Source organism: Corynebacterium haematomassiliense, assembly GCF_013978595.1.
Lineage (GTDB): Bacteria > Actinomycetota > Actinomycetes > Mycobacteriales > Mycobacteriaceae > Corynebacterium > Corynebacterium lehmanniae.
In genome coordinates, this window is record NZ_JACDTZ010000001.1 from 909481 (window position 1) to 1366850 (window position 457370).

Here is a 457370-nt window from a genome sequence, read left to right on the forward strand (position 1 = left end):
CTTCTGCACCTTCTCCGAATCCTGCAGATCATCCGGGTCCACATCCTCGAGACCGAAACTGGCCAACTGCGCCACCTTCAGCGCAGTCAGGAGCTTTTGGCCGGCTACCGCCGGAAGCCTCGCCTCGAAGGCGAGCATGCCGTCGTCGCACTCGCGGGCGCGAGCGAAAGGTTCAGTCGGGTCCTCCTCTTTGGGCCTTGCCCCGGCGAGCAAAAGCTGAAGATCAGCAAACGACATGCTCAGCGCGAGCTCGACGTACTGCTCCTCGTTGTACTCATCCAGGTACCGGAGAAGGAAGCGAACTGTCGAATACGGCATCACCCCCGATTCGAATGCGTCGTACAAACGCCTGAACTTCCTCAGCCCCCGCGCCACGCGCACATACTCGAATGCTGTGGCCTCCGGGAGGTTGAGCTCGGTACGCAACCACGTTGCCGTCGACCTCTCCCCGTACTGCTCCGCGAGCCCTTGTTCGTCGAACTGTCCCACCGCATCGAGCATTAGCGCCCGGTGGTGATTGGCCGACAATTGATTGCATTTGATCTGGTCCTCGAGCACCTCTGCCGACAGACCACCCGTTCGGCCTTCCGTACGTTCGTCCACCGCAATTGTCATGGTTAATCCCCTCACTCATGAACATTGACACCTTTATAGAACGCTCATGTGTTCGAGTCAAGGGTTTTGCAGAAAATGTTCACTGAAGTGGACAATGCATGCGGCTTAACTAATTTTGAGCGTCGAACATAGAAGCCTTTCACTATGCAGCTGCATAGTGGGTGTCTCCCCGGAGCGCCCGCTTGAGCCGCGCGAAACTATGCCGCTGCATAGTGGGTGTGTCCCCAAAGTTGGTCAGAAAACTATGCAGCTGCATAAGCGGTTCCACCCATACGCCCCCACACACGCCCCGAAAGACTATGCAGCTGCATAGTGGATACCCCGCTCCGCACACCCCGGGAGACTATGCCACTGCATAGTGGGTGTCTACCCAAAGTTGGTCAGAAAAACTATGCAGCTGCATAGTCGCCTCCCCCTCGGACGCCCCACACGACCCCCCACGACCACGCCAGAAACTATGCCGCTGCATAGTGTCCACAAACATGCTGACCCTGCTCAGCGCGAAGAAAGGAGCCCCACTCTGCACGAGTGAGGCTCCAGCCTAACCTTCCAGCCTTAGCTGTCCTTCCGAACAGTGGCGGTCACGCCGTCGACGATGTCGTGGCCCTCGACGGGCTCGGTGACCACGTCGAAGGACGTCGCCAGGGTCTCGGCGGCGATGTGGTCCGCGTGGGTGCGGGCCCACGCTTCCCTCTCAGCCGGCACGGCCAGCACCACGGCGATGCGGTCGGAGACCTCGAAGCCCTCGTGCTTGCGGGCGTCCTGCAGGCCGCGGATCACGTCGGCGGCCCAGCCCTCGGCCTCGAGTTCCTCGGTGACCTCGGTGTCGAGGACGACCAGGCCGACGGTGCCGTCGTCGGCGTCGACACGCGCGGTGCTGTCCGGGTTCTCGGCCACCAGACGCTCGGTGTAGAGCTCCGGGGTGAGCACGATGTCGCCGTCGACAACCACGTCGTCGCCGCGTCGCTCGTAGTTGCCGGCCTTGACATTCTTGATGGCGCGCTGCACGTCTCGGCCCAGCGACGGGCCAGCCACCTTCGCGTTGACCACGACTTCGAAGGATCCGGCGGAGTCAACGTCGTCAGTCAAAACGACGTCCTTCACGTTCACCTCGTCGCGGATGGTGGAGCGGAACGGCTCAAGCTTGGCGGAATCCGGCAGCGCGACGGTGAGCTTCGGCAGCGGCAGGCGGTTGCGCAGCTTGTTCGCCTTTCGCACTGACGACGCCGCAGAGCAGACCGCGCGGGTCGCATCCATCGCGGCGACCAGGTCAGCGTCGGCCGGCAGCTCGGTCGCCTGCGGGTAATCCGTCAGGTGCACCGAACGGCCGCCGGTAAGCCCGCGCCAGATCACCTCGGAGACGTACGGAAGCAGCGGCGCCACCGCGCGGGAGACGACCTCGAGCACCGTGTAGAGGGTGTTGAACGCCTCCGGGTGCGCCTCCTGGCCCTCCCAAAAACGGTCGCGGGAGCGGCGCACGTACCAGTTGGTCAACGTGTCGGCGTAACGGCGCACCTCGTCGCAGGCGTCGGCGATGCGCGTGTCGTCCAGCGCCTCCCCCACTGCTGCGACCAGGTCGTGCGTCTTCGCCAGGATGTAGCGATCGAGCACGTTGTCCGAATCCACGGACCACTGCGCGTCCTCCGAGGAGTACAGCTGCAGGAACGTGTAGGCGTTCCAGATAGGCAGCAGCGCCTGGCGCACGCCCTCGCGGATGCCCTGCTCGGTGACGATCAGGTTGCCGCCGCGCAGGATCGGAGAGGACATGAGGAACCAGCGCATAGCGTCGGAGCCGTCGCGGTCGAAGACCTCCATCACGTTCGGGTAGTTGCCCTTCGACTTGGACATCTTCTGCCCGTCCGAGCCCAGCACGATGCCGTGGGCGACAACCTTCTTGAACGCGACGCGGTCGAAAAGCGCGGTGGACATGACGTGCTGGAGGTAGAACCAGCCGCGCGTCTGGCCGGAGTACTCCACGATGAAGTCGGCCGGCTGGCGGGTCTCAAACTCTTCGCGGTTCTCAAACGGGTAGTGGTACTGCGCGAACGGCATGGAGCCGGACTCGAACCAGCAGTCCAGCACGTCCGGCACGCGGCGCATCATGGACTTACCGGTCGGGTCGTCCGGGTTCGGTCGCACCAGCTCGTCGATGTGCGGGCGGTGCAGGGACTTCGGACGAGTGCCAAAGTCGCGCTCCAGCTCATCCAGGGAACCGTAGACGTCCACGCGCGGGTACTCCGGGTTGTCGGAGACCCACGCCGGCACCGGCGAGCCCCAGTAGCGGGTGCGGGAGATGTTCCAGTCGCGCGCGCCCTCAAGCCACTTTCCAAACTGGCCGTCGCGGATGTGCGACGGGATCCACTCGATCTCCTGGTTCAGCTCCACCATCCGGTCGCGGAACTCGGTGACCTTCACAAACCAGGCCGGCAGCGCCATGTAGATCAGCGGTTCGCCGGAGCGCCAGGAGTGCGGGTAGGAGTGCACGATGGTCTGGTCGCGCAGCACGCGGCCCTTGGCGCGCAGGTCGCGGATGATGTCGCGGTTGGCGTCGAAGACCAGCTTGCCCTCGTACTCCGGCACCAGCGAGGTGAACTTGCCGTCGGCGTCGACGGGGATGACCAGGTCGATGCCGTATTCCTGGCAGGTGAGCATGTCGTCCTCACCGAAGGCGGGTGCCTGGTGGACCACGCCGGTGCCGTCCTCGGTGGTCACGTAGTCCGCGTTGAGGATCATGAACGCGTTGTCGTGGTCGCGGAAGTAGTCGAAGACCGGCTCGTATTCCAGGCCCTCCAGCTGCGCGCCGAGATAGGTGGCTACGACCTCGTACTCGCCGAGCTCCTTCGCATAGGCGCCGAGCAGATTCGTCGCCAAGAGCAATTGCTTATCGACGAAACCTTCGGCCCCGTCCGCACCGACCTTAACCAACGAGTACTCCACCTCGGGGTGGACCGCGAGGGCCAAGTTGGACGGCAAGGTCCACGGGGTCGTGGTCCAGGCGATAGCGGAGGCGTCGTGAAGCTCAGGGTGCTCGGCCCAGGTCTTCTCCGCCGCGTAGCCTGCGCGCCCGCCTGTAAACGGCAGGGTGACGGTAACGGTGGGGTCCTGGCGGTCGCGGTAGGAGTCGTCCAGGCGGGTCTCCTGGTTGGACAGCGGAGTGTGCTCGGCCCAGGAGTACGGCAGGACGCGGAAGCCCTGGTAGATCAGGCCCTTGTCGTAGAGCTCCTTGAACGCCCACATGACGGACTCCATGTACTCCGGGTCCATGGTCTTGTAGCCGTTTTCGAAGTCCACCCAGCGAGCCTGGCGGGTGACGTAGTCCTCCCACTCGCCCGCGTAGTGCATGACGGACTTGGCGCAGTACTCGTTGAACTGCTCCAGGCCCATGTCCTCGATCTGGGCTTTGTCGGTGATGCCGAGCTGCTTCTCCGCCTCCAGCTCTGCGGGCAGGCCGTGGCAGTCCCAGCCGAAGACGCGCGGGACGTGGAAGCCGGACATGGTGCGGAAACGCGGCACGATGTCCTTGACGTAGCCGGTGAGCAGGTGGCCGTAGTGCGGCATGCCGTTGGCGAATGGAGGGCCGTCGTTGAACACGTACTCCTCGCAGCCCTCGCGCTGCTCTAGGGAGGCCTTGAACGTGCCGTCCGTGTTCCAGTAGTCGAGGACGACGCGTTCCATCTCCGGGAAACGGTCGCTGCCGCCGGTCATGTCAACCTTGGGGTAGACGTTGCCAACCATGACATCACTCCTTCAGCCGTGCAGGGACGCATTGCTGCGCGGTACCACCCTGCTTGGGGCAATTGCCCCCACTTCATTTCGGTGAAGGAAGTTACGTCTTCCGTGTGTGACGTCCGGGTCTAGTAAGCAAAAGCCGTTCTTCCGGAAACGCTCCCCGGTGATGGCCGGATCATTGCGTGTTACGAGTAACGCCCAGCATCCTACAGGGATGCTGGGCGTTTGTGAAGAGTCAGGTACTACTTCTCGTTCGGCGCGGTGTTGGTGCGCGACTCGAGCTCCTCCAGCTGGGACTCCAGCAGCGTCTTCAGACGCGTGCGGTACTCGCGCTCGAAGGTGCGCAGCTCCGCAATGCGGTTCTCCAGTGCGGTCTGCTGCTGCTTCACCGTGTTCATGATCTCGGTGTGCTTGCGCTCAGCGTCAGCCTTGAGCTTGTTCGCCTGCTCCTCCGCCTGGCGGATCTGCGCCTCGGCGCGGGAGTTGGCCTCGTTGGTGGTCTCCTCAGCCTTCTTCTGGGCGTCGGTGACCAGCTGCTTGGAGCGGGTCTCCGCGTCCTGCAGCTGGGTGCGGGAGCGGGTCTGCGCGTCCTCGAGCTGCTTCTTGGACTTGGACTCGGCCTCGGCGATCTCGCGCTCTGCGGCGGCACGAGCGTCGGCAAGCATGGAGGACGCCTCCGCCTGCGCGTCGCTGGTCAGGCGGTCTGCCATCTCCTGCGCCAGGCCGAGCACCTTGGCCGCCTGCACGTGGGTGTCAGCGGAAACGTCGCTGCCGGCCGGCTGGGATGCGGCAGCGGCCGGAGCGGTCGCCTGCTTCGGAGCCTTCGCGGCCTCCTCAGCCTGCTTGCGGGCCTTCGCCGCCTCGTCCTTAGCGGAGCGGGCCTCAGCCTCAGCCTTCTCCTGCGCCTGCTTCGCGGAGCGCAGCTGCGCCTCGAAGTCGGCGCGGACCTTCTGCTCCACCTCGCGGCGGATAGCGGCCTCGTCGACCTTCTCGGTGTCCTCGGAACGCTTCACCGGGGCTGCAGCGACAGCGCCCTGGCCACCCTCCTCCAGGCGGGAACGCAACTCGTCGTTCTCATCCTGCAGCTGTGCAAGCGTGTCCTCCACGAGGTCGAGGAACTGATCCACCTCGTCCTCGTTGTAGCCTCGCTTGCCAATCGGCGGCTTGCTGAAAGCGACATTGTGCACGTCTGCTGGTGTCAGCGGCATTTGCGTTCCCTTCGATAATCGTGTGAGTACTCGCTCGCGCGAAGCATTATCTGCTGAATTGTAACGGTTTCGTTCGACGAGTGTAGCCCAGCCTAGCCGTAAAGCCGGGCTAAAGCTCAAGTAAAGCTATCGCAACGCCGGATTAATCAGCACGGCACCGATGAGCATCTGGATGAGCATGAGGATGAAAAACAGGACAATGACACTCACGTCCAGGCCCACACCACTTCCGCCGAGCCTCAGGGGCGGAATGAGTTTGCGCAGCGCATTCACCGGCGGATCAGTCATCCGGAAGATGGGTTCGGCCACCATGATGAACCAGTGCGGCGGGTCGAACTGCTTGGAAAACGCTTGCACCATCTCAATGATGATGCGCACGATAACCAGCAGCGAGTACAGACCCACCAGGGCGTAGATGATTGCTCCAAAAAGTGCCACGGCGAATCACCCTACCGGCTAGCGCAAGCCGGCAGCACGCTTCAGGTCGTCCTTCTCCAGCTTCGCGTTCTCCGGAACGATGGCAAACAGGCGCTTGCGCGTGTCGACGCCACGGGACAGGTTGTGCATGCTGCCACGCAGCGCGAAGCACAGGCCGGCGGCGAAATCGACGATACGCTTCGCGTCGGCGGTGTCCAGGTCGGTCAAGTCCATGACCACAGCGTCGCCGTCGCGGAACGGCTCGCCGATCTCCTTGGCGTCGTTGTAGTTGCGCGGCGCCGCGGTGACGATGTGCGTCGTGGAGCGGTAGCTGGGGCGGACGGTTTCACGGCCGTAGTCGCGCGCGGCGGGGCGGTCCATGCGCGAGGGGCGCTCGGCGCGCTCCACACGGTCTGCGCGGTCCGCGCGGTCGTAGGCGGTGGAACCGGCGGCGTTTGAGCTGTACTGCGGGTCGTCGTAGTAGGCGTCGTCCTCGGCGTTATCCACGGGGCCGAGGCCGAAAAAATCTTTAGCACTGTCGAAGAAGGACATGCGGGCGGCTCCTTTTATGGGGTGATTCGCGGTGGATTTCAGAGTACGGGCCGGGGCCCGAGGAGGGCTGTTCCGACACGCACGATATCGGATCCGCACTCGATCGCGTCTACGAAATCACCGCTCATACCTGCGGAAAGTCTCAAGTCGCGCTTGAGTTTCGCGGCGTAGTCGTCCGTCAACGAGCGCGCCTGGGCGAACACCTCGCGGGGCTGCGAATCCAACGGCGGCACAACCATGAATCCGGCCATTTCGAGGTGCTCGGATTCCTCCACCGCTTCCACGATCGCGGGAACGTCGTCGAGGTGTGCGCCGCCGCGGGCAGTGTCGCCGTCGTAAGACAGCTGCACCATGCACGGCAGGGTCTCGCCTGTGCGGTCACCGCGCTCGAGCGCCAGCGCCATGCCGCGGTCCAGCCCGTGGGCCAGCTTCAGCGAGTCCAGCGAGTGCACCTCCGAGGCCCAGCGCGCCACCGAGTTTGCCTTCTTGGACTGGATCTGGCCGATCATGGCGATGCCGCAGCGCCCCTCAAGCGCCGCCGCCTTGTCGCGGGCCTCCTGTTCCCGGTTCTCCCCCACCAGCACAACGCCGAGCGATGCCAGCTCGATGATGCGCTCCACCGGGTGGAACTTCGTCACCGGCAAAAGTGCCACGCTGCCTTCTTCACGGCCGGCGGCGCGCTCCGCGTCGCGGATCTGTTGGCGGACAGTGTCGAGGTTTCGTGCGAGATCAGACATTTGGCATCCAAATTACGCCAGCCTGGCGCCCGGTCACACCTTCGCGGCGGTGGGAAAAGAAGTCCTTGTCGGTGATGGTGTCGCGCGGGTCCGCGTCGATGTGGGTCACCCCCAGGCTCATCAGCTGGCGCACCAGCCCGGCGCGCACGTCGATGCCGGGGGTGCCCTTCTTTGTGCGGGTGCGGGAGCCGGGCAAATGCTTCTCGACGTCTAAAGCCATCCCCTCCGGGACCTCATACGACTCCCCGGCCGCGGCAGGCCCCAGCAGCACCTGGATGCGCGACGGCTCAGCGCCGAGGCCCACCATCGCCTCGACGGTGTTTTTCACGATCCCGTTGCGCGCGCCCATCCGCCCGGCGTGCGCCGCGCCGATGACGCCGGCGGTGTGGTCCGACAGCAGCACCGGGGTGCAATCAGCCACGAGTACGCACAGGGCCAGGTTCTTTTCTCTGGTGACGATGGCGTCGGTGGCTTCCACGGGGGTGGCCGAAGGTCCGTCGATAAGCGTGACTGTGTTGGTGTGCAGCTGCTCCATCCACACGAAGCGCTCCTCGGGCAGGCCAAGTATTTGCGCGAGCCGGGCGCGGTTCGCGGCGACATCGGCGGCGTCGTCGCCGACGTGGGTGCCCAGGTTGAACGAATCGTAGGGGGCAGCAGAAACCCCGCCCGCACGGGAGGTGAACACCATGCGGACGGGGCGGGAGGAAAGATCTGGCATGCCTGCCAGCTTAACTAGCGCATGAAGTCCGGCACATCGACGTCATCGAAGCCGCCGTCGAAACCGCCGTCGCGGGGCTCGCGGGGCTCGCGCTCACGCTCGGTGAACAGGCCGCTACGGGTGGACGGCTCGTAGCGGTGGCGCGGCTGGTACTCCTCCTTGGCTGGCTCGGCCTCCACGACCTTGGTGGAGGTCTGCTCCGGCTGCGCCTGCGGCGCTTCCTGCTCAGCGGGCTCGGCCGGGCGGGCGTTGGCCTTCTCGTCGAAGCCGGTGGCGATGATGGTCACGCGGACCTCGTCGCCCAGGTTGTCGTCGATGATCGTGCCGAAGATGATGTTGGCGTCCTCGTCGGCCTTCTCCTCGACGATGGAGGCCGCGTTGTTGACCTCCATCAGGCCCAGGTCGGAGCCGCCAGCGACGGAGATGAGCACGCCCTTGGCGCCCTCCATGGTGGTCTCCAGCAGCGGGGAGTTGATGGCCTGCTCGGTTGCCGTCATCACGCGGTTGTCGCCGCGGGCGGAGCCGACGCCCATCAGGGCGGATCCGGCGTCGGCCATGACGGAGCGCACGTCCGCGAAGTCGACGTTGATCATGCCCGGGATGGTGATGAGATTGGTGATGCCCTGGACACCGTTGTAGAGCACCTCGTCCGCCGCACGGAAGGCTTCCATCATGGAAAGCTCAGCGTCGCCCAGCTGCAGCAGGCGGTCGTTCGGGATGACGATGACGGTGTCGCAGACTTCCTTGAGGTTCTCAATGCCCTCGAGCGCCTGGCGGGTGCGGCGCTTGCCCTCGAAGGTGAACGGGCGGGTGACCACGCCGATGGTCAGCGCGCCCATCTTCTTGGCAATGCCGGCGACCACCGGGGCGGCGCCGGTGCCGGTGCCGCCGCCCTCGCCAGCGGTGACGAAGACCATGTCGGAGCCCTTCAGGGACTCCTCGATCTCCTGCTTGTGGTCTTCGGCGGAGGTGCGGCCGACCTCGGGGTTCGCGCCAGCGCCGAGACCGCGGGTGGCCTCGCGCCCGATGTCGAGCTTCGTGTCGGCATCCGTAAACAGCAGCGCCTGGGAGTCGGTGTTGATGGCAACGAACTCGACGCCCTTAAGGCCTTCCTCGATCATGCGGTTGACGGCGTTGACGCCGCCGCCGCCGACACCGACGACGCGGATCATGGCGAGGTAATTGGCGGGAGAGGTCATGATGGTGGTCTCGCCTTTCACAAGTTGGTTTTTGCAGTTGCCAACCATCTTGTGTGAAAGCGCGCGGATTTTTGTTTTCTGGTTCGGCGTGTCACAACCCTAAACCTGTACTTTAGGGTTGTGACCTGCGGTTTTAGCGCGAAGTGACCAGTTCCGGGTTGGAAATGTTGAATGTTTTTCCGTCCAGCTGCAGCACCGTCTCAAGCGCGAGCGCCTTGTTGTGGTTGTCCTCGGACGCACCCCACGTGACAGTCCTGTCGCCGTCGAGCTTGAGCACGAAACTGTGGTCCCCGTCGCTGGTGAGCTCGCGGACCTGCGGGCGGGCCGGGTCCGTGATCGCGGAGGCGACCTCCACCGCCTTCGGCAGCTGCGCTTCGCTGATGCCGACGAGCTGCACCGCCCCCAGCGGCGGCTGGGCGACCACGAAATCCTTGCCCTCGCTGTTGATCAGGTGCGGCTCGCCGCCCTGGTCGATCCAGGCCACCGGGGTGTGCTCCACCACCGTGACATCCACCGCGTTGGGCCAGTTGCGCTTCACCGTCACCGAGTCCACCCACGGGTTGCCGGCCACCTTCTGGGCGGCCCCGCGCACGTCGACACGCCCCATTGGGGTGCCCGGCTGCACGCCGGACAACCCCTCGATTTCTTCCGCTGGCAGGTTCACTGCGCCTTCAACGTTGACGCTGTCTACCGGCATAGCCGGGGTGAACGGCAGCGCCGCCACAACCGCGAGCACAAGGGCTACGCAGCCGGCAACGATGGTGATCGCGCGGCGAGACATCTTTACGCCTCCTGCAGGGCGGCGAGGATCTCGTCCGCCAGCATGGTCACGCTGCCCGCGCCCATAGTGAGCACGAGGTCGCCCGGCTTCGCCACCGACGCCACGGTCGCAGGCGCCGCGGAGAAGTCCGGCTCCACACGTACCGGCGCGGTCATCTTTTCGGCGATGATCCGGGAGGTCACGCCTTCCACCGGCGTTTCCCGGGCGCCGTAGATGTCCAGCAACACGCATTCGTCGCTAAGCGAAAGCGCTTCGGCGAACTCGCCGGCGAACTCCTGGGTGCGCGAGTACAGGTGCGGCTGGAAGCAGACGACGACGCGGGCGCCGTTGCCCTCGGCGGCGACCTTGTCGCGCGCTGCGGTGAGCACGGCGGCGACCTCCGTCGGGTGGTGGGCGTAGTCGTCGTAGACGCGGGTGCCGCCCACCTCTCCCTTGAACTCGAAGCGGCGGCGCACGCCGGTGAATTCGCTGAGCCCCTGGGCGAGCTTCGCCGGGGCGGCGCCCACGAGCACGCCGGACAGCAGCGCGGCCGCCGAGTTGAGCACCATGTGGCGGCCCGGGATCGCCAGCGTGTACATCACGTCGCCGGAGATCCGGTCGGTGCGCAGCTGCGCCTCCACCACGGTGCGCTCGCCCTCCTGGCGCTCGCCGGTGATCACCGCGGCCGCCGGGATCTTCGGGTGCCGGGCGGCGGCCTCGGCGGTGCCGTAGCCGGAGACGGTCAAGCCGCGCTCGAGAGCGCGCTCGCCGCAGGCGGCGGCGTAGTAGTCGTCGAGGCAGACCACCACGTGCTTGGCAAGGTCCGCGAAGTCGTCGAAGACCTGGAAGTACTTCTCGCGGGTGCCGTAGAAATCCAGGTGGTCCGGCTCGATGTTGGTGATGACTGCGACGTCCGGGGAGTAGCGCAGAAGCGAAGCGTCGGACTCGTCGGCCTCCGCCACGAACACGTCGCCGTGGCCGTGGTGGGCGTTGGTGCCGGCGCGGTTGAGCTGGCCGCCGATGGCGAACGAGGGGTCCTCCCCCGCCGCCTGCAGCGCCACCACCGCCATTGAGGTCGTGGACGTCTTGCCGTGCGTGCCCGCGAGTAGCAGCTGGGTCGAGCCCTCCATCAGCTCCGCCAGCAGGTCGGAGCGGCGCAGCAGCGGAATACCTTCACGCTTGGCGCGCACCAGCTCAGGGTTGTCCTGCGGGATGGCGGCGAAGCTGGTCACCACCGCGGTGGGCAGCTCGCCGGACAGCTCCAGGTTGGCTTCGTCGTGGCCGAGAGCTACCTTGGCGCCCTTGGCTTTCAGCGCGCGCACGGGGCGGGAGTCCTTGGCGTCGGAGCCGGTCACGGTCGCGCCGCGGTCCAGCAGGATGTGCGCGACGCCGGACATGCCGGACCCGCCGATGCCGATGAGGTGGACGCGGGAGAGATCTGTCATTTATGTGTCCTTTCCAGCAGCCGCGGCGATGCGCGCGGCAAGGTCCTCGGCAACGCTGCCAGCGCCGGTGTCCTCGAGTGCTGCGCGCATCGTCGCGCGTGCGTCGGGGTCCTTTAGGGGCAGCAGCTTCTCGACGAGCACGTCGCCGCTCAGCGCCGCATCGTCGATACGCAGGGCCGCCCCGGCGTCCACGAGGTGGGCGGAGTTGAGACCCTGCTCGCCGTTGCCGTGCGGCAGGGGGATGTAGATGGCGGGGAGGCCGGCGGCGGAGTTCTCCGCGACCGTCATGGCGCCGGAGCGGCACACCACCACGTCGGCGACGGCGTAGGCGGCCTCCATGTCGTCGATGTACGGCACGGCCGTGTAGTGGTCGTGCGCTGCCGGCGCGTCGTTTTTGCGGCCGTAGGCGTGCAGGATCTGGTACCCCGCGCCGGTAAGCCGTTCCACCGCGTCGGCCAACGCCGCGTTGATGCTCACCGCGCCCTGCGAGCCGCCGGTGACCAGGATGGTCGGCCGGTCTTCCTGCAGGTTCCACATGCGCAGGCCCCGCTCGCGCTTCGCGCCGTCCGGATCCACGCCCACGCCGGGGCGCACCGGCACGCCGACGACCTCACCGTCCATGCCGGAGTTGGGCACCGCGTTCAACCCGGTGCCGCCGATTTTCACGCCCAACTTGTTGGCCATGCCCGCCAGGGCGTTGGTTTCCAGCACGAAAAACGGCAGGCCAAGCTGCTTCGCGGCCAGGTACGCCGGGCCGGAGACGTATCCGCCGGTGCCGAAGACGGCGGAAGCGCCGCAGCGCTTCATCGCCTGCTTGGCCTGGCGCACGCTGCGCGCCAGCTTGAACGGCACGGACGCGAGCTTCCACGGCTTCTTGCGCGGGATCGGCACAGGGTCGATCAGGGAAAGCTCGAACCCGCGGGCAGGCACGATGGTGGTTTCCAGTCCACGCTCCGTGCCCAGGGCGACGACGTTGGCCCCGTAGGCGTCGCGAAGCACCTCCGCGACTGCGAGTGCGGGCTCGATGTGGCCCGCGGTGCCGCCGCCTGCGATGACGACGCTGAAGGTTTGGGTAGTCATAGATCTCCTAACGGCGCGGCGTCCGGCGGTGCGGCTGCCCATGGTAGGCCGCGGCGACCGGCTGGGTCACCGGCGTGCCGTAGCGCTCGCGGCGCGGCGCGGCAGCCGGAGCCGGGCGGCGCTGCTTGAGCGCGCGGGGCTCGCCGATGAAGAACATGCGGTCGAACAGGGGGCGGCCGTAGTTCTGCATGGACGAAATCGCGTCCGGCTCGTGGCGCGCAACTGAGGCCAGCACGCCCATCGCGCCGAGGGTGAACACGGCCGAGGAGCCGCCGGCGGACAGCATGGGCAGCTGGATGCCGGTCACCGGCAGAAGGCCCACCACGTAGGCCATGTTGATGAAAGCCTGGGAGACCACCGTGGCGGTCAGGGACGCAGCCATGAGCGTCTGGTACTGCGTCTGCGCGCGCAGCGCGGTGCGCATGCCGAAGAAGCCCAGCAGCGCGAACAGGGTGATGACCAGCGCGCCGCCCCACAGACCGAGCTCCTCGCCGATGACGGCGAAGATGAAGTCGTTGCGCGCCTCCGGCAGGTAGAACCACTTCGCGCGGGACTGGCCCAGGCCAACACCGAAGATATGGCCGTCCGCCAGTGAGAGGAAGCCCTGGTGGGACTGGAACGCGATGCCCTGCGTATCATCGAAGTGGCCGCGCAACGCGTCGAAGTAGACGTGGAAGCGGTCAGAGCGGAAGCTGCCGGAGAGGAAGATCACCACCAGGGCCACCAGGCCCGAGGCCACGACGACGCCCACGGCCTTCAGGGACACGCCGGCAAAGAGCAGGATGAACGCCACCACGACGGCGAGCGACAGCGCCATGCCCATGTCTCCCTGCATGGCGATCAGCCCGACGCAGATGATGGAAACGGTGAGGAACGCGGCAAACCCGTTGTTCGGGGTGCTCAGGCGGCGCGGGTCCTTGTTGGCCAGGATCTTCGCGCCCCACATAGATATGGCCACGCGGGCGAACTCGGAGGGCTGCAGGCGAAGCGGGCCGGCCACCAGCCAGGACTGCGAACCCACCTCTGCGCGGCCAGTGCCCAGCGGCGTGAGCACGGCGATCAGCAGCAGGACCGCAATGATCATCAGCCAGTTGCTCAGGCCCCGCAGCCGCTCCGGCGGGGTCTTCAGCGCCGCCCAGAACGCGATGAGGCCGAGCACGACCATCACGAACTGGCGCGCCGCCAGCGACCACACGCTCGCGCTCGCGGCGAACGAGGTCGCCATTGACGAGCTCATCACCATGACCACGCCGAGACCGGCGAGGAAGAGCACGATGCTGCGGATCATGGTGTAGTCGATAAGCGGCCGGGAATCGAGCGCATCCCGGATGCGCCTGACGCCTGCGCTGAGCTTCGATGGGGCGTCCGGCCGTGGTGCGCGTTGCCGGGGTGCGCGTTGAACCGTCATGCTGCCCTTTCGATTGGAACCGCGGAAGAAAACCTCAACCTTGAGTTGAGCTTACTTGTTGTGCGGGTCCCAGTGTCGCATTGCGGCAGCCGCGAATGCGTTGCCACGCGCAGACATGCCGGAAAACATGTCCAAGCTCGCCGCGGCGGGCGCCAAAAGCACGGTGTCCCCCGGCTGCGCTTGCGTGGCCGCCCACGCGACGACCTCGTCCATCGCCTGCTCCGGGTCCTGCGCGTCGGAGACGAACACGGGCACCTCCGGCACGACCTGCTCGAGCGAGGTGCGGATCAGCTCCCGGTCCACGCCCAGAAGCGCCACCGCGCGGAACTGCGTGGCGTGCGCCTTGACCACGGCGTCCACGGACGCGCCCTTGAGCTGCCCGCCGGCGACCCACACCACAGTGCCGGCGCCGGTGAGTGCCGAATCCGCCGCGTGCGGGTTGGTGGCCTTGGAGTTGTCCACCCAGTCCACCCCGCCGCCGGAGTGCACGACCGCGCCGCGATGGCCCTCCACCTGGTACACGTCCAGCGCGCGCTGGATGTGCTCAGGGCTGGCACCCTGCGTCAGCGCCACAGCGGTGGCGGCCAGCGCGTCTAGGACGCCTGCGGCACCAGCGGGCTCGATGCCGTCGGCTGATGCGACATCCACAACTGTGCCGCCAAGCTTTGCGACGATGCGTCCGCCCACCACACCAACCTGGCCGTCCGCCGGCTCGCCGAGTGTGAATCCCACGATGTCCTCGCGCCCCGTGGCGGCGGCGATTCGGGCGACCTCGGTGTCGTCGATGCCTGCGACCGCCACCGGCGCCTTGAGCACCTTCGCCTTGGCGGCGGCGTACTCGGCGAAGCTGCCGTGCCAGTCGATGTGGTCGTCTGCCAGGTTCAACAGCACGCCCGCATCGGGCACGAGCTGGGAGGACCAGTGGAGCTGGAAGCTGGACAGTTCAGCCACCAGCACGTCCAAACGCTCCGGCGCGAGCATCGCCTCCCCCACCGCGACGCCGATGTTGCCGCACGCGCCCGCGCGCAGGCCGGTGTCCTTGCCGGCCTCGATCATCATCTGCGCGAGCATGCCGGTAGTGGTGGTTTTGCCGTTCGTGCCAGTGACCACCAGCCAAGTGCGGGGTTTGCCGAAGACTCCGGCGCGGTCCAGCCGGAAGCACAGTTCTACGTCGCCGATGACGTCGATGCCGGCGGATGCGGCGTCGACAAGCAAGGGCGTATCCGGCCGCCACCCGGGCGAGGTGACCACAAGCCCGACCTCACCGAAGCGGGCGCGTGCTTCGCCGCCGGTGCAGGTGTCGTAGCCGGCAGCCGCGGCGCGGGCCCGGCCGGCATCACTGTCGTCCACGACGGTGAAGCAGGCGCCGGCGCGCTCAAGCAGCTGCGCCGCCCCGAGCCCCGACACACCGGCGCCGGCGACCAGAGTGTAGTCCGGCAGAATCGGCTGCGTCACAGGTTCGCCCCGTTCAGCCACTCGCCGTAGAACACGGCCAGGCCGAGCATGAACGCCATGGCGGAGATGATCCAGAACCGCACCACGACGGTCATCTCGTGCCAGCCGCCGTTTTCAAAGTGGTGGTGGAACGGCGCCATGCGGAACACGCGCTTGCCAGTGGACTTAAACGACGCCACCTGAATGACCACCGAGAGCGCCTCGAGCACGAACAGCGCGCCGATGATGATCATCAACAGTTCCGTGCGCGAGCCCACGGACAGGCCAGCGACCAGGCCGCCGAGTGCCAGCGAGCCGGTGTCGCCCATGAAGATCTTCGCCGGGGCGGCGTTCCACCAGAGGAAGCCCACGCATGCGCCGAAGCCTGCGGAGGCCAGGATGGCCAGATCCAGCGGGTCGCGCACGCTGTAGCAGCCCGCGGCGGCCACAGCGTCGCAGGAGTTGCGGAACTGCCAGAAAGTGATGCCCACGTACGCAGCCATCACCAGCGCGGTGGTGCCGGAGGCAAGCCCGTCCAGGCCGTCAGTGAGGTTGACCGCGTTCGACCATGCGGCCAACAGGATGTAGATGAAGATGAGGAAGAAGATCGTGCCGACGGTCCCGCCGCCGAAGGTCAGGTCGATCGTTTCGATGTCGCGCACGAAGCTCAAAAACTGCGAGCCCGGGGTCAGCCCGTTTTCATCCGGGAAGCGCAGGATGAGCGTGCCGAAGATCAGCGAGATGGCCAGCTGCGCCACCAGCTTCGCGGTCTTGTTCAAGCCCAGGTTGCGCGACATGAACAGCTTGATGCCGTCGTCCGCGAAGCCGACCAGGCCCAATGACAGGGTGAGAAACAGCACGATCAGACCGGTGGCTGTGAACGCTGCGTGGCCTGTGATCAGGGCGACGAGGCTGCCGCCGAGGTAGCCCATGGTGATGCCGGCGAGGATGGCGATGCCGCCCATCGTCGGGGTGCCGCGTTTGCGGGCGTGGGACGCCGGACCATCCTCGCGGATCTCCTGGCCCATGGCCCGCCGGTTGAAGTACCGGATGAGCGCAGGGGTGAGGAAGATCGAAACCAAAAAGCTGATGATTCCGGCGCAGATAACTTGAACCATGGAAGTTGTACCTTGCTATTTCTCTACGTCGAGTGTCTACCTAAGCGTATGCCCTTGCAGGAGCGCTTCCGCCACCACCCACAGCCGGGCGGCGTTGGATGCCTTGACCAGCACAACATCCCGGTCGCCGCGTTCGCGCCAATTGTCCTCCCCCGCCGGCGCAGACGCCAGCAGCTCGCGCACGGCCTGCGCGGCCTCGTCGGTGTCGGCGACGGCGGTGGTGCGGATGCCTTGGTCCCCGGCGCGCTGGGTCAGCGCGGCCATTGCGGCGGACTTGCCGACGGCCACAAGGTGCGTCACCCGGTAGCGCGCCAATTCGTCCGCGAGTAGCGCATGCTCCTGCTCGGCGCCGGCACCCAGCTCGCTCATCTCGCCGAGCACAGCCACCGAGCGCACGCCCGGGCGGGCGGCGGCGGTGTAGCCCAGCGCAGCAATGGCCGCGCGCATGGATTCGGGGTTGGCGTTGTAGGCGTCGTTGATCACGGTCACGCCGTCGGCGCGCGTGTTGACGTCCATGCGGTTGACGGACACCGAGCTGGCCGCGGAAAGAGCCTCGGCCACGGTGGCCGCATCCATGCCCAGCTCCGTGCCCACGGCCGCCGCGGCGAGCGCGTTGCCCACCTGGTGCGCGCCGAACACGCCGAGCGTGACGCGCTGCGGCTCGCCGTTCGGGGTGTGCATAGTGAAGGACGCCCGCGCCACCGCGTCGAGCGTCACGCCCGTGGCGTAGTAGTCCGCGTTCGTGTTGCCGGATTCGGAGAACGTGACCACGCGCGCGTTGGTGCGCGGCGCCATGCCGGCGACCAGTTCGTCGTCCGCGTTGAGCACGGCGACGCCGCTCTGCGGCAGCGCCTCCACCAGCTCGCCCTTGGCCTTCGCGATGTTTTCGCGGGAGCCGAATTCGCCGATGTGCGCGGAGCCGACGTTGAGCACCACGCCGATTTTCGGCGGCGCGATAGTGGCCAGGTGAGCGATGTGGCCGATGCCGCGGGCGGACATCTCCGCGACCAAGAAGTCTGTGTCTTCGGTGCAGCGCAGCACTGTGTACGGGTGGCCGATCTCGTTGTTGAAGCTGCCCGGGGGTGCCACCGTCTCGCCGGCGCGCGAGAGCACTGCGGCGATGAGGTCCTTCGTGGACGTCTTCCCCGCAGAGCCCGTCACGCCCACGATGGTCAGCCCGTGATTGTTTGTCAGCTCGCGGGCGACGGCGGAAGCGAGCTTGGACATGCCGTCCACCACGCCCGCTGCGGAGCCGTCCGGGTCGTTCGTGGCCAGGTCCGAGTTGTCGCCTTCGCGGGGCGGAAGCTTCTCGACGATCACCGCTGGCCGACCCACCTCACGCGTGGTCAGCGACGCGGCAGCGCCAGCCTCGGCGGCCTTGTCCACGAAGTCGTGCCCGTCCACGCGCGCGCCCGGGAAGGCCACGAAGAGCCCGCCTGGGCCGATCTTGCGAGAATCGAACTCCACGAACCCGGTCACGTGCGTGTCCGGGTTGGCCTCGGGGCTCAAGCGTCCGCCGGTGATCTCGGCGATGCGCTCCAGCGTCATGTCGATCATGCTCGAGATTGCCTTTCTGTGATTGCCCTGCGCATCTCTTCGCGGTCGTCGAAGTGCAGCTTCTCGGTGCCGACGAGCTGACCGACCTCGTGGCCCTTGCCCACCACGATCACGGCGTCGCCGGGGCGCGCCCACTCGACGAGCGCGTCAATGGCCTTGCCGCGCGGGCTGACCTCGACGATCTCCGCGTCGGTCCCGGCCTCGCGCGCGCCCGCGAGCACAGCGGTGCGGATGGCGGCGGGGTCCTCGGTGCGCGGGTTGTCGTCGGTGACCACCACGAAGTCCGCGCCCTTGGCGGCCTCGGCACCCATCAGCGGGCGCTTGGAGGAATCGCGGTCGCCGCCCGCGCCGACGGCCACGCCGATGCGGCCTTCTACCTGGCCGCGCAGTGTGGCCAGCACCGCGCCGATGGCGGCCGGTTTGTGGGCGTAGTCCACGACGGCGACAAAGGGCTGGCCTTCGTCGATACGCTCCATGCGCCCCGGCACCGCCGCCTGCTCCAGGCCGCGCAGAAACGGCGTGAGCTCCACGCCCGCGGTCTGCGCGATGGCCGCGGCGAGGGCGGCGTTGGCCACGTTGAACGCGCCCGGCATAGGCAGGGTGAACTCGTAAGTGTCGTCGGCGGTGAGCTGGATGCGTTGGCGGCCTTGGTCGTCGATACGCACAAGCTCCGCGGTCACATCGGCGCCCTTGGTGGTGGCGACGGTGAGCGGATCGTCTGCGAGTTCGGCCATGCGCTGGCCCCACTCGTCATCGACGCAGACGACGCTGCGCTTGGCGCGCATCTCGCTTCCCGGTTCGAAGAACAGCGCCTTCGCCTGGAAGTAATCCTCCATGGTCGGGTGGAAATCCAGGTGGTCCTGTGAGAGGTTCGTAAACGCCGCGACGTCGAAGTCTGAACCGGTGACGCGGCCCAGCATGAGCGCGTGCGAGGAGACCTCCATGACCACGTGCGTGACGCCCTCGTCGCGCATCTGCGCGAACAGCCGCTGCAGCATCGGCGCCTCGGGCGTGGTCAGCTCCGTGGCCACGTCCCGGCCCATGATCTTCGTGCCGGTGGTGCCGATCAGCCCCACCTTGCAGCCGGCAGCGGTCAGACCCTTTTCCAGCATATAGGTGGTGGTGGTTTTGCCGGAGGTGCCGGTGACGCCGAGGAGCGTGAAGCTTTGCGACGGGTGCCCGTACACCTCTGCCGCCACATAGCCCAAGATTGCCCGCACGTCCTCTACCACCAGCACCGGGCGGCGGTCGGCAGTCTGCTGGATGATCGCCAGGCCGGCTTCGTCCGTAAGTATCGCGCCGGCGGCGGAGTCGAACGCGTAGGTCGCGCCGTGCACCCGGGTGCCGGGCAGCGCGGCGAACAGGCCACCGGGCTCGACGTTCTGCGAATCCAGGCCCACGAAGGTCACCGGCGCATCCGCGCTCGGCGGGTTGACGATGCGCGCGCCAGCGATGTCGGCGAGCTGCTGCAAGCTTGTCATTGTTGAGACCTCCATCTGTTTCTACTGGCCATGCAACGGGTACGGCTCTGCCGGCGGGCTCAGCGGCACGTTCTCACGGTTGAGCAGCCAACCAGAAATCTGCTTGAAAATCGGGGCCGCGGACTGCCCGCCGTTGCCACCCTCAAGCACGCCACGCTGCGGCTCGTCCAGCATGATGGCGACGACGAAGCGCGGGTCGTCCGCGGGCGCGACGCCGGCGAAGGTGATCCAGTAGGCGCTGTTGGAGTACGCACCGGTGTCCGGGTTGACCTTCTGGGCCGTGCCGGTCTTGCCGGAGAACTGGTAGCCCTCCAGGTTGTTGCCCTGGGCGGTGCCGTTGTTGACGCCTGCAGGGTCCTCCTGGAACGCGGCGCGGAACATGTCCAGCGTGGTGCGCGCGGCCTCCTCGCTGATCACGCGGGTGCGCTGCGGTTCCTCCTGCGCGATCTCCTCCCCGTCCGGGCCGGTGATCTTGTGGATGATGCGCGGCTGGATCCGCTCGCCCTCATTCGCGATGGTCTGGAACACCCCGGCCATCTGCAGCGTGGTCCAGCTCATGCCCTGGCCGATGGGCAGGTTGGCAAACGTGCCGCCGGACCACTGCTCCAGCACCGGAAGCAGGCCCGCGGACTCGTTGGGCAGCTCAATGCCGGTGCCCTGGCCGATGCCGAAGCGGTTCAGGTAATCCCAGTACCGCTCCTCCCCCAGGCGCTGGGCCAACTGGAGCGTGCCCACGTTGGAGGACTTACCGAAGATGCCGGCGGTGGTGTACGGCATTACACCGTGTTCCCACGCGTCGCGCACCGTGACGCCCGCCATGTCGATGGAGCCGGGCACCTGGTGCACCTCGAACGGGTCGGTCAGCCCCTGGTCGATCGCCGCGGCCGCGGTGATCACCTTCGCCACCGAGCCGGGCTCGAAGGGGTGCGACACGCTCGGGTTTTCAAAGTCCTTGCCCTGCTTGACCTGCTGGTCCACGTTGCCGTTCGGGTTGATCGTGTCGGTGTTGGCCATCGCCAGCACCTCGCCGGTGTGGGCGTCCATCACCACGGCCTGGGCTTCCTTGGCCAGGGAGTTGGACTTGGCCTGCTCCAGGGTCTGCTGGACGTAGGTTTGCAGGTCCAGGTCGATGGTCAGCTCGATCTGGGCGCCGCCGACGGCCGGGACAACGTCGCGAAGCGAGCCCGGAATCGACTGGCCGTTCGCGGACACGTCCTCGGTGGAGCGGCCGTCGATGCCTGTCAGGTCTGCGTCGCGAGAGGCTTCCATGCCGAACTGGCCTTGGCCGTCCATGGAGACCTTGCCGATGATGTTCTCGCCCACCGCACCGTTCGGGTACTGGCGGATGTCCTGGTGGTCCGCCGCGATGCCGTGGAACGCCTCCGCGACGGTGGCGGCGACATCCGGGTCGACGTTGCGCACCAGCACCTCGTAGCTGGAATCCGCGTGCAGCTTGTCCAAGATCTCCTTGGCGCTGACCTGGCCGACCTTGGTGGTCGGCTCGCCGGTGACGGTGTTCGCGGGCGCGTCGCGCACCACTTCCCCGTCGCCGATCATGCCCGGGATCTCGTTCGCCATCGTGCGCAGCACATCTTCGACGCGGGCGTCCACCTGGGCGGCGATCTCCTCGGCCGACAGCCCGTCCACACGCATCTCAAGCTCCTGCTGCTCCTTGAGCTCCTTGCGCAGCTGCACCGGAGACACTGTCAGGGAGCGGGCCTGCATGGTGTAGGCCATCTTGTTGCCGTCGCGGTCCACGATCTCGCCGCGGCGCGCGCGGTCCACGTAGGTGCGGCTGCGCTGGTCGTTGGCCTGCTCGCGCAGCTCGTCGCCGATGATCACCTGCACCCAAAACAGGCGGCCGATGAGCAGGGCCGCCACCGCCAAGAAGACAATGCCGAGCCAGTACACACGCTTACCCGTGATCTGCTTCTGGGAAGCCTGCGCCGCATTCTCTGGCCTTACCTGCGCGCTCGCGCTAGTGCGTGGCACTGCTCACCTCCCATATCCACTGGCTGGTACCCGCCTTTATGTCGACAACCATCATGCCCCGCCCTCGGGCAGATACCTAGGTGCGCCACGCCAGCCGTTACGGCTGGGCCGCAACGTTGGCCTGGTACGGAGCCAAGTTGTCAAGGCGTGGGGCGTTCGCGGCGCGACCCGGACGCTGCGTCAGCGCATCCTCGAGCTCCTTCGTCGCGCGGTCATCCGACGACGCGCGGGAGGCCGGGCGGCCCTCGCCGTTGACGTCCACCAGCTTGGAGGCGGACTCCGGGTTGTACGGGCGCTGCTCCTCCGCGTGGCCTTCCTCATTGACCGCGACCACGCCCGGCTCGCCGGCGAGCACCATGCCCATGGAATCCGCGCGCTGCGCAAGCGCCGCCGAGGAACGGCGGTCCTCCAAGTCGCGGTTGAGGGACTCGACCTCATTTGCCAGCTGCTGCTCCTTGGCCTGCAGCTTCTGGATGGCAAAGGTCTGCGTGGTGGCAATGCCCGACAGGATCATCGCAGCCGCGATGCCGATGACCAGCAGTGGCAGCGCGATCTGGGACAGCGAAGAAAACTTCGAGCGCGCCTTCGTGGTGGCCACGCGGCGCCCGCGGACGGACACCACCTGGTTGGATCCGAGCCGGCCCCGGGCCTTCGTGCGCTGCACGTGCGGCTTTACGCCCGGCGTGGTGCGCACACGGCTGGCCGGGTGCTCAGTGCGGCCCTGCGTGCGGCCTGGTGTGCGGGTCAGCGTTGCCGATCGCGTTGGTCGTGCAGCCATGGTGTCCGTCCTTTGTCGGGCTTAGCGGGTGGGTTGGGGTGGGTTGAGTTTTTCAATGCAACGCACCCTCACGGGCGCGGCGCGGGGATTGCGTTCGATCTCCTCCGCCGGTGCTTTCTCCGCGCCGCGGGTGACGGTGCGGAACTCCGGCTCGGTGCCCGGCAAGTCCATCGGCAGGCCAACCGGGGTCTTGGAGGTGGTGAGCTCGTTGAACGCGGCTTTGACGATCTTGTCTTCCAGGGACTGGTAGCTCATGAACACCGCGCGCCCGCCGACACCGAGCAGGTCGGTGATCACGGGCACGACGTTTTCCACCGCCTCGAGCTCGCGGTTGACCTCGATGCGCAGCGCCTGGAACGTGCGCTTCGCGGGGTGCCCGCCGGTGCGGCGGGTCGCCGCCGGGATGGTGGCGTAGAGCAGCTCCACCAGACGCGCGGCGCGGTCGAAGGGCTCGCGCTCGCGCTCCGCAATCACGGCGGAGGCGATCTTGCCGGCGAAACGCTCGTCGCCGTAGGTCTTCAAAATCCGGGCCAGGTCGCCGTGGCTGTAGGTGTTGAGCACCTCGGCCGCGGTGATGCCTTGGGTCTGATCCATGCGCATGTCCAGCGGGGCGTCGCCCCGGTAGGAAAAGCCGCGCTCTTCCTGGTCCAGCTGCATGGACGACACGCCGAGGTCGAACAGCGCGCCCGCGATGCCGTGCTCGCGGGCCGTGTCGAAGATGTCGCCGGCGTTGTCCGCCACCGCCTCGTCGACGTGGTCGAAGCGGCACTGCACCGCGGTGAAGCGGTCGCCGAAAGGCGCCAAGCGTTCCGACGCCTGACGCAGCGCGTTCGGGTCCCGGTCCACGCCGATCACGCGTGCGTTGGGAAAGACGTTGAGGAAGTGCTCTGTGTGGCCGCCGGCGCCGAGCGTGCCGTCGATAAGCACCGCATTTGCCCCGAACTTTTCGACGCTGGGCGCGAGCAGTTCAGCCATGCGGTCGCGCATGACGGGGACGTGACCGTGCGGGTCGTCAGCGAGCGTGAAGTTCGCCATGCCATGCCCTCCGTGTCCCTTTAGTGTCCCAAGCTCGTGCGGTGTGTCAGCGATGTCAGCGCGGGGAGCGCATAGAGCCCTGCCCGGGGCGGCTGTTCTGATGTCGGGGAAGTACACCAGAACGCTTCACGCCCCGGACAGAGTCCGTACACGCTCTCCGTAGTCGATGCCTGCTGCCGGGTAGTCAGCCCTACAGCAGACCGGAGAGAATGTCGTCGTCATCCGCCGCGGAGAACGCGGCTTCAGTCTCTTCTTGATACTTATTCCAGGACTCGAGGTCCCAGATCTCGAGAAAACCCACCGACCCGATGACCACGCACTCCTTGGAAAGGCTTGCGTACTCCCGGTGCGCCGGGGACAGGGTGATTCGCCCAGACCCGTCGAGCGTTTGCTCATCCGCGCTGGCAGCCAGGTTGCGGATGAACGCGCGCGCCTTGGGGTTTGTGCGGGATGCCGCTGCGGCCTTGCGGGCGCGGGCGGCGAACTCGTCACGCGGGTACACCGCAAGCGAGTGGTCCTGCCCCTTGGTCACCATCAACCCGTCCGCAAGATCCTCACGGAACTTCGCGGGGAGCGTCAGGCGACCTTTGTCGTCGAGCTTGGGAGTGTAGGTTCCCAGAAACATCCGGCGACCTACCTTCCTTCACTTTCTGACGTTGGCTGTGAAATTTTCTCGGCTTCGTTCCACACCGCGCACGTAGTCAAGATGCGCGCCACGTCACTCCGCTGAGCCCCACTTTAACCCACTTTCCCCCACAAACGCCACACTTCGGCAGTTTTTTGTTCTGACGTGTCGCATTTTCACAGCTCAAAGCCGCTATTTCGCCGTGGGCGAGTTTACCCGCAAAGTCTCGAACCACGGCTCACACACGCCACTTTCTACCCCTCTAACCCCATGGCTTTCGTCCCGAGTGGAACGTCTGCACCCAAGTTTGGGCGCTTTTGGGGCACAGGTGGGGAGAAGTGGGGATTTGGGGCGGGCACGAAAAAGCGCCCTCCCGCTATGCCGGGAAGGCGCTGTCGCAGATGCCGTTAAATATTACTGACGGTCCTCAAAACGCCGACGAAAGCTTTCCTCCATGCTGGCGCTGCGCTGGGTGCGGGGCTTTGCCTGCCTGGACGCGCGTGCGGACGGGGACGACTGGTTCGACGGGGTGCGCAGGGCCATGATGCCGCCGAAGAGCATGACTGCGAAGCCGATGATGCTCAGCACAATCGTCCAAATGCTCAAGCTCGCCAGTGCCACGCCGCCGAGCAGCAGCACGAGCCCCAAGACGATCAGCGCGACGCTGCGCATGGTCAATCGCCCCGTCTTAGGCGCGGAACCGAAGCCAGATTCAGTCACGACACTGCTACCGAATTTCGGGTCGTCCGCGAAGAGCGACTGCTCAATTTCGCGCAACGCCCGCATTTCCTGCTCAGATAGAGACACTGCTCACTCTCCAGATACCGATGGCGGACTGACAATATCCGATTAACGGCCATGGTACGCAGATTGTTCCCGTGTCCCACTTTCGTCCCGCTAGGCGGCCATCGGCACCTCCCCTGCACGGGTGGACAGGTAGAACTCCTCCGCATCCGCAAGTAAGCGGTGCACGACGGCCGCGCCCGGATCCGTTTCAATGCCGGACGCCACCCTGCCGCGTTGCGCCGAATAGCGCTTGAACACGGCCGCCCAATGCGCGCCGTCGTCGCCCGTGAGCGCGAGCTTGTCCCACGCGCTGGTGGGCAGCCGCTTGCGCTTGCGCACGACCGGCGAGCCCGCGTTCCGCGCCCCGGCGACCCGAAGCGCCGCACGGTAGGCGTTTTCCATCGCCACGTCGTGCCTGCCAGCCTCAAAATCATCGTGCGCCAGTCCAATCAGCTCCTCGGCCGCGGCCAGGAACTGGTCCGCCTTGCTGATACGCGCGCCCCGCCCGTACACCGCACCGGTTGTTGCCGAAACTACGCTTCCCATCATCGCTTCCTCCTGCGCAAACATTGCTTTCGTTTAAGTGATGGGCTCACCCTAAAACACCCGTTCGACACCACCGGCCCCTCAAACGAACGTGTGTTCGAACCAATGTTTGGGTTCTTGTCACGCCCCGCACCCGCAAGTGCTTCCATAGAGGGGTGACTGCAACCATCCAGCGCCTCACGGCAGCCGAGTTCCTGATGCTCGTCCCCACGCTCGTTGACATCTATATCGAGGCCATGGGGTACCCGCGGTCTATGCGCCGCCAGCGCATTCAGGTGTGGAAGGGCGAGGTGCGCTCCCCCGGTTTCACTGCGATCGCGGCGATCGAGGGCGGCCAGGTCGTGGGCGTCGCCTACGGCTTCATCGGCACCCGGGAGCGCTGGTGGGACCGCCAACTCGTGCGCGCGATGGAGGCGAACGGCGGGATCACGGATCAGGACCGGGACATGCTGCGCAGCTACTTCGAGGTCGCGGAGGTGCACGTCTCCCCCGCCCTGCAAGGCAATGGTCTGGGCTCCCGCCTGCTCACGGAGCTGCTGCGGGAAGCCCCGACTCGCTGGGCGCTGCTGTCTACTCCGGAGGTTGCGGGCGAGGCGAACAACGCGTTCGGGCTCTACCGAAAGTTCGGTTTCACGGACGTGGCGCGCAATTTCCTCTATGAGGGAGATAAACGGCCCTTCGCCATCCTCGCCCTCGATCTGCAAAACCCCACTGGGTAGGGTTTGCAGGGAAAGCACGAATTTCAGGCACGAGGAGCGTGGGCGTGAAAAATCTTGGGCTCGAGGACGTACCGGCACAGGTGGAGCAGCATCTTGCAGCGTTTTTTGACGAGCGCGCGAAGGCTGTCGAAACCATTGGTGAGCCTGTCGCCCACGCCGTGGGCCACCTGCGTCGCTTTGTCCTCGGCGGCGGCAAGCGCGTGCGCCCCACGTACGGATGGGCCGGGTTCGTCGGCGCCGGCGGTCTTCACGGCACCGAGGACCCCGCGGCAGTGCTTCGCGCGGTCAGCTCGCTGGAGCTGATCCAGGCGTGCGCGCTGGTGCACGACGACATCATCGACGCCTCCGACACCCGGCGCGGCAACCCCACGGTGCACCGCGCGCTCGAAGCGGAGCACCGCAGCCAGGGCCTGCTCGGCTCCGCGGAGCTCTACGGCACGAACGCGGCGATCCTGCTCGGCGACCTCGCACTCGCCTGGGCTGAGGACATGTGGCGTTACTCCGGCGTCTCCCAAGACGCGCTCGCGCGCGCCGCGGAGCCGTGGGTGGGCATGCGCACCGAGGTCATCGGCGGCCAGTTGCTGGACATGATGCTGGAGAGCCTCGGCAGCGAGTCGGTGGAGATGGCCAACCGCGTCAACCGGTTCAAAACGGCGGCGTACACCATCGAGCGCCCCCTCCACCTGGGCGCGGCGCTTGCGGGTGCGGGCGATTCGCTTATCGACGCCTTCCGTGGTTACGGCCGCGACATCGGCATCGCGTTCCAGCTGCGCGACGACTTGCTCGGCGTGTTCGGCGACCCGGCGGTGACCGGCAAGCCGGCCGGCGACGACATCCGCGAAGGCAAGCGCACGGAACTGTTCGCCACCGCCCTCGAGCTGCTGGACCAGGCGGACCCGGCCGCCGCGCAAGAGCTACGTGACGGGATTGGGAAGACGGAGGACGAGGCGGAGCTGCGTCGATTAGCAGCGCTCATCCGCTCCAGCGGCGCGGAAGACGCGGTGGAGGCGCGCATCGAGGAGCTCACCGCCTCCGGCCTGGGCTTTTTGGCCGGCGCCGGCATCAACGACGCCGCCGTTGAAGCGCTCACCGTGCTCGCGCACAAGGCCACCGACCGGCGGATGTGATGCGCCCGCAACATTTGGGCGTTGCCGCCTGCGCGCTGATCGCCGTGGGCTCGTTCGGCGCCGGCGCGACCCGTTACCGCGGCGGCCTGCTGCGCGCGGTGGGCCTGGAGCACCTGTCCTACGGGCACGGCCGCGCGCTGATGGACGTGCTGCTCACCGCCGGCATTTTCGGCCTGGTGGTGGCGTGGGTGCTGCTGTGGAAAACCCGGCCCGGCCTGGCGCAGGTGCGCCGCAGCGTGTGCTGGTGGGCGGGCGTTCTCGCGCTGTCCGCGCCGATCCTGTCGCGCGACGTGTACTCCTACCTCATGCAGGGAGCGATGCTTCGCGACGGCTTCGACCCGTACTCCGAAGGCGCCGCCGTCAACCCGGGTCCGTACCTGTGGGAGGTCTCCCACGACTGGCGCAACACCACCACGCCGTACGGTCCTTTGCACCTCGGCGTGGGCAAGGCGGTGACGTGGCTGGTCGGCGAGAACGTCACGTTGGGCCTGGTGGTCTACCGGCTGATTTCGCTGGCGGGTTTCGCGTTGATCGTGTGGGCCCTGCCGCGCATTGCCACGCAGATCGGCGGCGATCCCGCGCTCGCTTTGTGGCTGGGCGCGGCCAACCCGGTGATGCTGCTGCACCTCATTGGCGGCATGCACAACGAGGCCGTCATGGTCGGTCTGGTCAGCGTGGGCCTTCTGTCGTGCCTGCGCAGCCGCTGGTGCACCCCCGGCATCGCGCTGATCGCCCTGGCGGTGTCGCTGAAAGCCACCGCCGCGGTGGCGCTGCCGTTCGTGGTTTGGCTGATGGTCCAGCGCCGCAGCACCACCACGCTTGGCGCCGCCGGCATGCTCGTGGCTGGCGGGGCGTGGGCGCTCGCCGTCAACGTCGCCGTGATCCAGCTGGTCACGTGGGCATCCGGCACCACCTGGGGGTGGCTCGAAGAGATCACCGGCAACTCGAAGGTGATCAACCCGCTCGCCGGCCCCACCCTCGCCGCCGAACTGATCACGCCGGTGCTCCAGCTTTTCGACGACACGTTCCGCTACAACACCGCCCTCGGCTGGACCCGCACCGTCTTTTCCGTGCTCATGCTGGTTGGCCTGGCGGTGGTGTGGTGGATCTTCCGCCCCCGCCGCGGCGAGGCCTACGAGCGCCGCGCCGTCGCCGGCACCACCGCCGCATACACTGTGGCGTTTGCCGCCAACGCGGTGACGCTGCCCTGGTACTACGCCTCCGTCATCTCGCTAGCTGGCACGTTTAAGCCGCCGGCTTGGGTGGTGCGGGTGACCGTCGGGGCGTCAATAGTCGTGGCGCTGGCGTTCAAGGGCAGCGGCAACCACCGCCTCTACGACATGTGGTTCCTCGCCTTTGCCGCGACCGCCGCCGTCGTGGCGGTGGAGTGGCTGTTTAGGGATCCGGCTAGAACGCCATCGCCTGCGCGCGGCGGATCACTTCGCGAGCTTTTTGGCCGTGCAGCGCGTCCACAGGACGCCCCGGCAGAGAATCATCCGGTGTAAACAGGAACGCTAGGATCTCGTCGGCGTCGTAGCCGCCGTCGAAAAGCACGGTGATCGCGCCGGAGACGAACTTGCTCAAGCCGTCCTCGCCGAGCAGGCTCGCCGGCACAACCTTCTTGCCGTCCTTGACGTAGTGCACCAGCTTCTTCGCGCCGATGTAGTCGTGCACCTTGGTCACCGGCACGCCAAGCTTCTCGGCGACATCCGGGAACGGCAGCAGGGTTTCGTCGATAAGCAATTGCTCAAGATTCGTTTGTGCGCTCACGGTCGGCGATTCTACTCTGGTGCACATGGCAACCTTGCGCGCAGGCACGACACTGGACGGGCGTTACGTTGTCGACCGCCCAATCGCCCGCGGCGGCATGGCCACCGTCTACCGCTGCGTCGACGCGCGACTCGGGCGCGAAGTGGCCGCGAAAGTCATGCACGAACAGTACGTGCACGACGAAGTGTTCCGCGAGCGATTCCGCCGCGAAGCCCGCGCAATGGCGCAGCTCAGCCACCCGAACCTGGTCAACGTGTACGACTTCTCCGCATCCGGCGGCGAAGTATTTTTGATCATGGAGCTGATCACCGGCGGCACCCTGCGCGAGCTGCTGGCAGAGCGCGGCCCCATGCCCCCGCACGCCGCCGCGGCCGTGATGCGCGGCATGCTCACCGGGCTTTCGGTCGCGCACGCGAAAGGCATGGTGCACCGCGACATCAAACCTGACAACGTACTCATCGACGCCTCCAGCCGCGTCAAACTCTCCGACTTCGGCCTCGTGCGCGCCGCCGCCGAAACCACCCAATCCACCGACCAAATCGTCGGCACCGTCGCTTACCTCTCGCCCGAGCAAGTCGACGGCGGGGCGCTGACCGCCGCCTCCGACGTCTACTCCGCCGGCATCGTCCTCTTCGAACTCCTCACCGGCCGCACCCCATTCAGCGGCGAGACCCCCTTGGCCCACGCGTACGCCCGGTTACGCTCCGATGTGCCCGCGCCGTCCTCGCTGATCGCGGGGGTGCCCAAGCTTTTCGACGAGCTCGTGGCCACCGCCACCGCCCGCAACCCGCACGACAGGTTCCACGACGCCGCGGAGTTTTTGGCGGCATTGGACGATGTGGCCAGCGAGCTGCGGCTTCCGTCCTACACGTGCCGGCGCCGCGCAACTCGGCCGCGCACCGCGCCGCCGAGCACCCGACGAACCTCGGACTGGCCGCGGGGGCTGGTGGCGCTGGCGGCGCAGCGGGCGCGGCCCACCAGCGCCTTTTCCCCGGTGACGACGCCCCCGCGCGTCTCCCTCCCCGCCAGGCCCGCCCAACCAGCGCCCGGCCCGACCCGTGGCCAGTGGCCCGCGGCAGGTGCGGCTGCCGGTCCTGCGCCTGCGCCGGCCGCTGGCCCGGCACCTGCGCCGAGGCCTGTTCCGGGGCCGCTTTCCCCTGCAGCCCCGGAGGCCCCCTCCTCCCGCGAGCCCGCCTCCCGACGTCCCTCCGTTAACCCCGTGTCGAACCGTTCCCCGTTCGGCGTGGCCCTGTACACCGTCTTCGTCATCATCGCGATCGTCGCCGTGGCACTGGGGGCTTGGTGGTTCGGCTCCGGCATGTACGGCGAAATCCCGGAGGTCATCGTTCCCCAGCCCTAGCCGGGCGACTTCCACTATGCAGCTGCATAGTCCGCCGTTTTGTAAAACCCGGCGCGCCACTCAACGCCACCAGGGGATTTCGCCACCTGCCCCCAAATCGCGGCCGAGTTTTACAAAAACTGGGCGCCGACCAACCATTGGTGGCGTCCGAGTTGTCCGCAATGCGGAGCCTGCAAGCTCCGGCCACCTTCCGGCTCTCGCAAGATCTGACGACAGCCCAACATTTCCGCAGGTCACCGAAGGCCGATTTCAGCAAAGTGTCAACTTTTACGAGGGACCACCACCCACCGCTATGCAGCTGCATAGTGGGCGCCGACCAACCATTGGTGCCGGCCGAGTTGTCCGCAATGCGGATCCCGCAACCGCCGGGCCGTCGCTATGCACCTGCATAGTGGGTGCCAACCAACCATTGGCGCCAGCCAAGTTGTCCGCAATGCGGATCCCGCAAGCGGTGCCCCGCCAATATGCAGCTGCATAGTCCGCCGTTTTGTAAAACCCGGCGCGCCACTCAACGCCACTAGGGGATTTCGGTCACTTCCCCCAAATCGCGGCCGAGTTTTACAAAAACTGGGCGTCGACCAACCGTTGGTGCTGGCTGAGTTGTCCGCAATGCGGAGTCCGCAAGCAGCGCAATTTTGTACGAATCGACAAAACGCCCCGGGTCTCCATTCCCCCACCTGGGGAAATGCCGGAGCGTTGTCGATTCGTACAAAACCCGCCGGCCCCGAAGGCCCTGGGAAGCCAGCAGAGCACACAAGCGGGCCGACTGAAGACTAGTAGCGCAGCATCTCGGCGACGAGGAAGGACAGCTCGAGGGCCTGCTCGGTGTTGAGGCGGGGGGCGCAGGCGGACTCGTAGCGGCCGGGCAGGTCGACGTCGGTGATGTCCTGGGCGCCACCGAGGCATTCGGTGACGTTCTCGCCGGTGAGCTCGATGTGGATGCCGCCCGGGTGGGTGCCCAGTTCGCGGTGGACCTCGAAGAAGCCCTGCACCTCGTCGATGATTTTGTCGAAGTGGCGAGTCTTGTAGCCGTTCGAGGAGGTGAAGGTGTTGCCGTGCATCGGGTCGGACTGCCAGACCACCTTGTGGCCGGAAGCCTCGACGGCCTTGACGATGCCCGGTAGCACCTCGCGGACCTTGTCCTGGCCCATGCGGATAACCATGGTCAGGCGGCCAGGGATGCGGTCCGGATCCAGCTTGTCGGCGTAGGCGACAGCCTCCTCCGGGGTGGTGGTCGGGCCGAGTTTGATGCCGATCGGGTTGGAGATCAGGGCGGCGAAGTTGACGTGGAAGTCGTCGATGCCGCGGGTGCGCTCGCCGATCCAGAGTTGGTGGGCGGACAGGTCGTAGAGCCTGGTGTCGCCGTTGGAGTCGGTGGCTAGGCGCAGCATGGCGCGTTCGTAGTCCACAAGCAGCGCCTCGTGGGAGGCGTAGACGTTGGAGGTGCGCAGGTTGTCGTCGCGCACGCCGCAGGCGTCCATGAAGGCCAGGGAGCGGGAGATCTCGCGTCCCAAAGCTTCGTAGCGCGCGCCCGCCGGGGAGTTGGTCACGAATTCGCGGTTCCAGTCGTTGATGTGGTGCAGGTCGGCGGTGCCGGAAGTGGTCAGGGCGCGGACCAGGTTCATCGCCGCGGACGAGTTGGCGTAGGCGCGGACCATGCGGGCCGGGTCGTGGCGGCGGGCCTCCTCGGTGGGCTCGACGCCGTTGACGATGTCGCCGCGGTAGTTGGGCAGGCCGTTCGCGTCCAGGTCGGACGAGCGTGGCTTGGCGTACTGGCCCGCGATGCGGGCCAGCTTTACGACGGGCATGGAGGCGCCGTAGGTCAGCACCGCGGCCATCTGCAGCAGGGTGCGGACGTTGGCGCGGATGTGGGGCTCGGTGTTGGACTCGAAGGTCTCTGCGCAATCGCCGCCCTGCAGCATGAACGCCTTGCCGTTAGCGACGTCCGCGAGCTGGTCCTTCAGCTCCTCCACCTCGGGGCCGAGCACAACAGGGGGCACAGACTCGAGGATCTTGCGCACATACTGCGCCTGGTTGGGGTCCCAGGAGGGTTGCTGCTTCGCGTCGCGGGAGAGTGCGTCCTGGAACTGCTCGTTCAGGTCGCCCGGCAGCGGGGGCAGGTCCGGCAGTACGTCTTTGGGGATGTCGATTGTCCAACTCACCCATTTAGTAGTAGCACGAATCCCACCGCACTACAACCCATTTCACCTGCAATTTCCCAAAATGCGAAGAATGAATCTCACTATTTGGACACGGCGCCGGAGGCGTCGATAGGCAATGCCTCCATGCAAACGCGGAATTTACGCAGGTTGTGGCGCGCATCCACGAGCGCGTCGTGGTTGCCATCCGGCACCTTGGGCAGGCGCGGGCGCCCCGCCATCTGCCAGTACTGCTTCAGCTCGCGCGTGTAGCGCGGAAGGTCCTTTGGCAAGCCGGCCATGTCGCCCCAGAGCTGGGCGAACACGACGTGATCGTAGGCACCGACCCAGGCCCACAGCTCCGGCTTGCCGCGGCCGGCGGTGAGAAATTCGTGGGCCTCGTCGCGGATCTGCTGCAGCGGCTTCCACGCCGGATGCGAAGCGCGCGGCAGCTTGTTCAGCACGTTCTCGCGCACCCATTCATTCGCGTTGGAAGCATTAAACTCCGTGCTCACGGCGTAATATTCGCGTCCGTCTTCGGCGACGATGCCGATGGAGACGAGCTCGATGGTGGAGCCGTCCTCGATAAATTCAGTGTCGTAGAAATACCGCATCTACTTGCGCTGCTCCGACCGGATGTCGTCGAGAAGCTCGCGTCTCGACGGCCCCTTCGGACCGCCGCCGCGGCAGGGCCAGAACATCACCGCAGCCACCGCCAACACGGCGAGCGGCCCGGCCAGCTTGGGGTACCAGCCTGCCTCGGAGGCAACCAGGTAGATCGCCACCACAACGGCGACCAGCGCAAAACGGATAATCAGCGGTTTGTTCACGGGCGTGCCTCCTCCGGGTACTCCCCCGTCTCCGCCAGCGACTTCTTCACGTCCGAGGCGTAGACATCCACGTAGTCCTCCCCCACCATGTCCGCGAGGCGGCGCATGCAGTAGTCCGTGAACGGGCGCATGACCTCGCGCGATGCGGGGTCGAAGCCGTGCTCGGCGGCCCAGGCGTGCGGGTGGATCTGCTCGGAAACCTTGATGCGCACCTTCACCGGGCGCGGGATTGTGGTGCCGATCGGGTTGGCTTTCCCAGAGCCGATCATGCCGATAAGCACGATGGGTGCGCCAGTGGCCATGGCCACGCGCGCTATGCCGGTGCGGCCTTTGTACACGCGCCCGTCCGGGGACCGGGTGCCCTCCGGGTAGATGCCGAACAGGTCGCCCTTGCCCAGTACACTTTCCGCCGCGTTCTGCAGCGCGTCGCCGGCGTCCTTGGAAGCGCGGTCCACGGGGATTTGGCCCACCGAGGAGAAGAAGAACTTCTGGATGCGCCCGGACAGCCCCGGCGAGGTGAAGTACTCCTTCTTCGCAGGGAAGGTGATCTGGCGCTTGACCAGAAGCGGCAGGTAGAACGAGTCCAGCACGGCCTGGTGGTTGGACACCAAAATCGCGGCGCCTTCACTGGGGATGTTCTCCGCGCCCTCGATGGTGGGTCGGTTCCACACCAGCAGCGGCGGCCCGAAAATGACCTTGAACAGGGAATACCACTTGTTGTTCATCGTTTACTCGCCTTCTACAGCAGTTCACGGGCCAGATCAGCGACCCCGATCATACCCGCCCGGGATCCCAGCTCAGCGCACAGGATCTCCGGCTGCGGGCGGTAGCCGGCGCCGACGATGTTGGCTGACATGGACGCGCGGGCGTCGTCCAGGTACAGGTCCGCGTCCTCGCTCACGCCGCCGCCGAGGACGATATGCGCGGGGTCCAGCACGTCGGCGACGATCGCCAGCCCGCGGCCGAGCCAGGTGGAGAAGCTGTCCAGGGCGGCTTGCCCCAGCGGGTCGCCCGCGCGAGCTGCGGCCATGATGTCGTGTCCACTCGCACGCTTCTCGACGACCGCCCGGTACACCGACGAATCGCGGAAGCTGCCCTTGGTGGCGATTTCAATCGCGCAGTCCACAAGCGACGTGCCGGAGGCGTAGCGCTCCAAGCACCCCTGCTTGCCGCAGGAGCACACGCGCCCGCCGGGGACCACGGTGATGTGGCCGAACTCAGGCGCGGTGCCGAACGCGCCGCGGTAGATCTCCCCGTGGTGCATCAGCGTCGCACCGATGCCGGTGCCGACGGCGTAGAACACCCACGTGTCCAGGTCGCGGCCAGCTCCGTAGCGGTACTCGCCCCACGCGGCGGAGTTCGCGTCGTGCTCCAGGCGCACCGGAAGGCCCAGCGCCTGCTCGAGGTCGCGGCGCACGGGCTGATCGTCGCGCCAGGCCAGGTGAGGCGCGAAACGCACGATCTCGCAGTCCGGGTCCAAAAACCCGGCCACAGCCACGCCCACCGCCCCGATGTCGTGGGATGCGCGCAGCTCGCCGACCATCTCCACGATCGTGCGGGTGAGCCCCTCCGCGTCGTGCGGCGTGTCGGTGCCGAGCGAATCGACGATCACCCCGTCAGCGTCCACCACTGCTGCGCGTGCGTTCGTGCCGCCGATGTCGAATCCGACGGTCATCGGTGAGTGAGCAACCATGGAATGGCAGTCTAGTCCCGCCGCCCGCGAGCGCTGCATAGCGCAGCCAACCGCGCCCCGAGCACGTCCCAGGAGAAGTGCTCGGTCACATGCGCGCGTCCGGCGCGACCCATCTGGGTGCGCCTTTGGTCGTCGAGAAGCAGCTGCGCAATCGCCTTGGCGACGGCATCCGTGTCCCGGCCGTCCACCACCACCCCAGTCTCCGCTGTGACCGTCTCGGGCGCGCCGCCGGAGTCGCCCGCGACGACGGGCACGCCGCACGCCTGCGCCTCCAGGTAGACGATACCGAGGCCCTCGACGTCGAGCCCGCCGAGGCGGGTGCGCGCGGGCATGGCGAACACGTCCGCGGCCGCCACGATGTCGCGCAGCCGCTCCCCCGGCACCGCGCCCGTGAACACGACGCCCTCGCCCGCCATCGCCTTCAGCTTCCGCTCGTACGGCCCGGAGCCCACGATGACCAGCCGGGCGCCTTTTGCTTGTCGACGAACCTCCGGCCACCCCCGAATCAGCACATCTTGCCCCTTCCTGGCCACCAGCCGCGAGGAGCAGACCACCAGCGGCGCGTCGCCGACGCCGAGGAATTTGCGGGCGGCGGCCCGCTGGGAGGCGGTTGCGGGGCGGAAGAACTCGGTGTCCACGCCGGACGGCAGCGCCACGAACCGGGGGCGGGTGCCCAGCGCGGTCAGGCGCTGTCGCGTGTATTCCGAGATGTAGGTGACGGTGTCGGCGCTGCGGCCGATGGCGGTTAGGGCCTGGCGGGCGACGGGCAGCATGCCCCAGCCGACCTCGTGGCCGTGGGTGGTCGCGATGACGTTGGCGGCGCCGGCGCGCTTCGCGGCAGCGCCCATCAGCGCCAGCGGTGCGGCGGCGCCGAACCACACCGTGCCGATGCCGTGGTCGCGGATGAGACGCTGCATCTCGCGGCTTGTGGCCGGGGTGGGCAGCATGACGCGGCGCGGCCAGCGCACCACGGTGTACGGCGCGGACGCGTCCCACTCGCGGGCCGCGTCGGCGTCTTGGGTGGAGGCGAACACCACGAGGTTGTCGGGGCCGAGGCGGTTCGCGAGTTCGGCGGCGAAGTCCCGCAAATACGACTGAATCCCGCCCACTGTGGGCGGGAAGTCGTTGGTGACCAGCAGCGTCTTAATAGCGAACTGCACCCTGGACCGGCATGGAGTTCAGCGGCACCACCTGGATCGGGATGCCGTAGTCCGAGGAGTGGACTACCATGCCATCGCCGATGTACATGCCCACGTGGGTCACGCCCGGGTAGTAGCCGATGATGTCGCCCGGCTGCAGGGCGTCCATGGACACCGGAGTGCCGCCGGCGAGCTGCGCCTGCGAGGTGCGCGGGATACCGATGCCGTTCTGGGCGTAGGCCCACACCATCAGGCCGGAGCAGTCGAACGCGTCCGGGCCGGCAGCGCCCCAGCCGTACGGCTTGCCCAGCTGCGCCATGGCTGCGGCGACGATGCCGGAGTCCACGCCCGGCAGGGACGCGGAATCCACCGGGTTGTCCTTGTTCATCCACCGCTGGCGGTCCGCCTCGTTCAGGCTGTCCACGCGGCGCTCGATGTCGGCGACGCGCAGATCCAGCTCCTCGCGCTCCTCCTCCAGCTTCTTGCGCTTGCCGTCCAGCTCGTTGCGGGCGTGCTGCGCCTCCGCAACCGCGATGCTGGCCACGCTCGCGCGCTCGCCGGCGGCGCGGTTGGCGTCCTCCAGCTCCGTCAGCGCGCGCTGCGAGTTCCGGCCCAATGCGGCCAGGTACGCGGACCGGTCGATCGCCTCCTGCGGGTTGCCGGAATCCAGGGTGGTCAAAAGCGCGTCCGACTTCGGCATGCGGTAACGCGAATGCGCGATGTCGCCGACGTTCTTGCGCTGCGCGTCGGAAACACCGCGCAGAGACTCGAGCTGGGACTTCGCCTCGGCGGCGCGGGCGTTCGCCGAACGCAGCTTCGCCTCGGACTCGGTGATCTCGTCCTCCAGCTCCTTGATCTCCTCCGCCTTCGCCGTGGCGTCGTGGGAGACGGACTCCATCTCCTCGATCAACGCGTCCACGTCGTCCGCATGTGCGGGGGCCGCGGGAAACACCGTTGTGGCGATGACGCTGCCGGCGACAGTGGCCGCGACGGCGGCACGGGAGCGGTTGGGGCGGAGGGAGTGCTTACCCACGGTGGATACCTCTTCAGATTTTGGCGCGAACGAACAAACTATAGCTGCTCCCGGGCCCGTCGCCAAGCAAAATGCTCAACGTGTGATTTGAGTGAATACTGAGGTAAGAGAGAAAAAATGCCCCGTCCGCACGATGCGGGACGGGGCACAGAGTCTGCTATTAGAAGCGAACCACGGAGTGGATCGGCATCATGTGCAGATCGCGGTAGCCGACCGGGATGCCGGAGTTCAGCGCGTCGATGATCTGGCCGTTGCCAGCGTAGATGGCAACGTGGGAAGCGCCGCCGTAGTAGGCGACGATGTCGCCCGGCTGAATGTCGCTCAGCGCGACCTGCTGGCCGGCAGACGCCTGTGCCTGGGAGGTGCGCGGGATGGACTTGCCGGCCTGCGCGTAAACCCAGGAGGTGAAGCCGGAGCAGTCGAAGGCGTTCGGGCCCGCAGCGCCGTAGACGTACGGGGAGCCGATCTTGGACTGCGCGATGGAAACGATGCGCTCGCCAATAGACGGCTCCGGAGCCGGAGCGGCAACCGGTGCGGAGTAGGTCTGCTGGACCGGTGCCTGAGCCGGAGCCGCCGGGCGGACCTGCTGCTCGACGTTAGCGAGGAACTGGGTGAAGCCCGGAACGTTGGCCACGCCCGGCATTGCCTTCACAGAGGCAATGGCGTTCTGGACGTTACCGCTGGCCGGTGCGCCTGCGAGCGACGGGATCCAAGCGTCGATGCCCGGGATGGATGCGATGCCCGGGACATTCTCGATGCCCGGAACCTGGACGGAAACCGGAGTGTTGGGAACACGGACCTCTGCTGCGGAGGCGGCGGCCGGCGCGACCAGAGCGGCGCCCGCTGCGACGGCTACGGTAGCCGCTGCTGCGCGTGCTGCGGTGTTGTCCTGGCGACGGTGCTTTGCCACGATAGTTTTCTCCATATCTTCTCTTCGCCAACCGAGTTAGCTGTCGGGCCGGGCGTTGAGAAAAGACCCTGCGCCCCACGGGAGCTTCTGGCTCCACTGCGGTTCCCCGGTCCCCATGGCGTACGGTCCGCGGATTCGGACCGCCGCTTCGGGTGTCGGCTCATATGTTGTTTTCGGTACATGCTGCCAACGGCTGTTGTCGCAATGTCTCGAACAGGTTACGAAACGGCAACAACGGTGTCCACCCGCCACGCCGTTACAGTTCCGTTATCAACAAAAATATTGTGTGACACGACCGCCTCTCAGCATGCTTTAACGTCCTCTCAGGGACGCAGAACAAGACAGTTTTCCACGCGTACGCTGGCGTTTTTTGAGTGGCGCTCAGCCCGCGCGACTTCACTCAAGGTTTGCACGCAGACACAACCTTAAATCTCCTGTGGTCTTTGTCACATGGCCTTGTTTACGCGTTTGTAACAAAGCAAAACCCCCTCTCCCATAGCCGGGAAAGGGGGTCAGCTTGCGACCGCAAGAGCGTTATTTTTACTCTGCGCTCTCGTGAGTTGCGTCGCGGTCGGAGCGATCCTTCGTCGCCTCGAGCGCACGCATCGTCTCGACGGCCTCGTGGTGCTTCTGCTCCTCAGCGTCGCGCACACGCTCAGTGACGCCGAGCTCCGCCGGGGAGAACTTGCCGATGGTGTCGGAGTCCGCGAAACCGAGCTGGTTCATCTGCTTCGGCACGCGGGCACCTGCATACTCCAGCGGCACCGGGTGGCCGTGCTCGTCCACCGGGCCCAGCGGCTGGTGGATCTCCACGAACGCGCCGTTGGGCAGGCGCTTGATGACGCCGGTCTCGATACCGTGCTCGAGGACCTCGCGGTCAGAGCGCTGCAGGCCGATGCACAGGCGGTAGGTGATGAAGAAGGCCAGCGGCGGCAGCACGATCAAGCCGATACGGCCGACCCAGGTCATCGCATTGAGCGAGATTTGGAAGAAGTGCGCCACGTGGTCGTTACCACCGGAGAGGGTCAGCAGCAGGAAGAAGGTCAGGCCCATGACGCCGACACCGGTACGCACCGGAACATCGCGCGGACGCTGCAGCAGGTTGTGGTGGGCGGTGTCGCCGGTGACCTTCTGCTCGATGAACGGGTAGGTGATCAGCAGCACGACCATCAGGCCACAGAGCAGGGCCACCCAGAACGCGCCCGGGATGGTGTAGTTGCCCAGGTAGAGCTCCCACGCCGGCATGACACGGGCGGCGCCGTCCGTCCACAGCATGTAGATATCCGGCTGGGAACCAGCGGACACCTGGGACGGGTTGTACGGGCCAAGGTTCCAGATCGCGTTGATGGAGGTGAGACCAGCCATGCCAGCCAGCACCGCGAAGACAACCATCATGTAACCGATAGCTTCGGTTGCGAACACCGGCATGATGCGCACGCCGACGACGTTGTTCTCGGTGCGGCCCGGACCCGGGAACTGGGTGTGCTTCTGGAACCAGACCAGCGCGAGGTGAGCCGCAACCAGGGCGAGGATGATGCCCGGCAGGATCAGCACGTGGAGGATGTAGAAGCGGTCCAGCATCAGGTCGGACGGGAAGTCGCCGCCGAAGATTGCCCAGTGGATCCAGGTGCCGATGATCGGCAGGCCCAGGATGATCGCGGACATGATTCGCAGGCCGACGCCGGAGAGCAGGTCGTCCGGCAGGGAGTAGCCCATGAAGCCCTCGATCATGCCCAGCAGCACCAGAGTGACACCGATGAGCCAGTTGGCCTCACGCGGGCGACGGAACGCGCCGGTGAAGAACACGCGCATCATGTGGGCGAACATCGCCATCATGAACATCAGCGCGGCCCAGTGGTGCATCTGGCGGACAAACAGGCCGCCGCGGACGTCGAAGGAGATATCGAGCGCGGTTGCGTACGCGCGGGACATTTCGACGCCGTTGAGCGGCAGGTACGCACCGTCGTAGATGACCTTCGTGATGGACGGGTCAAAGAACAGTGCCAGGTAGATACCGGTCAGCAGCAGGATGATGAAGCTGTACAGCGCCATCTCACCGAGCATGAAGGACCAGTGGGTCGGGAAGACCTTGTTCAGCTGCGGGCGCAGCACGCCCGAGATTGTGTAGCGCGAATCAACGTTGTCCGCGACTTGCTCAAGTTTAGTGCTCATTAGGACTGACGCTCCCAGAATGCCGGGCCGACGGGCTCAATGAAGTTCCCGTTGGCGATGAGGTAACCGTCTTCGTCAACAGTCACAGGCAGCTGCGGCAGTGCGCGGGCGGCCGGGCCGAAGACCGGCTTGCCGTACTGCAGCGCGTCGAACTGCGACTGGTGGCACGGGCACAGGATGCGGTTGGTCTGAGCCTCGTACAGCGAGGTCGGGCAACCGATGTGCGTGCAGATCTTGGAGTAGGCGTAGTAGTCGCCGTAGTGGAAGTCCTCCTGGCCTTCGCGCTCAACCGCCTTTTGCGCGTCTTTGGAACGCAGGCGGATGAGCATGACCGGGTTACGCGGACCGTGGATCGAGTGCATGTGGTGCTCGTAGACGTCGCGGGTCGGATCGTAATCGTCGCCGTCGTTGACGTCCTCCGGGTAGAGCGGGAACACCGTTTCCATTGCGGCTGCCGCGAGGTCCTCCGGGCGCATGCGCACCAGGCGGGACACACCCGCGGTGGTGTAGTGCGAGCCGGTTTCGCCCTCGTGCAGCTCGGCGATAGCGCCGGTGTCGCGGCCGAGGTAGACCTTTACTCCCTTGTCCTGGATGGTCCAGCCGTGGGTCCACAGGGTGCCGTCGCCGTGGTAGTCCAGCTCGTGGCGGACCTTCCACGGGTTCTTGATCGCGCCGCCGAGGGGAGCGATGACCATCAGGCCGGCGAGAACGCCAGCGGTGCCGAGCAGGCCCTTCAGTGCCGAACGACGGCCGAGGGTCGATGTCTCCCATGCGTCGTTCAGCAGCGCGGTGGTGGTGCGGCGGTCCAGCTCGCTGGAGCGGCCGTCGTGGCGGCGCTGCACTGCGATCTCTTCCGGCACAAACTTCTTCACGTACTGGATGATCGCCACGCCGAGGCCAACAAACGCCAAAGCCGCGGTCAGGCCAAGCAGCGGGGTGTAGAGGGTGTAGACAAACAGACCCTCATCACCGTGGAACTTCGGGTGCCACGGCCAGAACAGGTAGACGCCGAGGAAGGCCAGCGCGGAAATGATCGAGATAGTCAGCCAGATGCCGATGCCGGCAGCAGCGGACTTCTCGCGCGGATCGCCCTCGACCGGGAAGCGCTCCTTGCGGTACGCCACCGTGACATCGTCGAGCTCGGTGCCCAGGGCAGCCAGCTCCGCATTGCTCATGCGGTCCAGCTCTTCCTTCGTGTAATTCTTCTTCACATCACTCATGAGCGAGATCCAATCCACATAGCAGCGGCAGCGACCAGGGTCACGCCGATGATCCACATCGCCATACCTTCAGAAACCGGGCCGAGGCCACCGAGGGCGTAGCCGCCCGGGGACGGGGTTTCCTTGGTGGACTTGATGAAGGCGATGATGTCCTTCTTCTCGTCAGCGGAGAGCTGACGGTCGGAGAACTTCGGCATGTTCTGCGGACCGGTGAGCATGGCCTGGTAGATCTCCTGCTCGTTGGCCGGATCCAGTGCGGGCGCGTACTTACCGGAGGACAGTGCGCCGCCGCGGCCGGTAAAGCTGTGGCAGGAAGCGCAGTTCAGGCGGAACAGCTCGCCGCCGCGGGCGACGTCGCCTTCCTGGATCTTGCCGTCGTAGTCCTTGCCGCGGAGCTCCTCCATGGCAAGCGAGCCGTCCTCGTTGTACACCAGCTCCGGGCCGCCGCCGTTCGCCGCAACGTAGGCGGCGAGGGCGAGAGCCTGCTCTTCGGTGTAGCGCGGACGCTTGCGCTCAGCCTGAGCGTCGTTGGACATCATCGGCATGCGGCCGGAGTTGACCTGGAAGTACACGGCGCCTTCGCCGGTACCGATGAGCGACGGACCGCGGTCCTGAACGCCCTGCAGGTTTGCGCCGTGGCAGGTGATGCAGGCGATGTCGTAGAGGTCCTTGCCCTCCTGGATCATCGCTTGCTCATCACGGGCCGCCGTTGCCACCTGTGCGTTCGGGGTCAGTGCGGACGCGAGAAGCCCCGCGCCGGTCAACCCCAGCGTCAAGGCCGCAGCGCCAGCGAGCGTGCGCTGCGTCTTGCGTCCCTGGCGCTTCTTCTTGGGTGTGTTTTCCATTGTGTTCCCTTTATCGACTTTTCAGAACTTTTCCGCTCCCCCAGGCATTCACCTGGAAGAGGACTACTGAACGAGGTAGATGGTGATGAACACGCCGATCCAGATGGCATCGACGAAGTGCCAGTAGTAGGAAACTGCCATTGCGGCGGTTGCCTGAGCCGGGGTGAACTTCGACTTGGCCACGCGCAGCAGCACCACGATGAACGCGATGATGCCGGCGGTCACGTGCGCCATGTGGAAGCCGGTGATGATGTACACCACCGAACCGAAGACGGAAGACTGCGGCGTAACGCCGGCCGTGACCATCTCGGTCCACTCGAAGGCCACCAGGCCGAGGAAGATGACGCCCAGCACAATGGTCACGGTGAACCACTTGCGCAGGCCGAACACGTCACCCCTCTCGGCGGCGAACACACCGAACTGGGAGGTGAAGGAGGACGCGATCAGCACGGCGGTGATGATTCCGCCGAACACGATGTTGAGATGATCGGTCTGGGTGCTCCAGTCACCGTTAGCGAGGCCGTTTGCGCGCGACGTGAAGTACATCGCGAACAAACCGGCAAAGAACATGAGCTCTTGGGCGAGGAACGCAATCGTGCCCACGCTGACCATGTTCGGACGGTTCAGCGCTGGGACGCGATTCTGCGGCGTCGCCATATCTTGGTTTGTCATTGCGGTCGTCACGGATGAGATTATCCCCTATTTCGTCCTGATATTCATCTCACTCACCCCCGCAATTTTCCTGTGAACTCGCGCGCAACCAGCACCTTTTCGCACGGCCCGTATTGCGGAAAAACTTTTTTCAATTTCCCGGGAACTTTTCTGCCTCATATCCGACTAGAACGATGCTGGTCATCGCATCGGGTGCACGCCTACTGCCCTACCTCGCAGAATTGGCCGACAATTTTCTGGCCGGCTCTCCCGCCCTCAAAAAGTTCCCCGGTGTGCCTGATCTCACATCTCCCGCGGCTTGCCCGCCCGTGCAAAATGGGGGACAAACTTTCGGATGATCGGACCATTTTCGGCCGTCGAACGCGAAAATTCCCCCGCCGCGACCCATCGCGGCGGGGGAATTTTCGTTTCAGCGTTTAGTGCTTCTCGCGCGGAATACCGTACTGCAGGCTCAGCATGGTGGTGGCCCAGATCAGGAACACCGCACCAAGGGCGAGCAGCCACAGCTGCCAGAAGGCAATGCCCAGGCCGAGCACGCAGATCGCCATCGCCATCGTGAACGGCCAGATGGAGCTCGGAGAGAAGAAGCCGAGCACGCCGGCGCCGTCTTCGATCTCCGCCTCTTCCCAGTCCTCCGGGACGATGTCCATGCGGCGCTCAGTGATGCTGAGGTAGCCACCCAGCATGAAGGAGAAGACGGCGGCAAGTACGAGGCCGACCGAGCCGATCCACTCGATACCGAACAGGTACGCGTCCTCGCCGATCCACGTCGTAGCGAGGATGTAGAACACGGCCATCAAAGCAAGGAAGGTGCCGATGGCGTAGAAAACCTTTGATCCAGTTCCCATGGCTTCGCTCTCTCTTTCTTAAACGTTCGCGTTCGGGTCGACAGTGTTGTTGCCGTCGCGGGTCGCATCGCGCTGGGTGACGAACGGACGGGTGGAGGTTGCGTACGGATCCTCGCCGATGGACTTCAGTGCCTCGGAGTTCGGTGCGTCGGGGTTGTCGCGGCGGAACTGGATGTACTGCTCGAACTTCTCCGGGCTCACGGCGCGGACCTCGAAGTTCATCATCGAGTGGTAGGTGCCGCACATCTCGGCGCAACGGCCGACGAATGCGCCTTCCTTCTCAATGCGCTCGATCTGGAACGCGCGCTGCTGCTGGTTGTTCTCCGGGTGCGCGTAGACGTCGCGCTTGAACAGGAACTCCGGAACCCAGAACGCGTGGTTCACGTCGCCGGAGGCGAGGCGGAACTCGATCGCGGTGTCGGTCGGCAGCACCAGCACCGGCACCTCTTCGGTGGAGCCGATGGTCTCAATCTCGTTGAAGTTGAGGTAGGACTGGTCGCCCATGGAGGTGCCGTGAATCGGGTTCGCGTTGTGCATGTCCTCCGGGTCGTACTTGGTTTCCTCGGCGAGCGCCTGACGCTCGGAGTCCAGACCGTCGTAGTCCTTGCCGTCCTCGGTCAGGTCGCCGGCAACGTTGGCGTAGCCGAACTTCCAGTTCCACTGGTAGCCGGTGACATCCACGGTCACCTTAGGGTCCTTGTCCAGGGCGGTGGTCTTGGTCTGCGCCTGGACGGTGAAGAAGAACAGCACCATCACAATGATGACCGGCAGGATGGTCAGGCCCAGCTCGAGGCCGACGTTGTACTGCAGCTGGCGCGGGAACTCGCCGGCACCCTTCTTGGCGCGAGCCTTACCGTTCCAACGGACGATGGCCATGATGAACAGGCCCCACATGATGATGCCGATAATCCAGGCGGCAAGCCAGGTCCACACCCAGAAGTTGTACATCTGGGTGCCCTCCGGGGTGACCGGGTCCGGCCAGCCCATGTCGAGGATGTTTGCGAGCGCCTCCGGCGCAGCAACGTCACAGCCGGCAAGCCCGAAGCTGCCGAGCAGGAGCGCGCCCGCGACGCCGAGCTTCCTGGCGATACCGCGGTTTACTTCCTTATCCACGTGTGTCTGCCTTCCTGTCCACACTAAAAACACTGAATGCCCATGCTCATGACAGAACATTCTTACGTGGTCAGAATAGTTCATCTCGCCTACCCCGTCGGAATCTCGGAGGGAGGCGCAGCCGCGGGCACCGGGGGAACGTCGATAAGCAAGTGCTTAGCGACGATAACGCTTCGCCAAGCAAACGAACCCGTGAAGAAGTTCATCCATAAGTTGGCCCCCTTATGGGGCACGGCGAAAGTTGGGCGGTTCCGGTTCACGGAATCGTCCCCGAAAACCCTATTGTTGAGGGGACTCCCCGCCGCGTAACAACGGCGCACCTTATATATACGGAGAGGTTTGAGTATGTGTGGCCTTCTTGCCCTGCTTAGCGCGGACGCAAACGCAGCCAAGTTCGTTGATGCTGTCGAGCGCGCCCTACCGTGCATGTACCACCGCGGCCCGGACGCCGCCGGCACCTGGAACGACGACTCTGCGGTGTTCGGGTTTAATCGCCTGGCCATCATCGACATCGAGCACTCCCACCAGCCGCTGCGCTGGGGCCCGGCGGACAACCCGGAGCGTTACGCGCTGACGTTCAACGGCGAGATTTACAACTACATCGAGCTGCGCGAGGAGCTCCAGGCCGCCGGCTACACCTTCAACACCAGCGGCGACGGCGAGCCGATCGTGGTGGGCTACCACCACTGGGGCGCGAACGTGGTCGAGCACCTGCGCGGCATGTTCGCCTTCGTCATCTGGGACACCGAGACGCAGACGATGTTTGCGGCGCGCGACCAGTTCGGCATCAAGCCGCTGTTCTACGCCACCACGGACAAGGGCACGGTCTTCGCCTCCGAGAAGAAGTCCATCCTGGAGATGGCGCCGGAGCTCGGTCTAGGCCTCGACCTTGACCGTCGTGCGATCGAGCACTACGTGGACCTGCAGTACGTGCCCGAGCCGGAAAGCCTGCACAAGGAGATCCGCCGCGTCGAGTCCGGCTGCACCGTCACCTTGAAGCCGGGCGGCAAGGTGCACTCGGACCGCTACTTCAAGCCGCACTTTCAGTCCCAGCCGGTGCCGAAGGGCAAGGAGCAGGACCTCTACGACCGTATCGCGCGTGCGCTGGAGAACTCCGTGGAAAAGCACATGCGTGCCGACGTCACCGTGGGCTCCTTCCTCTCCGGCGGCATCGACTCCACCGCGATTGCCACCCTGGCGAAGCGCCACAACCCGAACCTGCTCACCTTCACCACCGGCTTCGAGCGCGAGGGCTACTCCGAGGTGGACGTGGCCGCCGAGTCCGCCGAGGCGATCGGTGTGGAGCACATTGTGAAAATTGTCTCCCCCGAGGAGTACGCGGACGCGATCCCGAAGATCATGTGGTACCTGGACGACCCGGTGGCGGACCCGTCGCTCGTGCCCCTGTTCTTCGTCGCGCAGGAGGCCCGCAAGCACGTGAAGGTGGTGCTCTCCGGCGAGGGCGCGGACGAGCTGTTCGGCGGCTACACCATCTACAAGGAGCCGCTGTCGCTCGCGCCGTTTGAGAAGCTGCCGGGCGCGCTGAACAAGGGGCTGAACCGGCTCAGCCGCGTGCTACCGGAGGGCATGAAGGGCAAGAGCCTGCTCGAGCGCGGCACCACCCCGATCGAGGACCGCTACTACGGCAACGCCCGCTCCTTCAACTTCGACCAGCTCCAGCGTGTGCTGCCGTGGGCGAAGCGCGAGTGGGACCACCGCGAGGTCACCGCCCCGATCTACGCCGCGTCCACCGAGATGGACCCGGTGGCCCGCATGCAGAACCTGGACCTGTTCACCTGGATGCGCGGCGACATCCTGGTCAAGGCCGACAAGATGAACATGGCCAACTCCCTCGAGCTGCGCGTTCCCTTCTTGGACAAAGAGGTCTTCGAGGTCGCCCAGACCATCCCGTTCGACCAGAAGATCGCCAACGGCACCACCAAGTACGCGCTGCGCAAGGCGATGGAGCAGATCGTGCCGCCGCACGTTTTGCACCGCAAGAAGCTGGGCTTCCCGGTGCCGATGCGCCACTGGCTCGCGGGCGACGAGCTCTACGGCTGGGCGCAGGACACCATCCGCGAGTCCCAGACCGACGACATCTTTGCCAAGGACCAAATCCTGGAGATGCTCAAGGAGCACCGCGACGGTGTTTCCGACCACTCCCGCCGCCTGTGGACGGTGCTGGCGTTCATGGTCTGGCACGGCATCTTTGTCGAGCACCGCATCGACCCGCAGATCGAGCACAAGGACTACCCGGTCCAGCTCTAGCGCAGCCATTTTCCGGCGAATCTGGCTGCCGGCATGACGGCTGCCTGGTTCAATGGTTTGCATGTCAACTGCACGGAAAGTCCTCATCGCAGTAGGCGGCGTCCTCGCCGCGCTCATGCTTGTCGCCGTCGCCGTCGCGTTCGTCTACGGCCCCACCATGACCGCGAAGGTTTCGGGAACCGCGCGATTCTGGGGCACAGACACGCCAAGCCGCTACGCAAAGACAGTGTTGGATCTGTCGGAGGAGGGCATCTACGGCGACTCCGCGGAGTTCCGGGCCGCGCGCGCCGCAGCCGAAGATGCGGTTCAGGGGGCATCTTCGCGTGACGACGTCCGCTCCGCCCTCAATGATGCCGTGAAGGCTGCCGGCGGCAAGCACTCCAAGCTCATCGAGCCTGGTGCCGAGCAGGACAACGCAAGTGAAGCGGACACCCGCTCCCCGTCTGTGAATGTCAGGGACGGCGTGGCCTGGGCGACGGTGCCTGGTGTGAGCCGTCACGACGACGGCCAGCACTACGCCGACACGCTTACCAAGGGGTTGACTGCCGCTCGCGACGGCGGTGCCTGCGGCGCGGTGGTGGACCTCCGCGGAAACGACGGAGGCGACATGGGGCCGATGCTCGCCGGGGTCTCTCCCCTGCTACCGGACGGCACGGCGCTGGAGTTTGTCTCCAACGCATACTCCAGCCCCGTAACGATCGAGGGCAACGGGGTGCGCGGCGGCGGTAGTCCGACGACTACCTCCGGCGGCAAGTGGGACGCGCCGGTCGCAGTGCTTGTCGACGGCGATACCGCTTCCTCCGCCGAAGCGACCATGCTGGCGTTCCGAGGCTTGGACCACGCCAAGAGTTTCGGCACCCCGACAGCCGGCTACGCCTCAGCCAACATGGTCTACGACTTCCCCGATGGCAGCGCACTGATGCTGACCATTGCGAAAGATAAGGCACGCACCGGCGAAGTTTTCTCCGAAGACCCGATCCAGCCCGATGAGCCCGGCGGCGAAGACGCAGCCCTCGCGTGGCTCGCGGCCGAGCACAGCTGCGCATAAGACGCGAAAAAGCTCCGCACTGTGTGACGGTGCGGAGCTTTAGTCGTCGATAAGCACGAAGTGCTTAGTTGAAGCTGTCGCCGCAGGCGCAGGCGGAACCCGCGTTCGGGTTATCGATGGTGAAGCCCTGCTGCTCGATGGTGTCCGCGAAATCGATGGTGGCGCCCATGAGGTACGGCACGCTCATCTTGTCCACGACCAGGCGCACGCCGCCGACCTCGTCGGCCTTGTCGCCGTCCAGGTCACGGTCGTCGAAGTAGAGCTGGTAGCGCAGGCCGGCGCAGCCGCCCGGCTGGACAGCGATACGCAGGGACAGGTCGTTGCGGCCCTCCTGATCAAGCAGGGCCTTCGCCTTCGCAGCGGCGGCCTCGGTGAGGTTCACGCCGGTGGTAGAGGTGGGGGCAGTCATTGCAGTCTCCTTCGTGCCTCGACTCAAGTCTTTCGATGTGGAGTGGCGCCCATGCTACGCGCCACTGGCCATGCACAGTGCAACCGGTAGGCGTGCCGGGTTATTCCACTCCCGCACGCGGGCCTTGTAGCCTAATGAGCGTGAAACTTCCCTGGCAGAAAACCGAGCAGAGCGCAGACGCGGCGCAGGGCTCGACGAAGGTCGAGCTGCCTGAGGCTGAGCAGGCCGAGCAGACGGGGGAAAAGCTCCCTAAGGGCTACACCCCGCCGAAGGGCCGCCCGACGCCGAAGCGCATCGACCAAGAGATCAAGCGCGGCGTGGTGCGCGACCCGAACGCCGCCACCCCGGCGCAGATCCGTCAGCGCGAAAAAGAGCTGAAGAAGACCATGTCCAAGGAGGAGTGGAAGGCGCACAAGAAGCAGGTGCGGGAGGAAAACCGCGCCCGCAACCGCGAGATCCAGGCCCGCATGGACGCCGGCGACGAGCGCTACCTCACCGAGCGCGACCGCGGCGAGGTGCGCGGGTTCGTGCGCGACTGGGTGGATTCCAAGCGCTTCTTCAACAACTACGTCATGCCAGCCGCGCTGGTGCTCTTGCTGATCATGCTGATCGGCACCTGGCTACCGCGCGTGTCCGCCGTGCTGTCGCTGCTGAGCCTGCTGTTCATGCTGACCATCTTCATCGAGGGGTTCATCATCGGCATCCGGGCCAACCGCGCCGTGCGCGAGAAGTTCCCGGAGGCCGACACCGGCTTCGGCCTGGGCATGTACGCCTTCTCCCGCGCCACCCAGCCGCGCAACTGGCGCACCCCGAAGCCGCGCGTGGCCGTGGGCGAGAAGGTTTAGGCCATGCAGTTTCCACCGGTTGACGCCCCGAAGCAGTCCCACGGCCACGCCGTCGCCGACGCCTTGGCTGGCTCTGCTGCGGGGCTGGCGCTGGGCAGGCTGGGTTCTCTGGCGTCCAGGATCGCCTCGGTGCAGGGCACGGATGTCCCCGCCCCGTTTGCCCGTCCGCGGGTTGTGATCGTGGCGGGCAAGCACGGCGTTGCCGCGCGCGGCGTGTCCGCGTGGACGGAAGACGCCGGCGACGTGCAGGCCGAGCAGCTGCGCGCCGGCGGCGGCCCGGCCCACGCCGCGGCGCGACTGGCAGGTGCGACGGTGCGCTTCATCGGCGACTACCTGGACACCCCCACCGGCGCCATCGACGTGGAGCCCGCCACCTCCCCCGAGGTGTTCGACGCTGCCCTCGCCGCCGGCGCCGAGGTGGCGGACAACGAGATCGATTCGGGCGCGGACCTGATCATCCCCGGCGACATCGGGGTGGGCAACACCACCGTCGCCGCGGCAGTCTACGGCGTATTCACCCGCACCGAGCCCGTCAAGGCCATCGGCCGCGGCTCCGGCATCAACGACAAGGTGTGGAAGATCAAGGTCGCCGCGGTGCGCGACGCGATGTTCCGCGTCCGCGGCTTCCGCGAGGACACCGAGCGCGTCTGCGCCGAACTGACCGGCCCGGACTTCGCGTTCCTGGTCGGGCTGATCGCCCAGTCCGCCGCGCGCCGCACCCCGGTGCTCATCGGCGAGGCCTACCCCACCCTCGCCGCCTACGTTGCCGAGCGGCTCGCCCCCGGCACGAAGGACTGGCTCATCGCCGGCCAATCCACCACCGAACCGGCCCATGCCGGCTGCCTCGAGGCACTGGGCCTGACGCCGGTGCTGGCGCTGGAAATGAAAACGGGCCAGGGCGCAGGGGCCCTGGCCGCGCTCGGCCAGCTCAACCTCGCCGCAGAGTTGGCGGGTGAGGTGCTGGCCGAAGGTGCGTCGACAAGCAACTAGCTCTCAATGAGCACGGTGTTCCAGCCGTGGGTGTCCTCCGCGTCGCCGGTCTGGATGCCGCGCAGGCGCTCGCGCATGGCCATGGTGACCTCGCCGGCCTCGTTGTTGTTCACAGTGAACTCGCCCTCGTTGGACTTCACGATGCCGACCGGGGTGATCACGGCCGCGGTGCCGCACGCCATGGTCTCGGTGATCGTGCCGTTTTCGACCCCGGAGCGCCACTCTTCCACCGTGATCTTGCGCTCCTCAGTGGAGTACCCCAGGTCCTCGGCCACTTGGAGCAGGGACTTGCGGGTGATGCCCGGCAGCAGCGAACCCGACAGCGCAGGCGTGATGATCTTCGCTTCCGCGCCCGAGCCCTCGACGAACATGAGGTTCATGCCGCCCATCTCCTCGATGTACTTGCGCTCGATCGCGTCGAGCCAGACCACCTGGTCGCAGCCCTTCTCCGCCGCCTGCTGCTGCGCCAAAAGGGACGCGGCGTAGTTGCCGGCGAACTTCGCATCACCCGTGCCGCCGGGGGCCGCGCGGACATAGTCCTCGGAGATCCAGACGCTCACCGGCTTGATGCCGCCAGAGAAATACGCGCCGGCCGGCGAGGCGATGATGTAGAAGCTGTAGCTCGAGGACGGCTTCACGCCCAGCGTCTTCTCCGTGCCGATCATGAACGGGCGCAGGTACAGCGACGCCTCGCCGCCGGCTTCCGGCACCCAGTCGGAGTCAATGTCCACGATCTGGCGCACCGCCTCCAGGAAGACCTCCTCCGGCAGCTCCGGCATGGCCATGCGCTTGGCGGAGTTGTTCAGGCGCTTCGCGTTCTGCTCCGGGCGGAACGCGGTGATGCTGCCGTCGGTGTGGCGGTAGGCCTTCAGTCCCTCGAAGATGGCCTGGCCGTAGTGGAACACGTTGGACGCCGGATCCAGCGAGATCGGCTCGTTGGCGCGCACCTGCGCGTTGTGCCAGCCTTCGTCCTCGGTCCAATCGATGGAGACCATGTGGTCCGTGAACTGCTGGCCAAACGCCGGGTCTTCGAGGATCTTCGCGCGCTCCGCGTCGGGGGTGGGGTTTGCGGTGGGGGTAATTGTGAATTCGATCTCAGCCATACGGACCAGGGTACTCCCCTCATTCAGTACGCTCACAGGGTGTAATTGCCCGCACAACGAAAGGACATCCATGGCCTTCGACATCAGCCTCCCCGCCCGCGGCACCACGGTGCGCACAACGCTCGGCACCACTGCCCCGGAAGGTGCGGCGCTGCTCGTCCCCGTCGCGAACGGCGAGGACGGCATCGAGGTCCCGGTCACCGCACTCGCCCCGAAGGGTTTGCTGGAGGCGCTGGTTGCGGTCGGTGCCAAGGGCACCGAGGGCGAGGTGACGCGTCTGCTTATCGACGGCTCCCTGGTCACCGCATTCGGCCTCGGCGACGCCGCCGAGATCGATGACGAAGCCGTCCGCCGCGGCGTCGGCGCGGCCGCGCGCGCGTTGAACGACGTGGAGCGCGCCGCCATCTCCGCCGAGTTCGGCGTCGCCCCCGTGGTGGAGGGCCTGCTTTTGGGCGGCTACACCTACACCGGCCTGAAGTCCCAGGCAGAGGTGCTAGACGACGAGAACACCGACGCCGAAACGCCGCAGACCACCGAGGTCACCGTCGTCGGCGCCGACGAGGCCGAGTACAACGCCGCCGTGATTGTCGCCGAGTCCGTGAACCTGGCGCGCGACCTGGTCAACACCCCGGCGAACTACCTCTACCCCGAGTCCTACGCGTCCGTGATGGGCGAGGTCGCCTCCACGGCTGGCCTGGACATCGAGGTGCTCGACGAGTCTGCGCTGGAGAGCCAGGGCTTCGGCGGCATCCTCGCCGTGGGCCGCGGCTCGTCGCGCCCGCCGCGCCTGGTGCACCTGACCTGGGCGCCCTCCGGGGCATCGAAGAAGGTCGCGCTGGTGGGCAAGGGCATCACCTTCGACACCGGCGGCATTTCGCTGAAGCCCGGCTCCGGCATGGAGGACATGATCTCGGACATGGGCGGCTCCGCAGCCCAGCTCGCCGTCATCGCCGCGGCGGCGCGCCTTGAGCTGCCGGTGCGCGTCGACGCCTGGCTGCCCTTGGCGGAGAACATGCCGTCCGGCACCGCCACCCGCCCGGGCGATGTAATCACCCATTATGGCGGCATCACCAGCGAGGTCATCAACACCGACGCCGAGGGACGCCTCGTACTTGCCGACGCCATCGCCCGCGCCTGCGAGGACGCCCCCGCCTACCTCATCGAAACGGCCACGCTCACCGGCGCGCAGTTAGTGGCGCTGGGCAACCGCACCGCAGGCGTGATGGGCTCCGATAAGTTGCGCGACCTCATCGCCGAGACCGGCCGCGGCGTGGGCGAGCAGGCCTGGGCCATGCCGCTTCTGGAAGAGCAGGAGGACGAGCTGAAGTCCCCCATCGCCGACATCCGCAACACCCACAACGCGCGCACCGGCGGCATGCTGTTTGCGGGCCTGTATCTGTCCCGCTTCGTGCCGGAGGACGTCGAGTGGGCGCACGTCGACGTCGCCGGGCCCGCCTGGAACGGCGGCACCCCCTACGGCTACACCCCGAAGCGTGCCACTGGCGCGCCTGTGCGGACGATTGTGGAGACGTTGTCGCGCCTCGTCGATAAGCAATAGCATTTTGTACGGATCAACAACGCCCCCGGCGTTCGCAAGATCTGACAACCGCCCGACATTTCCGCAGGTCGCCACGGGCCGATTTCGGCAGAATGTCAACTTTTACGAGGTTGTCCGCAATGCGGAGCCCGCAAGCGGCGTCTTTTGTACGAATCGACAAAACGCGCTTTGTGTCAAGTGGTTGTGAACAGTTTCTGGTTCAGGCGACGGTAAGTGTGGGTGATTGTGGGCGGGTTTTGGTGGTTGTGCGGATGATGGTGACCTCTTTGGGTAGTCCGGTCGGTGTTTTGGGCATTGCGGTGATGAGTCCGGCTTCGAGTGCGGCACGTGCTGCGTTGATGCGGTTGGTTTCGTATTGCTTCCAGGTACCGTCGAGCACGCTTTGCGGGGTGTAGCCGTTGATGCCGCTGTGGGGCCGGTTGTTGTAGTGCCTGGTAAAGCGGGCTACCCATTGGGTGGCGGCGTCGATGTCGGCGAAGGCTTTCGGGTAGTACGCAAATCCCTTCATGGTGTGGAACAGTGACTCCATCTGGGGGTTGTCGTTGCTTGTTGCCGGCCGGCTAAACGATGCGTCAACGTCGTGTTTGGCGAACACTCGCTTTAAGGCGTTGCTTCGCATAGCTGCCCCGTTGTCGGAGTGCACGGTTTGCACTGTGGGGTAGCGCGTCAAGATGTCGTCGAAGAGTTTGGATACACCGCGTGCGTCTTCGCGGTGGGTGACCAACGTGCCGATCACGGCGCGTGAGTACAGGTCGATGATGGTGTGGCAGGCGTAGTTTTCGTTGACGAACGGGCCAGGCAGGAATGTGATGTCCCAGCACAGCACTTGTGCTGGTGCAGTAGCGACGACATGTGGTGGCTGGTTGTTGCCGCGTTTCGACCTGCGTTTGGTGCGAGTGCAGTTACGGTGCTTCAACAGTCTGTTGTGCTTGCGGGCGATGCGGTAGAAGCTGCTCAAACTGGCGACGTAAACGCCGTGGTTATAGGCGTTGTAGAACACATCGTCCACGCTCGATTGCGGGTTGGCGTCCAGCTGGGCGAGGATCTTATCGACGTGTTCCTGTGTGAGCCGGGCGATGTTGCGTTCGTGGTGGGCAATCGGGTTGGCGGTTTTCGGCCGCGGGTTGGATTCGTAGTAGATCCGGCTGCGGCTGACTCCCAGCAACACACACGCCCGGGAAGTGGAGTGGCCTAATCCGACAAGGGCGTCGATGAGTCGTTGTTCTTCTTGTCGACCAGCTTCATAGCGTCGCGTTTCGTCTTCGGATAGGCGTTTTCCTCCGCGTCGTAGTCCACGCCAGGAAGATCGGGCATGGACGCTAAAGCTTTTCCCAACACATCACTGGTTTTGACCCATTTATCCAGTTCTTGTTCTTGCCGGGTGCGTTTGCGGTTGGCTTTGGCGAGTTCTTTTTTCAACCGTTCGTTTTCCCGAATCATCGCCTCAACCTGGCGACGTGACTGCGTGAGGTCATCTGAGGTGCGTTTTCCCACTGTTCCTGCCTTTCGTTTATGCGTGTAATGCGCGATCGACCCGTCTGCGACCATGGTGGCCCACCGCAGCACTGTCCGGTGGCACAGATCATGCCTGGCGATAAACGCCTCCTTTTCACCGTAAGGAAGCGAAAGGTAGCGCTGCACCAGCGACGTCACCGCCGCGGCGTCGAGCACCGCTGGCAGTTCCTCGTCGCCGACCGACGCTGCCTTTTGCTGCGCGCAGGTCAAAAGCCCAAGCTGTTGGCCCCACCGAAAGATCTTGGCTCCATACAGCCCATGGCGATCAAGCCAGATACCTTTCGCCCCATACGGCAACTGGCGATAGATCGTGACCATCTGTCGCTTCTGAGCGGCAGTAAAATCCAACCCCCGCGAATACGGCTGGCACGCTGTAAACACAACCGCGCCAGCCTGCGGCATAACCAGGTCATCCTCGTCGAGGACCTCGCCAGGAGACAGCACCGTCACCGCAAGGGACAACACATCATCAGCGCGAAGCCTCCGCCTGGGCAGGCGACCGCTTCGAACCTGTTGACCACCGACCGAAGCTGCCTCGGACAGCACGTCCGGCTCCGGGATCAACACTGGAACATCGAGCAAAGTCATGAACAAAACCTCCTACGGATCGTTGTTCACAACCAGCCTGACAGAGAGGGACGCCCCGGTTCCTCATCCCCCCACCTGGGGAAATGCCGGGGCGTTGTCGATTTATACAAACTAGCCGTAGGGGTTTTCGCCGCGTTCGAACCGGGCGCGGCGCTGCTTTTGTTCCTCGCGCTTGCGCAGGATGCGCTCCTGCTCGATTTTCCGGCGCATGCGGTCGGGGTAGCCGGTCTCCTCGACGTCGTAGAGCATGATGCCCAGCATGCCGGCCACCTGGTCGATACCTTTGGGCCCGCCGATGCGGCGGCGGGTGTAGTTGCCCTTCTCGTCGACGAGGACGACGGACATCTCGTTGACCATCGTTTCCGGCTCGACAAAGCCCTCGACATAGGACCTGCCGACGACCCAGTCGCGCAGGTACTGCGCATCGTCCGGACGAATCGTCTCCCCCGGCGCGCGGGGAGGTTTAAACGTCGTGGACTTCTTGCCTTTGCCGAACAGGTTGAACACGTCCCACATCATACGGTGCACCTCGGACAGGAAAGGTCACCCCTTGGGCAACGTGCGGGGCTTATTACAGGTACGCTTTGTGCCTGTATAGCTTCCAACGTTTCAATGAGGAGACTTAAGAAATGGCGCACTCAGTTGAGATGCCCGAGCTGGGCGAATCGGTCACCGAAGGCACGATCACCACGTGGCTGAAGGAAGTCGGCGACACGGTCGAGGTGGACGAGCCGCTGCTCGAGGTCTCCACCGACAAGGTCGACACCGAAATCCCGTCCCCGGTCGCAGGCGTAATCCTGGAGATCAAGGCAGACGAGGACGACACCGTTGAGATCGGCGACGTGATCGCCATCATTGGCGACGAGGGCGAGGAAGCAGACTCCTCCTCCGAAAAGAAGGAAGAGCAGGCCGAGGCTGAGGAGCCGGCCGAGGAGAAGGCTGAGGCGCCGAAGAAGGACGACAAGCCGGCCAAGAAGGCCTCCGGCGACGCCACCGACGTTGAGATGCCGGAGCTGGGCGAGTCCGTCACCGAGGGCACCATCACCACCTGGCTGAAGGAAGTCGGCGACGAGGTTGAGGTCGACGAGCCGCTGCTCGAGGTCTCCACCGACAAGGTCGACACCGAGATCCCGTCCCCGGTTGCCGGCACCCTGATCGAGATCCTGGCTGAAGAGGACGACACCGTCGAGGTCGGCGATGTCATCGCCCGCGTCGGCGACGCTGATGCTGCAGCAGCTTCCGACGACTCCAACGAGGACGAGGCAGAGGCAGAGGAGCCGGCCGAGGAGAAGGAAGAGCCCAAGGAAGAGAAGAAGGCCGAGCCGAAGAAGAAGTCTTCCGGCGGTGCAGGCACCAAGGTTGAGATGCCGGAGCTCGGCGAGTCCGTCACCGAGGGCACCATCACCACCTGGCTGAAGTCCGTCGGCGACATGGTCGAGGTCGACGAGCCGCTGCTCGAGGTCTCCACCGACAAGGTCGACACCGAGATCCCGTCCCCGGTCGAGGGCACCATCCTGGAGATCCTGGCCGAGGAAGACGACACCGTAGAGGTCGGCGATGTCATCGTGATCATCGGCGACGCTGACGCCGCCGTCGAGGAAGACGACGCCGACGAGGCTGAAGAGGCCGAGGCGCCGGCCGAAGAAAAGCCGGAACCGAAGGAAGAGAAGAAGCCGGAGCCGAAGCAGGAAGAGCCGAAGGCCGAGAAGACCGAGAAGGCTGCATCCACCGACTCCAAGAACTCCTCCGCCAAGGTGAACAACGGCGACAACGTCCCGTACGTCACCCCGCTGGTGCGCAAGCTCGCCGACAAGCACGGCGTGGACCTGAACACGGTTGAGGGCACCGGCGTCGGCGGCCGCATCCGCAAGCAGGACGTCCTGACTGCCGCTGAGGGCGGCAAGGCAGAGGGCGCCGCAGCCGCTGCCTCTTCGTCTGCGACGAAGGAACAGGCGGACGCCCCGAAGGGCCCGCGCGCAAACTGGTCCACCAAGTCCGTGGACCCGGCGAAGGCGGAGCTCATCGGCACCACCCAGCGCGTGAACCGCATCCGCGAGATCACCGCCGCGAAGATGGTGGAGTCCCTGCAGACCACCGCGCAGCTGACCCACGTGCAGGAGGTCGACGTGACTCGCGTTGCGGAGCTGCGTAAGAAGGTCAAGCCGGCATTCGTCGAGAAGCATGGCGCAAACATCACCTACCTGGCCTTCTTCATCAAGGCCACGGCAGAGGCGCTGGTGTCCCACCCGAACGTCAACGCCTCCTACGACGCTGACGCGAAGGAGATCACCTACCACTCCGACGTCAACATCGGCATCGCTGTGGACACCCCGATGGGCCTGCTGGTACCGGTGATCAAGCAGGTGCAGGACATGAACCTGGCCGACATCGCGAAGGCGATCACGGACCTTGCGTCCCGCGCGCGCGACAAGAAGCTGCGTCCGGACGATCTGTCCGGTGCGACCTTCACCGTGACCAACATCGGTTCCGAGGGCGCGCTGCTGGATACCCCGGTGCTGACCCCGCCGCAGGCCGGCATCCTGGGCACCGCCGCGATTGAGAAGCGCCCGGTCATCGTGACCGAGGACGGCATCGACTCCATCGCGATCCGCCAGATGTGCTACCTGCCGTTCACCTACGATCACCAGCTGATCGACGGTGCGGACGCGGGCCGTTTCGTCACCACGATCAAGGACCGCATCGAGCAGGGCGATTTCGAGGCTGATCTCGACATCTAGCCCCGGAATGCGCTGAACCCGGCACCGTCTTTCGGTGCCGGGTTTCGTCGTTTTTGGCATAAAGTGGCGGTATGGCTGACACGTTCAAATCATTTCGTAACTCCACCGACCACTTCATGCGCGAGGCCCTCGGCGGCCTCGTCGCCGCGCACCCATGCGCCGAGTGGCATGACGAGGGCTTCGTGGGGCTTTTACTTGACGACGCCACCAAAGGCGAACCCCGAGTAGCCGTCATCTCCGGCGGCGGATCGGGCCACGAACCGATGCACGCCGGTTTCATCGGCGCCGGCATGCTGGATGCGGCCTGCCCGGGCCTGCTATTCACCTCCCCCAACGCGGTGCAGATCGGCGCGGCCACGGAGTGGGCCAACCGCGGCGCGGGCGTGGTGCACGTGGTGAAGAACTACACCGGCGACGTGATGAACTTCACCGTCGCCGCGAACCACGCCGACGCTGAGGTGGCGCAGGTGCTTGTGGACGACGACGTTGCCACCGAGATCGACAACGACGACTCGCCGGGCCGCCGCGGCACGGGTGCCACGGTGATCGTGGAGAAGATCGCCGGCGCTGCGGCGGCGCGGGGCGACGACCTGCAGGCGGTGGCTGAGGTTGCCCAGCGCGCGGCGGATCAGTCGCGAAGCATGGCGGTGGCGCTGCAGCCGGGCCACTCCCCGACCTCGGACCGCGCGACGTTCGACTTGGGCGAAGGCCAGATCGAGATCGGCGTGGGCATCCACGGCGAGCCGGGCGTGGAGCGCCGCGACATTGCTGGCGCGCAGCTGACCGCCGCCGCGCTGGTGGAAGAGCTCCTGGATAGCATCCTGTCCTCGCTGCGCGACGCGGGCGTCAAGGGCGAGGACGTCATGCTCTTCGTCAACGGCCTGGGTGGTACGAGCCAGCTGGAGCAGGACCTGGTCTTCGGCGAGGCGGTCAAGCAGCTGACGCAACGGGGGCTGAAGGTGCGCCGCGGGATGCGCGGCACGCTAGTGACCTCGCTGAACATGGCGGGCATTTCACTCACGGTCACCGTCGTCGACGACGAGCTGATCCAGCTCATCGACGCCGACACCGCCGCGCCCGCTTGGCCCGGCACCGTCGCCGATCCGGAGTACGCCGACGCGCGCATGGTCGACGACGAAACCCAGCCGGATTCCGGCGAGGAAAACACCTGGCTGACCGGCTTTGTGGAGCGCCTCGCCGCCAGCTACGACGACCTGACGGCCCTGGACCGGGAGGCCGGCGACGGCGACTTCGGTCAGAATATGGAGGCGGCCTTTGGTGACGTCGATAGGCCTGTGCGGGGCGCGGATGCAGAGGTGCTGAATTTCTTCGCTCACCGCATGCTGGTGCGCGCCGGCGGCACCTCCGGCGCGGTGCTGGGCACGCTCTTCCGACAGATGGCGGACGCGTTCGAGGACGCCGGCGTGGATTCACGCGACGCGGACGGCGCCGCGTTTGCCGGGGCGCTGGCGGAGGGGCTTAAGCGCGGCGTCGACGCCATTACCGAGCTCGGCGGCGCGAAGGAGGGCGACAACACGCTCGTCGACGCCCTCGCACCGGCCGCCCGCGCCGCCAAGGACGCCACCGGCAGCGTCGACGAGGTGCTCGCGCACGTCTTCGCCCCGGCGGTCGAGGGCGCGAAGGCGACCCGCGGCATGCAGGCGAAAAAGGGCCGGGCGTCCTACCTCGGCGAGAGCGCGAAAGACGTGCCGGATCCGGGCGCGATCGCGGTGACGTGGCTGTTCGGAAACGCGGGTGTAGATGAGTTCTAAATCGGGCTTTCTGGGGCTGAGAAACAGCTAAGCTGTCGCGTGGTTATCACGACCCGATTTTCAAGGAGCCCCAGTTGGATTACATCTCCCGCCATATCGGCCCAGACCAGGCAGAACAGCAGAAAATGCTGGATGCTCTGGGTTACGATTCCATCGATGCGCTGATCAACGCCGCGGTGCCCTCCGGCATCCTGGCGGACAAGCCGCTCGACCTGCCGGAGGCGTTGACGGAGTACGAAGCCCAGGCCCGCCTGCGCGAGCTCGCAGACAAGAACACCGTGCTGCGCGCGTTCTACGGCCAGGGCTTCTCCTCCACCCTGACCCCGCCCGTGATCCGCCGAGGTGTGGTGGAGGACGCCGGCTGGTACACGGCCTACACGCCGTACCAGGCCGAGATTTCGCAGGGCCGCCTTGAGGCGCTGCTGAACTTCCAGACCATGGTGCAAGATCTCACCGGCCTGGACATCGCGAACGCTTCGCTTCTCGACGAAGCATCCGCCGCCGCCGAAGCCGTCGGCCTGATGTCGCGTGTGGTGAAGAAGGGCCGCCGGGTGCTCCTGGATTCGCGCCTGCACCCGCAGGTGATCACAGTCGCCTCCGAGCGCGCCCGCGCGATCGACCTAGAGGTCGAGGTGGCCAACCTGGCCGAGGGCGTGGTCGGCGAGGACCTCGTCGGCGCCGTGTTCGCCTACCCGGGCACCGAGGGCGACATCGTGGACCCGCGCCCGGTGATCGAGGCGATCCACGAGCGCGGCGGCCTGGTCGCCGTCGATGCCGATATCCTGGCTCTGACGCTGCTTGAGTCCCCCGGCGAGTTCGGCGCGGACATCGCCATCGGCACCACGCAGCGCTTCGGCGTGCCGCTGTTCTACGGCGGCCCGCACGCGGCCTACATGGCGGTGCGCGAGAAGCTGCAGCGCCAGATGCCGGGCCGCCTGGTGGGCGTGTCCAAGGACGCCGAGGGCTACCCCGCCTACCGCCTGGCGCTGCAGACGCGCGAGCAGCACATCCGCCGCGAGCGCGCCACCTCCAACATCTGCACCGCGCAGGCGCTTTTGGCCGTCACGGCGTCGATGTACGCCGTCTACCACGGCCCTGAAGGCTTGAAGGACATCGCGCGTGCGGTGCATAAGCGCGCCACAGACTTCGCCGCGTCGCTCGAGGCTGCCGGCGTGAAAGTCAAGCACGCCGAATTCTTCGACACGGTGGCGGTTGAGGTTGCGGGGGCAGCGGAGGTCGTCGCAAAGCTTGCGGATGCAGGCTACCTGGTCCGCGCAATCGACGAGACCACCGTCGGTGTCTCCTTCGGCGAGGACACCACCGACGCCGACGTCGAGGCGCTGCTGGCGGGCTTCGGGGCGAAGACCGCTGAGGGCGCCGCGCGCATCCCGGCGGCGCTGGAGCGCACCACCGAGTTCCTCACCCACGAGACGTTCAACCGCATCCACTCCGAGACGCAGATGATGCGCTACATCCGCGCGCTCGGCGACAAGGACCTCGCGCTGGACCGCACGATGATCCCGCTGGGCTCGTGCACCATGAAGCTCAACCCCACCGCTGGCCTGGAGGCGATCACCTGGCCGGGCTTCGCCAACGTGCACCCCTACACCCCCGACGAGTACACCGCGGGGTGGCGCGAGCTTATCGACGAAATCCGCGCCTGGCTCGTGGCAATCACCGGTTACGCCGAGGTGTCAGTGCAGCCGAACTCCGGCGCGACCGGCGAGCTGGCCGGCCTTCTGGCCATCCGCGCGTACCACGTGGCCAACGGCGACACCGAGCGCGACATCTGCCTCATCCCGGCCTCGGCACACGGCACGAACGCGGCGTCGGCGACGCTGGCGAACCTTCGCGTCGTGGTGGTGAAGACCGCCGACGACGGCTCGATCGACCTTGAGGACCTGGACGCGAAGCTGGAAAAGCACGCCGACGCCGTGGCCGCGATCATGCTCACCTACCCGTCCACGCACGGCGTGTACGAGGAAGACGTGCGCGTGGTCTGCGACAAGGTGCACGCGGCCGGCGGGCAGGTCTACATCGACGGCGCGAACATGAACGCCCTGACTGGCATCGCGCGCCCGGGCGACTTCGGCGGCGACGTCTCGCACCTGAACCTGCACAAGACGTTCACCATCCCGCACGGCGGCGGCGGCCCGGGCGTGGGCCCGATCGGCGTGGGCGAGCACCTCATCCCGTTCCTGCCGGGCGACCCGACCGCCGCGGACGGCGAGGGCGGCGTGCCGGTGACCTCCACCCTGTACGGCTCGGCGGGCGTGCTGCCGATTTCCTGGTCGTACATCGCCATGTCCGGTGCCGCCGGCCTGCGCAGCGCCACCGAACACGCCGTGCTGGGCGCGAACTACATCGCACGCGCGCTGAACGACTCCTACCCGGTGCTCTACACCGGCAACGACGGCCTGGTCGGCCACGAGTGCATTCTGGACCTGCGCGAACTTACCGACGCCTCCGGGGTCACCGCAGCCGATGTGGCCAAGCGCCTGATCGACTACGGCTTCCACGCCCCCACCCTCGCCTTCCCGGTCGCGGGCACGCTGATGGTGGAGCCGACCGAGTCCGAGGACCTGGCCGAGCTGGACCGCTTCATCGAGGCGATGCGCTCCATCCGCGCCGAGATCCAGGAGATCATCGACGGCGAAGTCGAATACGAGCAGTCCGTCGTGCACAACGCGCCGTTCACCGCCGCCAGCGTGATCCGCTCGGAATGGCCGTACGAGTTCACCCGCGAGAAGGCTGCCTACCCGGTTGCCTCGCTGGTGCACGCGAAGTACTTCCCGCCGGTGCGTCGCATCGACGAAGCCTTCGGCGACCGCAACCTCCAGTGCGCCTGCCCGCCGCCGGAAGCCTTCGACATCGAAACCGAATCCTAAGGAGAACCAATGCCACAGACCCCGCTGCATGCCACCCACGAGAAGCTCGGCGCCAGTTTCACCGACTTCAGCGGCTGGGAGATGCCGTTGAAGTACGGCTCGGAGCTGGAGGAGCACCGCGCCGTCCGCAACGACGTGGGCATCTTCGACCTGTCCCACATGGGCGAGATCACCGTCCAGGGCCCCGACGCCGCCGCGTTTTTGGACTACACCCTCATCTCCGACTTCTCCGCGCTGAAAGACGGCAAGGCGAAGTACTCCATGATCGTCGCCGAGGACGGCGGCATCCTGGACGACCTGATCACCTACCGCTTCAGCGAGAACCACTTCATGGTCGTGCCCAACGCCGCGAACACCGCCGCCGTGTGGGCCGCGTTTGAGGCCCGCAAGGGCGACTTCGACGTACAGCTGACCAACAATTCGGAATCGTTCGCGCTGGTTGCGGTCCAGGGCCCGCGTGCGCTCGAGGTGCTGGAGCCTTTGCTTAGCGACGACGCCTCCGCCCTGTCCTACTACTCCGGCGCGTGGATGACCCTCGACGGCGTGGAAACCTTCGTCGCCCGCACCGGCTACACCGGCGAGGACGGCTTCGAGCTGTTCTGCGCAAGCGATGACGCGCAGAAGGTGTGGGACGCCGTCATCGGCTCCGGCACCCCCTGCGGCCTGGCGGCGCGCGACTCGCTGCGCCTGGAAGCTTCGATGCCGCTCTACGGCCACGAACTGACCGCCGAGATCACCCCGGTGGAGGCCGGTATGGGCCGCGCGTTTGCCAAGAAGGAAGCGGACTTCGTGGGCAAGGACGCTTTGCTCGGCCGCGAGCCGAGCGTGGTCATCGCGGGTTTGACCTCCGAGCAGCGCCGCGCCGCCCGCGAGGGCGCCGAGGTCTTCCTCGCAAGCTCGGACGAGAAGATCGGCGTGGTCACCTCCGGCCAGCCGTCGCCGACGCTAGGCTACCCGGTCGCGCTCGCGCACCTGGACCCGCAGCACGCGGAAGAGGGCACGGAAGTGGAAATCGACATCCGCGGACGCCGTTACCCGTTTACTATTGCACCGACCCCGTTTTACTCCCGAAAGGACGCATAACCATGGAGCTGAAGCCGGACTTCTACTACTCCGAGGACCACGAGTGGATCAACGCCACCCCGGACGAGGCAGCAGGCAAGACTGTGCGCGTGGGCATCACCCACGTCGCCGCTGACCGCCTCGGCGAGGTCGTCTTCGCTGAGCTTCCGCAGGTGGGCGACACCGTCACCGCCGGCGAGACCTGCGGCGAGATCGAGTCCACCAAGTCCGTCTCCGACCTGTACTCCCCGGTCACCGGCACGGTCACCGCGGTCAACGAGGACATCGACGGCGCCTACGAGGCCATCAACAACGACCCGTACGGCGAAGGCTGGCTCTTCGAGGTGGAGGTCGAGGAGGTCGGCCCGCTGATGACCGCCGACGAGTACGCCTCCTCCAACGGCGTCTAAACCGGCGGGGACTAGGGTCTAAGGGTATGACTGCCCCACGCGACCCGTTTTTCCCCGCCGACAAATCCATCCGAGCCTCAGCCGCGCCCATTGACGTGCGCGAGCTGGGGCTCGTGGACTATCAGGAAGCCTGGGACCTCCAGGCAGACATTGCTTCTCGACGGGCCAAAGGCGAACTGCCGGACACAGTGCTAGTGCTCGAGCACCCCTCCACCTTCACCGCCGGCAAGCGCACGCAGCCGGAGGACATGCCCGACCCCGCCTACCCCGTGCCTGTGGTGCCGGTGGACCGCGGCGGGCGCATCACCTGGCACGGCGAGGGCCAGCTGGTGGTCTACCCCATCATCAAACTCGCCGAACCGGTGGACGTGGTCGACTACGTGCGCCGTCTCGAAGAGGCGCTCATCCAGGTCGTGCGGGACGCCGGGGTGACCACGGCGGGCCGTGTCGACGGCCGCTCAGGGGTCTGGGTGCCGGAGGAGACGAAGGCGGTGGACCCGGAGGCGTCGACACGCGAACGCAAAATCGCCGCCCTGGGCATCCGCATCACCCGCGGCGTGACCATGCACGGCCTCGCCCTGAACTGCAGCAACACCCTCGAGCACTACGAACACATCGTCGCCTGCGGCATCGACGACGCCGACGTGACCACCCTGTCGCTCGAACTCGGCCGCGACATCACCCCAGCCGATATGGCCGCGCCGATGGTGCGCGAACTCGAGCGCGCGCTGTCCGGCGAGCTGGTCGTGGCGGACCACACATTCGCCACACGACCGGACCCCTCGAAGGGTTTGACACGGAAGGTACGGTGAGAAGCGTGACTGTAGCACCAGAAGGCCGCAAGCTTTTGCGCGTTGAGGCGCGCAACTCCGAAACACCGATTGAGAAGAAGCCGCGGTGGATCCGCAACTCCGTCAAGACCGGTCCCGAGTACGAGGACATGAAGCAAAAGGTCAAGGGCGCGGGCCTGCACACCGTGTGCCAAGAGGCGGGCTGCCCGAACATCCACGAGTGCTGGGAGTCGCGTGAAGCGACCTTCCTCATCGGCGGATCCCGCTGCTCCCGCCGCTGCGACTTCTGCGACATCGCCTCCGGCCGCCCGGATCCCCTGGACCGCGACGAGCCGCGCCGCGTCGCAGAAGAGGTCAAAAGCCTCAACCTGAACTACTCCACCATTACCGGTGTCACCCGCGACGACCTCGACGACGAGGGCGCCTGGCTCTACGCCGAGGTCGTGCGCAAGATCCACGAGCTCAACCCGCACACCGGCGTGGAAAACCTCACCCCGGACTTCTCCGGCAAGCCGGACCTGCTCCAGGAAGTCTTCGAGGCCCGCCCCGAGGTCTTCGCGCACAACGTAGAGACCGTTCCGCGCATCTTCAAGCGCATCCGCCCGGCGTTCCGCTACGAACGCTCCCTCGACGTGATCCGCCAGGCCCGCGACTTCGGGCTGATCACCAAGTCCAACCTCATCCTGGGCATGGGCGAAACCCGCGAGGAAGTCCTCGAGGCGCTCCACGACCTGGTGGACGCAGGCTGCGACATCATCACCATTACCCAGTACCTGCGCCCCGGCCCGACCTACCACCCGATCGACCGCTGGGTGAAGCCGGAAGAGTTCATCGAGTACCGCGACGCCGCCTACGAAATGGGCTTCGGCGCCGTCATGTCCGGCCCGCTGGTGCGCTCCTCTTACCGCGCCGGCAAGCTGTACGTCGAGGCGATGGCCCACCGCGGCCTCGAGCTGCCGGAGAACCTGAAGCACTTGGCGGAGACGTCGCAAGGCGATACCGCCCAGGAAGCCTCCACCCTGCTGAAGAAGTACGGCGCATCCGCCGACCACCCAGTGGAGACCCGCTAGGGTCTTTGGCCCGCGTCTTAGCTGTGGCATACAGTTATGGCCATGGCTAAGACGCAGGACAAGGAAGCGGCGAAAGCCGCCAAGAAAGAACAGCGCGCCGCGAAGCGCGCCAAGGGCAAAGCAACCCGCTCCCAGCTGAAGCAGGCGTTCGACATCCAGCGCAAGCGCGACAAGGCGCTGATCCCCATCATGCTCGCCTGCGTGCTGGGCGGCGGGTTGCTGTTCTTCCTCCTCGGCCTGCTCATCGGTGCGAAGTGGTTCTGGCTGATCATGGGCCTGGTCCTGGGCGCTGTGCTGGCGATGTTCATCTTCTCCCGCCGCCTGGAAAAGTCCATGTACGACGAAGTCGGCGACACCCCCGGCGCCGCCGGCTGGACGCTGGAGAACATGCGCAACACGATGGGCATCGTGTGGCAGACCAAGACCGGCGTGCAGGCCAACACCCACATGGACACCGTGCACCGCGTGGTGGGCAACCCGGGCGTCGTGCTGGTCGGTGAGGGCAGCCCGAACCGCCTGAAGTCCCTGATGGCCAAGGAGCACAAGCGCGTGGACCGCCTGCTGGCGGGCGTGCCCATCTACGAGGTGTACGCCGGCGAGGGCGAAGGCCAGGTGCGCAACCGCGACCTGCAGAAGCACCTGCTCAAGCTGCCGAAGAACTACCAGAAGGACGAGGTGTACAACCTCGCCGCCAAGCTCGACGCGATGGATTCGCGCGGCCGCGGCGCCCAGGCGGCCGGCCTGCCGGGCGGCCCGCTGCCGAAGCAGGCGCAGAACATGGCGGGCATGAACCGCAAGATGCGCCGCATGCAGGAGCGCAAGGGCGGCAAGTGATCGAGCACAACCCCGGCATGGACGCCGAAGCGAACACCTGCCTTCGCTTCGGCGTCTTGCTGTTGTCCGCCGGCGCGTCCGGCTATCGCGTGATCCGCGCCGTGAAGCGCTGCGCGCGCTCGGTGGGCTTCGACGACGCCGACGTCATCGTCGGCTTCAACACCATCAGCTGCACGTTCCACCGGGGCGAGCAGTTCCGCACCGCGGTGTCCGACGTGCCGCTGCCGGGTGTCAACGCCTCGCGCATCGAGGCGCTGGAGACCGCGGCGCACTCGCTTTTGCAGAGCTACCGCACCCCCGAGGTCATCAACGCGGTGCTGGATGAGATCGAACGCATCCCCTCTCCACGCTGGGGCTTTCGCCTATCGACGCTCGCCGCCGGACTCGCCTGCGCCGGATTCGCAGTGCTGAACCAATTCGGGCTCGCCACCGCCGCGCTGGTGTGCCTGGCGGCGATGCTGGGCCAGCTCGTGCGCGCATTTTTGCACAAGGCGCACTTCAACCTGATCGGGATCACGATGGCGGCGTCGTTCGTCGCCTCGTCGGCGTTCCTGCTGCTCGACCGGGTGCTGCCGTTTGCCAGCGTGGTCTCCCCCGGTTTCATCGCCGCGGTGCTGTTTTTGATCCCCGGCTTCCCGTTGTTCACCTCGTTTGTGGACCTGGCGCGCTTCGACTTCACCGCCGGCATCCCGAGGCTGTTCTTCGCCCTCGAGATCATCGTGGTGATTATGCTGACCGTCTCCGTGGTGGCGATGCTCTCCGGCACTCCCCAGGCACAGACGGCGCCCGTGCCGAAGTCGGCGGAGTTTTTGGTTTCCGGCGCGCTGGCCAGCTTTGTCAGCGTGGGCTGCTTTGCGTTGCTGTTCAATTCGTCGAGACGCATGGCGCTCATCGCCGCCGCGCTCGGGATGGTGGCCAACGCCGCGCGCCTCGCATTGCTTGCGGACGGGGTGCGCTCCTACCTCGCCGCGTTCGTCGCCGCGCTGATCATCGGCATCGTCGGCGGGCTGCTGGGCCAGGTGGCGAAGGTGCCGCGCACCACCGTGACCATCCCGGCCGCCGTGGTGATGATCCCCGGCCCCGTCATCTACGCCGCGGTGCACAACTTCGCGGTCGGCGACATCATCAACGCGCTGTCGAAATTCACCGAAGTGTCCTTCGTGGTGCTGTTCATCGCCGGCGGGCTCTCCGTCGGACGCATGCTCACCGACCCGACCTGGGCGTTTTTCCGCTACATCGACTTCGACCACGAACTCGTCGGCGAGGAACGCCCCATCAACAACTAGGTGCGGATCACCGTCGTGGTGGTGGCGCGGTCGTGCATGCCGCGCCCGTCGGCGTCCACAAGCGCCGCCGGCAGCACAAAGCCCGTCAGGATCGTGCGCACCGCCGCGCGCCACAGCCCCACCGGGGCTTCCTTGTCCACGCGGGCCACACCCATGCCCAGTACGGCCATGCCCGGGGTGCGGGCGAACAGCCAGCCGCACACGATGCCCAGGACGATCCACAGCAGGTACGTCGCGGTGTAGCGGTCCCCCAACGCGGAGGTGTTCGCCGTGATCAGCGACGCCGCCACCGCGCACAACGCCCAGTCGATGAGCACCCCGCCCATGCGGCGCAGCACCGACGCCTGGGATCCCGCCCCTTCCTTCGGCATGCCTAAAAACTGCCCCGGGTACTCCGGCAGGGCATCCTCGCCGGAGAATTGGTTGGGGATTTCGGGACCGTCGTGCCAGGTTTGTCGTCGAGAAGCAGCCATGCCTCCGAAGCGTAGCGGGAGGTCCGCGTAGACTTGAAACCGCTTATGTCCGACACACAACGAGGAGTACCACCCGTGTCCTTCGACAACATCGAAGACGTCAAGAAATTCATCGCCGACGAGGAGGTGGAATTCATCGACGTGCGCTTCACCGACGTGCCCGGCATCGAACACCACTTCTCCATCCCGGCATCGATGTTCGATGAAGACGTGATGGAAGAAGGCCTCGCCTTCGACGGCTCCTCCATCCGCGGCTTCACCACCATCGAAGAATCCGACATGACCCTCATGCCGGACCTCGCCACCGCAAAGCTGGACCAGTTCCGCGGGTCCAAGACCCTGAACGTGAAGTTCTTCGTCAACGACCCGTTCACCCACGAGCCGTTCTCCCGCGACCCGCGCAACGTGGCCAAGAAGGCGGAGGAATACCTGCGCTCCACCGGCATCGCCGACACCTGCTCCATCGGCGCCGAAGCGGAGTTCTACCTGTTCGACTCCATCCGCTACGAGGTGGAGGGCCACGCCGCGTTCTACGAGATCGACGCCGCGGAAGGCTGGTGGAACCGCGGCAACGAGGTCGAGGCCGACGGTTCGCCGAACCTGGGCTACAAGAACCGCTGGAAGGGCGGCTACTTCCCCGTCCCGCCGTACGACAAGACCGTCGAGGTGCGCGACGCCATGGTGCGCAACCTCGCCGCCGCCGGCTTTGAGATCGAGCGCTTCCACCGCGAGGTGGGCAACGGCGGCCAGCAGGAGATCAACTACCGCTTCAACACCCTGCTGCACGCGGCGGACGACCTGCAGGACTTCAAGTACATCGTGAAGAACACCGCGACGCTGTACGACAAGACCGCCACGTTCATGCCCAAGCCGCTCGCCGGCGACAACGGCTCCGGCATGCACGCCCACCAATCCCTGTGGAAGGACGGCGAGCCGCTGTTCTACGACGAGTCCGGCTACGGCGGCCTGTCCGACATCGCACGCTGGTACATCGGCGGCCTGCTTGAGCACGCCGGCGCGGTGCTGGCGTTCACCAACCCGACGCTGAACTCCTACCACCGCCTCGTGCCGGGCTTCGAGGCGCCGATCAACCTGGTGTACTCGCAGCGCAACCGCTCCGCCGCGATCCGCATCCCGATCACCGGCGCAAACCCGAAGGCCAAGCGCATCGAGTTCCGCGCACCGGACCCGTCGGGCAACCCCTACCTCGGTTTCGCGGCGATGCTCATGGCGGGCATCGACGGCATCAAGAACCGCATCGAGCCGCACGCCCCGGTGGACAAGGACCTCTACGAGCTGCCGCCGGAGGAAGCCAAGGACATCCCGCAGGCACCGACGTCTCTCGAGGCCGCGCTCAAGGCCCTGGAGGCGGACCACGACTTCCTCACCGAAGGCGACGTGTTCACCGATGACCTCATCGAGACCTACATCAAGCTCAAGTACGACAACGAGATCACCCCGGTGCGTCTGCGTCCCACCCCGCAGGAGTTCGAGATGTACTTCGACTGCTAGGTTTGCATAGCCTGACCTGCAGTAAGGCAGGCCGAACTTCCTTGCGGGGGGTGACCGGGCCGGGCGATGATTGGGTCATGACTGATCTGCTGAACCGCCCCCACCCCGACTGCCCGGCTGATTGTCCGGGCACGGCGGAAGGTGGCGTCGATAGGCATGAGCCCGGCACCGGCGAGCGGCTGAACCGCCTGCGCGCGGCGGTGCTCGGGGCGAACGACGGCATCGTCTCCACCGCCGCCGTGGTCGTCGGCGTGGCGGGCGCGACGTCCGATGCGACCACGATCGCGATGTCCGGCTTGGCCGCGGTGATCGGCGGCGCGGTGTCGATGGCGCTGGGCGAATACGTCTCAGTGTCCTCGCAGCGCGACTCCGAGCGCGCCATGGGGATGTCCGAGGAGATGCAGGTCAACCCGTGGTCCGCGGGCATCGCATCCTTCCTGTCGTTCTTGCTCGGCGCCGCACTGCCCTTTGCGACGGCGCTGCTCGCCCCCGCATCCTGGCGCATCGCCGCGATTTTCGTGCTGACCCTGGTGGCGCTCGCGCTGACGGGCGCGCTGTCCGCGAAGCTCGGCGAGGCCCCGGTCGCCCGCTCGGTGACCCGCATCGTGGTCGGCGGCACCATCGCGCTGGCGGCAACGTTCGCCATCGGCTCGCTGTTCGGAGCGAACGTGGGTTAGAAACACACCGCGGTCCAACAGTGACCTGCCCAACCAGAACCCGACCGAATCGGCGCAAAACCGCAGGTCGGGTTTTGAGCTGCCGGGGCCGTTTTTGTGCAACGGGTCCCTCCCGGCGGGCCGCGCGAGCACCTTCCCAAAAAAGGGATTACCATGCGCTGAGTGACTGACAAGTTCCGCCAACTGCCACCGCCCGGCCCCGCGTGGGGCGGCAGCCTCATGGGCACCTCAATCGTGTCGCGATTGCTCGTAGAAATGGACCACCAGTTCTTCGCCGCCGTCTTCGCCGCGATCGCGTGCTTCATCCTCGTCGTGCTCGTGTACGGGTTCGCGCGCTACCGCCACCCCAGCTTCGAGCGCACCACCATGGCGGAATGGTCGATGTTCTTCATCGGCATCCTCGCACTGGGTGCCGCGCTATCCGGGCTTACCGACGAAGGCGTCTACCGCCTCATCGGCTTCTGGGTCGGAGCCCCCGTCACCGTCATCACCTGGGCTATCCAGCTCAGCCGCTTCGAGGGCGCGCCGAAGTTCACCTGGGGCCTGCCGTTGGTCGGCCCGATGATTTCCGCGTCGGTGGCTGGTTGGCTCGCCCGCGACTACGGGCAGTTCTACCACGTGCTCGGCACCGTGTTCTTCCTGATGTCCCTGTTCACCGCGGTGCCCACGTTCGCCCGCGTGTACTGGGCGGCGTGGCACGGGAAGGTGGACCTTTCAGGGCCGCTGTCGGCGACCGCATGGGTGCCGCTCGGCGTGATCGGGCAATCCACCACCGCGATGCAGATTTTGTTCCCCGGCACATTCTCCATCCACTACGGCTACGTCGCACTGGTGTTGGCCATCCCGCTGGGTATTTGGGCGATGTGGAACTTCTACCCCAATGTCGCGCGCTGGGTGGAGTACACACCTGCCTGGTGGGCGTGCACCTTCCCGCCGGGCACGGTGAGCATGGGCGGGCACCAGGTCGCGCTTGTCAACGGCTCGCACTGGCTGGACGTCGTCGCGTTGACGCTGCCGTTCCTGCTCATCGTGCACTGGTCGCTGTGTTCCGGCCGCTTCATCAGCTGGACGATAGAAGGCCGCCGGTAAAAACGGCATGCCAAATCGCCCGCCTTGTGGGGCGGGTTTTGGCGTTTCAGGGGTTAGTCGAAGAGCAGCTCCATGGCGCCTGGGGTGGTCATGGGGACGCGTGTGCCGTTGGGCGCGACCCAGTGGATGCGGGCGTTGGGGTTGTCGATGTAGCCGAACGGGCCTTGCCTGTTGTCGGCGTTGACCCCGTTGTGGAAGGGGCACAGTTCGGCGAGGTTGTCCATGTTGGTCATTCCCCCGTAGCGCCACGCATTGATGTGATGCGTCTGGGTGGTCTCTGCGGAGTGTTTGCAGTCGGGAAACGCACACGACGGGCAGAGCAGCTTCGACATGACCTTTTGCTTGGCGTTGGCGCAGCGCTGACCGTAGTACAGGTTGACTGGGCCTTCCTGGGGGTGGAACGCGGCGACTTCGAGTATGTCGCCGAATTCGTGCTCCATGTACTCGGCACCGGTCATGGTGGTGCCGTCGGTGCAGATCAGGGTGACTTCGTCGGCGTGGCCTGATTGGATGCGGGCCCAGTCGGCGATCGGCACCAGGATGATCGGCCGGAAGTTCGCCTTCGGCACGCCTTTGCCGTCGCGCAGGATGCCGATAAGCGTGTGGGCCATTTGGGCGGCGGCGGGGTCGTCGGCGTCGATGAGTTGGCGCAGCAGGTGCTCCAGGTCCGCGAGGTCGCGCTCGTTGTAGGTGAGGATCATGGTGCGCATGCCCGCTTTCGAGCGGCTGAACTTACACGAGGGTGGGGCGGGTTTGACGGGTTGTTTGATCAACCGTTTGATCCGCTTGGTCAACACCCGGTAGGAGCCGCGGTGGCGCACCAAATCCAACCTAATGCGCCAGCGTTCGGCGGCGCCTTCGACGGCGAGCAACTTTTTCTCGATGTGGACGAGCTGGTCCACAGGCAAGCCTTCCGCGGCGGCGAGTGCGTCGCGTTGTTTGCGGGTGAACTGGGTCGGCCCGTAATACGCGTGGTGCACCCGCGCCAGGTCGCGCACACGGCCAGACGATAGGCCGGCGGCCATGGCTACGTCGCGGTCGAAGTCGGCGAGCACGGCCACGCCTGCGGAAACAAAGTCAGTGAAGTTCATGCACCGAAAGCTAAGCCAGCGCAACCCCCAACACCAGACCCGCGGCGAATTGTGGATAACTGAACCTGAGAAATTCACAAAGCGCAGTTCACAGGGCCAAATTTAAATCTACGTCCGTCCCGTCTACGCGGCCGCGCGAGGTGAACTGCCACACTGTGGGCGTTGGAAGGCCGACGGGGCGCGGCCACGCCCCCACGTCCAAAGGCGTCGAAACGTCGACCACCGGGTTCGAGCCCCACTGCGCCAGCCACAGCGCACCGAACTCGGCCACGTCCGCGAACAGCATGTGCCGCCGCCAGTACCAGGCGTTCGTGTAGACTCCAGCTACTTCGACGCCTGCGGAGGAGAAGGAGTGGTGGGCGGAGCGGACGTCGAGAAGCGAAAGCCCCGCGGGGGACTCGACGTCGAGCCACAGAGGCAAGCGGCGGCCCCCGAGAACCTCGAGCGCGGCCGACACCTGCGCCGCAATGGTGGTCCCTTCGGAGGGGGCGCGCAGGAAGTGGTACGCCGCGGTCGCGAAAGGGGCGAACGACGAAAACGCAGCGTCCTGGTACGTGCCGTCGGTGGCGCGGGCGATGACGAAGTCGAAGCGGGAAACGTCGAGCCCGGCCTGGTGCTCCGAGACGTCGACGCCGAGCCTCACCGCTTGGTCAGCCCCATGCGCGGCGCGAAGCTGCCCGGGTGGCGGCGTTGCGAGGCGGCGTCCGCGATGGCCAGGCGCCACTTCGGGTCGCGCACCGGCATCTGGGAGATGGGGAACCAGCCGGCTTCGGTGTTCTCATCGTCGCCGATCACCGGTTCCGCGGTGGGGTCGAGCGGCTCGCAGCGCAATTGCACCGTCATGTAGCTGGCCTTATCCCCGTTCGCGTGGGTGACCGGGCCGTGCGCGCCGACGCCCAAAATCGCCGCGGCGGTCACCCGCACGCCGGTTTCCTCCAGCACCTCGCGCACCGCGGCGACGTGCGGCTCTTCGCCCGGGTCCGCGATCCCGGTCACAGGTGTCCACTCGCCGTTGTCGGCGCGGCGCACCAGCAGCACCTCGGGGACGGCCCACGGTGACGCATCGGTGGCGTCGCGAAGCACGACGGCGCACACGGCGGGCACCCACATCAGGTCGGTGCCGATTTTCTTGCGGGTTTCCACGATGAACTCCGGGATAGGCATGGTGGCAAGTGTACAATCCCTGAAATTATGAGCACCGCCGTTTCCGACAAGCAGCCCTGGGTCAGACGCGTCCCCGCGCCCCTGTTCGTCGCGGCGTACGGCGCGCTGGTCATCCTGGTGATTTTCGGGGTGGCGATGGCGGCGAGCCGCACCACGGCGAGCTCCCCGGCGGCCGCGGAGCTGCCGCAGCCGGAGCGCCCGTTCAACCCGGCGCCGGCGGATCCGGGCAACGTCGCGGCGAGCATCCGACCGAACCTGATCGACAACGTGCGCGTGGGCGAGACGAACTCGGGAGCGATGATGCGCGGCGACGTCGTGGACGGCGCCCTCGACGACTCCACCGAGATCGCGGGCCACCTGTCGCGTCTGCTGGAGCAGAATTGTCTGGATACGGTGACGTTGACGTCGAAAAGCGGGATGCGCTTTAACTTCTGGGGCTTTTGCTTCTCGACGCTGCCTCCGGAGACCCTCGCCCAGTACATCGATTTCGGCGTGGCAGAGGGCGCCGATTCGGTGTCGTTTGTGGACTACGCGTCGCACAACCACTTCCGCGTGATCACCCTAAACTGGATGGACGTGGACGACGCCGACGCGCTGTCGAAGCGGTGGCTCGATGTGGAGCGCCCCGACGAGATCGACCGCGTGACGTTCAACGGCTACACCGACGACGAGGTCGTGGTGGTGGACAACGACAAGGAAACCGGCGAGCACCTCAAGCGCTGGCCGCTGCTCGCCAACCCTGTCACCAACGCCGGGGAATAAACTCCGCGTCCGGCACCGCGTGACGGATCACGGCCATGACCTGATTGACGTTGGAGTAGCTCATCAGGTGCGGATCCTCCATGCCCTCGTAGCACTCCTCGCCCGCGCGGCCGGCTTCCGTGCCGGAGACGACGCCGATGACGGTGGCTCGGCCGTTGACGTCGGCGAACACCGGCCCACCCGAGTCGCCGGAGGCGGCGCACACGGCGGCGATGTCGCCGAAGGTCTCGTCCTCCACGCCGGGGTCGAGGTTGACTATCTGCACCCGCTCAGTGTCCTCGAAATCGCCACACGTGTAGCCCGTGGTCGCGCCCGTTTTGCACACCCTATCGACGGGCCCAAGGCCCTCCCCGATCCCAGTCGGTATCGGCACGCCGACCATGTCCATGAACCGGTCCGGGTCCGTGATCTCGATGATGCCGACGTCCGCGCCCTCCGTCTCCGGGGTGTTCTGCGAATACAGCCCGGAGAAAATGAAGTGGCCGACCTCGGAGGCGTAGTCGAAGGCGGTGGAGGCGTTGGTGGGCCACACCAGGTCGCCTTCGCGGCCGCAGTGGCCGGCGGTCACCGCATACGCCCGGCCGTCCTTGCCGGTAAACGAAAACGCCGCGGTGCACGACTGCGCCGTGAAATGCTCCCCGGGCGCCGGGCGGTGGTCCGTGGTCTGGATCTTCGTCCCCGGTGCCCAGGGGGCGAACGCGGGCACGAGCACGTTGTTTTCGTTCTCCGGCGCGGGAGCGTCGTCGTCAGGCGTTTGCACCTCGGACAGCGCCTCGCGCTCCTCCACCGTGCCGGTGGGGACCTTCGACGCGTTCAGGCCCAGCCACACCACGATGCCCACGATCATCGCCGTCGCGACGATGACGGTGATCCACCCGCCCGTCTGCAGCCCGCTGCGACGCGCCCGAGCCGTGGAGCCGGGGCCCGGCATGTCGGGGAACTTCAGCGGGTGCTGCGGGTACTGCTGCCGCTGCGGCGCTGGCTCTCCGGGCATGTCCGGGAAGCGCCACTGCGGGCCCTGCTCGGGCTGGTAGCGCTTGGCTGAACCGCCCTGGCTACTCGGAGGCGTCAACCGCCGAGCCCTCGTCGCCGGACTCGCCGTCCTTCTCCTTCTCTTCGGCCATGATCTTCATGTCCCGGATGAACTTCTCCGGGTCGAAGTCGGTGTAGTGCTCCGGGCCTGCGAACTGCTCCTGTGCCATGCGCGCCCACTCCTTCCTTGGTGTGCCCTAGACGTTAGTGCCCTCGATGGCCTCGGCGATAAACGCCTTGACGGCCTCAGCGTCGTTGGGCAGGTCGGTCACGTGGCGCTCCGCGTCCATGATGCCGGCGAAGCGCTCCGGCACCTCCGGCGCCTTGCCGATCGCCTCGGCGATCGTGTCGGCGAACTTCACCGGCAGCGCAGTTTCCAGCACCACGATCGGGGTGTCCACTTCGTCCGCAAGCTGCTTGGCGACGAACACGCCGTCGGCGGTGTGCGGGTCCACCAGCACGCCGAACTCGTCGTGCACGCGCTTGATGGTGGCCACCCGGTCGGCGTGGGTGGAAGTGCCGGAGGCGAAGCCGAACTCGCCGCGGATGCGCTCCATCGCCTCTTCCCCGCCCAGATCGGTGGCAGCGAAGCCGCCGTCTTTCACCCTGTTGGCGAACAGCTCGCGGGTGAGGTCGGAGTCGCGCAACGTGGCGTCGAAAAGCATCCGCTCAAAGTTGGACGCCTTCGAAATGTCCATCGACGGCGAGGACGTCGCGTAGGTCTCCGCGGCGGAGCGGGGGCGGTACTCGCCGCGCGCGAAGAAGTCGTGGAGCACGTCGTTTTCGTTGGTGGCCACGATGAGGCGGTCGATGGGCAGGCCCATCTGCTTCGCGATGTGGCCCGCGCACACGTTGCCGAAGTTGCCGGTGGGCACGCAGAACGAGACGCGCTCGTCGTTGGTCTCGGTGACCTTCAGGTAGGTCGCGATGTAGTACACCACCTGCGCGAGCAGGCGCGCGAAGTTGATGGAGTTCACCGCGCCTATGGAGTACTTCGACTTAAACCCCGCGTCCGCGCTGACGGCCTTGACCACGTCTTGGCAGTCGTCGAACACGCCGTCCAGGGCGATGTTGAAGATGTTCGGGTCGTCCAGCCCAAACATCTGCGCCTGCTGGAACGGCGTCATGCGCCCGGCCGGGGTGAGCATGAACACGCGGATGCCGTCGCGCCCGCGCATCGCGTACTCGGCCGACGAGCCAGTGTCGCCCGAGGTCGCGCCCAGGATGTTGATCTCCTCACCGCGGCGGGCCAGCTCGTACTCGAACAGCTCGCCGAGCAGCTGCATCGCCATGTCCTTGAACGCGGCGGTCGGACCCTCGGACAGGTGGCCGATGTGCAGCGTGTCGTTCAGGCGGGTCACCGGCACGATCTCCTCGTCGGCGAAGACGGGGGTGCGGTACGCTCGGCGCGCGATGGTCTCGAGGTCCGCCTCGGGGATGTCGTCGACGTAAAGCTTCAGCACTTCGGCGGCGAGAGCAGCGTAGCCGTCGTGAAGCAAAAGCTCGCGCCACTCGCTCAGAAGGTCCGGGGTGATGGACGGGTACACCGCCGGCATGAACAGGCCGCCGTCGGGGCTTAAGCCTGTGAGCAGGATGTCTGTGAAGGAGCGCGGCTGCGCCGATGCGTCGCGAGTTGAGATGTAGTCCACCCCGCGCAGTCTACGTCATGGGTGCCTCTGCCCGGCCTGATCCGGGGATATACTTACAGCCGCGGAGGGCAACTAGTGCTTGTAGACGGACGATCGGTGGCCGATATCGATCAGCATAATCAGGACTTTGTCGTCCACGATGTCTGCGATGATTCGGTAGTCCCCCACCCGCCAGCGCCACAACCCCCGTTTGGTGCCCACCAGAGCTTTGCCACTTCCCCGTGGGTCGGAAGCGGCTCGAAGTCGGTGGAGAAAACTTTGAATCCGTTTCTGCTCGCCTCGGTCGAGTTTGCGAAACGATTTCGCTGCACGTGGCGAAAACTCAATCCGCCAATCCGAGCTCATTCTCTAGCTCCTCGAGGGAGATGGTTGGAAGCTCGCCACGCCGAATCGCATCGGCTTCCGCTTCAAGCACGTCGACGTACTCCAGCTCCGCGAGGTGCGCACTCAGCGCTTCGCGCACGTAATAAGAGGCTGGGCGGCCCGTGCGCCGGGCAAGCGCGTCCAATCGCCTCTTCTGGTCTTCGTCTACGCGAAGACTGATTACTGATCCGCTCATGTGAATATTTTTACACTCGATTGACCAGCAGCGGAAGCCCCTACCGGCGGGGCGGTTCCTGTCGGCCGGTCAAAATATCCACCACCGAGCGAATCGCGGCGTCGCCGAGCGGCGGCACGGTGCGCTCCTTCTCGGGCGCCTGCTCGCGCGCGGGCGTGCGGGTAGTCGGCTCGACGGTGATGCTCAGCGTCTCGCCGTCGAGCTCCAGCCCGGTCTTGGGGTCGACGCCGGCCACGCGCGCGGCGTCCACCAGCGCAACCAGGTCTGCGAAGGTGGCGTTGTTCAGGTCGATGGTCATGTTCACTGCCATGACCCCGAGCATATTGCCTAATCGAACTCGTGCGACGGCACCTCTCCCCAGAACACCTCCTCGACCACCTTGTGGGCGTGGCGGGTGATGCGCAGGTAGTCCTCTAAGAACTCCTGCTGGTCGTCGGGGTCGTAGCCGGCCGAGCCCGCGACCTGCGCGAGCTGCGGGCCCGGCGCGGGAAGTTGGTCGGTGCGCTTGCCGGTCACGAGCACGATGGCGTTGCGGGCGCGGGTGGCGGTGAGCCACGCGGTGCGCAGTATCTCGGCGTGCGAGCCACGGATGACGGACGGGTCGTCGAGCTCGACGAGGAAGTCCAGCGCGTCGAGGGTGGACGGGGTGCGCAGCTCCTCGTGGGTGTGGGCGTGCTGCATGGTCAATAGCTGCACGGTCCACTCGACGTCCGCGAGCGCGCCGCGGCCGAGCTTGGTGTGGGTGGCGCGGTCGGCGCCGCGGGGCAGGCGCTCGTTGTCCACGCGGGCTTTGATGCGGCGGATCTCGCGGATGTCGGAAGGCTTGGCGCCGCCGGCTGGGTAGCGGAAGGCGTCGATGGCCTCCAAAAACGCGTCGCCCACGCCGCGGTCCCCGGCGACGACGGCCGCGCGCAGCAGCGCCTGGCGCTCCCAGACCTCGCCCCACTCGCGGTAGTAGCGCTCGTAGCTGGCGATGGTGCGCACCACCGCGCCGGAGCGGCCCTCGGGGCGCAGGCCCAGATCCACCTCGAGGGGCGGGTCGCCGGAGGGCTTGGACAGGCGGGCGCGCATCTGGTCGACGATTTTCGCCGCCCACGCGATCGCGTCGCTTCCTCCGTCGGACCCCTCGCTCGGCTCGGCGGCGATCATCACGTCGGCGTCGGAGCCGTAGCCGAGTTCGGCGCCGCCGAGGCGGCCCATGCCGATGACGGCGATGCGGGCGGGAGGCTCGTCGTAAGGCGAGGATGCGAGATCGGCGTACACCTCGGCGCGAAGTGCGGCCTCAAGCACGGCCTCCCACACGTAGGTCAGCTCGAGGCAGACCTGGCGCGGCTCCATGAAGCCGAGCAGGTCGGCGGACGCGATGCGGGCGAGCTCCGCGCGGCGCAGGGAGCGCGCCACGGCGACGGCCTTGTCCGGGTCGGCCTGGTGGCGCTTGGCGGAGGCGAGGATGGCTTTGTGGACCTGGTCGGGGGCGGCGTCGAGCAGCCGGGGGCCGTTGGAGCCGTCGCCGAGGAGTTTGACCACGTCGGGCGCGGAAATGATGAGGTCGGAGGCGTACGGCGAGGTGCCCAGGATATGCATGAGGCGTTGCGACGCCACGCCCTCGTCGCGCAGCATGCGGAGAAACCAGCTGCGGTCCACGGCGGCGTCCGAAAGCTTGCGGTAGTTCAACAGCCCCTGGCCGGGGTCGGCGGTGTCCGCGAGCCAGTGCATCAGCGACGGCAGCAGGATCGCCTGCAGCTTGGCCTTGCGCGAGGTGCCCTTGACCAGCGCGGAGAGGTGGTCGAAGGCGCGCGCCGGGTGGCGGTAGCCGAGCGCGGCGAGCTGGGCTTTCACCGCGTCGGCGGAGAGGGTGGCCTCGCCGACGGACATGTCGGCCACCGCGCCGAGCAGCGGGCGGTAGAACAGCCGCTCGTGCAGGTCGGAGACGTCGCGGCGCACGCGTTTGAGCTCGCGGTACATCGCGTCCGGGGCGGTGCCGCGGTGGTTGGCGGTGAACCCGGCGGCGCGGGCGAGCCAGCGGTTGCGCTTTTCGTCGTCCGGCTCGGGCAGCTGGTGGGTGCGTTTGAAGCGCTGCAGCTGCAGCCGGTGTTCCAACAGGCGCAAAAACTCGTAGGCCTCGGTGAGCACGCGCGCGTCGTCGCGGCCGACGTATCCGGCCTTAGCCAGGGCAGTGAGTGCCTCCAAGGTGTTGCGGGCGCGCAGGGTGTCGTCGATGCGCCCGTGCACGAGTTGCAGAAGCTGCACGGCGAACTCGACGTCGCGAAGCCCGCCGGGCCCGAGTTTCAGCTCGCGGCGTCGCACCTCGGCCGGGACGTTTTCCAACACGCGCCGGCGCATTGCCTGGACGTCCTCGACGAAGGAGTCGCGCTGGGAGGCCTCCCACACCAGCGGCGCGATCGCCTCGGAGTACGCCCGCCCCAACTCCATGGTCCCGGTCTGCGGCCGCGCCTTCAGAAGCGCCTGGAACTCCCAGGTCTCGGCCCATTTCCGGTAGTACGCCTGGTGCGATTCCAGCGTGCGCACCAGCGCGCCGGAGGCGCCTTCCGGCCGCAGGTTCGCGTCCACGTCGAAAAAGCACGCGGAGCCGATGCGCATCATCTCCGCGGCCACGCGCGTGATCTTCGGCGAGGCGGGCTCGGCCACGAACACCACGTCGACGTCGGAGATGTAGTTCAACTCGCCGGCGCCGCACTTGCCCATGGCGATCACGGCTAGCTGCGCGTCCGGTTCCTCGTCGCCGTAGACGTCGCGCACCGCCACCGCGAGCGCGGCCGTCAGCGCCGCGTCCGCGAGCCAGGTGAGCCGCTCGGTGGTGTAGCTGTAGCTCATGGATTCGCCCTCGCCGTAGCCCTTGACCGCGGCGAACGTGCCGGCGAGGTCGGCGGCGGCGATGCGCATCACCAGGTCGCGGTGGGTGGCGCGGAGCTTTTGCTTAGCGACGTGAACTTCGCCTTCCCCCGCCTTATACAACCCCGGACCGTCAGCGTCGACCCCCACGGCGGAAAGCATGGTGCGGTACAGCTCAGCCTCGTCCGGTAAGTCCTCGAGCAGCAGACGCCACTGCTGCGGGTGCGCAATCAGGTGGTCCGACAGCGCGGTGGATCCGCCCAGCAGCGCGAACAACCGGGTGCGGAAGACGGGAAAGTCGCGCAGCGCCTCGAGCAGCTGCGCCCAGCCGCTTCCAAGCGCGTCAAAGAGCCGGTGGGCGTTGTTGAGCGCCAGGTCCGGGTCGCTTGCGCCGGCGAGGGTGTAGAGCGAAGCTTCGTCGATAAGCGAAAGCTCCTCGATGTCCTCTGCTGCGCGCGGGCTGGTCAGTCCGAGCTTAGCGGGTGAAATCACAGGTCAATCCCCGTATCGATCTCCCAGGGTGTGATCTGGGCGGTGTAGTCGTGCCACTCGTCCCACTTGGCGCGCAGGAAGAACTCGAAGACCTGCTCGCCGAGGACCTCGGCCATAAACTCGGAGCGCTCCATCTGGCGCAGCGCCTGGTCCAGCGAGTTGGGCAGGTCCCGGTAGCCCATGGCGCGGCGCTCGCGGCGGGTTAGGGCGAACACGTCGTCGCGGGCGGGCTCATCCAGCTCGTAGCCCTCTTCGATGCCCTTCAGGCCTGCGGCGAGCACTGCAGCGAACGCCAGGTAGGGGTTGCACGCCGAGTCCAGCGAGCGCACCTCCGCCCGGCGCGAATCCGCCTTGTGCAGGCGGTAGGTGGGCACGCGCACCATGGCGGAGCGGTTGGAAATACCCCAGGTGGCGGCGGTGGGCGCCTCGGAGCCGAACTGCAGGCGCTTATACGAGTTGACCCACTGGTTGGTCACCGCGGAGATCTCGCCCGCGTGCTCGATGATACCGGCGATGAACTGGCGGCCGGTTTTGGACAGGCTGATCTCGTCGTCCGGGTCGTGGAAGGCGTTGGTGTCGCCCTCGAACAGGGAGAAGTGGGTGTGCATTGCCGAGCCCTCGAGGTCCTTGAACGGCTTGGGCATGAACGTGGCGTGCACGCCGTTCATCTCCGCGACGGTCTTCACGATGTAGCGGAAGGTGACAATGTTGTCGGCCATGGTCAGCGCGTCGGTGTGGCGCAGGTCGATCTCCTGCTGGCCCGGCGAGCCCTCGTGGTGGGAAAACTCGGTGACAATACCCATGTACTCCAAGGCGGAGACGGCCATGCGGCGCAACTTCGGCGCCTCGTTGCGTTTGGCCTGGTCGAAGTAGCCGCCCTTGTCCGCCGGGGTGGGCGGCTGGTCGCCCTGGCCGGGTTTGACCACGTAGAACTCGATCTCCGGGCTGGCCACGAACTCGAAGCCCATGTCGCGGGCGTTGGTGATCTGGCGGCGCAGCACCTGGCGCGGGTCGGCGAAAAGCGGGTCGCCGTCGGGCATGGTGATGTCGCAGAACATGCGCGCGGTTTGCAGGCCCGCCTCTTCGTCGAACGGCAACGGCTGGTACGTCGACGGGTCGGGGCGCAACAGGGTGTCGGACTCGGAGACGCGGGAAAACCCCTCGATGGAGGAGCCGTCGAAGCCCACGCCCTCCTCGAAGGCGCTTTCCAGCTCCGCCGGCGACATCATCACGGTTTTCAGCGAGCCGAAGATGTCGGTGAACCAGAGGCGGATGAAGGCGATGTCCTGCTGCTCCACCATTCGCAGCACGTTGTCGGTTTGGGCGCTCATGCTGCTCAACTGTAGCGGGCCTTTGGACGTCGATAGGCAGGCTAAGCTTGGTAGCAACAAACCATTGAAGGAGGACAACGATCATGGCTGCACAAGCACCCGAGCAGTTCCTCGAGGTGGAAATCAAACTCGCGGTGGACGAGGGCACCGGCATGCCGGACCTGACGCAACTGCCCGGCGTGGAGGAGATTGCGAGCATGCGCGAGCACAACCTCTCCGCCGTGTACTACGACACGAAGGATCTGCGCCTGACGCGATCCAAGATCACGCTACGCCGCCGCACCGGCGGGGCGGATGACGGCTGGCACCTGAAGTTGCCGAAGGAGGGCGGCCGCAACGAGGTGCGGATGCCTCTCGACGACCCTTCGGCCGTGCCCGAGGAACTTTTGGCCCAGGTGCGCTCGATTGTGCGCACCGAGGAGCTGGCGCCGGTGGCGCAGGTGGACAACCGCCGGGTTGAGATTTTGCTTTCCGGCGCCGAAGGCGCTGTCGCGGAGTTCTGCGACGACCACGTCACCGCCTGGTCGCTGCTTCCCGGCGGCGAGCGCACCAATTGGCGCGAGTGGGAGCTCGAGCTGGCCGAGGCGCTCGCCGGCACCGAGGCGGGCGAGACGCTGATTAACCAGGGCACGAGCTTTTTGATCTCGGCGGGCGCGCGCAAGTCGTCCTCGCCGTCGAAGCTGGCCACCGCGTTGGGCGATTCGGTGAAGACCGCTCCCCTGCCGCCGCACATGCAGGCAGAGCTTGAGGCGGACTCCCCAGCCGCCGCCGTGGTGGATTCCCTGCGCAAGCAGCGCGACGCCATCGTTTCGTGGGAGCCGCGCGTGCGCGCCGACGAGTACGACTCGGTGCACCAGCTGCGCGTGGCAACCCGCGAGATGCGCTCCCTGCTGGAGACGTTCGAGGGTGTTTTGGAGGGCGAGCAGCTCGGCGCGCTTGAAGACGAGCTCAAGCACGCCGCCGGCGTTTTGGGCGTGGCCCGCGACGCCGAGGTGGTGGAAGAGCGCTTCTTAGAGCTGTTGGATTCGGACGAGTCCGGGCTGGTGGACGACGCCGCCCGCGCGCACATCGCCGGCGATATGCGCCGCGACTACAACGAGGCCCACGCCGAGATCGTGGCCATGCTCGACTCGCAGCGCTTCATGGATCTGCTGGACGCGATCGATGGGTTGTTGGCCGAGCCGCCCGTCGCAAAGCAAGAGGTGTCTGAGGACACCCCGGCGGAGTCGAAGGAGGTCCTCTACGACCACCTGAAACGCGGCTACAAGAAGCTGAAGAAGCGCCACGACAAGGTCGACGAGCACTACCACGACACCGACCTGCCGCTGCACGAGCGCGAAGACTACGTCCACGACGTGCGCAAGGCCGCGAAGAAGCTGCGGTACTCCGCCAACGCCGCGGCCGACGCCGGGTTGAAGGCGGGGCGGCTGGCGAAGGCGTGCAAGGCGCTTCAATCCAAGCTGGGCGATTTCCAGGACGCCGTGACCTCGCGCGACCGCATCCAGCGGCTTGCCGAGGAGGCCCGCGAGCGCGGCGAGGACACCTTCGCCTACGGCATGCTCTACCAGCGCGAACTCGACCGCGGGGAGCAGGCTTTAAGCGGTTACGACGAGGCCGTGCGCGAGGTGCGCAAGGCGTTTAAGAAGATCAAGCCGTAGTTCCTCGGCGGGCTACTTCTCCCAGGACGGGGCCTCGCCCCAGTTGTCGTCCGCCTCGTCCTGGTTGTCGGCGCTCTTGTTGCGCTGCGCGGCAATCTGCAGCGCGGACTCGGCCTCCTCGCGGGTGGCGTAGGGGCCCATGCGGTTGTCCCAGGCGGCTTCCTTGCCCTGGGTGACCTCGCCGGTGGACGGGTTGTAGTAGAACTGCTCGTCTGCCATTTTCGTTCCTTTCGTGGTTTGTTTACCCGTCCGACTGTACCGGGGCGGTTGGTAGTGTGGTGGCGGTTAAAAGGAGCGTGACATGGCATTGTTTGAAACCCCCTCCAAGTCCCCTGTGGAGCGCGTTAGCGCAGCGTCTGGGCGTGTCGCATCCGCGCCGGGCACGTGGGTGCTCATCGGTGAAAACGTCGACCACTTCGGCGGCGTGACCCTGGCCGGCACCGCGTCGCTGCGCGCGGCCGCGTCGGTACACCCGCGTTCGGACGGCGTGATCTCTATTGCAGCCAACGGCCCGCTCGGCCAGGAGTTTAAGGCACAATTGCCTTACGACGACCAACCCGCCGACGGCCTCGCCCGCCGCTGGTGGGGGCTGGTGCACACGCTGGTGCAGCGCCAGGTGCTCTCCCGCGACACCGCTGGCGTGGACATCACCGTGGAATCCGACGTGCCGGTCGGCGCAGGTTTGGGCGCGCTGTACGCCGCCGACGCCGCGATCGCGCTGGCGCTGGCCGGCGAGCACGACGACGTGGACACCGCCCCGTTCCGTGCCCGGCTCGCGGAGATCTGTTCGCACGCCGTGGCCACCTACTCGTCGCTGCCGGTGCTGCGCGCCCGGCACTCGGTGGCGCTGCGCGGGGCCGAGGGCGTGTCGGTGGTGGATTACGCCGACGGCTCGTTGACCCAGGCGCCGCACCCCTCGCGCCACGGCGTGCGCGTGTTTTCCGTGTCCCAGGAGCTGGGCGTGCCGTTTACGCAGTCCCGCGAGGCGATCGCTGAGCGCCGCGCGTTCATCGACGCCGCCTGCTCCAACTTCGGCGTCTCCTCGCTGCGCCAGCTTCCCGACGCCCCCGGCCGCGCCGTCCAATGGGTCGAGGCCCGCCGCGCCGCGGGTGACTCGGACGCACCGGAGCCGGAGGCCGCGCGGCGCTGGGTGACGTTCTGCGAATCGGAGACGCTGCGCTCGCTTGCCGCGGCGAAGGCCCTACGTTCGCGCCGCGCCAACGAGCTGTTTACGCTGCTCAACTCGCCTTCTGAGGCCCACGACCTGGCTTCCCCCGATGCCCTGGTCGCCCTAGCCCGCAAGCGCGGCGCCGTCGCCGCCCGTCCTGCAGCCATCGGCACCTCCGACGCGGTGATCGCGTTCGAGCCGGTGCAGGAGGCCGACGCGTTCGCGGCGACGATGGCGCGCGAGTTCGAGGTGGTGGAGGTCGCCGCCGGCGAACCCGCCCGCCTCGAGGGGTAGGCGCGGGCCCCTAATCCGCGGGCCAGGCGAACCCGACCTCGCGCGCCGCCGGGTCCGCCCGCACGAGGGAGAACTTCGTCTCCTCGCCTTCCTCGGGCGCGCCCGCAGACGGCGCGAGCACCGGCGGGTCCACGATGAACACGCGCGCCGCGTCCTCCCCGCTCTTCAGCGTCACGCCGTCGAAGTTGTGGCCCACCCACGGCTCGAGCACCGTCGCCTCCGTTAGGTGCAGGCACGCCTTCTCCACGGTGTTGGCGAGCTGGGAGGACCGTCCCATCGTCTTGATGACCCGCGGGGCGTCGCGCTCGACCCACTCCGGCACGTCCTCACCGGCGCAGATGGCGAGGCAGACTTCGGTGGCGTAGCGGTCGATCAGCCGCCGCAGGGGCGCGGTGACGTGCGAGTAGAACCCGCCGATGCCGGCGTGCACCTCCGCCTGCTTCTCGGACAGGTCCACGTAGCCGGACCCGCGCAGCAGTTTCTGCGCCTCCCGCATCACCGCCATCCCGCGCGGGGTGTCGGCGTCCACGCCGGCCAAAAACTCGCCGATGTCGCCGGCGACCTCGTAGCCCAAGTTGCGTGCTTCTCGACGGAACTCCGCCTCGCCGCCCTCATCCGCCGGACCCAACGTGCGCAGGAAGCCCACCCCGGCGTCGACCATCATCCGTCCCGCCACCATGCCGGTGAGCAGCGAGATCTCCGAGTTGTAGTCCATGACCGGGTGGCGCGGCTCGATGACCAGCTCGAAGGTGTCGCCGTCGCCGACCACGCGCACCGACGGCAGGCGCAGGTTGATCGCGTGCCTGCGCAGCGAAGACTGCTGCCGCAACTGCCCGACCTCCTCCAACAGCGCAATCGACGGGTGCACCGTCCCTGCCTGCATGTCTTCGTGCACGCCCTCATAATCCAGCCGTGCCACGGAGCGCACCAGCGCGCGCTCGACGTGCGCGGAGTCGACCTCGCCACGCCCGTCCAGCTCGAAGGTCCAGAGCACGGCGGGCCGGTCCACGTCGGGAAGCAGTGAGGCAGAGCCCTCCGACAGCTCCTCCGGGTGCAGACGCGCGGGCTCGTCGGGCAGGTAGATGGTCTGGCCGCGCTCCAGCGACTCCGCCGCCACCGCAGAATCGGGATCCACGAACGCCGCCACATCCGCGATGGCGTAGCGCACCACGTAGCCGCCGCCGTCGCGCGCCTCGATGTGCACTGCCTGGTCCAGGTCTTTCGACCCGACGGGATCGATGGTGACCAGGGGCACGGAGCGGGCGTCGATACGCAACTGCGAAAAGCGGTCCCGAAGCTGCGAGGCTTCGGTGTGCAGCTCAGGCGCGAACGTTGTGCGCACGTCGAATTCGCGCGCGATCGAGCGGAAGTTCAGGGGCGCGGCGTAGAGCTTCATAAGCAGCCATCGTGCCACGAAAAGGGCGAATGAGTCGGCCTATGAGCCGGATTCTGTTCCCCTTGCGGGGCGGCGACCATCCATCTGGACCACCCATCGCTGGGCGCCTCAAGCAGCTACCTTCGGACTGGGCGGGCAGCCTACATCCGACGACCTCCGCCTTGCGACGGGGGCTCTTGCCTTGCTCCCGGTGGGGTTTACCTGGCCACCTACGTCACCGCAGATGCCGGTGCGCTCTTACCGCACCCTTTCACCCTGACCTCGTTGCCGAGGCGGTCTACTTTCTGTTGCACTTTCCCGCGGATCGCTCCGGGTTGCTGTTAGCAACCACCGTGCCCTGTGGAGTCCGGACTTTCCTCGACCCGCGCCTGTTCCATGGTTGGAGTGGTTCGCGGTGCCGCGGCCGCCCGGCCGGCTCATTCGCGAGGTACAGCATACGCTTTCCGCCGGTTGGAACGGAACTGCCGGGCATCGGTCGAGGATGCTTACCCCAGGATGCTTATCCCTCGAGAGCGTTGCCGAGTAATTCTCGCGGTTACTCGAGAAGTAAGCGTTTAGGAGTAAGCATCCTCCCCCGGTAAGCATCCTGGGGTAAGCATCTAGCTACCCGCGGTGGTGCGCGACGTCGTTGACGCAGCGCACCACGCCGAAGTCGCCGTAGTAGTCCACGACGCTGATGCTGGCCAGGTCGAGGAAAAGGTGCTTGAACAGCTCCGGCCCGGCGCCGAGGGCCTGGCGGACGAACGACTTCACCGGCGTCATGTGCGTGACCACCAGCACGTTCTGGCCCTCGTAGCGTTCCTGCAGCTTCGACCGCGTGCGCGTGACCCGGCGGTGCAACGCGGTCAGGGACTCGCCGCCCGGGGGCGCGTTGTTCGGCGAGGACTGCCACTCGTCGAACGCCGCCGAGTCCCGCGCCACGGCCTCGTCGCGGGTGAGCCCCTCGAAGTCGCCGAAGTCGATCTCGCGCAGCCCCTCCTCCACAACCACGTCGAGCCCCAACACGCCCGCGGCGATGCGGGCCGTGCCCTGCGCGCGGGCTTGCGGGGAGGCGACGACGGCGTCGATGCGCCCGAATCCCCGCAGCGCGTTGGCGGCCCGGCGCGCCTGGTCGCGGCCGGTGTCGGTCAGTTCGGGGTCTGCGGCGCCGGAAAAGCGCTGCTCAGCGGAGTGCTGGGTTTGCCCGTGCCGCAGCAGGATGAACCGGGTGCGCGGCGCGTCGGCGCCCGCCCAGTGCGCGGGGCTTGCGGTCTGGTGCGTTTGCTTCTCGACGTCCTCCGGTTCCCCCCGCTTCTCCCCCACCCACACGCCAGTGCCTTTGACGATGCCGGGTGCGTCGCCGCGGGCAGCGGCATCCATGGCCACGTTGGAAAGCTCGTCGGCCTTTTTGTTTTTCGCGCGGGGGACCCAGGTGTAGGTGACCTTCTCAAACGTCGACGCGAGGTCGCGCGCCTCCCGGGCCAGCTTCTGCATGTCCGGGTGCTTGATTTTCCAGCGGCCGGTCATCTGCTCGACCACCAGCTTGGAGTCCATGAACACGTCCACCCGCGTCGCCCCGACTTCACGGCAGGCCTCCAGGCCGCGCACCAGGCCGTAGTATTCGGCCACGTTGTTGGTGGATTTCTTGCCCACCACGTAGGCGATCTCGCCGAGGGTCTCCCCGTCAGCGTCGTAGACCACGGAGCCGGAACCGGCAACACCCGGGTTGCCGCGGGAGCCACCGTCGCAGTACATCTTGACGTGCATTTACGCCTCGTCGGTAACCGGGTTGACCCGCACCAGCAGCGTGCCGCAGTTCGGGCAGGTCGGCAGCGCGTCCTCCGGCTCGGCCAGCACCTCGGCGCGCTCGGCCGGAGGCAGCTGGATGAAGCAGCCGCCGCAGGCGCGGCCGTTGAACTTGGCGGCGCCAATCTCGTCGTAGGCCGTCAATACCTCGGCGGGCAACTGCGCACGCAGGGCTTCGACGTCAACGACCTCCTCGGACGGCAGGGCATCCACGGCGCGCTGGGCGGCCTCGACCTTGCGGTTGGCCTCGTCAACGCGGGCAGCGTGGACGTCGCGGTTGTTGCGCAGCGCCGCGATCTCGTTGTGCGCCTCCTTCAGCTCGGACAAAAGGTCCGCAATGCGGGACTTCGCGGCGTAGCGGTCGTGCTCGAGGTCCTTGCGGCGCTCCGGGTCGGTCTCGGCGGACAGCTGGCGCTTGTCGTCCAGCTCGCGCTTCTTCAGCTTCCGCTCGTCTTCCTGGATGCGCAGGATCTCCAGCTCCATGTCGTCGACTGCGAGTTGGGCTGCGGCGGAGGCGTCGGTCAGGCGCTTGCGCTCGTCGATAAGCTTTTGCAGCTCCTGCTCCTCGGGGCGCACGCGCGGCTGGGAAGACGCGGCGTCTGCCTGCGCGAGCTGCAGGAGGACGGGCTGCAGGTCTTTGGAAAGGTGCATCGTTTCTCCTTACTCGGGGTGCGCGGAGATGGTCCACGGGTCCGTGCGGATGTGCAGGATCTCGGTGTCCACGCTCAACGGAGCCACGATACTCTCCGCCTGCTCGGTCCAGGGAAACTCGCTGGCCCAGTGGGCGGTGTCGATCACGGCCGGCCCGCCTGCGCGCAGGTGCTCGTCCACGGGGTGGTGGCGCAGGTCGGAGGTGACGTAGACGTCCACGCCGAGCTTCGCCACATCTGCGAGGAAGCTGTCGCCGGAGCCAGAGGAGACCGCGACTTTCTGCACGATTTGGTCCGGGTCGCCGGCGGCGCGCACGCCCCACGCGGTCTCGGGCAGCGCGTTGGCGACCTGCTGGGTGAACTCGCGCAGCGTCATCGGTTCGGGCAGTTCTCCGATGCGCCCCAGGCCGGTCGCTTTATCGAGGTCGCTGGTGTCGGCCATCTGCACCACGTCGAACGCGGGTTCTTCGTAGGGGTGCGCTTCGCGCAGCTTCTCGACGATCCTCCGGCGGTCCCCCGCCCTGGCCACAAACTCGATCCGGATCTCGTCGCCCGTGTAGTGCGTGCCCACGGCCCCGTCGGTGGGGTTCGCGCCCTCGACGGGGGTGAACTCGCCGGTGCCTTCGACGGAGAAGGCGCACTCGCGGTAGTCGCCGATCGCGCCGGCGCCGACGCTGAAAAGCGCGCGCTTCAGGTCCGCGGCGGCGGCTGGCGGGACGTGCACGCCCCAGCGGTCGGTGGCGTCTAGGAGCACCGGCTTGATCGGGCGGCCGGGTGTGATGCCGACGAGCTCCGCCAGCTTGTCCGACACACCCGGGCGGGCCGAATCGGCGTTGGTGTGCGCGGCGAACAGCGCGCAGCCGCCGGCCAGCAGAGTGTGGATGACCTTGCCCTTCGGGGTGTTCGCCGCCACGGAGTGCACGCCGCGCAACAGCAGCGGGTGGTGCACGACCAGCAGCTGCGCACCTGCGGCGACGGCACGCTCGGCCACCTCCTGGGTGCAGTCGAGGGCGAAGGCAACCTTGGTCACCTTCGCATCCGGGTCGCCGCAGATCAGCCCCACCTGGTCCCAGCTCTCGGCAAGCGCGGGCGGGTAGGCCGCCTCGAGCGCGTCAACAACTGTCTGCACTGTTACGTCTGTCATGGCAGCCAGCCTACAAATTTGGAACAGTAGGCAGGTGTGAACGCCACTTTGCTTTTCGACGTCGACGGCACGCTGATCGACTCCTTCCCCGGCATCAGGCACGGCTTTCTCGTCGGGCTGGAGGCCGTTGGGTGGGACACGCCCAGCGAGGAATTCATCCGCCGCATCCCCGGCCCGCCCATGCCGGAGACGATGCGCTCGCTGGGCATGACTGCCGCGCAGGTCGAGCAGGCCATGGTCGCCTACTCGGACTACATGACCGGCGAGGGCTGGCAGCGCTTCGAGGTCTACCCCGGCATGGACGACCTGGTGCGGCGGTTGGCGGGTGAGGGCTACCGCGTGTGCACGGCGACGTCGAAAAGCGAACGCTTCGCCCGCGCCGCCCTTGAGCGCGCCGGGCTGCTGGAGCACATCGACTTCCTTGGCGCGGCGTCGAACGACGGGGTGCGCGCGAAGAAGGTCGACGTGATCCGGCACGTGCTGGAGGAGGCTACGCCCGAGCGCCCGCTGATGGTCGGCGACCGGTTGCACGACTTCGAGGGCGCGAAAACGTTCGGCATCCCGAGCGTGGCCATGACCTGGGGTTACGGTGCGGAAAATGAGTGGGAGTTGGCGGACTACGTGGCGCGCGACGCCGACGAGCTGGAAAGGATCATCCGTGAGTTCTAAATTGCACATCGACTTCGTCTGCACCGGCAACATCTGCCGCTCCCCAATGGCGGAGGTGATTGTGCGGGAGAAATTGGCGCAGGAGGGGCTTGCGGACGCGGTCACGGTGACGTCGTCAGGCATCGGCGGCTGGCACGTCGGGCAGAAAGCCGACGAGCGGGCGCGCGCCGAGCTGGCCGCCCACGGCTACGACGGCGAGGCGCACCGCGCGCAACAGTTCGGGTTTGAGCAGGAGCAAGCGGACCTGATTGTCGCGCTGGACACGAACCACGTCTCCGAGCTGGTCGCACGCGGCGTGGACGAGGACAAGGTGCGCCTCATCCGTTCGTTCGACCCCGCTGCTGAGGAAGGCGCCGGCGTGGCCGACCCCTACTACGGCGGGCCCCAGGGCTTCACCGTCGTGCGCGAGCAGATCGAGTCCGCAGCTGACGGCATTATTGCTTGGGTGCGCGAGCGACTAGACTGACCCGGCGTGAGCGCCAAGAATCAGACGTCGAAGCCGTGGTGGCGGCAGATGCTTACCCCCGGCTGGGTCATCGCGGCGCTACTCATCGGGGTGTTCTCCTACTACGCGTTTACGTTCCTGGCGCCGTGGCAGCTGGGCAAAAACGAAGCGCTGGTCGAGCGCAACGAGCACATCTCCGCCGCCTTCGAGCACGACCCGGAGCCGTTGTCCTCCCGCGTGGGTGCCGACGGCTCCCTGGGGGCGGACGCCGAGTGGTCCCGCGTGGTCGCCACCGGCCACTACACAGGTTCGGACGTGCTGCTGCGCCTGCGGCCCGTCGACGGCACACCCGCTTTCCAGGTCCTCACCCCGTTTGTGCTGGACGACGGTCGCGCGATCGTCGTCCACCGCGGCTGGGTGAAAGCCGAAAACTCCACCCAGGTGCCCGCCGTGGAGCCTGCGCCTTCCGGCGAGGTCACCCTCACCGGCCTGCTGCGCGCCGACGAAGGCGAGCACCCCAACCCGCCCATGCACGAGCAGGGTTACGACATGGTCTACTCTATCAGCCCCGCCCAGATCGGCTCGCTGACCGGCACCGATGTGGTCTCGCCGTCCCTGCAGCTGCTCGGCGGCGAGCCGGGCGTGCTCGACCCGATCCCGCTGCCGCAGCTCGAAACGGGCAACCACCTGTCCTACGGGCTGCAGTGGATCCTGTTCGGCTTCGCCGCCCCCGCCGGCCTGATCTACTTCCTCTACGCCGACTCCCGCGAGCGGCGCCGCTTCGAGGCCGAGCAGGAGCAATTGCTTCTCGACGACACCCCCGCCGCCGGCAGCCCCGACCCGGATCCTTCTCCCGCTGTGCCCACTGTTTCCACTGCCCGGTCCCGCCAGCGTTACGGCTCCTCCCGCGCCAACCCGTGGGCCAAGGCCTACGATAAGGAAGAAGAACGCTAGCTTTCCTTGATCGTTGAAGGGGACGGATGTCTACCGCCGTGAATTCGACCGCCGACCAGCTCCACTCCGCCCTGTTCACCCTCGAATCCGCGGGTGTCGACCTCGCGGATGACATCGAGGTGGACGACATCGACGACGCCGTGGCCGACCAGCCAGTCTTGTTCCCCACCCGCCCGTTCGCGGTGTTGGCGCAGGTGGCGGGACTGTCAGACACCGACGAAGCTCTGTTCGCTCTCGCCCGCCCCGGCTCCCTGGAAACCCGCGCCGCCCGCGCCTGCGCCGCCGCCGGCGCCGAGCTCTGGAGCCTCGCCGTCGTCCCCGACGCCAAAGGCTCCACGACCGGCTCCGCCCGGGTGCAGTTCTCCGAGTGGGACGTCGCCGACGTGCCCTTCGACGGCCCCTCCCCCTGCTTCGAGCTAGCCATCCTCGCCGCCATCGAGTCCCGCGCGCTATAGCCCCGCACTGCCCGCGCTCCTCTGCTGGCGCCCCTGCCCAGGGTCTGTGGGCACCGAAACCCCGCCCCAGGCTAGATGCTTACTCCTAAACGCTTACTTCTCGACGAACCTCCGGCCGCGCCCGCCACTACACTCGAGAAGTAAGCATCCTCGGGTAAGCATCTAGGCCGGGTAAGCATCCTCGGGTAAGCATCTAGGCCCGGTAAGCATCCTGGGGTAAGCACCTAGGCCCAGATGAGCTGAGTTACCCAGCCAGCAGCAGTTTTCGCTTCCCGTAAAGGCTCTGCTACTCTGCTTGCTACGCGCGCCGTTAGCTCAGCTGGAAGAGCAACTGGTTTACACCCAGTAGGTCGGCGGTTCGAGCCCGTCATGGCGCACCAAATCAATGGTCCCGATCCGGCATTCCGGAACGGGACCATTCGCATTGCTGCCTAGCCCCGCGACGTGGCCAGCGCTGGCCAGAATCCGCCGACAGCTACCGGTTGCGGGGTGTGAGGCAGGAGCCCTGCCAGGCGCCGAAGCGGTCCGCCTTCGTCTGGATGAAGCCGGCGAGCTGGGCAGACTCGGCGATCTCGCTAGGCGGGACAACTCCGGTAGAGGCGGAGCCGGCGCCGGGGGTCATCAGCCAGATGCGGCCGCCGGGGCCGAGGCCGCGGGAGACGTCGACGAGATCGTCGACGAGGTCGCCGTCGCCGTCGCGGAACCAGAGGAGGATGGTGTCGCAGGGTTCGTCGGCGTCTTCGTCGAGAAGCTCGGCCCCGATGGCATCCTCGATGGCCTCCGAGATGGCGGAATCCGCGTCCTCGTCCCAGCCGATCTCCTGCACAACATCACCCGGTTTTACCCCCAGGCGGGATGCGTAGGTGTCCACTCCTGTGGCACTCAAATCTCCATGTCCTCCAAGTATCAAAATGGTGTGGTTTGGGCGATAGCTTAACGTCGAGAAGCAAAGAATGCTTGGAAACTCGTGATTAGTCTCACCAAAGGCCACCCGCTGTAAGAAAGCGCGCGCGTAAGCACGTATCCTTGGGGACGTATTGCCCGACTGAAGCCAGGAGGTTGAAGTGGCCCAGAAAGAGACCAAGATGGAAGACGCTCGCGTGAAGAACGCGTCCGAAGTTGACACCAACATTCTCTCGCTGCGCGAAGGCGTAGCGTCCTACCTGCACGACGCAGACCCGGAGGAAACCCAGGAATGGATGGACTCCCTCGACGGTCTGCTGGAGGAATCCGATCCGGAGCGCGCCCGCTACCTCATGCTGCGCCTGATCGAGCGCGCCAACGCCAAGCGCGTGCCGCTGCCGGCGCTGTCCTCGACCGACCTGGTCAACACCATCCCCACCAAGCTCGAGCCGGAATTCCCGGGCGACGAGCAGATTGAGAAGCGCTACCGCCGCTGGATGCGCTGGAACGCCGCAGTGATGGTGCACCGCGCGCAGCGCCCCGGCATCAAGGTCGGCGGACACATATCCACCTACGCCTCCGCAGCGGCGCTGTACGAGGTCGGCTTCAACCACTTCTTCAAGGGCAAGGACGCACCGCAGGGCGGCGACCAGGTCTTCTTCCAGGGCCACGCCTCCCCCGGCATGTACGCCCGCGCCTTCATGGAAGGCCGCCTGAGCGAAGACGACATGGACGGCTTCCGCCAGGAGCACTCCCGCAAGCAGGGCGGCCTGCCGTCCTACCCGCACCCGCACGGCATGCCGAACTTCTGGGAGTTCCCCACCGTGTCTATGGGCCTGGGCCCGATGAACGCGATCTACCAGGCACGCTTTAACAAGTACCTGCAGGACCGCGGCATCAAGGACACCGACCAGCAGCACGTCTGGGCATTCCTCGGCGACGGCGAGATGGACGAGCCGGAATCCCGCGGCCTGATCCAGATGGCCTCCCTGTACGGCCTGGACAACCTCACCTTCGTGATCAACTGCAACCTGCAGCGTCTCGACGGCCCGGTGCGCGGCAACGGCCAAATCGTCCAGGAGCTGGAGAGCTTCTTCGTCGGCGCAGGCTGGAACGTGATCAAGGTCGTGTGGGGCCGCGAGTGGGACGAGCTTTTGGAAAAGGATGAGGACGGCGCACTCGTCCACATCATGAACACCACCAAGGACGGCGACTACCAGACCTTCAAGGCCAACGACGGCGCCTACGTCCGCGAGCACTTCTTCGGCCGCGACGAGCGCACCAAGAAGCTCGTCGAGAACATGACCGACGAGGAGCTGTGGAACCTGCGCCGCGGCGGCCACGACTACCGCAAGGTCTACGCCGCCTACAAGCGCGCGCTGGAGACCAAGGGCAAGCCGACCGTCATCCTCGCCCACACCGTCAAGGGCTACGGCCTCGGCCACAACTTCGAGGGCCGCAACGCCACCCACCAGATGAAGAAGCTGACGCTGGAAGACCTCAAGCTCTTCCGCGACAAGCAGCAGATCCCCATCTCCGACGAAGAGCTGGAGAAGGACCCGTACCTGCCGCCGTACTACCACCCGGGCGAGGACGCCGAGGAAATCAAATACCTCAAGGCCCGCCGCGAGGAGCTCGGCGGCTACCTGCCGGAGCGCCGCGAGAAGTACACCCCGCTGGAACTGCCCGAGTTTGAAAAGACCTTCAAGGCGCTGTTCAAGGACTCCGGCAAGCAGGAAGTCGCCTCCACCATGGCGCTCGTGCGCACCTTCAAGGCGCTCATGCGCGACAAGGAGCTGGGCAAGCGCGTCGTCCCGATCATCCCGGACGAGGCCCGCACCTTCGGCCTGGACTCCTGGTTCCCCACCCTGGGCATCTACAACCCGAACGGCCAGAACTACGTGCCGGTGGACCACGACCTGCAGCTGTCCTACAAGGAAGCCACCGACGGCCAGATCCTGCACGAGGGCATCAACGAGGACGGCTCGTCGGCCTCCTTCATCGCCGCGGCGACGTCGTATGCCACCCACGGCGAGCCGATGATCCCGATGTACATCTTCTACTCGATGTTCGGCTTCCAGCGCACCGGCGACAACTTCTGGGCCGCCGGCGACCAGATGGGCCGCGGCTTCATCATCGGCGCCACCGCCGGCCGCACCACCCTGTTCGGTGAGGGCCTGCAGCACATGGACGGCCACTCCCCGATCCTGGCGTCCACCAACCCGGCCATTGTCTCGTACGACCCTGCGTTCGCCTACGAGATGCCGTACATCATCTCCAAGGGCATCGAGCGCATGTACGGCCAGGGCGCCGGCAAGGACGAGAACGTGATGTACTACATCACCGTCTACAACCAGCCGCACCACCAGCCGGCACGCCCGGAGAACCTGGACGTGGAGGGCCTGCACAAGGGCATCTACCTCTACGACGAGGGCAAGGACCTGGACAACAAGGTCTCCCTGCTGGCCTCCGGCGTGGGCATGCAGCAGGCGCTGCGCGCCCAGGAGATCCTGCAGGAGCAGTACAACGTCGGCGCCGCGATCTACTCCGTGACCTCCTGGACCGAGCTCGCCCGCGAGGGCCAGGCCAAAGCCGCCGAGCAGCTGCTCAACCCGGGCGAAGAGGTCGAGGAGGCGTTTGCCACCAAGCAGCTGAAGCAGACCTCCGGCCCGTACATCGCGACCTCGGACTTCGCTTCCGACCTGCAGGAGCAGATCCGCGCCTACGTCCCGGGCCAGTACATCGTGCTCGGCGCCGACGGCTTCGGCTTCGCCGACACCCGCGAGGGCGCCCGTCGCTTCTTCAACATCGACGCCGAGTCCATGGCCGTCGCCGCCCTGCTCGGCCTGGCCAACGAGGGCAAGATCGACCGTTCCGTGGCCGCCCAGGCAGCCAAGGACCTGAAGATCGACGACCCGACCGCCACCGCCGCCAAGACCGACGGCGAGGACAAGGGCGACGAGAACGCCGCTGAGTAGCTTGAGTTAGGGCCTTCTGCCTAGCGACGGAGGGGCGTTCCCGGTAGCGGAACGCCCCTTTTCGTGTGCCTTTTTGGGGTGGTTTTGGGCGGGGCTTGGGTGGTTCCTGACAGATTACGGCGGCCCTTTGTGCCGACCTGGGCCGATGGGGCCAGACTGACAGATTCCGCCGCGATGTGTCTGGGCCGCGCGTCCTCGTCTACCGGCACGCCTGGATTTGTTCACTACGTGATGAATCAACCCACCCCATTCAAACACCCAACCTGGGCAAAGTGAACAAACCACCGCTCAAATGAGGGGTTTGTTCACCTGCTAGCAGAACCCGAGTGAACAAATTTCCGGGGATGGCCCTGGGAGAGCCCGGGGCCCCTACATCTTGGGCAGGAACTGCTGCAGCTGTGGCCACGCGAAGGCGGCGGCGCTTACCAGCAGCGCCAGGATGCCGAAGACGAGAGCGGTCTTCTGCGCCGTGGACGACCCGTTAGAGCCGCCCTCTCCGCCCGGCGCCGGCGAGTCCTGATCCGGCTCCGCCGCCGGGGGTTCCGGAAGCTCCACACCGACACCGGAGTTGTCAATGCTGGTCCAAGTCTTGCGCTCCGACCCATCCGCAAACGTAGTGACTACCTCGAAGTTTGCGTCGCTGTAGGAGTCGGTCGGCACCGTCGCGGTGATGGTGCCCGTCTTCTGGTCGACGCTCCAGTCCCACCCCTCGCCGCCGGTGACCTTCCAACGAGCGTTCGTCGGCAGATCCAGCTGGTATTGGTTCTCCGGCGTCAAGGTCACGGTCTGGCCGGGGTTGGCGGTGACGCGGGCGTCGTAAAGCGGGTTGTAGTAGAACGCGTCGTCGGAGGTCAGCGTGACCTTCTGCGAATACAGCTCATTCGACCCGTCCGGGAACAAAACGCGGACCGAAAAGTCGATGACGTTTTCGCCGGGCTGCGGGGGTGTTTCCCTGGTGTAGTTGTTCAGCCTGACGCCGAGCGGCTTGTCCACAAATTCGGTTTCCCCGTTGAACAGCTGCGCCTTCTTCCGCAGCGTGTCCTCGCCGGTCTGCTTCCACTTCGTCCCCTCCGGCACACCGAGAAGCTCGTATTCGACGGTCTCCGAATACCCGTCCCCCGGCTTCACAGCCGCGTGCCGCGGCGCCGGATCGAAGTGCGGCGAATACTCGTCGGACATCGCGGCGGAGGCGGCGGGCGCGAGCAGGCCGGCGGCGACGACGACCACGGCCGGAAGTGCGAAGCGTTGCATGCGCTTATCATAACGGCATGGAACTTTCGCAGCGGTTGGACCTGAGCAACCTCGACCTCGCCGACGACACGGACGCCCAAGAGCAGGCGGAGGCGCGAGGCACGTTCGCGCGCATCGCGGAGCTCGTGGAGGACGTCTCCGGTGTGGACATTGAGCCCGGGACGAGGTTGGACGGGAGCGGGGTTTCGTCGTTAAGCCGCATTGAGCTCGCGGTTCGCATCGAGGAAGCATTTGGAGTGCCTATCGACGAGCACGTGTACGCCCAATGCACCACCGCCCAGGACCTCGCCGACTATGTGGAGGAGCACCAATGATTTCGTATCTGACCGACATGGACGGCGTGCTGCACCGCGAGGGTGAGATCATCCCCGGCGCCAAGGAGTTCATCGGCGCGCTGCGCAGCGAAGACATCGACTTTATGGTGCTGACCAACAACTCGATCCAGACGCCGCGCGACCTGTCGGCGAAGCTTATGCGCATGGGGCTGGACATCGAGCCGGAGCGCATCTGGACCTCCGCCACCGCGACGGCGAAGTTCCTCTCGCAGCAGGCGGGCGCGGCGTCGGCGTACGTCATCGGGGAAGCTGGCTTGACGACGGCTTTGCACGAAATCGGCTGGATCCTCACCGACGCGGACCCCGACTTTGTCGTGCTGGGCGAGACGCGCACCTATTCCTTTGAGGCACTGACCACCGCGTCGAACCTGATCCGGAACGGCTCGCGGTTCATCGCCACCAACCCGGACCTCACCGGCCCGGGGCCTGCGGGCGTGGTGCCGGCGACCGGGTCCGTGGCCGCCATGATCACCGCCGTGACCGGCATGAGCCCCTACTACGTGGGCAAACCCAACCCGGTGATGATGCGCTCGGCACTGAACAACATCGGCGCGCATTCGGAGAACACGGTGATGATCGGCGACCGCATGGACACCGATGTCAAGGCCGGCCTCGAGGCGGGCATGCGCACCGTGCTCGTGCGCAGCGGTATTTCCGACGACTCCGAGATCGCCAAATACCCATTCCGCCCCACAGCGGTGCTGGACTCCGTGGCGGACCTGGTGGAGCGCATCCGCGACCCGTTCGGCGACGGGTGCTACACGGACGGCGAGTAGCCGGGGCAGTTGCCTACGGGGCGAGCTGCCTCGCCCTTTCGACGAGCTGCCTCGCCAGCCGCGACGTCTGCTTGACCTGAACGTCGCTGAGCCCAACGTCGCTGTAGTTCGCCACCGTTTTGTTTTGCAGCACCGTGTTGAGCGCCTTCGCTGCGTCTTTTTCTCCAGCCAACTCGAGCATCCGCACCGCCTCGAGGTGATCAGCGGAACGGTTGTATTCACCGGTCAGCGCTCCGCAGATCACGTCCCCAGCGCCGATCGCTGCGTTGATGTAGCTCGAGATCACAGCGTTCGCTCCGAACTCGCCTTCGGCGAACTGCGCCAACTCCAGATGCTCTTCTACGCGGAGCATTCGCTTGCGCAAGACAGCGTTGTTAGCTTGCGCGGTCTTCCCCTTGCCCGCTCGTGGTGCCACGAATCCCCCTCAGAATCCCCCGAATTTCTCGCGGGTCACCGTATATGGTTTTGCCCTCGCCCGCTATGTTGTCGAGGATCGCGCCCGGGTTTTCCTGGCCGCGCGTCCACACGACAACATCGGCGGGCACCCCTGTCCAGGCTTCTACCTGCCGGGATAGCTCATAGGCTACGCTTTCCGCCTGCACCGCCGCGGACTCGTTGTCCACCAAAATGAGCAAATCAATGTCGCTGGAATCCCCCATCTCGCCCCGCGCAGCCGATCCGAAAAGTACGCACCCCGCCACGCTCACAGGCCAAGTATCCAGGGACTGCGCGATGCGGGAGTACAGCTCCTCGGTCGCGTGAGCAATTTCCCGGATCGCGCCAGCAAGCAGGTGTTGTTGATTCAGCGAGTACCCCCTCGCCTGCCCCAGCACCCGCTCAAGAACCACCCCGCTCCGGGCGAGCCGTTCCAAGCTACGACGCACGCTGGACAGAGACGGCCCCGCCACGAGACGGTGAACCTGTTGGGCGGTGAGCTCCACCGGCGCCCGGCCGAGCGAGAGCAGCACCGCCGCATCCGCATCTGAGCAGATGGCAGTGAACGGGTTCTGAAGCTTCAGGGTGTCAATATTGACACGCTCGTTTCATTTTTGAAACAGCTACACCGCCGAGTCGGAGCCCGCGACGTAGTAGCGCTGGTGGTTGACAAACTCGTCCATGCCCAGCGGGCCGAGCTCGCGGCCCAGGCCGGACGCCTTCACGCCGCCGAACGGCAGCTCGGCGCCGCGGGCCTGCGGGATGTTCACGTGGATCATGCCGGTGTCGATCTTCGCGGCGACCTTCTTGGCGCGCTCGGCGTCCTCGGACATCACGGCGCCGCCGAGGCCGTAGCGGGAATCGTTGGCCAGCTCGATCGCTTCCTCCTCGGAGGACACCTTGTACACCTCGGCCACGGGCCCGAAGAACTCCTCGTAGTAGGAGTCGGAGCCGACCGGGATGTCGGTGATCACGGCCGGGGTGATGTAGGCGCCCTTGCCGGTGACCTCGCCGCCGACGCGCAGGTTCGCGCCGTCCTCCACGGCCAGGCGCAGCTGCTGCGCGAGTAGCTCCGCGGCGTCGCGGGAGGACAGCGGGTAGAACTCGTTGCCGTCGCCGGGGTTGAGCGGGTCGCCCTCGCTATACGACGACGCAAGGTCCACCAACGCCTGCACAAACTCGTCGTAAATGTCCTCCATGACGATCATGCGCTTGTTCGACGTGCAGGCCTGGCCCACGTTGCCGATGCGCTTGTTCCACGCGGTCTCCGCGGCGGCCTTGACATCGGAAGCATCCAGCACGACGTACGCGTCGGTGCCGCCGAGCTCGAGCACGCACTTCTTCAGCGCCTGGCCGGCCTGGGAGGCGATGGTGCGGCCGGCGCGCTCGGAGCCGGTCAGGGACACGCCCTGGACGCGGTCGTCGTTGATCAGCGTGGAGACCTGCGAGTGCTTGGCGTACAGGTTCGTGTACAGGCCCTTCGGCGCGCCCGCCTCGTCGAAGATCTTGGCAATCGCGGCGGCGGAGCGGGGGCAGATCTCGGCGTGCTTGACCATCACCACGTTGCCGGCCATCAGCGCCGGCGCTGCGAAGCGTGCGACCTGGTAGTACGGGAAGTTCCACGGCATGATGCCCAGGATCACGCCGAGCGGGACCTTGCGCATCACGGAGGTGCCGCCGCGCTGGTTCGGGATCTCCTCGTCGGCGCCGAACTCAGCGCCGTTGTCGGCGTAGTAGTTAAAGATCTCGACGACGTCGTTGATCTCGCCGTCGCCCTCCTTGACCGACTTGCCCATCTCTTCAGCGATGATGCGGGTCAGCTCGGCGCGTTGCTCGTCGAAAAGCTTCGCAACCTTGCGCAGCACCTCGGCGCGCTCGGAGAAGCTCTTCTCGCGCCACTGCTTGAACGTGTCGTTTGCGGTGGTCAGCGCGGTCTCGAGCGCGTCGTCGGTGATGAAGTCGAAGGACTCGACGATCTCGTTGTTCTTCGGGTTTTGTACGCGGTATTTAGTAGACATGCGGCCCATCGTAGGAGCGTGGCGTGAGGCTCGCCACAAAATTTTTCTCCCGCGAAAGGCGCTCCATGGCCTGCGCAAACGCCTCGATCTCCTCGCGCGTGGCGTAAATCGTCTCGCGGCACGAGTACGTGCGGTCCGCGCGCCGCTGCCAGCGGGTGAACCAGATTTCGCCGGGCGCGCCGTCGGGAAGCAAAAGCATCTGCTTCTCGACGCTCCGTCGCTCCCGCACCGGCATCCCCTCAACGCAGAATGTCCACGCGAGTCGGGTGCGCGGGGCGCGGCAGGTCGGTGCGGCCAGTGTTGTCGTCATTGGTGGGGACCCTTCTTGCGGGCGCCTGGTGGCGAAGGCCCGCATCGGTGGCGGCACACTCCGACCCCGGTGACTAGGCGGGATTGCCGCGGCGGGTGACTAGTCCGCGCGGCGGAGTGTGAGACGAGAGGTTCGTCTTCCCCAACGGCCTCTGATTTCTCTCGGCCGATATTGCTTCACACGAGTTGACTCGAGCAACCCTCAACCGCTGGTTGATCCCCCTATTTGCTCGAGCTTCGGTTGAGGTTGAGGGGCGGCGGGCACGCGTAGCCCGCACGTCAGGCCGCGAGCCCCTCTTGCCGCCCCGATCGCAAATGCCGATATCGGCGTTTACGCCTTCCGAGATGCGGCGACCTGGGCTTTTGCGGAGCCGTTACGGGTAAACGCCGATATCGTCGTTTAGCACCCCGCCCTACAGCAGCCGCACCGCCAGCACGCCGAGGAAGATCACCACCAGGCCGGCCAGGCGCGTCGCCGTCAGCGGGTTCTTCCGCGCGCCGAACGCCCCGCGCGCCTCCAGCGCCTGGCCTGCGGCGATGGTGCCCGCGTTGAAGGCGATCACGGTGGTAGCGGTGCCTAGCAGCGGGGACAGGGTCGCGCCCGAAATCACAAAGGTCGCGCCGACTAGGCCGCCGACCCACATCCACCACGGCCCCGGCTCCGGACGCCGCACGAGCTGCCGAGGGCTGGTCACCAGCACCGCCACCAGCAGCAACAGGGCGCCGACCGCCAGGTTGATCTCGCCGGCGTGCAGCGAAGACCCGGCGATGGTGCCCAGGTAGCCGTTCACCGCGGTCTGCACCGCGGACCCCACGCCGACCAGCACGCCGAGCGCGCGGAACAGCCAGAGTTCGAGGCCGGCGGCGTCGCCGTCGATAGGCGGCCGCTTGCCCGCACGCAGCACCACGACGATGCCGGCCAGCACCACCAACGCCCCCGCCACGCGCAACCACGTCACCGGCAGCACGGGCGCGCCGAACAGGCCGAAGCGGTCGATGCACATGCCCATCACCACCTGCCCCAGAATCGGCAGAACCACGGTCTGCACCGCCCCGAGACGCGGGAACAGCAGGATGTTGCCCAGCACGAAGCACACGCCCATTGCGCCGCCGAGCCAGACCCACCAGGGCGCGCTCACGCCGTCGTCAAACTGCGGCATCGGGTTGCCCTGCAGCACCGACGTCGCGACGATGGCCACCAGCAGCGCGACCGTAAACGACACCAGCGCAGACACCACCGGCTTGTTGCCCACGCTCATGCGCAAGCGCGAGTTCGCCGCGGTCTGGATCGGAATCAGCCCGCCTACCGCGAGCGCCACAAGCAACAGCATGCGCCGATCTTCTCACGCCGAGCGCGCGGCCATTTACCTAGCCCGCAGCGGTAGCTACTTCAGCCCGTAGGCGCGGTAGAGCGCGGCGATGAACTCCTCGTGGGTGATGTCGCCGTCGACGGCGGCGAGTTCGTCGCGCACGTCCTTGCGCGTCGGCGCGGAAATCAGGGTCGGGTTGGCGTTGCGCTGCCGGTACGACACGGGCGGAAGTTTGTCGCCGACCCGGTGCTTTACCCGGGTGAAATAGCTGTCCACGGGCGCGAGCGCCTCCACCCCCGGCACCGACCAGTCCAGCCAGTACGCGGCCACACCCAGCGCGATGCCGAGCAGCGCGGAAACGGCCAGGCCCACCGACTGCCAGCCGAGGTCGTAGAAGATCTGCACGCTTATCGACGACACTATCGCCGGGACCACGTACAACTGGCGGTCAACGAGAATGTTGGGAATCTGCCCGATCATCATCTCGCGGATGACCATCCCGCCGGTGGCGGTGAGCACACCCATGAGGATGCAGCCGAACCACGTGACGTCGGCACGCAGCGCTGTGACCGTGCCGGTGACTGCCCACACGCCCACGATGACCATGTCGCCGTGGAAGCGGAACAGCTCCCACGCGCGGCCGCCGATGGACAGCGCGAACGCCACCAGCGAACCGACGAGCGCCGTGCCGATGTACCACGGGTTCTGCAGCGCGGACGCCGGGGTGGAGCCGATCAGGGCGTCGCGGATCATGCCGCCCGCCATGCCGGAGATGATGGAGATGACCATGAAGCCGACGGCGTCGAAACGCATCCGTCTGGCCACAAGCCCGCCCATCAAAGCGTTGAGGAACACGCCGATCAGATCCATCACGGCAAACGAAAAACCCACAGGGGTGAGCACGTTGTCGAAGTACATGCGCGCCATCGTAAAGGGGTTCGCGCCGGGGCGGGGCCGGTTTAGGTTTTCGCCTCCGTGCTCTCCTGCACCTCGTTTTGCAGCATCACCCGCAGCGCCTGGATCAGCTCCTCATCCGAGGCGTGCTCCAACGCGTTGCGCACCTCTTTGCCGGACTCGGCCGGGCGTCGCGAGTCGGTGTCCACGCCCAACGCCTCGCCGATCTTCTCTTCAAGCGGGCGCTCGATGCGCTTGGTCTGGAGCCCCAACAGCTTGTCGCCGCCGAAGTACACCGCCAGCGCGAACAGCGGCGCGGCGATCGCGGCGGCCAGCATGCCCTCCCACACCAGGTCAAAGCGGTTGAGCACCAACATGATCACCGACGCGATGATCGCCGGGAACACCGTCATCTTCTCGCTGGTAAACAGCGCCGGGATCTGCCGCAGCACAATGTCTCGGGCGAGCGTGCCGCCGGTTGCGGTGATCACGGCGAGCAGCACGCACGGCACCCAGCTCAGCTCGGCGTTGAGCGCCTTGATTGTGCCGCCGACCGCCCACACGCCGATGGTGACCACGTCCGCGTAGAACCGGAAGTTCTCCCAGAGCTTGCCGCGCAGGGGCGCGAAGTACGCGATCAGCCCACCGATCGTGGCGGTGATCAGGTAGCCGGGGTTGGTGAGGGCGGCGGCGGGGCCGTCGTTAAGTATGGCGTCGCGCATGAGGCCGCCGCTCAGCGACGAAATCAACGCCACAAACGCGAACCCCACAATGTCGAAGTTCATCCGCTTGGCCACAGTCCCGCCGATGGTGGCCGCCAACAACACGCCGGTGTATTCGAGGACAAAGTAGAGGTTGCCCACGTCATCAGAGAAGTCCATGGGCGCCAAGGCTAGCTTTCCGGGTGGGTCTTTAGCTGGGTGGTTGGTGTGGGGTTGCTCCACATGCCATAAACCGGCTACCTAGGACCGGTTACCAACCGAATTTTCGCAGGGTAACCGGTTCTAGGTAGCCGGTTTTACGGGGCGGGAGGCGCACCTCAGCCCAAGCGCTCGACGGCGTCGACCACGAGGTCCCAGAACCGGTCCACGTCCAGGCGCGTCGCCACCGAAGTGTTGCACGCCGGGTCTGCGGCGGACGCAGCGGCACCAGCAGCGCCCTCGCCCGGCACGCCCGACGCGAGCGCGGACAAGCCAAGCGCGCCGAACGCGCGCAGGTCCGCCACGGTCCGCCCGCGCGTCAACGTCCCCGCGAGCTCCACCGACACCGGCACGGACACGGTCTCGACCACGGACGGGTCGATGACGTACGCCACCGCGCACGGGTCGTGCACCGGCGGGTTGTCAAAGCCCTGGGCGTCCTTGTAGTTGGCACGGAACGCGTCCACAAGTGCGGCCAGGAAGTCGCCGCTCGCGGTGCCCAACCCCCGGAAACGGTCCTGCACCTCAGGAGTGGCAAGCGCCTGGTGCGTCAGGTCCAGCCCGACCATGACCACGGGCCAGTCCTCGCCGAACACGATCGCGGCGGCCTCCGGGTCGACGGCGATGTTGAACTCCGCGGACGGCGAGAAGTTGCCGGCCCCGTACGCGCCGCCCATCAGCACGACCTCGCGCACCCGCGAAACGATCCGCGGCTCCAGGCGCGCGGCCAGGGCGATGTTGGTCAGCGGCCCGGTGGGCACCAGCGTCACGGTCCCCGGTTCTTCGCGCATCAGCGTGTCGACGATCCACTGCACCGCCCCGATCTCCCCCACCGGGACAGCGGGTTCCGGCAGGTCGAAGCCGTGGATTTCCATGCCGGTGTCGCCGTGGATGTCTTCGGCGGTGATGACGTCGTTAAGCAATGGGCGCGTCACCCCGCGGTAGACGGGGAGGTCCTTGAGACCGGCGACCGTAAGCACCTGCTGCGCGTTGCGCGTGACGTGGTCGATGGTGTGGTTGCCGCCGACGGTGGTCAGGCCCAGCAGCTCGATGTCCGGGTTGCCGGCGGCGAGCAGGATGGCGACGGCGTCGTCGTGGCCGGGGTCGCAGTCCAGGATGATTTTACGCACGGGCGGCCAGGTCCTCCGCGGCGATCGTGTCCGGAACGGTCTCCGGCTTCGGGATGAGGAAGGACGCCGCGAACGCGCAGCCCAGCAGGATCGCGCCGGCGATCATGCCCGCGCGGTAGTTTCCGTCGGTGGCGGTGAACACGGCGAAGATGATGGTGAACGACAGGCCCGCGCCCAGGTTGAATGCGCCGCCGTTCAGGCCCGGCAGGTAGCCCTGATTGTGCTTCGGCGCCAGCACGACGCCGAGCGAGCCGAGCATGATGTTGCTCATGCCGGCGTACGTGATGCCGGCGAGGATGGACATGGCCAGAAGCATCGCGTGGGTGGCGTTGCCGACTACGACGGTGCCGAACAGCACGGACAGCGCCGCGCCGGCGATGCCGATCTGCAGGATGATCTTGTAGCCCACGCGGCCCGCGAGCCAGCCGGAGATCGGGCCCATGGCCAGGCCGGCCAGGGCGTACGGGGTCAGCGTCCACCAGGACACGACGCCGGCGGACATGCCCGGGCCGGCCGTCGGGTCCTGCGCGAGGTTGGGCACCAGGCCGTTCATCACGGCGAACACGCCGGTCATGGTCAGCGTGGTGGTGAGCAGCAGCGCCCAGGTTCGGCGCTGCGACAGCAGGTCGGTGGACATCAGCGGGTGCGGGCTGGCCTTCTCGGTGCGCCAGAACCACACCAGCGACGCGCCGCCGACGACCAGAAGCAGGATCACCATGAACCAGTTCGCCGCGGCCAGCTCGCCGGCCATGTTCAGGGCGGTCAGCACCAGGCCGACGCCGACAACCAGGCCGACAACGCCCTTCCAGTCCATGGGCTGGAGCTGATCGGACTTGGTCTCTTCCACGCCGTACTGCACAGCGAACACGGCGATCAGCGCGGCGGCGCCGATGACCCAGAAGAGGGAGCGGAAACCGAAGGCGTCGGTAAGCCAGCCGCCCAGAATCGCGTCGATGCCCGCGATGCCGCCGTTGACCGAGGTGAGGATGCCCACCAGGAACGCGAACTGCTTCTCCTCGCGCACCGCCTGACGCAGCATCACGGACGTCAGCGCCACGGTCGGGCCGGAAACGCCCTGGATCACGCGGCCGATGAACAGCATGGTCACGTTGGTGGCCAGCGCCGCGACGACGGAACCGATGACCGTGACGATCATCATCCACACCAGCACCTTGCGGCGCCCAATCAAGTCACCCCAGCGCGGCATGAACAGCGCAAACACAGCCGCCGCGGTGAAGAACGCCGTCTGCGTCATGCCGATCTGCGCGGTGGTGGCGTTGAGGTCCATTTCCATCGTGTGCAGCGCCGGCGCGAGCATGGAGGCGTTGAGCTGGAACGCGAAGACGGCGACCAGCAGCGCCGTCATCAGGGGCACGACCTGATTGGTCGGCAGCTTCTGCCCCGCTGCTGGTAGCGGGGTGTTTGTCGTAGTCATGCGTGCAGTTTAAAACACTGCGCGCCGCGCGCCTACACGAAAAAGGCGGCGGCTACACCCGAAATGCGGGGGCATTTTGCCTATCGACGCCCACCTCACCGGCCCCCACTCCCCCGCCGAGAATTGCCGCCTACCCCAGCGCCTCCCACAGCGCCGTGTTGGTCTCCTGCCACAACGGCTTGGCCCAGTCGCCGAACTCGCGGTCCGTCAGCACCACGCACGCCTGCCCGCCCGCGACCCACAGGTACGTCCCGGCCATGCCGAAGTGCCCGACGGTGTCCGCGGGCATGCCGTCGCCGGTCCAGTGCGGCGCCTTCTCGCCCTTGATCTCAAACCCGAGGCCCCACTGGCACGGCTTCTGCATGCCGTAACCAGGCACAACGCCGCGCAGGTCGCCGAACTGGTTAGAAAAGGCCTCGCCAAGCGTCGACGGGTCCAGAAGACGCGGCGAGAGGAGCTCGGAGGCGAACGCAGAAAGGTCGCCGACGGTGGACCTCCCGCCGTGGCCGGCCGAGCCGTAGATTTCGGTGGAGTCCATGCCGAGCGGCTCGAAGACCCCCTCGCGGGCGTAGTCCGCAAACGCGATGCCGGTGGTTTCTTCGACGTGGTCGGCCAGGATCTCGTAGCCGGCCGAGGAGTAGATGCGGCGCTCCCCCGATTCCTTCTGCGGCTCGCGGGAGTCGAACCCCACCCCGGCAGCGTGCGCGAGGAGGTGGCGGATGGTGGAGTTGGGGGGACCGGCGGCGTCGTCAAGCTCGAATGCCCCCTCCTCCACCGCGAGGAGCACGGCGTACGCGGAGAGCAGCTTGGTCACGCTCGCGAGTTCGAAGACTTTGTCTTGGTCGCCGAACGTGGCTTCCGTGTCGCCGACGAGGGCCGCCGCGACGTTGTCCACCGGCCAGTTGCTGAAAAACTTCTCGAGCTCCATGCCGCCCACCTTACGTAGAAGCTCGTTTCTTCAGCTGTTCTTCGCCCTGACAGCCGCAACACGCACCTGTTCAAGCTTCCTTCGGTTTTCCGGGGTCAGCATGCTCGGGTCGTTGATAACCGGACGCCTTGGATCCAAAATATCGGAATGAACCAAGTCTGGTATTCCCCGCTCGAACAGATGCAATTTGGATTCGTATGTAAAAGCCCCTCGTGCTGCACTGATCTGCTTGGATTCCGCTAACCATTCGTAGCGAGAATTAGGAACAAGTTGGGATTCAACAGCGCGTTTAACGAGAGCGCAAACCCAATCCGCAAACTGGATGTTGGCCGAGAGCGTGCTATCAATATGCATCGGTGGTTCAATGATTCTCCGCATTTCCTCGAAGTCAGCGGCCCTTCCCAGAATGTGGGCGTACATCTGAGGTAGGCGTTGCTTCCGAGACTTCTCATTAATCTGATCCATCATCACCATCACCGATTGGTCGGCTTTGTCGGCGTGCCGAGCGATCCGATTTAGCGCCTCGTACATTGCAGATTGTTCGCGCCTTTCGAATTCTGCTGGGCCGGTGTTGGTCTGCTTCGGTGTCCCCACTGGCTTCTCATCCACGTAATAAAAAAGGTGCCCGCCCATTCCCCTTAACGAACCGATCAAAGAGTTAAACACCCTCAGATTCTGGGGTCGCTCTTCACACACCCTCGCGTACAAGAGCGATGCACCTTTCTTCTCCCAACGCCCCGGGTCTTGGCCTTCAGGAATCTCGTTTTTGAACAATCTCTTCTTCGCTTCTGCGAAGTACGCCCCGAATACACGCGCTTTGTCCTCTGGAATGATGAACCCGCCATAGCCAAATGCTGGGCTGTCAGCGAACCTTGGATGACTAGGGGAGACAAAGGCGCCAGGTGCCCCTATCTCATCTAGATACGCAAGGAGCACGCGAAACCCCCTTCAGGCGAAGCGCCAGGACATTCGTGCATTCAATACACGAAAACCCACACTAGCGTGTGGGTTTCGGAGTTGCTGCCCGGAGGATTCTTGCGGACGCTCACCTCTGGCTCACATCTGTGAATATACGACGCGCGGGGTACAACGTCAAAGGGTTTCACGCAGAAACTCAAACCGCCCACCCGGCAATGTCGGCAGTCACGAGCCCCAAGCCGGGGACCGAGTGGCGTGCGCCCCCACCCGCAGTCCCCTAGTAAGCGATCCCTATTACGGCCCATTTTCGGCCATACTCGGGAGGGCTTACTCGGGGTTTGTGTCCTTAGAACGGCAGCGCCGGGACCCCCGGGATCATGCCCGCCGACGCCGCAAACGCCGCGCCGACGCCGAGCACCGCCAGCACCGCGGCGACGATTCCGGCGATGGCGCCCGGCGCGACCTGAGAGTTCAGGCTCGACGGGGCGGCCGGCTCGGTGCGGTTGATGTCTTTGCCGCAGTCTTGGAAGCGCTGCGCGGTGTAGGAGGCGGCGGACTTGATGTACGCGACCTCGCCGGCGCTGAACGGGGTGTCGAGGGTGGACGGCGTGCCGGTCTTCGAGCTTCCCAGGTCGTCGGCGATGACGGAGCTGGTGGTGTGCTCCTCGACGGGCCAAAGCTTCAGGTCATCAGCTTGCGTCACCGAGCCCCAGCCGTTCTCGCCGAGCCCGGCGCGCAGCTGGTCCTGTTTCTTCGCCCACAGCGCGAGCGCGTCGGCGCGGGATCCGGAGTGGTAGAGGATGTCATCGGCGTTAAGGCCGGCGGCCAGGGCAGGCACCTGGTCGGCGTTGTACTCGACGGCGCAGACGCGGGAGAAGCCCGGGTCGACAGGCGCATCGGCAGCTTCGGCGGCTCCGGCGACGGGCGGAAGTACGGCAGCAACGGCGGCGCAGGCGATAACGCCCGCGGCAAAAGTTTTACGCATGTGGAAAAAGATACCCCGCACGGCACCTCCTTACCAGCCTTTCCACAAACCCCGAGAAACCCGCACCTCGTAGTCCTCGTACTCCGTGCCGGCCACCAGCGCCGTCGCGTGCGCTCGCGCGAGCTCCTCGGCGTGCTGCCCGGCGCGGTCGAGAAGCCCGGAGGCGATGGCCTTCTCCCGCGCGTCGGCCTCGCGGTCGGCGATGAACCCGGTGACGTCTTCGACGCGGAGTTGGTTGATGGGGTTCATGGTTTGGTCGTAAACCTTGACGCTGTCGGCGTCGATGTGGGATTCCAGAACCTCCACCTCAGGCAGTTGCACGTTGACTTCCCCGTCGGCCAGGTGGACGTCGATAAGCGAGGCGTCCTTGATGCCCGCGGTGACGCGCCCGTCGTACGTAACCAGGAGATTCCGTCCGGTAAACGGCACGCGCACCCCGAGCACCTCGAGGCCTTCCTGGTCGAATTTGCCCACGTCGGAGAAGACGTATTCCTCCACAGAAAGCTCGGCAATATCGCCTAACGACGCCCCAATGGTCGTCGACGTCACCTCCCCCTCTTTCCAATTGAGCAGCGCCGGGCGGGTCAGCGCCAAGACGAGCGCCACGATGGCGACCACGGCTATGACCGAGGCCAGCGCACCGAAGCAGCCGGTTGGCCGGGTATCGCGCGGGGAAATCTGCAATTTCGTGCTCACTTCGTTTACCTTACTTCGTCGAGAAAATGTAAGGTGGCTCTCACCTTTTCACGACGAATTATCGCCGACCAGGAAGACCCACCATGACTGGATCAACCAAAGTAGAAAAAGGCCTGGAAGATCGCCCGGCCCCGGAGCACAACGCGGACCGCAAGGACAACAACCAGCAACAGGAGGGCATGTCCGGCTTCCTGGGCTGGATTGAAAAAGTCGGCAACAAGCTGCCGGACCCATTCTGGCTGTTTGTGATCCTCGCCGGCGTGGTGGCGGTGTCCTCCTGGCTGGCCAGCAAGGCGGGCCTGTCCGCGATCGACCCGGCCTCGGGCGAGGAAATCCACGTCGAATCGCTGCTCACCGGCGAGAACATCTCGCGCATGGTCACGGACGCGGTGGAGAACTTCATCGCCTTCCCGCCGCTGGGCGTGATCCTGGCGGTGATGCTGGGTGTGGCCGTGGCGGAGCAGACGGGCCTGCTCGCGGCGATGGTCCGCGCGATGGTGGACAAGGTCAGCCCGAAGATGCTCACGTTCATGGTCGCGCTCGCTGGCGTGACGGGTTCGGTGGCCTCGGACGCCATCTACGTGATCATCATCCCGCTGGGCGCGATGGCCTTCCACGCGGTGGGCCGCTCGCCGGTGGTGGGTGCGATGGTGGCGTTCGCGGCGTCGTCGGCAGGCTTTAATTCCTCGCTGATTTTGAACATCACCGACCTGCTGCTGGCCGGCATCTCCACCTCCGCCGCGCAGCTTGTCGACGAAGCCTACGAAGTTTCCCCGCTCGCCAACATCTACTTTGTCATCCCCTCCGCGGTGGTGCTGTCGCTGATCATCACGGCGGTGACGGAGCTGTTCGTGGACAAGAAGGCCGAGAACCTTGTCGACCACGACCACATCGACGAGGACGAACTCCAACTCGACGAGTCCAACCAGCCCGACGACTCCCACCTCACCGACGACGATGACCTGTCGCTCACCCCTCTCGAGCGCAAGGGCCTGTCCTGGGCCGGCATCACCCTCGTCCTCAGCCTGGTGGCCTACTTCGCCCTGCTTTTCATCCCGGGCTCCCCGTTCGCGCGGCCCGAGGAGGGCTTCATGGAGTCGCCTTTGATCCGCGCGATCGCCGTGCCGATCACCGCGATCTTCTTCGTCACCGGCCTGGTCTACGGCCTGATCGTGGGCACGATTAAGGAGGCCGCGGACATCCCGAAGTTCATGGCGAAGGGCCTGGAATCCCTCCTGCCGATCCTGGTGCTGTTCTTCGCCGTTTCCCAGTTCCTGGCGTGGTTCCAGTGGTCCAACCTGGGCCCCTGGACCGCGATCAAGGGCTCTGAGCTGCTGCAGTCCTGGGACCTGCCGAACGTGATCCTCTTCGCCGCGTTCGTGCTGATGGTCACGCTGATCAACCTGTTCATCACCTCCGGCTCCGCGCAGTGGGCGCTGATGGCGCCGGTGGTCGTGCCGATGATGATGTACGTGGACGTCTCCCCCGAGGTCACCCAGATGCTCTACCGCATCGGCGATTCCCCCTCCAACATCATCACCCCGATGTCGCCCTACTTCGCCCTGGCGCTGACGTTCCTGCAGAAGTACTACAAGAAGGCCGGCGTGGGCACCCTGATGTCGCTATCGCTGCCGTACGCGGTGTCCATGTTGGTGGGCTGGTTCGTCTTCTTCATGATCTGGTACGCCCTGGGCATCCCGCTCGGCCCCGGCGCGCCGATGGGCTACCAGGTGTAGCTCGGGGGCGGCGAAGGCCCGGTTGCGTCCGCGCAGCCGGGCCCTTTGCTTCTCGACGAGCCTCCGGCTAGACCCGTCACCTGCCATAGAGCGACGCGATGATTCGCTCCGCAAGAAGGTGCACGGTGGTCGAGGCAGTATGCCGACCGACGTGCTCGTCGAAATCCCTTAACGAATCAAGTGGCTCCCGAACTTTCGCCTCAGCGCGTGCTATGGCACACCGGACATCGTCCACGGTGAAGTTTGGTTGAACGGTCTTGGCATACGACGGCCAGTGCTGCATCAAGCTGTCCAGGACATCCTTCTGCGTGCTTGCGCCCTTTGCGTCGGCGAAGTGGAGCAGGAGCCAGTACTCGAACTGCGGAACGCTAAAACCTACTCCGCGGTCCTTGCGTTCGGCAGCCCATTCAAAAACTGCCTGGAGTTGCTGGTCCGTCGCGTCGTCTTCATCGAGGACCACCCAAGCTTGGTCACCGGGACGTAAGTCGCCGTCGCGCTTAAGGTTGGCCAGCCAATCGTCTGCAGTCTTGAGTAGCGCAGGCGGGTGGGGATGCACACCTCTACGCGCTTCCACCTTCACGGATTTGTCCCGAAAGCACTCCATTTCGAAGTAGTTCTTCTCCGTGGTGCCTTCAGTGACGATGAGAAACACATCTTTTACCGGGCGGGTATTGGCCCTTTTGCTCTTACCCCCGAACTTTCTCTGACGAGAAGAGCGCACCCGCCTATTCGACATTGCTGAACTCCAGCGGCTTTATCGACGGCACACCACCGAACCTGCCTCGCAGGTAGCTCTTTCGAAGGTCCGTCGTCTTCCGCGGCCCCTCGAAATCCGATAGAACGCTCGTTTGGGTTTGTCCTGATCGACCCTTCTCAATGACCCAAATCTCATCTCTCCGCAGCGTTTCGGGGTCCATGAGCAAAAGGTCGTGGGTGGTGAAGATCAGCTGTGCACGGGAATCCGCGGAGGAATTCGCCAGGAATCCTCCTATCAGCGCGCGAGAGAGTTCAGTGTGGAAGCTGCGGTCGAACTCATCAACGACCAAGACAGCTTCAAAACCCGGGGCTGCCAGCCGGGAGAACAGCCCAAGCAGCCTCGTCGCAGAACGGGTCCCGTCCGACTCGTCCCACCAGCGCAGGCCGTAGCTTTCGCCTTCCTCAGCTGAATGGAGGAGGGCAATTCGTTCCGCTTCAATCTCATCGTCTTTGAGCCGTAGCGTGAAGCGCCCCGAAGGTAATTCCACATCCATCGGATAATCCGGGTTGCTTCGCAGCTCTTGCTCCATCTCTAGTGCATCTTCGGCGCCCAACCCCAGAGCAGACAGTTCCACGTGCTCGGTTTCAATACCGGTAATTCCGGCGTCGATCTGGGAGACCAAGTTCTCCCATCCGTCGGGCTGGGACTGCAATTGGCCGAGATCCAGAAGTCCTGCCGGAATCACAAGGACCGTTTCGATGAATGCACGGACGACGCCGAATGCATCCAGCTTGAGCGAATCTGGGAACCGCGAAAGGTTCGTCTCGCTGGCAAAGGAGGCAAGAGGGACCTTGGGTGGAACAGACTCGAGCAGGACTCGTGCTTGCGCAACCTCGGTGGGGAAACGCTCCGACTTCTCCTCCAGCAGCGGGAAGCTGAACGAATCACCCACGCGCTCAAACACGTCAATTTCATCTTTGGACAGGTACTTCGTCAGCCGCTCCTCCACAACGCTCCTCGCGTCGAAGGCCAGCACGTACTCGTAGACTATGTCGTCGACGGAGAACAACACCTCAAAGTTCGTTGGCTCGAGCGCTGCCTCTGGGCGAAGGGCGAACGGATCAAACGGCATCGGATCTGAAGGGCGCGGTGGATCTATCAGCATTCGCTGCAGCGCGGTCAGCGCCATGACGAACGTGGACTTGCCCGCCGCGTTCGCACCAAACAGCGCTGCTACGGGATTAACCCGCTTCTTGTAACGACGAGAAAGCTCGGGGCACCGCTCACGATGAATCTGTTCCCTGGTTGCGACCATGTTTATCGACGCAGGCTCGTACACCGAGCGGTAGTTCGCAATCGTGAGATCCAGCAGCATAGGCACCCCTTCCAAAAATTCGCCTATGATTCAAGTTTCTTGCATCATAAGCGAAATTCCGAGCTATTGTGAGCCAAGCACCCCCATTGCCAAGAACAGCGGACCGAGGGCGATGACATTGACTTCACAATCTCACGAGCGAGCGGAAACTAACTCCGCCCGCATCCCGCCTTCCCGCATTACGGTCGCCCGACTGCGCCGAGGCCTCACCAAAGCAGAGCTGGCGGCGAATCTCGACATCGCTCCGGCAACGCTTTCTCGCTGGGAGAACGAAGGGCCACCGCCTTCCAACACTGAGTCCATCCTCGAGCGCCTCGAAACAGCACTCGGGTTCTCCGCCGGATACTTCCTCTCCCCAGAACTTGAAGTTCCTTCAATGGATTCCACCCTGTTTCGGGCTGGCAGCCGCGCGACTCTACGGCAGAAGAGCGTCGCAGTCGCATCCGGGGCAAACGCCCGCACGCTCTTGGCGTGGCTTCGCCGCAACTTCAACTTCCCAGAACCCAACCTCCCGGACTTGTCTGGGTTCACTCCTGCGGAGGCGGCCCGTCACGCGCGCACGATCTGGCAGCTGGGCGATAAGCCAGTTCCAAACTCAGTCCAACTCGCCGAGTCGCTCGGCATCGCCGTCATGGGCCTTCCACCCACGGCCTCCGCTGTTGACGCATTTTCCATGTGGGACGGCGAGCAGCCGTTCATCTTCCTAGCCCGGCGCCGCACGCCCGAAGGCGCCCGCTTCGATCTCGCACACGAGTTGGGCCACCTGCTACTCCACAGCAGCGACGATCCACGCAGCGGAAAACGCGAGGAGGACGAGGCCAACCAGTTCGCCGCCGACTTCCTTATCCCGCCCGGCATAGTTCACGCAAACCTTCGCCTGCACGCGAGCCTCGAAGACATCCTCCGGCTCAAGTCTGTTTAGACCACGTGTTTAGTAACGGTGTGGTGAGTTTCGGGTAACGCCCGGGTGAGTATCGAGTAACACCCGGGCGTTTAGGTTGGTAGCGGGGGTTATTGGGTCAGTCGCATGTTGGTGCCTTCGAGTGTGATGATTTCGGCGCCGGCGACGAGTCGGTTGAGGATGGATTCGGCGATGACGGCATCGGGGATGGATTTGTACCACTCGTCGGGTGTGAACTGGGATGTCACGATGGTGGATCCGCGGGGTTCGCGCTCTGCGAGGATGTTGAGCAGTTGGTGTGCGGTGACGGCATCGATTGGGGTGGTCAGGAAGTCGTCGAGGACTAACACGTCTGTGTGGTGGAGGTCTTCGAGGAATGTGATGCGGGCTGGGTCGTCGTGTTTGAGCACGGCGAGGTGGTTGGCAAGTGTGTCGGTGCGGAAGAAGCGTGCGGAGTAGTCGTTTCGGCACGCCGCGGTGAGTAGTGCTTGGGCGAGGTAGGTTTTGCCGACGGAGGATTTGCCCAGGATGACAATGTTTTGTGCGCTTTGGCACCATTGGCAGTGAGCGAGTCGGGTGATTTGCTCTTTGTTGATGGTGCGGCCGGGCGTGTAGGTGATGTCTTCGATACAAGCATCGGGATTTGGCGATCGGGATGCTTTGAGCAGTTTGTTGACTCGCCTCTCACGCTTGGCCGCTACCTCTTTATCGAGTGCGTAGAGCACTTTGTCGGAGAAGCTCCAGTCGTCGAATGCGGGATCGGCGGCGATGTCGATGACGCTTTGTCCGAAGGCGGTCATGCGTAGATCGGTAAAGATCGGCAGGACTGATTCGTCGAGGAAGCGGGCGGATGATGATGCTGGTTGCGGGTGGGGCATGGGTTATGCAGATCCTTTCTTGGTGAGGTTTTCGAGGCTGAACTGGGCAGCACCACCGAGGTAGGCGCCGCGGGTGTCACGCGCTGACGGGGCAGGCGCACCGTCAGCGGGTCGGCCGGTTATTTGATCGATGGGCAGGTCAGCACTTGTAGGTCGTGTGGAGGTGTCTTTGCGCACGGCGGCCATCATTTTTTTCCCCGCGGTATACGACACAGCACGCCTGGCGCCGTCGGTGGACACCAACCGCCTGCAGGCATCTTCGAGGATTGGCTTGTTGGCGTGTTTGCCCATGTTGAGCACGTTGCGGCACGCTTGGTACGCCTGGGCAGGGATCGCTTTAGCTTCGATGAGCTCGGCAATCACCTGGCGTGTGGCCGGCCCGATCTTGGAGGCTTCGCGCAGGAAGTACTCACTTGTCCACAACCCACGGGTATCACCCAGGTTTGCAGTTATGTGGTCGGTGTCGGTGACATACACCCCGCGGGCACGCGCGAGTTGGTGTCGGGCCACACGCTGCCCGGCGTCGAAGACGGCGAGACTGTCACCGGTGATGCGCACATCCACGGTGCGGCCCACCAGCTGGTTGGGCACCGAGTAATGCGCGTTGTGCACTCTGATGTGGAAATTGGGTGCGACTTTGGCGCGTTTCCATTCGGTGCGCTGCCACGGTGGTGCAGGCAGCGCGGTGAGCACGTCGCGTTCGAACTGATCAAACAATGCGCGTCTGCTCGTCGCATTGCCGCGAAACGGCGTGGCAGCGTTGATCCCATCGACCAGGGCGGTGATTTTCGCGTTGAGCTCGTCTATCCCAACGCACTGGTGGCCATCGAGTGCGTGGATGACGTTTTGGGTGACGATCTTGACTGCGGCTTCGACGCTGGCCTTGTCTTTGGGTCGTTTCGCCCGAGCCGGCAATGCGGCGGTGTTGTAGTGCTCCAAAAACTCCTCGTAGGTGGAGTTGACCCGACGATTTTTGTCCGCGGCACTAATCGCGTTCGAGGCTGTCGAGGCGTTATCTGGCACGATGACCTCGGCAACCCCGCCGAAGTACTCAAACGCGCGGATATGAGCTGCAAGCCATGCGTCCTGGCGCTCATCCGCGCACGCGCAGGCGAACACCATGCCTGAATACGGCAGCGAGGCGACAAAGATACTGACCTTCGATCCTTGCCCGCCGGTGGGGTCACACAGCCGCATCTTTGTGCCTGCCCAGTCCACCTGCATCGTATGGCCTGGGGCATGGGTGATCCTGGCGGTCAGCCCAGCTGCATCAACGTGTTGGGCCACAAGCTGGCGAAACCGCTCGTAGCTGTAATACCGCTGGCCTGGGTCCGCAGGCTGTGCGGTGTAGCGGCCCCACAGTACCTGCAGGGTCACCTTGTTGCGCCCGGTGCGTGCCTTGGCGACAGCGTCGAAATCGATCGGGACGAAATCGCCCTGAGCATGGCTGCGCCCGTCGACGAACCAGTCCACCAGCTCATGATCCGCAACCCCACGAAGTTGCTCACGGGTTGTGATGTTGTGTTCCACCAGCGCATCGCGTGCTTTTTGCACCGTGGTGTGCGAGCACCGCAGACTCGAACAGATTTGGCGGACAGACCAGCCTTTGAGCACTTGATCCATTACCGCCCGGTAGTCAGTCACAATCAGACTCCTCTGGTAACGCCGCGTGCCCTGAAGTCACGCGGTCACCAGAATCCTCCCCCGGACTGTTACTGGATGCTCACCAATGCGTTACTCGATACTCACCACGGTGTTACTAGATACGACCGCGTAACATCAAGTCCGCGTTGAAGGTGTCAGCCATGGCCATGCTTCGCGCCGCTTACCACCACGGCAAACTCAGCGAGCGGGAATACCACTCCCGCCTGACCGCCCTCTCCGCGCGCGGCTTCCGCACGGACGAGCCAGGCAGCACACTGCAATACGAACGCTCGCGCATCTTCGATTACGTACTTTCCCCCGATGGTGGCGCCAGCATCTCGAGCATCGCCGCTGAAACAAAGCTCCCACCACAAGACCTGCACGCGCTCATGCTCAGTGCTCAACCCCACACCGTCTCTGGCTCTGCTCCGAGAACGAATACACCCACTCGCCCAGCTCTCCGCGTCGTGCGCTAGGACCCCTTAAAACCACGGAGCGGCCTCGCCATGGGCCTGCTAGCGGGCTAAAATACCTTGCAACACCTTTTGCTCGAACTAGACGCATGAACACTGCTCAACGAATTCACTGATCGCGGTGCCCCACGGGCAATTGCGCACCTCACTGCGCGTGATTTCAGCTTCGAACAACGTCCTCAGTTTACGAGTGCCCCAAGAGTCATCGAGTAGGAAATTGAGCACCTCCAAGAAATCATGATCCCCGATCGTTCGCCATTCTTTGCCGCGCAATTCGGCCAGAATCTGCTGCGTCTCCTCTTCCAACCTGTATTCTTCGTTTCGAACGCGGACGGTTCCCCTTTCAATCTCCACGCTGACCCCGTCCAACCCTTTCGATTTATGCAATACGAGCTCGACTACCGTCTCCAAACTTCGCATCGGGCTACTCAAGTAAGCCGCAAACGGAAATGAATCGAACTTCAAGCCGATTCCATAACGCGCATTCAGGACTCTTAAGCAAGTCAAATTAAAAGTCAAAGATAGGGCAGAAGAAATAGTTAAAGCCTGATGCTGGGACTTTTCTCTGTCCTGCATCCGCCGGTATCTTATTTTATTTACAGCACCTACGACATCCCCTGTCACGCGCGGCGCGCTACACAGCACGTCCATGAAAACATCGTGAGCATTCGTTTGAATGACAACCGACTCTCCACCCCCGTCGGTACAGACTATTTCATCAAAGTCTCGATCGATCAAAACTCGCGACCGTTTAAAGCCCGCATCTTCAATCATTGCAGCCAATTCCAGACTTTTCGGCTTGCCTCCGTTAATCAGCCGGATGTCGACCGCACCTTTGAAGCCTTTCTCTATTAAAGTGGCATCATCCTCGCCTTCCGGAAAGATAAGCGGTAAAGAATCCCCACCGTTCTCTCGCATGCCCGCGAGGTTTCTTCTAGCCTCAATTGACCGTTCCTGGATGTCCCGCATCACGGCTTCACTATCTGTATTCAATTCTCCCCGCCCTGCTCGCTTTTTAACGTCAGCGGTCGCACTGCCTCCCAAGCGTCGCCAATTATTTCAGGCGAATGCGTTGCAACAATATATTGAAAATCGTTCACTTCTCTCAACGATTCGAACTCATCGAGAATCTCAGCTTGCCAGTTAACATGGAGCGAAAGCTCGGGTTCGTCGACCAGCACCAGACGCTTAGAGCGCGAGCGGAAGACGAGATCGAACGCCATTCGTATTTGATGGCGTTCGCCCGATGACAAGTTGGAGCCGCGCGGCGAAACCAACTGCCCGTCGGCGAACCGCAGAAAAATCCCCGTTGGCTCAACTACAATCTTGCTTCTGACCAGCTTCGCATTTACTAGTTTCTCAAAAATGTCTACACGCTGACTTAAATCAGTTAACGAGTTGATTTTTGCCATCCCGTCTAGAACATGGAGAGTCAGCGCTTCGATCTCCCATCCTTCTAAACGCCGATCAGGCAGTGGAGCCATCTCAATTTCATCCACGCCCACATTGCGCGTCGTTTCACGAAAATTTTCCCGAAGAACTTCGTATACTGCACGAAACTCATTTTCTGTGTCGAACATTCGCCGCCCACCGCCTCCCTGCTCGTTCAGCAATCTCTGAGGAAAGGTGGAATCGAGCGATTGAGAGACTTTCACATAGTCGAGACGCGCATCTTCGAATTCTTTTCGGATGTGGGACACGATATCGGGAGTATCCGAAATCAGATGCGAACTGGCACTCGAATCACCTGAGGCAGAGAAACTTCCGTTGCCAGCGAGTCGATCAGCACCGACCATACAGACTTTCTCATGTCCCAAAAACCCCTTAATGATTCTTGCGTTTCCCCCAAAAACCGGCCCGAATTTGCTCTCACCTTCGTCAGTAAGGCAATAGTTCAACAGGCGATCTGTGGACATTAAGCCCGCCGGGAGCTTCCACTGCTTGGGGCCAGGACCTCGCCTCCTCCTGAGCAAGAGACGATCCTCAGCCCAATCTTCGAATTGGTTATACTCCTTGGATGAAAATGCCCACTCGGCATTACCGTCGGCGTAGTTCAGGGAAAGCAGGATGCTGTTTACAGACTGGGAGCTGGATCTCGTCAGCTGACTAGGGTGTTCTTGTCTTTCACACCGGAGAACCTCACCGTTTTGGAAACTAATTTCCACCAGTCGAAACGGTTCAGCAAGCAAAATTGAGATCTCAAGATTCAGGAGCGCTTTCACCAGGTTCAGCAGCTTCGTCTTGCCAACACCATTAGGGCCAATGAGGATAGCGCGCGTGTTTTTGGAATCTAAATCGAACTCGTGTTCCAGATTTCCGAATAAGCCGCCGACCTTCACCCTCTGGATCAACCAGTCAGTCGGCATCTCGTCCTCTTCGGCCATCCGCATCTCACTTCCCTTCGTACGCCGTGAGGCAGTTAAGCAGAGAGTTAATTGAACTCCCTCCAGGCTCCAACCGAACTACTTCCCAATCTCCGCCGGCGTGCAAATCGGCGCCTGGCGGATGAACTCCTCCGGCGCGCCCTGCTCGCGCAGCGTCAGACCGTTGTAGCACCCGCGCTGCATCCCGGTCTGCTTCGTGCCGGCAGTCGGGATCACGGCCCACTTGCCGTTGGAATTCTTGAAGTACAGGATCCAGTCTGTCTGGTTCGCACCCGCAATGGCCCACTTGCCGTCGCAGAACATCACGTTGGTCCCGGTGAAGTGCGGCCACTCCGGCACCACCGCGTCAAACGCCTGCGGCGCGCAAGAGCCACCAGCAGCCGCGCCATTGTCCTTCTTGGTCAGCCCCGGGATCGCCAGCGCCGGCACCAGCGAGGACAGTCCCGCGGCCGCCGCCGGGTCCAGCCCTTCGGGCAGCTCCAGCAAGCCCTGCTGCACCGCGAAGTACCCGCCGGCACCCACTGCGGCCAGCACGCCGAGGGTGATGCCGATAATTGCGCCCGTGCTTAACGACGAACCTTCGGCCTCCCCCGAATCCGCAGAGGAACCCGTATCGGTAGTGTCTGCGCCATCCTCAGCGAAGGTGGCAGGCGCAAGGACGGCGGACGTGGTGACGGCGGCGGCGACGCCGAGTGCAAGCATCGGTTTCTTCATGCCCGCCACTCTATCGCGTTATCCCCGTCACTTCGAGGGGAACAACGCAATTCCCCACACTCCGAGCGCGACGGCGGCCGCCACGAGCACCCACCACAGCACACCGCGCGGCCGCGAGAACCACTTGTCCGCGGCCAGCCAAACGACGCTCGGCACGACCAGCGCCAGCCCCAGAAACGTCAGTGCCCGCCAGTCGTCGAGACGGTTCGCCGACAACAGGCACACCACGCCAAAGCCCGTCAGTCCCCATGCGACGGCGTTTGCTCGGAATCCACCTATCGGAATCAACATGCCAGCCACCCTACCCAAATTGCCGGCCACATAACCACCCCAGAAAACACCGTTCACCTGCCGATTTGGGCAAGTCAAACATCCCGCGCTATTGTTACATCTCGTTGCACAGCGCAAGCAACGGCAACATATTCCTCCATAGCTCAGTTGGCAGAGCATTCGACTGTTAATCGAAGGGTCACTGGTTCGAGCCCAGTTGGAGGAGCAAATACCTAACATCCCCTCACCAGACGGATTGTCTGGTGAGGGGATGTTTTCTTGCTGTGTCGCTATTTCTGTTTCCGGGGCTTCCGGGGTCTTTTGTAGTCAAAATGTAGCCACGGACAACGCGTGCCACCCCACACACCTGACAACACCTCACAGACCGGAGGCATGAAGATCTTTCGCCCCATCAAGAAGGGGATCCCCCTCCAGCGCCAGGTACCCGTCCACCTGTTTCACCAGGTTCATCGGCGGCAGCTCAAGGCCTAGATCAATTCCCATCACTTCAGACAGCCACTCGTTGACGGTGTAAAGGCTCCAGATCTTCTGTCGCGCTTGTCCGCCCCCAACGAAATCAGTCTCCGCGGGGAAGCCCAAATCAGGGTGCGTAACCCATTTGTTCACCGCCTGACGGGTCACACCCGTTAGTTTCGCTATATCGCTCGTATTCACCAAGTGGGGGACGACTTCCACAAACTCTAGTTCGCCATAAGCTCCCAGTTGATGCATGAGATCGGTTGCCTCATGAAAGGCCTTCTCAGGCAAGCATTCCAGGTGCAGTTCCGCGATCGTCCAACCATTTAGCCGGACGAAAGAAACCGCCGGGAAGGCGCTCTCGATCCGCTCGATGCGTTCTTCATCGTCATAGTCAATGCCCAATACTCGCAGGCCTAAGACAATAGCCATCCTCTACCCCTCCAACACGCCCGCAGTTGTCAATTGACAACTAGTTAATCAGCATAGGGAAGATTTGCCAAGCCTGCAGCAGCCCGCCAGCGGCTTCCGTCACCCCTCGGCTTCACTCCCCTATCCCTGTTGCAGCGTGTTTAGCCGCGCTCTAACTGACCTGTAGCGCTGCCAAGCAGCCTCCACGTCTCGACGTACCGGTTTGCTTTGACGCAACGGAGCAATTTTCTCGCGAGCACGGTTCAGATAGCCACGAGCACGATCCGCGATTCCTGAGACATCGCCCAAATCACCACCGTCGGCGCCCTCCCGTTCAATCACCGAGAGAATCCGCAGCGCCTCATTCTCCAACTTTGCTGCACGATCAAGCAGCGCTCTCCGCTCTTCAATCATCGCGGCGTTTAACAGTGCATTCGATGCCGCCTGTTTTTCTACCGCGCCAATCAGCATTTCCGCGCGGTCCAGAGCCTCGTTCGCCGCCGCGACCGCATCGGTGTGCTCGGCACCGTGCTCGCACAGCTGAATTATTCGGCGAGCCTCCTTCGCTTTGGCAGTGGGATTCCTCGGAGTTGAATCGAACCGCACCTCGCATTCCCCAGCTGGGCAACGGACTACAAAGCCCCCGTGGCTCTCCTTGGATCTTGCGGTCCAGCCTAAAGACCTCGCCCGCTGTGCCTGCTCATTGCAGTCCTTGTCCTCTAGCTCTGGCCATCTATCCCCGGCCCCATATGTTTTCCCGGCCACCGCACCCCCAGTGTCGCTTCCTCACGGATTCTAGCACCCGTTCAATCAGCCTCAAGCCCGATCGCTACTCCGCAACCACCCGCGCCACCGCCAGGTCCTCCCACGGCATCCCGACGGTCCTGAACACCACCCGCCGCGCCGAAATCCCCAGCACCTTCACCCCGCAATTAGCGCTAAAGCTACTCGCGGGGTGTTTCGTTTGTCCCAGCCAAGCGGAGGGAATAGCGGCCGCCCTGTCCAACGTTCTTACCGTTGTTCCAGGAACAGCGATTTAAGGAGTAATGCGTTGACTACAGCCAAGCAATGGGTTCTCGCTTCTCGCCCGGAGGGCGCGCCGACCGCCGAGAACTTCCGACTCGAGGAAGCACAGCTGCCGGAGCTCTCTGAGGGCCAGTTTCTGGTCGAGAACACCTTCGCCAGCGTGGATCCGTATATGCGCGGGCGGATGAACGACGTGAAGTCCTACATCGAGCCGTTCCAGATCGATGAGCCGCTGACCGGCACTGCGGTCGGCACGGTCACGGAGTCCCGCTCGGACAAGTTCAAAGCGGGCGACACGGTCCGGCACTTCGCCGGGTGGCGCACAGACGCCGTCCTGAACGAGGACGAGGCGGAGCAGATCGATACCACCATCGCCCCAGCAGAGGCGTACCTGGGCATCCTCGGCCTGACGGGTCTGACCGCCTACGTCGGGCTGATCGCCGTCGGCGAGATGAAGGAGGGTGACGTCGTGTTCATCTCGGGCGCGGCAGGTGCTGTGGGCTCGGCCGCCGGGCAAATTGCGAAGCATCTCGGCGCGGCGAAGGTGATCGGGTCCGCAGGCTCCGCGGAGAAAATCGAATACCTCAAAAGCATCGGATTCGACGAGGCGTTCAACTACAAGGACGGCGACGTCAACGGCCAGCTTGCCAAGGCGGCGCCGGAGGGCATCGACGTCTATTTCGACAACGTCGGCGGGGACCACCTCGAGGCCGCGATCCAGAACGCGAACACGTTCGGCCGCATCGCCATGTGCGGGGCCATCGCCCAGTACAACGACACTGAGCCGGCGCCCGGGCCGCGGAATCTGGACCTTTCCATCGGCAAGTGCCTCACGCTGCGCGGGTTCGTAGTGGGCCAGTACTCCCACCTTGCCAAGGAGTTCCAAGAGAAGATCGCCCCGCTCGTCGTCCATGGCTCAATCACGTTCGAAACCACGGTGCGCGAGGGCATCGACAACATGCCGGCCGCGTTCCTCGAGCTGTTCGAAGGCGGCAACACCGGCAAGATGATCGTCAAGTTTTAGGAGGACACAATGACCAAGGTTCTTATGGTCGTTTCAGCAGCAGACCACTGGACGCTTAACGACGGCACACCCCACCCCACCGGCTTCTAGGCCGAAGAACTGGTGACCCCGTACTCGATCTTCACCGACGCTGGCTGGGACGTCGATGTGGCGACACCCGGCGGCAGGGCGCCAGTCGTCGATAAGGCGAGCCTCGATGACAGCGCCGGCGACGCTGGCACCCTGGCAGAGGTGAAAACGCAGCTGGAGAAGCTTGAACCCATGTTGGCGAAGCCGCTCAACCTGGCCGACGTCAACGCCACGGACTACGACCTTGTTTTCTACCCCGGCGGGCACGGCCCGATGGAAGACCTCGCGGTGGACGAGACTTCCGGACGCATCCTCACCGAGCGCATGGAGAACAACGCGCCTGTGGCGCTGCTCTGTCACGCGCCGGCCGCGGTCCTCGCAACGGAGAACGCCCCGGGCGGCTCCCCGTTTGCCGGGCGGAAGATGACCGGCTTCTCCAACGACGAGGAACGCGCCGGTGGGCTCGCCGACAAGGCACCGTGGCTGCTCGAAGACCGGCTCGTCGCCCTCGGCGCTGAGTACGAGAAGGCGCCGGAGCCGTGGGCGTCCCACGTCATCGTCGACGGCAACCTCTACACCGGGCAGAACCCGTCCTCGTCCAAGGAGCTCGCGGAGCGCCTGGTAAAGGACCTCGCCTAGGGCTCACTTCAACGCCGCTGGGGCCTGGCTGGCAACAACCCGCGCCACCGCCAGGTCCTCCCACGGCATCCCGACGGTCTTGAACACCACCCGTCGCGCCGGATCCAGCGCCACATCACCGCGCACAACCTCGGCCATCGTCGCCGCATCCTCCCACGCAAGCGCACCCTTCTCCACCGCGATCGCCACATCGCCGGCCTCCCGCCGCGCAGCTTCAACATCCTCCACAAGCACCTGCGCGCCCCGCAGCACATCCTCGTGCAACTCCCGCGTGTCCACGGTGTGCGCCCCCACTGCAAGCACGGTCGCATCAGCTCGCAACTGCCTATCGACGACCACAGGTTCCCCCGCCGAAGTCGCCACCACAACCAACCCGGCACGCCTCAACACCTCATCGGCCTCAGCACTGCCCGACTCCACCCACGGATGCGGCAGATCCACCGGCTTACTTCTCGACACAAACGTCACCAAAACCTCCCGCACCCCCTCCAGCACGTCCACCACCGTGCGCGCATGCGCCCGCCCCTGCACACCCGCGCCGACGATGACGCACTCCAGCGGCTCACTCGCCGCCCGCAACCGATCCAGCACCCCAGCCACGGCAACCGCCGGCGTGCGGATCTCCGTCAGCGCCGCGGCATCCATCACGACCTCCGGCGTCAGGGTCTCCCCGCCCATGAGCAGGTACGACCCCTGGACCAGCGGCACATCGACGGTCGAGCCCGCCGGCTGAATCCCCAGCACCTTCACCCCGACCGCCCCATCGAGCGCCGACGGCAACAGGTGAATCTCCCCGTGCGGCAACGCCACCTTCTGACGGTGCGGGTCGGTGGCGGGATCGAAGCCGTCGAGAAGCACCTCCCGCAACGCATCAACCGCCACCCGTGGCGCGACCGCGGACATGACTTCGCTGTAACCCAAGTTGCGCATGCGGCCGAGCATATAAAAAAAGGGACGCGGCGCAACGCAGCCGCATCCCCTCACCTGGGAGCCAGGTTTACGGGAGCATGTCGAGGAACTGCTCGACGTACTCCTGCAGGTCAATGCCCATGTAGTTGAGCAGCGCGGCAATCAGGCCGACCGCCCCCAGCGCGCCGAGCAGGGAAAGCAGAATGCCCAGCGGGGTGATGGTCACGCTGGATCCGACGGTCACGGAGCTGCCTTCGTTCGGGAACTGCTCGTCGGTGACACGGTCGCCAGGCTTCTCGACGGTCGTTTCCACCGTCGTCGGCACCTCCACCGTCGTCGGCACCGTAACGGTCGTCGGAGTGACCACCGTGGTGGGCACGGATTTAGTCACCGTCGTGTTCGGCGCGGTGGAGACTTCCGTGGCAGTCGACGTCAGCGTCGTGGGCGTGACCACGGTCGTGGAAGTGGTCACCGTTTCGCGGTGAGTGACGGCCGGTTCGGTGACACGGTCGCCAGACTTCTCGACGGTCGTTGCCACCGTGGTCGGCACCGTAACGGTCGTCGGCGTGACCACCGTGGTCGGCACGGACTTGGTCACCGTCGTGTTCGGCGCGGTGGAGACTTCCGTCGCGGTCGACGTCAGCGTCGTGGGCGTGACCACGGTCGCGGAGGTAGTCACCGTTTCGCGGTGTGTGACGGCTGGTTCGGTGACCTGTTCGGTCGCGGTGACCTGCTCGGTTTCGGTCGCGGTCTCAGTCGCGGTTGCCGTGGCAGTCTCGGTGGCGGTCTCCGTGTGGGTCACCGGGTCTGCGGACACCGTGGTCGTGGTGGCCGCAGTGACGGTCGCGGTGGGCTGCTCGGCCGAGGTCTCCGGGGCAGACGTCTCTGGGGCAGAGGTCTGTGGCGCCGAGGTCTGCGGCGCGGAGGTCTCCGGCGCTTCCTCGTCCTCCGCCGGCGCGGTGAACACGCGGAAGTCGGAGTAGCGCGGGTCGGCGGCGGAGGCGCTGCCGGCGGCGGAGGCACCACCGGCGGCGGAGGCGTCACGCTGCGCGCGGGCGTACCAGAGGTACTCCGCGTCCGGCTCGAGGTTGTCCCAGGTGAATTCGGCGGCGGTGCCGTCGGCAAGCTGGGCGGTGCCGAGCTCCACCGGTGCGCCGAAGGCGGCGATGCCGGAGGTGGTCACCTGCTTGTCGTACTGCAGGTCGGCGTCGTAGACGAACTCGTCGGATTCTGGGGTGTAGCCCAGGTCGTGCGGGTCGTTCTTCCACGGCTCGAAGGACTGCAGGCGCGGCGAGTACGCGTTGGCCGCGACCTTTCCGGAGTCCAGGTCGAACTGGTACAGGCGGGTGTACAGGGCGTCGCGGGCGCCGTCCTCCTCGTAGGACTGGTAGTCGGCGACGGTCTCGATGACGTGGGTGCCGTCCTCACGCTCCGTGATGCGCTGGCGCACACCGTGCAGGTGGCCGGAGAATACCAGGACGACGTTGGAGTGGGGTTTGACTAGGCGCTCGAAAAGAAGGTCGCCCTGGGCGGTCCAACGGCCGTTGTCCGGGTTCGAGCGGGCGTCCTCCTCGGGGCGCAGGTACTCGTGGGTGGAGAAGATCACGTTGTGGTCCGGGTGGTCGGCGATGACCTTGTCCGCCCAGTCGATCTCCTCCTCGGAGGAATCGAAGCCCATCTGCAGGAAGAGGAACTTCGCGCCGTCGCGCTCCACGGTGAAGAAGTTCGACGCGTTGCCGTCCGGGCCGTGGCCGCCCCACCAGGGGTTGGACTCGTAGCGCGAGGCCGGGAAGTACTCGTTGAACTTCTCGTTGGTTGCGCCCCACACGTTGTCGTGGTTGCCCGGCAGGATGCCGTAGGGCATGCCGGCGTCCTCAAAGATCTCCATGATCTTGGAGGCGCGCTCGTACTCCAGCTCCGCGCGGTCCGGCTCCTGGTTGCCGCGCAGCCAGTTCTGGATCACGTCGCCGGTGTGCACGGAGGCGATGATGTCGCGCGCGTCCTTGTTCGCGGCCAGCCACGCGATCATCTGGGTGTACGAGGTCGGGTTCTGCTCGGTCAAGTACTGCGAGTCCGTCACGTGAGCGATGGCGAGGTCGTACTCGCCAGGTGTCTTGAACATCTGGTTCGTCTCACCGTCGGAATCGCTGAACGGATCCGCCACGCGCTTGCCGTCCTGCACCAGCATGTCCACGGTGCCGTCGCGGTAGAAATCGGCGACAGCGCCGGTGCCCACCAGGGTGACGTCGCCGCCGTTCTCCCCTGCCGCGGTGTCCACGCGCTGCCACTGGCCAACAGTGTGGTTGAAGAAGTACATCTGCAGCTCGTGGCGGTCGCGGGAGTGGCCGCGCCACGCAATCGAGACCACGCTGTCCTCGGGACGCTCCACCGCGAGCTCGAAGCGCTGGTACGGGAACTCGCGGCCGGTGTCTTGCGCCTGGTCCATCTTGCGGACGTCAGCGGCGCGGGTCTCGCCCTCGCCGACGCGCGTATCCAGCGCCGCCTGCGAGGAAGCGCCGATGTAGCCGGCGGACTTCGACCAGTCGATCGCAGCCGTCTTCGCGCCAAACGCGGTCACGTCGGCATCGGAGGTGCCGGTGGCGGTCAGTGGCGTGCCGTCGGAAAGCGAAGGCACCCCGGTGCGGGTTGCGCGCTCGACCTCGACCGGGTCGAGGGAACCGTCGACGGGTTTGGTCACGTCGCGGTACTCCGGGCCGTCCGCGGAACCCGGGGTGGCCGGGGCAGTGACAAAGTCCGCCCAGTTGTTGCCTGTGGACTGCACGCGGTGCCAGGCGTAGTCGTGCTTCTGCGCCTCCTCGATGGAGGTGAACCGCATGCGGCGGTCCAGCGGCACACCTGCCGACGAGCACGGCCCCTCCGGCGCATTAGTCACCTTGCCCACGTCGTCGTAGTAGACGCCGACGGCGTCCAGGAGCGTGCCGGTGGCGTCGGTAAGCGTGGCGCCGTAGCCTTCCTGCTCGAAGGAGGCGTCGGTGGCGAGCGCGTCCTTCACTCCCGCCTCCGGCCTAGCCACGGTGAGCACGCCGCCCGGCGCGAGCGAGAACCCGTCCGGCACCACCGCGGCCGGGTCCATCATGCGGCGCCCGTCGGCGGCGCAGTAGTCCACGCGCAGCCCGGACAGGTCCGCGGCCGCGGTGCCGTTGTTGATGATCTCGATGTACTGCGCCTTCTGCCCGCCCTTGTCGTCGGGGCGGCCGGCGGCGATCTCGTTGATCACCACATCGCCCATCTTCGGCTTCTGCACCTCAATCGCCGAAACCTCCGGGTCGTACTTGCCCGGGGTGCGGATCGCGCGGACGTAGTCCTTGGCGTTGTCGCCGGTAAACGCGACGCGCTGGTAGGACTCGCCGGTGGCGAAGTCGAGCGTGTCGCTCAGCGGCTCGCCCACCGTGCACGGGGAATCGACGCGGTCGAACACGCCGACGGAGTCCACAACGTTGCGGTCCTTGTCCACCACCATCAGACCGAAGCCATCGACAGCGTTGAAGGAGGTGCCGTAGGTCGCGTCCGGGTCCTCCACGGTGGAGTCCGCGCCAGTGCGCGCGGCGGTGAACACCTCGCCGGGCGCCATCTCGCCGTCGGGCAGATTGAGCTGCAGCATGCCGTCGTACACGCGCCCGGTGCCTGTGCAGCGGTAGACCTGCCACCCGGTGACGTCCACAGGCGCATCGCCCGTGTTGGTCAGTTCGAAGAAGTTATCGCCGGCACCGCCCGGGCCGCCGTTGGTGACCTCGGTGATCTTCACCGGCGAATCTACGCGCTGGTGCTGCGGAGCCTCTGCGTTGCGACGACCAGGGGTCCTCTCCGCCACCACAAAATCCTTGCGGTCATCGCCCGTGATGTCCACGCGCTGCCAGGACTCGCCGTGCAGGCCGTTGAGCACGCCGGGAAGCGGCTGGCCCATGGCGCAGAAGCTCTCCACGTCCGCGCGTGCGGAGCCGACGCGGTCCACGATCTTGCCGTCCTGGTCGAAAACGAGCAGGCCGTACTGGGTAGCAAAGGAGATACCGAACGTGGTGTCCTGCGCTGCGCGGATATCCGCGCCCGCCTGTCCGGAGCGGCCCGCAGTGAAACGCTGGCCGGGCTCCAACACCACGCCGTCTAACTGCTCGGCGGAAACCTGCGGCACGGACGCGCGCACGCCGGTGCCGATGCAGCGGTACACGCTCCAGCCGGTCATGTCTTGCGGCGCATCACCGTAATTCTGCAGCTCGAGGAAGATGTCGCCGTTGCCGTCCGGGCCGGTATTAGTCATCTCCGAGACCAGCACGTTCGCCCCACCGGTGGTGTGCGGCTCCTCGTGGGTGTACTCGGGTGACTTCTCTTCGACCGCTTCGCCCACCTCGATTTCGCCCGGGGTGCGCTTCGCAGCGACGAAGTCGGACGCGTTGTCGCCGGAGTTGGCGGTGCGCTGGTAGGAGACGCCGTCTGCGGCGTCCAGGCTGGCGTACGGCAGCGGCGTGCCGTCAGCGGCGGCGGAATCCTGGTTGTCCGCCCAGGCGACTCGGTCCCAGATGTCTCCGGAGGCGTGGTAGAGCACCACGCCCGCTGCCCCCTCGGTGAAGCCACGGCCGCTTTCATCGCGCGGCACCACAACCGCTTCACCGGGCTTAAGCTTCTCGACGGGCATCCGCTCCGCCCACACATACCCCGCAAAACGGCGCCCGAACTGGTTGACCACATCGACGCGCAGATCCGTTACGTCGACCTCCTGATCGCCGAAGTTGGCGATCTCGATCAGCCCCTCCCCGTCCGCACCGGTGTGCGCAACCTCGGAGATGAGCACGTCGCCGCGCTTCGGCGCCGCCGACGGCTCGGTGGCATTCTCCGCGCCCGGGGTGCGCGGCGCGCGGATGAAATCCGCGGCGTTGTCGTCGGTGTCCTGGGTGCGCTGGAAGCTCTCGCCGGCAGCGGAGTCCGTGGTGTTGGCCAGCACAGTGCCCTCGCCGCACGCCTGGTTGGCGGTGCCCGGGAATTGGACCGCTACAGCGTCAACGTCCTCGCCCGAGTTATCGCGCAGCAGCGCGCCGTAGGACTCGTTGGCCAGCGACGTGGAGTACCGCTGTTTCACGTCCGCGTCCGCGATTGTGGACTGATCGCTCTCCCTCGCGAACACCCAACGCTCCCCCGCGCCGATCGTGCCCTGCAGCGTGTTCTGCGGCGCTGACGCCACCGAACCCGTGCCAGTGCAGCGGAACAGCTCCCAGCCGCTGACATCCACAGGCTCGTCGCCCCAGTTGGCGATCTCGATGAAATTGTCGTGGTAGCCGCCGGGGCCACCGTTTGCGATCTCACTGATGACCACCTGGCCACCCTGCTGCGCGGACACATCCGCAGCCGTCGCCGGCGCTACCGCTGCGACGGCCGGCAGCGCGATGACGACACTGGACACAAGGGCGGTGCAACCGCGCACCGCCCGTTTCCGAATACCCATTTTCAGTTCCTTAGCAATACGTTGCGCCCCTTTCTGGGGCGCATGCAGTGGAACTTATAGGCGGAAATTGAACCTTGGATTACCTTATTATTAAATGTGAATTAACTGAGTTTTATTAGACAGGTGGTGGTGAACCGAGTCAGCCCAGCGTGGCTCCGCGGCCGGACCTATTGCAGAACACCTCGGTTGAGCCCACATCGCGCATGTCCCAACGTCCCTTTCGTGAGCGGGTGACGAGCAACGCAACCACGTCGCGCCTCGCATCACTCCCTCATGCAACTCCTTCGTATCCACCGTTGCGCCCCACCGCAAGCACGTCCGCATCGACGACCACCGGTTCCCCCGCACTCGGCGCCACCACAACCAACCCGGCACGCGCCAACATTTTCACCCCGACAGCCCCATCAAGCGCCAGAACAGATACATCTCCCCCATGCGGCAGCCCCACCTTCTGCCAATGCCATTCGATGGAGGGGTCGAACCCCTCAATCAACACCAACCGAACTGCATTAACCGCGACATTAGGCGCAGCTGCTCCAAAAACTCGTGCGTCGATACGTATCGCACGGCCAACGCAGGTTGGCCACACACTCCCTACTGGCGCCCCGGCTCGTTACGGAAATATTCCACAGTCCGAGCAATACCCTCATCCAACGAGACCTGCGGAGTCCAGCCCAATACACGCTCGGCTTTCCCGTAGCTCAAGGAAGAACGCGCAACGTCGCCAAGACGGGCAGGGTCATCGGCTGGCGAATCAGGAGCGCCGACAGCTTTCGCAACGGCTGAATGCAACTCGCGATCTGTCGTTTCCACTCCCGTGCCAATGTTGAATCGTTCACCGTCACCAGCCTCAGCGGACGCTAGATAGAACGCGCGCGCTACATCTCCTACGTACACGTAGTCGCGGGTGTTCGTACCGCCGCCGAAGACACGAGTTGGCTTGCCATCCAGAAGGTTACGGGAAAAGATCGCGACCACTCCGGCCTCTCCGAATGGGTTCTGCCGGGGGCCGTAAACGTTTGCGGGAGCAATGAAGCTCGTCTCCAGTCCGTAGAGCTGGCGGTACACATTCAAGTACAGCTCACCGGCGACCTTCGACGCCGCATAGGGCGACTTCGGATCAACGTGCAACTGCTCCGTAGCCGGCAGCTGCTCCGGCTCACCGTAAATCGAACCACCGGAAGACGTGTGCACCACTCGACGCACCCCGGTACGCCGGGCTGCCTCCGCAAGACGGATAGTCGCGGTGATATTCATCTCCGCATCTAGCAGCGGGTCCTCAACTGAACGTCGCACATCAATTTGTGCCGCTAGATGGAAAACGACTTCGGGTTCGACTCGACGGAAGATCGCTTCAAAATCGGCTTCGCGAATGTCTTGTTCTAGAAGCTCAACCGCGCCGGAGTCGAGATGCTTCGCAATGTTCTCCGTGCGTCCGGAGCTTAGGTTGTCAAGCACCATTACCTGGTGACCATTCTGCACGAGTAGATCAACAAGATGGGATCCAATAAAGCCAGCACCGCCGGTAACTATTGTCTTCATATGATCCATTCTAAACCGTGCAGTTCGCTGGTCACTCTGTACCCGTTCAACTAGAAAGCAAAGTAGGCTTGCGTAAATCTGTCTCCGTTTGTTGGTTGCGTCTAACCTTTGGATCGGCTGCATCGCAGAGACGCTTTTGAATAGTAATAGTCTTTTTCGCAGGAAAATGAAGGGTAGCGGCTAATGGAGAAGGTTTGGTTCATCAGGAACTCCGCCCGACGAACGCCAAGTGGAAACCTTTGGGGCGATACTTTCTTCGCCGATGCGCTCCGCCACGCATTCGCGACGCAGGGGGACCTCGCCGTCGAATTTAGATCTGACGAAGTTCCACCATTGCTGCCTTCTGAAAGCCGAGTAATAAATCTCGCGTTGCTAGGGCTTCACAACCCAGAGGCAGTGCAAGGTGCGCTCAACATTGCATGGGTCATTTCCCATCCCGAACTCATCAGCCAAGAGTCAGTTGAGCATTACGACCTAATATGCACATCGTCGCCTACCTACTCGAAACTTCTAGCTTCGCAGATCGGTAGAGAAGTCCACACGGTTCTGCAAGCGGCAGACACTAGATTTTTCTTCCCCGTCGACCACTCGAGCGCGCCCATATATGATGCTGTATTCGTTGGACAAAGAAACAACCGTCGCCAGAGACCAATGATTGATTGGGCCCTTGGTGCCAATCTGAAATTAAGGGTTTATGGACCCGGCTGGCGCGAACATCTTCCGTCAGACGTATACGGAGGCGACTTCCTGGACTATTCAAAACTTCCGAGGCTCTACGAGCAAAGCCGTTTCGTCCTAGCCGATCATTGGCCTGAAATGGCCGCGCTTGGATTTGTCCAGAACCGGATCTTTGACGCACTCGCTGGCGGCCATCGCGTCATCTGCGATAACGTTAAAGGAATCCAGGACCTCGGTCTCGGCGGGGTTTCTGTAGTCGACTCCAAAGAAGAATTAGAGAGGCTCGTTGTCAATCAGACTTCCCAGCTTCAGACAGGCAACGAGGAAAGAGCACGAATCGTAGCGGGCGAACACAGCTTCCACTCTCGTGCCCTTCAAATGAAAAATCTCGTGGACTCCTATTGGAGTTAGATCAGTTGCGACTGGCGGACTTCTATTCCCCCCATAGAGGGGCCCTACGTTTGGGCTTCGAGGTCAGGGTGTTGTGCCTCGAAGTCGGCGATGATCTTCTTCACCGCGGTGTACACGGCAGGCCCGAACTTCTCATCACGCAGGCCGAAGTCCACATTCGCCGGGATGTAGCCGCCGGGGTTGCCCAGATCGTGCCGCTTGCCCTCGTGCACCACCACGTGCACCGGGTGGCCCTCAGAGATCATCAACTCAATCGCATCCGTCAGCTGCAACTCCCCGCCCTTACCCGGCTCAATACGGCGCAGCGCGTCAAAGATGCCGCGGTCAAGCAGGTAGCGTCCGGTGGCCACAAGCGTCGACGGCGCATCCTCCACAGCAGGCTTTTCCACCATGCCGCGCACCTTCAACACCTCAACGCCGTCGATCTCGGCCTGGGCATCCTCCACGTCGAACACGCCGTAGTTGAACACCTCCTCACGCGAGACGTTAAACGCGCACAACACCGAACCTCCGAGTTCATTGCGCACCGCGACCATCTTCTCCATCACGCCCGCCGGCAACACCAGATCATCCGGCAGCATCACAGCAACCGCATCCTCGTCGTCATCCAACGCTTCCTCAGCGCAACCGACAGCATGGCCAAGCCCGAGCGGCTCATCCTGGGTGACCGCCACAGCCTCAATCAAACCGTTGGCGCGCGCGACCTTGTCCGCCTGGGCCTGCTTGCCGCGGGCGACCATCAGCTCCTGCAAGTCCGAAAACTCGCCAAAGTGGCGCATGATCTCTTCCTTATTCGGCGCGACCACCACGGCAAGACGCTGGGCCCCAGCCGCCGCAGCCTCCTCAGCAATCAGCTCGATGCCCGGGGTATCCACCACCGGCAACAGCTCCTTCGGCACCGTCTTCGTCGCCGGCAAAAAACGAGTCCCCATACCCGCCGCCGGAACCACAACAGTTCGCACTGGAGGAACGTTTGGGTGAGCGAGGCTGCGGGAAAAAACAGATGTCATCTTCATTTTCTCTAGAATTTCTAAAGTATCGGCAATCTACGGATGAGCCTCAACGTCTGGAATGCCCTCGTATATAGGCGCAAACCAATCCACAGGACCAAAAACATTTTTCGCATCTTCAACCCGGCCATTCAGAAGATGCCACCAAGCCTGCAGTACCAAGGTCGAATCCAAGGACTTTAGCGTAGACATCCGTGCTGAGACCTCGTTAAACACCGTAATTTCGCTACAGTCCCTGATGTGCTCGACTGCATCACCGATCTCGTCAAAAATGGCGCTCTCAGGCCATAACGTCTCAATGCCAGGCCATCGCCGAGCCACGGGAATCGCGCCAGATACAGTCCCTTCTGCCAAGGCAACGTGGGAGCCCTCAAGATCGGACATCGAGAGGACAAACCCGATTTGTTGAAACCAACTAGCCATATCCCGACCTTGTCGATCGAAATGCACACCGTTTCTGATACGCGGGTCGAACCGTAAGCGAGCCTGGATCGAGCTCCACTGGTCCCGCATCGCGGGATCTGTGGCCCAATGTGGATGCTTTGTGGGGTCACCTCCTCGAACGCGCAAATTGAATCTTGGATCTATCTCTCTCAAAGCGGCGAGTAAGTCAAAAGCGAGATCGAGCCGTTTGAGATGCGGCGTGATTCCAGCGATACCGAGTGTAAAGTTTGCACCGTCGAGTTTGTTCCGCCGGAAATAGGTTTTGTTAACAAAATTCGGTATATAGACCATTTTTTCTGCTGGCCAACCAAATTCTTGGACCAACGCACGCCCGACCCAGGGCACAATCACCACCGCTGCACTAAACCGATCCATATCAATAGCCCGGGGAAAATCGGTTGTTACTTCGTACCGGTGTGCGCGAACAATTAGGGGAGTGTTGGATGGCGCATTTTCCTGAATCCAAACATTGTTCGGACGAGCCCATTCGCCAATGATCACGTCAGATTCTTTGAGCAGCCTCTTAGCTCGTTTTCTGTCAGACGGTCCAGAGAGGTATTTCCATTCGTCCAATTCTACTTTCGATCCAGTGGACTGAGCTAGAGCTCCAGCTAATTCATCAATGAAAGTCAACTTGTGCCCCAGCACCCCTACCGATAGAGGACTATCGGTGGATAACTGGGAGGTAAACAAGCGTGAAACAAGTTCACAGTTGTTTCGTCGCCCACTTTCATCCAGCGACATCTTTTCCGGCGCCACGCTCGGAGAAGCCAACGGAACTTCTTCCGATCGGGACCAACTTAGCCCTGGAGCCTGGAGCTTAGCTCCGGACGGATCCAATTTAGATCGTGAAAACGACCAGCTTTCGACTTTTCTATCGGCAATATGTGTCGGATCCGATTCCTCACCAGCATTACATGCGACTACCTCAACAGGTATACGCATATGGCTCATAAACATCTCGATAACGTATCGAGACAATTCGCTGTCTGTGAGCACGGCGTCGTCCCGACCTAGCACCTTCTTTGCGTCTGCCAAAAGTTCATCATTCTCCGCAGCTACAGACGGGAAGCTATCCGGACAAAGAATTAAGAGGGTTCGGATCCCAAACCGATCCTTGAACCGCCCCTTGATTTTCGCCATCGCTTTCGTGTCCGAACAAATGAAGAAGCAGTTCCCAAATGGCGGAGAAAACGTTTCAACTTCCAAGTCCGTGAGAAAGTCAAACCTAATCCCCTGGTCTGCTATAGCGCGAACCAAGGATGAGGTCACCCGCTCAGCTGAGACAGTGCGCGGTTGACGAACACTCTGGACAATATAAACAGTCGCATCAGACATCGAATTCACCAATCTCCTCACAGTCTACGTCGATGGAAAGAGGTTCCAATACCACTCGAGCCCTTTCAATGTCGACATCCCGCAACTTCCCCTCTACGGAGATAGAGCGCGCCATAAACTCGTCCGCGAACAGAATTCCTAGGCATAGTTGCGCGATTGCAGACTCTCTGAACATCCACGCGTTGCTAGCAATAATCGACTCTTTAATTCCTTTAAGTGCTCCATAAAAGCGTGCGCTGGGGACGACCTTAAGATGGGTTTGATCGCGTCCCGGGGTAGTTTCTGCGATCAATCCGTCTGAGGATACAGAGAGGTCAGTGTTTGCAGCTCTAATGTATTCCTTCTTAGAAATGGATCCGTCGAGCTTTATTCCTAAGCTGCTTTCCCACTTTTCTGCCACCTCAATGGACAAAGCTCCGTCAAACTCAATTGTCGAAACCACCGATGTCTCCCAAAGGAGACCTGCCGCGACAACGAGGTGGGGGTTTACGTTTACCGGCGGGGCATCAACCATCAAAGGGGGCTTTATTACATCGTTTCCATCATCTTTGACAGAAAGACCGTAGCGCGCGGTCTGCGCAATAGCATCGAATTTTATGCGTGAAGTACTCATTTTTTACTCGCCTTACCAAGGAGTTCCGTTCGCTTCGTAAGCCCACGTCGTTAGGCCATTCCGTTCCCACTCAGCGAGAAGCTGACCCGCAGAAACCATATCGTCAAAACCTCGCGCCACATAGTGAACCCCTTCATGCACGAAGGCTGAACCCAAGCGTCTTCCGGGAACTTCATGTCCCAACCCAATAGCGACATATTTCGCGTTTGAACTAGTGCCAATGTAATACGCAATGGCCCGAGCTATACCATCGTCGCTCGAGGTAGGAGGAGCCTGAGACGAAACTAGCTGCTCAATCTCATCATCTTCACGTAACCTGACTCTCACTTCGCCAAGATACGAACCTTCGGCAGACAACGCGAAGAATTCCGCCAGAGATATGGAGGACCTAAACTCTTTCTCGACCGAAATTGCCCCACTCTCGTCCACTGCCTCAAATCGAAAGACATGACCACTCCGACGAACTAGGTGATCTGGCAAGTGGTAGAGCGCTTTATGCTCCCAAGACTGCTTATCAACGGGCCCCCAGTCATATCGCGCGGACTTCCAAAGCTTCTTTCGGCTTGCGCTATTTACATTCGTGCGAAGGAACCTTAGATTCAACTCCGCTGCATACTTCTGTCCAGCCCCTCCGGTGTCTGTAATTCGACCTGAGTGCACCCTCCGAAGTAAGCAAACATCCCCTGAGTGAACCATTCCAACTCCGCTACGAAGAAGTCGAAATGCCAGATTGTTATCGACTGCACTCTCAAGCCCTTCGTCATAACCGAATTGCCTTATCAAGTCCGTTCGAACTAACCAAGTTGAATGCCCCGGTGCAAACCCTGTTTGGAGTGCTGCGCCATAGGTCATGTTTCGCCCATGGTGAAGTTGAAGCTCCGCAGTCTCATTATCGAAGTTGATAAACGCGCCGTAAATGAAGTCAACACCCGGTTCAATTCGCGCTATTTGGTGTTCCAACCGGTGGGGCAGCATTAGGTCATCATCGTCATGAACTGCAGTCCATTCTCCGCGGGACTCTCGTGCCCCCAAGTTTCGAGCCGCTGATATCCCAAGAGGCGAGTCGCCAGTGCGGAAATAGCGCACTCGAGGGTCAGCGAAGCTGCGCACAACATCCTCCGTATTGTCTGAACTACCGTCATCCACAACGATCAGCTCCAAGTCCTTAAAAGACTGCTCCAGCACAGAGGTCATGCTTTCTCGGAGGAGCTCAGCTCGATTCAAACTAGCAATCACGACACTCACGAAGGGATTAATATTTTCGTGCATAACAAATTCCTTATACTTTTTGGCCGATAACTAGACGCGAACGTTGCCCAAGCGGGGAGGGAGTACTTCGAACGAGTGTTACGTAGATAGCTTCCGGTAACTTCTTCCCACTATTCCCCCAGGGGACTATGCGGGCCCTAATGGGGCCCTTAGCTGCGCTGTCCCCAAGCAGAATTTCGGTATGCCCTGACCCCAAGTAGCGGTAGTCCCTCTCCAGCAGTTCCGAATAACCCAACCTGTCCTTCCAGAATGAGAACGGCTCCTCCGGGAGCACCAGATAACTCTTGGGCTTCACATCAGCCATTTCAATCACCAGGGTCCGAGGCTGGTAGCCAGTCGGAATAGGAAACTCGTAAACGACAGAACGCTGAAAGGACACCCGCCGTTTGGCGTCCCTTTGACTTTGTCGCGCCACTTCAACAACTCTCCGCTTGAGCTTCGAAGCGGAACCAACAGCGGCTTCACGATTTACAAACAAAAACTTCTCCGAGTCTCATTCAATGGTCGTGCATTAGTTGAATACAAGTTTAGATTGACACACCAACGCCCGCGCGTTTCCCCCTCTCAAAACATGTTGGGCTAGTTCACTAATCTGCGCGCTAGGAACTAAAGTATCGGTATGTCCTACGACTTGTGTTTTATTGGATTAGGTTACATCGGGCTCCCAACTTCTGCCCTACTCGCAAGAGCTGGAAATAAAGTTTTAGGAGTTGATAACAACCCTCAGCGCATACGCGAAATCCAATCAGGCGTAAAAACCACTCATGAGCCTGGCCTTTCAGAACTTCTCGACGATTGTCTAGCCTCAGGAAAGCTTGAGCTGTCTACCACCCCACACCTTTCGTCGACATTCATCATTGCGGTTCCCACTCCCATTGACGAATCAAAGTCTCCAGATCTCGACGCTGTGATTTCCGCCACTAATTCGATTATCGACTTTCTCGAACCGGGAAACCTGGTTGTTATTGAATCCACGTGCCCTCCAGGGACGACGCGGAAAATGATGGACTTTGTTACGTCGAAACGACCCGAACTCAAAGACGAGATTCATTTTGCATACTGCCCTGAGCGAGTGTTGCCCGGAAACTCGCTACATGAGCTGTCACAAAACGACCGCGTTATTGGTGGCGTCTCTGAACAAGCCGCAACGATGGCCCGAGACGTCTACGCGAGCTTCTGTACTGGCAGACTCGATCTAACTGATGCGGAAACCGCTGAAATGGTTAAATTGGCGGAAAACGCTTTCCGCGATGTCAACATTGCGTTCGCAAACGAACTCTCAATTCTAGCAGAACGTCTCGAAATCGATGTCTGGGACGTCATTGAATACGCTAATAAACATCCACGCGTGAATATTCTGCGACCCGGCGTGGGAGTCGGAGGCCACTGTATCGCCGTTGACCCGTGGTTTCTCGCCAACGCTTCCCCTGACGACACAAAGTTGATCCAAACTGCACGAAATGTCAATGACCAAAAGCCGGACTGGGTTGTTAATCGGATCGAAGAGCGGATTTCCAGAAATGACGATCGCCCAGTCTTGCTTCTGGGAATCACGTTCAAACCTGATATTGATGACCTCCGCAGCTCGCCCGCATTAGAGATCGCCACAAAATTGGCACAACGTAATCCGGACATCGCTTTCTCGATTTGGGAGCCCAATATTGAACAATTGCCCGAAGCGCTCGATCTCGCAAACGTCTCAAGAACGGATAAAAGCCCGTCAGAGTTCGATGCCCAGCTGATATGTAAGCTGGTCGAGCACGCCCCATTCAGGAGTATCAATCAAAAAACTATTGGGGACTCCGCTTTACTAAGTTTCACCTCTAAAACCGATTAACAAAAGTGACCTCTGGCCTCCGGTACTCGGACTGAACTGTGCGAAGGAACGCTTCTGCCGGCTTCTTGTCCTGCTTTCCCATCAGCCGGGCCCACTCATGGCATTTCTTCGCGATAATCTCGGTCGGCCCATCGACGATAACTTCCCTTTGGTATATCCAAATACTACGTTCGCAGATATCCTCAACAGTTCCCAGAGAGTGTGAAACTAAAAAGATATTACCGGCCCGTTCGATCACCTGTTGATTTTTTCTTTGCCTTAGAGCCGAAGGCGGCATCTCCAGTGGAAAGCGCTTCATCGATCAACAAAAACTCTGGTTCAACCGCCGTGGAAATGGCGAAGCTAAGGCGGGCTCCCATACCTGAGGAGTATGATGACATCGGACGTTCAATCGCCTCACCGAGCTCAGTCCATTCAGCAATAGCATTAATCTGTTCGCGTGCTTGCCCCGGGTTCATCCCTAAAGCCAAACACCCAAGATAGACGTTTTGAGCGCCGGTCAAATCTCCCTGTAGTGCAGGTGATGTTTAGACCACGTGTTTAGTAACGGTGTGGTGAGTATCGGGTAACGCCCGGGTGAGTTTCGAGTATCACCCGGGCGTTTTGGGGTTTCGGTGGGGTTATTAGGCCAGTCGCATGTTGGTGCCTTCGAGTGTGATGATTTCGGCGCCGGCGACGAGTCGGTTGAGGATGGATTCGGCGATGACGGCGTCGGGGATGGATTTGTACCACTCGTCGGGTGTGAACTGGGATGTCACGATGGTCGATCCGCGGGGTTCGCGTTCTGCGAGGATGTTGAGCAGTTGGTGTGCGGTGGCGGCATCGATTGGGGTGGTGAGGAAATCATCGAGGACTAACACGTCTGTGTGGTGGAGGTCTTCGAGGAATGTGATGCGGGCCGGGTCGTCGTGTTTGAGTACGGCGAGGTGGTTGGCGAGTGTGTCGGTGCGGAAGAAGCGTGCGGAGTAGTCGTTTCTGCACGCCGCGGTGAGCAGTGCTTGGGCGAGGTAGGTTTTGCCGACGGAGGATTTGCCCAGGATGACAATGTTTTGTGCGCTTTGGCACCATTGGCAGTGAGCGAGTCGGGTGATTTGCTCTTTGTTGATGGTGCGGCCGGGCGTGTAGGTGATGTCTTCGATGCAGGCATCGGGATTTGGCGATCGGGATGCTTTGAGCAGTTTGTTGACTCGTCTTTCGCGCTTGGCCGCTACCTCTTTATCGAGTGCGTAGAGCACTTTGTCTTAAGAAGCTCCAATCGTCGAAGGCGGGATCGGCGGCAATGTCGATGACGCTTTGTCCGAAGGCGGTCATGCGCAGATCGGTAAAGATCGGCAGGACTGATTCGTCGAGGAAGCGGGCGGATGCTGATGCTGGCTGTGGGTGGGGCATGGGTTATGCAGATCCTTTCTTGGTGAGGTTTTCGAGGCTGAACTGGGCAGCACCACCGAGGTAGGCGCCGCGTGTGTCACGCGCTGTCGGCGCAGGTACGTCTTGGGTGGGTCTGCTTGTTGGCAGATTGGTTGAAAGGTCAGTGCCTGTGGGTCGTGTGGAGGTGTCTTTGCGCACGGCGGCCATCATGTTTTTCACTGCGGTATACGACACAGCACGCCTGGCGCCGTCGGTGGACACCAACCGCCTGCAGGCTTCTTCGAGGATTGGCTTGTTGGTGTGTTTGCCCATGTTGAGCACGTTGCGGCACGCTTGGTACGCCTGGGCAGGGATCGCTTTGGCTTCGATGAGCTCGGCAATCACCTGGCGTGTGGCCGGCCCGATTTTGGAGGCTTCGCGCAGGAAGTACTCACTTGTCCACAACCCACGGGTATCACCCAGGTTCGCCGGTATGTGGTCGGTGTCGGTGACATACACCCCGCGGGCACGCGCGAGTTGGTGTCTGGCCACACGCTGCCCGGCGTCGAAGACGGCGAGACTGTCACCGGTGATGCGCACATCCACGGTGCGGCCCACCAGCTGGTGCGGTACCGAGTAATGCGCGTTGTGCACTCTGATGTGGAAATTGGGTGCGACTTTGGCGCGTTTCCATTCGGTACGCTGCCACGGTGTTGCCGGTAGTGCGGTGAGCACGTCGCGTTCGAACTGATCGAACAATGCGCGTCTGCTCGTCGCATTGCCGCGAAACGGTTCGGCAGCGTTGATCCCATCGACCAGGACGGTAATTTTTGCGTTGAGCTCGTCTAATCCGGCGCACTGGTGGCCATCGAGTGCGTGGATGACGTTTTGGGTGACGATCTTGACTGCAGCTTCAACGCAGGCCTTATCCTTGGGACGTTTCGCTCGAGCCGGCAATGCGGCGGTGTTGTAGTGCTCCAAAAACTCCTCGTAGGTGGAGTTGACCCGACGATTCCTGCCCGCGACACTGATCACATTCGAAGCCGTCGAGGCATTATCCGGCACGATGACCTCGGCGACCCCGCCGAAGTACTCAAACGCGCGGATATGAGCTGCAAGCCACGCGTCCTGGCGCTCATCCGCGCACGCGCAGGCGAACACCATGCCCGAATACGGCAGCGAGGCGACAAAGATACTGACCTTCGATCCTTGCCCGCCGGTGGGGTCACACAGCCGCATCTTCGTGCCTGCCCAGTCCACCTGCATCGTATGGCCTGGGGCATGGGTGATCCTGACGGTCAGCCCAGCTGCATCAACGTGTTGGGCCACAAGCTGGCGAAACCGCTCGTAGCTGTAATACCGCTGGCCTGTGCCCGCAGGCTGTGCGGTGTAGCGACCCCACAGCACCTGCAGGGTCACCTTGTTGCGCCCGGTGCGCGCCTTGGCGACAGCGTCGAAATCGATCGAGACGAAATCGCCCTGAGCATAGCTGCGCCCATCGTCGAACCAGTCCGCCAGCTCATGATCCGCAACCCCACGAAGTTGCTCACGGGTTGTGATGTTGTGTTCCGCAAGCGCATCGCGGGCCTTTTGCACCGTGGAGTGTGAACATCCCACGCTTGCACTGATCTGGCGGACAGACCAGCCATTGAGCACATGATCCATTACCGCCCGGTAGTCAGTCACAGTCAGACTCCTCTGGTAACGCCGCGTGCCCTGAAGTCACGCGGTCACCAGAATCCTCCCTCGAACTGTTACTGGATGCTCACCAACGCGTTACTCGATACTCACCACGGTGTTACTAGATACGACCGCGCAACACAGGTGACACACCAAGCAGCATCGGACGAGACTTGACCATAACCTCGCCGGAGGTGGGCTCCTCCGCGCCCGCGATGATTCGAAGCAACGTGGACTTGCCAGAACCATTTAGTCCTATAATGCCGACAGTTTCGCCCGAGGTCGCGACTAAAGATACGTCCTTTAGAGCGTTCACACGGTATCTGCCACGGGTGAAGTCGCAAAGAACTAGCAGGCCCGCGTTCACTGGACTCCCACCGTACGACTGCTACTGGAAAAATCAGCTAGCATCTCCTAATTTTTAGGTCACTGCCGGGCCTGGGATAATGCCGTTTTCACTCGTTCAGCAGCCCCAAAATCACTTGGCGAGTACCAATCCAAGCCATTTTCACGTATCCCAGAATTCAAAGCAACTCTGAGCTCAGGAGGATATGCAGCATAATAGTTCGAATCTACTTTGAGCATGAATTCGAAATCTGAGGGTTTTAAACCGAGTGTTTCCAACTCTGGGGGATTTCTCACAATTGCCCTTGCGTATTCTGGAAAGCCAGTGGCAACGAAAAATAGGGAAGTTAAATCTACGGCAAAGTTGTCGCCGAAGTCAAAGTGAATCCGTGGATTTCTTGGCAACGAAGGTAGATCGAGGTTCTCTCCATAGATCTGACTAACAGCCTTTGCTAGAGCGATTTTTCGGTGCAGTTTCTCCTCACCGGGAGACGCTAGAGAAGACAGTGATTCTGCTATATAGTCTGGGCAAGAGTGCATCAAAATTTTTACAGTGCCAGCCTCAGAGATCCCTGAGACCGGCGCGGCATTTTGATAACCCGCGAGGGCAAATGGAGGAAAGGTAGCATTCGCCTTCATGGGCTCCCGCAGCCTCAAGCCGCCGGCTTCTAGAATGGATCCGAACGAGAAGTACTTGGATTGTATTGATCTCGAAAGCAGAAGAGGTCCCATCCCCATGAAGGACCAACTATTCTTTCTCAAATCCGTGCTGACAAGATTTGTCGAGATGATTCGTGTTTCAAATTTTGAGAAAAACCTACGTTCACGTGCGAATCTCCCTCCAAAGTCCATCGAGACTAACTCGCTCCCACTTGGCAAGAGTTGGAGAGCCGCTAAGGAGTCAAATCCTCCGCTAAAATTCAGCACAGCGTTATCAGCAGTGCGTTCGAAATGCTCAAACTCATCTACAGTTTCTTCAACCTCTACGTGGGAACCTGTCCACGCTGCAATCCCATTGGCAACTAGGGCGCTTACCTCGAACCCGTAATCAATTTTTGAAAATTCTCTCCCGCATAACGTACTTAACGCAATCGCAAGAGCATCACCGTCCAATGCGAACGGACGATCCGCTTTAAACCAAAGCTGTGTTTCAGAACCGCTGTGGGAGACGTCTAACTGCAAAAGCTGACCGTCCCAATCATCAAGCTTGAAAGCAATTGTCCCTTTACGCATATCTCAATCCTCCCATTCGATTCTCATTGGGGAAAAAGTCGCTTTGGCCTCCTCTAGAATTTCCTGACCTCGCGCATTACTGGCGTTCTTCGACCAATCTTTATATGCAGCAACTGTATCTTTAGAGGCGCCGTCCATAATCATTTCGCCGCGATGCATCCAGATCGCGCGAGAACACGTGTCGAGAATCTGGTCGGCGACGTGCGAAACAAGAAATACGTTCTTGGCTTCCGCTAAAAGCCCCTCCATCCGGAGTCTTGCCTTGTTGGCGAACGCGGCGTCACCGGTTGACAGGGCTTCGTCAATAAGCAAAATCTCAGGATCAACTGCGGTTGAAATCGCAAAAGCCAGCCTAGCGGACTGGCCCGCAGAATAGGTCTTGAGTGGACGGTCGATGGCATCACCAATGTCCGCCCAATCAGCAATCTCCGGCTCAAGTGATCGAGCTTCGCCGAGCGGAACCCCTAAAGCAAGCAAACCTAACACGACATTTTGCCTACCCGACAAATATGGCTGCAGGGCAGGTGCAACTCCAAGGAGTGTCGGTTGCGCGCTTACGAGTACCCTACCCGTGGTTGGGGGCTCCGTTCCCGCGATGACTTTTAGTAATGTCGATTTCCCTGATCCATTATGACCGACAACGCCTACAGATTCACCGGTTTTTACAACTAGGGTCGTAGGCTTGAGGGATTCCACAACACGCGATGTTTTTGTTCCCTTTTTTCTTCGAGCATCGTTTGACCCCGAGTCGGAAACAACAAATGACTTCGAAGCACCCTCCAAGACCAGCGCCACTCGGTCACATGGCGAGGGCGTATTCACGCTAGAGACTGGCGGCATACTTGGCCTCTCCAATCCAAAAATAAAATAGCCCGACCAACAACGCACCGAACGACCACGCTGCAAGATATCCCCACTCCCCGATAGTCGGTGCCACTCCATCCATAACTGCTAGCCGTATCGCATCAATGAAACGATAGGCTGGGTTGTTCAGAAAGATCTGATAAACCCTCCCATCAGTCGCGAAGCGTTCCAACGGGTAAAAAATGCCCGACGCAAACATCCAACCTCGCACAAATAGATCCAACAATGCTCTCGAGTCCGGAATGCTCGCGGTCAGTCTTGCAGATGCAAACATTAACCCAGTGCCAAACACTAGAACAAGAATATGCAAGGGTACTACCAAAAGCAACGTCCAACGGAGCGGTTGCCCAGGTTGAAAAGCGATAGCTGCAACTACTGCGATATAGAATGAAGGTGCAGTATCAATGGCATATCTAATCGAGTTAGACAGCACAATCGCTGCTTGAGGAAACCGGAACGCTTGTAGGAACGGGCGATTCGCTTCCAAAAGCCCAAAACCGCCTTGCAACATCCTGCTTGCCACAGCAAAAACCGTCATACCAATAATTACGAAGCCTACAAAATTGTCGACTCCTCTAGAGGTACGTAGTAGCAGCCCGAAAATTGCCCCATATAACAATGCTTCCAAAACTGGGCTAGCCACTAACCAGAATCGCCACCAACGATAATTCCTCGTAGTCCGAAACGCTTTAACCTTTGCGTCGACGAAAACAAATTCGCGACGGTTCCAGAGCTCAGTTAGATAGGCGCCAAGCGAAAGTGGACGATTCACGTCCTTGAGGGTCCCATCGGTAAGTATCTCTGAATCCAGGTGAAAAACTTCAGAAGACTTAGAGTTACCAGAGTTATTGGGCACTTGATTCTACTTCCTACGATCACCCTAGGGTGTGATCGTCGATCATCTCATGAAGCGCGTCAACCATCTCTCTTTGACAATTAATGTTAGAGCGATAGTCCACGACCTCCGAGCTCAGCGGAGAGTTCTTTGCACAGATTCCCCAAATTCTAGCGCTAGCCCCCCGATAATCGGAAAGCTTCGAAGGGAGGAAAGGATTCTTTGTAAAGGCTCCTAAATCTTCAGTATCTTGTACGAGTAAAATGTCCATGGTATTAGCCGTAGCCAGAAAGTCAGCATAGGGCACCGGCTGATAAGTGCGTAACTCGGTTCGTCCCAGATCAAACTGGTCCAAGTCGACTTCGGAATTTGTGAATAGATGAAGCGAAAGTTTTGACTGCATTTCCGCGTCTAATCCTTCTACCGCACGAAGAACTCCTTGGATTCCTCTATTCGCGTAGAAAGAGCCGAAGAAGCCAATGTTTAAGCGAACAGGAGATGTCTTTGCAGCGTTATTTCCCAGCTCATACATCTCCTTCGGCGGGATAGGCTGGCCCTCGATTGTACTTTTCGCGATTACTTGTGACTTGAAAGTAGAGTTGTACCTATCAAGCATCACTTCCCGTTGGTTTGAATTCGTAAATACAACAGCATCCGCTAGCTTTAGAGTGACCTCCTCAATAAGCTCGAATAAGGTCTTTCCTTCGACAGGTCCCGTCAGATTCTCAAATACGGTTGTCACATTGTTTTCAGACAAAGGACCCAAACGCGGCAAACCATCGACCCCGAGCGCCAAAGGGTCTGAAAACTCAGCGGTCCAAAAAATATCAGGGTGGTCAATTTTATACAGCGCTGCGGCTACATGAGACTGAGGCCACAGCGCCCGAGAGTACATTTCTTCATAAGTCGTAGATTTCCCATTCGCACAACGACTCGCCTCGACTCCCCAAGAGGAAATACTCTCCCAATCTGAAAAGGAAACTGGCTCATCGAGGAGGAAATGATCGTCAATCCAGCGACGAACTGTATAGAAAAGACCCGAATCACGGTTTCTAATTTTCGACATGTCGTTGCTAACGACATCTACCATCGAACGCTTTTCCAGAATTCGTTTTGCAACGACGTTCCCGCTGGGGTCGTTAAACGGCGGGAAACAGTACGAGAATACAAGGCACCGCGGCTCAGGCCTCGGGACACTACCCCATGGAAAATTTCGCACCGCAGCCGCTGAAACAGCGTCGAGTACGGCATCGATTTCGTTGGGCAAATGGAGTTGGTCCAGGTACCTTAGAATAAAACCAATTTGCGCTTTCCGGATTGAGTCAATTGCTCGCGGCTGGGCCCCCTCATCTTCCAACTGCTGCAGCCTTCTGATCACCGCTAATCGCTCCGCGACATTAAACTGAAAACTTTGCTCTCTCCGAGATATCGAGGACTTAGTTAGCACCCGTACGTACGCGGCTTCTTTTTTAGTGCGCACTGGAACTACTTCTAGATGGTTCAATTTGAGAAACTCTGCGAAGAAGGCGACATCTTCACCGGAATTCAGATCTTCCTTAAAGCTCAAACCCTGGACTAATTGCCACGGAATTAGCTTCGCAGCGTTAAACCCCAAGACCCATGGCACGTCTGAAACCTGAACCCCTTCCCGCGGAAGTCCCTTGATCCTAAGGTTTAACGAACTGCTAGCTTCTCGTGTTCCGTCGCTTTTGAGATCGATCATCTCTGTGATCACTATGGAGTCTTTCGTCCCGGCGTTAAGCATTTCGGACAAGCAATCTGGCTCCAGATAGTCATCGTCATCAAGAAAAGTCACATAACGTCGCGTTGCCGCTCTCAGCCCTACATTTCGAGCCCTGCTAGCTCCGGCTTCCAAGTTGCGGATATAACTAGCCTGAAGGCTATCCGGACAGCTCTCTCTGAAGTCTCTGAAAATACTTTCGTCAGAATCGTCTTTGCCGTTAGCTACAACAATCACTTCAACGAGTGAAGGATCAACGTTCTGATTGGCAATCGACCGCAGCGCCACTTCTAACAGTTCTGGGCGATCGGCTGTTGCAATGATTACAGAGACTCCGGGTTTTCGGACGTGTTCGCGGATTTCTCTACGCAACGGTTCAAAATCTGCACTCGGCAAAAGCTCGATCATTTCAGAATCTTTCTAGCGAGTCGGTAACTAAATCGCCACAACCAATTCGGCGCCACTCTTTTGTAGTGGGGATAAATTCGCAGTAGAACTCGTGGCAGCGTCGTTGTCGCCGCACCCTTGGTCGTACTTGATGATGACGGGCCAGGATGCCTAGAATTTGATAGCAAAACTATTTTTTCGACACTATCCTGTGCAAACTGCGCGACCGCCAAAGAATGCTGAAAACTCGATCCCCTATGCACCCAGTAGAATTCCTCTTGTTTCTCCAAGTGGGCATCATCGGGAACAGGTACGAATTCAGCATCGAGTGCTTTCACCCGATCAGCTGGAATATAGAAAAATATCCGCTCATTTTGCACCCGCTTCATCGACTCGGCACTCTCAAACGTGTCTAAATCTGCGAGATTGACCAGTCCCACTGCGGCCGGTTCCTTGAGCATCGCGTCTAAGAATGTTGAAAGGTCCGCCGTTACAAATGAGCCGTCGGACAAGACTCCGTAAGGAATTTCGCTTGCGTTTTCCGTCAGGATCACATGAACAAGAAGCGAGCGAGACATTTATCTTCTTCTCAATCTAGGATTCCAAGGTGGCGATTTCTGCGAGTAATCTCTGGGTACTAGCCTTTGCCTGCACCTGAACCCATTGTGCCGGCCTTGCACTAACATCCAATAACTCCGGTGTCTCCCAGAGGCACCTCCATTTCTCTGCGAGTGCTATGGGATCATCCGGCGGTACGGCAATCCCAGCACCTAGGTCCTCGACTAATTTACTAGTCTCGCCCTTGGTAACCGACGTTATATGCATTCCGATAGCCATCAACTCGTAGGTCTTTGACGGCACCGTCATTTCCAGTGGAAGCCAGTCAGCTAAATGAACAAGAGTAGTAGATGCCCACGCATAATGGTTGTCCAGAGAGTCCACCCCGACCTGATCGTAAAAGTGCACGTTCGCGCCTAATCGATGGGCCAGATGTCGCAGAGATTCGAAGGCCGCCCCCGAACCGACAATCCTCAGTTCAACCGGAACTCCCAGTTTTTCTGCTTGCGTTACTGCGTAAATCGCGTTCTCAAGTCCCTGAGCTCGCCCTACTTTACCAGCGTAGAGCACACGCAGCCCAGTAGCTGTTGGGCCTTCAGCCCTTGCAGACACTCTTGTAGCTCGTGTGGGGAACAGATTTCGAACAACGACCACTCGCGGGCCTAGCGGATACCGGCGTTTTAATACGGTAGCGAATTTACTCGACGTCGAAATAAGGAATCGAGCCTCGGCAAAGACCTTATCCATTACCCATTTTGTAATCCAGGAGGCCAAACGCAAAGGTGCTCCGCGAAGCAAGATTTCACGAACGGACTTCTTACCGGTGCTCTGGTTCCAGCTTTCGCTATATTGCAAGAGGTCCGGCCACGCATCGCGGATGTCAACTGCATACGGCACCTTTAAAAGACGAGCTATCAGGATAGTGGCAGCGACTGTAGGTATTGCGGGGACGGTTCCGATTACTAAATCGGGGCGCATCAAACTGCCTTTGCGAGTTGCGACTACCGCTGCCAAAGTAGATTTCACAGCCACCTTAGCCTGCTTCAAGGCCCTAACTGTTATCGATGCCGCCTCTGCCCCTCCTGAGACTCTAATAACATCCTCACCTACAGTGCCAACTTCCGCTTCATAAAGTTTTTGAAATCTCTGCCCGTTTCCCCCCGGAGCCACAACAGCGACTTCATAACCAGCCTCGACCAAACTCTGCGTGAGCCAAGACCAGCGTCTTTGAGGCACGCTAGATTGAGGCGTCCAGTAGTTTGAGACGACTAGAACTCTAATTTTTCCATCTCCCAAATCAACTAGAAAACAGCCATAATGGGTGGGGCCAGCGGGGCTCGAACCCGCGACCAGCGGATTATGAGTCCGCGGCTCTAACCGACTGAGCTATAGCCCCAACAAAGTTGCCGCGCCATTCCAGCGCAAGCCGTCAGAGGCAGGATAGCACTGTAGCTTTGCGTTCAAGAATTCGGAGCAAAATCAGGCATCGCAACCCCGGTGCCGAGATAGGCCGAAATTGCTGCGACTGTTCTTAGAGATGCTTTTCCATCGCCGTATGGGTTTTTCGATGATGAAACTGACCCGTAGTACTCGTGCGATTCCAGGAGCCTCGACACCTCGGCAACAATGTTCTCGCTACTAGTTCCTACAAGTTTCACCAACCCTTGGCTAATTCCTTCTCCGCGTTCAGAAGTGTTGCGCATCACGAGCACGGGTTTCCCAAAACTCGGCGCTTCCTCCTGAACGCCTCCCGAATCTGTTAAAACCAGATATGAATTTTTCATCAACGCCACGAAAGTTGGGTAATCTAACGGATTGCAAATCCTAACGTTGGGTAGCCCCTGCAGTACAGGTACGATCTGCTGCCTTACCGCGGGGTTTAGGTGTAGAGGAAGGACGAATTCCGTATCCAAGTAACGCTCGGCCAACTCTCTTAGAGCCAAGGCGATCCCGACCATGAAATTCAAATTCTCGCGACGGTGAGTGGTTACTAGCACGATTCGCTTACCCGATTCAACTAACTCAGATAGCCATGGATCTTCGATGACTCCAAACCTGTGGAATGTCTGTTGCAACGCGTCGATGACGGTATTGCCCACCGTGTTGATCAGGCCCGCTGGAATCCCCTCTTTTAATAAGTTTTCTCGCGCGCTCGGCGTCGGAGCCAGATGTAAGCTGGATATCTGACCTATCAGCTTCCTGTTACCTTCTTCGGGGAACGGTGAACTCAGATCTCCTGTTCTTAGACCTGCTTCTAGGTGCGCGACAGGAATTTGAAGATGAAACGCTGCCAACGCTCCAGCAAGGGCGGTAGAGGTATCTCCCTGAACCATCACAAAGTCAGGCTTTTCCGTTTTGAATATGTCATTAAAATCGGCTAGCAGCTTCGCCACCATAGAATTTAGACCCTGATTGTCTTTCATTACGCCAAGCCGAAAATCTGGTTCTATTCCAAACCATTCCTCCACGGGGAGGATCATTTCTCGATGTTGCCCTGATGACACCACTATGCAGTCATGCCGGGAATCATCGCGCAGTGCTCCAATTACCGGAGCAAGCTTAATCGCCTCGGGCCTGGTCCCGTAGACAACTAATATTCTTGGCTTTGCCCTCATGAAGCCTCCTATCGTGTAAACCCTCGGGCCTACACCTCGTCATCAAATATTCTTTAACTGTATGTCCACAAACGTCTCAGCTAATAGGCCCCTCTACTCTAAAAGCCTCACTTTATAGAGGGGGCAAACATCAAAAGTCCGATGCCATGGCATTGAATGGGTACCAGGGTGCATAATAGACACCATGCAGATGACTGTGATTGGCACTGGTTACCTCGGCGCGACGCACGCGGCGTGCATGGCTGAATTGGGCCACGAGGTGCTGGGTGTGGACGTTGACGAATCCAAGATTGAGGCGCTGAAGAACTCCAAGGTGCCGTTCTACGAGCCGGGCTTGCCCGAGGTGCTCGAGCGCAACATCGAAGCAGGCCGCCTTGGCTTTACGACGGACTACGCCGAGGCCGCCACCTTCGCGAACGTGCACTTCATCGGTGTGGGCACCCCGCAGCAGCGCGGCTCCTACGCGGCGGACACCCGCTACGTCGAAGCTGTTATCGACAATCTGGTGCCCCAGCTCGAGGGCGAGCACCTGATCCTGGGTAAGTCCACCGTCCCGGTCGGCACTGCCGCCGCGCTGCAGCAGCGCGCCGACGAACTTGCCGCCGAGCACGGCAACAAAGCCAGCGTCGAGATCGCGTGGAACCCGGAGTTCCTCCGCGAAGGCTACGCGGTCAAAGACACCATCGAGCCGGACCGGATCGTGCTAGGCCACCGCGCCGAGAACTCCCGCGCGGAGGAGATCGGCCGCGAGGTCTACGCCACCCCGCTGGAGAACGACACCCCGTTTATCGTGACGGATCTGCAGACCGCGGAGCTGGTGAAAGTCTCCGCCAACGCCTTTTTGGCCACGAAGATCTCGTTTATCAACGCCGTAAGTGAGGTGTGTGAGAACGTCGGCGCGGACGTGACCCAGCTTGCGGACGCCATCGGCTACGACGACCGCATCGGCCGCAAGTTCCTGGGCGCCGGCCTGGGCTTCGGCGGCGGGTGCCTGCCCAAGGACATCCGCGCGTTCATGGCGCGCGCCGGCGAGGTCGGAGCCGACCAGGCACTGACGTTTTTGCGCGAGGTGGACGCGATCAACATGCGTCGCCGCCAGCGCGTGATCGACCTGGCGCGCGAGGAGCTCGGCAGCGTTATCGGCCGCAACATCACCGTGCTCGGTGCCGCGTTCAAGCCGAACTCGGACGACGTGCGCGACTCGCCCGCGCTCGCCGTGGCCGGCCAGCTCTCGCTCGCCGGAGCGAGCGTGCGCGTCTACGACCCGCAGGGCATGGACAACGCCCGCAAGGTTAATCCCACGCTTGACTACGCCGTCAGCCTCGAAGACGCCCTACGTGGCACGGAGCTGGTCATCCTCGCCACCGAATGGCAAGAGTTCAAGGAGATGGATCCGGTGTGGGCGGCGGAGCTCGTCGACAAGCAATTGCTTATCGACGGCCGAAACGTCCTCCCCGTCACCGACTGGCAAAGCGCAGGTTGGAAACTAACTGCGCTTGGGCGAGCTGCAAAATAAGTCCTATTCAATCGTCTCATCCCACCTTCAACGAAAGCGTTGAAGGTGGGGTTTTATAAAACGGTAGAGTAATTGCCATGTACCAATACGTTGTCGGGGCCGCCGCCGGGTATGTGCTCGGCACGAAAGCCGGCCGGAAGCGCTACCACCAGATCGTCAACGCCGCGCAAGCTGTCGCTAACTCGCCGGTGACCAAGCAAGTCACGGCCTCTGCTCGCCGAGCGATCGCGAACAAGATTGATCCGGAGCCGCGCATGCGCGAGGTCAAAGACCTGCGCAAGGGCAAGAAACTGCGCGGCAAGTCGGACAAGCAGATCGACGACACGATCTACGAGCCGGATCAGGACTAGAAGCATCCGCCCCTAGTCTTGGACAAGGCCTGCGACGATCCCGTCGAGGATGTCCTTCTCGCTGATGACGAAACTGGTCGCGTCGGCTTCGCGCTCGAAGGCGTCCATGAGCTGCTCCACCACGGTGGAACCGGAGCCGATCACGTCGGCACGGCCGGGGTGGACAACAGGGTTTTCCCGGCGCTGCTCCGCGGTCTTTGAACGCAGGTCCGCGGTCACCTTGCGCAGCCGGTCGAAGGGGATCTCCGACATGTGAATGCGCTCAGGGTCGTAGGATTCCAGCCCCTGCGCTAGCGCGGAGAGCGTGGTAAAGGTGCCGGCGCAGCCGACGAACGTTTGCGCCTTAGCGAAAGGCACGGTGGCGGAGGCGGTGGTGACGTTGTCGTCGATAAGCTTTCTTGCCTCGGCGGTCTCCTCTGCTGTGGGCGGGTCGGTGCGCATGATGCGCTCGGTGATGCGCACACACCCCATTTGGGTGGACACGGCATGGCCCTCCATGACGAACTCGGTGGAGCCGCCGCCGAGGTCGATCACGCAGAACGGGCCGCGAGCGGGGTCAATGTCCGCGGTAGCGCCGGCGAACGACAGCGCCGCCTCCTCCTCACCGGAAATCACCTCCGCGACTGCACCGGGCTGGATCTGACCGAGGAGCTCGCGGGTCATGGCGAAGAAGTCCTCACGGTTGGCGGCATCGCGGGTGGCGGAGGTGGCCACCATACGCACGCGGGTGACGTGTTCGCGCTGCATCTCCTCGACATAGTCCGCAAGGGCCACGCGGGTGCGCTCAATCGCCTCTGGTGCGAATTGGCCGGTCTCGTCGACGCCCTGGCCGAGGCGGACGATGGTGTTGCGGCGTGAGACCTCACCGGTGTCCGTGTCGTGGATGAGCAAGCGGATGGAGTTGGTGCCGCAGTCCACGGCAGCCACGCGCGTCATGCCAGCCCCTCCCCTGCTTCGGCAAGGGTGATGCCGAGGTCCTCGAGGGTGGGCCAGTCTGCGGGGATGGCGGTGCCGCGCAGGTCACCGTGCTCGGCGGCCAGGGCCACGGCTTCCGTGCCGAAACGGACGCGCTCCGGACCTTCGGCAAGCGCGTAGGCGATGAGCACGTGGAGGCACTTCACGCGCTCGGGCATGCCGCCGCCGGAGAAGTCGGTGCCCAGGTCCTCGATGGCGTTGCGCTCGGCGAGGAAGTGCTCGTGAGCGGCGAGGTAGTCAGCACGCAGGTCTTCCCCTTCGTCGCTGTCGGCGTTGAGGCGGTTTTCCATCCACTTCATCACCTGAGCTACTTCGAGACGGGAGGCCTCGGCGGTCAGGCGCGGGTCGGTGAGGTAGTAGAGGGTGGGGAACGGGGTGCCGTCGTCGAGTTTGGGCGCGGTCTTCACAACTGCCGGTTGGTTGTCCGGGGTGGTGTACGCGATGGCGAGCACGCCGCGGGGAATGCGGCCGAGCTGCTCGGCAACGATGGCGAGCTGGTCGTCTGATGGCTTCATGCGTCTATTGTCCCATGACATCTCGCCCGTTCGAGCATCATGTAGTTGCTTGCCAAACCAGCTAGAATCCTTGAATGCGTGGCCGACGGTTGACGCTGCTGCCCCACAATCGAGTCGAAGGGCACCATCTTTGGGTTCCACACAAGCCCCACCCGTCGGCCACGCGTTTCGCGTATCAGGGCGCGTCCGGAGCATCTAGCGCAGGGGCAGGCGTTTCCGGTGCCGGTGCTTCGGGCGCGCCAGGCTCGGGCGCAGGTCCCTCCGGAGCCGGAACTTCTGGCGCTGGGGCTTCGGGCGCGGGGGCGGGCGGAGCGTCGTCGATAGGCGGAAGCTCCTCCCCCGGAACCTCGCGGAGGGAATCCCACATCACTTCCGGCCAGGTGCGGGTGTCGGGGATGTCGTCCTTGCCGGTGGTGATCGCCTCGGGGGCGGTCATGCGGGGGTCGATGATGCGCCAGGCGGTCTCGCCTTCTTCCATGACGCCGAGGCGGCGGCGGGCTTCCTGTTTGAGGAAGGCGTCGTCGTCGTACATGGCGATGTCGTCCTCCAGGGCCTGCTTTTGGGCCTCCAGGCGGGCGATGGATTCGTTGGCGCGGGCGATCTCGGCGCGGCCCTCGTAGAAGTTGCGAAGCGGGGCCGCGATGGCCAGCAGCACGAGGATGAGCACGGCGATGAGGATGACCACGCTGGCCATGTCCTGCTTCGGAAATGCGATGGCCCTGCCGCGCTGCTTGCGGCGCGCGGCGCGCTCGGCGTTTTCCCGGTCGCGGCTGGCCACTGGCACCTTGCTTGGGCGGCTGTGCAGGCTGGGCGTTTTGCGGCGTCGCGAGGGGTTGGTCATAGTCAGCAGATCCTACGCCACAGTGGCAATTGGCTGGCCGAGACGCGCTCGGGGGTTCACACGCTACGAGGTGCACCCCCGAGCCAGAGAACCGATTTTGAGGTCTTGTGCTTCACTCCGGCTGGCATGTACGGGTTATTGCCAACTTTGTTTGTCGGGATCCCAGCGAGAATCTGTGATTTCCCCATCCAACACAGGGTTAAGCACGCTGGATGCGAAAGCCATCGCGTCAGAGAAGTCACGGTAGCGATCAGGCAAGCCGAAATAGGTTTCTGCCCGGCTGCTGTACCCGGTCGTCCAATTCTGCGGCGCCCACATCGCCTTTGGGATCTCGATTCTCCTGCGCTGCGCTTCATGCTGGCACGCAGAAACCAGTTTCTGCGCCGAGATCGGTTGGGTGAGCAATATGGTGATGATGTCCGCTAGGTCGTGATAACGGGTGCTATCCCCGCTGCGATGCTCCTCCCGCATTGCACAGATCTTGTCCGCGAGCTGTGACTCAATCGCAGTAGCGTACACAACAAAAGGAGCGAGCTCCTCAGCGATGAGTTCGTCTAATACAGGTCTGAGCTCCACCCGCTCGTGTGGCTGTTGCGTGTGGCGCTGCTCAGTCAAGTCCAGACTGAAGGCCTGAAACACAACTGCCCCCGTCATCGCGTCGATTTTCACTTCATAGGTTGGTCCTCTGTAGCCATTGTCGCTTTCTGGTCGTTTCAGCTGGACGCTTCTCACCCGGTAGCCCAGCGGACCTTGTCCGGGACGTTTGGCAATCTGATCCATCTCGGCCTCAATGACTGCAAGCGGCCCAAGCTCGGGGATCCGAGCGAGATCAATATCGGTGGTCGTACGTCCCTCACCATTTCGCATCAGCAGTGACGCCCCTCCTTTGAGCACCCACTCATCGGTTCCCGTCTGAAAGACTCGCTCCAGGAAACCCTCAAACGCGATCTGGTAGCGAATCAAATCGCTCGGCAGACCGCGATGCTTCGCTCTCTTCGCGATAGCTTGGTTGATCTTTCTCTGTCTTTCCTTGCTCTCGCGCCTACTTATCACCATTGGGACGCCATTCCACAATCTCTTTCAGACGCTTTTCTAGAGGGTCCGACATGCGTTCCAAGTATGTAGCAATTGCCACAATGTTCTCTTGGAATGCCTTCAACGTGCCCGCGTCGTAAAGCTCGTCCACCGTCAACCCGGTGCCGTGGACGAACCGGTTTCTCCGCTCGACGATATCTTCCACGGAAGACGCTTCGGCGCTGAGTTCGGAGACTAGCTGCATGCCCGTTTTCGCCCCGTAGGAACGAGCGGCCGGAGTCAGTTTCTCGGCGAGGTCGTCGATACGCACGTTTTCCTTCCGCAGAGCGTCCGCAACAAGGTCGGCCAGGTATCCCCTTTCGATCTTTTGTTCAGCCAGGTCGCCGACCGTCCTGGTAACACTTGTCACTGGCAGACCGTTTACTGAGACGATGTCTGCCTCTGCAAACTCCCGGCGAGTGTAGATACGGATCCCCTGCTGCCGCGTCTGCTTCGTGCTACCCGTTGAGAACGTGAGTTTCGGCGGGATCAAACGCCCAATGCCGTGGATGCGCGCCGCAGACTCGTGAGTGACCACGACGGGCCACTCATCCTCCCAGCGCTCGTCGATGAACTTCTTTGGCTCGAGCGACAACCACGCCGCACGAATTTCATCCTCGGGCCCAGCCTGGTGGGAAGGCAGCAGGTACACCCCATGCCGCGCTCGCTCCAGGTCACCCTTTTCCGCCAATCGCGAAAGTTGCAGCCTCTCGACGCCCTCCCGGCCAGCCTGTGCCGTAGTCACGATCCCCCACTGATCGGAGGCGACCATCTCCAAAGTCGCGAGCACGTCCGCTTGCTCCATACGTCCCTCCGTCACTTTGTATCGTTTTTGGCTGACGATTGTATCACACATAGAGATACAATCGTCAGTTCAGATTGATACAAACGTCAAACAGTGGGACCAAAAGGAGGCCCCGCGCCGAAAACGGGCGGGGCCGAAGGTGCGTCGATAGGCAGGTGCTTACTTGAAGCGCGGGAACGCGGAGCGGCCCGCGTACTCAGCGGCCGGGCCGAGCTCCTCCTCGATGCGCAGGAGGCGGTTGTACTTGGCCACGCGCTCAGAGCGGGCCGGCGCACCGGTCTTGATCTGGCCGCAGGAAAGCGCCACCGCCAGGTCCGCGATGGTGGTGTCCTCGGTCTCGCCAGAGCGGTGCGACATCATGGTGCGGTAGCCGTTGCGGTGGGCCAGCTCCACGGCGTCGAAGGTCTCGGTCAGGGTGCCAATCTGGTTGACCTTGACCAACAGCGCGTTGGCGGCGTTTTTCTCAATGCCCTCGGCCAGGCGCTTCGGGTTGGTGACGAAGAAGTCGTCGCCGACGATCTGCACCTTGTCGCCCAGCTGCTCGGTGAGAGTCACGTAGCCGTCCCAGTCGTTTTCATCCAGCGGGTCCTCGATGGAGACGATCGGGTACTGCTCCACCAGCTCGGCGTAGACCTTGATCATCTCCTCGGCGGAGTGCTTGCCGCCCTCGAAGTTGTAGGCGCCGTCCTCGAAGAACTCGGAGGAGGCGACATCCAGGGCGAGCGCGACGTCGTCGCCAAGCTTGTAGCCGGCCTTCTCAATCGCCTCCACGATCAGGTCCAGGGCCTCCTTGGTGGAGCCGACGGACGGGGCGAAGCCGCCCTCGTCGCCAAGACCCGTGGACAGGTCCTTGGACTTCAGCACGCTCTTGAGCGCGTGGTAGACCTCGGCGCCCATGCGCAGCGCCTCGGTGAACGTCTCCGCGCCGACCGGGGCGATCATGAACTCTTGGACGTCCACACCCGAATCCGCGTGCGCGCCGCCGTTGAGGATGTTCATCATCGGCACCGGCAGCACGTGCGCATTCGGGCCGCCGATGTAGCGGTACAGCGGCAGCGCAGCCGAATCCGCCGCGGCCTTCGCCACAGCCATGGACACGCCCAGAAGGGCGTTCGCGCCCAGCTTCTTCTTGTTGTCGGTGCCGTCGAGCTCGAGCATGAGCGTATCGACGATCCGCTGGTCGTCCGCCTCAATCCCCGCCAACTCGTCCGCGATGGTCTCGTTGACGTTCTCGACAGCCGTCAGCACACCCTTGCCGGCGTAGCGCTCGTCGCCGTCGCGAAGCTCGTGCGCCTCGTGTTCGCCAGTGGACGCGCCGGACGGCACGCCAGCGCGGCCGTGGGAGCCGTCCGCGAGCAGCGCCTCCACCTCCACAGTCGGGTTGCCGCGGGAATCCAGGATCTCGCGGGCGAAGATGTGCATGATGTCGGCCATGGTGACTCCTTGCGTGGGTCGAGTGCTGTCTTACCGCGTACCAGCTTAGCCCGGGTTTGGCTAGCGGTGTGCCGGTTGGTTCATGGCGTAGTTCGCCGCGGCGTCGCGGACTCTGGCCACGTAGTCGTTGGACTGGTTGTAGGCGAAAATCGCCTGGCGCCATCCCTCCTCCGTGGCCAAGTCGCGCGTGGCGCCGCCGGAGTTGCACAGCAGGTTGGCCGCGCCGAGGGCGGCGTCGTCGATCTGCTGCGGGTCCGGGTGGCCGTCGCCGTTGGCGTCGCGACCGTAGCGCGCCCAGGACTCGGGGATGAACTGCATCGGGCCGACGGCGCGGTCGAACTCGGGGTCGTTGTCGAAGGCGCCACCGTCGGTGTCCGTGACGTGGGCGAAGCCGTCGCCGTCGAGCTTCGGGCCGATGATGGGCGGCTCCGGGTAGCCGTCTTGGTTTAACTGGGAGTTGTTGAAGTGGCCCGTGTAGGTGCCGTGGCGCGTTTCCACCCAGCCGATACCGGCGAGCGTGTTCCACTGCAGGTTGCAGGCCGGCCACGAATCGGCGGCGATCAGCGCAGCGTTGGCGTAGGCGCGGATGGCCTGGCCGGAGACGTTGGTGGCGTTGCCGATATCCTGCGACCAGTCAAAGAGCAGGTCGGAGGTCCGGCCGGGGCCGTGGACGTCGATAGGCGGGGGTGCTACGGCGGCTGGCGGCGGCATGGTGGTGGGCACCGGCTGCAGCGGCTCGTGGCGGTCCGGGGTGGAAAACGCGGCGATGAGCCACGCCACCAGCGCGACCACCATCACCACGGCGGCGGCCGCGACGAGGACACCCGCGCAGCCGCACCCGCGCGCTACTCGCCTGGCTGCTGACATGACCGGAGAGTGTACCGCGCGGGTGGTGGCGAATGGTGAACGCGCCGGTAGCACATACCCGCGTTGGGTTTTGTCGCAGTTAGCCTGAATTCAGCGGGCGCTTTGGGGCGGGCCGGCGTTAGTCGAGCTGGGGTTTCGCGCGGCCGTTTTCAGGTTTTCATCTACGCGAGCCAATCCGCATACCTCCACCCCAGCCGGCAAGCCGGTTCTTCACCACTTTGGACACTTTCGCCACACGTGTCACTTGTTTAACATGTATGATTCTCCGCGACCTAGTTTCTTCCCCGAAAGGACCCCTCCCAATGCGCCGTATCGCACCCCTTGCCGCCGCTGGCCTGTTGGCCGCGGCCGCCATCGCCTCCCCCGCCACCGCCCAGGCTCAGACGCAGTCGCTCGAGCTGATCAAGCTTCTCAACGGCAACATCGCCACCGCCAACTGCGACGCCCTGCGCGTCGGTTTGACCTCCACCAACATGGTCGGCCCGGATACTACCCGCTCCCAGCTGGTTGCCAACGTGAACAACGTCGTGGGCAAGGACGCCACCCTGCGCCTCGCCTCCGCCTCCACGGTCGGCGCGCTTGCGGACCGCGCGCTGGAGTGCGGCATCGTCAAGCCGGACCCGGCCACCCCGCTGGACCAGTTCTTCGCCATGAGCTCCCAGATGTCCTCTCAGGCCAACCTGCCGGACATCCGCAACTACATCGGGGCGCTGCGCTAAACGCGCCGTCTGGCTGGCGCGCTGCGCTAGCGCTTCTCGGCTACTGCTTCTCGGCGGCCTTGCCTTCCTCCCACAACCGGTCCTGGGTGGCTTTGTCCACGGGGCCGGTTGAACCGTCGAAAAGGTAGGGCGCGCGGCGGCGCATCTTCTGCACGAACGCGTCAGCCACGTCGCCGAAATCGAACGCTCCGGTCTCCTGCGCGATTTCGGCGTGGAACAGGATTTGGAGGAGGAGGTCGGACAGTTCGGACTTTAGATCGTCGATAGGCAGCTTGCGCTCGATTGCCTGCGCGACCTCCTCAGCCTCCTCCCGCAGAAACGGCAGGAGGCTTTCGTGCGTCATGGCCTGCTCCCACTCGCCGCGGCGGCGGGCGGCGTGCATCGTGCGGGTGGCCTGGAACACCGGGTCATCGAGGCTATCGACGCGTTCCGTGGCCGCCCCGTCTTTCTGCCAGCGCAGGACCTCCGGGTCGTCCGGCTCCGTGGAAATCAGCCAGCGGTCCGGGCCGCCTTCGACGTTGAGGGCCCAGCGGACGTCGACAGGCACCTCAGGCGTGAAGGCGACATCGCCGCTGATGCGGCCGGCGAGGTGGAGGGGGATGAGGGAGGGCCAGCGGGGGTCGAGAAGCAGGACGGTTGCGGTCATGGTGGGCAAGTCTAAGGGCTCTAAGATGGAGCGCATGACTCAGATTGCTCAAGCCCTCGAGACCGTCAAACCCACCGCGCAGGACGCGCTCGGCGACTCCGTGACCTTCTCCCCCATCCGCTGGAAAACCGGGTGGCCGCACCACCTGCGCCGCGTGCCGCCGTTCCGCGACGACGCCACCGCCTCTATCACCCGCTCCGAAGTGTTCGCGTTCGGCGAGGACGTGCGCGAGTCCGGTTTTGCGCGTGAGCAGATCATCGACTTCCTGGGCGCCTGCTTCGCCTACGTGGCCGGCCAGTCCAACCAGGTGATGCAGATGCAGGCGTTCCTGCGAAACAAGGGGAATGCGTCTCAGCTACTGGCGGCTGTGCGGAAGCTTGACGGTGTGGGTGCTGTTGAGGCTTACGGCGCTTTGGTCGCGACTGGCCTGCCGCCGAAGTTCGCCTCCGCCGTGGCGTACTTCCTGGCTGGGGAGCAGGAGTCGGGTGAGGCTTCGAAGCCGGTGATCATTTGCTCCAACCGTGCAAAGGTGGCCGGGCTGGCTAAGGATGCCGACTGGACCGCTGAGGAGTACGGCGAGTATTTGGCCGCCCTGGCCTCCGCGCGCGACGCTTACGACGCATCGCTGCCGTTGGACGCCGTGGAGTGGGCCCTGCGCGAGTTCGCCCGCCGCTCCGAGTAGGGGGTTTGGGGGGCGGGGTTTTTGGCGCACTCGCCGCCACACAAACCGGCTACCCACAACCGGCTTCCAGCGGTTTTTCTGCATGGTAGCCGGTTGTAGGTAACCGGTTTCCTCATGTAGGCAAGATCCCACCGAAGGGCCCACCCAACTTTTCGTCCGGCACCACTCGCCCACGGATGTTGTGTTTTTGGAATGTGGCAAATATTTGCCGCATTCCAATTTTCGGTGTACCCGCCCCCTACCGGTTGCCGCGGAAAGCGCGGTCGTTGAGGTCGCGGCGGGCCTGCTCGTCGTCGGAAGGCCGCATGCGCTGGGCCTTGACCTCACACCCACCCAATCATTATCATTCGAGATAGACCGAGAGGGGCGCTACGTACCCCGTTGCAGCAATGCACTCGGTCTCTTTCCCTTTATCGACTGTCAGTGTCGAACGGGAAAATGAGGTTTGGAGTTCCATCGCTTTTCCACTCCAGCTTTTGTTTCTGTGTGAACTGCATTTCCCAGCCGTGAACTTCTCGGTCTTGGGTAGTCCATGGTGCAGTGCGTGCTGCAGGCATTTGGACAGTGTCCAGGTTGCTGAGAACCTTGAGGCCTCTTCCGATGACCGAGTGCGGGTATCCGACCGCAGACCTTGCAAATGTTCTTAGATACCCTGGGTCGCCGTGGTTTATATGCCTTGAAAATCCACCGGCCACGAGGTCTGCTATCTGGATGCCAATACTTTCCTCAGACGGCATAAATGCGATGGTGTCGGCGATTCGGTCATATTGAAAAAATGGTGAGCCCTGACGCAAACTTTCGCGAAGGGCTTTGTCTTCCTTTCGCTCTTCGTCCATCAATACGAGCCCGGAAGTTCCATGCTTTTGGCAGTTCAACTGAACTCTCTCCAGCAGGAGCGTCAGCGCTTCCGAAATTGCGCTTTGATCGCCACTTAAGCGCTCTTTGTTAACCCCAACGCAGAGAGCTTCAGCGGACGGAATAGATAAGGCTGCTCGGAGACAGGAATAGACCAAAGCCCTTCGTTGATTCATCTCCGTCAATCCCGAGCGAAGCATCCACTGAGGTTTTGTTGGCTTGTTATCCCTGAGAGTTGCAACGTGATGAAACTTCAACTCAGTCGGGTAGCCAAGCTCCATCCCGTAGAAGCGAGCTTGCTGGGTTACTGCCTTTTTCAGCAAAGGCAGATCGTCGCTGTCGATCCCGAATCCTGCGAGAACAAAAAACGGTTTCCCCTTCCCTGGAACCCGCGAACCGGAATCGTCAAAGTAAAACAAACGCAAGATCGAGCTCCTCGGGTGCTACCGGTTGCCGCGGAAGGCGCGGTCGTTGAGGTCGCGGCGGGCCTGCTCAAGCGCGACGAGGTCGGAGAAGAGGGCGTTGTAAGCCTCCTCGTCGTCGGAAGGCCTCATGCGCTGGAGCTGGGATTTCAGCTGCGCGATCTGCTGGCCCACGCGTGTTTCCTGCAGGCGCGAGAGCACGGAGTCGGCGTATTCGTAGAGGTCGTCGGCGTGGATGGGTTCGACGGCCAGCTCGGAAACGAAGTTGCGGCCGGCGTAGTCGCGCATCTCGCCGGCGACCGCAGCGAGGAAGTTCGAGGCGTCTGGGGCGCCAGCGGCGGTGTTGTCGGGGGTGGCGCCCGGCGCGGAGCCGGTGCCCGGCGCGCCCGCACCCGCGGCGGCTGCGGCAGCCCCGGCGCGGGCGCAGCCGCCGGCGGCGGTAATGGCCTCGCGAACCTGGTGGTACGCGTCGTGGGTGAAGGCGTCCGGGTTGATGCCGTCGAAGTAGTTGCCGGCCGCCGCCGGATGCTGCAGGGCCAGCTTCAGGGCTTCGCGCTGGGGCCACAGCACTGGGTCGTCGGGGCGCGGGGGGATGAGGATCTCGGACTGCGCGCCGGAGCTGTCGGGGCCGACGGCAGCACCAGCACCGACGCCGCCACCCGCGCCGGCGGCGGCCGCTCGCGCCGGATCCTTTGGTGCGCGCTTCTGCTTCTTCGGCTTCTTCGCCTCGGCGCGGACCTGCTCCAGCACCTCGTCCGGGTTCGGCCAGCCGACCCAGCCGGCCAGTCGCCGGGCGTACTCCTGTTGGAGCACTTTGTCGGAGATGGTGGCGACGACGGGGACGGTGCGTCGTAAGGCTTGCACGCGCCCCTCGGCGGAATCCAGCGAGTAGTCCTTCAAAAGCGACTCGATGACGAACTCGTACACGGGCACGCGCGATGCGACGAGGTCGCGCAGGGCACCGTCGCCGCGCGCAAGGCGCAGGTCGCAGGGGTCCATGCCGTCGGGGGCGACCGCGACGAAGGACTGGGCGCCGAACTCCGCATCGGTCTCGAAGGCGCGCATGGCGGCCTTGCGGCCGGCCTCGTCGCCGTCGAAGGTGTAGATCAGCTCGCCGCGGAAGAAGCTGTCGTCGAGCATGAGGCGGCGGATCAGGCTCATGTGATCGCCGCCGAACGCAGTGCCGCAGGTGGCCACCGCCGTATCCACGCCCGCGGCGTGCATGGCCATCACGTCCGTGTAGCCCTCCACCACCACCGTCTGGTGCTTCTCCGCGATGTTCTTCTTCGCCTTATCGATGCCGAACAGCACCTTCGACTTGTGGTACAGCAGCGTGTCCTGGGTGTTGATGTACTTGCCCAGGCGGTCGTCCTCGAACAGCTTGCGGGCGCCGAAGCCGATGACGTTGCCGGCGGTGTCCTTGATCGGCCAGATCAAACGGCCGCGGAATTTATCTAACGGGCCGCGTTTGCCCATCGAGGACAGGCCGGCGTCGATAAGCTCTTGCACCTCAAAGCCCTTGCGCAGAAGGTGCTTGGTCATCGGGTCCCACGCGTAGGGCGCGTAGCCGCATTCGAAGTCGTAGATGAGCTCGCGGGAAAAACCGCGCTTGAGCAGCATCTCGCGCGCCGGGGCGGCGTCGGCGGTCTCCAGTTGCTCGCGGAAGAACTCGTGCGCCGCCTTGTTCGCCGCCAGCAGGCGCTGGCGCGTGCCGCGGTCCACCTTGCGAGCGCCCGTCGAACCGCCCTGGTAATTGATGTGGTAGCCGATGTGATCCGCCACCGCCTCGACTGCCTCGGGGAAGGTCAGCTGCTCCATCTCCATGAGGAAGCTGAACACGTCGCCGCCCTTGCCCGTGGAAAAGCAGTGGTAGTAGCCGTGCGCGGGGCGGACGTGGAAACTCGGGGTGCGCTCGTCCTTGAAGGGGCTCAGCCCCTTCAGCGAGTCGTGCCCGGCAGGTTTGAGCTGCACGTACTCGCCGACGATCTCATCGAGCGGCGCGCGCTGACGGATAGCCTCAATGTCGCTATCCGGAATTCTGCCCCTAGCCATGGCGCTCACTCTAGCGCGTGGCACGATATTGCCCATGAAGCGCCTATCCGTCCTGCTCCCGTGCCTGTTTTTGAGCAGTTGCCTATCGACGCCACCTCCGGCCGAGCCTGCGTCCACTTCGGGGCTGCCCGCGTGCGGCTCGCTTCCCGACGAAGCCTGGGACACCGTCGACCTCATCGAAGCCGGCGGCCCCTTCCCCCACCCCGACAACGACGACCGACGCTTCGGCAACTACGAACGCATCCTCCCCGAGCAGCCGCGCAACTACTACCGCGAGTACACCGTAGACACCCCGGGCGTGCACCACCGCGGCGCGCGCCGCATCGTCACCGGCGGTGGCGGCGACGGCCACGTCGACGAGTGGTTCTACACCGCCGACCACTACGAATCCTTCTGCGAAATGGAGGTCAACTAATGCCCGCTGTGTTTGTGACGCGCCCGGTGCGCTCGATCGAGGACCTCGGCGCCGCCATCATCGCCGCCGTCTACGGCGTTGGTGCGTCGGAGGCCGCCGGCGCTCGCCCGGTGCCGCGCAACCTCGACGCGCTGGCCGACCTTTTGCGCGAGACCCGCGTGACACGTGTGGTGGTGACGGATTGGGGGATGCCGGAGGCGTCGATAGGCGGGCTGCTCGAGGTCCTCGCCGACGAAGGCGTCGAGCTTTCCCGCTAGACCCCTAGTAAGAAACCCCTATTAAGGCCCAAAATGGCGCATACTCGGGCTTTGTTACTAGGGGTTTGTGGGTGGGAGTGGCTACTTCGTCTCGTTCGGGTGGCTGGTGTGCACGGCCTCGAGGAAGACCGTGCGGTCATCGACATAGAACCAGATCCGCGCCGAGCCCTTCAGCGTCGGTTTGTGCTGCCACCGCTCGAACGAGCGCCCGCCGCGTTGCACGATCCCCAGCTCCCCCTTCAGCCGGTAGTTAGTGGAAGTGGTGGACGTCGGGGTCCTGGTGAGGAAATCCCATGCATCGGCCATCGGGTTCCGCATGGTCGCCACCAGGTCACGCCACCCCTTCTTCGCCCCGGACGAGGCGAAGCGGATGTCGTACTCGACCTTCTTTGCGGGGCGTGGGACCAGCTCCCCCTTCCTCCCGGCCGCCATCGTCAGGGCCGCTCCACTGGCTCACTGTCGTCGAGCCAGTCGGTTTCGACGTCTCCGAGCCCTGCCGCGATGGCGGTCGCAGTTTCCTTCCACGCGGTGAACTCGGCGAGGGCGAGGTGCGGTTGTTCGGTGGCGAAGGAGGCGCGTGCTGCGTCGATAAGCTCTTGCGAACATGATTCCCTGTCCGCCTGCGACAGCGCCAACATCCAGGGGAACGCTCGGGCCATTCGCTCGCTGAGGCTGCCGACGCCTTCCGTGGCGACGGTGACGAGTTGCGCCGCGAGCTCCAGCAGCTGTGCCCGCCCCTGCGCCTCCCGCGCTGACATGAGCACCAACGACTCCCCGTCGCGGCGCGTGACCGTGACCGGGTGCTTCTCCGCTTCGGCGAACACCTCGGCGGACCGCTTGCTCAAGTCGGATGAGCGGCGGGTGTGCGGTGGGGTTCCTGCTGCGAGTGTCATGACCCTGAGAGTATTCGGAATGTGTTCGGAAGTCGAGGGGCTAGGGTCTGCTTAGCATGTCGACGGCCTCCTGCAGGTCCGGCGGCAGCGCCACGGCGCGCCCCGGGCCGGTCGGCGTGTAGGCCTTCGGCTTGACCTGCACGGGCAGCAGGCTCCGGGCACCGGGCCAGGCGTTGCGGATGCGTTGGATCAAGTCGGCTTCGTCGCCCCAGAAGTCCTCGGTGTAGAAGTGCAAGACCTTGTAGCCGCGCTCGGCGAGCCAGTCATCGCGCACACGCTGCTTGCGCAGTACTTCGTGGGGAACGTCTTCGTACTTTTCCCAGCCGTCGACCTCCACGACGAGGTTGTCGCCGATGAGGAAGTCCACCCGGTACCGCCCGATCGCCGCCTGGGTGCGGTACGGGACCCCGTGGGCATCGAGGATCAGGCGCAGGAGGGATTCGTAGGGCGAATCCGAAAGTCTGCTGGCCAGCGGCAACGCTTTCCGGGCATTGGCGATCCCTTTCGTGCCGGCCAGACGAGCGATGGTGGCGCGGAACTGGTGCAGCAGTTCCGCGTAGAGGTGGTCGCCGTGGCCGGAGAGCACGCTGTCTATCGCTATGACGCCTTCGCGCACGCCGCGTTCGCGGGCAATGTCGACGGCGGTGCGGATCGCGTTGGTGTAGCGCACGGGCCCGTCGTGGATGATGTCTGTTTCCGGGATTTTCCGGTGGCGGTACTCGTACCCGGTCCAGCTACCATTGATGGAGGCTGGGCGGCCGTTGGGCACCGCGAGTGTGACGGGCTCGTTGCGCGCGATGGTCCAAACGCCGTTGAGCCGCGCGGCCGAGCAGTCGACGAGCACGGCTTTCCTGCTCTGGCATCCCGCTGCGTAGCACCTCAGGAAGGCTTTCTCGTACTCCTTGAGCCTCTTCCACGTCTCGGCGCAGAAGTACATCGACTTGGTCAGCTGCGCCAGCTCGCCTTCACTGATGCGCCGGTGCGTCTCAGTGTCTGCGGACGACACCCTCCGCACGTCGACCAGCTTTTCCCGCAGCTCTTTCTTGCGCGTGTCTTTCATTAGTCCCCCCTTGACCAGTTACCCCGCTGCGGAGACTACCGCAGGCGCGTTGTTCTTGCCGGGTTTCGGGTCCGGCCGCCGGGGCCGCTCGGTGCCCGGCCCCTGCCCGCTGCCCCAAACCCCTAGGAACAAACCCCTAGTAAGGCCGAAAATCGGGCATTCTCGGGAGAGCTTACTAGGGGTTTGCGGGAATCAGGCGGGATTGGGGTGGGATACAGGGTGGAGCCCGCGCGCCGGCGCCACACACACCAAGCGCACCGAAGAATAGAAACCCCTGAGAAACCCCTAGGAAAGTGTCGTGTGCCATAATCCCAACCAATGTGACACAGACCATGTGAAGCACGACACGATCGGAGAAGACCCATGAGCTCGCTCATCCTGGTGCTCGTCGGCCTGGCGATGATGGCTGCCGGCTACCTGCTGTACTCGAAATTCCTGGGCAAACGCGTCTACAAGCTCTCGGACGCGTACACCACCCCCGCGCACACGATGGAAGACGGCGTGGATTTCGTCCCCACGAACAAGTACGTCCTGTGGGGCCACCACTTCACCTCCGTGGCGGGCGCGGCACCGATCATCGGCCCGGCCGTCGCAGTCATCTGGGGGTGGGTGCCGGCGTTTCTGTGGGTCACGCTCGGCACCGTGTTCTTCGCGGGGATGCATGACTTGGGGGCGCTGTGGGCGTCGCAAAGGCATCGCGGGCAGTCAATCGGCACGCTGTCCGGCCGCTATATCGGCGCGCGCGGGCGCAACCTGTTCCTCGTGGTGATTTTCCTGCTGCTGCTCATGGTGAACACGGCGTTCGCGGTGGTCATCTCGAACCTGCTGATCTCCACGCCGACGGCGGTGATCCCGACCTGGGGCGCGATCGTCGTCGCGCTGCTGATCGGCCAGGCCATCTACCGTTTCAACTGGAACCTGCCGCTGGTGTCCATCGTGGGTGTCGCGGCGCTGTACGGGCTGATGATCCTGGGCGACCAATTCCCGCTCGCCCTGCCGGAGACGATGCTGGGTATCCCGGACCGCGGCTGGTGGATCATCTTCTTGTTCACTTATGCCTTTATCGCTTCGCTGCTGCCGGTGTGGGTGCTGCTGCAGCCGCGCGACTACATCAACGGCCTGCAGCTGTTCGTGGGCCTGATCATCCTCTACGGCTCGTTTTTCATCGTGCGCCCGGAGATTGTGGCGCCCTCGCTTCGCGACGCCGTCCCCGACGGCACCCCCGGCATCTTCCCGCTGCTCTTCGTCACCATTGCCTGTGGCGCGATCTCCGGCTTCCACGGCGTCGTCGCCTCGGGCACGTCGTCGAAGCAGCTGGACAAGGAGACGGACGCGCGCTTCGTCGGCTACTTCGGCGCGGTCGGCGAGGGCCTGCTCGCACTTGGCACGATCGTGGCCACCACCGCCGGCTTCAAGTCGCTGGCGACGTGGGAGGAGATCTACAACGAGTGGAACGCCGGCGGCGTCGATGCGTTCATCCAAGGCGGCGGCGACCTCATGAACGAAGGCCTGGGCATCCCGACCTCCCTGTCCGCCACCATCCTGGCCACCATGGCCGTGCTGTTCGCCGCCACCACGATGGACTCCGGCATCCGCCTGCAGCGCCTCGTCGTCGCGGAAATGGCGGAGCTGGCCGGCGTGAAGCTCTCCGGCGCGGTGGCCACCATCATCGCGGTGGGCTGCGCGCTGGGCCTGACGTTCTCCATGGGCCTGGACGGCTCCGGCGGCATGCTGATCTGGCCGCTGTTCGGCACCACCAACCAGCTCATGGCGGGCCTGACGCTGTCTGTCGTGGTGATCATCCTGACGCAGCTGCGCCGCCCGACCTGGCCGGTGCTGATCCCGCTGGTGTTCGTCACCGCCATGTCACTGTGGGCGGCGGTGCTGCAGCTGCGCACGTTCCTCGAGGCGGGCAACTGGCTGCTCCTGGTGCTGGACGTGATTATCATCTGCTGCGCCATCTGGGTCATCGTCGAGGCGTTCACGGCGATCACGAAGTCGCGCAAAGAACCGGCTGTGACCTGGCGCGACGATGAGACGATTCCGGGTGAATTGGCGGATGCGCGAACGTCTTAAAGCAATTGCCCGCGGCCTCGACGAGTTCTACAAAGCCCCCTACCGCCGCGAATTCGCCCGCGCCGCGCGCGAGGAGGACGACCTGTTCACCCTGCTTGTCGCCTCGGAGACGCTCGGCATCCCCAACCCCGCAAGCTTCTACACCCTCGAACTGATGCCATTGCTTTACGACGAATTCCACGCCTGGCACACCCGCATGGGCATGGAGCGATCCCCGCTGGACGGCGTCCGATGCTGCTAGCGCCCGCGCCCGTGATGTTCTTCGGCGGCAAGGGCGGGGTGGGCAAAACCACCGTCTCCGCCGCAACCGCGGTGCGCCTGGCCGAGGCCGGCCGGCGCGTGCTGTTGGTGTCCACGGATCCGGCGCACAACTTGGGCCACATCTGGGACGCGCAGCTTTCCGACGCCCCCACGCCACTCGAGCCCAACCTCGACGTCGTGGAGCTCGACCCCGCCGCCACCACCGAGCGGCACCTTGCGGACGTGGAGCGCTCCATGCGGGCGATAATGCCGGAGCGCATGCACCCCGAGATCCGCCGCCACCTGGACCTGGCGCGGCACTCGCCCGGCATGCATGAGGCGGCGATGTTGGAGGCGGTGGCGGAGCTCGTCGATAGGCCTGGCTACGACCACATCATCTTCGACACCGCGCCTTCCGGCCACACCTCGCGCCTGCTCGCGCTGCCGGAGCTGATGGCCGCGTACACCGGCGGGCTGATGCAGCGGCGCGAGCAGTCCGACAAGTTCTCCCGCGCCGTCCGCGGCCTGGGCGGCACGGTCGACGACCCCGTCGAGCGCCGCAACCAGGAAATCCGCGCCACGCTGCTGCGCCGCCGTCGCAAGTTCGAGCGCCTGCGCGACATCCTCACCGACCCCGCGGCCTGCGCGTTTCACATCGTGCTCACCGCGGAGCGCCTCCCGGTCCTTGAGAGCTGCGAGCTTTACGACGACCTCACGTCCAACAGCATCCGCGTCGGCTCGTTGGTGATCAACCGCCGCAGCCCCGCCGATGCCGGCGAGTTCATGGCCTCGCGCCGCGCCGTGGAGGACTCCGCGCTCTCGCTGCTCGACTCGCAACTTCCCGACGTCCCCCGCGTCGAACTGCCCTGGCTCCCCGGCGAGATCGGCACCCGCGCCGCGCTCGCCGCCATCGCCGAGCGGTTGTAATAAAGAAACCCCTCCACAGCCATGCCGTTAAAACGGGGGACCACTACGGGAGGGGATTACAGCGCCTACCTTACTAGAAGTACCCCTCGAAGGCGGCGGCCTTTTTAGCGGTGCGCTCCAAGCGCGACTCGGTCATGGACGCGATCTGGTCCACGATCACGCGCTCGCGCTCCAGGTCCGTCTCGGCGGCGATGAACCACGCCTGGAACATCGTGTCCAGGCTGCCCGGCGCGCCGGCGCGGAGGTACTCGTGGACGCGGTAGATGCGGTCGCGCTGCCGGTCCTGGCGCGCCTGGTGCGACGGCTGGTCCATTACATACAGCACGGCGACGGTCTTGAGCAGGCGGACCTCGGCCTCCACGTCCGGTGGGACGACGAGGCGCCCGTGCTGGCGGCCCAAGCCGAGGCCAGGCGCGCCGGAGGTCGCAGCGCCAGGCGCGTCCGCGAGGGCGCGGTTGCCATCGTCCTCGCGGGTGGCGCGGGTGACGGCGCCGACGTAACGTCCCACCAGCTGCGACGTCAACGCCTTCAGGCCGGCCCACGCGCTAAGCGTGTAGTCGAACTCGGCGGCCGCGGCGATGGCGGGCAGGGAGCGCAACCGATCGGCGGCGTCCACAAGCGAATCGGCGTCGCCGCCGAACGCGTCCGCGCCCTTCTCGGCCAACGCGGCGAGTTCGACGAAGTCCCACAGCACGCGCAGGGACACGCGCCCGGAGACGATGCCGTCTTCGACATCGTGGACGGAGTAGGCGATGTCGTCGGAAAAGTCCATCACCTGCGCCTCCATCGGCGGTGCCCCATCGGTATGCCCCTCGCGCAGCCACGCCAACACGCCAGCGTCCTCGTCGTAGGCCGAGTACTTCCGGTTCACCGAACCGTCCGCGTTCGTGCGCGTCAGCGGGTACTTCACGGCCGCGTCCAATGATGCGCGGGTGAGGTTGAGGCCGAAGGACGTGCCGTCGATAAGCACTTTGGGCTCCAGGCGCGCAAGGATCCGCAACGTCTGCGCGTTGCCCTCGAAGCCGCAGGGTGCGACCTCGTTGAGCGCGACTTCGCCGTTGTGGCCGTACGGCGGGTGCCCGATGTCGTGGGTGAGCCCGGCCATCTCGCACAGATCGGGGCTCAAGCCCAGGCCCTCGCCGATGCCGCGCGAGATCTGCGCGACCTCCAGCGAGTGCGTCAGGCGCGTGCGCGGGGTGTCACCGTCGCGGGGGCCGACCACCTGCGTCTTGTCGGCGAGGCGCCGCAGCGCCGCGGAGTGCAGCACGCGGGCGCGGTCGCGGGCGAAATCCCCGCGTGAATCCGGGGCGAGTTGCGCGCCCTTCGGCGCCTCGTCGGCGCGGCGCTGCGTATCGGCGGCGTTGTAAACGTACACGTCGCGCTACCCTAGTCGGCATGACTAGCCGTTACTTGCGCATCCTCGCCGTGTCCGGCGGCCTTTTTGTCGCCGCCGCACCCAGCTTTGCGACGGAAGCTCCGCCCACCCTCATCCAGGCCCAAGCAACCGCCACCAAGGCATCCCTCGAGCCGGGGCGGCTGACGCAGCCGGTGACCGACGACGCCGCAGTGCTCTCCGCCGACGAACTGGCCGAGATCGAAGGCGCGATCCAGGAGGTCAGCAAGACCCAGGGCAAGTCCGTGCGCGTGGTGTTCCTGCGCTCCTTCGGGCAGTACACCCCGCCCGAATGGGTGGACAAGGCCGTCGCTGCGAACGGCTCCAACACCGCCGTGCTGGCGATCTCGCCGGATGAGCGGCTGTATAACGTCGGCGGCGGCGAGGAGTGGACCCAGTCCGAGATCGACCGCATGAACTCCGCCGCGCACGCCCAGCTGTCCGAGATGAACTGGTCTTCGGCCGCGTTGAATGCGGTGAATGCGGTGGCGGGCGGGAGCTCGTCGTCAGGCGATGGCGCAGGCTGGCTCGCGGGCGGCCTAGGTGTCGCGGCGCTGGCGGGCGGCGGCGTGTACGCGGCGACGCGCAAGGGCTCGAAGAAACAGCAGGCCAAACAGATCGAGTCCGCGAAGGCCCTCGACCCGGCGGACACCGACTCGCTGGGACGCCTGCCCACGCCGACGCTGGAGGAGGTCGCGCGCGACGCGCTGGTCTCCGCCGACGACTCGATTACCCAGGGCAAACAGGAGCTCGAGCTGGCCACCGCCGAGTTCGGCGCGGACCGCGTGCGCCCGTTCACCTCCGCGATGAACGAGGCCACCACCACCCTGCAGCGCGCGTTTGCCACGCACCAAAAGCTTTACGACGCCATCCCCGAAACCGAACCCGAAAAACGCGCGATGCTGGTGGACATCATCTCCTCGTCCGGCCGCGCGGAGCAGGCGCTGCGCGACAAGACGACCGAGTTCAACGAGATGCGCGGCGTGCTCATGCGCGCGCCCGAAGAGGTGGAGAAGGTCCTCGCGCGCACCGTGGACATCCGGGCGCGCCTGGAGCCCGCGCGAGCGACGTTGGCGCAGCTGCAGGGCGAGTACCCGGCGCAGATTCTGGAGTCCATCGTGGACAACGTGGACCTGGCCGAAGCGTCGTTGGACGAGGCGGAAAAGGCCCTCGGCGAAGCGCGCACGCTTGCCGACAAGCCGGCCGGGCGCCAGGGCGCGCTTTTGGACACGCTGGCTTCCGCGACCCGCGCCGTGAACGTCTCCGACACCAACCTCGCCGCCATCGAGCACGCAGAGGACAACATCCGCGCCGCGAAGGCCAACCTGCCCGCGCTGATCGACGAGATACGCGGCGAGCTGCGCGAAATCGAGCAGGTCAAGGGTGCTCGTGCACAGGGCGCGCGTATCGACGTCACTTCGCTCGACACCGTTGCCGCCAAGGCCCAACGCATGCTGGGCGAAATCGGCGACCGCGACCAGTCCGACCCGCTGGCCCTGTACCAGGAGCTGACCAGCATGGACGCCGAAATCGACGCCGCGCTGGACCGCGCGAAGGGCATCGCCGGCGACCAGTCCCGCGCGCTGCAGCTTTTCGACCAGCAAATGCAAGTCGCCGGCGCCCAAATCCAGCGCGCCGAGGACCTGATCCTGTCGCGCGGCCGCATCATCGGCTCGCACGCGCGCACCCTGCTGGCGGAGGCGAAGCGCCAGTACGCGCAGGCCCACCAGCTGCGCGTGCGCGACACCCGCGCCGGCATCGACGCCGCACGTGCCGCCACCGCCACCGCGCGCCGTGCCGAGGCCGCCGCGAACGACGACCTGCGCCGCTACCAGGCCCAGCGCAACCGCCAGACCGCCGACTCGCTGGCCAGCGCCGTGCTGTGGGGCTCGGTGCTCTCCGGCGGTTTCGGCGGTGGCGGCGGAGGCTTCGGTGGCGGAGGCGGTTTCGGCGGGGGCGGCGGCTTCTCCGGCGGGCGCCCCTCCAACCGCGGCGGCACCTTCTAGGCGGCGCCGCGGGGGTGCTCAGTAGCGCGTGCGGCGGGCGGGCGCGTCGACGAAGGTCAGCGCCCAGGACATGAAGGCGAGGTCCACGAGCTGGATCTCGTCGAACCCGTCGGCGCGAAGGGTCGGCTCCGCCACGTCGACGCCCAGCTCGCCGGACGGGAAGCCCCGGGTCACGGCGATGAGCTCGCCGGCGCCGTCGCGGATCTCGCGCTTCGGGGTGATCGCGCCCGACAGCAGGTCAAAGCCCGAGCGGTTCAAGGTGTAGCGGCGGCCGGCGCAGTCCGCGGCGTAGCGCGACACCGTAAACCCAGCCTTGCGCAGCAGGTATTCATCCGACGTCGCGATGTCGAAGGCGCGGAACTTCGCCGGGTTATCGGACGTGATGCGAAGCACGGTGGCTGTGTCCGAGGTTGCGGCGCGAGGGGAAGCGCCGGCAAACACCGTGACGGTGTCGGGGGTGGATTCGGCGATGGACCTTTGGTCGTCGATAAGCGAAGCTCCCTGCCAAATCACAGCACTGCCACCACCACGACAAACAGCGACAGGAACACCAGCGTGGCAATCAACGCGGTGGAATTGGCCATCTTGCGGGCCTCCAGCACGCAGCGCGACAGCCACGCCAGGCCGGCAACCTGCACGGGCGACAGATGGGTCTCCCCCTCGAACTCGAGGATGGCCTTGCGCACCCCGTTGTGGTCCTGCGTGAACTGGGCGACTTTCTCGCCGTCCGGGCCTTCGACCACCCAGTTCTTGGACGTCTCCGGGATCAGGGCGAAGGAGGTGCCGTCCACGACAGCGTCGATGCGCTTGGCGCGCTTCAAACTGTCGGAGGTGCGCACGATCTCCTCACCGCCGCACGTGGCCAGTGCGCCCGACTCGGCGTGCGCCGTCAGATCCCAGCTCTGGCCGCACACAATCGCGCGGTCGTGCTCGAACACGCCGAGGACGTCCGGGCCGTCCTCCGCCAAAAGCTTCGGCGCGTCCCGGTTCGAGCGATCCCAGCTCACATAATGCATGAGCGAGAATCTAGCAGCCGATCAGGCGGGCGGCCAGGTAAGACTCCAGCTCCGCCAGCGGCACGCGTTCCTGCTCCATCGTGTCGCGCTCGCGCACGGTGACGGCTTGGTCTTCCAGGGTGTCGAAGTCGTAGGTGACGCAGAACGGGGTGCCAGTCTCATCCTGGCGGCGGTAGCGGCGGCCGATCGCGCCGGAGGTGTCAAAGTCGACGTTCCAGTGCTGGCGCAGCTTCGCCGCGAGCTCCTCGGCCGGGCCGGACAGTTCCGGCTTCTTCGACAGCGGCAGCACGGCCACCTTCACCGGGGCGAGGCGGCGGTCCAGGCGCAGCACGACGCGGGTGTCGGTGCCGCCCTTGGCGTTGGGGGCTTCTTCCTCGTCGTAGGCGTCGATGAGGAACGCCATCATCGCGCGGCCCAGGCCTGCGGCCGGCTCGATGCAGTACGGGATCCAGCGCTCGTTGTTCTCCTGGTCGAAGTAGCTCAGGTCCTCGCCGGAGGCCTCGGCGTGGGTCTTCAGGTCATAGTCGGTGCGGTTGGCCACGCCCTCGAGCTCGCCCCACTTGGAGCCGGTGAAGCCGAAGGCGTACTCAATGTCCACGGTGCGCTTGGAGTAGTGGGAAAGCTTCTCCTGCGGGTGCTCGTAGAGGCGCAGGTTGTCCGGGTTGATGCCCAGGTCGACGTACCAGTTGTAGCGGTTGTCAATCCAGTACTCGTGCCACTTCTCGTCCTCGCCGGGCTTGACAAAGAATTCCATCTCCATCTGCTCGAACTCGCGGGTGCGGAAGATGAAGTTGCCCGGGGTGATCTCGTTGCGGAAGCTCTTGCCGGTGTTCGCGATGCCGAACGGGGGCTTCATGCGTGACGACGTCATCACGTTCTTGAAGTTCACGAAAATGCCCTGCGCGGTCTCCGGGCGCAGGTAGTGCAGGCCTTCCTTGTCGTCCACGGGGCCCAGGTAGGTCTTCATCAGGCCGGAGAACGACTTCGGCTCGGTCCAGTTGCCGGGCTGGCCGGTTTCCGGGTCGTTGATGTCCGCGAGGCCGTTTGCCGGCGGGTGGCCGTGCTTCTCCTCGTAGGCTTCGAGGAGGTCGTCGGCGCGGTAGCGCTTGTGGGTGTACAGCGACTCCACGAGCGGGTCGGTGAACACCTCGACGTGGCCGGAGGCCTCCCACACGCGGGTGGGCAGGATGACGGAGGTGTCCACACCGACGGTGTCGCGGCGGGACTGCACCATGTGCTTCCACCACTGGCGCTTGAGGTTTTCTTTCAGCTCCACGCCGAGCGGGCCGTAGTCCCACGCGGAGCGGGTTCCGCCGTAAATCTCGCCGGCCGGGTACACCAGTCCGCGGCGCTTGCACAGGTTAACGACGGTCTCAATCTTTGATGCGGGCATCAACATCTCCTGGTGGGAAAGTGCGTGCAAAGTACGCAAAACAGCATAGCCCGCCTTACGACGCCTCCGGTCACCCGCCCAGTTTGGACATAAGTCCCACTCTGTTTAGGCATTCTTGTATTCTGAACGAATCATCTGTTTCCCATTGGCGCTGAGGAAAGGGGACGCCGTGAGCGAACGTTACGTTTTGGCGGACCTTCCAAAGCTGGCGGACGAGGACGTGGACCGCACTGCCGCGCTCGTCAAAGTGTTGGACTCGAAAACCCGGCTGGAGATTCTGCTGCTTCTGGCCGAGGAAGAGAAGGTCGTCCACCAGCTGGTCAACGAGTTGGAGAAGTCGCAGCCGCTGATTTCCCAGCACTTGCGGGTGCTGCGTTCGGCGGGCCTGGTGTCGTCGTCGCGCAAGGGCCGCGAGGTGCTCTACGCGCTGGACCAGCCGGACATCATCGGCATCATCCACGAGCTGGCGTCGCTGGAGAAGCTCACCGAGGCGCAGGACGAGCTGGCGCAGCTGCGCAAACGCAGGCGCAACCGTGACATCGGCCATGCCAGCGGCTCGAGCGGCGCGGCGATCGTCGACCCGCCTGCCACGGTGCGTCCTGAAGTGGATCCCGGCCTCGCCCCGCAGACGCCAAAGCCTGTGCGCGACTAGCTAGACTGCAATGGTATGACGCAAACGAACCGCCGGGCGCAATCCCGCCCCGTGCCCAAGCTGGGCCCGCGAATGACGCGCCAGCGCGCCGCCGTCGTGGAGACGTTGCGGGGGCTGGACAAGTTCGCGTCCGCGAAAACCATCCATGAGCAATTGCTTGCCGACGGCGCGTCCGTCGGCCTCACCACCGTCTACCGCACCCTGCAATCGCTTGCCGAGGTCAACGCCGTGGACGTGCTGCAGTCCCCCGACGGCGAGACCCTCTACCGCGACTGCTTATCCGGCCACCACCATCACCACCTGGTGTGCACCGAGTGCGGCCGCAGCGAGGAAATCGAGGGCGGGCCCGTGGAGAAGTGGGCCGAGGTCATCGCCTCGCACTACGGCTACGAGCTGGTCGGCCACGACGCCGAAATCTACGGCGTGTGCCGCGCCTGCCAGGCCAAGCGCTAGTTAGCGAACTTGTCCACCGCGCCGCCGAAACGGCGGTCGCGCTTGGCGTACTCGAGCACCGCGTCCCAGAGGTCTTCCTTGGTGAAGTCCGGGAACAGCACGTCCTGGTACACCATCTCCGCGTACGCCGACTGCCAGATGAGGAAGTTCGACGTGCGCTGCTCCCCCGACGGGCGCAGAAACAGGTCCACGTCCGGCATGTCCGCGCGGTACAGGTAGCGGGCGATGGTTTTTTCGTCGACGGTGGACACGTGAGCGTCGATAAGCTTTTGCACCGCATCTGTGATCTCCGCACGCCCGCCGTAGTTGACGCACATGGCAAGCGTGAGGCCGGTGTTGTTTTTGGTCAGCTCCTCGGCGACCTCGAGTTCCTCGATGACGCTGCCCCACAGCTTCGGGCGGCGCCCGCACCACACCACGCGCACGTTTTTGGCGTGCAGCTCGTCGCGCTGGCGGCGCAGCACCTCGCGCGTGAAGTTCATGAGAAAGTGCACCTCGGAAGGCGAGCGCTTCCAATTTTCCGTGGAGAACGCGTACGCCGAGAGCCATTCGACGCCGCCGAGCTCGATGCACGCGTCGACGGCCTCCATGAGCTTCTCCTCACCCACCTTGTGCCCCTCGGTGCGCTTGAGGCCGCGGCTTTGCGCCCAACGGCCGTTGCCGTCCATCACCAGCGCGATGTGCTTCGGGATGAACTTCGTGTCAATTCTCGGTGCGCCCATGGGCGTCAATTATGCCTGCTCCATAATCTTGAAGCTTTTCAGCCCGGTCTCCAGGTTGAATTGCAGGTGCGCGACGGTTGCGCGGTGAATCTGCGCCACGCGTATCGACGGCACTTCGCTGCCCCTCTCCATCAGCCACATCTCGTGCAACGTTTCGGGGTGGACGTCCATGGAGCCCGGCGGGCGGCAGTTGTTGCACACCGCCCCGCCGACCGTGGCGTTGAACGCCTTGTGCGGGCCGGGTACCCCGCAGTTCGCGCAGTTGAAGAGGCTTAAACCCCAGCCGGCGTGCTCGGTGGCCTGCAGGATGAACGCGTCGAGGACCATCGTGGGGTGCTGCTCCGTTTGCAGGTTGCGCAGCGCGTCCTGAACCAGGGCGAACAGGGTGGGGTCCGCTTCTTCGAAGCTGAGCTTTTCCGCCGTCTCCATCACGGCGCAGGCGGCGGCGTAGCGGTCGAAGTCGTCGATGATGCGGGCGCCGTAGTAGGTGACGGTGTCGGCGGAAGCGATCGTCGAGAGGCCTCGGCCCGGGTAGATCAGCGCGTCGACCTCCACGAACGGCTGCAGCCGTGAGCCGAAGCGGCTCTTCGCCTTGCGCACCCCCTTGGCCACGCCGCGGATAAGTCCGTGGTTCTTTGTGAGCAGGACGACCACCCGGTCCGCCTCCCCAAAATCGTAGGTGCGCACCACGAACGCGCGGTCGCGCCAGTTCGGGCGCGGGGCTTTAGAAGCCAAGCCGGCCCAGCGCCTTCGGGTCCTGCTGCCAGTTCTTCAGCACTTTGACGCGCACGTCCAGGTAGACGTTTTGCCCGGTCAGCTCGATGATCTGCTTGCGGGCGCGGTGCACGATGCCGCTTAAGCGCCGTCCGTCCGGGCCCTCGATGATGCGTTTTTGGCCCGGGCGCTCCAGGTAGAGCACGGCGTAAATTTTGACGCGGCGGTCCTCCTGGATCATCTCGTCAATTTGGACGGCGACGGAGTGCGGCAGCTCGTCGCGAAGCCCCCGCAGCGCTTCCTCGCGGATGAGCTCCGCGATGCGCGTCTCCGTGTCCTCGTCCGTGGTGTGGTCCTCGGGGTAGAAACGCGGGCCTTGCGGGAGCTTATCGACGAGCACGTCAAGCAGCGTGTCGATTTGCACCTGCTGGGTGGCCGACACCGGCACCAGCTCCGCGTCCTGGCCCAGCAGCTCGTGCAGCTCCAGCAGGCGCTCGCCGACCGTGTCCTTGCCGGTCTTGTCCAGCTTGGTCACGATGCCCACGATCGGTGTGTTCGGCTTGGTTTCGCGGATCTGCTCCAGGATGTAGCGGTCGCCGGGGCCGATCTTCTCGTCCGCAGGGACCGTGAAACCGATGACGTCCACGTCGGCGAAGGTGTCCTTGACCACGTCGTTGAGACGCTCGCCCAGCAGCGTGCGCGGGCGGTGGATGCCCGGGGTGTCCACCACGATGACCTGGGCGTCGGGGCGATTGATCACGCCGCGGATCGGGTGACGGGTCGTCTCCGGCTGATCCGCCATAATCGCGATCTTCTCCCCCACCAGCGCGTTCGTCAGCGTGGACTTACCGGTGTTCGGGCGGCCCACAAAACTGACGAACCCCGACCTGAAGCCCTCCGGGGTGTCAGTGAAGCCGCCGGCGTCGGCGCGCTCGAAATCGTTCGCGCTGGCCTCTGCGGGCAGATCGTCCGGGAAATCGGGGAAGTCGTTCATGGCCTGGGATTCTACCTGTCAACCCCTGAGTGGTTTCGCTGTGGACAACTGTGTTGCGGCGGGGGCTTTTGGCGGGGGTTATCCACAGATTTTGATTTGGGTCTGGTGTTGGGGGTTGCGCTGGCTTAGCTTTCGGGCCATGAACTTCACCGACTTTGTTTCCGCAGGCGTTTCTGTGCTCGCCGACTTCGACCGCGACGTAGCTATGGCCGCCGGCCTATCCACCAGCCGCGTACGCGACCTGGCGCGGGTGCACCACGCGTATTACGGCCCGACCCAGTTCACCCGCAAACAACGCGACGCACTCGCCGCCGCCGAGGGGTTACCTGTGGACCAACTCGTGCACATCGAGAAAAAGTTGCTCGCCGTCGAAGGCGCCGCCGAACGCTGGCGCATTAGGTTGGATTTGGTGCGCCACCGCGGCTCGTACAGGGCGTTGACCAAGCGCATCAAACGGCTGATCAAACAACCCGTCAAACCAGCCCCACCCTCGTGCAAGTTTTCCCGCTCGAAGGCAGGGATGCGCACCATGATCCTGACCTACAACGAGCGCGACCTCGCCGATTTGGAGCACCTGCTGCGACAACTCATCGACGCCGACGACCCCGCAGCCGCCCAAATGGCCCACACCCTCATCGGGATCCTGCGCGACGGCAAAGGGGTACCGAAGGCGAACTTCCGGCCGATCATTCTCGTGCCGATCGCCGACTGGGCCCGCATCCAATCAGGCCACGCAGACGAAGTCACGCTCATCTGCACCGACGGCACCACCATGACAGGCGCCGAATACATGGAGCACGAATTCGGCGACATACTCGAAGTCGCCGCGTTCCACCCCCAGGAAGGCCCCGTCAACCTGTACTACGGTAAGCGCTGCGCCAACCCGAAGCAGAAAGTCATGTCGAAGCTGCTCTGCCCGGCGTGTGCGTTTCCGGACTGCAAACACTCCGCCGAGACCACCCAAACACACCACATCAACGCGTGGCGCTACGGGGGAATGACCAACATGGACAACCTCGCCGAACTGTGCCCCTTCCACAACGGGGTCAACGCCGACAACAGGCAAGGCCCGTTCGGCTACATCGACAACCCCAACGCCCGCATCCACTGGGTCGCACCCAACGGCACACGCGTCCCAATGACCACCCCGGGCGCGATGGAACTGCTCTTCGACTAACCACACACCGAAAACCCGCCCCAAAAGGGCGGGCACATCGGCATGCCTGAAAACGGTTAGAGGGCCTCGACCTCGAACTGGAGCTGCGGGTTGGCGTAGTAGTCCTGCGCCTCGACGAGCTTGAGCTCCTGCGAGTCTGCCTCGAGGGTCACGCGCAGCAGGTCGAACACAGACGACGCCGTCTTGGCCAGCGCGTCCTTCGCGTCGCGGCCGCGGAGGTAGTGCCCGGTGAACAGCGCCGCGGTGACGTCGCCGGAGCCGTTGCGTTTAAACGGCAGGCGCGGGGTGCGCACGATCCACTTGCCGTGGTCGTCGACGGCGATCATCTCGATGGCGTCCTCAGGCGTCTCCGGGCGCTTTACCGAGGTGACCAGCACGGTGGACGGGCCCATCTCGCGGGCGGCGTCGACGGCGGCGAGGGTGGAATCGAGGTCGGTAACGTCGCGCTCGGTCAGGTACCCCAGCTCGAACTGGTTCGGGGTGATGATGTCGGCGGCCGGCACGATCGTTGAGCGGAACAGCGGCGGGATCGAATCTGCGACGAAGCAGCCGGATGTCGCCGAACCCATCACCGGGTCGCAAGTGTAGATAGCGTCCGGGTTCTCCGCCTTGATGTCGCGCACGGTGCCGACGATCACGTCGGCGATTTCGGGGGAAGCCTGGTAGCCGGTGAGGATGCCGTCGATGAGCGGGAATGCGCCGCGGTCGCGGATGCCGCTCAGCACCGCGGCGACGTCGTCGGCCGGAATGATCGGCCCGCCCCACGCGCCGTAGCCGGTGTGGTTGGAGTAGTTCACGGTGTTCACCGGCCACACTTCGTGGCCGATGCGCTGCAAAGGAAAGACCGCTGCCGAGTTGCCAACATGGCCATACGCGACAGCGGACTGGATGGAGAGAATGTTGCTCATACGAGCATTTTAGAGCTCCGGCGACACCAGGATCTTCACGGCGGTCTCATTGCGGTTGATCAGGGTGTCGAAGCCCTCGTCGACGACACCGTCGAAGCCGATCTTGCCGGTGATGAACGGCTTGAGGTCGACCTTGCCCTCCTCGACGAGCTTGATGGTCTGCTCGTGGTCGTGGGCGTAGCCAATGATGCCGCGGATGGTCAGCTCCTTCATCACCACGGCGTGGATGTCCAGCTCGGCCTTCTTGGACCAGATGGACTCGACGACCAGGGTGCCTTTGAGCTTCAGGCAATCGACGAGCTGGTCGAGCACGACGTTGACGGAGGTTGCCTCGAAGGCCGCGTCGACGCCCTTGCCGTCGGTGATCTTCAGGATTTCTTCCTTCAGGTCCTGCTTGGACGGGTCGATGGCGTGGTCTGCGACGCCGGCGTCGAGGGCCTTCTGGCGACGCAGCTCGGACAGCTCGGAGACGACGACGGTGCAGCCGTATGCCTTTGCGACGGCAGCCGTGAGCACGCCGATCGGGCCAGCACCGCCGACCAGAACCACGTCGCCCTCGCCGGCCTCGGAGGCGGAGAATGCGTGGTGGGCGACGGACAGCGGCTCGATGAGCGCGGCCTCGTCCAGCGGCACGTCGTTCTTGATCGGGTGGACCCAGCGGCGCTGCACCGCGATCTTCTCGGACAGGCCGCCGCCACCGCCGGCAAGGCCGATGAAGTTGACGTCCGGGTGGAGGTTGTACGGGCCCGGCTCCTTCGGGTCGACATCGTCGGGAAGCACGTACGGCTCGACGACGACATGCTGGCCGACCTCAAGGTCGTCCACGCCCTCGCCCAGTGCCGCGACGACGCCGGAGAACTCGTGGCCGAGCGTGACCGGCGGCTCCTCGCCGGTGATCGGGTGCGGGTGGCCCGGCTTCGGGCAGAAGATCGGGCCTTCCAGGTACTCGTGGAGGTCGGTACCGCAGATGCCGCACCAGGCGATGTCGATGAGCACCTCGCCCTTGCCCGCCTCTGGGGCGTCGATGTCCTCGACGCGGATGTCCTTCTGGCCGTAGTAACGTACAGCGCGCATGTGAAGCTCCTCTCGGTGGAAACCTGCTTACGTGCACAATTCTACCGAAAAGTAGGACTAATCGCCGTGGAGCGGCTCTGTGGCCTCCGCCACCGAGACGAGCACGGTGCGGGTCTTCACCCGGCCGCGGCGGTCGCGGCCGCCCTCGGCGGTGTAGCGCACCCCGTCGCGCAGAATCGACGCGCCCGGCAGCGGCACGCGCCCCAGCTCATACGACAACAGCCCCGCCACCGTGTCGACGTTTTCCGTGACGTCCTCGGCGTACTCCAGCTCGTAGTCCAGGTTGTCGGCGAGGTAATCCACCAAATCATCCAGCGGTAGGCGCGCCTGGACGCGGAACACGCGCGGCTCCACCTCGGTGATCGGCGCTTCCTCGTCCTCGTCGTACTCGTCGGTGATTTCGCCGACGATCTCTTCCAGCAGGTCCTCCATGGTTAAAAGGCCGGCGACGGTGCCGTATTCGTCGATAAGCATGGCGATGTGCGTGTTCGACTGCTGCATCTCTTTGAGCAGCACGTCCAGCGGCTTCGAGTCCGGGATGAACAGCGGCTCGCGCATGAACTCCGTAATCAGCGTGGCGGGGTCGATCGGGGTGCCGCGGTCGGTGAACATGTCCTTCAGGTACGCGATACCGACGATCTCGTCGACGCTCTCCCCGATCACCGGCACGCGCGAATGGCCGGAACGCACCATGAGCGCGGTGGCTTGGCGCGCGGTTTTCTCGCCTTCGATCCACACCATCTCGGGCCGCGGCACCATGACCTGGCGCGCGTAGTTGGACGCGAGGTCGAAGATGTTCTGGATCATGCGGCCCTCGGTGGTTTCCACCACGCCCTTTTCCTGCGCGACCTCGACCATCTCGCGCAGCTCGATTTCGGTGGCGTACGGGCCGTCGCGGAAGTCCTCGCCGGGGTGGAACAGGTTGCCCACCCAAATCAACAGCTTTGCGACGGGCCCGAGCACCGTTTGGAACACCCCCAGCCCCTGGGCCGCCTTCAGCGAAATGGTGTAGGGGTTGCGCTTGCCCGCGGTGCGCGCGAACACCCCGACGATGGAAAATTGCAGCAGCGTGACGACGATCACCGCCACCGCGATCGCCCACCCGTCGGAGTCCAGCAGATCCATCGCGAGCATCGCGGCGGTGACGGACGCGACGACATCCAGCACGGTCTTGACCAGCACGAGCGTGTTGACGTGGTTCGCGCGGTGATCCACCACCCGCAGCAGCGCCTCCGCGCCCGGGGTGTCGTCTTTGACCATGCCCTCGACGCGGGCGCGCGAGATCGGGGCGAGCGCGGACTCGATGGAGCCGAGCAGGCCGGACAACAGCAGCGCGGCAACGGTGACGGCCGCGTAGACGAAGGTCAGCGTCACTCGATGCCCTTCATCAGCTTGTCCAGCTCGTCGCGGTCCGCGGCCGATGGGAAGGCGTGCGCGCCGGTCGGCTTCGGCTGGTACTCCACGCCGCGGCGGGCAAGGTCGTCGTACCAGTCCGCCAGGATCTCGTTCTGCAGCGCGAACATCTCGCGCTCGTCTTTCGGCTCGATGTGGTCGTAGCCCAAAAGGTGCAGCACGCCGTGGACGGTGAGCAGCGCCATCTCGTGCGCCAGGTCGTGGCCGGCCATTTCGGCCTGCTTGCGGTCGTAGGCCGGGCACAGGATGATGTCGCCGAGCATCGCCGGGCCGGGCATGTCCGCGTCGGGGCGGCCGCCGCCGGGGGTGAGCTCGTCCATGGGAAAGCTCATCACGTCCGTCGGGCCCTCCAGGTCCATCCAGCGCACGTGCAGGTCAGCCATCGTGGCTTCGTCCACGAGCGTGATGGTGGCTTCGGTTTCAGGGTGGACGTCCATGGAGCGCATGGCGAACGACGCGACGTCGATAAGCATTTGCTCATTGACCTCCGCCTCGCCGGACTCATTCAAGACTTCAATGCTCACTGGTTTGCCTCCGCTTCCCGCTCGGCCTCGATCGCCTGCTGGCGCTTCTCGTAGCGCAGGGCGTTCTGCGCGTCGTGACGGTCGTACGCTGCGACGATGCGCGAAATCAGGTGGTGGCGCACCACGTCGCCGGCGCCGAGCTCCTGGAACGAAATGTCGTCGATGTCCGCGAGGATGCGCCGCGCCACACGCAGGCCGGAGACGGTGCCTCGCGGCAAGTCCACCTGGGAGGTGTCGCCGGTGACCACCATCTTCGAGCCGAAACCGAGGCGCGTGAGGAACATCTTCATCTGCGCGCCGGTGGTGTTCTGCGCCTCATCCAGGATGACAAACGCGTCCGACAGGGTGCGACCGCGCATGTAGGCCAGGGGCGCGACCTCGATGATGCCGGCCTCGATGAGCTTCGGGATCGCTTCCGGGTCCATCATGTCGCGCAACGAGTCGTACAACGGGCGCAAGTACGGGTCGATCTTGTCCGAGAGCGTGCCGGGCAAGAAACCGAGCTTCTCGCCCGCCTCCACCGCCGGGCGGGTCAAAATGATGCGCTTGACCTCTTTGTTCTGCAGCGCCTGGACCGCCTTCGCCACCGCGAGGTACGTCTTGCCGGAACCGGCGGGGCCGATGCCGAAGGTGATGGTGTTCTCGTCGATCGCGTCGACGTACGCGCGCTGGCCGGCCGTCTTCGGGCGGATGACCTTGCCGCGGCGCGAGATGATCTCCTCGCCGAGGATGTCCGCGACGGCACCGGGCGCCTCGGCCTCCATGATGCGCACCGCCTGGATCACCGTGTCCACCCCCAGCGGCACACCGCGGCGCGCCATGGACTCCAGCTCCTCGACGACGCGCAGCGCGTGCGCCGCCTGCTCCGCGTGCCCCTTGACGGTCAGCTCGGTGCCGCGGGCGTGGAAGCCCACCCCGAGCTGGTCCTCTAGAACCCGCAGGTTGTCATCGTTGATTCCCAGGACGGACTGTGCGTACGCCGAGTCGAGTTCGACCTTGCGCGTCACCATTTCTTCCATGGGGGCCAACCCTACCAGCGGGAGGTCAACGCCCCGATGGCGCAAAGCCCCGCGAACGCCGCCGAGGCGGTGCGCAGCACCTCGGGCCCGAGCTTCACCGGGCGGGCGCCCAGGATTTCCAGTTCGTCGTCGCCGATGCCGCCCTCGGGCCCGACGATCAGCCACACGTCCTCGCCGAAGTCGACGTCGCGGATGGAGTCGGTGGCGTCCTCGTGCAGCACCAGAGCGTGGCGCTCCTGCAGCAGCTCGGACAGCTGGTTCGTCGTCACCGGGTCGCGCACCTCCGGCACCCACGCGCGCCGCGCCTGCTTCGCGCTGGAAAGCGCCTGCGCGCGCCACTTCTCCACCTGCTTGGCCTGCTTGTTCGCCGGCCACCGCGCGATCGTGCGGTGCGAAATCCACGGCACAATCGCATCAGCCCCGGCCTGCACCGCCAGGTCCACGGCGAGCTCCGCGCGCTCGCCCTTCGGCACCGCCTGCACCACCGTCACCCGCGGCGTGGGTTGCGGCACAAACTGAAGCTTCTCGACGACTCCGTCAACCCGACCAGCCCCCACCGACGTGACGCGGGTGAGCGCGGTGGACCCTTGGCCGTCGATAAGCATGATGTGCTCGCCGGGTTGGATGCGCTTGACGTGGGCGTGCTTGGCTTCGGCGCCGGTGAGCGTGCCGGCGGCGGGGTCGTCGGTGAGGAAGTACGGCAGGCTCATCGGCGGAAACGGTCGCGCATGCGGGAGAAGAAGCCCTCGCCGTGCTCGTCGGACTCGACGTGGACCTCCGGGTTGTCCGGGTGGCCGTCGCGGAGGTCCTGCAACGCGGCGCGCTCGTCGTTGGTCAGGGCGGTGGGCACGGTGACCTGGACGTGGGCGATCATGTCGCCGGCGCCCTCGGCGCGCAGCCGCGGCATGCCCTCGCCCTGCAGGTGGATGGTGTCGCCGGGCTGGGTGCCGCCGGGCACCTCGATGACGGTCTTCTCGCCGGCGAGGTTGTCCACGCTCAGCTCGGTGCCGAGCGCTGCATCGTACATCGGCACGGTCAGGCGCACGTGCAGGTCGTTGTTCTCGCGCACGAACACCGGGTGCGGTTTGACCTGCACCTCCACGTAGAGGTCGCCGGCGGGGCCGCCGCCGTGGCCGACCTCGCCCTGGTCCGCCATGCGGATGCGCATGCCGGAGTTGATGCCGGCCGGGATGTTCACAGTCAGATCGCGGGTGGCGCGCACGCGGCCGTCGCCGGCGCACTGGGTGCACGGGTCCTTGATCACTTCGCCGTAGCCGTGGCAGGTGGGGCACTCGCGGGTGGTCATGACGTTGCCCAAGAACGACTGCTGCATCTCCTGGACCTGGCCGGCGCCGCCGCAGGTGCCGCAGGGCACCGGCTTCGCCTCGGTCTTGGACCCGGTGCCGTGGCACTTCTCGCACAGCACAGCGGTGTCCACGGTGACGTCCTTCTTCGTGCCGGCGAACGCCTCCTCCAGGGTGATGGCGGTGCGCAGCAGCGCGTCGTTGCCCGGCTGCACGCGCGAGCGGGGTTGGCGGGCGCCACCGCCGCCGAAGAACGCCTCGAAGATGTCGCCGAGTCCCCCGCCGCCGAAGCCGCCCGCGCCGCCCATGCCGCCGCCGGCCTCCATCGGGTCGCCGCCGCGGTCGACGATTGCGCGCTTCTGCGGGTCCAGCAGCACCTCCTGCGCCGCCGCGATCTCCGCGAACTTCTCGGCGGCCTCCTCGGACGGGTTCACGTCCGGGTGGTACTTGCGCGCCAGCTTGCGGTACGCCTTCTTAATCTCCTGCTCGGTGGCTTCCCGGTCCACGCCGAGGATGCCGTAGTAATCGCGAGCCATAACTTCCCTTCTATTCGCCCCGCAGAATGCGGCTGATGTAGCGGGCCACGGTGGCAACCTTCTGCATGGTACCGGGGTAGTCCATGTGGGTCGGACCCACTACCCCGAGGCCGCCGAGTGCCTCGTCGCCCGAGCCGTACGCTGTTGTAATAATCGAGGCGCGCGAAAATTCCTCGTCCTCGTTCTCGCGCCCGATGCGCACGCTCACCCGCTCGAGCTCCTGCGCGCCGGCGAGCAGTTTCAGCACCACCACCTGCTGCTCAAGCGCGTCGATGACGCCCTGCAAGCCTCCCGACGGCACGACCAGGTTCGACGAGCCGGCGATGATCAGCCGGTCCGGCGCGGCGTCGACAAGCGTGGTGATCAGCACTTCTGCCGCGCGTGAGGTGGGGTCGGCGAGGTGGGGCGGAGCTTTCGTCGATAGGCGAGAAAGCGCCTCCGAGGCGTCGCGCATGGTTTGGCCCACCAGGGCCTCGTTCAAAAGGTCGCGAAGCAGGCGCACCCCGTCCGGCCCGATCGGCGCCGAAAGCTCCACGTTGCGCTGGTCCACGCGCCCGGCGTCCGTGATCAGCACGAGCAAAAGCCGCGTCGGGGTCAGCTCCACCACCTCGCAGTGCTTCACGCGCGAGACCGTCAGCGTTGGCAGCTGCACCACCGCCGCCTGATTGGTCAGCTGCGCGAGCAGCTGCACGGAGCGGTGCAGCACGTCCTCCATGTCCACGCCGTTTTCCAAAAAGTCCAAAATGGCGTGGCGTTCGGCGGCGCTCAACGGCTTGACGTCGTGCAGCGCGTCCACGAACGCGCGGTAACCCGCCTCAGTGGGGATGCGGCCGGACGAGGCGTGGGTCTGCGAGATGTAGCCCTGCTGCTCCAGCACCGCCATGTCGTTGCGGATCGTCGCCGAGGACACCCCCATCTTGTGCCGCTCCACCAGCGATTTCGACCCCACCGGTTCCTGGCTTGCAATGTAGTCCGCCACGATCGCGCGCAGCACCGCTTGGCGCCGCTGGTCCGCAGTACCCATTACGCCTCCTTACTCGGCTGCCAGGATATCGGTGATGATGCCGTCTGCAAGCAGCCGGCCCTTGTCGGTCAGCCGCAGCCTGTCGCCTGCCTGAAGCAAGCCAGCATGCACATGCCTATCGACGACCTCCCGTGCCCCCGCCCCGACCCAATCTGACGGGATCCCTTCTTTCAGCCGCAGGCCGAGCATGACTGCCTCGGTGTGGGCCTCTGTTTCCGTGATGGGTTCAGTGTCCTGGATGGGCAGCGCGCCGTCGGCAAGCAACTGTGCATACTTTTCGGGGCGCTTGACGTTGAAGAAACGCTCGGAAGCGATGAAGCTGTGCGCGCCCGGGCCTGCGCCCCACCACTTACGGTTGCGCCAGTAAATGAGGTTGTGGCGGCACTCGCCGCCCGGTTTGGCCCAGTTGGAGACCTCGTACCAGTTATAGCCGTGGTCGGCGAGGGTGTCTGCGATGATCTCGTAGCGGTCGGCGTAGACGTCCTCCTGTGGCGCCGGCAGCTCGCCGCGGCGGATCTTGCGGGCCATGGCGGTGCCGTCCTCGACGATGAGCGAGTAGGCGCTGACGTGGTCGACGTCCGTGGCCAGGATGGCGTCGAGGGTGCGGCGGACGTCGTCGTCGGTTTCGGTGGGGGTGCCGTAGATCATGTCCAGGTTCACATGCTGGAAGCCGGCGGCGCGGGCCTCGCGGGCGGCGGCGACGGCGCGGCCCGGGGTGTGCTGGCGGTCCAGCACCTTGAGCACCGGCGTGGAGGCGGACTGCATGCCGAGTGAGACGCGGGTGAAGCCGGCGTCCAGCAGGCCGGCGAAGTAGTCGGGGCTGGTGGATTCCGGGTTGGACTCGGTGGTGACCTCCGCGCCGGGGTTCAGGCCGAAGGTGTTGCGGACGGCGTCGAGGATGCGTGCGAGGCCGTCTGCGCCGGGCAGCGACGGGGTGCCGCCGCCGATGAACACCGTGTCGGCTTTGGGCAGGCCGCGGGCGGCGGCGAGCTCGAGTTCTTTCTCGAGCGCGTCCAAGTACTGGGCGTGGGAGGAATCCACCTCGGTGGGTGTGTAGGTGTTGAAGTCGCAGTACCCGCAGCGCGTGGCGCAAAACGGGACGTGGACGTAAACGCCGAAAGAATCCATGGCCCTAAGGCTAGGCGCCGCGGCGGGAGCGCTTCGCGGCGACCTTGGCCACGATCCGGTCGATGCGGGCGCGCTCCTCCAAAAACTCCGGCGGGTTGGACCCGCGCATGGTGCGCACGAACGCCGGGTGGTCCACGCAGACGGTTTCCACCCAGCCCATCACGGCCTTCTCGACGATTTCGCCGACGCGCGCGTACATCTGCGGCAGCGACACCACGCCGAGCTCCCGGGCGACCATGTCGGTCTGCTCCAGGCAATACGACACGATCTCGCCGAGGTGCTGCACCACCAGGTCGGTGCGGCCGGTCAGCGCGTCCTGCATGGTCTGCACCGAGAACGGTGCTTGGAGGGGGAAGAGGTCGTTCAGGCCGGAGGCGTCGAGAAGCTCGGGCTCCGGAATGCGCTCCTCCGGTTTCGCGCCAGCGGACAGGTGGCCGGCGGCGCGGCCGGAGGTCAGCGCCTGGCGCAGGCCGATCAGCTCAGCGACGACGCGGCGGGCGTCCTGGCGGGCGTCGTCGACGATCTCGACGAACTCGGCGAGACAGTCCTCAGTGAGCTCCCCGTCGTAGTCCGCGATCGCCTCGGCGAGGTGCTCGGTGTACTCCGCCACCTCGTCGCCGATGTTGTAAATCTCCTGCGTGAGCTCGCGGTGACGCAGCACGGCGGCAGTCTTGTGCATCGCGAGCCCTCCTTGGAAACGCCTGTGGGAAGTGACAAATTGGCATGCTATGCCACAGCCACGCGCGTTAAAGGAAGGCGCGCCGGACTTAGCGCTGATACAGCTTGTCGATGTCCTCCTGGAACCGCTGGAACACCACGTTGCGCTTGACCTTCATCGTCGGGGTCATCTCGTCGTGCTGCTCGGACAGGTCGCGGTCCAGGATGCGGAACTTCTTGATCGCCTCGGCGCGCGAGACGGTGGCGTTGGCCAGGTTCACCGCGTCCTGGACCTCCGCGCGCAGCGCCGGGTCCTGGGCGAGCTCGGCAACTTTCTTGTTCGCCGGGATGTTGTGGTTGGCCTTCCAGCGCTTCAGTTCTTCTTCGTCCAACGTGACCAGCACGCCGACGAAGGGTTTGCCGTCGCCGACCACCAGCGCGTTGGAGATCAGCGGGTCCTGGCGGATGATCTCCTCCATCGGCCCCGGCGAGATGTTCTTGCCGCCCGCGGTGACGATCAGGTCCTTCTTGCGGCCGGTGATGGAGACGTAGCCGTCGTCGTCCACCTCGCCGAGGTCGCCGGTGTTGAACCAGCCGTCCGTGAGCGCCTCCTCGGTGGCGGCCGGGTTGCGCCAGTACTTCTCAAACACGCCGGGGCCTTTGAACTCGATCTCGCCGTCGTCGTTGATGCGCACCGAGTAGCCGTTGACCGGCCGGCCCACGGTGCCGATCGTGTTGGCATGCGCGTTGTTCACGCATGCCGCCGCGCACGTCTCGGTCAGGCCGTAGCCCTCGTAGATGGGCACGCCCATGCCGCGGAAGAAGTGCGACAAATCCGCGCTCATTGCGGACCCACCGGTGATGCCGTACCAGACGGAGCCGCCCATGGCCTCCTTGATCTTGCCGTAGACGACCTTGTCGTAGACCGCGCGCTTCGCCTTCTGCACCCGCGACGGGCCCTCAGGGGTGTCCAGCGCCTTCGAGTACTCAATCGCGGCCTTTTCAGCCTCGAGGAACATGCGCTTGCCGATGGCGGAGCCGTCCGCGGCCTTGTTGTAGGCGCCCTCGCGCACCTTCTCAAACACGCGCGGCACGCCCACGACCAGGTTCGGGCGCACGCGCTGCAGCTCCACCATCATCGTCGACGTGTCGGACCAGTGCGACTGGGTTGCGCCCGAGATCGTCCACGCCAGCGACACCGCGCGCGCCAGCACGTGTGCCAGCGGCAAAAACGTCACCATGCGCTGGCCGGGGAAAGACACCGAGCCGATCTCGTTTTCCAGCAGCGCCCAGCACTGGTACGCCCAGTTGCCGTGGGAAATCTCCACGCCCTTCGGCCGGCCGGTGGTGCCGGAGGTGTAGACGATGGAGCCGAGGGTTTCGTGGCGGATGGCGGCGACGCGTTCGTCGATAAGCGATTGCTCGACGTCGCGCCCCTCAAATTTCAGCGTCTCCACACCCGCGGCGTTGAACTCGTAGATGCGCTCGAGCTTTGATGGGGAGTCCGCGAACTTCGGCTTGCCTGTCTCGTCCAGCAGAAATGGGCTCATCAGCTGGGTGTGGTCGCGCGTTTCGGTGAACGCGATCTTTGCGCCGGAGTCCTCCAAAATCCACTGGATCTGGTGCATCGAACTCGACGGGTAGATCGGCACCGAGGCGGCGCCGGCGGCCCAGATGGCGAAGTCCACCAGCGACCACTCGTAGCGCGTCGACGACAAGATGGCCACGCGGTCCCCTGGCTCAACGCCCGCAGCGATCAGGCCTTTCGCGACCTCGTAGACCTCCTCCAAGAATTCCGCCGCCGTGACCGAGACCCACTCGTAGTTGCGCGGCCGGTCGTACAGCACCAGGTGGGGGCTCTGCTCGCAGGTGCGAATCAGCCGGCTGAGGCACGTGTCCGTGTCTGTGAGCGTGAATCCAAGTTCCGTGGTGTGCGCGTTTGAAGGCATGGTGCCCAACACTACCCCAGCGTGCTTGCCCCAGCTTTGGCACAATGCGGGGCGTGACCAACGTTGCACTGCTTCACGCCCTCGCCGAGTCCTATGGATTCGGCACGTCCTACCGCGCCTCGAACGGGCTGGTCACCGAGCCGCCCGCCGAGTCGTTTATCAAGCTGCTGCGGGCCTTGGGGCTTTCGCTTAACGACGACCCGTCGGACGAAGAGCTCCAATTCCACCTCGATGCCCGCCGCGAATTTTGGGCGACCAGGCCCATGCCGCCGTGCGTGGTGGCCACCGAGGGCGCCGAGAAACACTTCAACGTCCACGTCCACGACGGGCACTTCGCGCACTGCTGGATCCGGCTGGAGGACGGCTCCTCGCGCGACGCCTACCAGGACGAGAACTGGGCCCCGCCGTTCACCGCTGCCGACGGCGTGGTCTGGGGCGAGGCCACGTTCCACGTGCCGGGAGACCTGCCCGTCGGCTACCACGAGCTGCACTTAGAATCCGACAACTTGGACGAGGTCTGCCCGCTGATCGTGGTGCCGGCGTCCTTGTCCACCAACGCCGAGGTGGTGCGCGACCCGGTGTGGGGCGTGATGGCGCAGTTGTACTCGGTGCGCTCGCTGGACTCCTGGGGCATCGGCGACTTCCACGACCTCGGCGCGATCGCCGAAGCGGTGGCCGCGGAAGGCGCGGACTACCTGCTGATCAACCCGGTGCACGCCGCCGAACCCGTCCCGCCGATCGAGGACTCGCCGTACCTGCCCACCTCCCGCCGGTTTGTCAACCCGATCTACATCGCGGTGGAGCAGGTGCCGGAGTATGGGCTGTTGGACGAGGGGGACCGGGAGGACGTCGAGAAGCTTGCTGCGGAGTTGAAGGCGATGAACCACACCGCAGACCCCTTGGAGCGCGACCGGATTTTCGCCGCGAAGCTGGCGGCGCTGCGCACGCTGTTTTACCTTTCGGCGGCGGACGAGGCGCGCACGCGGGACTTCGAGCTGTTCTGCGAGGTTGAGGGCGAGGGGCTGCGCCAGTTCGCCGAGTGGTGCGCGGCGCAGGCAAGCGAGTCGGAACACCACGGCGCGCCGAAGCACGCGGGCGAGGACCCGCAGGAGCTGGTGCGGTTCTACATGTGGCTGCAGTTCATCGCCGACGAGCAGCGCCGCGTGGCGCAGGAGCGGGCGCTCGCGGCCGGGATGCGGCTGGGCATCATGACCGACCTGGCGGTGGGCATCCACCCCGGCGGGGCAGACGCGGCGACGTTGCACGAGGTGCTGGTGCCCGACGCCTCGGTGGGCGCACCGCCGGACCAGTACTCGCAGCAGGGCCAGGACTGGTCGCAGCCGCCGTGGAACCCGCAGCAGCTGGCGGAGGCTGGCTACGGGCCGTGGCGCGATTTGCTTCGCACGGTGCTGCGGCACTCGGGTGGAATCAGGGTGGACCACGTTTTGGGCCTGTTCCGCCTGTTCTGGCTGCCGCGCATGGACCCCCCGGCGCACGGCGCGTACATGAACTACGACTTCGAAGCCATGGTCGGCGTGCTAGTGCTGGAGGCGCAGCGCGCCGGCGCCGTGGTGGTCGGCGAAGACCTGGGCACGTTCGAGCCGTGGGTCCAGGACGTGCTTCGCGACAAGGGCATCCTCGGCACCTCCGTTTTGTGGTTCGAGTCCGTGCCGCCGGAGGCACCGCGCCCGTCGCAGCAGTACCGCAACCTCGCGCTGACCGCGGTGGGCACCCACGACCTGCCGCCCACCGCCGGGTATTTGGAGGGCGCGCACAACGCGCTGCGCCACAAGCTCGGGCTGGTGAAGGAGTCGCTGGAGGAGCTCAACGCCACGGACGCGGTGTGGATCTCGCAGGTGCTCGCCGCCGCGCAGGCGGAGGGGGCGTTCGACAACTCCACGCTCGCTGACGTGGACTTTCTCGACCGGGACTTGGGCGAGTACGACGACGTGGACGCCCTCGTCGAGGGGCTGACGCGGTTTATCGCCTCCACCCCGTCCGCGATGACGTGCACGAACCTGGTGGACATGGTGGGCGACACCCGCATTCAAAACCAGCCGGGCACCAACCGCGAGATGTATTCCAACTGGTGCATTCCGCTTTGCGACGCCTCCGGTACCCCCGTCCTCATCGAAGACCTCCCCGACGTCGCGCTGTTCACGCGCATCGCCGAAGCCAGCGCACGAAGCGAGCGCTAGAGCGCGCTGACGATCGCGGCGACGACGACGAGCGCGATGAGTACCCACATCACCTGGGTCACCCGCGACTGCGGGTACTTGCGCTGCGGCTTGGGCAGCTTCTGGTCCTGCTTTCGCAGCTCTTCCGGGTTGGCCATGGTGTGTAAGCCTAGCGCCGCGGGCTAGCGGCGGGAAAACAGGCGCGCGGTGGCCCGGGCGATGCCGTCGACAAGGCGCAGCAGCGCGTAGCCGGCCGCGGCGCACACCGGCGCGGCCGCGGCGAGGATCGCGGGGACCTGCAGCCAGGGGCTCAGGCCCATCACCCAGCCGAGCAGCGCGCTGCTCATCAGATCAGGCCCATCGCGTAGCCGATCGCCGGCACCAGCACCGCCACGGTGGCCACGACGCCGAGGGTGATCAGCAGCGCCTTGGCGATGTTGTTGTCGCGGGTCTCCTCCGCGGCGTCCTCGCTGCTTTGCTCCTGAGCCTCAGGCGTGACGACGGGCGCCTCGCTCGGCACACTCGACGGCGTCGCCGCGCCGACCGGGATCGGCTGCTGCAGCGTGGGGGCCGGGATCACCACGGTCTTTTTCGTCGGCCCAGAGATGTGGATGGTGTTGCCGGACACCGACGTCACGGCCGGCGCCGGCTCGCGGGGAGTCTGCGGCGACGCCCCTGGCGCCTCAGAGGCAGGCGCGGGCTCGCGCGTGACCTCCGCAACGGGGTTCACCACGGTGCTGCGCACCGACGTCGGCACCGCCGGCGTCGACGTCTTCTTGCTCGGCGAGGCCGGCTTTGCCGACACGCCGTAGTGGGAGCGGAGGAACGTGTCGATGGCGGAGTCGTCGTAAAGCGCGCCGCTTTGAAGCGAACTGGCGCGCTCGAAGCCCACGACCTCCTCGCCGCGCTCGTCCACAAGCGCGTTCGCCCCGGACATCACGCCGACGAGCCCGCGGCCCGGCGCGTAGACCGGCCCGCCGGAGTCGCCGTAGTCCGGCATGCCGGGGGCGTCGAAGTAGATGGTTTTCTCGATCATGCCCACGAACGGCCCACAGGTGGCGCGGTTTGTGCCGCCGTGCGAGGCGTAGCCGTGGTAGCACAGCGTCTCGCCGGGCTCGATGTCTTCGATGGGCACGTACTCGCCGCCGAAGGGGTTGGCCTCCACCTCGACGCCGTTGAACCAGTAGATCACCGCCCAGTCGTTGGCGTTGGAGGCGCCGTAGTAGGCGGCGGCCGGGTAGATCATGCCGGCAGGGGTGGTCATTTCGCGGCCCTTGCTGTCGGCGAGGTAGACCAGCGAGCCGGTTTGCCACCCGTAGTTGCCGTTGTCGGCGCAGTGTCCGGCGGTGTAGCTGCGGCGCTGCTTCGAGTCGTTGTAGCCGATGGTGCAGGCGGTGAGGTTGTCGTTGCCGAGGTTGTCCACGAACATGCGGGCACCTTGCTTGACGACGAGCCGCTCCGCCGCCGGCGCTTCCACTCCACCGACGAGACCAGAAGCTGCCAGCGCGGACGCCGCGGCGAGCGCAGCGACGCGTGCGCCCACGCGGGGGCGTCGCACTGTACCGTTCGCCATGCAGCTTTCCTTGTCTTGTCTTTTAACGGTTTCCCCGGAACTGTACAGCACGAACCCGCGGAATTACACGTCGGAGCCGGCGAGCCCGCGGCGCTGAAGCAGCGGGCGGGTGTCCTTGTCGCGGCCGCGGAAGGCGCGGTAGGCCTCGGCGTAGTCGCGCGAGGAGCCCTTGGACAGGATCGCCTCGCGGAACTTCGCGCCGGTCTCACGGTTGATGCCCTCCTCGGCAACGAGCTGGTAGCCGTCCGCGTCGAGTGCCTCGGCCCACAGGTAGGAGTAGTAGCCCGCGGAGTAGCCGCCGGCGAAGATGTGGTTGAACCAGGTGGAGCGGTAGCGCGGCTCCAGCCCTTCGACGTTCAGGCCGTACTCGCGCAGGACGTTGTCTTCGAAGGCGTCGATGTCCGACGGGATGTCGCCCGCAAGCGAGTGCCACGCAAGGTCGATCGCGCTGGCTGCGAGGTATTCGGCGGTGGTGAAGCCCTGGCCGAACTGGCGGGAGGCCTCCATCGCCTCTAACAGCGGTGCCGGGATGACCTCGCCGGTGTCCACGTGGCGGGCGTAGTTGCGGGCGATCTCGGGGGCAAACGCGTAGTTCTCGTTGATCTGGGAGGGGAACTCCACCCAGTCGCGCGGGACGTTGGTGCCGGAGTGCGACGGGTAGCGCACGTCCGAGAGCAGGCCGTGCAGGGCGTGGCCGAACTCGTGGAACAGGGTGGTCACCTCGTCGATGGTGAGCAGGTTGGAGCTGATCGACATGACGTTGACCACCACCGGCTTCGTGCCGGCGAGGTGGGACTGGTCCACAAACGAGCTCATCCAGGCGCCGCCGCGCTTCGACGGGCGGGCGTTGTAGTCCGTGAGCAGCAGCCCGATGCCGGTGCCGTCTTCCTCTTTGACCTCCCACACGTCCACGTCCTCGCGGTAGCCGGCCAAATCCTCGCGCTTCTCCACCGTGATGCCGTAGAGCAGGTTCGCGGCGTAGAAGACGCCGTCGGTGAGCACCTGCTCGAGCGGGAAGTATTTGCGCAGCTCCGCTTCGTCGATGCCGAGTTCCTCCTCGCGGCGCTTGGCCTGCCAGTACGGCCAGTCCGCCCCGCCAAGCTCCTCGCCGGCCAGTTCCCCGGCGAGTTTGCGCTCGGCCTCGGCGTTCGCGGCGGCCGCCGGCGCCAGGTCCGCGATGAGCTGGCGCGCTGCCGCGGCGGTGCCGGCGGTCTCCTCAGCGATGACGTAGTCGGCGTGTGTGTCAAAGCCGAGCAGCTTCGCGCGCTCCTGGCGCAGTGTCACCGACTCCAGCACGATGTCCGGGTTGGTGTCGCGGCCGCGGGCACGGGAGGCGTCGAAAAGCTTGTGGCGCGAGGAAGATTCCTCGAGCTCCGACTGCAGCGCCTGGGTGGTGGGCAGCTCAATCGGCACGACGTAGTGGCCGCCGTCCTCGTACGCGGCGAGCTGGTCGTCCGAAAGCCCGGCGAGCTCCTCGCGCGAAAACTCCACCGCGAGCTTCTTCGTGTCAGCGAGCAGGTTGCGGCCGAAGCGCTCCGACAACTCAGACAAACGCTGGTTGATCTCCTGCAGGCGCGACTTCCCGGCGGCGTTAAGGTCCGCGCCGCGGCGGGTGAAGCGGCGCAGCAGCTCGCTGTGAAGCCTCTGCGACTCCGCGTCCGCCGGCACCTCGACGCCCTTGATGCGCTGGTAGAGCGCGTCGTTCTGGTAAATCGAGTCCACGTGCGCGGACAGCTTCGGCACGATGCGGTCTGCCACCGCGTCGAACTCGTCGGTGGCGTCGGTGCCCTGCAGGTTGAAAAACCACGACATCACCCGGTCCAGGTCCTGCCCGGCCAGCTCGAAGGCTTCGACGGTGTTGGCCCACGTCGGCGCGTCAGCGGTGGTGATCTCGGCGATTTCCGCGGCGTGGCGCTTCAGCGCCTCTTCGAACGCGGGCTCCACGTGTTCCAGCCGGATCGCGGCGAAGTCCGGCAGGTTGTACGGCAGGGTCGAGGGGGTCAGAAGCGGGTTTGTCATGGCGGTCAGTGTATGCGGATACGATCTGCCGCATGGGCGAAACGGAGATCACATGCGCGGCCGGCACCATCGTGGGCGAGGTGCGCGGGGGCGCGAGGCTTTTCGACGCCATCCCGTTCCTGGAAATTGCGCACCCCTTCGACGACCCGGTGGCCGTAAAGCAGGGATTGCTTATCGACGCCACCACGCCGCACCCCAACGCCCTCTCCATCAGTGCCCCGCTTTGCGCTCGCTCGGGCACGGATTGCCCGGTGGTGGTGTGGCTGTCAGCGCCGGCCGAGCTCGGCGACGAATTCGTTCACGTGCACGTGCCCCACCGCGACGGCTTCGAAGGGTTTCTCCCCTTTGCCGCCGACGCCATCGGGCACTTCCGCGGCGTCGCCGACGTTCAACTCGCGCTGCGCTGGATCCAGCGCAACATCGAGGCCTTCGGCGGTGATCCCACCAACGTCACCGTCGTCGGCGCCGGCGAGGAGGCGGCCGTGGCGCTGTGGCTGTGCCGCCGCGATCACTACGCCGGCGAGTTCCGCCGCGTCTGGGCCGCGGACCCGGTGTTCCCGCGCGCGCCGTACGAGAAGCGCAAGTGGATCGTGCGTTACCTGCTGTCCGCGCCGCTGACGCGCGCCAAGCTCAACGAGTTGGCGGAGAATCGGCCTGGCAGGGTGGGGCGGAGCTACCGTCGATACGCAAAGTTCTTCGGACCTATGGGCCCGCAGCCCCACGACGCCTCCGAGCTCGCAGAGCTCGCGGTAGTGCGAGTGGAAGACGCGCTGGACCCCGGCGCGATCGCGGAATCTGCCCGCTAGTTGTTCAGGTTGCCTTTGAAGGTGACGTTGCCGATGGTGAACTCCGCGTCCCACAGGTTGCCGGTGGACACGTCGAAGGGGAACTTCGCGTTCACGGTCGCGCCCGGGCCCAGCGGGCGGTCCAGGCCCACGATGTCCACGCCGGCCTCCTCCGCGATGGGCATGAACTTCGCATCCTTCATGTCCGGGTTGGAGGTGGAGTTGACGTTGTAGCGCAGCTTCGGCTCGAGCGCGTCCGCAGGCAGCGGCGCGTCCGACTCGTTGGTGATCGCCACCACCACGACCGAGCCGCCGTTCGGCGCGTACGAGGAGCCCTGCCACTTGTAGGACAGCTCCATCGCCGGGTCCTTCACGCGTTCGCCGGTGGTTTCGTCGCTGACCAGCGGCTCCGCCTCGTTGACCTCGAAGGGCTTGCGCTGCACACCGATGCGGTCGTCGGCCTGGCCCTGCGGGGCGTCCTCGGCGGCGGTGACCTGGGTGGAGCTGATGGTGTCCTCCCCCATCTCGGCGTCCGCGCAGGCAGAAAGCGCCAAGGCGGCTGCCAGGGCGGTGGCGGCCAGGGCGGCCTTGGGGCGGCGGGTGCAGTGGGACATGTGCGCCTCTTCTTTTGTCGCGGTGGGAAGCTTTGCTGCACCACTTTACAGCCCTAGTAGGGTGTCGAAATTATGCAGTCTTTGATGCGCGTTGTCCGCAGCGCTTCCGCCCTCTGGCCTTTCTATATCGCGGTTGTGGCGGTGTCGACGCTGGTGGCTGGTTTAGGGTTGGTCACCCCGTTTCTGCTGCGGGAGGCGACTGACACGATCGTGGCCAAACTTGGCGACGCCTCCCTGCCCGACCCCACCCAAACCGTCATCTGGCTCGCCGTGGCGCTGTTCGCCGCCGAGGCCATGGCTTCGGTGCTGCGCAACGTCTCCGGCTACTTGGGCGACGTGATGGTCGCGCGGATCCGCCAGATCCTGTCCACGCGGTATTTTGCCAAGCTGCTGGCATTGCCGCAGCGCTACTACGACAACCAGGTCACCGGCACCATCATCGCCCGGCTGGACCGCTCAATCGCCAACGTCACGCAGTTCATCCAATCCTTCACCAACAACTTCCTGCCCATGCTGATGCAGGTGGTGGCGATTTTGGGCATCACCGCCTACTACTACTGGCCGCTGACGGTGCTGCTGGCGCTGCTGTTCCCGCTCTACACCTGGCTCACCGCGTTGACGTCGAAGCGCTGGCAGGTCTTTGAAAAGGAGAAAAACGCCAACATCGACGAAGGCAACGGCCGCTTCGCCGAGGTCGTGGGACAAGTGAAGGTGACCAAGTCCTACGGCGCCGAGGTGCGCGAGCTGGAGAAGTTCGGCCGCCACTACACCAACACCGTGGACATCACCCGCCCCCAGTCGCGCTGGTGGCACTCCATGGACACGCTGCGCGGCGTGGCCATGAACCTGATCTTTTTGGGGATCTACCTCATCTTGTTCACCCGCACCCTGAACGGGCACTTCACGGTCGGCGAGATGGTCATGCTCATCCAGATGGTCACCATGGCCCGCCAGCCGGTGACGATGATGAGCTGGATCGTGGATTCCGCGCAGCGCGCCATCGCCGGCTCGCGCGACTACTTCAATGTGATGGACGAGCCGGTCGAGCCGACGGCGAACCGGCAGCTCGTCGAGGCGACGAAGGCGTCGGGCATGCCGGAGGTCGTCGCAAAGCAGCAGGCTCCTTTGCAGGTGCGCGAGCCGGTGATCGCGTTCGAGGACGTCACCTTCGAGTATTTGGAGGGCGAGCCTGTGCTTCACGACGTCAACTTCGCCGCCCACGAAGGCGAAACCATCGCCCTTGTCGGCGAATCCGGCGGCGGCAAATCCACGATCGTGAACCTGCTGTTGGGCCTCTACCCCATCACCCGCGGCCGGCTGCGCGTGTGCGGCGAGGAGATCTCGGAGCTGGACGTGGAGAAGCTGCGCGCCACCACCGGCGTGGTGTTCCAGGAGGCGGCGCTGTTCTCCGGGTCCGTGTTTGAGAACATCGCCTACGGCAAGCCCGACGCGACGCTGGAAGAAGTCGTGGAGGTGGCGAAGCGGGCGAACGCGCACGAGTTCATCATGAAGTTCGCCGACGGCTACGACACCGTCATCGGCGAGCGCGGCCTGCGCCTTTCCGGCGGGCAGCGCCAGCGCGTGGCCGTGGCGCGCGCGATGCTCAAGGACGCGCCGATCCTGATCCTGGATGAGGCCACCTCCGCCCTGGACACCAAGGCCGAGCGCGCCGTGCAGGCCGGCCTGGACCAGCTGATGGAGGGCCGCACCACCATCATGATCGCGCACCGGTTGTCCACCATCGCGGGTGTGGACACAATCATCACACTTCGCGACGGCCACGTCGACGAGATCGGCTCACCTGCCGAGCTTGCCGTTTCCGGCGGCATCTACTCCGAGCTGTTGCGCCTGACCGCGTCGTCCTCCGCCGCGGACCGGGAGCGGCTCAAGGCGTTCGGGTTCCACGTCGACGGCGCCGACGACGAGGATGAGGAAAACGACGCGGACAACGCGGGCGGCGCGCTCACCCCCTAGTATGCCCATTTGTGCGAAAAGTAATCCTCTCTGTGCCGATGATGGCGGTGGCGCTCGTACTGTGCCTGCTCAGTCTGCTGTTTGGCTGGTACCAGCACAGCTACGTGCCCTTCTACAGCACGGACCGGCGCGAGGTGGAGGACTTTTTGGTCTATTACCGCGGCGCGAAGGCGTTCTGGGACAGCCCGAACGTCTACGAGTCCCTGATCAACACCGGCGCTGCGGGCGATTTGCCGTACTCGTACCCGCCGTCGTCGCTGCTGTTTTTCACCCCGCTGACGCTGTTCGGGGAGACGGTGGGCCTGATGGTGTTTTCGCTGGTGTCGCTGGCAGCCCTGTGGTGGGTGATCACGCTTACGCTGCGCAAGTGCCGCATTGAAGACGCCGGCAAGTGGGCGCTGGTGGCGCTGCCGCTCGCGTTTTGGGTCGACCCGGTCCACAACACGTTCCACCACGGCCAGGTCAACATCGTGCTCATGGCGCTGGTGCTCACGGATCTGTGGTGGGACTCGCCGAAGCGCAAGTACCTGCCCGTGGGCGTGCTCACCGGCATCGCGGCCGCGGTGAAAATGACGCCGGCGCTATTCGGGCTGTACTTCATCTTCACCCGCAACTGGAAGGCGCTTGCCGCGGCGTTTCTCACCGGCGTGATGTCGCTGGGTGTTGCGGGTGCGCTGAAACCGGAGGCGCTGGCGTACTACTTCACCACCCAAATCGGGCAGATGTCCGGCGTGCTTGGGCTGAACCGCTCGCACAACCAGTCCGCCCGCGGCCTGGTGGCCCGCTACGTGCCGGAAGCGGCGCAGACCTACTTCACCGCGATCATGTTCGCCGGCATCATCGCGCTCGCGCTGCTGGCCTTGCGACGCCTGCTGGCCGCCCGCGCCAACGAGGCGGCGGTGCTCTGCGTCGCGCTGCTGTCGCTGCTCGTCGCCCCGATCACCTGGCAGCACCACTACGTGTGGGTGGTTCCGCTGTGCATCATCATGGCGGTCGGCGGCATCCGCAACGCCAACCCGTGGCCGCCGTTTCTGGTGGCGGTGTATCTGACCATCTCCACGATCTTCATCCCGCACAAGCAGATCATGAACCCGATGTCCACCACGCCGGACGCGTACACCGTGCGTGACTTGGCGCAGTCCAGCCTGGTCGTGTGGGCGATTCTGGTGGTGTTTGTGATGTGGGTGCAGGCGCGGGGATTCGTGCTCGTCGATAGGCAAAAGCCCCTGCGGTTCACCCAGTTCGTGGCCTTCCCGCCGCTGGTGGCCTACGCGGTGCTGTGCACGTTTGCAACAGCCTGGTGGCGCAAGATGGAATCGCCGATGCTGTCGGCGTACGAAGGCATCTTTCACCCGCTGGAGCACCTGCAGATGCTGCGCGGGGCGGGCGACGGCTTCTTCGCCGAGCCAGACATTTACTCGGTGGCGTTCAGCTACCCCGACGGGCGGCAGGACTACTTCCTGCACCCGCCGGTGACCATGCTGTTTGGCAGGTTGCTCGGCGCGGGCGAGATGGGCACGTGGGAGGCGCTGCACACCATCGCGGGCACGCTGGCGGTGTGGTGGATCATCTACCTGCTGTTCAGGCGTTTCCGGTGGCCGTCGCCGGTGGCGTGCGCGACGGTGCTGCTGCCGGCGGTGCTGTGGCTGGACCCGGTGCGGTTCAACTTCTACTACGGCGAGCTGGCCATTTTCGCCGTGGCGTTCGTGGCCACGGACCTGTGGTGGACCCGCCCGGGCGAGTGGCAGCGCTGGGTGCCCAAGGGGCTGCTCACCGGCATCGCCGCCGCGTTTACCCTGCGGCCTACGGTGTTCGCGCTGTATTTCCTGTTCCGCAAGGACTACCGGGCGCTCGGCTGGATGGGCGGCGCGTTCGCGTCCCTCACCGCGCTGGGTGCGGTGGCGCGCCCAGGCATGACGGCGGCGTATTTCACCGACTACCTGTGGCACATTGGCGAGCGCTACGACCTCTCCCAGGCGCAGAACCTCACGCTGTTCGGCGCCGCCCAACGGTTTACCGGCGCAGACGGCGCGAGCGCGCTGTGGGTGCTCGCGGTGCTCGTCGTCGGCGGCGCGCTGATCTACGCCGCCCGCGTTTTTATTCAGCGCGGCGAGGCCCCGATGGGCGCGGTCAGCCTGGCGCTCGCGGCACTGACAGTCTCCTCCTGGGCCCCGCCGTACGCGTGGGCGTGGATGCTGCCGGGCGTGTTCATCATCGGCGAGTTCGCGTGGCGCCGCCGCGACGTTGCCGCGCTGCTGACCATGCTCACCTACCTGGGCCTTTCCACCGTGTTCGTGCCGCACTCGCAGTTTAAAAACATGGACACCATCGCCGGACGCGACCGGGTGCTCGGCGACTGGGTCATGTCGTCCGTGGTGTGGTGGACGCTGCTCGCCGCCGCGGTGTTCGCCGCGTGGGCGCTGACCCAACGCAGAGAAGATGATGGCTACCGTAGGCCCCATGCAATTCCCCGATCTTCACACCCTGCAAGCCCGCGGCACGAGGAAGTGGACGCAGTTCAACCCTGACGTGTTGCCGCTGTTTATCGCGGAGAGCGATTTTCCCACCGCGCCCGCTGTGAAGCAGGCGATCGTGGAAGCCGCCGAGCGCGAGATGTTCGGCTACACCCCCGCCCCGCACGCGCACCGCCTCGGCGAGGCCGTCTCCGACTTCTACGCGGGCCGCTACGGCTGGCGCCCTGACGCGGACAAAATCTTCCCGGTCGCGGACGTGGTGCGCGGCGTGATGCTGGCCATCCAGTACTTCACCGAGGGCGACGTGGTGGTCCCGGTCCCCGCCTACTTTCCGTTCCTGGATGTGGCGGAGGTTGCTGGCCGCAAGCGTGTTGACGTCAGCTCCGCCGGGGGCCTCGACCTGGCAGAAGTGGAAACCGCGTTCCAAAACGGCGCGGGCAGCATCATCGTGACCAATCCGTTCAACCCGGGCGGCTACGTGTTCACCGAATCGCAGCTCGACGAGGTCTGCGCGCTGGCCCGCAAGTACAACGCCCGGGTGATCGTGGACGAGATCCACGCCCCGCTGGTCTACGACGGCACCCACGTCTGCGCCGCGGCGAACAACCCGGACGTGTGCATCACGGTCACCGCGACGTCCAAGGCGTGGAACGTCGCGGGGCTGAAGTGCGCGCAGATGATCTTCTCCAACGACGAGGACGTGCAGACTTGGAACGCGATGTCGGGCGTGGCCAAGGACGGGGTGGGCACCCTGGGCATCGTTGCGGCGGAGGCCTGCTACGACCACGGCCGCGAGTTCTTGGACGAGGAGATCGCGCAGCTCAAGGCCAACCGAGACTGGCTGGTGGAAAACCTGCCGAAGGCGGTGCCGGGCATCGAGATCGAGGTGCCGGCCGCGACCTACCTGATGTTTTTGAACTTCAAGAACACCAAGCTTGTCGACGAAAGACCCGCCGCGTGGCTGCGCCGCCACGCGAAGGTGGCCATGAACGAGGGCGTGGACTTCGGACCCGGCGGCGAGCACCGCGCAAGGCTGAACTTCGCCACCTCGCCGGAGATCCTGGAGGAAGCGGTGCGGCGGATGGGCGGAGCCGTCGCAAAGCTTTAGCATCCCACTTCATGGAACCCTGTTCCCATCTAGCGGTCGGTTGGTCTAGACTCTAGGGAACTTCAACCCAACTAGAGAGGAACGACCATGGGTTCCACAGTGGCATCACAGCCCGAAGGCGGCTCGAAGCGCTCCACCAGCGCGATCGTCGTCACCGGGCTGGCGCTGTTTTCGATGTTCTTCGGCGCGGGCAACCTCATCTTCCCGCCCATGCTGGCCGTGGAGGCGGGCGACAACTTCTGGCCGGCGCTGTTCGGCTTCCTCACCACCGCATCGCTTTTGCCGGTGCTGGCCGTGATCGCCATTGCGCTGTCCGGCTCGAACCTCCGCGACCTGGCGCAGCGCGCCGGCTCCATCTTCGGTGTGGTCTTCCCGGTGCTGGCGTACTTGTCCATCGGCGCGTTCTACGCCCTGCCGCGCACCGGCGCCGTCTCTTTTGAAACGGCGATCACCCCGCTGTTCGGCCTCGAATCCTTTGCCTCGTCCGCCGTGTTCAACGTGGTGTTCTTCGGCATCGCGCTGGCGCTGTCCTGGAACCCCACCACCATCATGGAGAAGCTGGGCAAGTTCCTCACCCCGGCGCTTCTGGTGCTGCTGGTCGTGATGATTTCCGTGGCCGCGTTCCGCTGGAGCGCCGAACCGGCCGCGCCGAACGAGCCGTACGACGATGGCCCGCTGACCGCCGGCTTGCTCGAGGGCTACCTCACCATGGATTCCATCGCCGCGCTGGCGTTTTCCATCGTGGTCATCTCCACCCTGCGCCACCGGGGCTTCAACGAGGGCAAGGAGCTGGTCGGCGGCACCATCGCAGCGGGTGTCGGCGCAGGCATCATGCTGGGCCTGGTCTACATCGGCTTGGGCCTGATCGGCCGCGTCATGCCGAACGCCGGCGAGTTCGACAACGGTGCCGGGCTGCTCGCCGAGGCCGCCAACCTGACGATGGGCGGCGCCGGCCAGGCCGTGTTCTCCGCCATCGTGCTGCTGGCCTGCCTGACCACCGCGGTGGGCCTGATCACCGCGACCGGCGAGTACTTCTCCGAGCAGTTCCCCGGCTCCTACCACGTCTGGGCCGTCATCTTCGCCGTGACCTCCATGATCATCGCCACCCAGGGCCTCGAGTTCGTCATGACGATCGCCGCCCCGGTCATCGGCTTCCTCTACCCGCCGGCGATCACCCTGATCGCCCTGACCCTGATCGAGCCGGCCTTCCGCGCCCGCACCCGCTTCAGCTGGGCGTTCTTCCTGCCGCTGTGGACGGCCGTGGTGTGGTCCGCGATCGAGACGTTGATCTCGCTGGAGTGGGGCGCGGATGCCTTGACCCCGATTGTGCAGTGGGCGCCGATGTTCGACGCCGGGCTCGGCTGGGTCGTGCCGGTGGTCATCGCCTTCGTCATCGGCCTGGTCGTGGACTTTGTCCGCCCCAAGCCCGCCATGATCCCGGGCACGATGGAATCCGTCGAGGGCGAAGACCTCTCGGCGGAGGGCGACGCTGTCCCCGTCCTGCAAACCAGGGACTAGTACGGTGGGGCGCATGAACGCCCCACTTTCGCTCATCGATTTCTGCACCCGCTACCCCGGCGAATCCGTCGGCGAGGCGACGCAGCGCTCCGTGGCCTTCGCCCAGCAGGCGGAGGCCTTAGGTTATTCGCGCATCTGGTACGCGGAGCACCACAACATGTCCAGCATCGTCTCCTCGTCGCCGGCGGTGCTGATCAGCCACATCGGCGCGAAGACCAGCCGCATCCGCCTCGGTGCGGGCGGCGTGATGCTGCCGAACCACTCCCCGTACGTCATCGCCGAGCAGTTCGGCATGCTGGAGGAGCTCTACCCCGGCCGCATCGACCTGGGCCTGGGCCGCGCGCCCGGCACCGACCAGCAGACCCTGGGCCGGGCGCTGCGCCGCGACCCGCGCGCCGCCGAGAACTTCCCGCAGGACGTCCAGGAGCTGCAGGCGTGGCTGTCCAACACCTCGCCGCTGCCGGGCGTGACCGCCATGCCGGGCTTTAACACCAACGTGCCGCTGATCATCCTGGGCTCGTCCATGTTCGGCGCCTCGTTGGCCGCGCAGCTGGGCCTGCCGTACGCGTTCGCCTCCCACTTCGCCCCGCAGCACCTGGAGCAGGCCACCTCCTACTACCGCGAGAACTACCAGCCGTCCGAGCGCCACCCGGAGCCGTACTGTATCGCCGCGGTCAACGTCACCGCCGCCGACACCGAGGAGGACGCGAAGCGCCAGACGAAGGTGGTGCACCGCAACCGCGTGCGCGCGTTTATGGGGCGCCAGGGCAAGCAGCTTTCCGACGACCAGCTGGACACCGTGGTCAACTCGTACCAGGGCCGCCAGATCATCGACATGCTGCGCTACACCGCCGAGGGCACCGGCGAGCAGGTCGCCGAGTACTTGGAGGCGTTCCGCAAGACTGCCCAGGCCGACGAGCTGATGATCTCGCTGCAGGCCGGCAGCCACGACGAGGTGAGCCGGTCCATGGAAATCCTCGCCGAAGCCTGGGGTTAATCGGGACAGGCCTCCAACTAATAGGAGTTATTCGTCGGCTGGTTTAGTATCGGGGGACGTTACATTCCCGGTTGTCTAAGAAGGACGTGATCCCGCAATGGCGCAACTGCCTACCGGCCCACTCCGCCGCCCGCAGCAGCACGAGGAGATCGCGGACTACCTGCGTGATGAGATCTTCGCGGGCCACATTCCGGCCGGCGAGTCGCTGCCCAGCGAGGTGGAACTGTGCGAGCAGTTCAACACCTCCCGCGGGCCAGTGCGCCAGGCTGTGGCCACCCTGCGCGCCGAGGGCCTGCTGTCCTCCGGCCGCGGCCGCCGCTCCCTGGTGCTGTCGAACACGCGCACCGAGACGTTCGAGGAGATCCTGTCCAACACCTCCTGGATCTTCCGCATGGGCAAGGACCCGAGCGAGGACATGGAGCAGTTCGGCCTGGACACCGCCAGCGAGGAGCTGGCAGAGTGCATGCGCATCACCCCCGGCGACGAGATCTTCGTTGTCCGCCGCGTGCGCAGCGCCGACGGCGAGCCCATGGTGATTGAGCAGATGGCGTTTCTGCCGGTGCTCTCGGAGGTCATCGAATCCGTGGACACCTCCGAGCAGTCCATCCACCGCGAGCTCATCCGCGCGGGCGCGGACTTCAACAACATCTCCCGCGCCTTCACCATCGAGCAGGCGGACGCCGACGTCGCCGGCAAGCTGGGCATCGCCGAAGGCGCCCCGGTGCTGCGCGTGAAGATCAAAGCGTTGACGCACAACGGCGACGTGCTCGAGGCCGCGGTGCACACCTTCCGCGTGGACAAGCTGTCCTTCGGTCTGAACAACGTGCGCGGGCACTCATCCCCGCTGTGGTTCCAGGCGGAATCAGAGATCCGCTAACCTCTTCATACATGCATGCAAGGAGTCTGGTGGCCGCCGTCGCCTTGGCCCTCCCCCTGGCCGCCTGCGGTGATGCCGCGCCGCGCGACAACGTGGTCGTGGCCGCCTCCGGCGCACCGGCCGGGCTGGATTTCACCACCACCGGCGGCGCGGCCGCGCCCCAGGCGCTCGTGGGCAATGTCTACGAAACGCTCGTGCGTATCGACGCCTCCGGTGCCCCCGTGCCCCACCTCGCCGAACGTGTGGAGCGCGATGGCGGCACGTTCACCTTCCACCTGCGCGACGGCGTCACCTTCGCCGACGGCAAACCGTTTACTGCGGACGATGCCGCGTTTTCCATCCACTACGTGCAAAACGAGTGGACCAACGGGCTGAAGGCCCAGATGGATCCGGTCACAGGCGTCGAGGTGGTTAACGAGCGGACGCTGCGCGTGACCGTCGAGGGCGGGACCGCTGCCGAGGACGCGTGGCTGTGGTCCATGGGCACCCTGACGGGGGCGATGATGACACCGGCAGGCGTCGACAAGCTTGCGACCGCTCCCCTGGGCACCGGGCCGTACACCGTGAAACGCTTCGACGTGGGCGAGGCCATCGAGTTCGACGCGCGCGAGGACTACTGGGGCGGCGACGTCGCGCGCGACGGGCTGATCCGCTACTTCGACGACCCGGTCTCCGCCGTCAACGCCTTGCGCGTGGGCGATGCGGACGTGGTGTGGGGCATGCAGGCGCCGCAGCTGATCGACACGCTGCCCGAGGACATCCGCGTCGAGGTGGGCACCACCAACGGCGAGGTGCTGCTGTCCATGAACAACACCCGCGCGCCTTTCGACGACCCGAACGTGCGCCGCGCCGTGGCGTACGCGGTGGACCGGGCGGCGGTCAACGAGGTGGTCTACAACGGCCTGGCCACCGACACCGGCGGCGCGCCCGTGCCCCCGACGGACCCCTGGTACCCGGGCCGCGACTTCTACCCCTTCGATCCGGACAAGGCGCGCGAGCTGCTCGCCGGGCGCACCCCCGAGATCACCATCACCGTGCCCAACCGGCCCTACGCCCAGGAAGCGAGCGAGCTGTTGTACTCGCAGCTTCGAGACGTCGGCTTCCGCGTGCGCCTCGAGACCGTCGAATTCCCCGCGGTCTGGCTCAACCAAGTGCTAAAGGGCCACGACTACCAGGCCTCGCTGGTGGCCCACGTGGAGCCGCGCGACGTGCCCATGCTCTTTGGCAACCCGGACTACTACCTGGGCTACGACAACGCGGTGGTGCGCGAGCGCATCGCCGCCGGCGACATGGCCGGCGCGGTCGAGCAGATCATGGACGACGCCGCCGCGCTGACTCTGGCCAACGCCCCGAACATCGTGCTCTACGCCCCCGGGGTCTCCGGCCTGGACCCGAACGTGGTCACCGACTCGCTGCCGCTGAACGAGGTGGAGAAATGATCCGCACGCTGGCAAAACACATCCTGCGCTTCGTGCTGCTGCTCGCCGCGGCCAGCGTGGTCATCTTCACCCTGCTGCGCGCCGTGCCCGGCGACCCGGCGCGCGTGGCGCTGGGGGTCTCGGCCACCGAGGAGGCCGTCGCGGAGCTGTCGGCGCGCCTCGGGCTGGACCAGCCGCTGCCGGTGCAGTACATCGACTGGGTTTCGGGCCTTCTCACCGGCGACTTCGGCATCTCCATGTCCTCCGGCAAAGACATCACCGACACGGTGATCGAGCGCGCCGGGGTCTCGCTCACGCTCACCCTTGTGGCGATGGCGGTGTCGCTCGCCGTCGCGGTGCCGGTGGGCGTGTACCTGGCGCGGCGCACCCACTCCCCCGACGGCGCGGTCGTCGGGGCGCTGTCGCAGGTGGGCATCATCGTGCCGTCGTTTCTGGTCGGCATCGCGCTGGTCGCGCTGTTTTCGGTGCGCCTGGGCTGGCTGCCGGCCAACGGCTGGGGCACGCCGGCGCACGCGGTGCTGCCGGTGGCCTCGCTCGCGCTCGTGCAGGCCTCGATCCTCACGCGCTACGTCGCAGCCTCGGTGCGCGAGGAGATGGGCAAAGATTATGTGAGGACGGGCAGGGCCCTTGGTGCGTCGATAGGCAATGTGCTGTTCACCTCGGCGCTTCGAAACGCCGCGCTGCCGGTGATCACGGTCGTCGGCGTGCAGCTCGCGTCGCTGGTGGTGGGCGCCGTGGTGATCGAGCGGGTGTTCACGATTCCGGGTCTGGGCACCATGCTTCTCGACGCTGTGGGCAACCGCGACCTGGCCACCGTGCAGACCGTGATGATGGTCATCGTGGCGTTCACCCTGGTGGTGAACCTGATCGTGGACCTGACCTACACGGTTGTGGACCCGCGGATTCGGAGGCAGGCATGAGCTGGCAGCGCAAAGTTGGCGCGGTAATCGTCGCGCTGGTGGCCGTCGCGGCGCTGCTGTCGCTCGTGTGGACGCCGTACGACCCGCTGCAGACGGAAGTCGCCGCTCGGTTGCAAGGTAGTTCCGCGTCGCACTGGATGGGCACCGACCAGTTCGGCCGCGACATTCTCTCGCGCGTGATGGACGGCGCGCGGCTAACGCTGACCGTGGCCGTGGGTGCGGTCGCGCTGTCCGGGCTTGTCGGCGTGCCGCTGGGGATCTGGGCCGGGATGCGGCGGTCTGCCTCGCGCGTGGTCATGGCCGGCGCGGACCTGCTGCTGGCCTTCCCCGCGCTGCTTTTGGCCATCGTGTTCACCGCCGTGTTCGGCGCCTCCATCTGGATTGTGGTGCTGGCCATCGGCATCGCCGGCATCCCCGCCTTCGTGCGCGTGGCCCGCGCCGGGACCATGCAAGTCATGCAGCACGACTACATCCTGGCCGCGCGCATCGCCAAGGTGTCCGGGCCTTTGATCGCGTGGCGGCACGTGCTGCCGAACATCTGGCCGCTCGTGCTCACCCAGGTCTCCGTCGCGGTCGCCCTGGCCATCCTGGCGGAGGCCGGCCTGTCGTTTCTGGGCCTCGGCGCGCCCGCGCCCTACGCCTCCTGGGGCCGCATGCTGCAGGCCTCCCAGCCGTATTTGGCCACCTCCCCCCACCTGGCGCTGTGGCCGGGTGCGGCAATCGCGCTGACCGTGCTGGGCTTCAATCTTCTGGGACACGCTGATGATCGACGTTAAACACTTATCCATCCCCGGCATCCTCGACGACATCACCTTTTCCGTCGCGCCGGGCGAGCGCGTGGGCATCATCGGCGAGTCCGGCTCCGGCAAGTCCGTCACCGCACTGTCCATCATGGGTTTGACCGACCTGCCGGCGGAGGGCTCCATCACCGTCGACGGCACCGAGATGGTGGGCACCCCGGACCGCGTGCGCCGGCGCGTGCGCGGCAGGAAAGTCGCGATGGTGTTCCAGGAGCCGATGACGGCGCTGGATCCGCTGAAGAAGATCGGCAAACTCGTCTCCCGCGAGCTGTTGCGCGAAGTCGGCGTGGACCGGCCGGGCGCCTACCCGCACGAGCTGTCCGGCGGGCAGCGCCAGCGCGTGCTCGTCGCGCTGGCCCTGTCGCAAAACCCGGACGCGCTGATTTGCGACGAGCCCACCACCGCCCTCGATGCCATCGTGCAGGCGGAGATCCTGGAGCTTCTCGACCGCCTCGTGCGCGAACGCGGCATGGCGCTGCTGTTCATCTCCCACGACCTCGCCGTGGTGCGCCGCATGACCGACCGTGTGCTCGTGTTCAAGGGCGGGCGCATGATGGCGCCGGACTCGGACTACGCCAAGGCGCTTGCCGCCGCTGCGGTGCCCGGCCCGCCCGCCGAGCCCGTCGCGCTCGGGGAACCGGTGGTCGCACTCGACGGCGTCTCGCTGCGGCGCGGGCACACCCTGGCCGTCGACGACGTCACCCTGACCGTGCGCGCCGGCGAGCGCCTCGCCATCGTGGGCGGGTCCGGCTCCGGCAAGACGTCGCTTTTGCACCTCATCGCGGGCCTGCGCGAGCCGACCGCCGGCACCGTCAACGTTGCGGGCGACGTGCAGATGGTCTTCCAGGACCCGTACTCGTCGCTGGATCCGCGGATGGCCGTGAGGACGTCGATACGCGAGGCAGGCGTCGATACCGCGCGCGCCGACGACGTGCTCGCGCGCGTGGGGCTGGAGGGCACCGGCGACCGTACACCGCGGCAGTTTTCCGGCGGGCAGCGCCAGCGCATCTCGATCGCGCGCGCCGCGGCACCGCGCCCGAGCATTTTGCTTGCCGACGAGCCCGTCTCCGCCCTCGACGCCACCATCCAGGACCATGTGCTGGATCTGCTGCGCGATACCGTCGGCAAGCACACGCTCGTTTTTGTCACCCACGACCTGAGGGTCGCGCGCGAGCTGTGCCCCACCGTGGCGGTGATGCGGCACGGGCGCATCGTCGAGCACGGCGCGACCGAGGAGATCTGGGCGGCGCCGCAGCACCCGTACACGCGCGAGCTGCTCGACGCTGTGCTGTAGATTGACGGCCATGAGTATGTGCGTCGTCGGATCCATCAATGCCGACCTGACCGTCAACGTCGAGCGCCACCCCACCCCAGGTGAGACCCTGCTGGGCTCCGGCGGCGGCATCACCGCCGGCGGCAAGGGTGCGAACCAGGCCGTCGCCGCGGCGAAGCTGGGCACCCCGGTGGTCATGGTCGGCGCGACCGGCAACGACGCCAACGCCGACCCCGCCACCGCAATCCTGCGCGAGGCCGGGGTTGACATGCGCCACGTCGAAGAGGTCGAGGACGTCACCGGCCTGGCCGTGATCACCGTCGCCGCCAACGGCGAGAACACCGTGCTGGTGGTGCCGGGGGCGAACGCGCTGGTCGGCGCGGAGTTCGTGGACAGGCACGCCGACGCCGTGGAAACCGCCGAGCTGGTGCTGCTGCAGGGCGAGATCCCGGCCGACGGCTTCGCGCGCGCCGTGGAGCTGGCGCGCGGGCGCGTGGTGGTCAACCTCGCGCCCGTCGTCGACGTGCCGCGTAAGTCTCTGCTCGCCGCCGACCCGCTCATGGCCAACGAGCACGAAGCCGGCCTGATCCTGGAGCAGCTCGGCCTCGACGGCGCCGGCACCCCGGAAGAGTTGGCCCGCCGCCTGCTCGACGCCGGGTTCGCCTCCGTGGTGCTCACCCTCGGTTCCGCCGGCGCGCTCGTCGCCACCGCCGAGGAGCTGACCCACATCGACTCACCCAAGGTGGAGGCGGTGGACACCGTCGGCGCCGGCGACTCGTTCGCGGGCGCGTTTTGCCACCGCATCCTCGAAGGCGACAGCATGGCCGACGCCGCGGCGTTCGCCTCCCGCGTCGGCGCATTTTCGGTCACCCGGCCCGGCGCGCAGCCGTCCTACCCCTCCGTGGGCGACGAGCTGCCGGAGCTCTAGGCCCCTTTACACCCCCGCCATGTCCAGCAGGCGGCCTAGCACCGCTTCGCCGTGGCGGCGCAGCCCGTCGTGCTGGAACTGGTCGGTTTCAAACACCTGCGCGCCGATCGCCGAGGCGGTCTCGAGCGACAGCTCGCGCGGGACGAAGATGTCGTCGGTGTACACCGCCGCGTACGCGTCGTAGTCGCTGCCCAATCCCGCGTACAGGTTGGGCCAGTCGTCCTTTTCCGCCAGGTCGTGGGCGACTTGTGCGAACGGGCGCAGCGCCGGATCCTCATCGAATTGGAACGGGAAGATGTGCTCGCCGGTGAGGTAGAACTCCGCATCGTCCGGGTGTGCGTGCGGGCTGAACCCGTCCAACTCGGCCGATACCCGCTCGGCCGCCCAGTTGGTCGCACCCGGCACCGTCCCGCCGTAGATGCTCTCGTGCACCGCGGCGTACAGCGGGCCTTTGGCAAAGCTGACGCGCTCGCCCACCTCCGCCAGGAAATCGGTGCGCAGGCGCCCGTTTTGGTGGAACGGTGCCTCAAACAACCTGGCCAGCGATTCGAAGCCGCCCTCGCGGCCCAGCTCGATACCCACAGTGCGTAGCCGGCGCGCGCTGAGGCGCTCCCCCGTCGGCAGCAGCTCCTCCTGCGCCTCCAGGTGGCGGCACACCTCGCGCACCATCGCCTCGGCGGCCGGGTATTGCTCGTTGAACTGCAGGTGGCGGCGCTTCAGCTTGGCAAAGGTCGCACGGTACACCTCGTCGGGCCCCTTGCTTATCGATGGCACGCCACCGGTAAACAACGCCCTACCCACACCCTCCGGGTGCGCGGACAGGTAGTGCATGAGGCAGAACCCGCCGAAGGACTGCCCCAGCACGTCCCACCGTTTCAGCCCCAACTCCTCGCGAAGCGCTTCGGCGTCGGCGACAATCTCGTCGGCGCGCAGCTGCGTGAGCACTTTAGCGTCGATAAGCGAAGGTGTAGCGGCGTCGATGCGAGTGGAGCGGCCGGTGCCGCGCTGGTCCAAGAGCACCACCTGGTAGCCACGCTCAAGCGCGTGGGTGATCCACGCGAAGCGCTGGCGCGGCGCCGGAAACCCCGGCCCGCCCTGCAGGTACAGCAGCGCCGGGGCCTTGGGGTCGCCGACAACGCGGGCGAAGACGGTGAACCCGCCGCGGGTGATTTCGATTTCGCGCATACGGCGATTGTAGGAACCGAGGCGCAGCTCGGAGCGTCATATACCTATGCACGACGGCATGGAAATTGAATTCGACCCGGTGATCCTGCGCGCCGACCAGATGCAACCCAAGCAGTACTACCTGCGCGTGAGCAAGCGACTATTCGTTCACGAACGGTTTGGGCACGACGAGTGGACAACGCAACTGGCCGCGCGACACCACCCGCGCCGGGAACGCTACGACGTCGCCGCAGCCGTGCGCGCGGTGGTGCACGCCTCCGAACGGCCCGGCAGCGTGGTCTGCGGCTTCTCGGCGCTGGCGCTGTACCGACTGCCGTACCTGGTGGAAGGGGCGGACACGACGCTACGGGCGGCCGTCCGGGCGACACTGCCTGCCTCCACCTTCCGACCCGCGGTTGCTCGGCTGCGAGCGCCCCACACCGAAACCTGGACACTCACCCACCGCGGCATGCCTATCCGCACCGCCACGCCGGCCCGGGCAACCATCCAGGCCTTGCAGCAGATTCGAGCCGGCGAACATTCGTGGCAGACGGAGCCGGTCCCGGGCGTTGCAGCGGAGGTGGTCCGGGCGGTGCAGCTCGTGGACTGCGTCCGGCGCCACCTGGGGCTGCAGGTCCCGGAGCTGCAGCAGGCCGCCGCGGGCCAACTGAGCAAGCGGTGGCTCTCGAAGGTACTCAATCTCTCCCGCGACACCGCCGATTCGCCGAAAGAAACGGAGCTGCGCCTGCTCCTGCAGCCAGTGGTGGAAAAATACAACCTGATGCTGGTGGAGCAATACCCGCTGGTAGTCGGCGGCAGGGTGGTCACCACCTTCGACTTCGCCATCCCCGAGCTGAAATTGGGGATCATGTACGACGGCAGCCACCACTGGACCTACGAACAGCGGCAATTGGACTCGTCGATCAATCTGACATCGATAATGCACGGCTGGACGGTGCCACGCACTGCCTCCAGGAGCATGCGTCAGTGCGTCGAGGTGGTGGAGGCGGTGCTGAAGCAGAAGCTCGGGGTCCGGTGACGGATGTGCCATCGGCTTCTTGCGCGACCCGGGAAGAGTGCCAAATGTGACATTCGTTCTGTCACATGTGGCACCGGCGGCGGGTGGGGTGGGCGCTGGCCGCTACTCCTCGCCGTCGGTGGACAGCGCAGCCACGAACGCTTCCTGCGGCACGGTGACAGAGCCGATGTTCTTCATGCGCTTCTTACCGGCCTTCTGCTTCTCCAAAAGCTTGCGCTTACGGGAAATATCGCCGCCGTAGCACTTGGACAGCACGTCCTTGCGCAGCGCGCGGATGTTTTCGCGGGCGATGATCTTCGAGCCGATGGCGGCCTGGACCGGAACCTCGAACTGCTGGCGCGGGATGAGCTCTTTGAGCTTCTTGGTCATCTTGTTGCCGTACCACTGCGCCGAATCCTTGTGCACGATGGCGGAGAAGGCGTCCACAGGCTCGCCCTGGAGCAGGATGTCCACCTTGACCAGGTCCGCGAGCTGCTCGCCTGCCTCCTCATAATTGAGCGAGGCGTAGCCCTTGGTGCGGGACTTCAGCATGTCGAAGAAGTCGAAGATGATCTCGCCGAGCGGCATGATGTAGCGCAGCTCCACGCGGTCCTCGGAAAGGTACTCCATGTTCTTCATCTGGCCGCGCTTGGACTGGCACAGCTCCATCGTGGAGCCCACGAACTCCTGGGGCACGATGATGGTCATGTTCACGATCGGCTCGTAGACCTCGGGGATCTTGCCGCTGGGCCAGTCCGACGGGTTGTGCACGATCTGCTCGGTGCCGTCCTCAGACACCACGCGGTAGGTCACGGACGGTGCGGTGGAGATCAGGTCCAGGTCGAACTCGCGCTCCAGGCGGGTACGCGTGATCTCCATGTGCAGCAGGCCCAAGAACCCGCAGCGGAAGCCGAAGCCCAGCGCGACGGAGGTTTCCGGCTCCCAGGTCAGCGAAGCGTCGTTAAGCTGCAGCTTCTCCAAGCTCTCGCGCAGCGTGGGGAAGTCCTCCTGCGAAACCGGGAACAGGCCCGAGTAGACCATCGGCTTGACGTCTTCGAAGCCCTCCAGCGGCTCTTCAGCGCCCTTGGAAGCCCAGGTGACGGTGTCGCCGACGCGGGTATCGCGCACGTCTTTCACGCCGGTGATGAGGTAGCCCACCTCGCCGGGGCCCAAGCCCTTCGTCTTTTTCATGGTGGGCGAGACGACACCGATCTCGAGGATCTCCAGCGTCTTGCCCGTGTTCATCATCTGCACCTTCTGGTTCGGCTCGAGCTTGCCGTCCATCATGCGGATGTAGGTGACCACGCCGCGGTAGGTGTCGTACACCGAATCGAAGATCAGCGCGCGGGCCGGTGCGTCGGCGTCGGTCGCTGCCGCGCCCGACGGGGAGGAAGGAGAAGGAATCAGGTCCACCACGCGGTCCAACAGCTCCGGCACGCCCTCGCCCGTCTTGCCAGAAACGCGCAGCACGTCCTCCGGCTCGCAGCCGATGATGTTGGCGATCTCCAGGGCGTACTTCTCCGGGTCCGCCGCCGGCAGGTCGATCTTGTTCAGCACCGGGATGATCTCGAGGTCGTTGTCGATGGCCATGTAGAGGTTGGCCAGGGTTTGCGCCTCGATGCCCTGCGCTGCGTCGACAAGCAGGATTGCCCCCTCGCAGGCGTCCAAACTGCGGGCGACCTCGTAGGAGAAGTCGACGTGGCCTGGGGTGTCGATCATCTGCAGCACCATCTGCTCGCCCACGTGATCGCCGGTCTTGGGCACCCACGGCAGGCGCACGTTCTGCGCCTTGATGGTGATGCCGCGTTCACGCTCGATGTCCATGTTGTCGAGGTACTGGTCGCGCATCTCGCGCTCGTCGACGACGTTGGACAGCTGCAAAATGCGGTCTGCCAGCGTGGACTTGCCGTGGTCGATGTGCGCGATGATGCAGAAGTTGCGGATCCGGGCGGGGTCCGTGAACGTTTCCTCTGCAAAGTTTTTCGATTTGGCGGCCATAGTTGCCACATCCTACTTTGCGCACCCCGCGCTACGGTATGCACCATGCCTTACCACCGTTTAGGACTCGTTGCCCGCCACCGGCCCGCCACGTGGTGGCGGGCACTGATTGAGCTCGTGGTGCTGGTCGCGTTCGTGGCCCTGTTTGCGGTTGCGTCGGTGATCGCCCTCGGGCTGGCCGCGGGGCTGTCGGGCCGCGACTTCGAAATGCTCGTCGAGGGCGGAGCGGATCCGCTCAGCCCGCTCGTGCAGGTGCTGATCATCGCGGCGATCCTGCCGGCGCCGTTTCTCGCCGCGCGCATCGCCGGGCGCCGCCCATCGGCGCTGTTCAGCACCGCGCTTGGAATGCGGTGGGGTGTGCTCGGGCGCGCGCTTGTAGTCGTCGGCGCGGTCTACGGGGCGCAAGTGCTTATCGACGCCTTCCGGGGCGCCCACGCCGAAGCCACCGTCAACCCGTTCCGGCTGACCCTCCTCGCGGCGCTGCTGATCGCCGTGCCGCTGCAGTCCGCCGCCGAGGAGTTCCTCTTCCGCGGCGCGCTGCCGCAGATCCTCGGGCAGTGGCGGGCGCCCGCGTGGCTGGCCTACCTGCTGCCGGGCATCGCCTTTGTGGCGGGCCACGCCTACAACTGGGTCGGGCTCATCGACATCGCCATATTCGCCGTGTGCACCGCGGTGCTGACCTGGCGCACGGGCGGGCTCGAGGCGTCGATTGCGCTGCACGCCGTGAGCAACACGATCTTCTTCGGCTACGGGGCACTGGACATGGTGGACCCGAACGCGACGGAGATCGGTTGGCAGCAGATGCTGGGCGCCTCGCTGATGACCGTCGTGTGCACCGCCCTCCTTCTGTGGGCGCTGCGGGGGATTTCAGCAGAACAGCAGAAACCCCTTGTCCCGGCAGACACGAAAGCTTAAGGTTGCAGATAACTGCAATGTGGAGGTGCCAACGTGGCGTTCGAGCGATTTAAGCGCAAAGGCGCGCGACCCCGCACGGCATCGCTCGACCAAGGCCTGGCCCTGCTGCACGACCGGGTGACCAACCAGATTGAGATGCGCCGCAAGCGCGCCTCGCGCGTGGACGTGCGCCCCACCGGCTCGGTGCCCCGCAACGTCTACTACGCCCCCGACATGGACGGCGGCGCCGAACCCGGCGAGGTGGTGTGGGTGACCGTGCCGTCGCACCCGCCGAAAGAGCGCTCCATGCTGGTGGTGGGCCGCGAGCACAGCGACATCTTGGGCCTGCTCATCTCCCCGGAAGAGGAGCACGCGGAGGATGACCGCTGGTTTGAAATCGGCCCCGGCGACTGGGACGCCTCAGGCCATCCGTGCTGGGTGCGCCTGGACAAAACGCTCGTGGTACCGGAGGCCGACGTGCACCGGCGCGGCACCACCGTGCCGCAGCGCCGCTTCGAGCGGGTGGCGAACACGCTGCGCGAGCGCTTCCAGTGGCTGTAAGGACGGTTTGGCCCGGTAATGCCGGGCTGTTATCCTGCTCAAGTTGACCGTTACCGGCCACCTTCGGGTGCACACTGCTACGCGGGCAGGACCTTGGGTTCGCGTTCATAGCCAAAGCGGTGCGCAAGATACCCCGGCTGGGACGACGACATCCATGTTCGATTGAGAAACCAAGAGGTATTTCATAATGGCTAACATCAAGCAGCAGAAGAAGCGCGTCCTCACCAACGAGAAGCGCCGCATGCGCAACAAGTCCGTCCGCTCCGCCACCCGCACGGAGATCCGCAAGTTCCGCGAGGCTGTAGAGTCCGGCGACAAGGCTGCCGCTGAGGCGCAGCTGCGCGTGGCTTCCCGCAAGCTGGACAAGGCTGTGACCAAGGGCGTGTTCCACCGCAACTCCGCAGCGAACAAGAAGTCCAACATGGCCCGCGCCCTGAACAAGATGGACTAGTTCCGTCGTGTTTCGCCCCGTGCATCGTTGAATCGGTGCGCGGGGCGTTTCGTGTGTAACCCCCTTGAACTAAGAATCGATGTACCCGCTGTGAAACACTCCCGCCGCGCGCTCGCAGCTGCGCTTGCCACCTCCCTGTCTCTGTCGTTGCCGGTCGCGCCGGCCGAGGCGCAGCAGTTGAGTTCTTCCTCCGAGTTTGAGGCGCTGCTGGCCCGCTACGCCCCGGGCGTGGACCCGGAGCAGGTGCGTGCGCTCGGGGTGCTGGCTGCCTTGTTGGCCAGCATCGCAATCGCGATTCCGATGGCGAAAAACGGGAGCGTCGTCTCGCCGAGCCGCGAGCACACCCACTCGCTGACAGTGGACGGGCGCACCCGCACCTACGACGTGGTGCTGCCGCGCGGCTTCGACGCGGAGAAGTCCTACCCGGTGGTGCTGGGCTTCGGCGGCTGGCACCACACCTCCGGCAACATGCACGACTACTCCAACCTGGAAAGCGAGTTCCCGAACGCAATCGTGGTCTACGGCCAGGGCGTGGATAATGCATGGGGCGGCGCGCCGTACGCGGACACCAGCATCGACGAGGATGTCGCGTACACAAAAGCCGTGCTTAACGACGTCGCTTCGCGCTACAACGCCGACACCTCCCGCACCGTCGCCGTAGGCCTGTCCAACGGCGGCGGCATGGTCGCCGCGCTGGCCTGCCACGCCCCGGAGACGGTGCGCGGTGTCGCGTCGGTGGCGGGCGCGTTCTACTCCCCCACCGTCACGGGCTGCACCTCCGGCGAGGTGCCGACGATGATCATGCACGGCACCAACGACGGCGTGGTGGGCTACAACGGCGGTTTCCGCCACGGCGCACCTTTCGAGTCCGTGGAGAACGTGGCGCGCACCTTCGCCCGCAAGAACGACTGCTCCATGGTGGCGTCGCAGTCGCGCTCCGGTGCCATCACCACCTTCGACTTCGAGGATTGCTCCGCGCCGGTGCGCATCGAGCGCGTCGAGGGCGGCGGCCACACCTGGTTCGACTCGCCGAGCGCGACGCGCCAGACTGCGCAGTTCTTGCGCCGCTACCTCTAGAGCACGCTGAAAAGCCCGCGGGCGATGAGCACTGCACCGACCACCATGAAAAACGCGCCCGCGACAATGTCGATGTAGGGCCCGGCGCGCAGGAACCTCCGGCGCACCCGCTCGGCGGAGGTGATCTGCGCGATCGCCCCGAACAGGGCGAACGAGCTGAGCCAGAGCGAGGCGATGACAATCAGCGCGGTGGAAAGCGAGGGGTTCGCGGGCAAGAGCGGCGCGATCATGGCGGTCAGCGCGACCACGATTTTGGGGTTGGCCAGGTTGGTGGCAAGGCCCCGTCGATAGGCAGCACGCACCGAGCCCAAGCGCTGCACCGCTTCATCCAGGTCCGCGGGCGGGTCGTGCCTGTCGCGCAGCCCGCCGCGCAGGTTGTGCTGGCCCATCCAAATCAGCGCCGCGCCGCCGAGTATCTGGATGGCGGCGACGGCCTGCGGCACCGCGTGCAAAAGCGCCGCCGCGCCCACGACGGTGAGCGTGAACCACAAAGCGGCGCCGGTGTGGATGCCCAGGTTGGTCGCCCAGGCGTGCCTGCGCGAGCGGGTGGCCGTGCGCATAAGCAGCACCATGTCGGGGCCCGGGGCGGCGGCGCCGACCAGGTTGAACCCGACGATGACCGCGAGATCGCCCGGCGCGATCATGCAAGCTCCGCGATGCGGCGCACCGCGTTTTCGAGGGCGAACTCCGGGTCGCCGCCCTGGCCCTTCACCTCGGCGTCGAGGTCGGAGACGATGATCACCGCGTGCGAGACCGCGTCCCCGCTCCACTGGCGCGCGACCTGCATGGTCTTTTTCGCCACGTACGGGTGCATGCCGACGGTGCGCGCCAGCTGGTCCGGGTTGCCGCGCACGCCGTGGAGTTTGGCGATGTCGCCGACCTTGCGCGCGAGCGCCGCCGCGATGGACACCGGGCTAGTGCCCAGCTGCAGCGCGCGGCGCGTCGACGCGAGCGCCCGGTCCGCGCGGCCTGCCACCGCCTGGTCCGCGATGTCGAAGCCGGCGACCTCAGCCACGCCCACGTAGTAGGCGCGCACGGATTCGACGGTGAGCTCGCCCTCAGTGTCGCTGACCAGTTGGCTGACGGCGGAGGCGAGCTCGCGAAGGTCCGAGCCGACCGATTCCAGCACCGCGGCGGCCACGTCCGGGGTGGGGCGCACGCCGTGGCTGCGGAACTCCTCCATGAGCCAGGAGCGGCGCTCATTGTCTTTCAGCGGATCGGCCTTGTGCACCTCGGCGACCTTGGCAAACTTCTTCACCATCGCCTTTTGACGCCCGCCGCCGGTGTGCTCGATGATCAGCGTGATGCCCGGCGCGGGGTTCACGCAGGCCTGCAGGAGGATCTCGGTGGGTTCCTTGCCGGCGAGCTCGGCGTGCTTGACCACCACCACGCGGTCCTCCGCGAACAGTGACGGGCTGGTCGCCATCGCGATCTCTCCTTCAGAGACGTCGCCGGCGCGCAGAGTGGTCACCTCCACGCCCTCGCCGGCCTGGGCGACGATGGCTTTGGTTGCGCGCTCGGCAAGGAAATCGTCCTCGCCGAGCACCAGGTGCACGGGGTTGAGCATGCGCGCCATCTTACGTCCTGCACCCACTTCCCACAGAGCGACTCCGCACCGGGGTTTTCCCCACAAACCCACAGGGTTTTTAGTATCCGTAAACCCTGGCAAATTCCGCAGTGAGTCTTCATACTTGTATTGGAGACTGCGCAAAGCGTCACCGCCCGCGAGCATCCGCGCGCCAGTACCGGACCGGCACAACACAACAGAAGGACCCCCCTTTGAGCACGCACCTGACCTCCCGTCGACGCGGCACCTCCATCGCTGCCGCCGCACTTGCCCTCGCCACCGTTGCCCCGCTTACGCATGTGGTGGCCTCCCCCGACACTGCCCCAGAAGCTGAGGCTGTGACCAACAGCAGTCCGGCCGACCCGAAGTGGTCTGCCCCGGCCGGAACCATCGACGCAGACGCCATCAAAAACGGCTACGTCAACAGCGCCATCGACCTCACAAACGCCGGGAGCCTGCTGTCCGGGCGCGTCGGCGTCATGGAGTCAACCGCGCCGTCGAGCATCAGCGACTCCATGGGTCTCAACGGTGTCACCGTGTTGATGCAGTTCCGCGACTCCGACGGCACACTTTCCCCCGTCTACGCAGCCCAGTCCCAGGCCCTCAAGGGGCAGGCCGCCGGCGCGTACGCCTTCGACCTCCGCATGCGCGACGCCAAGGGCAACCTGGTCAAGGACAAAAAGGGCAACTACGTCTCCTTCTACGACGCCAACGGCAAGCCCCACCTGTTCGACGCCTCCGGCGTGGGCAACGGCCAGCAGGCGTACCGCCTGTGGGTGGCTGAGAAGGACATGGTCAACCCGGAAACCGGCAACCCGTACGTCTACACCCGCCAATCCGGCGGCATCGTGCCCAACTCCTGGGTCGGCGTGGCGCCGGGCTCTGGCCAGTACCCCGCGGACGCGTCCGGCATGTTCCAGCTGGTTGGTCAGAATATCCAGCGCACCGGCATCTTCCTCACCGAGGTGGTAGACCCCGCCAAAAGCTACATGTCCGCCCCCAACGTCAAGGTCGATCCTCTCGGCCCGCTGAACAACCCGGCAACCACGCTTTCTGTCAAAGACACCATCTCCGGTTTCGTGTGGATGGACACGCTCAAAGGCGACCGCCAGGTCGGCCCGCCAACCCGCAACACGGGCAACGGCGACACCAACCTCGAGGGCTACAACGTCTTCGCCTCGGTGCTGACCCCCGAAGCCCAAAAGCGCGTCGAGGCCATTGAAAAAGATTCCAGGATCACGCTGGCGCAGCGAGCGGGCGCTATCAAGGCCATGCTCGAGGAAATGCGGGCTGCCGGCAACGAACCGATCGCGGTAACCGTCACCGGAAAGACCGACGAAAACGGCCAGTACACCCTGCGCACCGACTACAAGGAACTCTCCGGCAACTCGCGCATGTACATGTGGGTCACGGACCAGAACGGCCAGCAGGTCAACGCGTACTCACCTTTTCCCACCCCGGTGTTCCAGGAGTACAACGACAACGCCGGCGAGGCTCCCCACCCCGCCGCGGCCATCGTGCCGGGCATGAACCCCGCGCCGGACAACTTCTACAACTTCGGCTTTGCGGTCGTGCCCTACGGGCCGGTGAAGTTGGACATTCCCAACTACGACCAGCTGCTGAACCCGTCGCCGCTGAACGGCACGGCGCAGCTCAACGTCACGGGCACGCTGCCGCCGGTGCCGGGCAACCGCATCGTCTGGCGTAACGAAACCACGGGCAAGGTGGTCAAGGAGTGCCCGGTGTCCTCGCTTTCGGACGCAAACGCGTGCACCTTCCCGGTGTCCGCGGACCCCACCGCCGCCCCCGGAACCGTGTACTCGGCAACCCTCTACAGCGGCATCGACGACCTGCTCGCGTCTGACTCCTTTATTGTGGCCAAGGGCCAAAACGCGATGAGCCAGCCGGCCTACCCCGCCAAGGAAACCTTCCCTGGCAAGGCCGTCACACTGAACCAGACGGACACGTCCGTTCCGGCGGACACGACGTTCACCTTCGGCACGCCTGTCGACGCCTCCGGTGCCCCCGTTTCCGGCTGGACTACGCAGGCAGCTTCGGATGCGGGCACCGGCGGGTTCACCGCCACCCCGCCCGCCGGCACCGCGCCCGGCGAGTACACGATCCCCGTGCAGGTGGTCTACCCGGACCGCTCGCAGGAGACGGTCTTCGCCAAAGTCACCGTCACACCGACCCCGCAGGCGGAGGAGTTCACCCCGCAGGGCCAAACCACGGAGGCCATCGTGGGCACCTCTGTGCCGGAGGCGCGCTCCGCTATCGCCAATGTGGTGGACCTGCCTGCGGACGCGACCTACACCTGGGAAACCGCGCCCGCCACCGACAAGGTGGGCGACGTCCCGGCTGTGGTGCTGGTGCGCTACCCCGACGGCTCCGTCGACCGTGTGGATGTGACGGTGCGGATCACCCCTGCTCCGACGAAGCCGCTGGACCAGACCAACGACCCAGCCGGGCAAGACCAGACGGTCAACCTGAATGAGGCGCCGAACGCGAACGCCTCCATCGCCAACGCCGACGACATGCCCGCCGGTACGTTTTTCACCTACAAAACTCCGGTGGACACCTCCACGTCCGGCGAAAAGGACGCCGTGGTGGTGGTGACCTACCCGGACGACTCCTTCGAGGAGGTGTCGGTGAAGGTGTACGTGCGCACCCAGGAGCAGCAGTACGACCCGTCCGGCACCACCCAGGAGGTCGATCATGGGGAGGCGGTGGACCCGAAGGCGTCGATAAGCAACGCCAGTGACCTGCCGAAGGGCACCACCTTCGCCTTTGAGAAGCAGCCGGATACCTCCACCCCCGGCACGAAGGACGCCGTGGTGGTGGTGACCTACCCCGACGGCACCACCGAGAAGGTGTCGGTGAAGATCGACGTCACCCCGCTGAACAGCCAATTCGACCCGCAACCTGCCGTGCAGGTGGTCAACCAGGGCGACGCCCTCGATCCGGAGCTGTCGCTCGTGCCCAACCAGCAGCGGCCTAGCGGCACCACCTTCGAATGGGCCACCACCCCCGACACCTCCACGCCGGGGATGAAGGACGGCGTGGTGCGCGTGACGTACCCGGACGGCACCACCGACGACGTCAAGGTGCAGGTGGAGGTCCGCACCCAGGCCGAGCAGTACGCGCCGGTGGCGAAAACGCAGACCGTCGACAACGGTGCGACGCCGAAGGCACAAGACTCCCTCGTCGACACCGCATCGCTGCCGAAGGGCACCACGTTCGAATGGGAGGAAGCGCCCGACACCTCCTCGCCGAGGTCGAAGGACGCCGTCGTCGTGGTCACCTACCCCGACGGGTCCACCGAAAAGATCCCGGTGAGCGTGGTTGTGCGCACGCAGGCCGACGCGCTCACCCCCGAGAGCCAGGACCGCACCGTGGACAACGGCAGCACGTTGGACCCGAAGGACTCCATCACCAACGCCGGCGACCTGCCGGAGGGCACCAAGTTCGCCTTTGAGACGCAGCCTTCGACCGACAAACCAGGCACGTACACCACCAACGTCATCGTCACCTACCCCGACGGCAGCGTGGACACAGTGCCGGTGAAGGTCACCGTGCGCCCGCTTTCGGACACCACTGACCCGAAGGGCGCCGACATCACCGTCGACAACGGCGGAGCAGTCACCCCCGAAGACGTGCTGACAAACGAGGCCGACTTGCCGGAAGGCACCACGCTCGCGCTGGAGAACCCGGTGGACACCTCGAAGCCGGGCAAGCAAGAGGTCACCGTTGTTGTCACCTACCCGGATGGCTCCACCGAGAAGGTCACCACAACCGTTACGGTGCGCCCGCAGGCGGACACCAACTCCCCCGTGGGCCAGGACATCGACGTGGTCGAAGGCGCCGCGGCGTACCCCGAGTCGGCGATCACCAACATCGGCGACCTGCCCGTCGGCACCACCTTTACCTGGGCCACCGAGCCGGACACCAGCGCAACCGGCACCCAGGACGCGGTCGTGCGCGTGACCTACCCGGACGGCTCCACCGAGGACGTGCCGGTCAAGGTCAACGTCACGCCGAAGCCCGCCGAGCCGATGAACACGACCAACGATCCAGCCGGCCAGGACGTCACCGTCAAGGCCACCAGCGCGCTGAACGCCCGCGATGCCGTGGCGGACGCGGACTCGCTGCCGGCTGGCACGCACTTTGAGTTCGTCAACCCGCCGTCGACGGACAAGCCCGGCACGTTCGACAACGTCGAGGTGCGCGTGGTGTACCCGGACGACACGGTCGACACCATCACCGTGACAGTCACCGTCACCCCGCTTGCGGACGACTACGCTCCTGCCGCCGCGGAGCAGACCGTGGACAACGGCGCCACCCCGGACGCCGCCGCATCCATCGGCAACCTTTCGGACCTGCCAGCCGGCACGAAGGTGGAATGGGACAACACGCCTGACACATCCTCCCCCGGCGACAAGACCGGCACCGTGAAAGTGACCTACCCCGACGGCTCCACCGACACCGTCGAGGTCACCGTCACCGTGCGGCCGCAGGCCGACACCTCCACGCCCGCGCCTAAGGCGCGCACCGTGGAAAACGGCGCCAAGGACCTGCGCCCGGAGGATTCCATCGCCAACACCGACGACCTGCCCGGCGCGACCTACACCTGGCAGACGCCACCGGACACCAGCAAGACCGGCGTCCAGGACGTCTCCATCACCGTCACCTACCCGGACGGCTCCTCCGAGGTGGTCACAACCCAGATCGTTGTGAGCCCGCTTGCGGACGCGAACGAGCCGGCTGGCCAGCCGCAGACGGTGAATAGGGATGCTGCGGTGGACCCGAAGGCGTCGATAAGCAACGCAAACGACCTGCCCGAGGGCACCACCTTCACCTTCGAATCCCCCGTGGACACCGCGACTTCCGGCGCCAAGGACGCGGTGGTGCTGGTAACCTACCCGGACGGCTCCGTCGACCGTGTTGCTGTGCAGGTCAGCGTGCGCACCGACGAACAGTACTACGCGCCCGCCGGCAGGACGCAGACCGTCAACATCGGCGACGAGCCGGCGCCCGCCGCCTCCATCGTCAACCCGGATTCGCTGCCGGTGGGCACCAAGCTGACCTGGGAGACGGCGCCGGACACCTCGAGCGGCGGCGCGAAGGACGCCGTGGTGCGCGTGGAGTACCCCGACGGAACCAGCGAAACCGTAAGCGTGACCGTGAGCGTCCGCTCCAACAAGCAGCAGTACACCCCGCACGCGGGTCTGCAAACGGTGGACAAGGGCGCGCAGCCGCAGGCCGCCGACTCCGTGGACAACGCCGACGAGCTGCCTGAGGGCACGGAATTTAGCTGGGTAAGCCAGCCCGACACCTCCTCGCCCGGGCAGAAGACCGGCGAGGTGCTGGTGACCTACCCCGACGGCACTTCGGAGACCCTCACCGTTGTGGTGCAGGTGCGTAACGACGCTGAGATGCACGATCCCACCACCGCCGACCAGGTGGTGAACCAGGGCCAGGCCGCCGACCCGCGCGCGTCGGTATCCGGCGACCTGCCGGACGGCACGAACCTCAGCTGGGAGCAGCCGGTGGACACCTCCACTTCGGGCGTGAAGGACGCCGTTGTCGTGGTGACCTACCCGGACGGATCCGTCGACCGCGTGCCGGCGAAGGTCATCGTGCGCACCCACACCGACCAGTACGACGCTGCGGGCCAGGACATCACCGCTGTCGAGGGCGTCGACGCGCCGCCGGCGCGCACCGCCATCGCCAACGTGGCGGAGCTGCCGGCCGATGCCGTCTACACGTGGTCGGTCGCGCCGGATACCGCTGCGACCGGCGACGTCCCGGCCGTCGTGCTGGTGACCTACCCGGACGGCACGGTGGACCGCGTCCCGGTCACCGTCCACGTTGTCGCGGCGCCGAAGACCCCGATGAACGAGCAGTACGAGCCGAAGTCCGCCGAACAGACCGTCAACGTCGGCGACAGCGTCGTGCCACGCGTTTCCGTGGGCAACGTGGACGACCTACCGGCCGGCACCCACTTCGAGTTCACCCAGCCGGTGGACACCTCCACCCCGGGCAATAAGGACGCCGAGGTGCTAGTGACCTACCCGGACGGAACGACCGACACTGTGAAGGTCACTGTTGCCGTGCGCTCCCAGGCCGACCAGTTCTCCCCGGAGGGCCAGCCGCAGAGCACCAACAACGGACAAGTGCCAGCGGCCACCAGCTCGATTGCCAACGCCTCCGAGCTGCCTGCCGGCACCACGGTGACCTGGAAGACCGAGCCGGACGTCTCCGCCCCGGGCGATAAGGACGCCGAAGTGCTTGTGACCTACCCCGACGGTTCCACTGAGACCGTGAAGGTGAAAGTCAACGTCCGCGAGCAGTCCGAGCAGTTCAACCCGGCCGGTAAGGACCAGTCCGTGAAGGAAGGCGATGCCCCTGAGGCGTCCGCGTCTATTGCCAACCCGGAGCTGCTCCCCGAGGGCACCACGATTACTTGGGAGGACGCCCCGGACACCTCTACTCCGGGCGCAAAGCAGGCCACAGTGGTGGTGACCTACCCGGACGGCACCACGGACAAGGTCAACGTCCAAGTTGCCGTCGGTTCCATGGCTGACCAGCACGACCCGGTTGGAAAGGACCAGAGTGTCACCAGCGGCGATGTGCCGCAGGCCGGAAACTCCGTGGCGGATGTGGCCGACCTTCCCGCGGGGACCACATTCGGCTGGGAAACCGCCCCGGACACCTCTACCCCGGGCGCAAAGCAGGCCACAGTGGTGGTGACCTACCCGGACGGCTCCACGGACACCGTGGACGTCACCGTTGACGTGGCGAGCCAGGCTGACACGCACGACCCGCAGGGCCAGGGTATCCAGGCCGTGGTGGACATTCCTGCGCCGAACGCCGCGGCCGCTATCGCCAACGCGTCCGACCTGCCAGCCGGCACCACCATCACCTGGGACAGCGAGCCCGACACCTCCACACCTGGCACCACTGCCGCAACTGTGGTGGTGACCTACCCGGACAAGACCGAGGACCGGGTGCCGGTGGAGGTCACCGTCATCGAGGCCCCCGCGACCCCGATGAACGAGTCCCACCAGCCAGACACCCGCCCGGTGTTTACGAAGCAGCTTGTCGGCGCCCCTTCGGCCGCCACCGCCGTCGTCAACGCCGGCACCTTCCCGCCGGGCACCCACATCGAGTGGACCACCGAGCCGGACACCTCCGTGCCCGGCGAGCAGACAGCGTCGATCACCGTGACCTACCCGGACGGCACCAAGGACGTCGTGGAGACCACCCTGACCGTGGGTGAATCGCTGTCCACCACGCACACCCCGTTCTGGAACCAGACCCACGCCCAGCCAGGTGCCAAGGTGACCCTGCCGCAGATCGGCGACCGCTCCTTGCCGGCCGGCACCACGTTCACCGTGGACAACCCGGCGTTTGTCATCGCCGACAACGGCACTGTGTACTTCACCGTGCCGGCGGACGCGAAGCCCGGCGATGTGTTCACGACCACCGTGACCATCCGCTACCCGGACGGCTCGTACGAGACGGAGGAGATCCGGGTCACCGCCGAGCTGCCCTACAACCCGGGCTACGGCGACCCCGTCACCGCCGCGCTCGGCGGTTCCGGCACGTCGCTTCTGACCTTCGAGGTCGCTCCGGATGTCTCCGAAGCGCACATCACCGCAACGCACGACCACAACGGGCTATGGCAGATCTCCGACCCGGACGCCCGCGGCAACATCACCGCAGTGGGTCCGACGCTGGAGGCGCTGGCGAAGTTGTACACCGGCAAGGAATCGGTCGCGGAGCTCGCATCGCTTTTCGACGCCTCCGCCGACGTCACCGTCACCTACCGCCCAGGTGTGCCCGCCGACGAGGACGTCACCGCCCGGTTTACTCTCGTGGCCGTCGACGGCACGCCGATGGCGCAGGTCTCCGACTGGGACGGCGACGGCGTGTCCAACGAGGACGAGGTGAACAAGGGCACCAACCCGTTCGATCCGGCGTCTGTCCCGGCCGAGCCCGCTCCGGTGCCCGAAGCGCCCACCGACGTCTACCCACCGGAGGTGACCGTCACCCCGGGCGGCACCACCGAAATCCCGGCGCCGGCACTGCCTGACGACGCCACCGTCACCCCGGCACCCAGCGTGCCCGACTGGGTCGACGTCAAACCCGACGGCAGCGTCATCATCCCCCCGCCGCAAGACGTCACGCCGGGCACCTACCCCGTCGAGGTCGAAATCACCCGCCCCGACAAGGACCCGAGCAACGCGGTCATCGACGTCACCGTCACCGAGCCCGAAAAGCCCACCGACGTCTACCCACCGGAGGTGACCGTCACCCCGGGCGGCACCACCGAAATCCCGGCGCCGGCACTGCCTGACGACGCCACCGTCACCCCGGCACCCAGCGTGCCCGACTGGGTCGACGTCAAACCCGACGGCAGCGTCATCATCACCCCGCCGGAAGACGTCACGCCGGGCACCTACCCCGTCGAGGTCGAAATCACCCGCCCCGACAAGGACCCGAGCAACGCGGTCATCGACGTCACCGTCACCGAGCCCGAAAAGCCCACCGACGTCTACCCACCGGAGGTGACCGTCACCCCGGGCGGCACCACCGAAATCCCGGCGCCGGCACTGCCTGACGACGCCACCGTCACCCCGGCACCCAGCGTGCCCGACTGGGTCGACGTCAAACCCGACGGCAGCGTCATCATCACCCCGCCGCAAGACGTCACGCCGGGCACCTACCCCGTCGAGGTCGAAATCACCCGCCCCGACAAGGACCCGAGCAAGACGGTCATCGACGTCACCGTCACCGAGCCCGCTCCGGTGCCCGAAAAGCCCACCGACACGGCCCCTGCGCCGTCCGGTTCCTCGGAACTGACGGATGAGGAGCGCGGTCGCTGCATCGCCACCGGCGTCGGGTTCGGCCTGCCGCTGCTCGCGTTGATCCCGATCGCGATCGGCTCGCAGGTCAGCCTGCCGTGGGTCGATGAGTTCTCGCAGCAAGCACACTCGGCACTGCAGGACTTCAACACCCAGCTGCAGCAGAAGACGGGCCTGTACAACCCAGATGTTGCACAGCAGGTGGACAGCATCAACCGCCAGTTGCAGGCGTTCGGCCGCGAGCACGGCACGTTGATCGGCGGCGCCGGCGCGGTCGCCGTGGCAGCACTCGTTGTCACGCTGCTGTGGAAGAACTGCACCCCGGGCGAGCAGCTGAGCTCCGATTCGAGCAGCCAGAAGTAGCGGCGTTTGCTTAGTCGTTGGGGAAGATGACGGGGATACCCTCCCGCGTGGCCACCGGGCGGCCGCGCGGTGGGCCGCCTTCCACAACGACGACGATCTGGGCCCACCCTGGTACCGGCTCCACCTCATCGATGGTGTCCACCACGTGGGCGCGCAGCCCGGCCGGGTCCACGGGCGCGGGGTGCTCGGGTGCCGTGAACAGCACCAGGCAGGCGGCCGCCGCGCACACGGTGGCGCGGGGGCGGCCCGTCAAAAACCCGGCGAGCACCCACCCGTAGACCACAAGAGCGGTCAATGGGGTCGCCGAAACCGTCGCACTAGGCAGCCCCGCGCCGATCTTCGCCACCGTGTGCACCCACCACGCCAACGGCTCGACGCACCACAGCACCGGCACCTCCAGCCCGCCGGGCAAAAGCGACGCCACCGCCGCGATGAGCCCGAGCACCGTCACCGGCCCCACCACCGGTGCGACCAGCACGTTGGCACCGACCGAGACCAGCGAGACTTTGCCGGCCATCATCGCCACGATGGGCATGGTGGCCAGGTCCGCCGCCACCGCCACAGCAAGGGCGCGAACGAGGATGTCCGGCCAGCCAGTCACCGCCAGTGCGCGGTACAACAGCGGGTAGAGCGCCACGATGCCCGCCGTCGCCGCCACCGACAGGGCGAAGCCGTAGTGCACCGCGAGGTCCGAATCCACCAGCACCAACCCGATAACGGACAGGCACAGCGCGTGGATGGGCTCGGCCTGCCGGGAGGCGAGCACCGCGACCAGCCCCACCAGGCCGGACACCGAGGCGCGCAACACGCTCGGCTCCGGGCCAACCAGCCCGGCGTAGACCAGCAGGGCCACCGCCGAGGCCGCGATCCTGCCGCGCAACCCCGCCCTCAAAGCGGCCGCGGCCACCGTGGCGAAAGTGGCCACGATCGCGATATTCGCCCCGGACACGGCGGACAAATGTGACAGGCCTGTGTCGATGTACATCTGTTGTTCGGCTGGCGGTTGCAGGGAGACGTCGCCAAGCACCATGCCCGGAATGAGCCCGCGCGCACCCTCGCCCACCTGCGCCTCCACCGCCGCGGCGAAAGTCGTGCGCACGTGGTGGGCGAACGCCGCTAATCCGCGAGGCGGGCCAAGGACCTCGACGTCGCCGTTGAGCACGAACGGGTTCACGCCCGGCACGCCAGATTCTTTGGACACACCACGGCCCACCACGTGCGCGCCGGCGACCGCACCGTCGGGCAGCTCCTCGGCAAACACCGGCGTCGTCGACGGCTGGCCGGGCACCTTCACCCTCACCAGGTAGGCGCCCGACTCGGTCTGCTTCGGGGTGCCGCTGACGGTGCCCACGATCTCGGAGGCGGAGACGCTTGCGTGTTTGCGCACCGCCGCCGTGAGCGTCGCCGCCGCGCCGAGGCCCGCGGTCAGCACCGCCTGGCCATACTCGCGCGCGAGCAGGCAGCCGGCGGCGAGGACCCCGACAACAAGAAGCGCCGCCCACACCCCGAACAGGACGCAGCACGCCGCCGCGGCCCACACCGCCAGCGCTGCCGGCACCAGCCGCAGCTCCGACACCGCTACAGCCCCACCATGTCGCGCATGGCCTCGAACTTCGCGGGTCCGATGCCACGGACGTCCATGAGCTGCTCCACCGCGGTAAACGGCCCGTTGGCCTCGCGGTGGGCCACGATCGCCGCCGCGGTCGCCTCCCCCACCCCGGGCAGCGCGGTCAGCTCGGAGGCGGACGCGTTATTCAGCGACACCGTTCCAGCGTCAGGCGCGGCCGCTCCTCCGCCGCCTGCCGGGGGCGCGGCGCCGACGGCCTGGACGTGGATCTGCTGGCCGTCCACAAGCAGCTGCGCCTGGTTGTGCGCCAGTAAATCGGCGTGCGGCAGCGGCTGTGCGATCTGCAGGGCGTCGGCGATGCGGGAGCCCTCGTTCAGCGTCATCAGTCCCGGGTTGGCCACCTCCCCCACCACGGCCACGACCACCACCCCGCTGACCTCGGTCGGCGAGGCCACCTGCTCCCAGTCGACGTCCCCCTCCGACCCGCCGCCACGCAGCAGCGCCCACGCACCCACTACAACCAGCAGCGCGACCACCGCCGCGGCGGCCGGCTTCACCGGCACGGACACACGCGGCGCGGGATAGCGCACGGCCAGGAGGTCCTCTTCCCCGGTGGGCCGGGTGAGCTCCTGGAGACGGTCGATGGCGTTCATGCCCGGCACGCTAAGCCGAGAACCCCCGCACCGGAAGCCCCCACCCGCAAACCTGTGGATAACGTTGTTGCGGCGTCACCAATCAGGGCGGGTTATCCACACCTACTGGGCAGATTCCCGAGAAGAAAAGACAACCGACAGCCCAATGGCGCCGGGGCCGGTGTGGACCGCGAGGACGTCGACAAGCGGCTCGCACATCACCCGCGAGCCCTCCGGCAACTCCGCCTCAAGCGAAGATGCCAGCTGCTCGGCCGCCTCCTCGGCGTCCGCGTGCTGGATCGCCGCGAACACCGGCTGCCCCTCGGCGCGCTCCACCACCAGCTCCGTGAGCTTGGCAAACGCCTTCGACTGGGTGCGGGTCTTGCCAGCAAGCTCCAGCTTGCCGTCGTGGATGCGCAAAATCGGCTTGTTAGCCAGAAGCGCCGCGGAGAGCACCGCGGTGCCGGTAGGCAGGCGCCCGGATTTGCGCAGGTCGTCGAGCTGGTGCAGGTACACCCACGTCTCGGAGCGGGCGAGCGTCGATTTCGCCATCGCCTCGCACGCCGCCAAGTCCCCGCCTTCCTGGGCCACGGTGGCGGCGGCCATGGCGGCCGCGCCGATGGTCATGCCGGCGGCGTCCGTCTCCACCACTTTCACCGTGCCGGGAAACACCGCGGACGCCGCCACGGCCGCGGACCACGTCGACGACAGCGCCTTGGACAGGTGCAGCGCGATCACCCCGTCGTCGCCGCCGCGCTCCAGCTGGCGCGCGTAGCAGGCCGCAAGCTCCAGCGAGGACAGCCCGGAGGTGCCCCTGTCCTCGCCGCTGCCCATGACGTGCATGTCGGCGACGGTGATGTCCAGCTCGCGGACGACCTCGGGCGGCAGCCCCGCCGAGGAATCCACCACCACGCGCACTGCCATTTAGTTCAGCCCCCGGTTCCAGGCTTCGAGGAACCAGCGGATCTTCGCCGGTTCGTCCAGGCGCGGCATCGCCACCAGCCGCGCCGTGTTCGCGTTGCCCAGCCCCTTGATCGCGGGGTACTGCGTCACCACGAAGCCCAGCAGCGACGCGGTCAGCGCGGCGATGGTGCCGCCGTGGGAGACCAAAAGCACGGCGGAGTTGTCCCACTCGTCGTAGTCGCGCATCAACTCGTCCACCACGGCCTGCGCGCGCGCCGCCACCTCGAGACGGCTTTCCCCGCGCGGCGGCGCCCACGTCGCGTCGGTGCGCCACACCGCCCGCGCACCTTCGTGCTCCGTGTCCACCTCGGTGTGGGTTTTGCCCTGCCAGTCGCCGAGGTGTGTTTCGCGCAGCCGCTTATCGACGTCTACAGTCAACCCCAAATCCGCCGCCACCACGTCAGCAGTGTTTTTCGCGCGCACGAGGTCGGAGGAGATAATCTTGGAAATACCCAGGTCACGCAGCTCTTTGGCGGCGGCGTGGGCCTGGTTCACACCGCGTTCGGAGAGCACGGTGTCCAGCTGCCCCTGCATGCGGGAGGTGGCGTTGTACTCCGTTTCGCCGTGGCGCAGCAGGATCAAACGTCGTTGCATGCGCGACGCCTAGAACTCGTCGTCTGCGGCCGCCGGGCCGTCGCCGGCCAGCGGCAGGTCCTCGATGTTCTGCGCCTCGCGCAGCTCGGCCTCGTTGCCGAAGGTGGCGGGGCGCTCGTAGGGCTCCAGGCCCTCGACCTCGATGGCCGGGCAGTCCGCGTACAGGCGGTCCAGGCCGTAGAACTCGCGCTCTGCCTCGCGCTGGATGTGCACGACGAAGTTGCCGTAATCCAGCAGCACCCAGCGGTTTTCGCGGTTGCCCTCGCGGCGCTTCGGCTCCACGCCCTCATCCGTCAGGTCGTCTTCGACCTCCTGGACGATGGCGGCGACCTGGCGCTCGTTGTCGGCGGAGACGATCACGAACACGTCCGTGATGGCCATGACGTTGGTGACGTCGATAACAGCGATGTTCTTGCCAAGCTTTTCGTCGGCCGCTTTGGCGGCAATCTTGGCCCGGTCGATGGAGATCTGCGGAGCGGTCAAGTGGCAAACCCTTCGTTGGTTGGACAGACCCCGCCATTGTCCCACGACACGGCCTAAGAGTGCTACTTAGGCATAGAGGGCGTTTTTGGTGATGTACTGCACCACCCCGTCCGGCACGAGGTACCACACGGGCCGGCCCTCGGCGGCACGCTCGCGGCAGTCGGTAGACGAGATGGCCATCGCCGGGATTTCCACCAGGTGCACGCGCTCCTGGATGTCGGCCGGCAGCATGTCCTCGCGCAGGTCGTAACCGGGGCGGGTCACGCCGACGAACTCGGCGAGCTGGAACATCTCTTCCCAGTCGTGCCAGGACATGATGGAGGCCAGCGCGTCGGCGCCGGTGATGAAGTACAGCTCCTCGTCCGGGAACTGCTCGCGCAGGTCCCGCAGCGTATCGATGGTGTACGTCGGCCCGTCGCGGTCGATGTCGACGCGGGAGACGGAAAAGCGCGGGTTGGAGGCGGTGGCGATCACCGTCATCAGGTAGCGGTCTTCCGCCGGGCTGATGGTCTTGCCCGCCTTCTGCCACGGCTGGCCGGTGGGCACGAAGATGACCTCGTCCAGGTTGAACCGGTCCGCCACCTCGCTGGCGGCGACCAGGTGGCCGTGGTGGATCGGGTCGAACGTGCCGCCCATGACCCCGATGCGCCGCGCCTGCTCCAAGGAAGCTGCGTAGTGCTCCGTCATGCGCCGTTACCTCGCCGGGGGAAGCATGCGGATGTCCACGGACTCGATGAACAGCAGTCCGGCGCCGAGCACCAGCGCGAGCAGTGCGCCGACCACGCCGACGACAGCACCGATGCTGAGCTCGTCGCGCGTGTCGTCCGCCCACTTGTTGGCGCTGCTCGAGGAGCCGGCGGCGACCTCGCGCTCCTTGCACACCTGCTTGCCGTCCACCTCCACCGGGATCGGGTTGCCCTTGGCGTCCAGGATCGGGTTGCCCTTGGCGTCCACTTCCCACTCACAGGTCTTTTCCACCGTCACGCGCTGCGTGGTGTCACGCGTGATGGTCTCCGCGCCCGCAGGCGCAACTGAAAGCGCGACGGCGCAAGCGGTCGCGGCGGCGGTGGTCCGAATCAGCTGGTTCATTAGCCGTACCGTACCTGATCCACGAAGCGCCCGAACGCGTCGGAGACTTGGTTGTCCCAGCGGGAGCTCCAGCGGAAGTAGCGGGCGTGGTTGCCGCCGGTGGCGCGGGAGGCCTCCAGCGTCTGCACGGACAAGTCGCACACGGCGTCCAGCGGCAGGCAGTAGTTGACGCGGTTGCGGGTCGCCGCGGCGGTCTTGGTGTTAAACGGCAGCGCGCCGAGGATGCCACCCGCGCCGCCGCCGCGCACGCCCACGGTGGACCAGTCGCCCGGGGCGGTGTTCGGGTTGCCAAAGTAGACCACGCCGGCGAGCTGGCCGCGCCGCGCCAGTTCACGCTCGTGCTCCAGCAGAATCATCGCGCCCTGGGAGTAGCCGGACAGGATGTACTTCGGGCGGCAGCCGGTGGCGCCCTGGTAGTCGTTGATCATCTGCATCACGCCACCCCGGCCGATTTTCACCGAGTCCAGGAACTGGTTCGAGGCCCTGCGCGCCATCATGAACATCGGGTTGGCCCACTGGATGGCAAGGCCGAGCGCCTGCAGCAGCGTCGACGGCACGGCGACCTCGGGCACGTCGTACTCCGGGAACGTCGCCGGGTAGTAGCGCGGCTCCAAGCCGATGACCTCGACGTCCTTCATCAGCGAGTTGCCGCCGTGGGTGGCGGTGTAGCGGCGCTCCGCGTGCTGGAGGAAGGCGCGGATGGTCTCCGCTTCCCAGCCGTTGGAGGTCCAGGCCGCCCCGCCCGAGTAGCGCGTGGGGTAGATCTGGGTGTTTTGGCCGGAGCCGCGGGCGGCGATGACGGCGACGGCCGGGCAGCGGGTTTGCGCGTCGGCTTCCTGCACGGGCGCGACGGGGGAAACTGTGGCTGTCACGGCGGTGGCGACAGCGGTGGCGAACAGGCCGAAGCGGGCGCGCCAGGAGGAACGGGATTTTTTCACGCGGATAGACTAGCGCACCTGGCCGGTACCTTCCAGGATCCATTTGGTGGTGGTCAGCTCCGGCAGCGCCATCGGTCCGCGGGCGTGCAGTTTCTGGGTGGAGATGCCGATTTCCGCCCCCATGCCGTATTGCTCCCCGTCCGTGAAGGCGGTCGATGCGTTGAGTACGACGGCGGCGGCGTCCACGGCGTCAGCGAACCGTCGCAAAGCATGTGCGTCCTGGGCCGCAATCGCCTCGGTGTGGCCGCTGGAGTAGTGCGCGATGTGGGCGATCGCCCCCTCGACGCCGTCCACGACCGCGCTCGCGATGTCCATGCTCAGGTACTCCTCGGCGAAATCGGCCTCGGTCGCAGGCGAAACGTCCGCACCAAACGCAGCATGCTTCTCGACGTCTCCGTGCACCTCAACCCCCGCAGCCTGCAACGCTGAGACGACCGCACGCTTGTCCTCGTCCGCGAGAGCCGCGTCAATGAGCACTGTCTCGGTGGCGTTGCACACGCTGACCCGGCGCGTCTTGCCGTTGATGAGCATCGCGATCGCCTTGTCCAGATCCGCGGAGGCGTCGATGTAGAAGTGACAGTTGCCCGTGCCCGTCTCAATGGTGGGCACGGTCGCGCCGGTGACCACCGCCTCGATCAGCCGGGCGCTGCCGCGGGGGATGACAACGTCGACAAGCCCACGCGCGGTGATGAGGTCCTGGACCGACTCGTGGGAGTCGCACGGCAGCAACTGCACCGCTTCGCGCGGCAGGTCGTGTGCCGCGAGGGTGTCCTGCAGTATTTCGACGAGCTTGTTGTTCGAGTGCCGCGCCGTCTTCGATCCGCGCAACAGCGCCACGTTGCCGGATTTCAGCGCTAGGCCGAACGCGTCGACGGTGACGTTCGGACGGGCCTCGTAGACCATGCCCATCACACCGAGCGGGACGCGCACCTTCTTCATCTGGATGCCGTTGGGCAGCGTGCGGCCGGTGAGCACCTCCCCCACCGGGTCCTGCAAGCTGGCCACCTGGCGCAGGCCGCCGGCGATGCCCTCGATGCGGTCCTGGTCGAGTGCAAGCCGGTCCAGCACCGACTCCGCCAGGCCATTTTGGCGGCCGGTTTCAAGGTCGCGGGCGTTGGCGTCGAGGATCTCCCCGGCGCGCTCCGTCAGCGCAGCGGCGGCCGCGAGCAGCACCGCGTCCTTCGCCGGGGTCGGCAGCGCGGCGATTATCGGCGCTACCTCCTTCGCGCGGCGCGCCTTCGCGAGCACCTCCTCGCGCTCGGCCTGTCGTTGCTGGTCAGTCTGCTGCGCACTCATGCGGCAATCCTAGCGCTAGACGATTACCAAAACCCTTGACACCGGCGCGAGGGTGGCCCACTATTTCGGTATGACCGATTTGCAGCTCTTCAACGTCCCGGAAAAGCTGGTGCGCGCTCTTGAAGCGCAGGCCCAGCTGCGGAACACCTCCGTGTCCGACGTTGCTGTTGACGAGCTGACATTCGCGCTCAACCGCCGCAAGCGTTCCGCGGCTCTGGCTCGTCTCGCCAATCTTCCCCGGGTGAGCACGAAGGGCGAGTCCATTGCCGAAGCTGTTCGCGCTGAACGGGATGCCAGGGCATGATTCTGGATACGTCCGCGGCAATCGAACTATTGCTACGTACTGAAAAGGGCGACCAAGTACTCGAGCTGATCTCTGCCGAAGACGCAGAAATCCACGCACCTCACCTACTGGTAACTGAAGTCGTGCAGGTAATGAGAAGACAGGTGCGTTCCAACGTTTTGGACGTGAGTAGAGCGGCCGAGTCTTTATCGATCTTGAGCGAGCTGGGTATCCAATTTCACGGACACCTTCCGCTCATGGCTCGAACCTGGCAGCTCCGCGAGAACGTTTCCGCTTACGACGCCACTTTCATAGCGCTTGCCGAAACGCTTAATCAGCCGCTCGTCACCGCAGATGCCCGCCTCGGTAACGCACCTGGATTCGGGGCTACCATACTGGTCATTTAGTACCCGGCGTCGACGTCGACCTCTGTGGCCATCTTCTCGCCCGCGGCGTAAAGCTCCCAGTTCTTCGCGGCCAGGCCGCCGATGCGGCGCTCCATGAACCGCGGGATGTTGGCCACGTGCGGGGTGATGACGCAGTTGTCCAGGCCCCACAGCTCGTGGTCGGCGGGCAGTGGCTCGGGCTCTGTGACATCGAGGCCGGCGCCGCGCAGGTGGCCGTCGGCAAGCGCTTGCGTGAGCGCCTGCGTATCGACGAGCGGCCCGCGCCCCACATTGACGACGACCGCAGTGTCCTTCATCTGCTCAATCCGCTGCGCATTCACCATATGGCGGGTTTCCTCCGTCAGCGGGGTGAGCAACACAAAGTAGTCATGATCTGCCCAGATCTCGCCAGCGTCCTTCATGGCAACGGAACGGTCCGCGCCGTCCACCGGGTTGCCCGAGCGGTTCACCGCAGTGATCTCCATGCCGAAGGGCTGAAGGAATCGGATCAGCGTCTTGCCGATGCCTCCGGCGCCGATGATCGCGAGCTTCTTGTTGTCGAAGAGGTACTCCTTCTCCTTGAACAGCTGCGTGTTGTTCCACTCGCGATCTACCGCTTTCATACGGTGCTCTACTGCCAGTAGGAGGGCGAGGGTGGATTCGGCGACGGTGTCGTCGTAAAGCCCACCCGCATTAGCAAAGCGCACGCCATTGGCCGCATGCTTGGACAGAATGCCGGCCTCCAGCAAACCTTCAATGCCGGCGTACTGGATCTGCACAACCTTCACGCTGTCCGGCAGCTCATCCGGGAAATCCTTCGGACCGCCACCGAACAACACGAGGTCCGGGTTGTCCTCAAGGGCGACGTGTTGATGTCCCTTCGCCTCCAGCGCAGCGATGGGTTCGTTTTTAGGCTTTGGCAAATACGTGAACTTCATGCCTACCCAGAGTATGGAAAAACTCGACCTCCGACCCCGGCATTCACACCCCGGCATTCACACCATTTAAGTGTCCAAGACCGCACCGGTGCCGCCCCTGGGAAACTGACAAACGAGTCCCGCGAACGTGCCAACGGACTCTTGAAACGTCTTCGTCAATTCGACGTGGTCATCGACTGCGACCCGTCCTCCCCACCCATCGTGGGCCTCACGAGCCTTCCGGGCTTCACCCACCTGCCACGCACAGTAGAAGACAAGAACTTCGTCATGAAGATCAAACCCGAAACTCGCATCACTCCGCTGGGTGACAAGATCTGGCGCATGGTCCTTCGGAGATAATCGACTCCATGCGTTCTCTCATCCTGAGACTTCTCGCCATTTTGCTCGCAATCGTATTTGCAGCCGGTGCGGCAGACCTTGTAATTGCCAAACGTGCGGGATTATCCCCGATTGACAGGCGGGCTCTCGAGGAGTTCCAAACACTCGCCGACACCCCGCAACTGTGGCGCGACGTCGACGTAGTGTCACACCCGTTCGTCCTCATGAGCAAAGACTCCGGATTCAGCTATCTCGTCACAAACGAGCCAGTATCGTCGCCGTTTGCCGAGCCGATTCCTGCACCGGCGGCAGAAGGTTTCCACGTATACCGGCTTGCACGCCTTTACCCGCAGCTGCTGCCAACATGGTTGCTCGGTGGCAACTTCACCACTATCGGTCACCCCAAACGAGTGCTCGGTCAGGATTCCTATTACGTGAAGTTCGGCGAGCACAGCTTCGACGTTCCAAACTCTTCTGAGCACTTCATCACTTTCCTCGCACACGAGGCTTTCCATTTCTACGGGCAGGAGAACTGGAGCATGGATCCGGGTCCGCTTGGTCAGCCAGATCTTGCTTTGCTGGAAGAAGAGCTCGTGCTTTTCGACGAAATACGCGCCGAAACCAGCCCAAGCCGCCTCAGAGACTTAGCCCACGGGCTGTTGGCTATTGAGATGCGCCGACTCGCTGCCGACCCGGAGTACGTCGCCGCTGAACGCTGGAAGGCAACGATCGAAGGCACAGCAACATACGTTGGGATCAAAGCTTTGGAAATAAAGGCCCTTACACTATCGTGTCGCAGTGGACGGATAAAAATGGAAAGCTGGTTTACTTTCGGGAAAAGGCTCGGGCGAAAAACCAGAACAAACACGGTCTATCCATTCGTGCTTCACAAGCTTCAACAAAATATGCGCCAAAAATTAAGCGCTCCGGCGACCGCTATGAATATCGCCTGCCCATGGATCATATTTCCTGCTCAGGTTGGGGACCTTTTAAGAAGTGCCGGAAAGTTGAAACCACAGACATATTAACGGTGGTTGGTTTCAACAAGATAAGGGACGGCAAACCTTACGGAGTTGTAACCACTCACTGCCTTGGCTACCAAGGCCGTTGCCCGCAATGGATTATCAATTCACCGCAGATTAAATAGCAAATGTACAAAACGATGCCTCAATCGTGGGCCACGGAGCTCGCTGGGGAAGACATTTCCGGGAAAGATATGTCCAACTATGACCTGACGGATATCAATCTCGAAGGAAGCATATGCAAAGGATGCTCGTTTCGCGGCTCCATGGTGGCATGGGCTAACTTGAAATCGGCAGATTTCACCGACGCAGATTTTACGAACGCAATTCTTAGCGAGTCAGACCTTCGTGGAGCGACATTAACGCGCGCGAATTTTACGAACGCATATCTGGTACCTGTTACCGCCAGTCCAAGGCAATTCTCTGAATGTACAGGTTTGGATGCAAGTAATGCGATACTTTATAGCCCCTGATTGCGCCTACACGAATTCCGTTCAAGCCCTACGGTGTATCGGGTGTTGAAAAACGCATAGATACGGCGCGGCGTGCGGGTGAATATACGCCCCACGGTGATTGCTGTATGGCAGGCTATATGCTTAGGCATATGGCACGACATACGCTAAAGCATATGTTATAGCGTATGTTCACCGAAACGTGGCTTTACCTGTTGGTTCTTTCATTGAGGCGGGCTCCGAAAATGCCAGTCCACAGGGCGAGTAGTCCCAGCGACGCAATAAGTGCGGTAAGAATTAGCGGCAGCTCTGCGAGGTTGAAGATGAGATAAGCGCCCAGGATCATTGCCACGCTGGTTCCGCCTCCAATCGCGGCGACTCGCATACGGTCTTGGGGCTGTTCGCGGCGGATGGTCTGGACGGCCAAGACGGTGGCACACACCAGCGCAGCCAAGACAATAACTATGTACAGTCCTCTTCTCCTTTCGGTGCTGGCGCTTATCCTATCGGGAGGGTGTGCACGGTCTGCGTGCTGCATTTCCTCAGAATCAGGGTGTTACGCGGTCGTATCTAGTAACACCGTGGTGAGTATCGAGTAACGCATTGGTGAGCATCCAGTAACAGTCCGGGGGAGGATTCTGGTGACCGCGTGACTTCAGGGCACGCGGCGTTACCAGAGGAGTCTGATTGTGACTGACTACCGGGCGGTAATGGATCAAGTGCTCAAAGGCTGGTCTGTCCGCCAAATCTGTTCGAGTCTGCGGTGCTCGCACACCACGGTGCAAAAAGCACGCGATGCGCTGGTGGAACACAACATCACAACCCGTGAGCAACTTCGTGGGGTTGCGGATCATGAGCTGGTGGACTGGTTCGTCGACGGGCGCAGCCATGCTCAGGGCGATTTCGTCCCGATCGATTTCGACGCTGTCGCCAAGGCACGCACCGGGCGCAACAAGGTGACCCTGCAGGTGTTGTGGGGCCGCTACACCGCACAGCCTGCGGACCCAGGCCAGCGGTATTACAGCTACGAGCGGTTTCGCCAGCTTGTGGCCCAACACGTTGATGCAGCTGGGCTGACCGCCAGGATCACCCATGCCCCGGGCCATACGATGCAGGTGGACTGGGCAGGCACAAAGATGCGGCTGTGTGACCCCACCGGCGGGCAAGGATCGAAGGTCAGTATCTTTGTCGCCTCGCTGCCGTATTCGGGGATGGTGTTCGCCTGCGCGTGCGCGGATGAGCGCCAGGACGCGTGGCTTGCAGCTCATATCCGCGCGTTTGAGTACTTCGGCGGGGTTGCCGAGGTCATCGTGCCGGATAATGCCTCGACAGCCTCGAACGCGATTAGTGCCGCGGACAAAAATCGTCGGGTCAACTCCACCTACGAGGAGTTTTTGGAGCACTACAACACCGCCGCGTTGCCGGCTCGGGCGAAACGACCCAAAGACAAGGCCAGCGTCGAAGCCGCAGTCAAGATCGTCACCCAAAACGTCATCCACGCACTCGATGGCCACCAGTGCGTTGGGATAGACGAGCTCAACGCGAAAATCACCGCCCTGGTCGATGGGATCAACGCTGCCACGCCGTTTCGCGGCAATGCGACGAGCAGACGCGCATTGTTTGATCAGTTCGAACGCGACGTGCTCACCGCGCTGCCTGCAACACCGTGGCAGCGCACCGAATGGAAACGCGCCAAAGTCGCACCCAATTTCCACATCAGAGTGCACAACGCGCATTACTCGGTACCGCACCAGCTGGTGGGCCGCACCGTGGATGTGCGCATCACCGGTGACAGTCTCGCCGTCTTCGACGCCGGGCAGCGTGTGGCCAGACACCAACTCGCGCGTGCCCGCGGGGTGTATGTCACCGACACCGACCACATACCGGCGAACCTGGGTGATACCCGTGGGTTGTGGACAAGTGAGTACTTCCTGCGCGAAGCCTCCAAGATCGGGCCGGCCACACGCCAGGTGATTGCCGAGCTCATCGAAGCTAAAGCGATCCCTGCCCAGGCGTACCAAGCGTGCCGCAACGTGCTCAACATGGGCAAACACGCCAACAAGCCAATCCTCGAAGATGCCTGCAGACGTTTGGTGTCCACCGACGGCAGAAGGCGTGCTGTGTCGTATACCGCGGTGAAAAACATGATGGCCGCCGTGCGCAAAGACACCTCCACACGACCTACAGGTGCTGACCTGCCAATCGATCAATTAACCGGCAGACCCGCTGACGGTGCGCCTGCCCCGTCAGCGCGTGACACCCGCGGCGCCTACCTCGGTGGTGCTGCCCAGTTCAGCCTCGAAAACCTCACCAAGAAAGGATCTGCATAACCCATGCCCCACCCGCAACCAGCATCATCATCCGCCCGCTTCCTCGACGAATCAGTCCTGCCGATCTTTACCGATCTACGCATGACCGCCTTCGGACAAAGCGTCATCGACATCGCCGCCGATCCCGCATTCGACGACTGGAGCTTCTCCGACAAAGTGCTCTACGCACTCGATAAAGAGGTAGCGGCCAAGCGTGAGAGGCGAGTCAACAAACTGCTCAAAGCATCCCGATCGCCAAATCCCGATGCTTGTATCGAAGACATCACCTACACGCCCGGCCGCACCATTAACAAAGAGCAAATCACCCGACTCGCTCACTGCCAATGGTGCCAAAGCGCACAAAACATTGTCATCCTGGGCAAATCCTCCGTCGGCAAAACCTACCTCGCCCAAGCACTACTCACCGCGGCGTGCAGAAATGACTACTCCGCACGCTTCTTCCGCACCGACACACTCGCCAACCACCTCGCCGTGCTCAAACACGACGACCCAGCCCGCATCACGTTCCTCGAAGACCTACACAACACAGACGTGTTAGTCCTCGACGACTTCCTGACCACCCCAATCGATGCCGCCACCGCACACCAACTGCTCAATATCCTCGCAGAACGCGAACCCCGCGGATCGACCATCGTGACATCCCAGTTCACACCCGACGAGTGGTACAAATCCATCCCCGACGCCGTCATCGCCGAGTCAATACTCAACCGACTCGTCGCCGGCGCCGAAATCATCACACTCGAAGGCACCAACATGCGACTGACCCAATAACCCCCGCTACCAACCTAAACGCCCGGGTGTTACTCGATACTCACCCGGGCGTTACCCGAAACTCACCACACCGTTACTAAACACGTGGTCTAAACATCAGGGTGTGTTAGTGTTACCTCCCGTAAGATCCTGATGCGCGAAACGCACAGTCTCAGTAGGAAGTCTGAGCGATAGCACTAGCCAGTTCTATCCGTCGCTTTAGCTCTTGCGCTCATTAGAGCTAAGGAATCCAGCGTCGTCAGGTCCGCTTTAGCGTACCTGGAGACAACTTTGCCTGCTCAATTCACCCTTTTTCACGATGGTCAGTTTTGGTGCGGAGTCTACGAGACTTCCAGTAACAACCAACTCCGCGCCGTCCGAGTAGTTTTCGGCCCAGAGCCTAATAACGCCGAACTTTATGAGTGGCTGCTCGTCAATGGTTCTTCCCTAGTCAAACGGGCCCATCGTTCCGTACCTATACCTGGCGCTATTGAAGAGCCACAGCGAGGAAATCCCAAACGCCTGCAGCGGAAAGTCAATAAAGAGCAACGCAAGACCTCAGGGGTGTCCTCGAAAGCCCAAGAAGCAACAAAATTAAATTTTGAATTAGCTAACGCAAACAAAAAGAAAGCTTCTCGGATCGCTCGGCGCGAGAAAGCGCAACGGAAATTTCAGATCCGTGCCGCTAAAAAGAAGGCCAAACATAAAGGCAAGTAGTCGAAGGCGTCAAAGCGAAGTTGCCATACAGCGAGAGCAAAGCTGTGTAGGCGTGAGTCAACTTATGCGCACGTACGCTCCCCGCTATATGCCTACAAGGACAAAGGGTGCCCCTAGCCTAGTGAGGGACGCGTCAACTCGGAAGATTTACATCGTTTGAGCTTGGCGTTTCCCTCCTTCCGAAGCCGTCGGATACGACTTCGGACCTATGTACTTCGACAACACCGCACACGCGCCGTTTTCAGAAATAGTGCCGTTCTACCAGTCAGGGCAGCTCGACGAAGGCTTTCTCGCCGGCCGGATGCCATACGAAACAGGAGCGCAACTCGCACTACTCCTCGATGCGCTGGACCCTGCCCAAAACTGGCAGTACTACCTCAATGGTCAAAGCCCGAATGAGAAGCGAACACTCATCGACGCCCTTGAACACACCCTCCAGGTGCACTGAAACTTCACTTACGGCTACCCCCTACAACCTGGAGGCGTAGTTGCTCAGGTAGTCGGCGTGGACGACTGGGCGGCGTTGGTGTTCGGGCAGCTCGTCGGAGTGGCGGCCGCACATCGTGGCAAGCTCCGCGGCGTCGTACGCCACTTCCCCGCGACCAATAGCTTCGGAGTCCGGCCCAAGGATCTCCACAATGTCGCCTGCATGGAACTCGCCTTGGATCCCGGTAATCCCCACTGCGAGCAGGCTCGTGCCGCCGCGGGTCACGGCCTCGACGGCGCCCTTGTCCAAGCGCAGCACGCCCTCAGCGTCCGCTGCGTAGAGGGCCCAAAACTTCCAGGCGTTGAGTTTGCTCTCCGGACGAGTGTGGAACACGGTGCCCACCTGCGCGTTTTCGAGCGCGTCCTCGATCTTCTCCGTGGCGGTAAGCAGCACCGGCACGCCGCCGCGGGTGGCTAGGCGCGCGGCCGAGACCTTCGCCGCCATGCCGCCGGTGCCGAACACACCCCCGTCGCCGGCTTCGACGTCGGTGAGGTCGTTGCCGGAGCGGACTTCGTCGAGAAGCTTCGCCCCTGGATCGGACGGGTTTTTGTCGTAGAGGCCGTCCACATCCGACAGCAGCACCAGCGCATCCGCCGACACAAGGGTGGCCACGATGGCGGAGAGGCGGTCGTTGTCGCCGAAGCGCATCTCGGAGGTGGCCACCGTGTCGTTCTCGTTGACAATCGGCACCGCCCCCATCTGCCGCAGCCGGTCGATGGTGCGCTGCGCGTTGCGGGCGCGCTCGCGGGACCCGGCGTCGCTTTGTGTGAGCAGCACCTGGCCGATCGTGCGGCCGTAGCGCGCAAACGAGGCACCCCACACCTGCGCGAGGTGGATCTGCCCCACCGACGCGGCCGCCTGCTTGGTGGCCAGATCGCGCGGGCGTGCCTTCAGCCCCAGCGGCCCCATGCCCGCCGCGATGGCGCCCGAGGAAACCACGACCACTTCGGAACCGCGCACGATGCGGTGTTCAATAGCGTCCACGATGCGGTCGATCTTCGCCGGATCCAGCTCGCCTGCGGCATTGACCAGGGAACTCGTGCCTAGCTTGACCACAATGCGGCGGGCGGAGGCGATCGTTTGGCGAAGCGTTGTCATACGCGGAAAGTCTACGCCTGTGGCTAACCCGCGGCCCTAGCCCTGCCAGCGCTCGCGGTCGGCTTCTTCGCCGGTGCCGTAGTCGTACTCGTCGATAAGCCCACGGCGGGCCTGCGACGCACGCTTGCGCTCCGCCGCGGAAGTGCGGTCCGTGCCGCCCAGGCGCGCGTCCTGGCCGCGGCCGGCAAGCGTCGGGTCGCCGCCGATGGACGGTTCCCAGTCGAACGAGATCTCGCCGATGGTCACCGTGTCGCCCTCGTGGGCGCCGGCCTTGCGAAGCATGTCTTCCACGCCTGCCTTGTTCAGGCGGTCCGACAGGTAGCCGACGGCCTCGTCGTTTTCGAAGTCCGTCTGGCGCACCCAACGCTCCACCTTCTCGCCGGTGACCAGCCACCCTTCCGGGTACATGGGGTCGCGCACGACCTCCACGCCCCCATCGTCGTGGCGGCGGCCGATGAGTTTGGGGCGGATGACCTGTGGCTCGTCGATAGGCATCGTGCGCCGCTGCTTGCGAGTGCGTTTGACGATGTCCCACAGCGCCCACTTCAGCTCGTCCAGGCCTTCGCGGGTGGCGGTGGAGATCATGTACACCGGCCAGCCGAACTTCTCCTCGATGTCCGCGCGCAGGAACTCAGCGAGCTCCTTCGCCTCCGGGATGTCCATCTTGTTCAGCACCACCAGACGGGGACGCTCGCGCAGGTCGCCAAGGCCGGAGTCCATGTCCAGGGCGTCGGCGTAGGTGTCCAGCTCATGCTCGAGGGCCTCGATGTCGGAGATCGGGTCGCGGCCCGGCTCCATCGTCGCCACATCAACGATGTGCGCGAGCACCGCGGTGCGCTCAATGTGGCGCAGGAAATCCAGGCCGAGGCCTTTGCCTTCGCTCGCGCCCGGGATCAGGCCGGGCACATCCGCGATGGTGAACGTGTCGTGGCCGACGTTGACCACGCCCAGGTTCGGCGCAAGCGTGGTGAACGGGTAGTCCGCGATCTTCGGCTTCGCGGCAGAAACCACGGAAATGAGGGACGACTTGCCTGCCGACGGGAACCCGACCAGGCCCACATCCGCCATCGACTTCAGCTCCAGGATCAGGTCGTGCGCCTCCCCCGGCTCGCCTTTCAGCGCGAAACCGGGGGCTTTGCGCTTCGCCGTCGCCAAGGCGGCGTTGCCCAGGCCGCCGAAGCCGCCCTCGGCCGCGATGAAGCGGGTGCCCGGGACGGTGAGATCCGCGAGCACCTCGCCGTCCTCGCTGCGCACCACCGTGCCCACCGGCACCTCCAGCACGAGATCTTCGCCGCGGGCGCCGTTGCGCCAGTCGCCGGCGCCGTTCGCGCCGCGCTGCGACTTGATGTGCGGGCGGTACTGGAAGTCCAGCAGGGTGTGGACCTGGGTGGACACCTCAAGCACGATGTCGCCGCCGTGCCCGCCGTTGCCGCCGTCCGGGCCACCGAGCGGTTTGAACTTCTCGCGGTGGACGGACGCGCAGCCGTGGCCGCCGTCGCCTGCTTGCAGGTGCAGGGTTGCGCGATCAACGAATTGGGCCATGGTGGGTTTTCCCGCCTTTCTTTAGGACACGGACGATGATATGCAAAAAGCGCCGTCGGCCCGAATGGACCGGCGGCGCCTACGCTTCGCGGTTACGCGGTGGCGGTTGCCTCTTCGGCGGTGCCTTCGTCGACAACGCCTGCTGCCTCGGCCTGCTCGAGGACCTCGGAAGCGACGCCCTGGCCGTCGGCCGGGACGATGTTGACGATGCGGCGCTTACGCTTGATGCCGAACTGGACGGAGCCTGCGGTCAGTGCGAACAGCGTGTCGTCGCCACCGCGGCCGACGTTGTCGCCCGGGTGGAACTTGGTGCCGCGCTGACGGACGAGGATCTCGCCGGCCTTGACCTGCTGGCCACCGAAGCGCTTCACACCGAGGCGCTTGGACTCAGAGTCACGACCGTTCGAGGAGCTGGATGCACCCTTCTTGTGTGCCATTGTTCAAATTCTCCTATGTGTTTACTTGATGCCGGTGATCTTGACGGTGGTCTGCTGCTGGCGGTGGCCCTGGCGAACCTTGTAGCCGGTCTTGTTCTTGTACTTCAGAATGTCGACCTTCTTGCCCTTGCCGTGCTCGACGATCTCTGCGGTCACGTTGACCTTGGACAGTGCGTCTGCGCCGGAGGTGACGTCTGCGCCATCTACGAGAAGGATCGGGGTGAGTTCGACCTTGTCGCCTGCTTCACCCTCAAGCTTCTCGACCTTGACGAGGTCGCCCTCGGCAACCTTGTACTGCTTGCCGCCGGTCTTGACGATCGCGTACATAGAGGGTTACCCCTTATCTCTACTCGCCCGCCCCCTGCATGCTCGGAGGCGGAAATGGAACAGTTTGAGCGTTTCGGGGCCGATGGTGAGCCTGCCGTGCCCGCATGCGTAGGCAACGAGGCGGCACGCCCCGAAACAGCGACTCGGCAAGACTACACCGGCACCTTGCGCTTTACCAAACCGCGTTAGCTGCTGCGGCGTGTGGCGCGCCTGCGTCCGCGCCGCGGAGAAGCCTTTGCTTCTCGACGGCGCTCCGCCTGCCCCTCTTCCTTCTTCGGCCTTTCCTTCTCGGCCGCGCGGGCGTTGGCGGCTGCGGCGGACGTGGCGTTGGACTTGCGCACCGCGCGGCGGCGGCCCCGGCGGCCCGCCGCCGGCTTCTCCTTTTCTGCCGGCTCAACCTTCTTGGCATCCGAGTCGGCTGCTGCTGCGGTGGTCTCCTCGGCGGCATCCGGGTAGTCCTCGCGGCGCGGGCGGTGATCCGAACGGGAGTTGCCGCGGGTGCGGCGCTTGCGGCGCGGCGAGTTGTCGAACTCGTCCACCGCCTCCTCGAAGCTCTGCTGCGGGGTGTCCTGCGTGTCCGCCGGGCGCTCGTCGCGCTGCTCCTGCGCGTCCATTTGGTCCGTCCGGTCCGTCTGGGGGCCGCGCCCACGGTTGCCTCCGCGGCGGCCGCGGCGGCGCGAGGAACGGCGGCGCGGCTCGGAGCTGTCGTTGTCGACGTCGGAATCCGCAGCGTCAGCGGAGTCGCTGTCGTCGCTGAAGATCGAGTTGAGCAGGTTGTCCATCTCGTCTTCGTTGAGTTGCTTGCGCTTGGAGCGGCGCGAACCGCGCGACGGCTGCTCGTCGCGGCCCGAGTCTCGCCCGGTGTCGTGCTCCGCCTCGGCGGGCTTGTTGCGGCCGCGGGAGGAGCGGTGCTCGTCGTCACGCGAACGGCGCTTGGAGCGTTCTTCGCGCCCGCGCTCGGAGTAGGGGTCGTGCTCGACGGGGTCGTCGGAGACGATGATGCCGCGGCCGCCGCAGCACTCGCACTCGGTGGAGAAGGTCTCCAGCAGGCCGTTGCCCAGGCGCTTGCGTGTCATCTGCACCAGGCCCAGGGAGGTGACCTCGGAGACCTGGTGGCGGGTGCGGTCGCGGCCGAGCGCCTCGTTCAGGCGGCGCAGCACGAGCTCCTGGTTTTCGGGCAGGATCATGTCGATGAAGTCGATGATGATCATGCCGCCGATGTCGCGCAGGCGGATCTGGCGCACGATCTCCTCGGCGGCCTCCAGGTTGTTGGAGGTGACCGTCTCCTCCAGCGAGCCGCCGGAGCCGGTGAATTTGCCGGTGTTGACGTCGATGACGGTCATGGCTTCGGTGCGGTCGATAACCAGGGTGCCGCCGGACGGCAGCCACACGGTGCGCGACAGCGCCTTCTGCAGCTGCTCGTCGATGCGGTGGACCTCGAAGGCGTCCTTGCCGTCGTGCTTCGAGCGGTCGAACTTCTCCAGGCGGTCCAGCAGGTCCGGGGCGACGGACTGCACGTAGGCGTGGACGGTGTTCCACGGCTTGCGCCCGTCGACGATGAGCGACGTAAAGTCCTCGTTGAACAGGTCGCGCACGACCTTGACCAGGATGTTCGGCTCCTCGTAGAGGGTGACCGGCTTCGCGCCCTTGGAGCTTTTCTCCTTTTCCGCCTGGTTCTGGATGGCGGTCCACTGGTTGTGCAGGCGATTCACGTCAGCCGCGATGGCCTCTTCCGGCACGTTCTCGGCTGCAGTGCGGATGATCGCCCCGCCCTTGCCGGGCACGACGTTGTTCAGGATCTCCTTCAGGCGCTTGCGCTCCGGCGCCGGCAGTTTGCGGGAGATGCCCGCGCTGCGGCCGCCCGGCACGTACACCAGGTAGCGGCCGGCCAGCGAGATCTGGGTGGTCAGGCGCGCGCCCTTGTGGCCGACTGGGTCCTTGGTCACCTGCACCAGCACCTGGTCGCCGGATTTCAGCGCCTGCTCGATGCGGCGCGAACGCCCGCCCAGCCCGGCGGATTTCCAGTCCACCTCGGAGGCGTAGAGCACGCCGTTGCGGCCCTGCCCAATGTCGATGAACGCGGCCTCCATGCTGGACAGCACGTTCTGCACGCGACCGAGGTAGATGTTGCCGATCATGGAGGACTGGCTTTCGGCGGTGACAAAGTGCTCCACCAGCAGCCCGTCCTCGAGCACGCCGACCTGGGTGATCTTGCCGTGGCCGTCGTGGCGGTCGCGCTCGCGCACCACCATGTGACGCTCCACGGACTCGCGGCGCGCCAAAAACTCCGCCTGGCTGACAATGCGGGAGCGTTTGCGCTGCTCCTCACGCTTCTCGGTGCGGCGGCGGCGCTGCGCCTCTAGGCGCGAGGAGCCCTTGATCGCCTTCGGCTCTTCGATGACTTCGGGCTCTTGCTTATCGACGTCCTCCGGCGAAGCCTCGTCGTCAGGCTTGGGCTCCTTCTCCTCGCTCGGGGCAGCCTGGCGGGTGGCGCGGCGGCGCTTGCGCTCCGGGGCCTTGAAGACGGGTGCGCGGTTGGTGGTCTCCTCCGGCACGGGGGTGATCTCCGGCTCAACGTCGGTCAGCGGGCCCTCGCGCAGGTCCGCCTCGACCTTTTCCTCGATCTGGTGGATCTCGTTTTCCACGTCCTTGCGCACGCGCTGGCGGATCTTCTCATCCGCGGCATCGTCGGTGGTCTCGTCGTCGGTGGTGTCGGTGGCGGCGGCGTTCGCGAGGGCGTCGAGAAGCTGCTCGCTCTCAGCGCGCGTCAGCGTGGACTGCGCAACCTTGACCACGCCGAGCTCCGACAGCGCGACGACGAGCTCTTTCGACGGCACGCCGAGGGCCTTCGCCAGGGCGAACACGCGGGTTTTCTCCGCCAGCTGGGAGCGGTCGAACTCGGCGTAAATGTTTTTGTGACCAGCCAATGTGCGTCACTCTCCAATTTTGCTCAGCCGCAACCCGCCGGGGTGGGCCGGGCGCTGGCAAAACGGTGCCGAAGCGGCCGCGCGGCGAACCCCACGGTGCGGTACATGTGAAAGTTTCCTAGCGTCGCGTCGCGGCGCTTGCGCTCCCCATTGTGGCACAGCGGGGCAGTGTTTACTTCTCGGCCAGTCGCAGAAGGTCGGCCACCGCGGCCACGGGGGCGTTCTCGTGGGATTCAGTCAGTGCGGTGCCCACCACGATCTGCAGCACACGCGCGGCGTTGAAATCCACGCCGGCGCGCTGCAGCAGCTGGGAGATGAGCTCCTTCAGTTCGCTGAGGGTGCGGCCGACAAAGTCGCCGACCTCGCCGGTTTCGCGCTGCGCCTCCACAAACGCTGAGATCACGGCGCGCGCCCGCTCCGGCTGGCCGCACGTCACCACCGCGACGGCCGCCTCCGCCAGGTTCACAGGGTCTGTCAACGCCTCACCCTCGGCGGTTGCGCGTTCGAACGCGTCACGGCGGCCCTGCTCCAGCCGTTCGAAGCAGGTAGCCACAAGTTTGTCGCGCGTGGAGTAGTAGTAGCCGATGGATCCCACCGGCACCGACGCCGCCGCAGCGACCTGGCGGTGCGTCACCCCTTTGAGTCCCTCCGAAAGCAGCAGACCGATCGCCGCATCCAGGATCGCAGAGCGCTTCTCCACCGCTCGTGCCTGTTCGCTGCGAGATGCCACCACCATCTCCCTTTCTCACTATGCGGATTACATGCGACTCTATTTATACAACAATTGATCCCGCGTGATTTTAATTCCCCCCGCCCAAGGCGTGAAAAACACCGCAGCCGGGTGGCTGCGGTGTTGGCTACGTGCACTTAGAGGTTCGGGAACCAAATGCCGATCTCGCGCTCGGCGGACTCCGGCGAGTCGGAACCGTGGACGACGTTCTCCGCCACGGACAGCGCGAAGTCGCCGCGGATGGTGCCCGGGGTGGCCTTGGCAACCGGGTCGGTGCCGCCGGCCAGCTGGCGCCACGCCTCGATGGCGCGCTCGCCCTCGACGATGCCGGCGACCAGCGGAGCGGAGGTGATGAAGTCCACCAACTCGCCGAAGAACGGCTTGTCCTTGTGCTCTGCGTAGTGCTTCTCAGCGGTCTCGCGGTCTGCGGTGCGCAGGTCCAGCTCCACCAGCTTCAGGCCCTTGCGCTCGATGCGGGAGATGATGTCGCCGACGTGGCCGTTTGCAACACCGTCGGGCTTGATCAGGATCAGAGTACGTTCAGTCATAGCCCAAAATCTTACCCCAAAGTCGTATTTACGCCTCGCGCACGATGCGCGCCGCGTCTTCCGGCGTGGTGTTGCGGAACCACAGCTGCACCTGCTGCACCGCTAGCTGGAAGTTGCCCTCCGCCTTCATGCGGTTGACGGTGGCGCGCTGCTCGTCGTCAAGCTCGGGCGCAATCTCCTCGCGGCGCGTGTATTGCTCGTAAAACCCGAGCACCAAAAACAGCCCGGCGGCGATGATCGCCGCGGTGCCCACCCACCCGGGCAGGGTGGTGTAGACGGCCACCACCGCGACGATGGAGAACACGGCGGCCAGGGCGAAACTCACGATGCGCATGGGCCATACCGTAGCCTTGATGCCCATGGTGCACAGCTCTCCCCTGCCGGATGTCGCGCTGCCTGATGTTTCGCTCGATCGCCTGGTCCCGCGCAGCGGCCTGCCCGCCGTCACGGAGTACGACACCGGCCGCACCGTCACCTACGACGAGCTGGGCGCACTCGCGGACGCCGCCGCCACCCGCCTGCGTCGCCGCGGCGTGGGGCCGGGAAGCGTCGTTGAGCTGCGCCTGCCCAACTCCATCGACTTCGCGGTCGCCCTGCTCGCCGTTTCGCGCACGGGGGCGGCGGCCTGCCTTGTGGGGCATTCGCTTATCGACGCCGAAGCGTCCCGCCTTGCCACCCTCGCCGGCACCACCCACCGTGTCGAGCCGGGCGATCTCGCCGCCGGCCCTGCCGACGACTTCGCGCCCGCCGACCCGGACTCGGTGGCCGCCATCCCGTTTTCCTCCGGCACCACCGGCCTGCCCAAGGGAGTGGAGCTGACGCATCACTCGATTACCGCCAACGCGGTGCAATTCAACGCGGCGCTGGCCGCCAGCGGCATCGGCGCGGGCACCCGCGTGGCCGCTCCCCTGCCGTTTTCCCACATCTACGGGCTGAACACGCTGCTGCTGTCGTCGCTGGCCGCGGGCCGGCACGTGTTCACCGCCGCGCGCTTCGACCTCGCCGAGTTCGCGCGCGCCCACCGCGAGTACGCCATCGAGCTGAGCTTCATCGCTCCGCCGATCGCGCTGGCGCTGGCGAACTCGCCTGCCATCGACCCGGCCGATTTCGCCGCCTGCGCCCACATGGTCTGCGGCGCCGCCCCCTTGGACGAGGCGCTGGCGCGCCGCGTGGAGGACCGCCTCGGCACGGTCATGCTGCAGGGCTACGGCACCACCGAGTCCTCGCCGGTGACCCATGTCGGCATCGCCGGCAGATCCAACCCGGGCACCATCGGCTTCGCCATCCCCAACACCGAATTCCGCGTGGTGGACTTAGGCACCGGCGCTGAACTTCCCGACGGCCACGACGGCGAGCTGCACGTCCGCGGCCCCCAGGTCATGCGCGGCTACCTCCACAACCCTAAGGCCACCCGCAACGCCATCGTCGGCGGCTGGCTGCGCACCGGCGACATCGCGCGGGTGAACCCGGACGCCACGGTCACGGTCGTGGACCGCGCCAAAGACGTGTTCAAGTACCACGGGTTCCAGATCGCCCCGGCCGAGCTCGAGGCGCTCATGCTCACGCACCCGCAGATCGATGATGTGGCTGTGGCCGAGCGCGGCGGCGTGCCGAAGGCTTTCGTCGTAAAGCAAGGGCTTTTAGATGAGGCGCAATTGATGGAGTGGGTTGCGGCGCGCGTGACCGCCTACAAAAAGGTGCGCGCCGTGGCGTTCGTGGAGGCGATCCCCCGCAACGCCGCCGGCAAAATTTTGCGCAAGGACCTTTAAGTGCCCAAGTGCTGGGTGGTGAGGTAGCCGCCGCGCATGCGCTGGACAATCTCGGAGCGCATGCGGATGACGAAGTACCAGACGATGCCGAAGATGATGCCCACGGCCGTGACGGACCAGTGGATGAAGAAGCCGAAGATCAGCGGGATCTGCAGCGCCAGGTCGATCCACAGCGCGGCCGGCTTCTTCTGGAAGAACGCCATCACCACATGCGCCAGTCCGATGACGGTGACGTAGACCCAGTTGAAGGTGGTCCAGTGCTCGCCGCCGTCGACTTTCAGGATGACGGTGAGGATGAGCAGGACCGTGATGGCCTCCATGATCAGCGTGCCGGCGAGCACGCCGGTCAGCCCCGACATCGGGTCCTTGACGGGCGCCTTGCCGGGGCCGAGCGGGCCCATCTGCTGCTTTTTGGGTGTCATTGCGGGTCCTTTCCAAACATGGCGCGGGCCTCGCCGGCGGTGACCACCGAGCCGGTGATAATCACGCCGGAGCCGGACTGCACGCCCACCTCAGCGAGCGCTTCTTCGGCCAGCTCCACGGCGAGCTCGTAGGCGGACGGCAGGTGCTCCTCGACGTGCACGCGCTCGTCGCCGAAAACCTCGCGGGCGGTTTCGGCCAGTTCGTAGGCGTCCGTGGCGCGCGGGGAGCTGTTCTGCGTGATCACGACCTCGGTGAGCACGGGCTCGAGCGCCTCCATGATGCCCCGGGCGTCCTTGTCGCCCAAGATGCCCAGCACGCCGATCAGGCGCGTGAAGTCGAAGTCGCGCTCCAGCGCCGCCGCGAGCGCCTGGGCGCCGTGCGGGTTGTGGGTGGCGTCGATGAAGGTGGTCGGGGTGGCGCGCACGCGCTCCAGCCGGCCCGGCGAGGTGGTGGCGGCGAAGCCCTCGCGCACGGTGTCCGCGTCGAGCGTGCGTTCCGACGACGCGCCGAGGAACGCCTCCACCGCCGCCAGCGCCACCGAAGCGTTGTGGGCCTGGTGCGGGCCGGACAGCGGGATGAACACGTCGGCGTACTCGCCGGACAGGCCTTTGAGCGTGAGCGTCTGCCCGCCCACGGCCACCTCGGAGGCGGCCACGCCGAACTCCTGGCCGAAGCGGGCCACCGGCGCGCCGATTTCCACGGTGCGCTCCAGGATCACGCGCATCGCGTCCGGTTCCTGCTGGCCGATCACGGCCACGGCGTCCGCGCTGCGGATGATCCCGGCCTTCTCGCCGGCGATTTCGGCGATGGTGTCGCCCAGGTAGGTGGTGTGATCCAGGCCGACGGGCATGATCACGTCCACGTCCGCGTCGACGACGTTGGTGGCGTCCCAGGTGCCGCCCATGCCGACTTCGACCACGGCGACGTCGACAGGCGCATCCGCGAACGCGGCGAACGCGAGGCCCACCATGACCTCGAAGTAGCTCATGGGCACGCCGGTGCGCTCGTCCACCATCTGGATGTACGGCTCGATTTCGCGGTAGATGCGCACGAAATCCGCCGGGTGGATCGGCTCGCCGTCGATGCCGATGCGCTCGGTGACGGACTGCAGGTGCGGGCTGGTCGTGCGGCCCACGCGGTTGCCGAACGAGCGCAGCAGCGACTCCGCCATCCGCACCGTGGAGGTTTTGCCGTTGGTGCCGGCGACGTGGATGACCTTGAAGGACTTCTGCGGCTCGCCGAGAAAGTCCATGAGCAGCTCGATGCGCTCCAGCGACGGGTCGATGTCCGTCTCCGGCCAGCGGGCGGTGAGCTCCGCTTCCACCTGCGCGAGCGCGACGAGGTCTTCCTCGCTCACGCCGCGCGGGGCGAGCGCGTCGGTGTCGTTGCCCTCCCCCGGCGCGCCGAGGTTGAGCGTCAGGCCAGTGTCGGTCTGCTGGATGTCGTACTGCTCCGGAAGTTCGGGCAGCTCGAAATCGTTGTCTGCCACTTAGGCCTCCGGCAGCTGTTCCAGGCGGGCGGTGACGCGCTCGAACTCTTCCTGCGCGACCTGCTGGCGGACCTTGATCTTCTCCACGACCTGCTCCGGCGCGTTGGCCAGGAACTGCTCGTTGGCGAGCTTGCCGCCGGTGGTGTCCAGCTCCTTCTGCGCCGCGGCGAGCTCCTTTTCCAGGCGCTTGCGCTCGGCGGCGACGTCCACGGTGCCGGAGGTGTCCAACGCGACGTCGAGGTTGGCTTGGCTCAGGCGCATTTCAATGCTTGCCGACGCACTAAAGTCCTCCCCCGGCTCCTCCACCCTGGCAATCTGGCGGACCACGTCTTCGAGCTCCGCCAGGTCCGCGGACGCGAAGTCCACGCGCGCCGGCACCTTCTGCGAGGGCTTGACGCCCTGGTCGGAGCGGAAGCGGCGCAGCTCGGTGATGAGCTTGATCGCGTCCTCGACGCGGGTGCGGGCCTTCGTGTCGGTCTCGGCGCCGCTGTTGGTGTCGTCCGCGGTCGGCCACGGCGCGATGGTGACGGTCTCCTCGCCGGTGAGCGCCTTCCACAGCACCTCGGTGACAAACGGCATGGTGGGGTGCAAAAGGCGCAGCACGACGTCGAGGACGCGGCCGAGCACGACCTTGGCGGTTTCCCCCTGCTCGCTCTCGCCGTCCCGTGGAATCTGGGTCTTGGCGATCTCCAGGTACCAGTCGCACAGCTCGTCCCACGCGAAGTGGTAGAGCAGCTCGTTGGCCTTGGCAAACTGGTAGTCGTCCAGGTAGGCGTCCACCTTGGCGCGGACTTCCTCGGCGCGGTCCAGGATCCAGCGGTCCGCGTCCGTGAGCGTCTCGCGGGCCGGAAGCTCGCCGACGTGCGCGCCGTTCATCAGCGCGAACTTGGTGGCGTTGAACAGCTTGGTGGCGAAGTTGCGGGCGGCGGTGGCGTGGTCGTCGCCGATCGGCAGATCCACGCCCGGGTTCGCGCCGCGGGCCAGGGCGAAGCGCAGCGCGTCCGCGCCGTACTGCTCGACCCAGTCCATCGGGTCGATGCCGTTGCCCAGGGACTTGGACATCTTGCGGCCCTTTTCGTCGCGTACCAGGCCGTGCAGGTAGAGGTGCTCGAACGGGATCTGCGGGCGGCCGTCAGCGCCCTCCCCCAGGATCTCCGGGGTTTCCTGGCCGGCGAAGGTGCCGAACATCATCATGCGCGCCACCCAGAAGAACAGGATGTCGTAGGCGGTGACCAGCACGGTGGTGGGGAAGAACTTCTCCAGCTCCGGGGTCTTCTCCGGCCAGCCCATGGTGGAAAACGGCCACAGGGCAGAAGAGAACCAGGTGTCCAGCACATCCGGATCCTGCTCGTAGCCCGCCGGCGGCTCCTCATCGGGGCCGACGCAGACGACGTCGCGCTCGCCGTTTTCGTCCTCCGGGCCGTACCAAATCGGGATGCGGTGGCCCCACCACAGCTGGCGCGAGATCGTCCAGTCGTGCATGTTGTCCACCCAATCGAAGTAGCGTTTCTCCATGCTCTCCGGGTGGATCTTGGTGTCGCCAGAACGCACCGCGTCGCCGGACATTTTCGCCAGCTCGTCGACCTTGACAAACCACTGCAGGGACAAACGCGGCTCGATCGGCTCGCCGGAGCGCTCCGAGTGGCCCACGGAGTGCACGTACGGGCGCACCTCCTTGACAATGCGGCCCTGCTCCGCCAGCGCCTCGCGCACCGCCACGCGGGCGTCTTCGCGCGTCATGCCGTCGAAGCGGGTGCCGGTATCGGCGATGCGGCCCTTCTCGTCCATGATGATCGGCATGTCCAGGTTGTGGCGCAGGCCCATCTCGTAGTCGTTCGGGTCGTGCGCCGGGGTGATCTTCACGGCACCCGTGCCCAGTTCCATGTCCACGTAGTCGTCCGCGATGACCTCAATTTGCAGGTCCTCGCGCAGCGGGTGCGGGAAGACCTGGCCGATCAGGTCGGCGTAGCGCTCGTCGTCGGGGTGGACGGCGATCGCGACGTCGCCAAGCATTGTTTCCACACGGGTGGTGGCCACAACGAGGTGCGGCTCGTCGTCGTTCAGCGAGCCGTAGCGGATGGAGACGAACTCGCCCTCGACGTCCTTATACACCACCTCGATGTCGGAGACGGCGGTTTCCAGCACCGGCGACCAGTTGACCAGGCGGTAGTCGCGGTAGACCAGGCCGCGATCGTAGAGCTGCTTGAAGATGGTTTGCACGGCGCGCGACAGGCCGTCGTCAAGCGTGAAGCGCTCCCGCGACCAGTCCACCGAGTCGCCGATGGCGCGCATCTGCGTGGTGATCGTGCCGCCGTACTGCTCCTTCCACTCCCACACGCGCTCGATGAACTCCTCGCGCCCGTAGTCGTAGCGGTCCTTGCCTTCCTCCGCCTTGAGCTTGGCTTCCACCTTGGTTTGGGTGGCGATGCCGGCGTGGTCCATGCCCGGCAGCCACAGCACCTCGTAGCCCTGCATGCGCTTGCGGCGCACCAGGGAGTCCATCAGCGTGTGGTCGAGGGCGTGGCCCATGTGCAGCTGGCCGGTCACGTTCGGCGGCGGCAGCACGATCGAGTACGCGGGCTTGTCCGAGGCCGGGTCCGCCGTGAAGTAACCGGCGTCTACCCAACCTTCGTACAGGTCGCGTTCGTGGGCGCTGGGTTCCCACGACTTGGGCAGGTCGTTCGCAAGATCGTTCTGAGTCACGCGCCCTATCTTAACCAGCGCCCTAAAACAGCTTGTCGGCGATGGCGGCTTCCTCCCGCAGGGCCTCGATGTTGGCGTCGATGCGGGTCCTTTGGTCGTCGGAAAGCTCGAGCCCCTCAACGACTTGCCAACTGCCGTCGCTTACGGCCGGGAAGCCGAAGACGAGGCCAACGTCGACGCCGTATTCGCCTGTCGACGGCAACGCCACCGTCGCCCACCGCTCCCCGGTGCCCTGGACCCAATCGCGCATGTGGTCCACGGCCGCCGACGCCGCGGACGCGGCCGAGGACTTGCCGCGCACGTTGATGATCTCGGCGCCGCGCTTGGCCACGCGCGGGATGAACTCGCCGGTGTACCACTCGTGGTCCACCTCCACCGGCTTACCGTCCGCCGTGGCGTAGGTGATGTCCGGGAACTGGGTGTCGGAGTGGTTGCCCCACACCACGAGGCGCTCAATGCTTCTCGACGGGCACCCCACGCGGTCCGCCAACATCGACTGCGCCCGGTTGTGGTCCAGGCGCATCAGCGCGTTGAAGCGGTCCTTGGGCACGTCGGGCGCTGCCTTGGAGGCGATGTAGGCGTTGGTGTTGGCGGGGTTGCCCACCACCAGCACGCGGACGTTGTCCGCCGCACCGTTATTGATGGCCTCGCCCTGGCCGATGAAGATCTTGCCGTTGGCGGCGAGCATGTCCGCCCGCGACTCGCCCTTGCCGCGCGGCTTCGCGCCGACCAGGAAGGCGGCCTCGGCACCGTCGAAGGCCTTCGTGGCGTCGTCGGTGACCTCGATGGAGTTCACCAGCGGCAGGGCGGAATCGGCGAGCTCCATGGCGGTGCCCTCGGCGGCGCGCACTGCGTCCGGGATTTCCAGCAGGGTCAGGTCCACCGGTTCGTCGCCGAACACGTCGCCGGCGGCGATGCGCCACAGCAGGGAGTAGGCGATGTTGCCGGCGGCGCCGGTGACCACAATCTTTGTCATGTGTCTCGCTCCTTCGCTCAAACGGTTTGTGTGTTGCCTCACAGTAACTTACCCCCAGCCGGGGCAGAATTTCAGCGCTATACGTCCGAGAGCGGACATCTAGTGCACGATTGAGGGGTATTTCGAGCAGAAAGGGGACGGACGTGACCGACGTTGTCGACGACGCGACTTCCGGCGCGCCCTCCCCCGACACGGTGGTCCGAGCAGCGCTGGTCGCGTTCGCCCGCAAGGGGTACTCCGGTGCGAAGGTGGAAACGCTGGCCAAGAAGACCGGCATGACCAAGCGCATGATCCACTACCACTTCGGCGACAAGCGCGGCCTCTACACCGCGGCGCTGCGCCTCGCGCTCGAGCAGCTGGCGCCGCCGGAGAACATCCTCAACCGCTCGCACGCCGTGCCGGTGGAAGGCATGCGCCGCTTCGTCGACGCGCTCTACCACGCGTTTTTGCACAACCCCGATGCCGTGCGCCTGGTGCTGCGCGAAAACCTGGACCCGGCGATCGAAGCCGAAGACGCCTCGGCGCTCGCCGGCGTGCGCGACGTGACCCTGCACGCCGAGCGTCTCCTGCTCGCCGGCCAGGACGCCGGCGCGTTCCGCCCCGGCATAACCGCGGTGGACCTGCTCACCCTGATCTCGTCGCTGTGCCTCTACCGCGTGGGCAACGCCGCCACCGCCAAGCACGTCTTCGGTGTAGACACAGAAAGCCGCCGCAACGTCGACGGCATGCGCCGCATGGTCATCGACACCGTGCTGGCGTTTCTGACCTCCAACATCTCCTATTCCGGCTACGAGTCCTACCTCGAGGCCGCCCCCGCCCCCACCGAGGACGCGGAACCGGACGAACTATTCGACATCTACGGCGACGAGGGCTGGATCGTGTGACGGCCCGTCGCTAAGCAGACTGCTGTTCCTCGGCCTCGATGTACTTCGGCTCCCCCTCGCCGAGGGCCGCAGCCTCATCGACGACAACCTCGGCGACATTCTCGCGGTCCGGCAGCTCGTACATGATGGGAACGAGCAGCTCCTCCATGATCGCGCGCAGGCCGCGCGCGCCCGTCTTGCGCTCCGCCGCCTTATCGGCGATCACGCCGAGCGCCCCGTCCGTGACAGTCAGCTCCGCGCCGTCCATGGCGAACAGTCGCTTGTATTGCTTGACCAGCGAGTTCTTCGGCTCCGTAAGCACCCGCTTCATCGAATCACGGTCCAGGTCGTTCACGTGCGCGAGGATGGGCAGACGGCCGATGAACTCGGGGATCAGGCCGAACTTGACCAAATCGCCCGGCTGCACCTGGGCGAGCAGGTCCGCCTCGTCGCGCTGCTCCTTCGAGTCGATCTCCGCGCCGAAGCCGATGCCCTTCTTGCCCACGCGCTCCGCGACCACCTTGTCCAGGCCCGCGAAAGCGCCGGCGACGATGAACAGGATGTTCGTGGTGTCCACCTGGATGAACTCCTGGTTCGGGTGCTTGCGCCCGCCCTGCGGCGGCACGGACGCGGTGGTGCCCTCCAGGATCTTCAACAGCGCCTGCTGCACACCCTCGCCGGAGACGTCGCGGGTGATCGACGGGTTCTCGGACTTGCGCGAGATCTTGTCCACCTCGTCGACGTAGATGATGCCGTGCTGGGCGCGGTTGACGTCGAAATCCGCCGCCTGCAGCAGCTTCAGCAGGATGTTCTCCACGTCCTCGCCGACGTAGCCGGCCTCGGTGAGGCTGGTGGCGTCCGCGATGGCGAACGGGACATTGAGCATGCGCGCCAGCGTCTGCGCCAGGTAAGTCTTGCCGGAGCCGGTGGGGCCGAGCAGGAGGATGTTGGACTTGGCGATCTCCACGTCCTCGTCGCGCTTGCGGCTGGACACGTTGGACGTCTCGGCCTTGATGCGCTTGTAGTGGTTGTACACCGCCACAGCCAGGGTCTTCTTCGCGGTGTCCTGTCCGATGACGTACTCGTCCAAAAACGCCGTGATCTCGCTCGGGCGCGGCAGGCGGTCCGGGTCGTCCGCGTCCTGGGATTTCTGCGCGCCGGCGAGCTCTTCCTCGATGATCTCGTTGCACAGCTCGATGCACTCGTCGCAGATGTAGACGCCGCCGCCGGCGATGAGCTTGCGCACCTGCTGCTGACTCTTCCCGCAGAAAGAGCACTTGAGCAGGTTCGCGCTGTCGTGCGTAGTTGCCATATGCGCCTATCTACTCCCGTCTTCGGTCAATCCCCACCGAGTGTAATGCTTGCGTCAAACCGTACCCGCCGCGCCGACACAACTGTCGCGCGCGTGCGAAAATGGGGCCCATGACGTTTCTTCACACGCAAGAATTCGGCACCCCCAACGGCGAAGCGGTGGTGCTGCTCAGCTCCATCGCCACCACCTCTGACGCGTGGTCCGAGGTCATCCCCGCGCTTTCCGGCTACCGCGTGATCACCGTCGACCACCGCGGCCACGGCGGCTCCGGCGTGCCCTCCGAGCGCCCCACGGAGGTGGGCACGCTCGGCCGCGACGTCCTCGCCGCACTCGACGAGCTCGGCGTGGAGCGCTTCAGCGTCGTCGGCGTCTCCCTCGGCGGCGCGATCGCGCAGTGGCTCGCCGCGAACAGCGGCTGCGTGGACAAGGCCGTCTTCGCCGCCACCGCCACCTTCCTCGGCGGTGAGGAGGCATGGGAGCAAAAGATAAACACCGCGCTTCATGACGGCACCTCCGGCCTGACCCCCACACTGATGGGCAACTGGTTCACAGAATCTTTCCGCGCGGAGCACCCGGAGGTGGTGCAGCGCGTGGCAGACATGATCGACTCCGTCGACGACGAGGGCTACGCCCACAACGGCGCCGCGCTTGCCACCTGGGATTTCGCCGGCGAGCTGGGGAAGATCACCTGTCCGGTGCTCACCATCGCGGGTGCGTCCGACCCGACCTGCCCGCCCAAGAAGCTGTCCGAGATCGCCGAAGGCGTGGCCGGCCCGTCCCAATCCGTGGTGGTGGACCCGGCCGCCCACCAAGTGGCCATAGAGAACCCGGAAGAATTCAACACCGCACTGACGCGGTTCCTTGGAAGCTAATCCGCTAGCCTGTACACGTTAAACAATCGTGCCCACCGGTGCCCCAACGCTGAGCACCCCGAAAGGAACCGATCCGTGAATCGCAGCCGCACACTTTCTGCCTTCGCCGCAGCCGCCCTCGCCGCCGCGCTGCTTGCCGGTTGCTCCGACTCCGGCGCGGACGCAGAGCCCCTGGCAGAACCGGTGCTGGACTTCCCGCAGACCAGCACCACCGCCACCCCGACGCCGACGCCCACCGAGGACGACGACGAGGATGAGGAAACCACCACCTCCACGTCCACCACGACGAAGAAGTCCTCGTCGAGCTCGTCTTCGTCGACCAAGTCGTCCACGCGCACCTCAACGAAGTCCAGCTCCAAGCGCTCGGAGTCGCGCAGCTCCAACGACTCCAACAACGCGGCGCGTGAGCCGGAGCCGGTGCGCGAAACCATCGTCGACGACCGCCCCGGCGCCACCTGCGCCTGGCCCACCCAGGGCGCGGCGTCCGGCAACCAGGAGTACAGCACCTTCTGCGACCGCGAATGGGCCCGCACCGTCACCTCCGACGGCCAGGACTACTACTGGGCCGCCAAGGGCCAGGGCTGGGTCTCCGTCGACCCCGTCACCACCGACGATGGCGGCGTCTGCTGGGCGCGCGAAGACTTCGAAACTGCGCCGGAGGCCATCCGCAACGCCGTGGCATTCTGCGACCCGGCATCCGGGGAGGAAGCGGAGTAACCGGAGGTCGTCGCAAAGCAAAACGCGCCCGGAAGTGAACCGGGCGCGTTTTCTCTTTGCTCTTAGCCGTTGAGCTTGCGGTAATCAAAGACCTGGTCGATGATCCCGTACTCTACAGCCTCGGAGGCGGTGAGGATCTTGTCGCGGTCCGTGTCAATGCGGACCTGCTCCGACGTGCGGCCCGTGTGGTGCGCGAGCGTGTCCTCCATGAGGCGGCGCATCCGCTCGATCTCCGCGGCCTGAATCTCCAGGTCGGACACCTGGCCCTGGGTGCCCTGGGTCGCCGGCTGGTGGATCAGCACGCGCGAGTTCGGCAGCGCGGCGCGCTTGCCCGGCGCACCCGCGGCGAGGATCACCGCGGCGGCCGACGCGGCCTGGCCGAGGCAGACAGTCTGCACATCCGGGCGGACGTACTGCATCGTGTCGTAGATAGCCATCAGCGCGGTAAACGAGCCGCCCGGGGAGTTGATGTACATGGTGATGTCGCGGTCCGGGTCCTGGGACTCCAGCACCAGAAGCTGCGCCATAATGTCGTTCGCCGACGTGTCATCCACCTGGGTGCCCAGGAAGACGATGCGCTCTTCGAAGAGCTTGCCGTACGGGTCGATCTGCTTCGTGCCGAAGCTCGTTTCCTCCAAAAACTGCGGCAGCACGTAGCGGGAGTTGGGCATCTGGAAAGTCATAATGGGTGTCTCCTTAATTCCTCGTGTGCCTTAGTTCTCGCCGATGGAGTGCTCGCCGGCCTGGGCCGCATTCTCAATGACGTGGTCCACAATGCCGTACTCCTTCGCCTGCATAGCGTTGAACCAGCGGTCGCGGTCCGAATCCTTCGTGATCTGCTCAAAGGTCTGGCCCGTGTGCTCCGCGATGAGCTGCGCCATCTCGCGCTTCGTCTCCGCGAACTGCTCCGCCTGAATAGCGATGTCGGCTGCCGTGCCGCCGACGCCCGCGGACGGCTGGTGCATCATAATCCGCGCGTGCGGCAGGGCGTAACGCTTGCCCTTCGTGCCGCCCGAGAGCAGGAACTGGCCCATCGACGCCGCCAGGCCCATGCCGTAGGTGGCGATGTCGCACGGGGAGTACTTCATCGTGTCGTAAATCGCCATACCGGCGGTGACGGAGCCGCCTGGCGAGTTGATGTAGAGGTTGATGTCGCGCGTCGGATCCTCCGCCGACAGCAGCAGAATCTGGGCGCAGAGCTTATTGGCGATCTCGTCGTCCACCTGCTGGCCCAGGAAAATAATGCGCTCCCGGAGGAGACGCTCATAAACGGAGTCTCCCAGGTTCATGCCTTGGGTCGGGGAAGTCATAACAGACGCTCCTTTGCTAGTTCATCCGGTAACGCCACTACCCTACTCGGGTGATTCTGTAACTCCGAGCCTGTTCGCTACCGGCGTACGGGTCGGAAGTTTGGGGCCGGTTCGGACCGGTTTTGGGGTGGCCGGCGGCCGGTTCCTGACAGATTACGGCGGGCGTTTGCGGCGACCTGGGGCGATCGGGGCAGCCTGACAGATTCTGCCGCGAAGCGTCTTGGCGCGGGTGGTTGTGCGGGATAGTTCACCGGCGGATGAACCATCTTGCATCGGGGTCACGCGCGACCTGGGCCAAGTGAACTATTTGCCCGTCCAGTGCCTACAAGTTCACGAAACCGGCCCGGCCGAGTGAACAATCCTGCAGGAATGACAAAAGCGGCCGGGGCACCAACGCGCCCCGGCCGCTAAGAGAACGGCTTAGTTCTCCTCGGACTCCTCAGCCTCGTCCTCTTCGATCTCGCCGAAGTACTCGTTCGGGTCGACCTTGTTGCCGGCCTCGTCCTCGACCTGGGTGCGGGAGATGGCGATGGCCAGAGCCTTGCCACGGCGCACGTCGGAGAACAGGTTGGCAATCTGGCCGGACTGCTGCAGCTGGGCCACGAACTGGTTCGGGTCCATGCCGTAGGACTGCGCGGTGAACAGGATGTGGTCGGTCAGCTCCTGCTGGGAGACCTCCGGCTGCTCCTGCTCGGCCACAGCGTCGAGGAACAGCTGGGTGCGCACGGACTCTTCGGCCTGCTCGCGGGACTGCTTGTCAAACTCCTCGCGGGTCGTGCCCTGCGCCTCGAGCAGCTGGGCGAACGCGTTCTCGTCGTGGGCCATCTGGCCCAGCAGCTGGTGGAGCTGGTTGTGCACCTGCTCGTCCACCACGGACTCCGGCAGGGCGAACGTGGACTCTGCCAGGGCGACCTTGAGCACCTCGTCGCGGATGTCCGCGGCCTGCTTGGCCTTGGCGTTCTCCTCAACCTGCTCGCGGGTGGAGTTGCGCAGCTCCTCGACGGTGTCGAACTCGGACGCCATCTGCGCGAAGTCGTCGTCGAGCTCCGGCAGCTTGCGCTCCTTGGTCTGCTGGACGGTGACCTTCACGGTGGCCTTCTCGCCCTTGTGCTCGCCGTACTGGATCTCGGACTCGAACTCTGCGTCCTCGCCGGTTTTCAGACCGCGCAGCGCGGTGTCCAGGCCCTTCATCAGGTCGTCGGCGCCGACGCGGTAGGTCAGGCCCTCGGCGGAAGCATCGTCGAGCTTCTCGCCGTCGACGGTGGCCTCGAGGTCGATGATGGCGTAGTCGTCGGTCTTCAGCTTGCGCTTGGTGTCCTTGAGCTCACCAAAGCGTTCACGGAGGGTGTCCAGCTCGGCGTCGACTGCTTCGTCGTCAAGCTTGAGCTCCGGAACCTTCACGGAGATCTTGGAGAAGTCCGGCACCTCGATCTCCGGGCGCACGTCGACCTCGGCGGTGAACTCGACGACGTCGTTGTCCTCGATCTTGGTGATCTCGATCTCCGGCTGGCCGAGCGGGTTGATCTCGTTTTCCGCCAGGGCCTGCTCGTAGCGGGTCGGCAGCATGTCGTTGACGACCTGCTCCAGGATCGGGCCGCGGCCGAAGCGAGCGTCGATGAGCTGGCGCGGAGCCTTGCCACGACGGAAGCCCGGGATGTTGACCTGCTGGGCGATGGCCTTGTAGGCCTGGTCAATTTCCTTGCCCAGCTCGTCGAACGGCACGCTGACGTTGAGCTTCACGCGGGTGTCGCTGAGCTTGTCGACGGAAGTCTTCACGGATTTCTCCTGTACTAGATCGAAACAACGTTTGTCAGATGTTTATATGTGGCGGGCCCGCGGAAATCACGGGCCCGCCTTGGTCGGGGCGACAGGATTTGAACCTGCGACCCCCTGCTCCCAAAGCAGGTGCGCTACCAAGCTGCGCCACGCCCCGTTGCGGTAAAACCGCACGGTATGAACCACATTCGTTGAACGTGTGTAGTTCAGGACAGTCATTGTAGCGGTGCTTCAATCACCGTCCGCATTGAGGGCACAAAAACACCGGCCCCGCAACCGGAACCGGTGTCTTGTGTGGAGGGAATGACGGGAATCGAACCCGCGTCTTCAGCTTGGAAGGCTGAGGTATTAGCCACTATACGACATTCCCAGGCGCCGAAATCTGCAGCGCTGTGCGGAACTTTAGCGCAGGCGTATGCGTTGAACCAAACACGAACGAAATTTTAGGAGGAGTCATGTTCACCCTGTTGCTCATTTTCTTGATGGTCGGCGCGTTGGTGATGTTGCCGAGCATGAGCGGGCAGCGGCAGATGCCCCAGTCGCGGCGCCAGGTGGCAAGGCAGCAGCAGCTGTCTTTCGACGACGCGTACGCCGACGCCAAACGGTGGACCGACCGTTTGGGCTCGCAGGTGCTGAACCTCTCCGGCAACGACACCGCCTCCCAGCAGGCGATGGCCGACGCCTCCGAGCGCTTCAACGCGGCATCCGCCGGGCTGAGCGAGGCACGCTCCGTCAAGCAGGCGATGCTCGCGCGCGAGTCCGCGCTGGAGGGCCTGCACTACGTCAACGCGGCCCGCGAGATCATGGGGCTTCCCGCCGGCCCGCAGCTGCCGGAGCTGGAGGGCCAGCGCCAGGCAGGTCGTGTGACCGAGCAGCGCACCGTCACGCAGGAGGACGGCACGCCGGTCATGGCGTCGCCGCACGCCACCGCGCAGACGCCGCACTACTACCCCGGCGGCGCCGTCGCGGGCCGCCCGGTGCCGGCCGGCTGGTACTCCACCGCGTGGTGGGGCCCGGCGATGATGACCGGCGTGTGGGCCGCAAGCTCCATGATGTTCTACTCCGCGATGTTCGCGGGGATGTCCGGCGTGGCGTCTGCAGAGGCGTTTGAGGCCGGCGGGCTTGGCGACGGCATGGACGGCGCCGGCGAGATGGGTGACATGGGTGACATGGGCGATGCCGGCGGCGACTTCGGGGGCTTCGGCGGGTTCGGCGACGGCGGCGGCTTCGACTTCGGGGGATTCGACTTTTAGCCGTGCGTTACACTGCACAGCGATCGCGAACCCCAGAGAGCTCAAGAGCAAGGAGTGGCCGTGCGCATTGCTGTGCTGCTGAAAGAAGTGCCGGACACGTACAGTGACCGCGAAATGAACCTGGAGACGGGTTTGACGGACCGCTCCGGCGACGTCGTCGCCGACGAGGTCAGCGAGCGCGCCGTCGAGGCCGCGCTGCGCATCGCCGAAGCCGGCGAAAACATCGAGGTCGAGATCTTAAGCGTCGGCCCGGAGTCCTCCGCCGATTCGGTGCGCCGCGGCATCGCCATGGGCGCGAGCGAGGCCTACATCGTCTCGGACGACGCGCTCACCGGCGCGGATGCGACGTTGACTGGTGAGGTGTTGGCGAAGCTCGTCGAGAAGCAGGGCTACGACCTCGTCATCGCGGGCGCCGAATCGTCCGACGGCGGCACCGGTGTCATCGCCCCCTTCATGGCCGAGCTGTTGGACTGGCCGGTGCTGACCAACCTCACCGAGCTCACGCTCGACGGCGGGACCGTGCGCGCCACCCAGGCCTCCGACGCCGCCACCGCCCAGCTCGAAGCGCAGCTGCCGGCCGTGGTGTCCGTCGCCGACGAATTCGCGGACCCGCGCTACCCCAACTTTAAGGGTCTGATGGCCGCGAAGAAGAAGGAACTGCGCACCGTCACCCTCGCCGAGCTCCGCGTGGACCCGGCGGACTTCACGCACCCGCGCGCCATCATGACCAGCATCGAGCGCCGCCCGGAGCGCGAGCGCGGCGAGATCATCGACGCGAGCTCCACCGCCGCGGCCCGCCTGGTGGACTTCCTCGAATCCAAGAACCTCATTTAAGGAGCAGCCATGACCCAGATTCTTGTTGTCCCGGACCGCTCCTTCGACGGCTCGGTCAGCCCCGTTGCGGCCGAGCTCATCGGCGCCGCGTCCGCCATCGGCACCCCGGTGGTGCTGGCGCAGGACACCGCGCACGCAGAGGAGCTGGGTGCGCTCGGCGCCGCGGTGGTGCTGGTGTCCAACGCCCCGCTTATCGACGCAGCTGCCGCCGCGTTCGACGACCTCTTCCCTGCCGCCGTCCTGTTCGCCCACACCGTGCGCGGGCGCGAAGCCGCCGGCCGGTTCGCCGCACGCACAGGCAAGGCGCTGCTCACCGACGCGGTGTCTGTGAGCCGCGACGACCAGGGCATCGTCACCGAGCACCAGAACTTCGGCGGGGTCTACACCGCTTCTGCCGCTGCGACGCACTCCGCGCCGGTGATTACTCTGCGCAAGGGTGCGGTGGAAACGCGTACCGAGGCGGCCACGCCTGAGGTGCGCGAGTTGGAGGTGGCGCCGTCGGGACGTCGAGAGGCAGAAGTGCTCTCCGTGACTCCTGTGGAGCGCACCTCCGACCGCCCCGACCTGCTCACCGCCGACAAGGTGGTCGCAGGCGGCGTGTCCTTGGGCGACGAGGACATGTTCGAAGACCTCGTCGGCGGACTTGCCGACGCGTTGGGTGCCGCCGTCGGCGCCACCCGCTCCGCCGTCGACGAAGGCCAGGTGCCCTACGAGGCGCAGATCGGCCAAACCGGTGTGATGGTCAGCCCGAAGCTCTACATCGGCGTCGGCATCTCCGGCGCGGTGCAGCACCTGGTGGGCATGCAGACTGCCGACACCATCGTGGCGATCAACTCCGACGAGGACGCCCCGATCTTCGACATCGCCGACTTCGGCATCATCGGCGACCTGTTCGACCTGGTGCCGGACATCATCTCCGAGATCGAGGCGCGTAAGTAATGCAGGTAGAACTCCGCCGAGGACTGCCCCGCGTGCCGGGCGGCGAGCCGTGGCCGCCGGCCGGCACCGTCGACGTCGCCGACGCGCCGACCGAGGACACTGCGGCTGACGTTGCACCCGTTGCCGACGCGGCCGAGACCGCAGAGGTGGCGCTGCGCCGCGGCCTGCCGCGCGTGCCGGGCGGCGAGCCGTGGCCGCCGGCCGGGTCGGTGCGCGTCGCGGTGCCCGCTGCCGCTGGTGCTTCCGCCGCGGCCGCCGACGTTGCCGACGTTGCCGAGCCGGCGCACACCGTCGAGGTGCCGCTGCGCCAGGGCCTGCCCCGCGTCGAGGGCGGCGAACCGTGGCCGCCCGCCGGCACCGTGCGCGTCGCCGCGCCGGAGCCGGAAGCCGAGCCGGAGCCACAGCCCGAGACCGCGGCGCCTGTGGCGGCGACGGTGGTGGACGATGCTGTCGCCAAGACGGCCCCCGAGCCAGCCCCGAAACCGGCTCCGAAACCAGCCCCGCAGCCGGCACCCGCGTCGGCGACGGCGGGGAAACCGGAGGGCGTCGTAAGGCAATGGCTCCCATGGGCGATCGGTGCGCTGCTGCTGCTCGCCGCGGCCGTGTTCGGCGCGCGCTGGTACGTGGGCACCGAGGCCGGCGCCGACTTCATCGCCCGCTACAACGGCATCCAGCCGCTGCCGGACAACGCCCCCACCGGGCTGCCCGGCTGGCTGAACTGGGCGCACTTCTTCAACATGTTCCTGATGGCGCTGATCATCAAAACAGGCATTGACGTGCGCCGCGAGAAACGCCCCGCCGCCTACTGGCAGCCGAAGAAGGGCGGCAAAAAGATCTCGGTGACGCTCTGGCTGCACCAGCTTCTCGACGTCGCGTGGGTCGTCCTCGGCGTGGTGTTCTTCGTGCTTCTGTTCACCACCGGCCAATGGATGCGCATCGTGCCCACCAGCTGGGACGCGATCCCGCACGCGGTGTCGGCGGGCCTGCAGTACCTGTCGCTGGACTGGCCGACGGAAAACCCCTGGCTGTACTACAACGCGCTGCAGGAGCTGTCGTACTTCGTCACCGTGTTTATCGCCTCGCCGCTGGCCATCGTGTCTGGTTTCCGCATGAGCAGCATGTGGCCGGCGTCGTGGAAGGCGGTGCCGGTGTCGTGGGCGCGCGCGGTGCACTTCCCCACCATGATTTACTTCGTGGCGTTTGTGGTGGTGCACGTGTTCCTCGTGCTCACCACCGGCCTGCGCGGCAACATGAACGCGATGTTCGCCGCGCGCGAGGACGCCACCAGCTGGATCGGTGTGGTGTTGTTCCTGGTCGCGGCGGGTGTGACGGCGTTGGGCTGGTTCTTCGCGCGCGCCTCGGTGGTCGCGCCTGTGGCGGGCAAGACCGGCAAGGTGTCCAAGCGCTAAAACTTTGCAACGTATACCGCGGTGGCGTGCTTGCGCCACCGCGTTTTGCGTTTCTGTGGACAACTGTGTTGCGGCGTCAACAACCGGCGGGGGTTATCCACAGATTTTGATTTGGGTCTTGTTTGGTGTTGTGTGGCCGCCATAGCTTTCAGGCCATGAACTTCACCGACTTTGTTTCCGCAGGCGTTTCCGTCCTCGCCGACTTCGACCGCGATGTAGCCATGGCCGCCGGCCTGTCGTCTGGCCGGGTCCGCGACTTGGCGCGGGTGCACCACACCTACTTTGGTCCGACCCAATTCACCCGCAAACAACGCGACGCACTCGAAGCAGCGCACGGTCTGCCGGTCGACCAGCTCGTGCACATCGAGAAAAAACTCCTCGCCGTCGAAGGCGCCGCCGAACGCTGGCGCATCCGACTCGACCTGGTGCGCCACCGCGGCTCCTACCGGGCGTTGACCAAGCGGATCAAACGGCTGATCAAACAACCCGTCAAACCCGCCCCACCCTCGTGCAAGTTTTCCCGCTCCAAGGCCGGCATGCGCACCATGATCCTCACCTACAACGAGCGCGACCTCGCCGATCTTGAGCACCTGCTGCGCAAACTCATCGACGCAGACGACCCCGCCGCCGCCCAAATGGCCCACACCCTTATCGGGATCCTGCGCGACGGCAAAGGCATACCGAAGGCGAACTTCCGGCCGATCATCCTGGTGCCGATCGCCGACTGGGCCCGCATCCAATCAGGCCACGCCGACGAAGTCACGTTGATCTGCACCGACGGCACCACCATGACCGGTGCCGAGTACATGGAGCACGAATTCGGCGACATACTCGAAGTCGCCGCGTTCCACCCCCAAGAAGGCCCGGTCAACCTGTACTACGCCGAGCGCTGCGCCAACGCGAAGCAGAAGGTCATGTCGAAGCTGCTCTGCCCGGCCTGCGCGTTTCCCGACTGCAAACACTCGGCAGAGACCACCCAAACCCACCACATCAACGCGTGGCGCTACGGGGGAATGACCAACATGGACAACCTCGCCGAACTGTGCCCCTTCCACAACGGGGTCAACGCCGACAACAGGCAAGGCCCGTTCGGCTACATCGACAACCCCAACGCCCGCATCCACTGGGTCGCACCCAACGGCACACGCGTCCCCATGACCACCCCGGGCGCGATGGAGCTGCTCTTCGACTAACCACACACCGAAAACCCGCCCCGAAAGGGCGGGCACATCGGCATGCCCAAAAACGGCGCTACAGCGGGCGGCCCATGTCGGTGCGGGAAATCTCCACGGCCTTGCAGATCACCTCGGCCAGCGCGGCTTCGACGCGCACGCGCGACTCGTCGTTTTCCAGCAGGTCTTTGCGCACCTCGAACATCACGGCCAAAACGGAGGTGTTTTTGTCGTAGTCCACCGGCACGTACGCCCCGGCGAACGGGGTGTTGCGTTCGACGTTGAAGCCGGCGGCGGTGAAGGTGCGGGCGGCTTCGTCGGCAAGCACGGCGGGTGTGTGCACGGAGTGGGTGCCGATGCACACGTCCGGCAGGAGTTTGCCGGGGTGGATGCGGTACTCGTCGGGCTGGTTGTTGTACGAGTGCACGTCCACGATCACGGCGCAGCCGCAGTCCTGGATGCGGCCAGAGACCAGCTTCGATACGGCGTCGGCGTACGGGAAGTAGTACTCGGCTTTCAGGTCTGCGACGTCCATGTCCAAAGGCCGCAGCGGGTTGCCGTCGCCAAGCTTGAGGAAGATGGCGCCGCGCCCGGTCGAGTCCATGGATTCGCGTTCGTTGGAGAACCGCCCCGGGTCCGCGACCAGGCGCGAGAGGTTGTTCACGATCATCCACGGCGCGCACCCGGACTGCTCGGCGGCGGCCGCGGCGAGGGTGTCGGTGTGGTCGTCGGTGACGCGGTCGAGCTCGCGCGCAATCTGGTCGTCGGTGGCGATGAAATCAGCAGCAACCTCGGCCGGGATCTCGCGCGACGCGTGCGGCACGTGCACGATCACCGGGCAGTCAGTGCTTCCCTCGTGGATGGTGAAGTTCATGGTTCCGCAGGATATAGCGCTTCGGGGCTTCTTGCTTCTCGACGGCACCTTCGGCCTCGAACGCCTCCAACCAACCTTCCATGGGGAAGGTTCCCCATTTGTCGTGGAACCGGTTGGCGTTGGCGACGATGTCCTCGATGTGTTCCCACGGCGGCGAGGACACGGGGTGCCACTGGTGGTAGGCGTGGGCCCCGCCGACCCAGACGAGCGGGGTGCGGTGGCGCTCAAGTTCGCGGGCGAAGTCGGTGTCTTCCCCGCCGTAGCCCTCGAAGGTGGGGTCGAAGCCGCCGAAGTCGTGCTCGATGCGCTCCCACGTTGTTGCGGTCAGCGCGAAGGACAGGGACCAGAACAGGTTGTAGTTGTCGGCGTCGACGAGCTCGCCGTCGTCCGGATTGGGGCGGGCGGGGTGCGGCTCGGGGTCGGTGACGCGCAGCTCGCCCTGCTTCATGTAGGTCACCGGACCTGCGGCGACGGCCTCGGGGCGCCGCGTGAGCGCCGCGACGTAGCGCGGCACGAGCGCGTCGGAGGCGAGGCAGTCCGCGTCCAGGAACACGAGCACCTCAGCGCCGCGTTCGATGGCCACCTTCGCGCCCAGGTTGCGGGCGGCAGCGAGGTTGCGCGGTCCTTCGACCACGTGGCTTTTCGGCACCGCTTTGGCCAGCTCGTCCACATCATTCAGTGCGACTGTGACGTGATCGACGCCCATCGGCATGAGGTTGACCTGGTGAGTCAGGTGGTCGCGCCGGTTCGCGTCGGCGAGCGTGATCACGCAGGTCGCGGGCTGGCCGGGGTTCTCCGCCACGCTGGCGATGACTTCGGCGGCTCGGCGCGCCGAACCGTCTGTCTGCCAGCGCGCCCAGTCGGTGTCGCGGCGGCGCAGCAGTTCGGGCCATTCGTCGGGGGCGGGGAAGGCGTTTCGTACCGTCGCCAAGCTTTCGAGTGCTTTCGCGCCCGCCTTTTGCTCGGTGAAGGGGCGCGGCTGCGGCAGGATCACCGCCGGGGTGTAAGTGGCGGCGAGGTCCGCCACGGAGTTCTGCCCGCCGGCGGTGACGGCGATGCCCGCGGACTGCAGCAGCTCCGTCGGGTCGTCGACGTGGTTGTCGCCGCCCAAAAACGTGAAACGGTACTCGGGGCAGGCGGCCTGCACCGCTTCCCAGTCGGCAGGCGACCACGTCGAACCGCCCAGGCCCGCCATCACCACCACGTGGTTCGGGTCGCGCTCGACACCCTCGCGCGGGGTCAGCCGCGAGATCCCGCCGACAGCGTGCAGCCGGTCGGCGTGCGCGCGCAGGTGCTCGGGCACCTCGACCCAGTCCGGCCACGCCGCCACGATCGCTTCGGCCTGCGCGTAGGCGAGCTGGTGCGGGGCATCGCCGCGGTAGCCGGGCATCGCGTGCACCACCACCGGCACACCCATCAGCCGCACGAACGCGGCGACCTCGTTGGACACGTCCACGTAGAACGCCTCCGGCTGGTTCTCGGCCACCCAGTCGGCGATCTGCGCGAACCTTGATGCGATCTGCGGCGCCCCGTACGGCGCGTAATGCAGCGTGCCCCCGGCGGTCATCGCGCGCCCGCTGCGCAGTTCGCGTGGGCCGGCGCTGGCGTCGTCGAGAAGCGCAACGTCCCCGCCCGTCGTGGACAAAATCTGCGCCTCGCGGCCCATCGCGCGCAGCTCGCGCTGGATGGCGCGGCAGCGGTGCAGGTGCCCGGAGCCGTGGTGGTGGGCGTAGATCCCGATCATTGTCCTACCTTTCCAAACGCCGCCACCTGGCGGAAGATGTCGGTGTAATGCTTCGCGGTTTGGGAAAGCGAATGCCTCTCGACGACCCAACGGCGCACCACGTCCCTCTCAATCCCCCGCGCCTGGGTGATCGCGGCGGCGAGCGCGTCGACGTCGTCGGCGGGGGCGAGGGCGGCGGGGGCGTCGCGAAGCAGCTCGCCCATGCCGCCGCGGCGAAACGCCGCAACGGGGGTGCCGCACGCCATCGCCTCGAACGCGACGAGCCCGAACGGTTCCTCCCACCGCGGGCTGACCACGGCGACGCCGCACCCGGCGACCAGGCGCCGCAGCTCGGCGTGGGAAAGCTCGCCGATCCACTGCGCGTCGTGCCCGAGGCGCGGCTCGATTTCGTCGCGGAAGTAGTGGTGGTCGCCGTTACGCCCCGCCAGGACGAGGGGAACGTTGGCGACGCGGGAGGCGTCGATAGCCAAATGCGCGCCCTTTTCCGGCACGAGGCGGCCAAACCACACCGCGGTCCCGCCGCCGCTGCCCGGCCGCCAGAGGTCCACGTTGACGCCGTTGGGGATGATCACCGGCTCACTGGGCAGGCGCCAGTCGCGCGCGGTGGTGCGGCTGACGGCGGCGAAACGCCCGGCGCGCAGGCCGGCGGCAGTGATGGCGGCCTGGATCTCCTCGACCATCGGCGTGTGCAGCGTGGTCAGCATCGGCAACGGCTCCGGCGACGCGGCCGAGGGAAAGATGTACGGGTTGAGGCTGTTGTTGTGCACCACGTCGTATCCGCGGGCGACCAGCAGGCGGCGCAGCTGCACAAACGCGGCGTTTTCCCGCTCGCGCCCGCCTTCCGGGTAGGTGGTGTCGGTGGCCTCGGCGGCGTGGGAGCCCCAGTCCACCCCGGGCAGTTCGAGTGTTTTGTCGTTGCCGTCGGAGCCTTCGGCGGCGAAGAAGTCCACGTCGTGACCGAGCTCGCGCAGCGCGGCCACCATGGTGTGGCAGAACGCCTCCAGCCCGCCGGCGTACGGCTCACGCACCGGGTAGCGCGCGGGCCCGACCAGCGCGATGCGGAGCTTGCCGGTGCGCGGGGCGCGCGGCGCGGGTTTCGCGGCAACGGTCACTCGCTCACCACTTTCCTGTAGATCTCCTCGTGCGCCCTGCGCACCTCGTCCAGCTGGCGCACGCGGTCGCCGGCGTACGGCACCGGCCCGCGCGCAAGCAGCCGCGCCGCAGCCTCACCGGCTGCGCGCCCGTCGCCGGTCCGGTACACCTCCACCGCCGCAACCGTGTCTGCTTGCCCGGCGTAGCAGCCGCAGTCCGGCACCGCCACTGGCACGCCCAGGTCGCGGCACATTTCCAGCCACCCCGAGTGCGTCCCGCGCGTATACGGCAAAATGCACACCCCGGCGTGACCGACGGCTGCGTGCAGCTCGTCGTCAGTCATGGGCTCGTGCACCACAGTGCCTATCGACGCAAGCTCCGCTCCCCCATGCACATACACATCCAACGGCACCCGCGCCGCGATATCGCGGTAGAACTGCGCGTCCGCGACCACGTTCGAGCGCACCGACTTCAGAAACACCGCCGCGCGATCCCCCCGTTCTACCGCCACCGGTTCCTCCACAATCCGCGGGTGCGGCACCACCCGCACGTCCGTCGCGCCGAAGTCGCGGGTAAGAATCTCGGCGGCTTGGTCGGTGAGGGTGATCAGGGCGGATGCTTCGTCGATAAGCAATTGCAAGCGCTCGTGGTGCTCGGTCTGGTCGACGAGGTGCGGGTTGTCCAGGTCGTGGACGGTGAGCACCAGCGGCACCGGCAGCGCGCGGCAAAGCTCCGCGATCTGCGCGGGCGAGCGGTGCTCGAAGCCGAAGTGGATGTGCACGAGGTCCACGGCGGGCGGGTCGCGCCAAAACTCGGCGTTGAGGGCGGGGTGCGGCCACCAGTTGCCGCCGATGTCCGGGTCCGGCAAGAACTCCACGCCAGCAGGGCGGATAGCCTGCGTGTACGGGTGGCCGGAGGGGATAGACAGAACGCGCACCCCACTAATATAAACGTTTTCGCATACTGTGTTGGCATGCTGCTTGTTGTCGTCGGTAACTGCCAAGCGGAGTCCACCCGAAAGCTTTTGATGTCCACCGGGCACTTCACCGGCGAGCGCATCGCCCCTGTCCACGAGCTTGAAGCGGCGGACATGGGGTGGTTTTTGGACCTCGTGGCCCGCGCCGACGTGCTGGTGACCCAGCCGATCCGCGACAACTACCGCGGCCTGCCCGTGGGCACCCGGCAACTTCGTACGTCGGCGCGGCGCGTGGTCGTGCCGGTGCTGCGTTTCGACGGGCTCATGCCCCACCAGGCCATCATCCGCGACCCGGATGACCCGTCGTTGAACCCGCCGGTGGTGCCGTACCACGACCTGCGCACCTTGGCCGTGGCCGCGGGGTATGCCCCGGCCGCGCCGCCTCCGCCGGATGCGTTGCGCCGCGCAGCCGCGATGTCCGTCGAGCAGATGCGGGTGCGCGAGCGCGCCCACGGCGCGGTTGTCGTCTCGGACTACCTGGAGACAAACCCGGTGTGGCACACCGTCAACCACCCCGACAACGCCACCCTTGCGTTCATGGCATCGCGGGTGCTGGAGGAGCTGGGGCTTTCCGACGCCCCGACCGCCCCCGACTACGAAATGCTCGGCGGGCTGGACGCACCCATCGACGCCGCGGCCGCCGACGCCCTCGGCGTGTCAGTTTCGGGCCGCGATGAGTGGCGCGAGCGCGGCGCCGGGGCCATCGACGCCGACGAGATCCGCGCCGCGCAACTGGAGTTCTACCGTGAGCGCCCGGCGCTGGTCGCCCACGGGTTGCAGCGCCACGCGGAGCGCTTGGCGAATCTAGGGTTGGTGCAATGAAACATCTCATCGTCGGCCCCGCGGGCCATGGGGTGACCGAGTACGCCCTCGGGCTCGCCCGCGCCACGGGCGCCGAGGTCATACGGGAGGAGACGTTCGGCGATACCCCGCTCGCCGGCCCCGTCCACGTCACCTTCACCGACCACCTTTTCGGCGACACGGCCGAGCGCCTTTTGGCGCGCATCGACGGCCCGCTGTCCGTGAGCCTGCACGACATCCCCCAGCCCGAGGAAGGCGCCGAGCGCTACGCCCGCCGCGCACGCGTCTACCGCGAGCTGGTCGAAAGGGCGGACGTCGCGGTGGTCAACTCCAACCACGAGGCCTCCTTTTTCGACGCCGCGACAACCGTGATCCGCCTGCCCATCCCGGTCATCGACTCGCCCTTCGACCCCGAGCCGGGCAGCGTCGGCGTGCTGGGGTTCCTCTACCCCGGCAAGGGCCACGAGGACCTCATCGCAGCACTGCCGGACCGCCGCCTGCGCTTCCTCGGCGCGGTCTCACACGGCCACGAAACATGGGCCGAAAACCTCGACGCCGAGATCACGGGCTGGCTTTCCGACGCCCAACTCGCCCACGAAATGGGCCGCATCGCGGTGCCGGTGTGCCCGCACCGCCACTTCTCCGCCTCCGGCTCGCTGATGGCCTGGCTGGGCGCGGGCCGCACCGTGCTGGTGCGCGACTCCGCCTACGCCCGCGAGATCGACGCGTGGCTGCCCGGGCGCGTGACGCTGGTGGCTGACGGCGGGTGGCGGGAGGCCGTCGATAAGCATGTGCCCAAACAGATGGAACCGCCGCGCTACGGCTGGGCCGAGGTCGCGCAACTGTGGGAGGAAACATGGCGTTTAGCTGGCCTGATGTGAGCGTTGTCATCCCGCATTACAACGACGCGGAAGCGCTCGAGCGGGTCGTCGCGGCAGTGGGCGCGCAGGACTACGCGGGCGAAGTGGAGATCATCGTGGCCGACGACGGCTCCGCCGAACCACCCGCGATCGAGGGGGTGCGCGTGGTGCGTCAGGAGGACAAGGGCTTCCGGGCGGCCGCGGCGCGCAACCTCGGCGCGGATGCGGCGCGCGGCGAGGTGCTGGCGTTTCTCGACGCCGACACCGTGCCCGAGCCCGGCTACCTCTCCGCGGTCGTGCCGCACGTCGTGGGGGACGCGCGGGCGGTAGTCGTCGGCGCGCGCCGCACCGGCGCCGAGGACAAAGAGCCGCAATGGCTTATCGACGCCTGGTCCGCCACCGCCAACCTCCGCAACGCCGACCACAGCTCATGGCGCTACATCATCTCGGCGGTGCTGACGTGCTCGCGCGAGTTCTTCGACGAGGTCGGCGGCTTCGACGGCACGCTCGTCGGCTACGGCGGCGAGGACTGGGAGTTCGGCTTCCGCGCCTGGAACGCCGGTGCGAGCTTCGTGCACGAGCCGGCGGCCGTCGCGCACCACGCGGAGGAGGACTTCGGGCAGCGTTACGACGACCCCGCCGCCGCCACCGCCGTCAAAAACGCCGAGTCGCTGGCCCTGGCCCGGCGCGTGACGCACCCGCTGGCGCGGCCGGACGGGGTCATCTTCGACACCTTCGACATGCAGGTGGAGGTCCCGGAGCTCGACGGCGAGGGGGTGCGCGACTTCGTCATCGCGGAGTGGCTGAAGGTCGGCGCGTACGTGCGCGTCGCGGAGGTGCCGGCGCTGTTCGCGCACGACCCGCGGGTGGGCACCGACGAGGTTGACGCGCGGGTGAACATCGCCGTCGGCGCGGGCTGGGCGCCGCAGGATATGGCCGCGCTTTTGGCGGTGGAGTACGTGCTCTGCCCCGACGGCACGGTGGTGCGCACGAAGCGCGCCGCCGCGCTGGAAATGGAGCCGGTCACCGCGAACCCCGAGGACATCGGGATGACCCCGGTTGCGGGCCCGCTGCAGCTGGAGCGCTACTTCGCGGGCTGGTGACGCAGCTTACGGCAGCTCGGGCGCGACGCCGGTGCGCTCGTACTCGGCGAGGATGTCGATGCGGCGCTGGTGGCGTTCCTCTTCGCTCCACGGCTGGGACACGAAGGCGTCGACAATTGCGAGCGCCTCTTCCTCGGTGTGCATGCGGCCGCCGATGCCGATGAGCTGTGCGTTGTTGTGCTCGCGGGCGAGCTTCGCGGTCTCTTCCGACCACGCCAGGGCGCAGCGCGCGCCCTTGACCTTGTTCGCGGCGATCTGCTCGCCGTTGCCGGAGCCGCCGAGCACGATGCCCAGCGCACCCGGGTCCGCCACCACGGCCTCAGCGGCGGCGATGCAGAACGCCGGGTAGTCGTCCAAGGCGTCGTACTCGTGGGCGCCGCAGTCGGTCACCTCGTGGCCCTGGGCCTCAAGGTGGGCCTTGATCTGGTTCTTGCGCTCGAATCCGGCGTGGTCTGCTCCAAGGTAAATACGCATGGCGTTTAGCGTACCTGGGGCATCTCCGTGCGGGTGCGCTTGAGTTCGAAGAAGTACGGGAACTCCGCCAACCCAACCGCGTGATCGAACAATGCGCCGGCCTCTTCGCCTTCCGGCACGCGGGTGATCACGGGCCCGAAGAACGCGTTGTCGCCGAGCTTGACCACCGGGGTGCCCACGTCGTCGCCGACGGCGTCCATGGCGGTGGCGTGGAAGCCGCGCAGCAAATCGTCGCAGTCGGACGTGTTGGCCACCTCAGCGAAATTTTCCGGCAGGCCCACCTCCGCCAGCGCCTTCGCGATGATCTCGTCGTAGGCGCCGTCGCCCTTCTTGCCGCCTTCGCCGCCGGCGTGGATCATCGTGCCCATCGTGGTGTACAGCTCGTCGACCTTCTCGGGCTGCTCCTCCTTGACCTTCGCGAACACGCGCGCCGGACCCCAGTTCGCTTCCATCATGGCGGCGTAGTCTTCGGGGATGTCGCGGCCGTCGTTAAGCACTGCGAGCGACATGGGCACCCATTCGACCTCGATGTCGCGGACCTTCTCCACCTCTTTGATCCAGCGGGAGGTCTGCCATGCGAACGGGCAGGATACGTCAAACCAAAATTTCACTTGTTCCGTCATGGCGCCCACGATAGCGCGTGTAGGCTGCGGCAGATGAAGACTAATTTGACTCGCAAGGACGCGCAGGCGCGCGCCGAACTGATTTCCAACGTCCGCTACGACATCGCCGTGGACATCACCGGGGCGGAAGAGTTCACCACGGTGAGCACCGTGAACTTCGATTCGAAGGCGGGCACCACCCACTTCGACCTGGTGGCGGCAGGCTTCGAGGCCACCCTCGACGGCGATGAGACAGGCCGGGAGCTTTCGCTTAGCGACGGCGCCCACACGCTGGTCGTCACCTCCCACGACGCGTACAACCGCACCGGCGAGGGCCTGCACAAGTTCACCGACCCGGTGGACGGCAAGGACTACCTGTACACCCAGTTCGAGCCGGCGATGGCGATGAAGGTGTTCGCCGGCTTCGACCAGCCGGACCTGAAGGCCACCTACACCGTCAGCGTCAAGGCGCCGGAGCGCTACACCGTGATCCTCAACGAGGCGGTCGAACGCACCGATAACGGCGACGGCACCTCCACCTGGACCACCACGATCGACTACCCGCTGTCGACCTACCTCATCGCGATCTGCGCCGGCGAGTTTGAGCGCATCTCCGACACCTACGACGCCGGCGACGGCCGCACCATCGAGCTCGGCCTGTACGCCCGCGCATCGCTGATCCCCCACATGGATTCGGAGCGCATCTTCCGCCAGACCAAGGAGGGCTTCGACTTCTACCACGCCAACTTCGGCCGCACTTACCCGTTCGGCGACAAGTACGACCAGGTGTTTTGCCCGGAGTACAACATGGGCGCGATGGAGCACGTCGGCTGCGTGACGTACCGCGACGAGTACATCTTCACCTCCGAGCCCACCCCGTACCGCCTGGAGCGCCGCAACGACACCATCCTGCACGAGATGGCGCACATGTGGTTCGGCGATTTGGTCACGATGCAGTGGTGGGACGATTTGTGGCTCAACGAGTCCTTCGCCACCTGGTCCGCGGCCACCGCGCAGACGGCGATCGGCGAGTACGCGGATGCGTGGACCACGTTCGCGTCCGTGGAGAAGGCGTGGGCGTACCAGCAGGACCAGCTGCCGTCCACGCACCCGATCGCCGCGGACGCCCCGGACATCGAGACCGCGGAGCAGAACTTCGACGGCATCACCTACGCCAAGGGCGCGTCGGTGCTGAAGCAGCTGCAGGCGTACGTGGGCTACGAGGAGTTCTTCGCCGGCGTGCGCAAGCACTTCGACAACCACGCCTACTCCAACGCCACCTTCGCGGACCTGCTCGGCGCGCTCGAGGAGGCGTCGGGCCGCGACCTTTCGGGCTGGGCCGAAAAGTGGCTGCGCACCACGGGCCCGTCGACGCTGCGCCCGGAGATCGGCGAGCGCTTCGCGGTGCTGCAGGAGGATCCGCGCCCGCACCGTGTGCGCGTGGGGCTCTACAAGCTTGTCGACGGCTCCGTTACCCGCGTCAAGCAGATCGAGACCGACATCGACGGCGAACGCACCGAGATCCCCGAGCTCGCCGGCATCGAGCACGACCTGGCGATCGTCAACGACGACGATCTGACCTACGCCAAGATGCGCCTGACCCCGGAGCACCAAAAGTTCGCGTTGGAGCACATCGGCGAGATCGAGGATTCCCTGGCGCGCACCCTGATCTGGTCGTCGCTGTGGGAGTCGGTGCGCGACGGCGAGCTGGCCGCCCGCGAGTTTGTGAAGCTGGTCGCCGCCCACGCCGCCGCCGAAACCCACCCGAGCGTGCAGGAGCGCCTGCTGGCACAGGCCACGCAGGCGGTGCGCCAGTACGTCGACCCCGCCTGGGAGGGCGAGGGCATGGACCTGCTCAACGCCGCCTTCCGCGGCGCGGAACCGGCCGCCATCTTCGACCGCGCACTGGCCCGCCTGACGCCGACCGAGGAGACGATCGCCTACTTCAAGGAGCTGCTCCAGCATTCCGACAACCAGGAGGTGCGCTGGCTGGCCATCACGAACCTCATCGCCGCCGGCGCCCTGCCGCTGGAGGCGGCGGAGAAGGAGCAGGACAACACGTCGGAGGGCGCGATTTCGCGTCTGCGGGCGAGAGCTGTCGTCGATAAGCGATGGGCTTGGCAGAAGCTTGTGGAAGACGACCTGACCAACCTCGAAGCCCGCTACCTCATGGACGGGCTGACGTTCACCTACGACGGGCTCGAGGGGCTGACCGACGAGTACTTCCGCGCCGCGCCCGCGCTGTGGGAGCGGCTGACCAACGAGATGGCGCAGCGCACCCTCGAGGGCATGTACCCGCGCTGGGATGTCACCGCCGGCGCCGTTGACAAGGCGAACGCGCTGCTGGGCGGCGACGCCCCGGCCGGGCTGAAGCGCGTCATCGCCGAGGGCCAGGACCGCATCGCCCGTGCGGTGCGCAACCGCGAGGTCGACGCTACAGCTGAGTAAGCGCCTGCTCGAGGTCGGCGATGAGGTCGGCCTCTTCCTCGATGCCCACCGAGATGCGCACGAGCTCGCCCGGCACCTCGAGCGCGGAGCCGGCGACGGAAACGTGCGTCATGGTGGCGGGGTGCTCGAGCAGGCTCTCCACGCCGCCTAGGGACTCCGCCAGGCAGAACAGCTTGGTGGACTTGCAGAAGGTTTTGGCCTGCTCGGTGGTCTGGAACAGCACGGAGACCATACCGCCGAAGCGGGTCATCTGCTTGCTTGCGGTTTCGTGGCCCGGGTGGGTCTCCAGGCCCGGGTAACACACGCGCGCGACCTGGGGCTGGGCATCCAAGAACTTTGCGACGGCTTCCGCATTGTCGCAGTGCTTGTCCATGCGCACGGAAAGCGTCTTCAGGCCGCGGCCGGTGAGGTACGTGTCGAACGGGGACGGGTTCGCGCCGACCCAGCCGAAGAAGAAGCGCAGCTGCTCGTGGAAGCCGGGGACGCGGGAATCGTCGCCGCAGACGATGCCGCCGACCACGTCCGAGTGGCCGCCGATGTACTTCGTGGTGGAGTGCACCACCACGTCCGCGCCGAGGTCGAACGGCTTTTGCAGGTACGGCGAAGCGAAGGTGTTGTCCACCACCAGCGTCGCCTGCTGCTTCACGGCCGCGATCGCCTCGATGTCCACGATGTCCAGCATCGGGTTCGTCGGCGTTTCCACCCAGATGGCCTTGGTGTTGTCTTTGACCGCGGCGGCGACTTCTGCCGGGTTGGCCATGTCCACCACGGTGTTTTCCACGCCCCACTGCGTGAACACCTGCTGGATCAGGCGGTAGGTGCCGCCGTAGGCGTCGTTGGACACGACGATGTGGTCGCCGGGTTTGAGCAGGATGCGCAGGATGACGTCGATAGCCGCCATGCCCGAGGAGTACGCGACGGCGTACTCGGCACCCTCCAAAGCGGCGACCGCCTTCTCCAGCGCGGTGACGGTGGGGTTGCCCACGCGGGTGTACTCGTAGCCGCCGCGCAGCTCCGCCAGCCCGTCTTGGGCGAAGGTGGTGGAGGCGTAGATCGGCGTGTTGATCGGCCCGTACAGGCTGTCGGGTTCGTAGCCGGCGTGAATGGCGTCGGTAGCAAATCCAGTCATGCCCACAGACAGTAGACCAAGCGGTTCATTCCGCGGGCATTTTTATGCACTAGACTCGCTCCCGATGAAAGCGCAAACAGATACTGCAGAAAAGGTCGACGAGGCCGTCGACGGCGTCACCAACTGGTGGAACGACCCAGCCACCCACGAACTCGTGGTGGAACGCCCCGTGAAGATCCTGCTGATCATCGTGGTCGCGCTGGTGCTGAGCTGGCTGGCGCGCAAGGTGATCAACCGCGCCACCCGTCACGGCATCGAGCGCACCCCGTTCATCGCCCCCACCGTGGAGGACACCCCGCAGTACCGGGCGCAGGAGGCCCGCCGCCAGCAGCGCATGAAGACGCTGGGCAACGTGGGCCGGTCCGTCGCCGCGATTGTGATTTGGACGTGGGCGGCGCTCGCCGTGCTGGACCAGCTTGGCGTGAACGTCGCGCCGTTGATCGCGTCCGCCGGTGTGGTCGGCGTGGCCATCGGTTTCGGCGCGCAGTCGCTGGTGAAGGATTTCTTCTCCGGCATGTTCATCCTCATTGAGAACCAGTTCGGCGTGGGCGACACCATCCAGGTCGGCGACATTGTCGGCGAGGTGGAGGAGATGTCGCTGCGCATCACTACGCTGCGCGACATCGACGGCGCCCTGTGGCACATCCGCAACGGCGATATCGAGCAGGTGGGCAACCACTCTGCGCGTTTCTCCACGGCGCGTCTGCAGATCCCGGTGTCGGTCATGGCCAACCCGGACAAGGTCTCGCGCGTCATCGAGGAAACCGCAGTCGCGGCGTGCGAGGACCCGGAGATCCGCGATCTGGTCATGGGCACGCCGACGATGCTGGGTCCCAGCGAGTTCAACCCGACCTACGTGTCGTTCCGCCTGAGCGTGACCACGATGCCGGGCGAGCAGTGGGGCGTGGCCCGCCACCTGAACCACCGCATCCTGGCGGCGCTGCACGAGCAGGACGTGGTGCTCACGGCGATGGATTCTGTGCTTGTAGAGATGAAGGAGAGCAATGGAGATCGGTCCTAAGCAGGAGCAGACGCTTTACGACGCCGTCGGTGGCGACGCGTTCTTCCACCGCCTCGTCGAGGGCTTTTACACGCAGGTCAAGAAGGACGACCTCATCGGCCCGATGTACCCGGACCAGGATTGGGACGGCGCGCAGGACCGCCTGCGCTGGTTTTTGGTGCAGTACTGGGGCGGCCCGCGCACCTTCCAGGAAAAGCGCGGCAACCCGATGCTGCGCAAGCGCCACTTGCCCTTCGCCATCGGTGAGGCGGAGGCGGACCGCTGGTTGGAGCTCATGGGCAATTCCATGGAGCAGTTTACTGACGACGAGCTGCCGCCCGCCTACCGCGCCCAAATGTGGAACCACATGCAGCGCGTGGCCTACATGATGATCAACCAGGGCCCGCGCGCATACTAAAACAGCAGGTTCGGCCGGGTGCTGCGGTAGACGGAGCCGAACGGCGCGTCAAGGCGCACCCAGCTGCCGGAGGTGGCAACGCGCAGGTGGCGCGGGATTTCGGCGGGGGCCTCGAAGCCGGGGATCAGCCCGAGCGAGGTGCAGGCGAAGATCATCCGCATGGGGATCTCCACGGGGGTGTCGCTGTCGGCGTCGGCGGTGAGCACTACCCCGTCGAGAAGCGAGCGCGGCGGGCCGGCCGGGCCGGAGAACTGGCGCGCCAGGTTGCGGCCCTCGTCCGCCAGGCGGCGGGCGACGCCGATGGGCACTTCCTCGCGGGCGATGAAGCCGCTCGCCGGCGGCAGGGCCCCGGGCCAGGCGGCGTCGCGGGCGGGGCCTACCTCGGTCGCGCCGGACTGCAGCGCGTCGAGCAAATCGCGAGCGCTGACGGTGGCGCCGGGGTCGGTGGTGGTGCCGGAGGTGCGTCGAGAAGCAATGGCATCAAACGGCGTGGTCACAAACACGTCGAGCTGGCCCTCGCCCACCTCCTGAATGCGGGCGGACGCCTGGGCGTCCAGCGCGAGCGCACGCGAAAGCAACGCGGTGAGCCCGCGCGCGCCGCGCTCGATGTGCAGCTCGACCACTTAGGCCCCGGCCGTTTGTGAGAGGATGCCGATCTCCTTCTGCGTGATCTCGCGCGGCGAGGTCGTGGTGGTATCCACCGTGACCTGCACGCAGTCGATGACGCAGCAGACCTTGCCCTGCGCATCCTTGATTTCCTGGCGGGTGGTGAACGACGTGTTGCCCACGTTGGACACCTGCGTCTCCACCGTCACCTCGGTGGTGTTAGGCAGGATCGGGCGGACGTAATCCACCTCGAGGCGGCGCACGAACACCACGAACTCGTGGCCCTGGGAGAAGAAGAACTCCTGCGCGAACGCCAGGCGCGCCTCCTGGGCGAGCTCGATGTAGGCGGAGTTGGTCACGTGCCCGTAGCGGTCGAAGTCGCTCCAGCGCACCGGGATGGTGTGGACGTGGATTTCAGCCATGACGTGCTCCTAGCGGGTGAGCTTGCGGTGGGTGACGCGCGACGGCTTCGCGGCCTCTTCGCCGAGGCGCTCGACCTTGTTGGCCTCGTAGTCGCCGAAGTTGCCCTCGAACCAGAACCACTTGCCCTCTTCCACGTTGCCTTCCCAGGCCAGGATGTGGGTGCAGGTGCGGTCCAGGAACCAGCGGTCGTGCGAGATCACCACGGCGCAGCCCGGGAAGGCCTGCAGCGCGTTTTCCAGCGAGCCGAGCGTTTCGACGTCGAGGTCGTTGGTCGGCTCGTCCAGCAGGATCAGGTTGCCGCCCTGCTTCAGCGTCAGTGCCAGGTTCAGGCGGTTGCGCTCGCCGCCGGAGAGCACCTTGGACGGCTTCTGCTGGTCCGGGCCCTTGAAGCCGAAGGCGGACAGGTAGGCGCGCGACGGCATCTCGTTTTGGCCGACGTGGATGTAGTCCAGGCCGTCGGAGACGACCTCCCAGACGGTCTGCTCCGGGTCGATGTTCTCGCGGTTCTGGTCCACGTACGAGATCTTGACGGTGTCGCCGACCTCCACGGAGCCGGAATCGGCCTCCTCCAGGCCAACGATGGTCTTGAACAGCGTGGACTTGCCCACGCCGTTGGGGCCGATCACGCCGACGATGCCGTTGCGCGGCAGGGTGAACGACAGGTCCTTGATCAGCACGCGGCCGTCGAAGCCCTTGTTCAGGTCCTCCACCTCGACAACCTTGTTGCCCAGGCGCGGCGGGGTCGGGATCTGGATTTCTTCGAAGTCGAGCTTGCGGTACTGCTCGGCTTCTGCCGCCATCTCCTCGTAGCGCTCGAGACGGGCCTTGTTCTTGGCCTGGCGGGCCTTCGGGGAGGAGCGGACCCAGTCCAGCTCCTTCTTCAGGCGCTTCTGCAGCTTCTGGTCCTTCTTGCCGGCGACCTCGAGGCGCTCGGCCTTCTTCTCCAGGTAGGTGGAGTAGTTACCCTCGTAGGGGTAGAGCTTGCCGCGGTCGACCTCGCAGATCCACTCGGCGACGTTGTCCAGGAAGTAGCGGTCGTGGGTAATCGCCAGCACAGCACCCGGGTAGGTCTGCAGGTGCTTCTCCAGCCACAGGACGGATTCCGCGTCGAGGTGGTTGGTGGGCTCGTCGAGAAGCAGCAGGTCCGGCTCGCTCAGCAGCAGTTTCGCAAGTGCTACTCGACGGCGCTCGCCACCGGACAGGTTGGTCACCGGTGCGTCGGAAGGCGGGCAGCGCAGTGCCTCCATGGCCTGCTCGATCTTGGAGTCGATCTCCCACGCGTCGGCCGCGTCGAGCTCTTCCTGCAGCTTGCCCATTTCTTCCATGAGCTCGTCGGAGTAGTTCGTCGCCATCTCCTCGGCGATTTCCTCGAAGCGCTGCTTCTTCTCAAACAGTTCGCCGAGGCCCTCCTCGACGTTGCCGCGCACGGTCTTTTCCTCGTTCAGCGGCGGCTCCTGTAGCAGGATGCCCACGGACGCGCCCGGCTGGAGGAACGCCTCGCCGTTGTTCGGCTGGTCGATGCCGGCCATGATCTTGAGCAGCGACGACTTACCGGCGCCGTTCGGGCCCACGACGCCGATTTTGGCGCCCGGGTAAAACGCCATGGTGACGTTGTCCAGGATGACCTTCTCGCCGATGGCTCGGCGGACGTTTTTCATCGTGTAGATGAACTCAGCCACTACGAATCCCCTTTGTTAGTGCGGAGGTAAATACCGCACTTAGGGTACATGACGCACACGCGCGCCCCACCGCTTCCAAGGCGCGTTAGAAGCGGCGGGGCGAAGGCTGCAAAAACTAGAACGGGGCGCCGCCGGTTGCGGCGAGCTCCTCCCCTGCTCTGTCTGTGTCGGTGTCGGTGTCGGCATCGGTGCGGGTGACCCCGTCGACGTCCTCGGCGCTGACGCGGCGCTCCTCCACCTCCGGCCTGTCCGCGAAGCTGCCCCAGCCGCCCTTGGGCTCGGTGTTGTCGGCGGTGTCGCCCTCGGCGTCCTCGCCGTTGAGCTTCTTGTTCAGCGCCTTGGCGTCCATCGCCTTGGGCATCTCGTGGCCGTCGAGCGTGTTGCCGGAGACGGACGTGCGCACCGAGTTGACCTGGTAGCGCGCGAGGTCGAACGCGACGTGGCGCGCCTTGAGCGTGGTCTTGGAACGCAGCGCCGGCTCCCCCTTGTCGTCCTTGCCCTCCCAGTACTCGTGGACCAGCTTGCCGATGACAATCACCGGGAAGCCCTTGCGCAGCGACGCGCCCGCGTTGACCGCGAGCTGGCCCCAGCACTCGACGTCGACGTAGAACTGGTTGTAGTCGCGCCAGACGTCGTCGCCGTTGTCGTTCTTTTCTTTCTTCACGTCCGAGGTGGCCACGCGGAAGCGCAGCACTGCGTTGCCCGAGTTGAAGGTTTTGAAGTACGGCTCGGCGATCAGGTTGCCGAGCAGCGTGTAGTCGATGTTGGCCATTTCAAGGCCCCTTTCTGCATGCGTGCGGATGGTGTGCGGTTGCGGGGGCGGGGAGCTCGTCGATAAGCAATTGCCCCCTGCGCGAGCAGAGTCGCACGAAACGCAAGGCAGAAAAAGGGGTCGGCCAAATTGTGGATAACTTAACCTGAGAAATTCACAATCCGCAGCTAGCGGCCATGAATTTGGGAAAGCATCTCGTTGTAGCGGCGCCATTCCTCGTCGTCGGTCTCCTCCGCGCGACGGTCCGACTCGGCCGTTTCCGCCTTATCCTCGCGCCACCAACGGAGGAACAGCTCGCCGAAGACGATCACCAGCGGGAAAGAGCCGGACGCCCACGCGATGCCGCCGCCGTCCTTCTGCACGGCGAGCAGGTCCGGGTTCCACGGCAGCTCCAGCGAGCGGTAGAACTCCTCGCCCATCACGGAACCGAGCTGCATGAGGTACACGCCCATGAACAGGTGGAACGGCATGGACACCCACAGCCACAACAGGCGCACCTTCGCGGTGGGGCGGCCCTCGATCTCGTCGGGGCCGATGAGCTCCCAGAAGTAGAGGTAGCCGGAGATAAGGAACGCGGCGTTCATGATGACGTGGCCGGCGTGCTCGGAGATCATGAGCTCGTAGAACGGCTGGATCACGTACATGGCGTAGAACACCACCAAAAACTGGATGGTGGACACCGGCGAGAACGTCACCGCGCGCAGGAACTTCGAGCTCTGGAAGCTTTCCGCCCACAGGCGCGGATTGAACTCGCCGGCCGGGTACGCCTCGCGCACGAGCGTCAGCGGCGCACCGAGCACCAGGAACACCGGCACGCCCATGGACAGGATCATGTGCACCGTCATGTGCGCGGAGTAGGAGGCGGGCATGTGCATGCCCATGCCGGAGCTCAGCGTGACGATGACCATCGCGCAACCGGCCAGCCACCACAGCGTGCGCGCGACCGGCCAGCCGTCCACCCTGCGAACCAGGTGCAGGTAGTACGCCGCCAGCAGGATCGCAATGACGCTGAACAGCAGCTCCGGGCGCCAGGTAGTCAGCCAGTTCGTCCAGGTCAACGGCTCGGTGAGGTTGTAGCCCATCTGGATCTGCATGCGGGTCAGATTCGGGTCCAGCGGCGGCGGGGGCGGGGGGCGCCCGAGCGGGACGGCCAGGCCGGCAATCGCCGCCATGATGAGCACCTCGCCCGCGGCAAGGCGGGTGAACGCCCTGGGCTGGGTGTCGAGCTGTGGGATGGTCCGCTCGCGGTGCACGTAGCCGATCATGCCGAGGACGACAATGCCGACAGTCTTGATGATCAGCACCCAGCCGTAGCTGTACTGCGTCAGGTCCTCCAGACGCACCCGTACCAGCGCGTTGACCACACCGGAGACGGCCATGGCCATGATGGAAAACAGCGCGATGCGGGAGTAACGCTGGGTGGCGGCGGTGAGGCCGGGGCCTCGTCGTAAAGCATGTGCGACAAGCGCCATCAGCCCGCCGACCCAGAGCAGCATGGCTACCAGGTGCCAGATCAGCGAGTTGGTGCCGAAGTCGTGCGCGCCGCCGGTGGCCGAGTGGCCCGTCAGCGCGATCGGCATGACCACCACGATCGCGCCGACGAACAGCCAGACCTGGGACCACCAGCTGGTCGCGGTGTAGGCAAACGCCGCGACGACGGCGGCGAAGACGGCGACGATGAGCCACACGCGCGCGTCCGCCACCTGGTCCAGCGCCTGCGACCATGCGGCTGCCTCGAACAGGACGGTTTTGAGCGGCTGGCCGGAGACGTCCGAAAGCACCAGCGGGATCATGGCGAGCCCGATCAGCGCGATGCCCGCGCTGGCGTGGGCGCCGGTCCGCGAGGCGAGGTGGCCGTCGACGGTCAGGCGGGCGCCGTTGAGGTCTTCTTGGGTCTGCTTCGGCGGGATGAGGAAGGCAGAGAGCAAAAACGAGCCCGTGGCCAGCGCCATGAGCAGCCACGCGACGCCACGCAGCGCCGGCAGCCCGACCGTGGTGGCCGCGCCCGGATCCGGGATGCCCAGTTCCGCGAGCGAGCCGCCCGAGAACGCCTCCCCCACCGCGCCCGCGACAACGGCCGCGATGGCGAACGCGGCCAGATACAGCGGCCAAGCGGGGGCGACGGTGCGAGTGCGGGCGGGTGCAGTCATGCCGCATACCCTACTTTCGCGTGTGCCTGAGCCATAACTACAATCAGCCGGTGTTGCCCCCATAGCTCAGTGGATTAGAGCATCCGGTTTCTACCCGGCTGGTCGCGGGTTCGAATCCTGCTGGGGGCGCAAATTGCTGCACTTAATATCGTGGGTAGATAGCCCACTGCAATAAGTAGACAATAACCATGGGCGCCCCGCAGAGACCGGCAATCACGTAAATAGTCCTAACCGTGTTGGCGGAGGTTCCGTATGTTTCAGCTACTCCAGCACAGACCCCTGCTATGAGCTTGCCGTCCTCGACTCGGTGCCATTTTTCTCGCTGGGGCGCTATGAACCTCCGTACTCAAATGTCGAGACGCCGCTACTACTGCTTGCCACGTTTGTGTTCACAACGATTCTGAGACACATTCCGTGGCGGTGTGCTCGAGCTGCATCGTGACCCAGCTTTCCCGCATAGGCTAAGATTACCACCCCCACAGGGCCGGTGGCTCCAAGTGCGACCATCCATGGCAGAGCCGCAATCGCCCCCACCCGACGTTCCTCCGGGAGAATACATCAGTTACGAACGCGGTGTACACGAACCCTTTCCTGGTGCGCAGGTAGGTAATGTCCGCCACCCACAGCCGATGAGGGCCAGGAGCCCTACATTCACGATTGACCAAGTCTGGGCGACAATCCGGACCCTTGGGTTTGCGTGTTGTGATCGGTGCTTGCGCCTTTGCCCTTGCCGGACAGATAAGCGCTGCGCATCAGCCGGGCTGTGTGCTCGTGTCCAATGTCAATGCCTTGGCGTTGCAGCACGCGCCACATTTTCCGCACCCCGTAAACGCTGCAATTTTCAGCATGAACGTCGCGAATATGCTCCACGACAGCTGCGTCGCGACAACTGCGGGCGTTTACACCGTCGGCTTTGGATTGGCGGTACCCACGCGAAGTAAAAAAGCCGCCTTCGCGATGCGTGTTTAACGTCTGGCAGATGAACTCGACTGAGAGACGATTGACGATACTCATCAATACCGGATCATTTCTTAACGTTTTTGGCCTGGTTCCGACGCGACAAACCCCGAAGCGGCCTGCAACAACTCGTTGGTGTCGTGCAGCTGTTGATTTTCTCGATGCAGCTTCGCCCCTGACACAAGGTCCTCGGGCATTGATTCCACAACACGTCCTTCGCGACGAGCGGCTTGCGCCCATCGCCTCGCTGTGTGGCACGAGACGCCCAGCTTTGGTGCCACGATCTTGCATGCTTCCTGCGTCGAAATATTCTCCGCCAGAATACGATCTCCAACAAGGCGAACGTCACGGTCCTTCGCACCCTGATCAAACTTCTTCGGCATGTTCGAAGATTTTCCCAGCTACTCAAACGGAACAAAACCTAGGGCACTTCATACTTTTTGTCTGAGGTTTGGCAATTTGCAGGGTCTTTGATACCGGTTCAATAACAATTCTCGGGTTTGGTGCAGAAGTGCTTGAAATGTGATGTGGGTTACTGGTTGGGTTTGAAGTGTTCCCACCAATCAACACCGCAAGGATGCGGAGATAGGTGAGTACCATGAAAATGAAGAAGATCATTTCGTCAGCGATGGCTACTTCACTTTTGGCGACAGGTCTTATTGGGGCAGGGGAAGCATCGCCGGCATTCGCGTAACAGGTTGCTCTTCTCAGTAGATTCATCGGAGGAGATTCTAAAGATGAAAAACGCAAAAAAAATTACAGCTGCACTGATATTCTTTGCTCTCGGAGTTCTCTTAATCGTTCTTAAACGGCTAGGAATCATGGAAGACAACGCTGTTAGCTGGATAATAGCCGGTTTAATTCTTGCATCGACAGGAACCGGAATTTATCTTGCCTCGCGCGAGCATAACGCACAGATAAATCCTTAAATCATAGAGACATAAAAGCGGGTGGAAAGTCTGCAAGTAGGCTTTCCACCCGCTTTTACACGTTAGATATGTAAGCTAAGAAGCAGATTTAAATAAAAAGAACCGGCAGGGGTGCAAACCTACCGGTTCGAAAAGTCTGAAGTGCCCCGAGTTTTGTTCCTAGGCTTTTGCCTTGGTTTCCATTATTTCTTGACTGGGTGGTGTTTCCAAAATTCGGCTTCGGCTTCAGCCGGGGTGCGGTAGTCCAGGCTTTGGTGGAGCCGTGATTCGTTCCACCAATCCGCAATGTACGGGCGCTTCGATTCTGGAGACTACTACTTAAAGCTCGTTCGCGCAGTAGGATTATCTACGGTGCCTCGAGATTTTCTGATTCGGTGCGCCCCGGGGTGGGGTTTTAAGGTTGCTTCCGAGGTGGGGTGTTGCGGTATGGGCCGTTGTGGCGTTGCTTCGCGGCCTGAGCAAAGCGCAGGCAGGGGGGTGCGGAACGATGCCGCCGAACCAGACACTGCCGGGGTGCGCTTTTCGTTTGTGTGGTTCGGGGGTCGCTGACGCAAATGGGCTCTGGCGACCGAGCACTGCCGATTTTCGCAAGATTTTACATAAGACGTTGGCAATAAGTCTGTAACCTGCGCGTTCACTTTCGTCCGCGAACCGCGATTGTCAACTTTTACGAGAACGCCCTTCGCTTAACGACGTCACTCCGCCCACCAACCGCTAACTTGAGACCAACTTCTCACAGTGTGATACATTCTCAATCATTCAATGAGATCTGGATCTCACACAGTGGAACGAAAGGACGGGCGATGACCACCAGCGTCGAACACCACCCCACTCCCCAACCAGCGGCACCCGCTGCGCTCCGGGAGACCACCCCGGAGGAGCGCCGCCGCGTCCGACTCGCCTCCACCATCGGCACGACGATCGAGTTCTACGACTTCTACGCGTACGCCACCGCCGCCGTGGCGGTGTTTCCGTTCCTGTTCTTCCCCAAGTCGGAGTCCAGCACGGTCGCGCTGCTGTCCTCGTTTGCCACCTTCGGCCTGGCGTTCATCGCCCGCCCGCTCGGCTCGGTGCTGTTCGGCCACTTCGGCGACAAGATCGGCCGCAAGGCCACCCTGGTCGGCGCGCTGCTGACCATGGGCATCGCCACCTTTATCATCGGCCTGTTGCCCACCTACGCGCAGGCCGGCATTTGGGCGCCGGCGCTGCTGGCCCTGATGCGCTTCTGCCAGGGCCTGGGCCTCGGCGGTGAGTGGTCCGGTGCGGCTCTGCTGTCCACAGAAACAGCTGCTAAGGGACGCCGCGCGTGGGCCGGCATGTGGCCCCAACTCGGCGCGCCGTTCGGGTTCCTGCTGGCCAACGGCCTGTTCCTGATCCTGGTGACGGTCCTGGGACACACGTCCGGCGACTTCGAGGACGCGTTCATGGCCTGGGGCTGGCGCGTGCCATTCCTGCTGTCCATCGTGATGGTCATCATCGGACTGTGGGTGCGCCTGCAGGTTGAGGAAACCCCGGTGTTCCAGCAGGTGGAGCAAAACGACCAGAAGGCCGCCTCCCCGCTGGCCGAGGTGTTCAAGACCGCCTGGAAGCCGCTGATCCAGGGCACGTTCATCATGGTCGGCTGCTACACGCTGTTCTACATCGTGACCACCTGGTTCCTCTCCTACGGCATCGGCTCCGCCGAGGAGGGCGTGGGCCTGGGCATCGCATACCCGACGTTTTTGAAGCTGCAGCTGGTGTGCATCTTCGGGTTCATGCTGGGCATCCCGGTCGCGGCGCACCTGGCCGACACGTACGGACGACGCCCGACGCTGGGTCTGACGTCCGTGGCCATCATCGTCTACGGCCTGTGCTTCAAGTGGCTGCTCAACCCGGAGACGTTCACGATGGTCTCCCTGGGCATCTTCCTGTTCATCGGCATGATCCTGATGGGCTTCATCTTCGGCCCGATGTCCGCAATCCTGCCGGAGCTGTTCCCCTCCAACGTGCGCTACACCGGCTCGGGCATCGCCTACAACGTATCCTCCATCCTCGGTGCTGCGATCGCCCCGTTCATCGCCACGGCGCTGAGCTCCAACTACGGCCCGAAGGCGGTGGGCTACTACCTGGTGGTCGTCACCGCGATCTCGTTGGTGGCCATCCTCACCGCACCTGAGACCAAGGACCAGGAGATGCACGAAATCTAACGCGTCGTACAAAACCTGAACTCGGGCGGCTTCGGCCGCCCGTTTTTCACGCCACCACCCCGTCAAACGCCCCCTGAGTTCAGGTTTTCACCGAGGCCACCAAACGCGCACACCTCCAACACCCGAAGCCCTTGCTTTCCACTCCGGAAAGTGACACACTTGCAGACATGGAAAGCAACAAGCCGCCGCAAACGCAGATCTCCCGCGAAGAAGCCCGCGCCGCCCTCGAGCAGATCGACGGGATCGAGCGCGGAACACAACGCAAACACACACCGCCGTGGGCTTACGCCATCCTCGGCACCAGTTTCGGCATCACGATCGCCGGCACGATCATCGGCTGGAAGTACTGGTGGGTGCTGTTCGTGCTCATCGCCATCGCCTGCATCGCGCTCGCTGTCTGGGACAACAACCGCAACGTGCGCCCGAGCATGAAGCAGCCGATCCAGGAAGACCCGAAGACAAACTGGGCCGCCGCACTTGCTCCAATGCTCGTCTTTCCGCTGACCTGGTTGGTCCCCGAGGGCAGTGTGGTCGGCGGGGTCATCGCCGGCGTAATCACGGCGGTCATATTCACGGCCGTCATGATCCACGAAAGCAGGAACCGATGAACGCCCCGGCCATCGACCCCGTCATTCACCCCCTGGCCAGGTTGAAGATTTGTGCGGCGCTGTACGGGGCGGGAGCCGTCGAGAAGCAAACGTCCCGGCACGAGATGCGCTTCAGCTCCCTGCGAGACAAAACCGACCTGTCTGATTCGGCCCTGTCGAAGCAGCTGGCCACGCTGGAGGAGCACGGCTACGTCACGCGTTTCCGCGAGTACGGCTCCACTCGCGCGAAGGACACGGTGTGGGTCACGCTCACCGCAACGGGCGCGGAGGCCTTTGAAAACCACACGGCCGCGTTGCGCGAGATCGCTGGCGGGTAGATTCGTCCACATGAGTTTTCCCGCACCTGCACCCGGCGCGTTCGCGCTGATCACCGGCGCGAGCCAAGGCATCGGCGAGGCCGTCGCCCGCCAGCTCGCGGCCGAAGGCCACAATCTGATCGTCGTCGCTCGCCGTGAGGAGGTGCTGCAAAAGCTTGGCGACGAGCTCTCGCACACCCACGGCATCGATGTGGAAATCTTCGCCGGGGACCTGTCCAAAAAGCGCGACGTCGACGCGCTGCTTCAGCACATTGCGCAGCGCACGATCCACATCTGCGTCAACTCCGCCGGCATCGCCAGCTTTGGCCCGTTCATGCGTCAGGACTGGGACTACGAGACGAACCAGTTCAACCTGAACGCCACGGCGGTGTTCCGCATTACCAAGGCCGTGCTGGACCAGATGGTTCCGCGCGGCGAGGGCGCACTGTGCAACGTCGGCTCCGCCGCCGGCAACCTGCCGATCCCGAACAACGCCACCTACGTGTTCACCAAAGCCGGCGTGAATATGTTCACCGAGGCACTGCACTACGAGCTGAAGGACTCCGGCGTGCACGTCACGCTGCTCGCCCCGGGGCCAGTGCGCGAGGCCTACATCCCGGAAGAAGAGCAGTCCATCGTGGACAAGGTCGTGCCGGACTTTTTGTGGACCACCTACGAGTCCTGCGCCGCCGACACCATCGCCGCCATGCGCAAGAACCGCCGCCGCATCGTGCCGGGCCCGCTTTCGAAGGCCATGGATGTGGTCTCCAACTACGCGCCGCGCGGCGTACTGCCACCGATTATGGGCAAGTTCTACGCCCAGATGGGAGAGGAATAGATGGACATCGCCGCCAAAGACAACCGCATCGTCTGGGTGGATCTGGAGATGACGGGGCTCGATCCCGCCCGCCACGTCATCGTTGAGGTTGCAGCGCTGGTCACGGACGCGGAGCTGAACATCATCGACGAGGGCGTGGACATGGTCGTGCACGCCACCGACGCTGAGCTCGCGGAGATGGACGACTTTGTCACCCAGATGCACTCCGAAAACGGTCTGTTGGACGACATCAAGGCGTCCGCCGTCAGTATCGAGCAGGCGGAGGATGCGGTGCTCGAGCTCGTCGAAAAGCACTGCGATCCCGCGCACCCCGCACCGCTTGCTGGCAACTCGATCGCCACCGACCGCACGTTCATCCGCGCGCAGATGCCGCGGCTGGACACGGCGCTGCACTACCGCATGATCGACGTCTCCACGGTCAAGGAGCTGTCACGCCGCTGGTTCCCCAAGGCGTACTTCAACCAGCCGCAAAAGGGCATGGCGCACCGCGCGCTGGCGGACATCGTGGAGTCCATCCGCGAGCTGGATTACTACCGACGCGCGGTGTTCGTGCCCTCCCCCGGGCCGGATACGGAGGCTGCCGTGGGAGCGGCCGCAGGCGCAACCGACGCCTACCAGCCGTTTTTGTGAAAACACGGTGAGGGGCTAAGGTAGTTCCCGCTGCAAAAACAGCGATGGTGGCTGTAGTTCAGCTGGTAGAGCACCAGGTTGTGATCCTGGGTGTCGCGGGTTCGAGTCCCGTCAGCCACCCCAAAAATACCCCGTAGCCTGCATAAACAGGTTACGGGGTACATTGCTTTAATCGCCGGGTACGTTAAAGAGTACGTTATAGATTCTAGAAATCAGGCGCGGGTTAAGTAGCAGAAAGTGTGTCTGATTTTCGGGGTTATCACTGATCAGGCAGCATAAATCGGGCGTATATAAGGTGCGGAACCTTATATACGCCCGATTCGCGTTCAATCCAGACGATCCACTCAAAATCGCCAGGCAGTGCAATTTCGGACAAGACCAACTCGCCAAAGTCAACGATCTTGCCGAAGAAGACCACAACAAAGCCAACCAAGAAACAGGACGACCAGCCTTCTACGACAACGCTATCCCAACCGAATACAACCACTCGATAGGAATCAGGAAAGGCCCCATGAAATAGCAAGCAAAGTGTCCGCCCGGCGACACGCCGAACGGACACACATTTTGCTACTTAACCCCTCATCGCCACCCTGGCCATCGCAGGCATCGCGGGTCTGATCTCCTTGATTGCCCTGCTGGCACCGTTCGCTGTGGACCGTGCCCTCGGCCCGATCGCTAAGTTCTAGCCAGAACTACATGCCCAACATCGGCAGTTTGATGCCGAAGTGGGGCAGCGCGAAGACGAGGCCTGCGATCACCAGCAGCGCCGCAATTACCCCACCGACAATGGCAGGCACGTTCGCGTCCGCCTTGGCGGTGGGGTATTTCACGTCCGCTCGCATGCCCTTGGTGCAGGTTTCGGCGGCGGTGGCGTCGGCGTCGTCGATAAGCATGCTCTTCGCGGCGACCTTCCCGGACGGGGTTTCCATCCACGCCTTGTACACGTCGCCATCCTTCGCGGTCAGCGGCGTCTCCATGCGCTTCGTGTCCTCCGGACCAACGCGCCACGAATTCGTGTCAATCGCCTCCAGCGTGCGATTCACCGTCGGCTCCGACTCCTTCATCGTCTTCTGCGCATCCGCATACTTTGCGACGAGACCCTCCGGCAACACCTTGCCAAACTCCGCCTTCTCACCCTTGAGCGCCTTCTCGTTCTCCGCGACAACGCCCGGGTAGACCTGCTCAATCGCCGCGATGAGGTCGCGAGCCTGCTCGTAGTCACCGATCGCCTTGGACTCGTCGAACCACGACTCGATGAAACGCTTCTCGGCCGGCGCAAGCTTCACGGCGCACACGCCGTCCTTGCCCTTTGCTGCGACGGTAGCGGCGTTCGCCGGGGTCGCGGCGACAGCGCCGAGTGCGAGCGTTGCTGCGGTTGCGTACGCGGCGATACGGGTGGTGGTGCTGGTCATGATTTTCCTCCTCGGAGTGTGTGTACGGACCGTACCACCTCACTGTCCAGGAAGGCGTGTTGCGACAGCGTTAACGCGCGATGGTGGGAGGCGCTGGCCAAGTAGGATCTTGGGCGAAAACACAGTGTCAGAAGCAATATGATGAACCAGGGGTGGATGGAAATTTCACAAATGCAGTTAACCGCTTTGCAAGGCAATGGAGTTTCTCCATTAGAACCATCTCCGGTCGATTACGTTTTTATGCTGCTCACGTTGGCGGCTGTGGTGCTATTAGTTGCCAGTATCATTGTATTTTTCAGGCAACCTAACAGACGATGGTCGGATGTCTGGATCGTGCTCTTTCTGGTGTTCATACCCGTGGTAGGACCGTTGGCGTATCTACTGCATGTGCGGTCCCGCGGAAAGCGCGACAAAAGGGCCACATCTAACCCTCCGACACGCCGATAGCAGACACACTTTTTGCTACTTAACCCTCAGGCGCTAGTCATCGCCACCATCTCGATCGCCTTCCCGGCAAGGCTGTTGCTGTTGCTGCTGTTGTTGTCTCCGCCGTGCCGTGGCGCGACGCAGCGCATCGAGTCGCCGCTGGTTCTCGCCGACAGTACGCAGCAGCCGATCGCGTTGACCGCCTACCGGTTTAACCAGTCGGGTGCGAGGCTTCGCGTATGCGGCGTGGTCGAGGGCGAGCGCATCATCGTCAGCGAGCAAATGCTCGAAGTACTCAGCGTCAGTACCGTCAAACTCCGAGCGCTGGAATTGCCGAAATTCATCGTCCATCACGCGCTGTTCGAGGAAATCAAAATCGACCTGCCGCATATTCTCTACCGAGCTGTCGGGCGACCACGACGCGGGCGCACCGACTTGTTGGGGCGAGGACGACCCCGCTGAGGCCGCGCTGCTTCGCGCAGTGGGTTGCTGTTGTCGGCCCCAGCCTGCTGCGCATCTCGTTGTGCTTCGCTTCGGCTTCGGCCAACTGACGCTTCATCTTCTCGTCGTGGCCGTCCTTGTCGAAGATCTCGTTCATTCTCGCCGGGACGACCTACTCTATCTCGCTCTCCTTCATGCCCAACAGCTCGTCCTGCTCCGCTGTCGTGAACAGTGTCGGCAGTTGTTTCCGCGGCGGCGGGGGCGGTGTCGTTGTCGGTGTCGGCTTCGTCGGGGCTGTCGAGGTAGCGCCGTAGCGATTCGGCTCCGTTGGCACCTGCGATACCGACGGCTTGATCTGCTGGTGCGGGCGCACTCGTCCGCGATGGAGTCATTGCGGGCAACCCCATACGCGGGGCCAGGCTAGACATTCGAGCACAGGGGAAAGACGAAGTAGACGATCGTAGAACACTCACGAGCGAGGAATACGACACGGTTGTCAAGCACCTGCTCACGCGCGATATAAGCGGGCCGCTGGTGCAGCCGAAGAAAGGCGGGGCGCGGCAGTCAACAATCAACGCGCACGCCCGAGTTACGCGGCTGACGCTGCTACAGGCGGTAACAGGACTGCGCATCTCCGAAGCCAACCGCCTGCGCTGGGCACACGTCGAGGACAACGGCGAGAACATCATCATCAACGCGACCAAGGACATCGTCAAAGGTCGCAAGGGCAAGGAAAAGGGCCGCTACATACCAATTCTGCGTGAAGACGTAGCGGAATACCTGCGTACACACCGCGAGGACGAGGCGCACTACATCGTAGGCTCACCGACGACGACGGCGAGGCCATGGGACGCGACCAACGCCGACGACAAAGTACCCGAGCTATACAAACAAATCGCCGACGAGACGGGTGTCGAGATTCTTCGCGACCTTCGCAGCCACTCATGGCGCGCCACACTGCACGGCGTGTACGCCGACGTGATGGACGCGAGGACACGGGCAGACATCTTCGGCCACACCGAGCAGATCGCAGACGAGTACTACAACGACCGCGCCAACGTCGAAGCACTCATTCGAGCGACCGCGCAAGCACATACTTTCGTAGACACACCAAGGTAGACATGCGTGCGCTGCAGTAAGTTGAACTAGCGAGCTGACACCAAGCTCGCAGCACCTTCTCCAAGCATCGATAGAGCTAACACGATAGAAATCGAGCCTGTGCCCATATCGACGAAGTGGCCGTATTGACTGATGCGAGTGGTCGGGTGTGATGTAGACTTCCCGCATGGCACGGGTGTGCGGTTGTAGTGGTATGAGCTGGGGTTAATGCGCACGCGCATGGCCTTTTACTACGACTACGGCTATTTCCCGCTCGAGGAGTACGCCCGTATCGTGGCGGATTTACCCAATCATGATCTGGCTTACGCTAATGGCCTGGTGCGGGCGTTTGTTGCGTACTGCGCTCGTGAATCAGCCAAACAATGAAGCGAACCGCGCACACCATCCAGTGCAGTGCCAAAACAACAAGCAGCATCTGACTGACGCCGTTTAGCCAGACAGCACCAGTAGTTTGGGACATGAAGTGCGTTCCGAGGCTCAGCGTGCCAACGGGAAATGTTGACCCCCACCAACCTGGCGTGTAGGCCGCCCACCGGCTCACGGTGCGTGAGAAGTGCCGGGCCGCATACATCATCGGGCCGATTCCAAGAATGATCATCGTAGCCCCATATGCGGCACCGACTTGTTCGCTGAACAGCAGCTGTGCTGCTGCCGTTGATTGCCCGACAATACCCAGCGGAATCCATGCCGTTCCACCCATCGTCGGCGGGATGGAGAGATGTCTTCGCGCAGCGGCTACATAACACCGCGCAAAGATGGGCAGAGCGGTGACAAGCGCGAGAATGAACGAGGCAGTTCCAGCTGCGTGGAACAGACCCGCGGCGAACGTGCTGTGAGCCTCAACGTAGCTAGCGAGCTGAGCTGCGCTTGTGGCCGCCACCATAGGCGACACAAGGGCCAGGCCCCACTGGAAGGTGGGGGCGCCTGAAAACTTCTGTAGTTGTTTTATGCACACCACCCAGCTAAGCGGCGCCCCGATCCACCACGAAGCGAGTTGCCAATGCACTGCTCCGCTGATCCCGGTTGCGGCAGAACCCAGCGCCAGAATTCCCATGGACGTCATTCCCCACTGCGGCATCGACTGCGAGCTAAACCCAGGTTCACGATAGTGCCACCACCCCGCCACCAGAGTGCACAGTATCCCGACACCGAGTACCAAGAGCAGCGGCGAAACAATCGGCACTCCATGCATATTGCTTAACGTGGCAAGAATTGAGGTGCCCATCAGTGACCCAGCCCACGCAGGACCCGGTGAAGGCAGATTCGAACTTGGCTGTGTCTGGGGACGCGTACTTGTCATGCACCTCACGCTAACTCTGCAGGATGTGAAACCAAGATGACGAGAGTGCATGTGCGGGTTACCATGCTCACATGTACCCAAAACTACCTGCGATAACAGATCTTGAGGCGCTCCTCGCTGTATCGCGCGCGGGATCCATCTCCCGCGCCGCTAGGGACATGGGAATGAACCAGCAGACACTGTCAACTAGGGTCTCTCGCGCTGAGCAGGTGCTTGGAGTCACCGTTTTCGAGCGCTCCCCATATGGGATCAAGGCCACCAAGAGTGGCGAGGTGGTACTCGAGGCGGTACCTGCACTGCTGACAGCGTGCGCTGATTTTGCTCACAATGTTGAGCAGGCACGCGCTGACAACCTCGCACGACACCTGACTGTGGCCGTGTCCAACACAGTGGCGGAGATCCACTACCCGGTATGGGCAGCCGCGTTTCGTGATGCGCATCCCAAGGTCAAACTCACTATGGTCCATGGGAATTCCCAAGACGTTCGCGAACTCGTTGCTACCGGTATCGCTGAGCTTGGGATCGTAGAGGGTGGTACGCCCCGACATGATCTCATCGAGACGGTGCTGTGCCCAGACGAGCTAGTGCTTGCGGTCCCCGCGCATTACCTGTGGGCCAACAGAGAGTCGGTGAGCAGAGAAGAATTGCGCGCAACCCCACTCATAGTTCGAGAACCGGGGTCAGGAACGCGCCGGGTGATCGAAGAGGAGTTGGGCGAACTCGCCGACCCAGCCGGCGAGTTCGGCTCTTTGTCTGCGCAACGCGCGGGGATGATCGCCCTCGGAGCACCCGCGATCATTCCCCGGAGCGCCGTGCTGGATCAGGTTGCTTTGGGGGCGGCGGCGATCGTAGCCACAGAAGTCGCGTTCGAGCGCAGCATCTCCGCAGTCGTTCGCCGCGGTGCGACGGTGCCCAAAGACGCGACAGCGTTTACCCGGCTTGCCAAATCTTTCGGAGCGCTCAGTTAAATCTTGGGGACGTCGTCGCCGTCATCGAACTCAAATCGGTTTGGCTGGAGCAGGTCCTCGCGGTTCACGACCTCCACGATCACCTCGGCAACAAGCTCGCGGGAGGTGGTGGATTCGGGGTTGCGGGGGGCGTCGAGAAGTGAAATGCCCTTGGAAGGCTCATCGGTGAGGCGGGTGAGACCGAGAATGGTGACCGGCAGTTCGGAGGCGTAAAGACGCTGGTCAACCGCCTACTTGGACTCGACGTAGGCGTGCCACGAGCCCGCCCCGGTGCACGGGTTCAGGAACTAACGCTTTTTGCCGATGAGGAAGTAGCCGACCCAACCCAGCGTGTTCACCGCGCCGATGATCGGGGTCCAAAGCCACTTTGGACCCCGAATCTGCTTCGAGTTGGTGCGGGCTAGGTCCCGCACCGAATAACCGGAAACCAATCCCGAAAGTCGCCTACGCGCCCATGCTCGGTATGGAGACGTACGTGCGGGCCCGTGTGGACAAGGATTACTCGCATCTCGTGCAGCTGCGGGCCTCTGCAATCAACCAGTGCACATACTGCCTTGCTATGCACTGTTTAGAAGATCGAAATGGAAGCGGTGTGGTGAGTTTGTGGTAGCGCTTGAGTGGGGATCCGGTAGCGGGTCCCTGCTCAGGCGCTTTGTGTGTTACTGGTTAGCTTCCAGTCTCATGTTTGGTCCTTCGAGGGTGATGATTTCGGCGCCGGCGATGAGTCGGTTGAGGATGGACTCGGCGATGACGGCGTCCGGGATGGATCTGTACCAGTCTTGCGGGGTGAACTGTGAGGTCACGATTGTTGATCGGTTGCCTTCTCGTTCGGAGAGAATGTTGAAGAGCAGGTGCGCGGTGGCGGCGTCGACTGGGGTGGTGAGGAAGTCGTCGAGGACTAACACGTCGACGCTGATCAACTCGCGGGTGAGTTTGAGCCGGGCTGGGTCGTCGAGTGGCATTACTGCGAAGTGCGCGGCGAGCATGTCGGTGCGGTAGAACCTGGCGGAGTAGTCGTTGCGGCATGCTGCGGTGATCAGTGCTTGGGCGAGGTAGGTCTTGCCGACTGAGGATTTGCCCAAGATGACAATGTTTTGGCCCAGGTGGCACCATTGTCCGTGAGCGAGTCGGCTGACTTGTTCTGGGTTGATGTTGCGGTCAGGTGCGTAGGCGACGTCTTCGAGGCAGGCATCGGGGTTTGGCGATCGTGATGCCTTGAGCAGTTTGTTGATGCGGCGTTCGCGTCTGGCCGCGACTTCTTTGTCGAGTGCGTAGAGCACCTTTTGGGAGAAGGTCCACGTGTCGAAGGCTGGGTCGTTGGCGATGTCGATGACGCTTTTGCCGAAGGCTGTCATGCGCATCGCTGTGAAGTCCGCGAGGACGGATTCGTCGAGGAAGCGCTCTTGCGGCGGGGTCGGTGGGGTCATGGCGTTGTGGTTCCTTTCTTGATGAGGTTGTCCAGGCTGAACTGTGCTGCGCCACCGAGGTAGGCGCCGCTGGTGTCGCGTGTGGCAGCGGCGGGTGCGTGGGCCCGATGCCCAGGTGTGGCCGGTGCCGGTTGGTCGAAGCCGTGTGGTCGGGTTGCGGCTTCTTTGCGTACGGCGGCCATCATGTTTTTGACCGCGGTGTAGGACACCGCCCGGCGGGTCCCGTCGGAGGAGACCAAGCGCTTACATGCTTCTTCCAACACGAGCTTGTTGGCGTGTTTGCCCATTGACAGCACGTTCCTGCACGATTGGTACGCCTGGGCCGGGATTGCTTTCGCCGTGATCATTTCCTCGATGACGGTGCGTGTCGCCGGCCCGATCTTTTGGGCTTCGCGCAGGAAGTAATCGCTCGTCCACAGTCCCTGGGCGTGATCCATATTCGCCGGGATGTGGCCGGCATCGGTGACATACGCCCCGCGGGTGCGGGCAAGCGTGGGGGTTGTAACGGCACGGCCACCATCGAAGACCGTGAGCACTTGCCCGGTGATGCGCACATCGACAGTGCGGCCAACGAGCTGGGTCCGCACGGAGTACCACACGCTAGCTACGGTGATGCGGCAATCTGGGGCGACCTTGGCGCGTTTCCATTCGTTGCGCTGCCACGGGGTATCGGGAAGCGCTGTCAACAGGTGCCTTTCATGCGCATCGAAAATGTCTTTGCGGCTTGACTGCTGGTGACGAAACGGCACCGCCTGGTTGATCTGGTCAACCAGCTGCTGAATTCGCGAGTTGAGCTCGTCAAGGTCGACGCACTGGTGGCCATCGAGTGCGTGGATGACCTTGTGCGTGACGATCTTGACTGCGGCTTCGACATTCGCTTTGTCTTTCGGCCGTTTCGCCCTCGTGGGCAGTGCTGCGGTGTTGTAATGCTCCAAAAACTGCTCGTAGGTGTCGTTGACCTTGCGGTTTCGATCCGCCGCGCTGATCGCGTTCGACGCAGTCGAGGCATTATCCGGCACCACAACCTCAGGCACGCCCCCGAAGTAGGCGAACGCGTGGTGGTGGGCATCAAGCCAGGAATGCGAGGGTGTCAGGAAGTTTGTGTGTGAGGCTCTGATCTAGAAGGAGTTTCACCGATAATGACTACGGTGTCACCGAAGAAAAACCATGACCCGGCAAAGGTCAATGAGATCAGCGAGAAGCTGATGGAAAATCCTGAGCTCGCCAGCTTGATCAGCGAGCTGTCGGCTTCCGCTGATGATGCAAGCGAGCTGGTCAAAGGCCTGCTGCAGGCATCGATCAACGCTGGTCTGCAGGCGGAGATGGATGCGCATTTGGGCTATAGCCATTCTGACCGCAAGACGAAAGCCCAAGTCGAATCCGCACAGGGCAACAATCACCGCAATGGGTCGTACACCAAGACCGTCAATTCTGGCTACGGCGCGTTGGACGTGACCGTGCCCAGGGATCGTGCCGGCACGTTTACTCCCCGGATGGTGCCCAAGGGTGCACGCCGGCTCACAGAACTCGACGACATGATCGTCTCGCTATACGCCGGCGGGATGACAGTGCGCGATATCCAGCATCACCTCGTGACCACGCTCGGGGTGGATATGAGTCCGGATACGATCAGCACCATTACCGATGCGGTGTTAGACGAGGTCATGATCTGGCAAAACCGTCAGCTCGACGAGTTTTACCCGGTGATCTTCCTCGACGCGCTACGCGTCAAGATCCGTGACGGGCACCGCGTGGTCAACAAGTCCTGCTATATGGCGGTTGGTGTCGACATGGACGGCATCAAGCACATCCTGGGATTGTGGATCGCTGAAAATGAAGGTGCCGCATTCTGGGCATCGGTGTGCGCGGATCTGGCCAACCGCGGTGTCCAGGACGTGTTCATTGTCTGCTGCGACGGGCTCAAAGGCTTGCCGGAAGCCGTGGAAGCCACCTGGCCGAATTCCATGGTGCAGACCTGTATCGTGCACCTGATTCGGGCTGCGAACCGGTGGGTGTCGTATCAGGACCGCAAAGGTGTCTCCCGGGCGCTGCGTGAGGTCTACACGGCCACAAACGAGGACACCGCCCGTGCCAGCTTGGATGCGTTCGAGGCCAGTGAACTGGGCCGGAAATACCCGCAGTCGGTCAAAGTTTGGCGCGACGCTTGGGAGCGGTTCGTGCCGTTTTTACAGTTTCCGCCGGCGGCACGCCGGGTGCTCTACACCACGAATTCGATCGAGTCGCTGAATGCTGAACTGCGGAAAGCTACCCGTAACCGCGGGCAATTCCCGAACGATACCGCGGCGCTGAAGACGCTTTGGTTGATGATCTGCAACATCGAAGACAAGCGCGCTGCGCAGCGAGCCAAGAAAGCGAAGCGCGACGTTGAGTGCAACGGCTATATTGAAGGAGCGAAAGCCACCGGGTGGAAACAAGCCATCAACCAACTAGCCGTGGCTTACCCCGACCGATTCGCGGACTACTTGTAAACCAAACCCCCGCACACAAAGAATCGGACACCCTCAGGAATGCTGGCGCTCATCCGGACATGCGAGGGCAAAAATCATCCCGGAATACGGCATTGAGGCAACAAATACGCTGACCTTCACCCCCGGTGCGCCATAAGGGTCGAACAGGCGCATCTTGGTGCCTGCCCAATCCACCTGCATGGTGTGCCCCGGTGTATGGGTGATGCGTGCGGTCAAACCGGCCGCATCGACATGAGACGCCACCAACTGTCGAAACCGGTCGTAGCTGTAATGGAGCTGGCCGGGTAAAGCAGGTGTGGTGGTGTAGCGCGCCCACAGCACTTGCAGTGTCTGCTTGTTACGCCCCGTGCGGGCTTTGACCACCGCATCAAAATCGATAGGGACGAAATCGCCCTGGCCGGTACTGCGCCCATCTACGAATAACTCGTCGAGCTCATCATCCGTCAACGCCAAAACCTGGTCGATAGTGCGAATCCCAAGGGATCGAAGCACCTGATTCGACCGGGAAATCGCGCGGTGCGAGCACCCGAGCTGTTGTTCAATCTGGCGGTACGAACGCTGCTGCACAAGCAGCTTCATCACCGCCCGGTAATCCGTCATCAGCGGACTCCTTCCGGTAACCGGCTACACCCCTGTGGTGCAACCACCCGAAAGCATCACCCGCCACCGCCAACCCCGCTACCGGAAACCCACTGAACCGCTACCCGAAAGTCACCACACCGCTACCAACTAGCCGGTCGCAACACTATGCACCGCCGCGATGCTAGGAAAGACGGCTGGACGGAAGAGAAAATCGGCCGTGTGGAGAACTGGACGGAAACTCCCGATGTCTTCTCCGATGAAAAGCACGCGGCACTAGAGCTCACCGATGCGGTGACGAAGATCCACGGCGAAGAATCCGTGCCAGATGAGCTCTGGAACCGCGTTGAGCGCCTTCACGGGAAAAGGGCGCACGCAATCTGCTGATGGCGATTGTCACGATCAACGCGTGGAACAGGATCGGCATCACCACGCGGCTCGATCCGAACAGCCTTTCCGGTGTCACGCCTTTCAATCTCGGGCAGAACTAGCGTTCGCCAGTTGCCCTGTGATTTCAGTTTCTCCTGGCGAAGATGTTGGAACTAGGCTGCATTGCAGGGTCCTTGTTGAGTTCGGATTGGCTTGAACACCTAAATCCTTAACTCAGCAAGGACCCCCACATCTTGTGCCACACCCAAGCACCCAGAAACCGACCTACGCACTCCCAAACGCGAAGAGTCTCTTTAGTGAGCAATCGTGTCTTCCCTGCAAAATCGTGCGATTCAAATAGAGGAATCGGAGGGGTACGGAGAAGTACGTTAAAAAGTACGTTAAGCGATTCAGTAACAGTACGTAACCGGCAGTGGCCCACAGTAGATAAAACATCGCTGACCACTACCTACGCCCACATACGTACAGGTACTGACGTTGCCCGTCAAGACCCTGGGTGTCGCGGGTTCGAGTCCCGTCAGCCACCCCAAAGTTCAAGGCCTGGCCTGCGGATTCGTGGGCCAGGCCTTCGTCGTTGGTGCCTGGATGGGCCCTGGTTTGGTCGCCCGGGTTTTCGGCCGCGGGTATCCCGTTTTCGCAATGTGGCAAATATTTGCCACATTCCAAAACCAGCACACCCCTACTCGTACAGCGGCTCACCGGAACCGCCGGAGCGCTGCTCCCAATCGAGGTTCCAGTACCCCAGGCCGTCGTAAGGCGTGAGCGTGCCGCCAGCGGTGTTCTTCACCACCACCGGGTCGCCGCGCTTGACAAAGTTCTGGAACCACTGCGCGTTGTCGTAGGAGGCGTTGATGCAGCCGTGGGACTGGTTGTAGCTACCCAGCGCGCCGAGCGCCCACGGGGCGGAGTGCACGTAGATGCCGGAGTAGGAAAGCTGCGTGGCGTAGTCCACCGGCGTGACGTAGCCGCCGGCGTCCAGCGCGAGACCGTAGGTGCGCGAGTCCATGGTCAGCTTCTCGTGCTCGTCGCCGACCACATACACACCGTTCGGGGTGTCGTGGACGTTGTCGGTGCCCAGCGAGATCGGGAACTCCTTGACCAGCTCGCCGCCCGAGTAGACGCGCATCATCTTGTCGGCGTTGTCCACCACGGCCTCCACGTTGTCGCCGATGGTGAAGTTGGTCTCGCTGTCCTCGCCGCCGTAGACGCCCTTGCTCAGCTTCTGGCCGTAGATGTCTACCTTCACGCTGACCTCGGTGCCGGGCTCCCAGTAGTCCTTGGGGCGCCAGCGCACCTCGTACGGGTCCAGCCAGAAAAACGCGCCTTCGGTGTCGTTGGAGGTCTCCACATCGATGTGCTCCTCCATCGCCTTCGTGTCCTGGACGGGACTGTCGAAGCGGATGGTCACGGCCTGCGCCACGCCAACGGTCGCGCCGTCCAAGGGGCCGACGTAGGCGTTGACCGTCGCGTCCGGGGTCAGCGTGGTAAACGAGGACACCACCTTCTGGCCTTCTTTGTCGCGCGCCTCCACGGTGTAGGTGCGGCCGTAGCCGAGCGGCTCGGCGACGGACCACTCAGACTTGTCCTCGCCGAACTCGCCCTCGATCTCCTTGCCGGCCTCGTTGGTCATGGTCACCGAGGACAGCCCCGCGGCGGCGGTCACCGTGATCAGATCCAGTGGCGCGACACCGGTCTCCCCGTTTGCCACGCTGACCTTCGGCGGGCGCGGCGAGGCCTTTTCGGTGGTCTTTTCCACCAGGGAGGCGTCGGAGGTGTGCGCGGCCGGCTCCAGCTTGCCTGCGTCCCCGATGGTGCACGACGCCAGCGTCGCTGCTGCAGCCACCAGCGCACATACGCTCACCACTCGACGGACCACGGCAAACCCCTCACACAACTACTGTTTATCAATCCCCCATACTCTATCCCCTCACCAGCCAAAGTCCACTATTCTCATAGGTGTGTTTACGCACATTGCCTATCGACGATTTCTCGCCCCTGACCAGCCGATTTCACGCTGAGCAGAGTGGGTGCTACAGTTTCTTTTCGTTGCCGAGAGCAACGGAGAAAACAAAATACGCGCCATTAGCTCAATTGGCAGAGCAACTGACTCTTAATCAGTGGGTTCGGGGTTCGATTCCCTGATGGCGCACAATGTGCGGCGAGGCCAGCAGGAATTCTACCTGCTGGCCTCGTTTTGTTCTGCATTTGCCCATTGCGCCCGCTGCCCGCCCCCTGAGAGTAGGCTTAAGCCCATGAAGACAGCATTAGTGATCGTGGACGTGCAGAACGACTTCTGCCCCGGCGGCGCGCTGGCCACCGCCCGCGGCGACGAGGTGGCGTCCAAAATCGCCGAACTGATCTCCACCGCGGACAGCCGCACCCATGACTACGACTGCATTGTTGCCACCCAGGACTGGCACATCGACCCGGGCGCGCACTTCTCGGACGCGCCCGACTTCGTGGATTCGTGGCCGCCGCACTGCCGGGCCGACTCCTACGGCGCGCAGATCCGCGGCCCGGTGAACACCGAACTGATCGACCAGTTCTTCAAGAAGGGCCACTACACCGCCGCTTACTCCGGCTTCGAGGGCGTCAACGACAACGACGAGTTGCTGGCAGACTGGCTGCGCGCGCAGGGCGTTTCCCACCTGGATGTTTGCGGCATCGCCACCGACCACTGCGTGCGCGCAACCGTCCTCGACGCGTTGAAGGAAGGCTTCAAGGTCCGGGTGCTGCGGGCAATGTGCTCGCCTGTCGACGACAAGCGCGGCGCCGACGCCCTCCAGGAGATGATCGACGCCGGCGCGGAACTGGTCTAGCGCTAGTTCGGCGTGTAGCCGAGCATCTCCTCCATCTCGCCCATCTCGGCGGTTTGGACGTCGACCATCTGCTGCGCCATCTCACGCAGCGGGCCGTAGCCGCCCCGGTCGATCTCGTCCTGCGTCATGTCGATGACGTGGGCGTGGTGGAAGTGCATCATCTCCAAAAACGCGGTGCGCAGCTCGTCGCCGGTTTTTGATTCGAACTCTGCGATCTGCTCCGGGTGGAACATGCCGTTGGCGATGTGTTTGGAGTGGTGCTCCATGTCGTCCTGGATGCCCCACTCGTCAGCCCAGGCTCGCATCTGCTCGTTCTCGCGCTCCTGGCCGTCCTTGATGCGCTGCGCGAGGTCGCGAACTTGAGCGTCGTCCACATCCGAGGCCAGCAGGACGTCCGACATGTCAATGGCCTGCTCGTGGTGCGGCACCATCATCCCGAGGAAGTGGACGTCCACGTCGTTGTAGCCCGCCTCCCCGTCGGCGGAGGTTGTGGTCTCAGGCGAAAACGCGGCGCGTATCGACGGCCCCGCGAACGTCAGCACCAGCGCCAGCGCCGCAATCAGCGCCACCGCGATCCACAGCGGCTTCTTGCTGGGCCGCATCTGTTCGAGTTCCGGATCGTGCGTAGTCTGCGCGTGCTCATTCGTCATTGATATGCCCTTTCTGGTTCTGTTTGAGCGTAACCCAAAAACCGCGCCGACACACTGCGTTTCGTGCAGCGCATCGGCGCGGTAGGAATGAGAACTCGGGCTAGACCGCAGGCGGTGCCGGCGGCGCCGACGGCGCGACCGGCTCCGCGATGGTGATGATGTTGTCGGCGTACCCCAGGGCCCCGCCGACGAACTGGCCGCCGCAGGTGATCAGCACCAGGCGGTTCGGGCCGGTGGCGTCGTTGACCTCCGGCGGGAAGTCCGAGCCCTTCGGCAGCCGGTACGGCGCCTGGGTGACGCGGAAGGTGCGCGGCGTGCCGTCGATGAGCACGTCGAACTCCTGGCCCACCGCCATGTTGGCGAAGCGGGCGGCGTACCCGGTGCCCTGGCCCTGGTAGTTAATGTGGCCGGTGATCACCGACGAACCCACGGCACCCTCTGCCCCCGGCACGGCCGAGGCGGAGTACCAGCCCAGGCGTGAGACGTCCGCCGGCGGGATCAGCGCGCCAGCTTCCGTCAGCTGCACCGGGTCCACCGCGGCGATGTCCCCGCCGACACTCAAGGCCATCCCCTCGATGCCGTCGAACTGGCCCGGCGCAGCCTCGTACTGCATCTCCTGCTCGCCCTCAGGGTCGACGTAGCCGCCCTCCGTGGGCACAGGGGACTCCTCGCCCGGCTCCTGCTCCGTCGCGCCCTCAGGGGCCTCGCCTGCCGACGGCGCCGCACTCTCCCCCACCGGCACCTCACTGGCGGCGTCGGTGCCGGCAGGCTCGTCGTCGTTGTTGCGGAACGCGAAGATCGCAAGCTGCAGCAGCACCAGCGCGATCGCGATGATGGCCACGATCGGCCACCACTTGCGGCGCTGTTGTGTTTCCTCGCCGTCGCTCAGGCCGTCAAGCCTGTCGTCCTGGTCTTCGAGCCGGTGCTTTCCGCGGCCCGGTTCGGGGGTGCTGCCAGAGATGGAGGTGGACATGTGCGGGGGTTACCTTTGGTGCGTCGATTAGCGGTTGGCCAGGAGCTTCTGCAGTTCCTTGAGCTCGCTCTTGCGCTTGCGGCCGTTGTAGGCCTTGATGCTGATCAGGACTGCGATACCGGCAACAACGCCGCCGATGACCTTCTGCACCGTCTCGTCCTGCAGCCAGTTGGCGGCCTCGGACTTGGCGTTGCCGGCCAGGGTCTTCGGGTTGGTTCGGTCCGCGAGCTCGTCCAGGGTGCTGGCGAGCTGGTTGCGGGTGCGCTCGAGGTCGCGTTCGATGTCGTGGATGTCACGTGCCATGGGAAATTGCTCCTCAGATTGTTAAAAGTTTTGTCGTTCGGCGTTTCCGCCGCCGAGGTATCAGCTTAGTGTAAAACGGGGTGGTATGACTGACTGCATCCGCCTAGATACCGGCGACACCGCCCCCGATTTTGCACTGTCCAACGACCGCGGCGAGACCGTCTCCCTGAAGGACTTCGCCGGCTCCCGCGTGATCGTGTACTTCTACCCGCGCGCCAACACCCCGGGCTGCACCACCGAGGCGTGCGATTTCACCGAGAACTTCAGCCAGTTCGACGACGCCGGGGTGAAGGTCCTCGGCATCAGCCCTGACACACCGGAGGCGCTGGCGAAATTCCGCGCGGACCACGACCTTTCCGTCGAGCTGCTGTCGGACCCGTCGAAGGAGACCCTGGAGGCCTACGGCGCGTTCGGCGAGAAAAAGAACTACGGCAAGGTGGTCCAGGGCGTCATCCGCTCCACCTTCCTGGTATCTGTGGACGACGCCGGCAAGGGCACCATCGAGACGGCCCAGTACAACGTGAAGGCCACCGGCCACGTGGGCCGCATCCTGCGCGACTGGAGCATCTAAGCTTTTCGACGACCAAAGGCCCCGCACGCCCATTCGGGTGTGCGGGGCCTTGTCGGTTATGGCCTGCGGGCTATGCCCGGCGCCGCCCTGGTGTGGGCGGCGCCGTCAGCGCCTAGATGTAGGCCGGCATGTCCTTTTCGAGGACGGTGCCGCCGGACGGGATCTGCTTGATCTCGCCACGCGGGCTGTCAGCCGGGACCGGCTGGCCCACCGGCGCAGGCGCCGGCTGGCTGGACGGTGCCGGAGCAGGCTTGCTCTCCTGCGGTGCCGGGGCCGGCTTCGGCGCCGGCTTGGACGAGCCGTTGCCGCCACCGAGCACTGCCGGGATCATGCCCAGGCCCGGGATGAGCAGCAGCCACCACAGCTTCTTCTTGTCGAAGTCAGAGCTGCCCTCCTCACCCGGAGCCGTGGTCGGCGCCGGGGTGGAGGAAGCCGGGGTGGTCTCCTCAGCCGGTGCGCCCGGGGTGGTCGTCGACGGCGTGGTCGTTGCCGGGGTGGTCTTCTCGGCCGGCGGGGTGTCGCCCTCGCTGGTCTCGACCGTCTGGTAGCCGTCGTTGATGTCCTTGTGCTCAGCGATCGGGTTGTCGTCGGTGACGTCGTCCGGGGTGTTGCCACCCTTCGGGTTCTCGTCGCCGTTGCGGTCAACCTCGGTGGAGGTCAGGGTCTCGAACGCCACGGCTGCCGGGACGGCACCCTCAGCGTTGGTCACCGGGATCTCCACCACAATCTCGCCGTAGGCAGCCTCCGGGGTGAAGGTCACGGACTGGGTACCCAGTACGCGGCCCTCGGTGTACGGAGCGGACTCGCCGAGGCGTTCCATCAGCTGTGCGGTTGCGGTGTAGGTCGCGCCCGGGACCAGGCCCCAGTACTTGACCACATCGCGCACCACGGCACCGTTGACAACTTCAGCGCCCTTGGAGAAGTCAGCGTTGGTGGACACACCCGGCTCACCCGGGATGTCACGGCCTTCGCTGGTACCCGGGGTGATCACCGTCTGTGCGGCATCGTTGATGTCGCGGTGCTCGGCGATCTGCTGCGGCACGCGGTTGCCTGCCGGCTGCTCGTTGCCCTGCGCGTCCACCTCGACAGAGGTGAGGCGCTCGAAGGCCACTGCAGCGTAGACCGGGTTGGTCACCCAGGAGGCGACGGTGATGTCGACGTTGACAGAACCGTAGCCAGCCTCGGATGCGACGAACTGCTTCTCGCCCTGGCCGATGATGGCGCCGCTGCGCTTGGCAACGAGGTCCGCGGTCAGGGTGTAGGTCTTGCCCGGAACCAGGCCGGTGTAGCGGACGGTGTCCACCACAGTGGCGCCAGCCACAACCTCGGTGGCACCCTCAGCGAAGTTCGCGTTGGTGCCGATGAACGGCTCGGAGTTCTCCGGGACGTTCGGGCTGCGAACCGTCTGGTTCTGATCGTTGATGTTCTTATGCTCAGCGATCGGGTTGTCGTCCGAGACGTCGTTCGGTGTCTCGCCGCCCTGCGGGTTGTCGTTGCCCTCGCGGTCGACCTCGGTGGAGGTCAGCGTCTCGAAGGCGACAGCCGCACGGACCGGGGTGTCGATGCCGTCTACAACCGGGATCTCCACAACCACGGAGCCGTTACCGGTCTCCGACGCGGTGAAGGTCTTGGTGCCGGTGCCGATGATGGCGTCGCCGTAGGCGTCGCGGTTCACCAGCTCGTTGTAGACGTCCTTGCTCACCAGCTCAGCGGTCAGCGTGTAGGTCTTGCCCGGGACCAGGCCCTGGTACTTGACCGTGTCGTTGACCACGGTGCCGGAGACAACTTCCTTCGCACCGTTGGCGAAGTCAGCAGTCGTACCGATCTGCGGGTTCGGGAACCACACCACCGGCGGCACAACCGGAGTGGTCGTGTTCGACGGAACCACCGGAGTGGTCGGCTTCGTCGGCTGCTCGGAGGTGGTCACCTTCGTCGGCTCGGTCGTCTGCTCAGTCGTCTTCTCGGACGTGCCCGGCTGTGCCGGGACCGTCGTCGTGGACTCATCAGAGGTCTCCGGGGTCGGTTCCTCCTCAGTGGTGGAAACGCAAGTCTCCGGAACCGTGGTCACCTCGGTCGTGGACTCCTTGACCGTGGTACCCGGGACAGTGGTGTCCGGACCGGTGGTGCCCGGTACCGTGGTCCCCGGCTCGGTCGTACCCGGCTCGGTGGTGCCCGGAACGGTGCTGGTCGACGTGACCGGCTTGCACACGTCCGTGGTCGGAGCGGTCGTCTCGGTGGACGGGATCAGCTGAATCGTCGTCGACGGCACAGGTTCCTCGGAGGTCTCCCCGGACGGGACTGGGACGATCGGGGTCTCCTCGGTGGCCTCGCCCGGCGCAGACGGATCAGTACTCGGAATCAGCTGGATCGTCGTGGTCGGAGTCGGCTCCTCGGAGGTGGTCTCCTTCGGAGTGGTCTCCTCCGTGGTGGTGGACGGCTCCGTCGTCGGCGTGTTCACCGGACCCTCGACGGTCTGCTTGTCGTCGTTGATGTCCTTGTGCTCAGCGATCTTGTTCGCACCCGGAGCGTCCGGGGTGTCGTTGCCGTTGCGGTCGACCTCGGTGGAGGTCAGCTCCTCGAAGGCAACAGCGGCAGCAACCTGCTCGCCCTCGTTCAGGCCCTCGACGGTGATGCGGACATCGACCTTGCCGTTCTCAGCTTCAGCCGTGAAGGTCTCGGTACCAGTGCCGATCGTGCGGCCCTCACGGAACGGAGCAGCCTCGCCGAGGCGCTCCTTCAGTTCAGCGGTCAGGGTGTAGGTCTTGTCCTTCACCAGCCCGGAGTACTCAACGGTGTCCACAACGACAGTGCCGTTCTCAACCTGCTTCGCACCATCCGCGAAGTTCGCGTTGGTCGCGATGCGCGGGCTGCGCACGGTCTGATCCTTGTCGTTGATGTCCTTGTGCTCAGCAATCGGGTTGTCGTCAGACGTCTCCGGAGTGTCGCCACCCTTCGGGTTGTCCTTGCCAGTGCGGTCAACCTGCGTAGAGGTCAGCGTCTCGAAGGCAACAGCAGCGGTGACAGTCTCGCCCTCCGGCGCGTTGCTGACAACGATGGTCACGTCCTCCGAACCATTCGGCGCAGACGGGATAAACGTCTTGTTGCCGGAACCGAGAACGGTCTTGCCGTCTGCCTTATTAATAAGGTCAGCGGTCAGGGTGTACACCTTGCCCGGCACGAGGCCTTCGTAGGTGACGGTGTCAACCACAGCAACGCCGTTCTTGACTTCCTGGGCACCGTTGGCGAAGTTCGCGTTCGTGGAGATCTTCGGGTTACGGACCGTCTGGTCCTCATCGTCGATCTCCTTGTGCTCAGCAATCGGGTTGTCGTCAGACGTCTCCGGGGTGTCGCCACCCTTCGGGTTGTCGTTGCCGGTCTTATCAACCTCAGTGGAGGTCAGCTCCTCGAAAGCAACAGCGGCGGTAACGACACGGCCTTCCGGAGCATTATCCACAGTGATCTTCACATCGACAGAGCCGTTGGCTTCCTTCGGGGTGAAGGTCTTCTTGCCGGTGCCCAGAACGGTCTTGCCGTCAGCCTTATCGATCAGCTGCGCGGTGAGGGTGTACTCCTTGCCCGGCACGAGACCGGCGTAGGTGACAGTGTCCACAACCACAGCACCGTTGATCACCTCGGACGAACCCTTTTCAAAGTTCGCGTTGGTGGAGATGTGCGGCGCACCAACAGTCTGGTTAGCGTCGTTGATGTCCTTGTGCTCAGCGATCGGGTTGTCGTCGGACGTTTCCGGGGTGTCCCCACCCTTCGGGTTGTCCTGACCAGCCTTGTCAACAACCGTGGAGGTCAGATCCTCGAAAGCAACAGCGGCATCAACCGGCTTGGTCACATCGTCGTTGACCTTGATTTCGACCTCGACGGAACCGTCGGTGGTCTCCGGGGTGAAGGTCGTGGTGCCGGTGCCCAGAACGTTGCCCTCCTGGTACGGCGCCTGGTCACCGATACGCTCCATCAGCTTCGCAGACAGGGTGTATTCCTTGCCCGGAACCAGGCCCTTGTAATCGACAGTGTCGATGACGGTGTTGCCAGCAGCAATCTCAGTCGAGCCATCCTTGAATTTCGCGTTGGTCGCGATGCTCGGCTCAAACACGGTGCGGACCGTCTGGTCCTCATCAGCGATGTCCTCGTGGTCGGCGATCGGGTTCGACTTCTTACCGTCGGTTTCCTCGCCTGCCTTGTTGACATCCTTGGAAGTCAGACGCTCGAACGCAACCGCAGCCTGAACCGGGTTCGGGGCGTTGGTCACGGCGATTTCGACCTTGACGTTGCCGTTTGCCAGCTCACCCTCGGTGCCCGGGACCACAAAGGTCACAGCACCGGTACCGAGGACGTTATTCGCATCCTGCTTATCGACGAGCTTCGCATCCAACGTGTAGCTCTTACCCGCAACCAGACCGGAGTAGTACACGGTGTCCACAACTGTGCTGCCGTTCTGAACAACGTTCACTCCGTCCTTGAACTCCGCAACGGTGCGGATCTCCGGGTTCGGTTTGAAGCCCTGCTTCACCGTAGTAGTAACGGTTTCATTCGGATTCGTCGTAGTCACTGTCGGAGTTTCAGTCACCGTGACGGCCGGAGCCGTGCTGGTGACTGTCGTACCAGGCTGCGTCGTGGTGACATCCGGCTCAGTGGTGACAACCCTGTTACCCGGCTGCGTCGTCGTGACATCCGGCTCGGTCGTGACAACCGTGTTACCCGGCTGCGTCGTGGTCACATCCGGCTCAGTGGTGACAACCGTGTTACCCGGCTGCGTCGTCGTGACATCCGGCTCAGTGGTGACAACCGTGTTACCCGGCTGCGTCGTGGTCACATCCGGCTCGGTCGTAACAACCGTGTTCCCCGGCTGCGTTGTGGTCACATCAGGCTGGGTCTCAGTCGTCGTCTTACCCGGCTGCGTCGTCGTGACATCCGGCTCAGTGGTGACAACCGTGTTACCCGGCTGCGTCGTGGTCACATCCGGCTCGGTCGTAACAACCGTGTTCCCCGGCTGCGTTGTGGTCACATCAGGCTGGGTCTCAGTCGTCGTCTTACCCGGCTGCGTCGTAGTCACATCCGGCTCGGTCGTAACAACCGTCTTACCCGGCTGCGTCGTCGTCACTGCAGGAGCAGTCTCGGTAACAGTCGGCGTCACCGTCGTAGTCTCCTCAGTCGCTGGCGTCGGTGGGACTACCGGGTTCGAAGTGCCCGGAGAATCTGGTGATGTCTGAGAAGTCGGCGTCTCTGTCCAGTACGGTTTTACGATTTGGCTTTCGTCATTCGGATCTTCATGTGCAGCGATTAGATGATTGCCAACTTGGGGTAGGCCATCAGCGGTGATGCCATTCGCCGTGAGGCGTTCATAGACGACCCCAACCTCGCCCTTCTCGATATCTTCGGCATCGCTGAGTCGAACCACGATCGTTCCGGAAACAGTGCCATCTGCGTTTTCGCTAGTAACCGTGAATTTAGGATCCGATGTCTTGAACGACTCCGTGGAAACGTCTTCCGACCTGAGTTTACCGTTCGCATCCTTCCGGAAGAGTTCGCCACGCAGCGTGTACTCATACCCCGGGTAGATATTTTCAATGTTAACGGTGTCCCACACGTAGTCTGTCGGTGCCTGACCCGGGGAGGTTTTAACCAGTTCGCTTTCAGAGAACGACGCGGTGGTAGAAATCTTTGGCTTCGGTGCGTTCCTCGGAGGGACAAGGACCACGTCCTGGGCGTCAGACTGGATAAACTTACCCGAGTACTCCGAGTCCATCGGCAACGGCTTCACGTTGTTCATCAAATAGTCGAAGATGGCCAACTGGCCATCTTCCAGTTCGCTGCGGTCGATAGTGGCGTCAGCCGAAATAACCCACACTGCTGCGGCTGTCGCCGGCACGATGTCAGGAATCGTTGCGTTAGGGAACCCCATCTCTGCAGGCGATAGATGTGGGTAAGAGTTACTGACAATCCAGTTTATCTTTTCCGCACGTTCCTTAGCCTCCGGATTAGTAGAACCTAGCTTATTCTCACCGCCGGTGTACTGGGCAGAATCGACAACCTTACCCGACCAGGTACCACCCTCGTTGCCGAGAGCCACACTCGGTTCAATGCAGTACGCCCAGAATGATTCACTGCGCCCGTCGTATTGAACCGTCCAAGGGAAGAGTGAAGCACTCTGCACATTGGCGCCAGTATTCCCTTCAAAATCAAACTCGATATCGGGACCACTCTGGAGGGCAACATTGCTATTGTACTGCGCTTGCGCGCCCACTATCTGGGCCTTAGCCGTCGCAGGTACGGTAAACGAACCGAACAATAGCGCCAGCACAGACATCAATACAACGAACACCCCCCACCGCGATCTAGTGCTTGCTGGACTATTTAACACAAATTCCGCCTTTCACTCGCCGAGCAGCACGTGGCCAACCCGTTTCCGACACCCCGTTCAACGGACACACCGAAGACAGGGAAATTCCAGAGAAAACATAACCCATAGGCAGGAGAGGGGCAACGGCATATAAGCAGTTCACAGACTTCTGTCAATTAGTGAACCATCCGCTTATCACCCTCTAAGGGTTGAAGGGGTGGACATCCCTACAACGCGCTGGGGAAACTTTCTGAAGACAATTCGAGCTGTTTAAAACACGAGAATCTCTAAGAATCCCGAATCGCCCCCACTACCCCCATAAAACTCGGTGCGCCCGGAGAGACTTGAACTCTCACGCCATAAGGCACTGGAACCTAAATCCAGCGCGTCTGCCAATTCCGCCACGGGCGCGTCGTTGATGGATACTACACAGTGGTCCGCGGCAATCGTTAACCGGAACCCGGCCATTTGCAACGACATATAAATAAGATGCAATTAAAAATGCGGCAGTCAAACTTTCGTTTGGCCTTTTAAGGTTGCCGGGTAGACTGACCAGCTGTGAGCGAAGAGAACAAGGCAGTTGAGAGCACCGAGGCGGTGCCCCAACGCGAGCGCATCCGCGTGCGCTGGTGGCACATCGTGCTGCTGATCGCAGCAGCCGTGACCTGTCTCCTGCTCGCCCGCTGGCAGTGGGAGCGCTACCAGTCCGGCTCGGGAACGTTCCAAAACCTGGGCTACGCCCTGCAATGGCCGTGCTTCGCGGCGTTTTTCGTCTACGCCTACCGCGTGGGTATGCGCATGGAGAACGAGAAAATCGACGCCGAAAACGCCGGCTTGACCATGGACGACCTCTACGAGGCCGACCTTGCCAAGTACGGCGAGATGAAGGAACCCACGGCGATCGACGAGGACTTCCTCCCCTCTCGCCCCGAGCTGGGCGTGGAGGAATACAACAAGCTCGTGGCCCCGCGCCGAAACACGAACATTGAAGGTAAAGGTGAATCAGCATGACGCAGCCGACCCCGCAAACTCAGCCCGCGCGCATCCACCCGGAACGCCAGCGTCGCGTGAAGCAGGCGCTCACGTTTTTCACTATCACCGCGTGGATCACTGGTGTGCTGTTCCTCCTGCTTATTACCCGCATGATCATGCAGTACGGCTTTGACATGAACGTCGATTACTTGTCCTGGGTGGCCCGCGTGCACGGCTTCGCGTTTGTGGCTTTTCTGATGGCGTCGCTGAACCTTGGGTCCAAGGCCCGCTGGTCCGCGGGCACCTGGATTACCACCGCTCTGTCCGGAGTTGTGCCGTTCATGTCGTTTATCGTGGAAGCCAAACGTCGCAAGGAAGTCACGGAGAAGTTCCAGCTCCCCTAAGCACAAGACAAAACCCGGCAGGGAAAACCTGCCGGGTTTTGTCTTGTCAGAGCCGGTTTACTTTTCGGTGGTCTTGGTCAGCACCATCACGCCGACCTTTTCTGCCTGATCGTTCTGCGGGCTCAGGGTGAGGGTGTCGCCGCTGCGCTCGGCGTCGTACTTCAGGTCCTGGTGGGTCAGCGGATCCTCGAGCTTGAACTCCTTGTCGTCGCGCAGGCAGTTCGCCTCGTTGGTTTCACCGTCGGTCTCGGTCATCTGCCAGTCGCAGTCCTTGCCGTCGATAGTGATGGTGGCGTGGCCGCCGCCTTTGCCTTCCTGGGTCGCGGTGATGTCGCCGGTCCATTCGCCGTCGAAGTCACCCTTCTGGCCGCAGCCGGTCAAAAGCGCGCCGGAGGCGAGAACAGTTCCTACAAGTGCAATCGTTTTCTTCATAAGCACACTGTAACGAATTGCGTCACTTCAGCGCCGCTATGTGCGGGGCGAGCGCGCGTAGCGCCTTGCCGCGGTGGGAGCGCGCATTCTTCTCCTCAGGCGTCAGCTCTGCGGAGGAGCGGCCGTCGGCATCGGCGGGTGCAAACAGCGGGTCGTAGCCGAAGCCGTTCTCGCCGCGGGGCTCGCGCAGCAGCTCGCCCTCCCAGCGGCCCTCGGCTGTGAACTCCTGCCCGTCCGGGGAGGCCAGGGCGCAGCAGGACACAAACGCGGCGGCGCGCTCGTTGATGTCCGCCATCTGGGCGAGCAGCAGGTCGTTGTTGGCCTGGTCGTCGCCGTGGTTGCCGGACCAGCGGGCGGACAGTATGCCCGGCATGCCGTTGAGCGCCTTGATGGTCAGGCCAGAGTCGTCGGCCACGCACGGCAGGCCCGTGGCCTTTGCCCCGGCGCGGGCCTTGAGCAGGGCGTTGTCCACGAAAGTGAGGCCGTCTTCGACGGGGTCGGGGTACGACGGAGCGTCGTGAAGCGAAACAAGCTCCACCCCCTCGATGGCGAGCTCGCGCAACACCTGCTCAAGCTCACGCACCTTGCCTTGGTTCCTGGAAGCGACGAGGACCTTTACCATCCCAGCGCCGCCTTCTGCGCCGCGATGAGCTCCTCGCAGCCCTTGGCCGCGACATCCAGCATCTCGCCGAGCTGCTCGCGGCCGAACAGGCCATGCTCGCCGGTGCCCTGGATCTCCACGAAGTTGCCGCCCTCCTGCATGACCACGTTGAGGTCCACCTCGGCGCGGGAGTCCTCCTCGTAGGGCAGGTCCAGGCACACGTGGCCGTCGATGATGCCGGCGGATACGGCGGCAATCGGCTTGAGCAGCGGCTCGCCCGGGACCACGCCGCGCTCCTTGAGCACCGCGATGGCGTCCGCAAGCGCGACGTACGCGCCGGTAATCGAGGCGGTGCGGGTGCCGCCGTCGGCCTGGAGGACGTCGCAGTCGAGCTGGATGGTGTTCTCGCCGAGCTGGCTCAGATCCACCGCGGCGCGCAGGGAGCGGCCCACCAAGCGCGAGATCTCATGGGTGCGGCCCTTGACCTTGCCCTTCATGGACTCGCGCGGCATGCGCTCGTGGGTGGCGGACGGGAGCATGGCATATTCGGCGGTGAGCCAGCCCTCGCCGGAATCCTTCTTGAAGCGCGGCACGCCCTCCTCCACGGAGGCGGTGCACATGACGCGGGTGTTGCCGAACTCCACGAGCACACTGCCCGCCGGGTTGGAAGTGAAGCCGCGGGTGATGCGCACAGGGCGCAGTTGGTCGAAGGCGCGGCCGTCCAGGCGCGAAAAATCAGTCATGCGTCCAAGGGTAACGCAGTTCGGCAATGTCGATTCGTCGGATTGCTACGCTCAAAGCGTTTGATTGATCACGTTCGGAGGGCACCCATGTAGCTCCCCGAAATTTAGAAAACCGGCCCTGGACTGACCACCTGAAGTAGACGAGCGGAACCGGTCATTGTGCTGGTTAACTTAACACATTAAGTTGCCCTCACTGCCACTGCGCGCAACGCAGGCGGTTACGGCTCGAAGGTGGCGCCGGCCTTGCCCAGGATGATCTCGCCGTCAAACTCGGTGCGGGCAGCGGCGAGGACCTCCTCCGGGTCCGTCCACGGCTGGATGTGCACCAGCACCAGGGTCTTCACCCCTGCTTCGCGAGCGATGCGGCCAGCTTCCTTACCGGACAGGTGCATGCCCTCCGCCTTGCCTTCGGAGGTTGCGCCCCAGGCGGCTTCGCAGAGGAAGTAGTCGGCGTTGCGTGCGGCGTCGATGAGCGTTGGCGTGTACCCGGAGTCGCCGGAGAACGTGATGACCTTGCCGGCGGCGTCCTCGATGCGCAGCGCATGCGACTCTTGTGCCGGGTGGATCACGTCGAACGGCGTGATGGTCAGACCGCTGAGTTGCTCCGGCTGCCCGGCGCGCCAGGTGGTGAACTCGAAGGTGTCCGTAAAGTCGTCCTGCTCCCCCGGCGCGTCCGCGCTCATCCGCCCCAAGTGCTCCGGCGCGTACGAGGGGCCGATCAGCCGGTGGCGCTGCTGCGCCGGGGCCGAGGGGTGGTAACGGCGCCACACAAGCAGCGACGGGAAGTCCGAGCAGTGGTCGGCGTGAAGATGGCTGAAGATGACGTGCGCCGCAGACGGGTCGAACCGCTCCTGCATGGCGGCGAGCGCTCCCGGACCGAAGTCCATCACCACATCCGTTTCACCAGGCACGGAGATGACGTAGGAGGAAGCTGGGTTACCGGGCGCGGCCAGGCTCCCGGAGCACCCGAGGATGGTCAACTGCATGGAATCACTCTGCCATGAATGGGGCACATTTTCCTAGTGAATCCTTAAATTCTCCTAGTTGTGTGGCTGACCGAGCCTCATCCCCCAATTAGAGATCCAGCCCACTCAACCAGCATTACAGCTGGAAGGCGGGCTGAACTATTACCCCTGATCAAAACCGCACTCTGACCGGCTGTCAAGCCCTAATCGCGGCCCACGGCGTGCACCGGCGGGGCGAGGAAGCGCCGGGCGAGCGCGTCGAAGGTGTCGGGGTCGCCGGTGGATTCGAAGATGTGGGTGGGGGCGGCAGTGGCGCTATTAAGCATGTCGCCCTCCGTGAGCACCCGCAGCACATCCTTCGAGGTCTCCTCGGCGGAGGAGACGAGCGCGACCTCGTCGCCGATGGCCAGCTGGATCACGCCGGAGAGCAGCGGGTAGTGGGTGCAGCCGAGCACGAGCGTGTCCACGTCCGCGTCGCGCAGCGGCGCCAAATAGCCCCGGGCTACCTCGAGGACTTCCTTGCCGGAGGTCTTGCCCTGCTCCACAAACGGCACGAACTCCGGGCAGGCCTGGGCGGTGACCTCAAGGCCCGGGTGGATGGAAAACAGGTCCTGGTACGCGCCGGACTTCACGGTGCCTTCGGTGCCGATCACGCCGATTTTGTTGTTGCGCGTGGTGGCGATTGCGCGGCGCACGGCGGGCTGGATCACCTCGATGACGGGGATGTCGTAGCGCTCGCGGGCGTCGTGAAGGAACGCGGCGGTGGCGGTGTTGCAGGCGATGACCAGCATCTTGCAGCCGCGTTCCACCAGCTCGTCGGCGATGCGCTGCGAGTGCGCGCGCACGTCCGCGATCGGCTGCGGGCCATAGGGTCCGTGGGCGGTGTCGCCGATGTAGATCAGGGATTCGCCCGGCAGCTGGTCCATCACCGCGCGGGCGACGGTCAGGCCGCCGACGCCGGAATCGAAAAGTCCGATCGGTGCTGAGTTTGGGTTGCCGGCGAAAGTGTTCACGCCGGCAATCCTATCGCTGGCCAGGATTTTGCAACGAACGCGCTTTGGCCTCGCGCTTTGCCACCAGCTCTGGCGGGTCGTCGGAGGTGATCACCATGCCTGCGACCAGGCCGCCGATCGTGCCGAACAGGTGCGCCTGCCAGCTCACGCCCTCCGTGCCCGGAAGCAGCCCGAAGATCAGGCCGGAGTAGAAGAAGCCGAGGATAAGGCCGGTGATGATCTGGCTGATGGAGCGGTTGAAGAAGCCACGGATGATCAGATACGCAAGCCACCCGTACACCAGCCCGGAGGCGCCGATGTGGTTCGTGCCCACACCGCCGAGCAGCCAGGTGCCTAAGCCCCCGATGATCACCACGAACGTGGTGACCTCCCAGAACACACGCTTGCCGGAGTAGCCCACCAAGAACGCGAAGATCGCGCCCGGGATCGAGTTGGAAATGATGTGCTCCAGATTCGCGTGGAGCAGCGGAGAGGTGAAAATGAACGGCAGGGAGGACACGTCCAACGGGTGAATGCCAAACGCCTGCAGCCACGGGAACACCAGCTCCAGGATGAACACGACCCAGATGGTGGCGAGGAAGCCGCCGGCGAGCTTCAGGCCCGTTTGGCGCTGCGCCTTTCGCTTCGACACCCGTTTGGTTCCGGGGGTTTGGTTGTACTGGGGTTGGCCGAACTGGACTGGTTGGCCGTACTGTCCCTGCTGCTGCGGGGTCGCGTACGGGTTGTACGGCTGTGCAGGCTCGCCAAACGCCGGCTGCTGGCGCTCCGGGTGCGAGAACGGTCGCTGGAACGGCTTGCCGTAGCCCGGCTGCCCGGTCTGGCCGTAGCCCCAGCCCTCGGGGGTGTGGTTGTGTTCGCTCATCGTGGTTGGAGTCTAGCGGGTTCGCCGGATCCGGGCCGGGTGCGGCTGAGCGGTGGCGGACCGGAGGTCGTCGTAAAGCTGCGGGCGAAACCCCTAGCCCATGAGGGCTTCGAGGAGGGAGTCCTGGCAGAACGCGAGCCAGTCGATGAGGCGCTGGCGGTCCTCGCGCGCGGCCTCGCTGCCGGAGTCGTCCGCGGAGGCGTAGAGGCGCATGTCGTTGAGCGCGGCGATGAACTGGTGGGCCTCGTCCTCTTCGATGGTCACCTCGACGCCGCCGGTGGGACCGAGCGCGGTGTTGACCACCTGCAGGTTGATCAGCTTGGCCTTGATGATGTCGTTTTCGTGCAGGCTGCGAAGCAGGCCGTTGTCGCCGTCGAACTCCTCGTCGCCCTCGCGCTCGAAATTGGGCAAAAGGCGCGCCAGGCGCGGGTCCTCGGGTGCCTCGGTGTGGCCGGTAGCGACGCCGAGCATCTCCGCGAACTCGTCCTTCGGCGCGGACTGGGCACGCGCGATCAGCGCCTCGGACACGGTGGCGGTCAGGTCGCCGATGACCTCGCGCTCCATCGGGCCGAAAACGGTGGTGTATTTCGGCGTCGAGCGCATCAGTCCCTTCTTCTTACGCCACGGCTGCATCGATTCTCCCCTACCCTGCCTGCTGCATTGTGGCCCAAAGCCCCGCGGTATGCAGCTTCTTCACGTCGGTTTCCACCTTGTCCTTCTCGCCCGAGGAGACCACGGCTTTGCCCTCGGTGTGGACCTGCATCATCAGCTCTTGGGCGCGCTTGCGGTCGTAGCCCAGCACGGTCTGGAACACGTAGGTGACATAGCTCATCAGGTTGACCGGGTCGTCCCACACGATGCACAGCCAGGGCAGGTTCTCGCTCGTGGCCACGTCCACGTCGATGGCCTCGTCCAACTCCGGGGTTGCCAGCGGCGAACCCATGCGCTCCGCGCGGCTGGCCGCAGGAAAATCGGCTGAGGAAAACATGTGCACCACCTTACCTTCTCGTACCAGCAGGGTACGCTGTCTCACCATGAACGACACTCCCACCCACTCCACCGGCACGCGCGGCTCCACCGCGTTTTTCACGGACATGTACGAGCTGACCATGCTCGACGCCGCGATCAAGGACGGCACCGCGCAGCGCGACTGCGTCTTCGAGGTCTTCGGCCGCCGCATGCCCAACGAGCGCCGCTACGGCGTGGTCGCAGGCACTGAGCGGGTGCTCGACGCGATCACCAAGTTCCGCTTCACCCAAGACCAGCTGGATTCCGCGGACTTCCTCTCCCCTGAGGCGCGCGAGTACCTGGAAAACTACAGATTCTCCGGGCAGATCGACGGCTACCGCGAAGGCGAGCTGTACTTCCCGTACTCGCCGATTATGACGGTGCGCGGCACGTTCGCGGAGTGCGTGATCTTGGAGACGGTCCTTTTATCCATCCTCAACTCCGATTCCGCCGTGGCCTCGGCCGCGTCGCGCATGGTCTCGGCCGCGGACGGCCGCCCGATCATCGAGATGGGCTCGCGCCGCACCAACGAGCAGGCCGCCGTCTCCGCCGCGCGCGCGACCTACATCGCCGGCTTCAACGCCACCTCCAACATGGAGGCCTCCCTGCGCTACGGCATCCCCGCCTCCGGCACCTCCGCCCACTCCTGGACGCTGCTGCACGTGGACGAGGACGGCAACCCGGACGAGAAGGCCGCGTTCAAGGGCCAGATCGACTCCCTCGGCGTGGACACCACGCTGTTGGTGGACACCTTCGACATCACCAAGGGCGTGGAAAACGCGCTCGAGGTTGCCGGCACCGAGCTGGGTGCGGTGCGCATCGACTCCGGCGACCTGGGCATCGTCTCTAGGCGTGTGCGCAAGCAGCTGGACGAGGCCGGGGCTTTTAACACCCGCATCATCGTCTCGTCCGACCTGGACGAGTTCGCCATCGCCGGCCTGCGCGGCGACCCGGTGGACGGCTTCGGCGTGGGCACCTCCGTGGTCACCGGCTCCGGCGCCCCCACCGCGGGCCTGGTGTACAAGCTGGTGGAGGTGGACGGCCACCCGGTGGCCAAGCGCTCCTCCGGCAAGGTCACCTACGGCGGCGGCAAGTCCGCGCTTCGCGCCTACCGCTCCTCCGGCGTGGCGGTGGGCGAGGTGATCCACCCGCTCGGCGTGGAGGTGCCGCGCAAGCAGAACCTGGAGTACCGCCAGATGACGGTGCCGCTGATCCGCGACGGCGAAATCGTGGACGGCCAGCCGGGCATTGAGGAGATCCGCGAGCTGCACGCGGCCGCCCGCAAGACGCTGCCGTGGGAGGGCCTGGCCCTGTCGCGCGGCGAGGTGGCTATCCCGACGAAGTTCGTCGGCTTCCCGGAGCCCACCGAGTAGGCCGTGTCTGCAGACGAACCGCTCACCCAGTCCACCACCGACCTGCTCGCCGCCGCGGTCGAGTCCCTCGGCGGCTCGCGCCGCCCCGGCCAGGTCAAGATGGCCGAGGCGGTGACAAAAGCCCTCGACTCGGAGCGCCACCTGGCCGTGCAGGCGGGCACGGGCACCGGTAAGTCCCTGGCCTACCTCGTCCCCGCCATCCGGCACGCCCAGGCGCACGGCACCACCGTGGTGGTGTCGACGGCGACGATCGCGTTGCAGCGGCAGCTCGTCGATAGGGATCTGCCCCGTCTGGCGGACGCGCTCGAGCCGCTGCTGCCCGAGCGCCCCACCTTTGCCATCCAAAAGGGCCGCAACAACTACGTCTGCAAGCACAAGCTGATGCTTGACGACACACCTTCGGAGTCCCTCATCGAGGAAGAGGACCTGTCCTGGCTGGGCAAGCACGTCAAACGCGTGGCCGAGTGGGCGCAGGACACCGAGACCGGTGACCGCGACGATCTAGTCCCCGGCGTGCCGGACATGGCGTGGCGGCAGGTGTCCGTGACCTCCAACGAATGCCTCGGCGCGACGCGCTGCCCGCACGGCGAGGAGTGCTTCGCGGAGCTCGCGCGCGAGCGCACCAAGGACGCGGACATCGTGGTGACCAACCACGCGCTTTTGGCTATCGACGCCCTCGCGGACGTGGCCGTGCTGCCCGAGCACGACGCCGTGATCATCGACGAGGCCCACGAGCTCGACGGCCGCATCACCTCCGTGGCCACCAACGAGATCTCCGCGCGCGCCCTGGCGATGGCGGCCCGCCGCGCCGGCAAGCTGGGCGCGGAGCGCGACACGCTCGAAGGCGTCATCGACGACTTCACCGCCGCCATCGACCTGGAGGCCCCGGGACGCTGGGAGGTCATCTCAGAACCGGCCCGCGGCGCTTTCGCCGCGCTTCGCGACGCCCTGTGGAAGACCCGCACCGCCATCTCCGATGCCCCACCCGGCGAGTCCGAAAACGACCCGGAGAAGTTCGCCGAACGCGCCAACCTGCGCAACCACTTGGAGGACCTGCACGACGCGGTGGTGCGCATCCTCGAGGTCTTCGACGAGCCGGACCCCGCCAAGCACTCCGACGTGGTGTGGCTGACCCGTTCGGACCGTCACGGCGACTCCGTCTCGGTTGCTCCCCTGTCGGTGGCGGGCCTCTTGCACGAGCGGCTCTTCGGCGAGAAGACGGTGGTGCTCACCTCCGCCACGTTGACCGTGGGCGGCAACTTCAACGCCATGGCCGCCGCCTGGGGCCTGCCGCAGGGCACCTGGGACTCGCTGGACGCCGGCACGCCGTTCGACCCGCGCAAGTCCGGCATCCTCTACACCGCCCGCCACCTGCCCACCCCGGGCCGCGACGGGCTGTCCGCGGAGACACTCGACGAGATCGCCGAGCTGATCACCGCCGCCGGCGGGCGCACCCTCGGCCTGTTCTCCTCCCGCCGCGCCGCCGAACAGGCCGCCAAAGCCATGCGGGCGCGCCTTCCCTTCGACATCCTGCTCCAAGGCGAGGACTCCACCGGCACGCTGGTGGACACCTTCGCCAAAAACGAGAACTCCTGCCTGTTCGGCACACTCACCCTCTGGCAGGGCGTGGACGTGCCGGGCAGCGCCTGCTCGCTGGTGATCATCGACCGCATCCCCTTCGCCCGCCCCGACGATCCCCTCCTGCAGGCCCGCTCCAACGCAGCCGACGCCGCGGGCCGCTCCGGGTTCATGGAGGTTTCCGCCACGCACGCCTCCCTGCTCATGGCGCAGGGTGCGGGCAGGCTGTTGCGGTCTGTCGACGACCGCGGGGTCGTCGCCGTGCTAGACAACCGGTTGGTGACCAAGCGCTACGGCTCGTTCATCCGCCGCAGCCTCCCGGCGTTCTGGGACACCACAGACGCGGAAGTCGTGCGCGGGGCGTTGCGGAGGCTCGTCGCTAAGCAATAGCGAGCGCTGTGGTGGAACCGGGCGCGACCTCAGTAAAACCGGCGTCGCGCACCGCCACCGCACTCGCGCGCGCGGCGAGCTCCGCGAACTCCTCGCGGGGCAACTCGCGCACGTTTAGCGGGAAGCCCGCCTCGGCCCACTGCTGCACCCAGGAAGTGTCGCGCGCGGCCGCGAGCAGCATCGAGGCGTGGCCGGCCTGGGCCGCTGCCTTGCCCGCGGACATGTGCAGCGACGCGTCGAGAGCAATCAGCGGCACGTGCGGGTCGCGCGGGAGCACCTCCCCCGGCTCGATGTCCGTGCCTTTGATCTGCAGCTTCGCAATCGCGTGCGGGACGTCTGCAACCGCCGAGGGGACGAAGGCGCGCACGTTGCCGACGGTGACGCCGGGCAGCGCCTGCACGTCGTCCCAGGCCTTGTTGCGGGCGCGGCGGGCCACTTTGCGGATGCGGTGGGAGTACCAGGCGTCTACGGCGTCGCGCCAAAACCCGTCCTCTCCGGCGCGCGGGTCGAGGCACACGGCCACGGCGGCGCGGGCGGCATCTGCAAGCACCTGGTTTCGGCTCGGCGGGTCCTGCTTGGGCAGGTTGATGGCCATCTGCATCGCCTGCACCGTCTGCGGGTCGTCTGGGTCCTCGCTGCGGGCTTTGTAGTCGCACGAGACGCGCTCTGTAAGGAGCTGGTGGGCGGAGGCGATCATCTGCTCAGTCACCGGGGTCAGGGTACTCCTGAATGCCGTGGGCCTGAAACGACGAAAACCCCCGCCGAAGCGGGGGTTCGTTCAGGAGGCCGGTGTCCGGCGACTACTTGGAGTCGCGGTGGCCGGTGTGCGCCTCGCGGCGCAGGGTCTCCACCATGTGCGGGTAGTGCAGCTCGAACGCCGGGCGCTCGGAGCGGATACGCGGCAGGGCGGTGAAGTTGTGGCGCGGCGGCGGGCAGGAGGTTGCCCACTCCAAGGAGTTGCCGTAGCCCCACGGATCGTCGACGGTGACGATCTCGCCGTAGCGCCAGGACTTGAACACGTTCCAGATGAACGGCAGGAAGCCGATGCCCAGGATGAAGGCGCCAACCGTGGAGACCTGGTTCAGCAGCGTGAAGCCGTCGGTGTCCAGGTAGTCGGCGTAGCGGCGCGGCATGCCCATGTTGCCCAGCCAGTGCTGGACCAGGAAGGTCATGTTGAAGCCGACGACGGTGAACCAGAAGTGGATCTTGCCCAGCTTCTCGTCCAGCATGCGGCCGGTCATCTTCGGGAACCAGAAGTACACGCCAGCGGTGGAGGCGAACACCACGGTGCCGAACAGGGTGTAGTGGAAGTGCGCAACCACGAAGTAGGAGTCGTGCAGGTGGAAGTCCAGCGGCGGGGATGCCAGCATGATGCCGGTCAGGCCGCCGAAGAGGAAGGTGAACAGGAAGCCCGTTGCCCACAGCATCGGGGTCTCGAACGTGAGGTGGCCGTTCCACATCGTGCCCAGCCAGTTGAAGAACTTCACGCCGGTCGGGACCGAGATGAGGAAGGTCATGAAGGAGAAGAACGGCAGCAGGATCGCGCCGGTGGCGAACATGTGGTGCGCCCACACAGCCATGGACAGGCCGGCAATTGCCAGCGTTGCGAAGATCAGGCCGATGTAGCCGAAGACCGGCTTGCGGGAGAAGACCGGGACGATCTCAGAGATCACGCCGAAGAACGGCAGCGCCAGGACGTACACCTCGGGGTGGCCGAAGAACCAGAACAGGTGCTGCCACAGGATCGTGCCGCCGTTGGCGGTGTCGTAGATGTGGCCGCCCAGCAGACGGTCGTAGAGCACACCCATCGCCGCAGCGGTCAGCAGCGGGAAGATCATCAGGGCGATGATGGAGGTGACGAAGATGGTCCAGGTGAACGCCGGCAGACGGAACATGGTCATGCCCGGCGCACGCATCGTCAGCACCGTGGTGAGCATGTTCACCGCGGAGGCGATGGTGCCCACACCGGTGGCGCCCACGCCGACAACCCAGAGGTTGGCGGAGACGGACGGGGTGTGCACAGCGTCAGCCAGCGGCATGTACATGGTCCAACCGAAGTCGGCCGCGCCACCCGGGGTGATGAAGCCGAGGAGCATGGCGACAACGCCGACGGTGGTCACCCAGAAGCCGAACGCGTTCAGACGCGGGAAGGCCACGTCCGGCGCGCCGATCTGCAGCGGCAGCACATAGTTGGCGAAGCCCCAGACGATCGGGGTACCGAAAGCCAGCAGCATCACGGTGCCGTGCATGGTGAACAGCTGGTTGAACTGCTCGTTGGACAGGAACTGCAGGCCCGGGCTGAACAGCTCGGTGCGGATAAGCAGTGCCATCAGGCCGGCCACGAAGAACCAGACGAAGGACATGATGATGTACATGATGCCCAGTTCTTTGTGGTCAGTCGTGGTGAGTTGCTTGTAAATCTTCGAGCCCTTACGAGCGTTACCCGTCGGCTCGGGGCGTGTCGGCGGGACGTAATTATCCAGCCGCGGTGCCACAGCGGTCATCTGATCCTCCTGACTACGGCACCTGCACCCCGTCCAGCTCACGCCGGAATGGGCACAGATGCCACGAGTGATACCGGATCAGCATAACGTTCTGCACATTGATTTTCCAGCCTCCCGCAATGCTGCCCCCGTGCGGGGTCAGCGCCGACGACGGCCAGTCCGGGCTGTTACTGGTGAGGCGCAAGGGACCTAGACGGGAGGCAAGAAAAATCCCCGGCTCGCAAGCGCGAACCGGGGGCCACCGAAGGTGCGTCGTAAAGCTTGTGCCTAGAAGTCCCAGTCGTCGTCCTGGGTGTCCTCCGCGCGGCCGATGACGTAGGAGGAGCCGGAACCGGAGAAGAAGTCGTGGTTCTCGTCCGCGTTCGGCGACAGCGACGCCAGAATCGCCGGCGACACCTTCGTCTCATCCACCGGGAACAGGCCCTCGTAGCCGAGGTTGTTCAGCGCCTTGTTCGCGTTGTAGCGCAGGAAGCGCTTCACATCCTCGGTCCAGCCGAGCGCGTCGTAGATGTCCTCGGTGTACTGGTTCTCGTTTTCGTAGAGGTCGTAGAGCAGCTCGAAGGCGTAGTCCTTCAGCTCCTCCTTGCGCTCCTCGGACTCGTTTCGCAGCGCCACCTGGTACTTGTAGCCGATGTAGTAGCCGTGCACCGCCTCGTCGCGGATGATCAGGCGGATGATGTCCGCGGTGTTGGTCAGCTTGGAGTGCACCGACCAGTTCAGCGGCAGGTAGAAGCCCGAGTAGAACAGGAAGGACTCCAGCATCACGGAGGCGATCTTGCGCTTGAGCGGGTCGTCGCCCTCGTAGTAGCTCAGGATGATCTTCGCTTTGCGCTGCAGGTACTCGTTTTCCTCGGACCAGCGGAACGCGTCGTTAATTGCGGGCGTGTCCGCCAGCGTCATGAAGATGTTGGAGTAGGACTTCGCGTGCACCGACTCCATGAAAGCGATGTTGGTCAGCACCGCCTCCTCGTGCAGGGAGTTCGCGTCCGGCAGCAGCGAGACCGCACCGACGGTGCCCTGGATGGTGTCCAGCAGCGTCAGGCCGGTGAACACGCGCATCGTCGCCTGCTTTTCCTCGTCGTTGAGGGTGTTCCAGCTCGGGATGTCGTTGGACACCGGGATCTTCTCCGGGAGCCAGAAGTTGCCGGTCAGGCGATCCCACACTTCAAGGTCCTTGTCGTCCGGAACGCTGTTCCAGTTAATAGCCTTCACGGGCTTGTCGTGGGACTCGAGGTAACGCGCGTAATCGTCAGTCATGGCGACCATCCTACTTCGGTGTCAACCGGCTCGGGCGACGTCCTGCTCCCCGTGCGCGGACTGCCCACACGCAATGCATTAATGCTCTGTCCGCATGACATAAACTACTCGCAGATTGCTGCAATACATCATCTTTTAAAGGAGGTCGCGCCGTGACTACAAGCGGTCATCGGTCCTCTCAACCCCTGCTTTCCTCGATTCTGGACACGCTCGGCGAAGACATCGTCTCGGGCCGGCAGCCGGAGGGGCACACGTTCACGCTCCACGACCTGTCGGAGCGCTTCGGCATCTCCCGCACCGTGGCACGTGAGGCGATGCGCGCACTGGAGCAACTGGGGTTGGTCTCCTCCTCGCGCCGCGTGGGTTTGAAAGTGCTGCCGCAAAGCGAGTGGAACGTCTTCGACCACTCCATCATTTCCTGGCGGCTGCGCAGCGAGGAGCAACGTCCGGCGCAGTTGGCGTCGCTGCGGGAGCTTCGCGACGCCATCGAGCCTGCCGCCGCCCGCCTAGCCGCCACCAACGCGTCCCGCGAGCAGGCGCGCCGGCTGTGCCAGCTGGCGGACCAGATTGTGGAGCTGGCAGGGCAAGACGCCGGCAATTCCGAGGCGTTCCAGGAAGCGGACCTGGAGTTCCACGGCCTGATGCTCGAGGCGTCCGGCAACGAGATGTTCGTGGCGCTGACCCCGCCGATCATGGACATCATGTCCGGCCGCGCGCTCTACGGCATCATGCCGGACGACCCGCACGTGGACACCATGCAGATCCACGTGGATCTCGCACAGGCCATTTCCTCCGGCGACGCGGATGCAGCAGAAGATGCTTCTCGACGCCTCCTCCGCGGCGTCAACGACTTCATGGAGATGTAGGCGCGTGGGATGATGCAGGAAAGTTCACGCGGCTGGCCCGCGTGAGTGAACTTTCTCGCACGGAGCGGGGCCGGCCGCTCATCTACGCTGGCCAGCCACGCTGGCCACAGCACCTACAGCATGCAGGAGACGCAGCCCTCGATCTCGGTGCCTTCCAGCGCCATCTGGCGCAGGCGGATGTAGTACAGGGTCTTGACACCCTTCTTCCACGCGTAGATCTGCGCGCGGTTGATGTCGCGGGTGGTCACCGTGTCCTTGAAGAACAGCGTCAACGACAGGCCCTGGTCGACGTACTTCGTGGCCACCGCGTAAGTGTCGATGATCTTCTCGTAGCCGATCTCGTAGGCGTCCTTGAAGTAGTCGATGTTCTCGTTGTCCATGTGCGGCGCCGGGTAGTAGACGCGGCCGATCTTGCCTTCCTTGCGGATCTCAATCTTGGAGGCGATCGGGTGGATCGAGGACGTGGAGTTGTTGATGTAGGAGATCGAGCCGGTCGGCGGCACCGCCTGCAGGTAGCGGTTGTAAATGCCGTCGCGGGCGACGTCCTCCTTCAACTGCGCCCACTCCTCGGCCGTCGGCACGGCGATGTCGGAGTTGGCAAACAGCTCCTTGACCTTGTCGGTCTTCGGCTGGAAGTCCGCCGGGTCGTAGCGATCGAAGAACTCGCCGGTGGCGTACTCGGACTTGGCAAAGTCCGCGAACGCGATGCCCTTCTCCACGGCGATCTTGTGGGAGGCGCGCAGGCACTGGTACATCACGGCGGCGAAGTAGGCGTTGGTGAAGTCCAGGCCTTCCTCGGAGCCGTACTCGATGTGCTCGCGGCCGAGGTAGCCGTGCAGGTTCATCTGTCCCAGGCCGATGGCGTGGGAGGCGTCGTTGCCGTCGCGCACCGGCGGCACGGAGTCGATGGAGGTCTTGTCCGCCACGGCGGTCAGCGCGCGGATGGCGGACTCGACGGTGCGGGCGAAGTTGTCGGAGTCCATGGCCATCGCGATGTTCAGCGAGCCGAGGTTGCAGGAGATGTCGTGGCCGGTCTCGGCGTAGGTCAGGTCGTCGTTGAGCACGGACGGCGAGTTGACCTGGAGGATCTCCGAGCACAGGTTGGACATGTTGATGCGGCCGGTCTTCACCGGGTTCGCGCGGTTGGCCGTGTCCTCGAACATGATGTACGGGTAGCCGGACTCGAACTGGATCTCGGCGATGGTCTGGAAGAACGCGCGCGCGGAGATCTTGGACTTGCGGATGCGCGGGTCCTCCACCATCTCCTCGTACTTCTCGGTCACGGAGATGTCCGCGAACGGCACGCCGTAGACGCGCTCGACGTCGTACGGGGAGAACAGGTACATGTCGTCGTTGCGCTTGGCCAGCTCGAAGGTGATGTCCGGGATGACGATGCCGAGCGAGAGGGTCTTGATGCGGATCTTCTCGTCCGCGTTCTCGCGCTTGGTGTCCAAGAAGCGCATGATGTCCGGGTGGTGTGCGTTGAGGTACACCGCACCGGCGCCCTGGCGCGCGCCGAGCTGGTTGGCGTAGGAGAAGGAGTCTTCCAAAAGCTTCATCACGGGGATGACGCCGGAGGACTGGTTCTCGATGTGCTTGATCGGCGCGCCGGATTCACGGATGTTGGAAAGCAGCAGCGCCACGCCGCCGCCGCGCTTGGACAGCTGCAGCGAGGAGTTGATGGCGCGGCCGATGGACTCCATGTTGTCCTCGATGCGCAGCAGGAAGCAGGACACCAGTTCGCCGCGCTGCGCCTTTCCGGCGTTCAAGAACGTCGGGGTGGCTGGCTGGAAGCGGCCGGTCATGATTTCGTCCACGAGCGCGAATGCGAGTTCCTCATTGCCGTCGGCGAGGAAGAGCGCCGTCATGGCCACGCGGTCTTCGAAGCGCTCGAGGTAGCGGCGTCCGTCGAAGGTTTTCAGCGTGTAGGAGGTGTAGTACTTGTACGCGCCGAGGAAGGACTTGAAGCGGAACTTGTAGGAGTACGCGCGCTTGAACGTGTCCTTAATAAAGGTCCAGTCGTACTTCTCAATGGTGTCCGGCTCGTAGTACTTGTTGGTGACCAGGTAGTCGATCTTTTCTTCCAGGTCGTGGAAGTAGACGGTGTTCTGGTTGACGTGCTGGAGGAAGAACTGGTTGGCGGCCTCGCGGTCCTTGTCAAACTGGATCTGGCCGTTTTCGTCGTAGAGGTTCAAAAGCGCGTTGAGCGCGTGGTAATCCAGCTGGTCGCTTGTATTGACCGGCTCCGGGACATTCTTACCGACAGTCTGGGTAGTCACATCGCGTCCTTCATCGTGTTCTTGAGTATTTACCGGCGTATTTTTCACGCAGTTTTGCCAAGCGCTCGGATTCGTCCGGAGCATCTTGCCTATCGACGACCTCCGGTCCCCCACGCAGCCCCAACCTTCCAGCGTTCTGGACCAGTTGGCGGCGCACGTGCGCAACGTCCTCGGCCAAGCCCATGAGCTCGAACCGGTACAAGTACGGGACCTTACACTTGTCGGCGATAACCTTCCCGGCAAGGCAGTAATCTGCCCCGAAGTTGGAATTGCCGGCGGCGATGACACCCCGGATCAGGCTCCGGTTGCCTTCGTTGTTGAGGAAGCGGATCACTTGCCCCGGCACCGGCCGCGAGTTGCCGCCGCTCACACTCGCCCCGCCGCCGTATGTGGGGCAGATGAGCACGTACGGCTCGTCGACGGTGAGTTCCGGGTCGCTCCTGCGCAACGGGATGCGCTGGGACGGGAGGCCGAGCTTCTCCACAAACCGCTTCGTGTTTTCCGTCGCGGAAGAGAAGTAGACCACCAGCATGGCCGCCGCCTTTCTTCGTGTTGAGTTTTAGTTGTTCGGCGCCGCCCGCCCTATCCCCGCGCTGCGGCGGGGTGGACCGCCGAGTTAGGCAGCCGCTGCGAGGCCCTTGATGCGGTCCGGGCGGAAGCCGGACCAGTGCTCGCCGTTCGCCTCCACGACCGGCGCCTGCACGTAGCCGAGGGCCATGACGTAGTCGCGGGCCTCCTCGTCCATGGAGATGTCGACCGTGGTGAACTCAAGGCCAGCCTTGGTCAGGGCCTTCTCGGTTGCCTTGCACTGCATGCAGGCCGGCTTGCTGTAAACGGTGATCGACATAGTTCTTCAGGCTCTTTCTGTGCGGGTCTTCGACTGGGATTCGACAGGGAATCGACGGGGTTTTCTCGCTTCCCCGGATCCCCCGGGGCAACACCAAGAGACACTATACCTTGGGGGAAACTTCGGCAACTGCTACTACATGTAGTAGTTACACGGGTGGTATTCCCAGGATAGGGCCAGCAAATCACCTACATGTAGTTAAAACATGGACGGCCATCTGCTCCCACGGGTGTAATTTGGCGGAAAATTACAGCAAAAAGCCCCGCCACCAAACGGTGACGGGGCAGGATTCGCGCTTAGCCCTGGCGAGCCTTGAAACGGGGATCCTTCTTGTTGATCACGTAAACCTTGCCGTGGCGACGCACAACCTGGGCGCCCGGCTTGTTCTTCAGCGACCGAAGCGACTTGCGGACCTTCATCGGGCGCTCCTTTCTGCTCGGATTACCTGCAATTAGCGACCAACGGCGGGCTGCCGGGTCGCAACACGGGGGTAAATGTTACACATCGGACGCGCTGAATCAAAACCTCCTACCATGAGCGCCATGCAGTCAGACATCATCGCCGCCCTCGGCGTGGCACCGACCATCGACCCGGACACCGAAATCACCCGGCGCGTGCAGTTCCTGGTGGACTACCTGGACGCCACCGGCGCGAAGGGATACGTGCTGGGCATCTCCGGCGGGCAGGACTCCACGCTCGCCGGGCGCCTGGCGCAGCTGGCGGTGGAGCAGCGCCGCGCGGACGGCAACGACGCGAAGTTCGTGGCGGTGCGGCTGCCCCACGGCGTGCAGGCCGACGAGGACGACGCGCAGCTGGCCCTGCAGTTCATCCAGCCCGACGAGACGGTCACGGTGGACATTGAGCCAGCCACCACCGCCATGGCGGGTGCTGTGGCGGAGGCGCTAGAAACGGGCAGTCTCGGCGACTTCAACAAGGGCAACGTCAAGGCGCGCATGCGCATGATCGCCCAGTACGCCATCGCCGGCGAGCGCGGCCTGCTGGTGGTGGGCACGGACCACGCGGCGGAGAACGTCACCGGGTTCTTCACCAAACACGGCGACGGCGCCGCGGACCTCGTTCCGCTGGCCGGGCTGAACAAGCGCCAGGGCGCGGCGCTGCTGGGCCACCTGGACGCGGATCCCCGCCTGTGGGAGAAGGTCCCCACCGCGGACCTGGAGGAAGACCGCCCCGCGCTTCCCGACGAAGACGCGCTCGGCATCACCTACGCCCACATCGACGACTACCTGGAGGGCAAGCAGATCCCGCAAGAGGCCGCCGAGCACCTCGAGCACCTGTGGCGCATCGGCCAGCACAAGCGCCACCTGCCGCCGGGCCCGAACGACACCTGGTGGCGCTAGAGCAGGTCGCGGAGCTCCGCCATCACTCGTACCAGGCAGTCCTCACCGCGCTCCTCCTCGAGCCAATCCTCCAGAGTGAAGTCGAGTTGGATGGGTTCCCAGGTCACTTCGAAGGGTTTGCCCCTCTGCTCCAGGAGCCCGAGTTCCTCGAGCCTGTCTAGCGAATTTTCTGCATTCCCCATCTGAATCTCCTCCTTTATTGCCTACTGTCTACCACGCGCAGGGTCTCCTCCGCCGCGCGCACGAGCGCGGAGCCGTAGGACGGTCCGTGCGTCCACGCGTGCACGGCCAGCGGGTGCAGCTGGTGCACCGCGATGCGCCGCTGCCAGTCGCGGCCCAGCTCGCCGCCGGCATCCACATACCCGTCCACGATCGCGTTGAAGTACGGGGCGCCGAACAGCTCGAGCATCGCGATGTCGGTCAGCGGGTGCCCGCCGTGCGCCGCCGGGTCAATGAACCGCGGGCCCTCCGACCCGAACAGCAGGTTGCCCGCCCACAGGTCGCCGTGGATGCGCGCCAGTGGGGCGTCCTCGTCCGCTTCGAGTAGCGCATCGCATGCTTGCTTAACGACGTCCATGCCGCCGCCCCCGAGATTCCCCGCTTTAAGCGCCTTCTCGGCGAATGGCAGCACGCGCTGCTGCACGTAGAACTCGGCCCAGCGTTCGGTGGGCTCGCACGCCTGCTGGCGGGTGCCGATGAAGTTGGGGCCGTCCCACCCGTCCGCGGGCGCGCCGAACGCGGCGGCGCCCATGGCGTGGATGGCGGCCAGCTCCCGCCCGGCCTCGCGGGCGGCGTCCACGGTCGGGCGGGCCGAATCCACCTTCTCGATGGTCAGCGTGTTCGCGTCCTCGTCGAGTGCGAGCACCTCCACCACCGCGGCGGAGCCCTCCCGCAGCCAGCGCAGGTACGCGGCCTCCGCGGCTGCCGCTCCCGGCGCGCTGCCGTACTTCACAAACGAGTCAGACATCGATGCCCTCCATTCGCAGTAGGAAACGTTTTGCCTCTACCCCGCCACGGTAACCGCCAAGTTGGCCGTCGGAGCGCAGCACCCGGTGGCACGGGATGAACAGCGGCAGCGGGTTGGTCGCGCACGCGCTGCCCACCGCCCGCACCGCTTTGGGGTTGCCCACCGCGCGGGCGAGCTGCGCATACGTGGTGGTCTCCCCGAACGGGACCTTCGCCAGCTCCCGTAGCACCGCCGCCCGGAACTCAGTCACGCCTGACAAGTCCAGCGGGACAGTGAATTCCCGGCGCGTGCCAGCGAAGTACTCGGTCAGTTCTTGGGTGACCAGGGGGCTCACCGAAAGGGCGTCGTCAAGCAGCGGCTCCCCCTCGAAGCACACGCGGGTGACGCCGCGCCCGCTCGCGGCGAAGCGCAACGGCCCGATCGGTGAGGTAAACATGCAGCTCAGAGTAGCTCCCCGCGCCGGCAATTGCGCTAAAATTCTGGCCATGCACAGGAGACTCACAACCGCCCTCGCCTGCGCCGCGGCCCTGACCTTGGCCGCCTGCGGCAGCTCATCCGACACCATCGCCGGCACCAGCCCCGCCATCGCCTCTGCGGTGTGCGACGGCGACGACGGCTGCGAATCCGACATGCGCGAGCTCAGCCACAAGCTCGACGCGTCGGACGACGCGGACGGCGACGGCGTCATCGACCGCGAGGAGCTCGACGCCGCCCTCAAGCGGCTGGACAAGGAAGCCGAGGAGAAGGAGGCCGCCGCCTCGTCATCCGCGGCGGCAGCGTCTTCGTCTGCTGCGGCTGCCTCATCCTCTGCAGCCGCAGCGTCGAAGTCCGCGGAAGCCGAGCGCGAAGCGGAACGCAAGGCAGCGGAACGCGAGGCCGCCGAACGAGAAGCGGCTGAGCGCGAGGCGGAAGCACAGCGCGCGGCCGAGCGTGAGGCGGCGAACCAACAACAGCAGCAACAGCAACAAGCCCCCGAACCCGCGCCCCAGCAGCAAGCACCCCAGCAACCCTCCGGCCCGCCGGCCATGGAGTGGGCCACCTTGGGCCCCTACGGCAGCCTGTTCACGTGCGAGCAGGCGCGCGACGTGTGGCCCGTCGATTCGCACGCCTGCTACACCGGCGCTGACGGCAACACCTACTTCGAAGGCATGCGCCAAGCCGCCCAGTAACGCATACAAACAAAAAACTGCCCGGCCGAACAGCCGGGCAGTTTTGCTTTTGGTGGAGCTAACGGGATTCGAACCCGTGACCCCCACACTGCCAGTGTGGTGCGCTACCAACTGCGCCATAGCCCCGTATGGCAGCTGTGCCACCGTAGGAATATGTAGTTGTGGAGTGGAGCTAACGGGATTCGAACCCGTGACCCCCACACTGCCAGTGTGGTGCGCTACCAACTGCGCCATAGCCCCTTGGATAACTCACGTAAATATACAGCCGGGCGCGCGGGCCTCCAAATCCCCAGCGGGAACGTGAAACCGCCCCACCCCGGGACCGGAGTGAGGCGGTGAAAACGCTCGCGGAACGCGTTTTACATCTGGGACAGGGTCTGCGGCCAGTCGTCGCGCTTGCCCTCGATGTCCTCGATGTCCTTGCCGTCGACCAGGACGCGCGGGGTCCACGCCTCGCCGGTGTTGTCCTCCTGGTACTTCATGTTGTCTGCACCCATACGCTTGGCGGTCTCGATGAACTTGCCGTCGCGGATGTCCTGGATTGCCGCGTCGGAAGCCTCGTAGTCCTTAGCCATGTCCGCGAAACCGTCGTTGTCGTACTTGTTGTACACGGTCTGCTGGTTCTGGAACAGGTAGTCGCGGATGGTGAACGCCTGGGCCAGATCGCCGTTGGCGAACAGCGCAAGCTCTGCGGCGAGCGCCTTGGTGGAGTGGCCCTCCTCGCCCTTGTCCAGGGCGGTCATCGGGCGCAGGTCCACGTTGATCTCGCCAGCCTTGAGCTTCTCAATCATCGCTTCGTCGCTGGCGATGTGCAGGTCCGCACAGTGGGTGCAGGAGAAGTCCTCGAACAGCTCGGCGGTCTTGGCGTCGGCGTTGCTGCCGGTGAGGTGGATGATGTCTTCATCCTCGTTCCAGGCGACGTTGATGCCTTCGACGTCGATCATCCCCTCCTTGATGGCGGCGCTGCGGTTTTCGCGGCCGTTGAAGACGATCAAGCCGATCACCACAAGGGCGATAGCGAGTACGGCGAGGACTGCCCAGATGAAGGCGGTGTTGCCCTTCTTGTTCGGGTTTTCCACTTTGCGTGTGGTCACAGTTATCTCCTGTTGTGCGTGCCTGGCGGCATGGCGGGTACAGATTTTCCCCCACAAATTTAGGGGGAGATAGCGAACTTCTTAAACGGACGCCACATCATGAAGCCGGTAATGGCGATGTAGGCCACGTCGCGCGCGACGGTAACAAGCAGGTTGGTCTCGCCCTCCCCCGCCGCGGACGGGTCGAAGCAGCCGCAGTCGATGACCAGGCCGCGCTGCCAGGCGGACAGCATGCCGATGATGAACAGCGTCAGCACGATGATGGACACCTTGCCGGACCAGCGCAGCTTGATGCCCAGAAGCAGCAGCAGGCCGCCGGCCACCTCAAGTGGGCCGATGATGTGGGCCAGCAGGTAAGACCAGTCGGGGGTAAAGATTTCGTAGGCCTCGATGGTCTTGGTCACGTCGAGGGGGACGCCGAGTTTCGCGATGCCGGCGTCCAGCCACACGTACGCCATGTAAAACCGCGCGAGTGCGGACAGTACGTCCAGCACCAGCGTCTTCGTGTTGCGCTCGGGCGCGGGGGTTGTCGTTGTGCTCACAGGTCGTACGTTACTCCATTAGTCGCCCAAAACTTCAGAAACGAGCGCCTGCGCTTCCTCTTGCACCTGCTGCAAGTGCGCGTCGCCCTTGAATGATTCGGCGTAGATCTTGTACTTGTCCTCGGTGCCAGACGGGCGCGCGGCGAACCACGCGTTTTCGGTGGTCACCTTCAGCCCGCCGATGGCGGCGCCGTTGCCAGGAGCATCAGTCAGCTTTGCGACGATAGCTTCGCCCGCCAACGTATCCGCCGACACCTGGTCAGCCGAAAGCGCCTTGAGCTTGGCTTTCTCCTCGCGGCCGGCCGGGGCGTCGATACGCGCGTAGGCCGGGGATCCGTACTCGGCCTCGAGCTCCGCGTAGCGCGCGGAGGGGGTCTTGCCGGTCACGGCGGTGATCTCCGCGGCAAGCAGGTCCATGATCAGCCCGTCCTTGTCGGTGGACCAGACGGTGCCGTCTTTGCGCAAGAACGAGGCACCTGCGGATTCTTCGCCGCCGAAGCCGATCGTGCCGTCGATGAGCCCTGGCACGAACCACTTGAAGCCGACGGGCACCTCCACCAGCTCGCGGCCGAGCGATGCGACGACGCGGTCGATCATGGAGGACGACACCAGGGTCTTGCCCACCGCGGTGCTGTCAGCCCAGCCGTCGCGGTGGCTGAACAGGTACTCGATGGCCACGGCCAGGTAGTGGTTCGGGTTCATCAGGCCAGCGTCGGGGGTGACGATGCCGTGGCGGTCCGCGTCCGCGTCGTTGCCGGTGGCCAGGTCGAACTTGTCGCGGTTGTGCACCAGCGATGCCATGGAGTTGGGGCTGGAGCAATCCATGCGGATCTTGCCGTCGGTGTCCAGGGTCATGAACCGCCAGGTGGCGTCGACGTGCGGGGTGACCACCTCGAGGTTCAGCCCGTAACGCTCGCCGATGGCACCCCAGTAGTCCACGCTCGCCCCGCCCATCGGGTCGGCGCCGATGTGTAGGCCGGACGCCTTGATCGCGTCCATGTCCACCACATTGCCCAGGTCGGCAACGTAGTGGTCGAGGTAGTCGAACTTCCCAGCGCGCTCGTCCAGCACGCCGCTGACGGGGGTGCGCTTCACGCCGTCAAGGCCTGCGGCGATGTACTCGTTGGCGCGCTTGGCAATCCAGTCTGTGGCCTCCGCCGGGGCGGGGCCTCCGGTGGGCGGGTTGTACTTGAAGCCGCCGTCGCGCGGCGGGTTGTGCGACGGGGTGACCACGATGCCGTCGGCCTTGCCGCCTTTGTGGGTCAGGATTGCGTGGGAGACGGCTGGGGTGGGCGTGTAGCGGCCGGAGGCGTCGACAAGCACTTGCACCCCGCCTGCGATGAGCACCTCGAGCGCGGAAACCATCGCCGGCTCGGACAGGGCGTGGGTGTCGCGGCCGATGTAGACCGGACCGTCGATGCCCTCGCCGCGGCGGTAGTCCACGATCGCCTGCGTGGTGGCCAGGATGTGCGCCTCGTTGAACGCGTTGTCCAGGGAGGAACCGCGGTGTCCGGAGGTGCCGAACGCGACCTGCTGGTCCGGGTTGTCCGGGTCGATGTCGCGGGTGTAGTAGGCGGTGACCACCTCGGCGATGTCGATGAGGTCGTCCTCGCGGGCGGGCTGGCCGGCGCGTTCGTGTGCCATGGGAATGCTCCTTGTGTCTCAGGCAGAGTCCTTCCCACCATCATTGCCCGTGAATGTATTTCCCGCCACCTATATATTATTCACCGCGCCGTATGTTTTACTACTCGGCATGGCTGACACCTTGAACGACATCCTCAGTGCTATCTCCACCTTCGTCTGGGGACCGTTCCTGCTCATCCCCCTGCTGCTGGGCACCGGCCTGTTCCTGACCATCCGCCTGCGCGGCATCCAGTTCCGCACCCTCGGCCGCGCCACACGCCACGCGTTCGTGGACAAGCCCGAGGAAGGCGCCGGCGACATCTCCAACTACCAGGCGCTGACCACCGCCCTGGCCGCAACGGTGGGCACCGGCAACATCGTCGGCGTGGCCACCGCGATCTCCATCGGCGGGCCCGGCGCGCTGTTCTGGATCTGGCTCACCGGCATCGTCGGCATGGCCTCGAAGTACTCCGAGGCCTACCTGGGCGTGCGCTTCCGCACCACCGACAAGAAGGGCAAGCAGCAGGGCGGGCCGCACGAGTACCTGCGCACCGGTGTCGGCGGCCGCTTCGGCAAGACGCTGGCCGCGGCGTTCACCCTGTTCACCATCTTCGCATCCTTCGGCATCGGCAACCTCGCCCAGGGCAACTCCATCGCTGCGGGCATGCACGACGCCTTCGGCATCAGCGCCAACGTCGCCGGCGTAATCATCTTCTTCGCGGTCGGCGCGGCCGTGCTCGGCGGCATCGAGGGCATCGGCAAGATCACCGCTGCGTTCGTGCCGCTGATGATCGTCATCTACGTCGGCGGCGGCATCACCGCGCTGGCACTGATGGCGGACCGGGTGCCGGAAGCCATTGCCACCATCTTCACCGACGCGTTCACCGGCACCGCCGCCACCGGCGGCTTCGTCGGCTCCGGCATCATGCTGGCCATCCAGTTCGGTGTGGCCCGCGGCATCTTCTCCAACGAGTCCGGCATGGGCTCCGCCGCCATCGCCGCCGCGGCCGCGAAGACGCAGCACCCGGCGCGCCAGGCGCTGGTGTCCATGACCCAGACGTTCATCGACACCATCCTCGTGGTCACCATCACCGGCCTGGTCATCGTCACCGCCGGCACCTGGGACATGGGCCGCGACCAGGCCGCCATCATGACTGCCACCGCCTTCGAGACGGCCCTGCCCGGCGAGTGGGGCAGCCTGATCGTCTCCGTCGCCCTGATCTTCTTCGCCTTTTCCACCATCCTGGGCTGGTCCTACTACGGTGAGCGCGCCATCGTGGCGCTGTTCGGCGACTGGGCGTCCATCCCCTACCGCATGTTCTTCACCGCCCTGTCCTTTGTCGGCGCGGTGGCGTCGCTGGAGCTGGCGTGGACGTTCTCCGACCTGTCCAACGGGCTGATGGCCATCCCGAACCTGATCGGCCTGCTGCTTTTGTCCGGCATCGTGGTGCGCGAGACCCGCGAGTACCTCGCCTGGGACCCGTACCTGAAGAAGACCCCGGAGGAGGTCGCAGAGTTCGTGGAACGCCAGCAGATGGACTGGCGATAGACTCGCAGCCGTGGACACATTCCGGACAGCACTCACGGTTGGGCTCGGGGCGGGCCTTGGGGCCGTCGTCAGGCATCTTGTGCTCCTATATGCCGCACCCGGGTCCACGGCGGCGCTCGCACTGACCTTCGCCGTCAACATCGCCGGCTGCTTCGCCATGGGCCTGTACAAGCCGGGTCCGTTGTGGGGCGCGGGCTTCCTCGGCGGCTTCACCACCTTCTCCGCGATTTCGGTGGCGGCGATGCAGTCGGATGCGATCGTCGCGCTGGTCATCGTCGCACTTAGCTTTGCGACGTCTATAGTTTCCTACCTTCTCGGCCACACCCTCCGGGAGCGACGCCATGGCTAGCTGGCTCGGATTGGCACTCACCCTCGCCGTGGTGTTCGCCGGCGGCGTGCTCGGCGGCATGTCCCGGTTCGCCTTAACGAAGCTGATCGGCAACGCCCACGCCGCCACCTTCGCCGCCAACACGGTGGCCTGCGCCGTCGCCGGCTTCGCCGCCACCGCCCCAATCGCGTGGCAGATCGCGCTCGGCGCAGGCTTCGCCGGCGCGCTGTCCACTTGGTCCACCTTCGCCCGCGAGCTCGGCGACCTGATCACCGCCGGGCAGCACCGTCAGGCCCTGCGCTACGCCCTGCGCACCGCGGTGCTGGGCATCGCCGCCGCCTGGTTCGGCATGCGCTGGGGCCTGCGGGCCTTCGCAGGCTAGGGCGTTAGAGTGGGAAATGTGCAGTTCAACGACCTCACAACCGGCCTTTCCGTGGCGCTGGGCGCGGGACTAGGAGCTGTCGCACGCTACCTCGTGCTGATCTGGGTCAACCCCACCACGCCCGAAGCGCTCGCGCTGACCGTGACCTCCGCGGTGAACCTCGTCGCCTGCTTCGCCATGGGCCTATTCCAGCCCGGCCCGTTCTGGGGCGTGGGCTTCCTCGGCGGGTTCTCCACCCTCTCCGCCGTCTCCCTGACCGCGGTGTCGGATTCCCCGGTGTGGGCCGGGTTCATCATCGTGCTCAGCCTCACCACGGCCACCCTGGCCTGGATGGCCGGCGACGCCACCCGGGGGCGCCGGCATGGCTGACCTGCTGCCCCTGCTCATCGGCGTTGCGGCTGTGTTCGTCGGCGGCATGCTGGGCGGGTTCGCCCGCTGGCTGCTCATGCGCCAGATCCACAGCACGCTGGCGTCCACGTTCGCGGCGAACGTCTCGGCCGCCGCAGTCATCGGGTTTGCGGCGGCTGCGCCGGGCGTGTGGCGCATCGGCATCGGCGTCGGCTTTGCCGGGGCGTTGTCCACCCTGTCCATGCTCGCGCGCCAGCTCGGCGAGATGGTCGAAAGCGGCGAGTTCGTCCTCGCCGTGAAATACGGGGTGGGCACCGCCCTCGCCGCCATCGCCGCCTCGGCGGTCGGCGTGTACGGCTTCGGGTAAGCCCCCTACTCCGCGATCGCGTCCAGCGGCGGCGTCTTCGCGGCCCCTCCCGCCGGCCACACCCCGGCCAGCAGGCCAACCAGGAACGACCCTACGAGGACGGTGAGGATGAGCTGCCACGGGACGGTGATCGTCGTCAAGCCTTTTGCCTCGAGTACGGTGAGGAACGCCCAGCCCAGTCCGAGCCCCAACAGCACGCCGAGGATGGCGCCGTAGACCGTCATCTGCCCCGACTCCAGCGTGATCATCGTGCGGACCTGGCGGCGCTGCGTGCCCACCGCACGCAGCATGCCGATCTCTTGGCGGCGCTCAATCACCGACAGCGTCAGCGTGTTCACGATGCCCAGCACCGCGATCACCACCGCCAGCGACAACAGCGCGTACAGGATGAACAGCATCTGGTCGATCATGGCGGAGACCTCGCCCGCCATGTCGTTGGTGGAGCGGACCTGCACGACGATGTCGTGGCGCACCTCTTCCTCGAGGTTGGCGCGCAGCTGGGCCTTGTCCACCGTGCCGTCGTTGTTCACGCCCACCATGAGGACGCGCCCGGTCCCCCGCGCGCCGGTGGCCACGGCCGCCTCGTCGGAGACAACGAAGGACTGCAAGATATTCGACGGCTCGAAGGTCCCGCCCAGGGTCGCCTCCACCGACTCGCCGGTGGGCCCCGCGACGGGGAGGGTGTCGCCGACGCGCCAGCCGTGCTCCTGTGCCAAAGGCGCCGGCGCGATGATGGTGTTGCCGTCCAGGCTGGAACTGCCCTCCACCATGTCCAGCGCGATCAGGTCGGCCGGGTCGCCCTGCAGCACGTCGGTCATACCGAAGCCGCCGAGCTGGTAGCCGAACTGCCCGTCCACCGTGATCGGGGCCTGGGTGTAGGCGGCCGTCTCGCCGGCGCCGTCCACCGCTTTAAGACGCTCCGGCAGGTCCTCCGGCAGCGGGAACACCCCGTTCTGTGGGCCGGAAAGCACGAAGTCCGCGGACACCTCGCTGCTGGCGACATCATCCACCGAGCGCTTCATCGACGCACCCAGCATGCCAATCACCGTCACCAGCGCGATGCCCAGCATCAGCGCAAACGCCGTGGTGGCGGTGCGGCGCGGGTTGCGGCGCGTGTTCGTGGACGCGAGCCTGCCCACCGCCCCGGACGGCAGCCCGATGACCCTGCCCAGCGGCGGCACCACCGGCAGGCTCAGCGCAGGGCCGGCCAAAAACAGGCCGGTGATCGCGGCCAGTGCCGCCACGCCCACCAGGCCCGCGCGGCGCCCGGTCGCGCCGTCGTCCCAGCCCATCGCGTACACCGCTGCCGCGATACCCACGGCCACCAGGATCAGTCCCGCGATGGTGCGCCAGCGCAGCGGCTGCGGGGTGGCGGCCTCGCTGGAGCGCATCGCCTCCACCGGCTTGACCTGCCCCGCCTTGCGAGCCGGCGCCAGCGCCGACAGCACCGTCACCAGCGTGCCCACCACCAGCGGCACCACCACCGCGCGGGTGGACAGGCCCGTGCCCGCGTCCGGCAGCGGCATGCCGTAGCGCGCCATCGCCACCCGGATCAGGGCCACCAGCCCCACGCCGCCGGCCACGCCGAGCGCGGAGCCGAGAAGGCCCACCAGCGCGGACTCGAACGCCACCGAGCGCGTGATCTGACCGCGCGACGCCCCCAGCGCGCGCAGCAGCGCGAACTCGCGGGTGCGCTGCGCCACGATCATGGAGAACGTATTCGCAATGAGGAAGGTCCCCACCAGCAGCCCCACCAGGCCGAACGCGACCAGGAAGTAGCTGATAAAGCTCAAGCCCTCGCGGATCTGCTGGGACAGCTCGTCGGCCACATCCGCGCCCGCGCGCACCTCCAGCTCAGGGAACTGCGCCTTCAGCCTATCGACGACCCCCTGTCCCCCGTCCACCGTCACCGCCGGCACCGACGCGCCGTCCCGGTACACGTCGAGGTAGGCCTGCTCGCCCACCCGCATCACCAGCGACGTCTCCTGCGCCAGCGGGTCCTCGTACAACCCCGTGACGGTGAACTCGTTGCGCCCGTCCTTGTCCACCACGATGAGCTTCTCGCCCATCTCGATGCCGTACTGCTGCGCGCCGTTCGCATTGACGGCGATGTCGCCGGTGGCGGTGGGTGCGGAGCCGTCGATAAGCACAGGTGCCCTCCCCACAGCCTCATCCTCGCTGTAGAAAGGCATGAGGCGGGAGGTGCCGAGCTGCGTCTGAATCGCAACTTCATCTTGCCTAGCGACGACCACAGGTTCATCCACGAACACATTCACCCGATCGACACCCTCGGTGTCCTCGATGGCGTTGAACGTGTCCATGTCGATGCTGCCCTCGGTCGGGCGCACCACCGCGTCCACGTCTTCCAGCGCCGTATCGACGGCCGAATCGAACGTGGCAGACAGCATGTTCGTGAACATCAGCGCGCCCGACAGGAACGCCGTGCCCAGCACCACCGCAAGCACCGTCAGCGCGAGCCGCAGCTTGTGCGCCGCGACGTTGCGCAGCGACACCTTCGTCAACGTGTTGGCCATCTAGTCCTCCATGCCAGCCATGACGCGGAGGATGGCATCCATGTCCGGATCACGCATCTCGTCGACGATGTTGCCGTCGCGGAGGAACACCACCCGGTCGGCGTAGGAGGCGGCGCGGGCGTCATGCGTGACGATGACCACCGTCTGCCCGTCCTTGTCCACCGCCGTACGGAGAATGTCCAGGACCTCTTTCGAGGCGTTGGAGTCCAAGTTGCCCGTGGGCTCGTCACCGAAGATCAGCTCCGGGCGGCTCACCAGCGCGCGGGCGCAGGCGACGCGCTGCTGCTGGCCTCCCGACAGCTCCGCCGGGCGGTGATCCAGCCGCTTGCTCAGGCCGAGACGGTCGGTGACCTCGTTGAACCATTGGGGGTCCACCTTGCCGCCCGCGATGTTCGTGGGCAGCGTGATGTTCTCCGCGGCCGTGAGGGTGGGGACCAAGTTGAAGGACTGGAAGATGAATCCGAGACGGTCGCGCCGCAGCGCCGTGAGCTGCTTGTCGTTGAGCTGGGACAGGTCCGTCTCGCCGATGTACGCTTCGCCGGTGGTGGCGGAGTCCAGCCCCGCCATGACGTGCATGAGCGTGGACTTTCCCGACCCGGACGGGCCCATAATCGCCGTGAACTCATTGCGGCCGAACTCCACATTGACGCCGTCGAGCGCCCTGACCTCGGTGTCGCCCTTGCCGTACGTCTTGACCAGGCCTACCGCCCGGGCGGCCGCGGCCCTGGTTGCCGGGTCTGGTGTTGCCGGGTCTGGTGCTGCCCCAAGGATCTCGTCCTTCTCAGCCATTGAGGTCCGCCTTCCTATCCGTTCACTCTTTCGGGACTATACGCACCCAATGGTCAAGGCCGGATTGTCAGGCACAATGAACCAGCAAGTGGGTTGCCGTGCCGGTTGTGCACGAATCGACAGTGGTGCCGCGTTTGCCCAGGTGGGATTTGGGTGGGCGGGGCTGTTTCGTTGAGTTGTACAATTCGTGGGTGCGGGCCAATGATGGGTGTGTGCGGGGTTGTCCACAATGCGTAAGTCCGTATTGGCGTCGGCAGCCTGGGGGTGGTCTCGTAGAAGTTGACGACGGCCGGTATCCGGCGACCGTTTCCCCAGGTCGCAAATCGGTGTTGTCAGCTTTTGCGAAACCCCATCTACCGGACGGCAGGTCCGTTGGTGTCCACCCATAGTTGGCGGCGCCGCCGTTGTCCGCAATGCGGAGGTTGGCGCCAATGATGGGTGCCGGTGTGTTGTCCGCAATGTGGTCTCCGCGGGGATGTTTCGTGGGTGTGCACCAATGATGGGTGCGGGTGTGGCTGTCCGCAATGCGTAAGTCCGCAAGCGTTAGAGGGCGACGAGGAGGCCATGCGGGGCACCGGTTGTGCACGAATCGACGGCGATGTTGCGTTTCCCCAGGTCGGTTTTGCGTCGGCGGGGGTGTTGTGTTGATTCGTACAATCCGTGGGTGCACACCAATTGTTGGTGGGGGTGGGGTTGTCCGCAATGCGGACACCCGCAAGCAGCCGGCAGCAGGCGTTGGTATACGAAAAGGCACCCGCCACACAAACGGTTGTGTGGCGGGTGCTTGTGTGTGAAGTTGTTGGGTCGGCGGTAACCTACTCTCCCACTCCCTCCCGGGGGCAGTACCATCGGCGCGGGCGGGCTTAGCTTCCGGGTTCGGAATGGGACCGGGCGTTTCCCCGCCGCCATCAACCACCGACACACCTTATGGGGTTTGCACGGCGCTGAGTGTTCAGCGTGTGTATGCAATTATTGTCGGCCAACACCGCATGTGGTGTTGGTGTGTTGTGTCAGTGACTGCACAGTGGACGCGGAGCATATGTGCTCTTGATTGTGTTCGTTTCGCGGTGTTCACACCCATGATTGGTGTGCGAAGTGTGTTTATTGGTGTATTAGTTCCGGTCGCCTCCACACATTGCTGTGCTTCCAGGTCCGGCCTTTCAACCCAGTCGTCTTCTGGGAACCTCAAATGAAACCTCATCTTAAAACAGGCTTCCCGCTTAGATGCTTTCAGCGGTTATCCCTTCCGTACGTAGCCAACCAGCCGTGCTCCTGGCGGAACAACTGGCACACTAGAGGTACGTCCGTCCCGGTCCTCTCGTACTAGGGACAGCCTTCTTCAAGTTTCAACGCGCGCGGCGGATAGAGACCGAACTGTCTCACGACGTTCTGAACCCAGCTCGCGTGCCGCTTTAATGGGCGAACAGCCCAACCCTTGGGACCTACTCCAGCCCCAGGATGCGACGAGCCGACATCGAGGTGCCAAACCATCCCGTCGATATGGACTCTTGGGGAAGATCAGCCGTTTATCCCCGGGGTACCTTTTATCCGTTGATCGACACCACATCCACAAGTAGGGGCCGGATCACTAGTCCCGACTTTCGTCCCTGCTCGACTAGTCAGTCTCGCAGTCAAGCTCCCTTGTGCACTTACACTCTGAACACCTGATTGCCAACCAGGCTGAGGGAACCTTTGGGCGCCTCCGTTACATTTTGGGAGGCAACCGCCCCAGTTAAACTACCCACCAGGCACTGTCCCCAACCCAGATCATGGGCCAAGGTTAGATATCCACTACGGTCAGAGTGGTATTTCAACAACGACTCCACACACACTAGCGTGCATGCATCAACGTCTCCCACCTATCCTACACAAACCGCACCGAATGCCAATACCAAGCTATAGTGAAGGTCCCGGGGTCTTTTCGTCCTGCCGCGCGAAACGAGCATCTTTACTCGTACTGCAATTTCACCGGGCCTGTGGTTGAGACAGCAGGGGAGTCGTTACGCCATTCGTGCAGGTCGGAACTTACCCGACAAGGAATTTCGCTACCTTAGGATGGTTATAGTTACCACCGCCGTTTACTGGGGCTTAAATTCTCCGCTTCGGACATGACGTCCTAACAGGTCCTCTTAACCTTCCAGCACCGGGCAGGCGTCAGTCCGTATACATCAACTTAACCGTCTTCGCACGGACCTGTGTTTTTGATAAACAGTCGCTCCCCTCTCTTCTCTGCGACCCACACCAGCTGCCGCACGTGAAGTGCTTGACTAGTGCGGGTCCCCCTTCTCCCGAAGTTACGGGGGCATTTTGCCGAGTTCCTTAACCACAGTTCACCCGCTCGCCTGAGTATTTTCTACCTGACCACCTGTGTCGGTTATGGGTACGGGCCGTATACGCACATCGCTAGAGGCTTTTCTCGGCAGTCCAGGATCACCAACATCACCCAAGCAAGGGCTACGCATCACGCCTCACACAAAAAACACCAGGATTTACCGTGGTGTCGTGCCACACGCTTGCACCGCAATCCAATCAGCGGCTCGGCTACCTCACTGCGTCACCCCATCACTGACCTACAACGGATCAGGCCCCACGCATCACCACCAACCAACCATCCCGAAGGATGGCAACGGTCGGCGGGTCAGGGTGGTTAGTATCACCGCTTCGATACTGGGCGCGCATATACGGGTACGGGAATATCAACCCGTTAACCATCGACTACGCCTGTCGGCCTCGCCTTAGGACCCGACTCACCCTGGGAAGACGAACTTGACCCAGGAACCCTTAGTCATCCGGCGGGCAAGATTCTCACTTGCCATTCGTTACTCATGCCTGCATTCTCACTCGCATGCAGTCCACCGCTCCTTCCGGTACGGCTTCACCCCACACACGACGCTCCCCTACCCAAACAAAAATGTTTGCCGCGGCTTCGGCGGTGTGCTTGAGCCCCACTACATTGTCGGCGCGGAACCACTCGACCAGTGAGCTATTACGCACTCTTTCAAGGATGGCTGCTTCTAAGCCAACCTCCTGGCTGTCTTCGCGATCCCACATCCTTTTCCACTTAGCACACCCTTAGGGGCCTTAACCGGCGATCTGGGCTGTTTCCCTCTCGACTATGAAGCTTATCCCCCACAGTCTCACTGCAATGCACCACTATAAACCGGTATTCGGAGTTTGGCTGACGTCGCTAAGATGATAGTCCCGCTCAACCAACCAGTAGCTCTACCTCCGGCAAGCTCACATCACGCTGCACCTAAATGCATTTCGGGGAGAACCAGCTATCACGGAGTTTGATTGGCCTTTCACCCCTACCCACAGCTCATCCCCTCAGTTTTCAACCTAAGTGGGTTCGCGCCTCCACAACCTCTTACAGCTGCTTCACACTGGCCATGGGTAGATCACCCCGCTTCGGGTCCAGGACATGCCACTACAAACACCCTATTCGGATTCGCTTTCGCTACGACTACCCCACATAACGGGTTAACCTCGCGACATGCCGCTGACTCGCAGGCTCATTCTTCAAAAGGCACGCCATCACACACAAAAAAGTGCTCTGACGGATTGTAAGCGCATGGTTTCAGGAACTCTTTCACTCCCCTCCCGGGGTACTTTTCACCATTCCCTCACGGTACTTAATTCACTATCGGTCACACTGAGTATTTAGGCTTACCGGGTGGTCCCGGCAGATTCACAGCAGATTCCACGAGCCCGCTGCTACTCGGGGAAAACACAAACCACACAACCACACACACCTTCACGTACAGGACTTTTCACCTACTCCGGCGCACCATCCCAGATGCTTCCGCTGATATGTGCGCATTGCGCGTGCAGTTGACAGCCTGCACCATTTGCGCCCCACAACACCGCACACGCAACCCCTGCCAGGTATCACACGCACACGGTTTAGCCTCATCCGCTATCGCTCGCCACTACACACGGAATCACAATTGTTTTCTTCTCCTACGGGTACTGAGATGTTTCACTTCCCCGCGTCAACCCCCACACAGACTATGTATTCACCTGCGGGTAACACCACACAACTGGTGCTGGGTTTCCCCATTCGGACATCCTCGGATCAACGCTTTGTTGGCAACTCCCCGAGGCATAACGCAGCCTCACACGTCCTTCATCGGCTCAGCATGCCAAGGCATCCACCATACGCCCGTAACAAAACACACGGACACACAAACAATCAAGGTACAAACACCAAAACACAAAAAAGAAAGATACTCGCGTCCACTATACAGTTCTCACACAACACAACCCCCACACACAACCAACCACAACCAAGCAGCCAGCCGACATGAGGGCCCAACAGGAACAACCTTGTGCTGCCCCAGACACCCAACAGTGCACCAACGCATAATCTTTTGTCACGCAAACCGGTGTGACCACCAACCAACACCATGTGAGCACAACCCTTCACAGGCCAGACGCACCACCATCCAGACGATGCCACCATGACCTTGAAGGTGTGTCTCCACCCGGCAAAATACTTCCGTGGCAGTCGCACACTCGGCGACTCAACCACACAACCAATGACCCACAACTGCGGGCACACAAATAAAAGCTCCTTAGAAAGGAGGTGATCCAGCCGCACCTTCCGGTACGGCTACCTTGTTACGACTTCGTCCCAATCGCCGATCCCACCTTCGACAGCTCCCATGACAGGCCACTGGCTTCGGGTGTTACCAACTTTCATGACGTGACGGGCGGTGTGTACAAGGCCCGGGAACGTATTCACCGCAGCGTTGCTGATCTGCGATTACTAGCGACTCCGACTTCATGGGGTCGAGTTGCAGACCCCAATCCGAACTACGACCGGCTTTACAGCGATTAGCTCACCCTCACAGGCTCGCAGACGCGTTGTACCGACCATTGTAGCATGTGTGAAGCCCTGGACATAAGGGGCATGATGATTTGACGTCATCCCCACCTTCCTCCGAGTTAACCCCGGCAGTCTCTCACGAGTCCCCACCATAACGTGCTGGCAACATAAGACAAGGGTTGCGCTCGTTGCGGGACTTAACCCAACATCTCACGACACGAGCTGACGACAACCATGCACCACCTGTACACCAACCACAAAGGGAAACCGTATCTCTACGGCGATCTGGTGTATGTCAAGCCCAGGTAAGGTTCTTCGCGTTGCATCGAATTAATCCACATGCTCCGCCGCTTGTGCGGGCCCCCGTCAATTCCTTTGAGTTTTAGCCTTGCGGCCGTACTCCCCAGGCGGGGCGCTTAATGCGTTAGCTACGGCACGAACCCCGTGGAAGGGACTCACACCTAGCGCCCACCGTTTACGGCATGGACTACCAGGGTATCTAATCCTGTTCGCTACCCATGCTTTCGCTCCTCAGCGTCAGTTACTGCCCAGAGACCTGCCTTCGCCATCGGTGTTCCTCCTGATATCTGCGCATTCCACCGCTACACCAGGAATTCCAGTCTCCCCTACAGCACTCAAGTTATGCCCGTATCGCCTGCAGTCCCGCAGTTAAGCTGCGGGCTTACACAAACGACGCGACAAACCACCTACGAGCTCTTTACGCCCAGTAATTCCGGACAACGCTCGCACCCTACGTATTACCGCGGCTGCTGGCACGTAGTTAGCCGGTGCTTCTTCTCCAGGTACCGTCACTTGCGCTTCGTCCCTAGCGAAAGGAGTTTACAACCCGAAGGCCGTCATCCCCCACGCGGCGTCGCTGCATCAGGCTTGCGCCCATTGTGCAATATTCCCCACTGCTGCCTCCCGTAGGAGTCTGGGCCGTATCTCAGTCCCAATGTGGCCGTACACCCTCTCAGGCCGGCTACCCGTCGACGCCTTGGTAGGCCATTACCCCACCAACAAGCTGATAGGCCGCGAGCTCATCCCACACCGAAAAACTTTCCACCACACCATCCAAAATGTGGTCCTATCCGGTATTAGACCCAGTTTCCCAGGCTTATCCCGAAGTGCAGGGCAGATCACCCACGTGTTACTCACCCGTTCGCCACTCGAGTACCCCTGCAAGCAGGAGCCTTTCCGTTCGACTTGCATGTGTTAAGCACGCCGCCAGCGTTCATCCTGAGCCAGGATCAAACTCTCCACAAAAACAGTTTCAGCAGAAACAGGCCGTGAAAAGCCCAAACCCAACCAAAAACAAACCAACCAACACAAAGTGCTGGACTGGCAAAATCCAAAAATTACAAAGGTTCAAACAACCAACCCCCAACCCGACGGGGTCATAAGCAGGGGCTGGCCAAAAAACATACGTGAAACATGTTCAACCACACCCCACGCACACTATGAACCAAACAGATGACGCGATCCATCATTGGAATTCAACCACGCCACCACCGGCACACACCCACAACAGGGCACACACCACACAGTGCACAAAACAAGGCAGGCAAACACACCCACGCAACAAAAGTACATTGGCACACTATCGAGTTCTCAAACAACACCAGCACACCCAACACCAACCCACACACAGTGAGTCAGCATCAAAGTGACTTTGGAATCTACCAGCGATTGTTTTCCTGCCCGCCACACAAACCGGAAAGAATCTCACCTTCCAGCGGGGCGTTGTCGGTCTCGCTGACTCGATATAAGTTACACACACCCCACACACAACACAAACCCGCAGCACAACGCGGGTTTTATGCGCGTTCTACATGTGCACCAAGCGCGTTTAACTGCTCGACAAAGGCCGGGTAGCCGCGGTCGATGTGGTGCACCTCGTGCACGGTGGTCACACCGTCCGCGACCAGGCCAGCGAGCACGAGTCCGGCGCCGGCGCGGATGTCGGAGGACCACACGTCGGTGGACGACAGGTTGTCCACTCCACGCAGCATGACGTGGTGGCCGTCCACGTTGGCGTCGGCGCCCAGGCGCAGCATCTCGTCCACAAACCGGAAGCGGGCCTCGAAGACGTTCTCGGTGATCACGGATACGCCGTCGGCAATCGTCGCCAGCGCGATTGCCATGGGCTGGAGGTCCGTCGGAAAGCCGGGGTACGGCAAGGTCTGGTAGTCCACGGCGCGTGGACGCTGGTCCATACGCACGCGGAACCCGTTGTCGTAGGTCTCCACGTTGGCGCCGGCGAGCTTGAGCTTCGACAGCGCCAGGTGCAGATGCCCGGGGGCGGCGCCGGTGACGGTGATGTCGCCCTGGGTCATGGCCGCGGCGTACGCCCAGGTACCGGCGACGATGCGGTCGCCGACCACCGTGTGCTCCGTCGGCGAGAGCGAATCCACACCATCGACGGTGATGGTGGACGTGCCCGCGCCTTCGATGCGCGCGCCCATGGAATTGAGCATGGAACACAGGTCCACGATCTCCGGCTCGCGCGCGGCGTTGTCAAGCACGGTGCGGCCGTCCGCAAGCACCGCCGCGGTGACGATGTTCTCCGTCGCACCCACGGACGGGAAGTCCAGCTTGATGGAGGCGCCGGTGAGTTTGTCTGCCCGCGCCACCACCGCGCCGTGCTCGATGTGGGTGGTCGCGCCCAGCTTCTCCAGGCCGGACTGGTGCATGTCCAGCGGGCGCGAGCCAATCGCGTCTCCGCCAGGAAGCGCCACGTACGCCTCGGTGCAACGGGCCACCAACGGCCCGAGCACTGCAACGGATGCGCGGAACTGGCGCACCGCGTCAAAGTCCGCGTGCGGGGACACCTCGGCCGGAGTGTGGATGCGCACCACATCGCCGTCAATGTCCACCTCGCAGCCCAGCCCGACCAGGACGTCGCGCATCAGCGGAACGTCCAGGATCCGGGGGCAGTTGCGCAGCGTGGTGGTGCCTTCGGCAAGAAGGGCCGCGGCCATCAGTTTGAGCACGCTGTTCTTGGCGCCGTCGACGCGAACTTCGCCCGCAAGCCGGGCGCCGCCTGAAACCAAAAACCGTTCTTTCACGTCCGCCACAGTACAGAACCGGAGGGACGTCGATAAGCAATTGCCTACGGCAGAGCGCCGATGCGACGCGCGGCGTTGACCGCCTCATACCTGGTGTGAGCACCGAGTTTGCGCATCACGCTGCGCAGGTAGGACTTCACGGTCTCCGCGCCGATGCCCATCTCGGCGGCGGCCTCCACGTTGGTGTGGCCGAGCGCCACGCATGCGAGCACGTCGAGCTCGCGAGCGGACAGCTTGGTGGTCTGCTTCACGGCCACCGGGGAGACCAGCTGCTCACAGAGCTGCTCGAGCTCTTTGCGCAGCTTCTCGTCCTCCACACGGTTGGTCAGCATGCGCAGCTTGGAGTGGGTGGCGCGCACCTGCTCCCACTCGGCGCCGTTCATCGCGCGACCGGTCTTGGCGCCGGCGCGGTCCCCGCCGTCGGAAGAGCGCAGCGCCGCGTTGACGGCGAGCTCCTGCTCGAGGGTGCGCGCGGTCATGGCGACTTCCTCGATGACCTTGTCGCCCAGACGCACAGGCGAGTGCACGCCGACGTACAACACGCCCCGAATCTCACGCTGCACGATCACCGGCACGGCCACGACGGAGTGCAGGCCCTCGTCCTGGATCTGCTGGTCGTACTCGTGGGAGATCACGGACGCTCGCGTGTAGTCGGCGATGCCCACTGCGCGGCGGGTGGACACGACCCTGCCGCCCACGCCAGCCCCCTCGGCGACGCTGAGGTTCTGCAGCGCCGGGGTACGCAGGCCGATCCACTGGGTGATTTGGATCCGGTTGTCCGACAGGAGAGTGCCGTACATGGCAACTGGAATTCCGGTTGCGGTCTTCAACGCGGTCAGTGCAGCACGGATCGCGTCATCGTCGTCCTTGATGCGCTGCGCATCCATCGTCATACGTGTCGCCTTCCACCGTTCCGGGGGCACCCGTTTGGGGAACACCCGAATCCGAACAGGACTCAAAAACAATCGTGATCATATCGCGCGAACGGGGGTAGCCAAACTTAGCCCCGCTCGAACGGCGCTTGATTCAACGCTTCCACGGCACCCAAAACGCCGGTCCGAACCATCCGGTACACACGAGACAAACCACCCGGTCTAGTTCGGGGTGTATGCTGAGCCTTAAACAAACTCAATCAACCCAGGAGGCAATCTCTCATGGCGAAGATCGCAAGCAACGTTCTCGACCTCATCGGCGGCACCCCGCTCGTCGAGCTGAAGGACATCACCGAGGCCAACGGATCCAAGGCCCGCGTGCTGGCCAAGCTGGAGTTCTACAACCCGGCCAACTCCGTCAAAGACCGCATCGGCAAGGCCATCATCGAGGCCGCCGAGGCATCCGGCGAGCTGAAGCCGGGTGGCACCATCGTCGAGGCAACCTCCGGCAACACCGGCATCGCACTCGCACTCGCGGGCGCCGCGAAGGGCTACAAGGTCATCCTGACCATGCCGGAGACCATGTCCACCGAGCGCCGCGTGCTGCTGCGCGCCTACGGCGCAGAGATCGTGCTCACCCCGGGCGCCGCCGGCATGAAGGGGGCCGTGGAGAAGGCCAACGAGCTGGTAGAGCAGAACGAGGGCGCCATCCTGGCCCGCCAGTTTGAGAACGAGGCCAACCCGAAGATCCACTACGCCACCACCGGCCCGGAAATCTGGGAGGACACCGACGGCGAGGTGGACATCCTCGTCGCGGGCGTGGGCACCGGCGGCACCATCTCGGGTGCCGGCAAGTACCTCAAGGAGCAGAAGTCGGACGTCAAGGCCGTGGCCGTCGAGCCGGCTGCCTCCCCACTGCTCTCCAAGGGCGAGGCTGGCCCGCACAAGATCCAGGGTCTGGGCGCCAACTTCATCCCGGGCACCCTGGACCGCAACGTCGTGGACGAGATCATCGCCGTGACCAACGAGGACGCCGTGTCCACTTCCCGCGAGCTCGCGGTGAAGGACGCCATCCTCGGCGGCATCTCCGCAGGTGCAAACGTCAAGGCGGCGCTGGAGCTGGCCGCGCGCGAGGAGAACGCGGGCAAGACCATCGTGGTCATCATCCCGGACTTCGGCGAGCGCTACGTCTCCACCGTCCTGTACGAGGACATCCGCGACTAAGCACTATTTGCTTTGCGACGAGCTGTCGCCCCTCCCCCGGCCCCGACACCATCCGGCGCCGGGGCGGGCGGGGCCCGAAACCCGCAAACCGGCTACCTACAACCGGCTACCCGTCGAAAAGGGGATGCGGACAAATTCTTGGAGTGCATTTGGGGGACTTTGTCTCGTTGTTATGCACTCAGTGCTTGTCGGTGTTCGGCGATGGTGGTGTAGCCGTCGCCGAGTGTCGACTTCAATCGTCTGTGAATGTAGAAGTCGATGTAGGTGTCAATATAGTCGCGCATTTGCTCCACCGTCATCGTTGACACCACAGGCCTGCCTTTGAGCAGTTCTTGTTTCATCGTGCCGAAGAACCCTTCGGTGCGCGCGTTGTCGCCGCTGGTGGCTTTGCGTGACAGTGACGGGATGTATCGCCACCGGGTGTCGCACCACGCATCGGCCTGGCAGTCGGGGCAATCCAGGATGTTGTGGGTGTGGTCGGTGATCAGGCTGACCCAGCGTTCACTGCGGTAGAGCCCGCCACGGTCGGAATGGATAATCGGTTGCGCACCGTCGGGTTTTACCTCGTCGATTCGCGCGATCATCTCGGCGACCAAGTCGTGATTCGGCGACGTCGACATGGTGACCGCAATCGGCATCCCGTCGTAGAAATCGATCGCTGCCGACAGGAACAACTTCCCGTCTGGGCAGTGGATTTCGGTGACGTCGGTGCCGATTTTCTCCCACGGGGCATCCGCGTGGAAATCGTGGGTCAGCCCCTGAGTGTCGGCGTGGTCGATGAAATACTGCGACGGTGCAACAACCGGCCGGGCCGCATCCGAATCCGCATCCCCGTCGCTGCTGTCGGGTGGGGTGATCAGCAGCAGGTTTGCCGGTTTGTGGTCGGTTTCACCGGTGTAGGAGGAGTACTTGCCCGACGCCTTCGCCGGCGGGCGGCACCCAAGCTCTTTCATGAGGGTGCGCACGATCTTTTCCGACACTGTATGCCCCATGATCTTTAACCAGGCGTGGATGCGCCGGTAGCCGTAGCTTTGCCCGGATTCGGCGGCTGCCTGCAAGATCAGCGGTTTGAGTGCAGCGTGGCGCTGTTCGCGCTGTTGCACTACCTGCGTGTGTTTGTGTCGGTGGTAGTAAAACGTCGACTGCGCAATCCCAACGACCGCGCATGCTCGAGCGATGGAAAACTCGTGGGCGTCCGTGAGGGCAACCACCACTGCGGCTTTCGCCGCGGTGGACAGCTCACCGTCACGGACGTCGTCTTTTCCCCGCGACTCACCGTCGCGGACGTTGTCTTTTCCCCGTGGCTCACCATCGCTCATGAGCACGTGGATAATGGCGTCTTTGACCGTTTCCCGGTCGCGCATCTCAACAACGAGTTTTTTCAGCTCGTCCATGTCACTGGGTAAATCAGCGATATCGTCTATCGGCCCAGGCCCTGGCAGCCACTCGTTGACTGGCCGGGGTGGTTTCTTCGCATTGGCTGCCTCATCGACTCGCTGCTGCTGATGGTTGCGTTGGACTTTGCGGTGTTTGCTCACGCGTTCCATTGTCGCCGCATAGGCCTCGTCGAAAGTCATCGACGCTGCCGAATCGCGTTCGTCATCGTCGGGCCAAAACCGCTTCGTCCAGGTCAGTGCCGCGGTGTCGTGGACATCGAACTCCACGGCAATGTCACGCACTGTCGCCTGCGAGGTCAATCTGCGTGCGACAACTTTTGCGATGGTCTCAGCGTCGTAGGCGCGTCGCGTACCGTCCAAGCTCTGGCCACGACGCTTGGCCGCAACCCAGTTGCCGACCGTGGCCACCGACGGTCGGCGACCACACGCGTGTTCAGCCCAGTCGCAGACCTCACGGGCAGACGACCCAGCCAAAAACCTCTCAACCGCACCAACGCGGATATCAGATGGAAAACCTGCGGGCATCGGAATACCTTCCAGCCCCCAACACTCCAACTTTTTGTCCGCGCTCCCAAACTCGGCTGGTAGCCGGTTGTAGGTAGCCGGTTTCTTCGTGCGAACGGACCGGTTCTGACGGGCTGGGCAGGGCTGGTCGGACCACCCATGACCCCGGGGGAATCTTTATCCCCACAAAAAATGAACCGCTTGGTACACTGCGCCCCATGCTTTCCCTGGCCGCAAAGGTAGTTTCCACCGTCCGCGAGGACCTGGTAAACGCGCGCGAGCACGACCCGGCCGCGCGCGGCGACGTCGAAAACGCTGTCGTGTACTCGGGTCTGCACGCTATTTGGGTGCACCGCATCTGCCACGCCATGTGGGAGCGGGACTGGAAGGGGCCGGCGCGCATCCTGGCGCAGCTGAACCGGTTCTTCACCGGCATTGAGATCCACCCCGGCGCGACGATCGGCCGCAGGTTCTTCATCGACCACGGCATGGGCATCGTCATCGGCGAGACCGCGGAGATCGGCGAGGGAGTCATGCTCTACCACGGGGTTACGCTGGGCGGGCAGGTGCTCACGCAGACGAAGCGCCACCCCACCATCGGCGACAACGTCACTATCGGCGCCGGCGCGAAGGTGCTGGGCCCGGTGACCATCGGCGCGGGCTCCGCCGTCGGCGCGAACGCCGTCGTGACCAAGGACGTGCCGGAAAACTCCATCGCTGTCGGCATCCCGGCCAAGACCCGCCCGCGCAAGACGGACGAGTGCGTCAAGCTCGTGGACCCCGACAGCTACGTCGATCCGGGCAGCTACATCATCTAGTTAGGCGAGCAGGTCCCGGTACTGCGGGTTCTGCTCGATGTAGCGCTCCACCGCGGGGCAGGACGGGGTGACCTGCATGCCGTCGGCGCGGGCGTCGTCAAGCGCTGCCTGGATCAGCGGCTTGGACAGGCCCTGGCCGCGGAACTTGGGGTCCACCACGGTGTGCGGCAGGTCGCGCACGCCGTTCGCGTCGGCGTAGGTGGCAAAGCCGGCGACTTCTTCGCCGACGAGGATTTCGTACTGGCCGTCCGTTTCATTCTTGCGCACGGATACTTCCGGGTTTTCAGACATGCGGCCGACTATATATGTGAAACCCCTTCCGCGTCGCTGCGGAAGGGGTTTTCGGGAGTGTGGCCAGAGCCAGGATCGAACTGGCGACCCCACACTTTTCAGGCGTGTGCTCTACCAACTGAGCTATCTGGCCGGAACTACTCGTTTGCCAAGCAATTCAGCGACCCTGACGGGACTTGAACCCGCGACCTCCGCCGTGACAGGGCGGCGCGCTAACCAACTGCGCCACAGGGCCATATTCTGTTATTTTCGTGCCGCTCGAGTGCGTTTCACACTGTCGCTTGCACGAGTTGATACATTACACAGCACCCTCATACGGCTACAAATCGCCAGCGTGTGAGAGGTATCTCCCGGTTTCGGACCCGGTGCTTTCATGCCTATCGACGAGCTGCCGCACCGTGCCCGCATCCACCACCTGCCCACCCGCGGAGCCGGCCCCGGGGCCCAGGTCGATGACGTAGTCGGCGCGGGACACCAGTGCCAGGTTGTGCTCCACCACGATGACGGTCGCGCCGGAATCCACCAGCCGGTCGAACAGCTCCACCAGGCGCGCGGTGTCGGTCAGGTGCAGGCCGGTGGTCGGTTCGTCCAGCACGTAGGCGGGCGCGGGCTTCTTCAGGCTGGCGGCCAGCTTGAGTCGCTGGCGCTCGCCGCCGGACAGCGTGGTCAACGGCTGGCCGAGCGTGACGTAGCCCAGCCCCACGTCGATGAGGTGCCCGCACATCTTCGCGGCAGCGTTGACCTTGTTCTCCTTCAGGTAGGGCTGCGCTTCGTCGGCGGGCATTGCCAGCACCTCGGCGATGTTCTTGCCGCCGAGGGTGTGCACGAGCACGGCGTCGCTGAAACGCTTACCCTCGCAGACCTCGCAGGGCACATCCACGCCCTGCATTATGCCGAGATCCACGTAGACCACGCCTGCGCCCTTGCAGTGCTGGCACGCGCCGGCGGAGTTCGGGGAGAACAGCGAGGACGGCTCCCCCGACGCCTTCGCAAACGCCTTGCGGATCGAGTCCAGCGCGCCGGTGTACGTGGCGGGGTTGGAGCGCCGCGACCCGGAGATGGGCGCCTGGTCCACCCACACCGCGTCCTCCAGCAGCGCGGAATCCTCAAGCGCGCGCAGCAGGGAGGACTTGCCGGAACCCGCCACACCCGTCACTGCGGTGAGCACGCCTGCGGAGATGTCCACGTCGATGTCGGCGAGGTTGTTCTCGCTCGCCCCGCGCACTTGCAGCCAATCGACGGGCTCGCGCGGGTCCTCCTTAAGCTCGACGCCGAGCTTCAGGCTCTCACCCGTGCGCGTGCCAGCCTCGCGCAGCTCCGCAACGGTGCCCTCGAAGACGATCTCGCCGCCCTCGGTGCCGGCGCCGGGGCCGAGTTCGATGACGTGGTCGGCGACCTCGATGGTCTGCGGGCGGTGCTCCACCACGAGCACGGTGTTGCCCTTGTCCCGCAGCGCGGTGAGCAGGCCGTTCAACCTGTCGATGTCGGCGGCGTGCAGGCCGGCGGTGGGCTCGTCGAAGACGTAGGTGACGTCCGAAAGCGCGGAGCCCAAGTGCCGGATCATCTTCACGCGCTGCGACTCGCCGCCGGAGAGCGTCGAACTCGGCCGATCCAGCGCGATGTAGCCCAGCCCGATGGCAACAAAATTCGCCAGCGCCTCGCGTATGGACGCCACCAGCGGCGCCACGCCCGGCGCGTCCACGCCCTCGAACCACTCGGCCAGGTCCTCGACCTCCATGGCGCACAGCTCGGCGATGTTCTTGCCGTTGATCTTCGACTCCAGCGCGTGCTGCGCCAGGCGGGTGCCGCCGCAGGCGGGGCAATCCACCTGGGTCACGGCGCGGTCCACAAACTCGCGGGCGGCTTTTTGCAGGCCCTCTTTTTCCTTGCTCAGCAGCGAGGACTCCAGGCGCGGGATGAGCCCCTGGTAGGTGGTGTTGAAGCCCAGGTACTGCACCTTCTCGGGCTCGCCGTAGAGCAGAGCGTGGCGCTGCTCGGCCGTGAACTCGCCGACGGGCACGTCCACCGGGAACTTCCCGGCCTCGGCGTAGGCGCGGAACTGCCAGGAGCCGGGCTTGTAGCCGGGCGCGAGGATGGCGCCGTCATCGATGGACAGCGAGTCGTCGACCACCTGCGCCTCGTCGAACTTGCTCGCGCGGCCGGTGCCGGCGCACTCCGGGCACATGCCGCCGGTGCGGGTGAAGTTCTTCACCACCTTCTTCTTGCCGGTCGCGTCCTTGATCGCGCCGCCGCCCGTCACGCTGGGGACGTTGAAGGAGTACGCGCCCGGCCCGCCGGCGTGCGGCTCCGCGATGCGCGAAAACAGCACACGCAGCATCGGCGTGACGTCCGTGGCGGTGCCGACGGTGGAGCGCACGTTGCTCCCAAGCGCGGACTGGTCCACCACGATCGCCGCGGTCACCCCTTCGAGCCCGACCACGTCCGGCCGCGCCATCGACGGCATGAAGCCCTGGACAAAGGACGAGTACGTCTCGTTGATCAGGCGTTGCGACTCGGCAGCAACGGTGTCGAAGACCAGCGAGGACTTGCCGGACCCGGACACGCCGGCGAACACGGTGAGGCGGCGTTTCGGGATCGTGACAGAGACGTCCCGCAGGTTGTTCTCGTTCGCGCCGGTAACAACGATTACGTCGTGGGCGTCAGCCTTGTTCTTCACGGGTGCCAAGCGTAGCCGTCGCAAAGCAAAAGGCTCGAGGCGTACCTCGAGCTAATGGCGACCCTGACGGGACTTGAACCCGCGACCTCCGCCGTGACAGGGCGGCGCGCTAACCAACTGCGCCACAGGGCCGTACCCCCAACGGGATTCGAACCCGTGTTGCCGCCGTGAAAGGGCGGAGTCCTAGGCCTCTAGACGATGGGGGCCTGTCATCAAAGACAGCCGTTGAATCATACGACACAGCCTTCGCAGCAACCAAACGAGCACTACAGTGGCCTACATGGCTGAAGCAATCATCTACGACGCGACCCTGTCCCCGACAAAAGATGAACTCCTTTCCGCGCACTCCCCCATCGTTGAATCCCTCGGTTCCTACCGTGTGGTGGACCGCGACGGCGAGGTGGGCATCGAAGTCCTTATCGGCCGCGATGTCAACGGCGCGCTGCGGCAGTTCGGTGTCTCCTACCGCGACGCGGGAGCCAAGCTTGACGACGAGCTCACGCCCATGAACCATTCCGTCCTCGGCGCCCGCTCCGTGGCGCCGCTGACCACGGATCCGGTGGCTGTGCGCGAGCTGATCCAGACGATACTTTCCGGCGGCGAGGGCGCGTCCTTCAGCACCGGCGAGCCGATCTTCGCGGTGCGCGGCACCGGCCAGACCCCCGACGTGGCGGTCAGTGCGGCGGAGATTGAGGACCACAACGAGTACACCAGCATCGGCTCAGTGGACATCGACGGCGAAAAGCAGCGCTACCAGCTGCGCATCACCCGCGAGATCCTCGACGCCCAGGTGGCGGAGCCGGAAGACCTCGCGCTCGTGCGCGCGGACGACGGCGTGATCCTCATGCGCCTCGAGGTCTGGAAGTAGGCCTTAGCCCGGCAGAATGAGCAGGCTGGCCGCCATGACGGCCATACCCGCGATGAGTCCGTAGATCGCGGTGTGGTGGCGGCCGGTATGAATTGCCGTGGGCAAAAGCTTGTCCAGGCTGACAAACACCATGATCCCGGCGATGGCGGCGTAGGCCACGCCGAGCGTCTCCGGGCCCAGGAAGGGGCGAAGCAGCACAAACCCGATCAGTGCGCCCAACGGCTCGGCCAAACCAGACAGCGTGGCCCAGCCGGCGGCCTTCCACTTCTTCCCTGTGGCCTGGCGCAGCGGCACGGCCACCGCCACGCCTTCCGGGATGTTGTGGATGGCGATCGCGATGGCAATCGGAAGCCCCAGCGCCGGGTTTTCCAGCGCCGCGATGAACGAGGCGAAGCCCTCCGGGAAGTTGTGCACCGCGATGGCTAAGCCGGTGACCACGCCGACGTTGCGCATGGTCTTTCCGCCCGAAGGGTCTTCGTGCGGGTTGATGCCGTCGGGCACAAACCTGTCGATCAACGCGATCACAGCGATGCCCGCGAAGAACGCGACGGTGCCCCACAGCTGCGCCCTGTCGTCGCCCCCGAGCGAGGCGACCCCCTCCGGCAGCAGCTCCACCAGCGAGATGTAGACCATCACGCCGGCGGAAAATCCCAGCGAAGCAGCGAGAAACTTGTCACTGGGGTTGCGCTTGAGCGCCACAAGCAGGCCGCCGAGGCCGGTAGACAAACCGGCGAACAGCGACAGACCGAACGCGAGCCCAAAGTTCATGCGGCAACTCTAGCCCGCCCAGCCGCCCCTGGATGCAACAAACCCCCGCCGCAATATAGCGACGGGGGTTGAAGGTGGGCCCTGCGGGGATCGAACCCGCGACCTGCGGATTAAAAGTCCGTAGCTCTACCAGCTGAGCTAAAGGCCCGCGGGGGCTAATGGTAGCCCCTGGGACCATTAGCCCGGAAATCGGGGCAGGGTTAGTCCTGCTTCATCATCGTGCCGGTCTCTTCCATGCGCAGGTGGAAGTCGAAGGCGTGGCGCAGATCGTGCGGGGTTGCCTGGTACTTGCACTTGGAAGCGAGCTCGACGTACTCCTCCAGCAGCGGGCGGTACGACGGGTGGGCGATGGAGATCATCTTGGCCACGCGGTCGCGCGGGGCCAGGCCACGCAGGTCGGCCACGCCGTACTCGGTGATGAAGACCATCGCGTCGTGCTCGTTGTGGTCGATGTGGGACGCGAACGGGACGATTGCGGAAATCGCGCCGTCTTTCGCCACCGACGGGGAGATGAAGGAGGAGATGTAGGCGTTGCGGGTGAAGTCGCCGGAGCCGCCCAGGGCGTTCATCAGACGGGAGCCGTTGATGTGGGTGGAGTTGGCGTTGCCGTAGATGTCCGCCTCGATCATGCCGTTGGACGCGATCAGGCCGGTGCGGCGGATGACCTCAGGGTGGTTGGAGATGGACTGCGGGCGCAGGATGATGGACTCGCGGTAGCGCGAGGCCTCGTTGTTCATCTTCTCCGCGTACTCCGGCGACAGGGAGAACGACGTTGCGGACGCCACGGTCATCTTGCCGGCGTCGATCAGGTCGACCATGCCGTCCTGGATCACCTCGGTGTAGGCCTGGATGTTCTCGAACTTGGAGTCCATCAGGCCCGCCATCACCGCGTTGGGGACGTTGCCCACGCCGGACTGCATGACGTAGCCGTCGTAGGCCAGGCGGCCGGCCTTGACCTCGTTCTCCAGGAAGTCGAGGAAGTTGCCGGCGATCTGCTCGGAGATCTCGTCCGGCGCCTTGAACGGGGCGTTGCGGTCCGGGGCGTTCGTCTCAATGACGGCGACGACCTTCTCCGGGTCGATCTCGATGTAGGTGGTGCCGATGCGGTCGCCGCACTTGGTGATCGGGATCGGGATGCGGTTCGGCAGCGGCGGCACGGTCCAGATGTCGTGCATGCCCTCGAGCTCCTCGGACTGCCAGGAGTTGACCTCGATGATGATCTTCTTGGCGGCGTTGAGGAACTCCACGGAGTTGCCCACCGAGGAGGACGGGACGATGTTGCCGTCCTCGGTGATGCGCACGGCCTCCACGATGGCCAGGTCGACCTCGCCGAAGAAGCCCTGCTCAACCATCATGCCGGAGTGCGACAGGTGGATGTCCTGGAACTTCATCTCGCCGGCGTTGATCTTGTTACGCATGGTCGGGTCGGACTGGTACGGCATGCGATAGCGCAGCGCACCGGCCTCGGCGAGCACGCCGTCGCACTCCGGTGCGGTGGAGGCGCCGGTGTACATGTCGATGGAGAAGTCCTGGCCCTTCTCATGGGCGGCCTTCGCTTTCTCCGCGATGGCGGCGGGCATAGCCTTGGGGTAGCCGGCGCCGGTGAAGCCGGAGGTGCCGACCTTGTCGCCGTGGTTGACAAACTGGACAGCCTCTTCGGCGGACATAACCTTGTCGCGCAGCTTGGCGCTTGCAATGCGGTCGCTCATGATGCTCCCTCAAATCGTTTCGTGCGGGTATATAACATTTCCCACCATATTGTGACGTACGCCCCACTGCCAGGATTCGGGCGGAGCTCGTCGAAAAGCAAGTGCTTAGCGACGGCCCCGTACCCCCGAACGGGCGTAAACCCGGCGATTGGACGGGACACATACTGCACAGGAAGAATGGGCGGCACTATGACTGCAGTTGCCCCCGCCCTGACAATCGGCGGCATTGATCTGAGCTCCCCCGTCATCCTCGCGCCGATGGCCGGGGTGACAAACATGCCGTTTCGCGTGCTGTGCCGCGAGATTGAAGAAGAGCTCACCGGCACCTCCTCGGGCTTGTACGTCTGCGAGATGATCACGGCGCGCGCCATGGTGGCCCGCAACCAGAAAACCCTGCACATGACCACCTTCGCCGACGTGGAAACCCCGCGGTCGATGCAGCTGTACACCGTGGACCCCAAGTTCACCTACGAGGCCGTGCGCATGATCGTCGAAGAAGACATCGCCGACCACGTGGACATGAACTTCGGCTGCCCCGTGCCCAAGGTCACCCGCAAGGGCGGCGGCTGCGCCATCCCGTACAAGCGCCGCCTCTACGGCAACATCGTCGACGCCGCAGTGCGCGCCGCCGAAGGCTCCGGCATCCCGATCACGGTGAAGTTCCGCATCGGCATCGACGACGAGCACCACACCCACCTCGACGCGGGCCGCATCGCCGCCGAGGCAGGAGCCGCCGCCGTGGCCCTGCACGCCCGCACCGGCGCGGAGCGCTACTCGGGCGAGGCCCACTGGGACGAGATCGGCCGCCTGGTCGAGCACATGGACGGCACCGGCGTACCCGTCATCGGCAACGGCGACATCTTCGCCGCCGACGACGCCGCGAAAATGATGGAACGAACCGGCTGCCACGGCGTGGAAGTCGGCCGCGGGTGCCTGGGACGGCCGTGGCTGTTCGCCCAACTCGGCGCCCAGCTGCGCGGCGAGGAGATCCCGCCGGAGCCGACGCTCGGCCAAGTTGCCGGCATCATCTACCGCCACGCGGAGCTGCTGGCCGCCCACGACGGCGAAGAGCACGCCTGCCGCGACATCCGCAAACACACCGGCTGGTACCTGCGCGGCTTCCCCGTCGGCGGCGAGTTCCGCAAATCGTTGGCCCAAGTCAGCTCGCTGGCGGAGCTGAAGGAGCGCCTGGCACCCATCGCCGACTCGGACGAGATGGCCCAGCACGCGGACGACGCCCGCGGGCGCCAGGGCTCCGCCGGCAAGATCGCCCTGCCCGAGGGCTGGTTGGAAGACCCGGAGGACGACACCGTGCCCGAAGGCGCCGAAATTGAAAATAACGGCGGGTAAACCCGCCAGTGTGCGTAGCATGAAACCCATGCTGCGCACCGTGTATAGAGAACATCTCGAGGCCTTCAACAAGGACGTTCTAGAGATGTGCGACGCCGTGCGCAAGATCATGGACCACGCCAGCGCAGCGCTTTTGGAACAGTCCCTGGAGGACGCCGAAGTCGCGCTGACGGAGACGGACGCGCTGAAAGAGATCAGCCAGCGCTGCGAGGAACGCAGCATGAGCCTGCTCGCACTGCACAGCCCCGTGGCGTACGACCTGCGCCAGGTGATCTCCGCCATCTACATCGTGGAAAGCTTCGACCGCATGGGCTCGCTGGCGAAGAATGTTGCCCTGCTGGCCCGGCAGCGCCACCCCTCCCCCGTCTACCCCGAACCGCTGCACGGCTACGTGCAAGAGCTCGCCCGCCTCGTCCACGAAATGGGCGCCGCCACCCGCAAGCTGCTCGGCGAGCCCGACGCCGACGCCGCCGTGGAGCTGCACACTATCGACGAGGGCGTGGACGACATGAAGGCTTACCTCAGCGCCCTTGTCACCGACAAGGATTGGCAATACACCAACCGGGAAGCCGTGGACGTGTCCATGCTGGCGCGCTACTACGAGCGCTACGCCGACCGCTGCGTCAGCGTGGGCCGGCGCATGGTCTTCCTCATCACCGGGCTCAAGCCCGAGGCATACGTGCAGCAGCGCGACGAGGTGGACTACGACCCGGTGAAGAAGTTCGCCACCATCGAGCGCAAGTTCCGCAAACGGAAGTAGGTCCAAAAAGGGCGGCGCCCCTTGCGGTGCGTGGGGCACCGAAGGGGCGCGTCGAAAAGCAGAATGCTTTAGCCGAAGCGGCCGGAGATGTAGTCCTCGGTCTCCTTCTGCTCCGGGTTCTCGAAGATGGTGGTGGTGTCGTTGAACTCCACCAGGTGGCCCGGCTTACCGGTGGCCTCGAGGGAGAAGAAGGCGGTCTTGTCGGACACACGCGCAGCCTGCTGCATGTTGTGGGTCACGATGACGATGGTGTACTCGTTCTTCAGCTCGTGGATGAGGTCCTCCACGGCGAGGGTGGAAATCGGGTCCAGGGCGGAGCAGGGCTCGTCCATGAGCAGGACCTCCGGGCGCACAGCGATCGCGCGCGCGATGCACAGACGCTGCTGCTGACCGCCGGAAAGGCCGCCGCCCGGCTTGTCCAGGCGGTCCTTGACCTCTTCCCACAGGTTCGCGCCGCGCAGGGACTGCTCGGCAACTTCCTTGAGCTTCTTCTTGTCCTTCTCGCCGGACAGGCGCAGGCCCGCGACGACGTTGTCCTCGATGGACATGGTCGGGAACGGGTTGGCCTTCTGGAACACCATGCCGATGGTGTTGCGCACGGCAACCGGGTCGACGTTCTTGCCGTAAATGTCGTTGCCGTCAAGGAGGATCTCGCCCTTCACGGATGCGCCGGGGATGACCTCGTGCATGCGGTTCAGGGTGCGCAGCACGGTGGACTTGCCGCAGCCGGACGGGCCGATGAAGGCGGTCACGGCCTTGGACGGGATCTGCATGTTGACGTTCTGCACGGCGTGGAAGTCGCCGTAGTAGATGTTGACGTCGTTGAGTTCGAGCTTGGTAGACATCTGGGTTTCTCCTGGGATGGGTGGGAACGCGGGTGGGTTACTTCTTGACCGAGTAGCGCTTCGCCACGAATCGAGCGAGCAGGTTCAGGGTGACAACGAGGATCACGAGCGTCAGCGCCGCTCCCCAGAGTCGGTCGTTTGCCGGGCCGGTCGCACCGGACTTCCACATATCCAGCATGAACAGCGGCAGCGAGGACTGCGGCTTGTCAAACATGTTGAACCAGTTCGTGGTCGGGGTGGAGCCGACGAGGATCAGCACCGGGGCGGACTCGCCCATCACGCGGGCGATGGCGAGCATGACGCCGGTGACGATGCCGGACAGTGCCGTCGGCAGCACGATGCGCATGATGGTCTTCCACTTCGGAACACCCAGTGCGTAGGACGCCTCGCGCAGGTCCATCGGAACCACGCGCAGCATCTCCTCGGTGTTGCGGACCACAACCGGGATCATGAGCAGGATCAGCGACAGGGACACTGCGAAGCCGGAACGCTGCTGGCCCAGGATGGTGATCCACAGGGCGTAGACGAACAGCGCGGCGACGATGGACGGCACACCGGAGAGGATGTCCACCATGAAGGTGGTCAGCTTGCCCAGCCTGTTGCCGTTGGAGTACTCCACCAGGTAGATCGCGGTGAAAATGCCGATCGGGATGGAAAACAGCGACGCGACCAGCGTCTGCATCAGCGTGCCGGCGATGGCGTGGAGTGCGCCGCCGCCCGGCTTGGAAGAGCGCACACCGACCATGTCCTGGGTCCACCAGGCCGGGTCGATCACGGCGCCCAGGCCGCGGGAGACCACGGTGATGAGCAGCCAGAGCAGCGGGATCAGGGCGAGGATCATGCACAGCCACATCAGGCCGCCCATGATCGAGTTGGTGGTCTTGCGGCTTGCGGCGATGTCGGTGAACGGGCTTTCACCTTTACGACGCGCCGGAGCGGGGTTCTTGGTTGCTACCTGGGAGGAGCCGTTGTTCGGTACTGCAGTAGACATATCTGCTTTCCGCTCCTTACTTGTTAACGATCGCGCGGGCGATCGAGTTGACGATGAAGGTCAGCAGGAACAGCACCAGGCCGGCGGCGATGTACGCGCCTGCGGAGACCGGGTTGTTGAACTCTGCGGCGGCGTTGGCGATCGCAGTGGCGAAGGTGGTGCCGCCGTCGAACAGCGAGCCGCGGAAGTCGTTCGCCGGTGCCACAGCCATGTACAGCGCCATGGTCTCACCCAGCGCGCGGCCGAGGCCGAGCATGGAACCGGCGATGAAGCCGGACATGCCGAACGGGATCACGGTCATGCGGATGACTTCCCAGCGGGTGGCGCCGAGAGCCAATGCCGACTCGATCTGGCCCGGAGGGGTCTGCACGAAGATCTCGCGGGCGGTTGCGGCGATGATCGGCAGGATCATGATGGCCAGGACGATGCCGCCGGTCATCATGTTGCGGGCCGTGGAGAACGGCGGGGAGTTCTGGTAGGTGGCGAACAGGAAGAAGTCGCCGCCCCAGCTGTTGACCCACTTGTAGAAGTCGCCCAGCAGCGGGCCGAGCACCTGCGCGCCCCACAGGCCGTAGACGATGGACGGCACGGCGGCGAGCATGTCCACCAGGGTGCCCAGCGGGCGGACCAGCTTCGGCGGGCAGTAGTTGGACAGGAACAGTGCCACGCCAAGGGCGATAGGCATCGCGATGACCAGCGCGATCAGCGAGATGGTCACCGTGGAGAAGAACAGGTTCGGGATACCGAACTTCATTGCGTCCAGGTTCGCCGTCTGCCAGCCGCCACCGTAGGTGAGGAAGCCGATCAAGCCGCGGTCGTTACGCATCAGCGGCGGGAGGGCCTGGATGAGCAGGAAGATACCGATCGCCGCGACCAGCACAGTGATCAGCGTCGCGGAGGCGGTGGAGAGGAACTCGAAAACGCGGTCACCCGGGCGCTTCACGCCGGAGCCCTTGTTTGCGTTGTCCGCTACCGGGGTGTTTCCGCCGTCGCCTTTTGTCAGGGTGGTGCCCGTTGAGTTCTGGATTACAGGATCTGTGGTGTTCGCGGGTCCTGCTCCGCGGTCGAGGTGATCGTTAGCAGCCATATGCTCGAATCCTTCGAAGATGAATCGTTGTGGACGGCGGAAACTGGGGCTTGCGCTCCACTTCTCCGCATAGAGAGACCCCCAAAGATCGGAATCTGAGGGGGTCTATCTGCCTACTGCGGCCTAAGACCGCAGTAGCCGATTGCCAGCAATTACTTGATGGCGTTGATAGCCTCGCGCAGACGCTCAGCGTGTGCACCCTTGACCGGGATGAAGCCCTCAGCAGCGAGCTCGTCGTCCTGGCTGTCCAGAGCAACGTTGAGGAAGTCCTTGACCATCTTGGAGGTTGCCTCGTCGTAGCCGGCGGAGCAGACGATCTCGTAGGTGGTCAGAACCAGCGGGTATGCGCCAGCAGCGTCGGTCTTGAACAGCTTGTCAGAGTCGACGACCATGTTGTGGCCCTCGGTCTTGAACTCGAGGCCGTCCAGGGTCTTCTCAACAGCCTCGTCGGTGAGCTCAACCGGGCCGCCACCGAAGTCGATGTTGGCCTTCTTGTCAGCGAAGCCAGCCTCAACGTAGGTGATTGCACCCTCGGTCGCGTTGACCTCCTGTGCCACACCGGAGGAGCCGTTGGCGCCGGTGCCCACAGCGTTCGGGAATGCCTTGCCGGTGGACTCCCACTTGCCGTCGGAAGCGGCAGCCAGGAACTTCTGGAAGTTGTCGGAGGTGCCGGACTCGTCGGAGCGGTAGAAGACGTTGATCGGAGCGTCCGGGAGCTCGACGCCCTCGTTGTTCTCGGCGATCTTCGGGTCGTTCCAGGTGGTGATGACGCCCTGGAAGATCTCGACGATGTTGTCGACGGTCAGGTTCAGCTCGTCCACGCCGTCCAGGTTGTAGGCGATTGCGACCGGGCCGATGACGAACGGCAGGTGCCATGCCTCGTTGCCGCCGCAGCGGTCAGCGGCTGCCTGGACCTGGTCGTCCTTCAGCGGGGAGTCGGAGCCAGCGAACACTGCCTGGTTAGCAATGAAGTTCTTCTGGCCAGCGCCGGAGCCGGACGGGGTGTAGGCCAGCTGCGCACCCGGAACCTCGGATGCGTAGACGGACGCGAAGTAGTCCATCGCGTTCTGCTGGGAGGAAGCGCCCTCTGCGACGAGGGTGCCCTCCTGGCCGGAGAGCTCGTAGTCGCCGGACTTCGAGTCGCTGTCCTTGCTGTCCTTGTCGTCGGAGGACACGGCCTCGGTTGCGGACTCAACAGCGTCGGTAGCTGCGTTGTCCTCGGAGTCGCCGCAAGCGACGAGGGAAGCGGAAGAGAGGGCAACGACGCCAGCGATTGCTGCGGTGCGCTTGAAGTTACGGATCACGGGATACCTTTCCGGTGCTAACGGGTCAGTTTCGAGTGTCGGAACAACTGTCCGATTACTCACGAGTGCAAACCTACGGAACCCTGGTTAATGGCCGGTAGCCAGTTAAGTGAATAACTGGTGAACTCCCGCCCATCACAACGTTTCCGCAGGTAAAAGCCAGGCTACCGGTAGACAACGTGACTTTCATCAACTTTGAATCCGAGCTGCGTATACCGCTTCACCGCGGGCTCATTGTCTGCCTCAACATAGAGGATGACCTGCGGGGATCCACCCTGGACCAGGTGCGCCAACCCCATCTGCATCAATGGTCCCCCCATTCCCTCCCCCCGATGCTCTGAGGCGAGCCCAACCACATACACCTCACCCGTCCCATCGGGGTGACGCTTGGTCCAGTGGAACCCAGCCAACTGTTCGCCTTCGTACAGCAGCTGCACACCCGCCGGGTCAAACCACTCAGCCTCCATCGCGCGGTGCAACCGCTCCACGTCCCAGCCTCCCTGTTCCGGGTGCCAGGAAAAGGCGTCGTTGTTCACTTCGAGCCATTGCTTCTCGACGGCGTCCCGTCCCCAACGCTCCACCGCCCCCACGTAGTCCAGGGCTTCAAACCCTGCCGGCAGCTCTGGCCCGCCGGCAGCGATGTCGTCGGCGGAAATCCCCATCACCAGCAGCTCCCGGACTACCTCGAGCCCCAGTTTCGCCGCGAGCGCCTTCGCCCCCGGAAGGTTGCCGTGCGCCCACAGCCCGGCGTCAGGGTTTTCGGCACGGACTGTGCGCGCCAGTGCTTCGCCGATGGCTTCGCGGCGGCGCTCCGGGTGCACGACCAGCTCGGCTGAGCCGTCCTCCGCCAGTCCCGCGCAGGCCACCACCTCGCCGTCGCGCTCGGCCAGGAAGTGGGCGTGGCGGAGGCGATCGTCGTCAAGCCCCTGCACAAAGCTTTCGGAGAAGGCGGCGATGCCGTCGTGGGTTTCGGCGGCCTCAAGCAAGGGTCGCACGCGGTCGCCGGGCAGGTGGGCGCTTAGGATATCGGCAGTCATGGCTCCCAAGGCTACGTGCGGGAAGGAGGGCGCGGTGAAGAAAGCGGTCGTGGTCGCGGCGGTACTCGTCGCCGCCCTCGGGCTCGCGGATACCGCGCTGGCCTCGCACGTGGAGCACGACCTCGCGCGCGAAGGTGTGGAGGCGGAGGTCAGCGCCGTGCCCTTTGTGTGGTCGGGCATCTCAGGCCGCGTCCCGCGTGTCACCGTGAAGCGCACCGACGCGGACATCCCCGGCCCCGGGGTGGGCACGGTGAGCGTGGAAATGTTCAACCTCAAGCTGGACACACCTTCGGATGCGCTGCGCGGCGAAGTCGTCGGCGCGGATGCCCGCCTGGTGCGCCGCCGCATCCGCCTCGACGGCGTGGGCTTCGGCGAGCTGCTGGGCATCACGAACCTGGACATGGCCAACCCCTACGACATCTCCCCCACCGGCGGCGTGGCCAGCGAGGCGCGCCTGACCGGCACCGCGCCCGACGCCCGCGAGCCCGCCACCGTGGTGGTGACGCTGCGGCTTGTCGACGGCACATTCCGCATGCGGCCGAGCCAGCTCCTCGACGTCGCGGACGGCGACGAACAGGCCGTGCTGGACGGATTCAGTCTCGACCTGGACACCCGGGAGCTGCCGCTCGGCGGGCCCGCGGACCTGGTGCAGCTTCGCGGGGGCTCGCTCGAGCTGTCCCGCGACCGGGTAAACACCGTGGTGGAGCCGGCGGATCTGGAGCCGTTGGCGGGAGCGTCTACGCTGGGGCAGCATGACTGATGAAAACAAGCTCAACGGCAACGACGCTGTGAACCTCGCGGCGGAGCAGTCCAAGAACACCGCGCACCGCAACATCCCGGAGCTGGGCTTCGAGGACATGCCGCTCGCGGCGGACACCGCAAACCTGCGCTACGGCCCCTCGCTTCACGACGGCCTGCTGGCCCTGCTGCCGCTCGTCGGCGTGTGGACCGGCTCCGGCCAGGCCAACGATCCGTCCGACCCGGAGGGCGAGGAGTACGCCTTCGGCCAGCAGCTGGTGGTTTCCCACGACGGCGAGAATTACCTACGCTTCGAGTCCCGCATCTGGCGCCTGGATTCCGAGGGCAACGCCACCGGCGCGGACCAGCGCGAGGTGGGGTTCTGGCGCATCTCGCTCAAGGACGAGATCGAGGTGACGCTGACGAACTCCCGCGGCCTGGTGGAGATCATGTACGGCGGGCTGGTCAACGAGCGCGCGTGGCAGCTCACCAGCGCCTCCACCATCGCCACGGAGACCGGCCCGGCCGCCCACGGCCCGGGCAAGCGCCTCTACGGCCTGATGCCCAACAACAACCTGGGCTGGGTGGACGAGCGCGCCGTCGACGGCGAAATGGTGCCCTACATGTCCGCCGAGCTGAAGCGAGTGGCGGGCTAAGCTACCGCGTTTTCTATGAGCTGCCTGATCTCCGCGGCGTTGTCGGGGGCGGGCAGCTTTTCGCCGTCGAGACGTTTCACGCGCGCGGCGATGCGGGTGGAGCTGACCAACCAGACGGACTCGGCTTTCAGCAGCTCGCCCAAGTAGATGTCCTTGGCCTTGCACTTCCAGCCGAGCTTTTCCGCGTGCTCGAAGACGGCGGCCTGGGTGGTGCCGGCCATCACGCCCGCGCCCGGGGCCGGGGTGCGCAGGCGGCCGCCCTTTTTCACCATGAGCACGCTCGACGTCGCACCTTCGAGCACGCGCCCGGTGTCCGGGTCGATGTAGATGATGTCGTCCGCGCCCTGCTCCCCCGCCCAGCGCAGGGCCGCCATGGTCAGCGCATAGTTCAGCGTTTTCGCGCCGTCGCGCATCCACGGCACGTCCAAGTCGATGGCGTAGCCGCGCGGGGTGGTCAGCACGCTCACTCCGCGTTCGCGCTGGCGCAGCACGCTTTCCGGCAGCGGCCGCACCGTGATCCAGGCGGTGGGCACCCCGGTGGTTTCGCGCCCGCGGGTCATGGTCCAAGTAACCTTCGCCTCGATGTCCGCGGCGTCCCCGCGCTCACGGTAGTAGTCGGCCACCGCTTCCTCGGTCGCGCGGACCCAGTGCTCCCGGCCCGGCTCCGGCAGGCCCAAAAGCTCCGCGGAACGTACGAAGCGTTTGAAGTGCTTGCCCAGGTTTCGCGGCTTTCCCCCGCGCACCAGGATGGATTCGAAGATGCCGTCGCCGCGGGTGACGGCCGCGTCGTCCCAGAACACGTGCGGCATGTTCGGGTTCTGGCGCCGCACCGAGCCACCGAACGGCTCCACCAGGTAGATCACGGGCGCGGGCGTTAGCTGGGGAAAAACCATAGTGCCCCTATGATAGGCGCCCATGGGTTACGCATCGGAGCTTTTGACACGTCCCGGCGCACAGGAGCTGCCCGGGGCCTCGCTTCTCGACGCCAAAGGGGTCCCCTGGCACTACGGCAACCCCCTGGTGGAGCAGCGCATCACCGAGCCGACGCTGGTGGACCGGTCCCACCGCGCCGTCGTGGCCGTCTCCGGGCCGGACGCGCCGACATTCCTCAACAACCTGCTCTCGCAGAAGCTGGATGACGCCGCCGACGGCTTCGCCGCTGCCGCCCTGGACCTGGACGCGCAGGGCCGCATCCTGCACCACGCCGATGTGGCGGTGGCCAGCGGCGTCTACTACTTCGACCTGCCGTCCTACCAGCGCGAATCCTTCGTGGACTTCCTGCGAAAGATGGTGTTCTGGTCCGAGGTGACCATCGAGGAGCCGGACCTGGCGGTGCTGACCATCCTGGGCCCGGTGGCGCAGCCGGACCTGGGCCAGGTGTTCACCCGCCGCCTGGACGGCTGGGGCGGGGTCGGCCGCACCGACATCGCGGTGCCGAGGGCCCGTATCACCGAGGTCGCGGACCAGTTCCCGCTCGCGGGACTGATGGCCTTTACCGCCTTCCGCGTCGCCGCCGGCGAGCCGGAAACGCGCGCGGACTTGGACGAGAAATCCATCCCGCACGAGGCGCCGAACCTGATCAACCGCGGCGAAGATATCCGCGCCGTCCACCTGGATAAGGGCTGCTACCGCGGGCAGGAAACCGTCGCGCGCGTGGAGAACCTGGGCCGCTCCCCCAGGCTGCTGGTCAAGCTGCAGCTGGACGGCTCCGCCCCGTCCGAGCCGGAGATCGGCGCCGAGATCACCGCCGGCGGGCGCAAGGTGGGCAGGCTCGGCACCGTTGTGCACGACGCGGACGAAGGCCCGGTCGCCCTCGCCCTGGTGAAGCGTTCGGCGCTGCAGGCGCCGCTGGACATCGGCGGCACGGCGGCGTCGGTGGACCAGTCGTCCCTGCCTGCGGATGAGGGCGACCACGCGGGACGCCGGGCCGTCGATAGGCTGAGGCGCGGACCTGAGAGCCAGCTATAAAAGCTGTTCAGACCCCCAAAGCGCATTTTTTCTGAGTGCAAGCTATAGTGTCCTACAGGAAAATATCGTAAATAAGTATGAGGCCGCCTCTTTAGAAGGCCGCCCAAGAACCACCTCAAGGGGGTCACGCCATGGGCCGCGGACGCGCAAAAGCCAAGCAGACCAAGGTTGCTCGCCAGCTGAAGTACAACACTCCTGAAATGGACCTGGATTCCCTGCAGCGAGAGCTTGCAGGCCAGGCCCCGCGACGCAGCTGGGACGACGACGAGGCAGAGGTGGACGACCAGTACGCGGAGTACGCGGACTGGGACGACGAGGACGACGACCGCTAGTCCACCGCCTCAATGAAAAAAGCACCCCTCACCGGGGTGCTTTTTACGTATTCCTAGTACTGCGGGTGCGAGCCGGTGAGCACGGCGCGGGCAGTATCGCCCTCGCCCGCGGCGCGGACCTCGCCGAGATCCCACGCGTCGATGTGACGCGCCGCCAGGATGGCCAGGGCGCGGTCCCGGTCCTCCGGGCTGACGATGGCCACCATGCCGACGCCCATGTTGAACGTCTTCTCCATCTCCTCGTCCGGAACCTGGCCGACGGACTTGATGGTGCGGAAGATCGGGCCCGGGGTCCAGGTGGTGCGGCGCATGTCCGCCACTAGCCCCTCGGGGATGATGCGCTCCATGTTGCCGGCCAAGCCGCCGCCGGTGACGTGGCAGAAGGTGCGCACCTCGCACTCCGCGGCCAGCGCCAGGCAGTCCAGGGCGTAGATGCGGGTTGGCTCAAGCAGCTCCTCGCCGAGGGTGCGGCCCAGCTCCTCCATCTCCGCGTCCAGGGGCAGCCCGGCGCGCTCCAGCAGCACGTGGCGGGCCAGGGAGTAGCCGTTGGAGTGCAGGCCGGAAGAGGCCATGGCGATGATGGAATCGCCCTCGCGGACCTTGTCCGGGCCGAGCAGCTCGGCGGCCTCGACGACGCCGACGGCGGTGGCGGACACGTCGTACTCGTCCGGCTCCATCACGCCCGGGTGCTCAGCGGTCTCGCCGCCGAGCAGGGCGCAGCCGGCTTGGACGCAGCCCTCGGCGATGCCGGAGACAATCTCTGCGACCTTTTCGGGCACGACCTTACCGATGGCGATGTAGTCCTGCAGGAACAGCGGCTCGGCGCCGCAGACGACCAGGTCGTCCACGCACATGGCCACCAGGTCGATGCCGATGGTGTCGTGCTTGTCCATGGCTTGTGCCACGGCGAGCTTGGTGCCCACGCCGTCGGAGCCTGCGGCCAGCAGCGGTTCCTTGTACTTGCCCAGGGCAAACAGGCCGGCGAAGCCGCCCAGGCCGCCGCGGACCTCCGGGCGGGTGGCGCGCTTGGCGTGCGGTGCGAAAAGCTCCACGGCCTTGTCGCCGGCCTCGATGGACACGCCGGCGGCTTCGTAGGAAACCGGATTCTGTTCAGTACTCATTTAGGCTTCTGCACCTTTCTGGATGCGTCGGACAAGGTCGGCGTTGGGGTTGCCCTCCGGCAGGCCCAGTGGGTAGTCGCCGGTGAAGCAGGCCGCGCAGAGGTTTTCCTTGGGCTGGTTCGAGGCGGCGATCATGTCGTCGATGGGCACGAATGCCAGCGAATCCGCCCCGATCATCGTGCGGATGGACTCGGCGACCGCCTCGTCGTTGTCGGTGCGGCCATGGTTAGCGATCAGCTCGCCCGGGCTGGCGAAGTCGATGCCGTAGAAGCACGGCCACTTCACCGGCGGCGAGGCGATGCGCACGTGCACCTCCGCCGCGCCCGCCTCCCGCAGCATGCGGATCAGCTTGCGCTGCGTGTTGCCGCGCACGATGGAATCGTCCACCACCACGAGCTTTTTGCCCTCGATGACCTCGCGCACCGGGTTGAGCTTCAGGCGCAGGCCCAGCTGTCGCAGGGTGTCGGAGGGCTGGATGAACGTGCGGCCCACGTAGGCGTTTTTCATCATGCCCTGCTTGAACGGGATGCCGGACGCCTCCGCGTAGCCGATGGCGGCGGGGGTGCCGGACTCCGGCACGGGCATGACCAGGTCCGCCTCCACGGGGCTCACCTTGGACAGGCGGCGGCCGATCTCGATGCGCGAGGCGTTGACGGTCTGGCCGTCGATGACGGAGTCGGGGCGCGCCACGTAGACGTACTCGAACACGCAGTGCGCCTTCGGGGTCTCGGCGAAGCGCTCGGAGTGCACACCGGATTCATCGATGGCGACCATCTCGCCCGGCTCGATGTCGCGCACGAACGAGGCGCCGACGATGTCCAAAGCGCAGGTCTCTGAGGCGACCACCCAGCCGCCGTCGAGGCGGCCCAACGACAGCGGGCGCACGCCGTGCGGGTCGCGCGCGGCATACAACGTGTGGCCGTCGGCGACCATGAAGCAGAAGGCGCCTTTGACGCGGGGCAGGAGTTCACGTGCGGCGTCGAGAAGCGTCTTGCCCTCGGTGACCAAATCCGCCAGCAGCGCGGAGACCACCGCGGTGTCCGACGACGACCCCTGGCCATTGACCCCGGCCGGCGGGATGAGCTTCTTCGCAATCGCCTCGTTCTGCAACTCCACGTAGTTGACCAGGTTGCCGTTGTGCGCCAGCGCGATGTCGGTGCCGTTAGGCGAGGTGCGGAACATCGGTTGGACGTTCTCCCACGAATTGCCGCCGGCCGTGGAGTAGCGGGTATGCCCGATCGCCACGTCGCCCTGCAGCGCCTCCAGCGCGGGTTCGTCGAAGACCTGGCTGACCAGGCCGGTGTCCTTGAACACCACCAGTTTGTCCGGGTCTCCCACCGCGATGCCGGCGCCTTCCTGGCCGCGGTGCTGCAGCGCAAACAGGCCGAAGTAGCTCAGCTTGGCCACATCCTCGCCCGGCGCCCAGACGCCGAACACGCCGCACTCGTCGCGCGGGGTGTCGCTATCGATGTCGAAGTCCTGACTTGGTTTAGGGCTCTCCGTAAGCACGCCCCTCACTGTATCCGAGTCCACTCAGCGCAGCGCAATCACGGGAAGACCGGCGGCGATTTCGGCGGCGCGGGACCCGGAGGCGTCGATAGTCCCCCGCTTCAGCTCCTCGTCGAAACTGGTCAGCCCGGTGGCAAGCCGCAGCCAGGTCTCGGGGTTCATCTCCACCACGTTCGGCGGGGTGCCGCGCGTGTGCCGCGGGCCCTCGACGCATTGCACCGCCACAAATGGCGGCACGCGCAGCTCCACCGAGTGGCCCGGGAGCTCTTCGGCGAGGGTGCGCGCGGTGCGCCTGCAAGCATTTGCAAGCTCGCTTCTCGACGGCTCCGCTGCCCCACCCTCCAGCCACCCAGCCACCTGCTGGATCGCCTCACGTGTCAGCGCCGGGTCTTGTTTCTGCACCATGACGCCCCATATTAAGGTGGCCCCATGCCGAATACCCCCGTCGCCGCCGAGCGCTCCCCGTCCGTGACCCTGCGATTCATGGCCTCCCCCACCGACGTGCTGCACCACGGCGCACAAGGTGTCTCCGGCGGCCGCGTGCTGGAGTGGATCGATAAAGCCGCCTACGCCTGCGCCGCGCAGTGGTCCGCCACCTACTGCGTCACCGCCTACGTGGGCCACATCCACTTCACCCGCCCCATCCCCTCGGGCCACATCGTGGAGGTGCGCTCCCGCATCGCCATGACCGGGCGGTCCTCCATGCACATCGTCAACGAGGTGCTCTCCGCCGACCCCCGCGAGGGCGTGTTCACCCGCGCCTGCGACTGCCTGGTCGTGTTCGTGGCCAAGGACCCCGACACCGGCAAGTCCATGGCCGTGCCGTCGTTCGTGCCGACGGACGACGAGGAGCGCCGCGTCGCCGAAGCCGCCAAGTCGCGTATCGGGCTGCGCCAGGCCATCGAATCCGAGATGGAGGCGCAAACCTACACCGACGACTCCACCGCACCGCGCATCGTGCACCGCTTCATGGCTAAGCCCACCGACGTGAACTGGGGCGGCAACGTCCACGGCGGCACCGCCATGGAATGGATCGACGAGGCCGGCCTGGCGTGCACCATGGAGTGGTCCGGCGAGCGCACCGTGGCGGTCTACGCCGGCGGCATCCGCTTCTACCACCCCGTGCACATCGGCGACCTGATCGAGGTGGACGCGCGCATCACCCGCACCGACTCGCGCTCCATCCACACCTCGGTGCACCTGCGCGCCGGCGACCCGCGCGGCGGGCGGGACAACCTGAAGGACGCCATCCACGCCACGTTCACCTACATCGGCATCGACATCGACGGCAACCCCCTGCCGGCGCGCAAGTTCACCCCGGTCACCGAGGAGGACCAGCGCCTCTGGGAGCACACCCAGACGCTCAAGGACCTGCGCGGGCAGTACGAGCCGGTGCCGCTGGTCCAGCCGCTGCCGCCGGTGCAGCGCACGTCCTAGGTTTTTTCCGGCCCCGTATATGCGTTTGGGGAATGTGGCAAATATTTGCCACATTCCCCAAACGCTTAGTTGGTGGTCGCGCTAGACCGCTAGACCGCCGCGTTCGGCGCCGTTGCGGCCGCGAAGTGCGACGGCATGGTCGCCGCCCACGCGCCGGCGAGCTCCGCCACCTGGATCTCCTGGCCGGCCACGCGCAGCACGCCGTCGTTAGTCGTCTCGCCCAGCACGGCAACCGGGATGCCCGCGGAGTTCGCTCGCTCCACGGCGGCCTCTGCGCGGTCGCTGGTCACGGCGACCAGGACGCGGGAGGCGGACTCGGAGAACAGCGCGGTGAACGCGTCGGCGTGCACGCCGTCCAGGTTCAGCTCCGCGCCCTTGTCGGAGCCGAGCAGCAGCTCGAACACCGCCTGGGACAGGCCGCCCTCGGACAGGTCGTGCGCGGCCGCGATGCCCGCGGCGTTGCCGGCGAAGAACTCCGCCAGACGCGCCTCGTTGGCCAGGTCCACCTGCGGCGGCAGGCCGGCCAGGCCCGCGCCGGAGATGTCCTGCCACACGGAACCGCCGAACTCGTCCTTGGTCTCGCCCAGCAGGATCAGGGTGTACTGCTCGTCCGCGGACGGCAGCGCGTGCGGGATCGACTTCTCCACGTCCTCCATCACACCCAGCACGCCGACCACGGGGGTGGGCAGGATCGGCGTCTCGCCGGTCTGGTTGTAGAACGACACGTTGCCGCCGGAGACTGGGATGGCGAGTTCAGCGGAGCCGTCGGCAAGCCCATGCACTGCCTCGCGGAACTGCCACATCACATCCGGGTTTTCCGGGGAGCCGAAGTTGAGGCAGTTGGTCACCGCGACCGGGGTGGCGCCGGTGACGGCGACGTTGCGGTACGCCTCCGCGAGCGCCAGGCGCGCGCCCATGTTCGGGTCGAGGTATGTGTAGCGGCCCGACGCGTCAGCGGAGACGGCCACGCCGCGGTTGGTTTCCTCGTTGATGCGCAGCACGCCGGAGTTGGAGTACTTGGCCTGCACGGTGTTGCCGCGCACGTAGCGGTCGTACTGCTCGGTGATGAAGTCGCGGGAGCACAGCGCGGGCGATGCGACCATCTTCAGCCATGCGTCTTTCAGGTCGCTTGGCTTCTCGACGTCACCTCCGGCCTGCACACCGTCCTGCCACTCCGGACGCGCGTAGGGACGCTCGTAGACCGGGCCCTCATCGATAGTTGACGGCGGGGCGTCCACCACGAGCTCGCCGTTGTGGAACACCTGCAGACGGTCCGCGTCCGAGGTGACCTCGCCGATGACGGACGCGAGCACGTCCCACTTGGCGCAGATTTCCATGAACTTATCCACGTCCTCCGGCGCCACAACCGCGCACATGCGCTCCTGGGACTCGGAGGCGAGGATCTCCGCGGCGGACATGTTCTCTGCGCGCAGGGGCACGTTGTCCAGGTTGACGGTCATGCCGCCGTCGCCGGACGCCGCCAGCTCGGAGGTGGCGCAGGACAGGCCGCCGCCGCCGAGGTCCTGGATGCCCTCGACCACGCCGGCTGCGTACAGCTCGAGGCAGCACTCGATGAGGACCTTCTCCGCGAACGGGTCGCCCACCTGCACGGCCGGCAGCTTGCGCTCCTCGCCTTCCTCGAAAGTGGCGGAGCCCAGCACGGACACGCCGCCGATGCCGTCGAGGCCGGTGCGGGAGCCGAACAGGATGACCTTGTTGCCGGTGCCGGAGGCGAACGCCAGGTGGAGGTCCTCCACTTTCAGCGTGCCCACGCACAGCGCGTTGACCAGCGGGTTGCCCGCGTATGCGGGGTCGAAGACGGTCTCGCCGCCGATGTTGGGCAGGCCCAGGCAGTTGCCGTAGCCGCCGATGCCGTGGACCACGCCCGGTAGGACACGTTTGGTGTCTTCAGCGTCGATAGGCCCGAAGCGCAGCTGGTCCATCACGGCGATCGGGCGCGCGCCCATGGCCATGATGTCGCGGACGATGCCGCCGACGCCGGTGGCCGCGCCCTGGTACGGCTCCACGAAGGAGGGGTGGTTGTGGCTTTCCACGCGGAAGGTCACCGCGTCGCCGCCGCCGATGTCCACCACGCCGGCGTTCTCGCCGATGCCGGCGAGGATCTTCGACGCCATCTCCTCGGTCATGGTCTGGCCGAAGTAGCGCAGGTGCGTTTTGGAGGACTTGTAGGAGCAGTGCTCGGACCACATCACGGAGTACAGCGTCAGCTCCGCGTCGGTAGGCCTGCGGCCCAGAATGGCCTTGATCTTGGCGTACTCGTCGTCCTTCAGGCCCAGCTCGGCGTACGGCTGCTCGAGCTCCGGGGTGTCGAAGGCGTTGTCGACGGTGTCGTTGTGCACGGTCATTTCGGGTCTACGCTCCGATCTTCGAAATCGCGTCGATGGCGGAAGTGAACAGGCCGAGACCGTCCGTGGACGGGCCGGTCAGCGTCTCAATGGCGTGCTCCGGGTGAGGCATGAGGCCGACCACGCGGCCGGTCTCGTTGGTCACGCCGGCGATGCCGTTGACAGAGCCGTTGAAGTTGTCCGTGTAGCGGAACACCACACGGCCCTCCTTCTCCAGCGCCTCAATGGTCTCCGGGGCGGCCTGGAAACGGCCTTCGCCGTGCTTGGCGGGCACGTAGATGCGCTCGCCCAGCTGGCTAGTCCACGCAGTGCCGGTGTTCTCCACCTCGAGGTAGGTGTCCACGCAGTGGAAATTCAGGCCCTGGTTGCGGGTCAGCGCGCCCGGCAGCAGGCCAGTCTCGGTGAGGATCTGGAAGCCGTTGCAGATGCCGAGCACCGGCATGCCCTTCTTGGCGGCCTCAACGACGGCACCCATCATCGGCGCCTGCGCGGCGATCGCGCCGGAGCGCAGGTAGTCGCCGTAGGAGAAGCCGCCCGGGACGACGACCGCGTCCACGCCGGTGAGGTCATCGTCCGCGTGCCACAGCTGGCGCGGTTCGGCACCGGCGAGACGGACGGCGCGCAGCGCGTCGACGTCGTCAAGCGTGCCCGGAAAAGTAATGACTCCGATAGTTGCGCTCATCGCACAACCTCGAAGTCCTCGATAACAGTGTTGGTCAGCAGCGTTTCAGCCATGCGCTTCAGCTCGGCGTCGGAGACCGAATCATCCACCTCAATTTCAAAGCGCTTGCCCTGGCGGACGTCGGTCACCCCCTCGACTCCGATCCGGCCCAGTGCGCGGAGCACCGCCTGACCCTGCGGATCAAGAATTTCGGCCTTGGGCATGACATTAACGACGACTCGTGCCATGAGAATCCTTCACGTTTCGGGAGGTTGATCGACCTTTGCGGTACGCGCGTCAGTATATCGGACGCCCCGACACGGCCCGAAACCCTAGCTGACCGGCAAAAAGTGAACGAATGGTGAATTCTCAGAAAATCCTGCCATCTCGCCGAGCGCAATCTGAGAAGGGCAGTTAGTTTGTTTTTGCTATTACCCATCTTCCCTTCAGTTTCTCCCGAGAGGTCACCATGCCCACTTCCCGCAAGAGCCTCGGTGCCGCGTTCGCAATCGCGTTGGCCGCAGGCACCGTGTCCGTCGTCGCCCCGACTGCGTCTGCAGCCCCGGACGGTTCCAATGTCGTCATCAACGAGGTCTACGGCGGTGGCGGCAACAAGGGTGCGACGTACACCCACGATTTCGTCGAACTGTACAACCCGACTGACCAAGAGATCGATCTCGAAGGCTGGACGGTTGACCAGTGCGCCAAAGGTGGCTCCTGCCACGGCAAGGCCACCCTCACAGGCAAGATTCCTGCGGGCGGCTACTTCTTGATCCAAGGCGCGCAGGGTAGCGGTGGTACGAAAGCGCTTCCCTCCCCGAATCATGCGGAGGATTCCCTGGCGTATAGCGGTACGGACGCCATTGCGTATCTCAAGGACGCAGCTGGCGAAACGGTTGATCTCGTTGGCTGGGGTAGCGCCAACAAATTCGAGGGTACTGCTGCACCAAGCACCACCAACAAGACTTCCGTCCAGCGCAAGGAAGATGGCAAAGACACCGACAATAACGCCCAGGACTTCTTCACTGGTGCCCCTACCCCTGGTTCTGCGAACGGAAAGCCTCCCGCTGAGACGGCACCGGAGGATCCAGCAGATCCGGCGCCTCAGCCCGAGCAGCCGCAGCCGCAGCCGGGTGAGATTACCCCGATCGCTGAGATCCAGGGCACCGGCGCTAAGTCTCCGCTGAAAGGTAAGACGGTGACCACCGAAGGCGTCGTCACGGCGGTGTATGACGAAGGTGGCAAGAAAGGCTTCTTCCTCCAGACCGCAGGTACCGGCGGAGAGGCGAAGAACCCGGGCGACGCATCTGACGGCATCTTCATCTACATGGGTGACAACCAGAACTACCCGAAGCGCGGGGATTCTCTGCAGGTCACTGGAGCAGTAGGCGAATACTACAACCAGACGCAGATCACCGCGTCGGCTATTGCACAGCTCGACGAAGCGCTTGAAGCTCCCAAGGCCATCGAAATCGAAACCCTTCCAGCTGGCGACGATGCTCGCGAGCCCTATGAGGGCATGCTCGTGCGACCGAAGAGCTACACGGTGACCGACAACTACTCCCTGAACACTCATGGAGACCTAGGGCTCGCTCCGGGCGATAAGGCGTTCCGCAACCCGACCGATGTGATCGCACCGAACAAGGCCAAGGTTGCTGAGATGAATGCCAAGCAGGCGGCAGAGGTTGTATACCTCGACGACGGCAGAACCAGCGATTACTTCAGTACAGACAAAGAAACTCCGCTTCCGTACCTGGTCACTTCCGACAAGGGCGTGAAGTCCATCCGCACCGGCGACCAGGTGGAGTTCCAAACCGACGTGGTGGTGGATTACTCCTTCGACCAGTGGCGCTTCCAGCCGCTGCAGCCGATCACCGGCAAGAATGCGGCGGAGGAACTGCCAATCACATGGAATGACTCCCGCAAGTCTTCCTACGACATTCCAGGCACTGTCGAAGGTGACTACTCCATCGGTTTCTTCAACGTGCTGAACTACTTCACCTCCTTGGGCAAGGACGAGTCGGGATGCAAGGCGTACACGGACAAGGACGGAACCCCGGTCGGCACCAACTTCTGCAACGTGCGCGGTGCGTACAGCCAAGATGCGTTCCAGGATCAGCAGGCGAAGATCGTCACCGCGATCAACAAGCTCGACGCGCACGTTCTCGGCCTGTCCGAAATCGAAAACGGTGCCCGCGTCACCGGCGATGTTGCGCAGCGTGACAACGCGTTGTCCAACCTGGTCAACGAGCTAAATGAAGCCGCCGGCGAGAACAAGTGGGACTACGTGAAGTCTCCGAGCGAACTCGGCACCGCCGAAGACTTTATCCGCGTCGGCTTCATCTACCAGCCCGCACAGGTCGAGCCGGTCGGCGAGTCCCGCATCTTCGACGACCCGGCCTTCACCCGCATGGCACGCCAGCCGCTGGCGCAGGAGTTCAACACCGTCAACCGTGACGACGACGAAAACTTCGTCGCCGTAGTCAACCACTTCAAGTCCAAGGGCTCCGTGGCCAATGACGACAAAGCCACCGGCGACGGCCAGGGCAATAACGCCAATGTCCGCGTTGCGCAGGCGCAGGCACTGCTCGACCACATGGACAAGCAGGACGACTGGCAGGAGCTGCCGACCTTCCTCGTCGGAGACTTCAACGCCTACACCATGGAAAACGCGTTGAACACCCTGCGCGGTAACGGCTACACGCTCGTCCACCACGAGAAGGATTTCCCCCAGGAGTCATACCAGTTCAACGGTCAGCTCGGCTCCCTGGACCACGTCTTCGCCAACGAAGCTGCGATAGCTCTCGTACAAGACTCGGCAGTGTGGAACATCAACGGCGACGAGTCTGTCGCGTTCGAGTACTCCCGCCGCAACTACAACGTCCAGGACTTCTTCGGCGACGGCGACGACCCGCTCTACGGCTACGGTAACCCGTTCCGCTCCTCCGACCACGACCCGGTGAAGGTCGGCTTCGGTGCCAAGCTCAAGGAGCAAGAGGACGCGGACAAGTTCGATCCTCAGGCCGGCGAGGAAGTTACCGTCGAGCAGGGCGCCGAGCTTCCCGACGCCAAGTCTGTGATCACCGGTGCAGACAAGCTGCCGGAGGGCACCACGTTCGAATGGAAGTCCCCGGAGAACACCGACACGGTTGGCGATGGTCAGAAGGGTGAGATCACCGTCACCTACCCAGACAAGAGCACTGACACCGTTGAGGTCGTCGTCAATGTCACGCAGGTGGACGATGAGGAAAAGCCCCGTTACATCGTGAAGGCTGAGGTGAACGACGCTGGCGAGCTGGTTGTGACCTACGACAACGGCGATACCGAAAACCTCGGCAAGGTCACTGGCGAGGACGGTACCGATGGCGAGCAAGGCCCGAAGGGTGACAAGGGCGACACCGGCGCACCTGGCAAGGACGGCAAGGACGGCGCCGACGGTGCGCAGGGCCCGAAGGGCGACAAGGGCGACACCGGCGCACCTGGCAAGGACGGCAAGGACGGCGCCGACGGTGCGCAGGGCCCGAAGGGCGACAAGGGCGACAAGGGCGACACCGGCGCACCTGGCAAGGACGGCAAGGACGGCGCCGACGGTGCGCAGGGCCCGAAGGGCGACAAGGGCGACACCGGCGCACCTGGCAAGGACGGCAAGGACGGCGCCGACGGTGCGCAGGGCCCGAAGGGCGACAAGGGCGACAAGGGCGACACCGGCGCACCTGGCAAGGACGGCAAGGACGGCGCCGACGGCAAGCAGGGCCCGAAGGGCGACAAGGGCGACACCGGCGCACCTGGCAAGGACGGTCGTGGTGTGAAGTCGTTCGAGGTCAACGACGCGGGACACTTGATCGTTACCTACTCGGACGGTGAGACCGCAGATCTGGGGAAGGTCACTGGCGAGGACGGTGCCGACGGCGAGCAGGGCCCGAAGGGTGACAAGGGCGACACCGGCAAACCTGGTAAAGACGGCCGCGACGGCATTGACGGCAAGGACGGCGTCAATGGCAAGCCGGGCAAGGACGGTGCCGACGGCAAGCAGGGCCCGAAGGGCGACAAGGGCGACAAGGGCGACACCGGCAAACCTGGTAAAGACGGCCGCGACGGCATTGACGGCAAGGACGGCGTCAATGGCAAGCCGGGCAAGGACGGTGCCGACGGCAAGCAGGGCCCGAAGGGCGACAAGGGCGACAAGGGCGACACCGGCAAACCTGGTAAAGACGGCCGCGACGGCATTGACGGCAAGGACGGCGTCAATGGCAAGCCGGGCAAGGACGGTGCCGACGGCAAGCAGGGCCCGAAGGGCGACAAGGGCGACAAGGGCGACACCGGCAAACCTGGTAAAGACGGCCGCGACGGCATTGACGGCAAGGACGGCGTCGATGGCAAGCCGGGCAAGGACGGTGCCGACGGCAAGCAGGGCCCGAAGGGCGACAAGGGCGACACCGGCGCCGATGGCCGCGACGGCAAGGACGGCACCGCAGGCACCGACGGTCGAGGCATCGCCGAGGCTGCCGTCAACAAGAACGGCGAGCTTGTCCTCACCTACACCGACGGCGAGACCCAGAACTTGGGCCGTGTTGTTGGTACTGACGGTGCTGACGGTAAGGACGGCAAGGACGGCGAGAAGGGCGCAGACGGTGCTGATGGTCGCGACGGCCAAGACGGCAAGCCGGGCAAGGACGGCAAGGACGGCGAGAAGGGTGCCGATGGCGCCGACGGCAAGGATGGCAACGACGGCGCTAACGCCCCGGCTGGCGAGGGCTCCAGCGTGAGTGACCGCTGCCTGCCGTCCGTGGGCATCATGGCGCTGCCGCTGCTGGCGCTGATCCCGCTCGGTCTGGCTGCAACCATGGACATCCCGGCGCTGGCGCCTGTGAAGGAGCAGGTCGATGCGGTTGGTGCATCGGTGCAGAACCAGCTGCCGATCTCCCCGGAGATGCAGCAGGCTGCGGGTGTGGCGCTGGCCGTCGCGGCGATCGCCACGCTGGCCACGCTGTGCTCCACCGAGGGTGGCTCCTCCAAGTAAGCGCGTAGGCTCGCGCAGCTAGCCCCGCCCCGGTCGATCCGGGTCGGGGCTTCCTGTTTTGAAAATGGTTTCCAGTAGTGGTTTAATTTCTCTTATGCGTAATCGTTTTCAATACAGTGTTGGTGTGGTGGCTGCGGTGGTGGCCGTAGGGGCGTCGATAAGCAGTTGCTCCACCGAGACCGCGGATAACGCGGAGATTGTCGCCACCACCGGCGTGTGGGCGGACGTGGCCTCAGCAGTCACGGGCAGCGACGTGGACGCGATCATCACCGGTGACGCGGTGGACCCCCACCACTTCGAGCCGTCGGCGAAGGACCTCGCGCGCATCAAGGGCGCAAACACCGTCGTGGCCAACGGGGGCGCGTACGACGCCGCCCTCTACACCGCCGCTGAGCAGGACCGCATCATCTACGCGATCCCGCTTCTCGACGAGCACGACCACGAGCATGCCCACGACCACGAGCACATGCCCGACTCCCTGGACGAGCTCGAGCACGCCTGGTTCGCGCCGGAGAAAATCCGCAAGGTCGCGGAGGACGTCGCGGAGCGCACAGGCGGAGACGCGTCAGACGTCAAGCAGCGGATCGATGACATCCAATCCAAGCTCAACGCGGTACCGCACGTGCACATCGGCATGACGGAGACGATCGCGGCCGGCCTGGTGTGGGGCACCGAGCTGCACGACATCACGCCCGAGGAGTACGTCAAGGCCAGCCTGAACCACCAGGAGCCGTCCGCATCTGCGGTGGCGGCGTTCCTGGAGCAGATCGAGCGCGGCGAGCTGGACATGCTGTTCGTGAACCCCCAGAGCACCAACAGTGCGACCCAGCGGTTGGCGGATGCGGCGAAGGCGCATAATGTTCCCGTTGTTGAAATCCGCGAGACACCGCCGTCCGGCCAGCGTTTCCTCGACTACTTCGAGGAGATCGTCGACCAGATTGCGGACATCGCTGCCCACGCTGAGCCGACCGGCCACCATCACTAGGAATTGCCAATTTGATCGCTGAGCTTCGCGGCGCCGCCGTCGAACCCCTGTGGCGCGACCTCACCCTCACCGTCGAGCCCGGTGAATTCATCGCGGTGCTCGGCCCAAACGGCGTAGGCAAATCCACACTGCTGGGCACGCTGATGGGCACGCGCAAGCTCACCTCTGGGCAAGCAAAAGTCCACGGGCAGATCGGCTTCATCCCGCAGCAGCACATGTTTCCGAAGGACCTTCCGGTGCGCGGGCGCGACCTGGTGGCGTTGGCGATGGGAAGGCGGGCGAGACCGGAGGACGTCGATAGGCAATTGGCTTTCGTGGGGGCGCAAACCTTCTCCGAGCGCCGCGTGGGGGTACTCTCCGGAGGCCAGCAGCAGCTGATCCGCCAGGCGCAGGCGTTCGCGCAGAACCCAGAGCTTTTGCTTTGCGACGAGCCCCTGCTCTCCCTCGACCCCGCCCGCGCACGCGACACCGTGCAGCGCCTCGCGGAACACCCGGCGGCCGTGGTGTGCGTGACCCACTCCATCAACCCTGTGCTGGGCGTGGTGGACCGGGTGCTGTACCTGGGCCCAGAGGGGCACGTGGTGGGAAGCGTAGGGGAAGTGATGCGCTCCGAGGTGCTCAGCGAGCTCTACGGCACCCGCGTGGACGTTGTCGAAGTAGACGGACGGATGGTGGTCCTGTGAGTGCGTTTTTAGCAGACACTTCGTACCTGCTCAGCCAAGACTTCGTGCAGACGACGCTTGTGGCGTGCGCGCTTCTGGGAGTGCTGTCCGGGGTGATGGCACCGCTGATCGTGCTGCGCCAGATGTCATTTTCGGTGCACGCGACCTCGGAGCTCGCGCTCATGGGCGCCTCCGCGGCGCTGCTGTTCGGGCTCAACGTCGGTTTCGGCGCCGTAGCGGGCGCGGTGGTCGCTGCCCTGGTGCTGGCGGCGCTGGGACTGAAGGGCCAGCAGGATTCCGCGGTAGGTGTGGCCATGAGCTTCGGCATGGCTCTGTCTGTGCTGTTCATCCACCTGTATCCGGGGAATTCGAACCGGGCGCTGTCGCTGCTAACGGGCCAGATTGTCGGCGTGTCGGCGCAGAACGTGGCGTTGTTGGCTGGTACCACCGTGCTGGTCGCTGGGGCCGTGCTGGTGCTGTGGCGGCCGCTGCTGTTCGCCTCCGCGGACCCCGTGATGGCCGCCGCGTGCGGGGTGCCCGTGCGCACCATGGCGCTGGTGTTCGCGGTGCTCGTGGGCATCGCGTCGGCGCAGTCCGTGCAGATCGTCGGCGCGCTGCTGGTGATGTCGCTGCTGATCACCCCCGGCGCGTCCGCCGCCCAGGTGACGGCGAACCCGAAGCTTGCGGTGGTGCTCTCCGTAGTGTTCGCGGAGGTCGCGGCCGTGGGCGGCATGGTGCTCTCGCTCGCCCCGGGCGTGCCGGTGAGCGTGTTCGTGGCCTTTATCTCGTTCGGGATCTACCTGGTGTGCCGGGTGGTCGGCAGGGTGCGGGGCTAACTACCGGTACTCCCTGTAGTCCGCTGGTACCGCGCCCTTTTCCGCCGCGGCGGCGGCTGCGGCAAGGAAGTCGCGGCGCACCTTCTTCTGCCCCAGCTCGCGACCGGAAACCGACAAACGGATCGTGTTGCCCTTCTCCGCGCCGCGCTCGGCGGCCTTGATCACGTTGCGGCGCCACCACTTCGCCGCACCGTACCCCTCACCCACCGACAAGTTGCGGGCCTGGGAAAACTCGCCCCGCTTAATGCGGTAGATGCCCTTCGTGGAGGCGGCGACGGTAAAACCGAACTCGTCGAGCACCTTCAACGTGCCGTCCGACATGCGCCAGCGCGGCGGGGCGAACATGTCCAAGTCGAAGCCGAGCGCGGACATCTGGCGCGTCGCACCTTTGAGACGAAGCCGGGCCTCGTGCTCCCCCAAGCTGGCGAACTCGCTGCGGCGCCCCTGCACCGGCTGGTCGAAACCGTTGAGCATGAGCGCGCGGTGTTCGAGCTGCTCGGTGAGCCAGGAGCGCGTGGCGCCGTCTTTAGCCAAGTGCCACTTCTTGTCGATGTGCGGCGCCACCAGCAGCGACACCGGCATCCCCTCGCGGTCCAGGTCGCGCACCATGCTGGCAACGTCCTCCAACGTCGCGTCGAAGATGGAGGAAATTGAGACAAGCACGCGCCCAGGCATAGGGGAAATTATCGCACACGTAGACAGTTGGCGCCGGGTGAAGTTGCTTACAGTGTTTCCGCTGGCAGATCACGGTGATTCGAACGGGTGTTCCCCTCTGCCCTTCTCGTGTCGGACGGGGTTCTACTATGCGTAGCCAAGTGCAATGAAAGGAGGTGCTCCAGATGAGCGCAGTGCTCGACCAAGCGGTCAACCAAATCGTCGCCGGGCTAAGGTCGCTTGCCGACGTCATGCGGGAACCGGACTCCCTCCACCTCGCCTCCACCCACGTGGCCATGGAGCGCCTCCACGCCTGCCTGCCGTTGCTGTCCAACGCGGACGTCGCGTTCGCCTTCCTCTGCGACCGGGACGGCGCCGGCGCCCTCGTCGGCGCGAACCACGCCGTGGAGTATCTGACACGGAGCTTGGGCTTGTCCCGTCGAGAAGCATTCGCGCTCCTGGAGCAGGGCAAGAAGCTCTACGGCGAACCCGAGGTGCCTGAGCCGGAGCCGAGCGAAAACAAAGAAGACCGCGAACGCAAGGAGCAGGAGGCGGAAGCGCGCCGCAAGAAGGCGCGCGAGGCGCAGGAGCGGGCGCGACGAGCTGCCGAGAAGGCCAACGCGGAGAAGAAGCGCATCATCACCGACGCACTGAAAGACCTCAACGAGCACGCCAACCCCGGCTACCAGGAGATCCTGGCCGAAGCGATGGAGGCGGCCGAGTCCCTCACCGCCGAAGAACTCCGGAAGTTCGTCCGCGACCAGGTCAAGCGCGCCAACAAGCGCGGACGCGACTACGACGGCGAGAAAGACCCCCTCGCCGCGTGGAAGAAGCGCGGCATCTGGCTCGGGGAACCGGACGCGGACGGCGGCTCCCCTTTCAGTGGCTACCTCGACGCCGCGTCACGGGCGAAGCTGGAGGCCTGCCTCGCCGCCGGCGACCACATGGGGTCCAACATGGAGGGCGAGGACGCGGCGAAACGGGACAGCCGACGGAAGCACCAGCGCCGCCTGGACCAGCTCTTGAACGTGCTGGACCGCTACGGCGACGTTGCCACGAAGTCCCGGGGCGGCGTGGGCACGGTGGTGATCACGCTGACCCTCGACGACCTTTTGGAGGCGGACGCCTTCACCGAGTTCCCCACCAACACCTCGGTGTCGCTGACCCCGCTCGACATTGTGCGTTTGGGGCTTGCCGGGGACAGCTTCATCCTCCAACTCGACTCCGCTACCGGCGTCCCGCTTTCCCTCGGACGCACCCGCCTAGCCTCCGTGGAACAGAGGCTCGTGCTGCTGGCCATGCAGGGCGTGTGCGCGTGGAACGGCTGCACCAAGCCGGGTGTCGAGCTCGAGGCCCACCACTTGGATTCCTACCTCAGTGGCGGACTCACCAGCATCGAAAACCTGGTGCTGCTGTGCCGCGAGCACCACATGTGCAACAACGACAACAAAGACGGTGCCGGAAACAAAGGCCATTTCGGCCGGGACCCCGACACCGGCGACGTGCACTACCACCCCGCCAACGGGGACCCACCCAGGCACACAACCACCTACCAGTACCGCAATTCACCTGGTCAGAGGCTTGCCAAAAAGGCGAGGTCCCGGCACGGCGGCAACCACAACCGCCCGCCGGACCCTGCCCTATTCGACCCGGACGGTTAAACCGCCTCGGCCTTCACCAGCGTCCACGCGTACTCGAACGCGGTCTGCTTCCACTTGGCGTAGCGGCCGGACACGCCGCCGTGCCCTGCGGACATCTCCGTCTTCAGCAGGATCTCGCCTGCGGTGCCCACCTCGCGCAGCTTGGCCACCCACTTCGCGGGCTCGACGTAGAGCACGCGGGTGTCGTTCAAGCTCGTCACCGCGAGAATGTCCGGGTAGTCCTGCGCGGTGATGTTCTCGTACGGGGCGTAGGTCGCCATGTAGTCGTACACCTCGGGGTCGTGGTACGGGTCGCCCCACTCTTCCCACTCCCCCACTGTCAGCGGCAGCTCGGGTTTGAGGATGGAGGTCAGCGGGTCCACGAACGGCACGATCGCGAGGATGCCGGCGAACTTCTCCGGGGCCATGTTTGCCACCGCACCCATGAGCAGGCCGCCGGCGGAGCCGCCCTCGGCCACCAGCTGCTTAGGCGTGGTCAGCCCCAGCTCCACGATGCGGTCGGCGCACGCGATGAAGTCCGTGAAGGTGTTGGTTTTGTGCAGCATCTTGCCGTTGTCGTACCACGCGCGGCCCATTTCGCCGCCGCCGCGCACGTGGGCGCACACCCACACCATGCCGCGGTCGAGCAAACTCAACCGCGACACCGAGAACCCGGGGTCCGTGGATGCCTCGTACGAGCCGTAGCCGTACAGCAGCGCGGGCGCGGGACCCTCGACGCCCTTGTGGCGCACAACCGAAATCGGCACCTGTTCGCCGTCGGGGGCGGTTGCCCACTCGCGGAACGCCTCGTACTCGTCCGGGTTGTAGCCGCCCTCGACCTCTTTTTCCTTCAGCAGGGTCAGCTCGCCGGTCGCCACCGTGTAGTCCAGCACCTGCGAGGGCTGGGTGTAGGAGGAGTACCCGATGCGCACCACCGGGGCGTCCCACTCCGGGTTGCCGCCGAGGCCGACGGTGTAGAGCTCCTCGGAGAATTCCAGCTCCTTGAACTCGCCGAAACCGCTGTCGAGCGACGCCACGGCCAGCCGCGGGATCCCGCCGCGCCTGTAGGCCATGAGCATGAAGTCGCGGTAGGTGTCGATCGCCTCGACGCGCACGGTTTCGGAGTGCTCCACCAGCACGGGCAGTTCCCGCAGGGGAGGCACAGCGCCGACGGGTGTTGTCGCGACGCAAAAGTTCGCTCCGTGGGCGTTGTGCGTGACCACCCACTGCTCTTCGCCGTCGACGACGCAGAAGTCCGGGTGGTACTCGATGCCGGCCTCGCGCTCCCACAGCACCTGGAACTCGCCGGTGGGATCCGCCATGTCGAGCACGCGGTACTCGGAGGTCAGCGAGGACGACGCGATGATCATGAGGAACCGCTCGGCACGGTCCGCGCCCACGCCGACACCGAACTTCTCGTCCGTCTCCTCGTACACCAGCACGTCTTCGGCAGCGGGCGTGCCCAGCTTGTGGCGCCAGATTTGGTGGGGCCGCCAGGCGTCGTCGCAGCGGACGTAGAACAGGTAGTTCTCGCCCGCCCAGGTCGCGCCGTAGAAGATGCCTTCGAGCTCGTCGTCGAGCAGTTCGCCGGTATCCAAATTCTTGATCCGCAGGGTGAAGCGCTCGTTGCCCTCGGTGTCGAAGGAGTACGCGAGCAGGCGGCCCGAGGTGGACACGGACGATGCCCCGAGCGAGAAGAACTCGTGCCCGTCGGCGAGCTCGTTGACGTCGAGAAGCACCTGCTCGCCCGGCATGTCCTCGGTGACTTCGGGCGGGGTCCACGGGTCTTCCGCGGTGGGGATGCGGCAGGAGATGCCGTAGTCCTTGCCTTCGATGGTGCGGCCGTAGTACCACCAGTTGCCCTGGCGCTGCGGCACGGACATGTCGGTCTCTTTGATGCGGGACTTAATCTCGCCGTAGACGTCGTCCACCAGCCCGGACCAGGCGGACGTCCGCTCAGAGGTGTACCCGTTCTCCGCCTCCAGGTGCGCGAGGACTTCGGGGTTGTCCTTGTCGCGCAGCCACTCGTAGTTGTCCACGAACTCGCGGCCGTGGAACGTGCGGACAATCGGGCGTTTGTCAGCTACGGGTGGGATCATGCATGCTCCCCCGGCCACTCGGAGAAGCGGCGGCCGGAAAGTCGCTCGTATGCCTCGATGTAGCGGTCGCGGGTGGCTTCCACGACGGAGCCGGGCAGCTCCGGCGGCGTGGTGCCTTCCTCCTGGTCCCAGCCGGACTTCGGGCCGGTGAGCCAGTTGCGCACGTACTGCTTGTCAAAGCTGGGCTGGTTGCGGCCTTCCTCGTAACCGTCGGCGGGCCAGTAGCGGGAAGAATCCGGCGTGAGCACTTCGTCGGCGAGCACGAGCTCGCCGTTTTCGTCCAGGCCGAACTCGAGCTTGGTGTCAGCGAGGATAATGCCCTTGCTCTCCGCGTAGTCGGCGGCGCGGCGGTACACCTCGAGCGTGGCGTCCCGGAGATGCTCGGCAAGGTCCGCGCCGAGCTTTCCTGCCATGTGCTCGAAGGTGACGTTGATGTCGTGGTCGCCCTGCTCGGCTTTGGTGGCGGGGGTGAAGATCGGCTCGTCCAGCTTGGACGCCTCGGTCAGCCCCTCGGGCAGCTTCACGCCGCAAACTCGGCCGGTGGCGTCGTATTCCTTCTTGCCGGAGCCGGTGAGGTAGCCGCGGGCCACGCACTCGAACGGCACCATGTCCAGCTTCTTCACCACCATGGCGCGGCCGAGGACGTCTTCGGGGATACGTTCGTCGTCGATCGGGCCGGCCAGGTGGTTCGGCACGTCGGAAAGCAGGTCGAAGAAGAACATGGAGGTGGCGGTGAGGATCCGCCCCTTGTCCGGGATTGCCGGTTCGAGGGAGAAGTCGAAGGCGGAGATGCGGTCTGTCGCGACCATGAGCAGGGTCTGCTCATCCACCTCGTAGATCTCGCGGACCTTGCCGCCGGAGATGTGTGAGTAATCTGAAAGCTCTGGACGCATGCGCGCTAGTATATGCGCCGTGAAAAACCGCGCTACCGTTGTCCTCCTCCCGCTCATTCTCGCAGCGTGCACCGCACCTTCGGAGTTCAGCGGGCAGATGCCGGAGTTTTATCCTTCGCGCGACGGCGCCACGTTCCGCTTTGGGCAGACCGCCAAGATCGTCACCGAGGACGTGCGCTACCACGTGCCGGTGCAGTGGGAGGTCACGGTGGATGAGCCCACCACCACCCGCGCGCCCCGCAGCGCCGAGCACGCCCGCTCCCTCGTGTGCTTCCCCGTCAGCTTCACCCCGGCTGCCATCGGCGAGTTCCCCATGGATGTCACAGTCGCCTTGCCGGAGCTTTTGCCTATCGACGGTCCCCTGGCCGCCAACGTGGCCGACCCGAATTACTGCGGCGACTGGGACATCACCGGCTACACCGGCGAGCTGGAAGCCAACGAAACCTACACCGGCTTTGTTGCTTCCTGGGCGGGCAGTGCCGACCCGGGAATTGTCGGCCGCGGCGTCGAGCTGAAAAGCCGCGACACCACCCTCACTTGGGAGTAGCTACAGGATGTCGCCCGGGGTGTAGGCGGCGGCCTGCGGATGCGCGTCGACAAGCTGTTGCACCCTCGCCAGCACCCGGTCCACCTGAGACTCGGCCGCGCCGATGAAAGCGTGGCGATCCGAAAGCGCCTCCTCCAACTGCGACTGATCCAGCGGCAGGCGCTCGTCGGTGGCCAAACGCTCCACCAGGTTCTGCTCCGCGCCGCGCTCGCGCATGTCCAGCGCCATGGCGACGGCGTTTTCCTTGATCACCTCGTGCGCCGTCTCGCGGCCCACGCCGGCGCGCACGGACGCCATGAGGATGCGGGTGGTGGCCAAAAACGGCAGGTAGCGGTCCAGTTCGCGGTTGATCATGGCCGGGAAGGCGCCGAACTCGTCGAGCACGGTAAGCATGGTCTCCAGCTGGCCGTCGATGGCGAAGAACGCGTCCGGCAGCGCCACGCGGCGCACCACGGAGCAGAACACGTCGCCCTCGTTCCACTGCTGGCCGGACAAATCCGCCACCATGGTGAGGTAGCCGCGCAGGATCACCTGGAAGCCGCCGACGCGCTCGCAGGAGCGCGCGTTCATCTTGTGTGGCATGGCCGACGAGCCGACCTGGCCTTCCTTGAAGCCCTCGGTGACGGTCTCGTTGCCGGCCATGAGCCTAATCGTGGTCGCCAGCGAGGACGGGCCCGCGCCCAGCTGCACCAGCGAGGACACGACGTCGAAGTCGAGGGAGCGCGGGTAGACCTGCCCCACCGAATCAAAGACGCGGTCAAAGCCGAGGCCGTCCGCGATACCCTGCTCGAGGCGGGAAAGCTTCTCCTCGTCGCCGCCCATCAGGTCGAGCATGTCCTGCGCGGTGCCCATCGGGCCCTTGATGCCGCGCAGCGGGTACCGTTCCAGCAGCTCCTCGATGCGCTCCACCGCGACCAGGATCTCGTCGGCGGCGGAGGCGAAGCGCTTGCCCAGGGTGGTCGCCTGCGCCGCCACGTTGGGGGAGCGGCCCGCCATGACCAGGGACTTGTACTCGCCGGCGCGGTTGCCCACGGCCTTCAGCAGCGCGATCGCCTTGTCGCGGGTGAGCTCGAGGGCGCGGCGCACCTGCAGCTGCTCCACGTTCTCGGTGAGGTCGCGCGAGGTCATGCCCTTGTGGATTTCCTCGTGGCCCGCCAGCGCGTTGAACTCCTCAATGCGCGCCTTCACGTCGTGGCGGGTGATCTTCTCCCGGGAGGCGATGGAATCCAGGTCCACCTGGTCGATGACCTTCTCGTAGTCCTCGATCGCGCCCGGCTCCACGGCAACGCCGAGCTCCTGCTGCGCCTTCAGCACCGCGATCCAGAGCTGGCGCTCCAGGATGATCTTGTGCTCCGGGGCCCACAGGGTGGCCATCTCCGGGGAGGCGTAACGGTTACTCAGAACATTCGCGTTATTCGGCTTCACGGCATTCATCATAGGGAGATCGCCCCCTCGATCGCGGGGCGGGCGATGTCCTTGCGGTAGAACGAACCGGGAAGCTCAATCCCAGCAATAACCTGATACGCCTCCGCAACGGCGTCCTCAAGCGTCGCGCCTTGGCCGACGACGCCGAGAACGCGACCTCCTGCCGCAACATACTCGCCGTCCTCCAACGCAGTGCCGGCGTGCAGCACCTTTGTCGGATCGTCTAGCGCCTCGCCGGTAATCACACCTCCAGTCTTGGCGGCCTGCGGGTAGCCCTCGGCGGCCAGCACCACCATGGCGGCGAACCCGTCGCGCCACTGCAATTCCCCGACCTCGTCCAGGTGGCCCTCGGCGACGGCGAGCAGCACGTCCGCCAGCGGGGTCTCCAAAAGCGAGAGCACCGCCTGGGTCTCCGGGTCGCCGAAGCGGGCGTTGAACTCCACCACGGCCGGGCCGTCCGGCCCCCAAGCGGCGCCGACGTACAAAAGGCCCTGGTACGGGGTCCCGCGGCGCACCATCTCTTCCGCCACCGGGCGCGCAATCACATCCACGATGGTCGCGACCCCGTCCTCCGGCAGCCACGGCAGCGGCGCGTAGGCGCCCATGCCGCCGGTGTTGGGGCCCTCGTCGTTGTCGTAGGCGCGCTTGTGGTCCTGCGCCGGCAGCAGCGGCACCACGGTTTCGCCGTCCACCAGGCAGAACAGCGAAACCTCGGGGCCTTCCAGGAAAGACTCGAACAGTACCGGGTTGCCAGCTTCAAGCACCGCCTCCGCGTGCGCCTTCGCCTCGGCGCGGTCCTCGGTGACCACCACGCCCTTGCCGCCTGCCAGGCCGTCGTCTTTAACCACGTAGCGCGGGCCGTACTCGTCCAGCGCGGATGCAATATCAACAAGCTTCTCGACGCGGGTCGCCGACGCGGTGGGCACCCCCGCCGCCGCCATCACGTCCTTGGCAAAGGCCTTGGACCCCTCGAGCTGCGCGGCGGCCTTCGTCGGGCCGAACACCGGCACGCCGGCTTCGATGAGCGCGTCCGCCGCGCCGGCCACCAGGGGCACCTCCGGGCCGATCACAACAAGTTCCGCGTTGGTCTCGCGAGCCAAATCCACGATGGCCTGGGGAGAGGCGACGTCGACGGGGCGCACCGTCGCTAAGCGGGTCATGCCCGCGTTGCCCGGTGCGACCGTGAGGTCGTGGCCTTGCATTGCGTTGAGTAGGGCGTGTTCGCGGCCGCCCGAGCCGATGACAAGGATGCGCATGGGCCCCAATTTACCGGTAGCGTCGAGAAGCATGAGCACCGTATTCAGCAAGATCATCGCAGGCGACATCCCGGGCCGGATCGTGTATCAGGACGACACCGTCGCCGCCTTCCTCACCATCGAGCCGGTCGCCTACGGCCACACGCTGGTTGTGCCGGTGGAGGAGATCGACAAGTGGACCGACATCCCGGCGGACCTGTGGGCGCACATGAACGAGGTCGCGCAGATGATCGGCAGCGTCATCGTGGACAGGTTCAACGCGGAGCGCGCCGGCTACCTCATCGCCGGCTTCGAGGTGCCACACGCCCACATCCACGTCTTCCCCGCGAACGACATGTCGGGCTACACGCTGTCCACCGCGATGCGTCACGACGAGACCGACGCAGAGAAGATGGACGCCGCCGCGGAAACCATCCGCGAAGGCCTTAAAGCGCAGGAAGCGAAATAGTAAACGTCGAGCCCTCGCCCGGTGCGGTGGCCACCTTCACGGTGCCGCCGTGCGCCTCAATGAGGGACTTGGTGATGGCCAGGCCCAGCCCGGAGCCGCCGGTGGCGCGGTTGCGGGATGAGTCGGCGCGGTAGAAGCGCTCAAAGATGTGCTCCGCGTCTTTCGGGTCTATGCCGCAGCCGTTGTCGGCGACGTCGATGACCACGCGGTCGAGGTTCTTGCGGATGGTCACGGTGACCTCCGCGTCCGCGCCGGCGTGCTTGTAGGCGTTGGTGATCAGGTTCACCAGCACTTGGTGCAGCCGGTCCGGGTCGCCGTTGACCTGCGCGATGTCCGGGGTGTCCTTGATGATTTCCACGGAGCGGTCGGGGAACGCCGCGTCGACGGTGCTCTTCGCGGAAAGCACCCACTCCAGCACGTCCATCGGCTTCTTCTCTAGGCGTGCACCTTCGGCGCGGGTGAGCGCCAGCAGGTCCTCCACCAGCAGCTGCATGCGGGCGGACTCTTCGTCGATCTTGCCCAGCACCATGTCTGGGTCGTTCGCCATGCCTTTACGGTACAGCTCGGTGTAGCCTCGCACGCTGGTCAGCGGCGTGCGCAGCTCGTGCGAGGCGTCCCCGACAAAGCGGCGCATCTGTTCTTCTTGGGTGCGGGCGTTGTCCAGGGAGTCCTGCAGCTTGGACACCATCGTGTTCATGGCGTAGGACAGACTGCCCACTTCCGTCTCGCGTGGCCATGCGGGCACACGACTGTCCGTCTCGCCGTTCGCAATCGCCAACGCCGTGTTCTCCACGATCTTCAGCGGCGCCAGCGCACGGGCCACCATGTAGTTCGCGGCCACGCCGATGCCGAACAGCGCCAGCACACCGACCCCGGCTTCCACCCAGGCGAGCGCGCGCAGCATTTTCGTCTCGGTTTCCAGCGACTTGGCCACGTACTGCACAGTGCCGTCGGACTGCTGGTGGGCCATCGCCCGCCACTTCACGCCTTGGACTGTGTCGTCGACGGACGGGATGGTGGTTGGTTGGTCGAGGCGCTTCACCTTCGAGTAGTCCGGCGGGTTCACCGATCCCCTGCGCGGCACCAGCTGGTCGTGGCCGGGGTACAGGGTGGCCTGGTTGAACTCACTGGGCAGGCTCAGGATGTTGAACTGCCAGGCGGGGGTTTGCTGCGCCCACGTTGCCATGCCCTCGCGCAGTTGGTCGTCTGCGCGGTCGATCAAAAAGTAGCGCATGACAAAGTAGATCAGCACCGAGCTCAGCGCGATGCCGATCGTCGATGCGGCCATCACCACCGCGACAAGCTGCCGCTTGAGCGGCTTTTTCGACGGCGCCGTCAACACCGAATACGGCATGGCACTACTGGCGCGGGGTGCGCAGCACGTAGCCGACGCCGCGGACGGTGTGGATCAGCTGCACGTCGCCGGTGTCGACCTTGCGGCGCAGATACGAGATGTAGGACTCGACCACGTTGCCGTCGCCGCCGAAGTCGTAGTGCCACACGTTGTCCAGGATCTTCGCCTTGGACACCACGACCTCAGCGTTGAGCATGAGGTAGCGCAGCAGGTTGAACTCGGTGGGCGACAGTTCCACGATCTCGCCGGCCTTGGTCACCTCGTGGGTGTCGTCGTTGAGCGTCAGGTCCGCGTAGCGCAGGGTGGTGTCTTCGTTGGCGTCCTCGCTGACGTTGCCGCGGCGCAGGATCACGCGCAGGCGGGTGATCACCTCTTCGAGGGAAAACGGCTTGGTCACGTAGTCGTCCGCGCCGATGGTCAGGCCGTGGATGCGGTCTTCCACCGCGTCCTTGGCGGTGAGGAACAGCACCGGCGCGTCCAAGCCTTCGGCGCGCAGCTTGCTCAGCAGCTCGAAGCCGTCCATCTCCGGCATCATCACGTCGAGGATGTAGGCGTCCGGCTTCCAGGAATGCGCGAGTTCGATGGCTGCGGGACCGGAGTTTGCGGTCTCCACCTCGAACCCTTGGAACTTCAGGGAAACAGTCAACAGTTCCACAATGTTCGGTTCGTCGTCTACGACGAGCACCTTCAGGTTCTGCGAGTTGTCTGCCATGTCAATCACTTTCCGTTTCGTCGCAATTTCTGCGTTGCTAACAAGATAGAGCGATTAAACCGCACAAGTCTGCACGTTTCCTGTACGTCCACTGAATGGCTCTCGCGGACTTCCCCCGAAATGGCTCCCCGACAACAAGCCCCACAAAAAGAATTGGAGCTGGAGACGGGACTTGAACCCGCAACCTACGGTTTACAAGACCGTTGCGCTACCAATTGCGCCACTCCAGCAGTGCAGCAAAATCTTACACACGCCCCGCACCTGCGACACAACTGCCCAACCGATAGTGTGAGCGTGTGGCAGAAGGTAACTCATTGTGGGAGAGGATCTCCGGCTCGCGGCAGCGCGTGGCAACGATTGACGAGGCCCGCACGTCCCCGCCGCCGTCCGTCCTCGCGCCCATTAACTTGGCAGATCCCGCCGAGGTCGCGGCGGTGATGAACATCGCTGCGCGCATCGGGGAGATCCTCATCGCGAACGCGACGACCTCCGCGGATGCGGCGAAGCAGATCCACACGGTGTGTTCCTCCTACGGCCTGCACTACGTGCATGTTTCGATCACGGTGAACACGATCACGCTCAACACGATCATCGGCGTGGATCAGCGCACCCCGGTGAATGTGTTCCGCGTGGTCACGATGATCAGCGAGAACTACCACAAGCTGCAGGAAGTCGACCGCCTGATCCGCTCGATCCGATCCGGCGCGACCCCGCCGGAGATGGCGGAGCGGATCCTCAACGACATCGACACCTCCCCGATCCCCCACCGCAACACCCGCAACCTCGCTGGCTGGACGGTGATGGGGTTCTTCGTGGCCATGCTGTTGGGCGGGGACCTGCTGATGATGACGGTCGGTGGCCTAACGGCCTTCCTCATCATGGGCTTCAACAAGCTGCTCTCGCGCGGCGGCCTGCCCGCGTTTTTCCATAACGTCATCGGCGGTTTCCTCGCCACGGTCCCGGCCGCAATCACCTACGACTTCTCGGCGTCGATCGGACACACAATTGTGCCCAGCCAGCTCATCGCGACGGGCATCATCGTGCTACTCGCGGGTCTGACGCTTGTGCAATCGCTTCTCGACGGCGTCACCGGCTCGCCCTTAAACGCCTCCGCCCGCTTCTTCTCCGCCATGCTGAACACCGGCGGCATCGTGGCCGGCGTGGCCGGCGGCGTGGCGGTCTCGGAGATGGTGGGCATGCCCCTGCCGCCGATCGAGCTTCTCCCCGGCAGCGCTGCGTATTCGAACGCGCTGCTCACCGTGGTCGGCGGCGGGATGGCCGCGGCAGCCTTTGCCGTGTGCTGTTTCGCGGAGCGCGCCGCGATCATGCTTTCCTTTGTCACCGCCGCGCTTGGCTCCGCCTGCTACTACATCCTGCTCGCCCCGCTGGGCCTGGGCAGGCTATCCGCGACCGCGGCGTGTGCGATCGTGGTGGGCCTCGTCGGCGGCCTGATTTCCCGCCGGTTCCTGATCAACCCTGTAATCACGGCCGTGGCAGGCGTGACCCCGTTTCTGCCAGGCTCGTGGATTTACCGCGGCATGTACGCATTGATGAACGAGCAGATGCTGCTGGGCATGATGAACTTGTTCACCGCCATCGGCACCTGCATGGCTTTGGCCGCGGGTGTGGTGTTCGGCGAGTGGGTCGCCCGCCGCATCCGCCGGCCACAGCTGTATGTGCCGTACCAAGCGTTCAAACGCGCTGGCCGCTTCACGTTCGAGCAGCTGCTCAGGGTGCGGCGACGCAGATAAGTTCATCGCGTAGGATGAAAACCCTTGACGCCTGATGCTAGGAGGAGACCGTAGTGCCACCCAAGATCACTGATTCGCGCCCTACCGCCGAGGCGATGCACGCTGTTGAGGAGCAGACGGCTTCGGGTGCCCGTCGGATCGTGGCAACCTACGCCGAAGATTTCCTGGACGGCGTAACGCTGATGTCCATGCTGGGGGTTGCCCCGAAGGGCTTCGTGTACAAGCGGTACGTCGAGGAGCTCGAGCAGGAGGCCGAGGAGGAGGCACCGAAGAAGGCCACCAAGAAGAAGGCAACCAAAAAGAAGGCCACCAAGAAAAAGTCGACCAAGAAGGCTTCCAAGAAGAAGGCGACGAAGAAGAAGGCCACCAAGAAGTCGACGAAGAAGACTGCCAAGAAGGCCTAGATGGGGGACAACGAGTTCGTCGTCGTGGCGAACCGCCTGCCGGTGGACAAGGTGGGAGACCACTACGAAGTCTCCCCGGGTGGCCTCGTCGCCGCCCTCGCCCCGGTGTTGCGTGCCCGCGAGGGTTGCTGGGTGGGGTGGCCCGGCAACATCGGGGAAAAGCTTGAGCCGTTCGAGTTCGGCGGCATTTCCCTCTTGCCGGTCGCACTCGACCAGGACGATTTCGAGGGCTTCTACGAGGGCTTCTCCAACTCCACGCTCTGGCCGCTCTACCACGACCTGATCGTCCAGCCGGAGTACAACCAGGCCTGGTGGGACCGTTACGTCGAGGTGAACCGCAAGTTTGCGGAGGCGACCGCGAAGGCCGCCGCCGAAAACGCCACGGTGTGGGTGCAGGACTACCAGCTGCAGCTCGTGCCGGGGATGCTCAAAGCAATCCGCTCCGACGTGACCGTCGGTTTTTTCCTGCACATCCCCTTCCCCGCCCCGGCGTTGTTCCAGCAGTTGCCGTGGCGCGACGAGATCCTCGAGGGGTTGAAAGGCTGCGACCTGATCGGCTTTCAGCGCCACACCGACGAGGACAACTTCCGTCTGCTCACCGACGACATCCGCACCGGCACCTTCCCCATTTCCATCGATTCGGGGGAGATCGCAACCGCCACAAACGAGCAGGTCGAGACGCTGCGAAACGCCGTCGGCAACCCGAAGCACCTCCTTCTTGGCGTGGACCGCCTGGATTACACGAAGGGCATCCTGCAGCGCCTGCTGGCCATCGAGTCGCTGCTGGAGGAAGACAAGCTCTCCGACATCGCTTTTATCCAGATCGCGACCCCGTCGCGCGAGCGTATCGAGCACTACCGCACCACCCGCAAGGAGGTCGAGGAGGCCATCGGGCGCATCAACGGCCGCTTCGGCGAGGTGGGCCGTCCGGTCGTGCATTATGTGCACCGCAGCGTCCCGAAGGAGCAGCTGGGCACCTTTTACGCGGCCGCGGACATCATGCTGGTCACCCCGTTCAAGGACGGCATGAATCTGGTGGCGAAGGAGTATGTGGCGGCCCACCCGGACGCGGACGGCGCGTTGGTGCTCTCCGAGTTCGCGGGCGCCGCCGTGGAGCTCAACCGGGCGTATTTGTGCAACCCGTTCGACCTGGAGTCCATCAAGGAGGCGATCCTCGCGGCCACCGACCCGGATCCGGCGCGCATGCGCCACATGCACAACTGGGTGATGGAGCACGATGTGGCCGCGTGGGCGAAATCTTTCCTGGAGGAGCTGTGAAGCGCGCTCTAACAATCCTGCCGCTATTCGCCCTGGCCGCCTGCGCGCCCGCCCCCACGTGGCAGGTTGTCTCGCTGCGCACCAGCGAAGACCAGCCCGCCACTGAGACCTCCGTTGCGCGCCTGCGTATCGACGGCCAAAGGTTCACCGGCACCACCGGCTGCTCTGACGTGTCCGGCTCGTTCGAGGGCGAAGACACCATCACGCTGACCGACCTCACGCTCAGCGACCCGGGCGATTGCTCCGGCTGGGCCCGCCACACCCACGACCAGCTCGCTCATCTCCTCACCGAAAGCAAATCCTTCCAGGTCTCCCGCCCCGCAGACTTCGAGATGATCCTCGTAGCAGAATCCGGCGAAACGATAAGGCTGATGCGATGAGGCTCCTCGTCTGCCTGGATTTCGACGGCACCCTCGCCGAGCTCAACCCGGACCCGTACGCGGTCCGCATCCACCCACAATCAGAGGCCGCCATCCGCCGCCTCGCCGCCATCCGCGACACCGAAGTGGCCATCCTCACCGGTCGCCACATTGCGGGCATCAAGCAGGTCCTTCCGGCGGACCTCCCAGTAACAATCATCGGCTCCCACGGCGCGGAGCCGGGGCCACAACTCGAAGACCAAGACCGCGCCTACCTCGACCACATCGAACACCAGCTCAACGCCCTCGCCACCGACGGCGCCTACGTGGAGGTCAAGCCGTACCAGCGCGTCCTCCACGTGGCGAAGGTACAAAACCCAACCGCAGCCAAAGCCATCCTCGCCGCCGCGAACGCCATCGACACGCAAGGCCGGCCGAAAACCCAGGGCCACAACGTGGTGGAGTTTTCCGCGGTGGAGATCACCAAGGGCACCTGGCTCAACGCCTACAAGCAAGCGTTCGACCGCACCATTTTCGCCGGCGACGACGACACGGACGAGCACGCGATGGCGGTGCTCGAGGAACACGACCTCGGCATCAAGGTTGGAACAAAGCCATCGCGGGCCACCCGCCGAGTCCCAAATGTCGACGCCATGGCACAATTGCTCACCCAACTCGCCGACGAAAGGGAAGCATGGAGCGCCACGCGCTAGTCCACCAGGGCCACGAGCGCCGCTGGATTGAAATCCCGGGGAACGCCGACGCCCTCCTTCTGGTTCTCCACGGCTCGTTGCAGTCCAGCAATGTGATGCGCAACTTCACCGACCGCACCTTCGAGGGCCTCGGCCCCACCGTGGTCTACCCGGACGGCATCAAGCACCACTTCAACGACCTGCGGGCGGGCTTCAACGAGGACGCGCGCCGCATGCGCATCGACGACGTCGGCTTCCTCACCCAGGTCGTCGAACACTACGGCCTGCCCACCATCGGTTGCGGCTTCTCCAACGGCGGGCAGATGATCATGCGCCTGCTTTTCGACGCCCCAGGCCTGCTCACCGGCGCAGCCACATTCGGCGCGTCGATGCCCACCGAAGACAACTCCCTGACCACCGCCGACAACTACCAGCCGACGCAACTCCTGGCCGTGCAGGGAACAAAAGACAAGCTCGTGCCTTACGACGGCGGCATGGCCGGCATCGGCGGCAACAACCGAGGACCCACAAGATCCGCCACAAACTCCGCCGAGTTCTTTGCGGAGCTGAACGGGTGCGTCGGCCACGAGACGTCGATAAGCGAGAAGCTCCGCGTCGACGATTGGGCCGGCGAGCACCCGGTCCGCCTCGTCTCCCTCGAAGGCGCCGGGCACATGGTGCCGGTAAACAAGGACCTCGACCCGCGCCTGGGCCACAACCCGAAGTCCCCTACCGGCGGGGAGCTTATCCGCGAGTTCTTCTTTGCCTAGCAAACTCGCTTAGCACCACGCCCGCCGCGACGGAGGCGTTGAGGGATTCCACCCAGTCCTCCATGGGCACGGACATGATGACGTCGCAGTTTTCGCGCACCAGGCGCGAGATGCCCTTGCCTTCGGAACCGACGACGATGACCACGTTGTCGGCTGCCTGGTCGAAGGTGTCCAGGGTGTGCTCGCCGCCCGCATCCAAGCCGACCACGGTGTAGCCGTTGTCCTTGAACTGCTTGACGGTACGGGTCACGTTGGTCACCCGTGCCACGGGCAGGCGCGCCGCGGTGCCTGCGGAGGTCCTCCACGCCACGCCGGTGACCTGCGCCGAGCGGCGCTCCGGGATGATCACGCCGTTTCCCCCGAACGCCGCGGTCGAGCGAATCACGGCGCCAAGGTTGCGCGGATCCGTGATGTTGTCGAGCACCACGAACATGCCGGGTCCGTCCACGGACTCGAGCAGATCGTCAAAGTCCGCGTACTTGTACGGCTGGATCTTCAGGCCGATGCCCTGGTGCATGCCGTTGCCGGTCATCGCGTCGAGCTGCTGGCGCGGCACCTCGTGCACCGGGATGCCCTTGGAGTTGGCCATCCCGACGGCCTCGCTGAGCCGCTCGTCGTGGCCGGTGCCAGCGACCACGTACAGCGCCTCCGCCGGCACCTTCGCCTTCAGGCACTCCACCACCGGGTTGCGGCCGACCACCATGTCGGCGACTTCCCTATCGTGGCGTCCCTGCGCGCGGCGCTGGCGGTCGAGCTTGCGCTTGTGGGCGGCGTGGTAGACGCGGTCCTCCGCCTTCGGGGTCGCACCCTTGCCGCGCAGCCCGCGGCGGCGCTGTCCGCCGGAGCCCTTCGTGGGGCCCTTCTTGTTCTTCTTCTGCTTGTCGGGCCGCTCGTACGGTTTCGCCATGATCTACTCCTTCACCTGCCACTGCGGCCCGTCGGCCGTGTCGGTCACCTCGATGCCGGCCGCGGCCAGCCTGTCGCGCACCTCGTCGGCAGTCGCCCAGTCCTTCTCCGCGCGGGCGACCGCGCGCCGCTCCAGCTCGGCGCGCACCAGCACATCGAGCGCGTTGCTATTGCTTGTCGACGACGGCCACGCCCCCGGATCCACACCCAACACCGCTGCCATCGCACGCACCTGAGCTGCGATAGGCGCGGGATCAGAAGATTTATTGCCCTCGCGCACCATGTTGTGGATCTCGGCGAGCGCCTTGGGCACCGAGAAGTCGTCGTTGAGTGCCTCGGCGAACCCGTCGGTCCAGGTTGTGGGCTCGGGCATGCCGGCGCGTTTGACGAATTCCTCGATGCGCCGGTAGCCGGCCGCCGCCTCCTGCAGCGCCTCCGGCGAGTACTCGAGCACGCTGCGGTAGTGCGCGGAGCCCAGGTAGTAGCGCAGCTCCACCGGGCGAACCTGCTCGAGCATCGCGTCGATGGACAGCACGTTGCCCAAGCTCTTCGACATCTTCTCGCCCGCCATGGTCACCCAGTGGTTGTGCATCCAGAAGCGGGCGAACCCATCGCCGGCCGCATGCGACTGCGCCTGCTCGTTTTCGTGGTGCGGGAATTGCAGGTCCAGCCCGCCACCGTGGATGTCGAACTCGGAACCGAGGTACCACGTGGACATCGCGGAGCACTCGAGGTGCCAGCCGGGGCGGCCCGGGCCCCACGGGGTGGGCCAGCTCGGCTCGCCCGGTTTGGCGGCCTTCCACAGGGCGAAATCCGGGTCGTCGCCCGTCATATCCTCCAGCTTGTTGCCGGAGATCGAGCCGTAGTCCCCGCCGGCTTTCACCCAGGCGTTCACGTCGAAGTAGACGGAGCCTTCGCGGGTGTAGGCGAAGCCTGCGTCGATAAGCCGCTGCATGTAGTCGACCATCTGGGTGACGTGCCCGGTCGCGCGCGGCTCCACGGACGGCGGCAGCACCCCGAGGGTGTCGTACGCGCGGGTGAACTCGCGCTCGTACGTGGAGACCCACTCCCACCAGGGGCGGTTGTGCTCGCGCGCCTTGGTCAGGATTTTGTCGTCGATGTCCGTGACGTTGCGCGCGAACGCGACATCGTAGTCGTTGGCCAAAAACCAGCGGCGGACGATGTCGAACGCGACACCCGAGCGCAGGTGCCCGATGTGCGGTTTGGCCTGCGGGGTGGCACCGCACAGGTAAATCGAGACGTGGCCGGGCCTAATCGGCTCGAAGTCGCGCAGTGTGCGGGTCTTGGTGTCGAAAATGCGTTGCTTCACAACACCGCAGTCTACAGAGACGACTCGTCCACCTTGAGCTCCGAGTAGCGCGCCTCCGGAACGCTGAACTCGTAGGGCTTACCCACCGGCTCCCAGACCTGGTCCGCGCTGCACTTCACGTCCTGCGCGTCGCCGTCGAGCATGGTGAAGCCCCACACGAGCCTGCCCTGCTTGCCGGCGTCGAGGGTGTACGGGCCGACCACCTGGTTCAGCGACCAGCTGACCTGGTGCACGTAGTTCCAGCCGTACGCACGGGAGACGTTCTTCACCAGGTCGCCCTTCGGCGTGAAGGTGCCGGAGACCTCCAGGGTCTGCACACGCTTCTCCTTCACGGTCTGCTCCACCGGCACCGGACCTTCGGTGTCGTTGCCCACGCTCGCGGCGTCGGTCTGCTTGAACCAGCGGCGGGTCGCGTCGACGTAGGTGTCGGTGAGACCCGGGGTGGCGCAATGGCTGCCCGGGGCGAGGTCCTCGTTCCAGCGCTGCGGGAGCTCGAAATCGTAGGACTGCGCGTTGGCGGGGGCAGCAAACAGCAGCATTGCCGCCAGCGCAGGGATCACCCGTTTCATTTACGCACCCCAGTCGATGTTGTCGCGGGTGCTCACGCGGACGTGACGCTCCTTCGGCATCGTCGCGGTGAACGTGTTGCCGGCAGCTTCCCAGGTGCCGTTTGCACCGCACACGGTCTCCTGGCCCTTGAAGTCGGAGACGATCCAGCCGGCCTGCAGCACGGCGGTCTTGCCCGGGGCGATGTTGTACGGGCCGACCTTCTCGCCGACCTCGTAGGACTGCTCGTTCGTGTAGCTGGTGGAGAAGGTGAACTGGATCAGCTTGGCCACGTCGAAGCTCAGGCCCGCGGTGACGTTCCACGTCTTGGTCTTGGTCTCGGTGATCGAGCGGGTCACGGGCAGCGGCTCGTCGTTGTAGTTGGCCACGGTCCAGGTGCCTGCGGAACCGTCGAAGTAGCTGCGGACGATCTCCACGGTCTGGCCGCGGTCGCCCGGGTTGGCGCACTTGTCGCCGATGGTGGTCGGGTTCGTCTCGTCGTAGGTGCGCTGCGGCAGGGCGTTGGCGGCCGGGGCGAGAGCGATAACAGCGGCGGTGGTGAGCAGAGCAATGGTGCGTTTCATGGTTATTCCTTAGAGGTAGGTTTGGGTGGGTACGGGGAGGTTGCGGTACTCGTCCGGGGTGACGTCGATGACCTGCTTGGTTCCGTCCTTGCTGGTCACGGTGGCTTCCGCCCAGAAACCGGACGGCGCCGCCGACTGCGGGTGCGTGACCACGCGGGAGTACTTGCCGTCGCGGCCGGCGGAGATTTCGCTGTAGTTGATGCGCGTCATCGTGGTGCCGTACTCGACGCGGACGCGATCGCCCGGCTTCAGGTCGATGGGCTTCAGCGGGGTGTTCACCGGCATGTAGGCGCGCTTGACCGCACCAACAGAGGTGAGCCAGCCTTCCGGCAGCCGACCGTCCTCGCCCATCCAGTTGAGGTACTGGTTGTTCTCCGCGCCGACGACGTAATCCGTCACCGGGCGGAAGGTGTAGTCGCCCTTGGACCAGTTGAGAAAGTCCTGCGAGTAGCCCGGCTTGCGGAAGGTCGGCGCCACCGCCTCGATGTCGTGCGGGTACCAGGACTTGTCGCCCTCGCGAGCGGGCTCGTTCAGCTTCGGCCACTCGTCGTCGCGGCGGAAGGAAGCATCAGGCTTTACGACGGCGTCCCGTTCCCCCGCCACCTTCTCCAAGCTCGGACCAGAGGTGGCGGTGTACGTGTCGCCGGCAGGCTTCGAGTTCGCGCCCTCAGCACGGGCAGGGATCTCCATGGCCAGGTTGGACACGGAGCCGTCTGCCTTGATGATGTACGCGAACGCGTAGCGCTCCGCCGGGCCGGTGCCACGGATGACGTTCGCGCCCGGGGCGTTGCGCAGCACGCCGTTGTCGCAGGTGACGAACATGGAGATGAAGTCCTTCTCCAGCACGCCGTAATCCACGCGGAACGACTCACCCGGGCCGAGCTCGATCGGACCGAAGGTCTCGCCCTCGATCCAGCCGTTGGACTCCTTCAGGCCGATGTCGGCCTTCGCGGTGGTGTCCCAGCCGCTGGGCAGGGCCGCCTTCGAGTTGGCCTCGATCTTGCGGTTCGTGCCCGTCTCCACCGTCGCCGTGTAGGGCACGGTCTGGTCGGTGCGGTTGGTGAACTGGAGAGTGCCGTCCGCGAGGTAGCGGCGGGCGGTCTCGCCGTAGCGCCACTCGGGCGTGACACCGGCGCTGCACTCCGTGTCCAGGTTCTCAATGGGGTACCCCTGCGGCATCGCCGGGACCGCCGCCGCGATGGGGGCGTGGGCCACCGCGACCGTTCCAAGCACCGCAGCGAGCGCTGTACGTGTTTTTCGCATGCGGTCACGATAAGCCGAAAACTCTCTGAACGGAAGCTAAAACCGCAGGTAGGGAACTTTAGTTACGAAATAGGGAACTTTCGTTCCACCAACGCCGTCGCAATGGCCGCGCGGCCCTCCCCGCTGCCGGTGAACCCCATGTGGTCCGTAGTCGTCGCCGAGACGGACACCGGGGCGCCGAGGGCCTCCGAGAGCACCCGTTCCGCCTCCTCGCGCACCGGCGACATCTTCGGGGTCTGGCCGATCAGTTGGGCGGAGACGTTGACGACGCTGTGGCCGTGGGCGTCGAGAAGCTCTTTGAGCTCCTGCAGAAGCTGGATACCTTTCACCCCGTCGTACTCCGGGCGGCCGACACCGACGAAGGAGCCCAGGTCGCCCAGGCCGGAGGCAGACAACACGGCGTCGACGATGACGTGGCTGACCACGTCGCCGTCCGAGTGACCCTCGCAGCCGTCCTGGCCTTCGTGGAGGATGCCGGCGATCCAGCATTCTTTCCCGGGTTGGATCTGGTGGGCGTCGAACGCCGTGCCTACTCGAAGATTTGTCATAGGTACGACGCTACTTCAGGGTCCGGCGGATAGTCGCGGATGGCGTAGTACTCGTGCATCTCCGCGCACTCCACTTCTCTCCAGTGCCATTCCAGCGCGGCGAGGATATCCAAAGGGTCCTCCGGTTGCTTTTTCGGCGGGTACTCGAATGTCATGCCGAACCGGTCCTCCAGGGCGTGGATGGTGGCCATGCATGCGTCGTAGTCGAGGTCGTTTTCGTACTTCTCCACCGCGGAGTGACACCGGTTGTAGAACTCGGCGCGGTCCTTGCGTTTCTGGCGGCGTTTCTCCAGCGTCGTCTTCCATCTCGGGTTCGTCGGCTGCAGGTAGTCGGTGATGAACCCTTCCGGCGCCGAGACCTGGAAGGTGCCGTCCGCGTGCAGCCACACAATTTCGCCGGTGACAGGGTCTGGCACGTAGTACACGCGACGATCGGTTTTGATGTTGTGGTGGTGTGCACACAGGCTGAACAGGTTGGACACGGTGGTCTTGCCGCCCTCGTCGTACGGGATGCGGTGGTCCAGCTGGCAGTTTTCGGCCTTCACGTTGCAGCCGGGCCAGAGGCAGACCCCGTCGCGGGCCTGCACCAGCGCGCGGATGGCGGCGGTGGGCACGTATGCCTCGGTTTCGGCGTGCTCGGCTTCGTCCAGGTCCACGATGTGGGGCGGGTTGTCCTCCAGCATCTGCTCCACCGCGGCGGTGCCGTCGGCGTCCGTCCAGCCGAAGTTGGGAATGTAGTAGGAGCTGCCCGGCGTTTTCGAGGTGAACATGTAGAGCACGACCTTGGGCGTCGCGCGAATGTCACCGGTGAGGATGGCCTTGATCGCGTCGTCCCGCGAGAGCTTGTGCTCGCGCGCCACTTGTTCGGTGTAGCGCTCCATCAGGCCGACCGTGGCGGGATCGCCCTCGACGTTCAGCCCCGCGTCGCCGTCGTCCTGGCCGTAGAAGTGGCTCCGGCAGGTGCCGAACGGCATGTCTTTTTCTTTCTTCCGCTCCTTGATCTTCTTTTGGTTCGGCGCGAGGTCGGAATCGATGCGCTGGATCCGCTCGCGCAGGCGGCGACGCAGCGAGCTTGGCGACGGCAACTCCGCCCCCACCCGCTTCGGCGTGAACACCTTGACCAGGTACTCATCCATGTCCGCGAGAATGTCTGGCGTGGCCAGGTCATTGAGACGGTTCAGTGTGGACTCGATGGCCGACAACCTCCGAACGTCCAACCTGCGGGTCTCCTCCTGCAGCGCACACAGCTTCGGCAGATCCGCCAGCACCGAATACCCGAGAATCCCGGATTCAGCCCAACTTTGGCTCTCCCCTACTGCCATCGCGATCGAATAGGCCTCCAGTTCGAAGTCCTCCACTTCCACCAACGGTTTGGCGTACCGGTGGAAGATTGCAAACTCCGCTTCCCGCATCGCCTGGCCTGCAGCTGCGACCGGACAACCTTCCTTCTCTGTGACAAATGTTCCGCTCATGTCTCACCCTCCTTCCCGAAACTACTATCGAACATAGTTCCGACCCACAACACATGTCAAGGGTTTTTCAAAACTTTTTTCGGCAATTTTTTCGAACGTCCGAAAATGCGAAAATCCCCCACGCGTACCTATAGCAAACGACCCCGACACGGGCCCTAGACTGCGCCGACCACGCTTTCCGCGAGCTTCAGGTCCAGCGGGGTGGTGATTTTGAACGCCATGGGATCCCCCTCTACAGACACCACCGGCACCCCGAACCACTCCATCAACGAGGCGTCGTCGGTGGCGACAAACGCTGGCTCTTCAGCGAGGTACTTTTCGTTCGCCTCTCGCAGCAGGCGCAGGTCAAAGCCCTGCGGCGTCTGGGCGGCGCGCAACGCGGACCGGTCCAGGGTTGCTTCGATAGTCTTCCCCGAGACCCGCTTAACCGTGTCCGCAACCGGCACCACCGGCACGACGGCGGGGGCGCCGCCCAGCACCGCGTCGACCACGCGCGAGACCATCGCTGCGGGGGTTAACGCGCGGGCGGCGTCGTGGACGACCACGCAGGCGTCGTCAAGCGAAATTGCGTTGAGCGCGGCGAAGATGGAGTCCGCGCGCTCCGCGCCCCCGTGCACGAACTGGACGTCGTAGCCGGCCAGAAGCTCGCGGGCGCGGGCCTCCATGGCCGGGCTGACCACAACGACAATATGGTCGACGACCTCGGACATCGTCGCCACGGAGCGCTCGAGCAGGGTGCGACCGCCGAGCTCCACATAGGCCTTGGGCACCTCCGCGCCCAGGCGGGTTCCCTGGCCGGCGGCGGCGACGACCGCCACAGTTTCGCGGCGCAATTTACTTGTCGTCGTCCTCGTCGTCGAAGGAGAGGTCGTCCAGATCCACCTCGTCATCGTCGTCGACCTGGCCCGGATCCTCGGAAATACCGGCCTTGACCTGCGCGTCGATGATGGCCTGGATCTGCTTTTCCATCTCCTCGACCTTCTTCTCGTCCACCGGCTCCGCCAGCGCGAGCTCGCCGACAAGAATCTGCCGCGCCTTGCCCAGCATGCGCTTCTCACCTGCGGAAAGGCCCTTACCCTGGTCGCGGCGCCAGAGGTCGCGGACCACCTCGGCGACCTTGTTGATGTCACCGGACGCGAGGCGCTCCTGGTTGGCCTTGTAGCGGCGGGACCAGTTGCCCGCCTCCTCCACGTCGGTCTCGCGCAGTACGGAGAACACCTTCTGCAGGCCTTCCTCGTTGACCACGTCGCGCACACCGACGAGCTCGGAGTTCTTCACCGGAACGCGCACTTCAAGGTCCGAGTGGAGAATCTGCAGCACCAGGTAATCGAGCGTCTCCCCGCGCATCTCGCGCTGCTCGATGTCGGCGATGCGGGCCGCTCCGTGGTGCGGGTACACGACCACTTCTCCGACCTTGAATTCCATTGCGGCTCCTTGCGTCGTTAGGCGAAGTTCAGACCCCAACACCCTACCACCGAGCATTTTGCTTATCGACGACCAAAGGTCGGCTCGCCCAATAGGGGGAGCAAGTGGGAAAACTTACTGTGCAGACGCTAGAGTAAGGCGGAGAAAACCCTCGAATGAGTTTGATGATGGAGGACACCCCCGTGAAGTCCCTGAAGCGCGTCGCTGCCGCCGCCGTCGCTGGCTGCGCAACCCTGGCCCTCGTCGGCTGCTCCGCCGGCCAGATCACCCAGACCTCGAACCAGGTTGCGGCCGTTGACGGCGCAAGCGCCTCCACCGAGGACGGCTCCGTCTCCGTGCAGGACGTGACCGTGGTGCTCGCTGAGGACGGCCAGGCCGCACTGAAGTTCACCGCCACCAACCAGGACACCTCCATGAAGGACCACACCTTGAAGTCCGTGGAAGTTGACCGCAAGCCGGCGACCGTTTCCAGCACCTCCGCAATCGCCTACAACTGCGCGCTGGTCGCGGATTCCAAGGACGGCCTGGAGCGCATGCCGCAGGACAAGAACGACAACTGCATCGAGTACACCGCCACCTCCCTGGTGAACGAGGGCTTCGCCTACGGCGGTAACGTCCCGGTCACCTTCAAGTTCGACACCGGCTCGGTGGACGTGGATGCGACCGTGTCCGCACCGACGTTGGCTTCCGGCCAGGTGGACCGCGAGGTTTAGTTCCTCTTTTAGAATTTGCCGCTGGTTTGACCAGCGGTTTTTTCGTGTTCGAACGCCGTGTCGGGGCCGTGTTATACGGTGTGGCGCATGGCAAAGAAACCCCGTGTTATCCACACCTGCACCGAGTGCGGCTACTCCTCCCCGAAGTGGCTCGGCCGCTGCCCTGAGTGCGGGTCCTGGGGCACGCTCCAAGAGGAGGCGCCGGTTGCGTCGGGCCCGGTGAAGACGTCCTCGCTGACGCCGTCCGCCCCCGCAAGCCCGATCACGAAGGTCGAGGCCGCGGCGACGAAGACGGTGAAGTCCGGCATCCTGGAGCTGGACCGCGTGCTCGGCTCCGGCGTGGTGCCCGGCTCTGTCGTTCTGATGGCTGGCGAGCCCGGCGTGGGCAAGTCCACCCTGCTGCTGGAAGTGGCGTCGCGCTGGGCGAAGCAGGGACGCAAGGCGCTCTACGTCACGGCGGAGGAGTCTGCGGGCCAAGTCCGCGCCCGCGCCGAGCGCACAGAGGCACTGGTGGACACGCTGTACCTGGCCGCCGAGTCCAACCTGGACGTGGTGTTCGGGCACGTGGAACAGCTCAAGCCCTCGCTGCTGATTGTGGATTCGGTACAGACCATGCACGCCGCCGGCGTCGAAGGCGTGGCCGGCGGCGTGGCGCAGTCCCGCGCGGTCACCGCGGCGCTGACCACGCTGGCCAAGACCACCAATATCCCGGTGCTGCTGGTGGGGCACGTGACCAAGGACGGCAACGTCGCCGGCCCGCGCGTGCTGGAGCACCTGGTGGACGTGGTGTTGAACTTTGAGGGGGACAGGCAGTCGTCGCTAAGAATGCTCCGGGGCATTAAGAACCGCTTCGGCGCGACTGATGAGGTCGGCTGCTTCGAGCAGACCTCCGGCGGTATCCGGGAGGTGCCGGACCCGTCGGGGCTGTTCCTGTCGCACCGTGGACAAACGCCGGACGGTTCCGCTGTGACGGTGGCGATGGACGGCGTGCGCCCCATCCTCGCCGAGGTGCAGGCACTGACCGTGGACCCGGTGAACAAGAGCCCGCGGCGCGTGGTCACCGGCCTGGATTTCAACCGGGTGCCCATGGTGTTGGCGGTGCTGCAAGCGCGCTGCGGGGAGCGCACGAACGACAAGGACGCGTACGTGGCCACCGTCGGCGGGGTAAAGATCACGGAGACGGCCACGGACCTCGCCGTCGCGCTTGCCACGTGGTCGAGCCTGCACGAGAAGCCGCTGCCTGCGAAAACCGTGGTTGTGGGCGAGGTGGGGCTGGCGGGCGAGATCAGGCGCGTGCCCAACCTCGGACGGCGCCTCCAAGAAGCGGCGCGCATGGGCTACACCGGCGCGATCGTGCCCGCGGGAGAGGAGCTGTCTATCGACGGCCTGACGGTCCGCCCCGTCTCCACCCTCGCGGAGGCGCTGTCCTTGCTACAGTAGGCGCCATGAAATCGGGGGAAATTCAGCGGGCTATTCACGTGCTCCGCGAACACACGGCAGATCCACACCACGTAGTTGCAGTCATCGAGACGGCGACGTTTCTGTTGCGGGGAGGGCTGCACGACCAGGCATTGGGCCTGGTCTCCGGCACCGAGCCGTTCATCGAGCATCCGGCGGAGGCGATGGGCGCGCTCGGGGAGTTCTTCGCGGCCGCGTTGGACGCTGGGCTGGGTGAGCGTCCGCTCGTGCGGTTCACCTCCCCGCGCTGGCCGGGCACGGACCCGCAGGTGGCGTCGCTGGCGGAGGCGTTCGGGGGGACGAGCAGGCGCGTGGATGGGTATTGCCTCGACCTGGCGGATTTCGCGGACACGGTGGTGTTTTCGTTGACGGCTCCAGTCGGGGCGCACCTGCCGGAGCCGGACCAGCTGGTGGAGCAGGTGATGGTGCTGCAGGACCTGGATCTGAGCACGGAGCAGGCCCGCAAGATCTTCGACGCCGCCGGCGCGGTGGCGTTCCACTTGTCGCTGGACTACGTGGTGGTGTTCCAGCTCGCCCTGCTTGCGGACGAAGCGCGGCGACCCCTGGACACCCTGGCGTTTCTGAACGCGCTGTCGCAGCTGCCGGAGCGCATGTGCCCCGGCATGGAAGAAGTAGATCTCGCACTGGTGAAGGCCGCGAACTACATGGACTTGGGCGCGATGCGCGACGCCGCGGCCTGCCTGCTGCTGGACACGGCCGGCAAAGAGCCTGACACCGCCCTGCGCCGGTATTCGCTGGTGATGCGCAGGCTTTTGAGCACCGACGAGTTCGACGCGGCGCTGTACCTAGTCTCCCCTACCCAGGACATTGTGGACGCTGGGCACGGTTCGCCGTGGTGGCGTCTGGAAGGGGCGTCGGCGGTGGCGCAGTGGGTCGCCTCCGCGGCCGATCCCGGGTTCGGGCAGCTCTGGCCGTCGGCGCGCGCTCGTCTTGAGCGCGCGTTTTCCGAGTACGTGGACAGCGGCGCGTCGGAAGGCTTGGGCGCGCAGTACGTCGGCAACGTGGTCACCGCGCTGCAGAAAACGCAGCGGGCGGAGGAAGCGGTGGACCTGTCGTCGTGGGCGCTGCCGGTCGCGGCGAAAACAAATAACCCGAAAGAGACCCTGTTTACGCTCTGCGACAATGCAGTGTCCCTGTTTTGCTGCGGGTGCTTCGAGGAATCCGCGATGGTGTTTGAGTCCGTGCACCAGCGGGCGCGCGAAGCCTGCGATGCCGAGGCGATGGGGTGGGCCGTTAACTACCTGCGCGACTTCGGGGTGTTCTCGGGATCGCCCGCGTATTCGCAGGCGCTCCAGCGGCTTAGGTGATGTTGAAGGGGCTGGCGTCGGAAGCGTTGTCCCCGATCACGCCGTGCAGGAAGTAGGAGCCGGCCTTCACTTCCGGGCGATTGTCGCACTGCCCCGGCTGCGATGCAGTGGCGGACCAGCGGGCCTCCCAACGGCGCTTCTCGCCCGGCGCGAACTCGACGTTTCCTGCGGCGACCGGCGGGTAACAGTCGGTGTCAGACCAGATGCGGTCGTTGGTGGCCATGTCGTAGACCTCGAAGCGCAGCAGGGCGTCGTCCAGGTTGATTACGCAGTCGGTGTCGGTGGGGTTTTCCACCTCCATGTAGAACACCGGCTGGACCCCAACCGCATACGAGGGCTGGTTGCTGGACGCGTGGATTTGCAGGTCAGCCAGTTCGCAGCTGCCCTTCTTCACCGGAGCGGCGGCGGTCTCCTCGCTCGGCTCGGTGGGTTCGGTGGGCGCCTCCGAAGATGACGGAGTCGTGCTCTCCTCAGAAAGCTGCACCGTCGGCTCGGTGGCCAGGGTGGTGGACGGGGCTTCCGCCACGGTTTCGGGGGTGGTTTCCGTCTCGTCCGTCTTTCCGCTGCGGGCGAACGCGGACAGGCCCCACACCAAAAGCGCCACAACCACCAGCAGGATGACGAGTGCCGCCACGCGGCGGCGCATGTAAATCTCTGGAGGCAGTGGGCGCTGGTTCGACATGCCTATAACTTAATCGCCGAAGTTTTCGTAGGTGGTCTCGACACGGCCGTCGGACAGGCGGTAACGCGCACCGACCACACCGACCGTCTTGTGCTCCAGCCCGGAAATGACGGCCGGGATGCGCGCCACCAGGTGCTCTGCGCCGTTGCGGGCGTGCGCCTGCTCCACCTGTTCGCCGCGGGTTTTCGCCTCCGCCACGGCCGGCGAAATCTTCTCCACGAACACGCGCGTCAGCCCCGGAGGGATGTCACCGGACTCGAGCGCGGACACCGCGGCGCCCACAGCGCCGCACTTCTCGTGGGCGAGGAAGAGCACCAGGTCCACCCCGAGGCCGTCCACTGCGTACTCGACGGACGCCGACACTGCGGAGTCCACGCAGCCACCGGCGGTGCGGATGACAAAGATGTCGCCGAAGCCGGCGTCGAAAAGCAGCTCAATCGGCACGCGCGAATCGGAGCAGCCCACCACGCACACTGCCGGGTTCTGGCCGGAGGTGAGCTGCTGGCGGGTTGCGGGGTCGCGGCGCGGGTCCGCGGTGTTGCCGGTGGCGAAGCGTTCGTTGCCGGCTTGAAGCAGCTCCCACACCTCGCGGGGTGTGGTGGCGGCCTGGAGATCGGTTACGTCAGTCATGACCACTATTGTTGCACGCATTGTGACGAAACTGCGCCCAAACAAGATCATCGACTGGTACCGAGCCAACGCCCGCGAGCTGCCGTGGCGAAACTCGTCAACGTCCGCTTGGGGCGTGCTGCTCAGTGAGGTGATGAGCCACCAAACTCAGGTCGAGCGGGTCGCCCCCATCTGGCAGGAATGGATGGAACGATGGCCCACCCCGGCGGCGTTCGCGCAGGCTGGCACGGACGAGATCCTGCGGGCCTGGGGCAGCCTGGGATACCCGCGCCGGGCGCTGCGCCTGAAGGAATGTGCGCAGGTCATCGTGGATGAGCATGGCGGGGAGGTGCCGGAGGACGTCGATAAGCTGCTGGCTCTCCCCGGCATCGGCGACTACACCGCGCGGGCGGTGGCGTGCTTCGCGTTCGGGAAAAACGTGCCGGTTGTGGACACGAACGTGCGGCGCGTGGTCGCTCGGGTGGAGCGCGGCGAGGCGCTCGGGGCGCCCGGCAAGAAGGAGATCGAACAAGTGGCGGCGCTGCTACCTGCGGAAAACGGCCCCGAGTTTTCGGTGGGTCTGATGGAGCTCGGCGCGCTCGTGTGCACCGCGCGGGCGCCGAAATGCGAAAAGTGCCCGGTGAGTTCTGAGTGCGCGTGGCTCGCAGCCGGCAAGCCTGAGGCCGAGGTGAAGAAGCGAACTCAGAAGTTTGTTGGCACCGACCGCCAAGTGCGCGGCAAGATCATGCGGCTGTTGCGCGAGTCTGAAAGCCCCGTTGAGCAAAAGCTTATCGACGCCCTCTGGCACGACCCCGCACAGCTTTCCCGCGCACTATTTTCCCTGCTCGAAGACGGTCTGGCCGAGCAGGACGAGAAGGGCTACTTCCACCTGCCGCGGTAGTGCAGCCCACCGGGTAGCTTCACGTACACGCCGCCGCGGGAGTTGAAGGTGACCGGCCCGATCTTCCGTGATGCGGACACGCCGGACTTGGAGTAGTTGAGCCAGCTGCCGTCGCTGAGCTTTTGGCGCTTGCGGTACTGAATTCCCATGGAGGGGAGCTTACACTGCTTCCCATGCGTAAACGGTGGTGTCTTTTTGCTGTCCCGCTCCTGATCTGCCCCTCTGCTCACGCTGAGGATTTGAGCGCGGAATCGTTGTCGTCCCTGTCGTCGGTTGGCTCGTCGACTTTCGAGGTCATCGGCGACGCGTCGTCGCTGTCTTCCATCCCGGAGCTGTCCTCGCATGCACTGGGCGGCGCGGCGGGCGACGCTGCCGGCGAGCTCAACGCGAAGAAGCGGGTGCCGGGCACCAACGGCAAGCGCATCCGCTACACCTCCGTCAACGAACGCGGCGAGAAAGTGCCGGTCACCGGCGCGTTGTACGACCGTCCGTTTGCGAAGGGCCTGGTTGTTCTCGCTCCGGGCACGCGCGGCCTGGGCGACCAGTGCGCGCCGTCGGCGGCGTCCTCCATGCTGTCTTCGCTCGGCCTCGACGGCACGGTGAACATCAACTACGAGGCACCTATGGTGCAGATGCTTCTCGACGACGGTTACCGCGTGGTCGTCACCGACTACATGGGGCTGGGCACCGACGGCCTGCACACCTACCTCAACCGCGTCGACCAGGGCCGCGCGGTCATCGATGCCGCCCGCGCCGTGTCCAAACGCGGCGAGAAGGTGGCGTTCTGGGGCTACTCGCAGGGCGGCGGCGCAGCCGCCGCGGCCGCGGAGCTCGTCGGCGACTACGCCCCGGAGCTCAACGTGGTGGGGACGTTTGCCGGCGCTCCCCCGGCCGACCCCCTGGGCGTGCTGCAGCAGGCGTCCGCGCCGATGCTCACCGCCGTGGCCGGTTTCGCCGCCGCCAGCTACTCGGAGACCTACCCCGAATTCCGCGACGCCATCCAGGAGTACCTCACCGACGACGGCAAGAAACTGTTGGAGGATCTGAAAACGTCGTGCGTGGTGGACGCGTCGATGCGCGCCCCGAAGATCACGGGCGACATCTTCGTCGACGGCAAGACCTTCGCGAAGATTGCGGAGGAAGACGAGCGGATTGGCAAGTACCTCGAGCGCAACAAGTTGGGCAAGGTGAAGCCGAACGCCCCGATTATGGTGCTGACCAACCCGGACGACGACCTCGTCCCGGAGCCGCAGGCCACCCAGTTGGCCGAGGACTACTGCGCGATCGGCGCCGATGTGGAGTACCGGCGCGTGGTGGTGCCGGGCTCGCCGACGCAGCCCTTGTCGTCCGGCCGCCGCGAGCTCACCCCGCGCGCGCCGGGTTCCGGCCACGCGCTGCCGCTGGTGCTGCAGACGGGCAACGTCTCGGACTGGCTGTCCGACCGCTTCAAGGGCAAGCCCATGAAACAGGTGTGCCCCTCCGACCACCCCGAGTATGAGGTGGTCGAGGGGCTCAACGCCGTGGAGATCACTGCGATCGTTGTCGCAATCCTCGGCGCCCTGGGCTTGTGGGCTTACGCTTACACCGGCTCGGGGCCGTTGCCCTCATTGCCGTCGTTGCCTTCCTTGCCCTCGCTGCCCTTCTGATCTTCGCGTTCATCCGGGAATTCTGAGGCCTCGGACTCCGGCTGGGTGCGCTCCGGCTCGATGTCGCGGACTTCGTCCTCCGGCTCCACGTCGAAGGCCTCTGCCGGCAGCGGGCGCGGGCGCGGCGTGAAGGTGAACTTCGCGTCCGGCGCAGCCTTGCCGCGCTCCTTGCGCGCAGCCTCGACGTCGCCGTCCCAGCCTTCGACGTCCACGGTGATGATCTCGCCGGCGCCGATCTCGCCGAACAGGATCTTCTCCGACAGGATGTCCTCGATCTCGCGCTGGATCGTGCGGCGCAGCGGGCGCGCACCCAGCACCGGGTCGAAGCCGCGGACCGCGAGCAGGTTCTTCGCGTTCTCGGTCAGCTCGATGCCCATGTCCTGCGCGGCCAGGTTCTTGTCTACGCGGCCGATGAGCAGGTCCACCATCTTGACAATTTCGTCCTGGTTGAGCTGCTTGAACACCACGATCTCGTCGATGCGGTTCAGGAACTCCGGGCGGAAGTGCTTCTTCAGCTCGTCGTGGACCTTGCCCTTCATCCGCTCGTACTGCGCCTCGGAATCCGCGGCGGTGTCGCCCGTGAAGCCCAGGCCGACAGGCTTGGAGATGTCGGAGGTGCCCAGGTTGGAGGTGAAGATCAGCACCGTGTTCTTGAAGTCCACATTGCGGCCCTGGCCGTCAGTGACGTGGCCTTCTTCGAGTACCTGGAGCAGCGTGTTGTAAATCTCCTTGTGCGCCTTCTCGATCTCGTCGAAAAGCACCACGCTAAACGGCTTGCGGCGCACCTTCTCGGTGAGCTGGCCGCCCTCTTCGTAGCCGACGTATCCCGGAGGGGCGCCGAAGAGGCGCGAGGCGGTGAAGCGGTCGTGGAACTCGCCCATGTCCACCTGGATCAGGGAGTCGTCGTCGCCGAAGAGGAACTCGGCGAGCGCCTTGGACAGTTCCGTCTTACCCACACCGGACGGGCCGGCGAAGATGAAGGAGCCGGACGGACGGTTCGGGTCCTTCAGGCCGGCGCGGGTGCGGCGGATGGAGCGGGAGACGGCCTTGACTGCCTCGTCCTGGCCGATGATGCGCTTGTGCAGCTCGTCTTCCATGTGGAGGAGACGGCTGGACTCGCTTTCGGTGAGCTTGAACACCGGGATGCCGGTCCAATTGGCCAGCACGTCCGCGATCTGGTCCTCGCCGACCTCGGCGATTTCCTCCAGGTCGTCGGAGCGCCACTTCTTCTCCTTGGCGGAGCGCTCCTCCCCCAGCTTGCGCTCGGTGTCGCGCAGGCCGGCGGCCTTCTCGAAGTCCTGGGCGTCGATCGCCGCTTCCTTTTCCTTGCGCACCTCGGAGATGCGGTCGTCCACCTCGCGCAGGTCCTCCGGGGCGGTCATGCGCTTGATGCGCATGCGGGCGCCGGCCTCGTCGAGAAGGTCGACGGCCTTGTCCGGCAGGAAACGGTCGTTGATGTAGCGGTCCGACAGCGTCGCGGCCGCCTTGAGCGCGTCGTCGGTGTAGGACACGCGGTGGTGCGCCTCGTAGCGGTCGCGCAGGCCCTTGAGGATCTGCACGGTGTCTTCCACGGACGGCTCGTCCACCTGCACCGGCTGGAAGCGGCGCTCGAGGGCGGCGTCCTTCTCGATGTGCTTGCGGTACTCGTCCAGCGTGGTCGCACCGATGGTCTGGAGTTCGCCGCGCGCCAGCTTCGGCTTCAAAAGCGAAGCCGCGTCGATGGCGCCCTCGGCGGCACCCGCGCCGACGAGGGTGTGGATCTCGTCGATGAACAGGATGATGTCGCCGCGCTGGTTAATCTCCTTGAGCACCTTCTTCAGGCGCTCCTCGAAGTCGCCGCGGTAGCGGGAACCGGCGACCAGGGAGCCCAGATCCAGGGAGTAGACCTGCTTGTCCTTCAGCGTCTCCGGGACCTTGCCGTTGGCGATGTCCAGGGCGAGACCCTCCACAACGGCGGTCTTACCCACACCAGGCTCGCCGATGAGCACCGGGTTGTTCTTGGTGCGGCGCGACAGCACCTGCATGACGCGCTCGATCTCCTTTTCGCGGCCGACAACCGGGTCGAGCTTGCCTTCCTTCGCCGCTGCGGTGAGGTTGCGGCCGAACTGGTCCAGCACCAGCGAGTTGGAGCGCTCGCCGCCCTGCGGGCCGCCGCCAGCGCGCGGACCCGCGCCCGCACCCGCGAAGCCCGGCTGGTTCTGCTGCGGGGACTCCGGGTTCTGGCCCTCGCCGCCCTCGTAGCCGGACAGCAGCTGGATAACCTGCTGGCGCACGCGCGGAAGATCCGCGCCAAGCTTGATCAGCACCTGTGCTGCCACGCCGTCGCCCTCACGGATGAGGCCGAGCAGCAGGAACTCGGTGCCGATGTACTTGTGGCCCATCTGCAGGCCCTCGCGCAGGGAAAGCTCCAGCACCTTCTTCGCGCGCGGGGTGAACGGGATGTGGCCGGTCACCGGCTGGGTGCCGTGGCCGATAATGTCGATGACCTCGCGGCGCACGTCGTCAAGGTTGATGCCCATGGACTCGAGCGCCTTCGCTGCGACGCCCTCGCCCTCCTTGATCAGGCCGAGCAGGATGTGCTCGGTGCCCATGTAGTTGTGGTTGAGCTCGCGCGCCTCCTCCTGTGCAAGGACGATGACACGACGGGCCCGGTCGGTAAACCGCTCGAACATGTGGCTGACCCCTTCTTTCCTAAATCAGTTGTCCACCACCATAACGCTGGGGTCCGACATCACTTCCCTGGTTTGTTCGCGCATACCCGCATGGTCGTCGATAAGCGCAGGTGAGAGGCGATGTTCACCCTTAGCGAACAGGCCGAAAATACACGTCCTCGTGGGCCTTGCAGCCAGGGTTGAAAGGGTGCCCGCAGGAGGGGCAGGACGCGCCGTATTCGGCATACGTCATCATGCGCCCGCACGCGCCGCACATCACGGAGGGCAGTTGCCTATCGACGGGCACGAACCCGTGATCGGCCAACTCATCGTGGCACAGCGAACAGGCCCACAATTTTTCGCATTCGCCGCACGTGTTCGCAACGACGTCGCGCTCGGAGTGCCAGTGGGCGCAACGCCCTTGCCCGTCGACGTCGACTCCGTGGATCAGAGCAGATCCTTCAGCACCGGATCGGCGAGGTTCAGCACGGCCTCGCGGGCACCCGCGGCGGTGCGGGCGTCGACGGCGAAGTTGGCCATCTGACGGCAGGTGTCGAAGTCGTGCAGGCGCAGTGCCGCGCGCACGGCGTTGACTTTGCCTGGCGCCATGGACAGCGACTTCACGCCGAGGCCCACCAGCACGAGCGCCATGAGCGGGTCGCCGCCTGCCTCGCCGCACACGCCGACCGGCTTGCCGGTGGCCTCGCCGCCGCGGCAGGTCTCGCGGATCATGGACAGCACCGCGGGCTGCCACGGCGAGAGCAGCTCAGCGAGTTCGCCCTGCATGCGGTCCGCGGCCATCGTGTACTGCGACAGGTCGTTGGTGCCGATGGAGGCGAAGTCCACCTCTTCCAGCACCTGCCCGGCGCGGATGGCGGCCGCCGGGGTTTCCACCATCACGCCGACCTTTTTCAGCCCGGCGCCGCGGGCGCGCTCGGCGAACCACTTGGCTTCTTCCACGGTGGCGACCATCGGGGCCATGACCCACAGCTCGGAGTTGGGGACGTTGTGAGCTGCGCTTGCAAGCGCCTCCAGCTGGGTGTCCAGCAGGTCTTCGCGCGCCTGCGACAGGCGCAGGCCGCGGCGGCCCAGCGCGGGGTTTTCTTCTTCGCCGAGGTCCGCGAACGACAGCGGCTTGTCCGCGCCGGCGTCCAGGGTGCGCACCACAACGCGCCGGTTGCCGAAGGCCTCGAGCACCTTCGTGTAGGTCTCGGTCTGCTCCTCCAGGCTGGGCGCTGCGTCGCGGTCGAGGAAGAGGAACTCGGAGCGGAACAGGCCGGAGCCCTCGAGGTCGTAGCCGGCTGCCTTCTGCGCGTCCTCGGCGGTGCCGGTATTGGCCAGCAGCTTCACCTTATAGCCGTCGCGGGTCGCGCCCTCGCCGGAGGAACCGGCCAGGGCAGCCGCGCGGCGGCGGGAGCGTTCCTCGAGCTCGTCCACGTCGGATGCGTTCGGCGCGACGATCACTTCGCCGACGCCGCCGTCGAGGGCGACCAGCGGTGCGTCCACAGTCGCCTCCGCGATGCCCTTGACCTGCACGGCACACGGGATGCCCAGCTGCGCCGCCAGGATGGCGGTGTGGGACGTCGCACCGCCCGCCTCGGTGACGATGCCGAGCACCAGGTTCTTGTCCAGCGTCGCCGTCTCCGCCGGCGCGAGGTCGTGCGCGATCAGGATGGACGGCTCGGTCAGATCCGGGATTCCCGGCTCCGGCAGGCCCCGCAGGCGCGCGGTGGCGCGGTCGCGGATGTCGTAGAGGTCGGTGACGCGCTCGGCCATGTAGCCGCCGATTTTGCGCAGCTTGTTGGCGTAGAGCTCCACCGCGTCGTGGATCGCCTTCGTCGGGCCGGTGCCCTTCTTCAGCTCCTTGTCGATGCCGCGGATTAAGCCCTTGTCGGTTGCCAAGGAAGCCGTCGCATCCATCACGGCTTTCGCCGAGTCCGAGTTGGCGTGCTCGGCGCGTGCGGAAAGCGACGCCGCGACGTCGTGAAGCACAGCGCGAATGCGCTCGCTGTCGGCCTCCGGATCGGTGGAGGCGGGCTCGTGCTCGTCGATGCCCACTGCGGGCGTGACCACGGCGATAGGTCCGGACGCGGTGCCGGCCGAAACGCCGATGCCGTGCAGGACGGTGCGGTTAGACATTCGTGTTCACCTCAGTTGTGACCTCGAGAATAGGATCGCCGGCGGCGACCGTGCCGTCCGCAACGTCATTGACGCCACCGAGCTTCTTCGAGTTCACCACTGTAGTGATAACCGTCGTGTCCACGCCGTGGCCGGCGATTGCGGCGAAGTCAACCTCCGCCAGCGGGTCGCCCGCATTGACCATCTGCTTCTTCTCTGCCAGCGGGGTGAAACCCTCGCCGCCGAGCTTGACGGTGTCCACGCCGATGTGGACCAGCAGCTCCACACCGTTATCGGTCTTGATGCCGTAGGCGTGACCCGTCTTGGCCACGGAAATCACCTTGCCGGCCGCCGGAGCGACCACGGTGAGCTTGGCATTTTCGGGTGTGATGCCGACGGCCTGGCCGAGGGCGCCGGAGGCAAACGCGGCGTCCGAAAGCGCTTCCATCGCAACAACCTCGCCCGCAACGGGCGCGAGCACAGTGGCATCCGCATCGCTTGCCGACGTCAGCTTCGCCGGGTCATCCGTGGCCGTGACCTCGTCCTCGACCAGCTCAGCCTCCTCGGCCTCGTCGGCATTGCGAGCGGCAGCGGCGCGGGCGAGCGCCTCCGCCTTCTCCTCCGGGGTGCGGTAGTCCGTGATCAGGATGATGAAGAACGCGGTGAAGAAGGCCACCGCGATGGCGAGCATGTAGACCCACTTCGGGTCGAACACAAACATGGTCGGCAGCGAAGTGAACACGAACGCGTTCGTCTTCACGCCACCGAACGGGGTACCCAGGATCGCGATGGTCAGGCCGCCGGCGAAGCAGCCCACGAGCATGCGCGGGTAGATCTTCTTGTAACGCAGGTGGATGCCGTAGAGCGACGGCTCGGAGATTCCGCCGAGCAGGCCGGCCGCGAGCGCGGAACCGGACGTCTGGCGCATGAGCGGGTCGTGGTCGCGGATGGACAGCGCGAGCACCGCGGCGGTGGCGCCGAAGCAGGCGAAGTTCCACGCACCCATCGGACCCTGGATGAAGTCGTAGCCGAGCGTGTCAATGTTGACCAGCATCAGCGCGTTGAGCGGCCAGTGCAGCCCCAGCGGCACGAGGAACGGGTACAGCATCGGAATCAGCAGGGCGAATACGAACGGCGCGTTGCCGTTCATCCAGGCCAGACCGGTGCCGATCCAGGCGCCGAGCAGGTAGCCGAACGGACCGATGAGGAACGCGGTGACCGGGATCATCACCAGCAGCGTCAAAAACGGCACGAAGACCATGTGCACCGCGGAGGGGATGATTTTCTGCAGCCCCTTATAAAGCAACGCAGCGACCGCGGCCATGATCAGCGGCACGAAGACGTTGCCGTCGTAGCCGTTTTGGATCATGGGCATGCCGAAAACGTCGACAACATCGGTCGGCTCGCCGAAGAGCTCCACCACGCGCGCTTCGGGGTGGTCGGCCAGTTCCATGAAGTTCGGGGTGAACAGCGCCAGCATGATCGCGGCCGGCACCCACGGGTCGATGTCCAGCTTCTTGCCCGCGTTGTAGGCCACCGCCACCGGCAGGAAGAAGAACACGGAGTTCCACATGGCATCCACGAACTGCCAGCCCGGGCTCTTCACTTCCGCGTGGAAGTTCACCAGTTCGAACGCGTCCAGCACCGCGGCGAACGCGATGATCAGCGACGCACCGAGCAGCACACCCAGAATAGGGCGGAAGGAGTCGGAGAGGTACTCGAAGAACGCGTCCAGCCAAGGGACCTTGCCCTTGGCCTTGTCGCGCTGCTGGGCCTTCAAGTCCTCGTTGGACACGTCGCGCCCTGCCAGCTCCGGCAGCTTGTTCATCGCGTTGTAAACGCTGGCCACGTCGCCGCCGACGATCACCTGGTAGTGGTTGCCGCCCTGCGGGACAGCACCCATGACCTTGGGGTTTGCTTCTAGTCGGTCCTTGTCGGCCAGGGAAGCGTCGTAAAGCTCGAAGCGCAAACGTGTCGCGCAGTGCGTCATGGACGCGATATTTTCTGCCCCGCCGACGCCGGCGAGGATGTCGGCGGCCTGATCCTGCAGGCTCGCCTTGGTGGTTGCCATGCTGATGCTCCTTTCAACCACAAAGATTGATCGCATCAAACGTTAGTTGGTTATAACCACCGCACACAACTGCGGATAATTGTTACTTCAGCGGGATACCCCGGCTGTCTCTGTCATAGCCTTCCGCGCCGACAAGCACGAAGATAAATTCCACGAGCACCCACGTGCTCAAACCAAAGAACACGAGTTGCCCGAGAAACATCCACAGGAGCGGCACCGAAAGCAGGAGCAAGAACACCTTGCACGCGCCGCGGGCGTACTGCTTGAGGTAGAAATTGCCCGCCCCAAAGATTCCGAGGAAGAAAAACAGCAGCGCCGCGGTGGTCTTGCTCTTGTGCGGCTCGATGAGCGGTTTCCCACCCTGGTCTCCCGGGTAGTTGGGGTACGGGGTCACACTCACGGCGTATCCGCTTCTATGCTTCCGGCTTCACCATCGGGAAGAGGACCGTCTCGCGGATACCCAGGCCGGTCAGGGCCATCAGCAGGCGGTCCACGCCCATGCCGCAGCCGGCTGTCGGCGGCATGCCCTGCTCCATCGCGGCGAGGAAGTCCTCGTCAAGCTGCATCGCTTCGTCGTCGCCGGCGCTGGCCAGACGGGCCTGGTCCTCGAAGCGCTCGCGCTGGATCACCGGGTCAACCAGCTCGGAGTAGCCGGTGGCCAGCTCGAAGCCGCGGACGTACAGGTCGAACTTCTCGGTCACGCCCTTTTTGCTTCGGTGGTCGCGGGTCAACGGGGAGGTCTCCACCGGGAAGTTGACCACGAAGGTCGGCTCGTAGAGTTGGTCGGAGCACAGCTCCTCCCAGATCTCCTCCACCAGCTTGCCGTGCAGCCAGCCGGCGTTCTCCGGCACCTTCAGGCCGATGGTTTCCGCGATGCCCTTAAGGGTGTCCACGTCGGTGTCGATGGTCACTTCCGGCTGGCCCGGGAACTTACGCTGCAGCGCCTCGTTCAGGCTCGGGTACATCTCCAGAACCTTCCACTCGCCGCCGAAGTCGTACTCCGTGCCGTCCGCGAGCGTGACCTTCTGAGAGCCGAAAACTTCCTCGGCGCAGAACTGCACAAGCCCCTTCATGGTGGCCGCGCCGTCCTTGTAGGTGCCCCACGCCTGGTAGGTCTCCAGCATGGTGAACTCCGGGGAGTGGGAGGAATCCACGCCCTCGTTGCGGAAGTTCCTGTTGATCTCGAAGACGCGCTCGATGCCGCCGACCACGGCCCTCTTCAGGTAGAGCTCGGGCGCGATACGCAGGTACAGGTCAATGTCCAGCGCGTTGGAGCGGGTGACAAACGGACGTGCCGCGGCGCCGCCGTGCAGCGTCTGCAGCATCGGCGTCTCAATCTCCACGAAGTCCAGGCCCGTGAGGTACTTGCGCACCGCCGCGATGACCTTGATGCGGGTCATGGCGTTAGTGCGCGCGTCCTCGCGCATGATCAGGTCGGTGTAGCGGCGGCGCACCCGCTGCTCCTCGTTCATGTCCGCGAACGCCACCGGCAGCGGGTTGAGCGCCTTCGAGGCCATGTGCCAGGACTTCGCCATCACGGACAGCTCGCCGCGCTTGGAGGCGATGACGCGGCCGCGCACGGAAACGATGTCGCCCAGGTCGGTGTCGGCCTTCCACTGCGCCAGCGCTTCTTCGCCGACCTCAGCCAGGGAGAGCATGACCTGCAGCTGGGTGCCGTCGCCTTCCTGCAGGGTGGCAAAGCACAGCTTGCCGGTGTTGCGCTGGAACATGATGCGGCCAGCGACGGCGACCTCGTCCTGGGTTTCCTCGCCGGGCTCCAGCGTGCCGTCGTACTTAGCGCGCAAGTCTTTCAGAGACGTCGTGCGATCGACTTCGACGGGGTAGGCGTCCCGCCCTTCGTCGATAAGCCTCTGCCTCTTCTCCCTGCGGATTTGCTGCTGCTCTGAAAAGTCCTGCGTAGTCACGGCGAATAATCGTAGCTTATTCGCACACCGGGAGGTCCAGTCGCTGGTTCTCAGCGTCGAAACCGTTGACGATGAACAGGTACTCCGGCTTGTCCTGCGGCGTCATCACGTACGCCGGCGGGTTCGCGTCCGGCAGCTCGTAGGAGTAGATCGTGCACTCGCCGGAGCCGAGGACCACGGCTTCGCTCGGGTCCGGCACCGCATCGTCGCGGTCGGACTCGGAGGCGTACTGGGCGACGGAAACGCCGAGCTCATCGTTGGCGCAGCGGATCTTGCCCACCTGGTCGATGTCCAGCGAGCCCGGCTCGCAGGCAAGGTCCTTCCAGCCCTTCTGGCCCGAACGCTCGGAGACGACCTTCGGGTAGTCCTCAGCGATCTGCGCCTCGGCGCCGGCCCAGTCCTCGCCGCGGTGGGTGCTCCAGTACCACAGCGCCGCCAGCGCGATGAGCAGCAGCGCGAGGATGGCGATGATCCACGGCCACGGCGCAGTCTTCTTCTGCTTCGTCGGGACCGTGCGCACGTAGTTGCCGTCGGTGCCGTAGGCGTAGGGCTCCGGCGGCTTGCGGTAGCCGTCCTGCGGGCGCGGCGCCACGGACTGGTCGGGGGATTCAATAGCCACATGCTCGGCAGGGGCGGTCTCCAGCACGCCAGCGCAGGTCCGCGCGCCGGAGCGCGGTTCGTCGCCAGTCATCAGCGCGACCACGTTGGCGAACTTTTCCACGTTGCCCTTCGCCGCCGCCTCGTCGCTTTGCGCCGGGTCGGTGCTCGGCCCTACCAGGGTGAGCTTGACCGGGGTGGTGGACCACTGCGGCTGCACCAAGAGGCGCTCCGGAGTGATGGAGCGCGAGACGAAGCCGGCCAGGCCCTTCAGGTCGTAGTCGTCGATCGCCTCCGCCACCGGCGCGAGCAGGTCGCGCACCTCCTGCGGGGTGAACGTCGCGCCCTTCTCCGCGATCAGGTCCGACAGCGGGGTGCCGGTGGGTGCCTCGCGCAGGACGAACAGCTTGCCGTCCTCGGTGGTGCCCACGCTGCGCGGCTGGAACGCGCCCGGGTGCGCCGCCAGCGCAAGGCGCGAGTTGAGGGTGTTGACTTCATCGCCGATCGCGGAATCCACGGCGGTGTCGAAGACTTCTACTTCCACACCGTGGCCTGTGTCGTCGGTGGCGGTGTAGAGCGTGGACGTCTCGGTGCTCCCGGTCTGTTCAACCTGCTCCGGGGTGAAGGTGAACCCGAAGCGTTCTGCGAGCATTCCGGCGATGGTGGCGTTGGACATGCGCGTGAGTCTACCGGGTGTCATGCTTCGACGTGTTTGAAGCCGACCCCCAGCGGCAGACCCACATTGTCCGTCAGGTGCACCCCGCCCAAATCCACAGCGCCCAAAAGCCGCGCGTCACCCTCCTCGGGCGCCTCGCGCATGGCCAGGTCGCGCAGCTCAAGGTACGTCGGGGCCACACCGGCGGCCTCGAGGACACCGCGCGCGGTCTCCAGGACTTTGGCCTTTCCATGCTCCGCGGCGTGCGCCCCGGCTGTGAGCGCGGCCGAGAGCGCGAGAGCAGCATCCCGCTTATCGACGGCGACAAGCGCGTTCCTGTTCGACAGCGCCAAACCGTCCGGTGTTCGCACCGTGGGCACGCTGTGGAGCTTGCACTCCATGCGCAGGCCGGACACCGCGTACTGGGTGGCCACCAGCACCTCGAAGTCCTTCTCTCCAAGCACCACGTCCGTGGCGTGGGTGGCGTTGATCGCGGCGAGGATCCGCGCGACTGTTTCCTGCGTGTGTTGTGGATCCTCCAGCGGCTCCACGCCGGAGTCCACGCGCACCGACGTTGCCAGCGCCCCGTGGAAGACCACGTCCACCTTCTCCCGGGCGAAGACCTCAGGGACTTCCTCGCCCGAGAACGTGACCACCACGTAGGAGCCGAGCAGCGACTTCGCCGCGCGGATGAGCTCCACGTGCCCGCCGTGGATGTCCGTGCCCAGCGGCACCACAACCACAGACTTGCCGATCTTGCGGAACGCGCGGCCGTAGGTGGCCAGCATCCGCTCCTCGGTGACCACCACTGCCTGGCCTGGTTCGAAAGCCATTTATCCTCCCTCGTATTTCTGAATCACCCACAACTCGGTGTCGGTGTCCTGGTCCACCTCGCCGCGCCTGCGCACCAGATCCACAAACAGGCGGCGAACGCCCGGATCCGGCAATGCGTCGACGAGCTTCTCCAGCTGCTGCGTGTCGTGGGCGTGCCGTGGCGCCGGCGGAGCGAGAAGGAACTGCTGCGCCACCGCGTCGAACCCCGGCACGGCCTCGGCGAGAATCGCCTGTGCGTCGTCGCGGATGACGGCCTCCATCGCCCGCAGCTCCTGGGCGGCGGCGATCGCGGGGCGTGCGTCGTCGTTAATGCGCAAGCTCACCCCGCCGATCTCCGCAATGAGCAGCCCCACCACCGTCTCGCCGAGTTCGTCGGCGGCCGAGGTCACCCACACGTTGTCGAAGATGTTGTGGGCGCACATGGTGATCGCCTGGGCGACCTCCACGTCGTCGAGCAGCTGCTGGCCTTCGTCCAGCGCGGTGTGCAGGAACATCTGCCGCGGGCGGGCGTGGTCGGCCAGGATTTCGCAGGCGGTGCGGATGTCGGCCGACGGGCCGTCGAGAAGCACAAGATCCACGTGCGCGACCGCACCGGGGTCATTGTCGATGTCCAGCGCGCGCACCGTGTGGCCGGCGCGCTCGAAGCGCTCCGCAAGCGGCGAGACGCCGAACACCGCCCCCACCAACAGGCGAGGCGGCATCTACTTCCCCTGGCGAGCGAGCAGCTCGGCGACGGAAACCGCGCCCTCTCCCCGCTCATCGGCGCGGCGGCGGCCAGAACGGCGCTCAGGCCGCGGCTCGGGGGTCGGTTCCGGCGCTGGTTCTGGGGTGGGTTCCGGCGCTGGTTCTGGGGTGGGTTCCGCCTTCGCCTTCTCCGCTTCCCGCTCGTTGATCAGGTCGGACAGCGGGTTGCGCGCCGGGTGGGCGGACGGCTGGGTGCCGATGCGGCCCGCGATCGCGTCCGAGCTCGGCGCGCCGGTCGGACGGGAGGGGCGCACGCGGCTGATCACGACGGTGTCGTCCGTGGACGGGCTGTGCGCCGGCTGCGGCTTCGGCTCCGGGGCGGGTTCCGGAGTTGGCTCTGGTTCTGGCTCTGGCTTCGACTCCAGCTCGCTGATGCGGCGTGCACGGGCTTGCACCGCGGCGGGCTCGTACTCGAAGACGCGGCCGTTGAGTTCCTCCAGCTGGGCGCGCAGCGCCTGGATCTGCTCCTGCAGCTCGCGCAGCGTCTTCACGTCCACGGACGGCGCGGTCTTGGCCTCCAGCTCTTCGCGGTGACGCTGCTCCTGCTCCTTGATGCGCTGCTCGGCGGCCGCAGCCTCGGTCGTGGCCGCGTCGCGGTCCCGGCGCACCTTGGAGTTGATCAGGATCCCGGCTGCACCCGCCCACAGCGCGAAGATCAGCGCGATCTTCAGCGCGTTAGCGGAGTTGGTGAACAGCATGACCACGGTGCCGATGACAGCGACCACAAAAGGCACGATGACCCACAGGCTCGCGCGGTCTGGGGACGCATTCTGGGCACTCATGCCCAACACTCTAGCTAACGCCTTGGCCCTCGTTGGGCGGCGACACCTCGCAGTTTTTCTCCAGCCAGATTCCGGCCGCGCACAGGGCTAGTCCGCCCAGGGTGCCGGCGACCAGCGGTGGGACGTCGCCAGGCGCCGCCTCGAGCACGCCGAGTTTGGTCACCACGTAGCTCAGCGTGCCGCCGTACATGCCGCCGAACACCGCGCCGGCCCAGGCGCTCGCCTTGCCAAAGACCATGAAGTTCGCCGCCTGCATGGGGTTGAGCTGGCTGCGATCCAGCCCGACCTTGCCTTCCTTGCGCCGCTTTCGCACCACGAGCGCGAGCCACGCGGCGATCACGGCCATCACCCACAGCGACAGCGGCACCACCATGCTCAAGGATTCCAGCAGGTTGTAGAACCTTCGCACCAAAATCACCGCTGCGGCGGCGAAGAACCCGGCGACCGCGATCAACCCCTCGTACGGCGTGCGCTTCATAGCTTCCGCACCCCCTGGTCCTCGAGGTTTTCGAGCAGCTCGCTTATCGACGCTCCGTTGAGCACCGCACCCGGATCCACCTCGAACCAGGGCTCGAGCACGAACTGGCGCAGGTGCGCCCGCGGGTGCGGCACGGTCAGCTCCGGGTTGTCAGAGGTGTAGCCCTCGACCCAGATGATGTCCACGTCCAACGTGCGCGGGCCCCACCGCTCCTCGCGGACCCGGTGCGCGCGCTGCTCCAGCTCCTGGCAGCGGGCTAGTAGTTGCTGCGGGGTGTCGTCCACATCCACCAAGAGGGACTGGTTGAGGAAGTCCGGCTGATTGGTGTTTCCCCATGGCGCGGTGGCGTAAATGGAGCTCGCGGCGAGAGTTTCGCCGGCGAACTCGTCGGCGACCGTCTGCAGGTGGGCGCGCGCGTCACCCATGTTGGACCCGGAAGACAGCACGGCACGCATTGGCTACATCCGCTTCCGGGAGCGGCGGGCCACCCCCGCGACGGCGTCGAACACCGCCGGGATCGGTGCGTGCGGCTTGTGCAGGGGAACCTCCACGGCGTGCAGCGCGTCGTAGCTGCGCATCGCCGTCTCGGCGATCTCCACCGCCACCGTCTCAATCAGCTGGCGCGGGGGGCCGGTGGCGATGCGCAACGCCGTTTCCGCCAGCTCCGCGTAGGTGACGGTCTGCGTCAGGTCGTCGTCCTTAGCCGCGCCCGCGAAGTCGAGCCAGCACGTGATGTCCAGAGAAAACGCCTGCCCGAACTCAGTTTCGTGGTCGAGCACGCCGTGGTTGGCGTGGAATGCGAGGCCTTTAAGCTCAATCCGGTCAGCCATTTCTCCACCTTTCTGCCACGTCTACTGCGTCGCGCGAGACCGCCACCTCGTGCACCCGCACGCACCAGGCACCAGCCTGGGCGGCAAGGGCGGTGACTGCCGCGGTGGCCGGGTCGGCGTCGATAGGCGAATGCTCGAGGCCACGCCGCTGGCGGATTTCCATGAGGAAGCGCTTGCGCGAGGCGCCGACGAGGATGGGAAACCCGCTCGCGATGAACTCCGGCAGCGAGTTGAGCAGCGCCCAGTTGTCCGCGGCCGTCTTGGCAAAGCCCAGGCCCGGGTCCAGGATGATCTGGCTTTCGTCCACACCCGCAGCGGTCGCCTTATCGACGAGCTCCGCCAGCACCTCGTGCACATCCCCCACCACGTCGCCGCCGTGGTCAGCCGCGCCGGAGGCGTTGACAAAGGCGTCCGCGCGCCAATGCATCAGGCACACCGGCAGCTGCGTCTCAGCCATCACTCGGTACATGTCGGCGTCCGCCAGGCCGCCGGAGACGTCGTTGATCAGGTCCACGCCCTCCTCGGCCGCTGCCAGGGCGGTGGCGGCGCGCTTGGTGTCCACGGAGGTGCGGATCCCGTCGGCGTGGAGCGCGCGAATCACGGGGCGGATACGCTTTGCCTCCACCTCCGCGGGGACACGGGTGGCGCCGGGGCGGATACGCTTTGCCTCCACCTCCGCGGGGACACGGGTGGCGCCGGGGCGGGTCGATTCCGCACCGACGTCGATGATGTCCGCGCCCAGGCGCACTAGCTCGTGGGCGTGCGCGATGGCGTCGTCCGTTGCGAGCCACTTGCCGCCGTCTGAAAACGAATCCTCCGTGACATTGACAATGCCCATCACACTCGTGCGCCCAGGCACGGTCAGATCGGCAACGGTAGTCATCTTCTATCCCCTAATCAGGCTCAGCACTTCCGCGCGCGAAGCCGCATTGTTCTGGAAGCCGCCGCGCACCGCCGAGGTGGTGGTGGTCGCGCCCGGCTTGCGGATCCCGCGCATGGCCATGCACAGGTGCTCGCACTCGATGACCACGATAACCGCAGAGGCATTGAGCTTGTCGACGATCGCGTCCGCAATCTGCGCCGTCAACCGCTCCTGCACCTGCGGACGCTTCGCGTACATGTCCGCCACGCGCGCCAGCTTGGACAGGCCGGTGACCTTGCCCTCCGGGCCCGGGATGTAGCCGATGTGCGCCTCGCCGTAGAACGGCACCAAGTGGTGCTCGCAGGTGGAGTAGATCGGGATGTCGCGCACCAGCACCAGCTCGCGATGGTTCTCGGAGAACGACTTCTCCAGGTGCACCTTCGGATCCTCGTGCAGGCCCGCAAAGACCTCCTCGTAGGCGCGCGCGACGCGGGCCGGGGTTTCCACCAGGCCCTCGCGGTCCGGGTCCTCCCCGACCGCGATGAGCAACTCGCGCACAGCAGCCTCTGCGCGCTCTCGGTCGAAGTTCGCGTTAGTCATCGTCCCTCCTGTGCTTCGGCGCGCGCTCCTCGCGCGGCAACTGGGTGGTCTCCGCATCCGGGGTGGTCTCCGGTTCCGGGCTGCGGGCGGCGTGGTCCGGCCGCTCGTTTTCCGGCAGACGGAAGCCGATCTGTTCGGTCTTTTCCGTCGGGTAGTTGCGGGTGCCCGGGTGCTGCTCCTTCGGCGCTCCCTTGTACGTCCAGCCCTCAGGCGGTTTCGGGCCACCGTATTGCGGCGGATCGGACTTCGGCTGCTGCCATCGGGTGGAGCCCTTCCTCGGCGCCGGGTTTTGCTCCGCCTCGCGTTCCTTCCGGCGGCGCTCGCGGGTGGCCTTGGAAGCCTCCAGGATGGAGAAGCGCTTCGGCGGCTCTTCGCCGCGCTCCTTGGCAATCTCCACCGGGGTCTTCACCGGCTCGCGGTCCGACTGGCGCCCGAAGCGCGCGTCGTGCGCCGGCAGCGGCGGGCGGACCGGCTCGACGGTGTCGAAGATGGCCTCCAGATCGCCGCGGCGCAGCGTCTCCTTCTCCAGGAGCTTCGAAGCCAGTGTGTCCAGCTCGTCGCGGTAGCGCTCGAGGGTGCTGTAGGCGACCTTGTGCGCTTCGTCGAGAAGCATCTGCATCTCCTCGTCGATCTTGGCCGCCACCGCCGGCGAGTACTCCAGGGAGCCGCCAGAGGCCCGGCCGGAGAAGGGATCGCCCTGCTCCTGGCCGTACTTCACCGGACCGAGCGCGGAGGTCATGCCGTATTCGGTGACCATCGCACGGGCGATTTTCGTCGCCTGCTCGATGTCGTTGGACGCGCCCGTGGTCGGCGCGCCGAAGACCAGCTCCTCGGCGGAGCGCCCGCCCATGGCAAACACCATGCGGGCGAACAGCTCGTCGCGGGTGTACATGCCCTTGTCGTCCTCGTCGGCAGTCATGGCAAAGCCGCCGGTGCGGCCGCGGGCGAGGATAGTCACCTTGTACACGCGCTCGATGTCCTTCAGCGCCCAGGCGGCGAGCGTGTGGCCGCCTTCGTGGTAGGCGGTGACCTTCTTCTCGTGCTCGGAAATGACCTTGCTGGAGCGGCGCGGGCCGCCGATGACGCGGTCCGTCGCCTCCTCCAGGGCATCCGCGGTGATCACGTTGCCGCCGATGCGGGCGGTCAGCAGCGCGGCCTCGTTGAGCACGTTGGCCAGATCAGCGCCGGACATGCCGGCGGTGCGCTTGGCCAAAGCGTCGAGCGAGACGTCGTCTGCAAGCGGCTTGTTCTTGGCGTGCACCTTGAGGATCTGCGCGCGGCCTGCGATGTCCGGGTTGGTCACCGGGATCTGGCGGTCGAAGCGGCCGGGGCGCAGCAGTGCCGGGTCCAGGATGTCCGGGCGGTTCGTCGCCGCAATCAGGATCACGCCCTCGCGGCCGGAGAAGCCGTCCATCTCCACCAGCAGCTGGTTGAGAGTCTGCTCGCGCTCGTCGTGGCCGCCGCCCATGCCGGAGCCGCGCTGGCGGCCCACCGCGTCGATCTCGTCGACGAAGATGATGCACGGGCTGTTCTCGCGGGCCTGCTTGAACAGGTCGCGCACACGGGAGGCGCCCACGCCGACGAACATCTCCACGAAGTCGGAGCCGGAGATGGTGTAGAACGGCACACCCGCCTCGCCGGCCACGGCGCGCGCGAGCAGCGTCTTACCGGTGCCGGGCGGGCCGTAGAGCAGCACGCCGCGCGGGATCTTCGCGCCGAGCTTTTCGTACACGGTCGGGTCGGTGAGGAAGTCCACCACCTCGTGCAGCTCGTCCACCGCCTCGTCGGCGCCGGCGACGTCCGCGAAGGTGTTGGTCGGGTTGTCCTTGGTCAGCTGCTTCGCCTTCGAGCCGCCGATGCCGAACGGCCCGCCACCGCCCGCCTGCATGCGGTACATGAAGTAGAAGATCAGGCCGAAGACCAGGATCATCGGCAGCATGAAGCCGAGCATGGACATCAGGAAGGATTCCTGCGTCACGTTCGTCTCGTACTTGTTCGCGCCGGATTCGCGCACCGCGCCGAAGATCTCCGGGGTGGTGCGTGCCGGGTACTGCGCGGAGATCGCCTCGACACCCTCGCGCTCATCCACGGTGATCGGCTCGCGCAGGTCGATGCGCACGCGCTGCTCACGGTCGTCGATCTGCACTTCTTCCGCGTTGTGGTTCTGCAGCTGTTCAAGCGCCACAGAGGTGTCCACACGCTGGTAGGCGCGGGAATCGTCCCCGATCAACGTGAGCAGATAGAGGACGATCAACGCGATGGCGCCAATGACGCCCCACCGCAAAACCTTTTTATTTTTGCTCATAAACCTTTGTTCTAGTCAGCGTCTGAGTACACGCGCGGGTGCAGCGTGCCCACGTACGGCAGGTCCCTGTAACGCTCGGCGTAATCAAGGCCGTAGCCGATGACAAACTCGTTGGGAATATCGAAGCCGATGTCCAGCAGGTCAATCTTGGCCGTCTGCACATCGGGCTTGCGCAGAAGAGTAACGACTTCGAGGCTCTTCGGGTTCCGGTTGCGCAGATTGCGCAGCAGCCAGGACAGGGTCAGGCCAGAATCGATGATGTCTTCCACCACGAGCACATCGCGGCCGGCGATCTCCTTGTCCAGGTCCTTCAAGATGCGCACCACGCCGGAGCTGGTGGTGGAGTTGCCGTAGGACGACACGGCCATGAACTCCATCTCCGCCGGGATGGTCAGTTTGCGCGCGAAGTCGGTGAGGAAGAACACCGCGCCCTTAAGCACGCACACCAGGATCAGGTCTTCGTCCGAGTCGCGGTACTTCTCCGAGACCATGTCCGCCAGCTCCTGGATGCGCTCCTGGAGCACATCTTCCGGGATCAAAATCGCCTCGACGTCATCGCCGTAGCGGTTCGCTGGGACGTCGAAGTCCTTTTTGTCGTGCAACTCGGTCATGGGCTGGCCCTTCCCTCTCGCGGTTCTAGCGCTTCAGTTTGCGTTTACGTGCGCGTAACTTCCACATCTTGCCACCTGCCAGGCGGTAGGTACAACCATCTGCGGGGTTCGGGTCAGCTAAAACGTTCCGATCAGTTCAGCTCGGTCTCGTCGCGGCTTAGCACCGCGTCATCGAAGAGCCCGTCGCAGTCTTCAAGGATGCCACCCTCAATGCCATGCGCAGCTTGAAATTCCCGCAGGCGACGCACCACATGTTCACTCTGAAAATCCCGTGTTGTTTCCTTGTCCATCAGCACCTCCCGTTTGTATGCAGACCATATACACAGCGGGTTTAATCCACAATGGTCAACTTTCCCTGCCGACGCACCACCGCGCGCCCGCCCGCGACAGCCACGGGCCCTTGCCCGTGCCAATCGACGACCAAGGCTTCCACCGCGTCGAGCTGGTCCCCTTGCACCGGCACGCCTTCCCCCAAGAGCCATGCTGCTAATCGACGCCTCCGGACCGGCTCCGCATCCGCCTTCAACTCCGCACAGCAGGTAGTCGGCGCGAGGTCGGTCAGCGACGCGATCAGGGCCTGGTCCGCCGCGATCCGGTCCGCGGTGGCCGCGAGCGCGGGGACGGCGTCGCCGCCGAGAAGCTCGCTGAGCAGGGGCAACACCTGGTTGCGCATCGCCACGCGGCGGAAGGCCGGGTCCGCGTTCATCGGGTCGTGCCACGGATCGAGGCCGAGCTCCCCGCAGGCGCCGACGGTGTCCGCGCGGCGGATGCCCAGAAACGGCCGGACGATGCGCCCATTGCGCGGAGCCATGCCGGACGGGTTGCCGCGCAGCGCGCCAAGCAGGAGCGTTTCCGCCTGGTCGTCGGCGGTGTGGCCGACCCAGACATCACTCCCGTACGCCAGCAGGGCCTCGTACCTGGCGCTGCGCGCGGCCGCCTCCAGGTTGCCCTCGCCCACCTCGACGCGGACGACTTCGGCTGCGAGGCCGAAAGCTTTGACTGTCTGTACCGCCCGTTCCGCCACCGCGTTGGAACCGTCCTGGAGGCCGTGGTCCACCACCACGCAGCGGACGTCCTTCTTCTCTGCCGCTGCCGCGGCGGCCAAGGCGAGCGAGTCGGGCCCGCCGGACAGGCCGATGATGGCGGGGGCGTCGAAGGGGCGGAGTGCTCGTCGGCAGGCAAGGAAGTGCGGCGAGCGGCGCGGCCAGAATGGGTCCATCAGAACTCGCGCAGTGCGGAGGTGAACTCGTCCATGGCGCGGCGCGCGGCGAGGACGTCGGCGTCGTTGCAGATCAGGGCGAACGTGTAGACGTTGCCGTTCACACTGGTCACGGTGCCGGCCAGCGACGCGGTGCCGTCGAGTGTGCCCGTTTTCGCGCGCACCCAGCCGCGGCCCGCGAGGTCGCTGTAGCGGTCCAGGAGCGTGCCCTCGCCGGCGGCCACGGGCAGCGCGGACAGCAGAGGACGCAGCGCGGGCTGGGCGGTGGCGTCGTACAGCAGCGCGTCCAAAAGCTTCGGCGCGATGCGGTTGTCCGCGGACAGCCCGGAGTTGTCGTGCAGGACGAGCCCGGCGGTGTTGAAGCCGCGCTCCTCCAGCACGCTCTGGGTCGCGCCCGGCGCGTCCGTGGTGCCGCGCGCCAGCGCCACTTCGCGCCCGATGGCTTCGGCGTAGACGTTGTCGGAGTTTTTCATCATCAGCTCGAGCCGCTCCACCAGCGTCGGCGACTCCACCGCGGCGACAACCTCGCCGTCGCCCTGGCCTTCACCGACGTTCTGCGCGCCGACGCGCTCCGCCAGCGCCTGCGCCACCTCGAGCGCCGGGGTGTGGGAGCGGGGCACGTCGCCGGAGGTCTCGCCGTTTAACCGTCCGCCGGACAGCATCGCGGGCTGCAGGGGCGCGACGAACCCGCCGTCGATGTCCAACGGGTCCCAGCCCGGCATGAGCTCCGGCATGCCGTCCCAGGCGGAGGTGTCGATGAGCACCGTGCCGGCCTCCCCCACCTGCGCCGCGAGCTCATCCAGAGCTTCACTGTTCAGCCACACGTCGCCTGCCGCCTTGATCACTACTTCCCCCGGGTTCGCACCGCGCACCACCTCCGTGGTGATGCGGTCCTGTGCGCCCAGGCTCAGCAGCGCCGCCGACGCGGTGAGCACCTTCGTCACACTCGCCGGCTTCAGCGCCTCGTCGGAGGCGCGGTCGAACACCGCCTCGCCGGTGCCAGCCTGTGTGACGTGGCCGTGGAACACGCCCAGGTCAGGGTTGTCGGCGAGTGTTGCCAGGGTCGTTCGCAGCGAAGCGTCGTCGATAGGCGAAGGCTCCGCGGGCTCCAACACGGTCGGGGCCGACTGCAGCTGGTACGGCGGCGCGTGCGTGATCTCGGAGAGCTGCTCGTGCGCCGCGATGCCGAAGCCTGCGACACCGCCGACCGCAGCGAGCGCGACGGCGCCTGCGACCCAAGTCCATACCTTCATCGGCCAAAATGGTAGCCGAAGTATGATGGCGTGCAGACATTCACCGAACAAAGGAGAAGTAATGGCTATCGAGGTCATCATCGAGATCCCCAAGGGCTCCCGCAACAAGTACGAGGTGGACCACGAGACCGGTCGCGTCTTCCTCGACCGCTACCTGTTCACCCCGATGGCGTACCCGGCGGACTACGGCTTCATCGACAACACGCTTGCCGATGACGGCGACCCGCTCGATGCCCTTGTGATCACCCCGGAGCCCGTCTTCCCTGGCGTGACCGTGATCGCACGTCCGATCGGCGTGTTCAAGATGACCGACGAGGCCGGCGGCGACGACAAGCTGCTCTGCGTCATCGACGACGTGCGCTACGAGTCCTACCAGGACATCTCCGACGTCTCCGACTTTGTCAAGGACGAGATCGAGCACTTCTTCGTGCACTACAAGGACCTCGAGCCGAACAAGGAAGTCACTGGCTCAGGCTGGGGCGACAAGGCCGAGGCGGAGAAGATCCTGCAGGCCGCGCTCGACGAGTTCAAGCGCGTCGGCGACAACTCCCGCGAGGGCCTCGAGGCCGACAAGGACGCTAAGACCGTCAACTAGTTTGCTTATCGACGGCTAAAGCCGGGCCCGCAATCATTCGCTGGCCCGGCTTTTTGTTGCGCTGCTAGAACCAGCTGCGCATGAACGCGAGACCGAGGCCGATCGCGGAGATCGCGGCCGCGGCCACCGGCAGGATGATCGCCAGCGGCGAGACGCGCTTCGGCTGTTCGGGGGTGGGCTCCGGCGCGACCGTAGTCTCGATGACGGTCGTGCGACGCTCGGTGGACGTCTGGCTTGTCGACGGCTGCGTTTTCACCGTCGTACGGACCGGGGTCGGGGCAACCTCAACGACCGTGGAGTTGCGCTCGCCGACCCACTCGTAAACGTTGCCGTTGTTCGCCGGGGTGGGCGTCGGCGTCGGGGTAGCGGAGCTCGTCGATAGGCGAGCTGCTCGCAGGTCGTTCGCCTGGATGAGCACCTGGGCATCCAGCGGCTGCGGGGTTTTGGCCACCTTGCCGCGGTTGGTGCCGTCCTTCATCAGCGCGCCGTCGCAGGAGTGCGCCAGGCCCATGGCGTGGCCGAGCTCGTGCGCGATGGTCATGACCAGGCTCTCGTAGTAGCCGCTGCGCAGAATGTCCGGGTTGAGCAAAAGCTCCATGTTGTTCACGTTGCCCTGCACGCGGCCGACGACGTAGCCGCCCAGGTTGGCCTCCCGCACGGTGACCACCTTGTAGCCGGGCTGGTCCACGTACTCGAAGCGCATCAGGCCGCCGGTGGCGCTGACCCACTGGTCCGTGGCCTGGGTGATGTACGGCTTGTACTTCGCCGGCGCGAAGATGCGCAGGACGCCGTTGTCGATGGCGTTCTCGTTGCCGCTGAGTAGGTAGTTGCCGATGTTCGGGATCGGCTGGCCCATGTTCGCCGCTGCGGTGGCGGCGCGGCACTCCCGACCAATCGGGTCGACGGCGGCCTGGGCCGGGGTGACGATCGTACCTGCCGCGACGGCGGCGGCACAGCAGGATGCGAGCAGATGTCTATAATTCACCAACTCAGAGAACACCATTCTCCAAGCTGGCGCAAATCTGCGCGGCTAGATCAGGCGGCGGCGGGCGAACGCGAAGAAGCCTGCGCCCAGTGCGCTTGCCAGCGCAAGCGCGAACAGCGCGCGGGCGACGGTGTTGGAACCAGTCTCCGCTTCCAGGCCACGGGCGGGTGCGGCGTACGGGGATGTGATCTCGTCGTTGACGGCAGCCTCTACAGCCTCGCCTGCAGCACGCGCGGCCTCAAGCCCCTGACGACCGATCTCGCCAGCGTTGGCCTGGATCATCGCCTCGGATTCCGCAGTCTCCTCCGGGGTGACGTCCGCGTTGACGCGGGTGACATCGGCGACGAAGGTGTGGCCGTCCTTGTTCAGGAAGTACGTCTTGCCGTCCAGCGTGAGCACCGGCGGGAACTTCACCAGGCCGTGGGCGACGGGGTTGTCGTCGGCGGGATCCACGTCCTCGGCGCCGAGCGGCTCCTCCGGCGCGTTTTCCGGAGATGGGACGGGCGCTTCGGTGGGCGTTTCGGCGGGCGTTTCGGTGGCTTCCGTAGCTTCCGGGTCGGTCGGCACCGGCTCGCCCGTCGGCTGGTCGGCGGGCTGGTCCCGAATCACACCGGAGCCGATCAAACCTGCGACCGCGGCATCCGCGACCGCGACCGCGCGCTCCTGCTGGCCGCTGTCCAGCTGCGCATACGGCTGCGCCGCCTCCTGGAGCGTGCGCACGTAGTGGGAGCCCTCCTCGTTGAGGAAGTACTGCTCGCCGCGTGCGTCGGCGGTCTCGGCCGGCAGATCCTGCGCGGTTGCGGCGACCGGCACAGCGAGCAGAGCTGCGGCGGCAGCAGTTGCGACAGCGGCGGCGCGGGTGGTGCGGTTCATGACGGACTCCTAGGAAGTTCGGGGAAGCTCGAGGGGTCAAACCTCAAGCGTTGGTTGAGAGTTTACACACTTTGCCCCCATTTTTCACTCCAGTAACAGCTGTTTTCTTCCTGCTTGGGACTAACCAGACCTCAGCAGCAAACCAGACCTCAGCGGCGGGCGCGACCAGGGGTTTTAGATACGCAAAACGCTTGAGGTCTGGTTACGCGAAAGTAACCAGACCTCAAGCGAAGAAGAGGGGGTCGCCTAGACCAGGAAGCGGCGGCCAGCCACGAACGCGGCAGCGCCCAGCACGGAAGCGATCACCAGCGCGAACAGGGTGCGCACGAGCGTGTTGGAGCCGGTCTCAGCCTCGACGCCACGGTTAGCGGCGGCAGCGACCTGCTGCGCTGCGATCTCGTCGGCGTGCTCAGCGCGGAGCTGGTCGGACTTCTCCTTCTCCTCCGGGGTCGGCTGCTGGTTCACGCGCTCGGAGGAGCCGACCAGGGTCTCGCCGTCCTGGTTGAGGAAGTAGGTCACGCCAGCGATGACGACCGGGATGCCGATCGCAGCGGCTGCGATGCCCGCGATCGCGCCCGGGGACAGCTCGGCGTTGGCCTCGCCAGCTGCACCGTTGGAGCTGCCCGCGCCAGCGCCGGCGCCGCCCAGGTTTGCATCCACAGTTGCGGAGACGGTGGTGTCCGTACCCGCCGGCACCGTAAGCGTGGTCGCGGTGGAAGTGGAGGTTGCAGTAGCGGCAGCCTCGCCGGTCGCCTTCGGCGCCGGGGCCTGGGGAGTGGTGGTGGTGGACTCAGCGGCCGGCTCGGCCTTCCCCAGCACGATCGTCTCACCGGAGCCGTCCGCAAGGGTGGCGACAATGTCACCGTTGTCTGCCAGGGAAACCTCCGCGGCGTTCTCTGCGCCGGCCGGGGTGGTTGCGGCCTCCTTGTATTCGCCGTTGACCAGCTCGTAGTACGTGCCGTTCGGGGCAACGATGACGGCCGGGAAACGAGCCTCGATAGCCTTCGTGGCGATCTCGGTCGGGTCGATGGTGGTCTGGGCGTCGGCGGCGGGGGTCACGGAAATTGCGATCGCGCCGGCCATTGCGGCTGCGGCGAGCGTGCGGACGGTGCGCTTCATTGGGGCTCCTATCGGGAAAGTCTAAACCTCAGGTCGAAGGTTACGCCACAACAGTAAACACGTTTCACACAAGTCTCAACTAAAACTTCAGACTTTTTGGACAACACCTGTAAAGCCGCAGGTCAAACCCCGCAAAAGAGACGCAAAAATCTTGACTACCGCGGCTCGAAGGCCGTCTCAACCTCGTCATCGGTCGCCGTTCCGGCCAGCTGCCACCCCACCACGGCGTTGCGCACGCTGTCCGCCAGCAGGTTCGCCGGCTGGATGCAGGAAATGGTCAGCAGCCGCCCCGGCATCGGCCCCGTCCCCCAGATCTCCGCGTTGCCCGCCAGCGCGCCCTTGTCCGGATCGTGCAGGTCGGTCGCGGTGTACTTCAGCCAGTCGTCGCCCGAGGTTTCCGTGCGCAGGAACAGCGTGTCGCCTTTGGCTACGGTGTGGCGTTCGGCTTTGCCGTCGTAAAGCTTGTTAAACACCGCATCCACGCCCGCGCCGGTATGCCCCGCCACGACCACGATGTCGCCGGCGTCCGTGCCCGGCAGCTCGTACGGGTAGCCCTCCCCCGTCAGCGCGCACGCCTTATCCATGCTTTTCGGGTCGATCTTGCCGTCCACCACGCGGCAATCCGCCTGCTCGAACCCGGCGCGCAGCCCCAGCACCGGCACCACCATCTCCACCGGCCGCCCCTGCGCGATCGAGGCAGCAGCTTGCCGACGGGGCTCCGCCGACACCGACGTCTCTGGTGCTGCCGCTGGGGGGTCCGAAGGTTCGTCGTGAAGCAGTGCCTTGAAACCTGCGCGCACCAG

At 64.9% G+C, this 457370-nt stretch carries 427 protein-coding genes, 17 tRNA genes, 3 rRNA genes, 1 other RNA gene and 4 pseudogenes (2 of these 452 only partly in view); 154 read left to right on the forward strand and 298 right to left on the reverse strand.

Going from position 1 to position 457370, the window contains the following annotated elements; genetic code table 11:
• The 22 genes from H0193_RS04365 to H0193_RS04470 form a co-directional block, all read right to left on the reverse strand.
• A protein-coding gene (locus H0193_RS04365; RefSeq protein WP_181888723.1) for an HNH endonuclease signature motif containing protein crosses the window boundary here: on the reverse strand, positions 1 to 615 show its 5' end (the start). The gene continues 684 nt to the left of window position 1, outside the view; 615 of the gene's 1299 nt are visible here — the first part of the coding sequence; the start codon lies at positions 613 to 615; its stop codon lies beyond the left edge, outside the window.
• 555 nt (positions 616 to 1170) lie between these two features.
• On the reverse strand, positions 1171 to 4350 hold the full coding sequence (gene ileS, locus H0193_RS04370; protein ID WP_181888724.1) for an isoleucine--tRNA ligase: 3180 nt from the start codon (positions 4348 to 4350) through the stop codon (positions 1171 to 1173).
• Positions 4351 to 4586: 236 nt separating this feature from the next.
• Positions 4587 to 5552, reverse strand: coding sequence for a DivIVA domain-containing protein (locus tag H0193_RS04375; RefSeq protein ID WP_181888725.1), 966 nt, complete (start codon positions 5550 to 5552; stop codon positions 4587 to 4589).
• Positions 5553 to 5678: 126 nt separating this feature from the next.
• Positions 5679 to 5990, reverse strand: coding sequence for a YggT family protein (locus tag H0193_RS04380; RefSeq protein WP_181888726.1), 312 nt, complete (start codon positions 5988 to 5990; stop codon positions 5679 to 5681).
• A gap of 18 nt (positions 5991 to 6008) precedes the next feature.
• Positions 6009 to 6521: a cell division protein SepF gene (locus H0193_RS04385; RefSeq protein WP_181888727.1), complete on the reverse strand. Its 513-nt coding sequence runs from the start codon at positions 6519 to 6521 to the stop codon at positions 6009 to 6011.
• A 38-nt stretch (positions 6522 to 6559) separates the two neighbouring features.
• A complete protein-coding gene (locus H0193_RS04390) occupies positions 6560 to 7258 on the reverse strand; it encodes a YggS family pyridoxal phosphate-dependent enzyme (RefSeq protein ID WP_181888728.1) in 699 nt (232 codons plus the stop codon).
• A complete protein-coding gene (gene pgeF, locus H0193_RS04395; RefSeq protein ID WP_181888729.1) occupies positions 7251 to 7976 on the reverse strand; it encodes a peptidoglycan editing factor PgeF in 726 nt (241 codons plus the stop codon). The genes H0193_RS04390 and pgeF overlap by 8 nt, the downstream gene beginning before the upstream one ends.
• A gap of 14 nt (positions 7977 to 7990) precedes the next feature.
• A complete protein-coding gene (ftsZ, locus tag H0193_RS04400) occupies positions 7991 to 9175 on the reverse strand; it encodes a cell division protein FtsZ (protein ID WP_181888730.1) in 1185 nt (394 codons plus the stop codon).
• 133 nt (positions 9176 to 9308) lie between these two features.
• Positions 9309 to 9956, reverse strand: a complete 648-nt coding sequence (locus tag H0193_RS04405) for a cell division protein FtsQ/DivIB (protein WP_181888731.1) — start codon at positions 9954 to 9956, stop codon at positions 9309 to 9311.
• A 2-nt stretch (positions 9957 to 9958) separates the two neighbouring features.
• Positions 9959 to 11380 (reverse strand): UDP-N-acetylmuramate--L-alanine ligase, encoded by a 1422-nt coding sequence (gene murC, locus H0193_RS04410; RefSeq protein WP_181888732.1) that lies wholly within the window; start codon positions 11378 to 11380, stop codon positions 9959 to 9961.
• Positions 11381 to 12460 (reverse strand): undecaprenyldiphospho-muramoylpentapeptide beta-N-acetylglucosaminyltransferase, encoded by a 1080-nt coding sequence (gene murG / locus H0193_RS04415; RefSeq protein WP_181888733.1) that lies wholly within the window; start codon positions 12458 to 12460, stop codon positions 11381 to 11383.
• Between the two features lie 7 nt (positions 12461 to 12467).
• The gene (locus H0193_RS04420; RefSeq protein WP_181888734.1) at positions 12468 to 13868 is read right to left on the reverse strand and encodes an FtsW/RodA/SpoVE family cell cycle protein; all 1401 of its coding nucleotides are present in this window, start codon (positions 13866 to 13868) and stop codon (positions 12468 to 12470) included.
• 51 nt (positions 13869 to 13919) lie between these two features.
• Positions 13920 to 15323: a UDP-N-acetylmuramoyl-L-alanine--D-glutamate ligase gene (gene murD, locus H0193_RS04425; protein ID WP_181888735.1), complete on the reverse strand. Its 1404-nt coding sequence runs from the start codon at positions 15321 to 15323 to the stop codon at positions 13920 to 13922.
• Positions 15320 to 16420 carry a phospho-N-acetylmuramoyl-pentapeptide-transferase gene (gene mraY / locus H0193_RS04430; protein ID WP_181888736.1) on the reverse strand — a complete coding sequence of 367 codons (1101 nt, stop codon included), beginning with the start codon at positions 16418 to 16420 and terminating at the stop codon, positions 15320 to 15322. Before mraY ends, murD begins: the two co-directional genes overlap by 4 nt.
• A 36-nt stretch (positions 16421 to 16456) precedes the next feature.
• Entirely contained in the window at positions 16457 to 17977 is a 1521-nt protein-coding gene (locus H0193_RS04435; RefSeq protein ID WP_181888737.1) for a UDP-N-acetylmuramoyl-tripeptide--D-alanyl-D-alanine ligase, read from the reverse strand.
• Positions 17974 to 19458: a UDP-N-acetylmuramoyl-L-alanyl-D-glutamate--2,6-diaminopimelate ligase gene (locus tag H0193_RS04440; protein WP_236883410.1), complete on the reverse strand. Its 1485-nt coding sequence runs from the start codon at positions 19456 to 19458 to the stop codon at positions 17974 to 17976. Before H0193_RS04440 ends, H0193_RS04435 begins: the two co-directional genes overlap by 4 nt.
• Before the next feature lie 21 nt (positions 19459 to 19479).
• A complete protein-coding gene (locus tag H0193_RS04445; RefSeq protein WP_181888739.1) occupies positions 19480 to 21450 on the reverse strand; it encodes a penicillin-binding transpeptidase domain-containing protein in 1971 nt (656 codons plus the stop codon).
• A 97-nt stretch (positions 21451 to 21547) separates the two neighbouring features.
• A complete protein-coding gene (gene ftsL / locus H0193_RS04450) occupies positions 21548 to 22228 on the reverse strand; it encodes a cell division protein FtsL (protein WP_181888740.1) in 681 nt (226 codons plus the stop codon).
• 21 nt (positions 22229 to 22249) lie between these two features.
• A complete protein-coding gene (gene rsmH / locus H0193_RS04455) occupies positions 22250 to 23263 on the reverse strand; it encodes a 16S rRNA (cytosine(1402)-N(4))-methyltransferase RsmH (protein WP_181888741.1) in 1014 nt (337 codons plus the stop codon).
• Between the two features lie 190 nt (positions 23264 to 23453).
• Positions 23454 to 23888, reverse strand: a complete 435-nt coding sequence (gene mraZ, locus H0193_RS04460) for a division/cell wall cluster transcriptional repressor MraZ (protein WP_181888742.1) — start codon at positions 23886 to 23888, stop codon at positions 23454 to 23456.
• Positions 23889 to 24302: 414 nt separating this feature from the next.
• Positions 24303 to 24695 (reverse strand): DUF3040 domain-containing protein, encoded by a 393-nt coding sequence (locus H0193_RS04465; protein ID WP_181888743.1) that lies wholly within the window; start codon positions 24693 to 24695, stop codon positions 24303 to 24305.
• A gap of 90 nt (positions 24696 to 24785) precedes the next feature.
• Positions 24786 to 25220 carry an SAV_6107 family HEPN domain-containing protein gene (locus tag H0193_RS04470; protein ID WP_181888744.1) on the reverse strand — a complete coding sequence of 145 codons (435 nt, stop codon included), beginning with the start codon at positions 25218 to 25220 and terminating at the stop codon, positions 24786 to 24788.
• A 155-nt stretch (positions 25221 to 25375) separates the two neighbouring features.
• Here H0193_RS04470 and H0193_RS04475 point away from each other — a divergent pair, with 155 nt between their 5' ends.
• The 3 genes from H0193_RS04475 to H0193_RS04485 are packed head-to-tail and all read left to right on the forward strand — an operon-like array spanning position 25376 to position 28571.
• Entirely contained in the window at positions 25376 to 25939 is a 564-nt protein-coding gene (locus tag H0193_RS04475) for a GNAT family N-acetyltransferase (protein ID WP_181888745.1), read from the forward strand.
• 44 nt (positions 25940 to 25983) lie between these two features.
• Positions 25984 to 27066 carry a polyprenyl synthetase family protein gene (locus H0193_RS04480; RefSeq protein ID WP_338026591.1) on the forward strand — a complete coding sequence of 361 codons (1083 nt, stop codon included), beginning with the start codon at positions 25984 to 25986 and terminating at the stop codon, positions 27064 to 27066.
• Positions 27066 to 28571: an alpha-(1->6)-mannopyranosyltransferase A gene (locus tag H0193_RS04485; protein WP_181889612.1), complete on the forward strand. Its 1506-nt coding sequence runs from the start codon at positions 27066 to 27068 to the stop codon at positions 28569 to 28571. The genes H0193_RS04480 and H0193_RS04485 overlap by 1 nt, the downstream gene beginning before the upstream one ends.
• Here H0193_RS04485 and H0193_RS04490 read toward each other — a convergent pair.
• Positions 28474 to 28836, reverse strand: a complete 363-nt coding sequence (locus H0193_RS04490) for an Rv2175c family DNA-binding protein (RefSeq protein WP_370642145.1) — start codon at positions 28834 to 28836, stop codon at positions 28474 to 28476. The two genes, H0193_RS04485 and H0193_RS04490, sit on opposite strands and share 98 nt — an antisense overlap.
• A 25-nt stretch (positions 28837 to 28861) precedes the next feature.
• Between H0193_RS04490 and H0193_RS04495 the strand changes: the two genes are divergently transcribed.
• A complete protein-coding gene (locus tag H0193_RS04495) occupies positions 28862 to 30196 on the forward strand; it encodes a protein kinase domain-containing protein (RefSeq protein WP_181888748.1) in 1335 nt (444 codons plus the stop codon).
• Positions 30197 to 30969: 773 nt separating this feature from the next.
• Here the strand turns inward: H0193_RS04495 and H0193_RS04500 are convergent.
• From H0193_RS04500 to ctaC, 14 genes are all read right to left on the reverse strand, one after another.
• Positions 30970 to 32358: a class II 3-deoxy-7-phosphoheptulonate synthase gene (locus H0193_RS04500; RefSeq protein WP_181888749.1), complete on the reverse strand. Its 1389-nt coding sequence runs from the start codon at positions 32356 to 32358 to the stop codon at positions 30970 to 30972.
• 80 nt (positions 32359 to 32438) lie between these two features.
• On the reverse strand, positions 32439 to 32948 hold the full coding sequence (locus H0193_RS04505; protein WP_181888750.1) for a polyadenylate-specific 3'-exoribonuclease AS: 510 nt from the start codon (positions 32946 to 32948) through the stop codon (positions 32439 to 32441).
• A complete protein-coding gene (locus tag H0193_RS04510) occupies positions 32949 to 33164 on the reverse strand; it encodes a hypothetical protein (RefSeq protein ID WP_181888751.1) in 216 nt (71 codons plus the stop codon).
• Complete coding sequence (locus H0193_RS04515) at positions 33161 to 33889, reverse strand: lysophospholipid acyltransferase family protein (protein WP_181888752.1); 729 nt, start codon at positions 33887 to 33889, stop codon at positions 33161 to 33163. Before H0193_RS04515 ends, H0193_RS04510 begins: the two co-directional genes overlap by 4 nt.
• 14 nt (positions 33890 to 33903) lie before the next feature.
• Positions 33904 to 34857 carry an ROK family protein gene (locus tag H0193_RS04520; protein ID WP_181888753.1) on the reverse strand — a complete coding sequence of 318 codons (954 nt, stop codon included), beginning with the start codon at positions 34855 to 34857 and terminating at the stop codon, positions 33904 to 33906.
• Positions 34858 to 34868: 11 nt separating this feature from the next.
• Positions 34869 to 36017: a glycosyltransferase family 4 protein gene (locus H0193_RS04525; RefSeq protein ID WP_420838842.1), complete on the reverse strand. Its 1149-nt coding sequence runs from the start codon at positions 36015 to 36017 to the stop codon at positions 34869 to 34871.
• Positions 36001 to 37029 (reverse strand): NlpC/P60 family protein, encoded by a 1029-nt coding sequence (locus tag H0193_RS04530; RefSeq protein WP_181888754.1) that lies wholly within the window; start codon positions 37027 to 37029, stop codon positions 36001 to 36003. The genes H0193_RS04525 and H0193_RS04530 overlap by 17 nt, the downstream gene beginning before the upstream one ends.
• 160 nt (positions 37030 to 37189) lie before the next feature.
• Positions 37190 to 37939, reverse strand: a complete 750-nt coding sequence (locus H0193_RS04535) for a C40 family peptidase (RefSeq protein WP_338026594.1) — start codon at positions 37937 to 37939, stop codon at positions 37190 to 37192.
• Positions 37940 to 38479: 540 nt separating this feature from the next.
• Entirely contained in the window at positions 38480 to 40111 is a 1632-nt protein-coding gene (gene qcrB, locus H0193_RS04540; protein ID WP_181888756.1) for a cytochrome bc1 complex cytochrome b subunit, read from the reverse strand.
• Positions 40111 to 41331, reverse strand: coding sequence for a cytochrome bc1 complex Rieske iron-sulfur subunit (gene qcrA / locus H0193_RS04545; RefSeq protein ID WP_181888757.1), 1221 nt, complete (start codon positions 41329 to 41331; stop codon positions 40111 to 40113). Before qcrA ends, qcrB begins: the two co-directional genes overlap by 1 nt.
• Complete coding sequence (qcrC, locus tag H0193_RS04550; protein ID WP_181888758.1) at positions 41328 to 42176, reverse strand: cytochrome bc1 complex diheme cytochrome c subunit; 849 nt, start codon at positions 42174 to 42176, stop codon at positions 41328 to 41330. The genes qcrA and qcrC overlap by 4 nt, the downstream gene beginning before the upstream one ends.
• A 63-nt stretch (positions 42177 to 42239) precedes the next feature.
• Positions 42240 to 42860: an aa3-type cytochrome oxidase subunit III gene (gene ctaE, locus H0193_RS04555; protein WP_181888759.1), complete on the reverse strand. Its 621-nt coding sequence runs from the start codon at positions 42858 to 42860 to the stop codon at positions 42240 to 42242.
• Between the two features lie 404 nt (positions 42861 to 43264).
• On the reverse strand, positions 43265 to 43696 hold the full coding sequence (gene ctaF, locus H0193_RS04560) for an aa3-type cytochrome oxidase subunit IV (protein ID WP_181888760.1): 432 nt from the start codon (positions 43694 to 43696) through the stop codon (positions 43265 to 43267).
• Between the two features lie 18 nt (positions 43697 to 43714).
• Entirely contained in the window at positions 43715 to 44809 is a 1095-nt protein-coding gene (ctaC, locus tag H0193_RS04565) for an aa3-type cytochrome oxidase subunit II (RefSeq protein WP_181888761.1), read from the reverse strand.
• Positions 44810 to 45154: 345 nt separating this feature from the next.
• On the opposite strand from ctaC, the gene asnB reads away from it, so the two are divergent.
• Entirely contained in the window at positions 45155 to 47077 is a 1923-nt protein-coding gene (gene asnB, locus H0193_RS04570; RefSeq protein ID WP_181888762.1) for an asparagine synthase (glutamine-hydrolyzing), read from the forward strand.
• Between the two features lie 61 nt (positions 47078 to 47138).
• On the forward strand, positions 47139 to 48125 hold the full coding sequence (locus H0193_RS04575) for a S41 family peptidase (RefSeq protein ID WP_181888763.1): 987 nt from the start codon (positions 47139 to 47141) through the stop codon (positions 48123 to 48125).
• A 64-nt stretch (positions 48126 to 48189) separates the two neighbouring features.
• On the opposite strand, the gene H0193_RS04580 is transcribed toward H0193_RS04575, so the two are convergent.
• Positions 48190 to 48534: a HesB/IscA family protein gene (locus tag H0193_RS04580; RefSeq protein WP_034998489.1), complete on the reverse strand. Its 345-nt coding sequence runs from the start codon at positions 48532 to 48534 to the stop codon at positions 48190 to 48192.
• A gap of 140 nt (positions 48535 to 48674) precedes the next feature.
• Between H0193_RS04580 and H0193_RS04585 the strand changes: the two genes are divergently transcribed.
• Positions 48675 to 49379 carry a DUF3043 domain-containing protein gene (locus tag H0193_RS04585; RefSeq protein WP_181888764.1) on the forward strand — a complete coding sequence of 235 codons (705 nt, stop codon included), beginning with the start codon at positions 48675 to 48677 and terminating at the stop codon, positions 49377 to 49379.
• A 3-nt stretch (positions 49380 to 49382) separates the two neighbouring features.
• Complete coding sequence (locus tag H0193_RS04590; RefSeq protein WP_181888765.1) at positions 49383 to 50369, forward strand: nicotinate-nucleotide--dimethylbenzimidazole phosphoribosyltransferase; 987 nt, start codon at positions 49383 to 49385, stop codon at positions 50367 to 50369.
• On the opposite strand, the gene H0193_RS04595 is transcribed toward H0193_RS04590, so the two are convergent.
• Complete coding sequence (locus H0193_RS04595) at positions 50366 to 51472, reverse strand: branched-chain amino acid aminotransferase (protein ID WP_181888766.1); 1107 nt, start codon at positions 51470 to 51472, stop codon at positions 50366 to 50368. The two genes, H0193_RS04590 and H0193_RS04595, sit on opposite strands and share 4 nt — an antisense overlap.
• Before the next feature lie 70 nt (positions 51473 to 51542).
• On the opposite strand from H0193_RS04595, the gene H0193_RS04600 reads away from it, so the two are divergent.
• Positions 51543 to 53030 (forward strand): leucyl aminopeptidase, encoded by a 1488-nt coding sequence (locus H0193_RS04600; RefSeq protein WP_181888767.1) that lies wholly within the window; start codon positions 51543 to 51545, stop codon positions 53028 to 53030.
• 199 nt (positions 53031 to 53229) lie between these two features.
• Here H0193_RS04600 and H0193_RS04605 read toward each other — a convergent pair whose 3' ends face one another.
• The 3 genes from H0193_RS04605 to H0193_RS04615 form a co-directional block, all read right to left on the reverse strand.
• Entirely contained in the window at positions 53230 to 54243 is a 1014-nt protein-coding gene (locus H0193_RS04605; protein WP_181889614.1) for a DDE-type integrase/transposase/recombinase, read from the reverse strand.
• A complete protein-coding gene (locus tag H0193_RS04610) occupies positions 54222 to 55133 on the reverse strand; it encodes a hypothetical protein (protein WP_181888768.1) in 912 nt (303 codons plus the stop codon). Before H0193_RS04610 ends, H0193_RS04605 begins: the two co-directional genes overlap by 22 nt.
• 111 nt (positions 55134 to 55244) lie before the next feature.
• Entirely contained in the window at positions 55245 to 55640 is a 396-nt protein-coding gene (locus H0193_RS04615) for an oxidoreductase (RefSeq protein WP_181889615.1), read from the reverse strand.
• A 122-nt stretch (positions 55641 to 55762) separates the two neighbouring features.
• Here H0193_RS04615 and sucB point away from each other — a divergent pair, with 122 nt between their 5' ends.
• The 9 genes from sucB to H0193_RS04660 all read left to right on the forward strand — a co-directional run bounded on the left by sucB (position 55763) and on the right by H0193_RS04660 (position 67984).
• Positions 55763 to 57871 (forward strand): 2-oxoglutarate dehydrogenase, E2 component, dihydrolipoamide succinyltransferase, encoded by a 2109-nt coding sequence (gene sucB, locus H0193_RS04620; protein WP_181888769.1) that lies wholly within the window; start codon positions 55763 to 55765, stop codon positions 57869 to 57871.
• Between the two features lie 71 nt (positions 57872 to 57942).
• Positions 57943 to 59643 carry a dihydroxyacetone kinase family protein gene (locus H0193_RS04625; RefSeq protein WP_181888770.1) on the forward strand — a complete coding sequence of 567 codons (1701 nt, stop codon included), beginning with the start codon at positions 57943 to 57945 and terminating at the stop codon, positions 59641 to 59643.
• A gap of 74 nt (positions 59644 to 59717) precedes the next feature.
• A complete protein-coding gene (gene gcvP, locus H0193_RS04630; RefSeq protein WP_181888771.1) occupies positions 59718 to 62531 on the forward strand; it encodes an aminomethyl-transferring glycine dehydrogenase in 2814 nt (937 codons plus the stop codon).
• A gap of 9 nt (positions 62532 to 62540) precedes the next feature.
• Positions 62541 to 63614 carry a glycine cleavage system aminomethyltransferase GcvT gene (gene gcvT / locus H0193_RS04635; protein WP_181888772.1) on the forward strand — a complete coding sequence of 358 codons (1074 nt, stop codon included), beginning with the start codon at positions 62541 to 62543 and terminating at the stop codon, positions 63612 to 63614.
• Positions 63615 to 63616: 2 nt separating this feature from the next.
• Positions 63617 to 64003, forward strand: a complete 387-nt coding sequence (gene gcvH / locus H0193_RS04640) for a glycine cleavage system protein GcvH (RefSeq protein WP_181888773.1) — start codon at positions 63617 to 63619, stop codon at positions 64001 to 64003.
• 26 nt (positions 64004 to 64029) lie between these two features.
• The gene (gene lipB / locus H0193_RS04645) at positions 64030 to 64815 is read left to right on the forward strand and encodes a lipoyl(octanoyl) transferase LipB (protein WP_181888774.1); all 786 of its coding nucleotides are present in this window, start codon (positions 64030 to 64032) and stop codon (positions 64813 to 64815) included.
• 5 nt (positions 64816 to 64820) lie between these two features.
• Entirely contained in the window at positions 64821 to 65864 is a 1044-nt protein-coding gene (gene lipA, locus H0193_RS04650) for a lipoyl synthase (RefSeq protein WP_181888775.1), read from the forward strand.
• 42 nt (positions 65865 to 65906) lie between these two features.
• The gene (locus tag H0193_RS04655; RefSeq protein ID WP_392398885.1) at positions 65907 to 66698 is read left to right on the forward strand and encodes a DUF4191 domain-containing protein; all 792 of its coding nucleotides are present in this window, start codon (positions 65907 to 65909) and stop codon (positions 66696 to 66698) included.
• Positions 66695 to 67984, forward strand: coding sequence for a threonine/serine exporter family protein (locus tag H0193_RS04660; protein ID WP_181888777.1), 1290 nt, complete (start codon positions 66695 to 66697; stop codon positions 67982 to 67984). The genes H0193_RS04655 and H0193_RS04660 overlap by 4 nt, the downstream gene beginning before the upstream one ends.
• Here H0193_RS04660 and H0193_RS04665 read toward each other — a convergent pair.
• Complete coding sequence (locus tag H0193_RS04665; RefSeq protein ID WP_181888778.1) at positions 67981 to 68457, reverse strand: RDD family protein; 477 nt, start codon at positions 68455 to 68457, stop codon at positions 67981 to 67983. The genes H0193_RS04660 and H0193_RS04665 overlap by 4 nt on opposite strands.
• Positions 68458 to 68502: 45 nt before the next feature.
• Between H0193_RS04665 and glnA the strand changes: the two genes are divergently transcribed.
• From glnA to H0193_RS04680, 3 genes are all read left to right on the forward strand, one after another.
• Positions 68503 to 69969, forward strand: a complete 1467-nt coding sequence (glnA, locus tag H0193_RS04670) for a type I glutamate--ammonia ligase (protein WP_202032091.1) — start codon at positions 68503 to 68505, stop codon at positions 69967 to 69969.
• A gap of 77 nt (positions 69970 to 70046) precedes the next feature.
• Positions 70047 to 70646 carry a VIT1/CCC1 transporter family protein gene (locus H0193_RS04675; protein WP_181888780.1) on the forward strand — a complete coding sequence of 200 codons (600 nt, stop codon included), beginning with the start codon at positions 70047 to 70049 and terminating at the stop codon, positions 70644 to 70646.
• Positions 70647 to 70808: 162 nt separating this feature from the next.
• Positions 70809 to 71735 carry an SLAC1 family transporter gene (locus H0193_RS04680; protein WP_181888781.1) on the forward strand — a complete coding sequence of 309 codons (927 nt, stop codon included), beginning with the start codon at positions 70809 to 70811 and terminating at the stop codon, positions 71733 to 71735.
• Between the two features lie 53 nt (positions 71736 to 71788).
• Here H0193_RS04680 and H0193_RS04685 read toward each other — a convergent pair whose 3' ends face one another.
• The 3 genes from H0193_RS04685 to H0193_RS04695 all read right to left on the reverse strand — a co-directional run bounded on the left by H0193_RS04685 (position 71789) and on the right by H0193_RS04695 (position 73990).
• Entirely contained in the window at positions 71789 to 72826 is a 1038-nt protein-coding gene (locus H0193_RS04685; RefSeq protein WP_181888782.1) for an HNH endonuclease signature motif containing protein, read from the reverse strand.
• 88 nt (positions 72827 to 72914) lie between these two features.
• Positions 72915 to 73469: a GH25 family lysozyme gene (locus H0193_RS04690; protein ID WP_181888783.1), complete on the reverse strand. Its 555-nt coding sequence runs from the start codon at positions 73467 to 73469 to the stop codon at positions 72915 to 72917.
• The gene (locus H0193_RS04695; RefSeq protein ID WP_181888784.1) at positions 73466 to 73990 is read right to left on the reverse strand and encodes an NUDIX hydrolase; all 525 of its coding nucleotides are present in this window, start codon (positions 73988 to 73990) and stop codon (positions 73466 to 73468) included. Before H0193_RS04695 ends, H0193_RS04690 begins: the two co-directional genes overlap by 4 nt.
• A gap of 27 nt (positions 73991 to 74017) precedes the next feature.
• Between H0193_RS04695 and H0193_RS04700 the strand changes: the two genes are divergently transcribed.
• Positions 74018 to 74752: a hypothetical protein gene (locus H0193_RS04700; RefSeq protein WP_181888785.1), complete on the forward strand. Its 735-nt coding sequence runs from the start codon at positions 74018 to 74020 to the stop codon at positions 74750 to 74752.
• Here H0193_RS04700 and H0193_RS04705 read toward each other — a convergent pair.
• The 8 genes from H0193_RS04705 to H0193_RS04740 all read right to left on the reverse strand — a co-directional run bounded on the left by H0193_RS04705 (position 74733) and on the right by H0193_RS04740 (position 82668).
• The gene (locus H0193_RS04705) at positions 74733 to 75824 is read right to left on the reverse strand and encodes a S1 family peptidase (RefSeq protein ID WP_236883412.1); all 1092 of its coding nucleotides are present in this window, start codon (positions 75822 to 75824) and stop codon (positions 74733 to 74735) included. The two genes, H0193_RS04700 and H0193_RS04705, sit on opposite strands and share 20 nt — an antisense overlap.
• The gene (locus tag H0193_RS04710; RefSeq protein WP_181888786.1) at positions 75808 to 75954 is read right to left on the reverse strand and encodes a hypothetical protein; all 147 of its coding nucleotides are present in this window, start codon (positions 75952 to 75954) and stop codon (positions 75808 to 75810) included. The genes H0193_RS04705 and H0193_RS04710 overlap by 17 nt, the downstream gene beginning before the upstream one ends.
• A 27-nt stretch (positions 75955 to 75981) precedes the next feature.
• Positions 75982 to 77433, reverse strand: a complete 1452-nt coding sequence (gene thrC, locus H0193_RS04715; RefSeq protein WP_181888787.1) for a threonine synthase — start codon at positions 77431 to 77433, stop codon at positions 75982 to 75984.
• 72 nt (positions 77434 to 77505) lie between these two features.
• Complete coding sequence (locus H0193_RS04720) at positions 77506 to 77778, reverse strand: type II toxin-antitoxin system RelE family toxin (RefSeq protein ID WP_070473586.1); 273 nt, start codon at positions 77776 to 77778, stop codon at positions 77506 to 77508.
• Positions 77756 to 77992 (reverse strand): type II toxin-antitoxin system RelB family antitoxin, encoded by a 237-nt coding sequence (relB, locus tag H0193_RS04725; RefSeq protein WP_070473584.1) that lies wholly within the window; start codon positions 77990 to 77992, stop codon positions 77756 to 77758. Before relB ends, H0193_RS04720 begins: the two co-directional genes overlap by 23 nt.
• 40 nt (positions 77993 to 78032) lie before the next feature.
• On the reverse strand, positions 78033 to 78302 hold the full coding sequence (locus H0193_RS04730; RefSeq protein ID WP_070473614.1) for a hypothetical protein: 270 nt from the start codon (positions 78300 to 78302) through the stop codon (positions 78033 to 78035).
• A 17-nt stretch (positions 78303 to 78319) separates the two neighbouring features.
• Entirely contained in the window at positions 78320 to 81337 is a 3018-nt protein-coding gene (locus H0193_RS04735) for a bifunctional [glutamine synthetase] adenylyltransferase/[glutamine synthetase]-adenylyl-L-tyrosine phosphorylase (RefSeq protein WP_181888788.1), read from the reverse strand.
• Positions 81334 to 82668 carry a glutamine synthetase family protein gene (locus H0193_RS04740; RefSeq protein ID WP_181888789.1) on the reverse strand — a complete coding sequence of 445 codons (1335 nt, stop codon included), beginning with the start codon at positions 82666 to 82668 and terminating at the stop codon, positions 81334 to 81336. Before H0193_RS04740 ends, H0193_RS04735 begins: the two co-directional genes overlap by 4 nt.
• A gap of 83 nt (positions 82669 to 82751) precedes the next feature.
• Here H0193_RS04740 and H0193_RS04745 point away from each other — a divergent pair, with 83 nt between their 5' ends.
• Positions 82752 to 84326 (forward strand): CYTH and CHAD domain-containing protein, encoded by a 1575-nt coding sequence (locus H0193_RS04745; RefSeq protein ID WP_181888790.1) that lies wholly within the window; start codon positions 82752 to 82754, stop codon positions 84324 to 84326.
• A 12-nt stretch (positions 84327 to 84338) separates the two neighbouring features.
• On the opposite strand, the gene H0193_RS04750 is transcribed toward H0193_RS04745, so the two are convergent.
• Complete coding sequence (locus H0193_RS04750; protein ID WP_181888791.1) at positions 84339 to 84545, reverse strand: hypothetical protein; 207 nt, start codon at positions 84543 to 84545, stop codon at positions 84339 to 84341.
• Between the two features lie 82 nt (positions 84546 to 84627).
• Between H0193_RS04750 and H0193_RS04755 the strand changes: the two genes are divergently transcribed.
• Positions 84628 to 85788, forward strand: coding sequence for a galactokinase family protein (locus H0193_RS04755; RefSeq protein WP_181888792.1), 1161 nt, complete (start codon positions 84628 to 84630; stop codon positions 85786 to 85788).
• A 10-nt stretch (positions 85789 to 85798) separates the two neighbouring features.
• Here H0193_RS04755 and H0193_RS04760 read toward each other — a convergent pair whose 3' ends face one another.
• From H0193_RS04760 to H0193_RS04780, 5 genes are all read right to left on the reverse strand, one after another.
• Positions 85799 to 87184 (reverse strand): RNB domain-containing ribonuclease, encoded by a 1386-nt coding sequence (locus H0193_RS04760; protein WP_181888793.1) that lies wholly within the window; start codon positions 87182 to 87184, stop codon positions 85799 to 85801.
• 26 nt (positions 87185 to 87210) lie between these two features.
• Positions 87211 to 87603: RNase P RNA component class A (rnpB, locus tag H0193_RS04765), an RNA gene on the reverse strand.
• 184 nt (positions 87604 to 87787) lie between these two features.
• Entirely contained in the window at positions 87788 to 88930 is a 1143-nt protein-coding gene (locus H0193_RS04770; protein WP_181888794.1) for a bifunctional RNase H/acid phosphatase, read from the reverse strand.
• A complete protein-coding gene (locus H0193_RS04775; protein WP_181888795.1) occupies positions 88931 to 89620 on the reverse strand; it encodes a zinc ribbon domain-containing protein in 690 nt (229 codons plus the stop codon).
• Between the two features lie 9 nt (positions 89621 to 89629).
• Positions 89630 to 90763 carry a Nif3-like dinuclear metal center hexameric protein gene (locus H0193_RS04780; protein ID WP_181888796.1) on the reverse strand — a complete coding sequence of 378 codons (1134 nt, stop codon included), beginning with the start codon at positions 90761 to 90763 and terminating at the stop codon, positions 89630 to 89632.
• 36 nt (positions 90764 to 90799) lie between these two features.
• Here H0193_RS04780 and H0193_RS04785 point away from each other — a divergent pair, with 36 nt between their 5' ends.
• From H0193_RS04785 to H0193_RS04805, 5 genes are all read left to right on the forward strand, one after another.
• Entirely contained in the window at positions 90800 to 91432 is a 633-nt protein-coding gene (locus tag H0193_RS04785) for an HAD-IA family hydrolase (protein WP_181888797.1), read from the forward strand.
• Positions 91422 to 91898 carry a low molecular weight phosphotyrosine protein phosphatase gene (locus H0193_RS04790; RefSeq protein ID WP_181888798.1) on the forward strand — a complete coding sequence of 159 codons (477 nt, stop codon included), beginning with the start codon at positions 91422 to 91424 and terminating at the stop codon, positions 91896 to 91898. The genes H0193_RS04785 and H0193_RS04790 overlap by 11 nt, the downstream gene beginning before the upstream one ends.
• Before the next feature lie 6 nt (positions 91899 to 91904).
• Positions 91905 to 92831 carry an SURF1 family cytochrome oxidase biogenesis protein gene (locus tag H0193_RS04795; protein WP_338026596.1) on the forward strand — a complete coding sequence of 309 codons (927 nt, stop codon included), beginning with the start codon at positions 91905 to 91907 and terminating at the stop codon, positions 92829 to 92831.
• Between the two features lie 26 nt (positions 92832 to 92857).
• Positions 92858 to 93286 (forward strand): hypothetical protein, encoded by a 429-nt coding sequence (locus tag H0193_RS04800; protein WP_181888799.1) that lies wholly within the window; start codon positions 92858 to 92860, stop codon positions 93284 to 93286.
• Between the two features lie 304 nt (positions 93287 to 93590).
• Positions 93591 to 93666, forward strand: a tRNA-Val gene (locus H0193_RS04805).
• 95 nt (positions 93667 to 93761) lie between these two features.
• On the opposite strand, the gene H0193_RS12310 is transcribed toward H0193_RS04805, so the two are convergent.
• Positions 93762 to 94172, reverse strand: a complete 411-nt coding sequence (locus H0193_RS12310; protein ID WP_236883413.1) for a DUF3052 domain-containing protein — start codon at positions 94170 to 94172, stop codon at positions 93762 to 93764.
• Between the two features lie 199 nt (positions 94173 to 94371).
• Between H0193_RS12310 and aceE the strand changes: the two genes are divergently transcribed.
• Entirely contained in the window at positions 94372 to 97167 is a 2796-nt protein-coding gene (gene aceE / locus H0193_RS04815; RefSeq protein ID WP_181888801.1) for a pyruvate dehydrogenase (acetyl-transferring), homodimeric type, read from the forward strand.
• A 369-nt stretch (positions 97168 to 97536) separates the two neighbouring features.
• On the opposite strand, the gene H0193_RS04820 is transcribed toward aceE, so the two are convergent.
• A complete protein-coding gene (locus tag H0193_RS04820; RefSeq protein WP_181888802.1) occupies positions 97537 to 98418 on the reverse strand; it encodes a YPDG domain-containing protein in 882 nt (293 codons plus the stop codon).
• Between the two features lie 17 nt (positions 98419 to 98435).
• On the opposite strand from H0193_RS04820, the gene H0193_RS04825 reads away from it, so the two are divergent.
• Positions 98436 to 98732: an acyl carrier protein gene (locus H0193_RS04825; RefSeq protein ID WP_181888803.1), complete on the forward strand. Its 297-nt coding sequence runs from the start codon at positions 98436 to 98438 to the stop codon at positions 98730 to 98732.
• Positions 98729 to 99529, forward strand: a complete 801-nt coding sequence (locus tag H0193_RS04830; protein WP_181888804.1) for an HAD-IIA family hydrolase — start codon at positions 98729 to 98731, stop codon at positions 99527 to 99529. Before H0193_RS04825 ends, H0193_RS04830 begins: the two co-directional genes overlap by 4 nt.
• Before the next feature lie 13 nt (positions 99530 to 99542).
• Here H0193_RS04830 and H0193_RS04835 read toward each other — a convergent pair whose 3' ends face one another.
• The 13 genes from H0193_RS04835 to H0193_RS04895 form a co-directional block, all read right to left on the reverse strand.
• Positions 99543 to 99944, reverse strand: a complete 402-nt coding sequence (locus tag H0193_RS04835) for a hypothetical protein (RefSeq protein ID WP_181888805.1) — start codon at positions 99942 to 99944, stop codon at positions 99543 to 99545.
• Complete coding sequence (locus tag H0193_RS04840; RefSeq protein WP_181888806.1) at positions 99904 to 100497, reverse strand: nucleotidyltransferase domain-containing protein; 594 nt, start codon at positions 100495 to 100497, stop codon at positions 99904 to 99906. The genes H0193_RS04835 and H0193_RS04840 overlap by 41 nt, the downstream gene beginning before the upstream one ends.
• A gap of 90 nt (positions 100498 to 100587) precedes the next feature.
• The gene (locus H0193_RS04845) at positions 100588 to 101982 is read right to left on the reverse strand and encodes an NAD-dependent succinate-semialdehyde dehydrogenase (RefSeq protein WP_181888807.1); all 1395 of its coding nucleotides are present in this window, start codon (positions 101980 to 101982) and stop codon (positions 100588 to 100590) included.
• A complete protein-coding gene (locus H0193_RS04850; RefSeq protein ID WP_181888808.1) occupies positions 101972 to 102292 on the reverse strand; it encodes a hypothetical protein in 321 nt (106 codons plus the stop codon). Before H0193_RS04850 ends, H0193_RS04845 begins: the two co-directional genes overlap by 11 nt.
• Before the next feature lie 412 nt (positions 102293 to 102704).
• Complete coding sequence (locus H0193_RS04855; protein WP_181888809.1) at positions 102705 to 103622, reverse strand: DMT family transporter; 918 nt, start codon at positions 103620 to 103622, stop codon at positions 102705 to 102707.
• 54 nt (positions 103623 to 103676) lie between these two features.
• A complete protein-coding gene (locus H0193_RS04860; RefSeq protein WP_181888810.1) occupies positions 103677 to 104519 on the reverse strand; it encodes a trimeric intracellular cation channel family protein in 843 nt (280 codons plus the stop codon).
• A 41-nt stretch (positions 104520 to 104560) separates the two neighbouring features.
• Positions 104561 to 105376, reverse strand: coding sequence for a trimeric intracellular cation channel family protein (locus H0193_RS04865; protein ID WP_181888811.1), 816 nt, complete (start codon positions 105374 to 105376; stop codon positions 104561 to 104563).
• A gap of 158 nt (positions 105377 to 105534) precedes the next feature.
• The gene (uriH, locus tag H0193_RS04870; RefSeq protein WP_181888812.1) at positions 105535 to 106545 is read right to left on the reverse strand and encodes a uridine-preferring nucleoside hydrolase UriH; all 1011 of its coding nucleotides are present in this window, start codon (positions 106543 to 106545) and stop codon (positions 105535 to 105537) included.
• Positions 106538 to 107980, reverse strand: coding sequence for a uridine transporter UriT (gene uriT / locus H0193_RS04875; protein ID WP_181888813.1), 1443 nt, complete (start codon positions 107978 to 107980; stop codon positions 106538 to 106540). The genes uriH and uriT overlap by 8 nt, the downstream gene beginning before the upstream one ends.
• Positions 107981 to 108110: 130 nt before the next feature.
• The gene (locus H0193_RS04880) at positions 108111 to 108908 is read right to left on the reverse strand and encodes a serine hydrolase domain-containing protein (RefSeq protein ID WP_181888814.1); all 798 of its coding nucleotides are present in this window, start codon (positions 108906 to 108908) and stop codon (positions 108111 to 108113) included.
• Between the two features lie 30 nt (positions 108909 to 108938).
• Entirely contained in the window at positions 108939 to 109844 is a 906-nt protein-coding gene (locus H0193_RS04885) for a DUF3800 domain-containing protein (protein ID WP_181888815.1), read from the reverse strand.
• 328 nt (positions 109845 to 110172) lie between these two features.
• Complete coding sequence (locus H0193_RS04890) at positions 110173 to 110811, reverse strand: hypothetical protein (protein ID WP_181888816.1); 639 nt, start codon at positions 110809 to 110811, stop codon at positions 110173 to 110175.
• 30 nt (positions 110812 to 110841) lie between these two features.
• Positions 110842 to 111507 carry a DUF4230 domain-containing protein gene (locus tag H0193_RS04895; protein WP_338026597.1) on the reverse strand — a complete coding sequence of 222 codons (666 nt, stop codon included), beginning with the start codon at positions 111505 to 111507 and terminating at the stop codon, positions 110842 to 110844.
• Positions 111508 to 111590: 83 nt separating this feature from the next.
• Here H0193_RS04895 and H0193_RS04900 point away from each other — a divergent pair, with 83 nt between their 5' ends.
• Positions 111591 to 113243 (forward strand): AbgT family transporter, encoded by a 1653-nt coding sequence (locus H0193_RS04900; RefSeq protein ID WP_392398879.1) that lies wholly within the window; start codon positions 111591 to 111593, stop codon positions 113241 to 113243.
• A 76-nt stretch (positions 113244 to 113319) separates the two neighbouring features.
• Here the strand turns inward: H0193_RS04900 and H0193_RS04905 are convergent, their stop codons facing one another.
• Both H0193_RS04905 and H0193_RS04910 read right to left on the reverse strand, forming a co-directional pair.
• Positions 113320 to 113895, reverse strand: a complete 576-nt coding sequence (locus tag H0193_RS04905) for an RloB domain-containing protein (RefSeq protein WP_181888817.1) — start codon at positions 113893 to 113895, stop codon at positions 113320 to 113322.
• Positions 113896 to 113968: 73 nt separating this feature from the next.
• Positions 113969 to 115315 (reverse strand): AAA family ATPase, encoded by a 1347-nt coding sequence (locus H0193_RS04910; protein ID WP_181888818.1) that lies wholly within the window; start codon positions 115313 to 115315, stop codon positions 113969 to 113971.
• A 118-nt stretch (positions 115316 to 115433) separates the two neighbouring features.
• Here H0193_RS04910 and H0193_RS04915 point away from each other — a divergent pair, with 118 nt between their 5' ends.
• Complete coding sequence (locus tag H0193_RS04915; RefSeq protein WP_181888819.1) at positions 115434 to 116237, forward strand: helix-turn-helix domain-containing protein; 804 nt, start codon at positions 115434 to 115436, stop codon at positions 116235 to 116237.
• Positions 116238 to 116326: 89 nt separating this feature from the next.
• Here the strand turns inward: H0193_RS04915 and H0193_RS04920 are convergent, their stop codons facing one another.
• Both H0193_RS04920 and istA (H0193_RS04925) read right to left on the reverse strand, forming a co-directional pair.
• Positions 116327 to 117094 carry an ATP-binding protein gene (locus H0193_RS04920; RefSeq protein WP_202032079.1) on the reverse strand — a complete coding sequence of 256 codons (768 nt, stop codon included), beginning with the start codon at positions 117092 to 117094 and terminating at the stop codon, positions 116327 to 116329.
• Between the two features lie 3 nt (positions 117095 to 117097).
• Positions 117098 to 118738, reverse strand: a complete 1641-nt coding sequence (gene istA, locus H0193_RS04925; protein WP_181888820.1) for an IS21 family transposase — start codon at positions 118736 to 118738, stop codon at positions 117098 to 117100.
• Between the two features lie 167 nt (positions 118739 to 118905).
• On the opposite strand from istA (H0193_RS04925), the gene H0193_RS04930 reads away from it, so the two are divergent.
• Complete coding sequence (locus H0193_RS04930; protein WP_181888821.1) at positions 118906 to 119214, forward strand: hypothetical protein; 309 nt, start codon at positions 118906 to 118908, stop codon at positions 119212 to 119214.
• A 78-nt stretch (positions 119215 to 119292) separates the two neighbouring features.
• On the opposite strand, the gene H0193_RS04935 is transcribed toward H0193_RS04930, so the two are convergent.
• From H0193_RS04935 to H0193_RS04950, 4 genes are all read right to left on the reverse strand, one after another.
• Positions 119293 to 120129, reverse strand: a complete 837-nt coding sequence (locus H0193_RS04935; protein WP_181888822.1) for a hypothetical protein — start codon at positions 120127 to 120129, stop codon at positions 119293 to 119295.
• Positions 120130 to 120200: 71 nt separating this feature from the next.
• A complete protein-coding gene (locus tag H0193_RS04940) occupies positions 120201 to 121595 on the reverse strand; it encodes an AAA family ATPase (RefSeq protein WP_181888823.1) in 1395 nt (464 codons plus the stop codon).
• Between the two features lie 78 nt (positions 121596 to 121673).
• On the reverse strand, positions 121674 to 122309 hold the full coding sequence (locus H0193_RS04945; RefSeq protein ID WP_181888824.1) for a hypothetical protein: 636 nt from the start codon (positions 122307 to 122309) through the stop codon (positions 121674 to 121676).
• A gap of 27 nt (positions 122310 to 122336) precedes the next feature.
• Positions 122337 to 122600: a hypothetical protein gene (locus H0193_RS04950; protein WP_181888825.1), complete on the reverse strand. Its 264-nt coding sequence runs from the start codon at positions 122598 to 122600 to the stop codon at positions 122337 to 122339.
• A gap of 132 nt (positions 122601 to 122732) precedes the next feature.
• On the opposite strand from H0193_RS04950, the gene H0193_RS04955 reads away from it, so the two are divergent.
• Positions 122733 to 122805 (forward strand) — tRNA-Asn (locus H0193_RS04955).
• Between the two features lie 152 nt (positions 122806 to 122957).
• Here H0193_RS04955 and H0193_RS04960 read toward each other — a convergent pair.
• Positions 122958 to 123488 carry a hypothetical protein gene (locus H0193_RS04960; protein ID WP_181888826.1) on the reverse strand — a complete coding sequence of 177 codons (531 nt, stop codon included), beginning with the start codon at positions 123486 to 123488 and terminating at the stop codon, positions 122958 to 122960.
• 120 nt (positions 123489 to 123608) lie between these two features.
• Positions 123609 to 124073: a hypothetical protein gene (locus H0193_RS04965; protein ID WP_181888827.1), complete on the reverse strand. Its 465-nt coding sequence runs from the start codon at positions 124071 to 124073 to the stop codon at positions 123609 to 123611.
• Between the two features lie 445 nt (positions 124074 to 124518).
• Here H0193_RS04965 and H0193_RS04970 point away from each other — a divergent pair, with 445 nt between their 5' ends.
• Together H0193_RS04970 and H0193_RS04975 are read left to right on the forward strand one after the other, a co-directional pair.
• A complete protein-coding gene (locus H0193_RS04970; RefSeq protein WP_181888828.1) occupies positions 124519 to 125517 on the forward strand; it encodes an NADP-dependent oxidoreductase in 999 nt (332 codons plus the stop codon).
• A 9-nt stretch (positions 125518 to 125526) separates the two neighbouring features.
• Positions 125527 to 126225: pseudogene (locus H0193_RS04975) on the forward strand (type 1 glutamine amidotransferase domain-containing protein).
• Between the two features lie 3 nt (positions 126226 to 126228).
• Here H0193_RS04975 and H0193_RS04980 read toward each other — a convergent pair.
• From H0193_RS04980 to H0193_RS04990, 3 genes are all read right to left on the reverse strand, one after another.
• Positions 126229 to 127155 carry an ornithine cyclodeaminase family protein gene (locus H0193_RS04980; protein ID WP_181888829.1) on the reverse strand — a complete coding sequence of 309 codons (927 nt, stop codon included), beginning with the start codon at positions 127153 to 127155 and terminating at the stop codon, positions 126229 to 126231.
• Positions 127156 to 127222: 67 nt separating this feature from the next.
• The gene (locus H0193_RS04985) at positions 127223 to 132589 is read right to left on the reverse strand and encodes a lamin tail domain-containing metallophosphoesterase family protein (protein ID WP_181888830.1); all 5367 of its coding nucleotides are present in this window, start codon (positions 132587 to 132589) and stop codon (positions 127223 to 127225) included.
• A gap of 594 nt (positions 132590 to 133183) precedes the next feature.
• Positions 133184 to 134131: an NAD-dependent epimerase/dehydratase family protein gene (locus tag H0193_RS04990; RefSeq protein WP_181888831.1), complete on the reverse strand. Its 948-nt coding sequence runs from the start codon at positions 134129 to 134131 to the stop codon at positions 133184 to 133186.
• Between the two features lie 183 nt (positions 134132 to 134314).
• On the opposite strand from H0193_RS04990, the gene H0193_RS04995 reads away from it, so the two are divergent.
• A complete protein-coding gene (locus tag H0193_RS04995) occupies positions 134315 to 135220 on the forward strand; it encodes a glycosyltransferase family protein (RefSeq protein ID WP_181888832.1) in 906 nt (301 codons plus the stop codon).
• A gap of 44 nt (positions 135221 to 135264) precedes the next feature.
• Here H0193_RS04995 and H0193_RS05000 read toward each other — a convergent pair whose 3' ends face one another.
• Genes H0193_RS05000 through H0193_RS12570 form a run of 4 tightly spaced genes read right to left on the reverse strand, consistent with a single transcriptional unit; the run spans position 135265 to position 139894 of the window.
• A complete protein-coding gene (locus H0193_RS05000) occupies positions 135265 to 136230 on the reverse strand; it encodes a UTP--glucose-1-phosphate uridylyltransferase (protein WP_420838852.1) in 966 nt (321 codons plus the stop codon).
• 36 nt (positions 136231 to 136266) lie between these two features.
• Positions 136267 to 138012: a glycosyltransferase family protein gene (locus H0193_RS05005; protein WP_181888834.1), complete on the reverse strand. Its 1746-nt coding sequence runs from the start codon at positions 138010 to 138012 to the stop codon at positions 136267 to 136269.
• Positions 138005 to 138625, reverse strand: a complete 621-nt coding sequence (locus tag H0193_RS05010) for a hypothetical protein (protein WP_181888835.1) — start codon at positions 138623 to 138625, stop codon at positions 138005 to 138007. The genes H0193_RS05005 and H0193_RS05010 overlap by 8 nt, the downstream gene beginning before the upstream one ends.
• Before the next feature lie 12 nt (positions 138626 to 138637).
• The gene (locus tag H0193_RS12570) at positions 138638 to 139894 is read right to left on the reverse strand and encodes a glycosyltransferase family 2 protein (protein ID WP_181888836.1); all 1257 of its coding nucleotides are present in this window, start codon (positions 139892 to 139894) and stop codon (positions 138638 to 138640) included.
• A gap of 619 nt (positions 139895 to 140513) precedes the next feature.
• Between H0193_RS12570 and H0193_RS05020 the strand changes: the two genes are divergently transcribed.
• Positions 140514 to 141731 (forward strand): nucleotide sugar dehydrogenase, encoded by a 1218-nt coding sequence (locus H0193_RS05020; RefSeq protein ID WP_181888837.1) that lies wholly within the window; start codon positions 140514 to 140516, stop codon positions 141729 to 141731.
• Between the two features lie 218 nt (positions 141732 to 141949).
• On the opposite strand, the gene H0193_RS05025 is transcribed toward H0193_RS05020, so the two are convergent.
• The 13 genes from H0193_RS05025 to wecB form a co-directional block, all read right to left on the reverse strand.
• Entirely contained in the window at positions 141950 to 142234 is a 285-nt protein-coding gene (locus tag H0193_RS05025; protein WP_181888838.1) for an ATP-binding cassette domain-containing protein, read from the reverse strand.
• Between the two features lie 120 nt (positions 142235 to 142354).
• Positions 142355 to 142966 carry an ATP-binding protein gene (locus tag H0193_RS05030; RefSeq protein WP_338026598.1) on the reverse strand — a complete coding sequence of 204 codons (612 nt, stop codon included), beginning with the start codon at positions 142964 to 142966 and terminating at the stop codon, positions 142355 to 142357.
• Entirely contained in the window at positions 142947 to 143120 is a 174-nt protein-coding gene (locus H0193_RS12315) for a hypothetical protein (RefSeq protein WP_236883414.1), read from the reverse strand. Before H0193_RS12315 ends, H0193_RS05030 begins: the two co-directional genes overlap by 20 nt.
• 3 nt (positions 143121 to 143123) lie before the next feature.
• Positions 143124 to 144764: an IS21 family transposase gene (gene istA, locus H0193_RS05035; RefSeq protein WP_181888839.1), complete on the reverse strand. Its 1641-nt coding sequence runs from the start codon at positions 144762 to 144764 to the stop codon at positions 143124 to 143126.
• Positions 144765 to 144879: 115 nt separating this feature from the next.
• On the reverse strand, positions 144880 to 145125 hold the full coding sequence (locus H0193_RS12445) for an ATP-binding cassette domain-containing protein (protein ID WP_181888840.1): 246 nt from the start codon (positions 145123 to 145125) through the stop codon (positions 144880 to 144882).
• Between the two features lie 59 nt (positions 145126 to 145184).
• A complete protein-coding gene (locus H0193_RS05045; protein WP_181888841.1) occupies positions 145185 to 146336 on the reverse strand; it encodes a hypothetical protein in 1152 nt (383 codons plus the stop codon).
• Between the two features lie 3 nt (positions 146337 to 146339).
• Positions 146340 to 147131 carry an ABC transporter ATP-binding protein gene (locus H0193_RS05050; protein WP_338026599.1) on the reverse strand — a complete coding sequence of 264 codons (792 nt, stop codon included), beginning with the start codon at positions 147129 to 147131 and terminating at the stop codon, positions 146340 to 146342.
• 28 nt (positions 147132 to 147159) lie between these two features.
• On the reverse strand, positions 147160 to 148056 hold the full coding sequence (locus H0193_RS05055) for an ABC transporter permease (protein ID WP_338026600.1): 897 nt from the start codon (positions 148054 to 148056) through the stop codon (positions 147160 to 147162).
• A gap of 19 nt (positions 148057 to 148075) precedes the next feature.
• Complete coding sequence (locus H0193_RS05060; protein WP_181888843.1) at positions 148076 to 150184, reverse strand: glycosyltransferase; 2109 nt, start codon at positions 150182 to 150184, stop codon at positions 148076 to 148078.
• Positions 150181 to 150741, reverse strand: a complete 561-nt coding sequence (locus H0193_RS05065; protein WP_181888844.1) for a hypothetical protein — start codon at positions 150739 to 150741, stop codon at positions 150181 to 150183. The genes H0193_RS05060 and H0193_RS05065 overlap by 4 nt, the downstream gene beginning before the upstream one ends.
• Positions 150742 to 150757: 16 nt before the next feature.
• The gene (locus tag H0193_RS05070) at positions 150758 to 151957 is read right to left on the reverse strand and encodes a glycosyltransferase family 4 protein (protein WP_338026642.1); all 1200 of its coding nucleotides are present in this window, start codon (positions 151955 to 151957) and stop codon (positions 150758 to 150760) included.
• Between the two features lie 86 nt (positions 151958 to 152043).
• Positions 152044 to 152117: transfer RNA gene (locus tag H0193_RS05075), tRNA-Ile, on the reverse strand.
• 64 nt (positions 152118 to 152181) lie between these two features.
• Complete coding sequence (gene wecB / locus H0193_RS05080; protein ID WP_181888846.1) at positions 152182 to 153336, reverse strand: non-hydrolyzing UDP-N-acetylglucosamine 2-epimerase; 1155 nt, start codon at positions 153334 to 153336, stop codon at positions 152182 to 152184.
• 184 nt (positions 153337 to 153520) lie between these two features.
• Between wecB and H0193_RS05085 the strand changes: the two genes are divergently transcribed.
• Together H0193_RS05085 and H0193_RS05090 are read left to right on the forward strand one after the other, a co-directional pair.
• Positions 153521 to 154852 carry a UDP-glucose dehydrogenase family protein gene (locus H0193_RS05085; protein ID WP_181888847.1) on the forward strand — a complete coding sequence of 444 codons (1332 nt, stop codon included), beginning with the start codon at positions 153521 to 153523 and terminating at the stop codon, positions 154850 to 154852.
• A gap of 77 nt (positions 154853 to 154929) precedes the next feature.
• Positions 154930 to 155202, forward strand: coding sequence for a hypothetical protein (locus H0193_RS05090; RefSeq protein ID WP_181888848.1), 273 nt, complete (start codon positions 154930 to 154932; stop codon positions 155200 to 155202).
• Positions 155203 to 155214: 12 nt separating this feature from the next.
• On the opposite strand, the gene H0193_RS05095 is transcribed toward H0193_RS05090, so the two are convergent.
• The 7 genes from H0193_RS05095 to H0193_RS05125 all read right to left on the reverse strand — a co-directional run bounded on the left by H0193_RS05095 (position 155215) and on the right by H0193_RS05125 (position 161713).
• On the reverse strand, positions 155215 to 156138 hold the full coding sequence (locus H0193_RS05095; protein WP_181888849.1) for a Ppx/GppA phosphatase family protein: 924 nt from the start codon (positions 156136 to 156138) through the stop codon (positions 155215 to 155217).
• Complete coding sequence (locus H0193_RS05100) at positions 156135 to 156692, reverse strand: DUF501 domain-containing protein (protein ID WP_181888850.1); 558 nt, start codon at positions 156690 to 156692, stop codon at positions 156135 to 156137. The genes H0193_RS05095 and H0193_RS05100 overlap by 4 nt, the downstream gene beginning before the upstream one ends.
• A gap of 175 nt (positions 156693 to 156867) precedes the next feature.
• The gene (locus tag H0193_RS05105; RefSeq protein WP_181888851.1) at positions 156868 to 157533 is read right to left on the reverse strand and encodes a septum formation initiator family protein; all 666 of its coding nucleotides are present in this window, start codon (positions 157531 to 157533) and stop codon (positions 156868 to 156870) included.
• A 135-nt stretch (positions 157534 to 157668) separates the two neighbouring features.
• Complete coding sequence (locus H0193_RS05110; RefSeq protein ID WP_181888852.1) at positions 157669 to 158589, reverse strand: nucleotidyl transferase AbiEii/AbiGii toxin family protein; 921 nt, start codon at positions 158587 to 158589, stop codon at positions 157669 to 157671.
• Positions 158576 to 159412 carry a type IV toxin-antitoxin system AbiEi family antitoxin domain-containing protein gene (locus H0193_RS05115; RefSeq protein WP_181888853.1) on the reverse strand — a complete coding sequence of 279 codons (837 nt, stop codon included), beginning with the start codon at positions 159410 to 159412 and terminating at the stop codon, positions 158576 to 158578. The genes H0193_RS05110 and H0193_RS05115 overlap by 14 nt, the downstream gene beginning before the upstream one ends.
• Before the next feature lie 159 nt (positions 159413 to 159571).
• On the reverse strand, positions 159572 to 160846 hold the full coding sequence (eno, locus tag H0193_RS05120) for a phosphopyruvate hydratase (RefSeq protein WP_181888854.1): 1275 nt from the start codon (positions 160844 to 160846) through the stop codon (positions 159572 to 159574).
• Between the two features lie 60 nt (positions 160847 to 160906).
• Positions 160907 to 161713 (reverse strand): lytic transglycosylase domain-containing protein, encoded by an 807-nt coding sequence (locus H0193_RS05125; protein ID WP_181888855.1) that lies wholly within the window; start codon positions 161711 to 161713, stop codon positions 160907 to 160909.
• 302 nt (positions 161714 to 162015) lie between these two features.
• On the opposite strand from H0193_RS05125, the gene H0193_RS05130 reads away from it, so the two are divergent.
• Entirely contained in the window at positions 162016 to 162432 is a 417-nt protein-coding gene (locus H0193_RS05130; RefSeq protein ID WP_181888856.1) for a hypothetical protein, read from the forward strand.
• Positions 162433 to 162472: 40 nt separating this feature from the next.
• Here H0193_RS05130 and H0193_RS05135 read toward each other — a convergent pair whose 3' ends face one another.
• A complete protein-coding gene (locus H0193_RS05135) occupies positions 162473 to 163078 on the reverse strand; it encodes a MazG nucleotide pyrophosphohydrolase domain-containing protein (protein WP_181888857.1) in 606 nt (201 codons plus the stop codon).
• A 34-nt stretch (positions 163079 to 163112) separates the two neighbouring features.
• Here H0193_RS05135 and H0193_RS05140 point away from each other — a divergent pair, with 34 nt between their 5' ends.
• Entirely contained in the window at positions 163113 to 163760 is a 648-nt protein-coding gene (locus tag H0193_RS05140; RefSeq protein ID WP_181888858.1) for an 8-oxoguanine DNA glycosylase OGG fold protein, read from the forward strand.
• 410 nt (positions 163761 to 164170) lie between these two features.
• Here the strand turns inward: H0193_RS05140 and H0193_RS05145 are convergent, their stop codons facing one another.
• Complete coding sequence (locus tag H0193_RS05145) at positions 164171 to 165040, reverse strand: DUF3800 domain-containing protein (protein ID WP_181888859.1); 870 nt, start codon at positions 165038 to 165040, stop codon at positions 164171 to 164173.
• Positions 165041 to 165058: 18 nt separating this feature from the next.
• Entirely contained in the window at positions 165059 to 167089 is a 2031-nt protein-coding gene (gene dnaG, locus H0193_RS05150; protein WP_181888860.1) for a DNA primase, read from the reverse strand.
• Positions 167090 to 167123: 34 nt separating this feature from the next.
• On the opposite strand from dnaG, the gene H0193_RS05155 reads away from it, so the two are divergent.
• Positions 167124 to 167504 (forward strand): guanyl-specific ribonuclease, encoded by a 381-nt coding sequence (locus H0193_RS05155; protein WP_181888861.1) that lies wholly within the window; start codon positions 167124 to 167126, stop codon positions 167502 to 167504.
• Positions 167504 to 167761 carry a hypothetical protein gene (locus H0193_RS05160; protein ID WP_181888862.1) on the forward strand — a complete coding sequence of 86 codons (258 nt, stop codon included), beginning with the start codon at positions 167504 to 167506 and terminating at the stop codon, positions 167759 to 167761. The genes H0193_RS05155 and H0193_RS05160 overlap by 1 nt, the downstream gene beginning before the upstream one ends.
• Before the next feature lie 81 nt (positions 167762 to 167842).
• Here the strand turns inward: H0193_RS05160 and H0193_RS05165 are convergent, their stop codons facing one another.
• The 3 genes from H0193_RS05165 to H0193_RS05175 are packed head-to-tail and all read right to left on the reverse strand — an operon-like array spanning position 167843 to position 169714.
• On the reverse strand, positions 167843 to 168193 hold the full coding sequence (locus H0193_RS05165; RefSeq protein ID WP_181888863.1) for a hypothetical protein: 351 nt from the start codon (positions 168191 to 168193) through the stop codon (positions 167843 to 167845).
• Between the two features lie 2 nt (positions 168194 to 168195).
• A complete protein-coding gene (locus H0193_RS05170; protein WP_181888864.1) occupies positions 168196 to 168654 on the reverse strand; it encodes a prevent-host-death protein in 459 nt (152 codons plus the stop codon).
• Positions 168655 to 168694: 40 nt separating this feature from the next.
• Positions 168695 to 169714 carry a DUF559 domain-containing protein gene (locus H0193_RS05175; protein ID WP_181888865.1) on the reverse strand — a complete coding sequence of 340 codons (1020 nt, stop codon included), beginning with the start codon at positions 169712 to 169714 and terminating at the stop codon, positions 168695 to 168697.
• A gap of 363 nt (positions 169715 to 170077) precedes the next feature.
• On the opposite strand from H0193_RS05175, the gene H0193_RS05180 reads away from it, so the two are divergent.
• From H0193_RS05180 to H0193_RS05190, 3 genes are read left to right on the forward strand one after another with little or no spacing between them, the layout of a single operon-like run.
• Positions 170078 to 171790 carry a carbon starvation CstA family protein gene (locus H0193_RS05180; RefSeq protein ID WP_181888866.1) on the forward strand — a complete coding sequence of 571 codons (1713 nt, stop codon included), beginning with the start codon at positions 170078 to 170080 and terminating at the stop codon, positions 171788 to 171790.
• A complete protein-coding gene (locus tag H0193_RS05185; RefSeq protein WP_034998339.1) occupies positions 171774 to 172031 on the forward strand; it encodes a cory-CC-star protein in 258 nt (85 codons plus the stop codon). Before H0193_RS05180 ends, H0193_RS05185 begins: the two co-directional genes overlap by 17 nt.
• Positions 172022 to 172957 carry an ArsA family ATPase gene (locus H0193_RS05190; RefSeq protein WP_181888867.1) on the forward strand — a complete coding sequence of 312 codons (936 nt, stop codon included), beginning with the start codon at positions 172022 to 172024 and terminating at the stop codon, positions 172955 to 172957. The genes H0193_RS05185 and H0193_RS05190 overlap by 10 nt, the downstream gene beginning before the upstream one ends.
• A 73-nt stretch (positions 172958 to 173030) precedes the next feature.
• Here the strand turns inward: H0193_RS05190 and H0193_RS05195 are convergent, their stop codons facing one another.
• Complete coding sequence (locus H0193_RS05195; RefSeq protein WP_181888868.1) at positions 173031 to 174332, reverse strand: deoxyguanosinetriphosphate triphosphohydrolase; 1302 nt, start codon at positions 174330 to 174332, stop codon at positions 173031 to 173033.
• Positions 174333 to 174352: 20 nt separating this feature from the next.
• Here H0193_RS05195 and H0193_RS05200 point away from each other — a divergent pair, with 20 nt between their 5' ends.
• Positions 174353 to 176356 (forward strand): TPM domain-containing protein, encoded by a 2004-nt coding sequence (locus H0193_RS05200; RefSeq protein WP_181888869.1) that lies wholly within the window; start codon positions 174353 to 174355, stop codon positions 176354 to 176356.
• Between the two features lie 18 nt (positions 176357 to 176374).
• Here H0193_RS05200 and H0193_RS05205 read toward each other — a convergent pair whose 3' ends face one another.
• The 3 genes from H0193_RS05205 to H0193_RS05215 are packed head-to-tail and all read right to left on the reverse strand — an operon-like array spanning position 176375 to position 178765.
• Complete coding sequence (locus H0193_RS05205; RefSeq protein WP_181888870.1) at positions 176375 to 176869, reverse strand: hypothetical protein; 495 nt, start codon at positions 176867 to 176869, stop codon at positions 176375 to 176377.
• A complete protein-coding gene (locus H0193_RS05210) occupies positions 176866 to 177372 on the reverse strand; it encodes a hypothetical protein (RefSeq protein ID WP_181888871.1) in 507 nt (168 codons plus the stop codon). The genes H0193_RS05205 and H0193_RS05210 overlap by 4 nt, the downstream gene beginning before the upstream one ends.
• Positions 177373 to 177382: 10 nt before the next feature.
• Positions 177383 to 178765, reverse strand: coding sequence for a glycine--tRNA ligase (locus tag H0193_RS05215; RefSeq protein WP_181888872.1), 1383 nt, complete (start codon positions 178763 to 178765; stop codon positions 177383 to 177385).
• Between the two features lie 169 nt (positions 178766 to 178934).
• Between H0193_RS05215 and H0193_RS05220 the strand changes: the two genes are divergently transcribed.
• Positions 178935 to 179417: an ArsR/SmtB family transcription factor gene (locus tag H0193_RS05220; protein WP_338026601.1), complete on the forward strand. Its 483-nt coding sequence runs from the start codon at positions 178935 to 178937 to the stop codon at positions 179415 to 179417.
• Positions 179418 to 179432: 15 nt separating this feature from the next.
• Positions 179433 to 179870 carry a Fur family transcriptional regulator gene (locus H0193_RS05225; RefSeq protein ID WP_181888873.1) on the forward strand — a complete coding sequence of 146 codons (438 nt, stop codon included), beginning with the start codon at positions 179433 to 179435 and terminating at the stop codon, positions 179868 to 179870.
• On the opposite strand, the gene H0193_RS05230 is transcribed toward H0193_RS05225, so the two are convergent.
• The 3 genes from H0193_RS05230 to era are packed head-to-tail and all read right to left on the reverse strand — an operon-like array spanning position 179867 to position 182300.
• Positions 179867 to 180592, reverse strand: coding sequence for an isoprenyl transferase (locus H0193_RS05230; RefSeq protein ID WP_181888874.1), 726 nt, complete (start codon positions 180590 to 180592; stop codon positions 179867 to 179869). The genes H0193_RS05225 and H0193_RS05230 overlap by 4 nt on opposite strands.
• Before the next feature lie 9 nt (positions 180593 to 180601).
• Positions 180602 to 181327 carry a DNA repair protein RecO gene (recO, locus tag H0193_RS05235; protein ID WP_181888875.1) on the reverse strand — a complete coding sequence of 242 codons (726 nt, stop codon included), beginning with the start codon at positions 181325 to 181327 and terminating at the stop codon, positions 180602 to 180604.
• Positions 181317 to 182300: a GTPase Era gene (gene era, locus H0193_RS05240; RefSeq protein WP_181888876.1), complete on the reverse strand. Its 984-nt coding sequence runs from the start codon at positions 182298 to 182300 to the stop codon at positions 181317 to 181319. Before era ends, recO begins: the two co-directional genes overlap by 11 nt.
• Positions 182301 to 182439: 139 nt before the next feature.
• On the opposite strand from era, the gene H0193_RS05245 reads away from it, so the two are divergent.
• The gene (locus H0193_RS05245; RefSeq protein ID WP_181888877.1) at positions 182440 to 183477 is read left to right on the forward strand and encodes an HNH endonuclease signature motif containing protein; all 1038 of its coding nucleotides are present in this window, start codon (positions 182440 to 182442) and stop codon (positions 183475 to 183477) included.
• Between the two features lie 56 nt (positions 183478 to 183533).
• On the opposite strand, the gene pdxY is transcribed toward H0193_RS05245, so the two are convergent.
• The 11 genes from pdxY to H0193_RS05300 form a co-directional block, all read right to left on the reverse strand.
• On the reverse strand, positions 183534 to 184385 hold the full coding sequence (gene pdxY / locus H0193_RS05250; protein WP_181888878.1) for a pyridoxal kinase PdxY: 852 nt from the start codon (positions 184383 to 184385) through the stop codon (positions 183534 to 183536).
• A 9-nt stretch (positions 184386 to 184394) separates the two neighbouring features.
• Positions 184395 to 185459 (reverse strand): 2,3-butanediol dehydrogenase, encoded by a 1065-nt coding sequence (locus H0193_RS05255; protein WP_181888879.1) that lies wholly within the window; start codon positions 185457 to 185459, stop codon positions 184395 to 184397.
• 57 nt (positions 185460 to 185516) lie between these two features.
• Complete coding sequence (locus H0193_RS05260; protein ID WP_181888880.1) at positions 185517 to 186833, reverse strand: CNNM domain-containing protein; 1317 nt, start codon at positions 186831 to 186833, stop codon at positions 185517 to 185519.
• Positions 186830 to 187396, reverse strand: coding sequence for an rRNA maturation RNase YbeY (gene ybeY / locus H0193_RS05265; protein ID WP_181888881.1), 567 nt, complete (start codon positions 187394 to 187396; stop codon positions 186830 to 186832). The genes H0193_RS05260 and ybeY overlap by 4 nt, the downstream gene beginning before the upstream one ends.
• Positions 187393 to 188415: a PhoH family protein gene (locus H0193_RS05270; RefSeq protein WP_181888882.1), complete on the reverse strand. Its 1023-nt coding sequence runs from the start codon at positions 188413 to 188415 to the stop codon at positions 187393 to 187395. Before H0193_RS05270 ends, ybeY begins: the two co-directional genes overlap by 4 nt.
• A gap of 11 nt (positions 188416 to 188426) precedes the next feature.
• Positions 188427 to 189125 (reverse strand): 16S rRNA (uracil(1498)-N(3))-methyltransferase, encoded by a 699-nt coding sequence (locus tag H0193_RS05275; RefSeq protein WP_181888883.1) that lies wholly within the window; start codon positions 189123 to 189125, stop codon positions 188427 to 188429.
• Entirely contained in the window at positions 189122 to 190255 is a 1134-nt protein-coding gene (gene dnaJ, locus H0193_RS05280) for a molecular chaperone DnaJ (RefSeq protein WP_181888884.1), read from the reverse strand. The genes H0193_RS05275 and dnaJ overlap by 4 nt, the downstream gene beginning before the upstream one ends.
• Positions 190256 to 190265: 10 nt before the next feature.
• Positions 190266 to 191279: a heat-inducible transcriptional repressor HrcA gene (hrcA, locus tag H0193_RS05285; protein ID WP_181888885.1), complete on the reverse strand. Its 1014-nt coding sequence runs from the start codon at positions 191277 to 191279 to the stop codon at positions 190266 to 190268.
• A gap of 9 nt (positions 191280 to 191288) precedes the next feature.
• Positions 191289 to 192407 carry a radical SAM family heme chaperone HemW gene (gene hemW, locus H0193_RS05290; protein WP_181888886.1) on the reverse strand — a complete coding sequence of 373 codons (1119 nt, stop codon included), beginning with the start codon at positions 192405 to 192407 and terminating at the stop codon, positions 191289 to 191291.
• Between the two features lie 10 nt (positions 192408 to 192417).
• Positions 192418 to 193086 (reverse strand): hypothetical protein, encoded by a 669-nt coding sequence (locus H0193_RS05295; protein ID WP_181888887.1) that lies wholly within the window; start codon positions 193084 to 193086, stop codon positions 192418 to 192420.
• A gap of 88 nt (positions 193087 to 193174) precedes the next feature.
• Entirely contained in the window at positions 193175 to 195013 is a 1839-nt protein-coding gene (locus H0193_RS05300; protein WP_181888888.1) for an AMP-dependent synthetase/ligase, read from the reverse strand.
• 53 nt (positions 195014 to 195066) lie between these two features.
• On the opposite strand from H0193_RS05300, the gene malQ reads away from it, so the two are divergent.
• The gene (malQ, locus tag H0193_RS05305) at positions 195067 to 197211 is read left to right on the forward strand and encodes a 4-alpha-glucanotransferase (RefSeq protein ID WP_181888889.1); all 2145 of its coding nucleotides are present in this window, start codon (positions 195067 to 195069) and stop codon (positions 197209 to 197211) included.
• Here malQ and H0193_RS05310 read toward each other — a convergent pair.
• From H0193_RS05310 to H0193_RS05325, 4 genes are all read right to left on the reverse strand, one after another.
• A complete protein-coding gene (locus H0193_RS05310; protein ID WP_181888890.1) occupies positions 197208 to 197348 on the reverse strand; it encodes a hypothetical protein in 141 nt (46 codons plus the stop codon). The genes malQ and H0193_RS05310 overlap by 4 nt on opposite strands.
• Before the next feature lie 24 nt (positions 197349 to 197372).
• The gene (locus H0193_RS05315; protein ID WP_181888891.1) at positions 197373 to 197513 is read right to left on the reverse strand and encodes a hypothetical protein; all 141 of its coding nucleotides are present in this window, start codon (positions 197511 to 197513) and stop codon (positions 197373 to 197375) included.
• A gap of 23 nt (positions 197514 to 197536) precedes the next feature.
• Positions 197537 to 198763 (reverse strand): chymotrypsin family serine protease, encoded by a 1227-nt coding sequence (locus H0193_RS05320; protein ID WP_181888892.1) that lies wholly within the window; start codon positions 198761 to 198763, stop codon positions 197537 to 197539.
• Between the two features lie 63 nt (positions 198764 to 198826).
• Positions 198827 to 200782, reverse strand: coding sequence for a M3 family metallopeptidase (locus H0193_RS05325; RefSeq protein ID WP_181888893.1), 1956 nt, complete (start codon positions 200780 to 200782; stop codon positions 198827 to 198829).
• Between the two features lie 32 nt (positions 200783 to 200814).
• On the opposite strand from H0193_RS05325, the gene H0193_RS05330 reads away from it, so the two are divergent.
• The gene (locus H0193_RS05330) at positions 200815 to 201588 is read left to right on the forward strand and encodes a carboxylesterase family protein (protein ID WP_181888894.1); all 774 of its coding nucleotides are present in this window, start codon (positions 200815 to 200817) and stop codon (positions 201586 to 201588) included.
• Here H0193_RS05330 and H0193_RS05335 read toward each other — a convergent pair.
• Positions 201585 to 202181 carry a hypothetical protein gene (locus tag H0193_RS05335; protein ID WP_181888895.1) on the reverse strand — a complete coding sequence of 199 codons (597 nt, stop codon included), beginning with the start codon at positions 202179 to 202181 and terminating at the stop codon, positions 201585 to 201587. The two genes, H0193_RS05330 and H0193_RS05335, sit on opposite strands and share 4 nt — an antisense overlap.
• Before the next feature lie 72 nt (positions 202182 to 202253).
• Here H0193_RS05335 and H0193_RS05340 point away from each other — a divergent pair, with 72 nt between their 5' ends.
• The 11 genes from H0193_RS05340 to H0193_RS05390 all read left to right on the forward strand — a co-directional run bounded on the left by H0193_RS05340 (position 202254) and on the right by H0193_RS05390 (position 216489).
• The gene (locus tag H0193_RS05340; RefSeq protein WP_181888896.1) at positions 202254 to 204155 is read left to right on the forward strand and encodes an ABC transporter ATP-binding protein; all 1902 of its coding nucleotides are present in this window, start codon (positions 202254 to 202256) and stop codon (positions 204153 to 204155) included.
• Positions 204156 to 204166: 11 nt separating this feature from the next.
• Positions 204167 to 206683 (forward strand): glycosyltransferase 87 family protein, encoded by a 2517-nt coding sequence (locus tag H0193_RS05345; protein ID WP_181888897.1) that lies wholly within the window; start codon positions 204167 to 204169, stop codon positions 206681 to 206683.
• The gene (locus tag H0193_RS05350; RefSeq protein ID WP_181888898.1) at positions 206616 to 207737 is read left to right on the forward strand and encodes a MalY/PatB family protein; all 1122 of its coding nucleotides are present in this window, start codon (positions 206616 to 206618) and stop codon (positions 207735 to 207737) included. The genes H0193_RS05345 and H0193_RS05350 overlap by 68 nt, the downstream gene beginning before the upstream one ends.
• A gap of 87 nt (positions 207738 to 207824) precedes the next feature.
• Positions 207825 to 209255 carry a branched-chain amino acid transport system II carrier protein gene (gene brnQ, locus H0193_RS05355; RefSeq protein ID WP_181888899.1) on the forward strand — a complete coding sequence of 477 codons (1431 nt, stop codon included), beginning with the start codon at positions 207825 to 207827 and terminating at the stop codon, positions 209253 to 209255.
• 13 nt (positions 209256 to 209268) lie between these two features.
• Positions 209269 to 210252 carry an LLM class flavin-dependent oxidoreductase gene (locus H0193_RS05360; RefSeq protein ID WP_181888900.1) on the forward strand — a complete coding sequence of 328 codons (984 nt, stop codon included), beginning with the start codon at positions 209269 to 209271 and terminating at the stop codon, positions 210250 to 210252.
• Positions 210253 to 210349: 97 nt separating this feature from the next.
• Positions 210350 to 211129, forward strand: coding sequence for a GntR family transcriptional regulator (locus H0193_RS05365; RefSeq protein WP_181888901.1), 780 nt, complete (start codon positions 210350 to 210352; stop codon positions 211127 to 211129).
• A gap of 11 nt (positions 211130 to 211140) precedes the next feature.
• A complete protein-coding gene (locus H0193_RS05370; RefSeq protein WP_181888902.1) occupies positions 211141 to 212568 on the forward strand; it encodes an ABC transporter substrate-binding protein in 1428 nt (475 codons plus the stop codon).
• Positions 212565 to 213488 (forward strand): ABC transporter permease, encoded by a 924-nt coding sequence (locus H0193_RS05375; protein ID WP_181888903.1) that lies wholly within the window; start codon positions 212565 to 212567, stop codon positions 213486 to 213488. The genes H0193_RS05370 and H0193_RS05375 overlap by 4 nt, the downstream gene beginning before the upstream one ends.
• Complete coding sequence (locus tag H0193_RS05380) at positions 213485 to 214264, forward strand: ABC transporter permease (protein ID WP_181888904.1); 780 nt, start codon at positions 213485 to 213487, stop codon at positions 214262 to 214264. Before H0193_RS05375 ends, H0193_RS05380 begins: the two co-directional genes overlap by 4 nt.
• Positions 214251 to 215582 carry an ATP-binding cassette domain-containing protein gene (locus H0193_RS05385; protein WP_181888905.1) on the forward strand — a complete coding sequence of 444 codons (1332 nt, stop codon included), beginning with the start codon at positions 214251 to 214253 and terminating at the stop codon, positions 215580 to 215582. Before H0193_RS05380 ends, H0193_RS05385 begins: the two co-directional genes overlap by 14 nt.
• 10 nt (positions 215583 to 215592) lie before the next feature.
• A complete protein-coding gene (locus H0193_RS05390) occupies positions 215593 to 216489 on the forward strand; it encodes a ribokinase (RefSeq protein WP_181888906.1) in 897 nt (298 codons plus the stop codon).
• A gap of 6 nt (positions 216490 to 216495) precedes the next feature.
• On the opposite strand, the gene H0193_RS05395 is transcribed toward H0193_RS05390, so the two are convergent.
• Positions 216496 to 217674: an alpha/beta fold hydrolase gene (locus H0193_RS05395; RefSeq protein WP_202032094.1), complete on the reverse strand. Its 1179-nt coding sequence runs from the start codon at positions 217672 to 217674 to the stop codon at positions 216496 to 216498.
• A gap of 58 nt (positions 217675 to 217732) precedes the next feature.
• Here H0193_RS05395 and H0193_RS05400 point away from each other — a divergent pair, with 58 nt between their 5' ends.
• Positions 217733 to 218692 (forward strand): hypothetical protein, encoded by a 960-nt coding sequence (locus H0193_RS05400; RefSeq protein ID WP_181888907.1) that lies wholly within the window; start codon positions 217733 to 217735, stop codon positions 218690 to 218692.
• Positions 218693 to 218794: 102 nt separating this feature from the next.
• Here the strand turns inward: H0193_RS05400 and lepA are convergent, their stop codons facing one another.
• Positions 218795 to 220669, reverse strand: a complete 1875-nt coding sequence (lepA, locus tag H0193_RS05405; protein WP_181888908.1) for a translation elongation factor 4 — start codon at positions 220667 to 220669, stop codon at positions 218795 to 218797.
• A 45-nt stretch (positions 220670 to 220714) separates the two neighbouring features.
• Here lepA and H0193_RS05410 point away from each other — a divergent pair, with 45 nt between their 5' ends.
• From H0193_RS05410 to H0193_RS05425, 4 genes are all read left to right on the forward strand, one after another.
• A complete protein-coding gene (locus H0193_RS05410; RefSeq protein WP_181888909.1) occupies positions 220715 to 221584 on the forward strand; it encodes a CPBP family intramembrane glutamic endopeptidase in 870 nt (289 codons plus the stop codon).
• 33 nt (positions 221585 to 221617) lie between these two features.
• Positions 221618 to 222124, forward strand: a complete 507-nt coding sequence (locus H0193_RS05415; RefSeq protein ID WP_239306246.1) for a type II toxin-antitoxin system PemK/MazF family toxin — start codon at positions 221618 to 221620, stop codon at positions 222122 to 222124.
• A gap of 187 nt (positions 222125 to 222311) precedes the next feature.
• Positions 222312 to 222575: a 30S ribosomal protein S20 gene (rpsT, locus tag H0193_RS05420; protein ID WP_038612735.1), complete on the forward strand. Its 264-nt coding sequence runs from the start codon at positions 222312 to 222314 to the stop codon at positions 222573 to 222575.
• Between the two features lie 90 nt (positions 222576 to 222665).
• Entirely contained in the window at positions 222666 to 223652 is a 987-nt protein-coding gene (locus H0193_RS05425; RefSeq protein WP_181888910.1) for an alpha/beta hydrolase-fold protein, read from the forward strand.
• Here the strand turns inward: H0193_RS05425 and H0193_RS05430 are convergent.
• Positions 223649 to 224296 carry a LysE family translocator gene (locus tag H0193_RS05430; protein ID WP_181888911.1) on the reverse strand — a complete coding sequence of 216 codons (648 nt, stop codon included), beginning with the start codon at positions 224294 to 224296 and terminating at the stop codon, positions 223649 to 223651. The two genes, H0193_RS05425 and H0193_RS05430, sit on opposite strands and share 4 nt — an antisense overlap.
• Positions 224293 to 225228, reverse strand: coding sequence for a DNA polymerase III subunit delta (holA, locus tag H0193_RS05435; protein ID WP_181888912.1), 936 nt, complete (start codon positions 225226 to 225228; stop codon positions 224293 to 224295). The genes H0193_RS05430 and holA overlap by 4 nt, the downstream gene beginning before the upstream one ends.
• Positions 225229 to 225431: 203 nt before the next feature.
• On the opposite strand from holA, the gene H0193_RS05440 reads away from it, so the two are divergent.
• Positions 225432 to 234449: a Rib/alpha-like domain-containing protein gene (locus tag H0193_RS05440; RefSeq protein WP_181888913.1), complete on the forward strand. Its 9018-nt coding sequence runs from the start codon at positions 225432 to 225434 to the stop codon at positions 234447 to 234449.
• A gap of 10 nt (positions 234450 to 234459) precedes the next feature.
• Here H0193_RS05440 and H0193_RS05445 read toward each other — a convergent pair whose 3' ends face one another.
• From H0193_RS05445 to H0193_RS05485, 9 genes are all read right to left on the reverse strand, one after another.
• Positions 234460 to 236025, reverse strand: coding sequence for a ComEC/Rec2 family competence protein (locus H0193_RS05445; protein ID WP_181888914.1), 1566 nt, complete (start codon positions 236023 to 236025; stop codon positions 234460 to 234462).
• 2 nt (positions 236026 to 236027) lie between these two features.
• Positions 236028 to 236669, reverse strand: coding sequence for a ComEA family DNA-binding protein (locus H0193_RS05450; RefSeq protein ID WP_181888915.1), 642 nt, complete (start codon positions 236667 to 236669; stop codon positions 236028 to 236030).
• Between the two features lie 102 nt (positions 236670 to 236771).
• Complete coding sequence (locus tag H0193_RS05455; RefSeq protein ID WP_181888916.1) at positions 236772 to 237572, reverse strand: DegV family protein; 801 nt, start codon at positions 237570 to 237572, stop codon at positions 236772 to 236774.
• Positions 237573 to 238205: a histidine phosphatase family protein gene (locus tag H0193_RS05460; protein WP_181888917.1), complete on the reverse strand. Its 633-nt coding sequence runs from the start codon at positions 238203 to 238205 to the stop codon at positions 237573 to 237575.
• Positions 238206 to 238214: 9 nt separating this feature from the next.
• Complete coding sequence (gene rsfS, locus H0193_RS05465) at positions 238215 to 238688, reverse strand: ribosome silencing factor (protein ID WP_181888918.1); 474 nt, start codon at positions 238686 to 238688, stop codon at positions 238215 to 238217.
• A 66-nt stretch (positions 238689 to 238754) separates the two neighbouring features.
• Positions 238755 to 239375: a nicotinate-nucleotide adenylyltransferase gene (gene nadD / locus H0193_RS05470; RefSeq protein WP_181888919.1), complete on the reverse strand. Its 621-nt coding sequence runs from the start codon at positions 239373 to 239375 to the stop codon at positions 238755 to 238757.
• A gap of 6 nt (positions 239376 to 239381) precedes the next feature.
• Entirely contained in the window at positions 239382 to 239777 is a 396-nt protein-coding gene (locus H0193_RS05475) for a hypothetical protein (RefSeq protein WP_181888920.1), read from the reverse strand.
• Positions 239777 to 240715, reverse strand: coding sequence for a cutinase family protein (locus H0193_RS05480; protein WP_239306236.1), 939 nt, complete (start codon positions 240713 to 240715; stop codon positions 239777 to 239779). The genes H0193_RS05475 and H0193_RS05480 overlap by 1 nt, the downstream gene beginning before the upstream one ends.
• A gap of 9 nt (positions 240716 to 240724) precedes the next feature.
• Positions 240725 to 242011 carry a glutamate-5-semialdehyde dehydrogenase gene (locus tag H0193_RS05485; RefSeq protein ID WP_181888921.1) on the reverse strand — a complete coding sequence of 429 codons (1287 nt, stop codon included), beginning with the start codon at positions 242009 to 242011 and terminating at the stop codon, positions 240725 to 240727.
• 70 nt (positions 242012 to 242081) lie between these two features.
• On the opposite strand from H0193_RS05485, the gene H0193_RS05490 reads away from it, so the two are divergent.
• Together H0193_RS05490 and H0193_RS05495 are read left to right on the forward strand one after the other, a co-directional pair.
• Positions 242082 to 242315 carry a hypothetical protein gene (locus H0193_RS05490; protein WP_126857909.1) on the forward strand — a complete coding sequence of 78 codons (234 nt, stop codon included), beginning with the start codon at positions 242082 to 242084 and terminating at the stop codon, positions 242313 to 242315.
• Entirely contained in the window at positions 242312 to 242701 is a 390-nt protein-coding gene (locus H0193_RS05495) for a type II toxin-antitoxin system VapC family toxin (RefSeq protein ID WP_181888922.1), read from the forward strand. Before H0193_RS05490 ends, H0193_RS05495 begins: the two co-directional genes overlap by 4 nt.
• On the opposite strand, the gene H0193_RS05500 is transcribed toward H0193_RS05495, so the two are convergent.
• Positions 242698 to 243618, reverse strand: a complete 921-nt coding sequence (locus H0193_RS05500) for a D-isomer specific 2-hydroxyacid dehydrogenase family protein (RefSeq protein WP_181888923.1) — start codon at positions 243616 to 243618, stop codon at positions 242698 to 242700. The genes H0193_RS05495 and H0193_RS05500 overlap by 4 nt on opposite strands.
• A 141-nt stretch (positions 243619 to 243759) precedes the next feature.
• Here H0193_RS05500 and H0193_RS05505 point away from each other — a divergent pair, with 141 nt between their 5' ends.
• The 7 genes from H0193_RS05505 (at position 243760) to H0193_RS05535 (ending at position 249655) form a co-directional block, all read left to right on the forward strand.
• Positions 243760 to 243957: a hypothetical protein gene (locus tag H0193_RS05505; RefSeq protein WP_181888924.1), complete on the forward strand. Its 198-nt coding sequence runs from the start codon at positions 243760 to 243762 to the stop codon at positions 243955 to 243957.
• 8 nt (positions 243958 to 243965) lie between these two features.
• The gene (locus H0193_RS05510; protein ID WP_181888925.1) at positions 243966 to 244964 is read left to right on the forward strand and encodes a hypothetical protein; all 999 of its coding nucleotides are present in this window, start codon (positions 243966 to 243968) and stop codon (positions 244962 to 244964) included.
• Between the two features lie 188 nt (positions 244965 to 245152).
• Positions 245153 to 245431, forward strand: a complete 279-nt coding sequence (locus H0193_RS12575) for a pentapeptide repeat-containing protein (protein WP_158093103.1) — start codon at positions 245153 to 245155, stop codon at positions 245429 to 245431.
• 668 nt (positions 245432 to 246099) lie between these two features.
• Positions 246100 to 247740 carry an IS21 family transposase gene (gene istA, locus H0193_RS05520; RefSeq protein ID WP_181888927.1) on the forward strand — a complete coding sequence of 547 codons (1641 nt, stop codon included), beginning with the start codon at positions 246100 to 246102 and terminating at the stop codon, positions 247738 to 247740.
• Between the two features lie 3 nt (positions 247741 to 247743).
• Positions 247744 to 248511, forward strand: a complete 768-nt coding sequence (locus H0193_RS05525; RefSeq protein WP_070771239.1) for an ATP-binding protein — start codon at positions 247744 to 247746, stop codon at positions 248509 to 248511.
• Between the two features lie 270 nt (positions 248512 to 248781).
• Positions 248782 to 249207: a YjdF family protein gene (locus tag H0193_RS05530; protein WP_236883416.1), complete on the forward strand. Its 426-nt coding sequence runs from the start codon at positions 248782 to 248784 to the stop codon at positions 249205 to 249207.
• A gap of 208 nt (positions 249208 to 249415) precedes the next feature.
• Positions 249416 to 249655, forward strand: a complete 240-nt coding sequence (locus H0193_RS05535; RefSeq protein ID WP_181888928.1) for a hypothetical protein — start codon at positions 249416 to 249418, stop codon at positions 249653 to 249655.
• A gap of 21 nt (positions 249656 to 249676) precedes the next feature.
• On the opposite strand, the gene proB is transcribed toward H0193_RS05535, so the two are convergent.
• The 8 genes from proB to H0193_RS05575 form a co-directional block, all read right to left on the reverse strand.
• Positions 249677 to 250792, reverse strand: coding sequence for a glutamate 5-kinase (gene proB, locus H0193_RS05540; protein WP_181888929.1), 1116 nt, complete (start codon positions 250790 to 250792; stop codon positions 249677 to 249679).
• A gap of 36 nt (positions 250793 to 250828) precedes the next feature.
• Complete coding sequence (gene obgE, locus H0193_RS05545; RefSeq protein WP_181888930.1) at positions 250829 to 252334, reverse strand: GTPase ObgE; 1506 nt, start codon at positions 252332 to 252334, stop codon at positions 250829 to 250831.
• Positions 252335 to 252426: 92 nt separating this feature from the next.
• Entirely contained in the window at positions 252427 to 252771 is a 345-nt protein-coding gene (gene rpmA, locus H0193_RS05550; RefSeq protein WP_181888931.1) for a 50S ribosomal protein L27, read from the reverse strand.
• Between the two features lie 21 nt (positions 252772 to 252792).
• Complete coding sequence (gene rplU, locus H0193_RS05555; RefSeq protein ID WP_181888932.1) at positions 252793 to 253098, reverse strand: 50S ribosomal protein L21; 306 nt, start codon at positions 253096 to 253098, stop codon at positions 252793 to 252795.
• Positions 253099 to 253283: 185 nt separating this feature from the next.
• A complete protein-coding gene (locus H0193_RS05560) occupies positions 253284 to 256025 on the reverse strand; it encodes a translation initiation factor IF-2 N-terminal domain-containing protein (RefSeq protein WP_181888933.1) in 2742 nt (913 codons plus the stop codon).
• A gap of 172 nt (positions 256026 to 256197) precedes the next feature.
• A complete protein-coding gene (locus H0193_RS05565; RefSeq protein ID WP_181888934.1) occupies positions 256198 to 256755 on the reverse strand; it encodes a TetR family transcriptional regulator in 558 nt (185 codons plus the stop codon).
• A 137-nt stretch (positions 256756 to 256892) separates the two neighbouring features.
• Positions 256893 to 257303, reverse strand: coding sequence for a nucleoside-diphosphate kinase (gene ndk, locus H0193_RS05570; RefSeq protein WP_034998207.1), 411 nt, complete (start codon positions 257301 to 257303; stop codon positions 256893 to 256895).
• 28 nt (positions 257304 to 257331) lie between these two features.
• On the reverse strand, positions 257332 to 257637 hold the full coding sequence (locus H0193_RS05575; RefSeq protein WP_181888935.1) for a hypothetical protein: 306 nt from the start codon (positions 257635 to 257637) through the stop codon (positions 257332 to 257334).
• A 19-nt stretch (positions 257638 to 257656) separates the two neighbouring features.
• Between H0193_RS05575 and H0193_RS05580 the strand changes: the two genes are divergently transcribed.
• Positions 257657 to 259072 carry an AMP-binding protein gene (locus tag H0193_RS05580; RefSeq protein WP_236883418.1) on the forward strand — a complete coding sequence of 472 codons (1416 nt, stop codon included), beginning with the start codon at positions 257657 to 257659 and terminating at the stop codon, positions 259070 to 259072.
• Here the strand turns inward: H0193_RS05580 and H0193_RS05585 are convergent.
• From H0193_RS05585 to H0193_RS05600, 4 genes are read right to left on the reverse strand one after another with little or no spacing between them, the layout of a single operon-like run.
• Complete coding sequence (locus H0193_RS05585; protein WP_181888936.1) at positions 259069 to 259494, reverse strand: DUF4233 domain-containing protein; 426 nt, start codon at positions 259492 to 259494, stop codon at positions 259069 to 259071. The genes H0193_RS05580 and H0193_RS05585 overlap by 4 nt on opposite strands.
• Positions 259491 to 260984: a bifunctional tetrahydrofolate synthase/dihydrofolate synthase gene (gene folC / locus H0193_RS05590; RefSeq protein WP_338026603.1), complete on the reverse strand. Its 1494-nt coding sequence runs from the start codon at positions 260982 to 260984 to the stop codon at positions 259491 to 259493. Before folC ends, H0193_RS05585 begins: the two co-directional genes overlap by 4 nt.
• Positions 260985 to 263687, reverse strand: coding sequence for a valine--tRNA ligase (locus H0193_RS05595; protein WP_181888937.1), 2703 nt, complete (start codon positions 263685 to 263687; stop codon positions 260985 to 260987).
• Between the two features lie 22 nt (positions 263688 to 263709).
• Complete coding sequence (locus H0193_RS05600; RefSeq protein ID WP_181888938.1) at positions 263710 to 264663, reverse strand: malate dehydrogenase; 954 nt, start codon at positions 264661 to 264663, stop codon at positions 263710 to 263712.
• A 143-nt stretch (positions 264664 to 264806) separates the two neighbouring features.
• Between H0193_RS05600 and H0193_RS05605 the strand changes: the two genes are divergently transcribed.
• A complete protein-coding gene (locus tag H0193_RS05605) occupies positions 264807 to 265547 on the forward strand; it encodes a TetR/AcrR family transcriptional regulator (protein WP_338026604.1) in 741 nt (246 codons plus the stop codon).
• A gap of 10 nt (positions 265548 to 265557) precedes the next feature.
• On the opposite strand, the gene clpX is transcribed toward H0193_RS05605, so the two are convergent.
• On the reverse strand, positions 265558 to 266838 hold the full coding sequence (clpX, locus tag H0193_RS05610) for an ATP-dependent Clp protease ATP-binding subunit ClpX (protein WP_181888940.1): 1281 nt from the start codon (positions 266836 to 266838) through the stop codon (positions 265558 to 265560).
• Positions 266839 to 266948: 110 nt separating this feature from the next.
• Here clpX and H0193_RS05615 point away from each other — a divergent pair, with 110 nt between their 5' ends.
• Positions 266949 to 267710, forward strand: coding sequence for an alpha/beta fold hydrolase (locus H0193_RS05615; RefSeq protein ID WP_236883419.1), 762 nt, complete (start codon positions 266949 to 266951; stop codon positions 267708 to 267710).
• A 75-nt stretch (positions 267711 to 267785) separates the two neighbouring features.
• On the forward strand, positions 267786 to 268427 hold the full coding sequence (locus H0193_RS05620) for a hypothetical protein (RefSeq protein WP_181888942.1): 642 nt from the start codon (positions 267786 to 267788) through the stop codon (positions 268425 to 268427).
• A 62-nt stretch (positions 268428 to 268489) separates the two neighbouring features.
• Here H0193_RS05620 and H0193_RS05625 read toward each other — a convergent pair whose 3' ends face one another.
• The 5 genes from H0193_RS05625 to H0193_RS05645 form a co-directional block, all read right to left on the reverse strand.
• Complete coding sequence (locus H0193_RS05625; RefSeq protein ID WP_181888943.1) at positions 268490 to 269110, reverse strand: ATP-dependent Clp protease proteolytic subunit; 621 nt, start codon at positions 269108 to 269110, stop codon at positions 268490 to 268492.
• A 30-nt stretch (positions 269111 to 269140) separates the two neighbouring features.
• On the reverse strand, positions 269141 to 269737 hold the full coding sequence (locus H0193_RS05630; protein ID WP_181888944.1) for an ATP-dependent Clp protease proteolytic subunit: 597 nt from the start codon (positions 269735 to 269737) through the stop codon (positions 269141 to 269143).
• Positions 269738 to 270157: 420 nt separating this feature from the next.
• Positions 270158 to 271513: a trigger factor gene (tig, locus tag H0193_RS05635; protein WP_181888945.1), complete on the reverse strand. Its 1356-nt coding sequence runs from the start codon at positions 271511 to 271513 to the stop codon at positions 270158 to 270160.
• A gap of 80 nt (positions 271514 to 271593) precedes the next feature.
• Positions 271594 to 271670 (reverse strand) — tRNA-Pro (locus H0193_RS05640).
• Between the two features lie 138 nt (positions 271671 to 271808).
• Positions 271809 to 271883, reverse strand: a tRNA-Gly gene (locus H0193_RS05645).
• Between the two features lie 85 nt (positions 271884 to 271968).
• Here H0193_RS05645 and H0193_RS05650 point away from each other — a divergent pair.
• The 5 genes from H0193_RS05650 (at position 271969) to H0193_RS05670 (ending at position 277141) form a co-directional block, all read left to right on the forward strand.
• Entirely contained in the window at positions 271969 to 272766 is a 798-nt protein-coding gene (locus H0193_RS05650) for a DUF1542 domain-containing protein (protein WP_181888946.1), read from the forward strand.
• A 60-nt stretch (positions 272767 to 272826) separates the two neighbouring features.
• Positions 272827 to 273600 (forward strand): electron transfer flavoprotein subunit beta/FixA family protein, encoded by a 774-nt coding sequence (locus tag H0193_RS05655; protein ID WP_181888947.1) that lies wholly within the window; start codon positions 272827 to 272829, stop codon positions 273598 to 273600.
• A 9-nt stretch (positions 273601 to 273609) separates the two neighbouring features.
• Positions 273610 to 274539 (forward strand): electron transfer flavoprotein subunit alpha/FixB family protein, encoded by a 930-nt coding sequence (locus H0193_RS05660; RefSeq protein WP_181888948.1) that lies wholly within the window; start codon positions 273610 to 273612, stop codon positions 274537 to 274539.
• Entirely contained in the window at positions 274539 to 275948 is a 1410-nt protein-coding gene (locus H0193_RS05665; RefSeq protein ID WP_181888949.1) for a cytochrome b/b6 domain-containing protein, read from the forward strand. Before H0193_RS05660 ends, H0193_RS05665 begins: the two co-directional genes overlap by 1 nt.
• A gap of 155 nt (positions 275949 to 276103) precedes the next feature.
• The gene (locus H0193_RS05670; RefSeq protein WP_181888950.1) at positions 276104 to 277141 is read left to right on the forward strand and encodes an HNH endonuclease signature motif containing protein; all 1038 of its coding nucleotides are present in this window, start codon (positions 276104 to 276106) and stop codon (positions 277139 to 277141) included.
• 58 nt (positions 277142 to 277199) lie between these two features.
• Here the strand turns inward: H0193_RS05670 and H0193_RS05675 are convergent, their stop codons facing one another.
• Genes H0193_RS05675 through H0193_RS05690 form a run of 4 tightly spaced genes read right to left on the reverse strand, consistent with a single transcriptional unit; the run spans position 277200 to position 281767 of the window.
• Entirely contained in the window at positions 277200 to 277994 is a 795-nt protein-coding gene (locus H0193_RS05675) for an N-formylglutamate amidohydrolase (protein WP_181888951.1), read from the reverse strand.
• Positions 277963 to 279738 (reverse strand): glycosyltransferase, encoded by a 1776-nt coding sequence (locus H0193_RS05680; RefSeq protein ID WP_181888952.1) that lies wholly within the window; start codon positions 279736 to 279738, stop codon positions 277963 to 277965. Before H0193_RS05680 ends, H0193_RS05675 begins: the two co-directional genes overlap by 32 nt.
• Entirely contained in the window at positions 279735 to 280850 is a 1116-nt protein-coding gene (locus H0193_RS05685; RefSeq protein WP_338026605.1) for a glycosyltransferase, read from the reverse strand. Before H0193_RS05685 ends, H0193_RS05680 begins: the two co-directional genes overlap by 4 nt.
• Positions 280847 to 281767 (reverse strand): glycosyltransferase family 4 protein, encoded by a 921-nt coding sequence (locus H0193_RS05690; RefSeq protein WP_338026606.1) that lies wholly within the window; start codon positions 281765 to 281767, stop codon positions 280847 to 280849. Before H0193_RS05690 ends, H0193_RS05685 begins: the two co-directional genes overlap by 4 nt.
• A 36-nt stretch (positions 281768 to 281803) precedes the next feature.
• On the opposite strand from H0193_RS05690, the gene H0193_RS05695 reads away from it, so the two are divergent.
• From H0193_RS05695 to H0193_RS05705, 3 genes are read left to right on the forward strand one after another with little or no spacing between them, the layout of a single operon-like run.
• Positions 281804 to 282628: a WcbI family polysaccharide biosynthesis putative acetyltransferase gene (locus H0193_RS05695; RefSeq protein ID WP_181888953.1), complete on the forward strand. Its 825-nt coding sequence runs from the start codon at positions 281804 to 281806 to the stop codon at positions 282626 to 282628.
• Positions 282625 to 283488 (forward strand): glycosyltransferase family protein, encoded by an 864-nt coding sequence (locus H0193_RS05700; protein WP_181888954.1) that lies wholly within the window; start codon positions 282625 to 282627, stop codon positions 283486 to 283488. The genes H0193_RS05695 and H0193_RS05700 overlap by 4 nt, the downstream gene beginning before the upstream one ends.
• A complete protein-coding gene (locus tag H0193_RS05705; protein WP_181888955.1) occupies positions 283464 to 284570 on the forward strand; it encodes a glycosyltransferase family 2 protein in 1107 nt (368 codons plus the stop codon). Before H0193_RS05700 ends, H0193_RS05705 begins: the two co-directional genes overlap by 25 nt.
• Before the next feature lie 6 nt (positions 284571 to 284576).
• Here the strand turns inward: H0193_RS05705 and H0193_RS05710 are convergent, their stop codons facing one another.
• Complete coding sequence (locus H0193_RS05710) at positions 284577 to 285044, reverse strand: ribose-5-phosphate isomerase (protein WP_181888956.1); 468 nt, start codon at positions 285042 to 285044, stop codon at positions 284577 to 284579.
• Positions 285045 to 285049: 5 nt separating this feature from the next.
• Positions 285050 to 285667 carry a mycothiol-dependent nitroreductase Rv2466c family protein gene (locus tag H0193_RS05715; protein ID WP_181888957.1) on the reverse strand — a complete coding sequence of 206 codons (618 nt, stop codon included), beginning with the start codon at positions 285665 to 285667 and terminating at the stop codon, positions 285050 to 285052.
• A 33-nt stretch (positions 285668 to 285700) separates the two neighbouring features.
• Here H0193_RS05715 and pepN point away from each other — a divergent pair, with 33 nt between their 5' ends.
• Positions 285701 to 288094, forward strand: a complete 2394-nt coding sequence (pepN, locus tag H0193_RS05720) for an aminopeptidase N (RefSeq protein WP_181888958.1) — start codon at positions 285701 to 285703, stop codon at positions 288092 to 288094.
• Here the strand turns inward: pepN and H0193_RS05725 are convergent.
• Positions 288081 to 289223, reverse strand: a complete 1143-nt coding sequence (locus tag H0193_RS05725) for a cystathionine gamma-synthase (RefSeq protein WP_181888959.1) — start codon at positions 289221 to 289223, stop codon at positions 288081 to 288083. The genes pepN and H0193_RS05725 overlap by 14 nt on opposite strands.
• Before the next feature lie 64 nt (positions 289224 to 289287).
• Here H0193_RS05725 and H0193_RS05730 point away from each other — a divergent pair, with 64 nt between their 5' ends.
• Positions 289288 to 290244 (forward strand): mechanosensitive ion channel family protein, encoded by a 957-nt coding sequence (locus tag H0193_RS05730; protein ID WP_181888960.1) that lies wholly within the window; start codon positions 289288 to 289290, stop codon positions 290242 to 290244.
• Positions 290228 to 290641, forward strand: a complete 414-nt coding sequence (locus H0193_RS05735) for a globin (protein ID WP_181888961.1) — start codon at positions 290228 to 290230, stop codon at positions 290639 to 290641. The genes H0193_RS05730 and H0193_RS05735 overlap by 17 nt, the downstream gene beginning before the upstream one ends.
• On the opposite strand, the gene H0193_RS05740 is transcribed toward H0193_RS05735, so the two are convergent.
• From H0193_RS05740 to H0193_RS05760, 5 genes are all read right to left on the reverse strand, one after another.
• The gene (locus H0193_RS05740; RefSeq protein ID WP_181888962.1) at positions 290638 to 291264 is read right to left on the reverse strand and encodes a DUF8185 domain-containing protein; all 627 of its coding nucleotides are present in this window, start codon (positions 291262 to 291264) and stop codon (positions 290638 to 290640) included. The genes H0193_RS05735 and H0193_RS05740 overlap by 4 nt on opposite strands.
• Positions 291265 to 291669 (reverse strand): acyl-CoA thioesterase, encoded by a 405-nt coding sequence (locus tag H0193_RS05745; protein WP_181888963.1) that lies wholly within the window; start codon positions 291667 to 291669, stop codon positions 291265 to 291267.
• A gap of 9 nt (positions 291670 to 291678) precedes the next feature.
• A complete protein-coding gene (gene ettA / locus H0193_RS05750) occupies positions 291679 to 293349 on the reverse strand; it encodes an energy-dependent translational throttle protein EttA (protein ID WP_070844710.1) in 1671 nt (556 codons plus the stop codon).
• Positions 293350 to 293464: 115 nt separating this feature from the next.
• Positions 293465 to 294121 carry a single-stranded DNA-binding protein gene (locus H0193_RS05755; RefSeq protein WP_181888964.1) on the reverse strand — a complete coding sequence of 219 codons (657 nt, stop codon included), beginning with the start codon at positions 294119 to 294121 and terminating at the stop codon, positions 293465 to 293467.
• Between the two features lie 167 nt (positions 294122 to 294288).
• A complete protein-coding gene (locus H0193_RS05760; RefSeq protein WP_181888965.1) occupies positions 294289 to 296271 on the reverse strand; it encodes a bifunctional copper resistance protein CopD/cytochrome c oxidase assembly protein in 1983 nt (660 codons plus the stop codon).
• Between the two features lie 55 nt (positions 296272 to 296326).
• On the opposite strand from H0193_RS05760, the gene H0193_RS05765 reads away from it, so the two are divergent.
• Positions 296327 to 296400, forward strand: a tRNA-Arg gene (locus tag H0193_RS05765).
• Between the two features lie 13 nt (positions 296401 to 296413).
• Here H0193_RS05765 and H0193_RS12325 read toward each other — a convergent pair.
• The 3 genes from H0193_RS12325 to H0193_RS12330 all read right to left on the reverse strand — a co-directional run bounded on the left by H0193_RS12325 (position 296414) and on the right by H0193_RS12330 (position 297611).
• Entirely contained in the window at positions 296414 to 296605 is a 192-nt protein-coding gene (locus tag H0193_RS12325) for a PspC domain-containing protein (protein ID WP_181889631.1), read from the reverse strand.
• Positions 296606 to 296922: 317 nt separating this feature from the next.
• Positions 296923 to 297285 carry an IS3 family transposase gene (locus tag H0193_RS05775; RefSeq protein WP_181888966.1) on the reverse strand — a complete coding sequence of 121 codons (363 nt, stop codon included), beginning with the start codon at positions 297283 to 297285 and terminating at the stop codon, positions 296923 to 296925.
• 17 nt (positions 297286 to 297302) lie between these two features.
• Positions 297303 to 297611, reverse strand: coding sequence for a transposase (locus H0193_RS12330; protein WP_181889681.1), 309 nt, complete (start codon positions 297609 to 297611; stop codon positions 297303 to 297305).
• Between the two features lie 354 nt (positions 297612 to 297965).
• Here H0193_RS12330 and H0193_RS05785 point away from each other — a divergent pair, with 354 nt between their 5' ends.
• From H0193_RS05785 to H0193_RS05820, 8 genes and pseudogenes are all read left to right on the forward strand, one after another.
• Positions 297966 to 298157: a hypothetical protein gene (locus H0193_RS05785; RefSeq protein WP_181888967.1), complete on the forward strand. Its 192-nt coding sequence runs from the start codon at positions 297966 to 297968 to the stop codon at positions 298155 to 298157.
• Between the two features lie 803 nt (positions 298158 to 298960).
• Positions 298961 to 300343, forward strand: coding sequence for an MFS transporter (locus H0193_RS05790; protein ID WP_181888968.1), 1383 nt, complete (start codon positions 298961 to 298963; stop codon positions 300341 to 300343).
• A 167-nt stretch (positions 300344 to 300510) separates the two neighbouring features.
• A complete protein-coding gene (locus tag H0193_RS05795; RefSeq protein WP_181888969.1) occupies positions 300511 to 300951 on the forward strand; it encodes a hypothetical protein in 441 nt (146 codons plus the stop codon).
• Positions 300948 to 301268 (forward strand): transcriptional regulator, encoded by a 321-nt coding sequence (locus H0193_RS05800; protein WP_181888970.1) that lies wholly within the window; start codon positions 300948 to 300950, stop codon positions 301266 to 301268. Before H0193_RS05795 ends, H0193_RS05800 begins: the two co-directional genes overlap by 4 nt.
• A 10-nt stretch (positions 301269 to 301278) precedes the next feature.
• A complete protein-coding gene (gene cmrA, locus H0193_RS05805; RefSeq protein ID WP_181888971.1) occupies positions 301279 to 302085 on the forward strand; it encodes a mycolate reductase in 807 nt (268 codons plus the stop codon).
• The gene (orn, locus tag H0193_RS05810) at positions 302086 to 302715 is read left to right on the forward strand and encodes an oligoribonuclease (RefSeq protein WP_181888972.1); all 630 of its coding nucleotides are present in this window, start codon (positions 302086 to 302088) and stop codon (positions 302713 to 302715) included.
• 47 nt (positions 302716 to 302762) lie between these two features.
• A tRNA-His gene (locus H0193_RS05815) sits at positions 302763 to 302838 on the forward strand.
• A 208-nt stretch (positions 302839 to 303046) separates the two neighbouring features.
• Positions 303047 to 303235: pseudogene (locus tag H0193_RS05820) on the forward strand (IS1249 family transposase); the annotation flags it as partial.
• 172 nt (positions 303236 to 303407) lie between these two features.
• Here the strand turns inward: H0193_RS05820 and H0193_RS05825 are convergent.
• Positions 303408 to 304127 carry a hypothetical protein gene (locus tag H0193_RS05825; protein ID WP_181888973.1) on the reverse strand — a complete coding sequence of 240 codons (720 nt, stop codon included), beginning with the start codon at positions 304125 to 304127 and terminating at the stop codon, positions 303408 to 303410.
• Between the two features lie 528 nt (positions 304128 to 304655).
• Between H0193_RS05825 and H0193_RS05830 the strand changes: the two genes are divergently transcribed.
• Together H0193_RS05830 and H0193_RS05835 are read left to right on the forward strand one after the other, a co-directional pair.
• Positions 304656 to 305015, forward strand: a complete 360-nt coding sequence (locus H0193_RS05830) for a hypothetical protein (protein WP_181888974.1) — start codon at positions 304656 to 304658, stop codon at positions 305013 to 305015.
• 513 nt (positions 305016 to 305528) lie between these two features.
• Positions 305529 to 306113 (forward strand): tyrosine-type recombinase/integrase, encoded by a 585-nt coding sequence (locus H0193_RS05835; protein ID WP_338026608.1) that lies wholly within the window; start codon positions 305529 to 305531, stop codon positions 306111 to 306113.
• A gap of 307 nt (positions 306114 to 306420) precedes the next feature.
• Here H0193_RS05835 and H0193_RS05840 read toward each other — a convergent pair whose 3' ends face one another.
• Complete coding sequence (locus tag H0193_RS05840) at positions 306421 to 307464, reverse strand: SLAC1 family transporter (protein ID WP_420838843.1); 1044 nt, start codon at positions 307462 to 307464, stop codon at positions 306421 to 306423.
• A gap of 20 nt (positions 307465 to 307484) precedes the next feature.
• Here H0193_RS05840 and H0193_RS05845 point away from each other — a divergent pair, with 20 nt between their 5' ends.
• Positions 307485 to 308381 (forward strand): LysR family transcriptional regulator, encoded by an 897-nt coding sequence (locus tag H0193_RS05845; RefSeq protein WP_181888976.1) that lies wholly within the window; start codon positions 307485 to 307487, stop codon positions 308379 to 308381.
• On the opposite strand, the pseudogene H0193_RS12580 reads toward H0193_RS05845, so the two are convergent.
• A pseudogene (locus tag H0193_RS12580) lies at positions 308378 to 308596 on the reverse strand (NAD(P)H-binding protein); the annotation flags it as partial. The gene H0193_RS05845 and the pseudogene H0193_RS12580 overlap by 4 nt on opposite strands.
• A gap of 72 nt (positions 308597 to 308668) precedes the next feature.
• On the reverse strand, positions 308669 to 308794 hold the full coding sequence (locus tag H0193_RS12450; protein WP_272899117.1) for a PLDc N-terminal domain-containing protein: 126 nt from the start codon (positions 308792 to 308794) through the stop codon (positions 308669 to 308671).
• A gap of 50 nt (positions 308795 to 308844) precedes the next feature.
• Between H0193_RS12450 and H0193_RS05855 the strand changes: the two genes are divergently transcribed.
• Positions 308845 to 308991: a carboxymuconolactone decarboxylase family protein gene (locus tag H0193_RS05855; RefSeq protein WP_236883527.1), complete on the forward strand. Its 147-nt coding sequence runs from the start codon at positions 308845 to 308847 to the stop codon at positions 308989 to 308991.
• Between the two features lie 49 nt (positions 308992 to 309040).
• Here the strand turns inward: H0193_RS05855 and H0193_RS05860 are convergent, their stop codons facing one another.
• Together H0193_RS05860 and H0193_RS05865 are read right to left on the reverse strand one after the other, a co-directional pair.
• A complete protein-coding gene (locus tag H0193_RS05860) occupies positions 309041 to 309808 on the reverse strand; it encodes an ATP-binding protein (RefSeq protein ID WP_181888977.1) in 768 nt (255 codons plus the stop codon).
• Entirely contained in the window at positions 309805 to 310842 is a 1038-nt protein-coding gene (locus H0193_RS05865) for a Mu transposase domain-containing protein (RefSeq protein WP_236883421.1), read from the reverse strand. Before H0193_RS05865 ends, H0193_RS05860 begins: the two co-directional genes overlap by 4 nt.
• Before the next feature lie 105 nt (positions 310843 to 310947).
• Between H0193_RS05865 and H0193_RS05870 the strand changes: the two genes are divergently transcribed.
• On the forward strand, positions 310948 to 312297 hold the full coding sequence (locus H0193_RS05870) for an IS256 family transposase (RefSeq protein ID WP_181888978.1): 1350 nt from the start codon (positions 310948 to 310950) through the stop codon (positions 312295 to 312297).
• 33 nt (positions 312298 to 312330) lie between these two features.
• Here H0193_RS05870 and H0193_RS05875 read toward each other — a convergent pair whose 3' ends face one another.
• Both H0193_RS05875 and H0193_RS05880 read right to left on the reverse strand, forming a co-directional pair.
• Positions 312331 to 312897, reverse strand: coding sequence for a Trp family transcriptional regulator (locus tag H0193_RS05875; protein ID WP_236883422.1), 567 nt, complete (start codon positions 312895 to 312897; stop codon positions 312331 to 312333).
• A gap of 1048 nt (positions 312898 to 313945) precedes the next feature.
• The gene (locus H0193_RS05880; RefSeq protein ID WP_338026609.1) at positions 313946 to 315109 is read right to left on the reverse strand and encodes a L,D-transpeptidase; all 1164 of its coding nucleotides are present in this window, start codon (positions 315107 to 315109) and stop codon (positions 313946 to 313948) included.
• A gap of 233 nt (positions 315110 to 315342) precedes the next feature.
• Between H0193_RS05880 and H0193_RS05885 the strand changes: the two genes are divergently transcribed.
• Positions 315343 to 315415: transfer RNA gene (locus H0193_RS05885), tRNA-Lys, on the forward strand.
• A 103-nt stretch (positions 315416 to 315518) separates the two neighbouring features.
• Positions 315519 to 316085 (forward strand): isochorismatase family protein, encoded by a 567-nt coding sequence (locus H0193_RS05890; RefSeq protein ID WP_181888979.1) that lies wholly within the window; start codon positions 315519 to 315521, stop codon positions 316083 to 316085.
• A 2-nt stretch (positions 316086 to 316087) separates the two neighbouring features.
• Here H0193_RS05890 and H0193_RS05895 read toward each other — a convergent pair whose 3' ends face one another.
• The 3 genes from H0193_RS05895 to H0193_RS05905 form a co-directional block, all read right to left on the reverse strand.
• Positions 316088 to 316735, reverse strand: coding sequence for a DUF305 domain-containing protein (locus H0193_RS05895; protein ID WP_236883423.1), 648 nt, complete (start codon positions 316733 to 316735; stop codon positions 316088 to 316090).
• A gap of 100 nt (positions 316736 to 316835) precedes the next feature.
• A complete protein-coding gene (locus tag H0193_RS05900; protein WP_236883424.1) occupies positions 316836 to 317708 on the reverse strand; it encodes a class F sortase in 873 nt (290 codons plus the stop codon).
• A gap of 27 nt (positions 317709 to 317735) precedes the next feature.
• The gene (locus tag H0193_RS05905; protein ID WP_181888980.1) at positions 317736 to 318011 is read right to left on the reverse strand and encodes a DUF3618 domain-containing protein; all 276 of its coding nucleotides are present in this window, start codon (positions 318009 to 318011) and stop codon (positions 317736 to 317738) included.
• An 85-nt stretch (positions 318012 to 318096) separates the two neighbouring features.
• On the opposite strand from H0193_RS05905, the gene bcp reads away from it, so the two are divergent.
• On the forward strand, positions 318097 to 318582 hold the full coding sequence (bcp, locus tag H0193_RS05910) for a thioredoxin-dependent thiol peroxidase (protein ID WP_181888981.1): 486 nt from the start codon (positions 318097 to 318099) through the stop codon (positions 318580 to 318582).
• A gap of 112 nt (positions 318583 to 318694) precedes the next feature.
• Here the strand turns inward: bcp and H0193_RS05915 are convergent, their stop codons facing one another.
• From H0193_RS05915 to H0193_RS05920, 3 genes and pseudogenes are all read right to left on the reverse strand, one after another.
• Entirely contained in the window at positions 318695 to 323728 is a 5034-nt protein-coding gene (locus H0193_RS05915) for a VaFE repeat-containing surface-anchored protein (RefSeq protein ID WP_338026610.1), read from the reverse strand.
• 114 nt (positions 323729 to 323842) lie between these two features.
• Positions 323843 to 324901: pseudogene (locus H0193_RS12585) on the reverse strand (VaFE repeat-containing surface-anchored protein); the annotation flags it as partial.
• 362 nt (positions 324902 to 325263) lie between these two features.
• Positions 325264 to 325345, reverse strand: a tRNA-Leu gene (locus H0193_RS05920).
• Between the two features lie 147 nt (positions 325346 to 325492).
• Between H0193_RS05920 and H0193_RS05925 the strand changes: the two genes are divergently transcribed.
• Positions 325493 to 325945 carry a hypothetical protein gene (locus tag H0193_RS05925; RefSeq protein ID WP_181888983.1) on the forward strand — a complete coding sequence of 151 codons (453 nt, stop codon included), beginning with the start codon at positions 325493 to 325495 and terminating at the stop codon, positions 325943 to 325945.
• On the forward strand, positions 325942 to 326310 hold the full coding sequence (locus tag H0193_RS05930) for a DUF3817 domain-containing protein (protein WP_181888984.1): 369 nt from the start codon (positions 325942 to 325944) through the stop codon (positions 326308 to 326310). The genes H0193_RS05925 and H0193_RS05930 overlap by 4 nt, the downstream gene beginning before the upstream one ends.
• A gap of 57 nt (positions 326311 to 326367) precedes the next feature.
• Here H0193_RS05930 and lptM read toward each other — a convergent pair whose 3' ends face one another.
• The 8 genes from lptM to clpS all read right to left on the reverse strand — a co-directional run bounded on the left by lptM (position 326368) and on the right by clpS (position 331869).
• On the reverse strand, positions 326368 to 326742 hold the full coding sequence (gene lptM, locus H0193_RS05935; protein ID WP_181888985.1) for an LPS translocon maturation chaperone LptM: 375 nt from the start codon (positions 326740 to 326742) through the stop codon (positions 326368 to 326370).
• 22 nt (positions 326743 to 326764) lie between these two features.
• Entirely contained in the window at positions 326765 to 327364 is a 600-nt protein-coding gene (rdgB, locus tag H0193_RS05940; RefSeq protein ID WP_181888986.1) for an RdgB/HAM1 family non-canonical purine NTP pyrophosphatase, read from the reverse strand.
• A complete protein-coding gene (gene rph / locus H0193_RS05945) occupies positions 327358 to 328086 on the reverse strand; it encodes a ribonuclease PH (protein ID WP_181888987.1) in 729 nt (242 codons plus the stop codon). Before rph ends, rdgB begins: the two co-directional genes overlap by 7 nt.
• A 218-nt stretch (positions 328087 to 328304) precedes the next feature.
• Positions 328305 to 329072: an MBL fold metallo-hydrolase gene (locus tag H0193_RS05950; protein WP_181888988.1), complete on the reverse strand. Its 768-nt coding sequence runs from the start codon at positions 329070 to 329072 to the stop codon at positions 328305 to 328307.
• A 182-nt stretch (positions 329073 to 329254) separates the two neighbouring features.
• Positions 329255 to 330064 (reverse strand): glutamate racemase, encoded by an 810-nt coding sequence (gene murI / locus H0193_RS05955; protein ID WP_239356652.1) that lies wholly within the window; start codon positions 330062 to 330064, stop codon positions 329255 to 329257.
• 10 nt (positions 330065 to 330074) lie between these two features.
• The gene (locus H0193_RS05960; protein WP_239356674.1) at positions 330075 to 330695 is read right to left on the reverse strand and encodes a rhomboid family intramembrane serine protease; all 621 of its coding nucleotides are present in this window, start codon (positions 330693 to 330695) and stop codon (positions 330075 to 330077) included.
• Positions 330696 to 331019: 324 nt separating this feature from the next.
• Positions 331020 to 331559: a DUF2017 domain-containing protein gene (locus H0193_RS05965; RefSeq protein ID WP_181888990.1), complete on the reverse strand. Its 540-nt coding sequence runs from the start codon at positions 331557 to 331559 to the stop codon at positions 331020 to 331022.
• Positions 331560 to 331569: 10 nt separating this feature from the next.
• A complete protein-coding gene (clpS, locus tag H0193_RS05970; RefSeq protein WP_070475837.1) occupies positions 331570 to 331869 on the reverse strand; it encodes an ATP-dependent Clp protease adapter ClpS in 300 nt (99 codons plus the stop codon).
• Between the two features lie 91 nt (positions 331870 to 331960).
• Here clpS and H0193_RS05975 point away from each other — a divergent pair, with 91 nt between their 5' ends.
• Together H0193_RS05975 and H0193_RS05980 are read left to right on the forward strand one after the other, a co-directional pair.
• Entirely contained in the window at positions 331961 to 333307 is a 1347-nt protein-coding gene (locus H0193_RS05975; RefSeq protein WP_181888991.1) for a nicotinate phosphoribosyltransferase, read from the forward strand.
• A gap of 3 nt (positions 333308 to 333310) precedes the next feature.
• The gene (locus H0193_RS05980; protein WP_181888992.1) at positions 333311 to 335275 is read left to right on the forward strand and encodes a helicase C-terminal domain-containing protein; all 1965 of its coding nucleotides are present in this window, start codon (positions 333311 to 333313) and stop codon (positions 335273 to 335275) included.
• On the opposite strand, the gene H0193_RS05985 is transcribed toward H0193_RS05980, so the two are convergent.
• The 3 genes from H0193_RS05985 to nrdF form a co-directional block, all read right to left on the reverse strand.
• Positions 335265 to 335972 (reverse strand): peptidyl-tRNA hydrolase, encoded by a 708-nt coding sequence (locus tag H0193_RS05985; RefSeq protein WP_181889637.1) that lies wholly within the window; start codon positions 335970 to 335972, stop codon positions 335265 to 335267. The two genes, H0193_RS05980 and H0193_RS05985, sit on opposite strands and share 11 nt — an antisense overlap.
• A gap of 103 nt (positions 335973 to 336075) precedes the next feature.
• Complete coding sequence (gene ctaD / locus H0193_RS05990; protein WP_181888993.1) at positions 336076 to 337779, reverse strand: aa3-type cytochrome oxidase subunit I; 1704 nt, start codon at positions 337777 to 337779, stop codon at positions 336076 to 336078.
• A 267-nt stretch (positions 337780 to 338046) separates the two neighbouring features.
• Positions 338047 to 339036, reverse strand: a complete 990-nt coding sequence (gene nrdF, locus H0193_RS05995; RefSeq protein ID WP_181888994.1) for a class 1b ribonucleoside-diphosphate reductase subunit beta — start codon at positions 339034 to 339036, stop codon at positions 338047 to 338049.
• Positions 339037 to 339188: 152 nt separating this feature from the next.
• On the opposite strand from nrdF, the gene H0193_RS06000 reads away from it, so the two are divergent.
• Positions 339189 to 339902 (forward strand): FadR/GntR family transcriptional regulator, encoded by a 714-nt coding sequence (locus tag H0193_RS06000; RefSeq protein WP_181888995.1) that lies wholly within the window; start codon positions 339189 to 339191, stop codon positions 339900 to 339902.
• 113 nt (positions 339903 to 340015) lie between these two features.
• Here H0193_RS06000 and nrdE read toward each other — a convergent pair whose 3' ends face one another.
• From nrdE to ykgO, 4 genes are all read right to left on the reverse strand, one after another.
• Entirely contained in the window at positions 340016 to 342181 is a 2166-nt protein-coding gene (gene nrdE, locus H0193_RS06005) for a class 1b ribonucleoside-diphosphate reductase subunit alpha (protein WP_181888996.1), read from the reverse strand.
• 10 nt (positions 342182 to 342191) lie between these two features.
• Complete coding sequence (gene nrdI / locus H0193_RS06010) at positions 342192 to 342713, reverse strand: class Ib ribonucleoside-diphosphate reductase assembly flavoprotein NrdI (protein WP_181888997.1); 522 nt, start codon at positions 342711 to 342713, stop codon at positions 342192 to 342194.
• 84 nt (positions 342714 to 342797) lie between these two features.
• Entirely contained in the window at positions 342798 to 343028 is a 231-nt protein-coding gene (gene nrdH, locus H0193_RS06015) for a glutaredoxin-like protein NrdH (RefSeq protein ID WP_070475768.1), read from the reverse strand.
• A 296-nt stretch (positions 343029 to 343324) separates the two neighbouring features.
• A complete protein-coding gene (gene ykgO, locus H0193_RS06020) occupies positions 343325 to 343447 on the reverse strand; it encodes a type B 50S ribosomal protein L36 (protein ID WP_005288826.1) in 123 nt (40 codons plus the stop codon).
• Between the two features lie 114 nt (positions 343448 to 343561).
• Here ykgO and nadE point away from each other — a divergent pair, with 114 nt between their 5' ends.
• Positions 343562 to 344386, forward strand: coding sequence for an ammonia-dependent NAD(+) synthetase (gene nadE / locus H0193_RS06025; RefSeq protein WP_181888998.1), 825 nt, complete (start codon positions 343562 to 343564; stop codon positions 344384 to 344386).
• Here nadE and H0193_RS06030 read toward each other — a convergent pair.
• Genes H0193_RS06030 through H0193_RS06040 form a run of 3 tightly spaced genes read right to left on the reverse strand, consistent with a single transcriptional unit; the run spans position 344383 to position 345789 of the window.
• The gene (locus tag H0193_RS06030; protein ID WP_181888999.1) at positions 344383 to 344568 is read right to left on the reverse strand and encodes a hypothetical protein; all 186 of its coding nucleotides are present in this window, start codon (positions 344566 to 344568) and stop codon (positions 344383 to 344385) included. The genes nadE and H0193_RS06030 overlap by 4 nt on opposite strands.
• A gap of 14 nt (positions 344569 to 344582) precedes the next feature.
• Complete coding sequence (locus H0193_RS06035; protein WP_181889000.1) at positions 344583 to 345353, reverse strand: fructosamine kinase family protein; 771 nt, start codon at positions 345351 to 345353, stop codon at positions 344583 to 344585.
• Entirely contained in the window at positions 345346 to 345789 is a 444-nt protein-coding gene (locus tag H0193_RS06040; RefSeq protein ID WP_202032095.1) for a methylated-DNA--[protein]-cysteine S-methyltransferase, read from the reverse strand. Before H0193_RS06040 ends, H0193_RS06035 begins: the two co-directional genes overlap by 8 nt.
• A gap of 49 nt (positions 345790 to 345838) precedes the next feature.
• On the opposite strand from H0193_RS06040, the gene H0193_RS06045 reads away from it, so the two are divergent.
• Complete coding sequence (locus H0193_RS06045) at positions 345839 to 346522, forward strand: hypothetical protein (RefSeq protein WP_181889002.1); 684 nt, start codon at positions 345839 to 345841, stop codon at positions 346520 to 346522.
• A gap of 50 nt (positions 346523 to 346572) precedes the next feature.
• Here H0193_RS06045 and H0193_RS06050 read toward each other — a convergent pair.
• From H0193_RS06050 to pgm, 5 genes are all read right to left on the reverse strand, one after another.
• Positions 346573 to 346648 (reverse strand) — tRNA-Ala (locus tag H0193_RS06050).
• Between the two features lie 41 nt (positions 346649 to 346689).
• Positions 346690 to 346762, reverse strand: a tRNA-Ala gene (locus tag H0193_RS06055).
• Positions 346763 to 346881: 119 nt separating this feature from the next.
• Positions 346882 to 347616: a thioredoxin domain-containing protein gene (locus H0193_RS06060; RefSeq protein WP_181889003.1), complete on the reverse strand. Its 735-nt coding sequence runs from the start codon at positions 347614 to 347616 to the stop codon at positions 346882 to 346884.
• Positions 347617 to 347675: 59 nt separating this feature from the next.
• A complete protein-coding gene (locus H0193_RS06065; RefSeq protein WP_338026612.1) occupies positions 347676 to 348158 on the reverse strand; it encodes a MauE/DoxX family redox-associated membrane protein in 483 nt (160 codons plus the stop codon).
• 18 nt (positions 348159 to 348176) lie between these two features.
• Entirely contained in the window at positions 348177 to 349802 is a 1626-nt protein-coding gene (gene pgm / locus H0193_RS06070; RefSeq protein ID WP_181889004.1) for a phosphoglucomutase (alpha-D-glucose-1,6-bisphosphate-dependent), read from the reverse strand.
• A 109-nt stretch (positions 349803 to 349911) separates the two neighbouring features.
• Here pgm and H0193_RS06075 point away from each other — a divergent pair, with 109 nt between their 5' ends.
• The 5 genes from H0193_RS06075 to H0193_RS06095 are packed head-to-tail and all read left to right on the forward strand — an operon-like array spanning position 349912 to position 352755.
• Entirely contained in the window at positions 349912 to 351330 is a 1419-nt protein-coding gene (locus tag H0193_RS06075) for an alanine/glycine:cation symporter family protein (RefSeq protein WP_181889005.1), read from the forward strand.
• 10 nt (positions 351331 to 351340) lie between these two features.
• Positions 351341 to 351679, forward strand: coding sequence for a CrcB family protein (locus H0193_RS06080; RefSeq protein ID WP_181889006.1), 339 nt, complete (start codon positions 351341 to 351343; stop codon positions 351677 to 351679).
• Positions 351672 to 352040: a FluC/FEX family fluoride channel gene (locus H0193_RS06085; RefSeq protein ID WP_181889007.1), complete on the forward strand. Its 369-nt coding sequence runs from the start codon at positions 351672 to 351674 to the stop codon at positions 352038 to 352040. Before H0193_RS06080 ends, H0193_RS06085 begins: the two co-directional genes overlap by 8 nt.
• Before the next feature lie 18 nt (positions 352041 to 352058).
• On the forward strand, positions 352059 to 352409 hold the full coding sequence (locus H0193_RS06090) for a CrcB family protein (protein ID WP_070473751.1): 351 nt from the start codon (positions 352059 to 352061) through the stop codon (positions 352407 to 352409).
• Entirely contained in the window at positions 352402 to 352755 is a 354-nt protein-coding gene (locus H0193_RS06095; protein ID WP_181889008.1) for a FluC/FEX family fluoride channel, read from the forward strand. Before H0193_RS06090 ends, H0193_RS06095 begins: the two co-directional genes overlap by 8 nt.
• Before the next feature lie 5 nt (positions 352756 to 352760).
• Here H0193_RS06095 and H0193_RS06100 read toward each other — a convergent pair whose 3' ends face one another.
• The 7 genes from H0193_RS06100 to ramA form a co-directional block, all read right to left on the reverse strand.
• A complete protein-coding gene (locus tag H0193_RS06100) occupies positions 352761 to 355289 on the reverse strand; it encodes an ABC transporter permease (protein ID WP_181889009.1) in 2529 nt (842 codons plus the stop codon).
• Positions 355290 to 356078 (reverse strand): ABC transporter ATP-binding protein, encoded by a 789-nt coding sequence (locus H0193_RS06105; protein ID WP_181889010.1) that lies wholly within the window; start codon positions 356076 to 356078, stop codon positions 355290 to 355292. It lies immediately after the preceding gene.
• Between the two features lie 802 nt (positions 356079 to 356880).
• Positions 356881 to 356998 (reverse strand): 5S ribosomal RNA (gene rrf, locus H0193_RS06110).
• Positions 356999 to 357171: 173 nt separating this feature from the next.
• Positions 357172 to 360256: ribosomal RNA gene (locus H0193_RS06115) — 23S ribosomal RNA — on the reverse strand.
• A gap of 400 nt (positions 360257 to 360656) precedes the next feature.
• Positions 360657 to 362172: ribosomal RNA gene (locus tag H0193_RS06120) — 16S ribosomal RNA — on the reverse strand.
• The 16S, 23S and 5S rRNA genes sit together here, the layout of an rRNA operon.
• Before the next feature lie 551 nt (positions 362173 to 362723).
• Entirely contained in the window at positions 362724 to 363974 is a 1251-nt protein-coding gene (murA, locus tag H0193_RS06125; protein WP_181889011.1) for a UDP-N-acetylglucosamine 1-carboxyvinyltransferase, read from the reverse strand.
• 44 nt (positions 363975 to 364018) lie between these two features.
• Positions 364019 to 364861 (reverse strand): acetate metabolism transcriptional regulator RamA, encoded by an 843-nt coding sequence (gene ramA, locus H0193_RS06130; protein ID WP_181889639.1) that lies wholly within the window; start codon positions 364859 to 364861, stop codon positions 364019 to 364021.
• A gap of 267 nt (positions 364862 to 365128) precedes the next feature.
• Here ramA and cysK point away from each other — a divergent pair, with 267 nt between their 5' ends.
• Positions 365129 to 366070: a cysteine synthase A gene (gene cysK, locus H0193_RS06135; RefSeq protein WP_181889012.1), complete on the forward strand. Its 942-nt coding sequence runs from the start codon at positions 365129 to 365131 to the stop codon at positions 366068 to 366070.
• A gap of 170 nt (positions 366071 to 366240) precedes the next feature.
• Here the strand turns inward: cysK and H0193_RS06140 are convergent, their stop codons facing one another.
• Positions 366241 to 367875, reverse strand: coding sequence for an IS3 family transposase (locus H0193_RS06140; protein ID WP_181889013.1), 1635 nt, complete (start codon positions 367873 to 367875; stop codon positions 366241 to 366243).
• A 314-nt stretch (positions 367876 to 368189) separates the two neighbouring features.
• Here H0193_RS06140 and epsC point away from each other — a divergent pair, with 314 nt between their 5' ends.
• On the forward strand, positions 368190 to 368789 hold the full coding sequence (gene epsC / locus H0193_RS06145) for a serine O-acetyltransferase EpsC (RefSeq protein WP_181889014.1): 600 nt from the start codon (positions 368190 to 368192) through the stop codon (positions 368787 to 368789).
• Here epsC and H0193_RS06150 read toward each other — a convergent pair whose 3' ends face one another.
• From H0193_RS06150 to H0193_RS06175, 6 genes are all read right to left on the reverse strand, one after another.
• Entirely contained in the window at positions 368790 to 369080 is a 291-nt protein-coding gene (locus tag H0193_RS06150) for a GNAT family N-acetyltransferase (RefSeq protein ID WP_181889015.1), read from the reverse strand. It abuts the gene before it with no gap.
• 60 nt (positions 369081 to 369140) lie between these two features.
• A tRNA-Phe gene (locus H0193_RS06155) sits at positions 369141 to 369213 on the reverse strand.
• Between the two features lie 28 nt (positions 369214 to 369241).
• Positions 369242 to 369315 (reverse strand) — tRNA-Asp (locus H0193_RS06160).
• An 84-nt stretch (positions 369316 to 369399) separates the two neighbouring features.
• Positions 369400 to 371757 carry an ATP-binding cassette domain-containing protein gene (locus H0193_RS06165; RefSeq protein ID WP_181889016.1) on the reverse strand — a complete coding sequence of 786 codons (2358 nt, stop codon included), beginning with the start codon at positions 371755 to 371757 and terminating at the stop codon, positions 369400 to 369402.
• 55 nt (positions 371758 to 371812) lie between these two features.
• Positions 371813 to 371889: transfer RNA gene (locus H0193_RS06170), tRNA-Asp, on the reverse strand.
• Between the two features lies 1 nt (position 371890).
• A tRNA-Glu gene (locus tag H0193_RS06175) sits at positions 371891 to 371963 on the reverse strand.
• Between the two features lie 74 nt (positions 371964 to 372037).
• Here H0193_RS06175 and H0193_RS06180 point away from each other — a divergent pair.
• The gene (locus H0193_RS06180; protein ID WP_181889017.1) at positions 372038 to 372625 is read left to right on the forward strand and encodes a CG0192 family protein; all 588 of its coding nucleotides are present in this window, start codon (positions 372038 to 372040) and stop codon (positions 372623 to 372625) included.
• A 3-nt stretch (positions 372626 to 372628) separates the two neighbouring features.
• Here the strand turns inward: H0193_RS06180 and zupT are convergent, their stop codons facing one another.
• The 3 genes from zupT to H0193_RS06195 form a co-directional block, all read right to left on the reverse strand.
• On the reverse strand, positions 372629 to 373393 hold the full coding sequence (gene zupT / locus H0193_RS06185; RefSeq protein WP_181889018.1) for a zinc transporter ZupT: 765 nt from the start codon (positions 373391 to 373393) through the stop codon (positions 372629 to 372631).
• 75 nt (positions 373394 to 373468) lie between these two features.
• Positions 373469 to 373541: transfer RNA gene (locus tag H0193_RS06190), tRNA-Lys, on the reverse strand.
• 52 nt (positions 373542 to 373593) lie between these two features.
• Positions 373594 to 375102 carry an acetyl-CoA hydrolase/transferase family protein gene (locus H0193_RS06195; protein ID WP_181889019.1) on the reverse strand — a complete coding sequence of 503 codons (1509 nt, stop codon included), beginning with the start codon at positions 375100 to 375102 and terminating at the stop codon, positions 373594 to 373596.
• Between the two features lie 189 nt (positions 375103 to 375291).
• On the opposite strand from H0193_RS06195, the gene dusB reads away from it, so the two are divergent.
• Both dusB and H0193_RS06205 read left to right on the forward strand, forming a co-directional pair.
• The gene (gene dusB, locus H0193_RS06200; RefSeq protein WP_181889020.1) at positions 375292 to 376452 is read left to right on the forward strand and encodes a tRNA dihydrouridine synthase DusB; all 1161 of its coding nucleotides are present in this window, start codon (positions 375292 to 375294) and stop codon (positions 376450 to 376452) included.
• Positions 376453 to 376480: 28 nt separating this feature from the next.
• Complete coding sequence (locus H0193_RS06205) at positions 376481 to 377212, forward strand: phosphate signaling complex PhoU family protein (protein WP_338026613.1); 732 nt, start codon at positions 376481 to 376483, stop codon at positions 377210 to 377212.
• A 68-nt stretch (positions 377213 to 377280) separates the two neighbouring features.
• On the opposite strand, the gene pstB is transcribed toward H0193_RS06205, so the two are convergent.
• The 5 genes from pstB to mshD all read right to left on the reverse strand — a co-directional run bounded on the left by pstB (position 377281) and on the right by mshD (position 382476).
• A complete protein-coding gene (pstB, locus tag H0193_RS06210) occupies positions 377281 to 378057 on the reverse strand; it encodes a phosphate ABC transporter ATP-binding protein PstB (protein ID WP_181889021.1) in 777 nt (258 codons plus the stop codon).
• A gap of 37 nt (positions 378058 to 378094) precedes the next feature.
• Positions 378095 to 378922 (reverse strand): phosphate ABC transporter permease PstA, encoded by an 828-nt coding sequence (gene pstA, locus H0193_RS06215; RefSeq protein ID WP_236883535.1) that lies wholly within the window; start codon positions 378920 to 378922, stop codon positions 378095 to 378097.
• A 142-nt stretch (positions 378923 to 379064) separates the two neighbouring features.
• Positions 379065 to 380135: a phosphate ABC transporter permease subunit PstC gene (gene pstC / locus H0193_RS06220; protein WP_181889023.1), complete on the reverse strand. Its 1071-nt coding sequence runs from the start codon at positions 380133 to 380135 to the stop codon at positions 379065 to 379067.
• Between the two features lie 152 nt (positions 380136 to 380287).
• Positions 380288 to 381439 (reverse strand): phosphate ABC transporter substrate-binding protein PstS, encoded by a 1152-nt coding sequence (gene pstS / locus H0193_RS06225; RefSeq protein WP_181889024.1) that lies wholly within the window; start codon positions 381437 to 381439, stop codon positions 380288 to 380290.
• Positions 381440 to 381603: 164 nt separating this feature from the next.
• On the reverse strand, positions 381604 to 382476 hold the full coding sequence (gene mshD, locus H0193_RS06230; RefSeq protein WP_181889025.1) for a mycothiol synthase: 873 nt from the start codon (positions 382474 to 382476) through the stop codon (positions 381604 to 381606).
• A 34-nt stretch (positions 382477 to 382510) separates the two neighbouring features.
• Here mshD and H0193_RS06235 point away from each other — a divergent pair, with 34 nt between their 5' ends.
• Together H0193_RS06235 and H0193_RS06240 are read left to right on the forward strand one after the other, a co-directional pair.
• Positions 382511 to 383236 carry an LmeA family phospholipid-binding protein gene (locus H0193_RS06235; protein WP_239307575.1) on the forward strand — a complete coding sequence of 242 codons (726 nt, stop codon included), beginning with the start codon at positions 382511 to 382513 and terminating at the stop codon, positions 383234 to 383236.
• On the forward strand, positions 383229 to 383870 hold the full coding sequence (locus tag H0193_RS06240; protein WP_181889027.1) for a heme-binding beta-barrel domain-containing protein: 642 nt from the start codon (positions 383229 to 383231) through the stop codon (positions 383868 to 383870). Before H0193_RS06235 ends, H0193_RS06240 begins: the two co-directional genes overlap by 8 nt.
• Here H0193_RS06240 and H0193_RS06245 read toward each other — a convergent pair.
• Complete coding sequence (locus H0193_RS06245; RefSeq protein WP_181889028.1) at positions 383867 to 384763, reverse strand: aminodeoxychorismate lyase; 897 nt, start codon at positions 384761 to 384763, stop codon at positions 383867 to 383869. The genes H0193_RS06240 and H0193_RS06245 overlap by 4 nt on opposite strands.
• A gap of 22 nt (positions 384764 to 384785) precedes the next feature.
• On the opposite strand from H0193_RS06245, the gene ygfZ reads away from it, so the two are divergent.
• Positions 384786 to 385838, forward strand: coding sequence for a CAF17-like 4Fe-4S cluster assembly/insertion protein YgfZ (gene ygfZ / locus H0193_RS06250; RefSeq protein ID WP_181889029.1), 1053 nt, complete (start codon positions 384786 to 384788; stop codon positions 385836 to 385838).
• 131 nt (positions 385839 to 385969) lie between these two features.
• A complete protein-coding gene (locus H0193_RS06255) occupies positions 385970 to 386170 on the forward strand; it encodes a DUF3073 domain-containing protein (RefSeq protein ID WP_181889030.1) in 201 nt (66 codons plus the stop codon).
• Positions 386171 to 386223: 53 nt separating this feature from the next.
• Here the strand turns inward: H0193_RS06255 and purM are convergent, their stop codons facing one another.
• From purM to H0193_RS06270, 3 genes are read right to left on the reverse strand one after another with little or no spacing between them, the layout of a single operon-like run.
• Complete coding sequence (gene purM / locus H0193_RS06260; protein ID WP_181889031.1) at positions 386224 to 387291, reverse strand: phosphoribosylformylglycinamidine cyclo-ligase; 1068 nt, start codon at positions 387289 to 387291, stop codon at positions 386224 to 386226.
• Positions 387292 to 388800, reverse strand: a complete 1509-nt coding sequence (gene purF / locus H0193_RS06265; RefSeq protein ID WP_181889032.1) for an amidophosphoribosyltransferase — start codon at positions 388798 to 388800, stop codon at positions 387292 to 387294.
• Between the two features lie 24 nt (positions 388801 to 388824).
• Positions 388825 to 389205 (reverse strand): sterol carrier family protein, encoded by a 381-nt coding sequence (locus H0193_RS06270; RefSeq protein ID WP_181889033.1) that lies wholly within the window; start codon positions 389203 to 389205, stop codon positions 388825 to 388827.
• Positions 389206 to 389229: 24 nt separating this feature from the next.
• Between H0193_RS06270 and H0193_RS06275 the strand changes: the two genes are divergently transcribed.
• Positions 389230 to 390237 (forward strand): acyl-CoA thioesterase, encoded by a 1008-nt coding sequence (locus H0193_RS06275; protein WP_181889034.1) that lies wholly within the window; start codon positions 389230 to 389232, stop codon positions 390235 to 390237.
• Positions 390238 to 390326: 89 nt separating this feature from the next.
• On the opposite strand, the gene purL is transcribed toward H0193_RS06275, so the two are convergent.
• The 3 genes from purL to purS are packed head-to-tail and all read right to left on the reverse strand — an operon-like array spanning position 390327 to position 393512.
• The gene (gene purL, locus H0193_RS06280) at positions 390327 to 392603 is read right to left on the reverse strand and encodes a phosphoribosylformylglycinamidine synthase subunit PurL (protein ID WP_181889035.1); all 2277 of its coding nucleotides are present in this window, start codon (positions 392601 to 392603) and stop codon (positions 390327 to 390329) included.
• 7 nt (positions 392604 to 392610) lie between these two features.
• The gene (purQ, locus tag H0193_RS06285; RefSeq protein ID WP_181889036.1) at positions 392611 to 393285 is read right to left on the reverse strand and encodes a phosphoribosylformylglycinamidine synthase subunit PurQ; all 675 of its coding nucleotides are present in this window, start codon (positions 393283 to 393285) and stop codon (positions 392611 to 392613) included.
• A complete protein-coding gene (gene purS, locus H0193_RS06290) occupies positions 393282 to 393512 on the reverse strand; it encodes a phosphoribosylformylglycinamidine synthase subunit PurS (protein WP_181889037.1) in 231 nt (76 codons plus the stop codon). The genes purQ and purS overlap by 4 nt, the downstream gene beginning before the upstream one ends.
• Positions 393513 to 393733: 221 nt before the next feature.
• Between purS and H0193_RS12335 the strand changes: the two genes are divergently transcribed.
• From H0193_RS12335 to H0193_RS06310, 4 genes are all read left to right on the forward strand, one after another.
• The gene (locus H0193_RS12335) at positions 393734 to 398284 is read left to right on the forward strand and encodes an ExeM/NucH family extracellular endonuclease (protein ID WP_181889038.1); all 4551 of its coding nucleotides are present in this window, start codon (positions 393734 to 393736) and stop codon (positions 398282 to 398284) included.
• Positions 398285 to 398378: 94 nt separating this feature from the next.
• On the forward strand, positions 398379 to 399269 hold the full coding sequence (locus H0193_RS06300) for a metal ABC transporter solute-binding protein, Zn/Mn family (protein WP_181889039.1): 891 nt from the start codon (positions 398379 to 398381) through the stop codon (positions 399267 to 399269).
• A gap of 11 nt (positions 399270 to 399280) precedes the next feature.
• A complete protein-coding gene (locus H0193_RS06305) occupies positions 399281 to 399952 on the forward strand; it encodes a metal ABC transporter ATP-binding protein (RefSeq protein WP_181889040.1) in 672 nt (223 codons plus the stop codon).
• Complete coding sequence (locus tag H0193_RS06310; protein ID WP_181889041.1) at positions 399949 to 400767, forward strand: metal ABC transporter permease; 819 nt, start codon at positions 399949 to 399951, stop codon at positions 400765 to 400767. The genes H0193_RS06305 and H0193_RS06310 overlap by 4 nt, the downstream gene beginning before the upstream one ends.
• On the opposite strand, the gene H0193_RS06315 is transcribed toward H0193_RS06310, so the two are convergent.
• Positions 400768 to 401442, reverse strand: coding sequence for a DUF2334 domain-containing protein (locus tag H0193_RS06315; protein ID WP_181889042.1), 675 nt, complete (start codon positions 401440 to 401442; stop codon positions 400768 to 400770).
• Between the two features lie 164 nt (positions 401443 to 401606).
• On the opposite strand from H0193_RS06315, the gene H0193_RS06320 reads away from it, so the two are divergent.
• On the forward strand, positions 401607 to 403082 hold the full coding sequence (locus H0193_RS06320; protein WP_181889043.1) for a DUF222 domain-containing protein: 1476 nt from the start codon (positions 401607 to 401609) through the stop codon (positions 403080 to 403082).
• On the opposite strand, the gene H0193_RS06325 is transcribed toward H0193_RS06320, so the two are convergent.
• The gene (locus tag H0193_RS06325) at positions 403079 to 405160 is read right to left on the reverse strand and encodes a S9 family peptidase (protein ID WP_181889044.1); all 2082 of its coding nucleotides are present in this window, start codon (positions 405158 to 405160) and stop codon (positions 403079 to 403081) included. The two genes, H0193_RS06320 and H0193_RS06325, sit on opposite strands and share 4 nt — an antisense overlap.
• On the reverse strand, positions 405157 to 406053 hold the full coding sequence (locus H0193_RS06330; RefSeq protein ID WP_181889045.1) for a phosphoribosylaminoimidazolesuccinocarboxamide synthase: 897 nt from the start codon (positions 406051 to 406053) through the stop codon (positions 405157 to 405159). Before H0193_RS06330 ends, H0193_RS06325 begins: the two co-directional genes overlap by 4 nt.
• Positions 406054 to 406072: 19 nt before the next feature.
• On the opposite strand from H0193_RS06330, the gene H0193_RS06335 reads away from it, so the two are divergent.
• Entirely contained in the window at positions 406073 to 406600 is a 528-nt protein-coding gene (locus H0193_RS06335) for a hypothetical protein (RefSeq protein ID WP_181889046.1), read from the forward strand.
• Here H0193_RS06335 and purB read toward each other — a convergent pair whose 3' ends face one another.
• The gene (gene purB, locus H0193_RS06340; RefSeq protein WP_181889641.1) at positions 406601 to 408034 is read right to left on the reverse strand and encodes an adenylosuccinate lyase; all 1434 of its coding nucleotides are present in this window, start codon (positions 408032 to 408034) and stop codon (positions 406601 to 406603) included.
• Positions 408034 to 409281, reverse strand: a complete 1248-nt coding sequence (purD, locus tag H0193_RS06345) for a phosphoribosylamine--glycine ligase (RefSeq protein WP_181889047.1) — start codon at positions 409279 to 409281, stop codon at positions 408034 to 408036. The genes purB and purD overlap by 1 nt, the downstream gene beginning before the upstream one ends.
• Positions 409282 to 409312: 31 nt before the next feature.
• On the opposite strand from purD, the gene H0193_RS06350 reads away from it, so the two are divergent.
• Complete coding sequence (locus H0193_RS06350) at positions 409313 to 409729, forward strand: HIT family protein (protein ID WP_181889048.1); 417 nt, start codon at positions 409313 to 409315, stop codon at positions 409727 to 409729.
• Here the strand turns inward: H0193_RS06350 and H0193_RS06355 are convergent.
• The 3 genes from H0193_RS06355 to H0193_RS06365 form a co-directional block, all read right to left on the reverse strand.
• On the reverse strand, positions 409707 to 411083 hold the full coding sequence (locus H0193_RS06355; protein WP_181889049.1) for a sensor histidine kinase: 1377 nt from the start codon (positions 411081 to 411083) through the stop codon (positions 409707 to 409709). The two genes, H0193_RS06350 and H0193_RS06355, sit on opposite strands and share 23 nt — an antisense overlap.
• 4 nt (positions 411084 to 411087) lie before the next feature.
• On the reverse strand, positions 411088 to 411795 hold the full coding sequence (locus H0193_RS06360; protein ID WP_181889050.1) for a response regulator transcription factor: 708 nt from the start codon (positions 411793 to 411795) through the stop codon (positions 411088 to 411090).
• 154 nt (positions 411796 to 411949) lie between these two features.
• Positions 411950 to 412025: transfer RNA gene (locus tag H0193_RS06365), tRNA-Thr, on the reverse strand.
• Between the two features lie 66 nt (positions 412026 to 412091).
• Between H0193_RS06365 and thrE the strand changes: the two genes are divergently transcribed.
• The 6 genes from thrE to H0193_RS06395 are packed head-to-tail and all read left to right on the forward strand — an operon-like array spanning position 412092 to position 417049.
• Positions 412092 to 413546 (forward strand): threonine/serine exporter ThrE, encoded by a 1455-nt coding sequence (thrE, locus tag H0193_RS06370; protein WP_420838844.1) that lies wholly within the window; start codon positions 412092 to 412094, stop codon positions 413544 to 413546.
• A gap of 53 nt (positions 413547 to 413599) precedes the next feature.
• Entirely contained in the window at positions 413600 to 413950 is a 351-nt protein-coding gene (locus H0193_RS06375; RefSeq protein ID WP_181889051.1) for a hypothetical protein, read from the forward strand.
• A complete protein-coding gene (locus H0193_RS06380) occupies positions 413951 to 415228 on the forward strand; it encodes an alpha,alpha-trehalose-phosphate synthase (UDP-forming) (RefSeq protein ID WP_181889052.1) in 1278 nt (425 codons plus the stop codon). It abuts the gene before it with no gap.
• Positions 415225 to 415608 carry an META domain-containing protein gene (locus H0193_RS06385; RefSeq protein WP_181889053.1) on the forward strand — a complete coding sequence of 128 codons (384 nt, stop codon included), beginning with the start codon at positions 415225 to 415227 and terminating at the stop codon, positions 415606 to 415608. The genes H0193_RS06380 and H0193_RS06385 overlap by 4 nt, the downstream gene beginning before the upstream one ends.
• Positions 415605 to 416300 (forward strand): trehalose-phosphatase, encoded by a 696-nt coding sequence (locus H0193_RS06390; protein WP_181889054.1) that lies wholly within the window; start codon positions 415605 to 415607, stop codon positions 416298 to 416300. Before H0193_RS06385 ends, H0193_RS06390 begins: the two co-directional genes overlap by 4 nt.
• Positions 416282 to 417049 (forward strand): CE1 family esterase, encoded by a 768-nt coding sequence (locus H0193_RS06395; RefSeq protein ID WP_181889055.1) that lies wholly within the window; start codon positions 416282 to 416284, stop codon positions 417047 to 417049. Before H0193_RS06390 ends, H0193_RS06395 begins: the two co-directional genes overlap by 19 nt.
• Here H0193_RS06395 and rlmB read toward each other — a convergent pair.
• The 9 genes from rlmB to H0193_RS06440 all read right to left on the reverse strand — a co-directional run bounded on the left by rlmB (position 417024) and on the right by H0193_RS06440 (position 425123).
• Complete coding sequence (gene rlmB, locus H0193_RS06400) at positions 417024 to 417956, reverse strand: 23S rRNA (guanosine(2251)-2'-O)-methyltransferase RlmB (RefSeq protein WP_181889056.1); 933 nt, start codon at positions 417954 to 417956, stop codon at positions 417024 to 417026. The two genes, H0193_RS06395 and rlmB, sit on opposite strands and share 26 nt — an antisense overlap.
• A gap of 3 nt (positions 417957 to 417959) precedes the next feature.
• Positions 417960 to 419285: a cysteine--tRNA ligase gene (gene cysS, locus H0193_RS06405; protein ID WP_181889057.1), complete on the reverse strand. Its 1326-nt coding sequence runs from the start codon at positions 419283 to 419285 to the stop codon at positions 417960 to 417962.
• Between the two features lie 11 nt (positions 419286 to 419296).
• On the reverse strand, positions 419297 to 419854 hold the full coding sequence (locus tag H0193_RS06410; RefSeq protein WP_181889058.1) for a hypothetical protein: 558 nt from the start codon (positions 419852 to 419854) through the stop codon (positions 419297 to 419299).
• Entirely contained in the window at positions 419855 to 420415 is a 561-nt protein-coding gene (locus H0193_RS06415; protein WP_181889059.1) for a hypothetical protein, read from the reverse strand. It abuts the gene before it with no gap.
• A 9-nt stretch (positions 420416 to 420424) separates the two neighbouring features.
• Entirely contained in the window at positions 420425 to 421678 is a 1254-nt protein-coding gene (locus H0193_RS06420) for a hypothetical protein (protein ID WP_181889060.1), read from the reverse strand.
• A 62-nt stretch (positions 421679 to 421740) separates the two neighbouring features.
• Positions 421741 to 422226, reverse strand: coding sequence for a 2-C-methyl-D-erythritol 2,4-cyclodiphosphate synthase (ispF, locus tag H0193_RS06425; RefSeq protein ID WP_181889061.1), 486 nt, complete (start codon positions 422224 to 422226; stop codon positions 421741 to 421743).
• Entirely contained in the window at positions 422223 to 423698 is a 1476-nt protein-coding gene (locus tag H0193_RS06430) for an HNH endonuclease signature motif containing protein (protein ID WP_181889062.1), read from the reverse strand. Before H0193_RS06430 ends, ispF begins: the two co-directional genes overlap by 4 nt.
• 155 nt (positions 423699 to 423853) lie before the next feature.
• Positions 423854 to 424531, reverse strand: coding sequence for a 2-C-methyl-D-erythritol 4-phosphate cytidylyltransferase (ispD, locus tag H0193_RS06435; protein ID WP_236883425.1), 678 nt, complete (start codon positions 424529 to 424531; stop codon positions 423854 to 423856).
• Position 424532: 1 nt separating this feature from the next.
• The gene (locus H0193_RS06440; RefSeq protein WP_181889064.1) at positions 424533 to 425123 is read right to left on the reverse strand and encodes a CarD family transcriptional regulator; all 591 of its coding nucleotides are present in this window, start codon (positions 425121 to 425123) and stop codon (positions 424533 to 424535) included.
• 167 nt (positions 425124 to 425290) lie between these two features.
• Between H0193_RS06440 and H0193_RS06445 the strand changes: the two genes are divergently transcribed.
• The 3 genes from H0193_RS06445 to H0193_RS06455 all read left to right on the forward strand — a co-directional run bounded on the left by H0193_RS06445 (position 425291) and on the right by H0193_RS06455 (position 428622).
• Positions 425291 to 425836, forward strand: coding sequence for a hypothetical protein (locus H0193_RS06445; protein ID WP_181889643.1), 546 nt, complete (start codon positions 425291 to 425293; stop codon positions 425834 to 425836).
• Positions 425837 to 425923: 87 nt separating this feature from the next.
• Positions 425924 to 427276, forward strand: coding sequence for a DNA repair protein RadA (gene radA / locus H0193_RS06450; RefSeq protein WP_181889065.1), 1353 nt, complete (start codon positions 425924 to 425926; stop codon positions 427274 to 427276).
• A gap of 5 nt (positions 427277 to 427281) precedes the next feature.
• A complete protein-coding gene (locus H0193_RS06455; RefSeq protein ID WP_181889066.1) occupies positions 427282 to 428622 on the forward strand; it encodes a hypothetical protein in 1341 nt (446 codons plus the stop codon).
• On the opposite strand, the gene H0193_RS06460 is transcribed toward H0193_RS06455, so the two are convergent.
• A complete protein-coding gene (locus H0193_RS06460; protein ID WP_181889067.1) occupies positions 428615 to 429304 on the reverse strand; it encodes a hypothetical protein in 690 nt (229 codons plus the stop codon). The two genes, H0193_RS06455 and H0193_RS06460, sit on opposite strands and share 8 nt — an antisense overlap.
• Before the next feature lie 9 nt (positions 429305 to 429313).
• Positions 429314 to 429934 carry a carbonic anhydrase gene (locus H0193_RS06465; RefSeq protein ID WP_181889068.1) on the reverse strand — a complete coding sequence of 207 codons (621 nt, stop codon included), beginning with the start codon at positions 429932 to 429934 and terminating at the stop codon, positions 429314 to 429316.
• Between H0193_RS06465 and H0193_RS06470 the strand changes: the two genes are divergently transcribed.
• Positions 429933 to 430814 (forward strand): HhH-GPD family protein, encoded by an 882-nt coding sequence (locus H0193_RS06470; RefSeq protein ID WP_181889069.1) that lies wholly within the window; start codon positions 429933 to 429935, stop codon positions 430812 to 430814. The genes H0193_RS06465 and H0193_RS06470 overlap by 2 nt on opposite strands.
• On the opposite strand, the gene H0193_RS06475 is transcribed toward H0193_RS06470, so the two are convergent.
• On the reverse strand, positions 430793 to 430963 hold the full coding sequence (locus H0193_RS06475; RefSeq protein ID WP_181889070.1) for a DUF4236 domain-containing protein: 171 nt from the start codon (positions 430961 to 430963) through the stop codon (positions 430793 to 430795). The two genes, H0193_RS06470 and H0193_RS06475, sit on opposite strands and share 22 nt — an antisense overlap.
• Before the next feature lie 90 nt (positions 430964 to 431053).
• Here H0193_RS06475 and H0193_RS06480 point away from each other — a divergent pair, with 90 nt between their 5' ends.
• A complete protein-coding gene (locus H0193_RS06480; protein WP_181889071.1) occupies positions 431054 to 432460 on the forward strand; it encodes an alpha/beta fold hydrolase in 1407 nt (468 codons plus the stop codon).
• Here the strand turns inward: H0193_RS06480 and H0193_RS06485 are convergent.
• The 20 genes from H0193_RS06485 to dacB all read right to left on the reverse strand — a co-directional run bounded on the left by H0193_RS06485 (position 432394) and on the right by dacB (position 452995).
• Positions 432394 to 435132: an ATP-dependent Clp protease ATP-binding subunit gene (locus H0193_RS06485; protein ID WP_181889072.1), complete on the reverse strand. Its 2739-nt coding sequence runs from the start codon at positions 435130 to 435132 to the stop codon at positions 432394 to 432396. The genes H0193_RS06480 and H0193_RS06485 overlap by 67 nt on opposite strands.
• Positions 435133 to 435262: 130 nt before the next feature.
• Positions 435263 to 435661: a CHY zinc finger protein gene (locus H0193_RS06490; protein WP_338025170.1), complete on the reverse strand. Its 399-nt coding sequence runs from the start codon at positions 435659 to 435661 to the stop codon at positions 435263 to 435265.
• The gene (gene ptsP, locus H0193_RS06495; protein WP_181889073.1) at positions 435559 to 437250 is read right to left on the reverse strand and encodes a phosphoenolpyruvate--protein phosphotransferase; all 1692 of its coding nucleotides are present in this window, start codon (positions 437248 to 437250) and stop codon (positions 435559 to 435561) included. Before ptsP ends, H0193_RS06490 begins: the two co-directional genes overlap by 103 nt.
• Complete coding sequence (locus H0193_RS06500) at positions 437243 to 439300, reverse strand: glucose PTS transporter subunit IIA (RefSeq protein ID WP_181889074.1); 2058 nt, start codon at positions 439298 to 439300, stop codon at positions 437243 to 437245. Before H0193_RS06500 ends, ptsP begins: the two co-directional genes overlap by 8 nt.
• Positions 439301 to 439382: 82 nt before the next feature.
• Positions 439383 to 439694, reverse strand: a complete 312-nt coding sequence (locus H0193_RS06505; protein WP_338026614.1) for an NINE protein — start codon at positions 439692 to 439694, stop codon at positions 439383 to 439385.
• Positions 439695 to 439713: 19 nt separating this feature from the next.
• Positions 439714 to 441225, reverse strand: coding sequence for a lysine--tRNA ligase (gene lysS / locus H0193_RS06510; RefSeq protein WP_181889076.1), 1512 nt, complete (start codon positions 441223 to 441225; stop codon positions 439714 to 439716).
• A gap of 16 nt (positions 441226 to 441241) precedes the next feature.
• A complete protein-coding gene (locus H0193_RS06515; RefSeq protein ID WP_181889077.1) occupies positions 441242 to 442498 on the reverse strand; it encodes a protein kinase family protein in 1257 nt (418 codons plus the stop codon).
• A 20-nt stretch (positions 442499 to 442518) separates the two neighbouring features.
• Positions 442519 to 443310, reverse strand: coding sequence for a pantoate--beta-alanine ligase (locus H0193_RS06520; RefSeq protein ID WP_181889078.1), 792 nt, complete (start codon positions 443308 to 443310; stop codon positions 442519 to 442521).
• Positions 443311 to 444012, reverse strand: a complete 702-nt coding sequence (locus tag H0193_RS06525) for a 6PGD fold domain-containing protein (protein ID WP_181889079.1) — start codon at positions 444010 to 444012, stop codon at positions 443311 to 443313.
• Entirely contained in the window at positions 444013 to 444837 is an 825-nt protein-coding gene (locus H0193_RS06530) for a DUF6779 domain-containing protein (RefSeq protein ID WP_181889080.1), read from the reverse strand.
• Positions 444838 to 444847: 10 nt separating this feature from the next.
• Positions 444848 to 445315: a DUF3180 domain-containing protein gene (locus H0193_RS06535; RefSeq protein ID WP_181889081.1), complete on the reverse strand. Its 468-nt coding sequence runs from the start codon at positions 445313 to 445315 to the stop codon at positions 444848 to 444850.
• On the reverse strand, positions 445312 to 445770 hold the full coding sequence (folK, locus tag H0193_RS06540) for a 2-amino-4-hydroxy-6-hydroxymethyldihydropteridine diphosphokinase (protein ID WP_181889082.1): 459 nt from the start codon (positions 445768 to 445770) through the stop codon (positions 445312 to 445314). The genes H0193_RS06535 and folK overlap by 4 nt, the downstream gene beginning before the upstream one ends.
• Positions 445771 to 445773: 3 nt before the next feature.
• On the reverse strand, positions 445774 to 446145 hold the full coding sequence (gene folB, locus H0193_RS06545) for a dihydroneopterin aldolase (RefSeq protein ID WP_181889083.1): 372 nt from the start codon (positions 446143 to 446145) through the stop codon (positions 445774 to 445776).
• The gene (folP, locus tag H0193_RS06550) at positions 446138 to 447028 is read right to left on the reverse strand and encodes a dihydropteroate synthase (RefSeq protein ID WP_181889084.1); all 891 of its coding nucleotides are present in this window, start codon (positions 447026 to 447028) and stop codon (positions 446138 to 446140) included. Before folP ends, folB begins: the two co-directional genes overlap by 8 nt.
• 3 nt (positions 447029 to 447031) lie before the next feature.
• Complete coding sequence (folE, locus tag H0193_RS06555; RefSeq protein WP_070474724.1) at positions 447032 to 447607, reverse strand: GTP cyclohydrolase I FolE; 576 nt, start codon at positions 447605 to 447607, stop codon at positions 447032 to 447034.
• Positions 447600 to 449912 carry an ATP-dependent zinc metalloprotease FtsH gene (gene ftsH / locus H0193_RS06560; protein WP_181889085.1) on the reverse strand — a complete coding sequence of 771 codons (2313 nt, stop codon included), beginning with the start codon at positions 449910 to 449912 and terminating at the stop codon, positions 447600 to 447602. Before ftsH ends, folE begins: the two co-directional genes overlap by 8 nt.
• A gap of 11 nt (positions 449913 to 449923) precedes the next feature.
• A complete protein-coding gene (gene hpt, locus H0193_RS06565) occupies positions 449924 to 450523 on the reverse strand; it encodes a hypoxanthine phosphoribosyltransferase (protein ID WP_181889086.1) in 600 nt (199 codons plus the stop codon).
• A gap of 131 nt (positions 450524 to 450654) precedes the next feature.
• Complete coding sequence (locus H0193_RS06570; protein WP_181889087.1) at positions 450655 to 450819, reverse strand: hypothetical protein; 165 nt, start codon at positions 450817 to 450819, stop codon at positions 450655 to 450657.
• A 35-nt stretch (positions 450820 to 450854) separates the two neighbouring features.
• Positions 450855 to 451742, reverse strand: a complete 888-nt coding sequence (gene tilS, locus H0193_RS06575) for a tRNA lysidine(34) synthetase TilS (protein ID WP_181889088.1) — start codon at positions 451740 to 451742, stop codon at positions 450855 to 450857.
• Positions 451742 to 452995: a D-alanyl-D-alanine carboxypeptidase/D-alanyl-D-alanine endopeptidase gene (gene dacB / locus H0193_RS06580; RefSeq protein ID WP_181889089.1), complete on the reverse strand. Its 1254-nt coding sequence runs from the start codon at positions 452993 to 452995 to the stop codon at positions 451742 to 451744. Before dacB ends, tilS begins: the two co-directional genes overlap by 1 nt.
• Before the next feature lie 61 nt (positions 452996 to 453056).
• Here dacB and H0193_RS06585 point away from each other — a divergent pair, with 61 nt between their 5' ends.
• The gene (locus H0193_RS06585; protein ID WP_181889090.1) at positions 453057 to 453590 is read left to right on the forward strand and encodes an inorganic diphosphatase; all 534 of its coding nucleotides are present in this window, start codon (positions 453057 to 453059) and stop codon (positions 453588 to 453590) included.
• A gap of 64 nt (positions 453591 to 453654) precedes the next feature.
• Here the strand turns inward: H0193_RS06585 and H0193_RS06590 are convergent, their stop codons facing one another.
• From H0193_RS06590 to H0193_RS06605, 4 genes are all read right to left on the reverse strand, one after another.
• On the reverse strand, positions 453655 to 454575 hold the full coding sequence (locus H0193_RS06590) for a zinc metalloprotease (RefSeq protein ID WP_181889091.1): 921 nt from the start codon (positions 454573 to 454575) through the stop codon (positions 453655 to 453657).
• Positions 454576 to 454620: 45 nt separating this feature from the next.
• On the reverse strand, positions 454621 to 455448 hold the full coding sequence (locus H0193_RS06595; protein WP_181889092.1) for a hypothetical protein: 828 nt from the start codon (positions 455446 to 455448) through the stop codon (positions 454621 to 454623).
• Positions 455449 to 455694: 246 nt separating this feature from the next.
• Positions 455695 to 456567: a hypothetical protein gene (locus H0193_RS06600; protein WP_181889093.1), complete on the reverse strand. Its 873-nt coding sequence runs from the start codon at positions 456565 to 456567 to the stop codon at positions 455695 to 455697.
• 155 nt (positions 456568 to 456722) lie between these two features.
• On the reverse strand, positions 456723 to 457370 hold the 3' portion of the coding sequence (locus tag H0193_RS06605) for a hypothetical protein (protein ID WP_338026615.1). Its footprint extends 48 nt past the window's final position; the window shows 648 of its 696 coding nt (coding positions 49–696); the start codon falls outside the window, past its right edge; it ends in the stop codon at positions 456723 to 456725.

Bases quoted from the DNA above. Each gene is read 5' to 3' on its own strand.
- H0193_RS05450 (WP_181888915.1), bottom strand. From the start codon at position 236,669: ATGAACGCCATCGACCGTCTCCAGGAGCTCACCCGGCCCACCGGGGAA.
- H0193_RS06430 (WP_181889062.1), bottom strand. From the start codon at position 423,698: ATGAGCGGAACATTTGTCACAGAGAAGGAAGGTTGTCCGGTCGCAGCT.
- H0193_RS04575 (WP_181888763.1), top strand. From the start codon at position 47,139: ATGTCAACTGCACGGAAAGTCCTCATCGCAGTAGGCGGCGTCCTCGCC.
- ftsH (WP_181889085.1), bottom strand. From the start codon at position 449,912: ATGAGCAAAAATAAAAAGGTTTTGCGGTGGGGCGTCATTGGCGCCATC.
- H0193_RS04495 (WP_181888748.1), top strand. From the start codon at position 28,862: ATGGCAACCTTGCGCGCAGGCACGACACTGGACGGGCGTTACGTTGTC.
- ramA (WP_181889639.1), bottom strand. From the start codon at position 364,861: ATGGATGCGCAGCGCATCAAGGACGACGATGACGCGATCCGTGCTGCA.
- H0193_RS05730 (WP_181888960.1), top strand. From the start codon at position 289,288: ATGAAAGCGCAAACAGATACTGCAGAAAAGGTCGACGAGGCCGTCGAC.
- H0193_RS05155 (WP_181888861.1), top strand. From the start codon at position 167,124: ATGAAGCGCCTATCCGTCCTGCTCCCGTGCCTGTTTTTGAGCAGTTGC.
- hrcA (WP_181888885.1), bottom strand. From the start codon at position 191,279: ATGGGTACTGCGGACCAGCGGCGCCAAGCGGTGCTGCGCGCGATCGTG.
- H0193_RS05695 (WP_181888953.1), top strand. From the start codon at position 281,804: ATGCTGCTTGTTGTCGTCGGTAACTGCCAAGCGGAGTCCACCCGAAAG.
- H0193_RS04600 (WP_181888767.1), top strand. From the start codon at position 51,543: ATGGCCTTCGACATCAGCCTCCCCGCCCGCGGCACCACGGTGCGCACA.
- H0193_RS05895 (WP_236883423.1), bottom strand. From the start codon at position 316,735: ATGACGAATGAGCACGCGCAGACTACGCACGATCCGGAACTCGAACAG.
- purM (WP_181889031.1), bottom strand. From the start codon at position 387,291: ATGAGTACTGAACAGAATCCGGTTTCCTACGAAGCCGCCGGCGTGTCC.
- H0193_RS04940 (WP_181888823.1), bottom strand. From the start codon at position 121,595: ATGGCCGAAGAGGACGAGATGCCGACTGACTGGTTGATCCAGAGGGTG.
- folE (WP_070474724.1), bottom strand. From the start codon at position 447,607: ATGACTAACGCGAACTTCGACCGAGAGCGCGCAGAGGCTGCTGTGCGC.
- H0193_RS05300 (WP_181888888.1), bottom strand. From the start codon at position 195,013: ATGCCTTCAAACGCGCACACCACGGAACTTGGATTCACGCTCACAGAC.
- H0193_RS05670 (WP_181888950.1), top strand. From the start codon at position 276,104: ATGAACTTCACCGACTTTGTTTCCGCAGGCGTTTCCGTCCTCGCCGAC.
- glnA (WP_202032091.1), top strand. From the start codon at position 68,503: ATGTCCGACACACAACGAGGAGTACCACCCGTGTCCTTCGACAACATC.
- H0193_RS06460 (WP_181889067.1), bottom strand. From the start codon at position 429,304: ATGTCGAACCAGCGCCCACTGCCTCCAGAGATTTACATGCGCCGCCGC.
- H0193_RS06360 (WP_181889050.1), bottom strand. From the start codon at position 411,795: ATGGCAGACAACTCGCAGAACCTGAAGGTGCTCGTCGTAGACGACGAA.
- H0193_RS06150 (WP_181889015.1), bottom strand. From the start codon at position 369,080: ATGTCTGAAAACCCGGAAGTATCCGTGCGCAAGAATGAAACGGACGGC.
- H0193_RS12575 (WP_158093103.1), top strand. From the start codon at position 245,153: ATGTCCAACTATGACCTGACGGATATCAATCTCGAAGGAAGCATATGC.
- pgm (WP_181889004.1), bottom strand. From the start codon at position 349,802: ATGGCACACGAACGCGCCGGCCAGCCCGCCCGCGAGGACGACCTCATC.
- H0193_RS05900 (WP_236883424.1), bottom strand. From the start codon at position 317,708: ATGTCCACCTCCATCTCTGGCAGCACCCCCGAACCGGGCCGCGGAAAG.
- H0193_RS04485 (WP_181889612.1), top strand. From the start codon at position 27,066: ATGCGCCCGCAACATTTGGGCGTTGCCGCCTGCGCGCTGATCGCCGTG.
- folB (WP_181889083.1), bottom strand. From the start codon at position 446,145: ATGGCTGACCGGATTGAGCTTAAAGGCCTCGCATTCCACGCCAACCAC.
- purD (WP_181889047.1), bottom strand. From the start codon at position 409,281: ATGCGCATCCTTGTCATCGGCTCGGGCGGCCGCGAACACGCCCTACTC.
- H0193_RS06100 (WP_181889009.1), bottom strand. From the start codon at position 355,289: ATGGCCAACACGTTGACGAAGGTGTCGCTGCGCAACGTCGCGGCGCAC.
- H0193_RS05775 (WP_181888966.1), bottom strand. From the start codon at position 297,285: ATGAGTATCGTCAATCGTCTCTCAGTCGAGTTCATCTGCCAGACGTTA.
- H0193_RS05390 (WP_181888906.1), top strand. From the start codon at position 215,593: ATGAGTATGTGCGTCGTCGGATCCATCAATGCCGACCTGACCGTCAAC.
- H0193_RS06075 (WP_181889005.1), top strand. From the start codon at position 349,912: ATGGCTGACACCTTGAACGACATCCTCAGTGCTATCTCCACCTTCGTC.
- H0193_RS05385 (WP_181888905.1), top strand. From the start codon at position 214,251: ATGATCGACGTTAAACACTTATCCATCCCCGGCATCCTCGACGACATC.
- H0193_RS05165 (WP_181888863.1), bottom strand. From the start codon at position 168,193: ATGGCGGCCGGGAGGAAGGGGGAGCTGGTCCCACGCCCCGCAAAGAAG.
- rplU (WP_181888932.1), bottom strand. From the start codon at position 253,098: ATGTACGCGATCGTCAAGACCGGCGGCAAGCAGTACAAGGTTGCCGAG.
- proB (WP_181888929.1), bottom strand. From the start codon at position 250,792: ATGACAACGCTTCGCCAAACGATCGCCTCCGCCCGCCGCATTGTGGTC.
- H0193_RS04755 (WP_181888792.1), top strand. From the start codon at position 84,628: ATGGCATTGTTTGAAACCCCCTCCAAGTCCCCTGTGGAGCGCGTTAGC.
- ctaD (WP_181888993.1), bottom strand. From the start codon at position 337,779: ATGACCGCTGTGGCACCGCGGCTGGATAATTACGTCCCGCCGACACGC.
- H0193_RS05485 (WP_181888921.1), bottom strand. From the start codon at position 242,011: ATGAGTGCGCAGCAGACTGACCAGCAACGACAGGCCGAGCGCGAGGAG.
- H0193_RS05430 (WP_181888911.1), bottom strand. From the start codon at position 224,296: ATGATCGCGCCGGGCGATCTCGCGGTCATCGTCGGGTTCAACCTGGTC.
- lipB (WP_181888774.1), top strand. From the start codon at position 64,030: ATGACTGCCCCACGCGACCCGTTTTTCCCCGCCGACAAATCCATCCGA.
- H0193_RS05585 (WP_181888936.1), bottom strand. From the start codon at position 259,494: ATGACACCCAAAAAGCAGCAGATGGGCCCGCTCGGCCCCGGCAAGGCG.
- H0193_RS05855 (WP_236883527.1), top strand. From the start codon at position 308,845: ATGGAGACGTACGTGCGGGCCCGTGTGGACAAGGATTACTCGCATCTC.
- rpmA (WP_181888931.1), bottom strand. From the start codon at position 252,771: ATGGCACACAAGAAGGGTGCATCCAGCTCCTCGAACGGTCGTGACTCT.
- H0193_RS05660 (WP_181888948.1), top strand. From the start codon at position 273,610: ATGACCCAGATTCTTGTTGTCCCGGACCGCTCCTTCGACGGCTCGGTC.
- sucB (WP_181888769.1), top strand. From the start codon at position 55,763: ATGGCGCACTCAGTTGAGATGCCCGAGCTGGGCGAATCGGTCACCGAA.
- H0193_RS05175 (WP_181888865.1), bottom strand. From the start codon at position 169,714: ATGAAAGACACGCGCAAGAAAGAGCTGCGGGAAAAGCTGGTCGACGTG.
- H0193_RS05200 (WP_181888869.1), top strand. From the start codon at position 174,353: ATGACTAGCCGTTACTTGCGCATCCTCGCCGTGTCCGGCGGCCTTTTT.
- H0193_RS05130 (WP_181888856.1), top strand. From the start codon at position 162,016: ATGCGCCGTATCGCACCCCTTGCCGCCGCTGGCCTGTTGGCCGCGGCC.
- H0193_RS05475 (WP_181888920.1), bottom strand. From the start codon at position 239,777: ATGAACCAGCTGATTCGGACCACCGCCGCCGCGACCGCTTGCGCCGTC.
- H0193_RS06465 (WP_181889068.1), bottom strand. From the start codon at position 429,934: ATGACTGACGTAACCGATCTCCAGGCCGCCACCACACCCCGCGAGGTG.
- H0193_RS04845 (WP_181888807.1), bottom strand. From the start codon at position 101,982: ATGTCTACTAAATACCGCGTACAAAACCCGAAGAACAACGAGATCGTC.
- ptsP (WP_181889073.1), bottom strand. From the start codon at position 437,250: ATGTCTAACCGCACCGTCCTGCACGGCATCGGCGTTTCGGCCGGCACC.
- H0193_RS04385 (WP_181888727.1), bottom strand. From the start codon at position 6,521: ATGTCCTTCTTCGACAGTGCTAAAGATTTTTTCGGCCTCGGCCCCGTG.
- H0193_RS06095 (WP_181889008.1), top strand. From the start codon at position 352,402: ATGGCTGACCTGCTGCCCCTGCTCATCGGCGTTGCGGCTGTGTTCGTC.
- H0193_RS05875 (WP_236883422.1), bottom strand. From the start codon at position 312,897: ATGACGGATTACCGGGCGGTGATGAAGCTGCTTGTGCAGCAGCGTTCG.
- H0193_RS04780 (WP_181888796.1), bottom strand. From the start codon at position 90,763: ATGACAGACGTAACAGTGCAGACAGTTGTTGACGCGCTCGAGGCGGCC.
- H0193_RS04710 (WP_181888786.1), bottom strand. From the start codon at position 75,954: ATGGCACAGGAGCAGTTCGCAGGCCCGGAGCACTACACCGACTTCGAC.
- H0193_RS05825 (WP_181888973.1), bottom strand. From the start codon at position 304,127: ATGACCAGCACCACCACCCGTATCGCCGCGTACGCAACCGCAGCAACG.
- H0193_RS05650 (WP_181888946.1), top strand. From the start codon at position 271,969: ATGTTCACCCTGTTGCTCATTTTCTTGATGGTCGGCGCGTTGGTGATG.
- H0193_RS05795 (WP_181888969.1), top strand. From the start codon at position 300,511: ATGGAAAGCAACAAGCCGCCGCAAACGCAGATCTCCCGCGAAGAAGCC.
- H0193_RS06330 (WP_181889045.1), bottom strand. From the start codon at position 406,053: ATGCGTCCAGAGCTTTCAGATTACTCACACATCTCCGGCGGCAAGGTC.
- H0193_RS04980 (WP_181888829.1), bottom strand. From the start codon at position 127,155: ATGCGCAACTTGGGTTACAGCGAAGTCATGTCCGCGGTCGCGCCACGG.
- aceE (WP_181888801.1), top strand. From the start codon at position 94,372: ATGGAAGACGCTCGCGTGAAGAACGCGTCCGAAGTTGACACCAACATT.
- H0193_RS05630 (WP_181888944.1), bottom strand. From the start codon at position 269,737: ATGACTTCCCCGACCCAAGGCATGAACCTGGGAGACTCCGTTTATGAG.
- H0193_RS05320 (WP_181888892.1), bottom strand. From the start codon at position 198,763: ATGGCGAACGGTACAGTGCGACGCCCCCGCGTGGGCGCACGCGTCGCT.
- purB (WP_181889641.1), bottom strand. From the start codon at position 408,034: ATGAATGCCGTGAAGCCGAATAACGCGAATGTTCTGAGTAACCGTTAC.
- clpS (WP_070475837.1), bottom strand. From the start codon at position 331,869: ATGGGTTCGCCGCTGGCAACCCCGGAGTTGGACGAGGCCATCGACGTG.
- H0193_RS04700 (WP_181888785.1), top strand. From the start codon at position 74,018: ATGAGCACCGCCGTTTCCGACAAGCAGCCCTGGGTCAGACGCGTCCCC.
- H0193_RS06030 (WP_181888999.1), bottom strand. From the start codon at position 344,568: ATGGGGAATGCAGAAAATTCGCTAGACAGGCTCGAGGAACTCGGGCTC.
- pstB (WP_181889021.1), bottom strand. From the start codon at position 378,057: ATGTCTACCAAGCTCGAACTCAACGACGTCAACATCTACTACGGCGAC.
- H0193_RS05325 (WP_181888893.1), bottom strand. From the start codon at position 200,782: ATGACAAACCCGCTTCTGACCCCCTCGACCCTGCCGTACAACCTGCCG.
- H0193_RS04990 (WP_181888831.1), bottom strand. From the start codon at position 134,131: ATGAAGACAATAGTTACCGGCGGTGCTGGCTTTATTGGATCCCATCTT.
- nrdF (WP_181888994.1), bottom strand. From the start codon at position 339,036: ATGACTGACGATTACGCGCGTTACCTCGAGTCCCACGACAAGCCCGTG.
- H0193_RS05125 (WP_181888855.1), bottom strand. From the start codon at position 161,713: ATGTCAGCAGCCAGGCGAGTAGCGCGCGGGTGCGGCTGCGCGGGTGTC.
- H0193_RS04505 (WP_181888750.1), bottom strand. From the start codon at position 32,948: ATGCGGTATTTCTACGACACTGAATTTATCGAGGACGGCTCCACCATC.
- H0193_RS06515 (WP_181889077.1), bottom strand. From the start codon at position 442,498: ATGTCCAACGCCACCATCGCCGGAATGCTCGCAGAACGCTTCGGGTTC.
- H0193_RS04860 (WP_181888810.1), bottom strand. From the start codon at position 104,519: ATGTACTTCGACAACGTGCTCACCCCTGTGGGTTTTTCGTTTGCCGTG.
- H0193_RS05100 (WP_181888850.1), bottom strand. From the start codon at position 156,692: ATGAAGCCATCAGACGACCAGCTCGCCATCGTTGCCGAGCAGCTCGGC.
- H0193_RS06350 (WP_181889048.1), top strand. From the start codon at position 409,313: ATGAGCACCGTATTCAGCAAGATCATCGCAGGCGACATCCCGGGCCGG.
- H0193_RS05105 (WP_181888851.1), bottom strand. From the start codon at position 157,533: ATGACCAACCCCTCGCGACGCCGCAAAACGCCCAGCCTGCACAGCCGC.
- H0193_RS04900 (WP_392398879.1), top strand. From the start codon at position 111,591: ATGACTGGATCAACCAAAGTAGAAAAAGGCCTGGAAGATCGCCCGGCC.
- H0193_RS05500 (WP_181888923.1), bottom strand. From the start codon at position 243,618: ATGAAGTTCACGTATTTGCCAAAGCCTAAAAACGAACCCATCGCTGCG.
- H0193_RS05210 (WP_181888871.1), bottom strand. From the start codon at position 177,372: ATGCATTATGTGAGCTGGGATCGCTCGAACCGGGACGCGCCGAAGCTT.
- H0193_RS05340 (WP_181888896.1), top strand. From the start codon at position 202,254: ATGCAGTCTTTGATGCGCGTTGTCCGCAGCGCTTCCGCCCTCTGGCCT.
- H0193_RS06600 (WP_181889093.1), bottom strand. From the start codon at position 456,567: ATGAAGCGCACCGTCCGCACGCTCGCCGCAGCCGCAATGGCCGGCGCG.
- H0193_RS05410 (WP_181888909.1), top strand. From the start codon at position 220,715: ATGCCTTACCACCGTTTAGGACTCGTTGCCCGCCACCGGCCCGCCACG.
- H0193_RS04830 (WP_181888804.1), top strand. From the start codon at position 98,729: ATGATTTCGTATCTGACCGACATGGACGGCGTGCTGCACCGCGAGGGT.
- dacB (WP_181889089.1), bottom strand. From the start codon at position 452,995: ATGAAGGTATGGACTTGGGTCGCAGGCGCCGTCGCGCTCGCTGCGGTC.
- H0193_RS04960 (WP_181888826.1), bottom strand. From the start codon at position 123,488: ATGGCTATTGTCTTAGGCCTGCGAGTATTGGGCATTGACTATGACGAT.
- epsC (WP_181889014.1), top strand. From the start codon at position 368,190: ATGCTTTCCCTGGCCGCAAAGGTAGTTTCCACCGTCCGCGAGGACCTG.
- pstC (WP_181889023.1), bottom strand. From the start codon at position 380,135: ATGGCTGCTAACGATCACCTCGACCGCGGAGCAGGACCCGCGAACACC.
- H0193_RS05230 (WP_181888874.1), bottom strand. From the start codon at position 180,592: ATGGGCGCACCGAGAATTGACACGAAGTTCATCCCGAAGCACATCGCG.
- clpX (WP_181888940.1), bottom strand. From the start codon at position 266,838: ATGGCAACTACGCACGACAGCGCGAACCTGCTCAAGTGCTCTTTCTGC.
- H0193_RS05045 (WP_181888841.1), bottom strand. From the start codon at position 146,336: ATGCGTAAAGGGACAATTGCTTTCAAGCTTGATGATTGGGACGGTCAG.
- H0193_RS05790 (WP_181888968.1), top strand. From the start codon at position 298,961: ATGACCACCAGCGTCGAACACCACCCCACTCCCCAACCAGCGGCACCC.
- H0193_RS04825 (WP_181888803.1), top strand. From the start codon at position 98,436: ATGGAACTTTCGCAGCGGTTGGACCTGAGCAACCTCGACCTCGCCGAC.
- H0193_RS06475 (WP_181889070.1), bottom strand. From the start codon at position 430,963: ATGGGAATTCAGTACCGCAAGCGCCAAAAGCTCAGCGACGGCAGCTGG.
- H0193_RS06195 (WP_181889019.1), bottom strand. From the start codon at position 375,102: ATGAGCGACCGCATTGCAAGCGCCAAGCTGCGCGACAAGGTTATGTCC.
- H0193_RS05705 (WP_181888955.1), top strand. From the start codon at position 283,464: ATGGCGTTTAGCTGGCCTGATGTGAGCGTTGTCATCCCGCATTACAAC.
- H0193_RS06315 (WP_181889042.1), bottom strand. From the start codon at position 401,442: ATGCCTGGGCGCGTGCTTGTCTCAATTTCCTCCATCTTCGACGCGACG.
- H0193_RS04880 (WP_181888814.1), bottom strand. From the start codon at position 108,908: ATGGAGCTCGAGAAGTTTTTCAGCAACTGGCCGGTGGACAACGTCGCG.
- H0193_RS06455 (WP_181889066.1), top strand. From the start codon at position 427,282: ATGAAATCGGGGGAAATTCAGCGGGCTATTCACGTGCTCCGCGAACAC.
- H0193_RS04995 (WP_181888832.1), top strand. From the start codon at position 134,315: ATGGAGAAGGTTTGGTTCATCAGGAACTCCGCCCGACGAACGCCAAGT.
- H0193_RS05755 (WP_181888964.1), bottom strand. From the start codon at position 294,121: ATGGCCAACATCGACTACACGCTGCTCGGCAACCTGATCGCCGAGCCG.
- dnaG (WP_181888860.1), bottom strand. From the start codon at position 167,089: ATGGCTAGGGGCAGAATTCCGGATAGCGACATTGAGGCTATCCGTCAG.
- folK (WP_181889082.1), bottom strand. From the start codon at position 445,770: ATGCGTGCCGTGCTGTCTTCCGGGTCCAACATGGGTGACGCGCGCGCC.
- H0193_RS05985 (WP_181889637.1), bottom strand. From the start codon at position 335,972: ATGATCGCCTCCGCCCACCAGCTCCTTACAGAGCGCGTCTCGTGCGAC.
- H0193_RS04390 (WP_181888728.1), bottom strand. From the start codon at position 7,258: ATGTCTGATCTCGCACGAAACCTCGACACTGTCCGCCAACAGATCCGC.
- ftsL (WP_181888740.1), bottom strand. From the start codon at position 22,228: ATGGCTGCACGACCAACGCGATCGGCAACGCTGACCCGCACACCAGGC.
- H0193_RS04750 (WP_181888791.1), bottom strand. From the start codon at position 84,545: ATGGCAGACGAGCAGTTCTACTACAACCCGTCCACCGGCGAGGTCACC.
- H0193_RS05625 (WP_181888943.1), bottom strand. From the start codon at position 269,110: ATGACTTTCCAGATGCCCAACTCCCGCTACGTGCTGCCGCAGTTTTTG.
- H0193_RS06105 (WP_181889010.1), bottom strand. From the start codon at position 356,078: ATGGCTGAGAAGGACGAGATCCTTGGGGCAGCACCAGACCCGGCAACA.
- H0193_RS04910 (WP_181888818.1), bottom strand. From the start codon at position 115,315: ATGCTGCTGGATCTCACGATTGCGAACTACCGCTCGGTGTACGAGCCT.
- H0193_RS05535 (WP_181888928.1), top strand. From the start codon at position 249,416: ATGTACTTCGACAACACCGCACACGCGCCGTTTTCAGAAATAGTGCCG.
- purL (WP_181889035.1), bottom strand. From the start codon at position 392,603: ATGACCGTGCACAACGACACCGTCGACAACGCCTTCGACACCCCGGAG.
- H0193_RS04665 (WP_181888778.1), bottom strand. From the start codon at position 68,457: ATGGCTGCTTCTCGACGACAAACCTGGCACGACGGTCCCGAAATCCCC.
- H0193_RS04470 (WP_181888744.1), bottom strand. From the start codon at position 25,220: ATGGGAAGCGTAGTTTCGGCAACAACCGGTGCGGTGTACGGGCGGGGC.
- H0193_RS06275 (WP_181889034.1), top strand. From the start codon at position 389,230: ATGCCGAATACCCCCGTCGCCGCCGAGCGCTCCCCGTCCGTGACCCTG.
- H0193_RS05745 (WP_181888963.1), bottom strand. From the start codon at position 291,669: ATGGCTGAAATCCACGTCCACACCATCCCGGTGCGCTGGAGCGACTTC.
- gcvT (WP_181888772.1), top strand. From the start codon at position 62,541: ATGCCACAGACCCCGCTGCATGCCACCCACGAGAAGCTCGGCGCCAGT.
- purQ (WP_181889036.1), bottom strand. From the start codon at position 393,285: ATGAGCGCAACTATCGGAGTCATTACTTTTCCGGGCACGCTTGACGAC.
- qcrB (WP_181888756.1), bottom strand. From the start codon at position 40,111: ATGAGCACTAAACTTGAGCAAGTCGCGGACAACGTTGATTCGCGCTAC.
- H0193_RS05665 (WP_181888949.1), top strand. From the start codon at position 274,539: ATGCAGGTAGAACTCCGCCGAGGACTGCCCCGCGTGCCGGGCGGCGAG.
- ispF (WP_181889061.1), bottom strand. From the start codon at position 422,226: ATGACAAATCTTCGAGTAGGCACGGCGTTCGACGCCCACCAGATCCAA.
- H0193_RS05350 (WP_181888898.1), top strand. From the start codon at position 206,616: ATGCAATTCCCCGATCTTCACACCCTGCAAGCCCGCGGCACGAGGAAG.
- H0193_RS05065 (WP_181888844.1), bottom strand. From the start codon at position 150,741: ATGTCTCGCTCGCTTCTTGTTCATGTGATCCTGACGGAAAACGCAAGC.
- H0193_RS05715 (WP_181888957.1), bottom strand. From the start codon at position 285,667: ATGACGGAACAAGTGAAATTTTGGTTTGACGTATCCTGCCCGTTCGCA.
- relB (WP_070473584.1), bottom strand. From the start codon at position 77,992: ATGAGCGGATCAGTAATCAGTCTTCGCGTAGACGAAGACCAGAAGAGG.
- H0193_RS06035 (WP_181889000.1), bottom strand. From the start codon at position 345,353: ATGTCTGACTCGTTTGTGAAGTACGGCAGCGCGCCGGGAGCGGCAGCC.
- H0193_RS06595 (WP_181889092.1), bottom strand. From the start codon at position 455,448: ATGAACCGCACCACCCGCGCCGCCGCTGTCGCAACTGCTGCCGCCGCA.
- murG (WP_181888733.1), bottom strand. From the start codon at position 12,460: ATGACTACCCAAACCTTCAGCGTCGTCATCGCAGGCGGCGGCACCGCG.
- H0193_RS05060 (WP_181888843.1), bottom strand. From the start codon at position 150,184: ATGATCGAGCTTTTGCCGAGTGCAGATTTTGAACCGTTGCGTAGAGAA.
- H0193_RS04520 (WP_181888753.1), bottom strand. From the start codon at position 34,857: ATGGTTGCTCACTCACCGATGACCGTCGGATTCGACATCGGCGGCACG.
- H0193_RS04850 (WP_181888808.1), bottom strand. From the start codon at position 102,292: ATGACGACAACACTGGCCGCACCGACCTGCCGCGCCCCGCGCACCCGA.
- mraY (WP_181888736.1), bottom strand. From the start codon at position 16,420: ATGGTTCAAGTTATCTGCGCCGGAATCATCAGCTTTTTGGTTTCGATC.
- rlmB (WP_181889056.1), bottom strand. From the start codon at position 417,956: ATGGCGAAACCGTACGAGCGGCCCGACAAGCAGAAGAAGAACAAGAAG.
- H0193_RS05360 (WP_181888900.1), top strand. From the start codon at position 209,269: ATGAACGCCCCACTTTCGCTCATCGATTTCTGCACCCGCTACCCCGGC.
- H0193_RS05140 (WP_181888858.1), top strand. From the start codon at position 163,113: ATGACTCAGATTGCTCAAGCCCTCGAGACCGTCAAACCCACCGCGCAG.
- H0193_RS05710 (WP_181888956.1), bottom strand. From the start codon at position 285,044: ATGCGTATTTACCTTGGAGCAGACCACGCCGGATTCGAGCGCAAGAAC.
- H0193_RS06390 (WP_181889054.1), top strand. From the start codon at position 415,605: ATGAGGCTCCTCGTCTGCCTGGATTTCGACGGCACCCTCGCCGAGCTC.
- H0193_RS05950 (WP_181888988.1), bottom strand. From the start codon at position 329,072: ATGCAGTTGACCATCCTCGGGTGCTCCGGGAGCCTGGCCGCGCCCGGT.
- H0193_RS06205 (WP_338026613.1), top strand. From the start codon at position 376,481: ATGCTGCGCACCGTGTATAGAGAACATCTCGAGGCCTTCAACAAGGAC.
- H0193_RS05580 (WP_236883418.1), top strand. From the start codon at position 257,657: ATGCCCATGGTGCACAGCTCTCCCCTGCCGGATGTCGCGCTGCCTGAT.
- tilS (WP_181889088.1), bottom strand. From the start codon at position 451,742: ATGGACCCATTCTGGCCGCGCCGCTCGCCGCACTTCCTTGCCTGCCGA.
- H0193_RS04580 (WP_034998489.1), bottom strand. From the start codon at position 48,534: ATGACTGCCCCCACCTCTACCACCGGCGTGAACCTCACCGAGGCCGCC.
- H0193_RS05115 (WP_181888853.1), bottom strand. From the start codon at position 159,412: ATGGAGCAAGCGGACGTGCTCGCGACTTTGGAGATGGTCGCCTCCGAT.
- gcvH (WP_181888773.1), top strand. From the start codon at position 63,617: ATGGAGCTGAAGCCGGACTTCTACTACTCCGAGGACCACGAGTGGATC.
- qcrA (WP_181888757.1), bottom strand. From the start codon at position 41,331: ATGAGTGATGTGAAGAAGAATTACACGAAGGAAGAGCTGGACCGCATG.
- wecB (WP_181888846.1), bottom strand. From the start codon at position 153,336: ATGAGGGCAAAGCCAAGAATATTAGTTGTCTACGGGACCAGGCCCGAG.
- H0193_RS05085 (WP_181888847.1), top strand. From the start codon at position 153,521: ATGCAGATGACTGTGATTGGCACTGGTTACCTCGGCGCGACGCACGCG.
- H0193_RS04935 (WP_181888822.1), bottom strand. From the start codon at position 120,129: ATGCGAGAGAACGGTGGGGATTCTTTACCGCTTATCTTTCCGGAAGGC.
- H0193_RS04820 (WP_181888802.1), bottom strand. From the start codon at position 98,418: ATGCAACGCTTCGCACTTCCGGCCGTGGTCGTCGTCGCCGCCGGCCTG.
- H0193_RS05890 (WP_181888979.1), top strand. From the start codon at position 315,519: ATGAAGACAGCATTAGTGATCGTGGACGTGCAGAACGACTTCTGCCCC.
- H0193_RS04890 (WP_181888816.1), bottom strand. From the start codon at position 110,811: ATGCGTAAAACTTTTGCCGCGGGCGTTATCGCCTGCGCCGCCGTTGCT.
- H0193_RS06525 (WP_181889079.1), bottom strand. From the start codon at position 444,012: ATGCCGCCTCGCCTGTTGGTGGGGGCGGTGTTCGGCGTCTCGCCGCTT.
- hemW (WP_181888886.1), bottom strand. From the start codon at position 192,407: ATGGATTCTTTCGGCGTTTACGTCCACGTCCCGTTTTGCGCCACGCGC.
- H0193_RS05725 (WP_181888959.1), bottom strand. From the start codon at position 289,223: ATGACTGGATTTGCTACCGACGCCATTCACGCCGGCTACGAACCCGAC.
- H0193_RS05295 (WP_181888887.1), bottom strand. From the start codon at position 193,086: ATGCACAAGACTGCCGCCGTGCTGCGTCACCGCGAGCTCACGCAGGAG.
- H0193_RS04610 (WP_181888768.1), bottom strand. From the start codon at position 55,133: ATGACTTTGCTCGATGTTCCAGTGTTGATCCCGGAGCCGGACGTGCTG.
- H0193_RS05615 (WP_236883419.1), top strand. From the start codon at position 266,949: ATGACGTTTCTTCACACGCAAGAATTCGGCACCCCCAACGGCGAAGCG.
- purS (WP_181889037.1), bottom strand. From the start codon at position 393,512: ATGGCACGAGTCGTCGTTAATGTCATGCCCAAGGCCGAAATTCTTGAT.
- qcrC (WP_181888758.1), bottom strand. From the start codon at position 42,176: ATGGAAAACACACCCAAGAAGAAGCGCCAGGGACGCAAGACGCAGCGC.
- radA (WP_181889065.1), top strand. From the start codon at position 425,924: ATGGCAAAGAAACCCCGTGTTATCCACACCTGCACCGAGTGCGGCTAC.
- H0193_RS05180 (WP_181888866.1), top strand. From the start codon at position 170,078: ATGAGCTCGCTCATCCTGGTGCTCGTCGGCCTGGCGATGATGGCTGCC.
- H0193_RS05270 (WP_181888882.1), bottom strand. From the start codon at position 188,415: ATGGAAGAAATGGTGACGCGCAAGGTCGAACTCGACTCGGCGTACGCA.
- H0193_RS12335 (WP_181889038.1), top strand. From the start codon at position 393,734: ATGCCCACTTCCCGCAAGAGCCTCGGTGCCGCGTTCGCAATCGCGTTG.
- H0193_RS06520 (WP_181889078.1), bottom strand. From the start codon at position 443,310: ATGGCTTTCGAACCAGGCCAGGCAGTGGTGGTCACCGAGGAGCGGATG.
- ygfZ (WP_181889029.1), top strand. From the start codon at position 384,786: ATGGGTTACGCATCGGAGCTTTTGACACGTCCCGGCGCACAGGAGCTG.
- H0193_RS04590 (WP_181888765.1), top strand. From the start codon at position 49,383: ATGCAGTTTCCACCGGTTGACGCCCCGAAGCAGTCCCACGGCCACGCC.
- cmrA (WP_181888971.1), top strand. From the start codon at position 301,279: ATGAGTTTTCCCGCACCTGCACCCGGCGCGTTCGCGCTGATCACCGGC.
- H0193_RS05680 (WP_181888952.1), bottom strand. From the start codon at position 279,738: ATGATCGGGATCTACGCCCACCACCACGGCTCCGGGCACCTGCACCGC.
- H0193_RS05700 (WP_181888954.1), top strand. From the start codon at position 282,625: ATGAAACATCTCATCGTCGGCCCCGCGGGCCATGGGGTGACCGAGTAC.
- dnaJ (WP_181888884.1), bottom strand. From the start codon at position 190,255: ATGGCTCGCGATTACTACGGCATCCTCGGCGTGGACCGGGAAGCCACC.
- H0193_RS05840 (WP_420838843.1), bottom strand. From the start codon at position 307,464: ATGCACTCTCGTCATCTTGGTTTCACATCCTGCAGAGTTAGCGTGAGG.
- pdxY (WP_181888878.1), bottom strand. From the start codon at position 184,385: ATGAGCAACATTCTCTCCATCCAGTCCGCTGTCGCGTATGGCCATGTT.
- H0193_RS04985 (WP_181888830.1), bottom strand. From the start codon at position 132,589: ATGGGTATTCGGAAACGGGCGGTGCGCGGTTGCACCGCCCTTGTGTCC.
- H0193_RS04760 (WP_181888793.1), bottom strand. From the start codon at position 87,184: ATGAAGCTCTACGCCGCGCCCCTGAACTTCCGCTCGATCGCGCGCGAA.
- H0193_RS04745 (WP_181888790.1), top strand. From the start codon at position 82,752: ATGGCTGCACAAGCACCCGAGCAGTTCCTCGAGGTGGAAATCAAACTC.
- H0193_RS05185 (WP_034998339.1), top strand. From the start codon at position 171,774: ATGCGCGAACGTCTTAAAGCAATTGCCCGCGGCCTCGACGAGTTCTAC.
- asnB (WP_181888762.1), top strand. From the start codon at position 45,155: ATGTGTGGCCTTCTTGCCCTGCTTAGCGCGGACGCAAACGCAGCCAAG.
- H0193_RS05275 (WP_181888883.1), bottom strand. From the start codon at position 189,125: ATGAGCCTGCCGTACTTCCTCACCGACGACCCCGCCGCCGGCACGCTC.
- H0193_RS05845 (WP_181888976.1), top strand. From the start codon at position 307,485: ATGTACCCAAAACTACCTGCGATAACAGATCTTGAGGCGCTCCTCGCT.
- lptM (WP_181888985.1), bottom strand. From the start codon at position 326,742: ATGAAGAAAACGATTGCACTTGTAGGAACTGTTCTCGCCTCCGGCGCG.
- H0193_RS05760 (WP_181888965.1), bottom strand. From the start codon at position 296,271: ATGACTGCACCCGCCCGCACTCGCACCGTCGCCCCCGCTTGGCCGCTG.
- ykgO (WP_005288826.1), bottom strand. From the start codon at position 343,447: ATGAAGGTCCGCAAGTCGCTTCGGTCGCTGAAGAACAAGCCGGGCGCC.
- ndk (WP_034998207.1), bottom strand. From the start codon at position 257,303: ATGACTGAACGTACTCTGATCCTGATCAAGCCCGACGGTGTTGCAAAC.
- H0193_RS05905 (WP_181888980.1), bottom strand. From the start codon at position 318,011: ATGGCACGTGACATCCACGACATCGAACGCGACCTCGAGCGCACCCGC.
- H0193_RS06395 (WP_181889055.1), top strand. From the start codon at position 416,282: ATGGAGCGCCACGCGCTAGTCCACCAGGGCCACGAGCGCCGCTGGATT.
- H0193_RS05495 (WP_181888922.1), top strand. From the start codon at position 242,312: ATGATTCTGGATACGTCCGCGGCAATCGAACTATTGCTACGTACTGAA.
- H0193_RS05600 (WP_181888938.1), bottom strand. From the start codon at position 264,663: ATGACAAAGATTGTGGTCACCGGCGCCGCCGGCAACATCGCCTACTCC.
- H0193_RS05975 (WP_181888991.1), top strand. From the start codon at position 331,961: ATGAACGACACTCCCACCCACTCCACCGGCACGCGCGGCTCCACCGCG.
- holA (WP_181888912.1), bottom strand. From the start codon at position 225,228: ATGGCGCGCATGCTCAACCCCGTGCACCTGGTGCTCGGCGAGGACGAT.
- eno (WP_181888854.1), bottom strand. From the start codon at position 160,846: ATGGCCGACATCATGCACATCTTCGCCCGCGAGATCCTGGATTCCCGC.
- murC (WP_181888732.1), bottom strand. From the start codon at position 11,380: ATGACAGATCTCTCCCGCGTCCACCTCATCGGCATCGGCGGGTCCGGC.
- H0193_RS04405 (WP_181888731.1), bottom strand. From the start codon at position 9,956: ATGTCTCGCCGCGCGATCACCATCGTTGCCGGCTGCGTAGCCCTTGTG.
- H0193_RS05375 (WP_181888903.1), top strand. From the start codon at position 212,565: ATGATCCGCACGCTGGCAAAACACATCCTGCGCTTCGTGCTGCTGCTC.
- H0193_RS04595 (WP_181888766.1), bottom strand. From the start codon at position 51,472: ATGGCTGAGATCGAATTCACAATTACCCCCACCGCAAACCCCACCCCC.
- H0193_RS04720 (WP_070473586.1), bottom strand. From the start codon at position 77,778: ATGAGCTCGGATTGGCGGATTGAGTTTTCGCCACGTGCAGCGAAATCG.
- H0193_RS05020 (WP_181888837.1), top strand. From the start codon at position 140,514: ATGTCCTACGACTTGTGTTTTATTGGATTAGGTTACATCGGGCTCCCA.
- H0193_RS06535 (WP_181889081.1), bottom strand. From the start codon at position 445,315: ATGAAGCGCACGCCGTACGAGGGGTTGATCGCGGTCGCCGGGTTCTTC.
- H0193_RS04800 (WP_181888799.1), top strand. From the start codon at position 92,858: ATGTCTACCGCCGTGAATTCGACCGCCGACCAGCTCCACTCCGCCCTG.
- ctaF (WP_181888760.1), bottom strand. From the start codon at position 43,696: ATGGGAACTGGATCAAAGGTTTTCTACGCCATCGGCACCTTCCTTGCT.
- H0193_RS04420 (WP_181888734.1), bottom strand. From the start codon at position 13,868: ATGACGGTTCAACGCGCACCCCGGCAACGCGCACCACGGCCGGACGCC.
- H0193_RS05365 (WP_181888901.1), top strand. From the start codon at position 210,350: ATGGCGCAACTGCCTACCGGCCCACTCCGCCGCCCGCAGCAGCACGAG.
- H0193_RS06240 (WP_181889027.1), top strand. From the start codon at position 383,229: ATGACTGATGAAAACAAGCTCAACGGCAACGACGCTGTGAACCTCGCG.
- H0193_RS05370 (WP_181888902.1), top strand. From the start codon at position 211,141: ATGCATGCAAGGAGTCTGGTGGCCGCCGTCGCCTTGGCCCTCCCCCTG.
- rsmH (WP_181888741.1), bottom strand. From the start codon at position 23,263: ATGGCGAACTTCACGCTCGCTGACGACCCGCACGGTCACGTCCCCGTC.
- H0193_RS06440 (WP_181889064.1), bottom strand. From the start codon at position 425,123: ATGGAATTCAAGGTCGGAGAAGTGGTCGTGTACCCGCACCACGGAGCG.
- H0193_RS06040 (WP_202032095.1), bottom strand. From the start codon at position 345,789: ATGTTTACCTCACCGATCGGGCCGTTGCGCTTCGCCGCGAGCGGGCGC.
- nrdH (WP_070475768.1), bottom strand. From the start codon at position 343,028: ATGTCGATCACCGTTTACAGCAAGCCGGCCTGCATGCAGTGCAAGGCA.
- H0193_RS05800 (WP_181888970.1), top strand. From the start codon at position 300,948: ATGAACGCCCCGGCCATCGACCCCGTCATTCACCCCCTGGCCAGGTTG.
- mshD (WP_181889025.1), bottom strand. From the start codon at position 382,476: ATGACTGCCGATATCCTAAGCGCCCACCTGCCCGGCGACCGCGTGCGA.
- H0193_RS04775 (WP_181888795.1), bottom strand. From the start codon at position 89,620: ATGCACCTTTCCAAAGACCTGCAGCCCGTCCTCCTGCAGCTCGCGCAG.
- H0193_RS06245 (WP_181889028.1), bottom strand. From the start codon at position 384,763: ATGGTTTTTCCCCAGCTAACGCCCGCGCCCGTGATCTACCTGGTGGAG.
- H0193_RS04440 (WP_236883410.1), bottom strand. From the start codon at position 19,458: ATGACAAGCTTGCAGCAGCTCGCCGACATCGCTGGCGCGCGCATCGTC.
- bcp (WP_181888981.1), top strand. From the start codon at position 318,097: ATGACTGACTGCATCCGCCTAGATACCGGCGACACCGCCCCCGATTTT.
- H0193_RS06420 (WP_181889060.1), bottom strand. From the start codon at position 421,678: ATGCGAAAAACACGTACAGCGCTCGCTGCGGTGCTTGGAACGGTCGCG.
- nadE (WP_181888998.1), top strand. From the start codon at position 343,562: ATGAGCGCCATGCAGTCAGACATCATCGCCGCCCTCGGCGTGGCACCG.
- H0193_RS06255 (WP_181889030.1), top strand. From the start codon at position 385,970: ATGGGCCGCGGACGCGCAAAAGCCAAGCAGACCAAGGTTGCTCGCCAG.
- H0193_RS06270 (WP_181889033.1), bottom strand. From the start codon at position 389,205: ATGGTGCAGAAACAAGACCCGGCGCTGACACGTGAGGCGATCCAGCAG.
- pepN (WP_181888958.1), top strand. From the start codon at position 285,701: ATGAAGACTAATTTGACTCGCAAGGACGCGCAGGCGCGCGCCGAACTG.
- H0193_RS04435 (WP_181888737.1), bottom strand. From the start codon at position 17,977: ATGATCGACATGACGCTGGAGCGCATCGCCGAGATCACCGGCGGACGC.
- H0193_RS06045 (WP_181889002.1), top strand. From the start codon at position 345,839: ATGCACAGGAGACTCACAACCGCCCTCGCCTGCGCCGCGGCCCTGACC.
- H0193_RS05575 (WP_181888935.1), bottom strand. From the start codon at position 257,637: ATGCGCATCGTGAGTTTCGCCCTGGCCGCCGTGTTCTCCATCGTCGCG.
- H0193_RS05010 (WP_181888835.1), bottom strand. From the start codon at position 138,625: ATGAGTACTTCACGCATAAAATTCGATGCTATTGCGCAGACCGCGCGC.
- H0193_RS04865 (WP_181888811.1), bottom strand. From the start codon at position 105,376: ATGGACTTCTCTGATGACGTGGGCAACCTCTACTTTGTCCTCGAATAC.
- H0193_RS06320 (WP_181889043.1), top strand. From the start codon at position 401,607: ATGAGCGCAGTGCTCGACCAAGCGGTCAACCAAATCGTCGCCGGGCTA.
- H0193_RS04855 (WP_181888809.1), bottom strand. From the start codon at position 103,622: ATGCTGTTGCTTGTGGCGCTCGCGGTAGGCGGGCTGATTCCGATCCAG.
- H0193_RS05455 (WP_181888916.1), bottom strand. From the start codon at position 237,572: ATGGCAGTGCGCGTGGTGGTGGATTCCTCGGCGGGGCTGCCGCCCGAG.
- lepA (WP_181888908.1), bottom strand. From the start codon at position 220,669: ATGGCCGCCAAATCGAAAAACTTTGCAGAGGAAACGTTCACGGACCCC.
- mraZ (WP_181888742.1), bottom strand. From the start codon at position 23,888: ATGTTTCTGGGAACCTACACTCCCAAGCTCGACGACAAAGGTCGCCTG.
- H0193_RS05330 (WP_181888894.1), top strand. From the start codon at position 200,815: ATGGGCGAAACGGAGATCACATGCGCGGCCGGCACCATCGTGGGCGAG.
- H0193_RS05525 (WP_070771239.1), top strand. From the start codon at position 247,744: ATGCCCCACCCGCAACCAGCATCATCATCCGCCCGCTTCCTCGACGAA.
- H0193_RS05135 (WP_181888857.1), bottom strand. From the start codon at position 163,078: ATGACCGCAACCGTCCTGCTTCTCGACCCCCGCTGGCCCTCCCTCATC.
- hpt (WP_181889086.1), bottom strand. From the start codon at position 450,523: ATGACCGAGTTGCACGACAAAAAGGACTTCGACGTCCCAGCGAACCGC.
- H0193_RS04920 (WP_202032079.1), bottom strand. From the start codon at position 117,094: ATGCCCCACCCGCAACCAGCATCATCATCCGCCCGCTTCCTCGACGAA.
- H0193_RS05460 (WP_181888917.1), bottom strand. From the start codon at position 238,205: ATGCAACGACGTTTGATCCTGCTGCGCCACGGCGAAACGGAGTACAAC.
- H0193_RS06085 (WP_181889007.1), top strand. From the start codon at position 351,672: ATGGCTAGCTGGCTCGGATTGGCACTCACCCTCGCCGTGGTGTTCGCC.
- H0193_RS05215 (WP_181888872.1), bottom strand. From the start codon at position 178,765: ATGCCCGCATCAAAGATTGAGACCGTCGTTAACCTGTGCAAGCGCCGC.
- H0193_RS06380 (WP_181889052.1), top strand. From the start codon at position 413,951: ATGGGGGACAACGAGTTCGTCGTCGTGGCGAACCGCCTGCCGGTGGAC.
- H0193_RS05170 (WP_181888864.1), bottom strand. From the start codon at position 168,654: ATGACACTCGCAGCAGGAACCCCACCGCACACCCGCCGCTCATCCGAC.
- H0193_RS05090 (WP_181888848.1), top strand. From the start codon at position 154,930: ATGTACCAATACGTTGTCGGGGCCGCCGCCGGGTATGTGCTCGGCACG.
- rpsT (WP_038612735.1), top strand. From the start codon at position 222,312: ATGGCTAACATCAAGCAGCAGAAGAAGCGCGTCCTCACCAACGAGAAG.
- zupT (WP_181889018.1), bottom strand. From the start codon at position 373,393: ATGAACTTTGGGCTCGCGTTCGGTCTGTCGCTGTTCGCCGGTTTGTCT.
- folP (WP_181889084.1), bottom strand. From the start codon at position 447,028: ATGACTACCGTTGCCGATCTGACCGTGCCTGGGCGCACGAGTGTGATG.
- H0193_RS05860 (WP_181888977.1), bottom strand. From the start codon at position 309,808: ATGACCCCACCGACCCCGCCGCAAGAGCGCTTCCTCGACGAATCCGTC.
- H0193_RS05675 (WP_181888951.1), bottom strand. From the start codon at position 277,994: ATGAACTTCACCATCCACGAGGGAAGCACTGACTGCCCGGTGATCGTG.
- H0193_RS05930 (WP_181888984.1), top strand. From the start codon at position 325,942: ATGACGCAGCCGACCCCGCAAACTCAGCCCGCGCGCATCCACCCGGAA.
- H0193_RS05255 (WP_181888879.1), bottom strand. From the start codon at position 185,459: ATGCGCGCTGTACGTTACTACGGCCAGAAGGACATCCGCGTCGAGGAC.
- H0193_RS06470 (WP_181889069.1), top strand. From the start codon at position 429,933: ATGACCACTATTGTTGCACGCATTGTGACGAAACTGCGCCCAAACAAG.
- H0193_RS06180 (WP_181889017.1), top strand. From the start codon at position 372,038: ATGGCTGAAGCAATCATCTACGACGCGACCCTGTCCCCGACAAAAGAT.
- H0193_RS04930 (WP_181888821.1), top strand. From the start codon at position 118,906: ATGCTTCGCGCCGCTTACCACCACGGCAAACTCAGCGAGCGGGAATAC.
- ftsZ (WP_181888730.1), bottom strand. From the start codon at position 9,175: ATGACCTCTCCCGCCAATTACCTCGCCATGATCCGCGTCGTCGGTGTC.
- pstA (WP_236883535.1), bottom strand. From the start codon at position 378,922: ATGGGCGGCCTGATGTGGCTGTGCATGATCCTCGCCCTGATCCCGCTG.
- H0193_RS05490 (WP_126857909.1), top strand. From the start codon at position 242,082: ATGACCGATTTGCAGCTCTTCAACGTCCCGGAAAAGCTGGTGCGCGCT.
- H0193_RS06355 (WP_181889049.1), bottom strand. From the start codon at position 411,083: ATGCCGTATTCGGTGTTGACGGCGCCGTCGAAAAAGCCGCTCAAGCGG.
- H0193_RS12570 (WP_181888836.1), bottom strand. From the start codon at position 139,894: ATGCACGAAAATATTAATCCCTTCGTGAGTGTCGTGATTGCTAGTTTG.
- H0193_RS04685 (WP_181888782.1), bottom strand. From the start codon at position 72,826: ATGAACTTCACTGACTTTGTTTCCGCAGGCGTGGCCGTGCTCGCCGAC.
- H0193_RS12315 (WP_236883414.1), bottom strand. From the start codon at position 143,120: ATGCCCCACCCACAGCCAGCATCAGCATCCGCCCGCTTCCTCGACGAA.
- H0193_RS05400 (WP_181888907.1), top strand. From the start codon at position 217,733: ATGGAAATTGAATTCGACCCGGTGATCCTGCGCGCCGACCAGATGCAA.
- H0193_RS04625 (WP_181888770.1), top strand. From the start codon at position 57,943: ATGGCTGACACGTTCAAATCATTTCGTAACTCCACCGACCACTTCATG.
- rdgB (WP_181888986.1), bottom strand. From the start codon at position 327,364: ATGGTAAAGGTCCTCGTCGCTTCCAGGAACCAAGGCAAGGTGCGTGAG.
- H0193_RS05785 (WP_181888967.1), top strand. From the start codon at position 297,966: ATGAAAAACGCAAAAAAAATTACAGCTGCACTGATATTCTTTGCTCTC.
- H0193_RS04515 (WP_181888752.1), bottom strand. From the start codon at position 33,889: ATGAACAACAAGTGGTATTCCCTGTTCAAGGTCATTTTCGGGCCGCCG.
- H0193_RS05225 (WP_181888873.1), top strand. From the start codon at position 179,433: ATGACGCAAACGAACCGCCGGGCGCAATCCCGCCCCGTGCCCAAGCTG.
- H0193_RS04945 (WP_181888824.1), bottom strand. From the start codon at position 122,309: ATGAAGAAACCGATGCTTGCACTCGGCGTCGCCGCCGCCGTCACCACG.
- cysK (WP_181889012.1), top strand. From the start codon at position 365,129: ATGGCGAAGATCGCAAGCAACGTTCTCGACCTCATCGGCGGCACCCCG.
- H0193_RS04375 (WP_181888725.1), bottom strand. From the start codon at position 5,552: ATGCCGCTGACACCAGCAGACGTGCACAATGTCGCTTTCAGCAAGCCG.
- H0193_RS06530 (WP_181889080.1), bottom strand. From the start codon at position 444,837: ATGAGTGCCCAGAATGCGTCCCCAGACCGCGCGAGCCTGTGGGTCATC.
- H0193_RS04740 (WP_181888789.1), bottom strand. From the start codon at position 82,668: ATGAGCGCCCAAACCGACAACGTGCTGCGAATGGTGGAGCAGCAGGAC.
- ileS (WP_181888724.1), bottom strand. From the start codon at position 4,350: ATGGTTGGCAACGTCTACCCCAAGGTTGACATGACCGGCGGCAGCGAC.
- H0193_RS05005 (WP_181888834.1), bottom strand. From the start codon at position 138,012: ATGTCTGATGCGACTGTTTATATTGTCCAGAGTGTTCGTCAACCGCGC.
- H0193_RS04950 (WP_181888825.1), bottom strand. From the start codon at position 122,600: ATGTTGATTCCGATAGGTGGATTCCGAGCAAACGCCGTCGCATGGGGA.
- H0193_RS05965 (WP_181888990.1), bottom strand. From the start codon at position 331,559: ATGCAGCCGTGGCGTAAGAAGAAGGGACTGATGCGCTCGACGCCGAAA.
- H0193_RS05380 (WP_181888904.1), top strand. From the start codon at position 213,485: ATGAGCTGGCAGCGCAAAGTTGGCGCGGTAATCGTCGCGCTGGTGGCC.
- H0193_RS05110 (WP_181888852.1), bottom strand. From the start codon at position 158,589: ATGGTGATAAGTAGGCGCGAGAGCAAGGAAAGACAGAGAAAGATCAAC.
- H0193_RS04695 (WP_181888784.1), bottom strand. From the start codon at position 73,990: ATGCCTATCCCGGAGTTCATCGTGGAAACCCGCAAGAAAATCGGCACC.
- H0193_RS12330 (WP_181889681.1), bottom strand. From the start codon at position 297,611: ATGCCGAAGAAGTTTGATCAGGGTGCGAAGGACCGTGACGTTCGCCTT.
- H0193_RS05190 (WP_181888867.1), top strand. From the start codon at position 172,022: ATGCTGCTAGCGCCCGCGCCCGTGATGTTCTTCGGCGGCAAGGGCGGG.
- H0193_RS06585 (WP_181889090.1), top strand. From the start codon at position 453,057: ATGGCTATCGAGGTCATCATCGAGATCCCCAAGGGCTCCCGCAACAAG.
- H0193_RS05510 (WP_181888925.1), top strand. From the start codon at position 243,966: ATGCGTTCTCTCATCCTGAGACTTCTCGCCATTTTGCTCGCAATCGTA.
- H0193_RS04675 (WP_181888780.1), top strand. From the start codon at position 70,047: ATGACTGATCTGCTGAACCGCCCCCACCCCGACTGCCCGGCTGATTGT.
- H0193_RS04770 (WP_181888794.1), bottom strand. From the start codon at position 88,930: ATGCACGTCAAGATGTACTGCGACGGTGGCTCCCGCGGCAACCCGGGT.
- nrdI (WP_181888997.1), bottom strand. From the start codon at position 342,713: ATGCTGGTGGTCTACTTCTCTTCCGCGACGGAAAACACGAAGCGGTTT.
- H0193_RS05000 (WP_420838852.1), bottom strand. From the start codon at position 136,230: ATGACATCTGTTTTTTCCCGCAGCCTCGCTCACCCAAACGTTCCTCCA.
- rph (WP_181888987.1), bottom strand. From the start codon at position 328,086: ATGACTGATTTTTCGCGCCTGGACGGCCGCGCCTTCGACCAACTGCGC.
- H0193_RS06415 (WP_181889059.1), bottom strand. From the start codon at position 420,415: ATGAAACGCACCATTGCTCTGCTCACCACCGCCGCTGTTATCGCTCTC.
- dusB (WP_181889020.1), top strand. From the start codon at position 375,292: ATGACTGCAGTTGCCCCCGCCCTGACAATCGGCGGCATTGATCTGAGC.
- nadD (WP_181888919.1), bottom strand. From the start codon at position 239,375: ATGACGGAGCACTACGCAGCTTCCTTGGAGCAGGCGCGGCGCATCGGG.
- H0193_RS06300 (WP_181889039.1), top strand. From the start codon at position 398,379: ATGCGTAATCGTTTTCAATACAGTGTTGGTGTGGTGGCTGCGGTGGTG.
- obgE (WP_181888930.1), bottom strand. From the start codon at position 252,334: ATGGCCCAATTCGTTGATCGCGCAACCCTGCACCTGCAAGCAGGCGAC.
- H0193_RS05310 (WP_181888890.1), bottom strand. From the start codon at position 197,348: ATGGCCAACCCGGAAGAGCTGCGAAAGCAGGACCAGAAGCTGCCCAAG.
- uriT (WP_181888813.1), bottom strand. From the start codon at position 107,980: ATGACTACGACAAACACCCCGCTACCAGCAGCGGGGCAGAAGCTGCCG.
- era (WP_181888876.1), bottom strand. From the start codon at position 182,300: ATGAACGACTTCCCCGATTTCCCGGACGATCTGCCCGCAGAGGCCAGC.
- H0193_RS05335 (WP_181888895.1), bottom strand. From the start codon at position 202,181: ATGTCCCACTGCACCCGCCGCCCCAAGGCCGCCCTGGCCGCCACCGCC.
- H0193_RS06485 (WP_181889072.1), bottom strand. From the start codon at position 435,132: ATGTTCGAGCGGTTTACCGACCGGGCCCGTCGTGTCATCGTCCTTGCA.
- H0193_RS05395 (WP_202032094.1), bottom strand. From the start codon at position 217,674: ATGCGCGAAATCGAAATCACCCGCGGCGGGTTCACCGTCTTCGCCCGC.
- H0193_RS06410 (WP_181889058.1), bottom strand. From the start codon at position 419,854: ATGAAACGGGTGATCCCTGCGCTGGCGGCAATGCTGCTGTTTGCTGCC.
- H0193_RS04655 (WP_392398885.1), top strand. From the start codon at position 65,907: ATGGCTAAGACGCAGGACAAGGAAGCGGCGAAAGCCGCCAAGAAAGAA.
- H0193_RS05160 (WP_181888862.1), top strand. From the start codon at position 167,504: ATGCCCGCTGTGTTTGTGACGCGCCCGGTGCGCTCGATCGAGGACCTC.
- brnQ (WP_181888899.1), top strand. From the start codon at position 207,825: ATGGGTTCCACAGTGGCATCACAGCCCGAAGGCGGCTCGAAGCGCTCC.
- H0193_RS05095 (WP_181888849.1), bottom strand. From the start codon at position 156,138: ATGACGCGCGTGGCTGCCGTGGACTGCGGCACCAACTCCATCCGCTTG.
- H0193_RS04730 (WP_070473614.1), bottom strand. From the start codon at position 78,302: ATGGCAGTGAACATGACCATCGACCTGAACAACGCCACCTTCGCAGAC.
- H0193_RS05735 (WP_181888961.1), top strand. From the start codon at position 290,228: ATGGAGATCGGTCCTAAGCAGGAGCAGACGCTTTACGACGCCGTCGGT.
- H0193_RS05870 (WP_181888978.1), top strand. From the start codon at position 310,948: ATGACTACGGTGTCACCGAAGAAAAACCATGACCCGGCAAAGGTCAAT.
- H0193_RS05245 (WP_181888877.1), top strand. From the start codon at position 182,440: ATGAACTTCACCGACTTTGTTTCCGCAGGCGTTTCTGTGCTCGCCGAC.
- H0193_RS06500 (WP_181889074.1), bottom strand. From the start codon at position 439,300: ATGGCAACCACCAAGGCGAGCCTGCAGGATCAGGCCGCCGACATCCTC.
- pgeF (WP_181888729.1), bottom strand. From the start codon at position 7,976: ATGCCAGATCTTTCCTCCCGCCCCGTCCGCATGGTGTTCACCTCCCGT.
- orn (WP_181888972.1), top strand. From the start codon at position 302,086: ATGGACATCGCCGCCAAAGACAACCGCATCGTCTGGGTGGATCTGGAG.
- H0193_RS06325 (WP_181889044.1), bottom strand. From the start codon at position 405,160: ATGATCCCACCCGTAGCTGACAAACGCCCGATTGTCCGCACGTTCCAC.
- H0193_RS06445 (WP_181889643.1), top strand. From the start codon at position 425,291: ATGGAGGACACCCCCGTGAAGTCCCTGAAGCGCGTCGCTGCCGCCGCC.